A 412,910-nucleotide genomic window follows, 5' to 3' on the forward strand; every position below is an offset into this window, starting at 1 on the left:
CTTTGGCATCAAGCTGCACCTGAGCACGTTGCGCCGGCTGGCGCGCGCCGCCGGCTACGCCTGGAAGCGCTGCCGGCGCTCCGTGCGGGCCCAGCGCGATCCGGCCGCTTTTGCCGCCTGCCAAGCCCGGTTGCGCGACCTGCACCGGGCCGAGGCCTGCGGCGAAGTGGCCGTGGTCTACGTCGACGAGTGCCGCTTCTCGCGCCAGGCCCCCGTGCCCTACGCCTGGCAGCGCCGCGGCCAGCCCCCGGTAGCGCTGCCCGCCGTACGCGGCCGCGGCGGACATTCCGTGCTGGGCTTCTGGCAGGCCCACGCCCCCGGCCAGCCCCTGCAGGCCTACGTGCGGGCCGGAGCCCTCACCGCCGACCTGTTCGTGCTGGCCGTCACGGACTTCGCCCAGTCCCTGGACCGCCCCACCGTCCTGGTGCTGGATAACGCCTCGATTCACCGGGCCCACGTGGTCCGCGCCTGCCACGCCGCATGGGCGGCGAAGGGCCTGAGCCTGCTGTTCTTGCCGCCCTACAGCCCGGAACTCAACCATATCGAGCTGCTCTGGCACCGCTGCAAGCACTATTGGGTGCGGCCGGAGGACTACCAATCCGACCACACCTTGCTTCAACGCATCGAACACGTCCTAATCCGAATCGGAAAAAATTATACGGTTACTTTTGCGTGACTACTTAGCACGCAAAATAAAAAGGCCGTCATACCCAGTATGACGGCCTTTTTGCTGGAAAGGGATTCGCTAAAACGGCAGCTTGAACTCATAAAAACTACCCTGCTCGGTGCTGATGAGCAAAGTGGTGGCATCCTTAAACACCGTGCCTTCGGTTTGGCCGGCCCCTTCCAGGCTCACCTGGCGGGGCGGGGCTTTGAGGATTTCGTCCCACGAATTGCCGTCGAGCACGAACAGCTCGCCGCGGCCCAGCAGCACGAGGCGGTGGCCGTCGGGGCGCAGGGCCGCGTCGGTGACCTGGCCGGGTATGGCGAGGCGGGCCACCAGCTGGGCGGTGTAGGTACCGGGCTGGTCGGGCACGGTGTACACCTTGCTGGTGGCGTCGCGGCCCCGGTCCTTGCTGAAAAGCCACACCTTGCCGTCGTGCCAAAGGCTGGCCTCGCAGTCGAAGTTGTGGTCCTTCTTCTTCTCGGGCGGAAACTCCGTCTGGTCGGGGTATTTAAACTTGATGTCCTGCACCTGCCGGGGCTGGTCGGGGCGGAAGCGGTGGACGACGAGGTTCTGGCGGTCGTTGGCGTTGTTGCCGCAGTCGCCCACGAAGTAGTTGCCCTGGTCGTCGCGGCTCAGGCTTTCCCAGTCGGTGTTGGCGGTGCCCAGGGGCAGGGTGCCCAGCAGCTGGCCCGTGGCGCCGAGGCGGTACAGCGTGGCCGCGTTGCCCTCGTCGCCGAAGCTGAAGTACGTGCCGGGCTGCTCGGCCGGGCACAGGCCCGAGCTTTCGGGCACCACGCCCTTGAGCGAGCCCACCTGGCGCAGGCCCGGGATGAGGGCCGCGGCGGCCTTGTCCTTGTGGTGGTCGCCGCCCTTGCCTTTTTTCCCCGGGCCGGGAGCGGTTTGCGACGGGGCCCCCGCGTGCTCGTTTTGGGCCTGCGAGCAAGCCGTGGCCGTCAGTAAAAACGCCAGGCTGGCGGGCAATAAGGAAGGGAGGTGCATAAGCCGAAACGGTAAGGCCTGCTTATACGGGCTGCGGCGGCCTTATGGTACGGGGTCGGGGCCGTGGCCGCCCCAGGGGTGGCAGCGGGCGATGCGGGCCAGCGCCAGCCGGCCGCCCCGCCAGGGCCCGTACTTGGCAATGGCCTCCGCCGCGTAGGCCGAGCAGGTGGGCGTGTAGCGGCAGCTGGGCGGCGTGAGCGGCGAAATAAGGTGGCGGTAGAGCCAGATGAGGGCCAGAAAAAACGAGCGGGCCAGCGAGCGAACCATTGTCTAAAGGTACGGCGGGTAGGGGCCCCCGGGCTTGCGGGTTTTGGTGCTTCCTTTGGCAATTGGCTCAAACCCCGCCCAGCTTCATGCACGAGATTCTACTCGATATTCAGCAGCGCCTGCGCCGCAAAGAATACAAAAACGAAGAGCACGTGCGCCTGTCACTGGTGGCGCGGGTGGTGCAGGCGCTGGGCTGGGACGTGTGGAACCCCACGGAAGTGTACACTGAATTCAAGGCAACCAAAAAGGAGGACCACACGCGGGTGGACGTGGCCTTGTTTACCCGCGACTTCGAGGACACCGCCATCTTCATCGAGTGCAAGGGCGTGGGCGCGTTCGCGGCCGATTTGGCGACGGTGGAACGGCAGCTGCGCGACTACAACCGCGACCACACGGCCCTGTTCACCATCATCACCGACGGCCGGCACTGGCGGTTTTATTTCTCCTTCACCAGCGGCGAATTCAAGGATAAGCTGTTCTGTAAGTTCGACTTGCAGCAAGACGCCCTGGAAGAAATCGAAGGTTATCTGGATACGTTCCTGCGGCGCGACAACATCACCAACCACTTGGCCCGCCGCAAAGCGGAGGCTTACCTGATGCTGGGCAAGAAGGAACGGGCCATGCAGGACGTGCTGCCCGACGCCCAGAAGCTGGTGTCGCAGCCCCCGTTTCCGTCGCTGCCCGAGGCCATGGTGCAGCTGCTGGCCGCCAAGGTGCTCACCATCACGCCAGCCGAGGCCCAGGCGTTTTTGATGGGAGCAACGCTGCCAATCGCAGGGGCCCCTAAATCGCAGCCCGGCGTGGCCGCCGGGGCCCCCGCCAAGAAAGCAGCACCTAAGAAACCGGCCGCAGCAGAAGCGCCCTCCGCAACCGATGCACCTGCGCCGCCCAACCAGAAACTGAACCCGGGCGAGCAATTCGTATTGAAGCAGGGCTTGGTGAACGCCACTGCTTACTTGCAGCCCGATGGAGGAATGCTTGTGACAAAAGGCTCGGTGGCCGCCGCGGCTGCAACAGCCAGTTTATCAGTTGGGGGAACTGCGGTTCGGCAAAAGCTCCTGGACAGCGGCGTGCTGGTGCTGCGGGGTGGGCAACTGGTTTTTACTGCCGATTGCCTGTTCAACTCGGCCAACACGGCTGCCGTCGTCATCGTTGCGCATTCCATAAACGCCCAAACAGCCTGGCAGCATCCCACTGGCAAGCAGGTGCGGGACTTTTTGAAAAAGCCTTAGAAGTTATTTGAGCTAATTAAAATATCTATTTTGGCGGTCATGCTGAACGCGGTGAAGCATCTCTCCCGCTTACCAAATCATGGTTTACTGTGCGGGAGAGATGCTTCGACTACGCGGACGCCAGATGAGCATGACCGTTTTATTAACCCAAATAGCTTTCTAGTCGCTACTTCGGCAGCGCGTTCAATTCCTGTTTCCAGTGCTCCCAGTCGGGCAGCAGGCGCGTTTGCAGGGCGTAGAACGCCGCCGAGTGGTCGGGTACTTGCAGGTGGCAGCACTCGTGCAGCAGCACGTAGTCGAGGCAGCCGGGGGCGGCCCGCACCAGGTCGGGGCTGAGGCGGATGCGGGCGGTGGTGGGCGTGCAGCTGCCCCAGCGGGTGCGCATGGGGCGCACGTACAGCGTGGGGCGGCGCAGGCCCAGCCCGTCGAACACCGGCCACACCCGGGCCAGGGCCGCGGCAAACAGCGCCGGGGCCTGCCGGGCGTACCAGGCCAGGAGCACGGCCTCGGTGCGGGCGGGGGTGTGGGGCGCGGGGTAGGCCACCAGCAGCTCGTCGGCGGTGGCCGCCACGGCGGGCCGGGGGCCCTCGGCCAGGCGCAGGGCCAAGGGGCGGCCCAGGTAGTGGTGCGGGGCCCCGGCCTCGTAGCGGCGGCTGGGCGCGGGGGCCGGGCGGGCGGCAAACTCGGCCAGGTGCTGCCGAATCCAGTCGGCCCGCTTCAGCACCTGCTGGGCCACCCAGGCGGCCGGCACGCCCGCCGGGGCCGACACGTGCACCGTGCCGTCGGGCCGCACCGCAAAGCCAATGGTGCGCCGCGCCCGGAACACGAGCGTGTAGTCGAGCGGCTGGCCCTGGTGAACGACGGTTTCGCGGCGCGGCGCGGGGGCGAAGGAGCGGGGCATGGGGCCGCAAAGTTCGGCAGTAAGCCCCAAATGGGCCCCGGATGCCCCGCGCCCGCGGGTGCGCTTCTCACGAGCTGCTCACTTTTGCTTGCGCGGGGCCTTACCTTGCACTCTGTCTGACTTTATGCCCATTATATGGCCCAACGGCTACATCGGTTTATACTTTTAGGGGGTTTGATTGGCGGGCTGAGTGGGCTGCTGGCGCCCCGTGCGCAGGCCCAGGGCAACGGCCCCGGCGTGCGCGGGGCCCGCGCCGCCGCCCTCGGCAACGCCTCGGTGGCCCTCGACGGCGACGCCTGGGCCGTGGCCAACAACCCCGCCGGCCTGGGCAGCCTGGCCCGGCCCACGGTGGGCTTTTATGCCCAAAACCGCTACTTCAGCGCGGCCCTCAACGTGGGCGCGGCCGTGGTGGCGCTGCCGCTGGGCGGAGCGGCCCCCGACGCCGCGGCCGCCGAAGAGCCCGGGGTCGTGCCCACGGGGGCCCCGGCCGCGCCCCGCGCCTGGGCCCGCCGGGGCGTGGTGGCGCTGGAGGCGCAGCGCTTCGGCGGGGCGCTCTACAACGAGACGCGCGTGGGGGCGGGCTACGGCTACCGGCTGGGCCAAATCAGCGTGGGCGGGCGCTTGGAAATGCTGCAAGTCAGCATCGAAGGGCTGGGCAGCCGGCGCGTGGCCCTGGCCTCGCTGGGCGGGCAAATCGAGGTGCTGCCCAATAAATTGACGCTGGGCGTGTACGGCTACAACCTGGGCCAGGCCCGCCTGGCCAGCTACCAGGACGAGCGGGTGCCCACCGTGCTGCGGGCCGGCCTGGCCTACCGGCCCACGGCTCAGGTGCTGCTGGCCCTCGAAACCGAGAAGGACGTGGAGCGCCCCGCCAATTTCAAGGCCGGGGCCGAGTACCGGCCGGTGGCGGCGCTGGCCGCCCGGGTGGGCGTGGCCTCGTTGAGCGAGGAAATCAGCGCCGGCCTGGGCGTGCACCTGCGCGATTTTGGGCTGGACTACGCGGCGGCGTTTCAGGCGGTGCTCGGCTTCAGCCAGCACCTGAGCGTGACGAAAACGTGGGGGCGGGGAAGTAAGGAGAATTAAAAATTATAAATTAAGAATTAAAAATGGGGCGTGTTTTACCCTGGCTTGCTGACCCGCAACGCAATGTGCGTTCGGGTACTTTGTGCTCAAAGGGGAGTATAGCCGGTCTTTTCGCCCTTATTTTTAATTTATCATTTTTAATTTTTAATTCAGCAAAAGCCCAGGACTACCCGCGCCGCCCGCCCGACCTCGACCGGCTGACGCAGGAGCTATTCGCCGAAATCCAGAGCGACGAGGTGCCGGTGGAGGATATTTACGAGACGCTGCTCAACTACTACCAGGCCCCGCTCAACCTCAACGCCGCCACCCGCGAAGACCTGCGGGCCCTGCTGCTGCTTTCCGAAACCCAGATTACCAGCCTGCTGCGCCACCGCGCGGCCAACGGGCCGCTGCTGAGCGTGTACGAGCTGCAAAGCATCGAGGGATTTGACCTGCGCACCATCGGCCGCATTTTGCCGTTTGTGGCCGTGGCGGGGGCCGATGCCCGCGCCGCCCGGGGCCCCCTGTGGCAGCGCATCCTGCGCGAGGACAACAACTACGCCCTGCTGCGCTACGAGCGGGTGCTGCAAACCCGCCAGGGCTACACGCCCGCCTCGCTTTACCAGGGGCGGCCCACGCTGCGCTACCTCGGGGGGCCCGACAAGCTGGCCCTGCGCTACCGGGCCAGCCACAGCCAGGATTTCAGCGTCGGGTTTTCGCTCGAAAAAGACGCCGGCGAGCCCTGGGCCTGGCAGCCCGGCCAGGGCCGGGTGGGCTTCGACTACCTCTCGGCCCACCTGCTGCTGCAAGACCGGGGGCGCTGGAAAACCCTGGCCCTGGGCGATTACCAGCTGCAATTCGGGCAGGGGCTGCTGCTCTCGTCGGGCTTCGCGGTGGGCAAGGGCGCGGAGGTGATTACCACCGTGCGGCGCTCGTCGGTGGGCGTGCGGCCCTACGCGGGGCTGCTGGAGAATTCGTTTTTCCGGGGCGCGGCCGCTACCTACCGGCTGGCCCCGCGCTGGGAGGCCACGGCCTTCGCCTCGCACCGCAACGTGGACGCCAACCTGCGCCAAACCCAGGACTCGCTGGCCGCCTACGACGAGTTCAGCTCCGGCTTGCTTTACACCGGCCTGCACCGCACGGCCACCGAGCTGGCCGGCCGCCACCAGCTGGCCGAAACCGTGGGCGGCGGCCACCTCGGCTACGCCAGCGCCAACGGCGACCTGGCCGTGGGCCTCACCGCCGTGGGCACGCACTACGGCACGGCCCTGCTCAAGCGCCCCGAGCCGTACAACCTGTTCGAGTTCAGCGGCAAGAACAACCTGGCCCTGGGCCTGCACTACAGCTACGTGTGGCGCAATTTGCTGCTGTTCGGCGAAACGGCCCGCACCACCGGCGGGGCCCTGGGCACCCTGAACGGCCTGCTTGCCAGCCTCGGGCCGGCCGTGGACGCGGCCGTGCTGGTGCGCCACTACCCGGCCGATTTCCACTCGCTCTACGGCAATGCGTTCGGCGAAAACTACCGCAACATCAACGAGAGCGGCGTGTATTTCGGGTTGAAGGTGCGGCCCGCGCCGCGCTGGGAAATCAGCACCTACTACGATCAGTTCAGCTTCCCCTGGCTGCGCTACCGGGTGGGGGCCCCCACCGCCGGCCACGACGCGCTGCTGCGCCTGGCCTACACGCCCAGCAAAACCACCATTCTCTCGGCCCAGCTGCGCCAGCGCCTCAAGCCCCGCAACCTGCCCACCAGCCCCGACCGCCCCGTGCCGCTGCCCGGCAACTACGTGCAGCAGAGCCTGCTCATTTACTACGACGCGGCCATAAGTCCGGCCCTGGAAGTGCGCACCCGCCTGCAAGCCGCCCGCGTGCGCCTCGACGACGGCTTGCCCTGGCAGGCCGGCTACGTGCTGGCCCAGGACGTGGCCTACCGCTTCGGCCGGGCCCTGAAGCTGACGGCCCGCTACGCCGTGTTCGACGCCGACGACTACGACGCGCGCCAGTACGTGTACGAGTCCGATGTGTGGCTGGCCGTATCGGTGCCGGCCCTCTACGGGCAGGGCACGCGGGCCTACGCGCTGGCCGAAATCCGCCTGGGCAAACCCCTCACGCTGTGGCTGCGCTACGCCGAAACCCGCTACCGCCACCAGGCCACCGTGGGCACCGGCCTGGAAACCATTCAGGGCCCCGTGCGTGGCGAGGTGAAGGCGCAGCTGCGGTACAAGTTTTAGAGTTCTTTAAAAATTAACTACTTATTAGTGTGAATGTTGTAAAATTACTTGGTTCCATTATTCGGTGCAGCCAGTAGGTTTTGACTCCAATAGGGCCGGAACAGAAACCAGCTCTACGTCGGTGAAGGTGCGCAGGTAAGCCTCTAGAAACGGCTTGTGCGATGCGCCCACGATTAGGAGGGCACGGCCGCCCGCAATCGGCGCCGTCGCTTCGCGGATGGCCACCGCCATGCGCAGGTTTTGGGCTTCCCAAGCAGCTAGCCGCTGCCGGCCCATGCGGCCCATCTTCTCGCTGCGGCTCATCGACAGCCACTGGGCATCGGCGTCCAGCGCGGCGAAGCGCGGGGAGTTTTTCCATTTTAGGACGGGCATGACTTCCGCGGCGGTAGCCAGCTTCATGGCATCCTCCGGCACTGCCCGGAATGCGGGCGTATTGTGGTTGAACAGGTCTAATTGGCCGGGCTCGGCGGCGACGGCGGCCTTGAAAGCCGCAAAGTCCGGTTGGGCGACGTCGCTCAGGTGGTCCCCGGCCCCGTACACCCGCTCCAACCCGAGGTCCGCCGCCAGGCGAGCAGCCACCGAGGACATTTCGTTGCGCAGACCGGCCCAAAGTGTGACCTGTTTGGCGAGGGCAGGGGAAATGCCATCGGCCCCGATGCGCTCCGCCGCCGGCAAACGCAGCCATTGGACTGCGGCGGACAATGGTTCGGCCGCCGCGACAAATAAGCCCGCCAGACGCCGCCGTTCCGCTACGGTCAAGTCGCCTTTTTTGCATAATTCATTGGCCTGCACAAGTGCTTGAGCAGCTGTTAGGTGCAGGTCAGCTTGGGCCGCTTTCGCCATTTGCAAGGTTGGGCCAGCGTACTTGCCCGCATCGCCATGGTAAGCCGCATACGCCTCTAAGCCCATGACTTGCTCGCCGGGCATGGCCTCCGTTAGGATAATGTCCGGCTTGTAGGCCCGCAGGCGGCACAAAACAGGTTCCAGCCAACTGACTTGAAACGTAGCCGGCGCAGTGTCGAGGTGGCCGAGGCCAAAAATCATCACTTTGGTTGGTGCAATGGCCAATTTTTGTTTGGCCTCCGTCGGGTCGAACGGCGGCATTTGATCTGTTACGGGCCGAGTCCCAGGTGCTGCGGTACCCGCTTGGTTTGCCTTGCAGGCAGACAGGCCCAAAAGGACCCCTACTAATAACCCGAGGCCAACAGCACGATTGCCCACCGCGTACGGTCCGCAACGAATCATTTGCAGTAAGCGCAGGCGGCCGAAGCCCTGCGCCGCGTAGCTAACGGCAGCAGGCAAGATTTTATAGAAAAAAGGCATAATGCAAACCCGTGAGCTAATTCAAAACATTAGACAAAAATTCAGCAGTTCTGCTGAATGAACAATAGAAATTATTGTTGGCCTCGAATGCCTGGCCAGTGTCAGCTCCCAAAGATGTCCTACTAAATAAAATAGAATTACTTCAAGACCAAAGGTTAAATCACTAGCTACTGCCGCACCACCTTCAGCACCAGGGGCCCCGTGGGCAGGGCCACGCGCAGGTAGTACACGCCCGCCGCCAGGGCCCCCAGGTCCAGCGGGTACTGCCAGGCGTCGGCGTTTTTGGTGGCCTGGGCGGCCCACACGGGGCGGCCCAGCGCGTCGAGCAGTTGCAGGGCCACGGGGCCCCGCTGGGCGTTGGCCAGGGCCAGGGTGGCCGCGCCGGTGCTGGGGTTGGGAAACACCGACGCGCCGGCCGTGGCCGCCGTGGGCTGGGTGGCCAGCACGTTGGTAATGGTGAAGTTCTGGTCGGAAATATCAAAGAAAACGTTGCCCACGGCCCGCACCATCACCCGCGCCTGGGTGGTGAGCGGGGCGCTGGCGGGCACCGGTACGGTGGCCGCGCCGGTGTTGGGGGCCCCGGCCAGCAGCACGGTGGGGTAGGTGTAGCCGCCGTCGGTACTCAGCAGGATGTCCACCAGCGCGGCGTTGACGGGGGGCCCGGCGGTGCCGGCCACGTCCCAGGTAACCACGGCCGCCGTGCCGGGCTGCCACTGCACGCCGGCGGCGTTGGGCTGCCGCACCACGAAGGGCCCCGCGGTGCCCACTACGGCCACGGAGGCCGAGTCGTAATCGACGCCCCCGCCGCCGGCGCGGTTGTCGCGGGCTACGAAGCGGAAGTGCAGCCGCCGGGCGTAGGTGGGCAGCAGCTCGCCGATGGTTTGCACGTTGTTCACCACGTCGCTCAGTTGCGGAAACGTGCGGGTGGGCGAGCGGCTGGGCGCGAAGGGCCGGAACAGGGGCGCGTCACCGGTGGGGCTGGCGATGGGCGATGGGATGGAATCCCGGTCGAACTCCTCCCAGGCGTAAGTCAGGGCGTCGCCGTCGGGGTCGGTGGCCCGGCCGGTAAGCACGAAGGGCGTGCTGCGCGGAATGCGGTAGCCGGGCCCCGCCACGGGCACCGGCGGGCGGTTGCCGGTGCCCGTGGCGGCGGCGCAGGTGCCTTTAGTGCCCAGGAAAGCCAGGATTTCGTCGTAGCTGCGCGAGTGGAAGTAGGGCAGGCTGTTGAGCGCGATGTTCTCGGGGGCGCAGATGCCGGCGTAGGCCATGACGGTGACGCCGCTGCCCGGCTCGTAGGCCGAGCGCACCGAGCGGTTGGCCCCGCCGCAGTCGCCGCCCGTGCCGTTGAAGGTGTGGGTGGCCCCGAGCTGGTGCCCGATTTCGTGGGCCACGTAGTCGATGTCGAAGCCGTCGCCGGTGGGGTTGGCCTGGCCGCTCACGCCGCCCGCCTTGTCGGTGGGGTCGCAGGCCGCGCCCACGTAGGCAATGCCGCTGCCCGCCGTGCTGAACACGTGCCCGATGTCGTAATTGTTCGTGCCGATGAGGCGGTCGAGGTTGGTTTGGTTTTGCACCAGCATGGCCGTGCCGTTGCTGTTCGAGTACGCGGGAACGGCCACGGGGCCCGTACCGCTCAGGAAAATTACCTGGTCCTCGCCGGCCACCAGCACCAGCCGAATGGCCAGCTCCCGCTCGTACACGCCATCGACGCGGTTGACGGTGGAGGCCACGGCGGCCAGCACGCTGGCCACCGTATTGCCCTGGGTGAGGGAATATTCCGGCGTGCAGGCCACCGCCAGCCGGAACGTGCGCAGCTGGGCCCCGTTGGGCTGGCCGGCCGCGGTGGCCCGCGGGGCCCGGGGCCCCGCGGCCCCGGCCGTCCGGCACGTCCACCCGGTGGCCGGGGCGGCGTCGCTGCGGTCGAAGGCCACGGCGTGGGCGCTGTCGCCGGTCGGGTCGATGTAGAACGCCCGCCCGGCGCTCAGCACCTGGGCGTGGAAGCCGGCGGGCCCCACGTCGAGGCGGGCGGTGGCGGTGGGGTCGTCGAGGCCCTGGGCTTCGTAGGTTTGGATTTGGGGGAAGCGCGCCGCCAGCGCCGGGGCCAGCACCGGCACTGCCCGCACGCGGTAGCGCTGGGTGCCGCCCTCGGGCAGGGGCAGGGCCAGCACCGCGCCGGCCGGCCGCAGGGCCGCTCGCACGGCCGGCAGGTCGATGCGCAGGGCCCGGCCGGCCCGCGGCGGGGCAGTAGGCCGGCTGGCCGCCGGTTGCGCCGCTGGCTGGTCGGCAAACCAAGCCTGCTGGGCCCGGGCCGGGGCCGCGCCCAGCAGCAGCAGCGCGGCCAGCAGCACGGGCCTGCCCGGGGCCGCGCCGCCTGCCCGCACTTTAAGTAAAAATAGAGCCATAGAAAGCCGCTAACGAACGGCAGGAGGGGTTGGTATGGAGGCTAAGTTACGCCGGTGGGGCAAGTTGGGCGCGTGCGACCGGGAAGCGGTTACCCGGCCACCGGGTGGACGTGCCAGACGGCGGCAGCGGCCCGCCGGCCGGCGCTCCAATTGCGGGGCCGGGCCAGCCGCCCGCCCGGCGCTGGCCGCCCAAGCCGGGGCCGGGACCAGGCCCGGCTACGGCAGTTTTCCCTTCCTTTGTTTCCGCCCTTCCATACCCTGCTCCATGTCCGCCGTTTCCCTGCCGCCGCCCGGCCCGCCCGCCGCCCCCGATGGATTTCCCGGGTTTTCCGCCGCCGGCCCGCTCGGGGCCCTGCTGGACGTGTCGCTGGCCGCCCTCGCGCTGCTGCGCCCGTGCTACGGCCCCGGCGGGGCCGAGGTGGTCGACTTCGCCTTCGACTACCTCAACCCCGCCGGCCAGCGGCGGTTGGGGCTGCCGGCGCGGCCGGCGGCCACGTTCCTCGACCACTTTCCCGCCGCCCGCGCCCCCGGGGCCTTCGCTTTCTGCCGCGGCGTGTGGGCGACGGGCGCGGCCGGCCGCTTCGGGGGCAGCGGCCCGGGCAACGGGGCCGAACCGGCTTTCCAGGCAACTGCCCAGCGCCACGGCGACCTGCTGGCCGTGAGCTTTGCCGGGGCCGGGGCCGGGGCCGGGGCCGGGGTCGGGGCCGCCGACCCCGGGCGCAGCGCCGAGGCCGCGCTCCGCCCCAACGCCGCCCGCTTCGAACGCTTCCTGGACCAGACCAAGGCCGCCATTTGCCTCCTGCGCGGGCCCGACCACCGCTACGAGTACGTCAACCCCGCCTACCAGCAGGTGTTTCCCGGCCGGGCCCTGCTGGGCCGCCCCGTGGCCGACGTGCACCCGCGGGGCGTAGCGCAAGGCATTCTGGCCCGGCTCGACCACGTGTACCAGTCCGGCGAGCCGCACGCCGGGGCCGAGGCACCGCTGACCGTGACGCCGCCCGATGGCCAGCCGCCCTACACCCTTTACTTCACCTTTTCCTACGACGCGTACCAGGAGGACGGCCAAACCGTCGGCGTGTCCATCTTTGCCCAGGACGTGACCGGGGCGGTGCTGGCCCGCCGGCGGGCCGACGCCCTGCAGGCCGAGGCCCTGGCCGCCGCCCAGCGCCACGGCCAGGAGCGCGAAACGCTCTACCAGGTGTTTGCCCAAACCCCGGCCGCGGTGCTGCTGCTGCGCGGCCCCGCCCACCGCTACGAGTACTACAACGCGGCCTACGAGCGGCTTTTCCCCGGCCGCCTGCCGGGCTCCGTGGCCGACGTGCTGCCCGCGGGGGCCGCCGCGCGCTTCGTGGACCTGCTCGACCGCGTGTACGAAACGGGCGAACTCTACGCCGGGACCGAAGTGCCGCTGGCGGTGCAGGCCCCCGGGGAGCCGCCCCGCGAAGCGTACTACAACCTCACCTGCCAGGCCTTTCGGGAAGACGGCCAGACCGCGGGCGTCACCCTCTTCGCCTACGACGTGACGGAGCAGGTGCTGGCCCGCCGCGCGCGCGACACCCAGCGGCAGGAGCTGGAGGAGCTGTTCATGCAGGCCCCGGTTCCCATCGTGGTGGGCGACGGCCCCGACCTGGTGTTCCAGCTGGTGAACCCGGCCTACCAGCGCGTGTTTCCGGGGCGCGTGCTGCTGGGCCGGCCCTTCCTGGAGGCCATGCCCGAGCTGGCCGCCACGCCCGTGCCCGGCCTGCTGCACCGGGTGTACGCCACCGGCGAGCCCTTCGTGGCCCAGGAAATGCTGCTCCAGATGGCCCGTCACGAAGGCGGCCCCCTGGAAGACATCTACTGGAACTTCACCTACCAGGCCCGCCGCAACGCGCAGGGGGCCGTGGACGGGGTGCGCGTGTTTGCCCACGAGGTGACCGAGCAGGTGCTGGCCCGGCAGCGGGCCACCGAGCAGGCGCAGCAGGCCCAGGCCCTGGCCCAGGCCCTGACCGTCACCAACCGGCAGCTCACGCGCGTCAACCACGACCTGGACGCCTTCATCTACACCGCCTCGCACGACCTCAAGCAGCCCATCGCCAACATCGAGGCCCTGCTCAACATCCTGCGCCAGCAGCTGCCCGCCGACGGCCCGGCCGACGCGCTGCCGCCGCGCCTGCTGGGCCTGATGCAGGCGGCCGTCGAGCGCTTCCAGCTCACCATCGCCCAGCTCACCGACGTCACCAAGCTCCAGCAGGCCCAGGCGCTGCCGGCCGAAGCCGTGGACCTGGCCGCCCTGGTGGAGGACGTGCGCCTCGACCTGGCCCCCGTGCTGGCCGCCGCCGGGGCCCGCCTCGCCGTGGACGTGGCCGCCTGCCCCAGCCTCTCGTTTGCCCCCCGCAACCTGCGCAGCATCGTGTACAACCTGCTCAGCAACGCCGTGAAGTACCGCCACCCCGACCGCCCGCCCGTGGTGGCGGTGCGGGCCTACCGCACCGCCGCCGCGGCCGTGGTCGAGGTGCAGGACAACGGCCTGGGCCTGACCGAACCCCAGCAAGCCAAGCTCTTTGGGCTGTTCCAGCGCCTGCACACCCACGTCGAGGGCTCGGGCCTGGGCCTGTACATGGTCAAAAAAATCGTCGATAACGCCGGCGGCACCGTTGCGGTGCGCAGCGAGCCCGGCGTGGGCACCACCTTTGCCGTCGCGCTGCCCGATGGAGCCGACTAACGAGCCGGCCGCGCGGGCGCACGGCTGCCCTTACCCTGTCCTGAATACCTTCCGCTTGCTATGAACAAACTTTCCAGCGTGCTCCTGGTCGACGACGACCCGACCACCAACTTCGTCAGCGAACACCTGCTGCGGGCCCTCGGCGTGACCGAGCACATTTTGGTGGCCCACAACGGGGAAGAGGCCCTGGCCCAGCTGGCCCGGGCGTGCCCCCCGCTCGGCCCGGCGTGCCCCGCCCTCATCCTGCTCGACGTGAACATGCCCGTGATGAGCGGCATCGAATTCCTCGAAGCCTACTACCCCCAGCCGCCGTCGCCGCCCACCGTCGTCGTCGTGCTCACCACCACCACCCACCCCGGCGACTTGGCCCGGCTCGCGGGGTTCCCCGTCGCCGAGGTCATCACCAAGCCCCTGACGCTGGGCAAGCTCGAAGCCCTGATGCAGCAGCACTTCCGCGCGCCAGGGGCCGGGTAAGGCGGCCGGCGAGCGGCGCACGAGTGGATGGCTCCGGACTGCGCTCGGGCTGACTTATGCTGCCCTGGGGCCCCAGGGCAGCCCGTGGCACCGCTTGGGGCCCCGGGCTGGCGTTGCAAAAATGCCCTAGGCGTCGGTTTTCAGCAGCACCACCTGGGCGCGGTCGGCGGCGCTGATTTTGCGGCGGAAGTCGACGTAGCCGGCGTAGGCGGCGGCGGGCAGGCGCAGGCGGGGCAGCTCGAGGCGGCGCACGTACTGCACGGTGCCGTCGGGCAAAGTTTGGTACCGGGCCGAGTAGGTGCCGTAGGCCGTGGCCAGCTGCACGGGGGCGGGCAGGGTTTCGGGCTGGAAGCCGGCGGGCAGGTGCAGGCGCACGGTGTCGGCCTGGAGGCTGGCGCGGGGCAGCCACAGCGGGGCCTGGCGGGGGCCCACCTGGGCGGGCAGGGCGGGCAGCCGGCTCAGCAGGTTGGGGGTGAGGAACACGCGCTTGCCGCTGGGCGGGGCGTAGCCGGGCAGGGCCAGGGCCAGGGTTTCGACCACCCCGGGCAGGCCCGGGCCGGCCGTGGCCGCCAGGGCAAACTTGTTGAGGGTGAACGTGGCCAGGCGCAGGCGCTCGGCCACGTAGGCCTTCTGGTCGGCGGGGCTCAGCTCGTGCAGCAGCTGGGCGTACAGGTCCTGCTCCTGGCCGGTGCGTAGGGTGCGGGCGGTAGCCGTGGCGGCCCCCTGGGCGTCGAGGTACAGGTCGATGCGCCGCTCGCGGCGGTTGTCGGCGCAGCGGTAGCGCGGGGTGGCCACCACCTTGCCGCCCTGGGGCGTGAGCAGCAGCGCGTGGCGGTTGCCGGTGAAGCCGCCCATGTAGCCCAGGGCCTCGGTCTGGCTGGTGCACTCGAGCCACAGCGTGTCGGGCCGGCCGGCCTTGGCCAGCGGCACGCACAGAATGGCGTGGTTGAACTGGCTGCTGGGAAAGTCGGCCCGCAGGTCGGCGTGGCCGCTGCCGGCCCCCACCAGGGCCACGTAGGCCGGCACGCCCGCCGTGGCCAGCAGGGCCATGGCGTAGTTGCTCAGGGCCTTGCAGTCGCCGTAGCCGTTGGCGGCCACCGCGCTGGCCGGAAAGGTTTGCCAGCCGCCCAGGCCCAGCTGCACCGAGATGTAGCGGGTGCTGCCTTGCAGCAGGCCGTAGAGGCGGGCCACGCGCACCCGCGGGTCGGGGGCGTCTTTAATCAGCTCGGCCACTTTGGCCACCAGGGCGGGCGGCAGCACGGCGCGGCCGGCGTTCAGCTCGTAGTTCCACTGGCCCAGGGCCTGCCAGGTGGCGGCCGAGCCGGCGTGGCCCTGCACCTCGAAGGCCCCGGGGGCCAGGGCCACGGCGGGCGCGGTGTCGGCCAGGGGCGGGGCGTCGTCCTCCTCGTCGAGGGCCGGGCAGCCGGCCAGGGCCCAGGCGTACTGCTCCTGGCCGCCGGCGGTGGTGTGCTGGGCGGGGGCCCCGGCGGGCCACTGCCGCTCCTGGTAGCGCAGGGGCAGGGCGCTGGGGGTGCTCACGCGCAGCGTGGCGCTTTGCACGGCCAGCCCTTCCTCGTCCTGGGGCTGCCAGCTGGGGTAAAACAGCGTGTTGTCCGACACCACTTCGTAGTCGAACTCCACCGTGTAGGGGGCCTGGGGCTGGCGCAGGTCGGCGTAGCGCACGCGCACGTCGGTCATCAGGCTGCCGCCGGCGTCGCCCACGCCCTGGTCGTGGATTTCGGCGGCCCGCAGCTGGTGCAGCAGGCGGCCGTCGGCGTCGTACACGGCCCCGCGCAGGTAGCCGATGGCGTTCAGCGCGTCGTAGTCCACCCGGATGCGGCCGAAGGCGTCGCCGCCCGCGTCGAGCACCGTCACCACCCGGTGCACGGTTTGCACCAGGCGGCCGGCCGATTTCACGGTCACCACTTCGTCGTCGGCCCGCAGCACGGCGTGGGCCCCTTCGCGCAGCGCCGCCGGAATGGCCGCCACGGGGTACTTCGGCTCGGGGGCCCCGCGCGTGGCCAAGGGGGCGCGGGCGCTGCTCAGGGGCAGGGCCAGCAGCAGCGGCAAGAGGGCTTTCATGGCTACGCTTTCTTTTTGATGACCAGCTTCTCGGCCTGTTTTTCCAGCATCAGGCGGTAGAACTCGCGCAGGTGCGCGTACTCCTCGGCCCCGTACATGGGCTTGCGCAGGGTGAGGCGGCTGGTGAGCTGCACGGTGGGGCCCGCGGCGGCCACGTTGTAGAGGTAGCGGCCCCCGTCGTCGGGCAGGTCAATGACCGCTCCCTTGGGGGTTTCGGCCAGCTCGTAGCCCTCGGGCAGCGTCAGGGTCACGAGCAGCATCTCTTCCTGCGGGGCCCCGAAGTCCACCGGGTACTGGCGGTTTTCGTGGCGGAACGGGTTTTGGCTCGGGGCGAAGTCGCGCAGGGGCCCCAGGTACAGGGTGCCGGCGGCGGCGTTGTCGTCGGGGGCCTGGGTGAAGGCGTAGTCCAGGGCCAGGGGCTGCTCTACGTCGTCGCGCTTGAGCACGGCGGCCGTCGGCACGGCCCAGGCGGTGTGCTGGCGGCCGATTTCGGCCAGGTACTTCTTCTCGCCGAGCTTGGCCAGCTCCTCGCGGGCGTCGGCCCCGGCGTAGCCGGCGTACTCCTCGTGCACTTTGCCGGCCAGGCCGCCCTGGGCGTCGAGGGCCAGCTGCACTTGCTGGAAGTGGACGTGGCGCTGGGTGGGGCGCAAATCAACCCAGCGGCCGGCCCCGGCCTCGGGCACCACCAGGCGCCCGATTTGGCTCAGGCAGCGCTCGGGCAGCGTGCCGCAGGGCAGGGCGGGGTCGGTGGCGTCCACGAGCAGCTCTTTGCCGTCGGCCAGCGGCACCAGGGCAATGACGTAGTTGAACTTGGTGAGCAGCGGAAACGCCTGGTCCACGCGGCCGTGGGTGCGGGTGCTCAGCAGCACGGGGTGGGCCTTGAGGCCGGCGGTGCGCAGGGCCCCGATGAGCAGCAGGTTCACGTCGGCCGAGGTGCCGCTGTGCGCGTCGTAGGCCTTGCGCAGGCTGCCGCTGGTGCTGTAGCGGTTGGTGCCGTTGTAGCGCACGGCGGCCAGCACCACGCGCCGCACGGCGGCGGCCCGCTGGGCCGGGTCGGGGTATTTGGCGGCCAGGCCCACCATCTGCTCCTTCAGGAAGTTGCCCCGGCCCAGCTGCTGGCCAAAGTCGTCGTCGGCGAGCAGCTCCGAATTGATTTTCTCCCACGTGCTGAGCACCGGCTGGTAGGCCTGGCCGGGCATCCGCTCCCCGGCCAGCTCGAAGTCGAGGCGGGCCACGTAGTCGTCGGTGGTGGTCATGAACTGCTCTTCGCGCAGCACGGGCACGTCCTTCATCGCCCAGCGGTAGTTCGTCACGCGCCCGGTAATGACGCCGCTGCCCGACGATTCGCGGTTGCCGTGCTCGTCGAAGCCGGCGTCGGTGTGGGCCGTGTACTGGCCGCTGCTTTCCTCGTGGGTGTTCACTTCCAGGGGCACGTAGCCCTGCATCACCATCTTGTAGTCGAAGTACTCGGGAATGGCCGCCCGGTACTCGCTCCAGCGCACCGGGTAGGGCCCCTGGAAGGTCCAGTCCTGGAGGCTCACCAGGAAGTCCGACGTCACGGTGTAGGCGTACTCAATCACGGCCCCCTCGCGCACGTCGGGCAGCGTGAACTTGCGCACCCGCTGGTTGGGGGTGCGCTCTTCGGTGAAGGCCGTGCCGGCGTCGAGCTTGGTTTTTTGCAGCTGCCCGCCCACCATGTTGTAGGTGGTGCCGCGCAGGCCCGAGAGCCGCTCTTCCGAGCCGGTGCGGTGGTAGAGGGGCACGAACACGGTGGCGGTTTCGTAGCCGGCCTTTTTCAGGATTTTGACGCGCGTCACCCGGTCGGTTTCGTACTGGAAGTGGGTGCCGTTGAGCTTGAAGCGCGTCGCGCCGTAGTCGCACAGCACCACGGCCGCTGCCGCGCTGTCGCCCTTGAAGGCGTCGGCCTGGAAGTCGCGCGGGTCGGGCTTGCCCAGCTTCATGGGTTCCGGCTGGGCCTGGGCCAGCAGGCCGCTCAGCAGGGCGGGGGCCAGCAGCGCCAGCCGCCGGGGGCGTAAGGGTATCGTCATAAAAGAAAAAGGTAGAAGGAGTGGAAAGGAAAATATGGTGAAGTAGCTACTGCGCCTTAAATATAAGCGCTGCTATTCCTGGTTTGTGCGATGTTCGCCGGGCCCGGGGGGTGCGGTCAGTCTTTCTTTTTGATGACGAATTTCTCGGCCTGCTTTTCCAGCATCAGGCGGTACAGCTCGCGCAGGTTGCCGTATTCCTCGGCCCCGTACACGGGCTTGTAGAGCGTGAGGCGGCTGGTGAGCTGCACGGTGGGCCCCGCGGCGGCCACGTTGTACTGGAAGCGGCCGCCGCCGTTGGCCAGGTTCAGCACGGTGCTTTTCGGGGTTTCGGCCAGCTCATAGCCTTCGGGCAGCGCCAGGGTCACGAGCAGCACCTCGTCCTGCGGGGCCCCGAAGTCCACCGGGAAGCGCCGCTCGGCTTCGCGGAAGGGGTTTTGCGCGCCGGTCAGCTCGCGCAGCGGGCTCAGGTACAGGGTGGCGGCCGCGGCGGCGTTGTCGTCGGGGGCCTGGGTGAAGGCGTAGTCCAGGGCCAGGGGCCGTTCCACGTCGTCGCGCCCGGCCACGGCCAGCGGCGTCAGGGCCCAGGCGGTGTGCTGGCGGCCGATTTCGGCCAGGTATTTTTTCTCGCCGAGCCGGGCCAGCTCGCCGCGGGCGTCGGCCCCGGCGTAGCCGGCGTACTCCTCGTGCACCTGGCCGCTGAGGCCCCCTTGGGCGTCGAGGGCCAGCTTGACCTGCTGGAAGTGCAGGTGCTGCTGGGCGGGCCGCAGGTCCACCCAGCGGCCGGCGGTGGCGTCGGCGCTCACCAGGCGGCCGGTTTGGTTGAGGCAGCGCTCGGGCAGCGTGCCGCAGGGCAGGGCCGGGTCGGTGGCGTCCACGAGCAGGTCGTGGCCGTCGGCCAGCGGCACCAGGGCCACCACGTAATTAAATTTCTCCAGCAGCGGATACGTTTGGTTGATGCGGCCGTGGTCGCGGGTGCTCAGCAACACCGGCTGGGCCCCGAGGCCGGCGGTGCGCAGGGCCCCGATGAGCAGCAGGTTCACGTCGGCCGAGGTGCCGCTGTGCGCGTCGTAGGCCTTGCGCAGGCCGTTGTCGGTGCCGTAGCGGTTGGTGCCGTTGTAGCGCACGGCGGCCAGCACCACGCGCCGCACGGCGGCGGCCCGCTGGGCCGGGTCGGGGTACTGGGCGGCCAGGGCCGCCACCTGCTCCTTCAAAAAGCCGGCCCGGTCGAGCTGCTGGCCGAAGCTCTCGCTGGCCAGCAGGCGGGCGTTGATTTTGGCCCAGCTGTCGGTCAGGTCGCGGTAGGGCTGGTCGGGCCACTGCTCGCCCACGAGCTGGAAATCCAGCCGCGCCTCGTAGTCGGCCGCCGCGGTGGTGTAGGCCTCGCGGCGCAGCACGGGCACGTCCTTCATGGCCCACTGGTACTGCTCGGTGGGGGCCGACACCGAGAGCGAGCCGTTGGTCTGGCCCACCGAAATGCTGCCGGCCGCCAGCTTGTTGTCCACCAGCAGCGTGGTCATGCCCCGCGTGGGCCGGTCCACGGCCAGGGGCTGGCTGCCCTGGAGGATGATTTTGTACTTGTAAAACACCGGAATGCTGGCCCGGTACTCGCTCCAGCGCACCGGGTAGGGCCCCTGAAACACCCAGTTCTGGAAGTTGAAGAGGAAGTCCGACGACAGGGTGTAGGCGTACTCCACCACGGCCCCCTCGCGCACGTCGGGCAGCGTGAAGCGGCGCACGTTCACGTTGGGGCTGCGTTTTTCCAGGAAATCGCCGCTGGCGTCGAGCTTGGTTTTCTGCACCTGCCCGTCCACGAGGCGGTAAGTGAAGCCGCGCAGGTTGCTGACTTGCTCCTGGTCGCCGTCGCGGTGGTAGAGCGGAATTTCTACCGTGGCCGCGTCGTAGCCCGATTTCTTCAGGATTTTCACCCGCGTCACCCGCTCGAACAGCACCCGGAAGCCGGCGCGGTAGCCCACCAGGCGCGAGCGGCCGTAGTCGCAGAGCACCACGGCCCCCGCCGCGCTGTCGGCGGCAAAGGCTTCGGGCCGGAAGTCGTGGGCGTCGGGCTGCCCGAATTTGATGGGGTCGGGCGCGGGGGCCTGGGCCCGGGCGGCCCCGGCAGCCCCCATAAATAGCACCAAAGCGCTACGGCGTGCGAATAAAGAAAGAAGCATCCAGGAAGCGGTAGAAAATCTTGGAAAAGGCGTTTAAAAATATAGCCTTTTCGCTGAAATTCCCGCATTCTTCATCCGCCCGCCAATAATTTTTTGCATCCCGTCCCGCCAGCGCCGCACCGAAGGGTACCGGCACCGCCGGGCAAGCCGAAACGACTGCCTTAGAAATTGTTGGAGTTGGTTAAAATTCTCTTTCAGCATGACCGTTTTCGTTGATTCAAACGGCTCTTCAGGCTTCGGCGGGGGCCGGCGCGGGGCGCGTGAGCAGGTAGGCCAGCGCGGCCAGCACGCTGGCCAGGCTGGCGGCGTGCACCCACGGCAGGCGGCCGGGCCGGTTGTCGAACACCCAGCCCGCCAGCAGGGCCCCCAGGCCGATGCCGGTTTCGAGGGCGATGTACATGGTGGCCACGCCGCGGCCCCGGCGCTCGGGGTGGGCCAGGTCCACGGTCCAGGCGTAGAGGGTGGGCGAGTTCAAACCCGTGCCCAGCCCGAACACCACCGCCCCGGCCAGGAACACCGGCACCGACGGCGACCACACCAGCAGGGCCAGCCCCCCGGCCAGCACGCCCGCCGACCACCGCAGCACCGCCACCCGCCCGTAGGTGTCCGACCACTTGCCCGCCACCAGCCGCACCGCCAGCGAGGCCCCCGTGAAGCACACGTAGAACAGCCCCTTGGTGGGCCCCGCCAGCCCCAGCAGCCGGCTCTGGTCGGGTATCACCGTCAGCACGGCCCCGTAGGGGAACATGCACAGCAGCGTGACCAGCGCCGGCCGAAACACCCGCGGCTCCAGCACCTCGGCCCACTTCAGCCGCAGCAGCGACCAGCGGAAGCGCTGCCGCTGGGCCACCGGCAGGGTTTCGGTGAGGGTGCCCTGCACCAGCAGCGAGAGCAGGGCCAGGCCGCTGGAGCAGTAGAACATGGCGTTCAGCGAGTAGTGCTGGGCCACCCACGAGCCGAAGGCCGGCCCGGCGGCCATGCCCAGGCTGCCCGTCACGCCGAGCAGGCCCATGGCCTCGCCGCGCCGCGCCACGGGCACGATGTCGGCAATGAAGGCCGCCGTGCCCGTGGGCTTGAAGCCCGTGCTGAACCCGTGCAGCAGCCGCAGCCCCAGAAACCCGGTTACGGTGAGGGCAAACGGGTAGAAAAACCCGCATATGAAGCAGACCAGCGAGCCGAATACCATCACCGGAATGCGCCCCACCGTGTCGGCCAGCTTGCCGCTAAACGGCCGCGAGAGGCCCGCCGTGACGGTGAACAGGGCTATGATGAACCCCTTGTACTCGCCGCCGCCCAGCCGCGCGAGGTGCTCGGGCAGCTCGGGCAGCAGCAGGTTGAAGCTCGCGAAAAACAAGAACGAGGACAGGCACATCAGCCAGAACCCGGCGGTGTAGGGCCGGGTGGCGGGCGTCGGCGCAAGCGTGGGCTGGGAGGTATTCAATGCGCTTTTGTCGATTTAACCGGGCCAAGCTCCGGCAAGCTGCGCCCGAATTTACTGCCCTTTTAAGCGCGGCAGCGGCCCGTTTTGCCGTAAGTGCCGATTCGCTTTGGTTTCCGCCACGTAGTAGCGCGGGGCGAACGATTGCGGCGCGTTGCGCCAAGCCGCCGCCGTTTCTTTGCAGGGCATGGACAAACGCTCGCTTTCCCAACTCTTTTTAGTAGCCGCCTTACTATTTGCCTTGCTGCCCTTTGCGCTGCTGTGCCGCTTCAATCAGCCCTACCTGGACGATTTTGCCTGGGCCACTCTATTCCGCACCCGCGGCTTCTGGCCCGCGCAATCTTACCTCTACCACCACATAAACGGCCGTTTCGTTACTGCTTTCCTGCTGACTGCCGGCAATCCGCTTTCCTACGGCGGGCCCCAAACGCTCGGGCTGGCCAACCTGGCCATCAATGCCCTGACCCTGGGCAGCCTGTGGTTCGGCCTGCGTAGCCTGCTGCAGCGGGCCGTTCGTCCGTTCGTTGCCCTGCTGCTGGCCGGCGGCTTGTTCCTGTTTTTCATTGCCGTCATTCCGGACATCCATTCCTCGCTCTACTGGTTTGCCTCGCAGGTTACGCACCACCTGACCAGCCTGTTTCTGCTGCTCGCTCCGGTGAGCGTTGCGCGCTTTCACCGGGCCGGGCCCCGCGCCGCCAAAACGGGGTGGTTGGGTTTGGCCGCTGCCGGGGCGTTTCTCACCGGCGGATCGAGCGAGTTGGTCACCCTGCTGCTGGGGTGGCTGTTGCTGGCGGCGTGCGGCGTCAGCGTAGCCCGGCGGGAAGGCTACCATGCCAGTGTTTGGGCCGGCTTGCTTGTGGTGCTGGCGGGCACGGCAGTATTCGTTGTCATCGCCCCCAGCAACGTCGAGCGGCTGCGGCCGGCAATGGCTGGCGCAACGGGCATTGCGGCCAAGCTCGCCCAATTCTGGCAGCCGCACTGGCTGGGAAAGGCGCTGCTACGGCTGCTGCTCACCCCCGGGGTTGCCCTCATCGTGGCCTGCCCCCTGCTGCTGTCCCCCCTTGCGCCGGCAGTGGTGGCCGTGCGCCCGCGCGGCCTGCAACTGCCCCTGGTGTTTAGCGCGGGCGTCCTGCTGGGCGGGGTACTGCTCGGGGCGTTGCTGATGCAGTTGGAAGTCATGGGCCCCGACATCGCCTCGCGGTGTGCTAATGTCTTGCTCTGGTGGCTGTTGCTTGGCTGGCTGGTGGCCTGCTGGGCGGCGTTGCCGGCCGCGGCAACGCCGCCCAAATGGCCGAATCGGGTGGTTCGCTACGGCATCGGGGCCTTGCTGTTGGCGTTCATCGCGGCACCGGTGCGGCGGGCGTGGCGCGAAGTACTCGTAGAGGCCCCCAGCTGGAACCGGCAATGCTGGCAGCGCTACACGTTGCTACAGCGCTTGGCTGGAACGACCCCTCACGTAAAAGTTCAAGTGCCGCCCATTCGCGATGTGGTGCCGCATTACGTGCTCATTCGCGGCTACGACATCGCCAACGGCTACAACAGCCCTTACAACCGCGACATGGCGGCTTATTTCGGCGTCGACTCGGTGCGGGTGGATCCAAAGGCGCGTAATGCCGCTTTCTAGCGTGCTCGAGTAGGCCCGGGCCTGCTCAACTCGACTACCTTGAGCCAGGAGCTGCTCTCCAGAAAACGTCCGCATTTTGAAGGGCAATCGTAGGCCCGGAAACACAGGTTTCCGGGCCCGCACCGGCTAGGTCCAGGCGGCGTGGTCGGCGGCGGAGATGGAGGGGGCGTACTCGGCCGGCGGCGTGAACGAAAACGCGGTGGGGGCGGCGGCCCCGGGGCGGGCGGGCGAGGTACACCGGCGCAGCGCCGTGTACAAGGCTTTCTCCAGCGCCTGCTTCAGCTGCGGCGCGGGCAGCTCGTCGAGGGCCGCCTCCAGGGCCAGGGCCCGCAGGGCGGCCAGCAGGGCGGGGGCGGTGGGGTGCGCCGCCGCCGGCAGCTGCTCTACCTGCTCGAGCAGGTGGCTGAACCGCTCGTGCAGTCGGGAGCCGCCGCCGTAAGTAAAGGTATCGGCCAGGTGCAGCTGGTGCAGGCACACTTGTAAAAAGCCCGCTAAGGGCGAATCGTCACAGCAGGCCATTTGGTAGAAGTTTATCGATAGAATATGGAGAAATCTATTTTTTACCAACAAACAGACTGACAATGATAACCACCCCGCGCGGGTAGTCCAACGGTCCTGCCCGAAAATTAGGCCAAGTGCCCGGTGGGCTTGGTGAAGCGGCTGCCCCGCTCGTTAAAACCCGCCGCCCTACCCGTGCGGCCCGCGGGTGGGGCGGGCCGCGGCGGCCCGGGGCTGCTACATTCGCGCCGCCGCGCTGCCCCCGCGCGGCGGCACTCCTCCCTTATGAAGCCAATGAACAAGTACCTGCTGCTGGCCCTGTGCTGCCTGGGCCTGGGCACCGCGCTGGCGGGCCCCGCCGCCCGGCGCGCCACCACTTTGCCGGCCACCGCGCTCCCGGCCTACGGCCGGTACCGGCTGACCGACGCCCACCAGCTCGAGCTAATCGGCTCGGCGGTGCATTTCGGGTTCAGCTTCGAGGGCCCCCGGTGCGAAATTTACGCCTCGCTGCCCACGGCCGACGGGCACAACTACTTGCAGTACGAGCTGGACGGCGTGTACCAGCGCCGCGTGCGGGTGGCGGGCGCCGCGGCCGCGCCGCTCGTGCTCACGGCCCCGGGCCCGGGCCGGCACACGGTGTGGGTGTACAAAGCCACGGAGGCCCACACGGGGCCCATTTTCATCGAAAAAATAACGGGCCCGCGGGTGAAGGCCCTGCGCGAGGCGGCCGGCCCGCTCATCGAGTTCATCGGCAACAGCATCACCTGCGGCGCGGCGGCCGACGCCTCCGAAACGCCCTGCGGCACCGGGGCCTACCACGACCAGCACAACGCCTACCAGGCCTACGGGCCCCGGGTGGCCCGCGCCCTCGGGGCCCGCTTCGTGCTGAGCAGCGTGAGCGGCATCGGCCTGTACCGCAACTGGAACAGCGCCGGCCCCACCATGCCCCAAGTGTACGAAAAGGTTGATTTTCAGGACGCCTCCCCGCAGCGGTGGGACTTTTCGACCTTCACGCCCGCGGTGGTGAGCATCGCGCTGGGCACCAACGACTTCAGCAACGGCGACGGCAAGCACGAGCGGCTGCCTTTCGACAGCGCCCAGTTCGTGGGCCGCTACGTGGACTTCGTGGCGCTGGTGAAAACCAAGTACCCCCGGGCCCGCATCGCCCTGCTGAGCAGCCCCATGATGGGCGGCCACAACCGCAGCACCCTGCAAAACTGCCTGACGGCCGTGAAAACCGCCGCCGACGCCGCGCACCCCGCCGATGCCCCCGTGGCGCTCTATTTCTTCCAGCCCATGCAGGCCCGGGGCTGCAACGGCCACCCCAGCGTGGAAGACCACGCCCTGCTGGCCCAGGAGCTGGAGCCGTTTTTCCGGCCGCTGGTGGCCCCGCAGCAGGGGCCCCGCCCCTAGGCCCCGGACGCCGCCAGCTGGCTGCAGCGGGCCAGCAGGGCCAGCGTGCGCAGGGCCGCCCGCGCCCGGGTTTTGACCGTGGCCACCGGGATGCCCAACTCCTGGGCGGCTTCCAGCTGGGTGCAGCCGCCGAAGTAGAGCAGGTCGATGACCGCCCACTGCCGGGGGATGAGGTGCTGCGTCAGCTCGCGCAGCCCGATGTGCTCGGGGCGGAAGGCGACGGGGGCCCGCACGTGCTGGGCCGCCGGCACCTCCAGCGACCGGGTGCCCCGGTAGAAGCGGTGCCCCGCGCTCCGCACCGCGTCGAGGGCGTGGTTGCCGCACACGCGGGCCATCCAGGTGAAGAGGCGGCCCCGGCCGGCGTCGTAGCCGCCGATGCCCAGCCAAATCTTCAGCAGGCCTTCCTGGAGCAGGTCCTGCGCCTGGGCCTCGTCGGGCGTGATGCGCCGAATCACGGCCAGCAAGGCCACCGAGTACCGCTCGTACAGCAGCCCGAAGGCGCGTTCGTCGCGCGCCAGCAGCTGCGCCACCAGCACCGATTCGTCCGCTGCCGGGGGCAGCGTCGGTAATAATTTCATAGTGGATAGCGGCGCACCCGCTAGCTGCCGCGTGGCCGCCAAGGGGTAGAATAAGTGGACGGAGATAGGGCCCGGTGGCAAACCCGGGCAACGGCCAGCTAGTGCAATAGGTTTTAGAAGTGCGCCCGGCGGAGTGGCCCCGCGCCGGTCCGGTTAAAAGGGAAGAAAAATGAAACGGCGAATACTACGGGTAAAAGTACAACTTTTCATTTATCCCCGAAATTACTATAATTCGTATATCGTGAAAATATTATTGATGTAAGTAATTGTTTTATAATAATATAAATATAAAAAAAAGATTTAAAACCTAAAAAAGAAACCTATAATTATGTGTTAAGTCAAAAATAAAAATTTATAAATGCAATTTTACTTCTCGGAAAGAGCCTATCGGCCCGGCCTTTTGTATGAGGCTAACACGGGATTCAATGGCCGGGCGGAGGGCAGCGGTGGTGACCCTCGGCGGCCGGCTAGTGCCGGCGCTTCGTTACCACGGGCTGCACGTCGGTGAAGGCGCCCTTGATGGTGCTGCGCTTGCCCGGGGCCCCGGCCAGGCGCGTGCCGTGGAACGTGCCGGAAAAGCCCCCGCGCGGCGTTTGGGTGAGGGTGCCGCGCAGGTGCGCGCTGTAGTTGGCGCTCACCACCAGGGCGTTTTCTTTGTAGGCGTAGGTGAGCAGGGTGGCTTTGTAGGCCGAAACGGGCGTGCCCGTGGGCTTGGTGTAGTCGACGATAAAGGAACCGCCGTCGGCCTGTCCGGCTTGCTCAACGAACACGGTCAGCACGTCGGTGCTATCGGCTTTGCCAGCTTCCAGCACGGCCCGGGTGGGCACTTGCACGGTGCGGCCTTCGCGCTTGTAGCGGGTTGTGCTGGGCTCGCGGGTGAACAGCTCCTGGTTGGCCGAACAGGCGGCCACCGCGGGCAGCAGCGCCCAAAGCAAGGGGTAGAGTTTGCGCATAAAAGGGGCTTGGTAGAAAACTAAACGGGACCGTAGTTGGGTGGTGGCGCAGCCGGGCGCTGTGCGGCAGGCGCGGCGGGGCTCAATCGGGCAGCGCTTGCCGCGCTTTGGCTAGCGCCCCGGGGAAGCTGCCAGGGCCGAGCGGGCGGCAAACGGGCCCGGGGTTGCTGCGTCCCTCAAAGCCGAACGCCGGTTGCCGCTGTCCGCTTTGGCCGCCGCCGGGGGCGACCGGGCGGCCCGCCACGGCCAGCCAATGCGTTGGTTTCCGGGGGCTGCACGGCGGGACCCGGGGCCCTGGCCGGCGCGCTGCAAAATCACTCATTGGGGCGGGTAACGTCAAAAAAAACAAAGCCTCGGCAAGATAGTCCAATTTGGATTCCCGGTCCTGCCAAAACGGCGGCCTTGGCCTTCCGGCCCCAACCTTGCCCAGAGCCCGGTAATGCTTGATTTTCTGAAAAATATCTCTGCCAAAAACCCCAACAACGCCCGCGGGGGCGAGAAGCCCGCCGTGAGCGTGCGCGAGCGGGTGGGGGCCCTGCGCCACCTGCCGGCGTTCCTGCGGCTCATCTGGCGCACCAGCCCGGCCCTCACGGTGGGCAACGTGCTGCTACGCCTGCTGCGGGCGGCCCTGCCGCTGGCCACGCTCTACGTGGGCAAGCTCATCCTCGACGACGTGGTGCAGCTCACGCGCCTGCCCGCCGCCGCGCGGGCCCTGGGGCCCGTGGGGGCCCTGGTGGCCCTGGAGTTTGGCCTCGTGCTGCTGGCCGACGCCTCGGGCCGCGCAGTGGCCCTACTCGATTCGCTGCTCGGCGACTTGTTCGCCAATGCCTCGTCCATCCGCCTCATGGAGCACGCTGCCGAGCTGGACCTGGACCAGTTCGAGGACAGCACGTTTTACGACAAGCTGGAGCGGGCCCGCCGCCAAACCCTGTCGCGCTCGGTGCTGATGAGCCAGGTGCTGGCCCAGGGCCAGGACGCCGTAACGCTCGTGCTGCTGGCCGCCGGGCTGGTGGCCTTCCAGCCGTGGCTGCTGGGGCTGCTGCTGCTGGCCGTGGTACCAGCCTTCCTGGGCGAGAGCCACTTCAACGAGCGCAGCTACTCGCTGAGCCACTCCTGGACGCCCGAGCGCCGCGAGCTGGACTACCTGCGCCAGACCGGGGCTTCGGACGAAACGGCCAAGGAAGTGAAGATCTTCGGCCTTTCGGATTTCCTGGTGGACCGCTTCCGCACGCTTTCTGACCAGTTTTACACCCAGAATAAAGGCCTGGCGCTGCGGCGGGCGGGGTGGGGTACGGTGTTCGCGGCGGTGGGCGCGGCCGGCTACTACGGGGCCTACGTCTACATTTTGGCGCGGGCCGTGGCCGGGCAGATTTCCATCGGGCAGCTTACCTTTCTGGCAGGCTCGTTTGCCCGGCTCCGGGGCCTGCTCGAAGGCATCCTGAGCCGCTTCAGCTCGGTGGCCGACGGGGCCTTGTACTTGCAGGATTTTTTCGATTTCTTTGCCCTGCGGCCGAAAATCACGCGGCAGGCGGTGGGCGTTGAAACGGCCCGGCCGTTCCCGCGGCCCATTCAGCAGGGGTTTCGGTTTGAAAACGTCGGGTTCCAGTACAAGAATGGTACAAAATGGGCCATTCGGAACCTGTCGTTCGAATTGCGGGCGGGCGAAAAGCTGGCGCTGGTGGGCGAGAACGGGGCCGGCAAAACCACGCTCGTCAAGCTCCTGGCCCGCCTCTACGACCCCGCCGAGGGCCGCATCCTGCTCGACGGCCACGATTTGCGCGAGTACGACCCCGCCGAGCTGCGCCAGGAAATCGGCGTCATTTTCCAGGATTTTGTGCGCTTCCAGCTGCCCGCGGGCCAGAACCTGGCCGTGGGCCGCATCGACCAGCGCCACAACCAGCCCCGCATCGAAACCGCCGCCCACCAGAGCCTCGCCGACTCGGTGATTGCCAAGCTGCCCGGCGGCTACGACCAGATGATTGGCCGCCGCTTCAGCGGCGGCGTGGACCTGAGCGGCGGCGAGTGGCAAAAAATCGCCCTCGGCCGCGCCTACATGCGCGACGCCCAGCTGCTGATCCTCGACGAGCCCACCGCCGCCCTCGACGCCCGCGCCGAGTACGAGGTTTTCGAGCGCTTCAAGGAGCTGACGCAGGGCAAAACCGCCGTCCTCATCAGCCACCGCTTCAGCACCGTGCGCATGGCCGACCGCATCCTGGTCATCGAAAACGGCCAGTTTGTGGAAATCGGCTCCCACGAGGAGCTGCTGGCCAAGGGCGGCCGCTACGCCGAGCTATTTGCGTTGCAAGCGGCGGGGTACCGGTAGGGTGAATGGAAGAAAAAAATAAAACTTATTCCTCTTCCGCTGCGGAGCCGGCCTTCATCGGCGCCACGCCCGCCTCTTCGTACACCTCGGCCAGCGTCAGCGTTAGTCCCAGCTCCGGGATAATTAGCGCGTCTTCGGCTTCGGCCAGGGCGGTGTGGGCCCACACGCCGTGCTCGGTGAGCTGGTACCACTCCACGAGCCAGGTTTTTTGCGAGACCAGCAGGTAATGGCGCAGGCTCGGCAGCTTCTTGTACTGGTTGAATTTCAGGCCCCGGTCGTAGGCTTCGGTGGAAGGTGAGAGCACTTCCACGATGAGCACCGGGCGGTGTAGCTGCTGGCTTTCGCGCTGGTCGTGCGGGTCGCAGCTCACCATCACGTCGGGGTAGGCGTAGTGGCGGTTTTCCGCCACGGCCAGCCGCACGGCTTCCATTTGCACCCGGCAGGGCTTGCCGCGCAGGGCTTGGCGGCAACTCATGTACACGTTGCCCGCGATGGTGTTGTGCGCAATGCTGGCCCCGGCCATTGCAAATACCTCGCCCTCGAAAAACTCGTGGCGCACCTCGCTGCCTTCTTCCAAAGCAAAATATTCTTCGGTTGTGTAGCGGTGCGGTTGCGGTTCGGCGTGTCCCATAGCCAAATATAACGGCCGCTGGTAGCAAGCAAGTCACGCCCGGCCGCGCCTTACATGTACTACGCCGCGCAGTGTGCCCTGCAAGCCGCTGGCTACCGCCAGGGGCCCGGCTGCGTAAAGGCACCAGCGGCCTATTGGCTGCGCTAATTCAGCAACGCATGGCCTCCTCAAAAACGGCGCTCTACACGGCCCTGGCGGCCAACCTGGGCATTGCCGCCACCAAATTTGTGGCCGCCGGCATCACGGGCAGCTCGGCCATGCTCTCGGAGGGCATTCACTCGCTGGTGGACACCGGCAACGAGCTGCTGCTGCTGCTGGGCCTGCGCCGCAGCCAGCGGCCCCCCGACGAGCACCGGCCGTTCGGCTACGGCCGGGAGCAGTACTTCTGGTCCTGCGTGGTGGCCCTGCTGGTGTTTGCGGTCGGCGGGGGGCTCTCGTGCTACGAAGGCGTGGCGCACCTGCGGCACCCGGAGCCCATGAAAAACCCGCTGTGGAACTACCTCGTGCTGGGCGTGGCCTTTGCCTTAGACGGCTACTCGCTGCGCACCGCGTGGCGGGCCTTCAACGCGAAACGGGGAGCGGAGCCGTTCTGGCAGGCCTTGAAAAACAGCAAAGACGCCGCCACGTTCACGGTGCTGTTCGAGGACGCGTCCGACGTGCTGGGCCTGCTCATTGCTTTTCTGGGGGTGTTTCTGGGCCACGCCTTGCACAACCCGTACTTCGACGGCGGGGCCTCGGTTTTGATTGGGCTGCTGCTGATGGCCGTGGCCGGGGTGCTGGCCGGCCAAAGCAAAAGCCTGCTGCTGGGCGAAGGCGTGGACGCGGCAACCCGCCGCCGGCTGGTGGCCCTCACCGAGGCCGATCCGGCCGTGGTGCGGGCCCTGCGCATCGCCACCATCTACCTGGGCCCCGAGGAAATCACGCTCGTGCAGGGCGTCGCCTTCCGCCTCGACCTAACCACGGCGGCCATCAACCAGGCCATCGTGCGCATCCACGCGGCGGAAAAGCAGGCCTTCCCCGCCATCAGGCACGCCTATATCCAGCCCGTGGCCCTGGCCGAAACCGAGGAAGTCGCGTAGCGGCGGTTGGGTGGGCCGGCCCCGGGCCAGTGGGGCGCTTTGCCAGCCGCAAAATATTCTGCTGCCGGGCGGCACGGGCGGCGCTTGGATAAATTTTTCGGCCCCATGCACCTGCGGTGCACCGAGCCAAATAGCCGGGCCGGGGCCCCGGGGCGGCCGTTCCGGGGCCCGTGGGGGCCGCGGCCCAGTAATGGCTAGTGGCTATGTTATGAAGGTATTACGTGCGGGAGGATAGGCGGAAACCAAGATGGATTTCGTATCTTGGAACCTCATTGTTCTTCCCTTCCGCTTGATATGAAATTTACCCTTGCTTTCTGGTTGGGCTGCCTGCTGGCGGTCGGCTTGCTCCCCGGCTGCATCATGTCGCGCGAGGCCCGCGTCGAGTCCGACTACAGCTACGGCGGGCGCTTCCGGCGCTACCGCTCCTACAGTTTCATTACCGGCACCGGCCTGGCCTCCGACACCAGCCACCTGGGCGGAACCCTGCGCGACGCCATCCGGCAGCGCCTGCGGGCCCAGGGCTACCGCCCCGCCCGCGGCAACAGCCGCCCCGACCTGCTGGTGAGCTTCCGCATTTTTGAGGGCGACATGCACTTCCACGGCTTCAACCAAGAGGAGCTGACCACCTGGGTGAAGAACAACGACGCCGAGGACGACGCCACCCCCGACGACCAGCGCCACACCTACCAGCCCGTGCGCCTGCTGCTAGCCGAGGGCACGCTGCTCGTCACCCTCATCGACGCCCACTCCAACCGGGCCGTGTGGAACGGCTACGCCTCGGGCGTGACCGTGCCCGAGGGCCTGCGCGGCGAAGTGGTGCTCGTGCGCTCGGTGCGCTCCATTTTTGACCGCTACCGCATCTTCACCGAGAACTATTTCCAGGGCGGCAACGTGGACGGCTCCGCCAACGGCGGCGGCCCCGGCGATGCCGACGGCGAAAAGCCGTAGCCCGGCGGCTAGACCACGGCCGCGTTGCGCACCGCAATCAGCTCGGCGGCCACGCTGACGGCAATTTCTTCGGGCGTGCGGCTGTGGATGGGCACGCCGATGGGCCCCCGCAGCCGTTCCAGGACTGCGGCGGCAAAGCCTTCGGCCAGCAGCACCCGGCGCAGCTCGGCTACTTTGGCGGCGCTGCCCATCACGCCCAGGTAGGCATAATCGCGGTCCAGCAGCTGGCGCAGGGCCACGGCGTCGGTGCGGTAGCCCACGGTCATCACCACCACGTAGCGGTGGGGGCCCGGGGGCACGGCGGCGGCCAGGGCCTCATAGCTGCTCAGCACGTGGCGGTGGTGGGCGGCGTCATTAGCGGCCAGCGTGGGCAGGTCGGGCCGGTCGTCGAGCACGGTGATTTCAAACTCCAGGGCCGCCGCCACCCGCGCCAGGGCCCGGCTCACGTGCCCGCCGCCCACGATCGTGAGCTGGTCGCGGAAGCCCAACTGCTCGCAGTAGCGCCACCCGGGCCCCGGCTGGTAGCGGTAAAAAGTATTCGGCACTTCGGTCAGCACCCGCAGGCCGGCGGCGGCGCTCAGCTCAAAAGCGCCGCGGCCCAAGGCCCCCAGGGTGTGTTCGATGGCCGCCACGGCGGGCAAATCGGCCGGCCGCAGGGGCCAGAGCAGCACCTCCTGCTCGCCCGAGCACATCATGCCCGAGCGGTCGGCCGGGGCCTCGCGCCGGTGCACCTGGGGCCGCAGCAGCGGCGCGAAGTCGCCGGCCCGTAGGCGCTGGCGGGCCAACTCCACCCACTTGTGCTCCATGATGCCGCCGCCGATGGAGCCAGCCGTTTCGGCCGCTGTCACCACCATTTTGAAGCCCTGGCGGCCAGGGCTGCTGCCGGCGCTGCGCACCACGCACAGCAGCGCCGCCGGCTGGCCCGCCCGGAGGGCGGCCGCTGCCAGGGCCCAGGCGGGCAGGTCGCGGGGAGGGGAGGGCATAATTTAATTAACTTAAGATAATAATGGAACGTCATGCTCAGCTGCGCGGACGCCAGATGAGCATGACGTTTTCAATGTTGCGCTCTGCGTGTTTCTGTTGAAAAATTACCCCCGCACCACCGTGCCGGTAATGTAGCCAAACGGCGCGTCGGTGGCCACGAACACCTCGTTGGTGTTGGTTTGGCCGAAGGGCTCCAGGTTGAAGGGAATGTGGTGCTTGTTGGGCATGACGAGGCTTACTTCCTTCACTGCGTCGTTGGATTTTAGGATTTCCTCGCCAATGGCATAAAGCGTGTGCTGCACCGAGAGGCTCTGGTGCCCGGCGAAGGTGCGCAGCAGATTGGTGCGGATTTGCTGGTACTGAGTTTCAAAATCGAGGTCGGCGGCGGTGTACTCCCACTCGGCCTCGCACTCGGTGGCCAGGATGCGGTCGGTGGTTTCGGGCAGCACGGTGTACTCGTCTTTGGGGTAGCCCACGAAGCCCGAATCGGCGGTTTTGAGCAGCAGCAGGCCCTTCAGGCCGGCCCACACCGTGGTGGTGCCGTCGGCGCGTAGCTCCACTGCGGCGCGGCGCTTCTCCGAGCCGCCGCCCACGAAAGCGTGCGGGTGGGCCTGGCCGTCGAAGCTCATGCGTTGGTACAGGTGCTCCACGATTTCGATGCGGGCTTTGCTCACCTGCGGGTTGCGGGCCACGAAATGCCGCGCCAGCACCAGGCCAAACTCCTCGATGGGGCCCGTGAAATACTCGCGGGCCAGGGCGTACACGGTGTTTTTCTGGGTGTCGGTGGGCAGGATGAGGGCGTTGTCGCCCACGGTGTGGGCCGCCTCGAAGTCGCCGGTCAGCTGCACGCTCACCGATACCTGGCGGAACTCGTGGTGGCCGGCGTGGCGGAGGACGCGTGAGAGGTTCACGGCGTTTTTGCCGTAGGCGTTGGCGGCGAGTTTGATGGGCATGGGGCGTAGCTTGCGGAGCAAAAAAAGAAGGGCAAGATAGTCGCCCGCCGCCTCCGCCCGATGGAATTAACCCTGAAAAGTACCGCCGTGGTCACGCCCGCCGGCCTGCGCCCGGCCCTGGTGGTGCTGCGCGGCGGCCGCATCGCCGACGTGCTGCCCTACGATGCTCCCGTGGCCGGGCCCGTGCTCGACTTCGGTGGCCAGGCCCTGCTGCCGGGCGTCATCGACCCGCACGTGCACCTCAACGAGCCCGGCCGCACCGATTGGGAAGGCTTCGACACGGGCACCCGGGCCGCGCTGGCCGGGGGGCTCACCACGCTGGTGGACATGCCGCTGAACTCGGCCCCGGTCACGACGTCGGTGGCCAGCCTGCGCCTGAAGCAGGCCGCCACCGCGGGCCAGCTGCACGCCAACGTGGGCTTCTGGGGCGGCATCGTGCCCGGCAACGCGGCCGAGGTGGGGCCCCTGGTGGCGGCCGGGGTGCTGGGCTTCAAGGCGTTTCTGACGCACTCGGGCATCGACGATTTCCCCAACGCCACCGAGGCTGATTTGCGCCAAGTAATGCCGCTGCTGGCCCACCACGGCCTGCCGCTGCTGGTGCACTGCGAGCTATCGGAAGACAACGACGAGTGGAAAAAGGGCGACACCCGCGCCTATTCCAACTACCTGGCCTCGCGGCCCAAAAGCTGGGAAGACGACGCCATCAAGCTGATGATTCGGCTGTGCGCCGAGTACGGTGGGCCGGTGCACATCGTGCACTTGTCGTCGGCCAGCTCCCTGGGGCCCATTGCCGAAGCCAAGGCCCGGGGCCTGCCCCTGACCGTGGAAACCGGCCCGCACTACCTGTTTTTCAACGCCGAAGACATTGCCGACGGCCAGACGCAGTTCAAGTGCGCCCCGCCCATCCGCGAGCGGGCCAACAACGAGCAGCTGTGGCGGGCCCTGCACAGCGGCCTCATCGACTTCGTGGCCACCGACCACTCGCCCGCCCCGCCCGCCCTGAAGCAGCTGGCCAGCGGCGATTTTGCCACCGCCTGGGGCGGCATCGCCTCGCTCCAGCTGGCCCTGCCCGCGCTGTGGACGGCGGCCAAAAAGCGCGGGGCCACCCTGCCCGACCTGGCCCGCTGGCTGAGCGAAAACCCGGCGCGGCTTATCGGCCAGGCCCACCGCAAGGGCCGGATTGCCCCCGGCTACGACGCCGATTTGCTGGTGCTGGCCCCCGACGAAACGTTCGTCGTGACCGAGCAGCTGCTGCACCACCGCCACAAGGTGTCGCCCTACCTGGGCCGGGCGCTGGCCGGCGTGGTCACGCGCACGTTTCTGGCCGGCGAGGAGGTTTTTCGCCGCCCCGACTTCCTGCACCTGAACCGCGGGCAGCTGCTGCACCGGAAGTAGCGCATATTTGCGGCCCCCGTTGCGCCCCGGGAGAACCTCGCCCCCTAGCCCCCTCTCCAAAAAAGAGGGGGAACTAGTTTTTAGTCTTAGACTCTGAGAATTAGATTTCTAGAATTAGAGCTAGTTCCCCCTCTTTTTTGGAGAGGGGGCTAGGGGGCGAGGTTCCTAGGGAGTGTATCAAACCATCGAAAATGACCGATTACCACGCCCGCACCGCCCACATCCTGGCCCGCATCGAGCAGCTGGCCGCCATCAGCGACGACGCCGACGGCGTGACGCGCACCTTCGGCACGGCGGGCTTCGTGCGGGGCCGCGACTTGGTGCAGGGCTGGTTCGCGGCCGCCGGCCTGGAAACGCGCCTCGACGGCATTGGCAACCTGCGCGGGCGGTGGCCCAGCGCCCGGCCGGGGGCCAAAACCTTCGTGCTGGCCTCGCACATCGACACGGTGGTGAACGCCGGCAAGTACGACGGCCCCCTGGGCGTGCTGATGGCGCTGGATTTGGTCGAAACCATCATCCAGCAGCGAATCGAGCTGCCTTTTCATATTGAGTTGATTGCTTTCAGCGACGAGGAGGGCGTGCGCTTCCACACCACGTACCTGGGCAGCAAGGTCGTGACGGGGGCCTTCGACCCGGCGCTGCTGCAAAAGACGGATGCCGAAGGCATCACCCTGGCCCGGGCCATTGCCGCGATGGGCGGCGACGCCGCGCAGATTCCGGCCGATGCGCTGCCCGCCGCCGAGTGGCTGGGCTACTTCGAGCTGCACGTCGAGCAGGGCCCCGTGCTCTGGGCAAGCGGCGTGCCGGTGGCGCTGGTCGCGGCCGTGGCCGGGCAGCAGCGCGTGGAGTTGACCTGGCAGGGCATGGCCGGCCACGCCGGCACGGTGCCCATGGCCCAGCGCCAGGACGCGCTGGCCGCCGCCGCCGAGTTTGTGCTGGCCGCCGAAGCCTTCGCCGGGGCCCACGGCCGGGGTCTGGTGGCCACGGTGGGCCAGCTGCGCATCCCCCACGCGGCCAGCAACGTGATTCCGGGCCAGGTCATCCACAGCCTCGACCTGCGCAGCCCCGACGCCGGGCCGCTCGCCGCCGCCTACGGGGCCCTGCACGCCCGGGCGGAGGCCATTGCCGCCCGGCGCCGCGTGGCCCTGAGCTGGCAGCTGGTGCAAGCCACCGCGCCCGTGGCCTGCGACGCCGGCCTGAACGAGCTGCTGGCCCGGGCCATTGCCGCCAGCGGCCACGCGGTGGTGCGGCTGGTGAGCGGCGCGGGCCACGACGTGGTGCCCGCTTCGGCCATGGCCCCGGCCACCATGCTGTTCATTCGCTGCTACGAAGGCATCAGCCACAACCCGCTCGAAAACGTGGAAGCCCCCGACGTAGCGGCGGCGCTGGAAGTGGCCGAGCAGTTCTTGCGGCGGCTGGCTTCGCGGCACACCCCTTAGCCATTTCTTGTTATCGCTATCCAACCCTCATTTTTCTAATATGCCAGCTATGGAAATCTCCGCCCTTACCCGCTCCGTCGTTCGGCGCAACCACGCCGTCATTGCCCCCGACGGCTACATCAACAGCACCGTGCCCGGCTGGACGGACTGCACGGTAAATGTGCTTATCAACGAGCAGATGGGGGCCCGGCTCTGCCAAACGCTGGTCACGCTGACGGAGGCCGGCAAGCTGGCGGGCATGACCCAGGCGTCGCAAATCTTCTTTTACGTGGTGGCCGGCGCGGTGGAAGCGGCCGCCGACAGCTCGAATAAAACGCTGACGGCCGGGCAGTTCGTGTACGTGCCCGTGGGGCAGCCCTACCAGTTCAAAAACGCCACGGCCGGCACCCAAATCCTGACCTTCCACAAGGTGTACGAGCCGCTGGACGGCCACCCCGTGCCGCCGGTGCTGTGGGGCGAAAAAGACGACAGCAAGGCCCCCGTGTACCTGAACGACGCGGCCCTGCGCATCCAGGAGCTGCTGCCCAACGGCCTGGGTTTTGACATGGCCGTCAACATCTTCACTTACGACCGCGGCGGCCACCTGCCCATGGTCGAGACGCACATCATGGAGCACGGCCTGCTGTATTTGCAAGGCCAGGCCATCTACATGCTCGACCAGCAGTGGTACCCCGTCAAAAAAGGCGACTCGATTTGGATGGCTCCCTACTGCCAGCAGTGGGCCACGGCCATGGGCCAGGAGCCGTCGGTGTACATCTATTACAAAAACGTAAACCGGTTTCCGACGGCGGTTTGATGAGGTTTATGCAATGGCTATTGGCCGCCGGGGCCTGGCTGGAAATCGTTATCTCGCCCACGCTGATTGGCGGTGCAGCCGGCTTTATTTTGTGGCTGGTACTGCGCGGCGTTGCCGGAATAATAGTCGGCAGTGTACTTGCGGTAGCGGGGCTGCTGATAGGGATTGGGTGGGCGGAAAAGGCCCGGCGGTGGTACGGAACAATTGAATTTATGTCCAGGATTCGGGCCCACCCCGAATTGAATCAATCTCATTCAATGGCGCTTTCCGAATTAAACGACGCCGCACCGGCTGCCCGCGCCGGGGCCCTGGCCACCTGCTGCGGGGCCCCCGCCTGGGTAGCGGCCCTGAACCAGCAGTTTCCCTTCGCGGCGGCGGCGGCGCTGTTCGCGGCGGCCGACCGGGTGTGGTACGGGCTGACGGAAGCCGACTGGCGGGCGGCCTTCGCGCACCACCCCAAAATTGGGGACGTGGACGCCCTAAGGGAGAAGTTTGCCAGCACCGCCGCCTGGGCCGCCGGCGAGCAGGGCGCGGTGCGGCAGGCGTCGGAGGCCACGCTGGGGGCCCTGGCGGCGGGCAACGCGGCCTACGAGCAGCGGTTTGGCTACATCTTTATCGTGTGCGCCACGGGCAGGTCGGCCGACGAAATGCTGGCCTTGTTGCGGGCCCGGCTGGCCAATGCGCCGGCCGACGAAATACGCATTGCCATGGGCGAGCAGGCCAAAATCACGCGCCTGCGCCTCGAAAAACTACTAGCCGCATGAGCCAGATAACCACCCATATTTTGGACACCACCAAGGGCCGGCCCGCCGCGGGCGTCACCATTGCGCTGCGGCGCCAGGCCGGCGACGGGTGGCAGGAAATAGCCCGGGGCGTGACGAATGCCGACGGCCGCCTCACGGATTTATTAATTGATAAGACGCCGTTGGAATTGGGCATTTACCAAATGAAATTCTTTACCCGGGAATACTTTGCCCGCGACGGCACGGCCCACTTTTACCCGTTCGTAGAAATTTGTTTTGAGGTGGCCACGGCGGAGCACTACCACGTGCCGCTGCTGCTCAACCCCTTCGGCTACAGCACCTACCGCGGCTCCTGAACAGCTGTAAAACGGAGCGGTGCGCCGTTCCGCCGTTTGTGCTACGCTCGAATCATGCTTCTGTTGCCCGGCCCAAAACGGAGTGCCACTCCGTTCTACTTACCCTATTTCATGAAACTCAGCCTCCAGCCCACCGCCCAAACCGCCCTGCTCGACCAGCTCGGCGCGGCCAACCGGCACTTCCAGCACACCTACCCCGGCGACCGGCCCGACCGCCAGCCGGTGCACACCGTCTATGGCGGGGCCAACCTGTTCAAGGCCGACACCTGCGGGCGGATGGGCGAAATTGCCCTGCGCAGCCTCCAGGCCTACGCCCCCCACTTCGTGGCGCTGGCGCGGGTGCTGCAATTCCCCGGCCACGAGCACCTGCCCGCGCTGGAACGCGACATCACAGCCCTGGCCGCCCGGCTCGACGCGCTGCCCGACGACGCGCGGCGGCAGGAGCCGGCCTGGCTGGCCCACGCCGTGTACCAGAAAATCGTGCGGAAGCTGCAAACCGAGCCGGTGGAAGATTTCCGGATTGATTTTGAGGACGGCTTCGGCAACCGGCCCGACGCCGAGGAAGACGCCACCGCCGTGCAGGCGGCCCAGGAGGTAGCCAAAGGCCTGGCGCAGGGCACCTTGTCGCCGTTCATCGGCATCCGCATCAAGCCCTTCACCGAGGACATGAAGGCGCGGGGCGTGCGCACGCTGGACATCTTCCTGACCGCGCTGCTGGCCGAAACCGGCGGCCGGCTGCCCCCCAACTTCGTGGTGATGCTGCCCAAAGTGACCATCCCCGAGCAGATGACGACCCTCGTGCGCCTGTTCGAGCTGCTGGAGCAGGCCAACGGCCTGGCCCCCGGGGCCCTGAAGATGGAGACGATGGTGGAGGCCACCCAAATCGTGATGGACGAGGAGGGCCGCAACCCGCTGCTGCGCATCGTGCGGGCCGGGGAGGGGCGCTGCGTGGCGGCCCACTTCGGCACCTACGACTACACGGCCTCGGCCGGCATCACGGCCCGGTACCAGACGATGGCGCACCCCGTGTGCGACTTCGCCCACCACATGACCAAGGTGGCGCTGGGCGGTACCGGCATCTGGCTGAGCGACGGGGCCACCAACGTGATGCCCATCGGGCCCCACCGGGGCGACCACCTGAGCTTTGCCCAGCTGCGCGAAAACCAGGAATCGGTGCACCACGCCTGGCGGGAGGCCTACCACCACACCACCCACTCACTCATCAACGGTTTCTACCAGGGCTGGGACCTGAACCCCGCGCAGCTGCCCATGCGCTACGCCGCCACCTACCACTTCTTCCTCAGCAGCTACGAGGGGGCCGTGCACCGCCTGAAAACCTTCGTGGAGCGGGCCGCCATTTCCACCCTCACCGGCGACATTTTCGACGACGCTGCCACCGGCCAGGGCCTGCTCAATTTCTTCCTCAAGGCCCTGAACTGCGGGGCCATTGCCAAAGAAGACATCGTGCCCACCGGCCTCACGATTGCGGAAATCGAAACCCGCTCCTTCTTCCGCATCCTGGAAGGCCGGCGCAAGCAGGTGGCGTAAATAAAAACGCTAATCACCAAAAACCGCCCACCCAATGGACCCTGCCCTGGGAACGTTTTCGGAAGACCCGCGGGCCGACTGGCTTACCGAGCCCGACGACCGGCGGATGCGGCTGCTGCGCGACTTCTGGTACGACGATCCCGCCGGCCGGCGCTGGCCGGCCCCGGCGGGCAGCGTGGTGGACGGGGCCAGCATTCCGGCGGCGCTGTGGTCGGCGGTGGGCTCGCCCTACACCGGGCCGTACCGCCGGGCCTCCATCGTGCACGACGTGGCCTGCGACACCCCGGCCGTGCCCCGCGCCGACGCCGATAAAATGTTCTACCAGGCCTGCCGGGCCGGCGGCTGCTCCGCCGCCTATGCCGAGCTGCTCTACGCCGGGGTGCGCATCGGGGCCCACCTGCCCCGGGTGCGGCTGTGGGCGGGCGCGGCGGCGCGGCCGCAGCTGGCCCGCGGCGCGGCGCCCGCGGCCCTGGCCGACGAGAGCATCCGCACCACGTTTTGGGAAATTGCCGCCGACCTGGATGCCCGGCGCACTACTGGTACGTTTGCGTCCGCAACGGCCGTGGCCGACGCCGACTCATTTGCGCAGGTAGCCGCCATCGTGGACCGGCACCTGGCCGCCAAGGCCCGCCAATAAGCTCTTTCAGAAGGTTATTCGCGGCGCTAGCCGTTCAGGAAGCAGCGGTTGCCGCCACGGCTGTTTCTTCCGTGTGCGCCGCCAGCGCTTCGGGGTAGAGCCCGCCCAGCACCCGCTCGGGGGTCATGGGGGCCACCAGGGGCAGGGCCGCGCCGGGCCGAAAGGCGCGGATGGCGTCGCGCAGGGCGAAGTAGGCCCCGATGCCGTACATCAGCGGCGGCTCGCCCACGGCTTTCGAGCGCAGGATGGCCTTGGGGTGGCCGGGCGTGTCGAGGAAATGCACGTCGAGCACGGCGGGCACCGCGTACAGGTCGGGCACCTTGTAGCTGTTCAGCGAGTTGCTGAGCAATTTACCCTCTTCATTATAGCTGATTTCTTCCAGCGTCATCCAGCCGATGCCCTGCACGGCCCCGCCTTCCACCTGGCCCCGGTCGATGGCCGGGCTGAAGCTCTGGCCGAAGTCGTGGGCAATGTGCACGGCGTCAATGGTGTAGGTGCCGCGCAGGCAATCGACGGTGGCGGTGGTGAGGGCCGTGCCATACACATGGTAGGCGAAGGGGTGGCCCTGCTCGGTGCCGGCGTCGAAGTGCACGCCGGGCGTGGCGTAGTGGGCGTTTTCGGTGAGGGCCACGCGCCGCAGGAAGGCGCTGGACACCAGCTTCTCCCAGGTGGTTTCGGCCGGGATACCGGCGGCCAGCACCTGCTCGTTTTCGATGGTGAGGCCCTCGTAGTCCACCGCAAACTCGGTGCTGGCCTGGCGCAGCAGCCGCTCGCGCAGGGCCCGGCAGGCCAGCTCGGTGGCCTTGCCGTTGAGGTCGGCGGTGGCGCTGGCGGCGCTGGGCGAGGTGTTGGCCACGCGGGTGGTGTTGGTGGTTTCGATTTTGATGCGGGAAATTGAGATGCCCAGCGTGCGGGCCGCCACCTGCGCGATTTTGGTGTTCACGCCCTGGCCCATCTCTACCGCGCCCGTGCTGATGCCCACCGAGCCGTCGGTGTAGATGTGGACCAGGGCCCGGGTTTGGTTCATAAAGGTCTTCGTGAACGAGATGCCGAAGCAGATGGGCATCACCGCCAGGCCCTTCTTAAAGAGCTGATTTTTCCGGTTGAACTCCGTTATTTCCGTCCGCAGCTTATCCAGCCCGAACCGCTCGGCGGCGGTGTCCCAGGCCTGCTCGGCGTGGCACATTTCGGCCGGCTGGCGGTACGGGAACCGGTCGCCCTCGCGCAGCAGGTTCCGCCGCTGAATCTCGCTGGGCAGCACCCCCAGCTCCTCCGCCGCCTTGGTAATGGCCGCCTCAATGACGAACATGCCCTGGGGCCCCCCGAAGCCCCGGAAGGCCGTATTGGGCGGTAGGTTGGTGCGGCACGAATGGGCCGTGGCCGTCACGTTGGGGATGAAATAAGCGTTGGTGGTGTGGAACAGGGTGCGCTCCAGCACGGCCGGCGAGAGGTCGGCCGCGGCCCCGGCGTTCTGGAAGTACGTCACCTCGTAGGCAATGATTTTCAAGTCTTTACTCAGGCCGATTTTGAAGTCGGACGAGTAGGGGTGGCGCTTGCCGGTCATGCGCATGTCGGCCATGCGGTCGAGCACCAATTTCACCGGTTTTTTGGTTAAAAAGGCCCCCAGCGCGGCCAGGCAGCCCCAGGGCGTGGCCTGGTCCTCCTTGCCGCCAAAGCCGCCGCCGAGGCGCGTCACGTCCACTTCCACCTGGTGCATGCCCACGCCCAGCACCACGGCGGCGTGGCGCTGCACGGCCGTGGGTCCCTGGGTCGAGGAAATAATCTTCACCCCGCCCAGCTCGGTAGGAAAAGCGTACGCCCCCTGCGTCTCAATGTACAGGTGCTCCTGCCCGCCCGTCTCGGCCACCCCCTCGAACACGTGGGCGCACCCGGCAAACGCAGCCCCCGAATCGCCGATGCGGTGGGTGCGCGGCGGCACGATCAGCTCGCCGAGCGCGGCGGCCTCGCGCGGGTCGGTGATGATGGGCAGCGGCGCGATGTCGGCCGCAATCAGCTTTAGTGCGGCGTGGGCCTGGCGCTCGGTGCGGGCCAGCACCAGCGCCACCGGCTGCCCCTGGAAGTGCACGTGGCCCTCGGCCAGCAGCGGCTCGTCGGGCACAATGCCCCCGATTTGGTTGCGCCCCGGCACGTCGGCCGCCGTGAGGATGCGCACCACGCCGGGGGCCCGGCGGGCGGCCCCCAGGTCGAGGCCCTTGAGCACGCCGTGCGCCAGCGGCGACTCGTACACCGCGGCGTACAGCGTACCCTGCTGCACGGGCACGTCGTCGAGGTACTGCGATTCGCCGCGCACGTGGCGCTGGGGGTCGAGGTGGTTCATGATGTCAAATTTGGTCTTGCGCACCAAATAATTCTGCTCTCGAATCAACCAACAATTCGGCTGCAATTATCCACCAATCTTTTCCATTCCAGTCGTCAAGTAGTTCTTCCATCGAGCCAAGAGAAATAAGATTATTTCCTCTTACATATACAGAATTACCATCTTTTATCTCCTCCAAATCTGAGGTGTCAAGTGGGCCTTCCTGTTCCCTTCTCAATGAGCAATTATGGCAGAATACTTTGGGTTTATCGATTTTGCACTGAAGAACAGAACAATATTGTAACGCTTGACTGATTTGTGAACGAGTTAATTCATAACCACTAACTATTTCTTCAAGTGTCCCATAATTCTCCATGAAGCTGACGACATCACCCACTGCAAGCCTTCTGCCAATGATTCTAGGTGAACCCCACAGGATATCCTCTGTATGGATTATTTCTGGGAAATCTGAAGACATACTTGCACTTCTAAAAGTAAGCATCTAAATTAATTCCCCCAGCGCCATCTCCGGCGCGAACCGCAAAAAATGCGCGAACAGCAGCTGCCGCGCCAGTAGCCGCTTGTACTGCGCCGTGCCGCGCACGTCCGAAATCGGGCTGATTTCCTCCTGCATCACTTCGTTGGCCCCGGCCGCGGTTTCGGTGCTTAGCTCGCGGCCCAGCAGGTAGGTGCCGGTGCGGACCAGCAGCAGCGGCACGGGCCCCACGCCCCCGGCCGAGAGGCGGGCGGCGGTAATTACGCCGTTTTCGAGGCGCAGCCAGGCGGCGGTGTTCACGCTGGCAATGTCGAGGTGGGTGCGCTTGGAAACCTTCTCGTAGTTGAAAAAATCCGTCGCCAGCGGGGCCGGGAAGCCGATTTCGATTATCTGCTCGTCGGCCGCCTTGGCCAGCTTTTTATAGCCCAGGTACAGCCCGGCCAGCGGCAGCACCCGCTGGGCCCCGGCCGCGTCGAGCAGCGTAATATCGGCCCCCAGGGCCAGGAACAGAATCGTTAGGTCGCCGATGGGGGAGGCGTTGACGAAGTTGCCGGCCACGGTGCCCATGTTGCGGATGGGCGTGCTCGATACCAGCTTGAGGTAGGCGGGCAGGCGGGGCAGCAGGCCGCACAGCAGCGCCGATTCGAGCAAGTGGCTGGCCGTGGTGGCGGCCCCCAGCACCACGCGGCCTGCCCCGGCTTCGTGCCGAATGCCGCGCCGCTCGCTTTGGTCGAAGAGCAGGCGCACGGGCTGCCCGCGCAGCTCTTCGAGGCGCTGCACCAGCATATCGGTACCACCTCCAATGAGGGAATGGGTGAACGGGTGAATGGGTGAATGTTGGTGGCCGTTTTGGGCTTGGGCGTGGCCGTTGGGCGACGTGGAAACGGGGGCGGCCGCGCCGTTGGCGTGACCATTGGCATGGCCATTAGTTGTCGGGGCTTCCGGGGCTGCGGCCGCGCCGGTTTCGGTGCGCAGGGCCCCCAGCAGCGCGGGCATCTGGTGGAAGTAGGCTGGCACGAACTGCCGCTCGGTCAGCCACGGTAGGCTGTTGGCGACGGGCCGCCCGGCCAGGCCGGCGGTGAGGGCGGCGGCGGCCCGTTCCAGCGACTTGTAGCCCGTGCAGCGGCAGATGTTGCCGTCGATGGCGGCCCGGGTGCTCTGCGCCGTAACGGGCGTTTCGGCGAGGCTGTGGCCCGTGAGTGCCATCACGAAGCCCGTGGTGCAGAAGCCGCACTGGGCCCCGCCCTCGTCCACGATGGCCTGCTGCACGGGCGTGAGCTGGCCGCCGGCCGGGTTGATGCCTTCCACCGTGACGACGTGCTTGCCGTGCACGTTGCCCAGGGGCGTGAGGCAGCTCGTCATGCTCTGGTAGGCAATGCGTTGGCCATCGGCGGCCGGCTCGCCCACCAGCACGGCGCAGGCCCCGCAGTCGCCCTCGCGGCAGCCGGTTTTGGTGCCCGTCAGGTGCTCGTGGTAGCGCACGAAGTCGAGCAGGGCGCTGGCCGCCGGCTCGGCCGTGTGTACGGGCTGGTCGTTGAGGTAGAAGGTTATCATATCCGGCATTGTGGTGCCCAAACTGGGCAAAGAGATAGGTAAGTTAAGGCCTACCTTAGTTTGGCACAAGATGACTGACATTTTTTGTGCTGATTAATCGGCCAGTCGTAACCTTGCTTGCTGAGCTTGGAGGCCAGTCATGAAGCATTGAAAAGCCTGCCCGATGAAAACTGCCACCCTTTGCCTGCCTATGTTTTTTTATTGGGAGCCTGCCAACAAAAGCCAGTCGAGACGGCGGAAGCGGGGGGAGCGGTGCCCCCTGCAACAGTGCCGGTATCTGGCACGCCGGCTTCACAAGCGCCTTACATGGCCTGGCAATTCAGTCCCATTATCAGCGGCTACTGGATAAGCTCACGCTACTTGGACGAGGTGCGGCGCACCCGTTCCCCAAAGGCGGCCATCCATGATTTCCCGAATTTCCCGGTGATTATGCGCATCGAGCCCGCGGCGGCGGCCGACAGCACGCACGCTGACGTAGCTTTTAACCTGCACGAGGGTGGTGAGATGACGGTGCTGTTCCGGCCGGGCACCTCGGCTACCTCGCTGCCGGCGCACACCTCGCTGGGCGAAGACGCTACCAGCTACGAGCTGGCTTACCAGATATCGGCGACCGATACGGTACTATATTTTGTGAAGCGCGACCAGCAGCACCAGCGCGAGATTGGCCGCTTCGCCTACCGGCGCGTAGCGCGGGGGAAGACTGATAAAAACCCTGTGGAACAATTAGGTGACGAGGCGTCGCACACCCTGAACCGGCTGCTGGTGGCCGGGGCTTACGTGGGCACCGATTCGCTGGGCAAGCAGCTACGGGTGCAGTTTTTGCCCGATGGCCAGGTTAGAGGCTTGCCGTTTCGCATGTACCACGTGCTGGAGGACTTTATTGGGCCCGCCATTGGAGACGAGATACTCTTCAATATGTACAAGAAGGGCGGCGAAGGATTCGCCGTCGATTTCGGTCGTGACACCCTGCGTCTCTACTCCGTTCATTCAGCGGTCGAAGCGCCCGCAGATCCGACCCGGCAGGACAGTGCGTTGGTTTTTCACCGCGGGCTACTTCGCTACCAATTAGTGCGTCAGCGGCGGTAGTTTCCGCTATCTCAATACCGGGTGCGGCTTTCGTGCGCCTCCCAGGCGCGGAAACCGGCCTGGGCCTCGCTGCGCAGCAGCTGCTGCATGGGCAGGCTGCGCTCGGCCAGGGGCTTTTCGATTTCGTCGTAGATGAACTGGTCGTCGAAGCCCACGGCGGCGGCGTCGGCCTTGGTGTTGCCGTAGAACACCCGCGCCGGCCGGGCCCAGTAGATGGCCCCCAGGCACATGGGGCACGGTTCGCAGCTGGTGTAGAGGTCGCAGCCGTCGAGCTGGAATGTGCCCAGCGCCTGGCACGCTTTGCGGATGGCATCGACCTCGGCGTGGCAGGTGGGGTCGTGGGTGGTGGTGACCTGGTTGAAGCCGCGGGCAATAATCTGCCCGTCCTTCACCACCACGGCCCCGAACGGGCCCCCAAAACCGGCCTGCATTTTGTCGATGGACAGGCGAATGGCCTCGCGCATGAATTCGGGGTTGGGAGCTTCCATAAAATAGTAATCGAAATAAAAAACGACGGGCCAGAAAGGTAAAAATAAGCGGGCCCGGCGCTTAGGCAAGCGCCGGGCCCCGGGTTATGGTTCCCGTTGGACGGGCTTAGCGCCGCGCCGCGCTGGTGGGGATGCGCAGCTGAAAGCCCAGCGAGGGCACCACCGTGATGCCGCTGAGCGAGGTGCTGGCTCCGTTGAGCAGGGCGTAGTCGCCGTAGTTTTGGTAAAACACCGACACGGCCGGGATGACGTAGAAATAGCGGTAGCCGAGCTTGAGGTTGACGAAGCCGCCGAACGACGAGAAGTTGCGACTGGTGGTGGGCAGCGGGCTAACCACCTGGTTATTGGCGTAGATTTTGGTGGGCGCGAAGCCGTAGCTGACCCAGCTGTGGGCGTACACCACGCCGTAGCTGATGGCCCCGATTTCCTCCTCCGGCCCAAACGACTGGCTGAAGGTGAGCGGCACGAGCAAGTCGTTGCGGGTGGCCCGGAAGTTCAGCAGCGAGTTGATGTCGGACAGGAAGGGCAGGCTGGGCAGCTTGGCCCGCTGGGTGGCAAACTGCAGGCCGATGCTGGCGTAGGTGGTGCCGCTGGCGGCCCCGCGGCCGGGGTTTTCGGGCGTGCCGACGGGGCCCAGCAGCTGGTACTGGGTGTCGAACACGTAGGAGCCAAAGGCGTACTTGAAGCCCGCGTCGAGGCGCGGCACGATGCCGTAGCGCACGTTCAGGTCGGCGGTGGGCTGCACGGGGTCCAGGATGTAGGCCAGGGCGGCGGCCTGAAGCTGGGTGGTGGCGTCGGTGTAGTCCACCTTTTGCTGGCTGGTGGCCTGGCTGGCGGCCTCCTTCACGGCCGACGTGGCCTTGGCGAGCGGGGCGGAGGCGATGTTGAACCCCTGGTTGTAGCCCACCCGGAACTCGCCCTGGGGCGTGACCTTGCCCGTGGCGACAATGGCCCGCGGGGCCGAGCAGGAAGCGGCCAGCAAGCCGGCCAGGGCCACAAAAAGCGGCCGGTAGGGAAGGGGTATTTGCGTTTTCATGGAGCCAAAAAAAGGGGTTGGGCAACGCAAAACGAAAACCGGGCCAAACCATTAATCGCTGATTACGCAGATTGACCGGGATTTCGCGGATTGCGGGGAGCGAAGATGCGGGCCGCTCCGGCAGTATGTCAGTTCTTTGCCTTCTTAAACCTCCAAGCCGGGCGTTCGTAATCCGCGAAATCACGGTTAATCTGCGTAATCAGCGATTGATGAACATTCTTTATGGGGTGCCCGGCGAGGGCCTGGGCCACGCCACCCGCAGCAAGGTCGTCATTGCCCACCTGCTGGCCCAGGGCCACGACGTGCGGGCCGTGAGCAGCAGCCGCGCTTTCCAGGTGCTGGACGCCGCGTTTCCCGGGCGGGTACTCGAAATCCGGGGCTTCCACCTGGCCTACAAAGGGCTGGCGGTGAGCAAGTCGCGCACGTCGGCCCGCATCCTGCGCACGGCCCCGGCGAGCTTGCGGCAGAACTTCCGGCAGTACCAGCAGCTGCTGCACGACTTCCGGCCCGACGCGGTGGTGTCCGATTTCGAGTCGTTCAGCTACTTCTACGCCCGGGCCCACGGGCTGCCGGTGGTCAGCATCGACAACATGCAGATTATCAACCGCACCCGGCTCGACGTGGCCGTGCCGCCTTCGGAGCGCGGCCACTACCGGCTGGCCCGCAACATCGTGCGGCTGAAGGTGCCCCGCAGCCGGCACTACTTCGTGGCCACGTTTTTCAGCCCGCCGGTCAGCAAGGCCCGCACCACACTGGTGCCGCCCATCATCCGGCCTGAAATCCTCGCCGCCCGGCCCACGGCCGGGGCCCACATCCTGGTGTACCAGTCGGCCACCACGCAGCACGATTTGGTGGCCCTGCTCCAGCAGCTGCCCGGGCAGGAATTCCGCGTGTACGGCTTCAACAAGGAAGAAAGCCACGGCAACGTGCAGCTCAAGGCATTCAGCGAAGCCGGTTTCATCGCCGACTTGGCCAGCAGCCGCGCCATCATCACCAACGGCGGGTTCTCGCTGATTTCGGAGGCCGTGTTCCTGCACAAGCCCATTTGCGCGGTGCCCATCCCGGCCCAGTTCGAGCAGTGGCTGAACGCCGCCGAGGTGGAAAAGCTGGGCTACGGCCGCCACTTCGCCGCCATCACGGCGGCCAACATCCGCGCGTTTGTGGACGGGCTGCCCGGCTTCGCGGGGGCCCTGGCCAGCTACGCGCAGGACGGCAACGCGGTGCTCTTTGCCAACCTCGACGCCTGCCTGGCGGGGCTGGGAACGGCCCCGGGGGAATAAAAAGACATTTTAAAAAGGCGGTCATGCCGAGCGCAGTCGAGGCATCCCGCGTGCTTCGTTGCCACGATTAGATTACCTCCCCACGCGGGATGCCTCGGCTGCGCTCGGCATGACCGCCTTTTTTGGCTAATTCAAGAATAACTTTTCTCCCTATGCCCATTCATTTCTCGCGCCGTTTGCGGCTGGTGCCCGTTCTGCTGCTGCTGGCGGCCTGCGCCCGGGCCCCCCGCCCCAGCGCGGGCCCGGCGGCCGCGGCTAACAAGTACGACGACGACGCCCTGCGCGACATCGGCACGGCCCAGGACGAGCGCAGCGCCTCTGCCCTGACGCCCTTCCTGGCCAGCGCCAGCCCCGTGCACCGCCGCGAAGCCGCCCTGGCCCTGGCCTCGGTGCAGGCCCGCGCCGCCGTGCCGGCCCTGCTGCCGGTGCTGCGCGACGCCGACCCCGGCGTGCGCCGCGCCGCCGCCTACGCCCTGGGCCAAACCGCCGACAGCCTGGCCGTGGACAGCCTGCGCGTGCGGGTGCTGCGCGAGCCCGACCCGGGGGTGCGCCGCTACGCCCAGGAGGCCCTGGGCCGCTGCGTGACGCGCCACTCGCTGCCCGAGCTGTGGCGCGTGCCCGTGCTGAACGACACGGCCCGGGCCACCGCCCAGGCCTGGGGCCTGGCCCGGGCCGCCCTGCACGGCCTCAGCTCGCCGGAGGCCATCCGGCACACGGTGCTGCTATTCAACGAGTTTAAGCTGAGTAATGCCGGCCGCCTGGCCGCCGCCACGGCCCTGGCCCGCACGCCCCGCGCCTTCGACGCCGACTTGGCCCGGCTCGGTGGCGCTGCCCTGCTGCGCGTGGTGGCCCAGGATAAGTACTACGCCGTGCGGGCGGCGGCGGCCACGGCCCTGGGCCGCCTGGCCAACCCGGCCGCGGCGGCCCCGGGCGGCCCCGCCAGCCCGGCCGCCGCGCTGCCCGGGGCCGCCGCCGCCCTGCGCCGCGCCGCCGCCCGCGACGTGGACTACCGGGTGCGCGTGGTGGCCCTGCGGGGGCTGCCCGCCGGCCCCGGCGAGTACGGCAAGAGCCGCGCCGTCGTGTTTGCGGGCCTGGCCGACAAGCGCGAGCCGGTGGCCCTCACGGCGGCGGAGTGGCTGCTGGCGCACGCCCGGGGCGAAACCGGCGACGCCCTGGCCGCCGAAGCCGCCAAGCACGACGCCTGGCGGGTGCGGGCCACGCTGCTGGCCACGGCCCTGAAAGTGGCCAGCCCCGCCAGCCGCCCCAGCATCGCGGGGGCCATCGAGAAGCGCTACGGGACGGCCCCTTCGGTGTACGAGAAGGGGTATTTGCTGCAGGCGTTGGGCGAAGACGCGGCCAGTTTCGATTTCCTCCAGCGCGAAGCGTTTGCCGCCGGGCAGTCGCCGGTGGTGGGGGGCTACGCGCTGGCGGCGCTGGTGGCGGCCCGCCGCCAGCCCGGGTTTCCGGCCGGCCGCCAGGCCGATTTTGCGGCGGCCCTGCGCCGGGCCCTGGCCGGGGGCGACGTGGCCCAGCTCGGCACGGCGGCCGAAACCCTGGCCGATGCGAAGCTGACGCCCGACCCCGGGCTGGCCGACCTCGACGCCCTGCGCCAGGCCCAGGCCAAGTTGCAGCTGCCGCGCGACGTGGAAGCCTGGCAGGGCCTGCAACAGGCGCTGGACAAGCTCACCCGCGCCCCGCAGCCCACGCCCACGCCGGTGGGCCAGGCCCGCCAGCACCCCATCGACTGGGCCCTGGTGCGCGAAATTCCGGCCAACCAGCGGGTGAAAATCAGCACCACCCAGGGCGACATCGAGCTGGAGCTGCGCGTGAACGAGGCCCCCGGCTCGGTGGCCAGCTTCGTGGCCCTGGTGCGCCAGCACTTCTACGACGGGCTGTACTTCCACCGCGTGGTGCCCGACTTCGTGGCCCAGGGCGGCGACCCGCGCGGCGACGGCTCGGGCAGCACCGACTACACGCTGCGCTCCGAATTCGGCGACCTGCGCTACCAGGAGGGCAGCGTGGGCCTGGCCTCGGCCGGCAAAGACACCGAGAGCTGCCAGTGGTTCATCACCCACACGCCCACCCCGCACCTCGACGGCCGCTACACCATCTTTGCCCAGGTGGTGGGCGGCATGGCCGTGGTGCACCACCTCGAAATCGGCGACAAAATCCTGCGCGTGGAATTAATGGCGGCCCAGTAGCAGCATTTGTGAATTCCTGTAATCGAAGGTGCTTAGGAAGTGTGAAAATTCAAAATGGAACGTCATGCCGAGCGCAGCCGAGACATCTCGCGTACTTAACTAACTTAATCAACTGGTTTACTGCTGCATGCGAGATGTCTCGGCTGCGCTCGGCATGACGTTCTAATGACTTCCTAAACAGCTTCAGAAACTGCTTAGGAAGGATCAGCCCGTAATAGATTATGGAAAGTTTGAATAATCCGCTGGCCCTGAGCCGAATTACTACTTACGCCGACCAGTTAGAAACGCTGGTGGTGCTGTACCTGCCCCGGGTGGCGGTGGCCCTGGTGCTGCTGGTAGCGGGCTGGTGGGTGATTGGCTGGCTCAGCCGCCTGGTGGGCGAGGCCACCGGGCGGCTCGACGTGTCGCTGCGCACGTTCCTGACCAGCCTGTTCGGCATTGCCCTGAAGGTGCTGCTGCTCGTGAGCGTGGCGGGCATGGTGGGCATCCAAACCACGTCGTTCGTGGCCATTTTGGGGGCGGCGGGCCTGGCCGTGGGCCTGGCCTTGCAGGGCACGCTGGCCAACTTCGCGGGCGGCGTGCTCATCCTGGCGTTCAAGCCCTTCGCGGTGGGCGACTCGATCGAGGCCCAGGGCAAGAGCGGCGTGGTGCAGGCCATCCAGATTTTCAACACCCTGCTGCGCACGCCCCACGGCGACACGGTGGTGCTGCCCAACGGCATCACTTCCAACGGCGTGATTGTCAACAAGTCCACCTGCAACCACGTGCTGGTGGAAATTCCGGCCGAGCTGGCCGGTAGCCCCGACGTGGCGGCCCTGCGGGCCCGGGCCCTGCCCGTGCTGCTGGCCGAGGCCCAGGTGCTGCGCCACCCTGCCCCGCAGGTCAACGTGACGGCCATCAGGCCCGGGGGCCTGACGGTGGTCTGCCAAGCCCACACGCTGCCCGGCCACGAGGGCGACGTGTTCAACCGGCTCATCGAGCGGTTGCAGCCGGTGCTGTTCCCGCCGCCAAAGCCGCCCGCCGCGTAAGGCCCCGCGGGTCCGAAGTCAATTATTCCGTTCGGTTTAAAACCCAAAACTGTTGGGCCCCCGGGCAGCACTAGGGGTGAAACACCAGAGGCAGCACGAAGCGCACCGCCACCGGCTGGCCGTTGAGGCGGCCGGGCACCCAGCGCGGCAGGTCGGCCACGACCCGCAGGGCCTCGGCGTCGCAGGCAGGCGCGAGGCCCTTGATTATGACGGGCCGCACCACTTCGCCGGTGGGGCTGACCACAAATTGCACGAGCACCTTGCCCGCCGGGCGCGGTTGGGTTTTATCGGCCGGGGGGGGATAGTGCGCGTGCGCGGCCAGGTAGCGCATCAGGCCGGCCATGCCGCCGGCGAATTCTGGCATTTGCTCCACGATTTGAGGCACGTCGCCGTCGGGGGCGCGGGGCTTGGGCATGTACGTGCGGGAGGGTTTGGGCGCTCCGTTTTCCTGCCAATACTGCCAGAAACCGGTTATTTGGCCGCGAGCGTACTGGCCGGTGGCCTTCATTTGGCCCGAGCGGTAGTAGAAGGTGGCGGGCCCGTCGCGCAGCACGGGCGGCCCGGGGCGGCCCACGGCCTCAAACTGCCGCTCGCCGGTGAGGTAGTAGGTTTGAATGCGGCAGCGGCCCGAATCGAGCGGCGTGACCCACCCGAAGAATACGGCGTTGGGCCGGCTGACGCGGTGCCAGTTGTCGTCGAAAAACGTGGTATCGCGCCGGGCCGGTGGTTCCTGGGCCAGGGCCCCGACGGCGGGCCCACTGCCCAGCGCCAGGGTAAGCAAAAAATGAATTCTCGGGAAGCAATGCATCGCAAATGCCGGGCGTAGTGCACCAGCAAATGAAAAAGCGGCCACGTGTAAAGCGCATGAACGATTTGGCAAACGCAGCGCGGCCCCGGGGCCCCGGCGCAATTGCCAAAGGCCCCGGGGCCGCGCTTGGTCGGGCAAAGCTGCCGTAACTATTTGCCGCCGTGCATTTGCGAAGGGGGCGACGTGGCCTCCACGGCCGAGAAGCTTTCGAGGATGTTGTAGGTGTGCTCGGCCCCTTGGGGCACCACCCAGGAATTGCCGGCTTCCAGGATGACTACCTGGCCGGCCAGGTGCAGCTCGGCTTTGCCGCCGAGCACGTAACCCACGGTTTCGTAGGCGGCGGCGCTGGGGGCCTTGGGCTCGCCGGGCTGCTCGTTTTCCCACAGGCGCATGGACACGTGCTTGCCGGAGGCCAGGAATTTTTCGCCCTCGGGGCCCTTGGGCGAGTGGCGCGAATCGACTTTGGTAATGGTGGTATCGGACATGGGTTGGGGTGGGGTAAAGGGCGGGCCGGCAGCGCCGGGAAAGTACCGGGCTTAACGGCCCGCGCCGGCCAGCGGTTGCCGCTGGCGAAACCTTCCCCCGCCGTCGGGGTTAAAACAGCCGGCTTTGCCCGCTTTTACTCATTTTTTCGCCGCTGCCGTGTCCGTTGCTTCTGCTGGTTTTGCTGCCCACTTGGCCCAGGCCCACGCCGCGGTGCCCGCCCCCTTGCCCGGCGCGGCCTTTTGCGCCCTGGCCGACGGCCTGCTGGCGCTGCTCTTTCCCGAGCGGGCCGCCCGGCCCCTGCCCAACGCCGACGCCGTAGCCGCCGAGCTGCACGTGTTTCGGGCCGAGCTAGGGGCTTTGCTGGCCGCCGTGCCGGGCCTGCCCGCGCCGGCTGCCGCGCTGGCCGCCGAGTTCACGGCCCAGCTGCCGCGGCTGCGCGAGGCCCTGCTGCGCGACGCCGCCGCCATCCTGGCCGGCGACCCCGCCGCCCAGGACCGCACCGAGGTGGTGGCCACCTACCCGGGCTTTTACGCCACGGCCCTGCACCGGCTGGCCCACGCCCTGTACCAGCGCGGCGTGCCGCGCCTGCCGCGCCTGCTGGCCGAGCACGCCCACCAGCGCACGGGCATCGACATCCACCCCGGGGCCCGCATCGGCCCGGCGTTTTGCATCGACCACGGCACGGGCATCGTCATCGGCGAAACGGCCGAAATCGGGGCCAACGTGCAGATTTACCAGGGCGTCACGCTCGGGGCCCTCAGCGTGGCGAAGGGCTTGCAGGGCCTCAAGCGCCACCCCACCATCGAAGACTACGTCGTGATTTACGCCGGGGCCACCATCCTGGGCGGCAGCACGGTGGTGGGCACCCGCAGCATCATCGGCGGCAACGTGTGGCTCACCGAAAGCGTACCCTCGCACTCGCGGGTGTACCACCGCGCCCAAATCCACATCTCCCGCTCCGAAGACCCGGCCAACGAGGTCATGTTTTCAATTTAATTGCTTAATTGTTGCATGGTTAAATTGTTGAGCTAACTGCCACACGAATTGTTCAATTGTTGAATTGTTGAGCTAACTGCCACACGAATTGTTTGATTGTTGCATGGTTGAATTGTTGAGCTAACTGCACTTTGGAACACTTATCGATGTCGTTTGGTGATGCGCCACTCGACCCTAAGTATCTGAAGCTGGGCGATATCGAGGCCTATCGTATCAGCTTCGCGCTAAGCAATGTGGTTTGGCGTCAAGTAGTGACTTGGGACCAACTGGCCCAGCGCACGGTGGGCGAACAGTTTGTTCGCGCCGTTGATAGCGTTTCGGCCAACATTGCCGAAGGATTCGGCCGGTTTGGTAAGAAAGACAAGGTGCGCTTTTACCGAATCGCCCGTGGCTCCCTATTTGAAGCCTTGGATTGGAACGAGAAAGCCAAGGTACGCGGCCTCGTAACGCCAGAGCAGTATGCGCAGGTTTACGCAGAATTGCAACGGCTGCCCAAAGCCATTAACTCGCTCATAAAATTTACGAACGAGCGCTTGAAGATTTGAGTATGCAAAAAGCATCGCTGCCCGGCCAACAATTTAACCCCCAACAATTGAACCATCCAACCCAATGACCGCTAATAACATCCTCGAAACCATCGGCAACACGCCGCTGCTGCGCCTCAATAAATTGTTTGCCGCCACCCGGCCCGACGTGGAAGTGTACGTGAAGCTGGAGCGCAGCAACCCCGGCGGCTCCATCAAGGACCGCATCGCGCTGGCCATGATTGAGCAGGCCGAGAAGGACGGCATTCTCACGCCCGAGAGCATCATCGTGGAGCCTACCTCCGGCAACACCGGGGTGGGCCTGGCCCTGGTGGCCGCCGTGAAGGGCTACAAAATCATCCTGGTGATGCCCGAGAGCATGAGCATCGAGCGCCGCCGCCTGATGGCCGCCTACGGGGCCGGCCTGGAGCTGACGCCCCGCGAAAAAGGCATGAAAGGGGCCATCGAGAAGGCCCACGAAATTGTGGCGGCCACGCCCGGGGCCTGGATGCCCATGCAGTTTTCCAACCCCGCCAACATCCGCGTCCACGCCGAAATCACGGCCCAGGAAATCCTGCGCGACGCGCCCGAGGGCTTCGACTTCCACATCACCGGCGTGGGCACCGGCGGCCACATCACGGGCGTCACGGAGGCCCTCAAGCCGCTGTTCCCGCACATGAAAACCTTTGCCGTGGAGCCCGAAGCCTCGCCCGTTATCAGCGGCGGGGCCCCCGGGCCGCACCCCATCCAGGGCATCGGCGCGGGCTTCATCCCCGAAAACCTGCACACCAGCATCCTCGACGGCGTGATTCAAATCACCCAGGCGGAGGCCTACGACATGGCCCGCCGCGCCGCCCGCGAAGAAGGCCTGTTCTGCGGCGTCTCGTCGGGGGGCAGCCTGGCGGCCATCGCCAAAAAGCTGCCCGACATGCCCCAGGGCAGCCGGGTGCTCACCTTCTGCTACGACACCGGCGAGCGGTACTTGTCGGTGGACGGCCTGTTTGTGTAGGGCCGGTACTACCCGCGCTGGAAAACAAAAAGCCCCGCTTCCGCGGGGCTTTTTTGGTACCTGGGGCAGCATCAAAAGGAAATGCTACTCGGCCGCCATTTTGGCCCCCTTGGTGGTGTACTTGGCGAATTGCTCGGGGGTGAGAATGCCTTTAAGGGCCGTTTTAAAGTCCTGGGCGTTGGCCTGGAGGGCCGTGTTTTTGGCCTTGTTGGTGTCGGTGCCGGTTTGGATGGCGTCGATTTTCTGGGCCCGCGCCAGGGCCGCCTCTTTCACCTTGGCGGTGGTGGCGGCGTCCAGGCCCAGCTGCTTGCTGATTTGCTGGCTCATGCGCTCGGCCCGCTGCTCGGGCGCGGCCGCTTTGTACACGGGAGCCATTTTGGTCTTGGCCGCGGTGGTGGCCTTCGCAGCGGCGGTACCGGCGGCCTGCGTGGGCATAGCCGGGGCGGCCGGCATGGCTTGGGCCGGCATAGCCGGAGCGGCGGGCATGGCGGGCATTTGTTGGGCCTGGCCCACCACGGGGCCGGCCAGCAGGAGGGCAAAGAAGAAGAAGCGCATTAAAAAGAATGAAAGCCCCGCCGGGCGGGAGATGAAAAAATAATATTCAAAAGTGTACATTCTGTGGTGAAGGCCTGGTGAGCGGGCCTTCACGTGGCCGCCAGGTGCGGCCAGTAGCTTGCGCTCCGTAGCCCTTGCCGCCACGCCATGACCGAATCCATCACCGAGTCCGTGACCGAATCCATTATCGAGTCCGTTGCCGAGTTCATCCAGCGCCACGACGCCGGGCGCGTGCCCGAGCTGCTGGCCCTGCGCTACCACCGGATGCAGGTGGACGCGCTGGCGTTTTTCCGGGGCAGTGCCCCGCTCTACTACGCCCGGTTCCGGGCCGAGCCCCTGCTGGGGGCCAGTCCGGCGGCCTGGCTGTGCGGCGACGCCCACGTGGAGAACTTCGGGAGCTTCCGGGGCGACAACCGGCTGGTGTACTTCGACCTCAACGACTTCGACGAGGCCGTGCTGGGGCCCGTGCTCTGGGACGTGGGCCGCCTCGTGGTGAGCGTGCTGCTGGCCGCGGCCCGCTTCGGCCTGCCCCCGGCCGCGCGGCAGGCGCTGGCCCAGGAGCTGGTGGCGGCCTACGCCGCGGCCCTCGCGGCCGGCAAGGCCTACCAGCTGGAGCGGGCCACGGCCCGGGGCGTGGTGCAACACTTGCTGACGGCGGTGGCGCAGCGGCGGCAGCGCGCGCTGCTGGCGGGTCGCGCCAGCCGGCGCGGCGGCTGGCACCTGCTCCCCCGCGAGGCCCCCACCCTGCGGCCGCTGCCCCCGGCCGAGCACCGGGCCGTGCTGCACGCGCTGGAGGCGTGGCGGCAGGCCCAGGGCCACCCGCCCTGCGGCCCCCTGCTCGACGTGGCCGGGCGCATTGCGGGGGTGGGCAGCCTCGGTGTGCCGCGCTACGCCGTGCTGGCCGAGGCGCTGCGTCCCGGCAAGCTGCCCCGGCTGCTCGATTTGAAAGCCGCCGCCCCGGCCGCCCCGGCCATTTACTGCCCCGGGCCCCAGCCCGCCTGGCCCTCGGAGGCCGCCCGCGTGGTGGCCGCCCAGGTGCGCCTGCAAGCCGTGCCGCCCGCGCTGCTCCAGGCGCTGGCGCTGGCGGGCCAGCCGTTTGTGCTGCGGGCCTTGCAGCCGGTGGCCGATAAGCTGGACTTCAGCAATTTCACCCACGGCGCGGCGGGCTTCCGGGCCGCTTTGCCCACGTTTGGGCGCTTGCTGGCCTGGGCGCACCTGCGGGCCGCGGGCCGCCAGGGCGCCGCCGGCCCCGACGAGCTGATGGCCTTCGGCGAAGCGGCCGCCGACTGGCTGCCCGGCCTGCTGCATTTCGCCACGGCCGCCAAGGCGGTGGTGCGCGAAGATTTCCACAGCTTCCGCCGGGCCTGCCGGGCCGGGCAGCTGCCCACCGCGCCGTAGGGGCGCGTCGCGGTCCAGTGGTTCGCGGTAAAAATGGTTCGCGGTAAAAATAAAAGACGGTGGTCTAAAACGGGGTGGTCCGGCGACTTTTTCGGTCGTCGGACCACTCTGACGGTAGCCCGGAGCTGCTGTTCAACCGCCAGAGTGGCCCGACGAAGCCCTGCGGGCAATTCGCCGGACCACCTCATTTTAGACCACCGCCAAACAAAAAAGCCCTGCTCGGTTACGGGCAGGGCTTTGAGAAAGTGGAGAATATCGGAGTCGAACCGATGACCTCTTGCATGCCATGCAAGCGCTCTAGCCAACTGAGCTAATCCCCCGTTTTTGTGGGTGGCCGCCGCGCCAATTGCGTTTTGGTTCTGCAAAAGTAAGGCCCCGGCCCGCACGGGCAAGGGCCGGCCGCGCTTTTTTTGCCCGCCCCGCGCCAACGCTCAACTAATCAGCCACAAAAAGAGTGGGCGGAACCAGAGTTCCGCCCACTCTTTGGGACAACGCGGGCCGAAAGGCTTAGTTGAAGAGGTAGCGCAGGCCCACCTGGCCCTGCCAGCGCGAGCCGATGGCGTTCACGTTGTTACGGAACGTATCGGTCAGCTTCACGCCCGGCGTAACGCTGGCATCGGTGTTCAGCGTGGGGTTGGTGAAGTAGCGGTACTCAAACACGGGCTGACCAGCCGCATTATAGCCATCGAACGTCAGGGGGTTGGTACGGAAAGTGTTGGGCACCGTGCCCCAGTTGCTGTTCAACAAGTTGCCGATGTTGAAGATGTCGATGCTGAACTGCAAGGTGTTGCGGCTAGTGCCGATGTTGGTGAAAATGTCCTGGAGCAGGCGCACGTCGAGCGTGTTCAGCCACGGGGCCACCGCGCCGTTGCGCTCGGCGTACTCGCCGCGGTGCTTGCTCAGGTACTTGTCCTGGTTGATAAAGTTGTCCAGGTCGGTGTACTGCTGGGCTGCCGTGTAGGTGCCGCCGCCCTGGGCCGCGGTGAGCGTGATGGGGCGCAGGTTGATTTCGCTGGCGTTGCGCGGGATGTACATCAGGTCGTTCGAGGTCTGGCTGTCACCGTTCATGTCGCCGGCGTACACATACGAGTAGCGGAAGTTAGGAGCACCCTGGAAGAACGCCGACAGCGTGGTGCCCAGGTGGCCCAGGTATTCGTGGCGGTACGAGAGCGAACCGATTATGCGGTGCTGCTGCAAATACGACGAGTAGCTCAGGGCTTCGGCATTCGGGTCGCCCGACACCGAGCGGTCGCGCCAGATGGACTGGGCAATCGAGCCCCCGTCGTTCACCGAGCGCGAGTCGGAGTAGGTGTAGGCCACGCTGGCGTACACCCCGTTGTTGAAGGTCTTTTGCAGCTGCGCCGTCAGGGCGTAGGAATAGCCCTTGTTGGTGTTCTTCATCAGGATGGCGTCGCTGATGTTGGGGTTGGCAGCCGTTGCGCCCCCGGCACCCGAATAGATGCGGTAGTTGGCCGTGGTTTGCACCAGGCCCGCGCCGGCACCGGTTTGCGCGGCCCCAAACGTGTAGAAGATGGGCCGGTTATCAGCCCCGGCAGCCCGGGCAAACGGGTTGGCTTCGGAGCCGGGCAGGTTCACGTTCTGGTGGTACACCGAGTTGATGTCCTTCGTATAGAAGCCTTCCAGGGTGGCAATGACGCCGTTGCCCAAATCCTGGTCGATGGCCAGGTTGGTGCGCCACACCTGCGGAAATTTAAAGTCCTTGTCGGTCACGGCCAGGTTGTAGGCCGTGTTGGCCGCGCCGTTTTGCGGGCGGTAGGTGTTCGGGTCGGCGCTGAAGGGATAAATCGAAGCGTTGGGGTTGGTAACCCCGGCCGGGTTGGTGGTGGGCACCGAGCCCGCCGTGCTGAACGAGCCGAACTGCACGCCGTTGTTGCTGGCCTGGTTGGACAGCCACACGAACGGAATACGGCCGGTGAAGATGCCCGTGCCGCCACGCAGCTGCGTTTTGCGGTCGTCGTTCACGTCCCAGTTGAAGCCCACGCGGGGCGAGAAGAGCACCGACTTCTTGGGCAGCTCGCTGGTGTTAATCTTCACGCCGTCGCGGAACGTCAACGCGGCGGCGTTGGTGTTCTGCTGCAGGTCCGAGGTCACGTAGGGCAAGTCGGCGCGTACGCCGTAGGTCACGCGCAGGTTGTTGAGCGGCGACCACTCGTCCTGCAAGTACAGGCCCAGCTGCACGGCTTTCAAGTCGGCGTAGGGGAAGGCCCCGCCCGGCAGCGCCGAGTATTGCAGGTTGTAGCGCTCGGGGCCCGGGCGCGTGCCGGTGAGCGGCGTTATCGTGGGGGCGTTGGGGTTGGTGGTGCGGTCGTAATTATAACCGGCCGAGGCATAGAAGTCCTCCAGCGAGTTGAAGGAGTAGTTGCCGTAGTAGTTGGGGGCGAAGCCGTTGCGGAACTTGTAGAACTCGTTGTAAGTGCCCACCGTCACGTTGTGCTTGCCCAGGTAGGCCGTGAAGTTGTCGCCAATCTGGTACACGTCCGAGTTCAGCACGTTGAACGCCGTGAACGGCTCGAAGCCGAAAGAGGTGAGCGAGTTGCTGGCCGTGATGCCGTTTTGCTGTGCCCCCGCGGCGCTGCGGCCGAAGTTGGTTCCAATATCGACCAGCGGGAAGGGGTTGCCGCCCAGGCTCTCGCGGACGTCGCGGAAAGCGGAGTAGCCGCCGGTGAGGTTGTTCGAGTACTTGCCGTTGCCGAAGGTGCTGTTCAGCTCCGCGATAATCGAGTTGAGGTTGTTGTTGATGGTGTAGTACGACGACAGGTAGGGCAGGCCGAAGTAAGACTGCGAGCGTTGGCCGGCAATGGCCCCCGAGGTGCTGGGGGGAACGTCAGCGAACGACTTCAGGTAGTTGTACTTGATGTTGAAGCGGTGGTTCTGGCTGATGTTCCAGTCGAGGCGGGCCGTAATCTTGTCGCTGTTCGAGCGCAGGTTGAAGCTTTGGTAGGGCCCGGGGTTGTAGCCGTACTGCTGTTGCAGGAAGTTGCTCAGGAAGTCCAGGTCGGCGCTCCGGGCCGACGAAACCGTACCGGTCGACGGGGGCGTGGTGCGGGCATCGGGGTTGGCGGTGTAGTTACCGGTGGGGGGGTCGTTGCGGCGCTCCCGCTCGGCGTTCAGGAAAAAGAACACCTTATCCTTGATGATGGGCCCGCCGATGCGGAAACCCACGTTGTTGAGGTTGAAGGTGGTGTAGGGCGAGTGCACGTTGCCCACCTGGTCGCCCACGTAGCGCTGGTTGCGGTAGAAATCGTACACCGAAGCCGAGAATTTGTTGGAGCCCGAGCGGGTCACGACGTTGATGCCGGCCCCGGTAAAGGAGCCCTGGCGCACGTCGAACGGGGCGATGCTCACCTGAATCTGGTCGATGGCATCGAGCGAAATCGGCTGGGCGCTGGCCTGGCCGCCCACCGTGGACGACAAGCCGAAGGCGTTGTTGAAGATAGCTCCGTCGATGGTGAGGTTGTTGTAGCCGCTGTTGCGGCCGCCGAAGCTCTGGCCGTTGGCCTGGGGCGTGAGGCGGGTGAAGTCGTTGAGCGAGCGGTTCAGGGTGGGCAGGCGCTCGATGGTCTCGCGCTGCACCGTGGTGCTGGCCCCGGTGTGGCTGGCGTTCATCACCGGGTCGCGGCGGCCGCTCACGGTCACTTCGGTCAGCTCGGTGGCGGCGTCGTCGAGCTTCACGTCGAAGCGCAGGTTTTGGCCCAGGCTCAGGAATACGCCGTCGCGCTGCACGTCGCGGTAGCCCACGAAGCTGATTTTCACGGTGTAGGGGCCGCCCACGCGCATGTTCTGGAGGTTGAAGCGGCCGTCGGAGTTGGTCGGCACCACGTACTGGGTGTTGGTGGGCGTGTGCACGGCGATGACCGTGGCCCCGGGCAGGCCCATCCCGGTTTTATCCGAAATTACCCCGTTCATGGCGGCCGTGGTAGTGCCCTGGCTCCAGCCCAGGCGGGCCGTGAAGAGCATCAGCGCCAGTAGCAGCAGTTGGCGTAAACGTAAAAGGTTCATAGAGAAAGATTTGGTGAAAAATTTGGGCTGGGCAAAGGGTTTGACAAAGGTAAAGGCGAAGGTTGAGGAGGTGTATTAAGGGAAGATTATTAAATGAAAGCGCCCCGGCCACACTAAGAGGCCAGGCAAAGGTAGGGGGTAGGTTTTACAAACGGGGCCTTACCGCGCGGATAAAGCGGCTCAAATAATAGTCGGATTCGAGGCTGTTTTCGACCACGCCCAGCGAGCTGGAGGCGTGGATGAAGTCCACGCCGTCGCCGTCCACCACCGTCACCAGGCCCACGTGGGTGATGGTGCGGCTGCCGGGCGAGGCCCCGAAGAAGATTAAATCGCCGGGGCGCAGGTCGGGGGCCGCCACGGGGGTGCCCCACACGGCCTGCTCGTTGGACGAGCGCGGGATGCTGACGCCGGCCTCGCCAAAGGCCAGCTGCAGCAGCCCCGAGCAGTCGAGCCCCAGCCGCGTGGTGCCCCCAAACAGGTAGGGCGTGCCCTGGTAGGCGCGGGCCGCGTCGATGACCGTGGCCAGCGTGCCGGTGGCGCTGCCGGTGCGCAGGGGCCGCCGGGTAACGGCTTTGGTGGCGCTGCCGCCGGCAGGGCTGTACTTCTCCTTGGTTTTGTAGGCGGGGCGGGCGGCGGGGCGGCTGCCGTGGCGCAGGCGCACCATGTCGCGGGCCGAGCGGTACTGGCCGTCGCGGTAGTTGAGCTTGCGGCTGCAAGCGCCCAGTACGAGCCCGGCCCCGAGCCAAAACAACAGCAGTATCTTCGTCATCTCCCTCCGCATCGGCGGCAAATATACTTTTATTCGCCGTTCAAGGCAGAATATTTGCCCCGCCGGTACAATTTGTACCCGCCGGTTGTTGCTAGCAAGCAACCTATTGCCCGCAAAATCTCATTCCCGTTTCGCCATGCCCGACTACCAAGCCCTCACCCCCGCGCTGCTGGTGCAGCTCGAAGCCGTGGTGGGGCCCGCCCACGTGGCCACCGCCCAGCGCGTGCCCGCCGCGGAGTACGCCGCCTACGGCCAGGACCACACCGAGGACCTGCACTTCGCCCCCGACGCCGTGCTGACGCCCGGCACCCCGGAAGAAATCAGCCAGATTATGCGCCTCTGCCACGCGGCGCGGGTGCCGGTCACGGTGCGCGGGGCGGGCACGGGCCTGAGCGGCGGGGCCCTGCCGGTGCACCACGGCGTGGTGCTGCGCATGGCGCGGTTCGATAAAATCCTGCACATCGACGAGCGCAACCTGCAAGCCACCGTCGAGCCCGGCGTGGTGACGGAAGCCTTCCAGAACGCCGTGAAAGAGGTGGGCCTGTTTTACCCGCCCGACCCGGCTAGTAAGGGCTCGTGCTTTTTGGGCGGCAACCTGAGCCAGAGCAGCGGGGGCCCCAAGGCCGTGAAGTACGGCGTGACCAAGGATTACGTGCTGAACCTGCAGGTGGTGCTGCCCACCGGCGACATCATCTGGACCGGGGCCAACACCCTCAAAAACGCCACCGGCTACAACCTCACGCAGCTCATGGTGGGCTCGGAGGGCACGCTGGGCGTCATCACCAAAGTAGTATTTCGGCTGCTGCCCTACCCGCAGCAGAACATCCTGATGCTGGTGCCCTTCCGCCAGGAGGCGCAGGCGGCGGAGGCGGTGTCGGCGGTGTTCCGGGCGGGCATCGTGCCCTCGGGCATGGAGTTCATGGAGCGCGAGGCCATTGCCTGGTCCTCCGACTACCTCAAAATCCCGCTCACCTTGCCCGAAGATATCCGGGCCCACCTGCTCATCGAGCTGGACGGCCAGGATTTGGACCAGCTTTACAAGGAAGCCGAGCAGGTGTACGAGGTGCTGGAGCGCTACGACGTGGGCGAAATCCTGCTGGCCGACACGGCGGCCCAGAAAGACGAGCTGTGGCGCATCCGGCGCAACATCGGCAACTCGGTGCGCTACAACTCGGTATACAAGGAAGAAGACACCGTGGTGCCCCGCGCCGAGCTGCCGGTACTACTGAGCGGCGTGAAGGAGATAGGGGCCCGCTACGGCTTCAAGACCGTGTGCTACGGCCACGCCGGCGACGGCAACCTGCACGTCAACATCATCCGCGGCGACCTTACCGACGAGCAGTGGAACGTGGGCCTGCGCGAGCCCATCAGCGAAATCTTTCGCCTCTGCGTGAAGCTCGGGGGCACCATCAGCGGCGAGCACGGCATCGGTTTGGTGCAGAAGCCCTACATCGGCATCGCCCTGCCCGAAACCAACCTTAACCTGATGCGCGGCATCAAACAGGTGTTCGACCCGCACGGCATTATGAACCCGGGGAAGATATTTTAGGCAAGGCTTCGTTCGGTGGAACCTCACCCCCTAGCCCCCTCTCCAAAAAAGAGGGGGGACTAACTCTAGTTTTTAGAACCTAAGACTAAAAACTAGTCCCCCCTCTTTTTTGGAGAGGGGGCTAGGGGGTGAGGTTTCGTTGAACGGGCTTCCCCAGAGGCCTACTGCGCGTCTTTCAGCTTATCCTCCCCACCATACGGGGCTCCCTCTGTGAGGTCGCCGCGCAGGCCGCCGTGGTCGGTGGTGCTGGGGGCCCCGGTCTGGCCGTCGGTGGGGATGGTTTGGGCGGGGGCGGCCCCGGCGGGGCCCCCGGCGGCTTCGGCGGCGCGGGCCACGTACTGGCGCTTGGCCTCGTCCTGGGGCGTGCCCTTGTACTTGTTCCACGAGTCCCACTGGCCCTGCGAGAGGCCGGCGGGGCCGCTGGCGTCGGTGGCCTGGTCGGCGGCCACGGCGTCGCCCTTCATGTCCACGTCGCCGGCGGTGGCTTGCTTGTAGAGGCCGTAGAGGTCGGTCATCTGGGCGGGGGCGGTGTCGGCGGGCAGGTTGTTGACGCGCTCCACGGCGGCCTGAAATTGCTGGTCGAGGGTGGTGGGGGAATTCATGGGGAAAAGAGTAGGGGATGGAAACTGCCGGGTGTACTGCCTTCGCCGGGCGCGGGTTGCGCCCACGCTTTTTGCGCGGCCGGCCGAACCCAAGCGGGCCCCGTGCGTACTTTTGCCCGCAGCCTATGTGTGGAATTACCGGAGTTTTTGCCTTTTCTGAAGCCGGCCGCCAGTCCCTGCCGCGCCTGCAAGCATCCACCGATGCCATCGTTCGCCGGGGCCCCGATTCGCAGGGGCACTTCCTGTACGACCAGTGCGGGCTGGGCTTCCGCCGCCTGGCCATCCTCGACCTCTCGGCCGATGGCAACCAGCCGATGACCGACGCGGCCGGGCGCTACACCATCGTCTTCAACGGCGAAATATTCAACTACCGCGAGCTGCGCGAAAAGCTGATTAAGAAGGGCTGTCAGTTTCATTCCCAAACCGATACCGAAGTCATTCTTCAGCTTTACATCACCGAAGGCCGCAGTTTCCTTAAAAAGCTGAACGGCTTTTTCGGCTTCGCCATCTACGACAAAGAGGAGAATTCGCTCTTCATTGCCCGCGACCGGTACGGGGTGAAGCCCCTGCTGGTGTACCGCGACGAAGACCAGCTGTTTTTCGCTTCGGAGATGAAGTCGCTGCTGGCCCTGGGCGTGCCGCGCAAGCTCGATTACGTGGCCCTGAGCCAGTACTTGCAGCTCAACTACATTCCCGGCCCGGCCAGTATTTTCAAGGGCGTGAAGAAAATGCTGCCGGGTCATTACCTGTTCGTGAAAGACGAGAAGGTGGTGGGCAAGGCTTGGTACAAGATTCCCTACGACCCCAAGAAAGTTGCCAAAAACAAGCTCAGCTACGCGCAGCAGCAGAAAAAGCTGGTCGAGCTGATGGACGACGCCGTGCAGCGCCGCCTGGTGGCCGACGTGCCGCTGGGGGCCTTCCTGAGCGGCGGCATCGATTCGAGCGTCATCACGGCGCTGGCCGCCCGCCACACCCCGCACCTAAGCACGTTCAGCATCGGTTTCAAGGACGAGCCGTTTTTTGACGAGACCAAGTACGCCAACCTGGTGGCCGCCCGGCACAAGACCAACCACACGGTGTTCTCGCTCACCAACAACGACTTGTACGAGCACCTGCACGACATGCTGGACTACCTCGACGAGCCGTTTGCCGACTCCTCGGCCCTAGCCGTGTACATCCTCAGCCAGCGCACCCGCCAGCAGGTGACGGTGGCGCTGAGCGGCGACGGGGCCGACGAGCTGTTCGGGGGCTACAACAAGCACATGGGCGAGTTCAGGGTGCGGGCCGGCGGCGTGAAGGCCGAGGCCGTGACGGGCCTGAACTTCCTGTGGGACGCGCTGCCCAAGTCGCGCAGCGGCTTCTTCGGCAACAAGGTGCGCCAGCTCCAGCGCTTCTCGCGCGGGATGCTGTCGGGGGTGAAGGACCGGTACTGGAACTGGGCCACCTTCGCTTCCGAGCCGCAGGCCCGGGCCCTGCTCAGCCCCGCCAGCCGCCAGAAAATCGGCAAGAAAGCCGCCGAGAAGCGCCGCAAGGACATCCTGGAGCACCTGCACGCCGACGGCGACCTCAACGAGGTGCTGCTGACGGACATGAGCCTAGTGCTGCCCTACGACATGCTCGCGAAGGTGGATATGATGAGCATGGCCAACTCGCTGGAAGTACGCACCCCGTTCCTGGACTATAAAGTGGTGAACTTCGCCTTCTCGCTGCCCGTGAGCAGCAAGGTGGACGGGGCCATGAAGAAGAAAATCGTGCAGGACGCCTTCCGCGCCGAGCTGCCGCCCGAGCTGTACGACCGGCCCAAGCACGGCTTCGAGGTGCCGCTGCTGAAGTGGATGCGCCACGAGCTGCGCCCGCTCATCGAAACCGACCTGCTGGCCGACGACTTCATCGAAAGCCAGGGCATTTTCAACGTCGAAGAAACCCGCAAGCTGAAAGCCCAGCTCTTCTCGCGCAATCCCGGCGACGTGCACGCCCGTATCTGGGCCCTCATCGTGTTTCAGACCTGGTGGAAAAAATACCTGGCCTGAGTGCGCTAATTACTTGATTATTGGCGGTTAAATCGTTTGCTTGCAGAGAAGTTAACCTACTTAATGCCTGAAAGACCAACTGTTCCGTAAGCGGGCCTGCTTTGCTGACACCGCCGTCAATACATAGCAATCAGTAATTAAATAATATAATAATAAAACCACTTCATAATTACACAATCAACCGTTAACAAAGATGAAAATTGCAGTAGTAGGGACCGGCTATGTCGGGTTGGTTACGGGCACTTGCTTTGCCGAAGTGGGCATCGACGTGACCTGCATCGACATCGACCAGAAAAAAATCGATAACCTCCACAAAGGCATCCTGCCGATTTACGAGCCGGGGCTGGAGGAAATGGTGAGCCGCAACGTGGAGAAGGGGCGGCTGCACTTTTCGACCAACCTGGGCGAGGCCATCAAGGAGTGCGACGTGGCGTTCATCGCCGTGGGCACGCCGCCCGGCGAGGACGGCTCCGCCGACTTGAAGTACGTGCTGGCCGTGGCCCGGGGCATCGGCGAAAACATCGACCAGTACTGCGTCGTCGTCACGAAGAGCACGGTGCCGGTGGGCACGGCTTCCAAGGTGAGCGCCGAAATTGCCAAGGCGCTGGACAAGCGCGGGGCCGACGTGGCGTTTGACGTGGCCTCCAACCCCGAGTTTTTGAAGGAAGGGGCCGCGATTGACGACTTCCTCAAGCCCGACCGCATCGTGGTGGGCATCTCGTCGGCGCGGGCCGAGGAGGTGATGAGCCGCCTCTACAAGCCGTTCCTGCTCAACGGCCACCCCATCATTTTCATGGACATCCCGTCGGCGGAGATGACGAAATACGCGGCCAACTCGATGCTGGCCACGAAAATCTCGTTCATGAACGACATCGCCAACCTGTGCGAAATCATGGGGGCCGACGTGAACATGGTGCGCCGCGGCATCGGCTCCGACGCCCGCATCGGCACCAAGTTCATCTACCCCGGCATCGGCTACGGCGGCTCGTGCTTCCCGAAAGACGTGAAGGCCCTTATCAAAACGGCCCAGGAAAACGGCTACGACATGCAAGTGCTGCGGGCCGTGGAAAGCGTGAACGACGCCCAGAAATCGGTGCTGTACGACAAGCTCAGCCGCCACTTCGACGGCAAGCTGGAAGGCCTGAAAATTGCCGTGTGGGGCCTGTCCTTCAAGCCCAAAACCGACGACATGCGCGAGGCCCCCTCGCTGGTTATTATCGAAAAGCTGCTCGAGGCCGGCTGCACCGTGTCGGCCTACGACCCGGTGGCCATGCCCGAAGCCAAGCACAGCCTGGGCGACCGCATCACCTACGCCAAGGACGAGTACGACACGCTGCTCGATGCCGACGCCCTGCTGGTGGTGACGGAGTGGCCCGACTTCCGCTCGCCCAACTTCGCGGTCGTCGGCCGCCTGCTCAAGCAGAAGGCCATTTTTGACGGCCGCAACATCTACGACGCCGCCGAGCTGAAGGAGCTGGGCTACACCTACCACTGCATCGGCGTGAAAACCGACCACAAGGAGGTAGTAGCCTAGAAGTAAAAAATATTAATTTGAATCAAGTAGAACGTCATGCTCATCTGGCGTCCGCTTGCCGAAGCATCTCTCCCGCAGCAGTAATCAAATTAGTCAGCGGGAGAGATGCTTCGGCAAGCTCAGCATGACGTTCTTTTAGTAAAACGTTTAGCTTTCACTTATGAACGAAGAAAAAAAACGCGTCCTCATCACCGGCGGGGCCGGCTTCCTGGGCTCGCACCTGTGCGACCGGTTCCTGGCCGAGGGCTACCACGTCATTGCGATGGACAACCTGATTACCGGGTCGCTCCAAAATATTGAGCACTTGTTTGGCAAAGAGGACTTCGAGTTCCACAACGCCGACGTGAGCAAGTTCGTGTTCGTGCCCGGCAAACTCGATTACATCCTGCACTTTGCCTCGCCCGCCTCGCCGATTGACTACCTGAAAATCCCGATTCAGACCCTGAAAGTGGGCTCGCTCGGCACCCACAACCTGCTGGGCCTGGCCCGGGTGAAGGGGGCCCGGATGCTGATTGCCAGCACGTCGGAAGTGTACGGCGACCCGGAGGTGCACCCGCAGGTGGAGGAGTATTTCGGCAACGTGAACCCCGTGGGGCCCCGCGGCTGCTACGACGAAGCCAAGCGCTTCCAGGAGGCCATCACGATGGCCTACCACAACCACCACGGCCTGGAAACCCGCATCATCCGCATCTTCAACACCTACGGGCCCCGCATGCGCCTCGACGACGGCCGCGTGCTGCCGGCGTTCCTCTCGCAGGCCCTGCGCGGCGAGAACCTGACCGTGTTCGGCGACGGCTCGCAGACCCGCTCGTTCTGCTACGTGGACGACCTGGTGGAGGGCATTTACCGCCTGCTGCTGAGCGACTACCACCTGCCGGTGAACATCGGCAACCCGTCGGAAATTACCATCAAGCAGTTTGGCGAAGAGATTGCCCGCCTCACCGGCGTCGAGTTCACGCCTACTTACCAAGCGCTGCCCGAAAACGACCCGATGAAGCGCAAGCCCGACATCACCAAGGCCAAGGAAATCCTGGGCTGGGAGCCCAAGGTGGACCGCGCCGAGGGCCTGCGCCGCACGCTGGAGTATTTCAAGGAGCACGTGAAGGTGTAATTGGGCCCCGGAAACCGCTCTAGTTGGCGTTTAAAACGGGGTGGTCCGGCGACTTTTTCCGTCGTCGGGCCACGCTTGCTAAAAAACGGTGGCTCCGGGCTAATAGCAGAGTGGCCCGACGACCGAAAAAGTCGCCGGACCACCCCGAATGGAACCATCGCCTTAATTTTGAAGCGGGAGCGGCACCGGGCCGTTCCCGCTTTTTTGTTGCTCCATGCCCGCCCCCGCCGCCCCCTACCTGATTGACCTGGCCAAGCTCGGGGCCCCCGACATCGGGTACATCTCGGTGGCGGAGGGCTGGCCCGGGGCCGTGCCGTTCGCGGTGAAGCGGGTGTTCTGGACGTACTACACGCCGGAGAGCATCGTGCGGGGCCGCCACGCCCACCACCGCACCGAGCAGGTGCTGGTGGCCGTGGCCGGCCGCATCACCGTCACCACCGAGCAGGCCGACGGGCTCATCCAGACCGTGCGGCTCGAAGACCCGCGCACGGGCCTCTACGTGCCGCCCCACACCTGGCACACCATGCAGTACTCGCACTCGGCGGTGCAGCTGGTGCTGGCCTCGCAGCCCTACGACGCGGCCGATTACATCCGCGACTACGACGAGTTCCGGGCGGTGTGGCGGGCCCGGGCAGGTGGGGGCGGGGGATAGGGGAGGGCCGTGGGGGCGGGGTTACTTTTGCCGGTGCGATCCGGCCGTACCCGCGCCGCCGCTTTCCCCGATTGTTACCGCCGCGCCATGCCGGGCCCCCTGCCGATACCGTTTCTTTCCTTTGCCCCGCAGCACGACCCGCTGCGTTCGGACGTGCTGGCGGCCCTGGCCCGGGTGTACGACTCGCACTGGTACGTGCTGGGCGAGGAGGTGGCGGCGTTTGAGCGGGAGTACGCGGCCTTCAACCAGGTGCCCCACGCGGTGGGCGTGGCCAACGGCCTCGACGCGCTGACGCTGGCGCTGCGGGCGCTGGGCGTGGGGCCCGGCCACGAGGTGCTGGTGCCCTCCAACACGTACATCGCTACCTGGCTGGCCGTGACGCACGTGGGGGCCCGGCCCGTGCCCGTGGAGCCCGACCCCGCCACGGGCAACCTGGACCCGGCGCGGCTGGCGGCGGCCCTCACGCCGCGCACCCGCGCCCTGCTGCCCGTGCACCTCTACGGCCAGGCGTGCCGGATGCCGGAGATTATGGCCCTGGCCCGGCGGCACGGCCTGCCCGTGGTGGAGGACAACGCCCAGGCCCAGGGCGCAGCGTTTGGTGGGCAGCTCACCGGCAGCTTCGGGGCCCTGAACGCCACCAGCTTCTACCCGGGCAAAAACCTGGGGGCCCTCGGCGACGCCGGGGCCCTGACCACGGCCGACGCCCAACTGGCCGAGCAGGTGCGCGTGCTGCGCAACTACGGCGCGGCGCAGAAATACCGCAACGACGTGGTGGGCTACAACTCCCGCCTCGACGAGCTGCAGGCGGCCGTGCTGCGCGTCAAGCTCGGGCACCTGCCGGCCTGGACGGCCCAGCGCCAGCAAATCGCGGCCTGGTACGGCCGGCACCTGGCCGGCATCGACGGCCTGCGCCTGCCCGCGGTGGCCCCGGGGGCCACCCACGTGTACCACCTCTACGTGGTGCACACGCCGCACCGCGACGCCTTGCAGCGGCACCTGGCGGCGGGGGGCATCGGCACGCTCATTCACTACCCCGTGCCGCCGCACCGCCAGCGGGCCTACGCGGGCCTGGGCCTGGGGCCCGGGGCCCTGCCCATCGCCGAGGCCCTGGCCGCCACCTGCCTCAGCCTGCCCCTGTGGCCGGGCCTCACGGAGGAGCAGGTAGCGGCCGTGGCGGCGGCCATCCGGGGGTTTTTGATGCCAGGGGGTTAGCAGTAGTTTTTGTTGGGCCCGGGAGCCCTCGGCGCGCAGAGACGCATCTTTGCGTCTGTCGTTAGGTCGAAAGCGTTCAACGTAATTGTTCAACTTTGAGACGCAAGGATGCGTCGCTACCCCGCGCTGTGGGAGCTGGAAACTGATTTAGAGCGGCTTCTGAGTCGATGTACAGGACTTGTAGAACGGAGTGGCACTCCGTTACCGTGCAAATGTGTACCGTGCAAACGTGGAACGGAGTGCCACTCCGTTCTACAACCGTTTGATAGTTAGCGGTACGCTGACTTGAAAACCGCTTTAAATGGTTTTGTAAGCACTAACCACCAACCCCCTCATGCCCAAGCTCTCCGTCGTTATTCCCTGCTACTACAACGAGGCAAATATCCCGGTGACGGTGGAAGAGCTGGTGGCTAATGAAGCCAGCTTTCCGGCCGGGGTCGAGTTCGAGTACGTGTTCGTGAACGACGGCTCGGGCGACGATACCCTGGGGGCCCTGCGCCGGGCCCAGCGGGCGCACCCGGCCCGCCTGCGCATCGTGGATTTGGCCGGCAACGTGGGTTCGTACAACGCCATTGTGGCGGGCCTGGCCCACGCCAGCGGCGACTGCCTGGCCGTCATCACCGCTGATTTGCAGGACCCCCCCGCCCTCATGGCCCAGATGTACGCCCACTGGCAGCAGGGCTTCAAGCTGGTGATTGGCAACCGGCAGGAGCGCGAGGAAACCGGTCCGGCGCAGGCGCTGGCCCGGCTGTTTCACTGGCTGATGAAGCACCTGGCCCTGCGCAACATTCCCGCCGGGGGCTTCGACTACGCCCTGTTCGACCGGCAGGTGGCCACCGAAGTTGTGCAGCTGCACGAGCGCAACTCCAACGTGTTCTACCTGATGGTGTGGCTGGGCTTTGCCTACGTGAGCCTGCCCTACACCCGCCGCAAGCGCACGATTGGCCAGTCGCGCTGGACGCTGACCAAAAAAATTACCCTTCTGATTGATTCGCTGGTCTCGTTCTCGTTTGTGCCCATCCGCGCCATCTCGGCGGTGGGCCTGTGCCTGGGCCTGCTGGCCCTGCTCTACGGCGTGTACGTCATCGCCCTCAAGCTCACGCACCCCAACGAGCCGGCCGGCTGGACCACGCTCATGGTGGTGCTGCTTTTCGTGTCGGCCTTCCAGATGATAGCCCTGGGCGTGATCGGCGAGTACGTGTGGCGCGGCCTCGACGCGGCCCGCAACCGGCCCCTGTACGTGGTGAAGAACGTGTACTGAGCCGGCTGGTAAATTTTCAAGAAAGTCTGGCCCGTGGTTCAGGGCCCATTTACTTAAAAGAGAAGACGAGTGTCGCGGGTTAAAAACTAGCTTAGCGTGGTTTCACACTCGGTGTATAGTAGAAGTGCGAACTTTGTAGTTCGCGTCCCCGCGCCGTTCGCATCATTCATCTGGCGCGGGGACGCGAACTACAAAGTTCGCGCTACCGGTTGCCGGCATGTACACCGAGTCCGAAACGGCTCCAGGGTGGTTACATAACCAGTGCAGAAGAGCAGTTCGGGAGAACCTCACAAGACTACCACGGGTTACCCTCTGCCCAAGGGATGAGATTGATAAAATACAATTTTGTCTTTCGTGGGACGATGTAAAAGATAAGCAACGGAGGCTTTTCCCCAAGGCCTAAACCCCAGGAAAAATTGGTGAATCGCGCAAAAAAAGGGCGGTCATACTGGGTCCGTGCTTCAGCCATGCTTCGTCCATACTCCAGCTATGCTCTGGGTACGCTCGAAACCAGGGCTTGACAGGGGCCTGATTTGTAGAAATACCAGGAAAAACTGCATGATTACGCGGCAGGCATTGAATTAATGGAAGAAGGGCAGGTGGCCGATAGTGAAAAAGGTGATTATAAAAAAATACAATTTAATGCTGCTCTTGCGCATTGATTCTACTCGAACGACGCAACGACGATTGACTAATTTTTTGGGGGGACCGGTGAGAGCCGTACGGGAGTTTGGTTTCCTCCCCAATGGGTACGGAACGGGCCTCTATGGACGGTGGAAGCGGCCACTGAGCGACGGTGGGCCGGTGAAAGAAGCCGGTATGCGGCCGGCAACGGACGGCCGCATACCGGGGGCGGGGCCCGGCAAGGTCGGCAAATCGTTGGCGTGAATTTCTCTATATTTGAGGGTAATGCCGCTTTCTTATCGCTAAAACCCGTATGTGCGCTGCAACTGCCGCACCCGGCATATTTTAAGCTACTCTACCATTCGCTTTATAATCCAACAACATCCCCCATCATGAAACGCGCACTTATTACGGGTATTACGGGCCAGGACGGTTCCTACCTCGCCGAACTCCTGCTCAGCAAAGGTTACGAGGTCCACGGCATCAAGCGGCGCTCGTCGCTGTTCAACACCGAGCGGATTGACCACCTTTACCAGGACCCGCACGAGAAAAACGTGCACTTCAAGCTGCACTACGGCGACCTGAGCGACTCGACGAACCTGATTCGCATCGTGCAGGAAGTACAGCCCGACGAGATTTATAACCTCGGGGCCATGTCCCACGTGAAAGTGTCGTTCGATACGCCCGAGTACACAGCCGACGTGGACGGCGTGGGCACGCTGCGCCTGCTCGAAGCCGTGCGTATTCTGGGCATGACCGAGAAGACGCGCATCTACCAGGCCTCCACCTCGGAGCTGTACGGCCTGGTGCAGCAGGTGCCGCAGTCGGAAACGACGCCCTTTTACCCCCGCTCGCCCTACGCCGTGGCCAAGCTCTACGGCTACTGGATTACGGTGAACTACCGCGAGGCCTACGGCATGTACGCCTGCAACGGCATCCTCTTCAACCACGAGAGCCCCCTGCGCGGCGAAACCTTCGTGACGCGCAAAATCACGCGGGCCGTGGCCCGTATTGCCCTGGGCCTGCAAGACGCCCTGTTCCTGGGCAACATCGACGCTAAGCGCGACTGGGGCCACGCCAAAGACTACGTAGAGGCCATGTGGCGCATGCTCCAGCAGGACGAAGCCGAAGACTTCGTGATTGCCACCGGCGTGACGACCACGGTGCGCGAGTTCATTCGCCTGGCCTTTATGGAAGTCGGTATTGAGGTAGCCTTTGAAGGCGAAGGCGTGGAGGAGAAAGGCCGCGTCGTGGCCTGCCACAACCCCGACTATCAGGTGGCCATCGGCACCACCGTACTGGAAGTGGACAAGCGCTATTTCCGCCCCACCGAAGTGGAGCTGCTCATCGGCGACCCCACCAAGGCCAAGCAGAAGCTGGGCTGGGTGCCCCAGTACGACTTGCAGGGCCTGGTGAAGGAAATGATGCAGTCGGATGTGGAAGGTGCCCGCCGCGACGAGTACCTGCGCGAAGGTGGCCACAACATTTTGAAGAACTACGCGGAGTAGATTGGTAGGGGCACCGGCCTAGAGAACCTCACCCCCTAGCCCCCTCTCCAAAAAAGAGGGGGAACTAGCTCTAGTTTAGCGCTAAAAAAAGATTAAACCCAGGCCGTCATGCTGAGCGCAGCCGAAGCATATCTACTGCGGCAGTAAACCAAATGATTGGATTTACTCAGCGGTAGAGATGCTTCGACAGGCTCAGCATGACGGCCTGATTTATTTGACGGCCTGAATTATTTCAAACTGCAACTACTTACAAACGTCCCCTTTATGGAATTGAACGCCAAAATATACGTGGCCGGCCACCGCGGCATGGTGGGCAGCGCCGTGGTGCGCCGCCTGCAAAAGGCCGGCTATGACAACATCGTTTACCGCAGCTCGAAGGAGCTGGACCTGCGCGACACGGCGGCCGTGAATAGCTTTTTTGCCGAGGAAAAGCCGGATTATGTGATTCTGGCGGCCGCCAAGGTGGGCGGCATTATGGCCAACAACACATTCCGCGCCGATTTCTTGTTCGAAAATCTGCAGATTCAGAACAACGTCATCCACGCCAGCCACGAGCAGGGCGTGAAGAAATTATTGTTTCTGGGCTCGTCGTGCATCTACCCGAAGATGGCCCCCCAGCCCATCAAGGAAGAATACCTGCTGACGGGGCCCCTGGAAGCCACCAACGAGCCCTACGCCCTGGCCAAGATTGCGGGCCTGAAGCTCTGCGAAGCCTACCGCGACCAGCACGGCAGCAACTTCATTAGCGCCATGCCCACCAACCTCTACGGGCCCGGCGACAACTACGACCTGCACAACTCGCACGTGCTGCCGGCGCTGCTGCGCAAGTTCCACGAGGCCAAGGAAACCAACGCTCCTGAGGTGGAGGTGTGGGGCACCGGCACGCCGCGGCGCGAGTTCCTGCACGTGGACGACCTGGCCGACGCCTGCCTGCACCTGCTGCTGCACTACGACGGCCGGGAGCCCGTGAACGTGGGCACCGGCGAAGACCTCACCATCCGGGAGCTGGTGGAGCTGGTGCGCGCCACCGTGGGCTACACCGGCGGCGTGCGCTTCGACACCGCCAAGCCCGATGGCACGCCCCGCAAGCTATTGGACGTATCGAAGCTGGCCGAGGCCGGCTGGCGCTACAAAACCGCCCTGCCCGATGGCATCCGCGCCGTGTACCAGGAGGCGTTTCAGGCGGCTGCTATTGCCTGACCCTGCCCTGGATTAAACCGTTACGTCGCGCATCGGGCGGCGATGCAGTGTGGCCGCAGCACCTTTAGCGCTAGCTACTTATAAGGCTGTTAAAGAGATTTATAAAACGTTATGCCGGACGCAGTGGAGCATCTCTACCGCCATTCGGCATAACATTCTTTTTGCTAATTCTTAAACAAATTTTATGCTTGTTTGCCAATTAGAGATGACGTGAGGACAAGGCCAGATAATCGGGGATTATCGTCAGGAGTAATTTAACCCGTTGACTACACTACTTGCTGTTCTGCTACTGGGACTCTATTCATATTTCAACAAGCAACAGAAACTAGGTCTTACGTCCTGCTTGCTTCAACTCAATGTCATCGGATAATCAGTTGGTGCTTTCTTGGCCGCGAAAAATCTTGCCAAGCAATGCCGACGCAGTCGGTTAGCAGTCGCGCTTTGAAAAGTTGCGGGTATTTTTGCCGCCCACTCCACCGGTCCGGTATGCTCTTCAATAGCTTTCCCTTTTTGGGGTTGGTGCTCGTCACCTTCCTGTTCTATTATCTATCCTTTTTTTCCCGCTTGCAAGTCAAGCTGCTCATCACTTCGAGCCTCGTTTTTTACGCCTACGAGTTTCCGGCCCTGGTAGCCCTGCTGCTCACCTCCGTGGCAATCAACACCGGCGTGAGCTATTACGTATTATTTGGCAAGGCGGAGAGCAAGAAAATGTTAGCTACGGTGGGCGTGCTCGTCAACCTGGCTATCCTGGCATTTTTTAAGTACTCGCCACTATTTGCCCACACCTTCTTCGGCACGGAAAGCGACGTGGGCCGCTTCCTACTCACCATTCCCTTGCCCATTGGCATTTCCTTCTTCACCTTCGAAGGCATCAGTTTGGTGGTGGACCTCTACCAAAACAAGTTCTACACGGCGGAGGAAATCGCGGGCCTGACACTTACCAAACACGCCGAGCGCACACTGTTTTTCGTCTCGTTTTTTCCGCACCTGGTGGCCGGTCCCATTCTCAAGGCCCACGACTTTCTTCCTCAGATAGGGCGCAAGTACTTTCGGGACATCGACTGGGAAGCGGCCTTTAAGTACTTGGTGGTCGGATACTTCCTTAAAATGGTGGTGGCCGACAACCTCAAAGACTTTACCTTCTGGATTGCCTACCCCTACTACCAGAACTTCTCCAGCGTGACATTGCTGAGCATGCTGCTGGGCTACTCGATGCAGATTTTTGCCGACTTCGCGGGCTACTCCGCCATCGCCATTGGCCTGGGCAAACTCTTCGGGTATTCGTTGCAGGAAAACTTCAACTTTCCTTACGTGGCCACCTCGTTCAAGGAATTCTGGAAGCGCTGGCACATTTCGCTTTCCACTTTCCTGATGGAATACCTCTACATTCCGATGGGCGGCAACCGCAAGGGCAAGGCCCGCACCTACCTGCACCTAATTATTACCATGTTCTTGGGGGGGCTGTGGCACGGGGCCGCGTGGTCCTACGCGCTGTGGGGCTTGCTGCACGGGGTGGCCCTGGCGGCCGAAAAGCTGGTGGGCTTGGACCGGCCCAGCCGCGGGGGCCTGGTGCAGTTCGCGCGCGGGCTGTTCGTGTTCGGTTTCGTGACCCTGGCGTGGCTGCTCTTCAAACTGCCCGACTTTGCGCATGTGGTAGGCTTTGTGCGCAGCGTTGGGCAGAACTGGGCACAGCCCGCCGACGCGCGGTTGATCGCCGCCATCCTGGTGTATTCGCTCCCCGTGGCTGGCTATCATGCTTACTATTTGGTTCGGCAGCGGCCGCTGGTTGCGCCGGTCCGCCGCCTGGAATACCTGGCCTACGGACTGCTCTTGTTCTTAGTGGTAGTGAACAGCGGTAGCAGCGGCACTTTCATCTACTTTCAATTCTAGCCCCGTGGTCAAGAAATCCCTCCTGGCCGCCGCTGTCCTGTTTGGGCTGTATGCGTTCTTTATCGGCCACTTCCGGCCGCAGCTGAGCGTTTCGCGCCAGCAGTGGCAGGACAACCAAATCCGGGCCGAAAAGTACCTCTACGACAACCCGGGGGCGCGGCGGGTGTTGGTGGGCTCCTCCCTGTCGGCCCGCCTGGACCCGTTGCCCGGCGTGTACAATTTGGCCCTGAGCGGGCAGAGCGTACTCGACGGCTTGGCCATCGTGAGCGCCGCGGGCCGCCCCCTGGAAACGGTGTACGTCGAGATGAACGTGCTCGACCGCGGCGAGGACCACAACTTCATCCAGGGGCTCCGCAACCCTATCCTTGACCGGGGCCGGCGCATGTTCCTGGCCCTGCGGGCCGACAAACAGCCCCTTTCGATCCTGGCGGAAAAAACCCAAACGGCGCTTACGCCGCTGGTCGAGCGCCTGACCCCGGCCGCGCCCGCCGGGGCCGCCAACCCCGGCGGGACGGCCCTGTTTGCGAAAATGCTGGACAACCAGCAGCGCCTGTACGCCGCCGTACCGCCCGAATTGCCGGCCAACTTTGCGGCCCTGCGCGGGTACGTGCAAGCGCTGCGGGCGCGGGGCACCCGGGTTGTTTTCTACGAAATGCCCGTGCAGGCTCCGCTCTGCCGCACGGCGAAGGCCGACGCCATCCGCGCCCAGTTTGCCCGGCAGTTTCCGCCGGCCGCCTACCGCTACGTGGCACTGCCTGCGTGTGGGGATTACCAAACCATGGACGGCGTACACCTGAACTCGGAAAGCGCTGCCCGTTACACCCGTTACTTGCAAGCCCACCTCTGAGCAGCGGGTACTATCAGGGGTTGGCTACCAAGTTGCCCTCGATGATCCGGTTGTCTGTGCAGGCCCCTTGCCACGCGGAAGAACACTGCCGCACCGCAGCGACCATCTTTTAGCAACAGTTATCCTGTCTGCTTTTTCTACTATCTCCCTGCTTTGGCGCTTGTTCGCCGTGCTCCCGCCGTTTTTACTGATTATCCTGACCTAGTCAGCTTACCTCTCAGGGCCCGCGGCGGGTATGTATCGCCAAATAGTTACCTTTGTACCCGCATGCAGTTGCTTGCGAATGCATTTTTTTACTAACTCAGGCTTAGTGGAGACGACGAACGTTCTGGAAAAACCACAACCGTTGCCAGCGGAGAACAACTCGCAGCAAGAGCAATGGACGGAAATCATCCAGCCCCGTACCAACCTCTTCGACCTGGGCCTGGGCGACGTGTGGCGCTACCGCGACCTGGTGATGCTGTTCGTGCGCCGCGACTTTGTATCGACGTACAAGCAGACCATCCTGGGGCCCATCTGGTTTTTTATCCAGCCCCTGCTCACCACGATTACTTACATGATAGTGTTCGGCCGGATCGCCAACCTATCGACCGATGGGCTGCCGCAGCTGCCGTTCTACCTGGCTGGCGTTACCATCTGGAACTACTTCGCCCAGACGCTGACCACCGTCTCGACGGTGTTCACGGCCAACGCGGCCATTTTTGGCAAGGTGTACTTCCCGCGCCTCACCATGCCCCTCTCCATCGTGATATCCAACCTGGTGCGCTTTGGCATTCAGTTCGCGCTATTTCTGGCGGTGTGGGGCTACTACCTGGTGCGCAGCAACAGCCTGCACCCCAACGCATACATGCTATTGACGCCGCTGCTGCTGCTGCTGATGGGGCTGCTTGGCCTGGGCCTGGGCATGATTTTCAGCGCCCTCACCACCAAGTACCGCGACCTGGCCATGCTGCTCACCTTCGGGGTGCAGCTGCTGATGTACGCCACACCGGTGATTTACCCGCTGTCGAAGCTGCCGGTCAAGTACAAGATGTTCATCCTAGCCAACCCGCTCAGCTCCATCGTGGAAACCTTCCGGTACGCCTTTTTGGGCTCGGGCACGTTTAGCTGGGGGGCTCTGGGCTACAGCACGGCGGTGACGCTGGTAGTACTGCTGCTGGGAACGCTGATATTTAATAAAGTAGAGAAAAGCTTCACCGATACCGTATAACTAACCGAGCGTTACGCAGCCCCGCTCGAATGGGGCTGAGACCGTCATTTTTGTGAGCATGAGCGACGTTGCTATTAAAGTAGAGAACCTGGGCAAACAGTACCGATTGGGCGAAATCGGGACGGGCACCCTGAGCCAGGACCTGAACCGAAGCTGGGCGCGGCTGCGCGGTAAAGAAGACCCCTTTGCCAAAATCGGGGAAACCAACGACCGTACCAAGAAGGGGGAGAGCGACTTCGTGTGGTCGTTAAAAGACGTCAACTTCGAAGTGAAGCAGGGCGAGGTGCTGGGCATCATCGGCCGCAACGGCGCGGGCAAATCGACGCTGCTTAAAATCCTGTCGAAGGTGACGGCCCCCACCACGGGCAATGTGAAGGTGCGCGGGCGCATTGCCTCGCTCCTCGAAGTAGGCACGGGCTTCCACCCGGAGCTGACCGGGCGGGAGAATATTTTCCTCAACGGGGCCATTTTGGGAATGACCAAAACGGAAATCCGCAAGAAGTTCGACGAAATCGTTGACTTCTCCGGCGTAGAGCGCTACATAGACACTCCCGTAAAGCGCTACAGCAGCGGGATGTACGTCCGCCTGGCTTTCGCTGTTGCTGCCTTCTTAGAACCAGAAATCCTGATTGTGGATGAAGTGCTGGCAGTTGGCGACGCTGAGTTCCAGAAGAAGTGCTTAGGGCGCATGAAAGATGTGAGTGTTAATGATGGCCGTACTGTACTATTTGTCAGCCATAATATGGCTGCAGTTAGAAACTTGTGCAACAAATCACTATACTTAAAAAATGGGAATACACAAAAAATTGGGACTGTAGATGACTGTTTATTAAGTTATTACAATGACTTTGAGAAAGGTCATAAAGGTATATTGTCTACAAGAACTGATAGGATTGGTAATGGACGAATAAAAATAACTGATTTTTATATTGAAAATTTTGAAGGTGAAAAGATAGAAGTAATAAATTCTGGTATAGGATATTCATTCGTTATAGAGTTTTCTAATAACGAATTTCCCCATAACTTAGCTGAAGTAGTCGCAAGTATAGCTTTAGTAGATGAGAAAGATCAAACTGTATTATTAGTTAGGTCTAATTTCACTAACCAGAACCTTCTAATTGACTCTAATAAAGGAAAAATAAATTGCATTATCAAAGACTTTTCACTTACAGCTGGCACATATAAGGTTGTCCTGTTTTTAGGGTATGGTGAAACCGAAATTTATGATCTAATTGATAATGCTTGCGAACTTACTGTAGAAGGCGGTGATTTTTTTAATACAGGAAGTATAGGTCTACCCAGTCATTGTAAAATTCTCACAAGAGCAAATTGGAACGTTTATGAAAAATTATATTAAAAAATTGCTTCAACGCTCGTTAGTACACTTCATTAGCAATCAAAATGCAACAAGAATTATTCAATTCTTTGTCGATGTGAAAGATGTTGATATAATTGGTATCGCATATCGGTCAATAGGAATACTGAAGTATCAAACCCCCGAGTTATCAGGGGAGGCATACTTAATGAATGAATTACTTTCAAAATATCTTGACTTTTCAAGTAATAGGAAGCCAATTATTTTTGATGTTGGAGCTAATGTTGGTAATTACAGTATCGATCTTTCCCGTATTTATCCTGACAGCCAAATTTTCTCTTTTGAACCTAATCCATCTACTTTTAATAAACTAAAATTTAATACCTCAGCATTAAAAAATATTCAAGTATTTAACTTTGGGTTAGGTTCCAAAAAAAGTGTTTTGAATATCTATACATACCAAAACGATTTAGATTCTGAGCATGCTTCTGTATACAGAGAAGTACTTAGTGACTTACATTTATCGAATGATTTGGTTGAGAAACAAGTTGCAATCGAGACTATATCCGATTTTTGCAATGGTAACAATATTGAGCAAATAGATTTTTTAAAAATTGATACTGAGGGATTTGAATACGAAGTTTTAAAGGGGGCTATTGATCTTATAAATAGAAATAAGATATCAATTATTCAATTCGAATTCAATGAAATGAATGTTATATCTAGAGTTTTTCTTAAAGATTTTTACGATTTGTTACAGAATTACGAATTATTCAGATTGGACTCAAATAGATTAATAAACTTAGGACATTATAATTCTATTAATGAAATATTCAAATTTCAAAACATTATAGCAATTCGTAATAATATTTAATCTAGCATTTTATTTTTGAGTGCACATTTTCGATACAATATATCTTTTAAAAAATGTTTGATACACCCATCCTATTACTAATTTTCAATCGTTTAGAAACGACAGTTTCTGTATTGGAAGCAATTAGATCAATAAAGCCTAAGCAGTTATTTATTGCTGCTGATGGGCCTCGAGAAAGTAAGTTAGGTGAAAATGATTTGTGTAATAAAATTAGAAATTTAGTGGAGGAATCAATAGATTGGCCATGCGATGTTCATAAATTATATAGAAGTGAAAATTTAGGCTGTGGCTTAGCAGTCTCATCCGCAATAGATTGGTTTTTTAGTATTGTAGATATGGGTATCATCCTTGAAGACGATACTTTGCCTAATGAAACATTTTTCAAATATTGTCAATCACTTCTTATTCAATACAAAGATGATGATGAAGTCATGCATATATGCGGAAGTAACCTGCAATGTGGTTTAAAAAGAGGAAACTACAGCTATTATTTCTCTAAATATCCTTTAGTATGGGGATGGGCTACTTGGAAAAGCTCATGGAATAAATATTCATTCACTATTGGTGATAGTGTTGATCAAATTAAAGATAATTTAAGCCAATCCATTTATGATTCTAATGAGTTAGATTTTTATGTAAATGCGTTAATGAGTGTAAAAAATAAACAAATTGACACATGGGATTATCAATGGTTATATACCTTATTAAAATTTAAAGGAATAAGTATTGTGCCGTGTTTTAATCTTATTACAAATACGGGTTTTAATCAATCAGCATCTCATACTATTCAAGCCCCATATTGGTATAAATATAATGTTGTAAAACCCATAATCAGTATAAATTCTAATCCCACTAAAAAGATAAACGAAAAAGCAGATTCTTTCTATACAAAATTATCAATGGGTAAAAGTCTTCGTATTATGCATTACATCAGTTTTAATTATAGAGTTAAAAAATTATTAAATCGTAAAAGTTCATACGGGTTTTGATTTTAAGCTATTAACCTAATTTTCTAAAACAATGGTAGCTTGTAAGATTTGCAACGAGACATCAGATTTGATTTTTACAACTTTAGTGTTGAAGAAGTTTGATGTCAAGTACTACCGGTGTTCAAACTGTGAATTTATACAAACAGAAGAGCCTTATTGGTTGGAAGAGTCGTACACGTCAGCGATTACATCATTGGATATAGGTCTTATTGGCCGTAATCTTAAATATCAGCCTATTGTAGAGGTATTAATTAAAATGTTTTTTAAAACAGATAAAAAATACGTTGACTACGGTGGCGGTTACGGAATGTTTGTCAGAATGATGCGCGATAAAGGATTTAATTTTTTTAGGCAAGACACCTATTGTGAAAATATTTTTGCTAAAGATTTTGATGTTAGTTCATATAATTCGACAGATAGCGATTCTTTTGAGTTACTAACTGCTTTCGAAGTATTTGAACATTTGGTAAATCCGATTGAAGAATTAGAAAAAATGCTTAGTTATAGTTCAAATATTTTTTTCTCAACTACTCTTTATCCAAATAATCAAGATTTGCTCAAGTGGTGGTACCTTATTCCAGAAACAGGTCAACACGTTTCACTTTACTCCAATAAGACACTTCAATATATTGCAAAAAAATTTGATTTACACTTATATAGTGTAAACATATATGATCATTTGCTTACTAAAAAGAAGTTATCATGGACAGCTTATTCAATGATATATAAAGAAAGATTCAGGATTTTTTTCAACAAATACAAAAAAAGTCCTGAATCTTTGCTACAAGCAGATTTTAATAAAATTTCTGGAATAAGCATGTAATGTTAACTTGTAATGAAAAGAATTTTAATAACTGGGTTTACTGGATTTGTTAGTAAATATCTGCTAGATCATTTGGCAGATATTGAGGATAATTTCACTATTCTTGGGCTTTCGCGTAGTCAGCACTTTGATGAGTTTTCTATAAAAAATCTTACAATTAGCGTAAAAAAAGTTGATCTAAATAGTCAGCATCAATTAAAGGAAATATTAGATAAGTTTCGACCTGAGTTTATATATCATTTGGCCTCTGATAGCAGTGTTTCCTACAGCTGGACAAGTCCTATCGAAAGTTTTCAAAATAATACCAATATTTTTTTGAATCTGGTTGAAAGCGTGAGAGAACTAAATCTCAGGTGTAGGATATTATCCGTTGGCTCGTCTGAGGAATATGGAATTGTCGATCTAAAAAATATCCCCCTTCTTGAAGACACTCCTCTAAATCCAGTAAGTCCTTATGCGGTAGCAAGAGTCTCGCAGGAATTATTGAGTAAAGTTTACGTGCAAGGATACGGGTTAGATATTGTCATGACTCGTTCTTTTAACCATATAGGTCCAAATCAAAAAGATAATTTTGTTATTTCATCATTTGCCAAGCAAATAGTGAAATATAAGCTAGGTTTAGTTTCTGGTATTGAAGTGGGCAACATCAATATAATAAGAGATTTTTTAGATGTGAGGGATGTCGTGAGAGCGTATACTGCTCTGGTTGCGACTGGTAAAGAGGGAGAGGTCTACAATATTTGTAGCAACCAAGGGTATTCACTAAAAGAAGTTATAGACAAGATGATGCTAATAGCTGGCATTGATTGTGAATACAATGTTAACGCGAACTTAATTCGTCCTTCAGATAACCCAATCATTGTGGGTGATAACGCCAAGATCAAGCAGCAATGCAAGTGGGAGCAATTAATCCCTTTCGATAAAACATTGTCGGACATTATTGATTACTGGACATTTCAGCTCAAAGCCGTTTGAATATGAAAATATTGTATGACCATCAAGTATATGTAACACAGAAGTTTGGGGGTATTAATCGTTATTTCGATGAAATTTCTAAAATAACGATTGCTGATGTTACAGTAGAAAAGATTGATCCAAACCTATTTAATATCTCGCAGCCACTAGATAAAACTGATATTATTTCGCGGGGTTTAAGATTTGCAAAGCGTAAGCTTGGGACTTCAAATGCTCAGAAAGTAATTTTTCCTCTGGATGCAGCACGATCTTTATCTAGTAATGAGTTCGATGTATTTCACCCTACATATTACAACCCGTACTTCTTAAGTATGGTTAATAAACCTTTTGTGTTGACTGTGTATGACATGATACATGAGATATATAATGAATATTTCAGTCTCAGTGATCCGACATCGCACAATAAAATGTTACTATGTGAAAAGGCTACTAAAATAATAGCGATATCAAATCAAACAAAACAAGATATAATAAATATTTTCAGAGTACCCGAAGAGAAAATAGAGGTTACTTTATTAGCTTCTGACTTTGCTTCGGTTTTACCTATCAAACCAAGTCGTTTATTAAATCTTAAAAAATATATATTATTTGTCGGTAATCGTGGAGGGTACAAAAATTTTTATTTTATGGTTATGGCTTTGTCAAGTGTTTTAAAAGAGGATGAAGATCTTCAAATTTTATGTACAGGACATCAATTTAACAGTGAAGAAATGTCTTTCTTTAAAAGTTTTGGTGTTGATAAACAAATGCTCAATATTTATTTGGAAGATGATAGCGAGTTATCTTGGGTGTATCAAAACGCTGAATTGTTTATATACCCATCATTATACGAAGGTTTTGGATTGCCTTTGTTAGAAGCTTTCGCAAGTGGTTGTCCAGTAGTATCGAGTACTGGTGGCTCTCTGCCAGAAGTAGGAGGAGACGCGGCGCTTTACTTTGATCCAAAAAATGTCTTGCAAATGCAAATAGCAGTTAAATCTTGTTTATACGACCAGCTTGTCAGAAAGAGCTTGGTACTGAAAGGAACTGCACGGCTATCGGAATTCAGTTGGGATAAATGTAGAAATGAAACTTTATCCATATATAAGTCAATCTGTAATTAGTGTTAATGTGTAATGGATAATGTCTTTAATAACTCATAGTTTTAATTAATGCATTATTGAAATGAATCAAGTTCCCTTGGTTAGTATTATTATACCATCATTTCAACAAGGTAACTACTTAAAGGAGTTGCTGGCTTCTATAAATAATCAAAGCTTCATTGACTACGAAATTGTGATTGTTGATGGGAACTCTACGGACAATACTAAAGAGGTAGTAGAGGAATTCTCGGGTTTTCCTGTCAAGTTTCATCAAGCTTTAGACGATGGGGTATATGACGCGATGAATAAGGGGGTGCGATATGCCATAGGTGATTGGTTATACTTCATTGGTTGTGATGACCAACTATACGACCAGTCAGTGCTGGGCAGTTTGTTAAGTAGTTTTGAAGACAAGGGGCTAGATGTGTTTTACGGCGATGTCGTAATGAAAAGTGACCAGAGTCGCTACGCTGGGGAATTCAATTTGGATCGGCTGCTACGCTCACAAAATATTTGCCACCAGGCAATATTCTACAGGCGTACCGTGTTTGAGAAAATTGGTTTATACAACTTGAAATATAAGGTGTGGGCAGATTGGGAACTCAACATCCGCTGCTTTCGTCACACTGAGCTGGTCATTAAGTACGTTGATGTAATAGTTGCGCTGTACAACAACGAATCCGGGGTTAGCCACGCGCACGATACAGTTCTGAAAGAAGAATTGCCGTTGAATTATTTAGCGCAAATAAATTTGTTGGAAAAAGAGAAAAAAGATATTCTTGAATCAAAATCATTTTTAATCGGTAATAAGATGGTTAATTTTTATGTAAAGCTTAGCAAATTTCTTCGATTAGGGAATTAAGCGTTTTGTTGTTTAGCCTTACATATCAATGTATCTGCTCAAATGGGTATTCCTTTGGTCTCGGTAATTATTCCGAATTATAACCATGTACTATATCTGCCGCAACGTATCGAAAGCGTCCTGCAACAGACTTACCCCAACTTAGAGGTAATCCTTTTAGATGATTGTTCGCCAGATAATAGTAGGGAAGTAATTGAGTGCTATGCTGCGCAGGATAGCCGTATCCGGGTGGTATTCAATAATCAAAACAGTGGTAGTACATTCAAGCAGTGGAACAAAGGATTTGATACAGCCCGGGGAAAATACGTTTGGATTGCAGAAAGTGACGATTACGCCGACACTCGTTTTTTAGAGAAGCTTGTTGAACGCTTGGAAGCAGATCCAAAAATTGGTTTAGCTTACTGCAATTCAAATACTGTTGACGAAAATAATGTAGAGATAAATGCGCTGGATGAGTTCTATTCTGTACTGGATGCTACTTTGTGGACCAAAGACTTTGTGGTTGACGGGAGAGAGCTGATAATTGGTTTTATGTCTTTCCGCAATGTTATTCCCAATGCTAGTGCAGTTGTTATTCGAAAGAGCGTAATTGATAAGGTTGGCAAGGCCGACGAAAACTTTAGAATAAACGGTGACTGGATATTCTGGGCCGCCATCATGGCGAATACCAAGGTTGCGTACTTAGCTGAAAAACTTAATTATTTTCGATTCCACACGAATAACGTTCGTAGCAGTACATTAGCTAATGGAGTGTCGTTGCACGAAAAGACCAAGTTATTGCATGTCATACAGCAGTATGGTGCCCCTAATCCAGTTTTTTTTGATAAAATGATTGAAGAATTAATGCAATTATGGTTTCAGGGAATAATTGCGAATGATATACCTTTCCATACGCAGGTTCGTATTCATTCCAATATGCGGTCAATTAATAAGAGATTTTATCCAATATTTTTTAAATACTTTAAAAAAAATATGCTTGAAAATAATTTGAGCGGTATGAGACAATTCTTGGGTGATGGGTTGCTGTACAAAATATTAAAAAAATAAATGCAGAATAAAAAATTACTTAATATGTTGGCGCTGCTTTATCGCCCTGCCAAAGCGGTTACCTGAATGATTTCAATAATTATCTGCTCCCGCAATTCGGAAACGTTGCGCACCGTTTCGCTGAACGTGGAGCAAACCATTGGCGTCGCCCACGAGGTCATTGCCATCGACAACAGCCGCGGCGAGTACGGCATATGCCAGGCCTACAACCTGGGGGCCCGGCGGAGCCAGTACGGCATCTTGTGCTTCATGCACGAAGACCTGTGCTTCCACACGCCCAACTGGGGCGGCAAAGTGGCGGAGGTGCTGAGCGACCCCAGCATCGGGGTATTGGGCGTAGCGGGGGGCATGTACCAGCTCCGGGCCCCGGTGCCCTGGTGGTTCATGGGCACGGCCTACATGCGCGAGCAAGTGCTGCACTCGGTGCCCGGCGAAGCATCGACGCTGCACTTCGTCAACCCGGAAGCGCAGACCCTGGCCGACGTGGCGGTGGTGGACGGGCTGTGGCTCTGCTCGACCAAGGCCGTGTGGGAGCAGCACCCCTTCGACGAAAAAACCTTCCCCGCGTTTCACTTCTACGACATGGACTACTGCACGTCCATCTTTCGCCAGTACCGCGTCTGCGTTACGTTCGAGGTCGTAATCGAGCACTACTCCAAGGGGTCCATCAACGAAGCGTGGCTGGCAAACGCCCTGCGCTACCAACGCAAGTGGAAGCAGCGGCTGCCGTTTGGGGTAATAAAAATAGCCGGCCAGCAAAACGCCGAATTGGAGCGCCGCGGCCTCCTGGACTTCATCGATAAATTCATCCCCAGCAAGCTTTCGTCGAATAAAATCATCAGTTCGTTTGCGCAGCTGCTGGTCTTGGCCCCTCTGAGCCGGGAGTCGCTCGGCATGGTCAGGCGCTTCGTCCGCTTACGCCTGCTGCGTTGACGCCGTTCTGCCGGCGCTAGTTGGCCCAAGTGCATACCCCGTTCAAAGTGGGCCCCGTATAAGTTTTAAAAAGTAGAACCAGCTGTGATGAATTCGGCCACCAAACACGTAATCGTATACCTGGCTCACGGCACCGAAAGCGTGTACCACCAGACGGTGTTTTCCATCCTCACGTTGTACCACCACACCAAGGGCGATTTTAAGGATTTTACAGTTGTTCTGTACACCGACAACAAGGCGTTTTTCAGTCCTTACCTCGGTGATACCGGCGTGGTGATTGAGGATTTGACCAAGGAACAGCTGGTTGAGTTCATGGGAGAACGCCGCTTCATCCACCGGGTCAAGACGTTCGTTATCAAAGACTGCTTTAGCAAGTACCAAAAGGATTTACTGTACCTGGACGGCGACACCATGTTCATGGCGAATCCGGCGGGGTTGCTGAAGGCCATCGCGCCGGCTTGCAGCGTGATGAACTGCGACGAGTACGACATGCACGACGGGGGCATCCACGAGCTGCAGCACTGGTTTGACTTGCGGACGGCGCTGAAAGCAAATGCTTTCGTGCTCCACGGCAAGCAGTTTAAAATACCCCTGGCCACGCGCATGTGGAACGCCGGTATTCTGGGCATAAGCCAGGCCAATGCGTATCTGCTGGAAGACGTAATTAGCCTGACGGACCAGCTATACGCCAAATGCCCGCTGTTCAACGTCGAGCAGTTTGCAACATCGTATGTCTTGCAAAACCACGCAACCGTGGTTTCGTCGGGGAACTACATCCTGCACTACTGCTACGGTGGGGTGAAAAGCAGGTACACCTACCACTTGGGTTTATTTTTCGAGCGGAATAAGAACCAGCCCGTAGCGGTGCTTTCCCGGCTGGCGTTTGAGTTTTCTCAAAGCCTGGACGCGCTTACCGCGCCGCCCACGGCTGCGAAAAAAATGACGGTGTTGGACCGGGCCGTGCTGCGCCTGCAGTTGGTGAAGGAAGTGGCCATCACCGGGGGGCTGCGCAGTAAGTGGTGAACCTAGATCGGTTTTCAGGTCGGTGTACAGCTGGGTTGCTCCCGGTCCGCCGGCTTTTTCAGCCGGCCGACCGATTGTCGTCAAGGAAAATAAGTGGCGGTCAGTCAACCGGTCGGCCGGTCGAAAAAACCAGCGGACCGGACTGTACAACAACCTAATAAATGCTCTAGGAGGAGGGGTGCCCGGGCACTAACCAGGGGTATGCCTTATCGCCATAGTTTTTGGGCCGGAGCGAAATCAGGCCTTACGTCCAGGCCAGAGAGCCGGTCAGTTGGAGCGGTTAGAGCTACGGGAGAGATGCTTCAACTCCGCGACGCGCCGCTTCACACGATGGTCAATTGTGCTTTCTAAGAAGCTGTGCGGGTTACTTTTTTGGCCCTTGGAACGGTGTAGAGCCGCATCTTTACGTTTCTGGATTGAACGACTCGTTCAACGTTTTACCATCCTGTCGTTTAACGCTGAGACGCAAGGATGCGTCTCTACCTCGTTCGAACGGTAATTCAAACAGCTTCTAAACCGCTCCATGCTTTGGGCGTGCATGGGAAGCCGGTCGTCGGGGCTAAAATTTAAATGATTAACCCATTCAATCTCTTTTGCTAGATGCCAAAGGTCTCGGTTATTATCCCCAACTACAACCACGCAAAATACCTTGTGCAGCGCATCGAAAGCGTGCTGACACAAACCCTACGCGACACGGAAGTGGTGATTCTGGACGACTGCTCCCCCGACAACAGCCGCGAGATTATTGAGCGCTATGCGCAACAGGATAACCGCATTCGGGTGGTTTACAACGAGCAGAACAGCGGCAATACTTTTAAGCAGTGGAACAAAGGAATTGGGGAAGCAACCGGTGAGTACGTCTGGATTGCCGAGAGCGACGACTACGCCGATACAAATTTTTTAGCCGTATTGGTGGCGCGGCTGGACGCCGATTCGGCCGTTGGCGTGGCCTATTGCGACTCGTGGCTGACCGACGAAGCCAACGCAGTCAACCTGGTTGACCGGGGGTATTTACACCGCGTAGATCCCGCGCGATGGGCGCACAGCTTCACTTGCGACGGCATGGAGCTGATAAGGCACTACATGTCCTTCGTGAACGTGATTCCCAATGCCAGCGCCGTGGTGTTGCGTCGCTCGCTGCTGGCCGAGATTGGGGCGGCCGCTACCGACTACAAGTTGGCCGGGGACTGGCTGTATTGGGGGCGCATTTTATCGGTTACCAAGGTGGCCTACGTGGCCGAGCGGCTGAACTACTTCCGGCAGCACACCAACAATGTGCGGTCCAAGGTAAGAGGGGGCAATGAGCTGCTGCAATTTTCTTATGCCATCAGCCAGATGCGGCAATACGGCGAGCCCGATGCCGAAATGTATGCGCAAGCAATGGAGCGTAACTTTGAGTGGTGGTTCTACATTATGGTTTATTCAGACTTCTCCGTAAGTAACCATTTGAAAATCTACAAGAATTTTGCGTACAAGAATGGGAAATTCCCCGCGTTATTTTTCAAAAATGCGTTTCGGTTGGTGTATAAAGATAAATTCAATGGCTTGAGGCATATTGTAGGCGGCAAAATACTTAAAAGGCCCTCGTTCTCGCCGCCTCATTGGTTTTCTATGTAGTTTAATATTGAAGCTATTTAGAAAGTAGTTAGGAATCCAAAAGGCCGTCATGCTGAGCTTGTCGAAGCATCTCTACCGCTTCGTATGAGCCGTTCAGCGAAGCGGTAGAGATGCTTCGACAAGCTCAGCATGACGCTCAATTACACTTCCTAAACAGCTTCAATAAGACTACATAATAGTTTTTTCCTTAATTAATAAATATTGAAGCTGTTTAGTGATTTAAAAAAGTCATTCGGAACGTTCTGACTCGGCGGCGCTCGGTAGAACGGCCGAAAGGGAGCGTCTAAAGAGCCTCATTATAATACCTGAAATGAACAAGAAAAAAAACGTTCAGCTTGCTTTGGCTTTCGATGATAAATACATAACCCCATTTTATGTATTATTGGCATCATTGTTTATCAATAATAAACAAAACGACGTAGTAATTCACACCATAGTTAGCGGTATTGCTGATAAGGATAAAGATGATATCATTGCTTACGTTCAAGCGAATAGTGGGGAAATAATCTTTTACGATATTGATTTAGATTACGTATCCAAGCTGATAGTGCCGGAAAAAGAAGAAAATCCTTTGACGGGTGCTATGTACTACCGGCTGTTCTTTCCTTTTTTGGTGCCAAGCGAAGTGCAACGGCTGCTTTACATCGACGTGGATACGCTGGTAGTCGGCGACCTGGCAGGCCTGGCCACGCTCGACCTTGGCGGCAAGACAGTGGGTGCCGTAACCGATAGAGACATGCCCGTGCGCTCCGACATCGGCATTGACTCGGTAGAGCAGTATTTCAATTCCGGGGTTTTGCTTATCGACATTGCGAAGTGGAAAGCCCAGCGCATTTCGGAGAAGGCCCTGAAGATTATCAGCGAGGAGCCGGACCTGATAAAAGGCTACCCCGACCAAGACGCGTTGAATATGGCCCTGCGCAACGACTGGTACCGACTGGAGGCCAAGTACAACGTGATGCGCTTGTACGTGCCCAACGAAGTGCCGAAGCGCCGATTCGAGGAGTTTCTGAAAGACCAAAAGATCATTCATTACAACGGCAAGAAGCCGTGGTTCAGCGACTGCGAGCACCGCCTGCGCCACGTATACCAGCAATACGCCCGGTTGTCGCCCCGGCCCGCGGCGGTGGCCGTTGCGCCCGTGGTGCTGACGGAAGAAAAGCGCAAAATGCTGCGCAAGGCCCGGGCCGTAGAGTTTTATTTCGACCACCCCGAGCTGGTGGCGGTGTGGCGGCGGCTGAAGGCGCTGGTGGGGCGATAGGGCCCACGGAGCGGTCCGCACGTGGGTGGCTTAACGGGGGGGTAAGTTGATTTCTTTGGCCTATTGGAAGAAGTAGAGACGCAACCTTGCGCTTTACCCCGCGCGGGTACGGACGCCGCCTTGAGCTGCGGACGCCGGTTGGGCGCGGAGCGGGGCGGCGTCCGTAATTTTGACCGGGTTTTTTGGCGATTGCAACGCACAACCCCGAAGCTGTTTAGAAAGTCGCCCGCATGAACATTCTCATTTCTACGTGGTCGTTGCAGGTGGGCGGGGGCGAGATACTGGCCATGAACCTGGCGGCGGGCCTCGACCGGCTGGGCCACCGGGTGGTGGTGTTCAACCAGCGGGCCGAGCTGCACGACGCGGCCCTGGTGCAGCGCCTGCTGCCGCCGGGCGTGCGGGTGGTGTCGATGGCCGACCGGCCCCGCCGCAGCTACTGGGCCTACAAGCTCAACGCCCTGGGGCAGCGGCTGGGGCTGCGCTACGCATTTTATGAGCGGGCGCAGCAGGCGTACTTCCGGGCCTGCCTCAAGCGCTACGGGATTGAATTGGTGAACAGCCACGCCACGTATTCGGACCGGCTGTGTGCCCCGGGGCTGCGCGAGGCGAGGATTCCGTTCGTCATTACCGAGCACGGCGAATACACCATGTTCGCGCGGGAGCGCCGCCCGCTGGACTTCGCGCCGGTGCTGCGCCAGGCCGATGCCCTCGTGACGGTTTCGGACTACTGCCGGCTGGTGCTGCAAGGGGCCCTGGAGGACTTGCCCCCCGTGCACACCATCTTCAATGGCATCCGGGTGGACGCGCCGCCGGCCGCCGGGGCCATGCGGGCGCAGCTGGGCATCGGGGCCGGGGCGTTTGTGTACGGCATGGTGGCGCGGGGCATTGCGGAGAAAGGGTGGGAAGCGGCCCTGCTGGCCTTCCGGGCCCTGCGGCCCTTGGTGGGCCGCGACGTGCAGCTGGTGCTGGTGGGCGGGAGCGGCTACCTGGACGACCTGCGCGCGCAGTACGCCGCCGAGCCCGGGGTGCACTTCGTGGGCCGGGTGCCCAACCCGGACTTTTATGTGGCGGGGTTTGACGTGGGGCTGCTGCCCTCGTACTTCGCGGGGGAGGCCTTGCCGCTGGCCGTTATCGAGTACCTGTTCTACGACAAGCCGGTGGTGGCCACTGATGTTGGGGGGATGGGCGAGATTCTGTTGGACGCCGCCAGCGGCGACGCGGCGGGGCTGCTCACGGCGCTGGACCACCCCACCCAGCGCCCCGACGTGCCGGCCCTGACGGCGGCCATGCGGCGCTACGCCACCGACGCGGCGCTTTACGCCGCGCACCAGCAGGTGGCCCGGCGGCGGCAGGCTACTTTTTCGTTGGCGGGCTGCGTGCGGCAGTACGAGGCGCTGTTTGAGCAAGTCGTTGCCGGACGGGCCCAGCAGCTAGGGCGGGTTTCCGGTTAGTGCAGTTTTCAAGGTCGTGTACAGTGCGTGTGGAAAGGTTGTAGAACGGAGTGGCACTCCGTTTGGCCATTGCCCGGCAACGGAGTGCCACTCCGTTCTACAGCACCTAGAGCGGTTTCGGGGGCAGCGTACAGCGCAGCGGGCAAGTAGCGCGAACTTTGTAGTTCGCGTCGCTCGCTTCGTCCTGATGATGGCCGGGCAGCGACGCGAACTACAAAGTTCGCGCTACTTGCTACTGACCCCGAAACCGTTCTAACCTAGGCGCACCGATCTGGGAACCGCTCTAGCGCCCTTGTTAGGGTGTGTGATCCTTGTTAGGGTGTGTGATAATATAAGAAGATAAATACTTGCAAACATGAAGATTCTGGTTGCTACTTTTTGCCTCGACAAGGCGGGCTCGCACGTGCTGGCCCTGGCGCTGGCCTCGGAGCTGGCCAAAAAGCACACCGTCTATTTTTTTAACCAGAACGAACAGCTGGTGGACCCGGGCATGGTGGCGCAGTACCTGAGCCCGGCCGTGCGGGTGGTGGCCATGGACCGCTACCCGCTGTTCAATGAGGTTTGCTGGAAGCTGAACGCCTTGTTTCTGCGGCTGGGGGCCAAGTTCTCGGTGCACGAGAAAGCCAAGGACTGGCTGGGCCGGTACGCCATCCGGCGCTACGGCATTGACATTATGCACAGCCACGAGCCGCTGGTGGCCAGGTCGCGCATCACCCGGCTGGTGCAGCGCACGGGCGTCCCCACGGTGGTCACGGACCACCAGGGCTACTCCATGCTGATTAAAGTGGGTGAGTTCGGCTACGTGCCCTACGCCAACCTGGCCCGGGCCGTGGTAGGCGTGTCGCGGTACACGGCCGACTTGTTCACGGGGGCCCTGGTGGAGGTGCCCACGGAAGAGGAGCGCCGGGCGGGGGAGCGGATTCTGGCCAGCGACTACCAGCACGAGTACGAGAACGCCACGCAGCAGGCCGCGCCCGGGCCCCGGCAGCCCGTTACCACGCGGGTGGAGGTGATTCACAACGGGGTGCCGCGCTACGCGCCGGGGGGGGCGGAGCCGGCGGCCCTGCCCATCCCGGCCGGCAGCTTCGTGTTCGGCATGGTGGGCCGCGGCAACCAGCAAAAGGGCTGGGGCGACGCGCTGGCCGCCTACGCCTTGGTGAAAGCGCGGTTTCCAGCGCGCCGCTTTGCCTTCGTGGCGATGGGCGACGGGCCTTACCTGAGCACGCTGCGGGCCGAGTACGAGGCTGCATCGCCCGACATCTACTTCCTGGGCAACGTGCAGACGCCGCACCCCTACATGCGCCAGTGCCAGGTGGGCTTGTTTCCGTCGTGGTTTTCGGAGGCCCAGCCCATCTCCATCATCGAGTTTTTTGAGAACGGCGTGCCCGTGGTGGCCAGCCCGTTGGGGGGCATCCCGGAAATGGTGTGCCCCCCGGCGGGCCCGGTGGCCGGCCGGCTGCTGGCCATGAACCCCGACGCCACCCCGCGCCTCGACGACCTAGTGGACGCCATGAGCGCCTACGTGGCCGACGGGGCCCTGCTGGCCCGGCACGCGGGCGCGGCCCGGGCCCTGCGCGCCACCTACGACGTGGCCGAGTGCGCGGCGCGCTACGAAGCGCTGTTTCGGGAGATTGTGGGCTAAGCCCGTTCTTTGCGGGGCCGTGCGCCGCTTACGCTATGATTCAGGTTTCCGTTATCATCGTCAACTACAACACGTTCCAGCTCACCAGCGAAGCCATTGCCTCGGTGCAGCAGCACACGCGGGGGGTGTCGTACGAGATTATTGTGGTGGACAACGCCTCGACGGAGTGCGACCCGGGCCGGTTCGTGGAGCAGTTCCCGGCGGTGCGGCTGGTGCGCAGCCCCGAAAACGCCGGCTTTGCCAAGGGCAACAACCTGGGCCTTGCGCACGCCACCGGCGACACGGTGCTACTATTCAACAGCGACGCCGCCGTGCGCAACGACGCCCTCACCCTGACGTACCAGGCCCTGGTGAACGACCCGAAGCTCGGGATTGCCACGGGGCAGCTGCGCTACCCCGACGGCCGGCTGCAATACCAGTGCGGGCGGTTTCCGTCGCTGCGCCTGCAGCTGGTGGAGCTGCTGCGCCTGCAAAAAGCTATGAGCGCCGAAAAGCGGGGCGAGGTGCTGCTGGGTACTTTCTTCGGGCACGAAACGCCGTTCCGCCCCGACTGGGTGTGGGGCACGTACTTCCACGTGAAGCGCCGGGTGCTGGCCGAGCTGCCCGGCGGCAAGCTGCCCGACGATTTTTTTATGTACGCCGAGGATTTGCAATGGTGCTACGCCGTGCGCAAGCTGGGCTACGAGATTGAGTACGTGCCGGCCGCCCACATCCTGCACCACTTCGCGCAGAGCACCAAGCAGGAAAAAAAGCTGAACCAGCTGAACATGATATTGCGCAACGAAGACAGCTTCCTACGCCGGGAATACGGCAGCTGGTCCACCGGCAGCTACTACCTGGCCAAGATGCTGAACCTGTTGCTCTCGGGCGGCGGCGGCGCGGCCAACCGCTACCTCGCCGGCCAGTACCGCCGGCTGCTGCTGCGGCAGGAGCTGCGCACCACCACCAATTCCCCCGTCTGATGGTGGCCCCCACGCCCTTTTTTTCGGTTATCGTGCCCAGCTACAACCGCGCCGACATCATCACGCCGACGCTGGAAGCCATTCTGCGGCAGGAAGATGCGGACTTCGAGCTGATTGTGGTCGACGACGGCAGCCGCGACAACACGGAAGAAGTGGTGGCCCGCCTGCGCGACCCGCGCATCCGCTACTTCCGCAAAGCGAACGGGGAGCGGGGCGCGGCCCGCAACTACGGGGCCCAGCGGGCCCGCGGGCAGTACCTGAACTTTTTCGACTCCGACGACGAGATGTACCCCAACCACCTGCGGGTGGTGCGGGAGTTCGTGGCGGCCCGCGGCGCGGTAGAGTTTCTGCACACCGGCTACGAAGTCATCGACGGCGCGGGCCGCGTGGTGCACGAGTTTTGCGATTTCCCGCCGCTCACCAACGAGCTGCTGCTGCACGACAACCCCATGGCCTGCAACACCGTGTTCGTACGGCGCGACATCGCCTTGGCCAACCCATTCGAGGAGAGCCGGGCCTTGGCTTCGGCCGAAGACTGGGAGCTGTGGCTGCGGCTGGCCAGCCAGTACCTGTTCCACGGCATCCGGGCCAAAACGTTCTGCCTGCGCGAGCACGAGGGCCGCAGCCTGAATACCATTGCCCCGGCGGCCATCATTGCCCGCGACGAGTTGTTTGGCGAGCTGGTGCAACGTAACGCGGCGTTTGCGCGCCGCTTTCCTAACAAAGTGGGGCAATTCGTTGCCGACCGCTACACCTTCATCACCCTCACCCTGGCCCTGAGCAAACAGCACCGGGCCGCCACGCTGCGCTACCTTTGGAAAGCCGTGCAGCAAGACCCGACGGTGCTGTGGCGGCGGCGGTTTTTAGCCTCGGTGAAGCACATGATTTGAAGTTTGTTAAGCGCAACTCAACAAAAACGGAGTTTAGTGGAACGGTGACCAAGTTACTTTTTAATCCATTAATGCTTATTAATATAGTTTTTCATCATGAAAATATTTGCTATTTCAGTAGTTAAAAATGAGGCAGATATAGTTGCCAAAAGCCTATTAGAAGCTACTAGCTGGGCTGACAAAATATTTGTTCTCGACAATGGTAGTACCGATGGCACGTGGGAAATTGTGCAAGGACTAGCTTCCGATAAAATTATTCCTTGGAAACGCGACCTTACTCCGTTTTATGATGGTATTAGGGCTCAGGTATATCAAGAATTCAAACATTTGGCTAAAGAGGGAGACTGGTGGTGCTTTAGATTAGATGCTGATGAATTTTACGTTGATAACCCGGTGAATTTCTTGCAAAATGTTCCTAAACACCACCATTTCGTAGTTACCGATACTATTCAATTCCGATTGACTAAGGATGATTTTAAAGACGGCAAATCTCCCAAAAGTATTGAAGACATTCGCTATTATGATAAAAAGACTTGGAGCGAGGCACGATTTTTCCGTCATCGCGACAAGATGGAGTGGACCCCAGCAATGGAACGGCCAAAGCGTATGGGCGTAATGCACCCGAAGCGGATTAAATTGAGGCATTATCAATTTCGCTCCCTTGACCAAATCAAGCAGCGGATAGCGGTTCGTATTGAGGCTAAGCGAAATGGACATCCTGGATTTGATTATTCAATCAACGAAAATATTGACACATATCTGCATAATAGGGAGGAGTTATACTATTTCGACGGTGGAAATCAATGGACCCTGGATGGACCTCAAAATCATCTTTTCCAGCGTAAATACGACGTAATAATAAAGACTATTTTTCATGCTTTAGGAATCTATAAATAAGTTCAATATTAACTTTTTTAAAAATTACTCCTGTGTAATAGTACTGAATTAGCACACGAAATTGCATTGTTTAACAGGTTAAACGTTTGAATAATGGCAAATATTGTCATAGAGGGCCGTTCGTTAGAGGGTCAACGCGCCGAAAGCACGGTAGTGCCACCGAAAAAATTTGTGGAAGGCCTCGGATTTTTGCGGGGCGTAGCAGCTCTAAGCGTGTGTCTCTACCATTTTACCGGTGGCGCACTGCCTAAATTAAGGGATCCTTCAATAGAAAGGTTTTTTACGAATGGTTGGCTTGGGGTAGATATATTTTTTGTTATCTCCGGATTCATTATCCCTTATAGCCTAGTGGGAAAGAACTATTCGATTTTCGGTTTTTTTGGATATATAAAGAAAAGAATAATAAGAATTAATCCGCCGGCATATGTAGGCCTGGGGTTGGTGTTGGCGCAATGGTATTTTATTGATTACTTCATTGCTCATAATAATAAATATACAGCAGGTTTGAGTTTGCCGCAACTAATAAATAATATAACATTTACAATTCCGTTTACTCACTATAAGTGGATAGTTGCAATATTTTGGACACTAGCAATAGAATTTCAATTTTATATATTTATTGGTTTACTGTTTAATAAAATTTTTGAAAATTTTAACCCGTTTGTTTTCTTACTTATCTTTTTAAGTGCTGCCGCATTGCAGTATCTTCCCTTTACGAGTAGGGAAAATTTCTTTCATTACAGCTCATTGTTCGCCCTAGGTGGTTTGGCATTGTGCTATCATAGAGGGTTGATTGGGATTAAGAGCTATGCTGTTTTGCTGGCGATATTCTTCATAATAGCATGGGTTCAGTTATTGCCATATATTGCGATTATAGGGTTGGTGACGGTAATGTTTATTAGTTTTTTCAAGGTTAAAAATAGGGTTGCTGATTTTTTTGGTAAAATCTCATATTCCTTTTATCTAATCCATTTTTTGGTAGGGAGTACATGCGAATTCTTTTTAATAAGAATTTTTAGTCCAGACCCACTTATAAATAAAATTATTATGCTACTAATTTCGTTAATTATTTCCACAGGATGTGCCTACGTCTTTTATAATTTAGTAGAAAAGCAATTTATGAAATTAGCAAATAAATTATGATTTACTATTTTCATCTTAAAAACTAAGTATATAGTCAGTGCATAGGTCAGCGCATAGCGCTAAGATTTAGATGGTTATTTCCACCCTGGGGGCGGGAGGCGCCGTGGGTGTTCGGCGCCCACGGCGTAGCGCTGGTCCGGTACTACGACGTGGCGGAGGCCGACCTCGATTTTGACCTTGACAACCCGTACCAGTCGAGCAACCTGCGGGAGAGCTTGCAAGTAGTCGGCGGCGGGCCTCAACTTTGTAGGCAGTTACATGGGCCCGGAAAGAACCGGTAGTTTCGGGACCGGCTGGGGGCGGGGGTGCGGGCGGGCCGGATGGTGCGCTTGGAAGGCTTCGCGGCGGATTAGGAGCAGGCCATCGAAGCCGCCGATACCCATACCCTGCTGGACCGCTCGGAGCTAGGGTCTTTTCCTCTGACTTTTCTGGATTCTTTTCATTATGGCAGGCCCTGACTGTCAGCGATTGCAGCGGTCCGGCCGAGTAATGCCCAAACGGGCAGTCGGCCCTGCTGGTGCCCAACCGCGCGCAGCCCGGCAAGAGCGCCGCGGCCGCTGATGCCGGGCTGCGCGCGGTTCGCAGCGGCGGGCCGAACATTGCATGCAGCAAAAGTTCGCGCCGGCCCGCACCCACAAGCGGCTGGGACCCGGTACGCGACCGGGCGGGCGGGGCCCGACGGGCCCGCCCAGTATCTTGCGGCCCCGCCCGCGCTTTTTCCAATTTCCGTGCCTCCGCCCACCTTCTCCTTCGTCAGCCCCGTGTACCGGGCCGAAAGCCTGCTGGCGGAACTGGTGCGGCGGCTGGTGGCGGCGGGCGAGGCGCTGGGGGGCAGCTTCGAAATTGTGCTGGTGGACGACCGCAGCGCCGACGGCTCCTGGGCGGGCATCCTGGCGCTGGCGGCGCAGGACCCCCGGGTACGGGGCCTGCGCCTGAGCCGCAACTTTGGGCAGCACCGGGCCATCACGGCCGGGCTGGAACGGTGCCGGGGCGAGTGGGTGGTGGTGCTGGACTGCGACCTGCAGGACCGGCCGGAGGAAATCCCGGCGCTGTATGCCCGGGCGCAGGCGGGCTACGACCTGGTACTGGCCCGGCGCACCGGCCGGCAGGACGCGTGGGGCAAAAAACTAGTGTCGCGGCTGTTCTACCGGGTGCTGTCGTACCTCACCGAAGTGCCGCAGGACCCGGCGGTGGCCAACTTCGGCATCTACCACCGCCGGGTAATCGCGGCAGTGCTGGCCATGCGCGAGAGCATCCGCTACTTCCCCACGATGGTGCGCTGGGTGGGGTTCCGGGCCGGCTACCTCGACGTGGCGCACGCCGGGCGGGCCCGGGGGCCCAGTAGCTACCGGCTGAGCCAGCGGCTGCACCTGGGCCTGGATGTGCTGCTGGCCAATAGCGACAAGCCCTTGCGCCTGACCGTGAAAGCCGGGCTGCTGCTGGCGGGCGGAGCATTTTTGTTGGTGCCAGTGACGCTGCTACGCTACTGGGCCGGGCAGATTGACCAGCCGGGCTACACCAGCTTGATTATTTCGATCTGGTTTTTCTCGGGCCTGCTGCTGGCGGTGCTGGGCATGGTGGGCCTGTACATCGGCAAAACGTTTGAGCAGGTGAAAAACCGCCCGCTTTACATCGAGGACGAAGCAACGGGCAACTAGCGCGGGTTGCGGGGGGGCTGGTAAACAGGAAGCCGTTTGCATTGGCATCCGCACGGTGTAGAGAAGCATCCTTGCGTCTCAGGATTGAACGGTAGGCTTGAATCCGCCCCGTCGTTCATACTGGTCGTTCAGGCCTGAAGCGCAAGGATGCGTCTCTACCCCCGTTCCAGAAGCCAGAAACTTAAGCCAAACCGCTTGGAGGGGACCTGCACTGCCTCCGCGCCCATGGGGGCCAAAGCCACTTCAATGCCCTGCGGCCGGGCGCTGGCGGGCCCGGCCATACCTTTGCATTCCGCATGGATGCCCCGATTCCTTTTAATAAACCGTATTTCTCCGGCAACGAAACCCGCTACATCGAGCAGGCAGTGCGCTCGGGCAAGATTTCCGGCGACGGGCAGTTCACGCAGCGGGCCCACGCTTACTTCGAGCAGCACTGGGGGTTTCGGAAGGCACTGCTGACCACTTCCTGCACCGACGCGCTGGAAATGGCGGCCCTGCTGCTCGACATCGGGCCCGGCGACGAAGTAATTGTGCCGGCCTTCACGTTTGTGAGCACGGCCAACGCCTTTGTGCTGCGGGGGGCCACCATCGTGTTTGCCGACAGCACCGCGCTCAACCCCAACCTCGACGCCGCTGCCCTGGAGGGCCTCGTGACGCCGCGCACCCGGGCCGTGGTGCCGGTGCACTACGCCGGCATTGCCTGCGACATGGCGGCCGTGCTGGCCATCGCCGAGCGCCACGGCCTGGCCGTGGTGGAAGACGCAGCTCACGCCATCGACAGCTTCTACGACGGCCGGCGGCTGGGCACGTTGGGGGCCCTGGCGGCTTTTTCGTTTCACGAAACCAAGAACATCATCGCCGGCGAGGGCGGGTTGCTGGCCCTCAACGACCTGCGGTTCGCGCAGCGGGCCGAAATCATCCGCGAGAAGGGCACCACCCGGTCGGCGTTTTTCCGGGGCGAGGCCACCGAGTACAATTGGGTGGACGTGGGCTCATCGTTTCTGCCCTCGGAGCTAACGGCGGCGTACCTATGGGCGCAGATTGAGAACCTGGCCGACATCCAGCAGCGGCGCACTTCCATTTGGGACGCATACTACGCCGCCCTTGCGCCGCTGGGGGCCCTGGGGGTGGGCCTGCCCGAACTGCCCGCCTACGCCACCAACAACGGCCACCTGTTTTATCTGGTGTGCCGCGACCAAGCCGAGCGCGACGCGCTGATTGGTCATCTGGGGCAGCGGCGCATTCTGGCCGTGTTTCACTACCGGGCCCTGCACCGCAGCCCCTACTACGCCGCCCGGCACGACGGCCGGCCCCTGCCGTGGGCCGAGCACTACACCGCCTGCCTGGTGCGGCTGCCCCTGTACTACGAATTGGACGGCGTGGCGCAGCAACGCGTTATCGACGGCGTGCTGGCGTTTTACCAAGGCCGTTAATCCCGGCTCATGACCTGCCCATCGACTTCGACGCCTTGGCCACGTGAACGGCCCTAATTTGCATAATGCGCGTAACCGAAAGAAAGTGAAGCCAAACGATTCTTTATAGCGCGTTGGTTCGCATTGAAAACCGTTTTAAACGTCACAAAATCATTCAATAAATGCAGGGCGAGGGTCTATCTTGCTCTACTCTTTTATGCGAAAAAAACTCTTGATTGTCATCCCAAATTTGGGGTTAGGCGGGGCCCAACGCGCATTTCACGACCACAGCGTAGAACTACAGAAACGCTATGACGTGACGGAGGCTGTTTTTAATTTAGACGAGCCCAATATTTATCCGAGTGGTAATCCGCTCGAAAATATGGACGTGGCTGGGGGCGGGAGTGCCCTGCGTAAGGCGGCTAATTTCGCGAAGCGCATCACCCGGTTGCGGGCGCTGAAAAACCGGTTGCAAGCCGATGTGTGCGTGAGCCACCTGGAAGGGGCAGACTACGTGAACCTGCTCAGCAAAGGCCGGGAGAAAGTAATTCTGCTGATTCAGGGATCGAAAGTGCACGACCGCAACATCAGCGGGCCGCTGGGGTGGCTGCGTAAAAAGGTGATGATGCCGGCCCTGTACAAGCGGGCCGACCGCATCGTAACGGTGAGCCGGGACATTATGCCCGAGATCATCGAGGCTTTTGGGGTGGATGCCCGCAAGGTGCTCACCATTCACAACTCTTTTGAGGTAGAACGGGTGTGGGCGCAGGCCCAGGAAGCGCTGTCGGCCGAGATGCGGGCCGTATATGACGCCGCGCCTGCGTTGGTGACCTCGGCCCGGCTGGCGGTACAGAAAAACCAAGCACCCTTGCTGGACATTTTTGCGGATTTATTGCGTCGCCGCCCGGCCAAACTGATATTCATCGGTGATGGCGAATTGCGGAATGAGCTGATTAGCAAGGCGCGTGCGTTGGGGCTGCGGGTGTACGATGTCTGGGCCCAGAAGCCGCTGACGCCCGATTACGACGTGTACTTTATTGGTTTGCAGCAAAACCCGTTTAAATTCATTCATCCGGCCGACCTATTTGTTTTCCCTTCGGGCTGGGAGGGGTTCCCCCTGGCCCTGGGCGAGGCGATGATCTGCGGCGCGGCAGTGGTGACCACTGATTGCCCTACGGGCCCCCGCGAGATGCTGGCCCCCGCTACCGCTACCCCGGCGGCGCCCATTCGGGCGGCGGAGTGGGCAGAGTTTGGCATATTGATGCCGATGCTTACTGAAGCGGACACGTTGAAAACCGACGAAAAGGTATGGACAGATACCATTGAGCAACTCCTGGCCGACCCAGCCGAGCGCCAGCGCCTGGGGCAACTGGCCCGGCGGCGTATGGAAGACTTCACGCACAAAAAAATTTTCCAGCGCTGGTCAGAATTGATTGAGGAGGTGCTGGCCATCTAGTCCGGCCATCCGGGACTTTCCGGTACCTTTGCGCCCTGCCTATGCCAGATTCTGCTCCGCTTACTGCTCACCGCATCCTGGTAGTTGATAACTGCATAGCCGTTACCGGTGCGCTAAAGGCTATTTTGAACACCGCCCGGGCATTGCAGGCAGAATACGCGGGTCAGTTCGAGTTTGAATTCGTACTGCCCACCGGTAGCACCGCCCTGCCTACGGTAGTCGGTGAGGGCTTCCGGGTGCACACGCTGCCATTCGTGGAAATCAGCAGGCGGCCCGGCGAATTACTGCGTTACGTGCCCGCGTTGCTGGCCAACGGCTGGCGGCTGCGGCGGCTGGCGCGGCAGCGCGGCGTAGCCCTTATTCACCTGAATGATTTTTTCAACCTGGCGGGCGTCGTGGCCAAATGGGCCAGGGGGCCGAAGCTCCTGACGCACGTGCGGCTGCTGCCCCAAAATTTCCCGGCACCGCTCCGGCGCTTATGGGTAAGCGCCGATACCCGGTACGCCGACCGCGTGATTTGCGTATCGGAGGCCGTGCAGGCCGCCTTTCCGGCAGCTCCCAACGTGCTGGTGGTGGCCGACCCCCTGCCGGAGCACGAGCAGTACCCAGCACCGGCCCCCGACCAGGCCGCGGGCCGCGCCCGAACGGGCGAACTGAAGCTGCTGTATTTGGCAAACTACATCCAGGGTAAGGGCCACGACCACGCGGTCGAAGCCTTTGCCGCCGCGCACGCGCAGAACCCGCACCTGCGCCTGTACTTCCACGGCGGTGATATGGGGCTAAATAAAAACCGGGCGTATCGCCAAACCCTCGAAGCGCGGGTGCAGGCGCTGGGGCTGACGGCAGCGGTGCATTTTGGTGAGTTTGTGCAGGACGTGGAGCAGGCAATCAAAGCGGCTGATGTGCTCCTTAATTTCTCCGAAACCGAGTCGTTTTCGTTGACTTGCCTCGACGCGCTGTTCTATGGCACGGCATTGGTTGCTTCCGATTGCGGCGGGCCCCGGGAATTGTTTGAGCACGGGCGCTCGGGCCTGCTGGTGCCCAACAAGGACGTGCCGGCCATGGCGGCCGCCATTCTGGAACTGGCCGCCGACGCGGCCAAACGCACCCGCTTCGCGGCGGCCGGCCGGGAATACGTGCGGCAAAAATTCAGCCCGGACGCTACCTACCGCAAACTCCGGAAGGTGTACTTAACGCTGCTAGCCCCATGAGTGCTGCTAAAATGCTGCCCCCGGCAGACGTCGATGTTTTTGTCTTCGATGTCTGCGATACGCTGTTTTACTCCAACACCACGTTTGACTACTTAAATTATGTGCTGGAGCAGAAGCAGTTGGGCGGCCGTCGGCGGTGGCTGCAGTTGCTGACCAAGCGCTGGTCGCCGGCTTACCTGGGGCTCGCGGTCTGGCAAAAGCTGGCGGGCGGCGATGCCATCAAAGCGGCCGCGCTGCGCTTGCTGGTGGGCATCCCCAAGGAAGAGCTGTACGCGCTGGGGCGAAGCTTCCTGAAGGACTTTTTAGGCACCCGTAAAATCGCCCGGACGCACGAGCTGCTGGCAAGCTCGGTGGGTTCCCGTACACGCGTCGTACTAATTTCTGCTAGCCTGGACCCCATCATTGCCGCCTTGGCAGTCGCGCTGGAAGTAGAGTTTGTGTCTTCGGAGTTGGACTACGACGGACGGGGGCGCTGCACCGGTCGTTTGCGCCGCGAAATGAGCGGGCAAAAACACCACGCGCTACGCGAGCTGGCCGGGGCTGATTTGCGTCTGGCCGTAGCGACTGATAATTTTACCGACCGCGCGCTGGTTGCCGGTGCCGCCTACCGCTACGTGGTGGTGCACCGCCCCGCGGACAAGCCCTTTTGGCAAGACCTGGGGCCCCAGTTCATTGAGGCTTATTCCGCATGAATACTCTTCGCTTCCTGTTGCCGTATACCTATTTCTACGGCAGCCGGGTAAAACAGCTCAAGTACAACGTCTATTACCTGATTATTGACTGGGCGGTACCCTTCGCGCTGCTGGTCTATTTTTCCGGTTTTGACTGGCAGCACTCGCTGCTGCGGTTTGTGCTGGCCTACCTGGCGTTCATTTCCATTTACGAGGTTGGGTACCTGGGCAACGACGTGTACAGCGTGCGGCACGAAACCAACCCGCGTCGGCGGGTAAAAAGTTTTGACCCTTCCAATGCCGTAATCAGTTTGTGGGTGCTGACGCGCGTGGCAGCATTTGCTGGCATTAGCTGGTACCTGGGGGTGTGGCGGCAGCCGTTGTGGCTGGCTTACTATGCTGTGCTGATAATTTTCTTTTACCTGCACAACGTATTGAAAGATAATGAGCTGAAGGTGATGACCTTTGTCAATCTGGCCTTCAGCCGCTACCTGGCCCCGGTATTTATCTTCCTGTTACCAGCACAGCTTATGCTCATCGTGGCCCCTGTGTTTCTGAACTACGTGTTCTACCGCACCCTGATGTACATGGACAGCAAAGGGCTGCTCAACATGCCCAATCGGCGGGCTCCCGCCCACAAGGTTTACTATTACTTGTTGGCGATGGGGGTGAGCGTCGTGCTGTCGCTGATGGGGCACTCCTGGGTACCGGTCGCCATCACGGGGTATTATCTATTATTCTGGTCGGTGGTGCAGGCGGTGGGCATCAAAGCACCCGAAGCCGAATAGCCCAAAAAACGTTGAAGCAGCTAATAAAATAAGCCGCCGCTTAAAGACGCTTCTATTGACATAGAGCATCTTTAAGCGGCGGCCAGCTTTTTTCGCTGCCGCGAAACAGTCCCCAGCCTTGGTTTGGGCCGGGCCTGGAATTGCATAATGTATAGACCTGATAGATAGAAGGGCATGAGCGGAATTTTGTAGCGGACCAGCGTCCCAAAGTTGCCGCTGTTGGTGCCAACCCCAATAGCCAACACGATGGAAAAAAGAAAGCAGAACGTGAGAATAGGCTGGGAAATTATGAGCTGTAAGCTTTTGAGGACACCCGTGCGGTAAAACAACGTGACAGTTAAGTAAAGAAACAAGGTGGCTTCCAAAGCCGAAAGAAGCATAACCGGGTTGCGGGCTTCGAATATAAACGGCCGGAAAATGCTTACGACGACAGCTTGCGGAGCCACTTTAACCAAGGAACTGGCTGAACCATCGAACGTCCCGATGTTGTAGGCTGATCCGTTGGATACCTGAGTTGTGAGGTATTCCGAATTAATTTTAGTGCGTTCACCAATCTTGTTTACGTCGTATTTATCGTCACCGGAGGTAAGGCGCGTTGCACCTATGTAGCCGGCTCCCAAACCCAGTAAAAGAAAAAACGGCTTGAGAACTAGGCGAACCGTAGAGGATTTTATGCGTTGGTTATTTTCATTGAATACCCAAAGCAAGGCGGGCGGTAGAAAAGACAATAGTATATACACTTTCACTGAGTAAAGGACGTAGGCACCTAACAGCCCCACTAATACTGAAAATAAAATACTCCGCTTGGCAATGGTAGAGTAGTAAAAACCATAAAATGTCCAACCGAGGGCACCAATACAAATAGAATCTTTCATGAGGCCGGAACCCCAAAAGAATACAGAAGGCAGAAAAAATACAGCAGTAGCAAGCTGCTTATATGCCAAGGGATAAATACGCAGAAAAGTGGTGTACATGGCCCACATGCCACTAAAGCTCAGCGCGGCGAACATTAGGCCGATGATGGTGTAAGTGCCAAAGCAAAAAAGGCCGAAAAAAGCGGCTATGCGAATCACAAAATACTCGGTTGGAGACCGGTACCAATATAATTGACCAACGTAAGGAGCTGTGTCCGGGTCAAAGCTATTGGTAGAGCTGAAAATAAGTTTTAATCCAGCCAAAGGCGAATTTATAAATGCACCGTATATGACCTTGGTGTGGTTATAATAATTAAAAGTGTCGCCACCCCCGTAATAATATTGGAAAATAAGTCCCAGCACGATAGCACCTAAAAACTTGAGGGTAAGCGCTGGAATAAAGTAAGGTTTAGTATAGACATTAGTAAAACGGCCTCTAATGGAAAATGCAATAGAATAAAATATCCCTAAGTATATAGGCGTTAAAAGCAGATCATTTAATTCCATGACGCACAGAGTTGGATGTTTCGTTTAATCTCATTTGTACTGCTCCTGATTAAGTTGTTAGGGCCAGAAACAATGGTATTGACCATAAACAACTTATCAATTTTTCCGCCTTGGCTAATACCTGCAACAAGTAAGTGCTTTTTAGAAGAAATATTTTGGTTAAGTGCTTACGGCAACGAGTGTGCTAGAAATCAAAACGGAACATGCCTTTTGGTGAATGGCTCAATGATTCAGCTTTTATTTTTTTTCAGCCACGAGGCAGCTTCTTTGTACTGTTCTGACTTGTGGTCGGCGATGTCCTTCACCACCAAATAGTAACGGCGGGCGGTGGCAACTTCTTTTTCTTTGTCGGCGAGGCGGGCCAAGTTGGCGTTGGCGAATAGGTAGAAGCCGCCCTTGGTGTCGCCGCTGCTCTCGGCAAACACGATGCAGCGCTGGTAATAGTCGCGGGCCTTGGCGGCGTCGCGGTAGCGGTACTGCATGAGGTAGCCCAGGAAGTAGCTGGCGTAGCGCCCGCTGGTGGCCTCGTAGCCGGGCATGCCCAGGTTGATTTTCTCCATGATTTCCTTGCTCACCCGCTCGCACTCCGCGAAGTCGCCCTGGTCGTAGGCCAGCAGGGCGTAGAAGCGCTGGAAGTAGCCGTTGTCGGGGAAGGCGGCGGCCAGCTGCTTGGCCACGGGCAGGGCCTCGGCCCCGTTGCCTTCCTCGTTTTTGAGGATACCCATCAGAAACACCTTGGCCTCGGTGGCGGTGTAGAAGCCGGTGGTGGCCACGGTGCGCAGCTGCTGGAGGCCCAGCGCTTTGTTGCCCTTGGGGAAGAACAGCAGCACCGGCCGCAGGAACGGGTAGTTGTCGGGAATCCAGACGGCGTAGTAGTTGAAGAGGGCCTGCCCGAACAAAAACTCCGGGCTCAGGCCGTTGGCTTCCTGGCTTTTCTGCAGGTAAGTCAGGGCCCGCTTGCTGTCCACGGTGGCCAGCCGCCAGTCGTGGCGCTCGGCGTGCAGGCGGGCGCTGAAGCCGTAGGCCGCCGCCAGGAAAAACGTGGCCTCGTAGTTGTGGTCGTCGGCCCGGTACAGGGTTTCGGCCTTGGTGATGGCCGAGTCCATGTAGGCAAAGAAGGTGCGGTCGTACACCTTGGTCTGGAAGCTGGTGGGGCGAATCTTCCACCACGTGTTCAGGCCCAGCATAAGGTAGGCGAGGGGGTGCTCGGGGTAGCGCCGCTTGAGGGAGCGGAACTGCTTCTCGGCCCGGTCGTACTTGAAGTTGTAGAGGTTGTGCACGGCCCCGTCCAGCTCCTGCTGGATGTCTTTGTTGAGCAGCAGCCAGCCCTTGGTGTCGATGGCCTGCGGGGCTACGGCCACGCTGTCGAGGTGCACCACGGGCATGGCCCCGCGCCGCCGCGCCGTGTCGCCCACCTGGGCCCGGGCCGCCAGGGGGGCCAGCAGCAGCACGCCCCAGCAAAAAAGCAAACGCAGCATAGAAAACGAAAAGTGAGGGCCCGGGACGGCCGGCTTCGGCCCCCCGGGGCCCCTAAAGTACGGACTCTGGCCTAGCTTTGGCCCAGTTTTCCCCTGCCCATGCAACTGCTCGAAACCCTGTGTCGCCTCGCGGCCCCGTCCGGCCACGAAGGCCCGATGACCGCCTTTGTGCTTGACTACGTGCAGCAAAACCGGGCCGGCTGGCAGCACCAGCCGCAGGTGCTGGCCGGCGACGGCTTCCAGGACTGCGTGGTGCTCGTGTTTGGGCAGCCGCGCACGGCCGTGTTCGCGCACCTCGACAGCATCGGCTTCATGGTACGCTACGGCCGGCAACTGGTGGCCATCGGCGGGCCCGAAACCCAAGCCGGCTACCACTTGGTGGGCCACGACGCGGAAGGAGAAATAGCGTGTACACTGACCATCAACGACGAAACCGAAACCCTGGGTTACGAGTTCAGCCGCGAGTTGGCCCGGGGCACGGAGCTAACGTTTCGCTGCGACTTCCGCGAAACCGAGCAGACGGTGCAGAGCTGCTACCTCGACAACCGCCTGGGCGTGTGGACGGCCCTGCGCCTGTGCGAAACCCTGGAGCACGGCATCATCGCCTTCAGCTGCGGCGAGGAGCACGGCGGCGGCACGGTGCCTTTCCTGGCGCAGTTCATCTACGACACCTATAAGGTGCGCCAGGCCCTGATTTGCGACATTACCTGGGTAACCGAGGGCGTGCACCTGGGCGGGGGCTGCGTGATATCGCTGCGCGACTCGCTCATCCCGCGCCGCGCCTACGTCGAGCGCATCCGGGCCATCGCGGAAAAGTCGGGCATTGCTTACCAGCTGGAGGTGGAAGACAGCGGCGGCTCCGACGCCAAGGAGCTGCAACGGGCCGCCCAGCCCTGGGACTGGTGCTTCGTGGGGGCCCCGGAGGACCACGTGCACACCCCCGACGAGCTGGTGGACAAGCGGGACATTGCCAGCATGTTGGCCCTCTACCAGGTGCTGTTGCGGGAGCTGTAAGCGGTAAGCCATTAGCTTTTAGCTGCTAGCTATTAGCTTTTGTTCTGACTGACAAAGGCTTATGGCAGCGCGAATGTTCGCTTATTTTTGGCCACTATTTAGCTGGGCCCTACATTTACCGGCACTCCTCTTCATTCCCACCTAACATCCTGCCGGTATGACGCCTTACCTCTACGCGGTGCCCGCGCTGGGCCTTTTTTCGCTGTTGTACACCTGGCTGCGGGCCGGCTGGGTGGCCCGCCAGGACGCCGGCGATGCCCGCATGACCACCATTGCCGGCTACATTGCCGACGGGGCCATTGCCTTTTTGCAGGCCGAATACAAGGTGCTGGCCCTGTTTGGGTTGATTGCCGGGGCCTTCCTGTTTTATCTGGGCAGCACGAGTGGTAATTCCAGCCCGGTCATCGTCATTGCCTTCGTTATTGGGGGCGTGTTTTCGGCGCTGGCGGGCTTCATTGGGATGAAGATTGCCACCAAGGCCAACGTGCGCACCGCGCAGGCGGCCCGCACCAGCCTGGCCACGGCCCTGAACGTGTCGTTCTCGGGCGGCTCGGTGATGGGCATGGGCGTGGCCGGCCTGGCCGTGCTGGGGCTCGGGTCGCTGTTCATTGTGTTCTATAAGATGTTCGTGCCCAGCGGCCTGGCCAATGGGCAGGAGATGGAAAAGGCCCTGGAGGTGCTTACCGGCTTCTCGCTGGGGGCCGAGAGCATTGCCTTGTTTGCCCGGGTGGGCGGCGGCATCTATACGAAAGCGGCCGACGTGGGGGCCGACCTCGTGGGCAAGGTCGAGGCCGGCATTCCGGAGGACGACCCCCGCAACCCCGCCACCATCGCCGACAACGTGGGCGACAACGTGGGCGACGTGGCCGGCATGGGGGCCGACTTGTTCGGCTCCTACGTGGCCACGATTCTGGCCACCATGGTGCTGGGCCGCGAAGTGACCGTGACCGGCGACCAGTTCGGGGGCCTCTCGCCGATTTTCCTGCCGATGGCCATCGCGGGCATGGGTATTTTGGCTTCGCTCGTTGGTATTTTATGCGTGCGGGTGAAGGAAGGCGGCAACGTGCAGGCGGCCCTCAACCTGGGCAATTACATTTCGGTGGCGGTATCGGCCTTGGCCTCCTACGGCCTCATTATGTGGATATTGCCTGCCGGCACGTTCACCATTCGCGGCGTTTCGTTCGATGCCCTGCACGTGTTCTACGCCGTGCTGGTGGGCCTCGTGGTGGGCACGCTGATGAGCATCATCACTGAGTACTACACGGCGATGGGCAAGCGCCCGGTGCTGAGCATTGTGCAGCAGAGCAGCACGGGCCACGCCACCACCGTGATTGGGGGCCTGGCCGTGGGCATGGAAAGCACCGTGCTGCCGATTCTGGTGCTGGCGGCGGGCATCGTGCTGAGCTTCCGGGCCGCCGGCCTCTACGGCGTGGCCATCGCGGCGGCCGGCATGATGGCCACCACGGCCATGCAGCTGGCCATCGACGCCTTCGGGCCCATTGCCGACAACGCCGGCGGCATCGCCGAGATGAGCGAGCTGCCCAAGGAAGTGCGCGAGCGCACCGACATCCTCGACGCGGTGGGCAACACCACGGCCGCCACCGGCAAAGGCTTCGCCATTGCCTCGGCGGCCCTCACGTCGCTGGCCTTGTTCGCGGCCTTCATGGGCACGGCCCACATCGACACCATCGACATCAGCAACGCCGACGTGCTGGCGGGCTTGTTCGTGGGGGCCATGATTCCGTTCATCTTCTCGGGCCTGGCCATTGCCGCCGTGGGCCGCGCCGCCATGGCGATGGTGCAGGAGGTGCGCCGCCAGTTCCGCGAGATTCCGGGCATCATGGAGGGCACGGCCCGGCCCGAGTACGAGAAGTGCGTGGCCATCTCGACGGCGGCCGCCATCCGCGAGATGATTTTGCCGGGGGCCATTGCCCTGCTCACGCCCATCCTCGTGGGCTTCTTGTTCGGGCCCAAGGTGCTGGGCGGCTTGCTGGCGGGCGTGACGGTGAGCGGGGTGCTGATGGCCATCTTCCAGAGCAACGCCGGCGGGGCCTGGGACAACGCCAAGAAATCGTTCGAGAAAGGCGTGCTGGTGAACGGCGTGATGCAGTACAAGGGCTCCGATGCCCACAAGGCGTCGGTGACCGGCGACACCGTGGGCGACCCGTTCAAGGACACGTCGGGCCCCAGCATGAACATCCTCATCAAACTCATGAGCATCGTGAGCCTGGTCATTGCTCCGCACATCGCCGAGAAAACCACGGCTGCCGGGGCCGCCGCCGCGCCCGCGCCGCTACGCTTCGAGCAGGCCTTCCGCCCCCGTGTGCGCTACGCCGAAGCGCTGGCCCCGGCAGCAGCTTACGTCCTGCACACGGTGCTGAAATAGCTCGTCATAACCACGGATTTGTCGGGTTTTGGGCCCCATTGGCGGGGCCCCGCCGGGCTGCCGGCTTTTCGCCGGCTGCCCGGTAATCGCCAGGGGCCCTGTGATTATACTCCAGGCTTTTGCCAACGGCCTAAGTTTTGGAAGATTTTTTATAGTTGCACTTGGAAACAGCGTAGCGGCAACCCGACGATTACCGGGCAGCCGGCGAAAAGCCGGCAGCCCGGCGGGGCCCCGCCAATGGGGCCCAAAACCCGACCCATTCGCCTGACCCGATAAATCCGTGGTTATGACAGTAGCTTTGCGGTTTCATTTTTCCTTGCGCCGCATGGGTTCGTCCCCCACCATCACCCTCCACGACAAAGCGTTTCGCCCTTACCTATCGGCCGCGGAGCTGGCCACGGCCATCGACGGGGTGGCCGCCCGCCTCAACGCCGACTACGCCGGCCGCCGGCCCCTGTTCGTGGTGGTGCTCACGGGGGGCTTCATGTTTGCCGCCGACTTGCTCAAGCGGTTCACCGGCGACTGCGAGATTGTGTTCATCCGGGTGGCGTCGTACGAGGGCACCGGCAGCACGGGCACGGTGCAGGAAATCATGGGCCTGCGCGAGGACGTGCAGGGCCGCGACCTGATTTTGGTGGAAGACATCGTGGACACGGGCACTACCCTGCACCACCTGCTGCCCACGCTGCGGGCTAAGAACCCGGCTTCTATCGAGATAGCCGCCTTGTTCTTCAAGCCCGCCAGCCTGCGCCACGACTTGGTGCTGAACTACATCGCCCGGGAAATCCCCAACGATTTCGTGGTCGGCTACGGCCTCGACTACGACGGGCTGGGCCGCAACCTGCCCGAAGTGTACGTGGCCGCATAAGGAAAAATCCGTTCGGCTTTGTTACGGATTGATTAACTTTCCCACCCAACCCACCCCGCGCCCCGGCGCGCTGTTCCCCGTTTTTCATGCTGAATATCGTATTGTTCGGCCCGCCCGGTGCGGGCAAAGGCACCCAGAGCCAGAAGCTCATTGCCCACTACCACCTGGTGCACCTGAGCACCGGCGACCTGCTCCGCGCCCAAATCGCGCAGGGCACCGAGCTGGGCCTGCGGGCCAAAAAGCTGATGGACGAAGGCCTACTCGTGCCCGACGAGGTGGTCATCGGCATGATTGACAGCGCCCTGAGCGCCAACGAGGAAGCCGCGGGCTTCATCTTCGACGGCTTTCCGCGCACCGTGCCGCAGGCCGAAAGCCTCGATCGGCTGCTGGCCCAGCACCGGGCCCAAATCGGCTGCATGGTGGCCCTCGAAGTGAAGGAAGAGGAACTAGTGACGCGCCTGCTGGAGCGGGGCAAAACCAGCAACCGCCCCGACGACCAGGACGAGACCAAAATCCGCCGCCGCGTGACGGTGTACAACACCGAAACCGCCCAGGTAGCCGGCTACTACGCCGCCCAGCACAAGTTCCACGCCCTCAACGGCACCGGGGCCATCGACGACATTTTTGGCCAGGTGTGCGCCGTCATCGACCAGCACCGCGCCGCCCTGGACGAAGCACCGGCCGCGGCCACCGAAGAGGTGCAGGCGTAGCGCTGCGCTAGTGATGAGTTTCGGGTTATGAGTTATGAGTTTCGGCCCATGCGCCGACGCTCATAACTCATTTGCTTATCGGCCGGTGTGTCAACTCATAACCCATAATTCATAACTTAGAGCATTTTTTAGGTTGGTGTACAGTCCGGTCCGCCGGTTTTTTCGACCGGCCGACCGGTTGACTGACCGCCACTTATTTTCCTTGACGACAATCGGTCGGCCGGCTGAAAAAGCCGGCCGACCGGGAGCAGCCCAGCTGCACACCAACCTGAAGACTGCTCCATAACTAAAAAACCGTGGCTTCCAATAATTTCATCGACTACGTTAAGCTCACCTGCCGCTCGGGCAAGGGCGGGGCGGGTTCGCACCACTACTTCCGGGCCAAGGGCCTGCCCAACGGGGGGCCCGACGGCGGCGACGGCGGCCGCGGCGGCCACATCATCCTGGAGGGCAACTCGCAGCTGTGGACGCTGCTGCACTTGCAGTACCAGAAGCACGTGTTTGCCAAAGACGGCGAGGGCGGGGGCGAAAACCTGCGCTCCGGGGCCCAGGGCGAAGACATCGTGCTGCAAGTGCCGCTCGGCACGGTGGCCCGCGACGCGGACACGGGCGAGCAAATCCTCGAGATTACCGAGCAGGGGCAGCGCCTGGTGCTGGTGCCCGGCGGGCGCGGGGGCCTGGGCAACGACCACTTCAAAACGCCCACCAACCAAGCCCCCAGCTACGCCCAGCCCGGCGAGCCGGCCGTGGAGGCCCTGGTTGTGCTGGAACTGAAGCTGCTGGCCGACGTGGGCCTGGTGGGCTTCCCCAACGCGGGCAAGAGCACGCTGCTTTCGGTGGTGTCGGCGGCCAAGCCCAAAATTGCCGACTACGCCTTCACGACGCTGACGCCCAACCTGGGCGTGGTGGCGTACCGCGACTACAAGTCGTTCGTGATGGCCGACATTCCGGGCATCATCGAGGGGGCCGCCGAGGGCCGGGGCCTGGGCACGCGCTTCCTGCGCCACATCGAGCGCAACTCCATGCTGCTCTTCATGATCAGCTGCGACAGCCCCGACATTGCCGCCGAGTACCGGGTGCTGCTCGGCGAGCTGGAGCAGTTCAACCCCGAGCTGCTGGACAAAACGCGCCTGCTGGCCATCACCAAAACCGACATGCTCGACGAAGAATTGGAAGCCGAAATGAAGGCCGCGCTGCCGGCCGACGTGCCGCCCACCATCTTCATTTCCAGCCTGACCAACAAGAACATCCAGCCGCTGAAAGACATGATTTGGCGGGCCCTGCACGCGTAAGGGTAGTTGCGGCCTTTTTCCGTGCAATAATTCCTGCCACCGCGCGGCGGAACCCCGGGGCGCGGCGCGCTTTGCCGTGGGTTCGCCGGGCCCCGGTACCGGGCCCGCGGCGTATTTTTAGGCTTCGCTAACCCGCCGCTCCATGCCCGCCGCTTCCGCCGCTGCTTCGCCCCTCGCCGCGGCCCAGGCCCGCATCCAAGCACTGGAAGCGGAGCTGCGCGCGGCCCAGGCCGCCAACCAGCAGCTGCGCGCGGCCGCGGCCCTGCCCGACCAAAACCCCAACCCCGTGCTGCGCTACGACGCGGCCGGCGAGCGCACCTACGCCAACCCCGCCGCCGAGCGCCTGCGCCACCAGTTGGGGCCCCCGGCGGCGGCGGCGCTGCGGGCGCAGCTGCGGGCGCTGGTCGCCCACAGCCTGCGTGCTGGCCACCCGTACCAAACCGAGCTGCGCCACGGGCCCCACGGGCTGCAAGTGTCGCTGGTGCCGGTGGGGCCCGACGGCTGCGTTAATGTGTACGTGGTGGACGTGACGGCCCGCCACGAAGCCGAGCAGCGGGCGGCCGAGCAGCAGGCGTTTTACGAAACCGTGCTCAACGAGCTGCCCAGCCAGATTGCCGTGTTCGGCCCCGACCAGCGCTACCGCTACCTCAACGCCCGCACCGCGCCCGACGCGGCCGAGCGTGCGCAGTGGCTGGGCAAAACCGTGCTGGACACGGCCGGCTTTATGGGCCGCCCGGCCGCGGCCGCCGCCACCCGGCACCGCCTGCTGGAGCAGGCCGTGGCCGAGCACCGCCAGGTGGAGTGGCAGGAAGCCCACACCGGGCCCACCGGCCGCGTCGAGCATTACCTGCGCTACTACCAGCCCGTGTTTGGGGCAGACGGCGGCTTGGCCTTCATCATCGGCAACAGCGTCGACATCACCGGCCGGGTGCAGGCCGAGGAGCAGCTGCGGGCCCAGCAAACCTTCACCGAGCTGGTGCTCGACACCACGCCCAACGTGATTTACGTGCGCGACCTGGCCCAGCACGTGCTGTTCCAGAACCACGCCTGCCGCGACCTGCTGGCCGTGCTGCGCCCCGCCGGGGCCCCGGCGCCCAACGGCGTGCAGGCCCACGAGCGGCAGGCCTACGCGGCCGATGACGCCCGCGTGGTGGAGCACCGGCAGGAGGTGGTGGCCGAAGACCGGGTGACGCTGCCCTCGGGCGAGGTGCGCTGGTACCACACCGTGAAGCGCCCCCTGCTGCGCCCCGACGGCGCGGTGCACGTACTGGGCGTGAGCACCGACATCACGGCCCTCAAACAGGCCCAGCACACGCTGGAGCGCAGCGAGAAGCGCTACCGCGACCTGATGCACTACGCCCAGGCCCTCATCTGCACCTACGACCTGGCCGGCACCGTGCTGTCGGCCAACCCCGTGCTGGCCGCCCTGCTGGGCCCGCCCGCCGCCGAACTGGTGGGGCAGTCCGTGGCCGCCTACCTGCTGGCCGAAGACCGGGAAAAATTTGCCGGGTACCTGGCCCGCATCGCCGCCGCGGGCGAGGCCGAAGGCGTGCTGCGGGTGCGGCCCCGGGGCGGCGAGCAGCTGCGCTACCTGCTCTACCACAACTTTGTGGTGCGCGAACCCGGCCAGGCCCCCTACGTTATTTCGCACGCCCACGACATCACCGGACGCATTCTGGCCGAGCAGGCCACCCAGCGGGCCCGCGACGAAGCCGAAGCCACGGCCCGCGCCCGCGAGAATTTTCTGGCCAACATGAGCCACGAAATCCGCACGCCCATGAACGGGGTGCTGGGCATGACGGCCCAGCTGGCCAAAACCCGCCTCGACCCGCGCCAGCACGAGCTGGTGCGCGTGGTGCAGGCCTCGGGCCAACACTTGCTGGTGGTGCTCAACAACGTGCTCGACATGGCCAAAATCACGGCCGGCAAGCTGGACCTGGAGCAAACCGTCTTCAACCTGTGCGACTCGCTGGCCGAAGCCCTGCACCCGCTGGCCGTGCAGGCCCAGGAAAAGGGCCTGGCCTTTCACAGCACCCGCCTGCGCGACACCTGCCCCGTGCCGTGGGTGGTGGGCGACCCGCACCGGCTCAACCAAATCGTGCTTAACCTGGTGAGCAACGCCGTCAAGTTCACCGCCCGGGGCAGCATCGCGGTGAAGGGCGAGCAGCTGAGCGAAACCGCCGATACCCTGACCGTGCGCTTCAGCGTGCAGGACACCGGCGCGGGCATTGCCCCCGACAAGCAGGCCCTCATCTTCGAGAGCTTCACCCAGGCCTACGCCGACACGGCCCGCCGCCACGGCGGCACGGGCCTGGGCCTGAGCATTTCGCGGGCCCTGGTGGCGCAGATGGGCGGCACGCTTACCCTGGAAAGCGCCGCGGGCGCGGGCAGCACGTTCGCCTTCGTGCTCACCCTGCCCCGGGCCCCGGCGGCCACCGGGCCGGCCCTCGCCGCTGGGGCCCCCGCCTACGACACCGGCCGGCTGGCCGGGGCCCGGGTGCTGCTGGTGGAAGACAACGACGTGAACCGCACCGTGGCCCGGATGCTGCTCGAACCCTGGGGCGTGCGGCTCGACGAGGTGCCCGACGGCCTGGCCGCCCTGGCCCAACTGGCCGCCGCGCCGCCCTACGACGTGGTGCTGATGGACATCCAGCTGCCCGGCCTGAGCGGGGTGGAGGTGACCCAACGGCTACGCCAGCTGCCCGACCCGGCGCGGGCCGCCACGCCCGTCGTCGCCCTCACGGCCAACGCTTTCCGGGCCGACGTGGAGCGCTACCTGGCCGTCGGCTTCAACGCCTACCTGGCCAAGCCCTACGGCGAGGTAGCCCTGTACGACACCATCGCGGCGCTGCTGCCGGCCGCCGCCCCGGCCTACGACCTGGTCCACCTGCGCCAGCTGGCCCAGGGCCGCGAGCAGTTCGTGGTGAAAATCATCCGCTCGTTTCTGGCCAACGCGCCCGCCAGCCTGGCCGAGCTGCGCGCCGCCGCCGCCGCCGCCGACTGGGAGCGGGTGGCGCGGGGGGTGCACCACATCAAACCCAACCTGCTGGCCCTGGGCATCAAGCAGCCCGCGGCGGCCATCGAGCTGCTCGAGTGCCTGCACCACGCCCGCCCCGCCGGGGCGGTGCGCCCCGCCCCGGAAGCGCTGCACGGGGCCCTGGCGGCGGTGCTGGGGGCCGTGGGCCAGGCCCTGCGCCAGCTGCCCGCCGAATTGCCCGCCGAATTGCCCGCCGGCCTGCCCGCCTAAGGCCCGCAAAATTGGCCCAGCCCGGCCGCAACCCGCTGAAAATGTGTTAACTTAGCTAGGGCCCGCCGCTCGCCGGGGCCTTGTGCCCGCGCGGCATTACACCGGGCGGTGGGCCACGAATTTCGACGGTTCGCATAGCGCGGCGGTTGGTCGAACGAGCAACGGTGCCCGGGGCCGGGGGCCGGGGTAGCTTCGAGTGAAACGGTTGAAAAAGCCACAAATTCTACTCATTACGTCCTAACCAAGGGTTCTGCTGCTATAAAAGCACGTCTCCGCCACTGATTTTTATGGGTGATGAAGCGGCCCTGCCCCCGACGCGGTGGCCCGGTTGCGCCGGGCGCTGGGCGGCGGGCGCTACAGGTTGCGCAGGCTGCGGTAAAATTCTTCCTGGTACGACTTGCCCACCGGCACTTCGTAGGGCCCCAGCCGCAGGGTATTATCTTCCACCGCCTCGATGCGCTGGGTGTTGACGATGTAGGAGCGGTGCACGCGCTGGAAGTGCGCGAAGGGCAGCCGCTCTTCCAAGGCCTTGAGGGTGGCGTACACGATGTGCTTCTGGGCGGCCGTCACGAGCACCGAATACGTGGACATGGCCTCGATGAACAGCACGTCGCCGAAGTTGAGGCGCACGAGCTTGTTGTTTACCTTCACAAACAGGTGCTGGTCGGGGCTGCCGGGCGCGGGCAGCACGGCGGTGGCTTCGGGCGGCGGGCTGCGGCGCGCCACCACCCGCGCCACCGCCTGGTGGAAGCGGGCAAAATCCACGGGCTTCACCAGGTAGTCGGCCACGTGCAGGGCGAAGGCTTCCACGGCAAAGTCGCGGTGCGAGGTGACAAGCACGATTGCGGGGGCCGGCTGGGGCAGCGCCCGCACCAGGTCGAGGCCCGAGAGGTGGGGCATTTCGATGTCGAGCAGCAGCAGGTCCACCGGCGGGTGGGTGCGCAGGAAGTTCAGCGCCTGCACCCCGTCGGCCAGCGAGGCCACCAGCGTGAGCGATTCGGTCAGCTCGACCAGGTGCTCGAGCGTGAGCCGGTTCATCTCGTTGTCGTCGATGACGGCGCAGGTGAGGGGCAGGGCGGGGAGCATGGCCGGATTAGATGGAACCGTTCATAGAGGCAAAAGTAGCCTTCGCCTGGAAAATACATTCATTCAGAATATTATTCAATAACAAGGTTTTAATGGGGATAGGTTTGCTTCCGATAGTTCGCCAAGCTACTCGTCTGCCCGCACCCTCCCAACCTTTTTTTGGTCCGTTATGCGCTTCGCCTCCCTGCTCCTCGCCGCCGCGCTGTTTTTTGTGGGGCTTGCTGCCGAAGCGGCGGGGGGCGGGGCAGGGGCGCGGGGCGGAACGGCTGCTGGCGCCCGGCGCACGGCGGTAAGGCGTACAACGGTGCGGCGCGTTCGCACGGCGCGGGTGTCGCGCCGCGCCGTGACGGCCCTATGCCCCGTGGCGGTGGCCCCCGCCAAGCGGTTTTTGGCCGAGCCCCAGCCCCTGCTGTTGCACGGCTCGGTGACGGCCGGCGGACGGCCCCTGCCCGGGGCCACGGTGTGGGTGGCGGGCAAGCTGAAGCAGATGGGCGTGGCCGATGCGCAGGGCAACTTCACCCTGCTGCTGCCCGACAACGGCCCGGTGCAGCTCAACTACGAGGCCGTGGGCTACCGGCGTGCGCGGGTGGTGCTCGACGTGCCCAGCACGCGCACGCTGCCGGCCGTGGGCCTGCTGGCCACCCGCTAGCCGGCGGGGCCCCGGCGTGCGGCCCCGCCCGGGTGGGGCCCCTACGCCGGAGGGCCCCTTTTTTAAGGGCGCAGCGGCCCAGCCCGCTTGCCGTTGAACGGCACCGTGAAGGTTGCCAAAACCAGGAAATGCCTGCCCGGTACGCCGGTGGCCGACGCCGGGATGCCGGCCGCGGCCGCTTACGGGAGGTTGCGGCCTTAGGGGGCCGGTCGGGGCCTGCACTTTAGGACTGGCTTCATAAGTCATTGGGTTCGGTTGCGGCGGCCGGGCAAGGAAATTTTTCCGGTGGGGGAGGCGTGCGCGGGAATATTCAACCGCCTGTCAACCGACTGATTGAAGAGCGGAACGTGCAGCAGGGAATCTAAAATTGGTTTGGTAAATGCCAAAGAGTGAATGAAGCGGCAAGAAGTGCCCGTGCCACAATGGCAGCCCCCGCGCCTTTGGCAAACTCCTTGCGCCCGGCCCTTTGCCGCAAGGCCCAACCCCGTGAAAAACCCATTCCGACGCATATTTCCGACAATGGCCAACGATAACAACCTGCCCCAGGACGACAACCTGACCGCTGACCCTGCCCACGCCGCTGGCGAAATGGCCGACGGCGAAACCACCGATACCGACGCCGCTGGCTCCCGCGCCGACGCCGAGCTGGCCGACCTCAAAGACAAGTACCTGCGCCAGGCCGCCGAGTTTGAGAACTACAAGCGCCGCACCACCAAGGAGCGCCTGGAGCTGTTCAAAACCGCCAACCAGGAGTTGATGACGGCCCTGCTGCCGGTGCTCGATGATTTTGAGCGGGCCCGCGCCGCCACCCTCGCCACCCCCGACGCCGACGCCGTGCGCGAAAGCATCGCCATCATCTACAACAAGCTCAGCAAAACCTTGCAGCAGAAAGGCCTGGTGCCGATGGAGGTGAAGGGCGGCGACTTCGACGCCGATTTGCACGAGGCCATCACCCAGATTCCGGCCCCGAGCGACGATTTGCGCGGCAAGATTGTTGACGAGGTAGAAAAAGGCTATTACTTGGGCGACAAGGTGATTCGCCACGCCAAAGTGGTGCTGGGGCAGTAAATTGCTGGTCTTGGGCCAGCCGGTAACCGGACGAGCCTTCGGACCTACGCAACTCAATGAATACTCTACAAGTCGTGATACTGACTATTTAGTACTGACTATTAATTACCTATCATGGCAGCCAAGGCAGATTATTACGAGGTACTGGGCGTGGCCCGCACCGCGGCCGGCGACGAGATTAAGTCGGCGTACCGCAAGATGGCCATCAAGTACCACCCCGACAAAAACCCCGACGACCCCACGGCCGAGGACAAATTCAAGGAGGCGGCCGAGGCCTACGAGGTGCTGAGCAACGCCGACAAGCGGGCCCGCTACGACCGGTTTGGGCACCAGCAGGGCGGCGGCGGCGGGGCCCCCAACATGGAGGACATTTTCTCGCAGTTCGGCGACATTTTCGGCGGCGGGGGCGGCGGCTTTGAAGGTTTCTTCGGCGGGCAGCGGGGCGGCAAGCGCGTGCGCAAGGGCTCGAACCTGCGCATCAAGCTGAAGCTCGATTTGGAGGAAGTGGCCAACGGCGTCGAGAAAAAGATTAAGGTGAAGCGCTACGTGGCCTGCGCGCCGTGCGGCGGCACCGGGGCCAAAAACGGCACCGAGCTGAAAACCTGCGCCACCTGCCAGGGCCAGGGCCAGGTGAAGCGCGTGGTGAACACCATGCTGGGCCAGATGGTGAGCAGCAGCACCTGCCCCACCTGCAACGGCGAGGGCAAGACCGTGACGGCTACCTGCGACGTGTGCAAGGGCGAAGGCCGCCAGCTGCACGAGGAAGTGATTCCGATCAACATCCCCGCCGGCGTGGCCAACGACATGCAGCTGAGCATGAACGGCAAGGGCAACTACCCCGAGCGCGGCGGTGTGCCCGGCGACCTGCTCATCCAGATTGAGGAGGAGCCGCACGAGTTCCTGAAGCGCGACGGCAACAACATCATGTTCGAGCAGTACATCTCGTTCGTGGACGCCGCCCTGGGGGCCAACCTGGAGGTGCCCACCATTGAGGGCAAGGTTAAAATAAAGGTGGACCCCGGCACCCAGCCGGGCAAAATCCTGCGCCTGCGCGGCAAGGGCATCAAGGACCTGAACGGCTACGGCCGTGGCGACCAGCTCATCCACCTCAACGTGTGGACGCCCAAGGCCGTGAGCAGCGAGGAGCGCGACCTGCTCGAAAAGCTGCGCGACTCGCAGAACTTCGTGCCCCACCCCGGCAAGAACGAGAAGGGCTTTTTCGAGAAAGTGAAGGAATATTTCCAGTAAGCCCGCCGGGCTTTTGGAGAAACGCCCCGCTTGGCTTCGGCCGGGCGGGGCGTTTTTGTGGGGGGGTGTGGGGCCCCGTTCAGCGGCACCTCACCCCCTAGCCCCCTCTCCAAAAAAGAGGGGGGACTAGCTCTAGAATCCAGCCTAAAACTAAAGACTAGTTCCCCCTCTTTTTTGGAGAGGGGGCTAGGGGGTGAGGTGCCGCTGAACGGGCAAACCCAAACTTTTCCCAGCACCCTGTAATGCGCGGCGGCGGGCGGCGATTAACTTCCCGAAATTACCGCTCCGCATGACCGCCGTTGCTCCTTTGCCCGACTTCGTGGGAGCCCTGCAAACGTACCAGCCGCTGCTGCGCCGCGTGGCCCGCTTGTACTGCCAGGATGCCGACGACCGCCAGGACCTGTTCCAGGAAATTGTGCTCCAGCTGTGGCGGGCGTGGCCGCGCTACGTGCCCCAGCCGGGCGCCCAGCTCAGCACCTGGCTCTACCGCGTGGCCCTGAACGTGGCCGTGAGCAACCTGCGCCACCGCACCCGCCACCCAGCGCCCGGGGCCCTCGGCGCCGACGCGCTGCAAGTGGCCCAGGCCCCCGAAGCCGCCGCCTTTGAGCCCGAAGAAACCGCCGCCCTGTACCGCGCCATTGCCCGGCTGTCGGAGGTCGACAAGGCCTTCGTGCTATTGTACCTGGAAGACCGGCCCTACGAAGAAATGGCTGAAATACTGGGTATTACCCAAAACAACGTGCGCGTGAAAATGCACCGCGTGCAAGAAAAGCTCCGTCAATTATTGGTTCGCCGCTAAGCCTTATTCATTATGGAACTCGACGATTTGCGCCGGCAGTGGCAGCAGCCCGCGCCATCTGCTTCGGCCGCGCTCACCCTTGCTGAACTCAGTGCCTTGCTGACCCGGCAACGGGGCAGCCTGGTAGATAAAATGCGTCGCAATGCGCGGTGGGAAGCCGTTGGGACGGCATTGCTTGCGGCAGCCACGGTCGGATTCCTGCCCTTTGTGCCGGAGCTGGGCTTGCTGCCCCACCTGCTGCTGCTGCTGACTTTCGTGCTGCTGTACTACTACTACCGCGTGCTGGGCGCGCTGCGCCAAATGACGAAAATTACCGGTAGCGTGCGTAATCATTTGGCACGGCTTTGCGCAGGGTTGCGGCAGATGCTGCGTTTCAATTACGGCCTGACGTTGGCGATGGTGCCCATTACTTTGCTGGTGACGCTCGGCCTGCCAATGGGGCGCGAGCTAGCACGGGTTGGCCAGGAAATACTGCGCCACCAGCCGGTTCATTGGGGACGCTTGCCGCTCTTGACGGGCATACTGCTTGGGGCGGGCGGGCTGGTGCGGGCGCTGGTAATACCGGTTACCCGTTGGCAACTCCAACGCCTCTACGGCCAGCACCTCGACCGCCTCGAAGGCCAACTGCGCGAGCTGGACGAGCCGCCCCCCGGGGCCTGAGTTGGGGCCCCGGCTATTCATGCGTATTCTTGCAACTTCCTATACTTCCTTTTTTTCGGCTATGACTCCTATCCTCGAAGCCCTGGACGTGCGCAAAACCTACGCCGCCCACACCGCCCTCGACGGCGTGAGCCTCGCCATTCCTGAGCAGAGCATCTTCGGGCTGCTGGGGCCCAACGGGGCGGGCAAAACCTCGCTCATCCGCATCATCACCCAGATTACGGGGGCCGACGGGGGCGAAATCCGCTTTCGGGGCCAGCGGCTGGGGCCCGCCCACATCGGCGAAATCGGCTACCTGCCCGAGGAGCGGGGCCTCTACAAAAAGATGCAGGTAGGCGAGCAGCTCCTCTACCTGGCCCGGCTGCGGGGCCTGACCCGGGCCGACGCCGTGGCCCGCATCAAGCAGTGGCTGGCGCGGCTCGACCTCACGCCCTGGGCCCAGAAAAACGTGGAAGACCTCAGCAAGGGCATGCAGCAGAAGGTGCAGTTCATCGCCACGGTGCTGCACCAGCCCAAGCTCATCATCCTCGACGAGCCGTTCTCGGGCTTCGACCCCATCAACGCTAACCTGATAAAAGACGAGATTCTGGACCTGCGGGCGCAGGGGGCCACCATCATCTTCTCCACGCACCGGATGGAATCGGTGGAGGAGCTGTGCGACAGCATCGCCCTGATTAACAAGTCGCGCAAGGTGCTCGACGGGCCGGTGTCGGCCATCAAAAACCAGTTCAAAACCAACACCTACGAGGTGGAAGGCAAGGGCCGCCCCCTCCTCACGCACCCCGATTTTGAGGTGGTGGAGCAGAAAGCCCGCGAAAACGACCACTTCTACGCCCAGGTGAAACTGCACGCCGGCGTGACGCCCAACGAGCTGCTGCGCTTCCTCATCGGGCAGGTGGAGGTGCACGCCTTCCGCGAGCGGATTCCGAGCATCAACGAGATTTTCATCCAGCGCGTGGGCGAAACCATGCCCGAAACGGCCCCGGCCGAAGCCGCCAGTTGAACATCGAACGGAAGGTCGTCATGCCGAGCGCAGCCGAGGCATCTCGCGTGCTTCGTTGCACGGATTGATTCACTGCCGCACGCGAGATGCCTCGGCTGCGCTCGGCATGACGGTCAATTTTGAATGGCAAGCCTTCCCAAACAGCTTCGCTTCGACAAACTCGGCAGGACATCCTGAAAACCACGTATAACCTACCCCTCGTCATGGACAAAATCTGGCTCATCATTCAGCGCGAATACCTGACCCGGGTGCGCAAAAAGAGCTTTCTGGTGATTTCGCTGCTGGCCCCGGTGCTGCTGGCGGGCTCGTCGCTGGCCATCGCCAAGCTGGGCGGAGGCGGCTCGCCCGACGTGGTGGCCGTGTACGACGAAAGCAATTTGCACCTGCTGGCGCACCTCGTGAATACCGACGACGTGCAGTTCGTGCCCGCGCTGGGCGCGTCGCTGGCCGCGTCGGAGGAGGCGTTTAAAAAGGCCAAAACCAAGGAGGACGCGCTGCTGTACGTGCCGGCCAGCGTCAGCATCGACAGCACCGGGGGCGTGCAGCTGCTCGGCAACGGCAACGTGCCGCTCCGGCGGCAGAGCAACGTGCGGGCGGCCGTGAGCAAAGCCCTGGGGGCCCTGAAGATGGAGCGCTCGGGCCTGAAGCAGTCCACCATCGACGACTTGCAGGCCCGCATCGAGCTGACGGCCGTGGACCTGACGCGGCAGGGCGACGGGCGCAACGACGTGCGCACCACCACCAGCATGGCCTACGTGCTGTCCATTCTGGTATACTTTTTCATTTTCGTGTACGGCGTACAGGTGATGCGCGGCGTGAGCGAGGAGAAGTCGAACCGCATCATGGAGGTCATGATTTCGTCTGTGAAGCCGTTCCAGCTCATGATGGGCAAAATCCTGGGCATCGCGGGCGTGGTGCTCACGCAGTTCGGGCTGTGGCTGGCGCTCTCGTGGGGCCTCACCACGGTGCTCGTGCCGCTGCTGCTCAGCGACAAGCCGGCCGCTGTGGTGGCCGCCCGCCCCGGGGCCCCCGCGGCAGTGGTCCCCCCCGCCGTCAACGACCGGCCGCTGGTGGCCAATACCACGCCCAGCAGCGCCGCGGCGGCGGCCGACGCGCCGCCCGTGGCCGCGCCGCGCCCCGGGGCCCCGTTCAGCATCTGGGCGCTGCTGGACGGCTTGCCCATCGGCCGCATCATCGGCGGGTTCCTGTTCTTCTTCCTGGGCGGCTACCTGCTGTACTCGGCCATGTTCGCGGCCATCGGCTCGGCGGTGGACGACCAGACGGACGCCCAGCAGTTCATGTTTCCGGTCACCATTCCGCTCATCCTCAGCTACGTCGTGAGCATCAACGTCATTATCAACGGCGACCCCAACGGGCCCCTGGCGTTCTGGCTGTCGATGATTCCCTTCACTTCGCCCATTGCCATGGTGATGCGCCTGCCCTTTGGGGTGCCGCTGTGGCAGCTGCTGCTCTCGGGCACGCTGCTGGTGGCCGGCTTCGTGGGCGTGACGTGGGTGGCGGCCCGCATCTACCGGGTGGGCATCCTCATGTACGGCAAAAAAGTAACCTACAAGGAGCTGGGCAAGTGGATGTTCTATAAAGGGTAGGGTTTTCGCAACCGACTTCGGGGCCGGGTTGTTGGTAAGCGCGACGGGCTACCCGCTTCACCCCCTGCGAAACCTCCCCAAAACCTTGCAAAACCTCGCGCTAAAACTCGTCTGCCTGCTGGCCCTGTGCAGTTTCACGCTGGGCGACCGGCCCGCCTACCGCCTCTTCACGGCCGACAACAAGGCCGCCGACTACGACCAGATGGTGGCCGACCTGGCCCAGGCCGACGTGGTGCTCTTCGGCGAGCAGCACAACGACCCGCTGGCCCACTGGCTGGAGCTGCAGGTGGCCAAGGACTTGCAGCGCCTCAAGGGCCCCGGCAAGCTCGTGCTGGGGATGGAAATGTTCGAGCGCGACGTGCAGCCGCTGGTGGCCCAATACGCCGCCGGCACCCTGCCCGACTCGGCCTTCGAGCGCCAGGCCCGCCCCTGGCCCAACTACGGCACCGACTACCGCCCGTTGCTGCAATTCGCCCAGGCCCACCAGATTGCCGTCATCGGCACCAACGCCCCCCGGCCCTTCGCCCAGACGGTGGCCCGCGGCAGCCTCGCTGCCCTCGACAAGCTGCCCGCCGCCGACCGGGCCCTGCTGGCCCCGCTGCCCATTAAGGTGGACTACGAGCTGCCCGGCTACAAAAACATGGCCGCCATGTTCGGCGGGGGCAGCGGCCCCCACGGCGGCGGGGCCCAGACCGTCATCCAGGCCCAGGCCCTGAAAGACGCCACAATGGCCTACTTCATCCGCGCCAGCCGCCAGCCCGGCCAAACCCTGCTCCACCTCAACGGCAGCTACCACTCCGACCACCACGACGGCATCGTGGCCTACCTGCGCCAAGGGGGCCCCGCGCTCAAAGTGCGCACCCTCAGCGTGGTGACGCAGGCGCAGCTGGACCGGTTGGACAAAGACAACCTCAACGTGGCCGACTACGTGGTGGTGGTGCCGGAGGACATGAACAAGACGTACTGAGCGGGCCGGCGGCAGCTTCCGGCGGCGCGGGCCGGTGCTGATTTAGCAATGCAAGCCCCCGTAAAATAACGCTAAAAGGCGGGCGGAATTAGCGCCAGCAGTTCTTTGAGGCGTTTTTCGGAGATGCTGTCCTGTCCGGACTTATCGTAATCGAAAGCAGGTAAACCGTTTCCGCCACGCCACCACGCAGGTGATGACGCGGGCCCCACCGCTGCTCCCCTTCCCCTTACTAGCAATTTTCAGCCGGATTTTGTAGCAGTTTTGCCCGAGGGCGGTGCCGGTTCTGGGCATTTCAGCCAGTATATCGTTCAATGCGTAAAGCTCCGCTTTTAAAGAAATGTATCGCTTTAGCAACGGCTTAGCCTCCCGCTGGAACGCCTCGATGGCCTGAACCCTGAAACTATTCAACTTCGTCAAGGAATTGCTTGAGAGAAATGGCCTGCTTGCGGCCGGCCATAATTTCTTTCATCTCCCCAATGGCCTCCACTAGGTCGCGCTCGGCTTTGGTGCGGGGAATGAGCTTGTTGGCCGCGGCCTTGGCGGCCTTGGTAGCGGCGCTAAGCGGCGCTTCGGCGGGGGCGGCAACTACCCGGGCCTTAATCTTCATCTTTTTGAGGAGCGCCGTAAGGAGCTGCAAATCGGCTTCCGAAGCCGGGGTCACAACCAAAGAGTCCATGCGAAAGTGAATGAAGGGTGGGACGGGGCTCAGGGCGTGTCGGAGCCTTGGGGCCCGGCCTTTGCCAGGGCCCCGGCCAGGTTGCGCTGAAACTGGGTGGCCGCCGCGGCCGGCTCGGTGAGGACGATGCCGTACTGCTTTTGCAGCTGCTCCCAGTCGGCGATGGCAATGAAGACACCGGTAATTTTCCCTTTCTCGTCCGACAGATATTTAACGTCCATACCAGAGGCTTTTAGGAGAGGTAAAAATCCCCAGGGGCATTGCCAGGGCTTTTTTCAGGGGTTAATAGTGGGAATCTCGCTCACGAGGGCCAGCAGCTCCGCGTCGGAAATGTTGGCCTGCTCCGATTTATCGTAAATCGACAGCAGGTAAACTTCGGCCGCCACGGATACAACGCAGGTAATTACCCGGGCCGCCGCTTTTGCCCTTGCTTTTGCTGGCGATGCGCAGGCGAATCTTGTAGCAGCCGTGGCCCAGGCTGGTGCCCTGGGTGGGGTCGGTTTCCAGCACCTCAAGCAAATTATCAATTTCCTGCCGGAGCGAAGGATATTTTTTGAGCAAGCGTTTTAGCTCGCGTCGAAAAGATGCTATCGTTTCGACGCTATGGCTCATTATCCAATTCGGCTAAAAGCTGGTGCAACGGGTACTTCGGTATTTTGCCGGCTTCCATGAGCTTCATTTCGCGCACGGCCTCGCGGAACTCCTCCTTAAAGCGCTCCTTGGCCGCTGCGCCGGGGGCCGCTGCTTTCTTGGCAGCGGCCGGCTTTTGCAGGCTTTTCTGGATGCGCTCCCATTCCCGGATGGGCACCAGCACGGCCGTTTGCTTGCCGGCCGCATCCAACACGAACTGAACGCTCATACCAAACGGGTTTAAATCAGCGAAATCGCAGCCAATCAATCAGTTGAAAGCAGCGGTTGTTTAGGCCGAGAACGACGAGCCGCAGCCGCAGGTGCTCTTGGCCTGGGGGTTGTTGAACACGAAGCCGCGGGCGTTGAGGCCGTCCTGGAAGTCGACTTCCATGCCCATCACGTACATGGCGTGCTTCTTGTCCATGATGAGCCGGAGGCCGTCGAGGTCGTAGGTTTCGTCCTGGTCCTTGGCTTTGTCGAAGCCGAGCAGGTAGCTCATGCCCGAGCAGCCGCCGCCCTGCACGCCGATGCGCAGGCCGTAGTCGTCGGGGACGTTTTTTTCCTGGATGATATTCTTTACCTCGACCACGGCGCGGTCGGTGAGGCTGATGGGGGCGAGGGTTGCGACGGTGGCCATACGGAATTACGGAGGAATGGTAAATGGAACAATTACAAATATACAAACGGCGCGGGCCGGTGCATTGGTTCTTGCAAACAGGCGCGGAAGGGCGGCGGTTCAGGGCGTAGTTTTGCCCGGCCGGGCCCCGGGCCGGTTTTACTCCCTATCCTTTTATTCGTTCTATGGATTCGCCCGCTTACCTTTTCGAGCTGCTCAAAATTATCCTGCCCGCCCTCATCGTGGCCGGCTCTATCTACCTGCTGTTCAAGCAGTACCTGGAGAAAGACCAGCAGCGCCGCCTCATCGAGATGCGGCTCGACAGCAGCAAGGCCACGCTGCCGCTGCGCCTGCAGGCCTACGAGCGGGTGGTGCTGCTGCTCGAGCGCATCTCGCCCAACAACGTGCTGGTGCGCCTGAGCAGCGCCGGCCAAACCGCCCCCGACTTCCACCGGCTGCTGCAACAGGAAATCCGGGCCGAGTACGAGCACAACATCTCGCAGCAGCTCTACCTCTCGGCCGACACCTGGGCCTTGGTGCGCGAGGCCAAGGAAAGCGTGCTTACGATGGTGAACCGCGCCTACCACGGCCTGCAAAACCCCGCCCAGACCCGCGGCACCGAGCTGGCCAAGCGCATCCTCGAAGGCCTGATGACCGACGCCGCCGAGCCCACCGCCCAGGCCCTGGCCGCCGTAAAGCGCGAGGCCGCCAGCCTGTTTTAAGCGAGTGCCCCGATGACCCTGGCCGCCGTTGAAACCGTTGTACGGGCCCTGGGCCAGCTGCTGGGGGCCCCGGCCGCGCTGCTGCCCACGTTTGGCCGCAACGAAGACTACGCCCGGCCCGAGGTGCGGGCCGATGCGGCCGGGTACCACTTCGTGGTGGTGGAGCGCGGCCAGGAAGTGGCGCACGAGGTTTTCCAGCACCTCGAAGAATTGCTGTTTGTAATATTCAGCGCCGTTACCTTCTCGATGGCCAGCCAATACGAGCTGCGCCACCGGGTGGCCGGGCAGGACACCCGCATTCTGTTATTTGCCCGGCAACTTGAGTTGCTCGCGCGGCTCGATGTAAGCTTTGCCGACCGGCTGCGGCCCCGGTACCACCAGCTGCTCGCCAGCGCCTAACGCCCACCTATGCCCCCCAAAACCCGCATTGCCGTTGACATGGACGAGGTAATGGCCGACTCCATTGCCCGCTTTCAGGAGTGGTACGGCCGCGACTTCCAGCGGGAGCTGACCCTGGAAACCCTGCACGGCAAGGACGCCGCCGACGCCGTGGCCCCCGAGCACCAAGCCGCCCTGCGGGCCTACCCCAACGCGCCCGGCTTCTTCCGCGACCTGCCCGTGGTGGCCGACAGCCAGGACGTGCTGCGCCGGATGGCCGAGCGCTACGAGCTGTTCGTGGCCACGGCCGCGATGGAATTTCCCAACTCGTTTTTGGACAAGTACCACTGGCTCCAGCAGCATTTTGCGTTCATTCCGTGGCCGAACTACGTGTTCTGCGGCGACAAGCGCATCCTCAACGCCGACTACCTGATTGACGACAACGCCTACAATTTCGACGGCTTCCGGGGCGAGGGCCTGTTGTTCAGCGCCCCGCACAACGCCCACACCACGGGCTGCCGCCGGGTGAACAGCTGGCGGGAAATAGCGGACATTTTTCTGTAAGCCGATGGGGGTCATCAACTGGTTGCGGGCGCTGGGCACGGCGGGCCTGGCCCTGCCGGTGGGCATGCTGCTGTTTGGCTGGTACCGCAGCCTGTACCGGCCGGGGCCCTACGGGCGCTGGCTGGGCGCCGGGCTACTGCTGGCGGCGCTTTTCGGCTACTACTACGCCGGACCGGTGCGCTACCCCGCCGCCGGCACCGTGGCGGGGCTGCTGGTGCCGCCCACCTTCGTAGTGGCGTTTGGCCTGGTCAACTGGCTGAGCGAGCGGCTCAACGGCCGGCCGTTCATCCTTCCCAACCGGCCCACGATGACGCCCGCCGAGCGCACGGCCCTCAACGCCTCCGACCTGGCGGGCTACGCCCTGCTCATGCTGGCCTCCTACGGCATGTTTTTTTACTGGTCGGTGCAAATCGGCCAGCGCCCGTAGCTACACCGCGGCCAGGGTGGCGGCGATGGCGCGGCGGTAGCAGTCCTCGTACAAGGGCACGATGTTGGCCACGGCAAACTCCTCGGCGCGGGCGCGGGCGGCGGCCTTGAAGCGGGGCAGGTTGGCGTCGTCGAGCACGTAGAGGGCGTTTTTCACCATGTCGTCCACGTCGCCGATGTTGCTCACCATGCCGGTCACGCCGTTGATATTCAGCTCGGGGATGCCGCCGGCGTTGGTGCTCACCACGGGCACTTCGCAGGCCATGGCCTCCAGGGCGGCCAGGCCGAAGCTCTCGTTTTCGGACGGCATCAGGAACAGGTCGCCCACGCTGAGCACTTCCTCCACGGCCTCGAGCTTGCCCAGGAAACGGATGTCGCGCTGGCAGTCGAGGTCGCGGGCCAGCTTCTCCATGCGGTTGCGGTCGGGGCCGTCGCCCACCAGCAGCAGCTTGGCGGGGATGACGGCCCGCACCCCGCAGAAGATGCGGAGCACGTCTTCCACGCGCTTCACGGCCCGGAAATTACTGGTGTGGACGAGCAGCTTCTCGCCCTCGGGCGCAATGGCGGCCCGGAAGTGGCTCTTGTCCTGCTTGCGGAAGCGCACGAGGTCGATGAAGTTGGGAATCACCTCCACTTCTTTTTCGATGGGGAACGACTCGTAGGTCTCGCGCCGCAAGTCGGCCGATACGGCCGTCACGCCGTCGCTCTGGTTGATACTGAACGTGACCACCGGCTCGTAGCTGGCGTCTTTGCCCACCAGCGTGATGTCGGTGCCGTGCAGCGTGGTAACGACCGGGGCCGCGATGCCGCGCGCGCGCAGAATCTGCTTGGCCAGGAAGGCCGCCGAGGCGTGCGGAATGGCGTAGTGCACGTGCAGCACGTCGAGCTTTTCGTTCTGCACGATGTCCACCATTTTGCTGGCCAGGGCCGACTCGTAGGGCGGGAACTGGAAGAGCGGGTACGCCGGCACGTACACCTCGTGGTAGAACAGGTTTTCGTTGAAGAAGTCGAGCCGCACCGGCTGGCTGTAGGTGATGAAGTGGACGCGGTGGCCGCGCTGGGCCAGGGCCTTGCCCAGCTCAGTGGCCACCACGCCGGAGCCTCCGTAAGTGGGATAGCAGACGATGCCGATGTTCATAAAAAAAGCGGGCAGTGGTGGGAATTCGGTAATCGGCCGGGCCGCCGTTCGTTGCGGGCCGTCCGCCGCCGGGCGGGGGCGGACCGCCGCGAAGGAAAAATAAGCGCGGGGGTAACCGGGCCGCCCGGCAGATGTTGCCGCGCGGCCCGGGCGGAGGTTGGCCGAGGTCTCTACGTAGTTGGTCGGTAAAACAGGGGAATTGTTGCAGCGGGCGGGATAAAAAAATGATTTTCCGCCCGGCAGCGGCTTGCTTTGCGTATGCGTTGCGTTCGTTTTTCTGACCTCCCTGCCGCTTGAATAACCGTTTTTTCCGGCGCAGCGGGCCTTTGGCCCTGCTGTTGGCCCTGCTGGCCCTCGGCGGCCGGGCCCAGTCGCGACTGCCCATTCCGCGCAATTTGCTGGCCACCTACGGCAAGGGCACCCGCACCGAAGCCGGGGCCCCCGGCCCGCGCTACTGGCAAAACACGGCCGCCTACGACATCGACGTGGCGTACAACCCGTCGTCGCGCCGCCTCTCGGGCACGGTGGACATCGTGTACCAAAACAACAGCCCCGACACGCTGCGCCAAATCTGGTTCAAGCTCTACCCCAACCTGTACCAGGAAGGGGCCCCGCGGGTGAACCGCATCGCGGCGGAAGACGCGGGCGACGGCGTGCAGATTCAGGACCTGGCCATCGGCGAGCAGCGCTACGACGTGCGCCAGCTGCCCATCGACGCCACCAACCTGCCCGTGCCGCTGGCCGCGCCGCTGCTGCCCCGGCAAAGCGTGAAGGTGGCCATCGCCTACGCCTACACCCTCAACCTGGGCTCGCACAACCGCACCGGCGAGGTAGAGCCGGGGGCGGCGTTCGTGGCGTACTTCTTCCCCCGCATTGCCGTGTACGACGACATCGACGGCTGGAACCGCTGGCCCTACACCGGCGTGGCCGAGTTCTACAACGATTTCTGCACGTTCAAAGCGTCCATCACCGTGCCGCGCAACTACGTGGTGTGGGCCACCGGCGACCTGGTGAATCCCGGCGAGGTGCTGGCCAAAAAGTACATCGACCGCCTGCACCAGGCCGAGCAGACCGAGGGCGTGACGACCATCATCGACAGCACCGACGTGCGGCGGCGCGACGTGACCAACCCCGACGCGCAGAACGCCTGGCGCTTCGAGGCCCGCGACGTCACGGACTTCGTGTTCGCCACCGCCGACCACTACGTGTGGCAGGCCGCCAGCCCCGTGGTGGACCCCAAAACCCAGCGCCGCACCCGCGTCGATGCCGTGTACTCGCCCCTGCACCGCGACTACAAAGACGTGATGGACATTGCCCGGCGCACGGTGCTGGCCATGAGCTACACGTTTCCGAAGTGGCCGTTTCCGTACAGCCACGAAACGGTGTTCGACGGCCGCGACCAGATGGAGTACCCGATGATGGTGAACGACAACCCCAGCGCCACCCGCCCCGAGGCCATCACCCTCACCGACCACGAGATTTTCCACACGATGTTCCCGTTCTACATGGGCATCAACGAGACCAAGTACGGGTGGATGGACGAGGGCTGGGCCACCATCGGCGAGTGGCTGATTTCCAGCCTGATTGACCCCGCCCTGGTGGATTCCTACGGGATGCAGCCCTACAACTTGGCCGCCGGCACCGAGGCCGACCCGCCCATCGTGACGCTCAGCAGCCAGCAAACCGACCAGGCCTTTTTCCTGAATTCGTACCCCAAGCCGGGCCTGGGCTACCTGTTCGTGAAAGACCTGCTGGGCGACGAGCTGTTCACCAAGGCCCTGCACACCTACATCCGCAACTGGCACGGCAAGCACCCGATGCCCTACGATTTCTTCAACTCGATGAACGCCGGGGCGGGCCAAAACCTGAACTGGTTCTGGCAGCGCTGGTTTTTCGACGACGGCTACCCCGACCTGGCCATTGCCCGCGTGACGCGCCCCGCCGGGGGCGGCGACATCGTAATCGAAGCCAAGGGCACCAAGCCCGTGCCCATCGACCTGCTCATCACCTTCGCCGACGGTACCACCCAGAAAATTCACCGCACCATCGCCGTGTGGCAGGCCGGGGCCCGCACCGTGGCCGTGCCCGTGGCCGGTAAAAAGCCTATCCAGCAGGTGGTGCTCGGCAGCCTCTACGTGCCCGACAGCTTCCCGAAAGACAACGTGTGGGAGGCGGCGAACTGAGCCGTTCGCAGGTTCGCGCACCGCCCGCCCCGCAGGGGCGGGGCGGCCCCCGCCCCACTCCCGTGGCCCGGCAAGGGGTTCATTCAGCGACGGGCGGGGGCCACTCCTGCGCCCCACAGCTTCCCACTACCCCCCAGCTTAAAGACCGTTTCTATGCAGCGCGGGGGCATACTTGAGTACAAAAATTTCAAATTATTATTTCATTAGTAGTTCACAAGGCTGGCTGGCAAGGTAATTTTGGGGCTGTCCTTCAAAATACTATATGCCACAAACTTCTACCAAGCACTGCTTTCGCGCCACCAGCGCGGCCACCCTCTTCTTTGTGTTGACCGCCTTCGCCAGCTTTGGCCAGGCACGCTACACTTGGACCGCCTTCATTGATTCCAACTGGGGTACTGCCGGTAACTGGTTGCCCCTCCGGGTGACGCCAGCGGCCAGCGACGTTCTGATGTTCGATGGAACCATTACAACAAGTACCAGCGTAAACCTGGACTTCGCTGCTTCGCAAACCATTGGGCAACTGATTTTTAGCAATAACGTGCAAGCCACGTTGAATATATGAGATATCAAAACGCTCGTCATCGGGGCCCAGCCCCCGGCCGTGGGCTTGCAGCTGGATGCCGGTACGCTGGTGAAAGTTGTGGGCACGCAGGGGAGTAATTCGGCGTTAAAAATTCAGATGGCCACCACCGCTCGGGCGGGTATTGCCGGCCGGCTGGAGTTTTTGGGCCCCATTGGAAATACTGCCATTACTTCCAGTAGCACCCACACATTAATTTCCCCTACAATGGGGGCCGTCGAATTCATGAACGGTAGCTACTTTTTAGCTGGCTTAAAGTTTGGCGGCAATCCTTTCGGTTCAGCCAAAGGAAGTACGGGCTCGGTAGTATTTCACGCCGGAGCCACGTGTGAGCAGAGCAGCGGCGCTAGTCCTTTCGGCGGGAATACCTACGATGTTATCAGCCTTGATCCCCGTAGCTTGTTCCTGTACACCTCCAATGGCTCGAATGAAATCGGGCTGGCGGGCCATTCCTTCGGCTATCTAAGGCTCAATACCACCCGGACAATGGTGAACACTACTTACAGCACCGAGCCAACGACTATAGTAAATGACTTAATTGTTTCAGGTGGGGCTCACACCATCGACGTTGCCCAGCTTGATTTGAAAGGGAATCTTGTGCTAGACGGGGGCAGTCTGGCCTTCGTCCCCATTCCCGCTAACAAGCTATTGCTGACTTTAAACGGTGCGGCGGCCCAAACCATCGGTGGCACCGCCAGCAGTCCCTTGACGCTGCCTTCTAACGTGACCCTGGTGTTGAACAACCCGGCGGGCCTCGCGCTGCAACGCCCGCTGCAAGTGAACGGTACCCTCACGCTCACCAGTGGCCTGGTCTCTACAACCGCTGCCAACGGCCTGACCCTGGGGGCCGCCGCCATGATAAGCGGCAGCACCACCAGCTTCATCAACGGGCCATTGAGCCTGATGCAAGCCGGTACAGTGGTCAATTTAACCTTCCCAATCGGCAGTGGTAGAGCTTACCGGCCGCTCACGCTCACCGGGCAGCAGGCGGACGCGCCCACCACTTACACGGCCCAGCAATTCAACCAGGCCCCGGTGGCCCGGGCTTTTCCCACGGCGGCCGGTAGCGTGCAGCGGGTGTCGCGGGTGCGCTACTTCAACATCACCAACAACGGGGCCACCAATTTTTCCCAAGGGACGGTCACGCTTAAATACGACGTTGACGACCAGGTAGATGCCACTGGTAAGCTGCGCATTGCCAAGAGCGACAACGCCGGTAACTGGCTCGACCTGGGCGGCACGGGCACCGCGGCCCCGGTGGGCAGCATCACGAGCACGGTACCGTTCGCGTCGTTCAGCGATTTTGTGCTGGCCAGCACCGAGGCCACCGGTGGCGCGGGCAACAACCCGCTGCCCGTCGTCCTCACCGGCTTCACGGCCCGGCGGCAGGGGCCGGCGGTGTTGCTGGAGTGGGCCACGGCCAGCGAGCGGAACAACAGCCGCTTCGAGGTGCAGCGGAGCGCCGACGGGCAGGCGTTTGCCACCCTGAAAACGGTGCCGGGCAGCGGCAGCAGCACCGCGGCCCATGCTTATAGCTGGCTCGACGCCGATGCAGCCGGCGGGCCGCTCTACTACCGGCTGCGCCAGGTGGATGCGGACGGCACCGCCACCTACTCGCCGGTGGTAGCCGTGCTGCCCGACGCGGCGCAAACCGGCGTGTTTCCCAACCCGGCGCAGCAGCACATCCGCTTCGGGGCCCCGGCCGGCAGTGCCTACCGCGTGCTGAACGCGCTGGGCCAGCCGGTACTAACCGGCCGCGCCCCGGCCGAAGGCACCGCGCTCGACCTGCCCGGCTTGGCCCCCGGAATCTATTACCTGGAAATCAGCAACGCGCAGGGTCAGGTGCGGCACCGGTTCATTAAAGAATAGCCCGCACCCCGCTACGGAAAGCACCGTTGCGCTTATCCCCTGCGCCGCTGGGCCACGTATAAGCCAGTGGCCCGGGCAGGGGTGGCACCATCCTGGTTGGACCCAACGCATGAGGAAGTTTCTTTCGTTACTTTTCCCGCTGCTGGCGGGCTGTACTTGCCAGGAAGTGGTGCTCACGCCCGACGAGCGGGCGTGGCTCGCTGCTTATGCGCCGGGCGCGGTGGTGGCCTTCCGCAGCAACCGGGGCGCGACGAACACGCTCACGGTGCAGCCCCGGCAGGAGTGGCACGAAAACACCGACTGCAACTACCTGGAGGCGGGGCCCTACCAACCCATTTTCAGCCAAATAGTGCTGCGGCTGGGCACCCAGTACGACGATAAAAACCGGGACCTGGTAGTGAACCTGCACAAAATCACGCCGAAGATTCCGGGCGACCTCAAGTTTTACCTGGCCGGGCTGGAGTGCACTACTCCTGCCCAGCTAGGTGCGCCCGGGGCCAAGCTGGCGCGGCAGGCCTGCACGCTGGCCACCACGGGCAAAACCTACCCGGACGCCTACGTCTTTCGCAACGGGAGCAACGGCACAAACCGCGGCAACCAGCGGATGCAGGCATTTTACTGGGACAAGCAGGACGGCCTGATTCGGTACGAGCTGGCCGACGGCGAAGTATTCGACCGGGCCCCGCGCTGAGCAGGATTTGGGGTCTTTTGCCGAGTTGGGCCAAGCAGGGGCCAGCCTCAATACTGCCCTAGCCCTGCCAGGGCCCCGGCAATTGTTGCCTAGCGGCTGCCACTCAACAATCCCAGGAGTAGCACCGGTTCGTGAAAGCCGGGGCGAACCGGTGGCGTTTCTTAGTCGCCAGTGCATCAGTGGGCGGGCCTGCTGGGCCAGGAGTGGGGCCGTTGCCCCAGTAGTAACAGCTCACTTTAAGCCGATTACCCTGCCAGGAGCATTAACGGGTTTGCGCGCCGTGAGCTGAATAGTATCGGATTGGAGATTTCCGGACGACGCGGTTATTCGAATGGTGCCGGGCTGGTCGCGGGAGCGGACAACCGCCAGGGCCAGCCCGCTGAACGCCTGGCGCTGTTTGCTCTGCATGGTGGTGCGGTCCTGCGGGTTGCCGTTGTCGGTGCCCGCCAGCGTGCCCGCGCCTTCAACTTTAAACTCAATGAGGTTGTCCGCGTTCGGAACCACTAGGCCCTTGGCATCCAGGACTTCCACTTTTACGTCGGCAATGTCCCAGGCGTCGGCGTCGATGGTTTTTTTATCCACCGACAGCCGAAGGGCCGCCGGGGGCCCGGTGGTGCGCACTTCTTCGCTTACCGTGGTGCCGTTTTTCCTGCCCACCAGCTTCAGTGTGCCGGGTTCGTAGGGCACGTCCCACGAGAGGTGCAGGTCGGACGTGGTGGCGTTCACGAAGGGATGGGCGAATTTGTTGTTGCCGCCGGAGTTGCCCTGCTGCGGAAAGGCCACCGATTTACTGCCGAAGGATTTCCCGTTGACGAACAGCTCCACGCTGTCGCAATTCGTGTAAGCCACCACGGGAATCACCTGGCCTTCGCGGCCGGCCCAGTTCCAATGGGGAAACGCGTGCACCATGGGCTTATCGGTCCACTGGCTTTGGTAGAAATAGTAGCTGTCCTTGGGAAAGCCGCACAGGTCGATGACCCCCGAGCTGGAGCTCTTGAACGGCCAGTGGGCCTCGCCGAGGTGGTCGATGCCCGTCCACATGAAGTCGCCGATGACGTAGTCGTGCACGGCCGTGAACTTCCACAGCTGCTCGGCCTTCACCATGCTGGTGTTGTAGCTGCCGGGCCGGAAGCCCGGCCGCCCGACGACTTTGTCCGAGGCCAGCCGGTACACGCCGCGCATGCTGTAAATGGAGCCGTTTTCGGTGCCAATCACTTTCCAGGCCGGGTGTGCCTGCTTGTCGATGCTGTAGTACAATTCCCGGCGGTTGAGCCAGCGGTCCACGTAGTTGTACCCCACCACGTCCTGCAAGTCCAGGAAAGCAGGGGTGGCCGGGTACTCCACGTCCGCAATCCGGTCGTTGCCCACCGTCACCGGCCGGGTCGGGTCTTCTCGGTGAAAGGTGGCGAGCAAGTTTTTGAGCACTTCTACGCCCCGCGCTTTGCCCTGGTCCAGCACCTCGTTGCCCGCGCTCCAGATGACGATGGACGGGTGGTTGCGGTCGCGGTGGAGCATGGACACCAGGTCGGGCTGGGAATTTTCAGCGAACAGGGTGTGGTAGCTGTACTGGACCTGGCCTTTGGCAATTTCCCATTCGTCGAAGGCTTCGTCCATCACCAGGAACCCCATCTGGTCGCACAGCTCCAGGAAGTCCGGGTCGGGCGGGTTGTGGGCCGTGCGGATGGCGTTGCAGCCCATGGCCTTCAGCGTTTGCAAGCGCCGGACCCAGGCCTGCCGGGGCACCGCCACGCCCAGGCAACCGGCATCGGAATGCAGGCATACGCCGTTCATTTTCACGTGTTTGCCGTTCAGCAAAAACCCCTTGTCCTGGTCGTACTCGATGCGCCGGATGCCGAACGAAGACGTGGTGTTGTCGCCCACCTTTTTCCCGGTCAGCACCGACGAATGCAGCGTGTAGAGCGCCGGCGTGGCCACCGACCACAGGGCGGGCGCGGTTATTTTCAGGGTTTGCGCAACGTCGGTGCTGCCGGCGGCGGCCAGGGTAACCGGCGTATCGACCACGCCAACCGTTGCGCCGGCCGCATTCTTGACGACCGACCGCAGCACAATGTTTTGGGGGGTTGGCAGGCTATTCTCCACCGTCGTGCGGACGGCCACGGTGGCCGCCGCCGAATCGGCCGCCGGCGTGGTGATGTACGTGCCCCACTGGGCCACGTGCACGGGATTGGCAACGTTGAGCCACACGTGCCGGTAGATGCCCGAGCCGGAATACCAGCGGTTGTTGGGCTGAAGGGAGTTGTCGACCCGGACGGCAATAACGTTCTCGCCTTTGCTGAGGAAAGGCGAGAGGTCGTAGTAAAAGCCGGTGTAGCCAAAAGCGTGTTTGCCCAGCGAGTGCCCGTTGAGCCACACCTCGCTGTTCATGTAAACGCCTTCAAACTCCACCCAGCATTTCTGGCCGTTCGAGAGCTGCGGCAAACGAAAGTGCTTGCGGTACCACCCGATGCCCGCGGGCAGGTACCCGCCGTAGCCCGTCGTGGGGGCATCTTCCTTGAATTCGCCCTCGATGCTCCAGTCGTGCGGCAGGTTCAGGGCCCGCCACGGCCGGTCGTCAAAATCTATTTTGTCGGCACCTTGTGCATCCGCCTGGATAAACTGCCAGCCGTAGTCCAGCAACAGGCGCTGCCGGGGCCCCGGCGCGGCCAACGAGCGCGCCCCGGACAGGGCCGCCACCAAAAGAAAACCGAGGAAAAGCAAACGTTTGTGCATGGCTAGGCTTTGCGTTGATTGAATAAATTGAGCCGGTACGGGAACGAAGCAAGCGGCACCCGCGGGGAGAATCAGTGGTTGCGGCCGACCGAAACGCCCCTGACTATCACGAGCTAAAAACTTCCGGTGAGCCACGGAAAAGTGTTCCGCCCGGCGGTGCCCTATTTAAGGCACGTTTTTCAATGGGGGTCCATTTACCGCATTTTTGCGGGGTAAATGAGGATTTTATACCACAAAACGGGGCATTGACCGCCGGTTGCCAGGCGCTGGAGCGGTTCCCGTGCTACGTCGCTTCACGGGGGGGGCCGGCCGCCGAGCGGTGCACAAGCCCGCGGGAACGGCGCTTACTGCCCGCCCGTGGCCGCCTTGCCGCCGGCGGCGGGCCCCTTGCTCTGCCCGGCGGCCAGGGCCTTGTAAATCACCTCGTGGATGCGGGTGCGGATGTTGTACTGGCGCAGCTTGTTGTTGCCCGCGTCGGGGTACACGCGGTTGGAGAGGAAGATGTAGAGAATTTGGTTGTCGGGGTCCATCCACACGCAGGTGCCCGTGAAGCCGGTGTGGCCGAAGGTGCTGGCCGGGGCCAGGCTGCTGGTGGGCCCCTGGGGCTTGCTGGGGTCGCCGTGGTCCCAGCCCAGGCCGCGCTTGTTGCCGGCCACCTGGGGGCGGGCAAACTCCGTCACCACCGGCGTCTGGAAGTAGCGGGTGCCGCCGTAGTTGCCGTTTTGCAGGTCCATCTGCATGAGCACGGCCAGGTCGTTGGCGGTGGCAAACAGGCCGGCGTGGCCCCCCACGCCGCCCACCAGGGCCGCCATCTGGTCGTGCACGGTGCCTTGCAGCTGCTCGTGGCGGTAGTAGGTGTCGTTTTCGGTGGGCGCGATACAGCTCCTGGGGAAGCGCGTGAGCGGGTTATACGTCAGGCTGCCCAGGCCCAGGGGACGGTAGAAATTAGTTTGCAAAAACTCCTCAATGGGCTGCTTCAATAGTTTCTCGCTCAGGCGCTTCATAATCAGAAAGCTGAGGTCGGAGTACTCCACCGGGTAGTGGCCGCGCACCTTGGGCAGCAGCGCCGAGCGCAGCGTCCAGGCCCACACCGAGTCGTCGGCGGCCTTCACGCTGTACTCGCCGGGGGCCACCTCGTTGGGGAAGTCGCCCGACTTCAGGCTGGAGTAGAAGCTGGGCTTGAGCTTGCCGTCGCGCACGGTGCGCTCCCAGGTGGGGATGCCCGGCTTGAGGCCCGCCTGGTGCAGCAGTACGTCGCGCACGGTCATCTCGCGCTTGTTGGTGCGGGCCATCTCGGGCAGGTAGGCGGCCACCTTTTCGTCCAGGTTCAGGCGGCCCTGGTCCTTGAGGTACATCACGGCCTGCAAGGTGCCGGCCACCTTCGTCACCGACGCCAGGTCGTACAACGTGCTGCTGGTCACGGGCTGGCTCTGGTCGTAGGTGCAGTAGCCGTAGCTCTGGTCGAACACCACGGTGCCGTTTTTGGCCACCAGCACCTGGCAGCCGGGGGCGGCGGCGTAGGTCTGGCTTTCGAGGGCGATGTTGTCGATGCCGGCCAGCACGCGCGAGTCGAGGCCCTCGCTTTCGGGGGTGCCGTAGCGCAGGCGGTGCAGGTCGGGCGTGGCCAGGCCGGTGCCCAAAGGCAGGGTGGGGGAGACGGTGACCGGCAGCTTGCCCCGCGCCGGCAGGGCCCCGAACAGCACCTGCGGCACCACGAGCTGCGCGGCGTAGTGGTCCTCGTAAGCGCACACCAGCGTGCGGGCCCCCTCCAGGTACTTGAGGGCGTAGGCGTTGCCCATCGCCACCACCACCGTCTTCACGCCCTTGGTGGCTTCGAGCTGCTTGAGGAACTTCAGGGCCCCCTCGCCCAGGCCGTAGCTGTGGCCGGGCGTGTTGTTGAGGCTGTGCAGGCTCACCACCACCACGTTGTAGGGCGCGAGGCGGGGCAGCAGCCGGGCAAACGTCGAGTCCGGGGCGTAGCGGTCGGCCACGGCGTACACCGGGCCCGGCTGGTACTTGTTGAAGATGGTGGCGTAGGGCCCCTCGGCCGGGGTGCCGATGGTGAGGGCCGCGACGCGCAGCGTGTCGAGCCGCTGGAAGGGCAGCAGGTGGTCGTCGTTCTTCACCACCGTCACGGCGTGCTCGAAGATGCGCTGGCCCAGCACCCGCGTGCCGGGCTGGTTGAGGCTGTCGCGCAGCGTGGCCAGGTTGGCGGGCCGGTACTTGTTCAGCCCGGCCCAGTACTTGGCCCGCAGGATTTTCTTGACGCGCAAATCCAGGTCGGCCTGGTTGAGGTGGCCCGCCGCCACGGCCTCCTTGATGCGGGTGAGGGCGGCCGGCACGTCTTCCGAAAACAGCAGCACGTCGTTGCCGGCGGCCAGGGCCAGGGCGTCCAGCTCGCCGTCTTTGTAGAGCTTGCTCACGCTGCGCATGTTCAGCGCGTCGGTGAACACCAGCCCTTTAAAGCCCATCTTGTCCTTCAGCAAGTCCGTCACGAGGGCGTGCGAGAGGGTGGTGGTTTTGGCGTTGGTGGTGTCGAAGAGCGGGATGTAGAGGTGGGCCACCATCGTGCCCATCACGCCCGCGTCGAACGCCTGCTGGAAGGGCACCAGGTCCACCTTCGTGAGCCGGGCCATGTCGGTGTTGACGACCGGCAGGGCCACGTGCGAGTCGGTGTCGGTGTCGCCGTGGCCGGGGAAGTGCTTGGCCACGGCCAGCACCTGGTTGTCCTGCAAGCCCTTGATGTACTGGAGGCCCAGGGCCGCCACGTGGTCCTGGTTTTCGCCAAACGAGCGGTTGCCAATCACCGGGTTGTTGGGGTTGGAGTTCACGTCGAGCACCGGCGCGAAGCTGACGTGCACGCCCAGCGCCCGCAGCTTGCGGGCAATGGCCTGGCCCATGAGGTACACGTAGCGCGGGTCGTCCATGGCCCCCAGCGTCATCTGCTTGGCGAAGTGGGCCGACGAGTCGAGGCGCATGTCGAGGCCCCACTCGGCGTCGGTGGCGATGAGCAGCGGCACCTTGGCGGCGGCCTGCAAGCGGTTGGTCATCAGGGCCTGGCGCTGGGGCCCCCCTTGCAGGAACATGACCCCGCCGATGCCCTGGTTGCGCACCAGCCGCTCGATGCGGTCGGCGTGGGCCTTTTCGCGGTTCGAGTAGGCGGCCACCATGAACAGCTGGCCCAGGCGCTGGTCGGGCGTGAGGGAAGTGAACACGCTGTCCACCCACGCCATTTCGACGGGCGAGCTGGGCAGCGGGTCGGCGGGCAGCTTGCGCTGGCCGGCGAACGAGAGCAGCGCACCCGCTGCCAAGAGCAGCAGCGCGAGGCCCGGCCAGAACGTGGTGCGCAGCGGCCCGGAGGGGCGGAGGGAAAACTTCAAAGGGAGAACCGGGCCCGGGGGGCCGTACTTTTGCCGTGGAAAAACGCGGAACCGGCGGCGGGGGCTGGCCGTTCCAACCCCGCTGCCCGCCCGCCCCAAACCGAACGAAAAACGCCCCCTGAAAGCACGTTCACGCCCCGCCGCTTAGACGCGAAGGTACGCAAAAACCAGGCTGGGTGGACTTTGCCGATGAGTTATGAGCTATGAGCTACGAATATCCTCTGAATGCCTTCCGCCTCCGGCCTATCATTGAAGCTGTTTGGAAAAGTTACAAAAACGGTTAGCACGTCATGCCGAGCGCAGCCGAGGCATCTCGCGTGCCGCAGCAATCCAACCAACCAGTTGAACGATTGAATTACTGCCGCACGCGAGATGCCTCGGCTGCGCTCGGCATGACGTTCAACTAAGCTATATAATCGATTTCTTCAACAGCGTCATTTTATTACCCATAACTCACAACTTACCCATAACTCACAACTCATAACCCAACCAAGAATGCCCGACATCATCCGCCTGCTTCCTGAGTACCTCGCCAACCAGATTGCGGCCGGCGAAGTGGTGCAGCGCCCGGCCTCGGTGGTGAAGGAGCTGCTGGAAAACGCCGTCGATGCCGGGGCCCTGCAAGTGCAGCTCATCGTGAAAGAAGCGGGCAAGCAGCTGGTGCAGGTCGTGGACAACGGCACGGGCATGAGCCCCACCGACGCCCGCATGAGCCTGGAGCGCCACGCCACCAGCAAAATCCGCAGCACCGAAGACCTGTTCCGCATCCGCACGCTGGGCTTCCGGGGCGAGGCCCTGGCCAGCATTGCGGCGGTGGCGCAGGTCGAAATCCGCACCAAGCAGCCCGCCCAGGACACCGGCTCGCTGCTGCTCGTGGAGGGCTCGCAGGTGACCAGCCAGCGGCCCACGGCCTGCCCCGACGGCACGAGCATCGCCGTGAAAAACCTGTTTTTCAACGTGCCCGCCCGGCGCAACTTCCTCAAGAGCAACGCCGTGGAGATGCGCCACATCCTCGACGAGTTCCAGCACGTGGCGCTGGCCAACCCGCAGGTGGCGTTTTCGCTGTTCCAGAACGAGCTGGAGGTGTTCGGCCTGCCGGCGGGCAAGCTCAGCCAGCGCATCGTGCAGCTGCTGGGCCACGGCTACAAGGAGCAGCTGGCCAACTGCGAGGAAGTCACGCCCTTCATCACGGTGAAGGGCTTCGTGGGCAAGCCCGAATCGGCCAAAAAGAGCCGCGGCGACCAGTTTTTCTTCGTCAACAACCGCTTCATCCGCTCGGCCTACCTCAACCACGCCGTGCTGGCGGCCTACGAGGGCCTGCTCCCGCGCGAGGCCCATCCGTTCTACGTGCTGTTCCTGGAGCTGGACCCCAAGGCCATCGACATCAACGTGCACCCGACCAAGACGGAAATCAAGTTCGAGGACGAGAAAACCGTGTACGCCGTGGTGCGGGCCGCCGTGAAGCAAAGCCTGGGCCTGCACAACATCGCGCCCTCGCTCGACTTCGAGGGCGACGTGAACTTCGCGCCCATCCGCCCGCTGCGCGGCGGCAAGGCCCCGGCGGGGGCCCCCGGGGAGCCCCTGCCGGCCCCCGTCCGCGCCCCTGGCAGCCGCCCCGATTTTCAAGTAGAAGCGGCCGCGGCCGCCCGCCGCTCCGGGGCCGGGGCGTCCACGTTTGCCAATTTTCAGTCCGACACCCGCACCGACGGCTACGCCCGCCAGGAGGCCCCGCGCCCCACCGAGCAGGCCCGCCGCGACCTCGAAGCCTTCTACCGCGAGCTGGGCCAGCCCGTGCGCCCGCCCGACGACCTGCCCGCCGAAGACCCGGAGGCTGCCGCCCCCGCCGGGCCCGCGGCGGCCCCGGGGCCCCCGGCACTGCCCCTTGCTTTCCCCGACGACGACCCCGGCACCAAGCACCAGGTACTGGGCCCCCACTTGCCCAGCCGCGAAGGGGGCCCCCGCGCCGTGCAGGTGCAGCAGCGCTACGTGCTGGTGCCGGTGAAGTCGGGCGTGCTGCTGATTGACCAGGAAGCGGCGCGGGAGCGGATTCTCTACGAGCAGTACGCCCAGCGCCTGGAGCGGCCCGACAGCGCCTCGCAGACGCTGCTGTTTCCGCGCACGGTGGGCTTCACGCCGGCCGATTTCGCGGTGCTGCGCGAGCTGAGCGAGCCGCTGCACGCGCTGGGCTTCCGCTTCGTGGAGTTCGGGCCCCACACCATTGCCGTGGAGGCCGTGCCGGCCGGCCTGCCGCCCCAGGCCGAAAAAGAGCTGCTCGAAGGCCTGATTGAGCAGTTCCGCGCCACGGCCGGGCCCCTGCGCCTCGACCGCCGCGAGGCCCTGGCCCGGGCCCTGGCCCGGCGCGTGGCCGCCAGCACCGCCGCCGCCCGCCTGCCCGACGCCGAGCTGAACGCCTTGGCCGACCGCCTCTTCGCCTGCCAGGTGCCCGGCTACACCCCCGACGGCCGCAAAACCCTCGTACTGCTCGACGGCAGCCAGCTGGCCGATTTCTTCCGCAAATAACCGCCGCGCCTGCCATCTACCGGGCGCTACTTTTACGTTCATGTTCAACCTCACGCCTACCGTTCGCAACCTGCTCATCGCGAATATTTTATTGTTGGTCGTCAGTGCCAACGTCTTGCCGCAGCTCATTCAGTTCGGAGCCCTGTACCCCGTCGGCTCGTCGTATTTCCAGCCCTGGCAGTTCGTGACGTACATGTTCCTGCACGCCGGCTGGGGCCACCTCATTGGCAACATGTTCGCCCTGATTTCCTTCGGGCCGCTGCTGGAGCAGCGCTGGGGCGGGCAGCGGTTTTTGGTGTTCTGGCTGATTTGCGGCTTTGGGGCCGGCCTGCTCTACGAGGGCGTGCGGGCCTACGAAACCCACCAGATGCAGCAGGCCGTGGTGGAATTCCACCGCGCCCCGTCGGGCGGCGACTTCGCCGAGTTCTTCCGCAGCTACGCCCCCGAGTACACCGGCTACGAAACCCTGGCCAACGGCCTGGACCGCAACCCGCAAAACGCTGAATACATCGACGCCGCCAACAAGGCCCTGGACGGGGCCGCGGCCGAACTCCTGAACTCGCCCTACGGCGGCATGGTCGGTGCCTCCGGGGCCGTGTTCGGCCTGCTGTTCGCCTTCGCCTACCTGTTTCCGAACACCGAGCTGATGCTCTTGTTCTTTCCCTTTCCCATCAAAGCCAAGTACTTCGTGTTTCTCTACGGAGCCTACGAGCTCTACAACGGTGTGCACCGCACCCCCGGCGACAACGTGGCCCACTACGCCCACCTCGGCGGCCTGCTCATCGGCTTCCTGGTGGTGCGCTACTGGGAGCGGGGCCGCGAGCGGTTCTATTAACTTTAAGCAGCCAATAACTTTAAGCAGCCAACCGCCGCGCTGTTCCCGCGCCCACCGCGAAATCTAAATAATTTGCGCTTCTGCCCTTCAAGTCTTCAAGATGAATCCGCGTAATCCTATAAATCCGCAAAATCTGCGATTATCATGAGTATTGTTCAAGACATTCGCACCGCGTTCGACCGCCGCGACAACGCCCTGAATCAGCTGCTGCTGCTGAACGTGCTGGTGTTCGCGGCGCTGATTGTCCTGCACGCCGGGCTCACCATCGGCGGCGTGGGCGGCTACTACGAGCCCGTGCTGCGGCAGTTTGCGCTCTCGTCGGCGCTGCCCGTGCTGGCCCGCCACCCCTGGACCATCATGACCTACGCCTTCACCCACGAGGGCTTCTTCCACATCCTGTTCAATCTGCTGAACCTGTACTGGTTCGGGCAGCTGGTGCGCGAGTACCTGGGCAACCGCCGCCTGGTGAGCCTGTACGTGCTGGGGGCCCTGGCGGGGGCCGTGGTGTTTCTGCTGAGCTATAATTTCCTGCCCGCTTTCCGGCCGGGGGTGGGCGCGTCGGTGGTGGGGGCCTCCGCCTCGGTCACGGCCATCATCGTGGCGGCGGCCACGCTGCTGCCCGACTACACCTTCTCTCTGATTCTGTTGGGGCCCGTCAAAATCAAGTGGATTGCGCTGGCCGTGGTGCTCATCTCGCTGGCCGGCATCAACGGCGGCAACCCCGGCGGCGAAATCACCCACCTGGGCGGGGCCCTGCTGGGCTTCCTGTTCATCAAGCAGCTCAAAGCCGGGCGCGACCTGGGCCGCCCGGTGCAGGCCATCGGCGACTTCGTGGGCCGCCTGTTCAGCCGCCGGCCCAGCATGAGCATCAGCACCACCCGCCGCCCCGAGCCCGTGACGACCGCCGCCCGCGGGGCCCGGCCGGCCGCCGCCCCCGGCCAGCCCCACCCCGACGAGGTAGATTCGATTCTGGAAAAAATCTCCCGCTCCGGTTACGAAAGCTTATCCAAGGACGAGAAGCAGAAGCTCTTCCGCGCCAGCCAACAATAGTATAGAACGGCTGAATGCTAAGGCCACAGATTAACCCAAGCTTTTTCGTTAAGCCCGTTATGAATCTATTATCCCGAATTACCATCAACCCGGAGATTTGCCACGGCAAGCCCATTGTGCGCGGGATGCGGTGGCCAGTGGTGGTGCTCCTCGACTTGCTGGCATCGGGTATGAGCAACGAAGAGATTTTGGACGAACATCCTGAATTGGAGCGCGAAGATATTTTGGCCGTGCTGCAATACGCGGGCTTACTAGCTAGTGGTCGGCCATTGGGCGAGATGCTGGCGGGCCCCCGATGAAAGTGATTTGTGACGTGCATTTATCGGTGCGGCTCACCAAATTTTTGGTCACGCAAGGTATTGATGCGATGCATGTCAACGCCCTACCGAAGAAATCGGAAACCACTGATGCCGAAATAAGCGCGTATGCCGACCTCCACGGCTACGTGGTTTTTACCAAGGACGAAGATTTCCGCACCAGTTACTTGCTGCAGCGTACCCCGCGCAAGCTGGTTCATATTCGCACTGGCAATGGACTGCGTGACAGAGAAGCACTAGAGCTCATTGGCCGGCATTTGGCAGAGTTAACGCAATTGGACAACTGCGCAACTTTCTACCTGGAAATGGATGCTGAGCAACTGACTGTCATCGTGGCCACTTGAGCAACATAAAGCCCCACTAGCTGCAGCTGGTGGGGCTTTATGTTGCAGAATCTGAAGGGTAACTACGCCGGCTGGCCCATCTTGTCCAGCGCGTCCATCACCTCCTTTACGTGGCCGCGCGAGGTTTCGAGCATGGCTTTTTCCTCGTCGTTGAGCTTTAGCTCAATCACGCGCTCCACGCCGTTTTTGCCCAGGATGACCGGGGCCCCCAGGTACACGCCGTTGATGCCGTACTCGCCTTGCAGCTCCAGGCACACCGGGAACACGCGGCGCTGGTCGCGCACGATGGCCTCCACCATTTGGGCGGCGGCCGCGCCGGGTGCGTACCAGGCCGAGGTGCCCATGAGCTTCACCAGCTCGCCGCCGCCCACGGCGGTGCGCTGCACGATGGCGTCGAGCTTCTCTTTAGAAATCAATTCGGTGACGGGAATGCCGCCCACGGTGGTGTAGCGGGGCAGGGGCACCATAGTGTCGCCGTGGCCGCCCATCAGCACCGCCTGGATGTCTTTCGGGCTCACGTTCAGGGCCTCGGCCAGAAAGGCGCGGTAGCGGGCCGTGTCGAGGATGCCGGCCATGCCGAACACCTTCTCGCGGGGCAGCTTGGCGGTGAGGTGGGCCTGGTAGGTCATCACGTCGAGCGGGTTGCTGACAACGATGATAATGGCGTTGGGCGAGTGGGCCACCACCTGCTCGGTCACCGATTTCACGATACCGGCGTTGGTGGCAATCAGGTCGTCGCGGCTCATGCCGGGCTTGCGGGGCAGGCCCGAGGTGATGACCACCACCTCCGAGCCGGCGGTGCGGGCGTAGTCGTTGGTGACGCCCACGGTGCGCGAGTCGTAGCCGATAATCGGCGCTTTCTGCCAGATGTCCAAGGCTTTGCCTTCGGCAATGCCCTCTTTGATGTCGACCAGCACGACTTCGTTGGCGATTTCACGGGTGGCGAGCACGTCGGCGCAGGTAGCGCCCACGTTGCCGGCCCCGACAACAGTAACTTTCATAGGAAACGGGTTGGGTGAGAAAACGGGGTTGGGCCGTAAAAGTAGGGCCCGCCGGGGATTGGATAGCCAGGAAATCCGGGCTTTTTCCAGGACGATTGATACATCGTCGGCCGCAGCTCCGGGCCCGCTACAGCCGCTGCACGGCCAGCACCCGCGCCGTTTCCTCGGTCACCTTGAAGCGGTCGTCTACGCGCAGGCCCACCACCCAGCAGATTTTGCCGTCGGCCGAGGCCAGCACGCGCACGTCGTCCTTCAGGTTCAGCGGCACTTTCTGGTCGATGAGGAAGTTGCTGAGGTGCTTTTTGCCCTGCATCCCCAGCGGCATGAACCAGTCGCCTTCCTGCCAGCGGCGCAGCGTGAGGGGGAATTTCAGCTTGTCGGCATCGAGCGCGGCGGTGCTGCGCGAGCGGGGAATGGCGTAGCCCGCGCCGTCGTGGGCGGTGGCCCGCAGGCGCAGGCCGTCGGCCAGCAGGTCGTCCTGGCCCTCGGCGAGCTGGAAGGTGCCGTACTGCGCCAGCCGGCGGGGGGTGATGACGAGCTGGTCGCGGTCCTTCACCAGGCGGTGGGTGGGCGAGTCGAACTGCTTGCCCGACAGGCCCCTGAAGGCCGCCACAATCTCCTTCGTCACCACCCACGAGAAGCCGAAGGGCCGCAGCAGCTCGTGCAGCACCAGGGCCGTGGCAGCCGTATTTTGGAGCAGCGCGATGCTGAAGTACGTGGCCTCGGGCGCGTCGCGGCGGGCCTGGGCGGCGGTGTCGGCCACGTAGCGGCGCACGATTTCCTCGGCCCCGCCCACCCGTTCGGCGGTGGCGGCCATCGTCTGGTCGAGGCCGGGGTTGATTTCGCGCAGCACCGGCAGCACCTCGTGGCGCAGCAGGTTGCGCTGGTACACGGGGCTGTCGTTTGACTCGTCTTCGCGCCAGCGCAAGCCGTTGGCCACCAGGTAGTCGTGCAGGTCGTCGCGCCCCAGGCCCAGCAGCGGGCGCACCACGGCCCCGTTCTTGGCCTGGATGCCGTGCAGGCCAGCCAGGCCGGTGCCGTGCGTCAGGTTCAGCAGCATGGTTTCGGCCTGGTCGCGCTGGTGGTGGGCCGTGGCGATGGCCGCCAGTCCCTCGCGGGCCCGCACCTGCTCGAACCACTGGTAGCGCAGCAGCCGGGCCGCCATCTGGGTCGAAATGCCCTCGCGCTCGGCGAAGGCCTTGGTCTGGAAAAACTCGGCGAAGTAGGGCGCGTCGTACTGCTTGGCCAGCTTGCGCACGAACTGCTCGTCGGCGTCGGCGTCCTCGCCGCGCAGGCCAAAGTGGCAGTGCGCCACCGCCACCTGGGCCCCCAGCCGGTGCAGCACGTCGAGCAGCACCACCGAGTCGAGGCCCCCGCTGACGGTCACCAGCACGGGGTCGGTTTCTATGGAAAACAGCTGGTGGGTTTCGATGAACTGGTGAACTTGGTCGAGCATGGTCGTTGTGATTGAATGAGTTAACGCAAGCCCAGGCGGCCTACTTCCGCCAGCACGGCCGCCAGCCGCCCGGCCACCGTGAGGTCGCCGCGCAGCGCCAGCACCGGGCAGGCGAAGCGGCCGAGCCAGGCCGTGTGGTTGGCCAGGGTGCGGCTGCCGCCGCAGGAGCCGTCGTCGTAGCCTGCGGCCCAGGTCAGGAAAGCGTGGGTTTGGGCGGCGCGGGCGGGGTCGGTGGCAATAACATCGCCGTAGCGGGCGTGTTCGCGCTGCTTTAGGCGGTGCAGGCGCAGGGCCGGGGGCAGCCATAAAAATACCGCCAGGTCGAGCACCGCCAGCTGCCGCTCGCCCCAGGGGCCCCAGCCCACCAGCGAGCCGCCCAGCACCCAGTGGGGCCCCTGCGCCAGGTCGTGGGCCAGCAGGGCGTTGCGCTCACCCTCGGGCCGCCGCACGGTAAAGGGCGCTTCGGAGGGCCCCCAGAGGTAGTCGTCGCTGTCGAAATACAGCACCCCCAAGGCCGCCCCCAGCGCCGTGCCTAGCGTGGTAACGCCCGCCCCGGAAGCCCCGAAGAGATGGATTTTCATGGCAGAAGTGAACGATGAACCTGAACGGGGCTCCTAAGGCACTAAGCCGCAAAGATGCGCGTTAGGCCCCGCCGGCCGCCGTACCTTTGCCCGCTAAATGCCCCGCTTCCGCTTTTTTATCTTGCTCCTGCTGCTGCTGCCGGCCCTGGCCCGGGCCCAGCGGCCCGCCGTGGGCCCCGGGCCGCCCAAGCCGGTCGCCAAGGGCACGCCCGTGGAGCTGCTGAAAGGGGCCGGCACGCTCGTGGGCATGACGACACCCGAAGGCGTAAAAATCCGCAAGGTGCTGGGCAACGTGGGCTTCAAGCAGGGCGACACGTTTCTGTACTGCGACTCGGCCTACCAGTACCTCGACCGCAACGAGATTGAGGCGTTCAGCAACGTGCGCGTCATCCAGAACGACACCGTGACCATCAACGGCGACCACGGCTACTACAACGGCAACCTGCGCACGGCCCGCATGGTGGGCAACGTGGTGATGCACGACCCGCGCATGACCCTGACCACGCCCACGCTCAACTACGACCTCAACCGCAAAACCGCCACCTACCTCGAAACCGGCCACCTCACCGACCCCCAAAACACGCTCGACAGCCAGCAGGGCTTCTACGACACCAATAGCAAGGTATTCGTCTTCAAGCGCGACGTGCACCTGGTGTCCATCGACCCTAAAAACGGGCCCACCGACCTCACCAACGACACGCTCACCTACAACACCATCAGCAAGATAGCCTACTTCGACGGGCCCACCCGCATCAAGGGCTCGCAGGGGAATTTGTACGCCGAGAAAGGCAATTACAACACCTTCACCCGGGTGTCGAACTTTGAGAAAAACGCCAAAATCGATACGCCCAACTACTTGCTCGGCGGCGACAAGCTGGTGTACGACGAGGCCACGCTCTACGGCGTGGCGGCCGGGCACGTCACGCTCATTTCCAAGAAGGACAACATCGCCCTGCGCGGTGACTTTGGCCGGCTCTGGCGGGCCCTGGGCCGCACCAAGCTCTACGGCGGCCGGCCGGTGGTGCGCAGCATCTCCGACAAAGACACCCTGTACATGGCCGCCGACACGCTGCTGAGTGTGGAGGCCCGCCCCGGCCGGGCCAACGTGCGGCCGGTGCTGTACGCCTACCCCAAGGTGCAGATTTTCAAGGCCAACCTACAAGGGCGCTGCGACTCGCTGACCTACGACCGGCAGGATAGCATCATTTACCTGAACCGCGACCCGGTGCTGTGGCAGGCCCACACCCAAATGCGGGCCGACTCGATGGAGATTATCCAGAAGCGCGGCAAAATCGACCAGATGCGGCTGTACGCCAACTCGTTCGTCATCAATCAGGACACGCTGCTGGACTTCAACCAAATCAAGGGCCGCAACATCCTGGCGTACTTCCGCAACGGCCAGATTGGGCGCATCGACGTGCTGGGCAACGCCGAAAGCATTGCCTACGCCCTCGACGGCGACACCGCCGTGACGGGCATGAACAAGGGCGTATCGGCCACCATGCGGATGCGCTTTGCGGAGAATAAGCTCCAGAAAATCACAATGTTGGTGAACCCGGACGCCAACTTCATCCCGTTGCACGAAATCAAGGAGCCGGACACGCGCCTGAAAGGATTCAACTGGCGGCCCACCGAACGGCCTACCCGGCGCCAGGTGCTGGGCAAGCAGTTCGACGACCGGCCCCGCCGCAAAACCAAGGCTAAGGCTAAGGCTAAGCCCGTCCGCAAGAAAAGTTCGACGCGGCCCCGGGCCAAAACGAAGCAAGTGGCCCGCCCGCCGGCCCAAGCCGCGCCGCCCAAGCCGGCCAAACCCGCGCCCCCGGCCCCCAAGCCGGTCGTGGCCCGGCCTTGAGTGCAACCATTCGGCCGCCTGCGGTGGTCTCTGCCAAGCCGCGGGCCCGCCCCGGCCGCTCCGGTTTTAGGTTTGCCATCGTACCTTTGCTGCCCTTATGCCATTTTCTCGCCTGACGCTCGTTTTCTTTTGCCTGGCCGCGCTGCTGCTGGGGGCCTGCAACCCCGGCTACCAGAAGCTGCTGAAAAGCGGCGACGTGAACAAAAAGTACGAAGCGGCCATCCGCTACTACGACGCCGGCGACTACTTCCGGGCCGGCACCTTGCTCGAAGACCTGGTGCCGCTGCTCAAAGGCCGGCCCGAGGCCGAGAAGGCCCAGTTTTACTTCGCCAACACCAACTACAAGCAGCGCAACTACGTGCTGGGGGCCTACTACTTCAAGCAGTTCGTCGACACCTACCCCAACTCGGTTTACACCGAGGAGGCCTCGTTTCTGCACTCCAAGTCGCTGTTTCGCGACTCGCCGGGCTTCGAGCTGGACCAGACCAACACCACGTCGGCACTGGAAACCATCCAGGATTTCATCAACCGCTACCCCGAAAGCAAATTCCGGCCGGAGATAGAAGGGATGTCGCAGGAATTGCAGAAGAAGCTGGAAAGCAAGGCCTTCGAATCTGCCCGCCTCTACTACCAGCTGCGCTACAACCAAGCAGCCGTAACGGCCCTGGCCACGTTCGAGCAGAACTACCCGGCCTCGGCCTACGTGGAGCAGGCCGACTACCTGCGCCTGAGCGCCCAGTACGCCTGGGCCAAGGAGAGCATCGAGTCCAAGCAGCGCGAACGGTTTCTGGACGCCGTGGCGTTCTACCAGCACTACATCGACACGTTCCCGCAGAGCAAGAACCTGAAGCTGGCCCAGGCCATGTACGACGACAGCCGCGCCGAGCTGGAAAAGCTCAAGAGCCTGCCCGGGGCCCCCGACGCGGCCGCTGCGGCCAAGCAATGAGCTGAATGGTTTTATTGTTGCATTGCTGGTGGTTGCTGGTTGAGCATTAACCAACCAATGAGCCGCCAACAATTTAACAATAAAGCCATTCAACAATTAGTCAATTTAACAGTAAAACAATTAATAAACCGCCCATGAAAACCGCACCCAACGCCGTATCCAGCTCCATCGTAACGCGCAACATGGCCGATTTTAGCGTCGAAAGCGGCAACGTGTACGAGGCCATCGCCGTAATTTCGAAGCGGGCCAACCAGCTGTCCATCAAGCTAAAAGAAGAGCTGAACGACCGCTTGGCCGAGTTTGCCTCTACCGTGGACAACCTGGAGGAAGTATTCGAAAACCGCGAGCAAATCGAGGTTTCCAAGCACTATGAGCGCATGCCCAAGCCCACCAGCCTCGCCATCGAAGAGTTTCTGGAAGGCAAGCTGCACTACACCACGCCGGAGCCGGTAGAGGTGCCGCTGCCCCGCGAGTTGTTCTAGGCCGCGCCGGTGGTGCCGCAACCTCCGTCGCCTTTGTCGCCGCTGGCGGGCCGCCGCCTGCTGCTGGGCGTCAGCGGCAGCATTGCGGCCTACAAATCGGCGGCGCTCACGCGCCTGCTGGTGCAGGCCGGGGCCGAAGTGCAGGTGATTCTCACCGAAGCCGCCGCCGCGTTCGTCACGCCCCTTACCCTGGGCACCTTGTCCAAAAAGCCCGTCCTGACGGGCTTTTTGCGTGATGCGGCGTCCGGGCAGTGGTACAACCACGTCGAGCTGGGCCTGTGGGCCGATGCGCTGCTGGTGGCCCCGGCCAGCGCCAACACGCTCGGGCAGCTGGCCAATGGCCTGTGCCCTAATTTATTAAGCGCCGTGTACTTGTCGGCCCGCTGCCCGGTGTTCCTGGCCCCGGCCATGGACCTGGACATGTACGCCCACCCGGCCGTGACCCAAAATCTACAGCGCCTGCGCAGCTTCGGCAACCACGTGTTCGACTCGCCAAGCGGGGAGCTGGCCAGTGGCCTCGTGGGGCCCGGCCGCATGCTGGAACCCGAGCAGATTGTGGCCGAGTTGGCGACGTTTTTTGGTTCGCCCAGCGGGGCAGTCCGCAATTGTTAATGGCTCACTGTCAATTGATAACTGAAGCAATGCGCGTCCTCATCACCGCCGGGCCTACCTACGAGCCGCTGGACCCGGTGCGGTTCATCGGCAACCGCTCGACGGGTAAGATGGGCTACGCGCTGGCGGCGGCCTTCGCGGCGGCGGGGGCCGAGGTGTGCCTCGTGAGCGGGCCCAGCGCCCTGCCAGCCCCGGCGCACTCCGCCGTGCACCTCACGCGCGTGGAAACGGCCGCCGAGATGTACGCCGCCGCCGCCGCCGAAGCCCCGGCGGCCGACGTGTGGGTGTTTGCCGCCGCCGTGGCCGACTACCGGCCCGCCCACGTGGTCGCCGAAAAAATCAAAAAAGCCGGCGACACGCTCACCCTGGAGCTGGTGAAAAACGTGGACATCGCCGCCACCCTCGGCCAAACCAAGCGGACTGAACAATTTGCCGTCGGTTTTGCGTTGGAAACAACGAACGAGCTGGCCCACGCCCGGGACAAGCTGCACCGCAAAAACTTCGACCTCGTGGTGCTGAACTCGCTGCGCGACGCCGGGGCGGGCTTCGGCCACGACACCAACAAGGTGAGCGTGCTGGACCGGGCCGGCCGGGTGGTTACTTTTGATTTGATGGCGAAAGCCGACCTGGCCACGGAGCTGGTGCGCCTGGTGCTGGCTCGCCGCGCTGCGCCTGTAACAACTTGATTGTTTTGACTATGCGAAATATCATTGGTTTGCTCGCGCTGCTGCTGTTGGCCCTGGCCGGGCCCGCTGCCCGGGCCCAGGAGCTGAACTGCACCGTGTCGGTGTCGGTGGGCCCCGGCGTGGTCATCACCGACCAAAGCATCCGGGCCAACATGGAGCGCGACATCCAGGCCTTCCTCAACACGCGCGCCTGGACCAGCCAGACCTACCAGCCCCGCGAGCGCATCAACTGCCGGATGTTCGTCGTAATTACGGGGGCCACGTCGCCGGTATACCAGGCCACCATGCGGCTGATTTCAACCCGCCCCATCTACGGCACGGGCTACGAAACCAACGTCATCAGCATCGTCGACAAGAGCTTTAATTTTAACTACCCGCCCACGAACTCGCTGGACTTTTCGCCCAACAGCTTCGTTTCCAACCTCTCGTCGCTGCTGGGCTTCTACGCCAACATCGTCATCGGGCTCGACCGCGACACGTTTGGCCGCCTCGGGGGCACCGCTAACTACGAACAGGCCCGCGTCATCACCCTGTATTCGGCTTCGCAGAGTGGCAGCGAGGCCGTCGACGAAAGCTGGAAAGACACCGGGGGCTCGCGCAGCCGCTACCAGCTGCTCAACAACCTCACCGACCCGCAGCTCCAGCCCTTCCGCGCCGGCCTCTACGCCTACTACCGGCAGGGCATGGACATCTTTATTGAGAAGCCCGACGAAGCCCGCGTGGCCGTGCTGGGGGCCCTCACGGGCATTCAGCAGGTGGCCGCGCTGCGCGTGAGCGAGCCGATTTTCCGGTATTTTTTCGACGCCAAGGCGGATGAGATTGCCAACATCTTCCGCACCAGCCAGGACGCTAACCAGAAGCAGCAGCTGGTGAACATGCTGACCAATATCGACGCTACTAACTCGGCGAAGTACCAGGCCATCCTCACCCGCTGAAATCGCAGATTATGCGGATTCATTTGGGATTACGCTGATTATTTTAGCATAAATTCTTTTTGTTGGCCTTCGTCGAAGGATACCAAATCAGTCGATTTAGAATTATTTATTAAAATAAAATCAGTAGCCGCGCCATTAAATTAATCTACGAAATCTGCGGTTAAATCCGCACAATCTGCGATTCATGTTAGTCGATTTACGTATTCAGAATTACGCCCTGATTGAGTCGCTGGAGCTGCGGCCGTCGCCGCTGCTCAATATTATTACCGGCGAGACGGGCGCGGGCAAGTCCATTATGCTGGGGGCCATCGGGCTGCTGCTGGGCAACCGGGCCGACGGCAAGATGCTGTTTGACACGGCGCAGAAGTGCGTGATTGAGGGGCAGTTCGACATTGCCAGCTACCAGCTCCAGGACATTTTCGAGGCCGAGGACCTGGACTACGACGCGCAGTGCATCCTGCGGCGCGAAATAAGCCCCACGGGCAAGTCGCGGGCGTTTGTGAACGACACGCCGGTGACGCTGGAGGCGCTGCGGAAAATCGGGGCCAACCTGATGGACATCCACTCGCAGCACGACACGCTGCTGCTCGGCGACACGGTGTTTCAGCTCAACCTGCTCGACCTCTACGCCGGGCTGGTGCCGCAGCGCACCCACTACAGCAACGCCTTCCGGCAGTACCGCAAGCTGGAGGCCGAGCTGAAAACCCTGGAGGACCAGGCCACCCAGGCCAACGCGCTGCTCGACTACAACAGCTTTTTGCTGAACGAGCTGGAAGAGGCCAGCCTCGACGACGAGGACCAGGAGGCCCTGGAGCAGGAGGTGAAGCAGCTCGAGCACGCCGAGGAAATCAAGTACAAGCTGAGCCAGGCCCTGCACGGGCTGCGCGACAGCGAAAGCTGCGCCACCGGCACCATGAAGGACGCCTCGATGCTGCTGGGCCAGGTGTCGGCCTACGCCGACAACTTCCGCGAGCTGCGCCAGCGCCTGGAAAGCTGCCTGATTGAGCTGCACGACATCGCCGACGAGGTGGAAACCGCCGAGCGCCGCACCGAGGGCGACCCTGCCCGCGCCGAGGAATTACAGGAGCGCCTGAACGTGCTCTACACCTTGCAGCGCAAGCACTCGGTGCGCGAGCTGGGGGCCCTGCTGGCCGTGCGCGACGAGCTGCGCCAGAAAGTGGGCAATGTGCTGAACCTGGACAAGCAAATCAGCAAGGTGCGCAAGGACGTGGAAGCCGCCCTGACCTCGGTAATCAAGCAGGCGGCCAAGCTCTCGGAGAGCCGGCGCAAGTCGTTCCCAAACTTTGAGCGCGAGCTGCGCGAACTGGTGGCCGACCTCGGGATGCCCAACGCCCGCATCGTGGTGGACCACCGCGCCGGGGCCCCCGCCGCCAGCGGCACCGACGTGGTGAACATCCTCTTCACGGCCAACAAGGGGGCCCAGCCCCAGACGCTGAGCAAGGCCGCGTCGGGCGGCGAGTTCTCGCGCCTGATGCTATGCGTGAAGTACATGCTGGCCGACAAGACGGCCCTGCCCACGATAGTGTTCGACGAAATCGACACCGGCATCAGCGGGGAGATTGCCGTGAAGGTGGGCCGCATGATGCAGCAAATGGCCCGCAAGCACCAGCTGGTGGCCATTTCGCACCTGCCCCAGATGGCGGCGGCCGGCGACGCCCACTACTTCGTGTACAAGGAAGACCGCGCCGACCGCACCGTGAGCCGCATCCGCCAGCTCGGCGAAGACGACCGCATCCGGGAAATTGCCCACATGATTGCCGGGGCCAAGCCCAGCGAGAACGCCCTGCAAAGCGCCCGCGAGCTGCTGGCCCTGCGCGGCGAGGCCATGGCGGGGTAGCAAGGGATGGGTGCGTGAAATAGTGAATGAATGAAAAGGTAAGTGGCTAACTTGCCGCCCTGAACCGAATGGCGAAAGAAAGGGCCGGGCTGCTTTTTCATTCACCCATTCACCCATTCACCCATTCACCCCATGTCCAACAACCTGCTCGCCGGCAAAGTCGGCATTATTTCCGGTGCTCTTGACGAGCGCTCCATTGCCTGGAAAGTGGCCCTCAAGGCCCACGAACAAGGGGCCCGCTTCGTGCTCACCAACGCGCCGCTGGCCATGCGCCTGGGCGAAATAAACGGCCTGGCGGAGCAGTGCGGGGCCACGATTATTCCGGCCGATGCTACGTCGATGGAAGACCTGGAGAAGCTGTTCAGCGGGGCCCAGGAGCAGCTCGGCGGCAAGCTCGATTTCGTGCTGCACAGCATCGGGATGAGCAACAACATCCGCAAGGGCAAGGCCTACGGCGACCTGAACTACGAGTGGTTCCAGAAGACGATTGACGTGTCGGCCATGTCGCTGCACAAGATGCTGGCCGTGGCCGAAAAGCAGGACGCCTTCAACGAGTGGGGCAGCGTGGTGGCCCTGAGCTACATCGCCGCCCAGCGTGCCTTCCTCGACTACACCGACATGACGCAGGCCAAGGCCATGCTCGAAAGCATTGCCCGCAGCTACGGCCAGCGCCTGGGCAAGCTCAAGAAAGTGCGCGTGAATACCCTGTCGCAGTCGCCGACCAAAACCTCGGCCGGCACCGGCATCAGCGGCTTCGACGCCTTTTACGACTTCGCCGACAAGATGTCGCCCCTGGGCAACGCCCCCGCCGAGGCCTGCGCCGACTTCTGCATCGCGCTGTTTTCGGACCTCACGCGCTACGTGACCATGCAAAACCTGATGCACGACGGCGGCTTCAGCACCACCGGCATCTCGCAGGAAATGGCCGATTTGATGGTAAAAGCGAATTCGTAGCGGGTTAAATTATTTTGCTCAAGGCCCGGCCGCTTCCTGCGGCCGGGCTTTTTTGTGCCCACCGGAGCCGGCCGGCACCCTGCGTGCCCCGTGCGCCGCCGGGCGCTTGCAGAAGGCCGTTGGCCGAACAAACGCTGCGCTTTAGCGAAAATGTGCATCGGGTGAAGGCTTCGTGCGCAACTATTGTAAGTGCATAGGGATGAGAAAGCTAAGTATTGTGCTTAGCTAAGAAACAATGTTTTTCTTCCTCTTTATCCTGAATTCGGATAAACTGCTTTTGGTGGTCCCGGACGACGGCCTGGCTTAAATTCCTTGTTTTTTTATTCTCATCCTTTTTTCACTTTACCAGCATGACCACAACTATACCATTCGCTTTTCTTAAACGCTGGCCGGCCGTAGCGGCGGCCAGCTTCTTGCTGGCTGCCGCGCTCGGTAGCTGCAAAAAGAATGAGGAGAACACCACGCCGCCCACCGTTATGCTGACCAGCAACGCCGCGCTGGGGTCTTTTCTGACCGATGGGCGGAACAACACGCTTTACTACTACACGCCGGACGTCATCGGCACCAACGCCTGCACCGGCGGCTGTGCCGACGAGTGGCCGATCTTTTTTGCGGCCTCTGTGCAAGTGGGCCCCGGTCTGAACGCCGCCGACTTCACCACCGGGCGCACGGCCAGCGGCCGCAACCAAACGTTCTACAAGGGCTGGCCGCTGTATTATTTTGCCCCCGAAGTAAAGGGCGTCAACGTGCGCGAAGAGCCGGGCCAGGTGCTCGGCGAAGGCGACGACGACCAGTGGTACGTGGCCCGGCCCGATTACACGGCCATGGTGGCCGAGAATACCGTGACGGATAAGAGCACGAGCAAGGCCAGCATCGAACGGTATTTGATCGACCCGCAGGGGCGCACGCTTTACACCTACGGCAAAGACAAGCGCCTGCCGGCCTCGCAAACCACCAATTGCCAGGGCGGCTGCGTCGAGGCCCGGCCGGTGTTCTACAGTGCCACCATAACGGTGCCTTCGGCCTTGAAGAGCAGCGATTTCGGCACCATCACGCGCACCGACGGCCCCAACGGCAGCAAGCGGCTGCAAACCACCTACAAAGGCAACCCGCTCTACTACTACACGCCCGACAACGCGGTGCGCGGCAAAGCAGAAGGCAACGGCTACACCGATGGCACCGACCAGTGGATAGTGGCCGCCCCGTGATACCACCCGAGCAGTAAATAGAAAAGCCTGGCCGCAACTGCGGCCAGGCTTTTTCGTGGAGCAAACAACCCAACATTGACCCTGGAATTCCCCGCTGCCCGCACGGCGGCCGCTACGGCGTAGCACGCGGGCCGTGCCAGCGGGGGGCGTCCATCACCAGGGTTACGAGTAAGGCGTGGGGCAGCGTGACGATGGAGGCCACCACCAGCGCCAGGCTGAACCAGGCGGCCCCGTTGGGCAGGTGGGGGGCCAGCAGGCGGCCCAGCAGCAGCAGCGCCGCGCAGCTGAGCAGCAGCAGCGGGGCCGCCCGGCGCAGAAAAAACCCCAGCTGCGGCCACAGGGCTGGCCCGGTGCGCGGGCTGCCCGGTGCCGGGGCGTACCCCAACCAGCTGGTTAGGCGCAGCACGTGCTGCAAGCTGTGCCAGAACACAAAATACACGCCCACCGACAGCTGCGGGGGCAGCGCCAGCAGCAAGCCCACCAGCACCGCCACCTCGAACACTTCGGTGCGCAGCAGGGCCCACTGGTGCCGGTAGGCGTAGCAGGCCCACAGCGCCAGGTGGCCGCCCACCACCAGCAGGCCCAGGCCGCCCGCCCCCGCGGCAAACGTGGCCCCGGCCACGGCGGGAGCCCCGGCAAAGGCCAACAGCCCGTTCACGATGCCAGCCGTGGCGGTGGGCCACCACCAAGCCGGCACCGCAAAAAGGAGCAGGCCCCGCAACAAGCTGTGCGTTAGCCACAACACCGTAGATGCCCGGGGGCCGTCCAGCGTGTCAGCCGAACCCCAGTGCCACACCGTGAGCAGGAAAAAGCCCGCTACCGTTGCCACCGGCCAGCCCCACCACAGGGCCCCCACCAGGCCCGCCAGCCCCAGGTAGCCGGCCAGAAACACCAGCCAGTAGCGCCAGCCGCCGGCGCGGGGCTGGCCGGCGGGCACCACCAATTGGTCGCAGGCCCCGTGGGCCACGCCCAGCACCACCATGCCCACGGCCAGCGGTGGCCCCAGCAGCGCCCACGCCGCGCCCGGAAAGGCCGCGCCCACGCCGGCCAGCGTCAGCACGGCCGCGTAGGAGTAGCGCCGCTGGGGCCAATCGGAGGCAGAGGAAGGGTCGGGGGCAGGCATGGTAAAACGGTTAGAAGCCAAAACAGGCCGTTGCCCGGCAGAAAAGCGGAGCAACGGCCTGTCGAACGGGGCCGCGTAGGAGCGGCCGGCAATTTAGGCCATAACCGTTTCTTTGGCCCCGGCCCCCACGCCTTGCTGCGGGTGGGCCTGTACCACCGACTCGCTACGGGCAATGCTGTACACGACCAGGCCAAAACCGATTTTGTTGACGGCGTCGCCGAGGTTGTATATCAAGTCGAGGCTGCTCGTCTTTAACAAGTTGAGGCCGTCGGGGCCGAGTAAGCCGCCGGGCATAGCCATGTAGCCGATGGGGTAAATGGCCCAGCCGACGAAGATGAACCACGACAAGTAGCGCACCCCTTTCTGCACGGCGCGCGAATCGGACTTGGCCGCCAACTGCGCAATCTCACCGTACCAGGCCGAGTACAGGATGTAGAGGTAGCCCAGCGTGGACAGTGCTCCCCACAGGTTCGAGTGAAACTTGGAGCCGTCGGTGAAGGCTTCGCCGATGTAGCCGCACACGAGCATGAACACCGCCGCGATGACCAGCTTCCAAAGCAGGCCAATTTTGGCCCCCGCGGAGCGCACCAGCAGGTAAAACTCGATGACCATCAGCGGCACGGTCAGCGTCCAGTCGATGTAGCGCAGGGCCACGGGCGTCGAGTGGGTGCTGATGTAGTAGTCGCGCATGTAGTAGTAGTGCACGGCCGCGATGCCGGTAATCATGCCCGAAATCAGAAGCGAGGTTTTCCACTTATCGGCCACAGTGCTGCGCTCGAAAAGAAAAAATACCGACGCGGCCGCCATGGCCATGTAACCCGTAAAAAACGTGAAGGCAACCGGGTCGTCAACCGGAATTTTCATGACATCGAGGAGGATGGTCTGCATGGCGGTTAGGAGTTTGGTGTGAAAGTATACTATATCAATAGTCAGCCCCCCATTAATGTTTGACAATCGAATGCGAAAGATTTAAAAAACTATTTTTCGGGCAAGCACATCAGTCGTGGAGGCTTCTTGCTCAGTAGCCGCGGCTCAAATCCACCAGGTTTTCCAAAGGTTCGCCAGCCTGGAAGCGGGCAAGGTTGGCCAAGAACACATCCACCTTGCCTTCGTCTTCGTGGGGCTGGCCGCCGGCGGTGTGCTGGGTGAGCAGCACGTTGGGCAAGGCCCACAGGGGGCTGTCGGGCGGCAGGGGTTCGGTGGCCGTCACGTCGAGCACGGCCCCGCCGAGGCGGCCGGTTTGCAGGGCCGCCAGCAGGGCGGGCTCGTCGGTGGTGTTGCCGCGGCCCACGCTGGCGTAGAGGCTGCCGGGGGCCATCGCGGCCACCAGCTCGGCCGAAAAAAAGCCCTCGGCGCTGCCGGGCAGGGTGTTGATTACGATGTCGGCCGCGGGCAGGGCCCCCAGCAGGTCCTGCCTGGTGCGCAGCTCGGCGCTGGGGTTGGTGCGGGCCAGCAGTTGCACCGGGCAGCCGAAGCCGCCCAGCTGCTGCCGCAGGGCCCGCGCAATGGCCCCGGCCCCGAGCACCACCACGCGCTTGCCGCGCAGCAGGCCCGCCCGGTTGCGCACGAAGGCCCCGCCCACCCAGCGCCGCTCGGCCTGGAACGCGGCCAGCGCGGGCAGGTGCCGGTACAGGGCCAGCAGGCCCGCCACCACGGTTTCGGCGCAGGGCCAGGCAAAGAAGTCGCCCACGTTGGCCACCGGAATGCGCAGCTTCAGCTGGCGGTAGCGCTCAAAGCCGGCCGAATCTATTTGCCAGAAGCGTAGGCTGGGCGGGGCCCCCGCCGCCAGCCAGGCCGGCGGCACGTTGCCGAGCAGGGCCTCGGCCTGCCCGAAGGCGGCGGGCGGGTGGTCGGTGGGCTGGTGGTCCTGAAAAGCTACCTCGTGGCCCGCCGGCAGGCGCTGGTGCAGATAGGCGTGGGCGGCGGGGCTCAGGGGCGAGTAAACGAAGAGGCGCATGTACGAAGATGGTTGAGGTCAAAAAAGCAGTGGGCTGAAATGGGGTGGTCCGGCAAATTGTCCGAAGGGCTGCGTCGGGCCACTTTTACCAAACAGCGGCTTCGGGGTATTGCCAGAGGGGCCCGACGACGGAAAAAGTCGCCGGACCACCCCGTTCTGGATCATCACTAAAAAGAGAACGTCGTGCCCGGAAGACCGTTGCACGACGTTCAATTGCTTGTTCAGCGGGGGCGGGGCTAAGTCGGGGCAACGGTGCCTTCGGCCGGGGCCGCGCCGGCCTGGGGGGCTTCGTCGTCCTTTTTGGGGCCGCCGTGCGCCTCGTCGGGCTTGTAGCTTTTCTCCAGCTCGGCCAGCTTTTCTTTGCCGTAGGCGAAGCGGGTGATGATGACGTAGAGCACCGGCACGATGAAAATGCCCAGGCCCGTGGCCGCCAGCATGCCGCCGAACACCGTCCAGCCCAGGGTTTGGCGGCTCTGGGCCCCCGCGCCGGAGGCGAACACCAGCGGCAGAATGCCCAGGATGAAGGCCAGCGAGGTCATGATGATGGGGCGCAGGCGCAGGCGCACGGCCTCCAGGGTAGCCTCCACCAGGGGCATGCCCTTGTCGACCCGTTCCTTGGCGAACTCGATGATCAGGATGGCGTTCTTGGCCGACAAGCCAATCAGGGTGAGCATCCCGATTTGGGCGTACACGTTGTTGGTGAGCTTGGGCAGGAAAAACAGCGCCAGGATGGCCCCGAAAATGCCCACCGGCACCGCCAGCAGCACCGCGAACGGCACCGACCAGCTCTCGTAGAGCGCCGCCAAAAACAGGAACACGAACACGATGGACAGCGCAAACACGTAAATCGTCTGGCCGCCGGCCAGCAGCTCTTCGCGGCTCAGGCCCGAAAACTCGTAGCCGTAGCCCTGGGGCAGGTTCTGGGCCGCCGTTTCCTGCAAGGCCTTGATGGCGTCGCCGGAGCTGTAGCCCGGGGCCGGGTTGCCGTTGACTTCCGCCGCCCGGAACAGGTTGTAGTGCGAGATGAGCGGGGCGCTTTCGGTGCGCTTGTAGGTGGTGAGGGTGCTCAGGGGCACCATGCCGCCGGCCCCGTTGCGCACGTAGTAGTGGCCCAGGTCGGTGATGTCGGCGCGGTAGCCCGAGTCGGCCTGGGCCACCACCCGGAACGTGCGCCCGTAGAGGGTGAAGTCGTTGATGTAGGCGCTGCCCAGGTAGGTGCGCAGGGCGGTGCCCACGTCGGCGATGGACACGCCCAGCTTCTTGGCCCGCAGGCGGTCGATGTCGAGCTGGTAGCCCGGCGTGCTGGCCGTGAAGAAGGAGAAGCTCGACGCAATTTCCGGCCGCTTGCGCAGGGCCCCCAGGAAGCTCTGCAGGTTGCGGTCGAAGGTTCGGATGTCGCCGCCGGCCTCGCGCTCCTGGAAGATGAACGAGAAGCCGCCCGTGTTGCCCAGGCCCGGGATGGCGGGCGGCGAAATCACCACCGTGGTGGCCTCCTTGAAGCGGGCAAACTTGGCCTGGAGGCTGGCCATCAGGCCGTTCAGCTGCAAATCTTTGTCGGTGCGGTCGTCCCAGGGGTCGAGCTGGCAGAAGATGGTGCCGGAGTTCGATTTGGAGGAGAAGTTCACCGCGTTCAGGCCCCCGAGGGCGGCGAAGTGCGCGATGCCCTTGGTGTGCTTTAGCTCCTGCATCATCTGCTGGAGCACGGCCACGGTACGGCCCGTGGAGGCCCCCTCGGGCAGGTTGAAGGTGATGAAAATGCGGCCCTCGTCCTCGGTGGGCAAAAAGCCGCTGGGCTTGCCGCGGAACAGCAGCCCGGCCCCGGCCACGATGCAGACCAGGATGATGACCACGAAGCGCGAGTGCTTGAGGCCGCGCTGCACCCCGTGGCCGTAGTGCTCCGTCACGCGGCCAAACCAGTCGTTGAACTTCTTGAAGCCCTTGCCCACGAAGCCCGTCGGCTCCTCGTCGGCCTGGTGGGGCTTGAGCAGCAGCACGCACAGGGCCGGGGTGAGGGAGAGGGCCACGAAGGCCGAAATCAGCACCGAGATGGCGATGGTGATGGCAAACTGCTGGTACAAGCGCCCCGTGATGCCCGGAATGAAGCCCACCGGCACGAACACCGCCGCCAGCACCAGGGCAATGGCAATAACCGGGGCCGAAATCTCGCGCATGGCCTCCAGGGTGGCGTCGAGCACGTTCAGGCCGCGCTCGTTCATGTTCACTTCCACGGCCTCCACCACCACGATGGCGTCATCAACCACGATGCCGATGGCCAGCACAAAGCCGAAGAGCGTCAGGGTGTTGATGGTAAATCCCAGGGGAATGAAGGCAATGAACGCGCCGACGATGGACACCGGAATGGCCAGCACCGGGATGAGCGTGGAGCGCCAGTTTTGCAGGAAGATGAACACCACGATGACCACCAGCAGCAGGGCCTCCAGCAGCGTTTCCACCACTTCCTTAATGGACACCTGCACCACGCTCGCCGACTCGAAGGGCACGACGTAGGCGAGGTCGGCCGGGAATTGCTTTTTCAGCTCGTCCATCGTGGCCAGCACGTTGTCGTAGGTGGCCAGGGCGTTGGCCCCGGGGGCCTGGTACACGAGCAGGTAGGCGGCGCGCTTGCCGTCCACGTAGGAGTTGTTGGAGTAGTTGAACTTGCCTAGCTCCAGGCGGGCCACGTCCTTGAGGTAGACCAGGGCCCCGTCCTGGGGCCGGGTTTTCACCACCACGTCGCCGAACTGCGCCAGCGTCACCAGGCGGCCCTGCACCGTCACGATGTACTCGAACGGCTGCCCGTGCTCGGCCGGCGGGGCCCCGATGGAGCCGGCCGCAATCTGGGCGTTCTGCTCGGCCAGGGCCGCCGAGATGTCGCCGGCCGTCACGCCCAGCTCGGCCAGCTTGTCGGGCTTCAGCCAGATGCGCATCGAAAAGTCGTCGGCCCGGCTCACGATGTCGCCCACGCCCTTGGTGCGCAGCAGCGCGTCCTTGATGAACACGTTGGCGTAGTTGTCGAGGAAGGTCGTGTTGTGGCTGCCCTTGGGGGCGTACATGGCCACCAGCATCAGGATGCTCGGGTTGCGCTTGCGCACGGTCAGGCCCAGGCGCTGCACGTCCTGCGGCAGGGTGGGGGTAGCGATGCCCACGCGGTTCTGCACGTCGAGGGCGGCGATGTTGATGTCGGTGCCCACGTCGAAGTTCACCGTCATGGCCATCTGCCCGTTGCTGGTGCTGTTGCTCTGCAGGTAGGTCATGCCGGGGGTACCGTTCACCTGCACCTCCACGGGCGTGGCCACGGTCTGCTCCACGGTCTGGGCGTCGGCCCCGATGTAGGTGCCGCTCACCGACACCGTGGGCGGCGTAATCTCGGGGTACTGCCCGATGGGCAGGCTCCGCATGGCCAGGAGGCCCACCAGCACAATCACCACCGAAGCGACGATGGCCAGGACGGGCCGGCGGATAAAGGTTTCTGCAATCATGTTTTTAAGCTATTAGCCATTAGCTGTTAGCTAATAGCTTTGTAAAAAGCCGGCACAACGGAGCTAACAGCTAACAGCTATCAGCTAACGGCTATTATTTGGCCACCGCCGCGCCCGGGGCACTGATCTTAATTTTGCCACCGTCGCGCAGCTTCTGCACGCCCTCGGTCACGATTTTATCGCCCGCCTTGATGCCGTTGAGCACCACCACCTGGTCTGCGAGGCGGGGGCCCAGCTGCACCTTGCGCTGGCTGGCGCTGTCGCCGGCGGCCACGTACACGAAGTTTTCGCCCATCTGCTCCACCACGGCTTGGTTGGGAATCACCAGGTGGTTGCCCGATTGGGTGTTGAGCACTTTAACCACACCGCTCAGGCCGTCCTTCAGCTCGCGCCGGGGGTTAGCAAACTGCAACCGCACGGTGATGGTGCCGGTCTGGGCGTCCACGCCCCGGGCAATGGCCCGGATTTTCCCGGGTTGGCCGTAAGGCTGGCCGCCGGGCAGCACGAAGCGCAGGGTGGAGTCGCCCGCGCCGCCGGCCCGGTTTTGCAGGGCCGTGAAGCGGGGGATGTCGGTTTCCGTCACCACGAAGTCCACCCCGATGGGGTTCTCGCTCGAAATCGTGTTCAGCACCGTGGTGCCGGCGCTCACCTGGGTGCCCAGGCGCACCTGCGAGATGCCGATGCGCCCCGCGAACGGGGCCCGGATGGTGGCAAAGCCCAGGTTGGTGCGGGCGATGGCCACGGCGGCCTGGGCGGCGGCCACCTGGCTGCCGGCCGTGGCGGCGGTGGTCACGGCGGTTTCGGCCACCTGGCGGGCAATGGCGTCCTGCTGGAGCAGCCGCTGGTAGCGGGTCTGGTTGATGTTGGCGTTCTGGGCCGAGGCCCGGGCGCTGGCCAGGCCGGCCAGCGCCTGCTGGTAGGCGGCCTGGAACTGGCTCTTGTCGATTTGGTACAGGACCTTGCCCTTCGGCACCAGCTCGCCCTCCTTAAAGGAGAGGGCCGTGATAAAGCCCGTCACCTGCGAGCGCACCTCCACGCTTTGCAGGGCCACCGCCGTGGCGGGGTACGTGTCGTAATACACGGCGTCGGTGGTGCGGGCGGCCACCACGCTCACGGGAACGGGCGGCGGGGCGGCGTTCTTCTTCTGGTCGGCGTCTTTTTTGCCGCACGCGGCCCCGGCCACGAGGCCCAGGGCGGCGCACAGGGCCAGGTATTTGCTAGTCATGGGGCGGAAGCGAAACGGAAACATTAATAATTGACGGGCAGCGTGCCCTGGGTGCGCAGCAGCTCCACCTTGTAGCCCAGCACCTGAAACAGGGCGCTGTAGTAGGTGAGCTGCGAGGTGCGCAGGGTGGTTTGGGCAATGAGCAGGTCGAGGTAGGCCTTCACGCCCTCGTGGTACTGCAAATCGACGACGTGGTACACTTCCTTCGACAGCTCCAGGTTGCGCTTGCCGATGACGTAATCGGCGTAGTAGCCCTTGTAGTTGGCCAGGGCCGTGGCGTACTCGGTCGTAATCTGGTTGCGGGTGCTGAGCAAATCCTGGTCGATGCGCTCGTCCTGGATGCGGGCCCGCTTCAGGTTCTGGGTGCGGCGGAAGCCCGTGAAAATGGGCAGCGCCGCCTGCAGCCCGGCGTAGGAGTTGGGAAACCGCTGGCTGAACTGGTCGCTGAAGCTGTTGCTCTGGTACACCGAGTTGTAGTTGCCAAAGGCCGCGAGCGAGGGCAGGAAGCCCAGCCGGTAATAGTCGATGGTGAGGTGCTGCAACGACTTCTGCGTGAGCACCTGCTGGTACTCGATGCGGTTGCCGGGGTCGAGGTGTTCGAGGGTGTCCACCACGGCGTCCTGCTCCAGGCGCAGCGTGTCGTACTGCAGCTTGATGGGCCGGCTGGCCGGCACGCCCATGAGCTGCTGCAAGTAGGCCGTTTTGGCGTTCACGGCTTCCAGGGCCTGCTTGCGGCCGGCCACGGAGTTGTTGAGCGAAATCTCGGCCTGGAGGTAGTCCGTTTTGTCGGCCGCGCCGGCGTCGTAGCGGGCGCGGGCGTCCTTCAGGTTGCGTTGCAGCCGCGTGATGTCTTCCTGGTACACGTCGAGCTGGCGCTGCGAGAGCAACACGTCATAAAACGCCTTGCTCACGTCCGACACCGTGCCGATGCGGGTGTAGGCCGTGTTCTGGCCGGCGGCCAGGCGCGTGTAGCGGGCCCCGCGGGCGGCCAGGTTCACGTCGTTGTTATAAAGCACCTGGGTGCCCGAGAGGCCCACCGTCGTCACGTTGCTCAGGCCCAGCTGGCGCGGGGTGAGGATGCCGGTGGTAGCGTCGGGGAAAAACGTATACGGCAACCCGAAGTAGTGCTGGGCGTTGGCGGTGAGCCCGATTTGCGGCAGCCACGCCGCCCGCGCAATGCGGATGTCGGCTTCGTTGCTGGCCTCGTCGAGGCGGGCCTGGCGCACCAGCGGCTGGTTCACCAAGGCGTAGCCCAGGCACTGGTCGAGGGTGAGGGGCCCGGCGGGCAGGGCCGGTTGGGCGGTGCCCGGCTGGGTGGGCGGGGGGGCGGTTTGGGCCGGGGCAGAGGCCCGGTCCTGGGCCCCCGCCAGGGCCGGCCCCAGGCAGCACGCCAGCAAGGCCAACCGCCGGCCCCAGCCCCGCGCCACGTAGTAGGTAGATGTCATAAGTGATTGTAACCGGCATGGTCCGGTAAATGTTTGCCCGGCCGCCGTGGGCCGCCGGGCCGCCTCGTGCAAACGAATAAAACGGCGGGAGGTTAACCGGGAAGCCCCGCTTCAAAGCGGAGCTTCCCGGTAGCAAGACCGTCGTTAGACCCCGCGTCAGTTGTTTTCCCGGCCCAAACGCGGCTGTGCCCGGCCCGGGCCCGCTGGCTGAAATTTAAGGCAGCGCCCAGCCGGCCCCGGCGGCCAGCGCCACGCCCACGATGTCGCCGGGCGCAAAAGCAGCGGCCGCGGCCCGGGCCCGGACGGTGCTCTGCGGCAGGGCGATTTCCAGCTCGTAGTAGCCGCCCAAAAACCGCACGGCCCGCACGGTGCCCGCCAGCCCGCCGCCGGCGGGCCCCACCGCGAACTCCTCGGGCCGCACCAGCAGCGCCGGCCCCGCGCCGGCGGTGGCCCCCAGGGCCCGGCGGTCGGCCCCGCGCACCAGGCTGTAATCGCCGAAGAGCCCGGCCGTGTACTCGTCCACCGGTTGGCGGTAGATGCGCTCCGGGGGCCCCTGCTGCACCAGCCGCCCGCCGCGCAGCACCAGGATTTCGTCGGCCCAGGGCAGCGTGTCCGTCGCGTCGTGCGACACCAGCAGGCAGGTGATGCCCAGCCGGGCCCCGATGTCCTCCACCACGGCTTGCAGCACCCGCTTGTGCCCGCGGTCCAGGTTCGAGTACGGCTCATCGAGCAGCAGCAGCCGGGGCCCTCCCAGCAGCAGCCGCGCCAGGGCCACCCGCTGCTGCTCGCCGCCCGAGAGCTGGTCGGTGCGGCGGGCCCCCAGGTGGTCGATGCGGCACAGCGCGTACACGGCCTGGGCCTCGGCGGCGGGCCGCTGGTGGGCGTAGCGCAGCACCTGCTCCACGCGCAGGTGCTGCGGCAGCTCCGAGCGCTGCGAGAGGTAGGCCACGCCCGGGTGGCCGGCCACCAGTACTTCGGCGGGGCCCCGCACGCGGGTGCCGGCCACGCGCACCTCGCCGGCGCTGGGCTGCACCAGGCCCGCGATGATTTGCAGCACGGTGCTTTTGCCGGCCCCGCTCTCGCCGGCCAGCGCCACCTTCTGCCCCTGGCCCTGGGCGAAGCTGAGGGGGTGCAGCACGGTGGTGCCGTGCTCCGCCAGGCCGATGCCAGTTACGGTCAGCAAGCTCATGCGCGGGGGGCTGAGCCCAAGGAATAGGTTGCCAGCCGCACCGTGTTGGCCGTTCGTTGGTACCAGTCGTTGGCCACCAGCTCCACCCGGTCGACTTCAAACGTGCCGATGGGCCACGCCCGGTACTTTTCAATGGCGGCGAGTACGCGGGCAGCATCCAAAAGCGGTTTCCTGAATCGGATAACGGTGGCGTGGGCCGTCTGGATGCTGTAGCGCTGGTCGATGGACTGCTGCAAGCCGGCGCTTCGGAAGGCTTCCCGAACATCCTGGCGGAGTGTTTCCAGGCCGTCGCCCCACGGAAAACCCTGCACGATGACGCTGCCGGCAGAGGCGGTGAGCCCCGCGAATTTTACGCGGAACGGCCGGGCATTCCGGGTGATGGTGCCCACCAAGTCCACGTATTTTATGGGGTCAATCATGGCCAGCTGAAAGCCGTCGTAGCAGGAGATAATGGACATGACGGTGAGGTGCGTATCGGCCGCGGGGTAGTAGTACTGGTCCGGCTCGATGCGCCGGAAGTCCGCCAGGAGGCCCTCGATGGCGCTGGTGACGCGGGCTGGCGGGCGGGCCAGCAGCGTGAGGCCGTACCGGGTGTCGTGCGGCGAATCGATTAGATTGTCGATTTCGGCCTCGCCGCGTGCTATCGCGGCAATGGCGGCGGTGCGCATGGCGTCGTAGTGGGCGGGTAGGTCCATGCGGGCAAATGAAGTAGCGGCAACTTCCATAGCAGAAACTACAGCAGGTTCAAAAAATCTTTGGCCCGGATGGTGTGCACGGTCGGAAACGGCACGTGCCGCAACTTGTCGAAAGGCCGGTCGTTCGTGACCAGGTAATCGGCCCCGCAGGCAATGGTGCAATCCACGAATTTGTCGTCGTCGGCATCCACCTCGGCCAGCAGGTGCCATTGGTAGTAAACGGTCAGCTCCCGCACGCTGGGCAGGTTCAGCAGCTCCCGCAGCTGAATGTCGGTGCGGGCCAGGCCCAGGCGGCGGCCAATCTGCTCTTCGTACTCGGCCAGCGTTTCAGTGGTGGCGAACAGCGTCAGCCGGCCGTCCACCACGGCCCGGTACAGGGCATGAAACGGCGAGTGGCTCGGCAGGGCCACGAGCAGCACGTTGGCGTCAAATACCACGCGCATCCCCGGCTATTGCGCTTCCTCGTTCAGCCAGTCGCGCATGGTCTGCGCGGTCCAGCCCTGCTGCTCCCAGGCCTGGTCGGCCAGGCCCGTCAGCCGCTGGGCGAAATACTGCCCGATGAGCGTGCGAATGTTTTGCAAGTCCGCGTCGCACCTGCTGCGCGAACAATTTCAGCAGCTCCTGCTGCAGGTTGGTCAGCCGGTCGGTGGGAGCCATCGGTTTTTAGCGCCAGCGGGGCGCGTGGTTGGGACTGCAATGTTAGGAAATCGGCCGCAAGGAAGGCCGGGCGCGGCGGCGGCAGCGCGGGCACCGGCACCAGCGGGCCGTTGCCCGGCGCAATTATCGGCAATTATTTCGGCCCCGTAACGGCTTGCCCGGGGTTTGAATTTACCTTGGGGCCCGGAACCAACCCAATTGCTTCTTGCCATATGAATAAACTGCTCCTCCTGCCGCTGGCCGGCACCCTGGCCCTGGCCGCGCCCGCCCGGGCCCAGGCCCCTGAAAAAACCGATGCCGCCGCCCTGGCCAAAATCAAGGACGAAGGCCTGAACCGCTCCCAGGTGATGGAAACGGCCTTTTACCTCACCGACGTGTGCGGCCCGCGCCTGGCCGGCTCCGAGGGCCTGGCCCGCGCCAACGCGTACACCAAAAAGCAGCTCACCCAGTTCGGCCTGGTGAACGCCAACATCGAGCCCTGGGGCGACTTCGGCCGCGGCTGGGACATCGATAAGAGCTACGTGGCCCTCACCAAGCCTTACTACCACGCCATGATTGGCGTGCCCAAGGCCTGGACGCCCGGCACGCCCGGGGCCCTGCGCAAAGCGGTGGTGTACGTGAACGCCAAGGAGGAGGCCGACCTGGCCAAGTACCAGGGCCAGCTGCGCGACAAAATCGTGCTGCTGCCCGTGGCCGCCCCGCTCCAGCCCAACTTCGAGCCCGACGCCAAGCGCCTCAGCGCCGACGAGCTGCAAAAGCTGGCCGACGCTACCGCCGGGGGCCTGCCCACCGCCGCCAACCGCCCCGCCGACGTGCCCGACGCCGCCCGCCTGGCCGCCCGCAAGGCCCAGCTGGCCCTGCGCGCCAAGCTCAACGACCTGCTGATTACCGAGGGGGCCGCCGCCGTGCTCAGCGCCGGCCGGGGCACCGACGGCACGGTGTTCACCACCAACGGGGCCCCCTACGCCGCCGACGCCAAGCCGGTGCTGCCCGAGCTGGAAATGTCGGGCGAGGACCAGCTCCGCCTCATCCGCCTCGTGGAAGCCGGCATTCCAGTGGAGGTGGAGATGGAAACCCGGACCCACTTCCAAACCCAGGATTTGAAAGGGTACAACGTGGTGGCCGAAATCCCCGGCACGGATAAAAAGCTCAAGAGCGAAGTGGTGATGCTCGGCGGCCACCTCGACTCGTGGCACGCCGCCACCGGGGCCACCGACAACGCGGCGGGCTGCGCCGTGATGATGGAGGCCGTGCGCATCCTCAAAGCCACCGGCCTTAAGCCGCGCCGCACCATCCGCATCGCCCTGTGGGGCGAGGAGGAAGAAGGCCTGTACGGCTCGCGCAACTACGTGAAAAACCACTTCGCCGACCCCGCCACCATGCAGCTCAAGCCCGACCACGAGAAGCTGGCCGCCTACTTCAACCTCGACAACGGGGCCGGTAAAATTCGCGGCATCTACGCCCAGGGCAACGAGGCCGTGAAGCCGATTTTCACCGCCTGGCTCGCGCCCTTCGCCGAGCTGGGGGCCACCACCGTGACGCTGCGCAACACCGGCAGCACCGACCACGTGGCCTTCGACGCCGTGGGCCTGCCCGGCTTCCAGTTCATCCAGGACGGCCTCGACTACTTCGCCCGCACCCACCATTCCAACCAGGACACCTACGACCGCCTCGTGGCCGACGACCTCAAGCAGGCCTCGGTCATCGTGGCCAGCTTCGTGTACGACGCCGCCATGCGCGACCAGAAGCTGCCCCGCAAGCCCCTGCCGGCCCCCACGCCGCCCCGCGTGCCGTAAATCGAGCTTCTTCAGCCAGTCCCTACCCGGCTGAAGATAAATTAATCTGGAGTTAAGGCCGGGTTTACCCGGCCGTCGGAGGTTTGCCGCACAGTAAGTTTTTACTGCGTTGCAAACCTTCCTTTTTTATGTCCAGCGAAATTAAAAACCCAGAAATAAAGTCCCGCCCGCCGCCAAAAGCGAAGGCCCCGCCAAGCCCGGCCCCGCCAAGCCCAAAAAACCCGGCCCCAAGGCCGAAAAACTCCCGGCCCGGCTGCTCCCGCTGCATTCCTTCGCGGGCACGGTGGGCGCGTTTGGGGCTAACCCCGGCGGGGTGTACGACCGCTTCACGCTGATTGCCGGGGGCACCGAATACACCGTGAAATTCCCGCCGCACTTCGGCCGGGCCCTGCACGAGGCCGCGCAGCCGGGCCAAGCCGTGGCAGTGCTGGGCCATTTCCGCCCCACGCCCAAGGGCGGCGAGCACCTGCACCTGGCCCGCATCGGCGTGGCGGGCGGGGTGCTGCGGCCCCAGCCCGCCGGGCCCCCCGCCACCGCCCACGACGCCCACGGCACCGTGGCCGAACTGCTGCTCGACCCCAAAGGCCGGCCGCACGGCCTGCGCCTGGCCGACGAAGCGGCCACGGAGTTGCGCTTCCCGCCGCACCTGGGGCCCCAGGTGGCCGAACGGGCAAGCGTGGGCAGCGAGCTGCAAGCCAGCGGCACGCGCCGCGCCGACGGCCCCGGCGAGGTGCGGGCCCCCGGCACCCAGCCCCCTTTGCAGGTGGAAATCCTGACCGTGGGCGGCGAGTCGTTTCTGATTGGCTAGCCTCGTACCCGAAGTGCCCCGCTGGGGCGCTTCCTGCCAACGGGCCACGCCGCGCCCCCCGGGCCGCGGGATGGCCCGTTTTTGGCCGCTACCGGCCGCGAACCGAGCGCGGCCGTATGCACTTCTTGCCCCCGTTCTTTCCGCTACTTCCCGCTCCCTCAGCCCCTGGCCACTGCATGCCTCCCGTCGAAAAAACTGCCGACCAGAAAACCGATAAAACCGCCGCGCCCGCCTTGGCCGACGACCCCAAGCGGGGCAGCATCCGGGCGCTGCGGGCCCTGAACTTCTTCATCGCCGACGTGCAGAACGGCATGGGCCCCTACATGGCGATGTTCCTGCAATCGAGCGTGCACTGGAACCAGGCCCAGATTGGCGGGGCCCTGGCGGCGGGCAACATCGCCCAGGTGCTGGCCCAAACGCCCGCCGGGGCCCTCATCGACCGCCTCCGCCAGAAACGCACCCTGCTGGTCGTCGGCATCGGGCTGATTGCCACGGCCGTGCTGGCCACCGCCTTCTTCACCACGCGGCCGGTGGTGATGGGCGGGCAGGCCCTGATTGGCGTGGCCGGGGCCATCTTCCCGCCCTGCCTGGCCGCTATTGCCCTGGGGTTGGTGGGCCGGAAGAATTTCGACCAAGCCCAGGGCACCAACCAGGCCTTCAACGCGGCCGGCAACATGTTCGCGGCCGTGGCCCTGGGCGCGGTGGGCTACTATTTCAACCTGCGCTGGATGTTCTACCTCGTGGGGGCCCTCTGCGTAGGGGCCGTGCTGTGCGTGGCCCGCATCAAAGGCGACGACATCGACTTCGACCAGGCCCGCGGGGCCGACCAGGACGACCACCAAGCGGGCCCGGACCGAAAAGACGGCTCGCCTAATGGCCCACCCAGCAGCGCCGTCCCGGCGGCCCCCGGCGGCGTGTGGGACGGCGTCAAGGAGCTGCTGGCCGGCTTCCGCGAGCTGCTGACGCAAAAGCCGGTGCTGATTTTTCTGGCGTCGGCCGTCATCTTCCACTTCGCCAACGCCGCCATGGTGCCGCTCGTCACGCAGCTGCTGGCCAAGGGCGCAGGGGTGCAGCGGGCGGTGCTGTTCACCTCGGGCTACATGGTGGCCTCGCAGCTCGTGTTCATGGTGGTGGCGGCCGCGAGCGGCAAGCTGGCGGGCCGGCTGGGCCGCAAGCCGCTGTTTCTTTTCGGGTTCGCGGCGCTGGCGCTGCGCGGGGTGCTCTACACGCTCAGCCACGCGCCGGCGGCCCTCATCGCCGTGCAGTGCATGGACGGCCTCGGGGCGGGCATTTTCGGGGTGGTGGGCGTGCTCATCATCGCCGACCTCACCAAGGGCACCGGCCGCTTCAATGCCGCGCAGGGGGCCATTGCTACGGCCCAGGGCCTGGGCGCGTTCCTCAGCAACTCGGTGGCCGGCTACCTGGCCAAAACCCGCGGCGACGACTTCACCTTCCTGGTGCTGGCCGGCATCGCGGCCGTGGGCCTGGTGTTCTTCTGGGTGTTCATGCCCGAAACCCGCGAGCAGGCGGCGGGCTGACCCGGCCGGCCGCGCATTCTATTCCCGCCAAGCCCGGCCGCTTTTACAATTGCGCCGCCTTCCCAACTATCGGAGCAAGCCGCTTCAGCCACCGCGCTGTAATTGGAAAAGCTGGCCGGCGGGGCGCGCACTGCGTAGAGAGGCCGTCCCCAAACATCATTTTCTGCCCATGAACAACCTGCTCAAGCGCCGGCGGCCGCTCCTGCTCCCGGCGTTGGCCGCCGTGGCCACCGGGGTGGCCTACGCTTACGCCCGCCGCAAAAAACGGCCGCCTCTGCCCACCGTGGCGCACGTCGATTTGCACCGCTACGGCGGGCTGTGGTACGAAGTGGCCCGGCTGCCGGCTCGCTTCGAAAAAGGCTGCCAGCACGTGACGGCCGACTACACCCTGCGGCCCGACGGCAAGGTGGGCGTGCGCAACACCTGCCACAAGGGGGGGCTGTACGGGCCCGTGCGAGGGGCCTCCGCCGTGGCCCGCGCCGTCGACGCCACCAATGCCAGGCTCAAAGTGCAGTTCTTCTGGCCTTTCGAAGGCAACTACTGGATTCTGGCCCTCGACGAAGCCGCCTACCAATATGCGCTGGTGGGTGAGCCCAACCGCCAGAACTTGTGGCTGCTGAGCCGCCAGCCGCACCTGGAGCGCCGCATCCGCGACCGGCTCATCGCCCATGCCCGCGCCCTGGGCTTCCCGGTAGAAAAACTGATTTTCACGCCCCAGCCCGTGGCCGGCAAGCCCTAGCTGCCGGCGCACCGGCGCGGGGCAAAGCGGCCATTCCGTGGCAACGCCCAATAAAAAAAGGACCCGGCCAATCGGCTGGGTCCTTTTTTGGGCGACTCGGAGAAGGCCGTCGGCTACTCGACTTTCGCCTTCAGCTTGTCTTTTTTGATTTTCACCTTGCCTTTTTTGGCGGTGCTGTCCTGGGCCATGCCCTGGCCCATGCCTTGGCCCTGGGCCATGCCCTGGCCGCCGCGCTGCATGCGCTCGGCCTGCATGGCGGTGTACTTGGTGTACTGGTCGGGCGTGAGCACGGCCTTGAACTGGTCGTCGTACTTGGCGCGGCCAGCCATCATCTGGTCGCGCATTTGCTCGCGCGTCACGCTGCCGCTTTGCACCTGGCCGCGCATGCCCTGCATTTCCTGGTCGCGGGCGGCCATAATGGCCTGCACTTTAGTGGTTTGGTCGGCGCTCAGGCCCAGGGCCTGGGTCAGGCGCTCGGTCTGGCGGGCGGCCATCTGGCCGGGGGCTCCTTGGGCGGGGGCCTGGGCTTGGGCGGCCCCCGCGCTCAGGGCAAAGGCGGCCAGCAACGGAAACAGGAATTTTTTCATGGGTTAAAAAGGAGAAAAGGGGGAAATTGGGTGAATCCACAAAGCCGCCCCGGCGGGTTGGACCCGCCGGGGCGGCGAAGGCTTAACGGTGGTCGTAGCGGCGGTGGTCGTTCCCGCGGTGGTCGCGGTCGCGGCGGAAGTCGCGGCGGTCCCGGCCGCGGCGCTCGTGCTCGTAGCGGCCGTGGTCGCGGCGGTCATCGCGGCGGCCGTGCTCGTAGCGGTCGTGGCCGAAAGCCGGGGCGGCGGGAGTGGCGGCAAAAGCACTGCTGCTGGCGAGGAGGGCAACGGCGGCGAAGGCGGCAAAGAAGGAAGCTTTCATGGAAGTGGGGTGGGGATAAGAAGTTGTTGGAAAAGGGTTTGGGTCGGGCCTGCTATCCGCCCGATTGGCGAAGACCGGAGCAAGCCGCTCGTGCATTACCCTTTGCAAACCTGCGTCCAGACCCGCCGTTTTCGCCGCCGGCTAGACTAATCTCCCCATCCCCTCGACCGGGGCCCCCGAATCGCCGCCTAACCGGCCGGTTTGTGCCCCGCCGGCCTCACCGCATCTTCAGGAATTTGCGGCGCATCACGTCCTGCACCGGCACGTTGGTAATCTTGCTTTCCAGCCACGAAATCAGGTCGAAGTACAGAAACGGCCGCCGGTCGTAGGGGCTGGCGGCGATGACCACCATCTTGTCTTTCAGCTTGCTGAACTCCTCCTTGAGCTGGCCGGGCGCGATGGTGCCCACCCGCCGCAGGAACCGGAAAATCTCGACCTGCATCGGCTGCTGGTCGTCCATCTTGCCCAGGAAGTGGTACACCGAGCGCACCTGGTATTCCAGGCTGGCGTCGTCGCCGGCCTCGTAGTGGGCCACCAGGTTCAGGATGCGGGCGAAGCACTGCAGGTCCTCGCGCAGGCTCAGGTCCTTCTGGTCGATGATGAGGTTCAGGTACTCGATGGCCTTGCGGAACTGCCCGCTGCCGAAGTACAGGCTGGCAATCTTGTAGTAGAAGACCAGCGTGCGGTGCAAATCGAGCTGCGAGCGGTGCAGGGCCAGGTTTTCGAGCAGCTCCGGCACAATGGCCAGCCCTTCCGTGAAGCGGGCCTCCAGGAAGTACACGTTGATGCGGTTCGTGTAGATGTACTGGAACAGCAGCGTCTCGGTGTTGGGGCTGGCGCGGCGCGTCTGGTTGGCGGCGAAGTCTTCCAGCTGCTGCAATACTTCCATGAACTTGCTGTAGTACAGTAGGTTGAAGAGCGAGGCCAGCAAATTGTGCAGGCCCTTGATGTAGAGCATGGCCTGGGTGTCCTTCAGGTGCGGCGCTTCCTCGAACAGGTCCACCCACTTCTGGGCGTAGCGGTAGCAGGCCCGGAAATCCTGGTTCAGGGTGTGGTACCACACGTGGGCCTGGTAGAAGTAGAGCCGCTCGAAAAACGTGCTGTCGGGGGCCACCGAGGCCGGCATGTTGGCCTGGAAAAACGCCGTAATCTGCTCGTGGTGGGCCTGGTTGCGGGCGTGCCCGGTCTTGAGGTAGAAGCCGTAGAGCCGCAGCGCGGCGTTGGACAGCTCGTGCATCCGGGCCAGGTGCGTCACCGTGTCCAGGGCCTCGGTGGCCAGGGTTTCGGCGCGGTCCCCCAGGCTGCGCGTGATGTACTGCGACTCAATCAGCTTCTCAAAATCGAGGGCCAGCAGGGCCACGTGGGGCAGCTCGGCCTGCTGGGCGGCCAGCTTGGTTTTCTCCAGCATCCGCAGGCTCTGCTGGTAGAAGCCCTTGTTGTAGAGCACCCGGGCGTAGTCGAGCTGCTCGTGGAGCTGGATGTCGGGGTTCTGGCCGGCGTGGTACACGCGCAGGCTGCCCAGCAGCTGCCGGTACAGGTTGGCCTTGAGGTTGGCCAGCTGGGCCCGCTTCAGGGCCGGCACCTGCGCCACGATGCGGTCCTCGTCGTAGGCGTCCAGCGCGTCCAGCGCGTCGAAAAGCTGCAAGAATTTCAGGCCCTCGCCGGCCCCCGGCCGGTCGGTGAACAGCCGGAAGTGCCGCTTTTCGGAGCGCGTCAGCGACTTGATAAGCTGGAAAACCGGGTCGGTGCTCTTATTGGGCATTGTACGAATCGTTGAGTCAAGATACTTTATAACAGATAATTAAGTTAAAAAAGTATTGAATTGGAAATAGTACGGGCCGCGCAAAACTGCTTGGGCCGGTGCGTAAAACGCCGCTACTTGCAGCGCAATATCCACTTTGTTACCGCTCCCCGGGGGCGTAGCCCATATGTCAGCCCAGAAAATTCAAATCTTCGATACCACGCTCCGCGACGGCGAACAGGTGCCGGGCTGCAAGCTAAACCAGGCCGAGAAGCTCGTCATTGCCCGCCAGCTCGAAGCGCTGGGCGTGGACGTGATTGAGGCCGGCTTCCCGGTGTCGAGCCCCGGCGACTTTGCCGCCGTGGCCGCCATCGCCGCCCAAACCCAGGAGGCCACCGTCTGCGGCCTCACCCGGGCCGTCGAGAACGACATTCGGGTGGCCGCCGAGGCGCTGCGCGGGGCCCGCCGCCCGCGCATCCACACCGGCATCGGCACCTCCGATTTGCACATTTACCAGAAGCTGCGCAGCACCCCGGCCGACGTGCTGGTGCGGGCCGTGGCCGCCGTGAAGCTGGCCAAGAGCTTCGTGGAGGACGTCGAGTTTTACGCCGAGGACGCCGGCCGCACCGACAACGAGTTCCTGGCCCGGGTGTGCGAGGCCGCCATTGCCGCCGGGGCCACCGTACTCAACATCCCCGACACCACCGGCTACTGCCTGCCCCACGAGTACGGGGCCAAGATTAAGTACCTGTACGACAACGTGAAGGGCATCGAACGCGCCATCCTCTCCACCCACTGCCACAACGATTTGGGCCTGGCCACGGCCAACTCCATCGCCGGTGTCATGCACGGGGCCCGGCAAATCGAGTGCACCATCAACGGCGTGGGGGAGCGGGCCGGCAACACAGCCCTGGAGGAGGTGGTGATGATTCTGCGCCAGCACCCCGGCCTGGGCCTCGACACCAACGTGCGCACCAAGCTGCTGGCCGAAACCTCGGCCCTCGTCTCGCACCTGATGAGCATGCCCGTGCAGGCCAACAAGGCCATCGTGGGGGCCAACGCCTTCTCGCACAGCAGCGGCATCCACCAGGACGGCGTTATCAAGTGCCGCGAAACCTACGAAATCATCGACCCCAAAGAAGTGGGCGTCGTCGATTCGAGCATCGTGCTCACGGCCCGCTCGGGCCGCGCCGCCCTGGCCTACCGCCTCCAGAAGCTCGGTTACGACCTGGAGCGCCCGGCCCTCAACACCGCCTACGCCAGCTTCCTCGTCCTCGCCGACCGCCAGCGCGAAGTCATCGACGACGACCTGCACGCCCTCGTGGAGCAGGAGAAGCTGGTGGCCGCCAACTAACGCAATTCCCACATGGCCACGACCTTATTCGATAAAATCTGGGATGCCCACGTCGTCCGCTCCATCGCGAGCGGGCAGGAGGTGGTGTACATCGACCGGCACCTGATTCACGAAGTCACCAGCCCCCAGGCCTTCGATGAGATTGCCGCGCGGGGCCTGCCGCTGTTCCGCCCCGGCCAGATGCTGGCCACGGCCGACCACAACGTGCCCACCCTGCACCAGGACCAGCCCATTCGGGAGCCGCTGTCCCGCTCGCAGGTGGACAAGCTGACCGAGAACTGCCAGAAGTACGGCGTGGAACTGTACGGCCTGGGCCACCAGCGCCAGGGCATCGTGCACGTCATCGGGCCCGAGCTGGGCCTCACGCTGCCGGGCACCACCATCGTGTGCGGCGACAGCCACACCTCCACGCACGGCGCGTTCGGGGCCGTAGCCTTCGGCATCGGCACCAGCCAGGTGGCCCAGGTGATGGCCTCGCAGTGCCTGCTGCTGAACCGGCCCCAGCGGATGCGGATTTCGGTGGAGGGTGAACTACAGCGCGGCGTCACGGCCAAAGACCTGATTCTCTACGTCATCGCGCAGCTCGGCACGGGCGGGGCCACCGGCCACTTCGTGGAGTACGCCGGCAGCGCCGTGCGGGCCCTGAGCATGGAAGGCCGCATGACCGTTTGCAACATGAGTATCGAGATGGGGGCCCGCGGCGGCCTCATCGCCCCCGACGCCACCACGCTGGCCTACGTGGCGGGCCGGCCCTTCGCCCCGAAAGGCGCGGACTGGGAGAAAGCGGTGGCCTACTGGCAAACCCTGTACTCGGACGCCGACGCGGCGTTTGAAACCGAGTACACGTTTGACGCGCAGCAGATTACGCCCATGATAACCTACGGCACCAACCCCGGCATGGGCATCCCGCTCACCGGCCACGTGCCGAGCGAGGTGCCCGAGGGAGAGGCCGAAAGCTTTGATAAATCATTGAAATACATGGGTTTTGAGCGCGGCGAGTCGCTGCTGGGCAAGCAGATTGACTACGTGTTCATCGGCAGCTGCACCAACTCGCGCATCGAAGACCTGCGCACCGTGGCCGCCTACGTGCAGGGCAAGCAGAAGGCCGGCCACGTCGAGGCCATCATCGTGCCCGGCTCCAAGCAGGTGGAGCAGCAGGCCATTGCCGAGGGCATCGACAAGATTTTTGCCGCCGCCGGCTTCGAGCTGCGCGAGCCTGGGTGCAGCGCCTGCCTGGCCATGAATGAAGATAAGATTCCCGCCGGGGCCTACTGCGTGGCCACCTCCAACCGCAACTTTGAGGGGCGGCAGGGCCCCGGGTCGCGCACGCTGCTGGCCAGCCCGCTGGTGGCGGCCATCACCGCCGTGCAGGGCCGCATCGTGGACATTACCAAGTACTTGAACTGATACGCCGCCTCACCCCCCGGCCCCCTCTCCGGGGGAGAGGGGGAGTCAAATAACCCGATAAAAAGTTAATTAAACTCAGCAACCCAGACGTCTGTCTCCCCCTCTCCCCCGGAGAGGGGGCCGGGGGGTGAGGCGCACCGCTGAACGAGCTAGTTAAAATGGAGAAATTTCAGACCCTGCACACCACTGGCGTTCCGCTGCCGCTGGAAAACATTGACACCGACCAGATTATTCCGGCCCGGTTCCTGAAAGCGACCACCCGCGAAGGCTTCGGCACCAACCTGTTTTGCGACTGGCGCTACCGGGCCGACGGCACGCCCAAAGCCGATTTCGTGCTGAACAGCCCGCGCTACGCCGGCCAGGTGCTGGTGGCGGGCAAGAACTTTGGCTGCGGCTCCAGCCGCGAGCACGCCGCCTGGGCCCTGTACGACGCGGGTTTTCGGGCCGTGGTGTCGAGCTACTTCGCCGATATTTTCCGCGGCAACGCCTTGAATACGGGCCTGTTGCCGCTGCAAGTGAGCGACGCGGAGCTGGCCCGCCTGCTGGCCGGCATCGAGGCCGACCCGCAGCTGGCGCTGGTGGTGGATTTGCCCGCCCAGACGCTGCAAGTGCCGGCCTGGGGCGCGGCGTTCGGCTTTGCCATCGACGCCTACAAAAAGGAGTGCCTGATTAACGGCTACGACGACATCGATTTTTTAGTGAACCAGAAACCGGCCATCGAGGCCTACGAACAACAACGCGCATGGGCATGGTAACCAAAAAGATAGCTGTACTCCCCGGCGACGGCATCGGCCCCGAAGTGTGCCGCCAGGCCGTGAAGGTGCTGGAGGCCGTGGCCGAGCGCTTTGGCCACCGGTTCGCCTTTTCGTCGCACCTGGTGGGGGCCTGCGCCATCGACGCCACCGGCAACCCCCTGCCCGACGAAACCCTGGCCGCCTGCCGCGCCGCCGACGCGGTGCTGTTCGGGGCCATCGGCGACCCCAAGTATGACAACGACCCCACCGCCCCCGTGCGCCCCGAGCAGGGCCTGCTGCGGATGCGCAAGGAGCTGGGCCTGTTCGCCAACATTCGCCCCGTCACGGCCTACACCGCCTTGCTGAAGCACTCGCCCCTCAAGCCCGAGCGCATCGAAGGCACCGACTTGGTGATCTTCCGGGAGCTGACGGGCGGTATTTACTTCGGTGAGAAGGGCCGCACGGCCGACGGCACGGCCTACGACCACTGCACCTACTCGCGCCCCGAGATTGAGCGCATCGCCCACCTGGCGTTCCAGTCGGCCGCCGGCCGCCGCCAGCACCTCACGCTCGTGGACAAGGCCAACGTGTTGGAAACCTCGCGCCTGTGGCGCGAAGTGGTGCGTGAGCTGGCTCCTCAGTACCCCACCGTCGCCGTGGATTACCTGTTCGTGGACAACGCCGCGATGCAGATTATCATGAACCCCACGCAGTTCGACGTGCTGCTGACCGAGAACATGTTCGGCGACATCATTTCCGACGAGGCTTCGGTCATCGCCGGGTCGATGGGCCTGCTGCCTTCCGCCTCCGTGGGGGCCGCGGTGGCGGTGTTCGAGCCCATCCACGGCTCGTACCCGCAGGCCAAGGGCCAGGGCATCGCCAACCCGCTGGCGGCCATCCTCTCGGCGGCCATGCTGCTCGACCACTTGGGCCTGGGCACCGAAGCCGAGCTGGTGCGCGAAGCCGTGGACGAGGCCATCACCAACCACATCCTCACCCCCGAGCTGAACCCTTCGGCCCCCTACACCACCGAGCAGGTGGGCAGCTACGTCGCCTTCTGGATTGCCGACTCGAACGAGCAGCAGTGGAGCGCCCACAACATCGCCGTCGGCAGCAGCACCATCATTTAGCCAGCAACGCGGCGGGCCGCTCCGCCTTGCCGGCTGCCCGCCCCACCCCCAATGCACACGGTAAAAGAACAGTTTGACGCGGTTTCGGCCCGGTACGACCAGCAGCGGCCGTACCTGATTCCGTGCTACGACGACTTCTATGCGGTGGCCAACCCGTTGCTGCGCCGACGGCCCCGCGCCCGCACCGTGCTCGACGTGGGGGCCGGCACGGGGCTGTTTTCCTCCTTCCTCTACCAGCAGCGGCCCGACCTGGAATTTACCCTCGTGGACCTGGCCCCGGAGATGCTGGCCGTGGCGCGGCAGCGGTTTGCCGGGCTGCCCGGCTTCGCGTTCCGGGAGCTGGACTTTGCCGCCGAAAACCTGCCGGGCACCTACGACCTCGTCATTTCCAGCCTGGCCATTCACCACCTGCCCGACGCGGCCAAGGCATCGTTGTACCAGCGCATCTACGGGGCCCTGAACCCCGGCGGCCTGTTCGTCAACGCCGACCAGGTGCTGGGCCGCACGGCCGGCTTCGACGCCTTCTACCGCCGCGACTGGCGGGCCACCGTGCGGCACTCGGGCCTGCCGGAGGAGGCCATCGGGCAGGCCTTCGAGCGCGTCAAGCTCGACGATTTCGGCACGCTGGAAGCCCAGCTGCGGATGCTGGAAGCCGCCGGCTTCCAGGAAGTGGATTGTCTGTACAAAAACCTGAGCTTCGCGGTGCTGGCCGGCGCGAAGGGCGACCTGGAATGAAGGCCCAATAACTTGCTCAAATTACCAAGCACTACGCACCAAATACCAAGCACCAAAACATGACGCTCAATAAATTCAGCCGCATCTACACCCAGGACGACAGCCTGCCCGCTTCGCAGGCCATGCTCATCGGCGCGGGCCTGTCGGATGCGGATTTGCGCAAGCCGTTCGTGGGCATCTGCTCGACGGGCTTCGAGGGCAACACCTGCAACATGCACCTCGACGGGCTGGCCGACGAGGTGAAGCGCGGCGTGGCCGCCCAGGGCCTGGTGGGGCTGCGCTTCAACACCATCGGCGTGAGCGACGGCATCACCAACGGCAACGCGGGGATGCGGTTTTCGCTGGTGTCCCGGGAGATAATTGCCGACTCGATTGAGGCGATGGCCGGGGCCCACTACTACGACGCGCTGGCCTGCGTGGTGGGCTGCGACAAGAACATGCCGGGGGCCCTGATTGCCATGGCGCGGCTCAACCGGCCCTCGCTAATGGTATACGGCGGCACCATCCGGGGCGGCGAGTTCAAGGGGCAGCAGCTCAACATCGTGTCGTGCTTCGAGGCCTACGGCAAGAAGGTGAACGGGCAGATTTCGGAAGAAGACTACCAGGGCATCATCCACAACGCCTGCCCGGGGCCCGGGGCCTGTGGCGGCATGTACACGGCCAACACGATGGCCGCGGCCATCGAAACCCTGGGCATGACGGTGCCCGCCTCGTCGTCGCTGCCCGCCGAGAGCCCCGCCAAAATCCAGGAATGCCTCGACACCGGGGCCTACCTGCGCCGCTTGTTGGAGCTGGATTTGAAGCCCCGCGACATCCTTACCCGCGCGGCGTTCGAGAATGCGATGGTGATGATTACCGTGCTCGGCGGCTCGACCAACGCCGTGCTGCACCTCATCGCCATTGCCCACGCGGCGGGCGTGCGCCTGACGATGGAAGACTTCCAGGCGGTGAGCAACCGCGTGCCAGTGCTGGCCGACCTCAAGCCCAGCGGCAAGTACCTGATGGAGGACTTGTCGAAGCTCGGGGGCGTGCCCGCCGTGCAGCGCACCCTGCTCGACCACGGCCTGCTGAACGGCGAGCTGATGACCGTGACCGGCCGCACGCTGGCCGAAAACCTGGCCGACGTGCGCCCCCTGGGCCCCGAGCAGGACCTGCTGCGCCCGCTCAGCAACCCCATCAAGGCCGACGGGCACATCCAGATGCTGTACGGCAACCTGGCCACCAAGGGCGCGGTGGCCAAAATCACGGGCAAGGAAGGGCTGCGGTTCGCGGGCCCCGCCATCGTCTTCAACTCGGAAGAAGAGCTGAACCAGGGCATCCTGGCCCACCAGATTCAGGCCGGGCAGGTGGTCGTGATTCGCTACGTGGGCCCCAAGGGCGGCCCGGGGATGCCCGAAATGCTCAAGCCGACCTCGGCCATCGTCGGGGCCGGGCTGGGCGACAAGGTGGCCCTGATAACGGACGGGCGCTTTTCGGGCGGCACCCACGGCTTCGTCATCGGCCACGTGTGCCCCGAGGCCTACGACGGCGGCGGCATCGCCCTGGTGCAAAACGGCGACTGGATTGTCCTCGACGCCGCCGCCAACACCATCGACGTGCGGCTGCCGACCGACGAGCTGGCCGCCCGCCGCGCCGCCTGGCGGCGGCCCCCGCTGCCCGCCAAGCAGGGCGTGCTGCTCAAGTACATCCGCACCGTGAGCGACGCCAGCCACGGCTGCATCACCGACTTACTCGAGGAAGACGAACAAGTAGCGGCGGTGCCGGCGGCGCAGCTCACGCACTAGCTTGCTCGCCGCCCAGCGGCACCACCGCATAATCAGTAAGAACTTATGTTTCAGACCCAACTTGCCCCCGCCCCCGCCGCCCCCGCCACCACGCCCATTACCGGCGCGGTGGCCGTGCTGCAAGCCCTGGTGGCCGAGGGCGTGGACACGATTTTCGGCTACCCCGGCGGGGCCATCATCCCGATTTACGACGCGCTCTACGACTTCAAGGAGCAGCTGAACCACGTGCTGGTGCGCCACGAGCAGGGCGGCATCCACGCGGGGCAGGGCTACGCCCGCGCCTCGGGGCGAGTGGGGGTGGTGCTGGCCACGAGCGGGCCGGGGGCCACCAACCTCGTCACGGGCCTCGCCGATGCACTGATTGACAGCACGCCGCTCGTGTGCATCACGGGCCAGGTGTTCGCGCATTTGCTGGGCACGGATGCGTTTCAGGAGACGGACATCATCAACATCACGACGCCCGTGACGAAGTGGAACTTCCAGGTAACCAACGCCGAAGAAATCCCCGAAGCGCTGGCCAAGGCCTTTTACATTGCCCGCAGCGGCCGGCCGGGCCCCGTGCTGATTGACATCACCAAGAACGCCCAGCTCCAGGCCTTCGACGCGCCGGCGTACCGGCCCTGTCAGCACATCCGTAGCTACCGGCCCGCGCCGGTGGTGCGGCCTGAGTTCATTGCCCAGGCGGCGGCGCTCATCAACCGGGCCCAGCGGCCGTTCATCCTCTGGGGCCAGGGCGTGGTGCTGGGCGAAGCCGAGCAGGAGTTCCGGGCCTTCGTGGAGAAAAGCGGCATCCCGGCGGCCTGGACCATCCTGGGCGCGGGGGCCTTGCCCACCGGCCACCCCCTGAACGTGGGCATGCTGGGCATGCACGGCAACTACGGCCCCAACGTGCTCACCAACGAGTGCGACGTGCTGATTGCCATCGGTATGCGCTTCGACGACCGGGTGACCGGCCGCCTCGACAAGTACGCCAAGCAAGCCAAAGTCATTCACCTCGACATCGACCCGACGGAGATTGACAAGAACGTGAAGGCCACCGTGCCGGTCTGGGGCGACTGCAAGGAAACCCTGCCGCTGCTCACGGCCCTGGTCGAGCGCCAAGCGCACCCCGCGTGGCTCGCCCGCTTCCAAAGCCACATGGCGGAGGAGGTGGACGCCGTGATTCGCGAAGAGCTGTTCCCGACCTCGGAGGAGTTGACGATGGGCGAAGTGATTCAGCAGCTCAACGAAATCACGCGGGGCGAGGCCATCATCGTGTCGGACGTGGGCCAGCACCAGATGGTGGCCTGCCGCTACGCGCAGCTCAACCACCCGCGCAGCAACATCACCAGCGGCGGGCTGGGCACGATGGGCTTTGCGCTGCCGGCCGCCATCGGGGCCAAGCTGGGGGCCCCCGCCCGGCCCGTGGTGGCCATCATCGGCGACGGCGGCTTCCAGATGACCATCCAGGAGCTGGGCACCATCATGCAGACGGGTGTGGACGTGAAAATCGTCATCCTCAACAACCAGTTCCTGGGCATGGTGCGGCAGTGGCAGGAGCTGTTCCACCAGCGCCGCTACTCGTTCGTGGACATCCAAAGCCCGGATTTCGTGGCCGTGGCCGCCGGCTACCGCATCGCCGGCCAGCGCGTGGACGCCCGGCCCGACCTGCGCCCCGCCTTGGAGCGGATGTTGGCCCATCCCGGCTCGTTTCTGCTGGAAGTGATGGTGACCAAGGAGAACAACATCTTCCCGATGGTGCCGCAGGGGTGCAGCGTGGCGGAAATCAGACTTAAATAAGCTATTAGCTGACAGCTGCTAGCTGTTAGCTTTCTCGCCAACTAACCCTTCCACATTAAAAAAGCTAACAGCTAGCAGCTAATGGCTAACAGCTCAAAATGGAAGAATACAACATCACGGCCTACACCGAAAACCAGGTGGGCTTGCTCAACCGCATCGCCATTATTTTCTCGCGCCGCAAAATCAACATCGAAAGCCTCAACGTGTCGCCCTCGGAAATCGAGGGCATCCACCGCTTCAACATCGTGATTGTGGAAACCGAGGAAGTGGTGGAGAAGCTGGCCAAGCAGATTGAAAAGCAGGTGGAGGTGCTCAAGGTCTACTTCAACACCAACGCCGACGTGATTTGGCAGGAAATGGCGCTCTACAAAGTGCCCACCGACGTGATTGCCGAAAAAGTGCTCGTGGAGCGCCTGCTGCGCGAAAACGGGGCCCGTGCCGTGGTGATTCGCAAGGACTATACGGTGTTTGAAACGACCGGCCACCGCGAGGAAACCGACAGCCTGCTGCGGGCTTTGCAGCCCTACGGCCTCATTGAGTTCGTGCGCTCGGCGCGCATCGCCATCATCAAGGCCAGCGACGGCTTCCACCACAAGCTCCAGGAGTTTGAGCAGCGCGAGCCGAGCGAAGAAGTGGCGGAAAACGAATTTTTGAACGACCGCGAAAAAGTGTTCACGATGTAAGAATTGAATTTGAAGCTATTCAGCCATCACCAGGCCGTCCTGCCTCGGCTGCGCTCGGCATGACGGCCTGGTGGCCTCGCAACTCATTACTTTCTGACAAAACCCCACTCATTTACTCATTCACCCATTCACTCCCCATGGCAACCATCAACTTCGGCGGCGTACCCGAAACCGTTATTACCCGCGACGAATTTCCGCTCGCCAAGGCCCTCGAAACCCTTAAGGACGACACCATTGCCGTGATTGGCTACGGCGTGCAGGGCCCCGGCCAGGCCCTGAACATGCGCGACAACGGCTTCCGCGTTATCGTGGGGCAGCGCGACGGCACGCCCTCCTGGGACCGCGCCGTGAAGGACGGCTGGGTGCCGGGCGAGTCGCTGTTTTCCATCGAGGAAGCGGCCGAGAAGGGCACCATCGTCTGCAACCTGCTCTCCGACGCCGGCCAGATTGCGCTGTGGCCCACGCTGAAAGCGAAGCTGACCCCCGGCAAGACGCTGTACTTCTCGCACGGCTTCGGCATCACGTTTAATGACCAGACTAACATCATCCCGCCCGCCGACGTGGACGTGATTCTGGTGGCCCCCAAGGGCAGCGGCACCAGCCTGCGCCGCTTGTTCGTGGCCGGCGGCGGGCTGAACTCGTCGTTCGCCGTGTTCCAGGACGCCAGCGGGCACGCCTATGAGAAAGCCATTGCGATGGGCATCGGCGTGGGTTCGGGCTACTTGTTCGAGACCGATTTCAAGAAGGAAGTGTATTCCGACCTCACCGGCGAGCGGGGCGTGCTGATGGGGGCCCTGGCCGGCATCATCGAGGCCCAGTACCAGGTGCTGCGCCAGCGCGGCCACTCGCCCTCCGAGGCCTTCAACGAAACCGTGGAAGAGCTGACCCAGAGCCTGGTGCCGCTGGTGGGCGAAAACGGCATGGACTGGATGTTCGGCAACTGCTCGGTGACCGCCCAGCGCGGGGCCCTGGACTGGAAAGGCCGCTTCCGCGACGCCACCTTGCCCGTGCTCAACGAGCTGTACGACAGCGTGGCCAGCGGCGCGGAGGCCCGCCGCACCATCGAGCGCGGCACCACCCCCAACTACCGCCAGGAGCTGGATGCCGAGCTGAAGGAAGTGCGCGACTCGGAGCTGTGGCAGACCGGCGCGACCGTGCGCGAGCTGCGCTCGCGCACGAGCGAGAGCGTGGAGGCATAATCGCCTTTTATCACTTCGTAAGGACGTCATGCTCAGCATGACGTCCTTTTTATTCCATTACCACTGGCCCTGGCCAGCCCCACCCCATGCCCGACCTGCTAGCCCCGGCGGCTACTGCCGTCACCCTGGAAAACGTAGAAGCTGCGGCGCGTCGCCTCAAGGGCGTGATTACCAAGACGCCTTTGCTGCTCAACCTGGGCCTCTCGCGCACCTACGACGCCACGGTGCTGCTGAAGCGGGAAGACCTGCAGGTGGTGCGTTCCTACAAAATCCGGGGGGCCTACAACAAGATTGCTACCCTGCCCCTGACCGTGCCGGCCCGCGAAATTGTGTGCGCCAGCGCCGGCAACCACGCCCAGGGCGTGGCCTACGCCTGCCAGCTGCTGGGCCTGCGGGGCGACGTTTTCATGCCCGCCCAAACCCCCGCCCAGAAGGTGGACAAAGTGCGCCTTTTCGGCAAAGACCTGGTGGACATTCATCTCATCGGGCGCACGTTTGACGACTGCTACCAGGCGGCGCAGGCGTTTTGCGACGCCCGCGGCAGCACGTTCGTGCACCCGTTCGACGACCTGGCCGTCGTGGAAGGGCAGGCCACGGTGGGGCTGGAAATCCTGAAAGCAGCGCACCACCAGCCGATTGACTTTTGCTTCCTGCCCATCGGCGGGGGCGGGCTGGCCTCGGGCGTGGCCAGCGTGTTTCGGCAGCTGAGCCCGCTCACCCGCCTCGTCGGCGTGCAGCCGCTGGGGGCCCCGAGCATGCACGACGCCATCCGGGCCGGGCGGCGGCAGGCGCTGGCCAGCCTCGACACGTTTGTGGACGGGGCGGCCGTGAAGTGCCCCGGCGAGCTGACGTTTGAAATTTGCCAGGCGCTGCTCGACGAGGTGCACCTCGTGCCCGAGGGCCAGGTGTGCGAGGATTTGCTGAAGATGTACAACGAGGAAGGCATGGTGCTGGAGCCCGCCGGCACGCTCACCATCTCGGCCCTGCACGCCTACGCCGACCAGATTCGGAGCAAAACGGTGGTCTGCGTGGTGAGCGGCTCCAACAACGACATCACCCGGATGGAGGACATCAAGGAGCGGGCCCAGCGCCACCAGGGCCTCAAGCACTACTTTATGGTAACCTTCAACCAGGCCCCCGGGGCCCTGCGCCGCTTCGTGAACAACGTGCTGGCCGAGGGCGACGATATCATTCAGTTCCAGTACATCAAGAAAAACAACAAGGAAAAAGGCCCCGTTTTCATCGGTGTGGAAGTGAAAAACCCGCACGACGTGGAAGGCATCAAGGCGCGGATGGCGGCCGAAGGCTTCGGGTTCGAGTACCTGAACGGCAAGCAGGATTTTCTGAGTTTGCTGGTATAAAACGAGCCGATTCTTGTCGGGTTGGGGCTTTTGGCGACGGGTTAGGAGAATGGCGGCTACTTTCCGGCCTCCTAAGCGGGGTGGTCCGGCGACTTTTTCTGTCGTCGGGCCACTCTTGTTACTGCCCGGGGCCCTGTTCAACCGCCCGAGTGGCCCGACGACGGGAAAAGTCGTCGGACCACCCCGCCCTAAACCACTCTTCCCATGCTCTCCCAACTAATCCGCCCGCTGGCGCTGCTGGTGCTTTTCCTGCCGGGCTTGGCCCGGGCCCAGGGCCCCGCGGCCACCAAAACCACCGTCTACAACATCCGCGCCTACGGGGCCCTGGGCAACGGCAAAGCCCTGGATTCCAGGGCTATCAACGCGGCCATTGAGGCGGCGGCGCTGGCCGGCGGGGGGCAGGTGTACTTGCCGGCGGGCGACTACCTCTCCGGAGCTATCCGGCTGAAGAGCAACATTTCGCTGTACCTGGAGCAGGGCGCGACCATCATCGCCACCGCCGACGACCCCGCCGCGGCCTACGACCCGGCCGAGCCGTCGGCTAACACTACGTACCAGGATTCGGGGCACAGCCACTGGCACGACGGCCTGATTTGGGGCGAAAACCTGCACGACATTTCCATCCTGGGGCCCGGCAAAATCTGGGGCAAGGGCCTGCTGAAAGACTACGCCAAGGACGCCAAGCTGGCCAACAAGGCCATCAGCCTGCTGCGCTGCCGCAACGTCATTATCCGCGACGTGACCTTGCAGCACGGCGGCTGGTTTGCCATCCTGGCCACGGGCGTGGACAACTTAACTATTGACAACCTGAAGATTGACACCAACCGCGACGGCATGGACATCGACTGCTGCCGCAACGTGCGCGTGTCGAACTGCCTGGTGAACTCGCCCTACGACGACGGCATCTGCCTGAAAAGCTCCTTCGGCCTGGGCGAGGCGCGGGCCACCGAAAACGTGACCATCACCAACTGCCAGGTGAGCGGCTACGACGAAGGCACGCTGCTCGACGGCACCTTCCGGCGCACGTCCAACCCCGAGTATAAGCTGCACCCCACCGGCCGCATCAAGTTCGGCACCGAGTCGAACGGCGGCTTCAAGAACATCGCCATTGCCAACTGCGTGTTCGACTACTGCCGGGGCCTGGCCCTGGAAACCGTGGACGGCGGCCTGCTGGAAGACGTGAGCATTAGTAACCTCACGATGCGCGACGTGACGAACTCGCCCATCTTCCTGTACCTGGGGGCCCGGCTGCGGGGCCCGGCGGGCACGCCGGTGGGGCAGCTGCGCCGCGTGAGCATCAGCAACGTGGTGGTGTACAACGCCGACCCCGACTTTGCCTGCATCGTCACCGGCGTGCCCGGCCACCCCGTGGAAGACGTGCGCCTGCGCAACATCCGCATCTACTACCGGGGCGGCGGCACCGCCGAGCAGGCCGCCCGCGCCGTGCCCGAGGCCGAAAAGAAATACCCCGAGCCGTCGATGCTGGGCCCCGCGCCGGCCTACGGCTTCTACATCCGCCACGCCAAAGACGTGCAGCTGAGCGACGTCGAAGTAAGCTACCTGAGCCCCGAGGCCCGCCCGGCCTTCGTGGCCGACGACGTGCAGGGCCTCACGCTGCGCAACCTGACGGCGCAAAAAGCTACCGGCGGCCAGGTGCTGGCGCTGAAAAACGTGACCGGCTTCGAGCTGCGCCAAAGTCTGGGCCTGCCCGATGCCAAGCTGCCCAAAACGGTACAAAAAACGTGGTAGGCCGCCCGTAGCGCGAGGGGCCTGGCGCGTAGTTCCCGGGCCTTGGCTGCCCGGCAATGGTGCGGCGGCCGGGCCGGGGCGCGGGCAGCGGGCCCCGCACCGCGGCCCGCCCCGGCGCTTGGGCTGGGAATAATGATGGTTATTATTTACCATTTACTAAGCGGCGGCGGCGGCTGAGGGGGCATACGTTGGCCGATGCCTGTGAATTTCTGGTAATTTCCCGGTCCCTTACCCTCATCCCTTCCCCTCCACCGCATGCCATCCTCCCGCACCGCCGCTGCCATCCGCAACTTATTGACGAGCCCGCCCCGCCCCTGGGGGCCCGCCCGGGTGGTGCCGCTGGCCCTGGGGGCCGCGCTGCTGGCCGGGGCCTGCGCCCACGCGCCGGTGGCCACGGGCCCGCCGGTGGCCGCGCCGGTGGCGGTGGCGGCCATGGCCCCAGGAGCCCCGGAGGCCCCCGCCGGGCCGTCGGCCCCGGGCTACATGCCGCCCATGCCGCAGTGGAGCCCGCGCGTGGCGGGCCTGCTGAAGCAGATGACGCTGGAGGAAAAAATCGGGCAGATGACCCAGATTACCAACGCGGCCATCAACCACACCGGCCAGCAGAAAGACGTGTCGCTCGACTCGGTCAAGCTGGTGCCGTTTATTCGGGATTTTGGGGTGGGCTCGTTCCTGAACGGGGAGGCCGTGCCGCCGGCGCAGTGGATTAAGTACCTGACGGCCATGCAGCGGATTGCCATGCGCGAGTCGCGGCTGCACATCCCCATCGTCTACGGCATCGACCACATGCACGGGGCCAGCTACGTGAGCGGGGCCGCCATTTTCCCGCACAACCTCAACCTGGGGGCCACCTTCAACCCCGAGTTTGCCCGCCAGGAGGGCCGCGCCACGGCCATGGAATCGGCCGACTTGGGGCACCGCTGGGTGTTCGCGCCGGTGCTCGACCTGGGCGTGAACGTGTACTGGCCCCGCCTCTACGAGACCTACGGCGAAGACCCGCTGGTGGCCGCCACGCTGGGGGCCGCCTACGTGACGGAACTGCAGAACAATAAGGACATCCTACCCCTGAAAGTGGCGGCCTGCGGCAAGCACTTCCTGGGCTACTCCGACCCGCGCAACGGCTGGGACCGCACCAACGCCCTGATTCCGATGCAGCGCATCCAGGAGTTTTTCCGGCCCTCGTTTCAGGCGGCCATCGACGCCGGGCTGAAGACGGTTATGATCAACAGCGGCGAAATCAACGGCGAGCCGGTGCACTCGTCCAAGGCCATTCTTACTGACTTGCTGCGCACGCAGATGGGCTTTAAGGGCGTGGCCGTGACCGACTGGCAGGACATCATCCGCTTGGTGACGGTGCAAAAAACGGAGGTGAACGAGAAGGAAGCCACCTTCCGCTGCATCGACGCGGGCGTGGACATGGCCATGACGCCCTACACCACCGATTTCTGCCGCTACGTGAAGGAGCTGGTGCAGGAGGGCCGCCTCAGCAAGGAGCGCATCGACCTCTCGGCGGGCCGGGTGCTGCAAATGAAGGAGGACATCGGCCTCTTCGACACCCCGCTGCCCCGCGCCGACCGCCTGGCCCGCATCGGCGACCCGGCCCTGAAGCAGCAGGCCCTGGAAGCGGCCCGCGAGTCCATCGTGCTGCTCAAAAACGAGCAAAACACGCTGCCCCTGGCCCCCGCCAAAGTGAAGCGCCTGCTGGTGCTGGGCCCCTCGGCCGACTCGCGGGCCAACCTGGCCGGCGGCTGGACGCTGGCCTGGCAGGGCCGCGCCGAAGACCAGTACCCCAAAGAAGTGCTGACGCTGCTCGCCGCCCTCAAGCGCGAGTTTCCCAACGCCCAGGTCGAAACCCTGCCGTACCAGGACGCGGCCGGCAAGCCCCAGACGGCCAGCGTGCTGGCCGCCGCCCGCCGCGCCGATGCCGTCATTCTGGCGATGGGGGAGAAGCCCTATGCCGAGGGCCTCGGCAACACCAGCGACCTGACGCTGCCCGCCGACCAGCAGCAGCTGGTGCGCACCGCCCAGAGCGCCGGCAAGCCCACCGTGCTGGTCATGATTGGCGGGCGGCCCAACATCATCCGGCCCGTGGCGGCGGGCGCGGCGGCCATCGTGTGGGCCGGGCTGCCGGGCTTCGGCGGCGGGCAGGCCCTGGCCGAAATCATCAGCGGGAAGGTGAACCCCAGCGGGCGGCTGCCCTTTACCTACCCGCAGCAGGCCGGCCACATCTCCAACTACCACCACGACAACAACGAGAATAGCCTGGAGCTGAGCGACTTCGGGGCCGGCTTTGAGAAGCGCGGCACCAAGGAGAAGAGCACTATGCTGACGGAGTACGGCGAGGGCCTGAGCTACACCACTTTCGCCTACAGCAACCTCCAGCTTTCCGATTCGGTGCTGGCCGGCAACGGCACGGTGCGGGCCACGGTGCGCGTGGCCAACACGGGCCCGCGGGCCGGCAAAGAAGCCGTGCTCTGGTTCCTGACCGACGAGGTGGGCCGCATCACGCGGCCCGTGCGCCTGCTCAAGCACTTCGAGAAGCAAACCTTCGCGCCCGGCGAGAGCCGCGAGCTGACCTTCGCCATCGACCCCCAAAAGGACTTGAGCTACCCCGACGCCGCCGGCCACCGCGTGCTGGAGGACGGCTACTTCACGCTGCGCGTGGGCAACCAGAAAACACGCTTTCGCTACGCCGGGGCCCTGGCCCAGGGCCCGGCCACCAAGGCCCCGGGCAGCAGCGGCGGCGGTAAGTAAGCTCTGGGACAATTCTGTCCGAAATTAAATGTAAAATTCATAGAACGGTCATGCTGAGCGCAACGAAGTGGAGCCGAAGCACCTCTCCCGCTGACTAACTATTGATTACTGCTGTGGGAGAGATGCTTCGGCTCCACTTCGTTGCGCTCAGCATGACGGCCCATTCAGATGGCCTCCAAGCCCAAGGCCGACCAAAACCTTGGGGAAAAGCAGCCGGCCGCGCCCCGATTTTTTATTGTTTCTTCGGCAAATAATTCTCCCTTCCCGCCCCAATCCGCTCATGGCAGCTCCCCTTCCCACCCTTGGCAGCCGGCCCGCCGGCCCTTACGTAGTTCCCACGCGGAGCTACACCCCGGCGCTGAGCGCCGTCACGACCCTGTTTTTTCTCTGGGGCTTCATCACGTGTCTGAACGATATCCTAATTCCCTACTTAAAGGCGATTTTCCAGCTCTCCTACGCCAAAGCCAACCTGATTAACCTGTGCTTTTTCGGGGCTTATTTTCTGATGAGCATCCCGGCAGGCAAGGTGGTGGCGCGGCTGGGCTACAAGCGCGGCATGCTGCTGGGCTTCGCGGTGGCCGCGGTGGGCGCGTTTTTGTTCTACCCGGCGGCGGCCGAGCGGGCCTACGGGCTGTTTCTGGGGGCCCTGTTCGTGCTGGCCTCGGGCATCACGCTGCTGCAAGTGGCGGCCAACCCCTACGTGGCCATCCTGGGGCCCCCGGAGTCGGCCTCGGCGCGGCTCACGCTCACGCAGGCGTTCAACTCGCTGGGCACCACGCTGGCCCCGCTGCTGGGCAGCGCCCTGATTCTGAGCCGCCTGCCCAAGCTCGACAACGCCACCACGGCGGCCGGCATCGACGTCAGCGCCGTGCAGCTGCCGTACCTGGTTATCGGTGGGGCCTTACTGGTTATTAGCCTGATTCTGAGCCGGATTAACCTGCCCGTCATCACCCAGGTGCCCGACGAAGACTACGCCGCCGCCGCTGCCCACACCAGCGCCCGGCAGTACCGCCATTTGATGCTGGGCGTGTTCGGCATCTTTGCCTACGTGGGGGCCGAAGTGGCCATTGGCTCGCACATCGTGAGCTACCTGGCCCTGCCCAGCGTGATGGGCCTCGACCCCGCTTCGGCGGGTACCAAAATCACTTTCTACTGGGGCGCGGCCATGATTGGCCGGTTCGCGGGTGCGTACCTGCTCAACAAATTTTCGCCGGCGAAGCTGCTGGCCATCAACGCCGTAGGGGCAATAATATTGGTGCTCATCTCCATCAATACCACGGGGGGCGTGGCCATGTGGAGCCTGTTGGCCGTGGGCCTGATGAACTCGCTGATGTACCCCACCATCTTCACGCTGGCCGTGGCCGGCCTGGGCCGCCACACCGCCGAGGGCTCGGGGCTGCTCTGCACCGCCATCGTGGGCGGGGCCCTGGTGCCGCTGCTGTTCGGGGCCATTGCCGACCACGCCGGCCTGCGCCTGGCGCTGCTGCTGCCCGTGGTGTGCTACCTGTACGTGATGTGGTACGGCCTGCGCGGCAGCCGCCGCGTGGTGGCCGGGGCCCCGGCCCTGGTGGCCCCCCCGATAGCCTTGGTTTAAGCCTTGCTATCAGGCGCGTGCGTGATTCAAACCACAATAGGCACGTTTTCTATTAGAAAAAAACAAGTAAAATTCTAAATTTTACTAACAGAACTACCTGGCCCTGCCCCGCCCAAGCACTAGACGCGGCGGGCATTGGCTCGACAAAAAATCAACCCGACTCAACTGTGAAAATCCGCTCCGCGCGTTTCCCCCAACAGCTCTCGATTTGCCTGGTAACAAGCGCCCTGGCGCTGGGGGCGGGTACCCAGAGCGCCTTTGCCCAGGCCGAGGTGCAGCCGTGGGGCAACCTCGCCGGCATCCGGGTGGGCGGGCAGCTGCTGGCGTTTGAAACGAGCCTGCGGGTGGTGGGCGCGGGCGGGGCCCCCGCCACGGCCACCGCCCACGAAAAGCAGCGGCCGAAGTACACCCGCCAGGGCCCCCGCCAGCTCATCGCCACCCGCCTCGACAGCCTGGACTTCGCCGAAACGGTGGAGGACACGGGCCCCGGCCAGGCCACCGTGACGGTACAAGCCACCGCCCGGGCCGACGCCGACCTGCAAGGTGCCTACTTCGCCCTGGCCCTGCCCGCCGCCGACTACGCCAAGGGCACCGTGCAGTTCCTGGATGCCCAGGGGGCCCTCATCTCGCAGCGGCCGCTGGCCGGGCCGCCGGCCGGGCCGCCGGCCGGGGCCCCGGTGGTGGCCAGCCGCCTGCGGGTGGTGGCCCCCACGCGCCAGCTCGAAATCGGCTTCGCCGAGCCCACGCCGGTGCGGCTGACCGACGACGCGAAGGGAGCCCCGGCGTTTCGCCTGCTCGTGCCCATCGAGGAAGGTAAGGTCGGCAAAGGCCAGGCGGTGAGCAAAACCTACGCCTTCAAGGCCGCCGGCGACATCGACAAGGCCCCCATCGCGCTGGCGCTGAACCCAGCCAAGCCCGGCCGGCCCTACGAGGGCTTCGGCGGGAATTTCCGGCTGCAAAACCGCCGCAACGACCCGCAGGTCATCGACTACTGCCTGCAAAACCTGCGCGTGGCCCGGGGCCGCGTGGAGATGCCCTGGCAATTCTGGCAGCCCGACCTGGCCCAGGACCCCACCGCTGCGGCCCGGCAAGGCCAGCTGCACCCGCACGTAAAGGAGTCGATGGAAATGGCCCAGCGGCTGAGCAAGCTGGGCATACCGGTGATTCTTACGGCGTGGTCGGCCCCGAACTGGGCCATTGTGGGGCCCCCGGCCCGGGGCCCCCGGCCCGACGGCGTGTGGGGCAACCCGCTGAACCCGGTCAATATGGCGGCCAGCTACAAGTCCATTGCCGACTACATCGTGTACCTGAAGGCGCAGTACGGCGTGGACGTGGCCCTGTTCTCGTTCAACGAGTCCGATTTGGGCATCAACATCCGGCAAACCGGGCAGGAGCACGACGACCTAATTAAGGGCCTGGGGGCCTACTTCGTGTCGCGGGGCCTGAAAACCAAGCTGCTGCTGGGCGACAACTCCGACGCTACCACCTACGAGTTCATTTACCCGGCCCTGCGCGACCCGGCGGCCCGGCCCTACATCGGGGCGGTGTCGTTCCACTCGTGGCGCGGCTGGGACCGGCCCACGTTGGAAAAGTGGGCCGCCGCGGCCCAGGAAATCAACCTGCCCCTGATTGTGGGCGAGGGCAGCATCGACGCGCAGGCCTGGGGCTACCCGGCCGTGTTTGAGGAGCCCACCTACGCCCTTCAGGAAATCAACCTCTACACCCGCCTGCTGGCCATCTGCCAGCCGCTCAGTATCTTGCAGTGGCAGCTTACGTCCGACTATTCGCCGCTGGCGGGCGGCGGCATTTACGGCAACCCCGCGCCCCTGCACCCCACGCAGCGCTTCTGGAACCTGAAGCAGCTTGCTTCTACGCCGCAAAACGTGGTGGCCATGCCCATCACCGTCAGCCGGCCCAACGTGTCGTGCGCGGCGCTGGGCAACAACGCCAAGGGCGTGTACGCCATCCATCTGGTGAACAGCGGGGCCACCCGGGCCGTGACGCTTACCGGGCTGCCGGCCAAAGTGAAAAATCTGCGCTGCTACGTCACCGACCAGAAGCGGGCCATGCAGGAGGGCCCCCGCGTGGCCGTGGCCAAGGGGCAGGCCCGTTTCATGCTCGATACCGGCAGCTACGTGACGCTGGTTAGTGAGTGAGCAGAATGCCTGATGAACAATCCATAATTAGGCCGTCATGCTGAGCGGAGCCGAAGCATCTCTACCGCGTAAGTAATTCAATCGATTGGTTTAGTTACGCGGTAGAGATGCTTCGGCTCCGCTCAGCATGACGGCCTAACCTAGCAAAATCTCTGCAAAAACTTTACATTACCAATCCCACCCCTTTTCAACTCCTATCCATGAAAAAATTACTGCTTTTCCTGGGCCTGCTGGTCGCCGGGCCGGCTTTTAGCCAGGGCAACAACTACGTGCAGAACTACAAGAAATTCGACGGCCTGGCCATGACGCCGCCGATGGGTTGGAACAGCTGGAACAAGTTTGCCTGCAACGTGGACGAGAAAATGATCCGGGAAGTGGCCGACGCGATGGTGTCGTCGGGCATGAAGGACGCGGGCTACACCTACATCAACATCGACGACTGCTGGCACGGCGACCGGGACGCGGAGGGCTTCATCCACCCCGATGCCAAGCGCTTTCCGTCGGGCATGAAGGCCCTGGCCGACTACGTGCACGGCAAGGGCCTTAAGTTCGGGGTGTATTCCGATGCGGGCTCGCAAACCTGCGGCGGGCGGCCCGGCAGCCGCGGCTACGAGTTCCAGGACGCGCTGACCTACGCCAGCTGGGGCGTCGATTACCTCAAGTACGACTGGTGCAATACCCAGGGCCTGAAGGCCGAGGGGGCCTACGAAACCATCACGGCGGCCCTGCGCAAGGCCGGCCGGCCGATGGTGCTCAGCATTTGCGAGTGGGGCAACGACAAGCCCTGGACGTGGGGCCCCACGGTGGGCCAGCTCTGGCGCACCACCGGCGACATCTACAACTGCTTCGACTGCATCAACGACCACGGCAGCTGGAAGTCGTGGGGCGTGATGCAGATTGTGGACAAGCAGGAGGGCCTGCGCCAGTACGCCGGCCCCGGCCACTGGAACGACCCCGACATGCTGGAGGTCGGCAACGGCATGGTGGTGAACGAGGACCGCGCCCATTTCTCGATGTGGAACATGCTGGCCGCCCCGCTCATCACCGGCAACGACATCCGCAAGATGAGCCCCGCCACCCGCGACATCCTCACCAACAAGGAGGTGCTGGCCGTGAACCAGGACAAGCTGGGCGTGCAGGGCTTCCGCTTCGCCACCAAAGACAGCGTGGAAACCTGGCTCAAGCCGATGGCCGACGGCAAGTGGGCCGTCACGTTCCTGAACCGCGCCAAGAAGCCCCGCGCCGTGGACTTCGACTGGAAAGCCAACCCCGTAACCGACGACCTTTCCAAGGCCCAACTCAACGCCGCGACTACCACCTACAAAGTGCGTGACCTGTGGGCCAAGAAGGACGAAGGCACCACCAAAAAGCCCTTCAAAGCCACGGTGCCCGGCCACGACGTGGCCATGCTGCTGCTGTGGAAGTAGGAGGTAATTTATTGGATTAGTTTGGGGGGTGAGGCGTACCCTAAAACGATACACATACCACCCCGAAAGCTGCAAAACAAAAAGCGCGGCCCCTGCCAAGGGGCCGCGCTTTTTGTTGAGTCCCCCCAGCCTCACCAGCTCAAGCGCAGCAGCGAAACGCCCTGGCGGGGCAGCGCGAAGCGCAGCACCGTGCGCCCGCCTTTGGTGCTGACGCGGGCGGGCGGCGCGAGCAGGGCCAGCTGCCCGGCCTGCTCCAGCGCGGCCCGCTGGGGGCCCGTCACGGTTTGGGGCGAGCCCTGCTGCTGCCACAGCGTGTAGGCGTTGCTGTGCGTTTCGTCCACGCGGTAGTGCTGCACCAGGGCCCGTTGCGCGGGCAGGCCTTGCAGCGTCAGCTCCACGGCGGCGGCGGGGGCGGGCAGCACGTCGTTGTGGTAGTGCCAGACGAGCACGGCGGCCGAGTGGCCATCGGCGGCCAGGGTGGCCAGGGCCCCGACGTCGGGCCGCTGGGTTTGGGCGTCGTGGTCGCGGATGTCGGTTAGGGACAGGGCCGTGGGGTTCGTCACGGCCACGCGCTGGCCGCCCATCTGGCCCAGCATCCGAAACACGTTCAGCACGGGCTTGTCCACGCCGTTGGTGGCCAGGTCGCGGAAGCCGGCAAACCAGGGCTGGTCTTCGAACTCGAAGGCCCAGCTCACGGCCCCGGCCAGATTTACGTGGTACTGGTCGGCCAGCTCGTAGAGGCGGGCGTAGGCGGCGGCCGTGTAGCTGGCGAAGATGCTGCCGTTGCGGTAGGCGTTTTCGGGGTTGGTTTGCACGCCGCAGGCGGCGCAGCCCTCGGGGTCGTTTTCGCCCAGAATAACGGGCAGCTGCCGCAGCGTGGGGAAGGAATTGACGATTTTGAAGCCCTCGGTGATGTCCTGAAATTGTACGCCCATGTTCATGCGCACGTGGCCGTCCACCAGCTTGGGGCTGCCCTTGGCGTGGAAACTGATGAAATCCAGGCGGGTGCCGGTGGTGCCGCTCACGTAGTTCCGGCCGCTCACGCAGTGCGCGAGGAAGCCGCGCAGGTAGTCGGCGGCCTGGTCCCAGCGGGGGCCGGTGGTTTCGGGGCCCCCGAGCACGGCGGCGGGCAGGGCGCGGTGCACGGCCGCCTCGGTGTAGTCGTAGAGCTGGTTGAACTCGTCGGGCGTGCCTTTCCAGTAGCCGATGTTGGGCTCGTTCCAGATTTCCCAGCGCCAGGTTTGCACCTCCGCCGCGCCGTAGCGGGCCACGCAGTGCGCCACCCACTGGTACACCAGCTCGCCCCACTTGGCGTAGTCCTTCGGCGGGTAGGCCCAGCCGGTGTAGATGGATTCGTAGGGCTGGCCCGGGGCCCAGTGGTGGCGGTAGGGCACCGGGTGCGTGGACAGCGCCTCGGGCATGAACCCGATTTCGGCGATGGGCTTCATGCCCCGGGCCCGGTAGGTGTCGAAAATCCGGTCGGTGATGGTCCAGTCGTACACCGGCCGGCCCTGCGCGTCCTCGGTGTAGGCGTTGGTCGAGCCCCATTTCAGGGCCGCCGTGCCGTCGCCGGTGGTCAGCATATTGTGGGCCCGCACGTACACGGGCCCCGGGCTCAAAGCAGCAATTTCCGAGAGCAGCTTCTGGCCGTCCTTCATGTAGGTGTAGTTCGGCTCGTCGTAGCCGAAGTAGGCCCACAGCGGCTGCATGGCCCCCCGGGGCTGGCCAAAATCGGCCGTAATGGCCACGGGCGCGGGCAGCGTTTGGGCCCGGGCCGTTGGACCGGCGAATAGGGCCAGCATACCACCGAATAGCCACCGCTGGCGAACGGAGCGCCACGCAAGAATCGTCCCGGACATGCCCCTAGCTCAGCTTCTCTTTGAACAGCCGCAGCGTGCGCTCCCAGGCCAGCTTGGCGGCTTCGGCGTTGTAGCGGGCGGGGGAGGTGTCGTTGTTGAAGGCGTGGTTCACGTTGGGGTACACGAACAGCTCGTACTTGGTGCCGGCCGCTTTCAGGGCCGTTTCGTAGGCCGGGATGCCGGCGTCGATGCGCTCGTCGAGCCCGGCGTAGTGCAGCATCACGGCAGCTTTTATTTGCGGCACGTCCTCGGCCTTGGGCTGCTGGCCGTAGTAGGCCACGGCGGCGTCCAGCTTGGGGTCGTGCACCGCCAGCTGGTTGCTCAGGCCGCCGCCCCAGCAGAAGCCCACGCAGCCGGTGCGGCCGTTGCTCTCGGGCCGGGCGCGCAGGTAGGCGAGGGCGGCCAGGTAGTTGGCCAGGTTCTTGGCGGGGTCGAGCTGGCCAATCAGCTCGCGGCCCTTGTCCTCGTCGGCGGGCGTGCCGCCGAGGGGCGAGAGGGCGTCCACGCCCAGGGCCAGGTAGCCGGCCTGGGCCACGCGGCGCGTCACGTCCTGGATGTGGGGCGTGAGGCCCCGGTTTTCGTGGATGACGACCACGGCCCCGCGCTTTTTCTTGCCCTTGGGGTGGGCCAGGTACCCTTTCACGGGGGCCCCGTCGCCGCCGGGCCAGGTCACGGTTTCGGTCAGCAGGTCGTCGGCCGAGGTGCTCACGGTAGCGGCCCGGGCGTAGCCGGGCTCCAGCACCGCCAGCGCCGCCAGGGCCAGGGCCGTGCCGCCGGCCAGCTTCGTCAGCCGGTCCAGAAAGTCCTTGCGCGTGAGCGGGGCGTGGGTGTACTCGTCGAACAGGTTGATGATGCGCTGGTCCATGCGGGGCGGGTGGGTAAGAGGGTGAAAGCGAGCGGCAATTACGGCAGGAGCAGCTTTGAAAACAGCTGCCGGCCCGCTGCGCCCGGCAAACCGGCCGCCCCGCCATAACCCGTTCTCACGCCACTCAACGCTCGCAATCGTGCTCTTCCGCATCCGTAGCAGCGATGAAGCTGTGGCTATTTGCCTGCCAGCCGCGCTGCTCGTGCCACCAGTTAAAATCAAAATCCGCTTCCTACGCCGTTGAACGGATGGCAGCCCCAGCGAAACGGCCCGGCCCCGGTGGAGTGGTCCACTCGCCAGGGCCGCCCCGCCGGGGCTCGGTGGCAGAAGCTACGAACAGCCGCCTCAGTGGCCGGAGTCCCAATCATAGCCCTGCTCGGCCCAGTAGTCGGCCGGGCGCTTGTCCACGAAGGCGATGGTGCCGATGCGCTTGAGGTGCTTGATGCCGTACTTGAGCGGCGTGACCAGCCGCAGCGGGGCCCCGTGGGGGCCGTCCAGGGGCTGGCCGTTCATCTCGTAGCAGAGCAGCGTTTGGGGGTGCACGGCGTTGGACAAGTCCAGGCCCACGTAGTATTTCTCGTCGGGCGTGACGAGGCTGACGTAGCGGGCCTCGCGGCCATTGGCGGTGGCCAGGGGGTATTTTTCGAGGAAATCGGAGAACCGGGCCCCCACCCAGTTCACCTTGATGCTCCAACCCTCGATGCACTTGAGCTCCGTGGTCATGTCTACGCGCGGCAGGGCTTTGATGTCGGCCAGGGTGAATTCCTGCACGCGGGCCGGGGCCCCGGCCGGGGCGTAGGCCTGCACCCGCAGGCGCCAGTCGGCGGTTACGAAGGATTCCGCTAGCCCGATGTTGCCGTTCTGGCGGGTGGTGGCCATCGACTTAGGAAACGTGGGCGCCAGCCGGGTTTCGCGGAAGTAGGCCTGCGAGAGGCGGCCGTTGGCGTCCAGCACCCGGCGGAAGGGCCACGGCGTGCCCTCGTCGGCGGGCCGGGTGAGCAGCCAGCGCCAGCCGCCCACGCCGGCCAGCGCCGCCAGGCCCCCCACAATGAAGGCCCGGCGCGAACGGCTGGCCGCCCGCTGCGCCACGGCGGCCTCGGATTCGCCCGCGGGCGAGGTGGGCAGGGGCGGGGCGGAGTAATCGGTCGTGTTGTCCATCACTGAAACGGGCTAAGCGGGCAGGGTGGGGGTGAAAGGCCGGGCCGGGGCCGCCGGGACCGGCTCGCCGGCCGCCGGGTGCTGCGCGTCCACAATCTGGAAGCCGGCCACCATCGAGCGGAAGTTGTTCCAGCCGGCCCGCACCACCTGGGCAATGTGGACCAGAAAAAACAGTACGTAGCCCACGGTGAGGGTGAAATGCTCGGCCCGGGCCCACTCGTAGCCGCCGAGCAGGCCCGTGAGCCAGGCAAACTGCACCGGCTTGTAGATGGCCAGCCCCGTAAAGAGGGAGCCCGCGCCCATGAGCACCACGGCGGTGTAGGCAATTTTCTGGGCTCCGTTGTACTTCACCACCGGCGGCTCGCCCTTGCGCAGGCCCAGGTCGTGGAGCGTCACCAAAAGGGCTTCCCGGAAGGAGTTGCGGTCGGGCAGCAGGTGCCGCCACTCGCCCGAAACCAGCGTGTAGCCCACGTACAGCAGGCCGTTGACGACGAACAGCCACATCAGGGCGAAGTGCCAGTTCATGCCCTGGGCCAGCTTCTGCGACCAGCCCAACGTTTTATACACCGACTCGGGGAAGAACTTGAACAGCGTGGTTTTGCCCCAGCCGACGCGGTACACGTCGTTGGCCCAGTAAATGAGCATCCCGCTCCAAATCATGAGCGAGAGGATGGGGAAATTCAGCCAATGAAACCAGCGGATGGCCAGCGGGTGCTTTTCAACGAGGCGTTTCATGGGCAGGGCGGCAGGCTAAGGGGAAAGATGGCACGGGAAAGATACTGGAGCCGCTGCACTCCGACCGGGGCGGCACTCCGCCAGACGCGGCCCCGGGGCCCGCCTTACAGCCGGCGGAATAATTTATTTGCCCGGGCCGTTGTAAGGCCCCGCGCCGGGGCGCGTCTGTTCTCCCAAAACCCCTTTGTACCTCCTTAAATTAAATTCCGGTCGTTATGAAACGTTTCGTGTTGGTGGGCCTGCCCGTGTTGGTGGCGGCCAGTGCTTTTTCCGCGCTTCGCCCGGCCCCGTTGGCTGCCCGGCCCGCCGCCGGCCCGGTGCCGGTGGTGGTCGAGCTGTTCACCTCTGAGGGCTGCTCGAGCTGCCCGGCCGCCGACGCGGCCCTGCGCGAGTTGGAAAGCGCCCAGTTGGTGCCCGGGGCCGAGGTCATCGCCCTGGGCCAGCACGTCGATTACTGGAACCGCCTGGGCTGGAAAGACCCGTTCTCGTCGGCCCAGTTCACCGACCGCCAGCGGGCCTACGCGGCCGGCTTCGGCACCGGCTCGTACACGCCCCAGGCCGTGGTGAACGGCCAGTACGAGTTTGTGGGCAGCGACCACGCCGCGCTGGCCGCCGCCATCGCCAAGGCCGCCCGGGCCCCCCGGGCCACCGTGCAGCTGGCCCGGGCCGCCGGGGCCCTGAGCGTGCAGGTGGCCGGCCTGCCCGCCGGCACCGCCGCCGCCACCGTGCTGCTGGCCCTCACCGAAACCGGCCTCTCGACCCAGGTGGGCCGGGGCGAAAACGCGGGCCAGCTGCTGCGCCACGCCGCCGTGGTGCGCGAGCTGCGCCCCCTGGGCACGGTGCGCGGCAGCGGCACCTTCAGCGCCCCGCTGGCCCTGCGGCCCGAGTGGCAGCCCGCCCACCTGCGGGCCGTGGTGCTGGTGCAGGACGCGGCCTCGCGCCACATCGTGGGCGCGGCCAGCCTGCCGCTGGGGGCGGTTAATTAAAGCGCAGGCGCCTACCGCTCGTTGCGGTAAATCCGCCCTTCCTTCATCACGAACTGCACCTTTTCCAGGGCCTTCACGTCGGCGATGGGGTCGTCGGGCACGGCCACGATGTCGGCCAGCTTGCCGGCCGTGAGCGAGCCGGTGCGGTCCTGCCATTGCAGCAGCTCGGCCGCCCGGATGGTGGCCGACTGGATGGCCTGCATGGGCGTGAGGCCGAACTTCACCATGTAGTAAAACTGCCGGGCGTTGTCGCCGTGCGGGTACACGGCGGCGTCGGTGCCGTAGGCGATTTTCACGCCGGCCCGCACGGCTTTCCGGAAGTTTTCGCGCTGGAGCTGGCCCAGGCTGCGCTCCTTCTCAATCATTTTCGCGGGGAAGCCCTTTTTGGCGTACTCGCTCAGGATGTAGTCGTCGTCGTAAATGTCGGCCACCAGCCAGGTGCCGTTTTTCTTCATCAGCGCGATGCCTTCGTCGTCGAGCAGCGAGCCGTGCTCGATGCTGGCCACGCCGGCCCGCACGGCCAGCTTGATGCCCTCGGCCCCGTGGGCGTGGGCCGCCACCTGCTTGCCCCAGCGGCGGGCCTCGTCCACGGCGGCCTTCAGCTCTTCGAGCGAGTACAGGGCCGCGCCCGCGCTGCCTTCCTCCGAGAGCACGCCGGCCGTGGCCAGCACCTTGATCCAGTCGGCCCCGAACTTCACGTTGGTGCGCACCCGCTTGCGGATTTCCTCGGGCCCGTCGGCGATGCCCGTGAAGTCGGGGTTTTCGCCGAAGGTCAGGCCCGGGGCGTAGCCGGTGGTTTCGTCGCCGTGGCCGCCGGTGGGGCTCAGGGCGAAGGTCGACACCAGCATCCGGGGCCCGGCGATGGTGCCGGCGTTGATGGCGTTGCGCAGGCTCACGTCGATCAGGCTGGTGCCGCCCACGTCGCGCACCATCGTGAAGCCCGCCATCAAGGTGCGCTCGGCGTACACGTGGGCCACCACGGCCCGGTCAATCGGCGACTTCCGAAACAGGTCGTCGTAGTAGTTGTCGCCCGGCTCGCTGCTGAGGTGGGTGTGGCAGTCCAGCAGCCCCGGCAGCACCGTGGAGCCGCTCAAGTCGACGACCTCCGCCCCGACCGGAATGGCCAGGTTGGGCCCCACGGCCATTATTTTATCGCCGCTGATGAGGATGACTTGGTTGGTGAGCACCCGCCCGCCCACCACGTCCACCAGCCGCCCGGCCCGAATGGCCGTGACGGCGGGTGCGGGGACCGATGCCGGGGCTTGGGCTTGGGCCGAAGCCGCCAGGGAGGCCGCCAGGCCGAGCGCGAGGAAAAGTTTTTTCATGGATTGGAAGGGGAAAGTGAAGCCCGGGCCCGGGCCGATAGTGCCCGCAGGGCCCCCAGGGCCCGTTCGGCGTCGGCCTGGGCCACAAATAAATGGTCGTGGTAGTAGGCGGCCACTACGTTGCAGCTGATATTTTCCTGGGCCAGGGCCGCCGCTACGGCCGCCGTGAGCCCCACCGCCGCCAGCGACGAGTGCACCGTCAGGCGCAGCCAGGCGGCCACGTAGGCGTAGGGCAGCCCCTGGGCGTCGGCGGCGGCGCGGGGCAGAATCAGGGTGAGGCCCTCTGGCTCCCGGAACGCGCCCAGGGCCGCCGGCGGCACGGACTGCGCCGGCCCCACCGGGCAAAACACGTATTCGCCCGGCTGCCGCACCGGTTGCAGCGCGGCCAGCAGGTGCGCCAGGTCGGTTTCGCCCGCGGCGGCCGGCATCAGTCCGCCTCCCGGTGCGCAGTGGCCGGGCTGAACGCCGGCACGCACACCGACCAGTACTCGCACTCCTCGTCAAACGGGTTGGCGTAGCGCACCCGGGCCCCGCCCTTTATCAGCAGGGCCTGCCCGGCGTGCAATTCTACCGTGTCGCCGTCGATTTCGAAGCGCTTGCGGCCGCGCACCACGATGGTGATTTCGTCGAAGGTGGGCGTCTGGTGGGGCTCGCTCCAGTGGGGCGGGGCCACCATGTGGGCCAGGCTGTAGCCGCCCGTGCCGGTGCTGGCTTGCCCCACGTGCTCCTCGATGAGCTTGCCGTCGGTGGTGGGCACCACAAACGGCGCGGGGTTGAGAACGTAGCGTTTTTCAGGCATGATTTTTTTTAAATGTGAAGATGCGGGGAAAAGCGAGGAAAATGCGGGGAAACGTGGGAATGTGGCAAATATGGAGATGCGAAAGAATCCGGAAATGAAATCGTTCAGCGTGACGGTCAATTAGGTTTTAGAATATTTTCACAACTCCCACATTTTAAAAAATCAACGTTTCCACAGTCTTTCCAGCCACTCGAACAGGCGCGACTCATATTTCCACACGAAGAAATAGGGCGTTTGCACGGCCCCGAACCGCTGCCGCACCCGCTCCACGCCCGGCAGCATGCTGCCCTCGAAGTCGAAGCAGCCCAGCCCCAGCACCTCGCTGGCGTAGCGGATGGTCTCCCAGGCCAGCAGCATGCCCGCGCCGCTGGCCCGCAGGGCGGGGTCGTCGCCGGCCAGGTGGTAGTAGGCCGTGGTGGCGTCCCAAATCAGGTAAGCCACCGAATGCACCCGGTCCTGGGCATCGACGGCAAAAAACAGCTGCCGGGCCCCTTGCGCCACCAGCGCGGCGTCGAGCCGGCGGAACTGCGCCTCCGAATACGGCACGGCCACGCCCTGGCGCTCGAAGCTCAGCCGGTTCACGGCCCAGAACGTGGCCAGCGGCAGGTCGTGCACCACGCGCACCCGTTGCCGGGCCAGCCGAATGTCGCGCCGGATGCCTTTGCTCAGCCCGGCCTCCACCCCCGCTAGGTCGGCCAGCTGGGGTAGGCGGTACGTGTGGCGGGCCGCCCGGTGGAAGCCTTGGTCCTGAAACGGCTGCCAGTGGGTAAGCGTTGGGTAGCAGCTTTGCTTGAAGGCGGCCAGCGGCGGCAGCTGGGCCAGCAGCGCGGCCACCGCCGCCGGCTCGCGGGCCGGGTCGCCGCGCAGCTCGGGCAGCACGTACGGCCCCAGCCACTTCACAAAGGGCGGCATGGCCCCGTAGCGAAACGGCCCCCGGCGCTTGTGAAAGTAGGGCAGGGCCCCCACCACGCGGCCGTTTTCGCGGGCCAGCACGGCGCTCCAGCCGCCGCCCGCGGCGCAGGCGTCGAGGTACCAGGGCTGGGCAAACACCGGCACGTCGGGCGCGGTGCGGCAAAAGGCGCGGTAATCGGCGGGGGCGGGCATAGGCGGGGCAGGCGGCGAAAATACGCGCCGCCGGGCCCCGGGCCGTAAAATTTGCCCTGGGCCTCAACCCTCGCCGCGCGCCGTCGTATTAGGCAGCAAGTTGCTCTGCCGCGGCCGGTGGCCCGCGGCGTCCCCCGATTCTTTCACTACTTTCCCCCTCTCCCCATGTCGTATCAAGAAGAAGACAACAACGGCGGTAAAATTCTCCTCGCTGTTCTCGCCGGTGCCGGCGCTGGCATCATTGCCGGTATGCTGCTGGCCCCCGACAAGGGTTCGGCCACCCTTGAAAACTGGAAAGGTGCTGCCAACAAGTACAGCGGCCAGCTGGGCGAGCAAGCCACGAAAATTGGCACCGACCTCGAAGCTAAATTCAAAGAATATTCCGGCAAGCTCGAAGAAATGGGCCTGACGGGCCCTGGTGCTACCCTCAAGCTGCAAGGCAAGTGGGACGATCTGAAAGGCCAGCTGAAGCAGCAGTACGCCCAACTCACCGACGAGGACCTGACCTTCGCCGAAGGCAAAGGCGACGAGTTGGTGGGCAAGCTGCAGGACAAGCTTGGCAAAGGCAAAGCCGAAATCACCAAAATGCTGAACGATTTGAAGGCGTAGTTGCCCGCAATTCCAGACAAAAAGCCCTGTGCCGCTTGGCGCGGGGCTTTTTTGGTTAAACCATTTCCTTCTCGCCCCATGAAAGACGACCCAGGCAAAGTAATTTTTTCGCTGTTGGCCGGAGCCACGGCCGGCATCGTGGCCGGCTTGCTGCTGGCCCCCGAAACCGGCGACGACGCCCGTGCCCAACTCCGCGTTACCGCCACCAAACTGGCCGACGACCTGAAGAAACGCGCCCGACAGGCCCTGGGCCAACCCCTCGCCGCCGCGCCCACCCCCCACGCCGACGACCAAGCCGCCGCCGATGCGCTGCTGCACGCCATGAGCGCCGAAGCCGCCGGGGCCCTCGATTAGCCCGCTTCGGTAAGCAACTGCCGGTAGCAGAATAATTTCTCTTTGGCCAAACCCGCGTAAAAACCAACCCATCAGCCTTGAACGAAGGCTGCCCGTGCTATTCGTAAAATTGCCGGTCGTAAGAGCTTCTATTGGAATTGGTTAAACACTTCAGTAGTAAAATTAGACGTGCCCATCGCAAACTTCCCATAGCGAAGCCGCCCTACTAATTAAGCTGACGTAAAAAGGCCCGCACGATTCGTCGTGCGGGCCTTCTTTATGCATTAATGGCAGCGTTAGTCCAGCTTTTCCGGCTTCATCTGGGGGAAGAACAGCACGTCCTGGATGGAGTTGGAGTTGGTCATGATCATGCTCAGGCGGTCGATGCCGATGCCCAGGCCGGCGGTGGGCGGCATGCCGTACTCCAGGGCCCGCAGGAAATCCTCGTCCAGCACCATGGCCTCCACGTCGCCGCGCTTGCCCAGCTCCAGCTGCTCTTCGAAGCGCTTGCGCTGGTCGATGGGGTCGTTCAGCTCCGAGAAGGCATTGCAGATTTCCTTGCCGTTGCAAATGGCCTCGAAGCGCTCCACCAGGCCCGGGCGGTCGCGGTGCTTTTTGGCCAGCGGCGACATTTCCACGGGGTAGTCGGTGATGAACGTGGGCTGGATGAGCTTGGGCTCCACGAACTCGCCGAAAATCTCGTCGATGATTTTGGACTTGCCCATGCTGGGGTCCAGCTTCACGTGCAGCTCGTGGGCCGTGTCGCGCAGGGCCGCTTCGTCCATTTCACCGATGGCCTTGCCCGTGTACTTCTCGATGGCCTCGAACATCGTCAGGCGCTGCCAGGGCCGCTGGAAGTTGATGACGTGCTCGCCCACCCGGATTTCGGTGTGGCCGTGCAGCGCCATCGCCACGCGCTCCACCATTTCCTCCACCAGGTCCATCATCCAGTGGTAGTCTTTGTAGGCCACGTACAGCTCCATCTGGGTGAACTCGGGGTTGTGGAAGCGCGACATGCCCTCGTTGCGGAAGTCCTTGCTGAACTCGTACACGCCGTCGAACCCGCCCACAATCAGGCGTTTGAGGTACAGCTCGTTGGCAATGCGCAGGTACAGCGTCATGTCCAGCGTGTTGTGGTGCGTTTTGAAGGGCCGCGCCGCCGCCCCGCCGTACAGCGGCTGCAAAATCGGCGTTTCCACCTCCAGGTAGCCCTTGTCGTTCAAGAAGTTGCGCATGGATTGCACCAGCTGCGTCCGCTTGATGAACGTATCGCGCACCTGCGGGTTCACCGCCAGGTCCACGTAGCGCTGGCGGTAGCGCTGCTCGGGGTCGGTGAAGGCGTCGTAGGTGGTTTTTTCGCCGGTGGCCTCGTCCACTTTCTCCTTCACTACGGGCAGCGGGCGCAGGGCCTTGGCCAGCAGCTTCAGTTCCGTCACGTGGATGGACGTTTCGCCCACCTGCGTCACAAACACGTGGCCCTTCACGCCGATGAAGTCGCCCAAATCGAGCAGCTTCTTAAATACGCTGTTGTACAGCGTCTTGTCCTCGCCGGGACAAATTTCGTCGCGGTTGACGTAGAGCTGGATCCGGCCCGAGGTGTCCATCAGCTCCGCGAACGAGGCCTTGCCCATCACGCGCGACGACATCAGCCGCCCGGCCAAGCTCACTTCCTGGAAATTATTCAGTTCGGGGTGGTAGTTGTCGAGGATTTCCTTGGCGTAAAACGTCACGTCGAACAGCGCCGAAGGGTACGCCTCCACGCCCAGCTTTTCCAGCTCTTCGAGCTTGTGGCGGCGCTGTTGTTCTTGGTCGGTAAGGGGGTGAAGCACGGATGTATCGGGTTAAGAGCGAATTAAACGGATTCTGTGTACAGCGAATGGTGCAGCGGGCCCGCCATTGAGCCGTGCCGCGCCCAACGCCGCCGGGAGTATTGAGAACAACGCCAGCGCAAAATTGGCGGCTGGTTCGGCGATGCGGTGCACAAAAGTAACCCACGAAAAAAGCCGCCCCGAAACCGGGGCGGCTTTCTATGCCGAAAGTTGGCAGTATGCGCGGCCTTAGGCCGCCATACGGTAGTGGGGGGCCTCCACGGCCACGGCCGGCACCGTGGGCGGGGTGGGGGCCAGCACCGGCTCGACGCGGGTGCGCAGGCGGTCCTGCACAAAGCCGGCCTGCAGATGGGCGGGCAGCTCGGCCACCAGCCGGCGGTAGCGCTCCAGGCCCAGGGCCTTGGCCACGTAGGTTTCGTGCACACCGTTGAGGTAGCTCACGATGTTGAGCAGCGAGGCGTGAAAGAGCTTGAAGTCGATGTCGGCCTCCACGTAGCGCTCAATTTCGCGGCTGCTTTGCGAGATGCGCAGGCGGCCCAGCAAGTCGAAAATCGTGGTGTAGCCCAGCCGCCAGGTAATCTGCTGCCAGTGCGCGGCGGTCCACTTGTCCAGCGGCCGGCCGGTCTTCTGGCTGCGGATGGCCGTGTTGGGGTTGGCCTGCACCTGGGCGCGGGTCCACTGGGCCTTCATTTTGCGGGTGGTGCGCAGGAACTGGCCCACCTGGGCCTGGGCGTCGATGGCCTTGCTGGCGATGTGCAGCCCGGCCTTGTAGCCGGCCAGCGGCAAACGGTGGATGCTGAAGTCGCCGTAGGCCCCGGCGGCGTAAAACGACACCGGGCGCGGGTAGGCGTTCTTCACCACCAGCCGCCCCACCTCGCGGCGGATGAGCTGGCCGTTGTTGCTGCGCACGCCGGTGGTGTACAAAAAGGCCTGCAAGCCCGAAAGGATGGCGTAGTAGGCCTGCGGAAATGTCCAGTGCAGGGCGTTGCGCAGGAAATTGTCGTCGCCCAGCTCGGCCGTGGCCCGCAGCGCGTACTCGGTGCTCCAGCACGTGTGCAGCAGCTTGGTGAGGGCCGTTACGTCGGCCTCGCCCAGCTCGGCGGCGTGGTTGCGGAAAAACGGCAGGTTGGCCAGGCCGCCCAGCGCGTCGTCGCTTTCCTGGATGTGGTAGTTGATGGCAAAAAAGTAGTTCAGAAAAACCTGCGCCGGAATGGACTTGCGCCAGGCCTCGTCGGCTACCTGTTGCTGCGGCTCGGGGGCCCCCGGGCTGGCCTGGGGAATGAGCGGAATGATGCGGGTTTCTTCGTGCGTCGTCGTCATGCTAGGTAAACATGCAGCGCCGGTAAATTAGTTGCCTGTTTACTAAAAATATTGTCCGAATATATTTGCTAAAATTACTCTGATAATCAATAACTTATGCTTTTGTAATTTCTAGCCATAAAATATTTTTTTAGCAGCCGATTTACTAACTGCCGTAGTAGCTGCTTTTGAGCCGCAAAAAAGCCCCCGGCCGATGGCCGGGGGCTTCCGCAACTGCAAGCGAGGGGCAGCTTTACAGCTGGTTTTCGATGATGGAAACGGCTTCCCCAATGGTGATGTCCTTCTTGATGTTTTTGGTGAAGCGCTGGCCGCGGTTCACTTTCACGGAGTCACCGCTGGCGGCCTGCACATCGGCGCTCAGGGGCGAGAAGGCCAGCGCCGTGGTGGCTTTTTGGGCCGCCTCGTATTTGTCGGCTTCAATCCGGCTCTGACGCTGCTTGGTGCGGTACGTCGCCAAGTTCAGCGATTCGACCGACTCTTTTTTACGGGCCAACGACATCTGCGTGACCTCGTTCATGATGTTGAAGCTCTGGTTGGTGGCCACGCGGGCTTTGCTTTCGGCCCGCAGCTTGTCGTAGGCGGGGGGCGTGTTCCAAGCGCGGAAGCGGGCCGGCGCAATCTCGTCCCACTTCAGCGGGTAGTCCGAGCCTTTTTCGCCCTCTTCCAAGTACGAGTACATGTCGGGCAGCACCACGTCCGGCACCACGCCCTTGAACTGGGTCGAGCCCCCGTTCACGCGGTAAAACTTCGACGTGGTAAACTTCAGCGAGCCGAAGGGCTTGAGGCTGTTCAGCTCGTTGGGCAGGCTCTCGTCGAGGTCCACGATGCGCTGCACCGTGCCCTTGCCATAGGTGGTCGAGCCCACGATGACGGCCCGCTTGTAGTCCTGCATGGCCGCCGCCAAAATCTCCGAGGCCGAGGCGCTGTACTTGTTCACCAAAATCACGAGCGGGCCGCTGTACTGCACGCGCGGGTCCTTGTCCTCAAGCACCTGGGTGCGGCCGCGGCCGTCGCGCACCTGCACCACGGGGCCACTGTCGATGAACAGGCCGGCCATGTCCACGGCGTCGTTCAGCGAGCCGCCGCCGTTGTAGCGCAGGTCCATAATCACGCCCTTCACGCCTTCCTGGTTCATCTTGGCTAACTCCTTCTTCACGTCCTCAGCCGAGCTGCGGCCGCCGTCGTTGTTGAAGTCGGCGTAGAAAGTGGACAGCTGCAAGTAGCCAATTTTCTGGTTTTTGTCGGTAATGGCCGCCGAGCGCGCGTAGGTCTCGTCATTCACCACCAAGTCGCGGATGATGGACACGACTTTGGTGGCACCGTCGGGCTTGCGCACCGTTAGGCGCACTTCCGAGCCCTTTTTACCCTTAATCAGCGTCACAGCTTTGGTGATGCGCCAGCCTTCGATGCTTACCGGCTCGGCCGCGCCTTGGGCCACGCGTAAGATGGCGTCGCCCTTCTTCAGCTCGCCCTGCCGGGCCGAGGCCGAGCCGGGGAGGATGTCCTCGATGTAAATCAGGCCGTCTTTTTCGCGCAACTGGGCCCCAATGCCTTCGAAGCGGCCGGTGAGCTGGTAGTCGAAATCGTCCTTGGCCTTGGGGGCAAAGTAGTCGGTGTGGGGGTCGTAGGTGTTGGCGATGACGTTGGCGTAGTTGGCCAGCCGCTCGTTGGCGTCCACGTCGGAAAGGTCCGCGAACTGGTCGTCGTAGAACTTCAGGACCCGTTTGCGGGCTTCAGCTTCTATCTGGGCGGGGGTGCGCACGGGCTCGGGGGCCGTGGGCGCGGCGGCGTTGGCCGCGGCGGGGGCCGCCGTGGCAGCGGAGGGCTTTGCAGTTTTAGCCTTTTCCTGGGCGTCCATCATCTCCGACACCCGGCTCAAGGTTTCGTACTTCAGCATCTTGCGCCACAGCTCGCGCTGGGTGGCTTTGTCGGCGGGAAAGCTGGCCTTCTCGGGGTCGGTCTGGAAGGTTTCCTGGGTGGTGAAGTCGAACGGCTTGGCCAGGATTTCGCGGTACAAAGCCTGCATCTCCTTCACGCGCTGGGCCATTAGCTGGGTGCTGAGGTCAAAAAAATCGCGCTTGCCATTTTTAACTTCGTCGTCGATGTCGTTCTGGTAGCGGCGCAGGTTTTCCACGTCGCTGGCCAGCAGAAAGGTTTTGCGGTAGTCGTCGCGCTTGAGCGACAAATCGAACACGCGCTTGGAAAACGCGTCGTCAAGTTTTTCGGGCTGGTAGTGGGCCGTGCTCAGGCCCTGCACCATCGTGCCAATCAGCACTTGTTCCTTGGACGGGCCATCGGCCGAGTTGCGGCGAAATAGCCGGTACGAAGCCAGCACGAACACTGCCGTTACCAGAAAGGCGTAAAGCCCAATTTTTAGGCGAAGGAATGACATCAGCAGGGGGAAGAACAATAAAAAAATCAAATATACACGAAATCGCCAGGGCCCCGGAGGCCGTTCGTTCGCCTCAGGAACGTACCCAACCGCCCAATAAGTGCCTTGTGGGCCTCCACAAAAAAAGGCTGCGAATAACTAACGAAAAGTTGGCCCTTTGCGGTTGAAAGTTGCAACAAAAAAAGTCCCTCCTGGTTGGGAGGGACTTTTCGTACTCGCTAACAAACTAGATTAATAGCGGTAGATTTTGTCGCCGTTGTTGCGGCGGAACTCGTCTTCGAAATATTTGGCATCCTCCGCGTTGCGGGGCTTCACGCCCATCACAATGCCGCCGTTGTTGATGCCTTGCTCGTATTCGGCAGCGTGCGCTTCGGGAATGCCCGAACCTACCAAAGCCCCAACTAAGCCGCCGGTGAGACCACCGGCCCCAGCCCCGGCCAGCGCCGCGGCCAGCGGACCAGCAATAATCAGGCCCAGGCCCGGCAGAGCCACCGACGTGCCAATGGCCGCGATAGCGCCGATGATGGCCCCGGCCGTGCCCCCGATGGCCGAACCCACGCCGGCACCTTCCATGGCTTTGTCGCCCAGTTCGGTGCTGTCCGTATCGTCGCCAAAATGCGCCTTACGGGTTTCGTCTGACATTAGCAAGTTCACGTCGTCCTTGCCGTAGCCGCGCGAGTGCAGCGAGTTGTACGTCTTCTCCGCGCTTTCCCGGTCACGGAACATGCCGCTCATGGAGCTGCCCTCGGTGTAGTTGCCGGTAGTACCCGCGGCAGGGTCGGTGCCGTAGTCAGCCCCGGTGCCGGCGTTGTAGCTCGTGCCCTCGTTGCTGAGGCCAGTGCTGTTGCCCATGCCCGTGCCGGTGGTAGCGGAACCGTAATTGGCGCCAGCGCCGGTGCCCGAGTTTTGCGGGTTGTTGGAATCGTTAGTGTTCATGTTAGCGTGGGAATTGAAGATGAAAAAGCAAGTACTCCCGGTCCAGCCGGGGCACTGCTTCTAACGGGCCCGCCCCCGGGGGGTTGCGTCGCCAACACCGTCTTCATACCCAGCTGCTATTAACTAGCCCTTCAACTCTAGGCAAACTTCTGAAAGTTAGCTTCATCAAGCCAAAAATCACGGCATGTGCGGACCAGATTCTTCAAAAACTCTTCGTCCTGTTTCAGGCTGCGCCACTCGCCCATCCCCATCTTTTCGCACAGCTTGTAAAAATTATCGCCCTGGCCCTTAGAGCCCGGCACTTTCACCAAGCAGCTCAGCGGGGGGCGGCCGTCGGTGTGCTCGGTGGTAGAAATTTCGGCCAGCATCTCGTTTAGGCGCGATTTCTCGTGCGAGATATCGAGGTTAAGGCCCAACTCGGCTTCTTGCACCAGGGTTAGGTAACTTACGGTGCCGGTCTGTCGGCGGGCGTAGCGAATAAGGTAGGTGCGGATGCGACCAGTCATAGGAAACAAAAAGGAGGGCAGCCTGTAAATAGCAAAACCGAGGGGGCCAGCGCACCGGCCTGCCCTAAAAAAATATCCGAACCGGGTGGTGCCAACCCCAACGGGGCGTGGCACCACGGTTCAGAAACGGAGCGACTGGACGATTCCCGCCGCGACCGGCTCTTACTCACACGCAATTGTAGTGCCAAGCTGCCCGGCCGGCCGGGTCAGCGGCCTCGGCGGCGGCGCAGTTCGCGCTGCACGAGTAGGAATTCGCGGCTGCTTTGGCCCGCGATGGCCGTATTTTCGTTGGCGCGGCGCAGCAGGTAGGGCATCACCGCCTCCACGGGGCCGTAGGGCAGGTACTTGGCCACGTGGTAGCCGGCGTGGGCCAGGTTGTAGCTCAGGTTGTCGCTCATGCCGTAGAGCTGCGCGAACCAGACGCGCGAATCGCCGGGGGCCAGGCCGGCCTCGTGCATCAACTGGGTGAGCAGCAGCGAGCTGGCCTCGTTGTGGGTGCCGGCGCAGAAGCTTACGCGGTTCACGTGCTGCACACAGTAACGCAGGGCTTCGTCGTAAAGGTCGTCGGTGGCCTGCTTGCTCGGGTTGATGGGCGTGGGGTAGCCGCGCTGCCGGGCCACGCGGGCCTCTTTCTCCATGTACGCGCCGCGCACCAGCTTGGCCCCCGCGTAGTAGCCTGCCCGGGCCGCCGCGTCGCGGGCGGCTTGCAGGGCTTCCAGGCGGTCGTGCCGGTAAAGCTGGTACGTGTTCCAGACAATGGCTTGTTCGCGGTTGTACTTGGCCATCATCTCGTCGGCCAACGCGTCGATGGTGTGCTGAAACCAGCTTTCCTCGGCATCGACGAACAGGCGGATGCCGTACCGGTGGGCCCGGGCGCACAGGGCTTCCACGCGGGCCACGGCCCGGGTGTGGGCGGCTTGCTCGGCCGCGCTGAGGGCCTGCCCGGCCTGAATTTTTTCCAGGATGGCCGCGCTGGCCACGCCCGTTACCTTGAACACCGAAAAGGGGATGTGCGTCGAGCGGTGGGCCTCGTCGATGGTGGCCAGCAGCTCGTCGCGGGTACGGTCGTAGCTGGCGTCGTTGCCCTCGCCCTCCACCGAATAGTCGAGGATGGTGCCGATGCCGTAGCGCCCCAGGGCCGCCACCACGGGGCGGCACTCGGCAATGGTTTCGCCGCCGCAAAACTGCTCAAAAATGGAGTGCTTGACGAGGAACTTGGTGCCCGGCAACCGCCACTTCAGCGCGGCCTGCATCAGGCCGCTGCCGGTTTTTACGAGGCCGTTGTTGTTCATGGCCGCGAACAGGCCGTAGGTTTTGCGCAGCTGGGCGTCCGACTTGGCCGCGAAGGCAATCTGCGTGTTATCGAACGAAACGGGCGGGGCCAGGGTAGGAGCGGGGGCGGGCATAGGGAATGCGTTAGGGCCGGCACCGACGGGCACCCGGCCGGGTACGAAGGTAACCGCTAAACAGCAGCCGGGGCCCCGAACGTTTCGCGGCAAGCGCCGCATCTTTGTGTTAATTATGGAAATTGCCGCTGCCCCCGCTACGTACTTTACCCGCATACTGGCCCGAAAAGGCCGCCCCATTCTCATCGCGGGGCCCTGCTCGGCGGAAACCGAGGAGCAAACCCTGGCCACTGCCCGCGGCGTGCAGGCGCTCGGCAACGTGGACTTGTTTCGGGCCGGGGTGTGGAAGCCGCGCACCCGGCCGGGCTCGTTCGAAGGAGCCGGCTCGGCCGCGCTGCCTTGGCTCCAGCGCGTGACCCAGGAAACGGGCCTGCCCGTAGCCATCGAGGTGGCCACCCCGCGCCACGTGGAGGAGGCCCTGGCCCACGGCATCCAGGTGCTCTGGATTGGGGCCCGCACCACCGTGAACCCCTTCGCGGTGCAGGAGCTGGCCGACGCGCTGGCCGGTACCGGCGTGCCGGTAATGGTGAAAAACCCCGTGAACCCCGACGTGTCGCTGTGGGCCGGGGCCCTGGAGCGCCTGGAGCGGGCGGGCATCACCGACCTGGCGGCCATCCACCGGGGGTTCAGCACGTTCGCGCCCAGCAAGTACCGCAACCCGCCCACCTGGCTGCTGGCCATCGAGCTGAAAACGCGCTTCCCGCACATCCCGCTCATCTGCGACCCCAGCCACATGGCCGGCCGGCGCGACCTGCTGCTGCCCATCGCCCAGAAAGCCCTGGACCTGGACTACGACGGCCTCATCATCGAAACCCACCCCGACCCCGACCACGCCCTGAGCGACGCCGAGCAGCAGGTGACGCCCGCCCGGCTCGGCGAAATTTTCAGCGAGCTGAAGTACCGCCGCCGCTCCTCCGACAACGAGGACTACCAGGCCAAAGCCGAAGAGCTGCGCCAGAAAATGGACGTGGCCGACCGCGAAATCATCGAGGCCCTGGCCCGCCGCATGGCCCTGGTAGAAGAGCTGGCCGAGTACAAAAAAGCCAACGACGTCAAAATCCTCCAGTTCGACCGCTGGAAGGAAATCTTCGCCACCCGCTCAGCCTGGGCCGAAACGCTGCACGTGAACCACGATTTCGTGGGCGAGCTGTACAAGCTGATTCACCTGGAAAGCATCCGCAAGCAGACGGAGGTGATGAACGGGGGCGCGGTTGGCGGGGGCATGACGCTGGGGCCCGGACTGTAGGACACTGTTGCTATCATAGTTCGACGACAAATAAAAAGGGCTGCTCAGCGAGCAGCCCTTTTTATTTGTCGTCGAACTACCGCTTACGGATTGGCTTGGTCCCAAGCAACTTCGGCGAATGGAACGGCGATACGGTCGAACAACTTGAACGTGCCAGTGGAATAAGCCAATGTAATGTTAGGCGCAGGGGTGGGGTTGAGCTTTCCCAACCGACGCAGGTCAACCCAGAATTGACCTTCGTAAAAGAGCGAATAACGGCGCTGGCGTAAAATTTCGTTGACCAGGGCATCTTGCGACACCGTGCCGCTGTATGCGGCCAAACCACCCGAGCGGGTGCGAATGGCGTTGATGTCGGCAACGGCACCAGTCAGGTTACCAGTCTTCGCTTTGGCTTCGGCTGCGATGAGGATAAGCTCCTCATTGCGAATGATACCCAGAGGAGCCGTCTGTGACGTGTACACGGCCGGCTCGTAATTGCCGGTAATGCCGCCCAGCGTGCGCGGGCCGCCCCCGCCGGCTCCCGTCCGCTTCGATACTTTACTGAGGCGCAGGTCGCCGGCTTCGGCTTCGTTCACGAAGTTGTCGGGCACCGTTACCAGCGTTGAAGGGCCGGTGTTCGGCACCTGGTAATACAAATTGCCCTGGTCGTTGGCAATGCTGGGGTTAAACGTCAGCTTTGGGCCAAGCGTCAGCGAACCGGCTTGGTCGTAGAACGAAGCAGTGATGGCCGTGAGGGCCCCGGCATTGTCGCCTTGGTACAAAGCCACGCGGGCGGCCAGGGCCCGATTGACTTTTAGAAAAGTGGCGGGTGTGTTGAAGCCGGCGTAGCCGGACGATAACGGAAAGGCAAAGGCAGTGCCGGCAGCGGCCAGCTCGGTTGCTCCTTGGTCAAGCAGCTGCCGAATATTGGCCAGCGCCGGGGCAGAGCCAGCCGTGAGCTTGCCAGGGTGCAAGTAGTCGGATACGTCGATGCGGATGCCGTTTTCACCCATTAAGTTTAGCAAGTGCAGCTTGCCCAGGGCTTCGTAAGTATCTGAGAAGCCCAGAATGCCTTGTACCTGAGCCGTGGAGATGGCCGTGGTGGCCTGCGCCGACTGCCGGAACACGTTAGCAGCCCGAATTATCCGGGCAAAAGAGCTGTAAGAGCCAACCGAGTAAAAGGCGTTGTTATCGAGGGCACCTTTGGTGCCTAGAATCTCGGTGTACCACCGCGGCTCGTTGCTGGCCAGGATGATGATTTCGCGCCCGAAGGTGCCGGTTAGCTGATTGTAAGCGGCGTTGTTGGTATGACCCAGGCGAAACGATGCTTCTACGCCGGTGCCCAGGGCCCGGATTTGGGCCAAGGAAGCGTTCGTCGTGACGCTCTCCAGGCTGGGGTTGTTAGGGTCGGTTACCGGGTCAATGTTCGTGGGGTTGCACCCGGGGGTGGCCAACAGCACGGCCAAAGCACCGGCCAGAGCCAAAGCACGCGGCTTTTTATTAAAAGTAACTTTCATAAGACGGTATCGAAAGAAGATGATTTAGAAGTCCAGGTTGACGTGGAAGAACACCCGCTTCGTCGAAGGGTAGCTAACCACGTCAACTTGCGCCTGGGTATTGGTCGAGCCGAAGTTGGACACTTCCGGGTCGTAGCCCTTGTACTTCGTCCAGGTGAGCAAATTGTTCCCCGAAACGCCCACCCGGATATTTTTCACGTAGTCGTGAAACGCGCTGGTGCGGATGCTGGCCGGAATGGAGTAGTAAAGCGAAACTTCGCGCAGGCGCACGTAGCCGCTGTTCTGGATGTAGTACCCCGCGTTGAAGCTCTGGCGGGCTTGTCCGAGCGGAACCACCGTGCCATCGGCCTGGGTGTAGGGCTGGCTGTAGTCAGCACTGGTACCAAAACCGTCCTGGTTGGTCACCGTCAGGTTGCTGGTGTAGCTGTTCTCTTTCCAGTGCAGCAGGAAGGACAACTCAAAGTTCTTGAAAATCGTGAAGTTGTTCAGGTACGACATCTGGAAAGTGGGCTGGGCCTCTCCGTAGCGGGTGTAGCCGCTGGGCGTGTTGGGGTTGGTCGTGGTGCTCACCGGGCTGCCGTACCAGCGCGAGGGCGATTCGCCCAGGGCGAAGAAGGTGGTGCCGTAGCCGGCCCCGAAACCAGGGCTCAGGTTGATAGTGGGCACTATCAAACGCGTTACTTCCGAACGGTTGAGCCAGAAGTTGGTCGTCGAAGTCCAGCGGAAGTTCGGCAGCTGCACGGGTACCAAGCCCAGGGTTAGCTCCAAGCCGCGGTTGCGCAGGTCGCCCACCGGGTAAGCCCGGATGGAGCTAACGCCCGTGCCGGGTGCCAACGGATACACCTGTACTATGTCAATAACCTTCTTGTTGTAAACGGTGGCCTCGAGGGTCACGCGGTTGTTGAAGAAGCCCAAGTCAATGCCTCCTTCCAACTCGGTGGCCCGCTCGGGACCGATAGCCGGGTTGCCGACCAGGGTTGAAGGCAGAAAGCCAACATTGCCGCCGGTGCTGATGCCGCCCAGGGGCGAGAAAGTGCCACCAAAGTAGGCAGGGCTACCGGTTTCGCCGTAGGCGGCCCGCAATTTGATGAGGTTAACCTTGTCCAGTGAGAAACCGTTGAGTTTAGCAAAGTTGATGGCCACCGAACCGCGCGGGAAGGCGTAGAGCTTTTTAACATCACCGTTGCGGCTCGACTTATCGAAACGGATGCCGCCGGTGGCTACCACCAAATCATTAAAGTTGATTTCCTGCTGGGCGATGTACCCCACGTCCGTCTCGTCTTGGATGGAGGTCTGTTGCGTTACGATGGTGCCGCGGTCGGGCTGGAGGGGCCCCGGTGCCAAGTTCTGGCCTTGGCTGTACTGAAGCTTGGCATTCAAGCCCAGGCGCACGGCTCCTACCTGCGACGTCAGCGCCAACGGGCCCACCTTCCAGTCGTAGATTAGGAAGGCCTGCAGGTTGTAGTTGAAAAAATTGCTGTTGGATACGCGGGCTACCCCCGGATTGGCCGAGCTGACCTGCGACTGCAAATCGGCGGGCAGGGCCAACAGTGCGTTGGAGTTAGCGAAGTCGATGCCGCCCTGGCCGGTGGCGCGTAGCGAAGAGTTTTCTTTCTCAAGAATGCGCACTACCGCGGTGCTGGCCGAAGTCACTCGGTTGGTTGTTTCCTGGTTGATGGACCGTTCCACGATGGCCAGGGGGTTATCGCCGGTGTAAGGCGAATCCGGGTAAATGCCGGTTACCGGGTCTTTGTGCAAGTCAACAAAGCTGGGAATCGACAGCAGGTTATAGCCTACCGATACCCCGTTGTTGTCATTGCCAAAAAAGCCGCGACGGTTGGACGAATTGGCATAGCCGCTGTTGAGACTTAAGTCAATGCGCGAGCCGATTTTCTGGTCCACGTTGGCACGAATGGAGCTGCGCTGGTAATCGGTATTGTTCACAATGCCGTTTTCCTTGCTATTCGAGCCCGAAACGTAAAATTTGGTGCGGTCATTACCGCCCGATACGCTCAGGTTGGTGTTGCGCAGGTTGCCCGTGTTGCCGAAAACCTCCCGCTCGTAATCGTACGTTTTGCCGCCCGCGGCGTTGAAAAGAGGCAAGCTGCTGGCCCCAAACACCGCCGTTACTTTGGCCGCGTCGAAATCGGAGTGACCGATGTAGCGCTGGATGCGCTGCCAGCCGATGTCTTGGCTAACATTCACTCGGGTCTGGCCAGCCACCCCGCGCTTGGTTTTGATGATAATTACGCCCGCATTGGCACGCTGGCCGTAGATGGCGGCCGCGCTCGGGCCTTTCAGAATCTCAATCGACTCGATGTCAGCTGGGTTCAGGTCCGAGATGCGGTTAGTTCCGCCATCCTGGCTGGTACGGCCGGTGCCCGAAGAAGCTCCCGAAAAAGCTGCTGCCCCAGCACCGTTGCCAACTTCCTGGCTTACTGCGTACACACCGTCGATAATGTACAGCGGCTGCACGTTGCCCGTGATGGTGGAAATACCCCGTAGCTGCACCGATACGCCTCCGCCGGGGGCTCCGCTGTTGGAGCTGATGTTGGCACCCACTACTTTACCGTTCAGGGCAGCGTCCACGGTAACCGGACGAGTGCTGCCGTATAGTTCGGTTGCTGACACGGAGGCCACCGAATTGGCCAAGTTTGACCGCTTGACCGTAGAAGCCAAGCCGTTTACCACTACTTCGTCAAGGTCGCGGGGAGCCACGTCCAATGCTACCGTTACCGAATTAGTAGCTGTTACATCGCTCTCGATTGTTTTGTAGCCCACAAAGCTGAACGACAGCGTGGTAGTGCCAGCAGGTGCACTAAATGAAAAATCGCCGTTGGCGTTGGTAGCAGTACCAGCCCTCGTGCCCTTGGCAAGCACCGTTACCCCGGGGATGCCTTGACCGCTCGCTTTATCAGTGACTCGGCCCGAAAGTGTCTTGTCCTGCGCAAAGGCCTGCTGCATCAGGCACGTAAGCATCAAGAAGACTAAAATGGAAAATTGCTTCATAAAGAAGGGGAAAGGTTAAAAAATGAAGACTATGGTTATACAACCTGGTGGCAAATTATCATATGTTTTTGATTTAGTAGCCGAGGGAGGAAAAATTTTAAAATAGAAGTCCGAAAGCCACTAATCTTTTCAATTTTAAAATTCACGTTAACAGTACTTTGAAAACTATTTTAATATTAAAATATGTAAATTTTATTACTTAATAAATACCTTATTAGGCGCGCTTGCATTAAGCAAATGTTGCGGTACACTACCGGGTTTTGTGCGGACTTTTGCTCCATGAATGCTCCCGTCGTTATCGGTCCCACGGCCTTACCCGAGCTGGCTACCTGCCTGCACCGCCCGGCTTTCAGCCAGGTTTTCGTGCTGGCTGATACCAATACTGCCCGGTTGTGCCTGCCGGTGCTGGCCACCGCGCTGCCCCCGGGCCACCACCTCATCGAAATCCCGGCCGGGGAGGAATACAAGACCCTCGCCACTTGCGACCTAGTATGGGATCTGCTGACGCGGCACCGGGCCGACCGCCACGCCTTGCTGGTGAACGTGGGCGGCGGCGTGGTGACCGACCTAGGCGGGTTTTGCGCGGCCGTGTACAAGCGGGGGCTGGCCTTTGTGCAGGTGCCCACCACCCTGCTGGCCCAGGTAGATGCCGGGGTGGGAGGGAAAACCGGGGTTGACTACCAGGGCTTTAAAAACCATCTGGGGGTGTTCCAGGAGCCGCTGGGGGTGTTCATTGCCCCGCAGCTGCTGGAAACGCTGGACCCGCGCCAGCTCAAGGCGGGCTACGCGGAGGTGCTGAAGCACTGGCTGATTGCCGACTCGGAAACCTTTGAGCACCAGCGCCGCCTGGGCTGGCTCACCGACGACTGGACGCCCATCATCCGCGAGTCGGTGGCGCTCAAGCAGCGCATCGTGGCCAGCGACCCGCTCGAAGCCGGGCCCCGCAAGCTGCTCAACTTCGGCCACACCGTGGGCCATGCCCTCGAAAGCTACCTCCTCACCCAGCCCGGCCGCGAAGTGCTGCACGGCGAGGCCGTGGCCGCCGGCCTGGTTTGCGAGAGCTGGCTGTCGGCGCAGCGGGGCCTGCTGGACCCCGAGGAGCTGGACCGCATCGAAACCTTCGTGTTTTCGGTGTTCGATAAAATTTCTTTTGTGCTGCTCGAAACCGAAGCCATTGCCGAATTTGCGCGGCAAGACAAAAAGAACGCCGGGGGCGTCATCAATTGCACGCTGTTGCAGGGCGTGGGCCACGGCGTGTACGACCAACCCGTGACCGAGACCGACATTGCGGCCGCGCTGCGCCACTACCACCGGCTGTAAGCATCTAGCTTTTAGCTGCTAGCTATTAGCTATTTTGCTGACGGACGGTAAATTGTGCATAAAGCAGCGTCAATTTAATTTCGTCTTTCTGACACGCTACTCAAGCCTCTCAAGAAACTTTTAAACGCATATTCTTATCAACGATTCGCTTTCCCTGCGCTGGCCCGGCGGGCCCCTGCACGGCCTGGCCCGCCTGCCCGCCTCCAAAAGCGAGGCCAACCGCGCCCTCATCCTGCACGCGCTGGCCGGCGGCGGGCAGCTCCACAATCTCTCCGATGCCCACGACACCCAGCTCATGCGGGCTTTGCTGGCCGCGGCTGCCGGTACCGACCGGCTCAGCGCCGAAGACGCGGGCACCGTCATGCGCTTTCTCACGGCCTACCTGGCCGTGACCGGTTGGCGCGGCGAGCTGACCGGCACGCCGCGCATGCAGGAGCGGCCCATTGCCGTGCTGGTGGAGGCCCTGCGCCAGGCCGGGGCCAGCATTGCCTACACCGGCACCGAAGGCTTTCCGCCGCTGCGGCTGAACGGCTTTGCCCCCGCGCCGGCCGACGCTGGGCCTACGGGCTTGAGCGTGCGGGGCGATATCAGCAGCCAATACATCTCGGCGCTGCTGATGGTGGGGCCCTACTTGCCCGGTGGCCTGGCGCTGACCCTGACGGGTCCCGTGGGCTCGCGGCCCTACATCGAGATGACCGCGGCGCTGATGGCCCGCTTTGGCTTGGAATGCACTACCAATGCCGACGCCACCCGCCTGGCTGTGCCTGCCGGCCGCTACCGGGCGGCCGACTATTCGGTGGAGAGCGACTGGTCGGCGGCGAGCTACTGGTACGCGCTGGTGGCCCTGGCCCCGGCCGGCTCCGAAATTACTTTGCCGGGCCTGCGCCAGGAGTCGCTGCAAGGCGACCAGGCCATTGCGGGCATCATGACGCATTTTGGCGTCGAAACCGCGTACCTGGCCGATGGCAGCGGCGTGCAGCTGCGCCAGGGCCCCCGGCCGGCCGCCAGCGGCCCGCTGCGCTTCGATTTCACCGATTGCCCCGACCTGGCCCAGACCGTGGCGGTGGTAGCGGCGGCCCTGGCCCTGCCCGTGGACATGACCGGCCTCGAAAGCCTGCGCATCAAGGAAACCGACCGCATCGCCGCGCTGCAAACCGAGCTGGCCAAGTTCGGCGGTGACCTGCGGGAAACGGAAGAAGGCGTGTTCCGGGCTGTTTCCGCTAACTTCCGGGTGGCGAACCAGGCGGTGGCCACCTACCATGACCACCGGATGGCCATGGCCTTTGCCCCGCTGGCCCTCCGCGGGCCCCTCACGGTGGCGTCGCCGCAAGTGGTGCGCAAGTCGTACCCGCAGTTCTGGAACGAGCTGGCCGGGGCCGGTTTTGTTGTCAGCGAAGCCGGCTAAGGTAGGCCGCGGTGTGCAGCAGCCGGCTACCGTACCAACTGAACATCTCACCGTCAACCAGCTCGACCCGCGCTGCCGGGCATATTCCGCGCAGCTCGGCCAGGTGTTTTTCCTGGAATGGGTACGGCTCCGACGACAGCAGAATGCGCCGGGGCGCGGCGGCGGCCAGCTGCTCCGGCGTGATTTCGGGGTAGCGGCCCAGGGCCCCGAACACGTTGGCAAAGCCGGCCCGGCGCAGCAGGTCGTCGATAAACGTGCCCGCCGCGGCCACCATGTAGGGCTTGCGCCAGATGAAGTAGGCGGCTGTTTCGGGGGCTGCGGTCGGGCCCAGGGCCCCGAACCGTTCGGCGATGGCGTCAGCCATGGGGTCGGCCACGCGGGCGGTATTCGTAATCAGGCCCACCTGCTTAACCATGCGCAGGGCCCCGGCCAGGTCGGCCACATCGCTCATCCACACCGGGTAGCGGCCCTCTAGTTGCGCTATCCCGTCTTGGTAGTTTTCTTCTTTGTTGCCAATAACTAAGTCGGGTCGGCAGGCCGCTATTTTGGCGAAATCAAAGTTTTTGGTGCCGCCAATTACCGTTGCCTGGTACCGGGCCTCCGGTGGGTAAATGCAGAATTTGGTAACGCCCTCAATTTGCTTGCCTAACCCCAAATCGAACAGCAGCTCCGTTTGGGAAGGCACCAGCGACACAATGCGCTGCGGCGGAAACGGCACCACCACCCGCCGGCCCAGCTGGTCGGTCACGGCAAGGGAACCCTGGTTGGAAGTAAAGCTCATCGGACCAAACATAAAACGCCGGCAATTGCCGGCGTTTTCATAGTAACCTACTTGCTTCAGCCTACGAGAAATACCGGAAATCGTGGCCGTCCTCAATCCGCAGCAAGGTTTCGTAAATCAGCTGAATTACGGCCTCCACGTCGTCCTTGTGCACGGTTTCCACGGTGGTGTGCATGTACTTGAGCGGCAGCGAAATCAGCGCCGAGGCCACGCCGGAGCCGGAGTAGGCAAAAGCATCGGTATCGGTGCCGGTGGCGCGGGTGGCGGCGGCCCGCTGGAAGGCGATGCCTTGGTCCTGGGCCGTGCCGATGATGAGGTCGCGCAGGTTGTTTTGCACGGCGGGGCCGTAGGTGACGACGGGGCCCTTGCCGCAGGAAATGTCACCCGCCGTCTTTTTGTCGTACATCGGCGACTGGCTGTCGTGGGTCACGTCCGTCACGATGGCCACGTCGGGGTTGATGCGGTGGGCCACCATTTCGGCCCCGCGCAGGCCAATTTCCTCCTGCACGGCGTTCACGATGTACAGGCCGAAGGGCAGGGTTTTGCCGTTCTCCTTCAACAGGCGGGCCACCTCGGCCACCATGAAGCCGCCCACTCGATTATCCAGGGCCCGGCCCACGTAAAACTTGTCGTTGAGCACCGTGAACTCGTCCTCGAACGTGACCACCGCGCCCACGTGGATGCCCATTTCCTCCACTTCCTCCGCGCTGGCCGCGCCGCAGTCCAGGAACACGGTTTCGATGGTGGGGGCCTTGTCCTGCTCCACCTTGCGCACGTGGATGGCCGGCCAGCCGAATATTCCCTTCACGATGCCCTTGCTGCCGAAGATGTTGACGCGCTTGCTCGGGGCCACCAGCGGGTCGGAGCCGCCGTTGCGGCGCAGGTACAGGTAGCCTTCCTTGGTGATGTAATTCACAAAGTAGGATATCTCATCGGCGTGGGCCTCAATCACCACCTTGTACTTCGCGTCGGGGTTGACGACGCCCACCACCGTGCCGTAGGTATCCACGAAGTAGCTGTCGATGTAGGGCTTGAGGTAGTCCAGCCACAATTTCTGGCCCTCCTTTTCGAAGCCGGTGGGAGAGGGGTTGTTAAGGTATTTTTCGAGAAACTCGAATGATTCGGGACGCATATTTTAATAGAAAAATGCTTAACTCACCGACGGGTGAGAATAGCTAATAAGCAGGGTAAGGGCAAGGCAAATGCCGCCGGCAATTAACAAAAAACGGCTGGCTTTTTCCGGACGAGTATCGGCATCGGGGCCAGTCAGGTCGGGATGGTCATCAAATAACGACGCTATAAAAAAAACAACTAGCAGCAGCCCCAGTACCCAGCGCCCTGCCTTGAAGCGAAGCAACAGGCCGATAACCAGGGCGGCAATTCCCAGGACCAGAAAAATAGTGCTTGCTAATTGCCAGTTGTTCATGGCCAGGTTACAGCGGAATGTTACCGTGCTTTTTGCGCGGTAGCGTATCCACTTTATTCTCCAGCATTTTAAAGGCCCGAATTAATTTCTGCCGGGTTTGCGCGGGCAAAATTACTTCGTCCACGAAGCCGCGGTGGGCGGCGCGGTAGGGAGTAGCAAATTTTTCCTGGTAGTCGGCCACTTTTTCCTGAAGCTTGGCGGCCGGGTCGGCGGCGGCGGCGATTTCGCGCTTGAAGATGATTTCGGCCGCGCCTTTGGCCCCCATCACGGCGATTTCGGCGCTGGGCCAGGCGAAGTTCAGGTCGGCCCCAATGTGCTTGGAGTTCATCACGTCGTAGGCCCCGCCGTAGGCTTTGCGGGTGATGACGGTGATGCGCGGCACGGTGGCTTCGCAAAAGGCATAGAGCAGCTTGGCCCCGTTGGTGATGATGCCGCGCCACTCCTGGTCGGTGCCGGGCAGGAAGCCGGGCACGTCCTCCAGCACCAGCAGCGGGATGTTGAACGCGTCGCAGAAGCGCACGAACCGCGCCGCTTTGGTGCTGGCGTTGATGTCGAGCACGCCGGCCAGCACCGCCGGCTGATTGCCCACGATGCCCAGGCTGCGGCCCGCCAGCCGCGCGAAGCCCACCACGATGTTCTCCGCAAAATTCCGGTGCACTTCCATGAACGAGCCGGCATCGGCCAGGCCCTCCACTACTTCGCGGATGTCGTAGGGCTGGTTGGCGTTTTCGGGGATGATGGTGTCGAGCACCGGCCGGCTTTCGTCGCCCTCGGCCGTGTAGGACTGGGCCGGGGCCGTTTCCTCGCAATTTTGGGGCATGTAGCTCAGCAGCTGCTTGAGCTGCTGGATGCACACCACTTCGTTGGCGGCCGTGAAGTGCGTGACGCCGCTTTTGGTGCTGTGGGTGCTGGCCCCGCCCAGCTCCTCGCTGGTCACGTTTTCGTGGGTTACGGTTTTCACCACGCTGGGGCCCGTCACGAACATGTAGCTCGTGTCTTCCACCATCAGAATGAAGTCGGTGATGGCCGGCGAGTACACCGCCCCGCCCGCGCAGGGCCCCATGATGGCCGAGAGCTGCGGCACCACGCCACTGGCCAGGGTATTCTTGTAGAAGATGTCGGCGTAGCCGCCCAGGCTCACCACGCCTTCCTGGATGCGGGCCCCGCCCGAGTCGTTCAGGCCAATCACGGGGGCCCCGTTTTTCAGGGCCAGGTCCATGATTTTCACGATTTTCTCGGCGTGGGTTTCGCTCAGCGAGCCGCCGAACACCGTGAAATCCTGCGAGAAAACGTACACCAGCCGGCCGTGCACCGTGCCGTAGCCCGTCACCACCCCGTCGCCGAGGTAGTGCTCCTTATCCAGCCCAAAATCGCGGGCCCGGTGCATCACAAACTTGCCAATTTCCTCAAACGACCCCTCGTCGAGCAGCAAATCCAGCCGTTCGCGGGCCGTGAGCTTGCCTTTTTTGTGCTGCGCGTCGATGCGGGCTAGGCCGCCGCCGAGCAAGGCTTCCTCGTTTTTGCGGGCCAGTAAGTCGGTTTTGGAAAGGGCGTCGTGTACGTGCGGGTCGGGCATTGCGGGTGGGAGCAGGGCGTAAAATACAGTAGTCCAAAGATAGGCGGCGTGCCGAGTAAACGCAGAGAACGGGGCCGCCCCCTACGAATTCAGGCCCAGTACCATTAACATGAACGCAAACTGCCGGGCGGTGTCGTCAATGGACTTGAACCGGCCCGAGGCCCCGCCGTGGCCCGCGGCCATGTCGGTGTGCATCAGCAGCAGGTTGTGGTCGGTTTTGGTGGCGCGCAACTTGGCTACCCACTTGGCGGGCTCGTAGTACTGCACCTGCGAGTCGTGCAAGCCGGTAGTAACAAGCAGATTGGGGTAGGCCTGGGCTTTCACATTGTCGTAGGGCGAATACGAGAGCATGTACTTGAAGTACTGCTCGTCGGCGGGGTTGCCCCACTGGTCGTACTCGCCGGTGGTGAGCGGAATGCTAGGGTCGGACATCGTGGTCACCACGTCCACAAACGGCACGGCCGCGATGACGCCCTTGTACAAATCGGGCCGCATGTTGAGAATGCCGCCCATCAGCAGCCCGCCGGCGCTGCCGCCCAGGGCAAACAGCTTGGCCGTGGACGTGTACTGGCGCTTGCCCGCCTCGCCGGGCGAATCGTGGGCTTTCGTGAGGTATTCCGAGCAGTCGATAAAGTCGGTGAAACTGTTCATCTTGTGCAGCATCCGCCCGTTTTCGAACCACTGCCGGCCCATTTCCTGCCCGCCCCGGATGTTGCAAATGGCGTACACAAACCCGCGGTTGAGCAGGCTTAGGCGGGCCGCGCTGAAGGTGGGGTCGGTAGAGAGGCCATAAGAGCCGTAGGCGTATTGCAGCAGCGGGGCGCTGCCGTCCAGCTTTGTGCCTTTTTTGTACACGATGGACATGGGAATCATCGCGTTGTCGCGGCTCTTTACAAATACCCGGTCCGTCATGTAATCGGCCTTGTTGAAGCCGCCGAGCACGGCCTGTTCTTTGCGCAGCGTGCTTTTGTGGGTGGCCAGGTCGTAGTCGTACACTGAACTCGGCGTGGTGAGCGACGTGTAGTTGTAGCGCAGCGTCGGCGTGTCAAACTCCGGGTTCACCCCGATGGTGGCCGTGTAGGCCACTTCGCTGAAGTTAATTTTTTGCTCGGCCTTGTCCTTCCACCGGATGGTACGCAGCTGCAACAGGCCCTCGCGGCGCTCGTTTAGCACGAGGTAGTCCTTGAATAGGTCGAAGCCCGCCAGGAACGTTTCGGGGTGCCGGGGCAGGGCATCCTGCCAGTTGGCTTTGGCGGGGTTGGCCACGAGTACCACCACCAGCCGATAGTTGGGGGCCTGCCAGTTGGTGCGGATGTAAAACTGGTTGCCCATGTTTTCTACCTCGTATAAGTGGTCGGGCTCGCGGGCAGCAAGCACTTTGAACGCCCCCGTTGGCGCGGCCGCGTCCAGGTAGCGGTACTCCGACGAGAGCGAACTGCCCAGCTCGATGCCCACGTATTTCTTGGATTTTGTACGGCTCACGCCCACGTGAAAGGTGTTGTCTTTCTCTTCGTACACCAGCGCGTCCTGCGCGGGATCGGTGCCCAGCGTGTGGCGGTACACTTGGTAGGGCAGGAGCGTCGTAACGTCCTTTTTGGTGTAAAACACCGTCTTGTTATCGGCTGCCCACACGGCTTCCCCGCCCGTATTGGCAATGCTTTCGGGGTAAAGCTTACCGGTCGCTAAATCTTTGAAGTGCAGCGAGTACAACCGGCGGCTGACCACGTCGTCGGAGTAAGCCAGCACCTGGTTATTGTCGCTTACTGCCCAGCCGCCCACCTGAAAGTACGCTTTCCCCTGGCCCAGCTGGTTGGCGTTGAGCAATATTTCTTCGGGGCCCGCCAGGCTGCCTTTTTTGCGGCAATAAATCGGGTACTCGCCGCCTTGCTCGAAGCGGGTGTAATAGTAGTAGCCATTGTCGCGGTAAGGCACCGAGGCATCGTCTTCCTTGATGCGGCCTTTAATTTCTGCCACCAGCTTCTGCTGCAAAGCCTTGGTGCCGGCCATTCCCTGGTCGTAGTAGGCATTTTCGGCGTTGAGGTAGGCCAACACTTCGGGACTTTCCGGCTGATTGAGCCAGTAGTAATTATCCGTCCGCGTAACGCCGAAGTTGGTGAATACTTTGGGCTTGACTGCCGCCACGGGAGCCGTTTGGCCTAGGGCCCCGGTGGCCAGGGCCACTCCCGCACTAACCAAAGCAGCTTGTTGTAGAATTTTCATAAAGCAAGAAAATTTAGGATCACAGCCGTTTGGCCTTTGTTGGCCAACTCCGCGTTAAGGTAACAGACACGTAGCAAAAAAGCCGGTCCCCTCACGGGAACCGGCTTCTCACTGCCGCGCTTAGCGCTTATTTCTTGTCCGTATCGGGCGACTCGGGAGCCTCAGCGGGCCGCTCGTCGCTGGCCAGGTTGGGCTTTTCGTCGCTCTTACTTACTGAAAAGATAAGTTCGTCTTTGCCGTCCTCGTAATCAGCCGTGATGACGTCACCGTGTAACACCTGGGCTTTAAGGATTTCTTCGGCAATCGGGTCTTCGATGTATTTCTGGATGGCACGGTTCAGCGGCCGGGCCCCGTATTTGGGGTCATAGCCTTTCTCGGCCACGAAGTCCTTGGCCTTGTCGGTCAACTCTACTTTGTAGCCCAGAGCGCTGACGCGCGAGAGCAACTTACGCAGGCTGATTTCGATGATCTTGTGGATATCCTTCTTCTCCAGCGAGTTGAAGACAATCACATCGTCCAAACGGTTGAGGAACTCAGGCGAAAAAGTTTTCTTCAAAGCGTTGGTGATGGTGCCCTTGGTCAACTCGTCCATGTTGTCCTGCCGGGCCTTGGTGCCGAAGCCGATGCCCGCGCCGAAGTCCTGCAAGTCCCGGGCCCCGATGTTGGAGGTCATGATGATGATGGTGTTGCGGAAGTCCACCTTGCGGCCCAGGCCGTCGGTCAGGATGCCGTCGTCCAACACCTGTAACAGCAGGTTGTACACGTCGGGGTGGGCCTTCTCAATCTCGTCGAGCAGAATCACCGAGTAGGGCTTGCGGCGGATTTTCTCCGTCAGCTGGCCGCCTTCTTCGTAGCCCACGTAGCCGGGAGGCGCGCCCACCAGGCGCGACACGCTAAACTTCTCCATGTACTCCGACATGTCCACCCGCACCAGGGCGTCTTCCTTATCGAAGAGGTACATGGCCAGCACCTTGGCCAGCTCCGTCTTGCCCACGCCCGTGGGGCCCAGGAACACGAAGGAGCCAATCGGCTTCTTGGGGTCTTTCAGGCCCACGCGGGTGCGCTGAATGGCTTTCACCAGCTGCTTGATGGCTTTCTCCTGGCCAATCACTTTGCCCTGCAGCTCCTCGCCCATGTTGAGCAGCTTCTGGCTTTCGTTCTGGGCCACGCGCGAAACGGGGATGCCGGTCATCATGGCGATTACCTCGGCCACGTTTTCCTCCTTCACCGTGTAGCGCTTCTTCTTGGTTTCCTCTTCCCAGCTCTTCTTAGCCGTTTCGAGCTGGTCCAGCAGCTTCTTCTCGGTGTCGCGGAGCTTGGCGGCTTCCTCGTATTTCTGCGATTTCACCACGCGGTTTTTCTCGCCTTTGATGTTCTCAATCTGCTCTTCGAGCGTGAGAATGTCTTCGGGCACCACAATGTTGTTGATGTGCACGCGGGCCCCGGCTTCGTCCAGAATGTCAATGGCTTTGTCGGGCAGGAATCGGTCACTCATGTACCGGTCGCTCAGCATCACGCACTGCTCAATGGCCTTGTCCGTGTACACCACGTGGTGGTGGTCCTGGTACTTGTCCTTGATGTTGTGCAGAATTTCAATCGTCTCCTCGGGCGTGGTGGGGTCCACCATCACCATCTGGAAGCGGCGGGCCAGGGCCCCGTCCTTCTCAATGTACTGGCGGTACTCGTCCAGGGTCGTGGCCCCGATGCATTGAATCTCGCCCCGGGCCAAGGCCGGTTTGAACATGTTCGAAGCGTCGAGCGAGCCCGAAGCCCCGCCGGCCCCCACGATGGTGTGCAGCTCGTCGATAAACAGAATCACGTCGGGCGACTTTTCCAGCTCGTTCATCACGGCCTTCATGCGCTCCTCGAACTGGCCCCGGTACTTGGTACCGGCCACCAGCGACGCTAGGTCCAGGGTCACGACGCGCTTATTGAACAGCACGCGGCTTACCTTCTTCTGGATGATGCGCAGGGCAAGGCCTTCGGCGATGGCCGTTTTGCCCACGCCGGGCTCGCCGATGAGGATGGGGTTGTTCTTTTTGCGGCGGCTCAGAATCTGGGCCACGCGCTCAATTTCTTTTTCGCGGCCCACGATGGGGTCGAGCTTGTCGTCTTCGGCCAGCTTGGTGAGGTCGCGGCCGAAGTTGTCGAGCACCGGGGTTTTCGACTTTTCGCCGGCCCGCTTGGCCCCGCCGGGGGCATTGCCCTGGCCTTGGGCACCGCGGCCTTGCTGGCCACCAAAGAGGCGGTCGTTGTCGTCGTCGTCGGTGTCAGGCGCTTTGGCGGCGGGCGTGGCGTTGCCGTGGTAGTCCAGCGAATCGCGGACGGTTTCGTAGTTCACGTTGAATTTGCTGAGAATTTGAGAAGAGATGTTGTCCTCGTCGCGCAGAATCGAGAGGAGCAAGTGCTCGGTACCGATGACTTCCGACTTAAAAATCTTGGCTTCGAGGTAGGTAATCTTTAGCACCTTCTCCGTCTGCTTGGTGAGCGGAATGGAGCCGGTGATGCTGTTGCCTTGAGTGGCCGTGTTGCGGGTGGCCTGCTCGAGCGAGAATTTTAGCTCATCGAGGGCCACGCCCAGCTTGCGCAACAGGCCGAGGGCCGTGCCTTCGGCTTCGCGAATCATGCCCAGCAGCAAGTGCTCTGTGCCGATGTAGTCGTGGCCGAGGCGGATGGCCTCCTCCCGGCTCAGGGAAATGACCTCCTTAACGCGGTTCGAGAATTTAGCTTCCATGCAGATAAACGTAATGAAAAAAATGGATAGCCCCGCGTCGGGAATAATAATAGACGAAAACGGGTATGGCCGAGTTAGCTTGAAAACAAGCCGGTTCGGGCGAAGGTTCGTGCAAATGAGAAACGAAAACGGGCCGGCGAAGTTTAGAAAAATTCAGCCTAAAAAAGACCCTGCCGCCGGCCCCTGCGCAAACAGCAAATCCAGGATGCTGAGCCCGGGCTCAAAACCTGGGCCAAACACTTGCGGGTAGGGCCGCACCAGGCCGCAGGCTGCCGGACTGTCAGGTCCCGCGCCACTGGCTTTGGGGCTGAGCCAATCGCGCCGATCCAGCAAGTCAGCCGGGGCCAAGGGCCCCGGCGCGTGGTACGCAGTAGTGAAACTTAAGGGTAAAGTGAGCCGGAAGCAGCGCAGCTCCAGCCGTAAAAAGGCCAGGTTCAGGTCGAAAAGCAGGACGGGTTTCTGCTGGTAAATGTCGTGCAGGTAATCGGCGTAATACTCAAAATACGGGCTGTTGCCGTAGGCGGTTTGCAGCGTGCGCCAATGGCGGTGAATCCAGTGCTGGCGGTAATCGATTTCAATATCGGACGTCCTGACCTTTTCGGCGCGGTTGCCGGCCACCACCGGCACCGTGAGGGGCTGCACGCCCTGCGCCGTGCGGATGAGGCAGCGGTTGCGGTAAGTTTGCTTACGGTAGTTCTCCCGGGCTTCCAACACCAGACCGTCGGCCCGGAGGAGGGCCGCAAAAAATGCCGCCGGCGGGTGGTAGTGCAACTCAGAAATAATCAACATAAATGCAGTGAACAGATATTAGTGAGCAATTGCCAGCGGACGATTGATGATGGCCGGGGCACGGTAAACACCAAAGGTGCCCACTTTTTAGGATTCACTATTCATAGCTGACAGCCCACCGACAATTGATAGCTACCTACTGATAACTGCTCACCGATGACTGTACTTTCGTCCATGCGTTTCTTTTTGATGTTGTGGGCCGGCCTAGCCCCTGCGCTGGCGGCCCCGGCTGGCCCGCCCCGGCTGCTGCTCGACGTGGCCCGCTTCCGCAACCTGAACCAGGTGGAAAAAGGGGCCGAGGTGGAGCTGTACGTCACGGTGCCCACCCAGTCGCTCACCTACCGGCAGCGGGCCCCCCGGGCGTTCCAGTCGGCGGCCACCGTCACGCTGGAAATCCTGAAAGCCGATGGCAAGCCAGCGTATAAGGAGACGGTGGTTTTGAAGCCGCCGGTCATCAACGACACCACGATGGCCCTGAAAAATTCGCTCAGCTTCCTCAAGCGCATTCCGCTGCCCGACGGCCATTACACGCTGCGCGGCACCGTGCACGACCAGTACCGCAGCGCCAACGGCGAGGCCGTGGTGGAGCGCCCGCTGGTGCTGGAGGCCCCGACGGGCCCGGTGCTGAGCGACGTGCTGCTGCTGGCCCGCCCCGCCGTGAAAAGCAACGGCGACGACACCTTCCTGCGCGGCGGCTACCTGCTGACGCGGGCCCCGAGCGGCTTTTTTGGCCGGGGGGCCGATAACCTGTACTTCTACACCGAGCTGCAAGGGGCCCCCGCCGGCCAGCCCCTGCGCCTGCACTACCACCTGGCCGCCCCCGACGGCACCGCCGCCGACGCCGACGCGCCCCTCACGCCCCAGGCCGGGCGGCCCACCACCGTCATCGGCCAGCTGCCGTTCGGGCCCCTGCCCGAGGGCGAGTTTGCGCTGCTCATCGACGTGTACAGTGGCAAAAAGCTGCTGACCAGCCACCGCGCCACCGGCCGCCGCAGCACCACCGAGTACGCCCCCGCCGGGGCCGCCTCGCGGTGAGCCCAGCCGCCGCCCGGTCCTACCCGTGGTACTACGCCCCGCTGAACTGGCTGCTGCTGGGCCTGGCCCATTTGCCGCTGGGGGCCCTGTACGTGGTGGCCGACGGGCTGTATTTCCTGCTGGCCCACGGGCTGCGCTACCGAAGCCGGGTGGTACGCGAAAACCTGCGCAACTCCTTTCCCGAAAAGAGCGAGGCGGAAATCCAGCGCATCAGCCGGGCTTTCTACCGGCACTTCACCCAGCTGGTGGTCGAAATCCTGAAGCTGGCCGCCATCCAACCGGCCGAGCTGGCGCGGCGGGCCCGCTGGGTGAATCCCGAATTGATGGCGGGGGCCCTGGCCCGGCAGCGGCCCGTCATCACGCTGGGCTCGCACATGGGCAACTGGGAGTGGATTTTGGGCAGCGGGGCCCTGGCCCTGCCCGGCGTAATGGCCGGCGTGTACAAGCCGTTCAAAAACCCGTTCGTGGAAGCCTTTATGCGGCGGGTGCGCACCCGCTTGGGGGCCGAGGCCGTGCCCATGCTGGCCACCCTGCGCTACCTGGTGCAGCACCGGCGCGGCGGCCGCAACATCAGCCTGCTCACCGACCAGGCCGCGGGCCCCGAAGACCGGCCCTACTGGACCACCTTTCTGCACCAGGACACCGGCTTCTACAGCAGCGCCGAGCGGCTGGCCGCGCAGTTCGACTGCGCCGTGCTCTACGTGGGCATCCGCCGGTTGCGGCGCGGCTACTACGAAATCAAATTCACCGAAATGCCAGACGCGGCGGCCGTAGCCGCCGCCCCGCCCGGGGCCTTTCCCATCACCGAAGCCTTTGCCCGGCAGCTGGAACGGGACATCCAGGCCTCGCCCGAACAATACCTCTGGACGCACCGCCGCTGGAAACACAAGCGGCGGTGAACCAATGGGTGAATGAGTGAGGGGGTGAATGGGTGAATGGCTTTACCGGCATTCACCCATTCACCCCCTCACTCATTCACCCATTTATTAATTACAGGTACTGCTCGATGTCGCCGGCCCCCTGGCGCACCAGCTCGAAGTCGTCGTTGGTGCAGTCGATGATGGTGCTGGGCACATTGCCGCCGAAGCCGCCGTCGATTACCAGGTCCACCAGGGCGCGGTATTTTTCGAAAATAAGGTCCGGGTCGGTCACGTATTCTTCGAGGGTGTTTTCGTCGCTGCGCACCGAGGTGCTCACGATGGGGTTGCCGAACTCCTTCACCAGCTGGCGAATAATTTGGTTGTCGGGCACCCGGATGCCCACCGTTTTGCGCTTCACGCCGCCGTGGCGCGGGGCGTTGGCGCTGGCCTCGAAAATGAACGTGAAGGGCCCCGGCAAGGCTTTTTTGATAACCTTGTAGGTGGTGGTGGTGATGCCGTGGGCGTAGTCGCTGATGTGCGACAAGTCGTGGCAAATAAAGCTCAGGTTGGCTTTTTCGGGGTGCAGGCCCTTGATGCGGCAGACCCGTTCCACGGCTTTAGCGTTGGTCACGTCGCAGCCGATGCCGTACACCGTATCGGTGGGGTAGATGATGACGCCTCCCTTGCGAAGGACGTCCACGGCTTGCTGAATGCGGTTGGCGGGCGGGTTGTCGGGGTGAATGCGGAGCAGCGTGGCAGCCATATTATTCGGAAGAGAGGGGAGAAGCGAACCGCGAAGGTTTAAAACGGGCGAAAAGTAAGCAGTAACTCCGTTTCGTGCCGCCATTGTTTTCGGGCCGGGCCGGCCGGCCGTGAAAAGGGCCGCCCGGCGGGTGCGTACTTTTGGGGCCGTCCTGCTGATTCTCCCCGCGCTTCCCATGTCCGAACCTGTCAAACTGTCAAGCGTTGAGCGCCGCGACCTCTCGGTGCGCCGCCGCAACCGCAACGCCGCCATCGTCTCTATTCTGGGCCTGGGCCTGGTGTGTTTTTCTTATTATTTCTACCAGGTTTTTTTTACGCCCAACATCGAAACCAAGGGCCAGTCCGTCTACGTGCTCGTGCACCGGGGCGAAACCTGGAAGGCCGTGCTCGACTCGGTAGACAAAACCCACACCGTGGTGGACCGCCTCTCGATGCACTTCGTGGCCCGGCTGATGAAGTACGACCGGCCCGGGGCCGTGAAGCCCGGCCGCTACGAGCTGAAGGACGGCTACACCAACCGCCAGCTCATCGGCATTTTGCGGGCCGGGATTCAGTCGCCGCTCAAGCTCACTTTCGCCAACGTGCGCCTGCGCAGCGAGCTGGCCGCCAAGCTCTCGCACCAAATCGACGCCCGCCCCGCCCAAATCGACTCGTTGCTGAGCAGCCCGGACTATACGCGCAGCCTGGGCTTCGACACCACTACGGTGCTCACCATGTTCATTCCCAACACGTACCAGCTGTATTGGAACACCTCGGCCCCCAACCTCATGCAGCGCCTGAAGAAGGAGTACGAGAAGTTCTGGACGCCCGCCCGCGACGAAGCCCGCGAAAAGGAGCACCTCACCCGGGCCCAGGTGAGCACGCTGGCCAGCATCGTGGAGGCCGAGCAGCAGCAGCACGCCGACGAGCGCCCCCGCATCGCGGCCGTGTACCTCAACCGCCTCAAAAAAGGCATGAAGCTGCAAGCCGACCCCACCGTGGTATACGCCAACCACGACTTCACCATCAAGCGCGTGCTGAACGTGCACCTGCAAAAAGACTCGCCCTACAACACCTATAAATACGCCGGCCTGCCCCCGGGCCCCATCGACCTGCCCAGCATCGCCAGCATCGACGCCGTGCTGCACCCCGAGGAGAACAACTACCTGTACTTCTGCGCCAAAGATGACTTCAGCGGCTACCACGCCTTTGCCGTCAACGAAGCTGGCCACCTGCTAAACGCCCGCCGCTACCAAGCCGCGCTGAACCGGGCGGGAATACGGTGAAGGGTTGAGTTTTGAGGGTTGAGTTTTAAGTTTTAGGGCAAACCGTCATTTTCTGGGCCGGATGAAGATTGAAAATCCAATTGCTGAGCGCAGCTTCGCCTTTGCTTTGCAGGTTGTAGAGTTATACAAGTTGCTGAGCGCTGAACGGGAATTTGTGTTGTCAAAACAATTATTGCGGAGTGGTACCAGTATCGGGGCGAACGTCGCAGAGGCTTCCGCTGCCATATCAAAACGCGATTTTGCTGCTAAAATGTCCATTGCTTCAAAAGAGGCTCGGGAAACTCGGTACTGGTTGCAGTTACTCACCCAAGGCGGGCTCACGCAACTGGATTTAGGCCCTGCTCTGAACGAAGCGAACCAACTCGTCAATATTTTAACCGCAATCGTAAAAACTGCGCAAGCTAATCTGCTGTAGGCTGCACTGGTGGCCCCACCCGAAACTCAACACTTAGCCCTTAAAACTCAACATTTCTCTTGTTTTCCTCTGACGCCCAAATTCGCGTGCGCTACGCCGAAACCGACCAGATGGGCTACGTCTATCATGGCAATTACGCGGCGTACTTCGAGGTGGCCCGCACCGAGGCGTTTCGGCAGTTGGGCATTTCGTATAAGGAAATGGAAGCGGCGGGCGTGGGGATGCCGGTGGGTGAGTTGCGCACCAAATTCCGCCGCCCGGCCCGCTACGACGACCTGCTGACCGTGCGCCTGCTGCTGCGGAAACCCGCGCGGGGGGCCAGCGTGTTGTTCGAATACGAAGTGTACAACGAAGCCCGCGAGCTGCTCACCGAAGGCCACACGCTGATGGTGTTCGTGAAGCTGGCCAGCGGCCGGCCGGTGCCCGTGCCGGCCGACGTCGTTGACCGGCTGGCGCCGTATTTTTAAAGTGTTGAATGCTGAGTGTTGGATGTTAAGTAATAAGCAAAGAATGCGTAGTGTTCACTTAAAACTCAACACTTAAACTCATAATTTCCGTGAAAGCCCCTGCCCTCGTTCTGCGCCGCCGCACCCAGCTGCCCGACCTGCGCCGGCAGCGGCCGTACCGGCGCGTCATCGTGGGGCTGAAGCGGCTGCGGCTCTTCGGGGGCCGCGCCTCGCTCTACGACGTCATCGACCGGATGTTGCTCGAGCTGCGCCTCGACAGCCTGGAAAAGCGGGCCGCCTACATGGCCTTCAACCTCACGGTAGCCGTGTTTCCGACCATCATCTTCCTGTTCACGCTCATTCCCTACCTGCGCATCCCGAACCTGAGCGAGGACATTTTGCAGTTCCTGGCCGACTTTATGCCGCCCGAGCTGTACTCCGCCACGGCCTCAACCATTGAAGATATTGTGAATATCAAGCACGGGACCCTGCTTTCGTTCGGGTTCGGCACAGCGCTGGTGCTCAGCTCCAACGGCATTATGGCCCTGCTCGACGCGTTCGAGAAAAAATACCCTAGCTTTAAGCACCGCAGTTATATTCGCAAACGCCTCATCGCTATAGCTTTGACTTTTATACTGGCGTTTATTCTGGTGTTGGCTATCGCGGGTATTTTCTTTGGTACCTACCTCATCGACGGGCTGGTGTTCTACGAAATCGTGCCCGAGCGCTACACCGACCTCGTGGTGTCGCTGGTGCGTTACGGCTCGCTGCTGGCGCTGTTTCTGAGTACGACGTGCGTGATTTACTACTTCGTGCCGCCCGTGCACGACAAGTGGCCGCTGCTCTCGGCGGGGGCCGTGGTGGCCACGCTGCTCATCTTTCTGGTATCGTTCCTGTTCACGCTTTACGTGCGCATTTTCGATTCGTACAACCATTTTTACGGGTCCATCGGGGCCCTGGTGGGCTTTATGGTGTGGCTGGAATTCGTGTGCATGACGCTCATTATCGGCTTTGAGGTGAACGTGAGCATGGACGCGGTGACGGGCCGGCTAAAAGGCGCTAAGAATGAGGCGTTAAAGCCGGCCGGCTAGCGTCAGCGCGGCGGAATGGCGTTTTTTGGAGGAATTTTCTGTGGGGCCCGCGCTTAATTATGCATTGTTCACTACTTTTGCGGTCCCCGAACCACTCGGGGGCCCGCTAGAGAGGTGGCAGAGTGGTCGAATGCGACGGTTTCGAAAACCGTTATACCGGCAACGGTATCGGGGGTTCGAATCCCCCCTTCTCTACGAAAAGGCTTTTTCTACCGCAGAAAAAGCCTTTTTTGCTGATTGGCACCCGGCTTTGCAGGCTTTTCTTACCCAGAGAAGTGGCAGAGTGGTCGATTGCGGCGGTCTTGAAAACCGCTGACTGTAACAGGTCCGGGGGTTCGAATCCCTCCTTCTCTGCAACGGCCGGTGCCAATGGCCAGCAGCCCCGCCTCCGCCCCGGAGACGGGGCTTTTTGGTGGGCATGGGCGGCGTCTGTCCCTGCCGGGCAACTCGGGGGGCAGCTCCTCCGTTTGGGCCGTTTATTGTTGTGTTTTTATCCCGCGTTATTGCTATCTATATTTTTACTAAACCCCTCCGATGCTTCGGTTTCTTGTTCTTTTGCTGGCGCTTAGCGGCCTAAGCCTCGCGCCGGCCGCGGCCTACTCTGTGCTGACGCACCAGGCCAACGTCGATTCGTGCTGGAAGCGGTGCCTGGTGCCGGCCCTGGAGCGCCGCTTCCCCGGCTCCACTCCGGAGGACCTCGTAAAGGCCAAGGCCTACGCCTACGGCGGGGCCATCATCCAAGACATGGGCTACTACCCGCTCGGGGCCGCCCTCTTCACCAACCTCACGCACTACGTGCGCTCGGGCGACTTCGTGCGCAACCTGCTCGACGGGGCCCAGAACCGCAACGAATACGCCTTTGCCCTCGGGGCCCTGGCCCACTACGCCGCCGACCTGCACGGCCACGCCGAGGGCACCAACCGCGCCATGCCCCTGGTCTACCCCGAGCTGAAGGCCAGGTACGGCAATGTTGTCACCTACGAGGAGGGCCCCAAGCAGCACAACCAGCTCGAATTTGCCTTCGACGTGACGCAGGTGGCCGCCGGCCGCTACCGCACCGAGGAGTACCACAACGCCATTGGCTTCGAAGTAGCCAAAGAGCTGCTGGAGCGGGCGTTCGAGAAAACCTACGGTCTGCCGCTGGGCAAGGTGTTCTTCAACACCGACGTGAGCGTGGCCACCTTTCGCTTTTCGGTGCAGCACGTCATTCCGCTGGCCTCGCGGGCGGCCTGGCACTACCAAAAGAAGGAAATTCGGAAGTTGAACCCCGGCATCAAGCGGCGGGCCTTCGTGTACCACCAAAACCGCAAAGAGTACCGCGAGCGGTACGGCGGACGCTACGAACGCCCCGGCTTCGGGGCACGGGTGCTGTCAACGTTCATCGGCATTCTGCCGAAAATCGGGCCCCTGAAGCCCTTCGCGTTCCGCCCGCCCACGCCCGAAGCCATCAAAATATTTCGGGCCAGCTTCGCCAGCGTGGTCAAAGTGTACTGCGGCTTGCTGGGCGAGCAGGGCCCCCAAGTACCCGCCCTTATGCTGGCCAACGAGGATTTCGACACCGGCCACGCCACCCATTTCGGTGAGTACGGCTTGGCCGACAAAACTTACGGCGAGTGGGTGCGCAAGCTGGCCAAGGAAAAATTCGCCGGCCTCACGCCGCCCATGCGGACCAACATCCTGACCTTCTTTGCCGGGGGCCAGGCCGCCCCGGCCGACAAGGAGGAGCGGGAAGCCGACAACCGCCGCGAAACCCAAGCGGCGCTGACGGAGCTGCGCGCCCTGCCCGGCGGAGCGGGGGAAAAATAAGTGCTTGGTTGTTTAAATATTGAGACAGATTCTAAATTAGAGAAATAGGACAACTTTTAGGTCGTTCGGATTGTCAGAAAGGGTAAGAGTTGCGTATCAGCTTTTGGCGCTACCGCAGCCGTTTCTACCTCTCTACGTTTATTCCGATGAACCACGACCACACCCCCGAAGCCGACGGCTCCGCGGCCGACGGCTCGCGGCGGACGTTTGTGAAGCAAGCCGGGGGCCTGCTGGGCCTGGCCCTGGCCCCGCCGCTCACCGGCTTCGCCGAACGCTTCGCCGCCCCCGCCAAAACCCTGGCCGGCCCCACCGACCTCACGCTGCGCGTGAACGGCACCGCCCGCACCCTGCGTGCCGAACCCCGCGTGACCCTGCTCGACGCGCTGCGCGAAAACCTCGACCTGACCGGCAGCAAGAAAGGCTGCGACCACGGCCAGTGCGGGGCCTGCACCGTGCTCGTGGACGGCCGGCGCGTGAACGCCTGCCTGACGCTGGCCGTGATGGCCCAAGGCAAGGAGATAACCACCGTCGAGGGCCTGGCCCAGGGCGACCACCTGCACCCGATGCAGGAGGCGTTCATCAAGCACGACGGCTTCCAGTGCGGATACTGCACGCCGGGGCAGATTGTGTCGGCCGTGGCCTGCGTGAAAGAAGGGCACGCTACCTCCGACGACCAGTGCCGCGAGTGGATGAGCGGCAACCTGTGCCGCTGCGGCGCTTACCCCAACATACTGGCCGCCGTGCGCGAAGTGGCCCAGAAAGGAGGGGCGCAGGGATGAACAATTTCACCTACACGGCCCTGAAAACGGCCAAGGAAGCCACCGGGGCCCGCAAGGCCGAGCCCGCGGCGGCGTTCATCGCCGGCGGCACCAACCTGCTGGACTTGATGAAATCTAACCTGGAGCAGCACCCGCAGTTGCTCGACGTCAACCAACTGCCCCTCAAGGGTATTGAGATGACCAGCGACGGATTGCGCATCGGGGCCCTGGAGCGCATGAGCGACGTGGGCGAGCACCCGCTGGTGGTGCAGCAGTACCCGGCGGTGTCGCAGTCGCTGCTGCTGAGCGCCTCGCCGCAGCTGCGCAACATGGCCAGCATCGGCGGAAATATCTTGCAGCGCACCCGCTGCGGCTACTTCCGCGACGGCGCGTTTCCGTGCAATAAGCGCGAGCCGGGCTCGGGCTGCCCGGCCCAAACCGGCGACAACCGCAACCTGGCCATCCTGGGCGGCAGCCCGGCCTGCATCGCCACCAACGCCAGCGACCTCGCCGTGGCCCTGGCCGCCCTCGATGCGGTGGTGCTGCTGGAGAACAGCAAAGGCAAGCAGCGCCGCGTGGCCCTGGTCGATTTCCACGTGCTGCCCGGCAAATCGCCGCAGGTGGAAACGGTGCTCGAAGCCGACGAAATCATCACGGCGGTGCTGCTGCCGGCGGCGGCCCACGCCCGCAAGTCGCATTACCTCAAGGTGCGCGACCGGGCTTCGTACGCTTTTGCGCTGGTATCGGCGGCCGTGGGCCTCGACGTGCAGGGCGGCCAGATAAAGGCGGCCCGCGTGGCCCTGGGCGGCGTGGGCACCAAGCCCTGGCGCGTGCCCGCCGTGGAAAAGCTGCTCGTGGGCCAGCCGGCCACCGAGGCCACGTTCCGCCGGGCGGCGGCGGCGGCCGTGCAGGGCGCGCACCCCTACGAGCACAACCGCTTCAAAATGGAGCTGGCGCAGAGCACCATCGTGCGGGCCCTGCTGGAACTGCCGGCCTAGGCCGCGCCGCCGATGCGGGCCGCCGCGCCGCGCTACTTCGCGCCGCTGTGCCCGGCTACCCCACGGCTGCTAATCCATAACAAATTGTCTATCATGGATAACGAACCTAAATTTTTTGAAACGAACCCCCAGGCCAAGTCCGTGGGCCAGCCCATGGACCGCATCGACGGGCGGGCCAAGGTGACCGGGGCGGCCAAGTACGCGGCCGAGTACCCGCTGCCGGGCCTGGTGTACGCGGCGCTGAAGACCAGTGAAATTGCCAAGGGCAAAATCGTCAGCATCGACAGCGCGGCCGCCATGCGCGAGCCGGGCGTGGTGGCGGTGCTCACGCACGAAAACATTCCCAAGCTGGCCCAAACGCCCAATACCAAGGACGGCAAAAAAGCCATTGGGGCCCCGATGGGCTTCATGCCGCTGACGGGTACCGAGATTTTTTACGCCGCCCAGCCGGTGGCCGTGGTGGTGGCCGACACGTTTGAGCGCGCCACCCACGCGGCTTCGCTGGTGAAGGTGACCTACCAGCAGGAGGCCCCGGTGGCCACCTTCCACGACCCCAAGGCCGTGAAAGTGGACCCAGCCAAGGTGCAGGACGGCAAAACCGACGGCCACACCCGCCGCGGCGACGCGCAAGCGGCCTTCGCGGCGGCCCCCATTAAGCTGACGGCCACCTACAACCACGCCACCAACAACCACAACCCGATGGAGCCCGGGTCCACCACGGCGCAGTGGGAAGCCGCCGACCGCCTCACGGTGTACGAATCGACCCAGGGCATAACGCACACGCAGCAGTCGCTGGCGGTGATGCTGGGCCTGCCCCGCGAGCAGGTGCGGGTGATAACCAAGTACATCGGCGGCGGCTTCGGCTGCAAGGGCTCGTGCTGGCCCCACACCGTGCTCACGGCGCAAACGGCCAAGGCCGTGGGGCGGCCGGTGAAACTGGTGCTTACCCGGCCCCAGATGTTTACGAGCATGGGCCACCGCGAAGACCAGCAGCAAACCCTGCGCCTGGGGGCCACCCGCGACGGCAAGCTCACGGCCCTGATTCACGAAAAGGTGTCGACGGCCTCGATGTGGGACGACTACGCCGAGCCCAACAGCAAGATTGTGAACCTGCTCTACGACTGCCCGACGTTTGAGTCGTCGTACACCCTGGGCCGGGCCAACGTAATGACGCCCACCTTTATGCGGGCCCCGGGCGAGGCCCCCGGCTCGTTCGCCATCGAGTGCTCAATGGACGACCTGGCCGCCACCATTGGCATGGACCCCTTGCAGCTGCGGCTGCTGAACTACGCCGAGCAGGACCCCAGCACCGGCCAGCAGTGGAGCAGCAAGGGCCTGAAGCAGTGCTACGCCCGCGGGGCCGAGCTGTTTGGCTGGAGCAAGCGCAACCCCAAGGCCGGGGCCACCCGCGACGGCCGCCTGCTGGTGGGCATGGGCATGGCCACGGCCAGCTACCCGGTGCACAACTCGCAGGGCACGGCCCGCGCCCGCCTCTACGCCGACGGCCACGCCGTGGTGCAGAGCGGGGCCACGGACCTGGGTACCGGCACTTACACGGTGATGACGCAGGTAGCGGCCGACTCGCTGGGCCTCACGCCCGACAAAATCCGCTTCGAGCTGGGCGACACCAAGCTGCCCACGGCCCCCAACTCGGGCGGCTCGGTGGCCGCCGGCACGGTGTCGTCGGCCATTTACCTGGCCGCGCAGGACGTGGTGCAGAAGCTCATCAAGGTGGCCGTGCTGGACAAGAAGTCGCCGCTGTTCCGGGCCAAGCCCGAGGACGTGCAAATGAAGGACGGCCGCCTGCAACTCAAGGCCGACCCGAAGAAGGGCGAAGAGTACACCGCCCTGATGAAGCGGGCCGACATGAGCGACATCGAAGGCAGCGCCAGTGGCAAGTATGGGGCCGGCTACGAAGAAGCCGCCCACGCCGCCAACGCCGACCCGGCCCACAAAGACGAGGCCGGCCAGCATTCCATGCACTCGTTCGGGGCCCACTTCTGCGAAGTGAAGGTGGACCCGGAGCTGGGCACGGTGCGCGTCTCGCGCTGGGTGAGCGTGCACGCCGCCGGCCGCATCCTCAATGCTAAAACTGCCCGCAGCCAGATCATCGGCGGCAGCATCTTCGGCATCGGCAGCGCCCTGATGGAAGCCACCGAGCGCGACCCCAACCTGGCCCGCTACACCAACGCCAACCTGGCCGAGTACCACATACCGGTGAACGCCGACATCCCCGACATGACGGTGGAGTTCGTGGACGAGCACGACCCGTACATTAACGCGATGGGGGTGAAAGGCATCGGCGAAATCTCGATGGTGGGCGTGGCCGCCGCCGTGGCCAATGCCGTGGCCCACGCCACCGGCCGCCGCGTGCGCGACCTGCCCATTACGCCGGATAAGGTGCTGGCGGCGAAGGCGGTGTCGTAAATTCAGTTAAAAGTTAAAAGTGAAGGGTTAAAAAGCAATTTCCACAAGGAATGCTTTTTAACCCTTCACTTTTAACTGAATTACGGCGTGAGCAGCGCCGCGAGTTGCTGCAAGGTAATTTCCGCCGATTTGGCCGAGTAGCGGTAGTTGGTGAGGCGGTAGCCGGCGTCCTCGAAGCTCTGCTGGGCCAGCTTCACATCGACCAGGGTGGAGAGGCCGGCGTCGAGGCGGAGCTGCACGAGGTGCAGGAGTTGGCGGGCGGTGGTGTAGCTGGCCTGCGCGGTGTTGGTCAGGGCCAGGGTTTGCTGGTAGGCTTCCCAGGCTTTGCGGGCGTTGAGGCGGTAGGTTTTTTCCAGGGCCGTGCGTTGCAGCTCGGCGGTGCGGGTATTGAGCTGGGCAATTTTCACCAGCCGCTTGTTTACCCCGCCCGAGTAGATGGGCACGCCCAGGCTGAGGCCGGCGTAGGGCCCGTAGCTCTGGTTGAAGAGGGTGGTGCCTACGGCGTTCTGGTTGCGGGCGAAGTTGGTGCCCGAGTTCAGGGCCAGCGACGGGTAGCGGTTGGCGCGGGCGGCGCGTTCCAGCAGCTCGTTTACGCGCACCTGGCGCTCGGCGGCCAGCAGGTCGGGGTTTTTGGTGAGGGCCGCTTCGATATCGGCCCAGCGCAGGTCGTGGTTCACCGGAATGGTATCCTCCAGGGCCACGCGGGTGTCGAGGTCCAGGGTCAGGGCCCGGAGCAGGTCGGCGGTGGCCTGCTGGGCGGCCAGGGCCTGCTGCTGCTGGGTTTCGAGCTGGGCGTTCAAATCCAGCTGGGCCTGGAAAAGGTCGGCGTTGTTGGCCAGGCCCACGCTTTGGCGGGCTTTGATGAGGGCCAGCTTCTGCTTCGACACCTCCACCGAGGCCTCCAGCGTGCGGATGTAGCGCTGCTGCTGCACCACGGCGTAGTATTTCAGGCTCACGTCGGCCAGCACGTTCTGCACCGTCGAGTTCAATTGAAGCTGGCCGATTTGCTCCAGCTCGCCCAGCCGCTTGCGGGTGGCCACAATCAATCCGCCGTTGTACAAGGTGTAGGAGCCGGCCAGCCCCACGTTGTACTGGCTGGCGCGGGCCCCGGTGCGCGTCACGCCCAGCCCGGTGTTGAACTCCTGCTGGGTGTTGTTAATCACCACGTTATTGGTGGCCACGACGCCCACCGTGGGCAGGGCCCCGGCAAACCCGGCCGAGTTTTGCAGGCCCTGCACCTGCGCGTTGGTTTGGCTAATCTGGATGTCGAGGCTGTTTTTGAGGGCCGTTTGCAGGGCCTGGCTCAGCGTGAGCACGGGGGCCTGGGGCCGGGCCACGCTGTCGGCCGGCGGCAGGGCCCGGCGGGGCTGCGCCTGGGCCCCGGCCCGGGCCGCCCCGCCAAGGACAAGAAATACTAAACAGGCAAAAAATCTCATCGAATGGAGCTGCAGATGGGGTAGAAACGGGGGGCGCTACGCCACGGCCTCTTCTGGCACGCCGGCCGGCACGGCCGCCTCGCCGAGTTCGGGCGGTTTGTGGTCGCTGGCAATGAAGGTGTAGATGGCCGGGATGACGAGCAGCGTGAGCACCAGCGAGAAGAGGATGCCGCCCACGATGACCGTGCCCAGCGGCTTGCGGCTGGTGCTGGCCGCGCCCAGGCTCAGGGCGATGGGCAGGGCCCCGAGCGCGGTGGCCAGCGAGGTCATCAAAATCGGGCGCAGGCGCTGTTGCGCGGCCAGCTGCACGGCCTCGCGCAGGGGCAGCCCGGCGGCCCGCTGCTGGTTGGCAAACTCCACGATGAGGATGCCGTTCTTGGTGACGAGGCCGATGAGCATGATCATCCCGATTTGCGAGAAGATGTTAATGGTCTGGCCCAGCAGCGCCAGGCTCAGCAGCGCGCCGGCCAGCGCCAGCGGCACCGTGAGTAGGATGATGAGCGGGTCGCGGAAGCTCTCGAATTGCGCCGCCAGCAGCAGGTAAATCAGCACCAGCGCCAGCACGAAGGCAAACGTGGTGTTGCCCGCGCTCTCGGCAAAGTCGCGCGACGAGCCGGTGAGGGCCGTCTGGAAAACCGTGGGGTCCAGCACTTTGTCGGCGATGGCCTGCATGGCCTTCACCCCGTCGCCCACGGTTTTGCCCTCGGCCAGCTGCGCCGAGATGGTGGCCGCCTTGAAGCGGTTGAAGTGGTAGAGGGTGCTGGGGTTGGAGTTTTCCGTCTGGTGCACCACCGCCGAGAGCGGAATGCTCTCGCCCCGGCTGTTGGTCACGTAGAGGCGGCTGATGTCGTTGGGGGCGCTGCGATCCGCGCGGTCCACCTGGCCGATGACCTGGTACTGGCGGCCGTCGCGCAGGAAATACGCCATGCGCCGGCCCCCGAACGCGCCCTGCACGGCCGCCACCACGTCCTGGGTGGTCAGGCCCAGGTCCCGGATTTTGAGGCGGTCGAACGTGAGCTGCACCTCGGGCTTGTTGAATTTGAGGTTGGCGTCCACGTTCTGAAACGTGGGGTCTTGCTGGGCGGCGGCCAGGAACCGGGGCAGGGCCTCCCGGATGCGTTCGAGGTCGGTGGTTTGCAGCACGAACTGCACCGGCACGCTGCTCTTGGCCCCCGAGCCCACGGCAATCGTCTGCTCCTGGACCACAAAAATACGCGCGTCGTTAAAGCGCTTGGTGTTCTTGGTGAGGTACTTGGCAATCTGTTCCTGGGTGCGCCGGCGCTGGTCGGGCGGCACCAGGCCGGCGCGCACCTGCGAGGTATTGGCGCTGCCGCCGGCGGGCGTGCGCGAAAAAACAAAGTCGTTTTCGGGCACCGAATCGCTGACGAAAGCCGCCACCTGGTCGCTGATTTTCTCCATCGCGCTAAAGCTCGTGCCCTCCGGCCCGGTCAGCACCAGGCGCACGCTGCTGCGGTCTTCGATCGGGGCCAGCTCGGTGGGGATGCCCCGGCCCACGAAGAAAATGATGCCCGCGCAGGCCGCCACCACCGCCCAGGCCAGCCCCCGCACCCGCAAAAACTTGCCCACGATGCGCCCGTACCAGCTTTCCATGCCCTGGAAAAACGGTTCGGTGCGGTCGTACAGCTTGCCGTGGCCGCTGCCGCCCTGGCTGCTGCTCTCGCGGTGCAGCACCACGTTGAGCACCGGCGTGATGGTGAGCGACACGAAGGCCGAAATCAGCACCGCGCCCGCCACTACCACCCCAAACTCGCGGAACAAGCGCCCCGTGAAGCCCTCCAGGAAAATAACGGGCAGGAACACCACCGCCAGCGTGAGCGAGGTGGCAATGACGGCGAAGAAAATCTCCTTGCTGCCCTCGCGGGCCGCGTCCTTGATGCTCAGGCCCTCCTCGAGCTTGCGGAAGATGTTCTCCGTCACCACGATGCCGTCGTCGACCACCAGGCCGGTGGCCAGCACGATGCCCAGCAGCGTCAGAATGTTGATGGTGAAGCCCGCCAGGTACATCACGAAAAACGTGGCAATCAGCGAAATCGGAATGTCGATGAGCGGGCGCAGCGCCGTGAGCCAGTTGCGGAAGAAGAAGAAGATCACCAGCACCACCAGCCCGAAGGAAATACCCAGGGTTTCCACCACTTCGTCAATCGAGTTGCGGACAATTTGGGTGTTGTCCACAATCACCCGCATCTCGATGTCGGACTTGTTCTCCTTCTGCACCTCGGCCAGGCGCTTGTTGAATTCGGCGGCAATCTCGACGTAGTTGGAGCCCGGCTGGGGCACGATGGCCAGGCCCACGGCGTAGGCCCCGTTGAGCTTCCAACTCTGCTCGTAGTTCTCCGGGCCCAGCACCACCCGCGCCACGTCGCCGAGGCGCACGATGCCCTTGGCGTCTTCACGCAGGATGAGGTTGCGGAACTGCGCCTCGGTGGTGAAGCGGGCCATCGTGCGGATGGTCAGCTCGGTGTTGCCGCCGTAGATTTTGCCGGCCGGCACCTCCACGTTTTCGGCGTTCAGGGCCGCCTGCACGTTGGTGAACGACACCTGAAAGGCGTCCATCTTGGCCGGGTCGAGCCAGAGGCGCATGGCGTAGCGCTGCTGCCCGAAGATGTTGATGGCCGACACCCCGTTGATGGTCTGAAAGCGCTGCTGGAGGTTGTTCTCGGCAAAGTCGCTCAGCTCCAGCAGGCTTTTGGTGCGGCTCTGCACGGCCAGGATGAGGATGTTGTCGGAGTTGGCGTCCGACTTCGACACCACCGGCGGGGCGTCGATGTCCTGCGGCAGCGAGCGCACGCCCTGGCCCACCTTGTCGCGCACGTCGGAGGCGGCGGCCTCCAGGTCCACGCCCAGATTGAACTCGACCGTGATGTTGCTGCTGCCCAATGACGAGCTGCTGGTAATCGACTTGATGCCCGGAATGCCGTTAATCTGCTTTTCGAGCGGCTCAGTTATCTGGTTCTCAATCACGTCGGCGTTGGCCCCCGTGTACGAGGTGTTGACGCTGATAATGGGCGGGTCGATGGCCGGGTAGTCGCGCAGGGCCAGAAACAAAAATCCGACCCCCCCAAAAAGTATCAGCAGCAAGTTGAGCACCGTCGCCAGCACGGGCCGCTTTAGGGATAATTCGGATATATTCATAGGGGAGGAAAGAATGCAGCGCAAACTAAAACGTCATGCTGAGCGCAGCCGAAGCATCTCGCGTGCAGCAGTACTTCAATCGGTTAACGGTTTTGGTTACTATCCCAGGCGAGATGTCTCGGCTGCGCTCGACATGACGTTTTAGTTAGACTCCTAGACAGCTTCGTTAATTGGTAGCTGATTTGGTCTTGCGCACCTTCACCGGCTTGCCGGGCTGGGTGAACAGCACGCCGTTGGTCACCACCGAGTCGCCGGCCGCCAGGCCGCTGACGATGGCAATCTGGTCCTGCTGGCGGTCGCCGGTGCGCACGTCGCGCATGGTGGCCTTGCCATGTTGAACCACCACCACCTGGTCCGACTTGTCGCCGGGCATGATGGCGTTGGTGGGCAGCAGCACGCTGCGGCGGGCCGCGCCGGTGGGCACGCTCACCCGGGCAAAGGCGCCGGGGCTGGCCTGGGCCCCGGCCGGCAGCTGGGCGCGCACGGTCAGGTTGCGGGTGGTTTGGTTCACCTGGCTTTCCTGGGCGATGACCGTGGCCGGGTAGCGGCGCGGCGGGTTGCCGGCCAGCTGCACCGTCACCACCGCGCCGGGGCGCACCAGGCCGCCGTTGGCCTCGGGCAGCGTAAAATCGACCTTGAGCTTGGTGTCGGCCTGGAGGGTGACCAGGATGGTAGTGGGCGTGACGTAGGCCCCGGGGCTCACCTGGCGCAGGCCCACGATGCCGGTGAAGGGGGCCCGAATCACGGTTTTGGCCAGCATGGCCTGGGTGTAGGCGGCGTCGGCCTGGTTGCTGCGCACCTGGCTCACGGCCAGGTCGTAGTCGGCCTGGTTCACGCCCTGCACCTTCAGCAGCTTTTCGAGGCGGTCCTGCGAGAGGCGCGACACTTGCAGCAGGGCGCGGGTTTTCTGGAGGTTGGCCTGCAGGTCGGCGTCGTTGATGCGGGCAATCACGGTGCCTTTGCTCACGCGGTGGCCCTCGGGCACGTTGAGGTACGTAAGGCGGCCGTTTACTTCGGGGTGCAGCTCCACGTAGTCGTTGGCCACCACCGCGCCGTTGGCTTCCACCGAGTCGGTCACGGCCGTGGGGTGGGCCACGAGCACGTCGACCAGGGCGGGGCCGGTATTCTTTTTCGCGTCTTTGCCGTCTTTTTTATCGGGGGACGAATGGCAGGCGGCCAGCACGGCCAGGCCGCAGGCCAGCAGCGGCCGTGCCGAAGTCAGAAAACGCATGGAATAGAAAGAAAGCAAACAGCGAAGCAGGAAGAAAAGAGCGGGGCAACAACGCGAAAACGAGGTATCCCCCCCGTTGCCAACCGGCCCAGGCAACAGCCCCGGCAAAGTTAGCGTTCGGTGAAGCGCAAAGACGGGGGCCCCTGGCCGGGGTTGCACGGCGCAGGGGCCCCGCGCTGCCTACTTTCAACCCATGAAAACGCCCGCCCCGCCGCCCGCCGCCCCGGCCCACAACTTCTTCGCCGACGTGCACGAGGTGGTGCGCCTCGTGCCGCCGGGCCGCGTGACCACCTACGGGGCCGTGGCCCACTACCTGGGGGCCCGCACCGGCTCGCGGGCCGTGGGCTACGCCCTGATGGCCGCCAACCTCGACGCCGCCACCCTGAAAAAAGACGCGCCCGTGCCCGCCCACCGCGTCGTCAACCGCCTGGGGCAGCTCACCGGCCGCCACCATTTCCCCACGCCCAGCGCCATGCAGGAGCGCCTCGAAGCCGAAGGAACCCGGGTGGAAGACGACACGGTGGTGGAGTTCAAGCGGCTGTACTGGGACCCGGCCGTGGAGCTGGGGTGAGGCCCCGGCTGCTTCGAATTAGACAGTAGGTTTTACACAAAAAAGCTGCCGGGGGATGGTCCCCCGGCAGCTTTTTGCAGTTGAAAACGCAGTCGTTACTTATTGGCTTTATAAGGCTCTTCGGCGATGTGTACGTAGGTGAGCTGCCAGGTAGTTCCTTCCTTGTGCCCCAGGGTCATAAAGGAGCCGTGCGCCGAAGCGCCTTTTGGGTTGTCAGCCGTCGGCTTGATGTCTAAAGTATAATAGCCCGTGGCGTAGCCCATCGTAGCGTCGCCACCCGTTTGCAGGGGCGTGAATTTTAAATTGGTGCTGGTGCTGAAAGACCTCTTCAGCCAGTAAGTGCTGAGCGAATCCCGGCCGCTCAACACCGGCGACACGTTGGCGAGCATCCGCGCATTCTTCGCAAAGCAGGCAGTGGCTTTCGCTACATCCTGCTGCTGCATGGCTTCGGCGAATTGTTGCGTTAAGGCGGCCATGGTGGCCGGCCCGGCCGCGGCGGGGAGGGCAGCCGCGGACGTGCCGGCAGGCTTCGGCGCTTTGATTGGTGGCGTGCTCGCGCTGCTGATCCAGGCGCCCACTACGAGCGCCAAGCTGGGAAGGAATAGGTATTTTCTCATGGGTAGGAAGCTGGTTAAAGTGTGCGACAAATCTATATTAAAATAAAGCACTTAATCTGTTTAAGATGAGAATAAAAGAGTAAAACAGGTAGTTCTACGTGATTTCGCCGCCCTACTTGCTTACCACGCCCGGCGCGGCCAATACCACCGTTTTGGGGTCCACCGTGATTTCGGCCAGGCGCTGGGCTACGGCGGGCGACATGCTGGCCTGGTAGCGGCCGTGCAGGTACTCGGCCAGGAACTTCTCGGCGGCGGCCAGCATCGCCAGGTTGTTCACGGGGCGGGCAAAGCCGTGGCCTTCGTCGGGGGCCAGCAGGTACTGCACCGGGTAGTTGCGGTCGCGCAGGGCCACCACAATCTGGTCGGCCTCGGCCTTGTTCACGCGCGGGTCGTTGAGGCCCTGCACCACCATTAGCGGGGTCTTGATTTTATTGGCCGAGGTCAGCGGCGACTGGCGCACGAGCTGGGCCCGGCCGGCCTCGGTGGTGGGGTCGCCCATGCGCTCGTAAAACTGTTTGCGAATCGGCTCCCAGTAGGGCGGGATGGACTTGAGCAGGGTGATGAGGTTGCTGGGGGCCACAATGGCCACGGCCCCCGCGTACACGTCGGGCGTGAAAGCCACGCCCGCCAGCGTGGCGTAGCCGCCGTACGAGCCGCCCATGATGCCCACCCGCTTGGGGTCGGCCAGGCCCTGGGCCACCAGGTACTTCACGCCCCAGGTCAGGTCGTCCTGCATTTTCTGGCCCCACTCGTTGTTGCCCGCGTTCAGGAATTTCTTGCCGTAGCCGGTGCTGGCCCGGAAGTTGGGCGAGAGCACCGCGTAGCCCCGGTTGGCCAAAAACTGGTGGTAGGCGCTGAACCCGTATTCGGTGCGGGACCAGGGGCCCCCGTGCGGAAAGATGACGACCGGCAAGCCTTTGGCCGGCACGCCCTTGGGCAGGGTGAGGTACGCGGGAATCTCCAGGCCGTCCGACGATTTATAGCGCACCACCGTCATGGGGGCCAGGTCGGCCCCGGGCAGCTTGGGCCGGGTCTGGTACTGCTCGGTGAGCTGCTTGGTCTGGCGGTCAAACAGGTACGCCGCGCCGGGGTGGGTGGCGTCGGTGGCGTCGAGCAGCCACAGGCGCTCGTCGGTGGTGTTCGACATGGGGCGCACGTCGAGGCCCGGCAGCTGGGCGGCCACCGTTTTGAAGTCCTTCTCGAAGCCTTTGTCCAGCCACGTGCGCCGCAGCCGGTCGTCGGTGTAGTCCAAGTAAATCGGCTCGTGCGTTTTCTCCGACAGCACCAGCTCGCCGGCGTCCACGCGGTGCAGCGGGTCGGCGGCAAACGGCGTTTCCTGGCCGGTGTCGGGGTCGAGCAGCACGATTTCCGACAGGTCGCGGGCCGCGCCCTGGTTGGTGGTCAGGTAGATGCGCTGGTTGTCCTTGGCGAAGCCCACCACGCTACTCTCCTCGTTGAGGGTGGTGCGGTAAAAGGGCGTGAGCTGGTCGCCGGCCACGCGCAGCCACTCGGTGTTGCCGTCGGGGTTCGAGCGCGAGGCCAGGCGCGGCTGGTCGTTCCAGTCGAACACCCAGCCGGTGAGGCGGTCGTTGTTCTGGCGCACCAGCGTTTTCTGGCCCGTCCGCAGGTCCAGCTTGTACAGGTCGTGCCAGGCCTTGTCGCGGTCGTTCAGGCCGATGTAAAGCGCGTTGGGGTCGGTGAGCGGAACTTGGTAAATAATAACGCGCACGCCCTTCAGGCCCGTCAGGTCGCGGGCCGGGGGCACGGCCTGGCCCGCGGGCAGGGCCCCGGCCGGGTCCACGGCGTAGATGTTGAAGTTCTCGTCGCCGCCCTTGTCCTGCGAATACAGCAGGTACTTGCCGTCGCGGCTCCAGAAGTAATTGCGCACCGGCCGGGCCTGGTCGTTGGTCATGGGCCGGGCGCTGGCAAAGGGCTCCTTTAGCCCCTTCACCCAGATGTTGCGGGTGCCGTGGTAGGGCTTGATGAAGGAGAGAAACCTGCCGTCGGGCGAGAGCTGCCCGCCCGAAATTTCCGGGTCGCCGAACAGCAGCTCGCGGTCGATGAGCGGCGGCTGCGCGTTTTGGGCCGCGGCGCGGCGGCCCGGGCCGGCCAGCCCCAGGGCCAGCACCAGCAAAAGGAGAAAGTTTTTCATAGCGACGAAGCAGAAAGGGAAATTGATTTCGTTGCTAATTACTAAATTATAGTTGAATTACAATATTTAACTAGTTTCCCCTGTCAATGGCTAAGCACTTGGTGTAGTTTATAATAGGAGAGCAGCGGAGCCCACGTTCAGGCAAGCTGGCCGGTAAGTCAAGGGGCCGCCCGGCCCGCTATTTTTGTGGCGGGGCCCAGCCGGCCGCGGCTTCTTGAGGGCCGAATACCGCGTATCCCAATGACCAGTTAAGTTGTTACCGAAGCGCCGGGTCTTTGCCCGGCCCACCCACGCATGAAAAACACTTTGCTCCTGAGCGGCCTGCTGGCCCTGCTGGCTACTGGCTGCCAATCGTCGTCCGCGCCCGACCAAGCCGTTGCCGACGAGCCCACCACCGACCCGTCGGCTCCCGGCCAGAACATGATGCAGAACAACACCGGCATGATGGCGCAAAACGAGCAGCTGAACCACCTGCACGACACCCTGAGCGCCCCCGGCGCGGGCCCCCGCGCCCGGGCCATGCGCCTGCACGAGGCCGCCATGAACCGCATGGAAGCCCTCGGCACCGAGCGCCAGCGCCTGGCCGCCGCCCTGGCCAAGCTCAGCGCTGCCACGCCTGCCGGGCAGCGGCGGGCCGCCCGCCTGCGCCGCACCGCGGCCGCCCTGCAACAAGCCGACGACCAGATGATGGCCTGGATGCACGACGCCCGGGAACCCGACTCCACCAAGGTAAGCCCCGCCCAGGTTGCGGCCTATTGGCAGCAGCAACTGCCCGTCTTAAAAGAAATTGACCAGCGCACCACGGCCGCGCTGGACTCAGCTAAGGCATTGAAATAGTTTGGGTTCGGGCCTTTGGGCCTCGTGAGGTCAACCCCTGGGGCCCTAAAACAGCCAGCTAGGTTGGTTGGGCTTGCCGGCCCCACCGGCCTCGTCGTGGTCGTCTTCGTCCTCTTCTTCGTCCTCGTCGCCATCCTCGTCGGCTTCGGGCTCATCTTCTGGTTCTGCGTCGTCTTCGTCGAGCGAGTCGAACACCCGGTCGAGGGAGGCTTCGGCGTGGCGCAGCTTGTGGCGGCAGAGGCGGATGAGCTCGGCCGAGCGTTCGACGCGGGCGGTGAGGTCGTCCACGTCCACGGTGTCGGTTTCGAGGGCCCGCAGGATGGTTTCGAGTTCGGCCAGGGCCTGGGCGTAGGTGACGGGAGCGGGGGGCATGAGGAAAGTGGTTAGCGGCCGGGGGCCGGGGGGGCGGTGGCGCGGCGCGGGGCCCCGGCCTGGGCCGTGAGCAGCCGCACTTCGGCCCGGTGAAGTAATTGAGTGGTGGCTAGTTCGAGTTGGTAGCGCAGGCGCAGCAGGTGCTCGCGCCGCCGCCGGTGGTGGCGGGCAAAGCGTTGCTGCAACGCCCGGGCCCGCTGGCGCAGGCGGCGCTGCTCCTGGGCCAGGGCCCGGCGGGCGGCGCGGGGCACCTGCTGGCGGTAGCGGCCCAGGCGCTGCACCAGCTGCCGCAGCTGCTCGCGCGGGGCCTGGGCGGCCTGGCGGGTGCGCTGGTGCAGGGCGGCGCGGGCGGCGGCCAGGTGGCGCTGCCCGGCGGCCCGGCCCCGGGCGCTGAGGCGGCCCAGGTGCGCGTCGTGCCGGCGCAGGTGCTGGCCAGCGGCGGCCCGGATTTCGGTGGCCAGGTGGTGCAGCAGGCCGTCTACCCGCGCCAGGCGCTCGACCAGGAAGGCGGCCACGGCGGTGGGCGTTTTCAGGGCTCTATGGGCCGTTAAGTCGGCCAGGGCCTCGTCGCGCTCGTGGCCGATGCCGGTGAGCACGGGCAGCGGGAAGGCCCCCACGGCGGCGGCCAGGCCGTAGTCGTCGAAGGCCAGCAAATCGGTTTTGCTGCCCCCGCCCCGAATCAGGACCACGGCCTCGAACTGCCCGCGCCGGGCCCGCACCGCGGCCAGCGCCGCCCGGATGCTGGCCGGGGCCTCGTCGCCCTGCATCGCGGCCGGGAATAGGCTGAGGGCGAAATCATACGGCGCTTCTTCCAGCTGCCGCACAAAGTCCTGGAAGCCCGCGGCGGTGGGGGAGGAGATGACCGCCAGCCGCTGCGGGGCCAGGGGCAGGGCCAGCCGCTTCTGCCGCTCCAGCAAGCCCTTGATTTCCAGGGTTTGCAGCGCTAGCAGGCGCTGGCGGGCCAGCTCGCCCACGGTGTAGCTCGGGTCGAGGGCCAGCACGTCGAGGCTCAGGCCGTACTGCTCGTGGAAGCGCACCTGCACCCGCAGCAGCAGCCGCAGGCCCGGGCGCAGGGCCTGGCCCGTCTGCGCCTCGAAGGCGGGCACCACCTGCTGGTAGCGTTGGCTCCAGAGCGTGGCGCGGGCCTGGGCCTTGGCGGGCGCGCCGCGCTCGTCGGTGGCCTGCTCGGCCAGCGTGAGGTAGCAGTGGCCCCCGGCGAAGCGCGGCCGGGTGAGGTCGGCCACCTCGGCCACCACCCAGTACGACTCGGGGAACTGGCGGTGCAGGGCCAGGCGCACGCGGCCCAGCAGCTCGGCCAGCCCCAGCGGGGCCGGCGGCGCGGGCACGGGCAGGTCGGAACGGCGGTTGTAGAGCGGCATCGGCGCAAGATACAGGCGGGGGCCCCCACGGGTTTTGGGCCCCGGGGCTCCGGCCGGCCGGGGTGCGGCTTATGTGCTTTGGGCCTTTACTTTGCGCCCATACAATTTCGGCGCGGGCGCTGGCCGCGGCGCTTCCTTTCATTTCTCCTTTTCTGTTCGTTCTCATGAAAAAATCCTCCCACCTGCCCCTGGCGGCCGTGGCCGCTGCCGCGCTGGCCCTGGCCGGCTGCGCCGGCAGCAAGCCCGCCGCCACGGCCGCCGCGCCCGCGCCGGCCACTCCCCCCGTTGCCGCTGCCCCGGCCGCCCCCGCCGTGGTGAAAGGCGTGGGCCTCGACGTGGCCGGCATGGACCCGTCGGTGAGCCCCTGCGACGACTTTTACCACTACTCGTCGGGCAACTGGATGAAGAACACGCCCATCCCGGCCGCTGAGAGCGGCTGGGGCTCGTTCAACATCCTCGCCGAGCACAACAACGCCACCCTGCGCACCATCCTCGACGAGGCGGCCCAGCAGGCCCCCACGGCCCCCAAGGGCTCGAACCTGCAAAAGGTGGGCGACTTCTACGCCGCCGCCATGGACTCGGCCGCCATCGACAAGGCCGGCCTGCGCTACCTCGCGCCCCACCTGGCCCGCATCGACGCGGTGAAAAACCTGGCCGAAATGCAGCGCCTGCTCTCCGACCCGAACACGTCGCTGGGCGGGGCCTGGTTCGATTCGGGCGTGAGCCCCGACGACAAAATCAGCTCGCAGTACGCGGTGCAGTTTTCGCAAGGCGGCCTGTCGCTGCCCAACCGCGACTACTACCTCGACCAGGACGCCCGCTCGAAGTCCATCCGCGCCGCGTACCAGACGTACTTGGTGAACACCTTTAAGCTGCTCGGCGAGTTCGACGCCGCCGCCAAGGCCCACGCCGCCGCCGTCATGCGCATCGAAACGCGCCTGGCCAAGGCCAGCAAAAAGCCCGTGGACCTGCGCGACCCCTACGCCAACTACCACAAGCTGACGGTGGCCCAGGCCAACAAGGACTTCCCGAACCTGAACCTGCCGTTGATGCTGAAAACGGAAGGCCTGGGCACGGCCAAGGAAGTGATTGTGGGCCAGCCCGCGTTCTTCAAGGAGGTAAGCGCCATGCTGAAATCCGAGCCGCTGCTCGACCAGAAAACCTACCTGCGCTGGCACCTCACCAGCAGCCTGATGGGGGCCCTGCCCCAGGCGTTCGGCGACGAGCAGTTCCGCTACAGCCAGGTGCTGAGCGGCGCCAAGCAGCAGCAGCCCCGCTGGAAGCGCATGCTGCGCAGCACCGACCGGGCCCTGGGCGAAGCCTTCGGCCAGATTTACGTGGAGAAGGCCTTCTCGCCCGCCGCCAAGGCCCGCGCCAAGGAGATGATTGAGAACCTGCGCACCGCCTACGCCGAGCGCATCAACGCCACGGAGTGGATGAGCGCCCCCACCAAAGTGGAGGCCATCAAGAAGCTCAACGCCTTTGCGGTGAAGATTGGCTACCCCGACAAGTGGAAGGACTACTCGGCCCTCACCATCACCCGCGCCAGCTACCTCAACGACGTGCTGGCCGCCCGCGCCTGGGCCGCCAAGGACAACCTCAAAAAGTTCGGCAAGCCGATTGACCGCACCGAGTGGGGCATGACGCCGCCCACCGTGAACGCCTACTACAACCCGGGCATGAACGAAATCGTGTTCCCGGCCGGCATTCTCCAGCCGCCCTTCTACGACCCCAAGGCCGACGACGCGGTGAACTACGGCGGCATCGGCGCCGTGATTGGCCACGAGATGACCCACGGCTTCGACGACCAGGGCCGCCAGTACGACGCCCAGGGCAACCTGAAGGATTGGTGGACCAAAGAGGACGGGGAGAAATTCACGGCCCGCGCCGCCGTGGTGGGCAAGCAGTTCGACGGCTACTCGCCGCTCGACTCGGTGCACGTGAACGGCAAGCTGACGATGGGCGAGAACCTGGCCGACCTCGGGGGCCTCACCATCGCCTACCAGGCCTTCGAGAAAACCCCGCAGGCTAAGGAGCAGGCCAAGCTCGACGGCTTCACGCCCGAGCAGCGCTTCTTTCTGAGCTGGGCCCAGGTGTGGCGCAGCAACGAGCGCCCCGAGGCCACGCGCATGGGCATCCTCACCGACCCGCACGCGCCCAACCAGTTCCGCACCATCGGGCCCCTGCAAAACATGCCCGAGTTCTACAAAGCCTTCGGCTGCCAGGACGGGGCCAAGATGATGCGCGCCCAGGCCGACCGCGCCAAGATTTGGTAATCGGCCGGGTGGTGAAATAAAGAAGCCCCGCTGCCACTGGCAGCGGGGCTTCTTTATTTCACCGCCCGGCCGGGTTGGAGCGGCGGTGTTGCAACGCCCGTGAACGTTCAATGTCCTTATCTTCACCGCAGTGTTTTCTTCTTCTCAAAAGCCAACTTTTTCGTCTATGTTTTCAACTGTTCTCGTGCGCCGGCTCGCCCTGGCCTCGCTGGGGCTGGGCAGCGTGGCTGCCGTGGCCGCCGGCCCCCCCGCCAAAACCAAAGCCAAGCCGGTGCCGCCCCAACAAGGCATTGGCATCAACCTGGCCAACCTCGACAAGTCGGTCGCCCCCTGCGAGGATTTTTACCACTACGCCAACGGCACCTGGCTGAAGAACAACCCCGTGCCCGCCGCCGAAAGCCGCTGGGGCTCCTTTAACGAGCTGGCCGACCGCAACCAGGCCATCGAGAAGCGCATTTTGGTGAAAGCCGCGGCGGCGGCCCGCACTGCCAAGCCCGGCTCGAACGAGCAGAAAGTAGGCGACTTCTACGCCGCGGCCATGGACTCGGTGGCCATCGAGAAAGCTGGCCTTAAGTACTTGCAGCCGCGCCTGGCGCAGATTGCCGGCCTGAAGAACCTGGCCGAAATTCAGCAGTACATGGCCAACCCGAAGTCGATTTCGACCGGCTGGTACGGCATGGGCGTGGGCCAGGATAGCAAGAACAGCACCGTGTACGCGGTGCAACTGCGCCAAGGCGGCCTGGGCCTCGGCGACCGCGACTACTACCTGAAAGATGACGCCCGCTCGAAGGCCGTGCGGGCCGGCTACAAGACGTACATGACCAGCGTGTTCCAGCTGCTGGGCGATGCGCCGGCCCTGGCGGCCACCAACGCCGACGCCGTGATTGGCCTCGAAACCAAGCTGGCCCAGGCCAGCCGGGGCCGGGTGGATTTGCGCGACCGCATCAAAAATTACAACAAGGTACCGGTGGCCCAGGCCGTGCAGGACTACCCGAACCTAAACCTACCGCTGCGCCTCAAGGATGCGGGCCTCGCCGGGGCCCAGGACGTTATCATCGGCCAGCCCGAGTTTCTGGCGGCCGTGAACACGCTGCTGGCCAGCACGCCCATTGCCGACCAGCAGCAGTACCTGCGCTGGAACTTGGTGTCGGACGTAACCTCGGCCCTGCCCAAGGCCTACGGCGACGCCGCTTTCCGCTTCCAGCAGGTGCTGACGGGGGCCAAGGTGCAGCAGCCGCGTTGGAAGCGCTCCTTGCGCGCCACCGACGGGGCCCTGGGCGAAGCCTTCGGCCAGCTCTACGTGGACGAAGCCTTCTCGCCGGCCGCCAAGGCCCGCGCCAAGCAGATGGTCGAAAACCTGCGCGCTGCCTACGCCGAGCGCATCATGGCCACCGACTGGATGAGCGCCGATACTAAGAAAGAGGCTATTCAGAAGCTGAACGGCTTCGCCGTGAAAATTGGCTACCCCGACAAGTGGAAGGACTACTCGAAGCTGAAAATCACCCGCGAGAGTGCGTTACAAAACCTATTCGCCACCTCCGAGTGGCGCCGCGAAGACAACCTGGGCAAGTTCGGCAAGCCGATTGACCGGGGCGAGTGGGGCATGACGCCGCCCACCGTGAATGCTTATTACAATTCGAGCATGAACGAAATCGTGTTTCCGGCCGGCATCCTCCAGCCGCCGTTTTACGACCCCAAGGCCGACGACGCGGTGAACTACGGCGGCGTAGGGGCCGTGATTGGCCACGAGATGACCCACGGCTTCGACGACCAGGGCCGCCGCTCGGACGCCAAGGGCAACCTGCGCGACTGGTGGACCAAGGAGGACAACGAGAAGTTTACGGCCAAGGCCGACATGGTGGGCAAGCAGTACGACGCCTTCACGCCGCTCGACTCGGTGCACGTGAACGGCAAGCTGACGATGGGCGAGAACCTGGCCGACATCGGGGGCCTCACCATCGCCCACCAAGCGTTCTTGAAGACGGCGCAGGCCAAGGGCGGCCAGAAAATCGACGGCTTCACGCCCGAGCAGCGCTTCTTCCTGGGCTGGGCCCAGATTTGGCGCGCCAACGCCCGCCCCGAGTACGTGCGCCAGCAAGTGCAAACCGATCCGCATTCGCCCGAGCAGTTCCGCACCAACGGCCCGCTCATGAACATGCCCGAGTTCTACGAAGCATTCGGGTGCAAAGACGGCAGCAAAATGGTGCGCGCCACCGCCGACCGCTCGCGCATTTGGTAACAACATTTTGGCCTCTGGCTGGCACCCGGCCTTTATCTAATTGCATGATTAAGACAAACCGCGGCCGGTAGCTGAACACTACTAACATTTGCAAAAAGCCCGGCCGCTCTGGCCGGGCTTTTTTGGGCGGTAATTGCGCACGTAGGGGGGAGCCGCTAGATTTGGCCCCCATTCTTTTTCGCCCGCCCATGCACCACCTCGTCTACACCAGCACCGTCGCCTTTTTTACCAAAGAAGACCTTCAGGGCTTGCTGGGCCGCTGGCGCGCCACCAACGCCCGCCTGGGCGTGACGGGCGTGCTGCTCTACGGCGAGGGCCAAGTCCTGCAAGTGCTGGAAGGCGAGGCCGGGCCCGTGCAAAAGCTGTTCGCCACCATTGCCGCCGACGTGCGCCACCGCAGCGTGAGCAAGCTGGCCGACGGCCCCAGCCCGGGCCGGGCCTTCGCCGACTGGTCGATGCAGTTCCGGGCCGTGGACGCGGCCGCTTTTGCCCGCGTGGTGCGACAGCTGCAGGGTTCCCCCAGCCACGCCCACGGCCTGGCCTCGCTGCTGGAAGCCTTCATGGCCGAGCAGCCGTAACGGCCGGCCGGGTAATTATTTCACTACCTCTACCTTCATGGGGATGTCCTGCACCGGCCACTTATCGGACTCCACGGGCACCCGCGAAATCTTGTCCACCACGTCCTGGCCCTCGGTTATTTCGCCGAACACCGTGTATTGGCCGTCGAGCGAGGGCGCGCCGCCCTCCGCGGCGTAGGCCCGCAGCTGGTCGGGCGTGAGGCGGCGGGGCGTCATGGCCTGGGCCTGGTTGGGGGCCAGCTTTTCGCCCACCACGAAGTAAAAATCGGTGTTTGACGAGAGCCGGCCGGGGTTTTGCTCGTCGTCGTAGCGGGCCATGCCCAGGGCCCCCCGGTGGTGGAAGTGCCCGGCCCGGAACTCGGGCGGCAGCCGGTAGCGGTGCAGCCGGATGGTGCGGGGCCCCGCCGTCTGCCCCCCCTGCACGGCAAAGTCCTTCACCACCCGGTTGAACATCGTCTCGCTGAACACGCCTTTGCGGGTGAGCAGCAAGAAGTTGGCCTTGTGGATGGGCGTGTCGTCGTACAACTGCACCCGAATTTTGCCGAAGCGCGTGGTGAAGAGCACCTCCGAGCCGGGGTACTGCCGGCCGTAGGCCAGCAGCGCAGCCGGGGCCGTAGCGTCGGTGAGGGCGGCAATATCGGGGCCCGGTGCGGCGGGGCGGGCGGCGGCGGGCGCGGCGGCGGGCGGCGGGGTTGGGTTGCAGGCGGCCAGCAGGCCCAAGGCCCCCCCGGCCATCGCCCGGCAGCCCTTTGCGAAAAAAGACGTGCGTTTCATGCCACAAAAAAAGCCCGGCCCCGCCAATAGTGGCGCGGCCGGGCGCCTGAGCAGGCCGCCAGCCTACCAAGGGATGCTGGTGGTGCGGGTTTTGCTTTTAGTAGTGCCGTCGGGGGTTTTGCTCTTGGTTTTGACTTTGAGCGGCTCGGGGGCCGCCGCGGGCGCGGGCGCGCCGGGGGCCGGGGTGGCGGGCACGTCCTCCGCCTGCACGGCAGGGGCCTCTTGGGCGGCTTTTATCTCGTCGGGCGCTTCCACGCGCTTCTCTTTTTGCTGGGCCAGCAGGAGGTGGTCCTGGGCCAGGGTGTTTTTCTTGGCGGCGGCCAGTTCGGTTTCCAGCTTGGCCCGCTCGTCCTTGCTGAGGCGGTTGGGCGTCATCAGCTGGTTGAGGTCGGGCTTGCCGGCGTTTTGCCAGGCCGTGAGCCAGAGCGACGCCACCAGGGTAGGGGCCAGCTTGAGGCGGTTGGCCACCATGCCGCCCACCAGCTTCTCGTACTCGGCGGCGAAAGCGTCGGAGTAGCGGCGTTGGGTTTTGCCGTAGCGGTGCGAAAACGTGTACCGCTCGGGCCCCGGCAGCATTTTTTCCACCTTGCCGGCCCGGTCAAACGTCTCGGTGAGGAAGCCGTAGCTGCGCTGTACCGTGGTCCAGGCCTCGGCCTGCGGGTTTTTGATATAGGCGGCCGGCTCGTAGGTGATGTTGTACTCGGCGATGTAGGTCTCGGGCAAGGCGCTTTCCCAAAGGCTGTGCAGGCCAGCTTGGTTGGTGAGCTGCCCGTCGTAGTTGATGGTGGTGTGCAGCGGCACAAAAGCGTCGCTCACGTAGTGCCCCAGTTCGGCCGAGAGCTGCACGATGGCCACCGTGTCGCGCTGCCGGAAGGCCTCGGTGAGCCGCTCGGTGGTTTCGGCGATTACCCACGGCACAGTGCCGTACTTGCGCAGCGTGTCGGCCGTGAATTTCTCCGCCGCCGCGTTGTAATCCTGGGGTACTTTAGCGAAGGGGTTGTCCTCCGAGTAGTGGTCCATGTCGATGTAGTGCTTGCCGGCCTCGCTGGGGTCGGTGGCGCGGCGCTCGTCGGGAGCCGTGCTCTGGCGCACTAACTCGGGCAGGTGCCGGTAATAAAAAGCTTGCATGCTGCCCGGCAGCCGGTACACGGCCACCTGCGTGATGAGGCGGTGGCCAAAAAAGCCCCAGGCCCCGGCCGAGCCCCCGGCCAGCAGCAGCAGGGCCAGCGGTAGTAATAGCTTCTTCATAAAACGGTAAGGATGTGAATAATTCCGGGATGGGCCGGTTCGCGAAGGTCGGCAACAGCTGGCAGTGTTTGGCGCTGCCAGGGCGAAATTTAATAAATCGCCCCAGGACAACCGGCAATTTATAATATGATTATATGAATTATACGAAACATCGGCAAACGGCTCAAGCATGCTTTAACATGGACTGTTAACAATTTCGCAATCGTTATTTTAATTTTTTTAAAACTTTTGCGCAATGGATTGCGTAATAGTATTACATTTGCATAGAAATTCCTCACTCCCACCCAACCTACGCCGCTCTGGCGGCAACAAAAACGCCCGGCTTTCCATACGGAAAGCCGGGCGTTTTTACGTTTACCGGCCTGCACTTCGCCGTTAAACACGTATCATTCAATTATTTACGTATACCACGCCGGCTTTCATCACGAATCGGGGCCGCATCAGGGCTGTGATGTCCTTGAGCGGGTCGCCGTCGAGGGCCACCACGTCGGCGAGTTTGCCGGCTTCGAGGGCCCCGAAGTTGGCCGATTCGTCGAGCAGGGCGGCGGCGTTGAGCGTGGCGCTGCGGATGGCTTCGAGCGGCGGCATGCCGGCCTCGGTCATGTAGCCGAACTCGCGGGCGTTCTGGCCGTGGCGGTACACGCCGGCGTCGGTGCCGAAGGCCACCCGCACGCCGGCTTTGTAGGCGCGGCCAAAGGTGCTCTGGATCTGGGGCCCGATGCTGAGGGCCTTGGCCGCGACAACGGGCGAGAAGTAGTCGGGGTGCTTGCGGGCCGTATCGGCCACCGACTTGCCGGCGATGATGGTGGGCACGTACCAAGTGCGGGTTTTAACCATCAGCTGAATGGCTTCCGCGTCCATCAGCGAGCCGTGCTCGATGCTGGTCACGCCGGCCCGCACCGCCCGCTTAATGCCCTCGGCCCCGTGGGCGTGGCAAGCCACGGCCATCCCCAGGTCGCGGGCGGTCTGCACGATGGCCCGGATTTCTTCCTCGGTGTACTGCGCGCCGCTGGCGTCCTTGCTCAGGTCGAGCACCCCGCCGGTGCTGGCAATCTTAATCAAATCGGCACCCCGCCGAAACTGTTCGCGCACGGCCTGTTGGCACTGCACGGGGCCGTTGGCGACTCCTTCGGCCGGGCCCAAATTCAATTTTTCTATCATGTAGTCGCTGAGCCCGTCGGATTCGTCCATGTGCCCGCCGGTGCTCGAGATGGCCGTGCCGGCCGAATAGATGCGCGGCCCTGGCACCAACCCCTTGGCCACGGCCTTGCGCAAGGCCGTGTTTATGCCCGAGCCCCCGCAGTCGCGCACCGTGGTGAAGCCCGCCCGCAGCGTCGTCAGGGCGTTGGCCTCGGCGCGGTAGGCCACGTCGGCCGGGTTCAGGGTGAAGCGCTCGGCGAACGAAGCCCGGCTCGGCACCGTTTCCAAGTGCACGTGGCAGTCGATGAGGCCGGGCAGCACGGTGCGGTTTTCGAGGTCGATGACTTTGTCCTGGGGGCCAGCGGCGGCGTAGCCGGCCTGCACGGCCACGATGCGGTCTTTCTCGACTACCACGGTCTGCTGGGCCAGCAGCCGGCCGCTACGCACGTCGAGCAGGTGGCCGCAGTGCAGGTAGGTTTTTTGGGCGAAAGCGGCGGGGGCCGCGAGCAGCGCCGCCGCTAGGGGGAGAATAAATCTGCGCGTCATAGGTTTGCCGGAGTTGAGGCGGGAAGGTACACGAATAGCCGGACTAGAGCCGTAGCCTTTCTTGCCGTTCTACCATTTTATCATCCCCAAATACCTCCCATGACCACCCAGGAAGATTTTGAAGCCGCCGCCCAGCGGGCCCAGCAGCTGCCCGGCAAGCCCGCCAACACCGTGCTGCTCCAGCTCTACGCCCTCTACAAGCAGGCCACCGACGGCGACGTGACCGGGGCCCGTCCCGGCGGCTTCGACTTCAAAGCCATTGCCAAGCACGACGCCTGGAGCGCCCTGCGCGGCCTCAGCAAAGATGCCGCCCGCCAGCAGTACGTGGCGCTGGTGGGGGAGCTGGCGGGGTAGGTGAATGGGTGAATGGGGGTATAAGCAGCTGGTATAAATTCCTAAAATTTAATTGGCAGGTGGACGAGCGAATGATGGGATGAAGAAGCGAGCATCTGCCCTAAATCCTCATTCACCCATTCACCCATTCACTCATTCCCCCAATGCACATCTCCCGCAAAAAGCCCAGCTACCCCATCACGCCTGCCCTGCGGCAGTACCTGCGCGACTACGACCGCGAGGCCCCGCTGGCGGTGAGCTACGCCGATTTGCGGAGCTACAGCGGCTCGTTTGCCCTGCACGACCGGGCCGGGCGCGACACCCTCTGGCAGACGGTATACTACGAGCCCCAGGCCCTGCGGGAGCTGAGCGCGGGCCTGGCCCAGGTGTACGCGCTGCTGAAAACGGCCGGCGACCTCTCGTTTACCGACAGCCTCGTGGCCGACCGCATCGACTTCTGCCACTTCGGCAACTCGCAGCCGTTCCGGGTGCGGATTCTCAACCAGCTCAACGACAACTACGATTTCTTCTACGTGAAGCAGGCCGACGCCTCGCGCCTCTACGGCCTGGAGCTGGAGCACCTGCTCTCGCCCAACTCGATGAACTTCCTCACCAGCGGCCCCACCCTGATTGAGGAGCACATTGCCGGCATCCCGGGCGACGACTTCATCCGCCTGCGCCTGAGCCAGCCGCACCTCAACCAGGTGCGCATCGCCAAGGAGTTCGTGAAGTTCAACGAGCGCTGCTTTGCCCGGCTGCTGGGCGACATGCGGGCCTACAATTACGTGGTGGCCATCACGCCCGACTTCGAGGACGAGCAATACCGGGTGCGGGCCATCGATTTCGACCAGCAGAGCTACGAGGGCAACCAGCGCATGTACCAGCCCCGGTATTTTGCCGACAACGCCGCCGTGGTGGACCTGTGCGCCCGCCTGCTGAAGCCCGAAAACGTGCGTCAGTACCAAACCGAGGAGCGCACCCTGATGGCCCGCCGCGCCCGCGCCGAGCGCCACCGCCTGCGGGCCCTGCTCGACGTGATGCGGGCCCACGACCTCGCGCCGCCCGAGAAAGTGGAGGAGCTAAAAACCGCCCTCAACCGCTACCACCGCACCCAAAAATTCGACTACTGCGACTCGATGGGCGACCTGGTGAGGCAGAACCTGTGGCTCATGCTGGGCCCCCGTACCTTGTCCACTGTAATGCCATAGGCCTACCGGTCATACATTGTTTCAACGCGTACCCTAACGGCTGCGGCCACCCTTTTCGCTATGGTCAAGATTGAACAACAGGATGATGCGGTGGTCTTCGTCGTGGAAGGCTGGCACAAGCTCTGGGCGCTGCGCAGCGAATTGCGCATCCCGCAGGCCAACATTAAGGGGGCCCGGCGCGACGCCCAGGCTGCGCATGCCCCCGGCCTGCGCATGCCCGGCACCCACGTCCCGGGCTTCCTGAAGGCCGGCACGTTCTACCTGGACGGCTTTTTCGATGGCAAGCCCTCGTTTTTAGACGTGCAGCACGACGCCAATACCATCGTAGTGGACCTGGCCGACGAGCAGTTTACCCGCCTCATCATCGAAGTAGAAGACCCCGATGCCGCCGTGGCCCTGCTCACCCGCCTCGTTACCCCAGCCAGCTAGTGGGAACGCAGAAAAGGCAGTTGCTCCGGCCCGGAGCGACTGCCTTTTCTACAAGTGAATGCCGCCGTGGCTACACCGCCGGCTTAGGCGCGGGCAAATCGAACGCCGTGGCGTCGTGCTCGAAGTGGCCCTTGTGCGAGCCGTCGCAGAACGGCTTTTGGTTGGAGAGGCCGCAGCGGCAGATGCTGATGCGCTGGCGGCCGCCGAGGCCATAGGGCTGGCCTTGGGCGTCGACCAGCTCGATGTCTTCGCCTTCCACGCGGAGGGAGCCATTGGAAAGGACGGTGAGTTTGGTAGCCATTTTACGAGGGGTGGATGGTGAGGTATAAACAGTTGTAGAGGACCGATAACCGAGTCCTGGGTGCCTTCAGAGGGTTTTGCGCATCACGTAATCGTTCATGAAGTAGGGGCCGATGGGCACGTTTTCTTCGCGCTGGCGCACGAAGCCGCGCCGCTCGTAGAAGCTGATGGCGGGGTTGTAGCGGTTCACGTTCAGGTCGAGGGTGTGGGCCCCGGCGCGGCGGGCGGCGTCCTCCACGGCTTCGATGAGGTGCAGGCCCAGGCCCTGGCCCTGCTGGGTGGGCAGCACGTAAATTTTGTGCAGCTTGTACTCGGTGGGCGCGGCTTCGGTGGGCGCGGTGGGGGGCTGGGGCCCGAACGAGGCGTAGCCCGCCGGCTGGCCGTCCACGTAGGCCAGCAGGAAGAGGTGCTGCTGCTCGGCCATCTGGCGCTTGAGAGCGGCGGGCGTGTAAATGACGCGGTACATGTACTCCATCTGCTCGCGCGAGAGGATGAAGCGGTAAGTGGGCTCCCAGGTGCCTTCGGCCAGCTGGATGATGGTGGGAATGTCGCGGAGGGTAGCGGGCACAATGCGCGGCGGCGCGGGCGAGGTGGTCATACGGCGGGAGAGCAAAACGCAAAATTGGGGCGAAAAAAACCAAAACTTGCCCGCTTTTTGTACGGAATGGCTGTTTCCAACGTTCACTTTACGCCCAGCGCCCGTTCGGGTTCCCTTCGTTTATGCCCAATTTCCTGAAAACCGCGCTGCCCCTGGCCGCCCTGCTGCTGGCCGCCGGGGCCCCCGCCCGCGCCCAAATTGCCAACGTGCCCGACAGCCTGCGCCGGTCCGGCGAGCTGGTGGGCAGCCGCCCCAGCGCCCGGCGGCCGGCCGGCGCGGCCCGCCCCGCGGCGGCCGCTACGCCCACCGCCCGCCTGCTGGGCGACGGCGCGGACCCGGCCCGCGCCAGCGCCGCCGACCTGCCCGACCTCTACGAAAACTTCATCGGCGCGTGCCAGGACCAGTACCGCCAGTGGGGCGACGACGACTGGAGCGCCGCCGCCACCGTGCTCGCCCGGCTCAACCAGCGCTACGAGCAGGTGCGCACCTCGCTCTCCATCCAGGAGCGCCTCAACATCCGCTCGGCCCAGGCCGAGTTCCACACCTTGCAAGGGGCCCGCAAATTGAAGGGGCGCCTTGACGGCTAAGCCATCGGCTGGGCCATGGGGCGGCACAGCCGGGCCAGGGCCTGGTGGCTGCTGTGGAACAGGTGCACCGGTAGCCGGCGCTCCACAATGCCAACGAATTCCTGGCAGCAGTGCTCGTCCAGGGGGTTGCCGACGAGTACGCAGTGCACCTGCTCGAGGCGCAGGGCGACGGATTCGGGCAGCCATTCGAACTGAATCCAGGGCAGAGCTTCTTCCCAAACGCCGGTGGTGCGGCTGCGGTCGAGCAGCAGCTGCCGCGGGGCCAGGCGGCGCTGCCAGTACAGGGTTTGGCGGAAAGTTTCCACCACCGTGTCGCCGGTCAGGTGGCCGTGCCAGCGCACGTAAAGAAGGTTATCGGGCTGGCAATGGTAGTAATCAGCTAAAGGAACACCGTGGCTATCGGTCATTTTTTCCAGCAAAACGAAAGCGGGCGATGGCATGGGGTGCGGATTAAGCAAGTTTTCAGAAAAACAAGAGGACAGAATAAAGAAGTAGGCCTGGATAAGGTAAATATTTCACCATAAGTTCGGAAAATAGTATTTATATATGATTACTAATATGATTAGGTAATCGGAATCCTCCCGGAGGGGCCGTTTTAAAGCCGGCTTTGGGAGCGGGGCTTACCTTTGGGGTTCTTCTTTTTTCTGCTGAATCAGCCTAAGCGCGTATGCACATTGCCATCGTCGGCAACATTGGGGCCGGCAAAACCACCCTGGCCCACAAGCTGGCCCACCATTTCCGCTGGGAGGTATTTCTGGAGGACGTGGACGACAACCCCTACCTCAAGGATTTTTACCACGACATGCCCCGCTGGGCGTTTCACTTGCAGGTGTACTTCCTCAACGGGCGCTTCCGCCAGACGCAGCGCATCAAGGAGCTGACGCGGGCCGGCAAGGGCGTGGTGCAGGACCGCACCATTTACGAGGACGCCCACATTTTTGCGGCCAACCTGCACGAGTCGGGCCTGCTGGCCACCCGCGACTACGAGAATTACCGGGGCCTGTTCGACTCAATGGTCAGCCTCGTGGAGCCGCCCGATTTGCTGCTCTACCTGCGCGCCGACCTCTCGAAGCTCATCCGCCAGATTGAGCAGCGCGGGCGCGAGTACGAGAACAGCATCAGCATCGAATACCTCAAAAACCTCAACGAGCACTACGAGAAGTGGATTGCCGCCTACCCCGGCCGCCACCTCATCATCGACGTGAGCGAGCTGGACTACGTGCGCAACGCCGAAGACCTGGGCACCGTCGTCGAGCGCATCAACGCCACGCTTTTTGGCCTGTTCTGAGTTGATTGCTGGTTGTTCAGGAATTCTGGAAGCAACCAGCAACCCTCAATCACTGACCCGTTACCCGTTCGGCTCCAGGGCTTCGTTGAGGAAACTGACCAGCGGCCGGGCCGCTGCGATGCCCGCCACGGCCTGGGCCACAAAGCCGGGGCCCACCACCTCGGCATCCGAAAAAAGGCGCACCGCGCCGAAGCTTTTGAGCTTCAGCCAGGCCAGGTCGGGGTGGTCGGCGGGGTAGCCTTTGGGCGGGCGCACCAGCTGCTCGCCGCCGGTGGTGAGGCCGGCGGGAAAGTGGCGCAGCAGCCCGGGGGCCTGCCGCAGCCGGTGGAATTCGGCGGCGTTGTAGTGGATTTCCTGGCGCAGGGCCCCCAGCAGCGCCGGCGTGGTGTGGTAGAAGCCCACCCGCAGCGACGACTGGCCCCCGGGCTGCACGCCCAGGTAGTAGCCGGCGCGGGCGGCGTGGCGGCCGCCGTGCAGTAGGCCGGCGCCCATGCGCCGCTTGTAGGGCTCGGGGTCGCGGTGGCCCCGGTCGTTCTTATGCAGCCGAAACATGGCCTCGGTGGGAGTGAGGCCCACCAGCGATGGGTCGGTGCTGGCCACTTTGGCCAGCACCTGGCCAATGAGTTCGGCGAAGGCGGCGCGGGCCCGCTGGTAGTCGGGGCGGTGCTCGGCCATCCAGGGCGTGTTGTTGTTGGCCGCCAGGCGGCGCAAAAAATCCAGGAGGTAGGCGAGGTCCATTTTTGGGCTATTAGCTTTTAGCTGCTGGCTGTTAGCTATTTGGGAATTTAAAAAAAAGTTATTCAGCCCGTCATGCCGAGCGCAGCCGAGGCATCTCGCGTGCGTCGTTGCACGGATTGGATTACTGCCGCACGCGAGATGCCTCGGCTGCGCTCGGCATGACCGTACTTTTTTTTAATGCTAACAGCCAGCAGCTAATGGCTAACAGCTAGATAACGCAGCACCGTCAAGGCGTCGCCCACGCGTAGGCGGCCGTGGCCGGGCCCGGTCACGTTCTGGCCAAACAGGGCGCTGCCGTCCACGCTGCGGTAGGTGGCCAGGGTGCGCAGGGGCTCGCCGTGCGGGGTTTTCACGGCGGTGGCCTGGTCGATGGTCGTCAGCACGCAGCGGCCGCAGCCGCGCACGGCCCGGAAGGGCACGTCGCCGATTTGGAACTCGGCCCAGGCGTCGTCGTCGTAGGCCGGGCCCCCGCTGAACACCAGGTTGGGCCGGAAACGGTTCAGGGGCACGGGGGTGGCTAGGCGCTGGTTGAGGTCGGCCAGGGCCGCTTCGCCGAGGAGCAGGAACGGGTATTCGTCGGCAAAGCTGGTGAGCTGGCCCCCGGGGTTCAGGGCCGGCTCCACGGCCCGCCGCACCATGTCGGACATGTACACGAGCCGGATGTCGCGCCCCAGGGCCGCGCTCAGCCAGGCATCGGCCACGGCCTCGCCGCGCCAGGCCCACACCAAGTCGTCCCAGATGGTGACGAACGCCGTGCGCTCGGGCGTGGCCTCGAACGGGATGTAAAGCGGCAGCAATTCGGGCCGCTGGCGGTGCGAAAGCAGCCAACCGTTGTGGGCCGCCGCCACGGCCAGCAGGGCCAGCTCGGGGTGCTGGCGCTGGGTGAGGAAGCGGTTATTAGCGTCCACCAGCAGCCAGCGGCGGTCGTGGCGCAGGCCCCGGCCGGTGACCTCCGCCTCGTTCACCGCCACCCCGCCGAGCGACTTGACGGGGTAAACGAAAAGTTGGGTAAGGGTGAACATGCTATTGGGATGATGGCGGGGGGGGCTGCGCCCGGCGGCCGGGTTGCGGCGGACGGCCCGGTTTCCGGCGGGGGCCCTACCCCTTTCGCTACTTAAACCGGCCGTTATACACCTCTATTGCTTTGGCAAAATGGTTGTCCGAGGCAAATAGAACGATGCTGCCAAAAAATGCACCGAGTGCAATTGAAAAAGGTACCGGCGCTTTGCTAAACGGGGAGCCAGGGGTATCCTTTTGTTTGTCCGATTGAACACCGCCTACAATTAGAGTGGCAACGTACACTGGCAACAGGCCAAAGGCCAACCGTCGTTGCGCGCGGTACTTGCGCAGCTCCTCGGCGGATTTTGGGTAGGACTTCAGCACGGCTTTCAGCGTTGCGCCCGTGAGCGGCTCGTTGTTGACGGTGTACAGCAAGTGGGAATACCGGCCGTTTTGCACGACGCTGACTTTGATGGCGCTGTCTTTTCTCGCGGCGGTATCGGGCCCCTGCGCCTGCATCAAAAAAGGATGCAGCGGCAAGAGCAGAAAAAGCAGTTTCCCACGGTGTTTGGCCAGGCGCATTAACTTGTTCATGCGGAGCAGCGGGCGGGCCAGGCAACGCAGCGGAGGTGCTGCGCTGCCGGCGCGTCGGCCAATCGCTAAATAAGTACGGCAGTCTGACGAACTCCTGAATAATTGTTATGAGGCCGTTTGAGTTAACGTCGGCGCGATGTAGAGACACATCCTTGCGTCTTAGAACTGAACGTCTTGTCCGGACACTGTTCAATCCTGAGACGCAAGGATGCGTCTCTACGGCGTTGCGGAAGCCAAAAATCGACTTAGACAGCCGTTAAAACCTATTTCGCCATTGTTTCGGCTAGTTTCACGGCCTCGTACAAATCAATCACGCCGCCGGTGTTCGAGAGCGTGGCGAAATCCACCTTTTTGGCGGTGCTGCCGGGCACCAACACCTGCGTGTGGTGCACCTGGGCCGAGCGCCGGATGATGTCCTTGAGCTGCACCGCTGTGAGGGCGGGGAAGTACGACTTGAGGGCCGCCGCCACGCCGGCCGTCACGGGCGAGGCCATGCTGGTGCCGCTCTCGGTGCCGTAGGTGCTGCCGGGCAAGGTGCTGTAAATGGCCACGCCGGGCGCAAACACGTCCACCTGGCGCTTGCTGTAGTTGGAGAACTCGGCGGCCAGCGTGGCGTCGTCGTGCTGGCTGCTGGCCCCCACGGTGAGCAGGTTGGGGAAGGGCTGGCCGGCCAGGCTCAGGGCCGAGGGGTAGTGGTTGGTCACGTCGAGGTCGTCGTTCTCGTTGCCGGCGGCGTGCACCAGCAGCACGTCGTGGGCGGCGGCGTACTGGAAAGCGGCCTCCACGGCCGGGCGCTGGGGCGAAAACTCCTTGCCGAAGCTCATGTTGACGACCTTGGCTCCGTTGTCGACGGCGTAGCGGATGGCGTTGGCCACGTCTTTGTCGCGCTCGTCGCCGTTGGGCACGGCCCGCACCGTCATGATGCGCACCAGGGGCCCGGCCACGCCCTGCACGCCGAGGTTGTTGTCGCGCACGGCCGCGATGATGCCCGACACGTGGGTGCCGTGCAGCGGGTCGGGCCCGTGCAGGTCGTTGTTGCCGTAGCTGCGCTGGGCCACGTCGTCGGGGTTGTCCTTGATGATGTCGGCCCGCGGGTTGAACTTCAGGTTCAGGGAGTTGTCGAGCATGCTGTGCTCTTCCTTGGAGCCGCTGTCCAGCTCTTTTTCCAGGGCGTCGGTGTCGGCCAGGCCCATCTGGCGCAGGTTCTGGTCGAGGGCCCGGCTGAGGCCGCGCATGTTGTCGTTGGTGGGCTGGGCGCGGTGCAGGGTGGCCGTGTCGAGGCGCTCCACGTTGAGGTCCTTTTTCAGGGCGGCCACCATCATCTTCAGCGGGCCGGCCATCTCGTCGACCTGCGCCACGTTTTCGGTTTCCTTTTTGGTGCGGGCGGTGAAGGCTTTTTCGGCCTTGGTGTACATGTCAAACTCGGCCCGCTGGGCCGCCGGAATGGCTGTGCGCACCTTGCCTTTGAAGCGCGGCCGGTCCTTGGCCACGATGCGCGTCACCTCCAGGGTTTCGTCGCCGATGTTGCGGCCGTCGGCCCCGCCCAGGAAGTTCCAGCCGTGCACGTCGTCGATGTAGCCGTTGTGGTCGTCGTCGATGCCGTTGCCGGGAATCTCCCGGGCATTGGTCCAGAAGATGGGCTTCAAATCGACGTGGGCCGTGTCCACGCCCGAGTCAATCACGGCCACCACGACGAGCGTGGGGGTGCGGCCCTTTAGCAGCTCGGCGTAGGCACGGGTGTCGCCAATGCCGGGGATTTTGTCCAGCTGCGGGTCTTTCAGGTGCCACTGGGCGGCCGTGGCTTCGGCGGCGGTGGGGCCGGGGGGCGTAGCGGGTTTGGCGGGCGTTGCAGCTGGCACCGCGGCGGCGGCTATGGGGGCCGCTGGCGGGGTGGGGGCCGCAATGGATGTGGCGGCCGCGGTGCTTTGGGCGGCGGCGGGCACGGCCCCGCGGGTGCAGGCGCTCAGGGTGGGGAGGGCCAGGGCGGCCAGGGCAAACGTCCAGGGGCGGAAGGTGAAAACGGTCATGCGGAAGGGAAAACGCCGCGGCGGTGCGGCCAGCGGCAAAGAAACGGCAAGCGGGCGAAAGACGGGCTCTAGGGGCAGAGCGTTGCGGCGGGGGCAGCCCCTCTTCCGGCCCACGCCGCTTGATGCGCGGAATCCGGTGGGAAGAGGTGAGGTCGCCCCGAGGGCGGCCCCGGCATGCAACAGATCCGAGAAGTTACCTGGTGAGGGGTTGCCCGGTAACTTCACGCCCCGAACCGGTTTGCCCTCCTATGCCCCTCTCGCTCCGCCCCGCCGCCCGCCTCTGCCTGGCCTTGCTCATTGCTCATTGCTCATTGCTCACTGAAGCAAAAGCCCAGGCCCCCAAAACTTATACGTCGTCCGAGATTTTGCTGGGGCTGAAAAAGCTCAATGTGCTGGGCTCGGTGATGTACATCGCCGCCCACCCCGACGACGAGAACACGCGCCTCATCGCCTACTTCGCCAACGGCCGCCTGCTCGAAACCAGCTACCTGAGCTGCACCCGCGGCGACGGCGGCCAGGACCTCATCGGCCCCGAGCTGCGCGAGCAGCTCGGCGTCATCCGCACGCAGGAGCTGCTGGCGGCGCGGCGCATCGACGGCGGCCGGCAGTTTTTCACCCGCGCCAACGACTTCGGGTTTTCCAAAACGTCGGCCGAAACCTTCACCATCTGGGACAAGGAGCAGGTGCTGGCCGACATAGTGTGGGTCATCCGCCAGCGCCGGCCCGACGTGCTCATCACCCGCTTCCCGCCCGACCCGCGCGCCGGCCACGGCCACCACCAGGCCAGCGCCATCCTGGCCGCCGAAGCCTTCGACGCCGCCGGCGACCCCAAGCGCTTCCCCGAGCAGCTGAAGTACGTGCAAGCCTGGCAGCCCAAGCGCCTGCTCTGGAACACGGGCAGCTTCTTCGTGAAGCCCGGCGAAAACATGGCCGGCTACCTCAGCCTCGACGCCGGCGGCTACAACCCGCTGCTGGGCCAGAGCTACGGCGAAATTGCGGCCCGCAGCCGCTCCAGCCACCGCAGCCAGGGCTTCGGCTCAGCCGCCACCCGCGGCGAGGCGCTGGAGTATTTCCAACCCGTAAAAGGGGCCCCCGCCACGAAGGATTTGTTCGACGGCATCGACCAAACCTGGAGCCGCGTGCCCGGCGGCGCAGCCATTGGGAAGATGATTGACGAGGTAATTCGGAAGTATGACCCGAGTAACCCCAGCGCCAGCGTGGCGGAGCTGCTGAAGGTGCGGGCTAATCTTTATATAAAGCCGCAGGCGTGGGTAGGTAATGTACCTGACCCTTCTTTTTGGAAAGTGCAGAAGAAGCAGGAGGTAGAAAACTTGATTCAGGCTTGCCTGGGACTAACTTTAGATGTTACGGCCGCACAGCCAACTGTTACTCGGGGACAGCCTTTGCAGATAACTATCGAGGCAATTAATAAATCGAACGTGCCAATTAGTATCACTGGTATTTACGGGGGATTTATGCTTGACAGTACCCTCGTTTTACAGCAGAACAAACTAATTAATTTAAGGGAAAATGTGCAGATGAAATTTTCGGGTGATGAATCTCAGCCTTATTGGCTACAACAAGCTGGTAGTACGGGTATGTACAAAGTACCGGAGCGACTAGGGTTTCCCGAAACGACAGATGCGGCTGGAATGCTGGCTGAGTCCAAACTTGGCCTCAGCCTCATGCCAGCAGATGAACCTACTGGCAGCTTTGGCTATCTAGAATCTAAACAGCAACTAACAGGAAGGCCAATAAATCCGCCTGCTGCCGGAATTGCTTTTGTTGTACAGGTAAATACAACGAAGCTTATTTATACCGTCCCCGTCCAATACAAGCACACCGACCCCACGCTGGGCGAGCTGTACCAGCCGCTGGTAGTGGTGCCGCCGGTGATGGTGAACATTCCCGCCGCCCGCGCCTACGTCTTCGCCGATGCGCAGCCCAAAACCATTCCCGTGACGCTGCGGGCTGGGCGCGCCGGGGTGCGCGGGGCCCTGGCCTTGCAGGTGCCCGCTGGCTGGCAGGTGGAGCCGGCCACGGCGCCGTTCGATTTGAAGAACAAGGACGACGAGCAGACCGTCAACTTCACGCTGCGCCCGGGCGCGGGGGCCCCCGAGGGCAAGGCCGAAGTGCGCGCCGTGGCCACGGTGGACGGCCAGGCCTACACCCGCGGCATCCAGACCATCGACTACCCGCACATCCCCACCCAAACGCTGTTTCCCGAGGCCACGGCGCCGCTGGTGAAGCTCCAGCTGGTGCGCCGCGGCCAAAATGTGGGCTACCTCATGGGGGCCGGCGACGAGGTGCCCGAGGCCCTGCGCCAAATCGGCTACAACGTGACCCTGCTTAAACCCGAGGACATCAGCGCCGCCCGCCTCCGGCAGTTCGACGCCGTGGTGCTCGGCGTGCGGGCCTACAACACCGTCGAGCAGCTCAAAACCAAGCAGGCCGAGCTGCTCAAGTACATCGAGGGCGGCGGCAACGTGGTGGTGCAGTACGCGGTGAACCGCGGCACCGTGCTGCCCCAGATCGGGCCCTACCCGCTGACGCTTTCCAACGACCGGGTAACGGTGGAGGACGCGCCCGTCACGTTCCTCAAGCCCCGGCACCCGCTGCTAAACAGCCCCAACAAGCTCACCGAGCAGGATTTCAAGGGCTGGGTGCAGGAGCAGGGCCTGTACTACCCCTCGCAGTGGGACCCCAAGTACCAGCCCGTCATCAGCAGCCACGACCCCGGCGAGGCGGCCAAGGAAAGCGCCATCCTGGTGACGGACTACGGCAAGGGCCACTACATCTACACCGGCTTGTCGCTGTTCCGGGAGCTGCCGGCCGGCGTGCCGGGGGCCTACCGCATCATCACCAACATGATTTCCTACGGCAAGGAACCGGTGCAGTAACGGCCTTTTAGCGGTCAGGCGCAGTGGTCCGGCGACTTTTTCCGTCGTCGGGCCACTCCGGCGTTAGGGGCCAGCCGCTGTTCAAGTGATAGTCGTTCAATCGTCAGAGTGGCCCGACGACTGAAAAAGTCGCCGGACCACCACGTCAGGCATTGCCGCGGCCTTTTTCATGTCGCTACCGGGGCCCCGTGGCTAAGTTTGCCGCTCATCCATTCTGCAAAACCTAGTGCTGACAGTAGAAAAAATCGGCGGCACGTCGATGAGCGCCTTTGGCGACGTGCTCAACAACATCATCTTTTACAACCGCCGGGGCCCCGAATTGTACAACCGCATCTTCGTGGTGTCGGCCTACGCGGGCGTAACCAACTGGCTGCTGGAGAACAAGAAAACCGGCGCGCCCGGCGTGTACCACCGCATCAGCGAATTCAAGGAATTCCACCAATCGCTGCGCGATGTGACGGCCCAACTCAAGGCCCTGAACCAGCAGTACGTGCCGCTGGGCCTCGACCTGGCCGTGGCCGACGCCTTCATCGAGCAGCGAATGCAGGACGCCAAAACCTACCTCGACAGCCTGGTGAACGTGCTGGCCTCGGGCTACGTGAGCAGCGAGAACATTCTGCAAGCGGCCCGCGAAATCCTGGCCTCCATCGGCGAAGCGCATTCGGCGTTCAATTCCGTCAACATCCTGCAAAGCAAGGGGGTAAATGCTACGCTGGTGGATTTGAGCGGCTTCCACGACCACCAGCCCTACACCATCGACGAGCGCATTGCGCACGCCTTCGAGGGCATCACGTTTGCCGAAACCATCTGCATTGCCACCGGCTACACCAAGGGCACGGAGGGCATCATGCGCGAGTTCGACCGCGGATATTCGGAGGTGACCTTCAGCAAGATAGCCGTGGCGGTGCGGCCCCAGGAGGCCATTATCCACAAAGAATATCACTTGTGCTCGGCCGACCCGGGCCTGGTGGGCCTCGAACATTGCCACCCGGTGGGGGCCACCAACTACGACGTGGCCGACCAGCTGGCCGACGTGGGCATGGAGGCCATTCACCCCAAGGCGTCGAAGCCGCTGGAAATTAACGGCATCAACCTGCGCATCAAGAACACCTTCGAGCCCGCCCACGCCGGCACGCTGATTACCAAGGACTACGTGTCGGCCCAAACGCGGGTGGAGGTGATTACGGGCACCGACAAGGTGGTGATGGTGGACGTGTATGACCCGCAGATGGTGGGCACGGCCGGCTTCGACCTGGCCATCATGCAGATTTTCTACGAGCTGGGCATCAGCTATGCCTTCAAGGCCACCAGCGCCAACAGCATTTCGGTATTGATTTGGGAGAAAGACCTGAAAAAGCAGCTGGTGCCGCAGCTCGAAGCCCAGTACGAAAAGGTGACGGTGGAAAAAACGGCAATGGTCTGCCTCATCGGCTCCAACATCGACCGGCCCGGCCTGCTGGCCCAGGCCGCCGGGGCCCTGGCCGAGGCCAGCATCAACATTAAAAGCGCCGGCTTCGCGCTGCGCAAGGTCAACATTCAGTTCATCATCGCCCGCGACGATTACAAAGGGGCCATCGTGGCGCTGAACCAGAGCCTGGCGGACGGGTGACCCCACCCCCGGCCCCGGTAGCCCAACCTTGGCGGCTTGCGTATAGCCGTGCGCTTCTTTGCTTTCTTCGTGGCCCGGATGCCCGGGCATTTTCCTCCCCAAACCTGCAATAATCCATGAGCCCCAACCCCACGCAGTACGCTTTTGGCATGATTGGCCTCGGCACGATGGGCCGCAACCTGCTGCTGAACATGGCCGACCACGGCTTTGCCGTGGCCGGGTACGACAAAAACCAGAAACAGGTGGACCTGCTCGGCCAGGAAGGCCAGGGCAAGCCCGTGCAGGGCTTCACCGACCCCGCGGCCTTCGTGCACAGCATCAAAACGCCCCGCGCCATCATGATGCTGGTGCCCGCCGGTGCCATCGTGGACAGCGTAATTGCTGAGATGCTGCCGCTGCTGAGTCCCGGCGACATCCTCATCGACGGCGGCAACTCGCACTTCACCGACACCGAGCGCCGGGCCAAGGATTTGGAAAGCAAGGGCTTCCACTTTTTCGGCATGGGCGTGTCGGGCGGTGAAGAAGGGGCCCGGTTTGGCCCCAGCATGATGCCCGGCGGCGACGCCGAAGCCTACAAAACGATGCAGCCGGTGTTCGAGGCCATCGCGGCCAAAGTGGACGGGGCCCCCTGCGTGGCCTACATGGGCCCCGGGGCGGCCGGCCACTTCGTGAAAATGGTGCACAACGGCATCGAATACGGCCTGATGGAGCTGATTGCCGAAACCTACGGCCTGCTTAAAAACGGCCTCGAAATGGACAACGCCGCCATCGGCCAGGTGTTCGCCGGCTGGAACGAGGGCCGCTTGCAATCCTTCCTGCTCGACATTACAAAGGATATTTTCGCCTTCGACGCGCCCGGCACCGACCACCTGCTGCTCGACGACATCAAGGACGAGGCCCGCGCCAAGGGCACCGGCAAGTGGACCTCGCAGGAAGCCATGAACCTGCAGGCCCCCCTGCCGACCGTGGACACGGCCGTGTCGATGCGCGACCTCTCGAAGTACAAGGAGCTGCGCGGGCAGCTGGCCCAGCTCTACCCCACCGCCGACGCGTCGCTGGCGGTGGACCGGGCGGCCTTCCTCGCCAGCCTGGAGCAGGCGTTCTACTTCAGCATGATTATGGCCTACGCCCAGGGGATGCACATGCTGGCCAAGGCCTCGGAAGAGTACAAGTACGAGCTGGACCTGGCCACCATCGCCAAAATCTGGCGCGGCGGCTGCATCATCCGCTCCACGTTTTTGAACGACATCTTCAACGCTTTCCAGAACGACAAGGGCCTGGCGCACTTGCTGCTGGACGGCGCGGTGCAGCAGCTGGTGCTGGCGGCCGCCCCCGGCGTGCGCACCGTGGTGGCCGCCGCCGTGGCCACCGGCCTCGCCGTGCCCGCCTACACCAGTGCGCTGGGCTACTTCGACGCCTTCCGCACGGCCCGGCTGCCCTCCAACCTCATCCAGGCCCAGCGCGACTACTTCGGGGCCCACACCTACGAGCTGATCGGCAAGGAGGGCGTGTTCCACACCCAGTGGACGGGGCTGCGCGACAAGGTGGAAACCTCGGCCGGTACGCACGCCAACCAGACGCCCGCCACGCCGCCCGTGCCCAGCACCAAGCAGTCGAACACGGAGCCCGCTAACCCGAAACTGTAGATGAACGCCCTCCTGAAATCGCAGCCGACGGTGTTCGTCATCTTCGGCGGTACCGGCGACCTGAACGCCCGCAAGCTGGCCCCGGCCCTCTATAACCTGTACCTGGAAGGCTGGATGCCCGACCATTTCGCCTTCATCGGCACGGGCCGCACCAAGCTCAGCGACGATGACTTCCGGGCCCGGGTGCTGAACGACCTCAACAGCTTCTCGCGCAGCGGCCCGGTGAAGGACGAGCAGTGGCAGGGCTTCGCGCCCAATATCTACTACCAGCCGGCCGACGTGCAGGACGCCAAAACGTACAAGGATTTCGGCAAGAAAATCAAGGCCCTGGAAAGCGAGTGGAAGACGTCGGCCAACGTCATCTACTACCTAGCGGTGGCCCCGAATTTCTTCCCCATCATCGCCGAAAACCTGGCCAAGGCCGGCCTGACGGAGGACGCCGGCTGCACGCGCATTGTAATTGAAAAGCCGTTTGGGCACGATTTGGCCTCGGCCAAGGAACTGAACTTGCTGTTGGGCCGCATTTTTCAGGAGAAGCAGATTTACCGCATCGACCACTACCTGGGCAAGGAAACGGTGCAGAACATCATGGCCTTCCGCTTCGCGAATGCCATCATGGAGCCGCTCTGGAACCGCAACAGCATCGAGCACGTGCAGATTTCGGTGACCGAAAGCCTCGGCGTGGGCGAGCGCACCGGCTACTACGACGGCTCGGGGGCCCTGCGCGACATGATTCAGAACCACCTCCTGCAGCTGCTGTGCATCGTGGCGATGGAGCCGCCGGTGAGCTTCTCGGCCGAAGAAGTGCGCAACCGCAAGGTGGACGTGCTGCGGGCCATGCGCCGCTTCACGCCCGAGAGCGTGCGCGAGCAGGCCGTGCGCGGCCAGTACGCCGCTGGCTGGCTGGAAGGCCAGCAGGTGCCCGGCTACCGCGAGGAGCCCGGGGCCAACCCCGTGTCGAACACCGAAACCTTCGCCGCGGTGAAGTTTTTCGTGGACAACTGGCGCTGGCAGGGCGTGCCGTTCTACCTGCGCACGGGCAAGCGCCTGCACCGCTCGGCGTCGGTCATCACCATCCAGTTCAAGGACGTGCCGCACCTCATCTTCTCGCCCGAAACGGCGGAGACGATGCGCCAGAACCGGCTGGTTATCAGCATCCAGCCCGAGATGAGCATCCGCCTGCAAGTGCAGGCCAAGCGCCCCGGCGTGGACATGATGCTGAACACCGTGGACATGGTGTTCGATTACAAAGGCACCTACGTGAGCGAGGCCCCCGAAGCCTACGAAACCCTGCTGCTCGACGTGATGCTCGGCGACCAGACCCTGTTCATGCGCGGCGACCAGGTGGAGGAGGCTTGGGACCTGGTGATGCCCATCCTCACCTCGTGGCAAACCCGCCTCAGCCAGAACTTCCCCAACTATTCGGCCGACTCCTGGGGCCCCGAAGACGCCGAAGCCCTCGTGGCCAAGGACGGTTTCCACTGGTTCACGCTTCCGCTCAATGCCAAAAAATAGCCCGCAGCTGCACGTGTTCCCCACCGCCGACGCGGTACTGGAGGCCCTGGCCAACTTCTTCGTGGCCACGGCCCACCACGCCGTGGCCGAGCGCGGGCGCTTCGCTGTGGCCCTGTCGGGCGGCAGCTCGCCCAAAAAGCTCTACGAGCTGCTGGCCTCGCCTACTTATCGGGCCCGGATAGCGTGGGAAAAGGTGTTTTTCTTCTTTGGCGATGAGCGCAACGTGCCCCAAACCTCGCCCGAGAGCAATTATTTGATGGCCAAAACGGCCCTTTTCGACCCGCTCGGCATCGCCCCCGCGCAGGTGTTTGCCGTCGATACTACCCTGGATCCGGCCGAGGCGGCGGCGCAGTACGGAGCGGCCATCGAGGAATTTTTCGGCGACGAGCCGGCGCGGTTCGACCTCGTGCTGCTGGGCCTGGGCGACAACGCCCACACGGCCTCGCTCTTCCCGCACACCGACGTGCTGCACACCCAAGCCGTGGGCGTGCAGAAGGTTTTTGTGGCCGAATTAAACGCAGTTCGTATCACCATGACGGCCCCGCTCCTCAACCAGGCGCGGGCCACGGCCTTTCTGGTATACGGCGCGGGCAAGGCCCTGGCCGTGCAGCAAATCCTGGAGGGCCCCCGCGACGCGGACCAGTACCCGGCGCAGCTTATTGCCCCCGGTAATGGCCACGTGCACTGGTTTATGGACGCAGCCGCGGCCGTAGATTTAAAGTAAAAGGCAAGCCCTTAAAAGCAGAAAGGAGCCTGGCCGATGCGGCCGGGCTCCTTTTTTGTGGTACCTCCCGTGGGGTTCTCCAGGGGCGAGGTTTGCGTATCCCTACGGCAGCTCCGCAAATTCCGCCGCTGGCCGGGCCGCTTCGCCGGGCCGCAGCACCAGGGCCGCCCCATCTTTCACGATGACGGCTGCCTTGGCCAACCCCAGAAACAAGCCGTGCTCCACGATGCCGGGGATGGTTTTGAGCTGCGTCGCCAGCCGCTCCGCGTCGGCAATCTGGCCGAAGTGGCAGTCGAGAATCAGGTTTTTCTGGTCGGAATAGTAGTAAGCAGCCGGGTCATCCTTGATCATGCGCACCACCGGGGCCCCGCCCAGGGCCTCCACCGCGTCGAGCACCCAGGGCAGGGCAAACGGCACCACCTCCAGCGGCAGCGGAAACCGGCCCAGCACCGGCACCAGCTTCGAGGAATCGGCCACGACGAGCAAGTAGTTAGACGCCGTTTCCAGCAGCTTCTCGCGCAGCAGGGCCCCACCGCCGCCTTTTATCAGGCGCAACTGGCCGTCCAGCTCGTCGGCCCCGTCCACGGCCAGGTCGAAGCGCAGGCCCCGGCGCGGCGCCACCAGCGGGATGCCCAACTGCCGCGCCAGCGCCTCGCTGGCCAGCGAGGTGGCCGTGCCCTGCACCTTCAAGCCGTTTTGCACCGCCGCCCCCAGCTGGATGATGAACTGCGCCGACGTGCTGCCCGTGCCCAGGCCCAGCAGCATGCCGTCGCGTACCCAGCGCAGGGCGGCGGCGGCGGCCACCTGCTTTTCCTGGGCCAGCGTAAGGGCCCCGGCGGGGGAGTTGGCAGCGGCGGTTGGGTTCATGGGCGTGTGTGTTGGTGGTTGGAATGATGTAGCGCAGCAAGAAGAACTACAGCACAAAAATAGGCCGTCATGCTGAGCGCAGCCGAAGCATCTCTCCAGCGGCAGTAAACCCATCGGTTGGATTACTCAGCGGGAGAGATGCTTCGGCTACGCTCAGCATGACGGCCTAATAATTAAATCGGCGACGGCCTAATCAGGCAGCCAGCGACCTATTTACCCATCTTTTTGGCCTCGGCCATCAGCTCCTCGTCCATTTTCACGTATTCGCCGTTGGGCGGGGTGGCGGCCAGGGCGGCCTTCTTCGAGGCTTCAGCGGCGGTGATGGCCCCTTTGTAATCCTTCATTTTCAGGCGGATTTTGGCCTCGGTGTTCAGGTTCCAGAACTTGCCGGGCTCGGCGGCGTTGGCTTTCTGAATCCAGGCCAGGGCTTGCTTCGGGTCCTTGTTGCTGTCGTTGTAGTACACGGCGGCCGAGGCGAGGTCGGTGGGGGTGGGAGCGGCGGCTTTGGTGATTTTTTCGTCAATCTGGGCCGCGATTTTGCTGTCCACATCGGCCGTGATTTTGAATTTCGCGCCCGTCGTGGCCCAGGTCATTTCCACGCTGGCGGTGGCGGGGGTAAGGTCGGCGAAATCGATGGTGAAGGTTTCCACCTTGGCCGGCAGCTTGTAGGGCTTGATGGTGAAGCGGGCCACGTCCTGGTCGTCCTTGAAGCCGTCCACGTCAGCGCCCTGCTTGAGGCTTTTGTTGAGCACCACCGTCCACTCCGCTGCGGTGGGGATGGTGTAGAGGCCGTACTCGCCGGCCGGAATTTTCTTGCCCTCAATGGTCACGTCGTCCGAGAACTTGATGCTGGTGGTGGCGTTGGCCCCCGTGCGCCAGCGCTTGCCATACGGCACCACCGTGCCGAACACGGCGCGGTTCTTCACGCCCGGCCGCGAGTACGCAATGGTCACGTCGGTGAGGCCCACGCGCTGCATCACGGTGCTTTTGGGGCTGGGCTGCGGGGTAGTAATTTGCGCCTGAGCGGCGGGGGCCCCCAGCAGCGTTACGGCCGCGGCAGCCGCGGCGGAGAAAGTCAGCAGTTGAAACTTCATTGAACTTGAAAATGGGTTGGTTGAGGCCCCAAAACTACAAAACCCGCGCTGGGGGCGCGGGTTTCATAATCCTTCGTGATTTCAGCCAGTGATGCGGTGTTATTTCATTTGGGTCGCTAAATCAAATCTATTAATCCCAGCTGTTTGTAATAAACTAATTAAATGCATGACGTTTGACGCTTTGGTATCAACATCGATGTTAAGTGTAAAATACAAATTTTTTCGTTCTAAGGTTATGGATAGCTTCTTTGCTGCGGTCACGCACTCTATAAGTTGTGCTTCGCTAAGTGGACCAATGTCTCCCAACCTAATTGCTTCGTGGCGCTGAACGGCTGCCAAGTCCAAAAACTGGGGAAGCTGTTGCACAGTCGTCGCCAAAAATGGAATTGTTCGCAGTTCTGCTAGCTGCGAAGCCGTGAAAACGATTTTATGTTGTGAAGCAACTTGTTTGATAGCAGCTGTTTGTGTCTCTGTGTTAGAATAGGTATTTGGACCAGAAAAAGAAAGTTCGTTTGCCTGGTTGAGGCTTACTACAGCATTGTGCTCTGGGGTATGCCAACACACAGCACTATTACCTGGCAATCGGTCATCTGCAACCAATCCGCTTTCTGGCCCTTTCAATCTGCCTGTGAGTGGATAAAAGCAAACTATTATAAATATCAAACTGGCAAACGGAGCCATGTCCGGCATCGACAGACCTTGATACCGATTTCGACTCGATTTTAATTGCAGGGAAACCATACTCTTAAATAATTAAGGCCGTTGATTCGCTAAATATAACGAATTAACGGCCTTAATTATATGCTTGCAACTTGCTTAACTCAGCTCAAACTGCAACCGCAGCAAGTTGGCATATAGTCCGCCCTCCCGCTCGCTCAGCTCGTCGTGCGAGCCTTCTTCCACGATGCGGCCGCCGTCGATGACCAGGATTTTGTCCACTTTGCGGATGGTGCTGAGGCGGTGGGCGATGATGATGCTGGTGCGGTGCTGCATCAGCTCGTCCATCGCGCCCTGCACCAGCTTTTCGCTCTCGCTGTCGAGCGAGGACGTGGCTTCGTCGAGGATGAGGATGGCGGGGTTTTTCAGGATGGCGCGGGCGATGGCCACGCGCTGGCGCTGCCCGCCCGAGAGCTTGATGCCGCGGTCGCCCACCACGGCGTCGAGGCCCTCGGGGAAGGAGCTGATGAACTGCCAGGCGTTGGCCTGGCGGGCGGCGGCGATGATTTCGTCCTCGGAGGCGCCGGGCTTGCCGTAGGCAATGTTCTCGCGGATGGTGCCGCCGAAGAGCAGCGTTTCCTGCGGCACGATGCCGATGTGGCGGCGCAGCTCCGTCAGGTCGTAGCTGCCGATGGCCTGGCCATCGACCAAAATCTCGCCGCCGGTGAGGTCGTAGAACTGCATCAGCAGGCCGGCAATGGTGCTTTTGCCCGCGCCGCTGGGGCCCACGAGGGCAATTTTTTCGCCCGCCGCGATGCGGAAGTTGATGTCTTGCAGCACCGGCAGGTCGGGCCGCGTGGGGTAGCGGAAAGCCACGTGGCGGTACTCGATGTCGCCGTGCAGGCGGATGGGCAGGGCCCCGGGCCGGTGGGTGGGCTCGCTGGCCTCGTCCAGGATTTCGAGGATGCGCTCGGAGGCCCCGAGGGTACTTTGCACCTTGCCGTACAGCTCGCCCAGGCCCGCCACCGAGGCCCCGATGAAGGCCGTGTAGATGATGAACGACACGAGCTGGCCGATTTCGAGGTGGCCCGGGCCGGCGGTGTACACCAGCGTGGCCCCGCGCCACAGCACCAGGATGATGCCGCCGAACAAGCCGATAATCACGAACGACACGAAGCCGCCGCGGTACAGGTTGCTTTGCAGCGCCGCCCGCACCACCTTGCCCAGCGAGGTGGTGTAGCGCCCGATTTCAAACCGCTCGTTGGTGAAGGCCTTCACCGAATTGATGGCCTGCAAGGTCTCCTCCACGATGGTGTTGGTGTGGGCCAGCTCCTGCTGGGTGGTTTTGGCCAGGGTGCGGATTTTGCGTCCGAACAGCCCCGCCGCCAGCACGATGGGCGGGAACGTGACGAGCATAAACAGCGAGAGCTTCACCGACACGAGCATGATGAAGGCGATGCCGCCCAGCAGCGTGAACACCTGCCGGAACAGCTCGGCCAGCGTCAGCGAAAACGTGTCCTGGATGTTGGCCACGTCGCTGGTGATGCGCGAGGTGATGGCCCCCACGCGGTTCTTCTCGAAGAACGGAATGGGCAGCGTCACGAACTTGGCGTAGAGCGCCTGCCGGATGTCGCGCACCGTGTACTCGCTCACCTGCGTGAAAAACCAGATGCGCCCGAACGAGAAAACGCCCTGGCACACGATGACCACGAACAGCAGCAGCGCGATGCGGTTGATGCTGAGCGCCAGGCCCCCGGGCAGCGCCACCGCCTTGTGGTTGGCGGCGTCCACGAGCTTGCCGGCTACCCACGGGAAGGCCATGAACGTGCTGCTACTGAGCAGCAACATGACCAGGCCCACGACGAACTTGGCGCGGTAGGGCAGCACGAAGCGGAAAATCCGCAGGCTGCGCTGGAGCGACTGTTTATTTATTTTCGGCTTGGGCAAGTCCTCCGTAAGGTCGGTGCCGCCGGTGTTGAATCCGCTTCGGGCCATAGCTGGTGGCGCAGGCATTGGGTTGCGCCGTTGAGGATGAATAAGTGGTTGGCGGTAGTCGCCCTGGGAAGCGCCTCACCCCCTAGCCCCCTCTCCGAAAAGGAGAGGGGGGACTAGCTCTAGTCGTAGCTTCTAAAATCTAAAACTATAAACTAGTTCCCCCTCTCCTTTTCGGAGAGGGGGCTAGGGGGTGAGGCGACCGCTGCACGGCAATACAATACAGAATTTGAGAAACGACTACTTTAATACTTTCAGCGTCGCGCCGTTGCCGAACGGCACCGGCAGCTGGATGGCCACCGGCAGCGGCACGCCCAGGCGGGTGGCCGGCTGCCAGGGCGGCAGCAGCGCCGCCACGCGCAGGGCCTCGGCGTCGCACTCGGGCGAGAGCGGCTGGGCCACCTTCAACCCGCTAAGTTGGCCGTCGGTGCCCACGGTGGCACTCAGCAGCACGTTGCCGGTGATGCTTTTGACGCGGGCGGCTTCGGGATACTTTAGGTGGTCCTGAAAAAATGCGCCCAGCGCCTGAGGGCCCCCGGGGTACTGCGGCGCTTTGTCGGGCCGGTTGGCGGCCCCGCCGTGGGCCTGGGCCTGCATGTGGCCGGGGCGCAGCACCACCGGAGCGGGGGCCCCGGCCGGCGCGGGCACCGTTTGCGCCAGGGCCGCCGGGCCGGCAAGGAGCAACAGAAACAGTGAGGTTTTCATTAACAGAACATTAGCGGGCCGCGCGGGCAACCCAGGCCTTCTGCCTAAACCGCCGCGATGGGCGCGGGGTTCAGCGCTGGGCGGCGTGAAATGGCGAACAAGCCCAGCAGCACCAGGGCTCCGTTCAGCAGCAGAATCTCAAACCCGAACTTGTAGCCGTTCAGCCACTCCTCCGAGTGCGTCACGATGAGCAGCGTGAGCAGGGGCCCCGCCACGCACACCGGCAGCACGAGCCGGTCGCGTAGGCCGCGCCGGGTGAAAATGCCAAAGGCGTACAACCCCAGCAGGGGCCCGTAGGTGTAGCCGGCGGTTTTGAACACGGCGTCAATCAAACTTTGGTTGTTGAGCACGCGAAAGGCGAGGATGATGCCAATCAGCGCCACCGACCAGCCCAGGTGCGTAAGCTGGCGCAGGCGCGTCTGCCGGGCCTCGGGGTACTGCTGGATGTTGAGAAAATCGACGCAAAACGACGTGGTGAGGGCCGTCAGGGCCGAGTCGGCCGAGGCGTAGGTGATGGCGATGAGGCCCAGGATGAACACGATGCCCGCGAAGAGCGTGAATTGCGTGGTGGCCAGGTACGGGAACACCAGGTCGGTATCGAGCGTCTTATTGGCCTTGAGCAGCTGGGGCAATTCGCTCAGGTGCAGGCCCTTGGCGGCGGCGTACTGGTAGAGCAGCACGCCCAGGGTGAGGAAGAGCACGTTGACGCATACAATCACGGGCGTGAACCAGAACAGGTTTTTCTGGGCGTCGGCGAGGCTGCGGCAGCTCAGGTTTTTCTGCATCAGGTCCTGGTCCAGCCCAGTCATCACGATGGTGATGAACATGCCGGAAACGAACTGCTTCCAGAAGTACTTGTCGTCGCTGAAATTACTGAAATACACCTGCGACATGCTGCTGCCGCGCACCGAGGCCACGAGCTGCTTGAAGCCCAGATTCAGCTCCGAAGAGATGAAGTAGATGCTCAGCCCCACGCAGCTCAGCATGGCCAGCGTCTGAAAAGTGTCGGTCCAAAGGATGGTTTTGAGGCCCCCGCGAAACGTGTAAAGGTAGATGAACAGGATGCTCACCATCACGGTGACGGCAAACGGCACGCCCATCGCATCGAACACCGCCAGCTGGAGCACGCCCGCCACTAGGTACAGCCGCAGCCCCGAGCCCAGGGCCCGGGAAATCAGGAAGAACAGGGCCCCCGTCTTGTAGCTCCAGTAGCCAAACCGCTGGTCGAGGTAAGTGTAGATGGACACCAGCCGCAGCCGGTAGTAGAGCGGCAGCAGCACCGTGCCGATGACGACGTAGCCGGCCACGTAGCCCAGCACCACGGCCAGGTAGCTCCAGCTTTTGCCGTACACGTTGCCCGGCACCGAGATGAACGTGACGCCCGAAAGCGAGGTGCCAATCATGGCGAAGGCCACCATGTACCAGGGCGCGTTGCGGTTGGCCACGAAGAAGCTCTCGCTGGTGGCCTTGCGCGAGGTGAGCACCGCAATGACGACCAGCACGGCGAAATAGCCCGCAATCAGGCTCAAAACGAGGGTAGGCGACATTCCTTTAAGCTGTTAGCTGCTAGCTGTTAGCTGTTAGCCCTTTATTAGGAACAGCCCGACAGGAAGCGGCAAAGCTAACAGGTAGCCACTGGGGGCCCCGCAGCACCACGGCGCACAGCCAGCGCAACGCCCTGTAAAAAGCTAACAGCTAAAGGCTACCAGCCAACAGCTAAAAAAACCTATTCCCACTCGCGCCAGCGCAGCACCTCGCCCACAGCGGGGGCGTGCAGTTCGCCGCGCAGCATGCCGCCGGCGGCCACCTCGGTCAACTGCCGCAGGGGCTCCGAGGCGGGCTCGTCGCTGAGGTCGAAGGTGCCGTAGTGCATGGGCACGAGGTGGCCGGCGCGCAGCACGTTGGCCGCCTTGGCGGCTTCGTGGGGGTTCACGTGGCTCTTGGCCATCATAAACGCTGGCTTGTAAGCTCCGATGGGCATCAGCACGATGTCGAGGGGCCCGAACTGGCGCTCAATCTGCTCGAAATGGTCGCCGTAGGACGTGTCGCCGGCGAAGTAGATGAGCTTGTCGGCCGTCTTAATCAGGAAGCTGCCCCACAGCACCTGGTTCAGGTCGGCAAGGCCGCGGCGGTGCCAGTGGCTGGCGGGCAGGTAGTAAATTTCGAACGGGCTGGCGGGGCCCAGGTCGTACTGCTGCCACCAGCCGGCTTCCTGCACGGCCAGGCCGGGCACCATGCCGCGCAGCAGCGGGGCCATGCGCAGCGACGAGAGCACCCGCAGGCCCGGGTTTTCGTTGGCCAGAAACCGGATGGAGTCTTTGTCCAGGTGGTCGCGGTGGCCGTGCGAGAGCAGCAGCAGGTCGATGCCCGTCAGGTCTTCGGGCAGGCAGGGCAGCGCGTGGCGGCGGCGCAGCCCGAGAGAGCTGTACAGCACCGGGTCGAAGAGCAGTGTGACGCCTGCGATGCGCAGCAGAAAGCTGGAGTGGCCCAGCCAAATCAGTACGTCCTCTTTCGACTCGACCGCCGCCGTGCAGTCCACCACGGCGGGGGCCCAGGCGTCGCGCTTCTTTTCTTCCTTTTGGGGATTGGCCGTGAGCTGCCACTTGAGCAAGGTGCCGAAGCGGGGCTTAAACAGGGCTTCGCCGTTGGCAAACTCATCACCGAATAACTTATTGCCGGAATAGCCGGCCCGCACGGTGGCTAGGGCCTCGTTGCGAAGGTGCGAAATAGAAGCGGACATGAACGGAGATAAAGAGAAATAGGAATAAGAATAGAAAAAATAATTACGCCTCAATGATAGGTGTTGGTTTTGAAGCGGTTGAGAAAGTTGCCAAAAACAATGAGAACGTCCTGCTCGTCTGGCGTCTGCGCAGCCGAAGCATGACGTTCAATGGTGCTTCTTCAAAAGCTTTTTTGTTAACTGTGCCGAATCTCATCCTTCAGGTGCTCGATTAGTTGCACGAATTCCGGCTTGGCCTGGATGCCGGGCTGCCAGGCCAGGCCCATTTCGGCCAGGTTGTACTGGTGCTTTTTGTTGACGGTAGCCCCCGGCAGGCATTGCCCGGCGGCGTCGCGCTCGGGGGCCAGCAGCCAGAGCGTGTCGGCCAGGGCGGTGGTGGTGGCCAGGTCGTGGCTCACGATGACGACCGTGTTCAATTCGTCGAGCAGCGTCACTTCCATAATAATCTTCTTCACCTCGTCAATCATCGCAATGTCGAGGCCCGAGAAGGGCTCATCGAGGATGATGAGGTGCTCGGAGCAGAGCAGCTGCTGGGCAATGGCCGCCCGCTGCCGCTGCCCGCCCGAGAGCATGGCGGGGTACTTGCGGCGGTGCGGGGCCAGGTCGAACCGGGCCAGGTAGTCCTCGGCCCGGGCCTTGGCCTCGGCGGGGGCGTGCTTGCGCTCGGCGGCCACCAGCAGGTTGTCGAGCAGGGTGCGGTGGTCGAACAGCGGGTAGCGCTGCTGCACGAAGCCCACGTCGCCGGGGCACACGGGCCGCGCCGGGGTGCCCACCTGCACGGTGCCGGTGCTGGGCGGCAGCAGCCCCGCGATGATGCGGCACAGCACCGACTTGCCGATGCCCGAGCGTCCGTAGAAGCCCACCACCTGGCCCTGGCTCACGCCCGGCCGCACCACGTCGCGCACGTCCAGGCTGATGTCGCGCAGCACCACCTCGCCCTTGAACTGCATCGACACGTCGCGCAGCGCGAGGATGGAATCCTTGTAAGAATGGTCCGCCATTATTTCGCCGTCGTCAAATCGGAGTAGGGGAAGAACAGACGGCGCAGAAACTCAAACGTATAGTCTTGCAGGGCCCCGGTGGCTAGGATGACGAGCTGAATGGCCACCACGCCGGCCAGGTGCAGGTAGCGGTTCTGCTTGTAAAGCAGCAGCCCGATGCCGCCTTCCGATTGGTACAGCGTCTCGACCAGCGTAATCATGGTCCAGATGATGGCGAAGTTCTGGCGCACCACCTCCAGCATCTCGTCGAGCTTGCCCAGCACGACTACCTCGTAGAAGCTGCGCCACTCGCTCATGCCCAGCGTGCGGGCGTGGTCCATTTCTTCCTGCGTGGTGGTCAGAATCACGCTGGTCATGCCCGTCACCAGGTACACCGTGGCCCCGAACACGAGCACCGAGAGCTTCACCTGGTGCCCGTTGCTGACCATCAGGGCCATGAAAAACGTGAGGCCCGTGAGGGTGAGGTAGCGCATTTTGGAGGCCGCGTAGGCAATGGGCCGGAAGAAGGGCAGCGCCGTGAGGTAGGAGATGGCCAGCGCCAGCACCGTGGCGATGGCCAGGGCCCCGAGCGCCGTGGTCAGGCTGGCCCACAGCTCCTGAATGAGGCCCTGCGAGGTCACCAGTTCCTTAAAAGAGCCCAGCACCTCGCCCAGCGTGGGGAACAGTTGCAACGGGTAGAACAGCCACAGCAGCAGCAGCAGCAGCACCTGGCCCCCCACCATGGTGAGGAACACCGAACGGTGCGGCCTAGCGTTAGGAATAAAAAGGTCTTTGAGCATAGCGCAAGGTTTTGCGAGGTTAAAATAGGTTTCGCGGGCGGGGTTAGGTTGGATATGGGTCGGATAATGAATCGGGCTTTGCCGCGAAGCATTACACTCCGCAAATGCCGCGAAACCTATTTTAACCCCGCGAAACCTTGCGCTTAGCTGCCCAGCACGATTTCCACGCGGCGGTTTTTGGCTTTGCCGGCCGGGGTGGTGTTGGGGGCTACGGGTTCGGTGGCCCCGTGGGCGTACACCTGGATGCGGCCGTCGGGGAAGGCGCTGCTGCTCTTGCGCTCCAGCCACTGGCGCACGGCCATGGCGCGGTCTTCGCTCAGCTGCTGGTTGGCCTGGGGGTCGCCGGTGTTGTCGGTGTGGCCGTGCACGGCCACTTTCAGGCTGCCGGCCACCACGAGGTCGTCAAACAGCGCGTTCAACTCTTTTTGGGCGGCGGGGGTGAAGGTGCTCTGGCCCGAATTGAACTCGATGTTCCAAGCCCGCTCGCTCACGTTGCGGCGGATTTCGTCGCCGGCGGCAAACTTCTGCTGGTCGGCCGGGGCCACGGTTTTGCCCTTGTAGCGCGCCTGCACGTTGCGTAGCGGCGTCAGGTCCAGCATGTCGTCCAGCGGTACGTAGTTGGGCAGCTCCTTGGGGTACAGCTTGGTCTGCACGTCGCCGAAGGCCTTGTACACCGAGGCGTAGATGTTGGTGCCGCCCTCGTTGAGGCCGAATAAATTCAAGTTATCACTGAAATTGAAGGCCTTGCTGCCGCCCAGCTCCACCACGTTGCCGTTGCGGTCGGCCTCGCTCACGCCCTTGTAGTACTTCAGCCAGTAGGCCCCGTCCTTGTCTTTGTCGCCGTACACGTCGGCCGAGATGTCGGCGGCGCGGCTCAGGGCCTCGGGGTGGCTCTTCACCTGGTCGCCGGCCACGGCGTGGGCCAGGATGAGGCCCTCCACTTCCTTGGGGTGGGCGTCGTACCAGCGCTTGGTGGTCACCATGATGTTGGGCATCTGGTTCGAGTATTCCTTGGTCGAGACGATGCTCACCAGGCCGCCTTTCTGCTTGGCAATGTTCACGTCGCCGGGCGTCCAGGTGGCCACGGCGTCGGCCACCACGTCCACCTTCACGCCGGTGTTTTTGCCGTCCACGATTTTATCGCGGCTCTCGGGCTTGCCCAGGATGTACTTCTCCGAAGCCGCCAGGAAGTCGCTGGCCGACATAAAGTTAACGGCCTGCGGGTCGTAGGTGGTCTCGTCGGGGTTCACCTTCAGGCCGTTGTCCGAGCACCACTTCAGGGCGATGTTCTGGTCGCCGTCGCGCAGGTAGCAGGCGATGGTTTTGCCCAGCGCCGCCTTGGGGTTGTCAATCCATTCCTTGGGGCCCATCACTTTGTCTTCGCCGAAGGATTTGCCGGGGCTGTAGGGGATGATTTGCAGCTGCGTGCCGGCCTTTTTCAATTCGGCCTGCACGGCCGAGAAGCCCGGCAGGCCGTCGCCCATGATGCTCACAATCAGGCCCGGCGTGGCGGGATTGGCCGAGAGGTCGGCGGCGTTTTTTACCAGGTCGGCCTGCATCTTGCTCACGTCGTCCTGGCGCACAATCTGCATGTTGAGGCCGTTGGCGGCCATCGCCGAGCCGGTGGTGGTGCGGGGGCCCCCGTTGGCCAGCATGCCGGCAATCTGGGCGTTCCAGGCCATTACCTCCCAGGTCACGGGCGTGCCCTTGTCGGCCGGGGCCGTGCCGGGCAGCGGGGCCAGCGGCACCACCGTGTTCACGCCGCTGCCGCCGGTGGCGGCCGGCAGCTCAATCGAGCTGAGCAGCACCGACTCGGTCGCAGCTTTTTTGAAAAGCAGGTTGCTGGAAGTGAGTTTGTTGATGCCAAAATACAGGCCCGCCAGGACCAGAATGGCAATGAGGATTTTACCGCGGGTAGTCATTCAATTGATGTGAAAAGGTGTTGAATGTGGAAAGGAGGTGAAAACGGGTCGTATCAGAGTAAAGAGGCCGTCATGCTCATCTGGCGTCCGCGCAGCCAGATGAGCATGACGTTCTAAACGTTCGTTCCGGGTACTGCAATTCAGTCCAGCAGCTTGCCGTAGGCATCGTCCGAAGCCTTGGCGGTGGCGGCCACGCCCAGGCGCACCGGCGGCTCGTTGTCCATAATGGCGTTGAACTCGCCCTTCTGGTACTTGTCGAGCAGGCGCTGGCCCTTTTCGCTCATCACCCCGTTCTGGATGTCCATCTCCTTGACGAACTCCTGCGAGTAGCGCATGGCCTGCTTGATTTGGCCCAGCTGCTGGGCCATGTCCTGGGCCACGCGGTCGGTGGCCAGGTCGAAGAAGTACTTCTTGTCGGGGTCGCCGCGCAGAATGTTCATCGCCGCCCGCATCCCGGACGAGGTGCGCTTCACCAGCGCGTACTCATCCTTCAAGAGGTTGACCTTGAACTTGGAGTTGTCAATCTGGCGCAGGGCGGCCTTGAGGATCTGGCGCATCACCAGGCTCACGTTGGCCGTGGTGGTGGCCATCGGGGTGAGGCGGCGGTTGTAGTCTTCGAGCTGGGCGGCGCGGCTGGCGTAGCTGTCGGCGCTGTCCTTTTCGCCCTGGCGCAGGGCCGCGTCGGCCAGGGCCAGGTACTCCTGCATCTGGCTGCGGTTGGCGTCCAGCTTGCGCTGCACCAGCTCGTGGGCCCCCTCGATGTGGCCCACTTCCTCGTCCATCTTGCGGGCCTCCTTCTCGGTGTTCGAGATGTAGTCCTCCATGATGCCGATGGGGTCGGTGTTGACGAACAGCCCCGCCGCGGTGCGGAAGATGCGCTGCCCGGCGTACCAGAGCCCGGCCTGGATGCGCTTGTTGGTGGCCAGCAGAAACAGCACGAACAGGGCCCCCAGACTCGCGCCGAGCTTGACCGTGTTGAAAACAATATCAACCAGGTAAGGCAAAATCTGCCCCCAATAGTACACCCCCAGGCCGGCCAGCAGGGCCACAAAGGCCCAGGCGGCCACTTTCTCGGGTTTTTGCCAGGACGGCAGGCCATCCGCGGGCGAAGGCGGGCCCAGTAAAGGTGTGTTCATCGTGCAGAAAGAAAGGATTGGGGTGGCGCTTACGCTGCTTACTTGGCCGCGCCGCTGGCGTTCAAAAAGGCTTCGGCGGCTTTGTGGTGGGCTTGCAGCTCGGCCAGCGCGGCCGAGTTGGCCAGCTCGTAGCTGGCCAGTGCCGCCTGGGTTTTCTGGCGCTCATCGGCCAGCTGCTGCTGGGTCTGGAGCAATTGCTGCTGCTTGGCCTGGAGCTGGCGGGTGAGGTCGGCGAGGTCGGCGGCGAGCTTTTTTTCCTGGGCCGCGAGCTGCACCACGGGGCCGGGGGCCGCGCCGGGCGCGGCGGTTTCGCCCATTTTCTCGCGGTGGCGGGCCAGCACCTTGTCGCGGTCGGTGGCCAGGGCCTGCTCAAACTGCGCGGCCGAGGCCAGCAGGCCGGGCACGGTGCCGCCGTTCACGGCCGAAAAGGCGTTGTAGGCGGTCTGGTACAGCAGGGGGCCCGCCATGCCGGCGGCGGCCATGCTCTTCACCATCTTCATGTACGCCTCGAAGTCGCGGCCATCGCCAGCCAGCAGGCCCGCGATGTGGTCGAGGTGGCGCTGCTCGGGCTGCGTGACGGCCGGGGCCGCAAACGGCACGGCGGCTCCGGGCAGTCCCGGCGCGGGCGCGGTGTACGGGGCCCCGGCCGGGGCAGCGGGAGCGTTTTCCCCTTCCTCGGGCTCAATGAAAAAATCCTTGGCGGCGTGGGTGAGCTTATCGAAGAGGGCCATGAGAAATAACGGAAAAGATGAATAAAAAGCCGGGCCAGCCCGGTTCGTGGCCGGCGGCCGGGGGCTGGGCAAAAGCCTCGGCCAAGCGTTCAAAGGTAAAGATATCCGGCAATCTGAATGCCTGCGATTACCGCGGTTTTCGGCCCGGCCCGCGCCGGGTCCCGGGCCGAAAACCGCGGTAAGTTGACAGTTACCGATTGGTCGTTGGCGGTGAGCTGATAAACAATTGACTGCCAGACGTCAATGGGAAGTCAATGACCGGCGGCCCCGGCGCGACAACCTACTCTTAATTGGCCACCTGGGTGGCCAGCCAGGCGTCGCGCAGGGCCTGCTGGGCGGGGGCCACGGCCTTGGCCGGGCCCTCTTCCAGCGGCTGAATCCGCACGTTGGGGGCCTCCGTCAGCACCAGCTGCAGGGTGCGGTCGATGCCGCCGCGGCTGCGCACCTGGGCCATTACCAGGTCGTTGGGCACGTGGCGGCGCAGCACCTCGGCTAGGTCGGCGGGGCTTTTCAGGGCCTTGTCGTCGAGCATCACCAGCTGGTCGCCCCGGTCGATGCCGGCCTTGTAGAGGCCCGAGCCGATGAGGGTGTTCGTGGCGATGAAGCCGCGGCCTTCGGCGTCGAACTCCACCTGCTGGGCCAGGCTGGTGAGCACGCGGGTGGGCACCAGGGCCAGGCCCGCTGCTCCCAGGCTTTCGCTGAAGCGCGGGGCCTCGTGCCCGTACACGTACTGCCGGAAGAAGCGGCCCGCGAAGGCCGTGTCGTGGGCGGTTTCGCCCAGCACGCGCTGCAAATCGGGCAGGGTGTAGGGCCGGGCGGGGGCGTAGTTGGCCTGCTTCTGGCCGTACTGCTGCCACAGGGCCCGCATGTACTGGTCGAGGCTGGTGCGGTACTGCTGGCGCAATTCCAGGTCGAGCACCAGCGCCAGGCCCGCGCCCTGGTAGTAGTACGTGAGGTAGGTGTTGGCCGTGTTGGTGGGGTCGATGCTCACCCCGGCGTCGGTGAACACGGCCTGGCGGCTCATGTCCACGGCCGAGGCGTAGCGGGCCCCGGGGCTGGCGAGGCGGGCGTTCACCCAGCCGCCCACCTTGTCCAGGAACTGCTCGTCGTCGTAGAACTTGGCCCGGCGCAGGGCCAGCTCGCCGTAGTACTGCGTGAAGCCTTCGGCCAGCCACAGCGCGTCGCTCATGTTGGTGCGCTGGAGGTCGAAGGGCTCCAGGTCCTTGGGCCGCAGGCGCTTCACGTTCCAGGCGTGGAAAAACTCGTGCGCCACGGTGCGCAGGTTCAGCAGCGCGTCCTCGCCGTGGATGCCGCGCGGGGCCGTGAGCGAGGTCGAGTTGCGGTGCTCCATGCCGTCGCCGGTGGTCTGGTCGAGGTAGTCGGCCAGGAAGGTGTAGCGGCCGAAATCGAACACCGGCAGCGTGCCGAAAATGGCCTTTTCCTCCTTCACCACCCGCTGCACCTTCTTGGCGTAGAGGTCGAGGTCGGGCAGGGTGCCCAGGTACAGGGCCGCCAGCTCAATGGTCTGGTCGCCCTCCTCCCAGGTGCGCACCTGCTGGGCCCCCAGCACCACCGGGCTGTCCATGAAATAGGCCAGGTTGGGGGCCGTGAAGGTGTTTTTCTCGCCGCCGGGCCGCAGCTGGGTGGCCGCTTTCCAGGCGGGCGGGGCGTCAAAATGCGCTTCCACGGCCCGGCTTTCCAGGCCCAGCGCGTAGCAGAACGTGGCCGGCACGTTCAGGTGCGCGTGCTGCTGGTCGATGCCGGCGTAGGTGCCGTCGCTGCGGTCGGCGTACAGCGTGTAGCTGAACAGCACCTTGCCGTCGGGGCCCGGCGTCACGTTCCAGCCGTAGGCGTCGGGCCGGGCCAGGGGCAGCGGGTGGCCGTCGCCGTCGGTGGCCACCACGTAGTACACGTTTTTGATGAAGTCGTGCTCCGCGTAGCGCCCCGGCGAGCTGCGGGCCATGCGCACGCGCAAGGGCCCCGCCGGCAGCCCCGCAAACGTGGCCGTAATCCGAGCCTCGTGGTGCACGGCGTTGGGAAAGGCCACGTTGTAGCGCACCGCCGGGCCATCCGGGGCCGCCTTGGCCGGGGCTGTTTTGGTTAGCGCGGCTTTGGCCGGCGCGGCCTTGGCGGGTGCCGCCGGTACCCGTTGGGCGGGGTGTGGGGCTTTGGCCTGGGCCCGCGCTTCGGTGGGCCCCAGGCCCGCGCACAGCGCCAGGGTTAGCAAACAAGCGTAATTTTTCATGGCATACCGCGCCAGCTGGCAGGAGAACGATAACTAAAGGAAATTTTGGTATAAAAACCTGAATGAAGCCGCTTATTAACTAGCCTGTTAGGGTAGAAATTAGTTTTTTCCGTTAATAGGCTCCCAAATATAGGGAATTAATTGAGCGGTTCGGTGCCCGGCGCTCCACTTGGCGCCGCCGGCCGGAATACGGTGCCTTCCACGGCCCCGCCGAAGAAAAACGCCGGTTGCGCCGGGTGCAGCCCCAGGCCCGCCAGGGCCGCGTGAAAGTCGGGCAGCTGGCGGACGCGCAGGGCCGCCACCGCGCCAAAAAACCAGTACATCGTGCCCAGCAGCGCCCGCTGCCAGCCGCGCCGGGGCCGGCAGAAATCGGCCAGCAGCCACGGGGCGGCCGGCTGCCGGGCCGCCGCCAGGCGGGCCAGCGCGGGCCCCAGCGCGGCGGCCGGAAAGCAGTCGAGCACGAAAAACGTGGCCAGCGCGTCGAACCGCTCCGCCGGGGCCAGCGCCGCTTCGGTGCCCCGCCGGAACTCGACCTGGCCGGCCGCGCCCGGGGCCGTGCGGCGCAGCCGGGCCGCCGCCCGCGCCAGCATGGGCCCCGAGGCTTCGAGGTAGAGCACGGTGGCGCGGGGGCGGCGGCGCAGCACCTCGCCCAGCACCCAGCCGGTGCCGCCGCCCAAAATCAGCACGTGCGGGGCCCCGGGGGGCAGGCCGGCCAGGGCGGCCCGCTGCGCGGCCCGCAGGCTGCCGCCAAACACCAGCCCGGCCAGCGCGTCGTAGCACCACGCAATGCGGTCGAAGTTGCCGGTGGTGCGCGCCCCGGGGCCCCGGGGCGGCGCGAAGGAGGAAGAATTAGCAGAATCTGGGTCCAACATGAAAAAATGTGCGGCTTCAACCAACTGAAAAACAACTTGCCCGGGCCGCCGCCGCCCGGGGCCCCCGAAAAAAACGGCCCCCGGCTTGCGCCGCGCCGCGCCGGCCGCGTACCTTTGCGTCACCAAACGGCAATCTTCCCCGCGGAGTTGGCTGTGGCGGTACCGCTGCGCTTGTGGCGAAATTGGTAGACGCGCTGTCTTCAGGCGGCAGTTCCGCAAGGTGTGGGAGTTCGAGTCTCCCCGAGCGCACAACAAAAAAGGCCAACCCATCCGGGTTGGCCTTTTTTGTTGTGCGGCGCCGTTGGGCCGTGCGGCCCCGGCGGTTTTCCGGGTTCGGCGGCGGGCCGCCCGTGGCCAGTTTTGAAAGAATTTCGTTCAACGTACTTTTTCCCCGCCCATGCCCGTCACTTCTTCCAACCCGCCCACGCCCCCGGCGTCGCGCCTGGCCGGCCTGGCCGGCAAGCTCACCGCCGAGGCCGTGGCGGGCACGGCGGTGTTCGTGCTGGCGTTTGGGCTGTTCTTTTACCTCACCCGGGTCGTCTTCCGCGAGCATTCGCAGGGGTTCGATGCTTGGGGATTTGCCCAGATGGACCGCCTGCGGCACGCCTGCCCCTGGACATTCGAAGTAGCCAAAGCGCTGACGTTCTTCGGCTCGGTTTGGTTTTTCATCCCGGCCAGCCTGTTGGTGCCCCTGGTGCTGCACCGGCGCGGCCTCGGCCGCTACGCCGTCGAGCTGCTGCTGGCCATGGGGGGCGGGCTGGCCCTCAACGAGTTGCTGAAGGCCTTTTTCCACCGGGCCCGGCCCGCGTCGGCGTTGTTTTACCAGTACGGCCTGAGCTTCCCCAGCGGGCACGCCATGATGAGCATGGCCTACTACGGCTGCCTGGCGTGGCTGGTGGTGCAGCAGGGCCGGCGCTGGGGCGCGGGCGCGGCGCTGGTGGGCTTCGCGGTGGCCATCGGCCTCACCCGCGTCTACTTCCACGTGCACTACCCCACCGACGTGCTGGCCGGTTTCTGCGGCGGCGCGGCGTGGCTGGTGCTGCTGCGCACCGGCATCCGGCTGTTCTGGAAAGAGAAGAAATTAATTAAAAATTAAAAATGATGAATTAAAAATGATGGCGGTGGTCGAAAACGAGGTGGTCCGGCGACTTTTTCGGTCGTCGGGCCACGCTGACAATACCCCGGAGCCGCTGTTCAGCCGCCAGAGTGGCCCGACGAAGCCCTTCGGGCAATTCGCCGGACCACCCCGTTTTCGACCACCGCCATCATTTTTAATTCATCATTTTTAATTAATTTTCACCTGCACGCGCAGGGCCAGCAGGCCCTTCACGCCTTGCAGCTCCTCCAGCTCCAGCTCTTCCACGCCGGGCTCCAGCAGGCCGCGGTCTTGCAGGTAGTCGATGTACTCGCGGTACTCGGTGGCCTCGCGGGTTTGGGCGTACACCAGGGCCAGGCGGCCGGGCTGGGTGAGGCGCTCGCCGGTGCCGAGCACGGTGGCCTTGTCGATGCGCTTCTTGATGATTTCGTAGCGGATGTTGTAGGCCCCGTCCACGTCGAACTGCCGCTCGTCCTGCCGGAAGCGGATGCTCAGCGGCTGGCCGTGGATGTAGATGAGCTGGGTGGTTTCGAGCGGCACGGGCAGGGTGGGGGCCAGGGCGTGGGTGCGCCGCGTAATTTCCACCATCGTCAGCAGCTGCCACAGGCGCAGGTTTTTGAGGAACACCCGGTCGAAGGGCCGGTCCTGGACCAGCGCCTCGCCCACGTAAATGTTGAATTCCACGCCGTCGCTCTTGAAGCGCTGGAAGTAGTGCGGAAACATGGCCTGGGCCTTGGCCTCTTCCTCGTCCAGGAAGGCCCCCACGGCGTCGTTGATGGCCGTCACGCTCCGCTCGAAGGCCTGGCGGCGCTTGTAGAGGATGCCCAGGCGCGGGTCGATGTTGGCCCAGTAGGCCGTGATGACGGGCCGCAGCGCGGGCGTGTGCTGGGCCAGGTACTCGAAGAGCGGCTCCACCTCCCGCCGCAGCGATTCGTAGATGCTCAGCTCGTCGCCGCTGGTGATGCCCTGGCGCAGGCGGCGCAGGTGCTTGTTGACGTAGAACTTCAGCTCGTCGAGGATGGGCAGCTGGCGGAACTCGGCCGCTTTTTTCAGCACCCGGTGGGCCAGGGTGAGGTGCTCGATGAGGTCGCCCTGGATGGCCTCGTTGCGGGCCGTGCTGCTGCCCCGGATGTCGCAGGAGCCGTGCAGCGGGTACACGTCCTCGAACACGATGGCCTCCATCTCGGCCCCGCGCTGGCCCTCGTCCTGGCGGGCCAGCAGGTGGCGGGCCGCGTCCACGAAGCGCCACTCCAGGGTGGGGTGGATGGGCGTGAACTGCTCCTGCATCAGGGCCTGGATGCGGGTTTGCAGGTCCTCGGCGTTGCGCTTCACGGCCACCGCGAACAAGGGCACGAACTGCGCCACCTTTTCCAAGTCAAACTCGTCGAGGTCGCCGGCGTTGGGCGAGCCGATTTCGAGCAGGCCCACCGTGTCGCCGCCGTAGGGCAGCAGCGCCAGGATGGCCGAGCGGATGCCCAGCTCCAGCACCTGGGCCCGCAAGTCGGGCGGGATGTCGGCCCGCGCCACGTCGGAGAGCACCAGCGGCCGGCGCTCGCGCAGCAGCCGGTCGTATATCTGCCGGAAGCCGCTGTCGGGCCGGCTGTGCTGCACCTGCTTGGTGAGGAAGCTGTGGTTGATTTTGCGGCCGAAGTCCACGAAAGCCTTTTTCTTCTCGTCGTAGGCCGCGATGCCGAGCTGCAGCGCCGGCCGGGAGAACAGCACCCGCAGCTTCTCCTGAATCTGCTCGAGGCGGTCGGCGGCTTGCAGCACGTCGCGCTCCAGCAGGTCGTATTTCAGTTCCGACAGCACCTCTTGGTCGGTCACGTCCACCAGCTGCAACACGTTGAAGCCTTCGAGCACGAAGTGGGCGGGCGGCAGCAGCTCGCGCCACACGGCCAGGTCGTGGCGCTGGTGGCCCAGCTGCTCGCACTGGGCCGGCGTGAGCACCGGCGCCTCGCCCACCACCCGCACCTGCACAAACGACGAATCGATGCCCACGCCGTAGTGGCGGTAGAGGCCGATGCGGTAGTCGGGCACCGTGAAGATGATGGCCCCCGCGGCGGGCAGCTCCACCCCGTACACCCGGTGCAGGATGAGCTGGTAGGCCATGCGGGTCATGTAGGCCTCCGTGCTGGCCTGGTCCAGGTTCAGGGGCTGCTTGATGGTGCGCTCCCGGTTGAGCAGCACTTCGGCAAAACGGGGCGTGTAATAAAAGCTCGTGCGCCGAAACGGCGGAATGGCCCCGCTGATGGCGCTGCCCACCGTGGCCGTCGGGAACACGGCCAGCATGATGGTTTCCAAAAAATCGTGCTCTTTTTCGAGCACCGCTGGGTCGGCCAGGGGGCCCCGCAGCCCGGGGGTGCGGGCCGCCTGCCGGGCAATGGCGCGGGCCAGCAGGGCCAGGCCGGGGTTGGGGTCGGCCTCGCGGGCCTGCCAGTAGGCCAGCAGCGGCTCCAGGCTCAGGGCGGTGGCAAACGGGAAGGCCGGGTCGCCCGGGGCCGGGGCCGCCGCCGGGGGCGCGAGCAGCGCCGTCGCGGCGGCGTCAAGGGCAGAAGTGGGCATGGGGCAGGGCAGGAGGGGCGGCGGGGGCACGCCCGGTGGTACGCGGCCCGGCCGGCCAGTGGTGCCGGGCCCTACTTGGTGATGGACTGGTAAACGGGACTGTTGGGGGCGGGCTCGGTGGCGGTGATGGTGGTGGCGACGCCAGCGGCGCTGGGAGTGCCGGGGACGGGCATTGGAAGTAGTTGGGTCAAAACGGCCGTTTTCGAGGTATTGCGGTAGCAGGTGCAGCAGCCCGTGCCATCGAATTCGCCCACCAACCGGATGGTTGTCAGTTCGTACCGGCGCGGGTCGTTGCGCAAGAGTTGTCCCGGGCCCCGGCGCACTTCAATGCGGTACAGGTACGTGTTGAGCTTCCGCGAGCCCTGCTGCGTAAACGGTAAGTTATTGTTCAGCAACAGGCTGTCGGTTTGCACGGCGTTGGTACGGGTGGCTGGGCTTCTGATGAAAGTCACTAAATCGTAACCGTTGGCTACGTCAATGGAGTCGGCGTAATCCCGAAAATTGGTGTAGTGCGACGTCGCCTTGGGAGCCGATAAAGGCTGGCCCTTGGCATCGAGCGGCAGCGCGTAGCGCCGAAACTGCACGGTGTCCAACTCCGTTTTCTCGTTGAAGCCGTTAGCCGAATTATCGGCCACTTTCACAAACTTGAAATAAAACGCATCGGCCCGCTCGTCCTGGCAGTCGCACACGTTGTTGGCGCAGCAGCCGGCCAGCAGGCCAATAACACCCAGGGGAAGCAAAAAACGCAGGAGCCGCATCATGCCCCAAAGATACGGCCGGCTAGCGGCGGCCGCGGGCGGCCGCGGTGGGCAGCGTGGGGTTGTCGACGGGGCCGTGGGCCAGCAGCAGGGGCCGGAGGCGGGCGGCGGCCGTGTCGAGCTGGGGGCGGATGCGGGCCAGGGCGTCGCGCAGGGCCAGCACGTCGGCCAGGCGGGGGGCATTTTTTTGGGCGTAGCCGTGGTACATGGCCACGCGGGCCCGGCCGCTCCCCTTGCCGGCGTAGGTGCCCAGCACGCGGCCCTGGGCGTCCGATACCTGCACTTCGGCCGTCACGTCGGTCTGGTACGTTTCGAGGGGCACGCCCAGAAAAGTGGGCGTTAGCAGCAAGGCCATCTGCACGGCTTGCCAGCCGCGCAGGCGGCGGCGGGTGGCGGCGTGCGTCACCACGAGGCGGGCGTAGCCGAAGGTGGCCGAATCGGTGGGCTCGGCCACGTTGCGCTGCAGCTCGTTGGTGAACAGGCGCAGCGGGTCTTCGGGCAGCAGGCCGTCGCTGGCCCCCAGCGGGCCGGGGTCGGTGGCTACTTCCAGCGCTGGCAGCCGCTCGCGCAGCGGGGCAAAGGGCGTGGCCGCCAGCGGCACCTTGGCCGAGCGGCAGCCGGCGGCCAGCATCCCGGTAATGAACAATAGAATATAAATAAAGTGTAGCTTAATTTTCATAGACTTAGGTGGCAAAAGCAGGCGGAGCGGTGGGTGGGTAGGCACGCACGGCCCCGAAACCTTTAAAAAGAGGGTTCGGGGCCGTGCGTGCCCCAAGGTAGCACGCCGCCGCGGCACTGCCAACCGGCCCGCGGGGCCGGGCTACTGGTGGGCGGCGGGCACCATTTCGGGCAGCGCGGCCGGGTCGGGGCCCTGGTAGTCGTCGATGAACTCGCCCTCCCAACGGGCCACCACGGCGCTGGCCAGGCAGTTGCCGAGCACGTTCACGGCGGTGCGGGCCATGTCCATCAGCGCGTCGATGCCGAGGATGATGAACACCGGCCAGGCCGGCAAATTGAACGAGGGCAGCGTGGCCAGCAGAATCACGAGCGAGGCGCGGGGCACCCCGGCCACGCCCTTGCTGGTGAGCATCAGCGTGAACACCAGCAGCATCTGGTTGCCAAACGAGAGGGGCACGCCCGCCGCCTGGGCCACGAACACCGCCGCCAGCGAGAGGTAGAGCGTGGTGCCGTCGAGGTTGAAGGAGTAGCCCGTGGGCATGACAAAGGCCACGATGCGGCGCGGCACCCCGATGCTCTCCATGGCTTCCATGGCCCGGGGCAGGGCCGCCTCGCTGCTGGTGGTGGCGAAGGCGATGCTCACCGGCTCGGCCACCGCCGCCACGAAGCGCCGCAGCGGAATGCGCATGAGCAGCGCCACCGGCAGCAGCACCAGCAGCACGAAGGCGATGAGGGCCCCGTAGAGCGTGAGCAGCAGCTGAAACGCGTTGAGCAGGGGCCCGAAGCCGAGCTTGGCCACCGTGTAGGCCATGGCCCCGCCCACGCCCAGCGGCGCGAAGTACATCACCACGTTGGTGAACTTGAACATCACCTCCGACAGGCTTTCGCACAGGTCGAGCATCACGCGGCGCGACCGTTCGGGGGTGAGGGCCAGGCCGATGGCGAAGAGGATGGCGAAGATGACCACTTGCAGCACCTGCCCCTCGGCCACCGATTTGGCAATGTTTTCGGGGAAGATGTGCAGGATGATGTCGGCCGCCGTTTGGGGCGCGGTGGCGGCCAGCGCATCAGCTTTTTCGGCAATGGCGGTGTTCTTGATGCCCACCCCGGCCTTGGTGAAGTTGATGGCCGCCAGGCCGATGAACAGGGCGAATGTCGTCACCACTTCAAAATAAATCAGCGCCTTGAGCCCCATGCGGCCCACCTGCTTGAGGTTGGCGTGGCCGGCGATGCCCACCACCAGCGTGGCGAACACCAGCGGGGCGATGATGGTCTTCACGAGCCGCAGGAAGGCGTCGCTCAATACCTTAAGGTGCAGGGCGGCGGCCGGGGCGTCGTGACCGATTTCGATGCCCACCAGCATGCTCAGCACAATCCACAGGGTGAGCGAGCGGCGCGGGGCCACGGCCAGCGCCAGGGCCCCCAGCGCCGCCCAGCGGGCGGCTACGGGCACGGCGGCCGGCAGCGCCAGCCGCCCGGTTTCGGCCAGAAACGTGAGCAAGATGGCCAGCAGCAGCAAAACCAGGGCCGGCACGGCAACGCGCGAAAACTTCATGGGCAACGACGAAAACACATGTGGCCCGCATGAAGAAAAGGCGGGCCCGGCAAAGGTAGCCGGCCGCGGGCCCCGCCCCACGCGCCCGCTGCCCGAAGGCCGCGTGGGCCGGCACGGGGGGCGCACGGCGTTTTCGCCGCATCTTCGGGCCACCGCGCCCCTTGCCCCGCCCATGCCCGCCTGGACCCTCACTTCCTTAGAACTACCGCTGCGCTTCGTCTGGAAAATCTCCCGCAACGCTTCCACCGCCAAAACCAACCTGATAGCCGAGGTGGCCGGCCGCGGCCACACCGGCCGGGGCGAAGCGGCCCCCAACGTGCGCTACGCCGAGTCGCCGGAATTGCTGGCCGAGCAGTTTGGAGCCCTGCAAGCCGCTGGTTTGGAGCAGGCTGAAAATTTAGAAGATTTCGACGCCCTGCTGGGGGCCCACCCCGTGGCCCACGCCCTGAGTTTTGCCCTGGAGGCCGCGCTGGTGCAGTGGCTGGCCGCCCGCGCCGGGCAGCCGGTGTGGCAGTGGCTGGGCGTGCCGCCGCCGGCCGCCGCCACGCCCACGGCCTTCACGCTGCCCATCATGCCGCCCGGCGAGGTGGCCGCTTTCCTGGCGGCGCAGCGGGCCGCGCGGTTCCAGTTGCTGAAAGTGAAGGTGGACGCCGCCGGGGGCCTCGACCTGCTGCGCGAGGTGGCGCGCGTGCTGCCCGGCCACGCCCTGCTCGTGGACGGCAACGAGGCCTGGGCCGACGCCGACGGCCTGCTGCAATTCCTGGCGCAGGCCCGCGCCGTGCCCGGGCTGCACATGGCCCTGCTCGAACAGCCCCTGCCCGCCGCCCGCGCCGCCGACTACCACTACCTGCGCCCCCGGGCCGGCGTGCCGCTGCTGGCCGACGAGTCGGTGACCGACGCGGCCGACTTTGAAGACATTGCCCGGCAGTTCCACGGCGTGAACGTGAAACTGATGAAGGCCGGGGGCCTGCGGCGCGGCATTGAGCTGCTGCGCCGCACCCGCGCCCACGGCCTGCGCCCCATGCTGGGCTGCATGGTCGAAACCAGCCTGGGCATCGCCGCCGCGCTGCAAATCAGCGCCCTGGCCGACGTGCACGACCTCGACGGCATCCTCATCGTCCAAAACGAGCCGTTTGGGTTGGTGCGCGAGGAAGCCGGGGCCCTGCGGCTGACCTGAAGCGCTGCCGTTGGTCCACCCGCGCCGAACCCTATTTCTCCCGGAGCTGCGCGTCCAGCGCCGCCAGGTCGAGGTCGAGTTGGCGGGTGTCGGGCGGGGTGGGTTGGCCCGGGCCCAGCAGGGCAATTTTGCGGTTGAGCAACTCCACCTTGCGCTCCAGCAACTGCAAGTGGACCCTGAGGGCCTCGTTTTCGGCTTTGGCGTCGCCGGGAACGGCGCGGCCGGGTAGCGTGTAGGGGCTGTACGACGCGCCGGCCGCTCCCGGGGCCTCGCCCCGCGCCGCGGCGGCGCTGCCCGGCGTGGCGAATACCAGGCCGCCGTCGGGCCGCACGAAGTCGCCTTCTTTGAGCGTTGTTAACTTGCCGCCTGGAAACTCCACGATGCCGCTTTTATAGTTTATTTTGGTGCCGTTGGCCAGGCGCACGTTTTGGGTGAGGGGCACGGTTTGGTTGCCGTCGCGCCGCACCACGGCTCCGTTCTGGAACACGAACTGCGTTTGGGCCTTGGTTTGCACGGGGAAGCCGCCCTGCTGCGCGGCGGCTCCGCGCGGCGCGGCCGCCGCGCACGCAGCCAAGCCTAACGAAATAATAAACAGCTTCATGCTAAAAGGCAATAAATTGAGGATGAGAGAAATACAGTAGCAAATACGGGTCCGGCAGCACCTCAGTGCTTGGTGGTTGAACAGTATTTTTAGGAACGATGTCGCAACATTAAATGTACGTACATATATTTGCAGCGTCAACCGCAGTTATTCCATGCGCATCGAGGACGAAATTAAACAGCCGGTTTTTCGTAACCAATACGAAAAGGCTATCATCAACCTGTCGTATACGGCCGGGTGGCTGCAAATGCGGCAGGCCGCGGCCTTCAAGCCGTACGGCCTCACGCTGCCGCAGTTCAACATCCTGCGCATTTTGCGCGGCCAGCACCCGTGCCCGGCCACAGTGGCCCTGCTAATCGACCGGATGCTGGACAAAACCAGTAACGCCTCGCGCATCGTGGACCGGCTGGTGGAAAAGCAGCTTGTGACGCGCACCGTGTGCCCGGCCAACCGCCGCGCCGTCGACATTCGCATCACGGAGACAGGCTTGGCCTTGCTCGGCCGCGTCGAGGCCAACAACCTGCTGGACCCTACCCACATGGGCCTGGGTTCCTTATCGGCCGAAGAGCTGGGTCTTTTCAACGACCTGCTTGACAAGCTGCGGACGGTCGAATAATCGCTTTTTTGGCCCCAGGGCCTGTTTGCTATTTTGCCACCTTTTTCTTTTACCCTTTTTTAAACATGAAAAAAATTCTGTTCCCCGCCCTGTTGGCCCTGGCCGCCCTCGTGGCCCCGGCCGCTAACGCCCAGACCGCCTACAAGCTCCAGCCCCAGCTGAGCACCCTGGGCTGGGAGGGCAAAGCCGTAACGCACGGCCACAACGGTACCATTCAATTCACGAGCGGCGACCTGCTGGTGAAAAACGACATGGTGGTGGGCGGCACCACCACCGTGGACATGAAAACCATCAAGGCCACCGACATCAAGGAGGCCGAGCAGCAGGCCAAATTCGTGGGCCACATGAGCAGCGACGACTTCTTCGGCGCGGACAAGTTCCCCACCGCCACCATCAAGCTCGTGAGCGTGACCCCCATCAAGGGGGCCGCCGCTACCGCCAACAACGCCACCATCGTGGGCGACATGACCATCAAGGGCGTGACCAACCGCATCACTTTCCCCGCCAAAGTAGGCGTGAAAGGCGGCGTGGCCGCCGCCACCGGCAAGGTCACCATCGACCGCACCAAGTTCGGCCTGAAGTACGGCTCAAAGTCGTTCTTTGACAGCATCGGCGACAAGGCCATCTACGACGAGTTCACCCTGGACTTCAACGTGATTGCCAAGATGTAATTGGCGCTTGCCATTGGATTGAAAAGGCCCCGCCAATTCGTTGGCGGGGCCTTTTTGCGTCAGCGAAGTGGGGGGAGCTACTCGGTGCGCGTGGGGGAGGCGGCCGGCGGCACCGGCGCGGGGGCCGGCGTGGGCACTGGGGCCGGCACGTAAGTCGATTCGGTGCTGGGGCGCAGCTCCAGGCGCATGGGGGCCACCGCCGATTCACGCAGGCTGAGGATGCCGTACACGGTTTCGCCGGGCTTGATGGTGCGGTTGGTGAGGTCGAACGTTTGGAACTCCTTGCGCATGTTGCCGTTGGCCAGGCTGGCCCCCAGGATGTTGCCGCCGGCGATGAAGGGCCCCGTGGGCAAGAAGGTGTTGTTGCTTTGGGTAACGTAACCGTTGGTGGTGGTGGTGCTCGAAAGGTTGATGTTCAGCAGCAAGTACAGCAAGTAGATGGCCACGCCCTGCTTCAGGTCCTGGGCGGCGATGGGGGCCGCCACGGGCGTGATGGGTCGGTCGCCGTATTGCAGCACCAGGTCGCGCGAGAAATTCAGCTCGCGGCCCGAGTTGTTGGTGACGCGCACAGCGGCCACGTGGTAGCCTTTTTTGGCCTCGTGCTTGCGGTACTTCTTGTTGCGGCCGTTCAGCCGCAGGGCGTCGAACTGGTAGCCAAAATCCACCGGGGCATTGGCCGCCGACGCCTGGTAGGTGGCGATGCGGTCAGGCCGGATGGGGGTGTACGAGCCGGCGCAGCCGGCGGTGAGCAAGAGCAGGCCCAGGCCAGCGCTTAAACGGGTAGATCGTTTTAGCATATAAAAGGGGTGAAAAGGGGATCAAGACGGCGCGAAGCTAGTAAGGGATTGTCAATTCCCGGGGTAGCTCGAAGGTCAGATTTGCGCTTTTCTTGCGGCGGTGCAAATCATTCAGGGTCTCGTCCAGCGCCGGTTTGTATTCCACCCATAAATCTTCGTGCAGGTGCTTCAGTATCAGGCCCGGCAGGCGGGCGGCCAGCCGGGCCACGGCCTTGTAAAAGCCGTCGTACACGCTGTCGAACTGCCCCGAGTAGTGGTCGAGGCACAGGCGCAGGGTGTAGGCCAGCAGGTCGATTTCGAGCTGCTTGCTTTTGGTGATGCGGCGGGCCCGGGCGGCCTCCTGCACGCTGGCCCGCAAGGCCTTCACTAGGCTACGGTTGAGCAGGCGCCCGCTCACGGCCAGGTTGAACAATTCGTGGATGCGGTCGGCGGTTTCCTCCTGGATTTGGGCCAGCGACACGTCGGCCAGCAGCTCAAAGCGGAAGGTTTCGTACAGCTCGGCGTCGCGGCGCACGGCCCGCAGCAGCAGGGCTTCTTTCTCGGCCTCGCCGAGGCGCTTGAGAGCTTTTTTAAATTCGGGCGCGGGAACGGGCACGGGGGGAGCTGGTGGGTGTGAAACGATGAAGGCGGCCCGTATACCGACCGGGCAGGGCCCAGACGGCCGCCACCGGGCGGGCCCCGGCCGGTGGCGTTGGGTGAGGGCCGGAAATTTACGCCCGGTGGCCCAACGACTACCTTGTTTCCCGAAACGATTTATGAGCCGTGGGTGTTGGCAGATGCCGCCAACCCCGTCCCGCTGCGTAAATTTGCTTCCATGACGACCCGCCCCCAAATTGATTTCGACGAGGACGTACTGTTGCTCGAAGAAACCGCCGAGCCGCGCAGCCTCGTGGTGTACAACGACGAAGTGAACACCTTTGCCCACGTCATCAAAACCCTGATTGACGTGTGCCAGCACCAGCCCGAGCAGGCCGAGCAGTGCACGCTGCTCATCCACTACAAGGGCAAGTGCAACGTCAAAAACGGCACCTACGACGAGCTGGAGCCCCTGTGCACGGCCATCCACGACCGGGGCATCTCGGCGGATATCTCCTAAAAAATGATTGAGTGGTTGCGTGGTTAAACGGTTGATTGAACGGCCAACCATTTAACCATGCAACCATTCAACCATTACCCTCCGAATGGATTTCCCTTCCAAGCTGATTGAAAACGCCGTGGGCGAGCTGGCCCGCCTGCCCGGCATTGGCAAGAAAACGGCCCTGCGCTTGGCCCTGCACCTGCTGAAGGCCGACACCGACATTACGGCCTCGCTGGCTGAGGCGCTGGCCAAGATGCGTTTTGAAATAACCTACTGCCGCACCTGCCACAGCATTTCCGACGCCGAGGAGTGCAGCATCTGCGCCAACCAGTTGCGCGACCACGCCCAGGTGTGCGTGGTGGCCGACGTGCGCGACGTCATCGCCATTGAAAACACGGGCCAGTACCGCGGCGTGTACCACGTGCTGGGCGGCGTCATCTCGCCCATCGAGGGTGTGGGGCCCACCGACCTGCACATCGACTCGCTGGTGGAGCGGGCCGCGGCTGAGGGCTCCGAAGTGCGCGAAATCATCCTTGCCATCAGCCCCACAATGGAGGGCGACACCACGGCCTTCTACCTCTCGCGCCGCCTGCGCGACCTGCCCAACGTGCACATCAGCACCATTGCCCGCGGCATTCCGATGGGCGGCGAGCTGGAGTACGCCGACGAAATTACCCTCGGCCGCAGCATCGTGGACCGCCAGCGGCAGGTGAGCTAGCCGCAGTCGCGGCGCTGAAGCGTAGTTTCGTCCTTCGTGGTCAAGCTCTCCGTTATCGTCGTCAGCTACAACGTCTGCTATTTCCTGGAGCAGGCCCTGCTGTCGGTGCGGCGGGCGGCCGAAAAGCTGGGGGCCCCGGTGGAGGTGTTCGTGGTGGACAACAACTCGGCCGACCACTCGGTGGCGATGGTGCGGGCGCGGTTTCCGGAAGTTATTCTGCTCGAAAACAAGCACAACCCGGGCTTTGCCAAGGCCAACAACCAGGCCCTGCGCCGCGCCACCGGCCAGTACCAGCTGCTGCTGAACCCCGACACGGTGGTGGAGGAAGACACCTTCCGGGCCTGCTGCGATTTTATGGACGCGCACCCCGCCGGCGGGGGCCTGGGCGTGCAAATGCTCGACGGCCAGGGCCGTTTCCTGCCCGAAAGCAAGCGCGGGCTGCCCACGCCCGCCGTGGCCCTCTACAAAATCCTGGGCCTGAGCTGGCTGCTGCCCCACTCGCGCACCTTCGGCCGCTACCACCTCGGGTTTCTCGACAAAGACCAACCGCACGAGGTGGACGTGCTCAGCGGGGCGTTTATGCTGCTGCGCCAGGAGGCCCTGGCCCAGGTGGGCCTGCTCGACGAAGACTACTTCATGTACGGCGAGGACATCGACCTCTCGTACCGGCTCGCGCTGGGCGGCTGGAAAAACTACTACTTCCCCGGGGCCCGCATCATTCACTACAAGGGCGAAAGCACCCGGCGCACGAGCGTGAACTACGTGTTCGTGTTTTACCGGGCGATGGTGATTTTCGCCCGCAAGCACTTCGCGCCGCGCCGGGCGGGCCTGCTCTCGCTGCTGATTAACGCGGCCATCTGGCTGCGGGCCGGGGCGGCCTTGCTCGGGCGGTTCGTCCGCGCCGCCGCCCCCGTGGCGCTCGACGCGGGCCTGATTTACGGGGGCATGTTTTTCCTGAAAGACTACTGGGAAAAGAACAACAAGTACGTGCCGGGGCCCTACCCGCCGCAGTACATGCGGGTGGCCGTGCCGGTGTACATCGCCGTGTGGCTGACGTCGGCCTACCTGAGCGGCGGCTACGACCGGCCCGTGAAAACGGGCCGCCTGGCCCGGGGCATCCTGGTGGGCACGGTGCTGATTTCGGCCGTGTCGAACTTCCTCGACGCCTGGCGCTTTTCCAAGGCCCTCATCGTGCTGGGCGGGGCCTGGGCGCTGGTGGCGCTGGTGGGCCGGCAGCTGGCCACCCACTTCGCTACGTACAAAAACCTGCGCCTGGGCCAGCCCCGCCAGAAGAACATTGCCATCGTGGGCTCGGCCGCCGAAAGCCAGCGCGTGCGCCAGCTGCTCGAAGCCGCCGCCGTGCCGGCCCGCGTCATCGGCTACGTGAACACGGACCCGGAAGACCCAGATGCCGACGGCGCGGCGCGGCCGCATTCCTTCGAGCACTCGCCCATCGGGCCCCTGCGCCAGCTGCCCGATTTGGTGCGCCTCTACGCCCTCAACGAGCTGATTTTTTGCGGCCGCGACCTGCCCGCCAGCCAGATAATCGGCCTGATGCTGGCCCTGCCCGCCGCGCCGCCCGTGGCCTACAAGATTTTGCCCGAGGCCAGCGCCTACATCATCGGCAGCAGCCGCAAAGACGCGCCCGGCGACTACTACGCCCTCGCCATCGCCCTGAACCTCAACCAGCCGGGGCCCGCCCGCACCAAGCGCCTGCTCGACGTGCTGAGCGCCGCCGCGCTGCTGGTGCTGGCCCCGGTGGTGGTCTGGTTTCAGGCGGACAAGCAGCGGTTTGTGCGCAACGCGGGGGCCGTGCTGCTGGGCCGCGCCACCTGGGTGGGCCTGCGCCACACCCCGGGCCCCGCCCGGGCCCGCCCGGCCGTGCTCTCGCCCGCCGACGCCGCCGACGCCCCCGCGCCCCTCGGTGAACACACCCGGCGGCACCTGGAGCTGCTCTACGCCAAGGACTACGAGCCGGGGCAGGACCTGGGCATTCTGTGGCGCTGCCGGCGGCGGCTGGGCCAGGCCGTGGGCCCCGGGGCCCCGGAAAAATAAGGCCGCCGCTGGTGGTTTGGCCTGGGATAGCCAATACCTTTGCCGGGCCTCAACTTTTCTGCTGCCCGCTATGCCCGAAGTACTTGCCCCGCCGTCGCCGCTCTCCAACCGCCTGCTGGCCCTCACGGAATCGGCCACCATCCTCATGGCCAAAAAAGCCCGCGAGCTGGCCGCGCAGGGCGTCGACGTCATCAGCCTGAGCTTCGGCGAGCCCGATTTTCAGACCCCCCAATACATCAAGGACGCCGCCAAAAAGGCCATCGACGACGGCTTTACGTTCTACACGCCGGTGCCCGGCACGCTGGAGCTGCGCCAGGCCATCTGCGACAAGCTGCGCGCCGAAAACGACCTGGACTACCTGCCCGCCAACATCGTGGTGAGCACCGGGGCCAAGCAGGCCCTGGCCAACGCCATCCTCAGCCTGGTGAACCCGGGCGAGGAGGTCATCGTGTTTTCGCCCTACTGGGTGAGCTACGAGGAGATGGTGAAGCTGGCCGAAGGCGTGCCCGTGCCGCTGGTGGGCACCCTCGCCAACGACTACAAGGTGACGGCCGCGCAGCTCGAAGCCGCCATCACGCCCCGCACCAAGCTCGTCATGTACTCCTCGCCGTGCAACCCCACGGGGGCCGTGTTCAGTAAAGAAGAGCTGGGCGAGATTGCTGACGTGCTGGCCCGCCACCCCCAGGTGTACGCCCTGGCCGACGAGATTTACGAGTACATCAACTTCGTGGGCGAGCACTACAGCCTGGCCCGCTTCGCGGAGATTAAGGACCGGGTCATCACCGTCAACGGCTTCTCGAAGGGCTACGCCATGACGGGCTGGCGCCTGGGCTACCTGGCCGCCCGCGCCGACATTGCTTCGGCCTGCGACAAGCTCCAGGGCCAGATTACGTCCGGCACCTGCTCCATCACCCAGAAGGCCGGCACCGCCGCCCTGCGCGGCGGCCACGCCAGCGCCGACGAGATGGTGACCGCCTACCACCGCCGCCGCGACCTGGTGCTGGAAATCGCCAAGGACATCCCCGGCTTGGTGACGCCCACGCCCAGCGGCGCGTTCTACGTGTTTCCCGACGTGTCGGCATTCTTCGGCCGCACCACCGCCGAAGGACAAGTCATCAAAGACTCGGCCGACCTGGCCCTGTACCTGCTCAGCGACGCCCACGTGGCCGCCGTGTCGGGCGATGCCTTCGGGGCCCCGCAGTGCATGCGCTTCAGCACCGCCGCCGCCGACGACAAGCTGGTGGAAGCCTTCCAGCGCATCAAGGTCAGCCTGGCCAAGCTGTAGAAATCAAACTTGGGAGCCGTTTGGCTAATTCAGAAAAGTCACCCAGAACGTCATGCCGAGCGCAGCCGAGGCATCTCGCGTGCCGCAGTAACCCAATCGTTCAACGGGGTTGATTACTGCGGCACGCGAGATGCCTCGGCTGCGCTCGGCATGACGGCCCTTTTTGCTATGATTGCTTTTGCATGATAAATTCTTGACTGCTCGTCAACACTGTTTGCCCTTCTGCGAAGGCCCGTCGCTCCTGCGGCGGGCCTTTACCTTTGAGGCTTCCTTCCCACCCTTGCCGCAATGCCTGCCGATACGCTTTCCAATCTGTTTGCCGATTTTAACAAGCTCCGCGTCCTCATCATCGGCGACGTGATGGTGGATGCCTACGTGTGGGGCCGGTCCACGCGCCTCTCGCCCGAGGCCCCCGTGCCGGTGGTGCACGTGGCCCGCACCGAAAACCGCCTCGGCGGGGCCGCCAACGTGGCCCTGAACGTGCAGGCCCTGGGGGCCACGCCGCTGCTCTGCGCCGTGATTGGCGACGACGCCGGCGGCGACCAGCTACTGGAGCTGCTGCACCAGCGCGGCCTGCCCGCCACCGGCCTCGTCCGCAGCCCGCACCGCCCCACCACCGTGAAGCAGCGCATCCTGGCCCAGGGCCAGCAGCTGCTGCGCATCGACTCGGAGGTGGAAACCGACCTCAACGCCGACGAAACGGCGCAGCTGCTGGGGGCCTACGACGCCCTGCTGGCCCGGGCCGACGTGGTGGTATTCGAGGACTACGACAAGGGCGTGCTGCGCGAGGAAATCATCGCGCAGTGCATCGCCCGGGCCCGGCAGCGCGGCATCCCCACCGTGGTGGACCCCAAGAAGAAGAACTTCCTGGCCTACCGCGGCTGCACCCTCTTCAAGCCCAACCTGAAAGAGCTGCGCGAGGGCCTGATGCTGGAATTCGGCGACCCCGCCACCGACCGCCCCGGCTTTGAGGCCGGCGTGGCCCGCCTGCGTGAGGCCCTGGAGCCCGAAATCGTGCTGGTGACGCTCTCCGAGCACGGCGTATTCGCCCAGCAAGCCGACCACAAAACCTACCTGCCGGCCCACCTGCGCACCATCTCCGACGTGTCGGGGGCCGGTGATACCGTCATCAGCATTGCCGCCTGCTGCGTAGCCCTCCGGCAGTCCGCGCCCTTCCTGGCGGCGCTGGCCAACCTGGGCGGCGGGCTGGTGTGCGAACAGGTAGGGGTGGTACCCATCGAGAAGCAGCAGTTGCTGGCCGAAGCGCGGGAAGCGGGGCTGTAGCGTAGGCTTTGTGGTTTGCGGCGCTGCACTGAATGGTGGAAAGCCGGGGCCCTACGATACCACTTGCATCCGCTGAAACAACAGCGTCAGGATGCGTGGCGGGCCAGCAGGGGCGTCCTCGTCGAACCACTCGCGCAAGTCCAGCAGGTACAGGCCGGCCGCTTTGGCCAGCTGGGTAAACTCCGCGACGTGGTGCTGAAACACCGGCACCTCCACCCGGCCGGCGGGCGTGTCGAACCGGGCCTGGCTGCCCTGGTACTGCTTGAAGGGGTGCAGCTCGCCCACGTACACCAGTCCGCCCGGCTTGGCATGCGCTAAGGTTTGGGCGAACACAAAGCGCAAATCCTCCACGTGCTCTAGCACGAGGCTGAACGTGATGAGGTCGAATTTCTGGTCGGTGAATTCCCAGGGCTCCGTGATGTCGGCGAATTCAAACCGGATGTTTTCGGCTTGCACTTTGGCCTGGGCCCGCGCCAGCATCTCCAGCGAGAAATCGACGCCCACCACCTGCTGCGCCCGCGTCACCAGCCACTCCGAGTTTTTGCCGGTGCCGCAGCCAATTTCCAGCACGCTGGCCAAAGGCCGCTCCAGGCTATCCAGTAGCGTGCGCAGCGCGTGGCCTTCAAGGTCGCGGGTTTTGTTCTGGTTGGTGTCGTACTGGTCGGCCCACTGGTCGTAGGCATCGGCAATGGTGGGCATGTTTATTCTTTTTCTCGCTTCATTGAGCGTACATAGCGGTACACGTCGCGCTTATGCTTCCAATAATCTTCATAGCTTACTGCTCGGATGGTCGCTACGCCATTATCATTGATAAAAGATGGGAAAGGAATATTATCTCTAAATGACTTCCTGACTATAGTGGCATTAGCTAATTCAAGTAATTTGCTTTGAAATTGCTGGACAAGTTGTGCTTCGGCTAATCCATTCTGTGACGAAGGCGTCCAATAATTTTTCAGGTAGTAATTTTTGTTGTCGCTGTACTGAATAACTATTTCGACTCCATCGAAACCCTGTTGCCACCCTTTGATGCTTTCGTCGCTTGGCAACTGTAAAATGGCTGAATTCTTAATTAATTCACTAATAGCAACTGCCTGACTCGTATCAAGAGCATAGTGCTGAAAATAAAATCTTTCAAAAGGCCTCAAGTCATTATCGGCGTCCTTTACCCATTCTGTAAATGTGCCTTGGAATGTTTCGCTCTGCTGCCATATTTCTATGATTTCACCACCAGTGGACGATATCCTAAAATGAAATGGATGAGGTGATTTTTCCAGCGGTTCCAAGCCCACTTTGCACTCATTTGACTTTGCCCATTGCTGCCAATAATTGGTGCTATCCGCCAATCGATAGTTTGGTAGATGGATACGCTTTGCCTGGCCGATTACTTGACCCGACAAACAAAGTGATAAGGTAAGTAGCAAGAAGACTTTCATATACTCAAGCTCACCCCCGCCACTCCTTCACCGTGTCCACGAACACGCGTACGCTGTCGGGGTCGGTGTCGGGGTAGACGCCGTGGCCGAGGTTGGCGATGTGGGGGCCCCCGGCGAACTGGCGCAGCATGGCCTGGGTGGCGGCTTTCACCTGGTCGCGGGTGCCGTAGAGGGCGCAGGGGTCGAGGTTGCCTTGCAGGGTTTTGTCGCCCACCACGCGGCGCACGGCGGCGGGGTTTTCGGTCCAGTCGAGGCCAATGGTGCGGCAGGGCAGGGCGGCGAAGTCCTCCACGGCCCACCACGCGCCCTTGGCAAACACCGTGACGGGCACGAGCGGCGCGAGGGCCGCGCAAATCTGGCCGATGTAGCGCGTCGAAAACTCGGCGTAGTGGGCCGGGGGCAGGATGCCGGCCCACGAGTCGAACACCTGCACCACCTGGGCCCCGGCCGCCACCTGGGCCTGCAAGTAGGCAATGGTGGTGGCGGTAATTTTATCAAGCAGGCGGTGCGCCAGGGCGGGCTCTTTGTAGAGCATCCCGCGGGCCTTGCTGAAGGTTTTGGAGCCGTGGCCCTCCACCATGTAGGCCAGAATCGTCCAGGGGGCCCCGGCGAACCCGATGAGCGGCACCCGGCCGTTTAGGGCCCGCTTGGTGATGCGCAGGGCCTCCAGCACGTAGCCCAGGCTTTCCTCGGGGTCGGCGATGCGCAGGCGGTCCACGTCGGCGGCCGACTTGATGACGGTGGGAAACAGGGGGCCCCGGGCTTCCACCATCTCGTAGGGCAGGCCCATGGCGTCGGGCACCACCAGGATGTCGGAGAAGATGATGGCCGCGTCCACGTCGAGCGCGTCGATGGGCTGAATGGTGACTTCGGCGGCCAGCTCGGGGGTTTCCACCAGCTCTTTGAAGCCGGAGAGGCGGGCCCGCAGGGCGCGGTACTCGGGCAGGATGCGGCCGGCTTGGCGCATGAGCCACACGGGCGTCCGCTCGGTGGCTTCGCCGCGGGCGGCGCGGAGGTAGAGGTCGTTTTTCATCGTCATAATTCAAAACAAAGATAGCCCCGGCGCTCGTGCGTCGGGGCCATTTCGGCCTTGCGTTTTGGGGTTGGGCTACTTGGTGGTAGCCGCGGCCGGCGTCAGTTGTTGCTCCCAGGCGGCGAAGCCGGGCGAGAGTTGGTCGACCCGCCGCAGCACATCCGCTGGTGCCAGCCGGGGGCCGGGAGCGAAGGGAAAGGCGGCTTTCATCTTGCCCATAAGACCGAGCTTTTCGGTGCTGTACACGGTGGCCACCCGCAGGGCAAACTGGTTCTGGTACCAACCATAATTCATGGGCGAAAGGCCGATGTAAAAGCGCTCAAAATCAGCGAGCGAGGTGTGTTCTGGTCGGGTAGCCTGCACAAATGCCTCGCTCATGCGCTGCATGTTTTTGGCCCGCGCGGGCTCTTTTTCATCCAAGTAAGCCAGCATGAGGTAGCTGGCCAAAAACTCGTTTATCCAATGGGTAGGGGCATTTACGCCGTAGAAATACTCGTAAAGATGGCCCATCTCGTGGTAGGCAATGTCCTCAAAATAGGCCTGTACCTGCTGCTCGATGGGGCCTCCGGCGGCCTCGAGTGCCCGCATCTGCGGGGCCGTCAGGCCGCCTTTCAGGGCAGCCGCCACCTGCTGGTCAAATTCGAGGGTGGCGGGTAGCACCACTAGGCTAGGCACACTGTATGGGGTGCCGTACGGTACCTGAAACTGGCGGTTGGGCAGTTGCCAATCGGTCTGGTTTAGAACGGCCAGGTTGATGGTGGGGCTGACGTTTAGCTTGGCACTGAAGAACGCCAAGGCAGGTTCCAGCCGGGCGCGCATGGCCAGGGCCCGCGCCTCAAACCCCGGGCTGTAATACACCGTCATCTTATTAGTGGACGAGGGCAGCTTGGCCGCCACCAGCGCGGCATTGGCGCTGGTGATGCCGAGGCTGAGCATCGCCAAATCGGCTTCGCGCCCGTCTTTCAGCGCGTGCCAGATGGCGTAAGCGGCCGCAAATTTGTCGGCCGCGGCCTGCCGCTCGGCGGCCGACGAGGAGCGCAATGACAGGCTTCCGCGCAGCTGCTGGCCTTCAGCCATCAGTTGCTGGGCGCGCAGGCGCTGGGCGTCGGCTGGGGTGGCGGCGCGCACGGTTTCGAGGGTTATCTGGTAGGTGCCAGGGCTATTTTTTTCGAGCGCGCGCACGGCCACGCGGTAGCGGCCGGCGGCGGTGGCGTGCAGCCAAACGATTTCCAGGCCGTGGCTGTCGTTGGGGTTATCGACCTCGGCCAGCGGCTGGCCATCGGGCGTCAGGGCCGTCACCACCACGTCCACGCCCTGCTGGTCTACCACCACCTGCGCTACCTGCCCGGCGGCCAGTTGGAAGGCATAGGGTTGGGCTTCGTTATTGGCCACGGTGCCTTTGACGGGCTGGCCCACCGTGAGCGGCGTGGGCGCGGGCGCGGCCGGCCGGCGCGGAGGTTCACCCCCCAAGGTACGCTCGCCCGTCAGGTAACAGGTGGTGGCCAGCAAGTTCGGCGCTTGCGGGCGGGCCGGGTGCGTGCCCAGCAGGGCCCCTGCTAAAAGCCAGGCCGCCGGGCGGCGCAGAACGGTGGGAAAGGGGCGATGTTTCACGGGGCGGGCGGAAAAGTGGGGTGAATGGGTCAAAAACAACGGGCTTTTGCTGCCTCAAAATTCCAGCCGCCGCCCCCCTGCGTTCTTGTAAAAATGCGTCAAAGAATAGCCGAGGCTAGGGCGTCGAGCGGGTGGGGCGCCCGCGCCCGCATGGCGGCCAGAAACTGCCGGGGCGTGAGGCCGGCCAGCGCCCGGAACTCGTGCTGAAAGTGGGCCTGGTCGTAGTAACCACTCTCCAGCGCGGCTTGGGCCAGGGCCGGGCGGCTGGCCAAGGTGCCCAGCGCCCCGTTGAAGCGCACTAGCCGCGACCAGCCCTTGGGGCTGAGGCCCACGTGCTCGGCAAAGCGCCGTTCCAGGGTGCGGCGGCCGGTGCCCAGGTGCTGCGCCAGCTGGCCCACCGGCTGCTGCCCCCCGCCGGCCCGAATGGCGGCCAGGGCCCCGGCCACGCCCGTGGGCACCGAGGTTTTGGCCGAGAGCGTGCGGTACCAGAACCGCTCGAACGCGGCTACCAGCGCGGCCGGCTGCCGGCAGTGGCGCTCCATTTCGGCGTGGAGGTGGCGGGCGCGGGCACTGCCAAATAGCGCGGCGGCATCGAACACGTGGTCCACCAAATCGCTCATGGCCGCCCCGAACAGCAGCCGGAAGGTGGCCGGCTCCACCATTACGCCCAGGGTGGCCACTTCGCCGGTGAAGTGCATGGCGAAGGGCCGCGCCGTTTGGCCGCACACCATGAGCGGGGCCAGCGCGGCGCTGCCGTTGGCCGGGCCATCGAGCCGGATGGGCGCCGCGAAGTTGAACTGCATCACCGTGTAGGTGCACGGCAGTATCGGCACCGAAACCGGGTCGGCCAGGCCCACAATGGTGTAGTAGGACTTAAAAAACGGGCGCAATCCCGGCGCTGGTTGGTGTACCTGGACATTCATCTGTCCAAGATACCCATATTATTATATCTGGTTAAGTAACGAATTTATTTTCGCTGCCTCTCTCAGAACCAAGTGGTTGGCGCAAGGGCAAAGCCAATACGTTGCTGCAACCCCACTGGGAGCCCCAAAACGGGTGCAACGCCGAACCCCGGGGCCCGGCACTGGTCCCCTACTTCGTTAACCCCGGGAACAGGGCCCCGATGGCGGTGGCGAAGAAGTTGACCCCGATGGCCAGCGTGATGAAGCCCATGATGCGGGCCAGGGCCGCCATGCCGGGCCGGCCCAGCAGGCGCGTGAGGCGCAACGACGACACCAGCACCACGAAGCTGGCCAGGGCCACCAGCGCGAAGCCGACCAGCGTGAAGGCCTTATCGGCGTAGCTGGGGCGGATGAGGCCGATGCAGATGGCCATCGAGCCGGGCCCCGAGAGCATGGGCATGGCCAGCGGCGTGAAGCTGATGTCGTCCTTGAGCTTGCTTTCTTCGAGGGCGGCGGGTCCCACCCGGTCGCGGTTGGCCCCGGGCGTGAGCAGGTCGAAGGCGGCGCGCATGAGCAGAATGCCGCCTGCGATGCGCAGGTGCTGGATGTTGATGCCGAAGAAATGAAGGATGTACTGCCCGCCCAGGTAAGCCACGCTCAGGATGGCCATCATGTAGAGGCAAGCCCGCAGGGCCGTGCTGAGGCGCTCGGCGGGGCTGTCGTCGCTGGTGAGGGTGAGGAAAACCGGCATGGCCCCGAAGGGGTTGACAATCGAAAACAGGGTGGTGAACGTGGCCAGCAGAATTTCCATGCCCCAAAGGTAGGGCCCCGGGTGAAGGCCGACCCATCCGGCCTGGGGCAGGCTTATATATTTGCCGCAATGACTTTACTTCTTACCCTGGCGCAGTGGCTTGCGTGGCTGCTGGGCGCAATTGCCCTGCTGGCCACCTTGCTGCCCTTGCTGCGCCAGCGGGCTTGGTGGGTACGGATTTTTGATTTTCCGCGCCTGCAAATCGTGGCCGTGCTGGCCCTGGGCCTGCTGGGGGCCCTGGCGCTGCCCCCGCTGCCGGGGCCCTGGCAGGGGCTGTGGCTGTGGGCCCTGGGCGCAGCGGTTCTGTACCAGGGCTACCGCGTGTGGCCCTACACGCCGCTGCACCGCAAGCAGGTGGCCGACGCTGCCCGGCCGGCCGGCGACGGGGCTCACCACTTCAGCCTGCTGGTGAGCAACGTGCTGATGTACAACCGCGACGCCGCCCGCCTGCTGGGCCACATCCGCCTGCGGCAGCCCGACGTGGTGCTGGCCGTGGAAACCGACGCCTGGTGGCTGGCCCAGCTCCAAAGCGTGGCCCAAACCCACCCGCACACCTACCACGCCCCGCTGCCCAACACCTACGGCATGCTGGTATTCTCGCGCCTGCCGCTGCGCCAGGCCGAAATTCGCTACCTGCTGGAGGCCGACGTGCCCTCGTTTCACGGGCAGGTGGTGCTGCCCAACGGGGTGCCCGTCACGCTGCACTTCCTGCACCCGCGCCCGCCGGCCCCCGGCGAGGCCAAGAGCAGCGTGCGCCGCGACGCCGAGCTGCTGGTGGTGGGCCGCGAAATCGCGCACCACAACGGCCCCACCATCGTGGCCGGCGACCTCAACGACGTGGCGTGGTCGTACACCTCGGAGCTGTTCCGGCGGCTCTCGCGGCTGCTCGACCCGCGCATCGGGCGGGGTCTGCTGCCCACCTTCCACGCCAATTCCCGGCTCTGGCGCTGGCCCCTCGACCACGTGTTTCACTCGGCCCACTTCCGCTTGCAGCACCTGGAGCGCCTCACCTACATGGGCTCCGACCACTTCCCCATCTACATCCGCCTCAGCTACGAGCCCGAGGGCTGGCATGAGCAGCTCGCGGAGCTGGAAACCCCCAACGCCGAGGACCGCCTGGAAGCGCGCGTGCGCATCAAAGAAGGCATGGCCGACGCGGAGGAAGGCGCGAATTAGCCCATCATAACCCGCACCGCCACCCAAAACACCACGCCGGCCGCGCCCAGCCACAGGATGCGCCGGCCGTGGGCCCGGTCGGCGGGCGCAAAGCCCGGCACCTGGCGGCCGTCGGGCAGGGTTTTGCGGTAGCGTAGCAGCGACCAGCCGATGCCCAGGCCGAACACGCCGCCCAGCAGGGCCAGCCCGTAGCCGGCGGCAATCCAGGCGGTGGGGCTCGGGTTGGGCGCGGCCAGGCGGGCGGTGTGCTGGGCCCGCAGGTTTTGCAGAATTTGGTCGGACACGTCCTGGCCGCGCTCGCGCAGCACTTGGGCGGCCAGGGCCACGTCGTGGCTGCTCCAGGCGTCGGGCTGGCCCAGCAGCTCCCACAGCTCCGGGGTGCTGAACTTGAAGAGGTAGTAGTCCGACGGAAAGTTGGGCAGCGCGGCCGCGGCCTGCGCTTCCTCAATGCGCCGCACCCGCGTGAAGTCTTCGGGCAGCAGGCGCACCACGAACTGCTCGGCCGACGTGGTGCCCAGCACCGCGCTGAAGCGGGCCGGCAGGTGGTCGGTTTCGTAGGCCACGCGGTGCGCGTCGAGCAGCGCCAGCAGGGGCTGGGCCGCTTCGGGCGAGCGAAATTTTTGGTAAGCAATGACGACGGAACCCATGCGGCGGCGGAAGCAGACGGGGCCAGCCGCAAGGGCCCGGCCACGCCGCAATTTACGCCCACCCCGTCTGGTTTGCCCCACAGCCTGTTTGCCAGGCGTCCCCACTGGTCAAACCAGCCCGGCGCCGGAGCCTTCCCCGGCAAGCAAAGCAGCACGAATCAAAGCCAAAAAAAAGGCCGGAAGCACAATGCCTCCGGCCTTTTCAAAGCACCTAACGAATCCGTTCTTAATCCGTTAAATCCACGGAATCTGCGGTCCTTATTTGCCGTCTACTTCCTCGTAGTCCACGTCGGTTACGTGGTCGGCGGCGGGCTGGCCGTTGCCGTTCTGCGGCTGGCCGTCGCCCCCGCCGGGGAAGCCCTGGCCCGCGCCGGCCCCATCGGCCCCGGCGGCGGCGTACATCTCCTGCGAGGCGGCTTGCCAGGCGGCGTTCATGGCCGTCATGGCGGCGTCAATTGCGCCGAGGTCCTTGCTTTCGTGGGCTTTCTTGAGGTCGGCGAGGGCCCCTTCTACGGCGGTTTTGTTGCCGCCGGTCAGCTTGTCGCCGTACTCTTTGAGCTGCTTTTCGGTCTGGAAAATCATCGAGTCGGCGTCGTTCACCTTCTTGATGCGCTCGGCTTCGGCCTTGTCAGCGTCGGCGTTGGTGGCGGCTTCCTGGCGCATGCGCTCGATGTCCTGGTCGGTGAGGCCGCTGCTGGCCTCGATGCGGATTTTCTGCTCCTTGCCGGTGCCCTTGTCCTTGGCGGTCACGTTCAGGATGCCGTTGGCGTCGATGTCAAACGTCACCTCAATCTGCGGCACGCTGCGCGGGGCGGGCATGATGCCGTCGAGGTGAAACTTGCCGATGGTGCGGTTCTGGCTGGCCAGGGGCCGCTCGCCCTGCAATACGTGGATTTCAACCGAAGGCTGGTTGTCCGAAGCCGTCGAGTACGTTTCCGATTTCTTGGTCGGAATCGTGGTGTTGGCCTCAATCAACCGGTTCATCACCCCGCCCTGCACTTCAATGCCCAGCGAAAGCGGGGTCACGTCGAGCAGCAGCACATCCTTCACTTCGCCGCTCAGCACCCCGCCCTGGATGGCCGCGCCGATGGCCACCACTTCGTCGGGGTTCACGCCCTTGCTGGGCTTCTTGCCGAAGAACTTCTCCACTTCCTCCTGGATGCGGGGGATGCGGGTCGAGCCGCCCACCAAAATCACTTCGTCGATCTGCGCGGCCGACAGGCCGGCGTCCGACAGCGCTTTTTTGCAAGGCTCCATCGAGCGGCGCACCAAGGCGTCGCTTAATTGCTCGAACTTGGCGCGGCTCAGCTTCACCACCAAGTGCTTGGGGCCCGAGGCCGTGGCGGTGATGTAGGGCAGGTTGATTTCGGTTTCGTTCGAGCTGGACAGCTCCACCTTGGCTTTCTCGGCGGCTTCTTTCAGGCGCTGGAGGGCCATGGCGTCGTTGCGCAGGTCGAGGCCTTCGTTCTCGCTCTTGAACTGGTCGGCCAGGAAGTCGATGATCACCTGGTCGAAGTCGTCGCCGCCCAAGTGGGTGTCGCCGTTGGTGCTCAGCACTTCAAACACGCCATCGCCCAGCTCGAGGATGGAAATGTCGAAGGTGCCGCCGCCGAGGTCGTACACGGCAATCTTCTGGTCTTTGTGCTTCTTATCCAGGCCGTAGGCCAGGGCGGCGGCCGTGGGCTCGTTGATGATGCGCTTCACGTCGAGGCCCGCAATGGCCCCGGCCTCTTTCGTGGCCTGGCGCTGGGCGTCGTTAAAGTAGGCCGGCACCGTGATGACGGCTTCGGTGACGGGCTGGCCAAGGTAATCTTCGGCCGTCTGCTTCATTTTTTGCAGAATCATCGCCGAAATTTCCTGCGGCGTGTAGTTGCGGTCGCCGATTTTCACGGCCACCGTGTTATTCGAGCCGGGGGTCAAATCGTAGGCCACGTACTTGCTCTCGGCGGTTACTTCCGAGAACTGGCGGCCCATGAAGCGCTTGATGCTGGCAATGGTGTTTTTGGGGTTGGTAACGGCCTGGCGCTTGGCCGGGTCGCCCACTTTGCGCTCGCCCTTGCCGTTATCGAGGAATGCGACGATCGACGGCGTAGTGCGGCGGCCTTCGGAGTTGGGAATGACAACGGGTTCGTTGCCTTCCATCACGGCCACGCAGGAGTTGGTGGTGCCGAGGTCGATGCCGATTATTTTGCCCATGTTGGGTTGTGCTAAAATTAAGGTGGATAGTCTGTCAAGAAAAGCCGCCCGAAGGCCGCTGTCCGTCATTTACAAGCAACGTACCAGCCCCGTTGGGGTGACATTGTGTCACCGATTTGGCCCTGGTTGGCGGCTTTTCCGCCGAGGTGGCCGGGTTTACTTTGCACAAGGAAAGCTTGCCTGACAGGTGTGCAGAGAGGGCAGTTGCTGAAGATTCATTAGTAATCCGAGTATTATTTCTTAGCTGGAGCAACTAAGAATGTACGGAGCATATTGTCGTCTGCTTGAAATATGGTAGGTTCTATTAGGTCACCAACTGCAAAGTCGGTCTTCAATCCGAGTGGAGCGCTACCAAGTTTATTAATTGCTTCCAGGATTTCGTTATCACTCCATAGATAATTACCCGTTATACCATAATCTTCAATGGTAGTTATTTCTAGAGTGGATTCAGAAACCATTCTGCCTTCTGCAATCAGCCATAACTTTTCTTCGTAACCAACAGCAGGCAGTCCTATTTCCATTGTACAATCAGCATCTAAATGCAATGGAAGAAAAGTGTCGAGGAAATAGGCAAGGATTTCGGAAAGGTTCTCTGATCCTCCGTCCCCTTTAAAGACACCTTTCTCGGCTGAATAGCCCACCCAATTCGTGGTTGTTCTTTCGACTATTGTGTAAGGTAATGCTGCGCTTTGTAAGCAGGTATCGTACAAATCAATTGTTACAGTCCAGCCTGGATTGTCGATGTTAGTGATGGAAATAGTATTTTCATGTTCCCAGTCACCGTTACAATTAATTGTGTACCAGCGTTGAATTCGTTGCAATAAGTCCATTAGCTAAAAATGATTTTGTAAATCAATGGTTTAAAAATCGGCGTTGGTCTAAAACGGGGTGGCCCGGCGTATTGCCCGCAGGGCTTCGTCAGACCACTCTCACGAAAGAACAGCAGTTCCGGGGCAATCGTCAGAGTGGCCCGACGACGGAAAAAGTCGCCGGACCACCCCGTTTTAGACCACCGCCCAAAAACCCCCGCACCTGCGCCTGCCACGCCGCCGGAAAGCGGTCCAGGTAGGGCTCGTGGCCGGCCCCGGCGAAGTCGTGGCGCACTTTGGGCCCGGCCAGGTTGGCGAATACGGCGTCGGTTTCGGCGCGGGTCACCAGCACGTCGGCGCTGCCCCAGAGCAGCAGGGTAGGGGTGGCCACTTGCGCCGCGTAGCGCTCGGCCGAGAGGCCGGGGCCCCAGAATCCGTTCTGCACGCCGCCCCAAAACACGAGGATGTCCACCAACGGCCCGGCCGGCACGTGCAGGGCCGCGAAGCGGTTGCGCACGGTTTGGCGCAGGCTGCCGAACGGGCATTCGAGAATATTGGCGGCGGGGCGCACCCCCAGCTCGGCCTCGGCCCGCAGCACGGCCACCGCGCCCATGCTCACGCCGTAGAGCACCAGCGGCCCGGGGGCCCCGGGGCGGGCCCCCACCCAGCGCACGGCGGCGGCCACGTCGGCGGCCTCGCGGTGGCCCACGGTGGTGCGGGTGCCCGCCGAGCCCCCGCTGCCCGCGAAATCGACCAGCAGCACGGCGTAGCCCAGCGCCCGGAAATACGCGGCTTCGGCCGCGAGGCGCGACTTGTCGCTGGCGTAGCCGTGGAACAGGGCCACCGTGCCGCGCGGGGCGCGGGCGGGCCGGCCGTACCAGGCTTCGAGCCGGCCGTTGGGGCCCTCGAAATGAACGGTTTGGTAAGGAAACGCGGGCCCGGGGCCGTTCACGGGCCGGGGGTTGCGCACGCCCGCGAGCAGCACCCAGAGCTTCGCGGCGGGCGTGAGCTTTTCGGGCGAGGCGGTGCGGGGCCCCGCGGCAGCACTGAAGCGGGTGAGGGCCCGGGCGTGGAAAAACGCCACGGCATTCAGCAGGCCAAACGCCGCCGCGCCGGGCAGCAACAGGCGGCGGACCAGGCGCGGCGAACGGGAAACGAGCATCGACGAATCAAAAGGCTGGTTAAACATTTGCGGGCCGCCGAAACGCCGGGAGGTGCCGCAGCAGAGGCGCTTGGGTTGTACGCGGCAGCGCGGCCGCCAGATTGGGCGGGCCGCCGTAAAATCTTATAAATTCCCGGTTGCTTTACCATTTCTCAGGCCCGCGCCCGCTTGGCGGAGCCGCTGCACCTCGCCGGCCGTGAGGTCGCGCCACTGGCCGGGGGCGAGGCCGTCGAGTGCCAAATCGGCGAGGGCGGCCCGCACCAGGCGCAGGCAGGGCAGGCCCACGGCGGCGCACATCTTGCGCACCTGGCGGTTCATGCCCTGCGAAATGCGGATTTCCAGCCAGCCGGTGGGGATGCTGGCCCGGTAGCGGATGGGCGGGGTGCGCGGCCACAGCCCGATTGGCTCGGGCAGCAGCGCGGCCGCGCCGGGGGCCGTCCGGCCGTCCTTTATCGGCACGCCCCGGCGCAGCTGCGCCAGCGCGGCTTCGGTGGGCAGGCCCTCCACCTGGGCCCAGTAGGTTTTGGGCACCTTGTAGCGCGGGTCGCTGAGGCGGTGCTGGAGCTGCTTGTCGTCGGTGAGCAGCAGCAGGCCCTCGGAGTCGAAATCGAGCCGGCCAACGGGGTACACGCCGGGCACGGGCACAAAATCCTTGAGCGTGGCCCGGCCGTGCTCGTCCGTAAACTGCGTCAGGACTTCGTAGGGCTTGTTGAGGAGGAGGTAGCGCATGACTGGCCGTGGCACCGCTGGTAAAGCCGGAAAACCAGCCTCGGGCCCGCAAGTTACTTGCCGGCCCCCAGCACGTTGCCCGATAAGTACCCGATGAGTAAACGAACGTCATGCTGAGCACAGCCGAGGTATCTCTCCCGCTGAGTAATATTTACTGCCGTGGGAGAACTGCTTCGTGTCGTTCAATATGAGGGCCCAGTTACTGGACGGCTTGCGTTTTTACACGCTGCCCGAATACCTGCGCACGACCCATTCCGTCGTCAAAAAAGCCAGAATCACGAAGAAAATCCACTTCAAATCAATCAGCTCTTTCTGGGCGTCGTCGCTGGAAATGATGGGTTTGTAGTTTGCCTTTAGGATGTCCTGGGCCAGTTTGTCCAGCTGCGCGGGGTAGTAAAGGCGCTGGCCGCCGCGGCGGGCCAGCTGGGCCAGCAGGTTGGGGTTGGCCTTCGATTCGAGGGCTTCGAGGGGCTGGTTTTGCACAAGCAGCTCGCCCGCGTCCTGCTGGGCCTGGCCGCCGAGGGTGGCGCGGGCCTGGTAGCGGTAGCGGCCGGCGGGCAGGGGCCCCAGGTGCAGCGGGGCCCCGTCGGGGGCGTTGCCGAACGAAAAGCGGCGCACCCGCTGGCTGTCGCCGGTGAGGGTGAGGTCAATTTTCTGGTCGTAGAGCCGCTCGAACACCGCGTTGTAGGTTTCGGCGGCCAGCGTCACGTCGTCCTGGGTGCCGAAGGCGTCCTGGGTGGGGTACACGTCGAGGCGTTTTTTGCGGGCGTTCTGGGTGAGGAGCTGCACGGTGCGCACCACCAGGCGGTCGTAGGCCTCGGGGCGGTCGTCGTGGGCCACGGCTTCGCTGAGCCGCCACTGCCAGCTGCCGTCGGTGAGCAGGGTGGCGCGGCGGGCCTCGGCCGCGCCGCCGAACACCAGCAGGGGCCGCTGGGTGGCCACGCGGCCCACCTGCTGCCAAAGCGCGGCTTCGGCCCCGGGGCCCAGGCGCAGGTCGCCGAAGGGCACGGCCACGGGCGGGTACTGGGCGAAGCGCTGGGCGGCCTCGGCGTCGGTGGCGAAGCGGGTGAAGCCGGGGTTGGGCAGCGGCGTCACGGCGTCGGTCTGGGCTCCGCGGGGCTGGATGGTGAGGCCCGCGCCGAGCCGGTTGTAGGCCGCTAGGTCCGACTGCGCCCCGATGACGTAGAGCACCGGCACGCGCTTGGCCTGCACCTGGGCCAGGATGTCGGCCCCCAGCCCGCCCTGGGCCGGCAGCTGGTGCAGGATGGCCACGTCAAAATCGGCCCCCGGCGGGAGCGGGGCCACGCCGGGCACGGCCAACAGCACTTCAAAGTTGTCGTTGGTTTGCAGCGCGGCGCGCAGGGCCTTGAGGTCGGGGTGGGGGGCGGCCCCGGCCAGCAGTACGCGCAGCTTGCCCTTCACGATTTCCACGAAGGCCGGCCGGGCGTTGTTGAGGGCCGTGAACTCGCCGGCCTGGGGCACCACGCGCACCTCGTAGCGCCGCTTGCCGGGCGCGGGGGCCGTGACCTGAAACGTGGTTTTCACACGCCGCCGCCCGGCGGGCAGGGCCACGCGGCGGCTGTCCAGCACCTTGGGCCCCTCGCGCAGCTCCACGGTGGCGGTGCCGCCGGCGTAGCCCTCGAAGGCCAGCTCGGCTTCGATGGGAAACTTGTTGCCGCTGAAGGCCACCCGGTTGTAGGCCAAATCGGTCAGGCGCAGGTCTTTCTTGGGCACGGTGTCGCCCACGGCCACGGCGTAAACCGGGAAGCTGTAGTCGGCGCTGGCCGGGCTGCGCCCCTGGTTGGCAATGCCGTCGCTGAGCAGCACCACGGCGGCCAGGTTGCGGCCGTCGTAGGCGTCGCGGGTGCCGGTGAGGAGCTGGTCGAGGTCGGTGCCGGCGGCGGTGAAGCGCAGCGAATCGGGCCCCGGGGCCCGGCCCGGCGTCAGGCTGCGCGTGGCCACGGCGAAGCCCCGGCCGCGCAGCGTGGCGGCCAGCCGGGCCAGGCCGGCGGTGGCCTGGGCCAGCGTGGCCTTGGGCGTGAATAATTCCACCGACTGCGAGTTATCAACGGCCAGCACCACGGTGGGCTTTTCGGTGCGCGTGGTGGTGGACTGCACGAACGGGGCGAGCAGCAGGAAGCACAGGAAGCTCACCACGGCAAAGCGCAGCGCGGCCAGCGCGTAGTTCAGGCGGGGGCCCCAGGGGGCCTGGGCCGAGTATTGCAGGGCGGCGTAGCCCGCGCCCACCAGCAGGCACAGCGGGAGGAACCAGGCGGAATATTGGGTCGTGAGCAAAAGCGGCGAATGGAAATAGGGCCCCGGGGCCCCGAAACGCGGCCCGGGGCAAAAATAGTCCCGCCGCCGCCCCGGAGCCGGCCGCCGCCGGCCCCCGCGCCCGCCGCCCCGCCCCGCCCGCCGCCCGCCCGGGCCCCGGCGGCCCGATACCTTTGCCCGCACCCTTCGTAAGCGGCGTTATGATTCAAACCGTGATTTTCGACATGGACGGCGTCATCATCGACACCGAGCCCATCCACCACCAGGCGTTTTACGCGCAGTTTGCCGAGCTGGGCATCACCGTTTCGGCCGCGGAGTACGCCACCTTCCTGGGCTCCTCAACCCGCAACGTCTATCAGCGCCTCCAGCAAGAGCACGGCCTGCCGCAGGATGTGGAAACGCTGCTCCAGCGCAAGCGGGCGCTGTTCAACCAGATTTTCGACACCGACGCCGACCTGGATTTGCTCGACAACGTGCGCGTCCTACTCGATGACCTGCGGGCCCACCAGGTGCCGCTGGTGCTGGCCTCGTCGGCCTCGAAGGCCACCATCGGCCGGGTGTTCGCGCGGTTCGATTTGGGGCCCTACTTCGGGCACGTCGTCAGCGGCGAAGACTTCGCGCAGTCCAAGCCCGACCCCGCTATTTTCATCCACGCCGCGGCCCTGGCCCAAACGCCGGTATCGGCGTGCGTGGTCATCGAAGACTCGGCCAACGGCGTGGCGGCGGCCAAGGCGGCCGGCATCTACTGCATCGGCTACGCCAGCCCGCACTCGGCCGGGCAGGATTTGCGGCAGGCCGACTTGGTTATCAATCACTTCTCCGAGCTGTCGGCGGAGAAGATTCGGGCCATCCGGGTGGGGTAGAGGTTAGCGCCGCGTCACCGTCACCAGCTCCGGGCTGTTGAAAATGCTGACCGGCGAAATCACTGGCTCGTCCAGCGGCAAGCGGCGGCCGTACCGCTCGCGCAGCTTGGCCTGCACCGCGGGGTTGTGCAGGTCGAAATCGCGCAGGTGTTGCAAAACCCCCAGCTGCCGGTGCAAGCCCCGGTCGTACACTTTCCAGATAAGCTCGGAGCAATAAATCCGGTCATCGGACCAGCCGAAATACAAATCGTAGCTGCGGCCCAACAGGGGCTGTCCGGCCGCTTTCAGCCGCGCCAGGGCCCTGGGCGTCAGCGCGGTAGCCGCGTCGCGCAGCCGCTTCGTGACGAAGTGCCCGCCCTGGCCCCGCGCTACCCAATCGGCCAGCGGCGTCAGCTTCACCGGCTGCACGGCTTCGAATACCTGCCACTGGCCGGCGTTTTTGTACAGGATGCCGCAGTGGCTGTAGGGCGAGTGCGTAGCCAGCTGGATGGCTTGGCTCTGCGCTGATTGGGAGGTATGGAAAATCAGGTCGCCGTCGCGCAGTTGGGGGCCCAGCGCCGCGGTTGTCGCTTCCGCCGCGTGGTGGCTCTGGTAGCGGAGTAGCTGGCGAAGCAGGCGTGGGTAGGCGAACACCGTGAAGGCTGCTAAGAGGAGAAAGGAGAGCCAACTTTTCATGCCTCAGTTTCCTCTCCCTCGTCCTCTTCAGCCTCTTCCTTTTGCCACTTCCCGCCAATCATTTCCCTGTGCGCTTGCCAACCATAATTCAGTTGAAACAACTCATTAACTGTTGGGTCACGCTCTATAATTTCTTCTAGGCACACAACTTTCAAATCTGCCACGTCATAAGTCGTGTCGCATAGAAATTCCCAATCGCCATTAGCATCGTGAACTACGCGCAGGATTGGCAAGCCCTCTAAAACCTGCTGGGTAGTAAATACCGCTACGTTCCGCTCTTCCCGGAATTTAAAATTCAATGAGCGGTCAAGCAACGGTTGGCCCCATTTCCAGTTAGGATTGAAGCTTTCGTCCCAAGGAAAAAGTGCCTGCTTATCAGGCCACACAATTTGCAACGCCGGAAAATCCCAGGTTTCATTGAACCAAAAGCCATAGCCAAAATAGTCTTTGTACCAACGCTTGTCAACGGTTAGAAAACGCACGTCGTAGTCTCCCAAAAAATCGGGGTAACCAATGCTTTGGTCAGGTATAGGCTGTTTGTCCAACAGCTCTTTACCCGACCAAAGCACCGAATGCAGCAGATCGATGTTTAGCCCAAAACAAATAAGCTCCGGGTAGCCGTATGTTTTAAATAGCCCAATGGTATAAGCAAAACTGGGCGAATAGCCATCACCGTGAAACTGCGCGACATGGAAACCATATTGCGCTACATCGCTGATGATTTTCTTCTCTGCCTCAGAATTATGCGCTGTGTGCTCTTCGGGAGTGACCATTATTCTATTCGATTACTCGTAGATCGTAGCACCGCGTAGCATGTCGGCAAAAACGCGCCAACTGGCGACATCCGCATTTACTACTAATTCATCAGCCGATGAAATATTGCGGTAGTAACCGTCAATATCAGTTGCATAAGCTGCCAAAGCTTCTAAAAAATCGCCAAGCTTCTGGTTCTCCCAATCTTTGCCATTGCTTTGATAAGCAACGAGCAAATGATTTAAGAAGTGTGCAAAACCCTGGCGGCTTTGGATGGCCGATGTTCCTAGTGGGTCATGTTCGTTAGCTAATTTCATAGCCATTGCCCCCTACGTCAGCATCCCGCCGTCCACTTGCAGCACCTGGCCGGTGATGTAGCTCGAATCGTCCGAGGCTAAAAAAGCGGTGGCTTTGGCCACGTCCTCCGGCGAGCCGCCGCGCTTAAGCGGGATGGCCTTGCGCCACTCGTCCACTTGCTTGGCGTCGAGTGCCTCGGTCATCTCGGTTTCGATGAAGCCCGGGGCCACGGCGTTGCAGCGGATGTTGCGCGAGCCCAGCTCCAGGGCCACCGATTTGGTGAAGCCGATGATGCCGGCCTTGCTGGCGGCGTAGTTGGCCTGCCCGGCGTTGCCCTTGATGCCCACCACGGAGGTCATGTTGATGATGGAGCCGGTTTTGGCGCGCATCATGGGCTTGGTGGCGGCCTTGGTGAGGTTGAAGACCGACTTGAGGTTCACGGTCAGTACGTTGTCCCACTGTTGCTCGCTCATGCGCATCAGCAGGCCGTCCTGGGTGATGCCGGCGTTGTTGACGAGGATGTCGAGCTTGCCGAAATCGGCCAGCACATCGTCCACCAGCTTTTCGGCCTGGGCGTAGTCCGAGGCGTCGGAGCGGTAGCCCTTGGCCTTGGTGCCGTGGGCCGAGAGCTCGGCCTCCAGGGCCTCGCCTTTTTCGACGGACGACAAGTACGTGAAGGCCACCTGGGCCCCCAACTGGGCAAAATGCGCCGCGATGGCGCGGCCAATTCCTTTGGAAGCGCCCGTGACGAGGGCCACTTTTCCGGCAAGCGTTTGAGTCATGGGGCGAAGGTAGCTTTTTTGGGCTGTTGGCTATTAGCTGCTAGCTGTTAGCTTTTGAAGGTAGCTTGCGGGGCCAAAAAGCTGGTTTAGCAAAAAGCTAACAGCTAACGGCTACTGGCTAACAGCTTAAAGAAAAATGGATATCTGCATCCTGGGCGCGGGGCCCGGCGGGGCCACGGCGGCCCTGCACCTGGCCAACGCCGGCCACCGCTGCCTGCTGCTGGACCGCGCCGCGTTTCCGCGCGACAAAATTTGCGGCGATGCCCTGAGCGGCAAGGTGTTGATGGAGCTGAAACGCATCGACGAGGCGCTGCCGGGGCGGCTGGCCGCCGCGCCCATCCAGGTGCCGAGCTGGGGCATCGATTTCTTCGCGCCCAACGGCCGCCGCCTCGCCATTCCCTTCAAGCCGAAGTTCGACAAGGCCGCCGACCGGCCCGCCGGCCACGTGGCCAAGCGCCTCGATTTCGACAACTTCCTGGTGGAAGAAGTGCGCCAGCGGCCCGAAATCGACTTCCGCGAAAACGTGGACGTGGCCCGCACCGAGCGCACGGCCGCCGGCGGCTGGCAGCTGTTCGACAAAGCCGGCCAGCTGCTGGCCGAGTGCCGGCTGCTGCTGGTGGCCAACGGGGCCCAGTCGGCGTTTGCGCGCCGGGTGGCCGGCCACGCCCTGGAGCCCGACCACCACTGCGCCGGCCTGCGCACCTACTACCGGGGCGTAACGGGCCTCAGCCCCGACAATTTCATCGAGCTGCACTTCCTCAAGGACTTTCTGCCGGGCTACCTGTGGGTGTTTCCGCTGCCCAACGGTCAGGCCAACGTGGGCGTGGGGATGCTCTCGAAAACGGTGGCGGCCAAAAAAATTAATTTGCGCCAGCGGCTCGACGAAATCCTGGCCACGCACCCGGCGCTGGCCCCGCGCTTCGCGCAGGCCGAGCGGCTGGGGCCCGTGCGCGGCTTCGGCCTGCCGCTGGGCTCGAAGCGCCGGCCGCTGTCGGGCCCCGGCTACCTGCTGCTCGGCGACGCCGGCTCGCTCATCGACCCGTTTTCGGGCGAAGGCATCTCGCACGCCATGGTGAGCGGGCGGCACGCCGCCATTTGGGCGGCCCAGGCGGTGGCCAAGGCCGATTTCAGCCCCGCGTTCCTCAAAAACTACGACCAGGCCGTGTACAACCGCCTCTGGCAGGAGCTGCGCCTGAGCCGGGCCATGCAGCGGCTGCTCAACTTCCCCAGCCTGTTCAACATCGTGGCCAACCGCGCTGCCCGCAACCCCACGCTGGCCGAAACCCTCTCCGCCATGTTCCTCGACCTGGACCTGCGCGAGCGGCTGCGGCAGCCGAGCTTCTACTTCAAGCTGTTGTTTGGGGGGAAGTGAATACCAGGGCCCCCGGGCCACTTGGCCACGCTTTGGTAATGAGAACTCACAGAATACAGGTGCAAAAAGAAACGGTCATGCCGAGCGGAGCCGAAGCATCTCGCTTGCTGAACCAACCCAATCGATCGAATTACTGCTGCACGCGAGATGCCTCGGCTGCGCGGACGCTAAATGGGCATGACGGCCTATTGGGATGGGCACGGACCCAAAATCCGCGCTAGCGCCCAACAGCCGCGGGCCGCGGGGCCCGGGTGGCCGGTATTTTGATGGGTTCCTGGCCGGGGCTGCCCACGTAGCGGCGCAGGCTTTTGGCCGCTTCGGGGTTGAGGGCGGTGGCGCGCTCCAAGTCGCGCCGGGCCTCCGGCAGCTTGTCGAACGAGGCGAAGCTGATGCCGCGGTACTCCCAGGCGTCGGCGTAAGTCGAGTCGAGCTGGATGGCGCGGGTGAAGTCGGCCACGGCGGGCTTGTACTGGTAGAGCTGCATCTTGGCCACGCCGCGCCCGAAGAACGCCTCTTTGTCGTCGGGCCGGTACTTGAGGGCCCCCGCGAAATCAGCCGACGCCGCTTTGTACTCTTTCAGCATCAGGTGGTTCACGCCGCGGTTGTAGTAGGCGTCGGGGTTGTTGCGCTGGTAGCGCAGGGCAGCGGTGTAGTCGAGCTGGGCGGCGGGGTAGTCGCGGAGGTAGCTCTTGGCTTTGGCGCGTTGCAGTAGGGCAGCGGGGTCTTTGGGGTTGCGCTTGAGGGCGAGGCCGGCGGTGGCCAGCATCTGGTGGTACTCGTCCCTGGTCATCTTTTTCTCGCGGGTGCGCTCGGCCGACGCCGCCCGGGCCGACGGGGCCCCGGCGCTGGGCCCTTCGGTGGCCAGCACCCCGGCGCGGGCGTCGGGGGCCGAGCGGGCGGCCCCGGCCGAATCGACGCGCGGCGCGGCGGCCCCCGGTGCGGCAAGGAGCACGCTGGCGCTGCCGGCGGGCCGGTCGGTTTCGGTGGTAGTGGCGCAGTTGGTGAGGGCCGCCAGCAGCCCCAGGGCGGACAACGGGAATCGGAACGAGGCAGGCATAAACCAAAGGATGGATGGCTGTGCAAAAACAAACGCGCGTCGGTTGCCCATTGTTGTTTAGTAGTCAGCAGGTTATGCGTTTATTAATAACTGGCAACGAGCAACTGACAACTCACAGCCGGGCCCTTGTACGGAGCGGCCCCGGCAAAGGCTGCGCGGGCACGTTTGGGGCCCCGGCGGGGTTTAGGGCAGTGCCGGGGCGTGCGGCTATCTTTGCGGCCCGGCCGGCGTGCGGACCGGCTGGCGACCTTTTTTCTCTTTCTTTCCTAAGAATTTATGGCATTGCAATTTGATTTGGTGGTGGTGGGCAGCGGCCCGGGCGGCTACGTGGCGGCCATCCGGGCGTCGCAGTTGGGGCTGAAAGTGGGCGTGGTCGAGCGCGAAAGCCTCGGCGGTATCTGCCTCAACTGGGGCTGCATCCCCACCAAGGCGCTGCTCAAGTCGGCGCAGGTGTTCGAGTACTTCCACCACGCCGCCGACTACGGCCTGAGCGCCGACAACGTGGCCTTCGATTTCGGGAAAGTGGTGCAGCGCAGCCGCGGCGTGGCCGACGGCATGAGCAAGGGCATCAGCTTCCTGTTTAAAAAGAACAAGATTGAAACCGTGCTGGGCACCGGCAAGCTGGTGGCCCCCGGCAAAGTAGAAGTGACCAAGGCCGACGGCACCAAGGAGACGGTGGAGGCCAAGAGCATCATCCTGGCCACCGGCACCCGCGCCCGCCAGCTGCCCAACCTGCCAATTGACGACAAAAAAATCATCGGCTACCGCAAAGCCATGACCCTGGAGCAGATGCCCAAGCGGATGGTGGTGGTGGGCTCGGGGGCCATCGGCGTCGAGTTCGCCTATTTCTACCGCACCATGGGTGCGGAGGTCACCATCGTGGAGTTCATGCCCCGCATCGTGCCGGTGGAGGACGAAGAGATTTCGCGCCAGATGGAGAAATCCTACCGCAAAATCGGCGTCAACGTGCTCACCAGCGCCGAGGTAACCAAAGTGGACACCAGCGGCCCCGGCTGCGTGGTGACCGTGAAAACGGCCAAGGGCGAGGAGCAAATCAGCTGCGACGTCGTGCTCAGCGCCGTGGGCATCCAGACCAATATCGAGAACATCGGCCTCGAAGAGCTGGGCATCAAAACCGAGCGCGGCCGCGTGGTGGTGGACGATTTCTACCAGACCAACGTGCCCGGCGTGTACGCCATCGGCGACATCGTGCCGGGCCCCGCGCTGGCCCACGTGGCCTCGGCCGAGGGCATCATCTGCGTCGAGAAAATCGCCGGCCACCACCCCGAGCCGCTCAACTACCAGAATATCCCCGGCTGCACCTACGCCTCGCCCGAAATTGCCAGCGTGGGCTACACCGAAGCCGAAGCCAAGGCCAAGGGCTACGACATCCTGGTGGGCAAGTTCCCCTTTTCGGCCTCGGGCAAGGCCAGCGCCGCCGGGGCCAAGGACGGCTTCGTGAAGGTCATCTTCGACAAGAAATACGGCGAGTGGCTGGGGGCCCACATGATCGGGGCCAACGTAACCGAGCTAATCGCCGAAGTGGTAGTGGCCCGCAAGCTCGAAACCACGGGCCACGAAATTATCAAGTCGGTGCACCCGCACCCCACCATGAGCGAGGCCATCATGGAAGCCACGGCCGCCGCGTATGGCGAGGTGATTCACCTGTAGGTTTTCGCCCTGTGAAATGCAAAGGCCCGGCTGAATAAGCCGGGCCCTTTTGTTTAATCAGAATACATTTTACTACTTGCCGGGATGAATCAAGACGCCCCGACGACGACCGCTGAAAACGTTCTCCTCTACCAAGCGCCCGACGGGCAAACCCAACTGGAAGTGCAGCTCGACCACGAAACCGTGTGGCTGACGCAAGCGCAGATGATAATGCTTTTCGACGTCTCCAAGAAAACAGTCAGCGAGCATATTCAGAATATTTTTCGCGAAGGAGAATTACCGTCCGAGGCAGTTGTCCGGAAATCCCGGACAACTGCCTCGGACGGTAAAAGCTATTCGGTTCAGCACTACAACCTGGACGTTATCATCTCCGTCGGCTATCGGGTGAAGTCGTTGCGCGGGACGCATTTCCGCCAGTGGGCCACGGGGGTGCTGCGCCAATACCTGGTGCAGGGCTACGCCCTGAATGACAAGCGCCTGCGCGAAAGCGCCCGCCAGCTGGCCGACCTCAAGCGGCTGGTGCAATTGCAGGGCGAAGTGGCGGCCAACCAGGAGCTGACCACGGACCAGTCGGCCGCGCTGCTGCGGGTGCTGGGCGACTACGCCCGGGCCCTCGACGTGCTCGACCAGTACGACCACCAGCGCCTGCAAATGCGCGGCACGGCCACCGACGAGCCGTTCGAGCTAACTTACGAAGCCGGCCTGGAGGCCGTGGAAGGGCTGCGCAGGCAATTCGGCGGCAGCGCGTTGTTTGGGCGCGAGAAGGATGCGTCCTTCCAAAGCTCGGTGCGCACCATCTACCAGAGCTTCGGCGGCGAGGACCTGTACCCGAGCGTGGAAGAAAAGGCGGCCAACCTGCTGTATTTCGTGGTGAAAAACCACTCGTTCTCCGACGGCAACAAGCGCATTGCGGCCTTCCTGTTCGTGTGGTTTCTCGACCGCAACCGCTGCCTCTACCACCCCGACGGCACCCGCCGCCTGGCCGATAACGCCCTGGTGGCCCTCACGCTGCTCATCGCCGAGAGCAAGCCCGAAGACAAAGCCACCATGGTAACGCTGGTGGTGAATTTGATTAACCAGGATAATTAGCCGACTGAGCTATTGGGGAATTGCCACTTCAGCATCGGCAAAATGTAAAGACTCGTAATCGGGTTGCAGGCGGCCGTCGAGGAGGGCTTTCTCGTTAAGGAATTTCGGCTCGTTTTGGTTGGCTAAATTCCAAGTGCCCAGGTAGTGCAGCTTACCGGGCACCACGGTGAACTGGTAGCGGGTGGCGCTCAGGTTGCGGGCCGAGGGGCCATTGGTGGGCTTGCGGATGCTTTCGAGGTGAATGCGCAGGCCGCCCCGTGCGGGGTCGGGAAACTCGTAGATGAACAGAGCGTAGCGGCCGGCCGGCAGCGCGTAGCAAAAAGCACTTTCCCGCACGGTGTTCAAAATGGGCTTTACGTTGATTCGCAAAGACTTGTGGGTGGTCAGGTTCACCAGGCGCACGTACTGGCCCTGGCCGAGGCCCCCGTCGGCGAATCGTTGCAGGCAGCTGCCGTACACCAAGCCCTTGCCGGCGGGTACCTGGGGCCGCTTACCGGTCCAGCTGGGCAGTGGCAATACCAGCTTTTGGTAGGGGCCCTGGTCGAGCGAATCGCCGGCGGCCAGGTTGGACCGCGCGGCCCCGGCCGGCAGGTTAAAGCTGATGGGAACGGTGAAGGAAACGCTGACGGGCCGCCCGTTCTGGATGCCGGGCCGCCACTGGATGTTGTCGAGCCGGTGGGCGTTAATCAATACTTCGGCGTCGACATCGGGGCGCAGGCCTTGCACCAGCTTGATATCGACGGTGTGGCCTTGGGCATCGACGGTGAACGAGAAAAATACTCGCCCCCGCACGTCGCCCCGCGCCACGCGTTGCGCGGGCTTCAGGCCGTCGTTAAGGAATTTGATGACCCGTTGGTTGGGCGAAAGGGCGCTATCGCCGGGCTCCAACCCCGGAAAAACGGGTAAAATCTCCGTGTACGCGTGGGCGGGCAATTGGCTGCCGGTAGTATCGGCGGCCGGGACTTGCCCGTGGGCACGGCCCGCCAGTAGCAACAGCAGGCACCCCAAAAGAATGAATTGATGCGGCATAACAGTTCCTAAATTACGGCGCAGACGCAGCCTCAGTCCTGCGCTTCCAGCACCCCGGCCGGGGCCGGGTCCCCGGCTTTGGGCTTTTTGCTCACCAGCCACACGCCCACGAAGATGAGCGCGGCCTGCCCGGCCTTGTCCCAGGTGAAGACGTCCTTGCCCAGGGCCACGGCGATGAGCACGGCCAGCACCGGCTGAAGGTAGATGTAGACGCCGAGCAGGGCAGGGGAGGCGTACTTCAGGGCCCAGTTGTTCAGCAAATACGCCAGGATGGTGAGGAAGAACACCATGTAGAACAGCTCGGCCCAGATTTTGGGCGGGAAGTGGGCGTAGTCGGTGGCCAGGGCCTCGCGCCAGCCGAAGGGCACCACCAGCAGGGCCCCCACCAGGAAAATCCGCCCCAGCACCGTGAACGGGTGGTACTTGCGCATGAGCGGGGCCACGAGGACCAGGTACAGCCCAAAAAACGTGGCGTTGAGCAGGATGCAGACGTTGCCCAGCGTGGCGTGGGGGTACAGGGCCGCCTGCGCCGGCCGGCTGAGGATGAGCGTGGCCGCGCCGGCCGCCCCCACCCCGATGCCCAGCAGCCGCGGCACCGTAATCTTCTCGCTCAGCAGCACCGCCGAGGCCAGCACCACCACGATGGGCGAGATGGTTTGGAGCAGCGAGGCCGAGATGGGCGAGGTGTAGTTCAGGCCCGAAAAAAACAGCAGCTGGTTCATGCCGATGCCAATCAGGCCGCAGAGCACCGCCCGGAGGTTGTCGGCCCGGCCCCGGATTTTATCGTGGGGCGCGGCCAGCTGCTTGGCCACGGCGAAAAACAGCGAGGCCCCCAGCACCCGCAGCGTCACGATGCCGAAGGGCTTCATGTAGATGGGCATCAGGTCTTTGGCCAGGCTGTAGGTGCCCGCGTAGATGAGCGTGACCAGGAACAGGGCCGCGTGGACGCGGTATTGGTTTTTCATGGGGGAAGCGGGTGGTAGCGCGAACTTTGTAGTTCGCGTTTTTGCGGTGCCTGAACCGGACGCTCCGGCAGCGGTTCGGCGGCGCAAAAACGCGAACTACAAAGTTCGCGCTACAAACGCCCTCATGTCCTCCCTCTTTCCCGACGACGAGCCCGCCGCCTTCGCCCCGCCGCCCGGCCCCACCGGGTACGACCCCGACGCGCCCCTGGCCGAGCGCCGCCGCCCCCACCGCCTGGCCGACTACGCCGGCCAGCCCCACCTGCTGGGGCCCCAGGGCGTGCTCACGCGCTACCTGGCCAGTGGCCGCCTGCCCAGCCTGCTGCTGTGGGGCCCCCCGGGCGTGGGCAAAACCACCCTGGCCCTGCTGCTGGCCAGCGCGTTGAAGCAGCCCTTCGCGGCCCTCAGCGCCATCAACGCCGGGGTGAAAGACGTGCGCGAGGTCATCGAGCGGGCCAAGCGGCAGCGCGGTACGGTGCTGTTCATCGACGAGATTCACCGCTTCAGCAAGGCGCAGCAGGACGCGCTGCTGGGGGCCGTGGAAAACGGCACGATTACCCTGATTGGAGCCACCACCGAAAACCCGTCGTTCGAGGTGATTCCGGCCCTGCTCTCGCGCTGCCAGGTGTACGTGCTGGAGCCGCTGGGGCCCGATACGCTGCGCGGCATCGTGGCCAAGGCCCTGGCCGAAGACCCGGCGCTCAGCCAAATCAAGGTCAGGCTGAAGGAAGACCACGCCCTGCTGGCCCTGAGCGGCGGCGACGCCCGCAAGCTGCTCAACCTGCTCGAAATAGTGGTGCAAAGCACGCCGCCCGACAAAAAGGGCCTCGTCACCGTCACCGATGCCGGGGTGCAGCAGGTGGCCCAGCGGCCCCTGGCCCGCTACGACAAGGGCGGCGAAATGCACTACGACGTGATTTCGGCCTTCATCAAAAGCATCCGCGGCTCCGACCCCAACGCCGCGCTCTACTACCTGGCCGTGATGCTGGAGGGCGGCGAGGACGTGAAGTTCATTGCCCGGCGGATGCTCATTCTGGCCTCCGAAGACATCGGCAACGCCAACCCCAACGCCCTGTTGCTGGCCACGAGCTGCTTCCAGGCCTGCACCGTCATCGGCCTGCCCGAGTCGGACCTGATTCTCAGCCAAACGGTTATCTACCTGGCCACGTCGGAGAAGAGCAACGCCGCCTACACGGCCATCCGGGCGGCGCAGGCCGAGGTGCGGGCCCGGGGCGTGCACCCCGTGCCGGTGCCGCTGCGCAACGCGCCCACGCGCCTGCTCAAGCAGCTCGGCTACGGCCAGGAATACGAGTACTCGCACAACGGCGCGGGCAACTTCGCGGCCCAGGAGTTTCTGCCCGACGCCCTCCGCGGCACCGCCTACTACGAGCCGGGCCAGAACGCCGCCGAGCAGCGCCTCCGCGAGAAGCTGCGCGGCTGGTGGGGCGAGAAGTACGGCTACTGACGCGCGCTTGTAACGCAACGGCGGCGGCGGCTATAAACCAAATCGAACCACCCATTTGGGGCCGCGCGTTGGCTTTGGCAGGACCGGCCTACTTTTACTTTGTTTAAAAACCATCTTACCCGTATGCGGCAGTTTCTCAAATTTACCTTGGCCACTTTGGTGGGGCTGGTATTGTTTTTCGGCCTGAGCCTCGCGGTGCTGGCCATCGTTGCGACGGCGGCCAGCGACGGCGGCCAACACAAAAACGTTGCCGCCAACTCGGTGCTGGAGCTGAAGCTGAACGAGCCCCTGACCGAGCGCGGCCAGGCCACCGACTTCAACCCGCTGGGCGGCCGGCAGTCGTCCACGGGCCTGGTGGCGCTGAAGGAGGCCATTGGCCGGGCCAAAACCGACGGCGACATCAAGGGCATCCTGCTGAACCTGGACGTGGTGCAGGGCGGCATGGCCTCGTTGGAAGAAGTGCGCGACGGGCTGCTCGACTTCAAGAAGTCGGGCAAATTCGTGGTGGCCTACCACGAAACGGCCTCCGAGAAGAGCTACTACCTGGCGTCGGTGGCCGACGAGATTTACCTGCACCCGCAGGGCCTGCTGGAATTCAACGGGTTGAGTTCGGAAGTGATGTTCTACAAGCGGCTGTTCGAGAAGGCGGGCATCCAGCCCTACATCTTCCGGGTGGGCTCGTTCAAGAGCGCCGTGGAGCCGTTTTTCCGCGAGAACTTCTCCGACTCGGCCCGCTTGCAGACGGTTTCGTACCTGCGCTCGCTCAACGACCACATGATTGACCAGGTGGCCGCGGCGCGGGGCATTGCGCCGGCCCGGCTGCACGTCATCTCCGACTCGATGCTGGTGCACGACGCCGCCGACGCCCTGCGCCTGAAGCTGGTGACCCGGCTGGGCTACTTCGACGAAGTGCAGGATTACCTGCGCGGCAAGTTGGGCGTGGCCAAGGATAAAAAGCCCAACCTGGTGAGCTTGGGCGACTACACTGACAACGACCAGGCCGACGAGAAAGAGGGCAAAACCAGCGGCAACCGCATCGCCGTTATCTACGCCGAGGGCGACATCGTGACCGGCAAGGGCTCGGACGACAACATCGGCAGCACCAAGTTTGCCGAAGCCATCCGCAAGGCCCGGCTCGACGACAAGGTGAAGGCCGTGGTGCTGCGCGTGAACTCGCCGGGCGGCTCGTCGCTGGCCTCGGACGTAATTTACCGCGAGGTGCTGCTGACCAAAAAGGTGAAGCCGATTATCGCCAGCATGAGCGACGTGGCGGCGTCGGGCGGCTACTACATCGCCATGGCCTGCGACACCATTGTGGCCCACCCGAACTCGATTACGGGCTCCATCGGCGTGTTTGGGGTGCTGCCCAACATCCAGCCGCTGCTGGCCGACAAGCTCGGCATCACGGTGGACCGCGTGACGACGGGCAAGTTCTCGGACCTGCCCACCATCACCCGGGCCCTGTCGGACTACGAGAAAAAAACCTTGCAGCACAGCGTGGACCTGATTTACGCCGACTTCACGAGCAAGGCCGCCCTGGGCCGCCACATGCCCGTGGAGCGCCTGCGCCGCCTGGCCTCGGGCCGCGTGTGGAGCGGCGCCGAAGCCAAAGCCAACGGCCTCGTGGACGTGCTCGGCTCGTACGACGACGCCCTGAAAATCGCCGCCGCCCGCGCCCACCTCAAAGCCGACGACTACAACGTGCAGCGCCTGCCGCGCCGCAAGTCGGGCGTGGAGGCGTTTCTGGCCCGCTTTATCAGCGACGACGACGACGAAGCCAAGGTGCAGGCGGCCCTCAAAACCAAGCTGGGGCCCCTGTACCCCGCCTATGCCCAGTACCAGCGGCTACTGACGATGCGCGGCGTGCAGGCGCGGCTGCCGTACGAGATTGAGATTAAGTAGCTTTTGTTGGTCATTCCGACCGCAGGGAGGAATCTGGGCGAACGGTTAACCAGCCGTTCGCCCAGATTCCTCCCTGCGGTCGGAATGACCAACGTTTCACGTAAACCATCGAATTACCAATGCGTCGTTTCCTCGTTTCCGGCTTGCTAATGGCCTTCTGCTCGCTGGCCGCCCGCGCCCAGGCCCTGTACCAGCCGCGCGACATCAAGCAGGCGTTTCAAAAAGGCACCCGGGCCGCCGACGGCCGTCCGGGGCCCAAGTACTGGCAGAATACGGCCCGCTACGACATTACGGTGCAGGCCGCGCCGCCGGCGCGCGACATCCGGGGCCGCGAGAAAATTACCTATTTTAACCACAGCCCCGACACGCTCAAGAGCCTCGTCATCCGGCTGATTCAGAACATTCACCAGCCCGGCGCATCGCGCGAGGGCGACGCCGCGCCCGCCTACCTTACCGAAGGCGTGACGATTGACTCGTTCGCCGTGGCGGGGCAGGCGCGGCTCTTCACCGGCCAGGGCCCCGCCACCTGGAAAACCGTGCGCCTGGCCAAGCCGCTGGCCCCGCACGATTCGGTGCGGCTGGCCTTTGCCTGGCACTTCCCGATTTCGCTGGAAAGCGGCCGGGAGGGGATGATCGACAAAACCACGTTTTTCCTGGCCTACTTCTACCCGCGCATCTCGGTGTACGACGACTACAACGGCTGGGACCGGCTGAACTTCGTGGACAGCAAGGAGTTCTACAACGATTTCAACGACTACACCTTACGGGTGCAGGTGCCGGCCAACTACCTCGTGTGGGCCACCGGCACGCTGCAAAACCCCCGGCAGGTGCTCCAGCCCGCCTACGCCAAGCAGCTGGCCAAGTCCATGACCAGCGACGCGGTGCTGCACGTGGCCACGGCCGCCGATTTGACCAAGAAAAACATCACCGCCCCGGGCCCCCAGAATACCTGGGTGTGGACGGCCAAGGACATTTCGGATGTGACCGTGGGCCTGAGCGACCACTACGTGTGGGACGCCGCCAGCGTGGTGGTGGACCCCGCCACCAAGCGCCGCGCCAGCGTGCAGGCCGCCTTTGCCGACTCGACGGCCGACTTTCACGCGGCGGTGAAAAACGGGCAGAATTCGCTCGGCTGGTTTTCGCGCAACTTGCCCGGCGTGCCGTACCCGTTCCCGAAAATGACGGTGTTTCAGGGCTTTGCCGACATGGAGTACCCGATGATGGTGAACGACAGCCCCGAGAAGGACCTGACGTTTGCGCAGCTGGTGGAGGACCACGAAATTGCCCACACGTACTTCCCGTTCTACATGGGCATCAACGAGAGCCGCTACGCCTTCATGGACGAGGGCTGGGCCACCACGTTTGAGCTGCTGATTGGGCGCGTGGAAAACGGGGCCGCCAAGGCCGACGAGTTTTACAAGAAATTCCGGGTGAACCGCTGGATTCACGACCCGGCCACGGCCGAGGACTTGCCCATCATCACGCCCAGCAGCGAGCTGCGGGCCGGCTACGGCAATAATTCCTACGGCAAGGCGTCACTGAGCTACCTGGCTCTGCAGGACATGCTGGGCGAGGAATTGTTCAAGAAAAGCCTGCACGAGTACATGGCCCGCTGGCACGGCAAGCACCCCATTCCGTGGGACTACTTCAACTCGATGAGCAGCGCCGCGGGCCAGGATTTGAACTGGTTTTTCAACAACTGGTTCTTCACCAACAACTACATCGACCTGGCCCTCGACCCGGTGACGGCCACCGCCCAGGGCCCCGCCGTGGCGGTGCGCAACGTGGGCGGCTTCGCCGTGCCCGTGAACCTGAAGGTGACCTACGCCGACGGCACCACGGCCGCCGTGCACCAGTCGCCGGCCGTGTGGCAGGCCAACGAGCAGCGGGCCACTATTGCCCTGCCCGGTGCGAAAGCCATCAAAACGGTGGAATTGGTGAACGGCATCTACATGGACGCCGACGAGTCGAACGACCGCCTGACGGTAAAATAATTGGCGGTGGTCTACTACGGGGTGGTCCGGCGACTTTTTTTGTCGTCGGGCCACTCTGACAATACCCCGAAGCCACTGTTCTTTCGTCAGAGTGGCAATTCGCCGGACCACCTCGTTTCAGACCACCGCCAAATAATTATAGTATGAATTTCATTGATTCGGGTACCGCGCTGCGGGCCCTGCACGAAGCCGCCGATTACATCCGTCAGCACAGCGGCAATTTTCAACCCGAAACCGGCATCATCCTCGGCACCGGCCTGGGGGCCCTGGTGAACGACGTGGCAATCGAGCACAGCCTTGACTATGCCGACATTCCGCACTTCCCGCTTTCCACCGTCGAGAGCCACGCCGGGCGGCTGGTGCTGGGCACGCTGGGCGGCAAGCGCGTGGCCGTGCTGCAAGGCCGGTTCCACTACTACGAGGGCTACAGCATGGCCCAGGTGGTGTTTCCGGTGCGGGTGCTGAAGCTGCTGGGCATCGGGCAGCTGCTGGTGAGCAACGCGGCGGGCGGCCTGCACCCGGATTTTCAGCTGGCCGACATCATGCTGATTGACGACCACATCAACCTCCAGCCCACCAACCCGCTGGTGGGCCCCAACCTGGACGAGCTGGGGCCCCGCTTCCCCGACATGTTCGCGCCCTACGACGCCGGCCTGCTGGCCCGGGCCGAGGCGGCGGCCCAGGCCCTCGGCCAGGGCCCCACCACCCGCCGCGGCGTGTACGCGGCCTTGCCGGGGCCCATGCTCGAAACCCCCGCCGAGTACCGCTACCTGCGCACCATCGGGGCCGATGCCGTGGGCATGAGCACGGTGCCCGAAGTCATCGCCGCCCGCCACCTGGGCCTGCCGGTGCTGGCCGCCTCGGTCATCACCGACCTGTGCGCCCCCGGCCACCTCAAGCCGGTGGTGCTGGCCGACATCTTCGCCGCCGCCGCCCAGGCCGAACCGCGCCTCACGGCCCTGCTAAAGGCCGTGGTAGCGGGGCTGTAAATATGGGCTTTAGGGTTTCTTGGAAAAACAAATAAAAAGGCGGCCCTGCTAAGCAGGGCCGCCTTTTCTGGTATATTTTGGAATTGGTTACTTCGACAAAAACACCGTTTTGCGGGTGTAGTTCAGCACCGTGAACACGCCGATGCCGCCCTGCACGGTGCTGTAGATGGCCGAGGGCTGGCCGAACGGGTTGCCGTTGGCGTTGCGGGCGTCGGTGACGGACTGGCGGAAGCGGTAAAAGGCGGGGTCGAGGTGGTAGAGGGTGGCCGTGACGGTGTCGCCGGGCAGGAAGCGGTAGCTGGTGCCCAGCGTCACGGGCTGCCCGTTGAGCAGGCGGTCCTGGATGGTCAGGTCCACTTCGGGGCTGCTGTAGATGCGCAGGCCTTTGTGCAGTTGCAGGCGGTAGTCGTCGTCGGCCGTGGCCGGGTCTTTGAAGTAGGTGAGGAAGTAGGCTTTGCGGGTGGCGTTGGGCGCGTCGTTGAACTTGTAGGCCGTCGAGTCGATGGGCACCGTGGCGGGCATGGTGGCCGTGCCGGTCACGTGGCGGCCCTTGGTGTCCAGGGCGTCGAGGCCGAAGGTATCGCCGGGCTTGGCCACCAGCGGGGCGCGGCCGATGTGGGTGTAAAACTTTTGGGTGAGGGGATCCTGGCCCGGCTTGTAGTACAGCGGCACCAGCGTGCCGTCGGGCATCGAGAGGTTCACCGTTACGTCGGTGGGCACGGTGGGGGCCACCGCCGAGAGGTAGGTCTGCGACTCCGTGACGGCGAGGCTGGGCACCACGCCGGGCTCGAGGTAGCACTCCACCACCAGCTGCGAATCGTAGGCGGGCAGCGGCACGTTGAGGTCGTTCGAGAACTTGCCGCAGCCGGCCAGGACCAGGGCCCCCACGGCGGCGAAATAACGAAAAGGAAGCAGCTTCATAACAGATAGGTAATTGGCTAATGCGGCGCGGGCTGCCGGCTTTTCACCGGCTGCCCGCTAATCGTTGAATCGTTGGAATCGCTGAATCGTGCTAGTTGCGCTAAGGGGCCCCAGCGATTACCGGGTAGCCGGCGAAAAGCCGGCAGCCCGGGGCCGTCCCCAAAATCCGCGCAATCCGATAAGTCCGTGGTTAAAACTTGAAGTTGTATGTCACCGACGGGATGAACGGGAACAGCGATACCTGCTGGGCCCGGAAGCCGGTGATGCGGTCAGTGGTTTTATCGCGCACGGTTTCGAAGTAGTCGAAGTAGGCGTTGCGGCGGTTGGTGGCGTTGTAGATGCTGAAGGTGAAGTCCCGCTCGCCGCCGCGCTGGGTGGGGCGCAGCTTGTACACCAGGCCCAGGTCGAGGCGGGAGTAGGGGATGAGGCGGTAGGAGTTGCGGTCGGGGTAGACGGGGATGGGGCGCGGGTCGGTGCCGCCGGTGGTGTTGCCCGTGTTGGTGTTGATGTTCGCGCCGCTGATGTCCTGGAAGCCGAAGCGGCCCGCGGGCAGCGTGGTGAGGTTGCCGCTGGTGAAGATGTAGCTGGCCGTGAGGCTGATGCGCGTGTTGAGCTGGTGCAATACCACCACCGTCAGGTTGTGGCGGCGGTCGTAGTTGGGGTGGTAGTCCTGGCCGTTGTTCACGCCGGTGGTGCCGCGCTGGGGCCCGATGTTCAGCCAGGCCCAGGCCAGGGTGTAGCCCACCCAGCCGGTGGTTTTGCCGGTTTTCTTTTCCAAATACAGCTCGTTGCCGTAGCTCCAGCTCTTGCCGAACAGGAACTCGGTGTCCAGCTCGGGGTTCACGAACAGCTGGGCCCCGTCCTTGAAGTCAATCTGGTTTTTGCCCCACTTGTAGTACACTTCATCGGTCAGCAAGTACTTGCCGCCGCCCAATAAAAAGCTCATCCCCGTGCTCACCTGCTGCGAGCGTTGCGGCATCACCGAGAGGCGCGACGGGTACCAGATGTCGGTGGGCAGGGTGGCCCCCGAGTTCGTCACCAGGTGCACGTACTGGTACATCAGCGCGTAGCTGGCTTTCAGCGAGACGTTGTCGCTCAGGGAGTAGCGGGTGGAGAGGCGCGGCTCCAGGCCGGCGTAGTTGTTGGTGCCGCTGTGCCAGGCCGAGAGGCGCAGGCCGGCGTCGATTTGCAGCTTGTCGGTGGCCCGGAAGTTGTCGCCCACGTACAAGGCCCCCTCGTTGGCGGTGTAGCCCACGTCGGCCCCGAAGTTCACCGAGCCGTCGCCGGAGCCGGCCTGCAGGCGGCCCACGCCGAAGCGGTGCGCCGTGGCCGCCGCCCCGAACTTGATGGCGTGGCGGTCGTTGGGCGTGTACTCGAAGTCGGTGCGCAGGGCGTAGTCGCGGATGGACGAGCCCAGGTTGAAGGTGAACTGGTCGAGCTTGTTGGTCAAATTGTACTGGTAGTCGGTCACGGTGGCCGTGGTGTTCACCAGCAATTGGGGGTTGAACACGTGGCTCCAGCGCAGCGTGGCCAGGGTATTGCCCCAGTTGAAGTTAAAATCGAAGCCGCTGGCATTGCTGGAATAGCCAAATTTGTCGCGCCCCAGGTAGGCACTCAGGTAGAGGTTGTCGTGGGCCCCCAGCGTATAGTTGGCCTTGAAGTTGAGGTCGTAGAAGTAGTAGTCGGGGATGGGCGTGAAGTCCAGCTTGTTCACGTTGGCCCGGTTGTAGGCCCGGGTGAACACGTCGAAGTACGTGCGCCGCCCCGACAGGATGAACGAGCCCTTGCCCTTGTTGAGGGGCCCTTCCAGGGTGAGGCGCGAGGAAATCAGCCCCAGGCCGCCCTCCACGTGGAAGTGCTGCCGGTCGCCCTCGCGCAGCTTCACGTCCACCACCGACGAGAGCCGGCCCCCGAACTGCGCCGGGAAACCGGCCTTGTACAGGTCCACGCTCTGCACGGCGTCGGAGTTGAACACCGAAAACAGCCCGAACAAGTGGCTGGGGTTGTACACCACGGCGTTGTCGAGCAGGAACAGGTTCTGGTCGGCCGAGCCGCCGCGCACGAACAGGCCGCTGCTGCCCTCGCCGCCGGGCTGCACGCCGGGCTTGAGCTGCAAGGTTTTGAGGATGTCCACCTCCCCGAACAGGGCCGGCAGCAGCTTGGCCTCGCGGATGCTGATGTGCTCGACGCCCATCTGCGGGGTTTTGAGTTTCTGCTCCAGCGTCTGGGTGCCCTGCACCACTACTTCATCGAGGGCGTTCTCGCTGGCCGTGAGCGGGTACACGAAGCGCTGGTTGCGGGTCAGGTTCACGTCGCTCGTCAGCGACTCGAAGCCCACGAAGGCCACCACCACCTGGTAGCGCCCGGCCGGTAGCGTGAGGGAAAAATGGCCCACCGAGTCGGTGGCGGTGCCCGTGTTCAGGGCGGGCACCGCCACGCTGGCCCCGGGCAGCACCTCGCCGCCGGCCGCCCGCACCGTGCCGCTGAGCGTGTAACGGGCCTGGGCCCAGGCCGCCGGCCGGGCGGTAACCAGCAGCAAACCAACTAGTAATAACAGTGCCAGCAGACGGCGTAAATCCAAAATAATCAATTGCATAAACGTCGGGCAAAGCGTAGCCAAAGATACGCCGCTCCCAACGCCAGCCGGCTGCAACCAGTACGCGGTTTTCGAGCCCCAGCGGTAATTTAACCGGCGTTCATGAAGGGCCCCACGGCGCGGGCCAGCTCGGCGGCGGGCACGGCCCCGGCCTGCCGCCACACCGGCTGCCCCTGCCGGAACAAAATCAGCGTGGGGATGCTCTGCACGCGGTACTGCTGGGCCACGGCGGGGTTTTTGTCCACGTCGATTTTGATGACGCGCAGCTTGCCCTGGTGCTGGGCCGCAAACTGTTGCAGAATGGGGGCCATGGCTTTGCACGGGCCGCACCAGTCGGCAAAAAAGTCGACCAGCACGGGCATGCCGGGGCTGTCGATGAGTTCGGCGAAGGACTTGCGGGGCATATGGGGTCGGCTTACGGTAAATGGTGGCAGCACCAGGGCCCGGGGCCCGGCGCGTGGCTTGGGCTGGTAAACGAAAAAAGCCCGGTTTCGGCCGGACTTATTAAACGCTTCGTTACAGCGGCTTCGTAACCGACGGGCGGCGCGGTACCGGCCCGTACCACCAAGCTGTGCTTGGTCTCGCCCCAGGGGCCCTCATGCGAGACTAAGCGCAGCTTGGTGGTGCAGGCTGGTGCCGCAGCCACGGGCACTGGCAACCGCTACGGCTTGTCTTTTTCAATCACCGTTACGTCGTTGCCCACTTCGGGCAGGGCGAAGTGGCCGCCCACGGCTTTTTTGCCGTTCACCCGGCACTCCCAGGTGTAGCGGCCGGGGGCGGCGGGGGGCGCCTCGCCGGTGCTGGCCTTGAAGTAATCCGACGTGGTGGCCTCGCTCGGAAACAGCACGTCGGCCCCGTTCTGGCCTTTTTCAATGGACTTCACCAGCTGGTATTCCTTGCCGGTGCGCTCGCTGCGCACCACGAACGTGGCCGTGTAGGCCCCCAGCTGGCCGTACTTGTCCAGCACCCCGAGCGTGACGTGGGCCGTGGTGCTCACCATCCAGGTTTGGGCGCGGGCCGGAGCCGGAGCGGCCAGCCACAGCAGGGCCAGGGCCCCGAGCAGCCGGCCGCCGCGGGCCAGGGAAACAACTGGTTTAATGAGGGTTAATAGACTCATAGCGGTTAAATAAGAAAAAGTAGTAGAAACAAAGGATAGGCGTTTGCGCTAAAAAAACAGGATTAGCAGTTCAGGTCCAAGGTAAGGATTTTGTTGAAAAATGTGGCGCCCCGGGCAACTTGGCTGCGGCCGCCGGGGTTTATTTCCTGCCGGCAACCCCGCCGCCGGCCCGTGCCCATGCCCCGTCGCCCCGCTTCGCCGCCCGCCTCCTGGCCCCCGGCCCCCGCGCCCGCCGGCCCGCGCTGCGGCCTGTGCGAGCGCGAGGTGCAGGCCACCTCGCGCCACCATCTGGTGCCCCGCGAGGAAGGCGGCCGCCACGGCCCCGTCGTCGATTTGTGCCAGCCCTGCCACAGCAGCGTCCACCGCTTCCTCAGCAACCGCGCCCTGGCCCGCACCTACGCCACGGTAGAGGCCCTGCGCACCGCCGAGGAGCTGCAAACCTACTTGCGCTGGGTGAAGAAGCAGCGCGTGGAGCGCATCACCAACCGCCGGGGCCGGGGCTGAGCCGTTTCTTTGGGCCCACTTATGCCCAACCCCGCCCGCTACTTCGTGCCCTTCGCCGCCCTGCGCCGGCAGCCCACCATCGTGGTGGACAGCGTGGGCCTGGGCGCGGCCCTCACCCTGGCCCACTGGCGCGGGGCCGCCACGCCCGGGCCCCTGCGCGACGACACCAGCGCCGGCTCGGCCCTGCGGGCCCTGCGCGAGCCCGAAACCCCGGGCCTGGAGGCGCAAGCCGTAACGGCCAATCACTTCGACATCGACGGCTTCGTGGGCGTGTGGAGCTTGCTAAATCCGGTGCTGGCCCTGCGCCACGAGCCACTGCTGCGCCTGGTAGCCACGCTGGGCGACTTCCGCGAAACCGACCTCGCCCACCCGCTGGCCGACGCGGCGCTAAAGCTGGTCTGCTGGCTGAACGCCGAGGAAAAAGCCCGCTTCTACGAGCCCTTCGGGGCCCCCGCCCGGCGGCGGCGCGAAGACGAGGCTTCGGCCGAAAAATTTGCCTGGTTCCTGCCGCGCTTCGCCGATATCCTGGAAAACCCCGAAGCCGGCCGCGCCGCCTGGGAGCCGGAGTACGCGCGGGTGCGCCGGGCCACGGCCGTGGCCCAGGGCCCCGCCACGCGCCGCACCGACTACCCGGACGTGGGCCTGGCCATCATCCGCACGCCGGGGCCGCTGCCGTACTACGCGCTGTTCGGTCCCACCGCGGGCTTCGACTGGGTGCTGAGCCTGTACGAGGGCCAGCGCTACGAGCTGGAGTGCAAGTACACTACCTGGATTGACCTGGAAAGCCGCCCCACGCTGCCCCGCCTGGCCCTGGGGCCCCTGGCCGCCCGCCTCAACGCCCTGGAAACCAGCGGCCGCGCCTGGGCCGCCGACGGGCCCACCGACACCGGGCCCCTGCTGCGCCTGGCCGGCCCCCGCAAGCTCAGCAAAGCCCAGCGCTACGCCGACCCCGACGGCCGGCCGATTTACGCCTCATCCATCACGCCGGAGGCGCTGGAGCGGGCAGTGGTGGCGTTTTTTCGGGAAGGCTACGCGGGGGTGCAGCCCAAAAAGTACTGGACCTGGGCCGAGGTGAAGGCCGTAAGGCAACCACTTGGCTGAGTAGCGTTGCAGAATGCAAACGGGTAGAGTCGCAAAATGCGAGTGGTCAAAAAAAGGCGGTCATGCTGAGCGCAGCCGAAGCATGACCGCCTTTGGATAAACTGTTCACCGCTCATTATTAATCCACCGCGCACGAGGCGGCCTCGCCCCGCACGCCCACCACGTGCACCGTGCTGGTGCCCCCGGCCCCGGGCTGCACGCGAATCTGGGTGCCGATGCGGTCCTTGAGGTCGGCCACGTGGGAGATGATGCCAATCATCTTGCCCGAGTGCTGGAGGCGTTCCAGCGCGTCGAGGGCCGTGTTGAGGGCGTCGGGGTCGAGGCTGCCGAAGCCTTCGTCGATGAACAGCGACTCGATGCGGGCCCGGTGGCCGGCCAGCTCGCTCAGGCCCAGGGCCAGGGCCAGGCTGACGAGGAAGCTCTCGCCGCCCGAGAGCGAGGCCATCGGGCGCACCGTGTCGGCCTGGTCGTGGTCGATGATTTGCAGCTCCAAATTTCGGTTCGGCGTTTTGAGGATGGTGTAGCGGCCCGTGAGCTGGCGCAGCCGCAGGTTGGCCAGCCGGGCCAGGTGGCTCAGGGTGAGGCCCTGGGCAAACTGGCTGAACTTGTCGCCCTTGGCCGAGCCAATTTGCTCGCTCAGGTCCTGCCAGCGCTGCTCCTCCTGCTGGCGCAGCGTGAGCTGGCGCAGGCCGTCGGCCAGCAGCCGGCGGGCGGCATCGTCCTGGGCCAGCTGGTTGCTGATGGCCCCCAGCTGCTGCTGCAAAATATCGTCGGCCTTGTGCAGCTCCGCCAGCTGCCCCGCCAGGGCCCCGGCCGAAAGCGGCGTCAGCGCATCGGCCTGGTGCTGGGCCAGTTCTGCCCCGAGCCGGGCTTGCAGCGTGCGCGTGGCCGCCCGGGCCGTGAGGTGGTCTTGCCGGCGCTGGGCCAGCCGGTCAGCTTCGGCGGCGGGCAACAGCAGGGCCCGGGCTTCGGCCGCATCGGCGAAGCCGGCGGCGGCCAGGGCCGTGGCCAGCTCGGCCCGCCGCGTCGCCAGGGCCACGCGGTGCTCGGCCAGCCGGACTTGCAGCGTGGCGTGCGCGCTTTGCTCGACGGCCAGCGCTTGCTCGTGGCTAGTCAGCTGGTGTTGCGCCTGTTGCAGCGCATCGGCGAGCTGCTGGGTGGCGCGCCGCAGCTGGCCGGCGGCGGCGGTCGGGTCGGGGCCGGCGTAGTGGGCCTGGCGCGTGGCCTGGCGCTGCTCGATGGCGAGCTGGTCGGCGGCCAGCGCGGCGGCCTCCGCGGACAGCTCGCCGGCCCGGCCGGCCAGCTTTTCCGCGTGGACCCTGTACTGAATTTTAAGCTCCAGTAACCCGCCGCCTACTTTTTCCAGGTTCCCCACCTGCGTTTCGTAGAAGCCCGCCCGCTCGGCCAGCGTGGCCAGCACGCCGTCGTAGGGCGGCCGGGCGGGCAGCGTCAGCCGGTGCGGCCGCAGCAGTTCGCGAATAGCGTTTTGGAAAACGTCGGCCTGCTCGTACCAGTCAACCAGCTCGTCTTCAAGCTTCACCAATTCGGCCCCGGTGGCAGTCTGCCGGTCCAGCAGCCGCGGAATCTCCCGCTGGGCGGCGGTGGCGGCCTCGCCGGCTTTCAGGTACTTCTCGCGCAGCGCGGCCAGCTTGTCGTCCAGCACGGCGAGGCGGCGGCGGTCGGCTACGGCGGTGCCTTGCGCCGTGGCGGCGGCACCCAGCAAGGCGCGCACGGCGGCTGGGTCGGCGGGCTGGGCGGGGGGCGGGGTCAGGGCCCCCGCCAGGTCCGCGGCCTGCTGGCGGGCTACTTCGGCGGCGGCGGCGGCTTCTTGGCGCAACTGCTGGCGCTGCTGCTGGGCGGCCTGGCGGCGGGCCAGGTCGTGGGCGGCGCGGCGCAAGTCGTCGTCCAGCGCGGCCAGGGCCTGCTGCTGCTGCGTCACGCGCAATTCCTGCTCGTCGGCCTCCGCGCTGAAATCGGGCGCAAACACGTGCTCCCGGGCCCCGCACAGGGCGCAAGGCTGGCCGGGCCGCAAGTGCTGGCGGTGGGCGTTGAGGTCGGCCAGGGCCTGCTGGGCCCGCAGCTCGCGGCGGTAGCTGTCGAGCAGGCGCAGGCCGTCGGCGCGGCGGGTTTCGAGGTGGCCCAGGGCTGCTTCGGCCGCGGCCAAAATGGGCGCTTCTTCGGCGGCCTGGGCGGCCAGGGCCCCGGCGCGGGCGTGGTGCTCGTGGGCGGCCTCGGCCTTGGGCAGCAACTGCTGCAAACCCTGCCAGTGGGCGGTAAGGTCGTCGGCGCGCTGGGCCAGGGCGGGGGCGGTGGTGCCCGCCAGCAGCGCGTCGCGCTCGGTGCGGCACGGCTGGCCTTCTTCCTTGATGGCCCGCTGGCGGTCCAGGGCTTCGGTTTCGAGGCTGTGCTGGCGGAAAAGGTCGGCCCCGGTGGTGCGCTGGGCGATGCGCAGCTCGTCGCGCCGGGCCTCGCGCACGGCCGTTTCCTTCTGCGCGCCCTGCAAGTCGATGATTTCGCGGTCGAGGGCGAGGAGCTGGTTCTTCAGGTCGGCCTCGGGGCTGTGGTCGATGAGCCAGCGGTCGAGGGCAGCGGTTTCGGTTGCCAAGGCCTCAATTTCCTGCGCCTGGCGGGCCAGGTCGGTGCGCGCTTGCTCGTGGGCGCACTGGGCCTGGGCGTGGGCGGCGCTTTTCTTGGCCAGCTCCTGCTGCGCCACGGCAATGGCGGCGTCCTGCTTGCCGGCTTCCTCCAGCTGGGGGCGCAGGCGGCTTTCTTCGGCCAGCGCGGCGGCGTGGGCGGCGGCGTCGGCGGCCACACGCTCGGCGGCGGCGGCCACGGCCTGGGCGAGGCGGGGCAAAGTTTCCTCCTGCTGCTGGTGCTGCGCGGCGTCGCCGCCCAAGGCTTTTTCGGCCTCGGCGGCCAGGGCCAACGGCGCGGCCAAGTCCTTGGCGCGCAGGTGGCCGGCCAGGCGGGCAAACTCGGGTTGCAGGGCGGCGTCGGCCCGGTGCAGGGCCCCGGCCTGGCGGTCGGCGTCGGCGGCTTGGCGTTCGAGCTGGTCGAGAATGGTGCGCCAGGTCTGGAACACGTGCAGCTCCTGCTGCTGTTCGTAGTGCCCTTCGGCTTCTTCGTGCAGCGCGTCGAGCCGCGCTTCCAGGGCCCCGCGCTCGTCGTCGGCCAGCAGGCGGGTGGCGTCGAGCTGGGCCCGCAGCAGCTTGGTCGCCAGCTCTTCGGCCTTGGCTTTCTCGAACGCGGCCACCGACAGCCGCGAGTAGATGCCCACGTTGGTCATCTTCTCCAGCAGGGCGCTGCGCTCCTTTTCCGGGGCGTGCAGGAAGCGGGCAAACTTGCCCTGGCTCAGCAGCACCGACTGCTCGAACTGCCCAAAGTCGAGGCCCGACAGCTCGCTCACCCGGGCCGGCACCGTTTCCTTGCCGCTGGCAACGGCCGCCCCCGAAGGGCTGAGCACCAGCGTCATGGCGTCCTGGCCGAGGCCGCCTTTGTCGTCGCCGCGGGTTTTGCGCTTCACTTCCCAGCGCGAGCGGTAGCGCACCCGGGCCACGGTGCCGGTATCGGCGTTGGTTTCGTGCACCTCAAACTCGACCTCCGAAAACGCGAAGCCCGCGTGGCGGCTCACCATCTCGCCCACCTGGCGGTCGTGGCGCGGCACCCGGCCGTAGAGGCCCACGGCAATGGCGTCGAGCAGCGTGCTTTTGCCCGCCCCGGTGGGCCCCGTGATGGCAAACAGGCCCGTGTCGGCCAGCGGCGTGGCGTCGAAGCGAATCAGGAACGGGCCCGGCAGCGAGTTGAGGTTGGCGAAGTGAACGCTAATAATTTTCATTCGAATCAATTTCCCAGCAATACTCCCCGAAGGTACGGCCGCCCCGGGGCCCCTGCGGGCTAAAATGGCGAAAAGCCCGCGTTAGGTTCCGGCCGGGAATGCGGCGGATGCCTAGCCGTGGCGGGCGGTGGCGGCAACCCCGTCGGCGCGGGGGCCGTTGACGAAGCCGGCCCCCAGGGCCCGCCCGGCCGGGCGGGCCCTGGGGGCCGGTTGGGCGGTTGGCTTCACCACAATTCCTTGCAAACCATGGATATGCACTACATCCGGCGCGGGGCCGGCAAACCTCTTTTGCTGCTGCACGGCCTCGGCGGCAGCTGGCGATCCTGGCAAACCATCCTCGACGATTTGGCCGTCGAGCGCGACGTCGTCGCCGTGGACTTGCCCGGCTTCGGCGAAACCCCGCCGCTAGCGGGCCCCGTGACCATTGCCACGCTGGCCGATGCCGTGACGGCTTTCCTAAAGGACCACGACCTGCTGGGCATCGACGCCGTGGGCAGCTCGATGGGGGCCCGGCTGGTGCTGGAGTTGGCCCGGCGCGGCGGCGTGCTGGGCGCTGTGGTCTCGCTCGACCCCGGCGGGTTCTGGCAGGGCTGGGAGAAACCGGTGTTTTATCACAGCGTGGCCCTGTCCACCAAGTTGGTGCGGGCCTTGCAACCCGTGATGCCCGCCATTACCGGCAGCGCGGTGGGGCGCACGGCCCTGTTCGCGCAGTTCTCGCACCACCCCTGGAAACTCGCCCCCCACGTGGCCCTGGACGAGATGCGCACCTTCGCCAGTGCCCCGTCGTTCGACGAATTACTGAAAAACCTGGTTGAAGGCGAGGAGCAGCAGGGGGCCTCCAAGGGCAGCATTCTCGGCCCGCTGGTCATCGGCTGGGGCCGGCAGGACTACGTGTGCCTGCCCAACCAATCGAAGCTCGCGCTCGAAAAATTCCCCGACGCCCGCCTGTACTGGTTCGAGAACTGCGGCCACTTCCCGCAGTGGGACCAGCCCGCCGAGGCTACCCGCCTCATCCTAGCGGCCACCGGCGGTCAGCGCTTCCGCGACGCCGACATCGCCCAGCGCGCCCCCGCCTACGCCGTGGCCCAGCCCAAGGTGCCCAAAGCCGCCGTGGTGGCCGGCGTGGCGGCCCTGGTGGCCGGCAGCGTCTGGCTGTGGGCCCGGAGGAAACGCCGGTAAAGAATTGACTTAGTGGCTATTTAAGCTAATCAAAGACGGTCATGCTGAGCCTGCCGAAGCGTCTCTCCCGCTGATTAATTCTGATTACTGTCGCGGGAGAGATGCTTCGACAGGCTCAGCATGACGGCCTTTTTTTATCTAGAAACAAGTTCATTGACCTAAAAAGAACCCCTGCCGGGCCGCTGAATGCGGTACGGCAGGGGCTTTTTTATGGGGGCTCAAAGCGGCTGCCGTCGCGCCGCAGCTTCGGAAGGGCGCTACTTAACGGGCTCGTTGGCGGGCGCGGCGAGCTGCTGGCGGCGCACATCTTCGGCCTGGTAGAACGCTAGTTCCTGCTGGTAAGGCTGCAAGTTCCAACTCGACTGGGCCCGGGCCACGCTTACGGCCGCGCTTTGGATGGCCGTGCGCTGCTCGGCCGTGCAGATGATGCCGGTGGGATTGGCCAGCATGGCGGCGTGGCAAAGGTCGAGCTGGGCCTCAAGGGCGGTGATTTGCGCGGCCCCTTTTTTAGGTAGCTTATCGGCAGGGGTGCGCTGCTGGACCAACTCCTTGGGGGCGCCCGCAACGGTCGCGGCGGCATTCGCCGCGGCGGCTTTGTCGAGCGTGGCCTGGTCGGCGGGCGTGGCCACAACCGTTTTTTTATGGTTTCGGATGGCGCGAACCCCCAGGGTGGTACCCGCGGTGAAAAGGTTGACCAAGCCAGCCTGGGCCTGGGCCGTTTGTACTGCGCCAAAACCAACGAATAAGGCAAAAGGAAGTAAGAATTTTTTCATTTTGGACAAAATAATAGGTGAGGAGCAGCAAGTTACATGGCCTTTACCCGAAAGTAAATCAATCCGGTGCTTCGGTAGCAACGGTTCACGGGTGGGCCTTCGCCCGCCGTGGGGCCACGGGTAATTTGTGGGCACTTGGGTTCGCCAACGCTTTCTTCTCAGGCGGATTCCTCGCCGCCCCAGGCTTGGGGGTCGGCTTCTGCCAATAGCTGCCGCAGCTCGCCAAACGTGGCGGTGAGGGCGGCGGCCCGCTCGGGCGGCAGGCCCGCCACACGCCGGCCGAATACCTCGCTCACGCTCAGGTCGTGCAAGAATTCCAGCGGGCCGGGGGCGGGGCTGGCGGCGTTGGGGGCCTCGGTGGCCCGCTGGTGGCGGGCCCCGCGGGGGGCCTGCACGTGGGCGGCGCGCTCCTTTAGCACGGCCTGCACGCGGCGCTGCACTTCGGCGGGAGCCTCGTCGGAGCGCACCTGCACGTCGGCCCAGGCCACCAACTCGAAGGCGGCGTTGTCGTAGGCCAACAGGCCGGCCTCCACCTCTTCCAGCGTGCCAATAAAGCGCTGCAACCGCCGCGCCACCGGTACGGGCAGCGCCGTGATTTGCGGGGCCCCGGCCCCGGCGGCGAAGTCGAGCAGCAGCACCTGCTGGCGGTCGTCGGCCTCGGTGAAGGAGAGCGGCACCGGCGAGCCCGCGTAGCGGATGTGTGCCCGCCCGCCCACCACCTGCGGCCGGTGCAGGTGCCCCAGGGCCACGTAGTCGAACGCCGCCGGGAAGTGCTCGGCCCCCACCAGCCCCAGCCCGCCGATGTGCACGTCGCGCTCGGCTCCTTCGCGCGCCTCGCCGCCGGCCGCGTACAGGTGGCCGGTGGCCAGCACGGGCACGTCCTGCTCGCGCAGCCGCTGCACCGCGACACTCTCGGCCAGGGCCGTGTAGTGCCCGGCAATGCTCTGGCGGATGCGGACTTGCCGCTCGTCGGGCGTTTCGCCGGCCACGGCCAGGCGCAGGTCCCGGTCGCGCAGAAACGGCACGGCCACCACCACCAGCGCGGGCCGGCCGCCGGTTGCGGCCAGGGCCACCACCTGCTCGGCGGGGTCGGCGGGCACGCCGCCCACCACGTGGATGCGCAGCCGCCGCAGCAGCTGCCGCGAGGCGTTGAGCAGGGTGGGCGAGTCGTGGTTGCCGCCCACCACCACGATGTCGCGGCAGCCGGTGCCCTGCATCTGCACCAGGAAGTTGTAGTACAGCTCCTGGGCCGCGTGCGAGGGCGTGGTGGTGTCGAACACGTCGCCGGCCACCACCAGCGCATCTACGCCGTGTTCCCGCACGGCCCCCAGCAGCCAGGCCAGAAACGCCCGCTGCTCGCTCAGGCGCTCCTGCCCGGTGAGGAAATGCTGGCCCAGGTGCCAGTCGGCGGTGTGCAGTACGCGCATCTAGTTAATTACTTAGCTCTTAGTGTAACACCAACGATAACTCCAAAATCCCCATCAGTTTGCATCCACTCTTTTTCTGGTAGATATGTCCGTGAAACAAATCCATCGAGATATAGCGCATTGTTACAGCCCATTATTTTAAAATAATTAGCAAAATCATAAAAATTTATTTCCTTTTTTGACATTACAAAAATAATATTACCATCGTCTAGAATACCAACACCATTTCTGATATTAATATTTTTTGAACCATGCATAAATCTCGGATGAATCTGTCCGTTAATAATTAACATAGGCCCTGATTGTGTTGCGTATTCAATTTTTTCGTCGCTATTAAAATCTTCCGTTTTGCAGATGACACCCTTATTACCGGTTGTAATATAAAAGACTCCGTTGGGCTTTAAGTAAAAATTTCCATTGCCGCTTGCTGTGTCCAGAGGAACGTTAGTCACTTGGTTTTGAACAAAAAGCCCTACAGCAGTATGATTGGTATTAAACATGCCTGCATTAGTTGCGAAAACAAGTTTTTGCTTCCTGTTCCCAAGCCAAGTTTTTAAATTTCCCAAACTACCAAAAATTTGATTCTTGTCATCTTTCCAGTACAGTCTAACATTTTGTGTTTTTAAATCTACTTCGTAGCTGATAAATTTATCATCATCTGAATTTTTACTTGCAAACGCAAAAAAACCTGCTATTGATAAGCTGATTATTAATGATAAAAAAATAAGTCTGTTTTTATACATATGATATATCAATAAACGTATTGCCACTAAATACCCTAAAACCCCTCCACCGCCTCGCCTAAATCCAGCACCTCCACGCCCGGCAGGGCGGCGGCCAGAATGCTGGCCCCGGCGGCCGAGCGGTAGCCGCCGGCGCAGTGCACCAGCACGGGCTTGTCGGTGGGCACTTCGTGGGCCCGTTCGCGCAGCTCGGGCAGCGGGATGTTGAGGGCGTTGGGAAAGACGGGCGTTTTGGCTTCGGCGTAGTTGCGGATGTCGACGATGGTGAACCGGTCGGGGTGCTGGCGCACGGCGGCCACGTCCACTTCGGGGGCGGTGGCGGGCAGGGCGGCGGGGGCCAGCAGGGTGCCTTTGATGTTGCCCTCGTAGCCGATTTTAGCGGCTTTGCGCACCACGGCGTCTAGTGCGATTTTGGAGTCGGCCAGCAGGTAAAACGGCTCCTGGGGCCCCACGACGGAGCCCAGCCAGGTTTCGAACTTGCCGCCGTCCTGCAGGTTGAGGGAGCCCGCCAGGTGGCCGGCGCGGAACTGGGCGGCGGGGCGCGTGTCAATCAGCAGCACGCCGGGGGCCAGGGCCGCGCCGGGGGCCAGGTGCGGCACGGCGCGCACGCTGTCTTCGTAGCCTTTGGCCCCCAGCTTGTTGAGCCGCACGCCGTGGCCGAAGTACTTGGGCGCGAAAGGCTGGTCGGCGAGCAGGGCCCGCACAAACTCGGGCTCCGACATGGGCTGGAGGGCGTAGTTGGTGGCCAGTTCCTTGGCGATGGTGCTGTCGAGGTCGGGGCTGGTGGTTTTGCCGCAGAGGCTGCCGGGGCCGTGGGCCGGATACACCCGGGTGGCGCCGGGCAGCGTCATCAGCTTGCGGCGGGTGCTGTGGTAGAGCTGGGCGGCGAGGCCCTCGCGGGTGTGGCCGCCCACGGCGGCGTCCTCGCGCAGGTCGGGCCGGCCCACGTCGCCCACAAACAGGGTGTCGCCGGTGAACACGGCGCGGGTCTGGGCCAAGTCGTCCAGCAGCAGCACGCTGATGCTGTCGGGCGAGTGGCCAGGGGTGTTGAGGGCGTGCAGCTCCACGGTGCCCACTTTCAGCCGGTCGCCGTCGTCGAAATTCCGGTGCGGGTACTGGGCCCCCAGCAGCTTGCTACAGTAGATGGCGGCCCCGGTTTCCTCGGCAATTTCCAGGTGCGACGAGATGAAATCGGCGTGCGGGTGGGTCTCAATCACGGCGATGATGGTGGCCTCGTGCTCGTCGGCGAAGTCGTAGTAGGGCTGGGGGTCGCGGCCGGGGTCGATGAGGGCCACTTGGCGGCCGCTGCGCACGGCGTAGCTGGCGTGGGCCAGGCCCTTGTCGTAAAACTGCTGAATTTGCACGGCCGGGGCCGCGCCGCTACTGGGCAAGGGAGGCATTTGGGGAATGTTTTGGGGTGTTGAGGGCTGAATTTTGAGCGCTTGGGGAAGAATCCGGCTGCTCAATTTAGACTCCATCAAGTTAGCCAAATATAAAGTGCCTTGCCCTAAACCGGCCGGCGACCGGGGCCCCGGCTGGCCCCAACGCAAAAAAGCCCCGGCCAGGGGGCCAGGGCTTTTACCTAATGCGCGGTGGAATAACGTCGGCACTAGTTGCTGGGGGCCATGCCCACGCGCTGCTGGCGCTTGGCCTGCGCGTCGGCGCGGTGCTGCTGCTCCAGGGCGGTGAACTGACTGTACTGGTCGGGGGTAAGGATGGTCCGCACCTGGGCTTCGTACTGGGCGTGGTTAGCTTGCATGGCCCGGTGCATGGTCCGGCGGTCGGCGGGGCCCCCGGGGGCGGTGCTGGTCATGGCCTGGCGCTCGGCGAGCAGGGCGGCCTGGAGGCGGCTCTGCTGGTCGGCGCTGAGGCCGAGCTGCCGGGCCAGCTTTTGGGAACGGCGGCCGGCCATTTGTTCCGGCGGCACCATCCGGCGGGGGCTTTGCAGGGCCGTGGGCGGGCCGGCGGGGGCCGGGTCGGCCGCAGCCGCCGGAGGCGGGGTGGTTTGGGCAAGCGCGCCGGTGGCGGCCAGGGCCAGGGCGGTGAACAGGGCGAGGGACTTTTTCATGGCGGTTGGTAGCGGAATGAATGCGAGTGGGTTGGAGCGCGTCCGGCGCGTCCGGTTTAAGCGGCGGCGTCCAATACTTTGCAAGCAAGGTGCCAGAAATTAGGGGCAGGCCCGGAAATGCTGCCTATATTTCGGGCTCTGGGTCGTGCGTAGGCGCGGCGGTTTGGCGCGTGTCTTTCCTCTCTTTTTCACTTCTTTTCTAAAATATGGCCAATATTTTCGCCAAAAAACCGCTGGCCGTGCTCCTGGGCGAGGCCAACTCCACCGGGCACGGCACCCTGCAACGGACGTTGGGCGCGGGCAACCTCGTGGCGCTGGGCGTGGGGGCCATCATCGGGGCGGGCCTGTTCGTGCGCACCGCCGCCGCCGCTGCCCAGGCGTCGGGGCCCGGCGTCACGCTGGCCTTCACGCTGGCGGCCTTCGGGTGCGTGTTCGCGGGCCTGTGCTACGCCGAGTTCGCGGCCATGATTCCCATTGCCGGCTCGGCCTACACTTACGCCTACACCACGATGGGCGAGTTCGTGGCCTGGGTCATCGGCTGGGCCCTCATCATGGAGTACGCCCTGGGCGCGGCCACCGTCAGCATTGCCTGGAGCGAGTATTTGAACAAGCTCCTGGAGGTCTTCGGCACCAGTATTCCGTACAATTTAAGCCATTCGCCCTTCGAGCACGCCGTGGTGAACGGCGTCGCCCAGCACGGCCTCATCAACCTGCCGGCCCTGCTCGTCATCGTGGCCCTGAGCCTGCTGCTGGTGAAGGGCACCCAGGAGTCGGCGCTGTTCAACGCCGTGGTAGTGGTGCTGAAGGTGCTGATCGTCATCGTGTTCATTGCCATCGGCTGGCAGTTCATCAACCCCGCCAACCACACGCCCTACCTCATTCCGGCCGATGCCGTGGTGAAAAACTCGGCCGGCGAAGTGGTGCGGACCTACGAAGGGTTCTTTAAGCACGGCCTGGGCGGCATCATCGGCGGCGCGGGCATCGTGTTCTTCGCCTTCATCGGCTTCGACGCCGTGAGCACGGCCGCGCAGGAAGCCAAAAACCCCAAGCGCGACATGCCCATCGGCATTCTGGGCTCGCTGGCCATTTGCACTATTTTGTACATCATGTTCGGGCACGTGCTGACGGGCGTGGCCAACTGGCGCGAATTTGCCGACCCGGCCCTGGGCGGCGAGGCCTCGGTGGCCTACGCCATCCGGGCCCACATGCCCGGCTACAGCTGGCTGGCCACGGCCGTCACGGTGGGCATTCTGCTGGGCTTCACCTCGGTTATCCTGGTGATGCTCATGGGCCAGAGCCGGGTGTTTTTCTCGATGGCCAAGGACGGCCTCATGCCCAAGGCCTTCTCCGAGCTGCACCCCCGGTTCAACACGCCCTACAAGTCCAACCTGATGCTGATGGTGTTCGTGGGCCTGTTCGCGGCCTTCGTGCCCGGCTCGCTGGCCGGCGACCTCACCTCGTTTGGCACCCTGCTGGCCTTCGTGCTCGTGAGCCTGGGCGTGTGGATTATGCGCCGCTCCGACCCCGCGCAGCCCCGGCCGTTCCGGGCCCCGCTCTCCACGCCCAGCTTCCCGCTGGTGCCCATCATGGGCGCCGTGGTGTGCACGCTGCTGATCGTGGGCCTCGACCTTTTCACGCTGGAAGTGGCCGTGGGCTGGATGCTGCTCGGCTTCGTGGTGTACTTCCTCTACGGCAAGCGCAACTCCAAGCTCCAGCAGGGCATCGTGGTGGTGCCGGAGGAGATGGAGAAGGAAGCCTTCATCAAGCCCGACGCCAACAACCGGTAAGTCCGAACCACGGATTTATCGGATTCGTCGGATGAATCGGATTATTTATGCTTCGCTCCCGGTTTCAACCAAAAAAATCTGCGCTGGCAACAGCACACAAAAAAACCGCTCTTTTGGAGCGGTTTTTTTGTGTTCGGGGCGGGGGCACTTTATTGCGGGGTGTTTGTGAAACCGATGGCAAGTAATTTTTTATTGAATTGGGCGTGGTACGGGCTGCTATGCCTGGGGCTGCTCGGCAGCGGGTGCCGGGCGTGGCACCCGCTGCGGCATACGCCGGTGCGTAAGCATACCACGCGCTACCTGCGGTCGGCGGATGTGGTGGGCGGTACCGAGCTGGATACTGGCCGTTTTGAGGTAGCACAATACACGTATTTTTCCGACGTGCCGCACGTTACGGACAACTGGTACCGACAGGAAGTATTTGTGAAAGCCCGGCAATTGGAGGCCCTGCCAGTGGGGGCGGAGCTGACAGTGCCCAACGCGCTTTTTACGGTGCAGAGCTACGGGCAGGCCACTTGGTATTTCGAGCAGTTTCAGGCAATCGGCGGCAAGCTTACGCGCCTGCCCGCCCCGCCGACCGTGCTACGCCTGCGCCTCGACTTGCATTATACTACCGACAAGCAGCAGGTGAAAACCCTGGTGCGCCGCACCCTGGATTTTCCGCTTGACCCAACCTATTTGCAGCGAACCCGCCGCGACTACCACGGCCAGTACGACGACCTGCGCCTGGCGCTCAAAGAGCCGGGCAAGGTGCGTACCCTGGACCTGGCAACCTGGGCCATTGATTACCAGAAGCGCAACGGCCAGGAAAGCGGCCCCGACACGCTGTACCGGCACTTGGGCAAGCTGTACAACCTGGAGGAGCTGACCTTGCGGTATAGCAACCTTCAAGCGCTGCCGCCGAAGCTGAACAAGCTGAAGCGCCTGAAAAAACTGGACCTGAGCTATAACCATTTAGCCGACTTTCCAACCGGGCTAAGCGAGTTGGACAGCTTACGGGAGCTGAACCTGGAATGGAACCGCCTCGACAGCATTCCACCCGCCATCGCCCGGCTGCGAAGCCTGCGGGTACTGAATCTGAACGACAATCACCTGGTTCGTTATCCCGAGGCGGTAAACGAGCTCGGCGGGCTGGACAGCCTCTACCTGGGCAATGCCAACCTGCGCCGGTTGCCCGCCGGCATCGGCCGGTTGCGGCAATTGCAAACGTTGGAGCTAAACGGCTTTTGGAACAGCAAGCGCCGCAACCAACTTACTGACCTCGACGCGCTGGAGGCCCTGCCTCTGTTGCGGCGACTAAGCTTGCAGGACAATGCCCTGAAAAAGCTGCCGGCCGCAATCTATAAGCTGCCCAAGCTGGAGGAACTGAATCTGCGCTACAATGGCCTCGATTCAGCGGCGGTGGAAGTCCGGCGGCTGCCAAAAATCCGGAAGCTGGAACTGTAGCCGGAGCCGTCAGTGCCGGGCTACTTTGTTTCCTTCACCTCGCTTTGGAGCTTGAGCACCCGGTCGCCGTTTTCCTGCACGATGACCAGGGCCGGGTCGTCGGCCGAGCCGTTGCGGTGGATTTCGCTGCCTTTGAGGGTGCGTTTGATGGGCTCTTTGTGGACCGATTCGATTTTGCCGGTGGCCGTGCCGGTGCCGTATTTCCAGGATACTTGGGTGCCTTTGCGCATGGGGTAGGAGGGAGAAAGGAAACAATTGAATAATTACTTACTGCCAATGCGGCCCGACCGTTGCAATCCGGGGCCCCGGGCGGTTACTTTTAGGCCGGGCCCCGGCGCGCCCCGGGCCTCCGGGGCCCCCGCCGGGCGTTTTCCTTTTTCCGCACTGCATGAAAAAAACCACTACTTCCTTGCCCGTGCTGGCCGGGTTGCTGCTGGCCGGCGGCACCGCCCTGGCCCAGCCCAGCACCTACCCCCGCAACGGCGTGTACGACCAGCGCCCCGGCCTGTACGCCTTCACCCACGCCACGCTCTACGCCGATTACCAAACCCGCCTGGAGGACGCCACGCTCGTCATCCGCGACGGCAAAATCGAGGCCGTGGGGACCGGGGCGAAGGTGAAAATCCCGGCCGGCGCCGTGGTGCAGGACCTCAAGGGCAAGTTCGTGTACCCCGGCTTCGTGGACGTGTACACGGCCTACGGCGTGCCCGAAACCAAGGCCCCCGAGCGCCGCGGCCGCCGCGACGCGGGGCCCCAGTTCGACTCGCAAAAGGCCGGCGCCTACGACTGGAACCAGGCCGTGCACCCGGAGGTGAACGCTGCCGACCTGTTCAAAGTGAACGCTGAGGCGGCGGCTGCCTACCGGGCCCTGGGCTTCGGGGCGGTGCTCACGCAGCAGGCCGACGGCATCATGCGCGGCACCGGGGCCCTGGTGAGTCTCAACACCGACCGCAAGGAGAACGAGGTGATTTTGCTGGACAAGGCCGCCGCGGCGCTCTCGTTCGACAAGGGCAGCTCGACGCAGGATTACCCCGGCTCGCTGATGGGCAGCATCGCGCTGCTGCGCCAAACCTACCTCGACGCCGCCTGGAACCAGCGCAACCCGCGCCGCGAGCAAAACTTGTCGCTGCAAGCCCTTAAGGCCCAGAAAAGCCTGCCCGCCATCTTCCAGGTGCGTGACAAGCTCTCGGCGCTGCGGGCGGATCGGGTGGGCGACGAGGCCGGCGTGCAGTACATCATCAAGGGCCGCGGCGACGAGTACCAGCGCCTCGACGAGCTGAAGGCCACGGGGGCCACCTTCGTGGTGCCGCTCGATTTCCCCGAGGCCTACAACGTGGAGGACGTGTACGACGCCCGCCGCATTCCGCTCGAAGACCTGAAGCACTGGGAGTTGGCCCCCGCCAACGCCGCCCGCCTGGCCCAGGCCGGCGTACCCTTCGCCCTCACGGCGGCCGACCTCAAGGACAAGAAGAAATTCCTGCCTAACCTGCGCAAAGCCGCCCAGTACGGCCTGAGCGAAACCGCCGCCCTGCGCGCCCTCACCGACACCCCCGCCCGCCTGCTGCGCGCCCAGGACCAGGTAGGGGCCCTGCGCCCGGGCCTGGTGGCCAACTTCGTAGTATGCTCGGCCCACCTGCTGGCCGACGATAACGTGCTGCTCGACAATTGGGTGCAGGGCGAACGGTACCAGCTCAGCACCGTGCCGGCTGACTACCGCGGCGTGTACACGCTGCAAATCGGGCAGCAGCCTGCGGGCAGTTTCCTCATCCAGGGCAAGCCCGAGGCGCCGGAGCTGAAGGTGGTGCCCGCCGCCGGCGATACCATCCGCGCCACGCTGGCCGTGACCAGCGACCTGACCACCATTGTCTTCAACCCGAAGGATAAAATCGGCAAGGGTAAGAAGCCCAGCACCGCGCCCGGGGCCCCCGCGCCCGGCGAAGGCGCCACGCGCCTGAGCGGCTACTACACTCAGGAGGGCCGCACCTTCCAGGGCCAGGGGCTGCTGGCCGATGGCACGCCGGTGAAGTGGACCGCCCGCCGCCAGGAGGAAGCCACCCGCGCCGCCCGCCTCGACACGGCCAAGGCCAAGCCGGCGCCCGCGCTGGGGGCCCTCATGTACCCCTTCGCCGCCTACGGCCGCGCCGCCCTGCCGGCCCAAACTACCACACTCATCAAAAACGCCACGGTGTGGACCAGCGAGACAGCCGGCAAGCTCGAAAACACCGACGTGCTGCTCGAAAACGGCAAAATCAGCCGCGTGGGCAAGAATCTGGCGCTGCCGAAAGGCGGGCGCAGCATCGACGGTACGGGCAAGCACCTGGCGCCGGGCATCATCGACGAGCACTCGCACCTGGCCATTTCGGAGGGCGTGAACGAGGGCACGCAGTCGGTGACGAGCGAGGTGCGGATTGGGGATGTCATTGACCCGGAGGACGTTGGGATTTACCGCGACCTGGCGGGCGGCGTGGTGGCGGCCCAGCTGCTGCACGGCTCGGCCAACCCCATCGGCGGGCAGTCGGCGCTGATAAAGATGCGCTGGGGTGCGAGCGCCGAAGCCATGAAAATCGCGGGGGCCCCGGGCTTCATCAAGTTTGCGCTGGGCGAAAACGTGAAGCAGAGCAACTGGGGCGAACAGAACATCCTGCGTTTCCCGCAAACGCGCATGGGCACCGAGCAGGTGTTCGTGGACGCCTTCACGCGGGCCAAGGAATACGAGCAGGAAATGCTGGCCTACAGCAAGTTGTCGAAGAAAGCGCAGGCCGCCACCGAGGCCCCGCGCCGCGACCTGGAGCTGGAGGCACTGGTGGAAATCCTGCACGACACGCGCCACATCACCTGCCACAGCTACGTGCAGTCGGAAATTAACATGCTGCTGAACGTAGCCGACCGCATGAACTTCAAGGTCAACACCTTCACCCACATTTTGGAGGGCTACAAGGTGGCCGACAAGATGAAGGCCCGCGGCGTCAACGCCAGCACGTTTTCGGACTGGTGGGCCTACAAAAACGAGGTGAAGGACGCCATTCCCTTCAACGCGGCCATCATGACCAAGGAGGGCCTGAACGTGGCCATCAACTCGGACGACGCCGAGATGAGCCGCCGCCTCAACCAGGAAGCCGCCAAATCGGTGAAATACGGCGGCCTGAGCGAGGAGCAGGCCCTGCGCCTGGTCACCATCAACCCCGCCAAAATGCTGCACCTCGACCAGCACATGGGCTCCATCAAAGAAGGCAAGGACGCCGACGTGGTGCTCTGGACCGATAACCCGCTGAGCATCTACGCCAAGCCCGCCTACACCTTCGTGGACGGCCGCGAGCTGTTCAGCCTCGAAAGCGACCTGGCCCTGCGCGCCGACATCGCCCGCGAGCGGGAGCGCCTCGTGCAGCGCATGCTGACCGAGAAGAAGGCCGGGGCCCCCACCCGCCCGCCCGTAGCCAAGGCCAACGGTGCCTGGCACTGCGACACCTTGGGCGAGGAGAAGGACTTGGCGGAGTAGCGGGACCCCCGTTCAGGGGCCCCGTTCTGGGAAACCTCGCCCCCTAGCCCCCTCTCCAAAAAAGAGGGGGGACTAATTCTAGTTCTAGAAACTAAGACTAAAAACTAGTTCCCCCTCTTTTTTGGAGAGGGGGCTAGGGGGTGAGGTTCCTTAAGGCGACCCGCCAGAACGGAGCTGAGGGAGGAATTAAACATCAACATTATAAAAATCAACGCTATGCGTTTTCAATTTACTTTTGCCCTTGCCCTGCTGGGGGCCCTGCCAGCGCTGGCCCAGGTACCCGCCCCCGCGGGGCCCCAGGCCAAGCCAGTACTCATCACCGGGGCCACGCTGCACGTGGGCAACGGCACGGTGGTGCCCAACGCCACCGTGGCCTTTGCCCAGGGCAAGCTGACCTACGCCGGCCCGGCCAGCGGCTTCACGGCCGACAAGGCCGGCTACGACACCGTGGACGGCACCGGCCAGGACCTGTACCCGGGCCTGATTTTGCCCAATACCACGCTGGGCCTCACCGATATTGAGGCCGTGCGGGCCACCGTGGACGAGCAGGAAGTGGGCATCCTCAACCCCAACGTACGCAGCCTCATCGCCTACAATACCGACTCGGATGTGCTGCCCACGCTGCGCGTGAACGGCGTGCTGCTGGCCCAGCCCACACCCCGCGGTGGCCTGCTGACCGGCCAGAGCAGTGTGGTGCAGCTCGACGCTTGGAACTGGCAGGACGCCGTGGTGCGCGCCGACGAAGGCCAGCACCTGAGCTGGCCCCCGCTCGTCATCCGCACCAACCCGGCCGAGGACGCCGCCGCCCTGGAGCGCCGCCAGAAGGCCCGCGAAACGAACCTGCGCGACCTGGAGCAGCTCTTCGGCGAGGCGGCCGCCTACCGCCAGCTGCCCGCCGGCCGCCGCGAAAACCTGCGCCTGACGGCCCTGGCCGGCCTGTTCGACGGTAGCAAAACGCTGTACCTGCACGCCGACTACGGCAAGGAAATCATCGAATCGGTGCGCTTCGCCAAGCGCCTGGGCGTGCAGAAGGTGGCCGTGGTGGGCGGGCGCGACGCCTGGATGGTGCTCGACTTCCTCAAGCAAAACGACGTGGCCGTGGTGGTAAGCCGCCTGCACGCGCTGCCCCGCCGCGACGCCGACGACTACGACCAGCCCTACAAGCTGCCCGCCCAGCTGCAGGCCGCCGGCATCCGCTACTGCCTCGATTACGAGGGCAGCCAGGAGGCCCCCGGGGGCCGCAACCTGGCCTTCATCGCCGGCACGGCCGCCGCGTTCGGCCTCACCAAAGAGCAGGCCCTTACGGCCGTGACCCTGGCCCCGGCCCAGCTCATGGGCATCGACAAGGCCTACGGCTCGCTCGAAACCGGCAAGAGCGCCACCCTCGTGCTCAGCAAAGGCGACCTGCTCGACATGCGCACCAACAACGTCACCTGTGCCTTCATCGACGGCCGCCGCATCAGCCTCGAAACCAAGCAAACGGCCCTCAACCGTAAGTTTTTAACCAAGTACGGCTTGAACTAGCCGGCGGCGTGGGCTTCTGGCGTTCGCGCCGCTCGCCCTTGTCCCGGTGCGGCTCGTTGGGCGACTGCGCCGCGCTGCGGACCCGCAGTGGCCACGCTCCAGGGGTGGGCCGTACTGCCTACTTTTCTTCAAATAAAGCAGGTGCAACCGCGCGAAATGCTGCCCGGTGGGCGTTTCAATCGTTCATAGCGTCTTTTGTGAACGTATTACCAACGCCCGCCGCCCGCCGGCGGGCCCCCGCCCATGCCCCGATTGCTGCCGCTGCTGCTGCTGTTTTGTTCGTTGAACGCCCTGGCCCAGGGCGCGTTTGCGCCCGATGAGCGGGCCTACTACGGCCTGATTGACCGGGGCAGCGGGCGTTGCCTCGATGTAGCCGGGGCCGGGCTGAGCGCCGGCGACGCGGCCGTGCAGTGGGAATTCACGCACGCCAGCAGCCAGCAGTGGCGCTTCGTGCCGGTGAGCGCGGGCAGCGAATACTACCGCATCGAGGCCAAGCACAGCGGCTTGTGCCTCACCGTGGACAAGCCCGGCGAGGCCGTGCCGCTGGTGCAGCGGCCGTTTCAGGGCGGGCTGGGGCAGCAGTGGCGGCTGGTGCCGGCAGGCCCCGTGGGCACCTACCAGCTCGAAAACCACCTCGAAGGCCGCGTGGCCGCCCTGGCCGCCGCCGACAAGTTCAACGGCACGCCCATGCAGGCCCAGAAGTATTCGGGCCGGGCCAGCCAGCAGTGGCACCTGTTCCAACTGCGCCTGAACGTGGCCCCGGGCCCGGGCTTCGGTACCCGCGAGCCCCTGGCCGCGCTGAATTCGAGCGGCAACGAAATCGGCCCGGTGCTGACGCCCGACGGCAAAACGCTGTACTTCGGCCGCACCCGCTTCGCCGGTAACACCGAAGGCAACACCGACACCGGCGACGCCTGGGTGGCCCAAAGCGCCGACCAGGGCAAAACCTGGGGCCCGCCCCAGCGCCTCGACGCGGTGAACACGCCCCAAAACAACGGCGTGCTGGCCGTGGTGGGGGCCCAGGGCCAAACGCTGCTGGTGCGCGGCACCTACGACCGCGAAGGTTTCCGCGACGAGGGCGTGAGCCGGGTGAGCCGCGCCGCCGCCGGGGCCCCCGGGGCCACCCCCAAAACCGTGCGCACCGAAGACGTGGACGTGGCCAACTACTACGCCGCCGTGCCCGCCACGGGCTTTTTCATGACGGCCGACGAAAAAATCCTGCTGCTTTCGCTCGAGCGCGGCGACTCGGAAGGCGGCAACGACCTGTACCTGAGCCGGCCCAACGGCGCGGGCGGCTACACCGCCCCCCAAAGCCTGGGCCCCGTGCTGAATTCACCGGGCTTCGACTTTGCCCCGTGGCTGTCCCCGGACGGCAAAACGCTGTACTTCAGCTCGTACGGCCACATGGGCTACGGCGGGGCCGACGTGTTCGTGAGCCAGCGCCTCGACGATTCCTGGACGCGTTGGAGCACGCCCCAGAACCTGGGCCCCGCCCTGAACGGCCCCGGCTTCGACGCCTACTTCAGCCTCGCGCCCGACGGCCAGACGGCCTACTTCGCCGCCTCGGCCACGGCCAACGCGGCAGCCGACCTTTTCCGGGCCGGCCGCGCGGCCCCTGACACGGCCCGGGTGGCCGCCGGGCCCCCGCCGGTGTCGGAAGCCAACCGGGCCTTCGTGAGCGGGCGGGTGCTCGACGCCCGCAGCCGCCAGCCCGTGCCGGGGGCCACCGTGCGGGCGGTGCTGCTGCCCAACGCCGAGGGCGTGCAGTTCGAAGCCACCGCCCGCACCGATGCGGCGGGCAGCTACACGCTGAGCGTGCTGGCCGGGCGCTACCACGTGGCGGGGGCCAGCGGCCTGCTCACCAGCCTCGACACGCTGGCCCTGGCCGGCAATTCGGGCCACGACCTGCTGCTGCGCCCCGCCGCCGTGGGCACCAAGGTGGACTTGCCCACCATCATCTTCGCCCAGGGCCAGGCGGTGCTGCTGGGTACTTCCTACACCGAATTGAACCGCCTGGCCATCGCCCTGCAAGCCGAGTCAGGCATCAAAATCCGCCTCGAAGGCCACACCGATAACGTGGGCCCCGCCGACAAAAACCAGCAGCTCTCCGAAGACCGGGTGGCCGAAGTGAAGCGCTACCTCGTGAAGCGCGGCGTCGACGAGCAGCGCATCAGCACCGTGGGCTACGGCGGCTCGCGCCCCCGCTTTGCCAACGACCGCGAAGAAACCCGCCGCCTGAACCGCCGCGTGGAGTTGGTAATTGTGAAGTAGGTCCCTAAGCTGTTAGCTCTTGTTAAGAAGGCGTTCAAAGTGCCAAACGAGAGCTAACGACTAATAGCTGGTAGCTAACAGCTTATAAAGTTACTTGCCCGTTACCTTGAACTCGGTGCGGCGGTTGAGCTGGCGGCCGGCCTTGGTGGTATTAGGGGCCACGGGCTTGGTATCGCCGTAGCCGGCGGCGGCCAGGCGGTCGGCGGCGATGCCGTGCTGGGTGAGGTAGGCCACCACGGCCTGGGCGCGGCGCTGGCTCAGGTCGCGGTTGGCGGCGGGCTTGCCTACGTTGTCGGTGTGGCCGGCCATTTCGAGCTTCACGGTGGGCTGCTCGGCCAACAGCTTGCGCAGGCGCTCCAGTTCGGCGGTGCTTTCGGACCGCAAAATGGCCTTGCCGGTGTCGAAGAAGATGTTGTTCAGGACGATGACGACGCCGATTTCCAGTTTTTTCAGCGGGATGTCTTTGACCACTTCCGCGTAGGTGGCGTCGGTGGGCAGGTCGAAGTTCTCGGAGTGGAACAGGTAGCCGTCCTGGCGCACCACGATGCCGTAGTTGGTGCCCGAGGGCAGGCTCACGAGGTACTTGCCCGAGGTGGCGTTGCTGTGAAATGTGGCAATGACCTGATTCAATTTATTGTCAATCAGGTCAATGCTCGACTCGATGGGCTGCCGGGTGGCGGCGTCGGTCACGGTGCCCTTGAGGATGGTGACGCGGGCCGTGGCCACGGCCACCGGCGGGGCCAGCAGGGTTTGGGCCACCGGCGCCAGGCGCGAGGCCAGCAGCTGGCTTTCCTCGCTCAGCGCCGGGGCCTTTGCGGGGCCCAGGAACGTGACGCGGTACACGTCTTTGCCGCCCTGCCCGCCGGGCCGGTCCGACGAATAGTACCCGTGCCGACCCGAGGCCGAGGTCACGAAAAATACGTCGTCGTCGGGCGTGTTGATGGGCCAGCCCAGGTTTTCGGGCGGGCCCCAGCGCCCGTTCACCAGCGTCGACTTGAAGATGTCGTAGCCGCCCATCGAGTTGTGGCCTTCCGACGAGAAGTACATCGTCTGGCCGTCGGGCATCATGAACACGGCTTCCTCGCCGTAGGGCGTGTTGATGACGGACCCCAGGTTTTCGGCCGGCCCTTTGCCTTCTATCTCGACGCGGTAGATGTCGGGGCCGCCGCGCCCGCCCTCGGGCTTGTCGCTCACGAAGTACAGGTAGCGCCCGTCGGGCGAGTACGTGGCCGACGACTCGTGGGCGTGCGTGTTGATGCGGCTGCCCAGGCGCTGGGGCTTGCCCCAGGCCGTGCCCTTGAGGTTGGATTCCAGCAAGTCGCCGCCGTTTTCGTCGGCGTACACCAGCAGGCGCTGGCCGTCGGGGGCCAGGCCCACGGTGGCGTCGTGGCCCGCCGAGTTCACGGGTGGGCCCAGGTCGGCGGCCGGCCGCCAGCTTTTGCCCTGCCAGGTGGTCTGGTAAATGTCTTCGAAGTAGCCGTCGCCGTTGGGGTCTTTGGGGGCGTTAGGGCCGCTGGGGCGGCGCGAGGTGAAGAGCATGGTGGCCTCGTCGGCCGCCACCACGGGCCCGTAGTCGGCGTAGGCCGAGTTCACTTCCGGCCCGGCGTTGTCCACGAACACGCGCACGGGGTGCTTTTGCAGCTCCTGGCCGTTGCGGCATTCCTGCACGCGCCGCTGGATGTCGGCGGCCGTCACGGTGAGGTCGCCGTCGGCGGCCCGCTTGCCGCCGCCCACCGGGGCGCTGCTCTGGTATTCTTTAATGGCCTCGGCCCACTTGGCGTTCAGGTGCAGCGCGCGGGCCAGCAGGTAATGGGCGCGGGGGTCGGCGGTGGGGGCCAGGGCCAGGGCGTGCTGCAAGTAGGGTAGGGCCAGGGCCTTGGTGCCCGAGTGCAGGTAGCAGTCGCCGATTTTCGTGTTGAGGGCGGCGTTGTCGGGGTTGCGCTGCTGGGCGGCCAGGTAGTGGGGCAGGGCGGCGCCGTAGCGCGGCGGGTCCGACTGGTAAGCGTCGTCGCCGGCTTTCAGCTCGCGCAACGCCTCTTTTAGCGCTTCTTTGTCGCTGCCGAACTTGTCTTTGGTGAACTCCACGCTTTGGGCGTGGGCCGCCGTGGCCAGGGTGCCCGCCAGTAGTACGGACCGGGTAAAAGCGCGTAGCATATAATCAGTCAATTATTTGATAATGAAGTCCATTTAATTAGCATGCAGTGCAGGTGCAGGTGCAGGTGCAGGCAATACCCCGGGGTCCGTCCCGTTGGGGGTACGTGAAGCGCCCCGGGAGGGCCGACGAGATGCGCTAGGCTAGAAATCGCGCCCGCTCCTGCGCCCACTGCCAGTTGTCGGCTACTTGTCGGCGGGAGTTTTGTCGGCGGGCGCTTCGGCAGGGGCTTTGTCGGCGGGGGCTTCCGCGGCGTCGCCCGCGCAGCCAGCGGCGGCGGCGTAGTCGTTGCCCACGGCCAGGCCCAGCGCGGCGGCTTGTCGCCAGTCCTGGCAGGCCTCGTCGGCCTGGCGCAGCATCTCGCGTGCGTGGCCCCGGTTGAGGTAGGCCTCGGCGTACTTCGGGTCGAGACGCAGGGCCTCGGTGGCGTCGGCGGCGGCCTTGTCGTACTGTTCCAGCTTCAGCTCGGCGGCGGCGCGGTTGTTCCAGGCGTAGGCGTACCGGGCGTCGAGGGCCACGGCGCGGTCGAAGTCGGCCACGGCCCCGGCGTAGTCCTTGTTTTCGAAGCGGGCGTTGCCGCGGTTGGTGTAGGCCAGGGGGTTGTCGGTTTTCTGGGCCAGGTAGGCGTCGTAGTCGCGCAGGGCGTCGGGCAGGTGGTCGGTGCGGCGCTCGGCGGCGGCGCGGTTCAGCAGCGCGGGCAGCAGGGCCGGCTGCAGGGCCAGGGCCTTCGTGTAGTCGGGCACGGCGGCGGCGTAGTTGCCCAGGCGCAGGTTGGTGCTGGCGCGGTCGTGGTAGGCGTAGGCGTAGTTGGGGTCGGCCTTCACCGCGCCGTCGAAGTCGTCGCGGGCGGCCTGGTATTCGCCCTGCTCGAAGCGCAGCACGCCGCGGTTGTACCACGCCGGGGCGTAGGCGGGGTTGGCCTGGAGGGCCGCGCCGTAGTCGGCCGCCGCTTCGGGGCCCTGGCCGGCCGCTTCGTGGGCCTGGCCCCGGCCAAAGTAGTGGGCGTAGGCCCCCGGCTCCAGCTTCAGGGCCTGGTCGTAGTCGGCCACGGCGGCGGGGTAGTTTTTGAGGGCCAGGCGGGTAGCGGCGCGGTTGGCGTAGGCGGGCGCAAAGTCGGGCTTGGCCGCCACCGCCTGGTTAAAACTCGCCAGCGCGGCGGGGTAGTTTTGGGCCGTGTAGCTGGCCAGGCCGGCATTATAGGCTTTTTCGGCCACTTGCCGGCCGGGCAACGTGCTGGCCCGCACGCTGTCTACTTGGGCCCGGGCGGGGGCGGCGGCCAGCAGCCCCGCGCAGAGGCCCCAAACGATTAAAGCAGAATAGTGCGGCATACCGGGTAGGAATAGGATAAAAGGAAGCGTTAACTACGCCGCGAAGGTAAGGACGATTATCTATTTGCACATTTTAAATATTTATAAGATTTAAACAAGATTTTTTATTGGCATTTAATAGATGGGTTTATCCCTGAATGCAACAAACGGCCAGCGGTTGCTTGCCCAGAAGACCCGGCAGCCCAGGTGTTTCGACCAGTTCATCACAGCGGCAGCCATGCTTTGGCAGACCCAGTATGGCAGTTTTCTTTATTGGTCCGGCGCAGTTTCAGGGCCGGCCAGGCACCACCTGTAGGGAAACTCGAGTCTGCATCCGCTGTGTAAGACGGGTAGCTTTTAAGCCCTTCGTTCAGTTTGAGGGCAGGCGTTGCGGGAAGTCGCCAACCGGGGCCTGGCATGGGGGCCCGACCGAAACAATAATCGATTGGGTGTTTCCTCGCAGTTATCCCGCGCCCTTTTTTTATACGCCGTTTGGCAAACCGAAACCGTTTTCGCTACCTTTAGCCGGCTACGAAGTTTTATTATATTCCGCAGCTATCATTATGGAATTATTGACGAAAGCTAACGAAATAATATCATTTACAAACGCCGCGGGGCAGCTGTATTATCACCCGGCGGGCCACGTGCGCCTGGCCTGGGCCCCGGGCCGCGTGCCGCTCGAAGCGGTGCAGGACTACTACGAAAAAGTGCTGGCCGTGCTACTTACCACCGGGGCCCGCAAAATCCTGTCCGAGCATGGGCAACGGGCCCCGCTGCTGCCGGCGGCGCAGCAGTGGCTCACCCAAAATTGGATTCCGCGGGCCGTGGCCCAGGCCAATGCCCGCCACTGCGCCATCGTGGAAGGGGCCGACCCGGTGCACCGCCTGGCCACCGAAACGGTGGTAGCGGGGGCCCCCGGCGGGTTCGAATTCAAACGCTTTGCCGCCCGGGCCGAGGCCGAGGCCTGGCTGGCCGGCCTCAAGCGTTAGCGCTAGCGGGAAACCCGGGCCGAGTTTGTGGCCGGGGCGCTTTTGAGCAGCGTGGCTCGCTGACGGCCGGGCTGGGCGGTGGCTTCCTCGTCGCCGAGCAGCAAGCCCCAGGGCCGGAGGCCGTCGATGCGGTCGAAAATGATTTTAAGAATGGCGATGATGGGCAGGGCCAGGAACATGCCCGCCACCCCGCCGATGGCGTTGCCCACCAGCACCCCCACGATGGCCACCAGCGCGTTGACCTTAATTTTAGAAGCGACGATGCGCGGGATGAGGAAGTGGTTGTCGATGAATTGGATGACGATGTACACCGCCACCACGGCCGCCGGGTAGCCGAGGCCGTCCTTCGTAACGAACGCCATGAGCACCGGTAGCAGGATGGCCGTGAGCCCCCCGATGTAGGGAATAAAGTTGAGCAAGGCCCCCAGGACGCCCAGCAGCAGCGCGTATGGAATGCCCAGCGCCAGCAGCCCCGCCACGTTGAGCACGGCCACGATGCCGCCCTCAATCAGCAAGCCCACCATGTAGCTCTGGATGGCGGCTTTGCTTTCGTGCAGCACTTCGCCCACGTTGTTGTCGGTGCGCCGGCCCGAAAATACCTGGGTGAGGAAGGCCACCAGCCGCTGCTGGTACAGGAGCAGCAAAAAGATGTACACCGGCAGCAGCGTGGCCACCACCAGCAGCCCCGACACGGCCGTGAGGGTGCCCCCGGCCAGGCCCGCGGCCTTGCTGCCGGCCTCGTTGAGGTAGCCCCGCAGCTTTTGGTCGGTAAGGCCGAAGCGGGCGTCGAGCCACTGCTCCGTCACGGTGGCCGTTTGCAGCAGCTTGGCCTTGAACACCGGCAGCTGGCTCGACAACTGCACCACCTCGGAGTACACAAAGTAGAGCAGGGCCAGCAGCGCCGCCACGCCCAGCACCACCGTGAGGGCAATGGCCAGCAGCGGCGGCACCTTGTGCCGCAGCAGCCACTGCTCGACGGGGTGGAGCATGACGGCGAAGATGGCCGCGAAGAACAGCGGAAAAATCAGGTCCGAGGCAATGTGCAGCGTGAACACCGCCAGGGCCAGCCCCAGCATCACCAGCGGGGCCTTAACATAGAGCGGAAACTTGAGTTCGGAGGAGTCGAGGTCGGGCATGGGGGCAAGAAAAAGGCCGGCGGTGGGATGGCGCGTGTACGGCCTCCGGCGGCGAGGGGTTGAAAACCGGGCCGGGGAAAGCCAAAAGTTTAGCGCTTAAAGATTAAAATCGCGGCTTCTCTTTTGCTCCGGCGCTCCCCCCTCCCCGCTCCGCACGGTGGACTATTATCCCGTCCAAAACCCTGCTGCCCGCGGCCTCGGGGGTGGAAGTTGTAGGCCCCACGTCTTACATTATTGCCGGCAATGCCCCGTTTTTTTACCCCCCGACGTGGCTACTCTTGGCCCCCACGTGCCGGGTGGCGGCGGTGGGTAGGCGGCCATTGTTGTCTCAAGCCACGTGGCCGGCCTGAAATGCTTCGCCCAGGTTGAAGAACACCTGACCTTCTGCGCGGCGAAAGTAACCCTGTGCGGCTTCTGGGTTAAACCAAAATGGCGCGAACGCTGCCGTGCGCGTAACAATTGGGTTGCGAACGCGCGGCGATGCAATGGCCCAGAAACCGAACTGCAGCGGTTTTATTAGTTAGGGTACACCCTTAGTGGATTCAAGGATTGCAAACGAGGGGTTGCAAACCCCATAACAGGATTCTTAACCCCTCGTTTGCAATCCTTGATTGCTCAATACATCCCGGAAAATAAGCCAAGTAAGGTGCTGAGCCCCGAGACGCCGATAGCGTAGGCGCCTCGACCCGAGGCGCCTACGCCCGGCCCATCTGCCGCAGGAAGGCCACGTGCGATACTACCGCGTACCACATTTTGGGGTACTCGTTGTAGGGCACGCCGAATTCCTGGCAAGTGGCTTTGATGACTTTGCTCAGGCCTGGGTAGTGCACGTGCGATATTTTAGGGAACAGGTGGTGCTCGACCTGGAAGTTGAGGCCCCCCACGAGCCAGCTAATGATTCGGTTGTCGGTGGCAAAGTTGGCCGTCGTTTTAATCTGGTGGATGGCCCACTCGTCCTCGAGTTTGCCGGTGGCCGCCTGGGGCACCGGAAACGCGGCGTGCTCCACGGTGTGCGCCAGTTGAAACACGATGCTCAGCACAAAGCCCGTGACGCCCGCGCTGACCAGAAAGCCCAGGGCCCAGCCCGCCACGCCCACCTCGTAAATGGGCAGCGCCACGAATAGTACCAAGTTCAGGGCCTTGAAGCCCCAGAACACCAACTGGTCGCCCCAGGTCATTTTTTTCAGGGGCACGGGGCCGATTTTGCCGGTGAAGTACTTCTGGTAATCTGTCACGAAAATCCAGGAGATGTACAGCAAGCAGTACAAGGCCCAGAAATAGAGGTGCTGGAAGCGGTGGGCCCGGTAGCGCTTCTGGTCGGGCGTCATGCGCATCCAGGGTTGGATGTCGAGGTCGTCGTCCACGCCTTCAATGTTGGTGTACATGTGGTGCACCTGGTTGTGCTTGGCGTCCCACATGAAGCTGCTGCCGCCCATCACGTTCAGCGTAAACGCCGCGAACCGGTTGAGCCAGGGGTGCTTGCTGAAGCTGCCGTGGGCCCCGTCGTGCATCACGTTGAAGCCAATGCAGGCGGCCACGGTACCCATCGCCACGCACTCGAGCACGGCCCAGCCCACCGGCGGCGTGAAAAAAATGAGGTGCACGTACAGGCCCACCAGGCCCGCCAGCAGCAGGGCCGCCTTGCCGAACAGCTGGCCGTTGCCCGTTTGCGCCTTGCCCGCGGTTTGGAAGTAGAGGGCCGTGCGGCGTTTCAGTTCGGCGTGGAAGGAGCGCGGGGGGGCAAATTTGGGAAGGGTGGCCATTGGAAGAGAAAACCGGGCAAAGTGCTAGGGGCAACGCGCACCGGCCGGGGTGGTGAAGAAGAAATGGTTGCAAAAAAAGTGCTAGGCGGATCTCAACTGGCTGCACCAACGCCTGGGCCGGCCGGAAAGTGCTTCGGTCTTGCCATGGCCCCGGGCGCGTGCCCCAGCCAAAGGGCCGCAACGGGCGAATTGTTTTGCCCACCGGGGCCGCAACATTACACTGGGCCAGCCGCGGGCCGCGGACAGAAACGAAATAACGGCGGGCCCAGTTTTTATTATCTGTTGTGCCCGCCCGGTTGCCCTGCTGCCGCGGCTGCCGCACCATATGCAGCACCCCCGGCCCGCCGGCAGGTGCTGCTCACCGGTGGAAAAAGAAAGAGTTCGGCTGCATATTGCGGAGCACTCAAACCGTTGGAAGGGGTTGTTGCTGCGATTTTTTTCCATGAAGATTCTGCTGCTTTTCCTGCTGTGCTGCACGCTCATCAGCTATTTTATTTACCGGCGCGAAGTCACGCCGGTGCCCCCACTGCTCAGCAAGCGTGTGGCCGGCAAGCCATTGCCCCTGAAAACGGGTGGCGCCCCTGGCCTCGACAATCCGCTGTATTACCTGGTGGCCGACGATGGCACCCGCGCGGAGGTGGGCCCCAGCACCTACGCCGCCACTGCCGTGGGCGACTGGTACGCGTCGCGCGAATGGCAAGAAGGCGCGAGGTCTTGACTAAACGGGGGCACTTTATGCCGCAGTGAATGTGTCGCAGGGCGGTCCCGTAAAAATAAGAAACGGGAACGGCCCACTTCGTCGGGCTGTTCGAAACGCCGTTCGAATTTAATCGTCATGATAAGGAGAGAAGTAGGGGCGCCAGTGGGGGCATAAATACCTTAGTAAATCGGTTTACGACCCGTAGCGGACCAAACGCAAAAACCCCCGAAAAGTGCCTTCTACAACGCGAAAGGCGGCTTTTCGGGGGTTCCCGTAGCAAGTAAGTGTACCCGGAGCCGGGGTAACACTTTCTAGCTAAATTGCCGCACAAGGTGTTGAAAGCTTGTGTGTTATTAAGGAGGATGAAAAATTTTGGTTAGGGGTGGGGGCGTACTTGGGAGTTAGGAACTTGTGCTACCTGTGGCCGGTGCTTCGGGCACCCTCATGAAACCTCCAGCAGCGGCCCCCGCAGCTCCGGGGTTCCCCGGGCGCTGTGGCTCAAAAACCGCATCACTTCGTGGTAGTTGTGGCCCAGCTCCTCGATGACTTCCCGCAGCCGTTCGCTCGCCGAATCCGGCCGCCCGGGGGCGCTGGTGGAGACGAAGCCCCGCACCATCCACAGCTCCAGCAAGTCGGCCACCGGCATGGTGTGTACCCGGTACTGCCCGGTGTTGTCCGAATGCAGCTCGATGGTGCCATCCCGGTCGGTGATGGGGGCCACCAGCCGCTTCAGTAGCACGTTCTCGGCCGTCACCAGCACGTAGCTCTCGTCGGGCTTGAGCAGGTCCCAGCGGTCCACGCGCGTGCAAATCACGATGTCGTGGTGCTTGTAGGTCGGGTACATGCTGTCGCCCGCCACTTCAAAGGCGCGGCTCTTGCCCGAGAAGCCCGGCACGTGGTAGGGCTTCATGTCCTGCAAGAACTGCTCTTGGTTGTAGGCGCGGCTGTAGCCGGCCTGGGCCGTCACCGACACCATCACGGTATTGGGCTTGCCCAATTGGTTTACCGTCACCATGTGCGGTTGGTCGCTGCCCACGCCCCGGAAGAGTGCTTTCGGCTGGGGAGCCATGATATTGCCCGACATCAAAGGCATCTCCACGCCCGGCCGGAGCATCGGGCCGCGGCCCATCAGCAGCCAATCCCCCGAAATCTCGGGCCAGGTGGTCAGCAGCTCGACCAGCGAATCGTACCCGGGCTTGAAGTCACCTGCCAAGAACTTATAAACTTTAGAGGCGTTGGTGTGCCCAAGTTTTTGGCTGGCCTGGTTCGCATTCAGTTGGTAGTGAGTCAGAATAGCCTTAATTCTGTCGCTAACGCCAGTCGGTGTTTCCATTGCACTCGTAATTTATGATTGCAAAATGCGGCATTTATTCGTTTGTTTGTACGAACAAGTTCACTTGTTACAAACAAATGTAATAAATTACTAAGACAATGCAAGACCTTACGAAAAGAATTTCCGAGGACCCCGAACCGGCCCCCACCTTGCGCACGCTCTACGACCGCATGGGCCCCCGCAACGGCCTGGCCGCCCGCGTAGTGGAGCACCTGGCCGCCGCCGGGACCACCGTGGCCGTCAGCACCGTATTCAACGTCATCTACGGTCGCTCCAACCACGCCGCCATCACCGATGCCTTCCTGACGGTCGTGGCCGCCGAGCAGGAACGCCGGGCCGACGTCGCCGCCCGCACCCGGGCCCTATCCGTCTAGTCCGATGCAAGTCGCCCTTCTCGTCCCCGAAACCGAGTGGCAGACCCTACTGGCCACCGTGCATAAGCTCAACGCCGCCCACGCGGAAGCCGCCGCCGCGGCCCCCGGCCCCGACGACATCCTCACGGTCCCCCAGGCCGCCGCCGCGCTGGGCCTCACCACCGAAGCCGTGCGCCGCGCCCGCCGCGAGGGCCGCCTCAAAGGCGTGCGCCGCAACGAAAAGGAGTGGGGCTTCCACCGCTCCGTCGTCGAGCAGTACCCGCGCCGCTACCACCGCGCCGCCTGAGCGGCGGTGCCCCGCCCACCCATTCCCCTCCATCGCCGCCTGCGAAGCCGGCTTACTCCCCCTGCCCATGCTCCAGTTGTCCGTTGTCGGCCCCCACAGCCCCGCCACCAACTCCGTCATCACCATCCAAAAGGCCAAGCTTAAAGACCAGCACCTGACGTGCGAGTTCACCGAGCAGCACGCCCCGGACGCGCCCCCGCGCAGCTTCGCCCTCACGTGTGCCGAGCAAGCCCACCCCGACCTGGCGCACCGCCTCGGCCGCCTGGTGCCTCACCTGTGCCTGCTCACCGAGCAACTGACCGAAACGCCCGATTTCTGGCCCGACGAGGCCGAAGAACTACCCGCGCTGTTCGCGGCGTTTGCCGTCACGGGCTTCTCGCTGGGGCGCAACCAGGCCGGCGTCACGCTCCTCGGCCAACGCACCCTTGCCGGGGGCCGCGTCCTGAACCTGACCACGCCCTACCAGTCCTTCCACGACGAGCCCGACGGCTACGCCTTCGCGCCCTTGCTCGAAGCCCAGCTGCTCGAAGCCCTGGCCGAAGTAGAAGCCGCCCTGCGCGGCAAATGCACCGACTACCGCCAGCTCAGTCTTTTCAATGAGGAATTAGAAATGAAGAATGAGGAATTACACCCGCTAAATCGCCAATAGCCGGCGCTTCTCAATTCCCCATTCCTCATTCTTAATTCCTCATTGAAAATGAAGGCCCCCGCGTTTATGTTCTACACCGGCGACTTCCTCAGCTCGCCCGATGTGCAGCTCATGGAGGTGCAGGAGGTCGGGGCCTATTGCCTGTTGCTGTTCAATTCCTGGCAGTCCGACCGCCCCGGCTACCTGCCCAACGACGAAAGCCGCCTGCGCCGCACCGCCCGCCTCACCACCGAGCAGTGGGCCGTGAGCCGCGAATTGCTGCTCAGCAAGTTTCCCCCGGCCCCCGACGACCCCACCCACCGCCACAACCCGCGCCTGGCGCAAGAGGCCGTCAAGCAATCCATTAAGCGCGAACGCCTGGCTGCCAACGGCCGCAAGGGCGGCCGGCCCGAAAAGCAATTGCTTGCGGAAAATAACCAACTGGTTACCGAAAATTCGCCCGCTACGCCCGAAAAACCACCCGCCAAGCAATTGCTTTCCCCCGCCAAGCAAAAGCTTTCCGGCAAAAAGCAATTGCCCCCGAAAGTCAAAGCAATTGAAAAGGCTTTCAATTTCAGTTTCACTACTTCTAACGAAGTAGAAGGAGAGGGGCCCACCCCCGCGTTTTCGTCTGGAAAGAAAAAGAACCCCGTGCCCACGCTGGCCGACGTGCAGGCCTACGCCACCAGCCAATACCCCGGCAGCGCCGAGGCCCAGGCCGAGGCCACCGCCTTCTGCGACCACTACGAAAGCAACGGCTGGCGCGTGAGCGGCAAAACCCCGATGGCCGACTGGCGCGCCGCCTTCCGCGGCTGGATGCGCCGCCGCACCCAATTCCAGGCTCTGGGACCCCACGGCCCCGGCCAAGCCGCGCCGCCCGCCCGCGCCCGCACCGCCCCCAAACCCCTTGACCCCACCCGCTGGAGCTAACCCTCACCCGTCATGTCCCAAAACCAACCCCCCCGCCCCCCCGCGGCTACCCGCCGGGCCGCCGTTTCCGCCCCCGCCGGGGGCCACCTGCCGCCCCAGGCCCTCGACCTCGAAGCCGCCGTGCTCGGGGCCGCCCTGCTCGAAGCCGACGCCCAGCGCACCCTGCTGGCTACGCTGTCCACCGAAGAAGTGTTCTACTGCCCGGCTCACCAGCAGGTGTACCTGGCCCTGCGCGACCTGGTGCAAGCCGGCGACCACGCCGACCTGCTCACCGTCGTGGCCCAGCTGCGCCACCGCGGCACGCTGCTGCGCGTCGGGGGCCCCGCCTTCGTGGCCGGCCTCACCCAGCGCATCAACTCCGCCGCCCACCTCGAAACCCACTGCCGCCTGCTCCAGGAGCAGCACGCCCGCCGCGTCGTCATCCGCGCCGGCACCGAGCTGGCCGCCCACGGCTACGACGACACCCGCGACCCGCTGGAACTGCTGGCCGATGCCCAGGCCCACCTCACCGCCCTCCACCGCACCCTCGAAACCAAGCCCGGCCAAACCGCCGCCGCCGCGTTCACCCCCACCTTCGAGCGCCTCGCCCAGGCCGTGCAGCAGCAGGGCCTCACCGGTATCCCCACCGGCCTCGCGGCCCTCGACGGCCTCACCGGCGGCTGGCAGCCTGGCGACCTCGTCATCCTGGCCGCCCGCCCCGCGATGGGCAAAACGGCCGCCCTGCTGCACTTCGCCCGCACCGCCGCCCTCGACCACGGCCACCACACGGCCGTCTTCAGCCTCGAAATGCCCACCCTGCAACTCATGCAACGCCTGGTGGCCAGCGAAGTCCCCGGCTACAGCAATTCCGACCTGCGCCGCGGTAACCTCCCCGGGGGTCTGGAGCAGGTGGCCTACGTCCAGCAGCAGGCCCAGCGCCTGCGCACCCACGGCCACCGCCTGCACCTCGACGACACGCCCGGCCTGAGCCTCCAGCAGCTGCGCGCCAAGTGCGCCCGCCTCCACGCCCAGCACCCGCTGGGCCTGGTCCTGGTCGACTACCTCCAGCTCATGCGCGGCGACCAAAAAGGCAACCGCGAGCAGGAGGTGGGCAGCCTCAGCCGGGGCCTCAAAGAGTTAGCCAAGGAACTCAACGCCCCCGTCATCGCCCTCTCCCAACTTTCGCGCGACGTGGAAAAAAGGGGCGGGGAGAAGCGCCCGCTCCTGAGCGACTTGCGCGAGTCGGGCAGTCTGGAGCAGGACGCCGACTGCATCGTGTTCATGTGGCGCGGCGAATACTACAAAATCGCTGAATACGAGGACGGCACCCCCACCGCCGACACCGTCCTCTTCGACATCGCCAAGCACCGCAACGGGGCCACCGACGAAGTGATTGCCGCCTGTTCCATGCGCCGCGGCACCTTCCAGGACCTGGCGACAACATCCGCCGGCTTTTGAATGCCCCTAAAACAGTAAGAAACTCCGAAACCCATTCCGCAATCCAATTGCCACTGAATCAATGGTGTATAACATGATTTTAGTGAGTGATTCCGATAGCCATTCCCGCCAATCATTATGCCTATCCCCATCGTCATCAGCTGCTTCGACCTCACCACCACGTTGGTGCAGCCGTGGGCCGAGGCCGGCTACCTCTGCTACTGCGTCGACCTGCAGCACCCGCCCGGCGAAACCCGCGACGGAAACATCATCCGCGTGGGGGCCGACGTGCGCGAATGGCTGCCGCCCTACGGCCCCGTGGCCTTCGCCGCCTTCTTCCCGCCCTGCACCGACACCGCCATTTCCGGCCGCGCCCACTTCCGCCGCAAGGGCCTCGGCAGCGTCATCAAGGCCCTGCAACTGTTCGAGTGGTCCGCCCGCCTCGCCGCCTGGTGCCAGTGCCCCTACTTCATCGAAAACCCGGTGAGCACCGTCAGCACCTACTGGCGGCCCCCGGACTTCCGCTTCGACCCCTGCGACTACGCCGGCTACCTGCCCGCCGAGCGCCAGCTCAGCGAAGCTTACACCAAGCGCACCTGCCTGTGGACGGGCGGCGGCTTCCAACTGCCCGAGCCCAAGGCCGTGGTGCCCATCCTCGGGTCCAAAATGTACAACCTGCCCGATTCAAAGAACCGCGCCAACCTGCGTTCCGTCACACCCGCCGGCTTCGCCCGCGCCGTATTTGAGGCTAACTACGTGGCTACCTAGGTAACCATCAATTAGTTGGCCCTACTACTAGTTGGCCCTACTACGAAGCTGCCGCCTTTTCCAGCTGCCGCCCGTTGCTGGTAGATTACCCAGGCTACCGCTGCTACCTCTGCCGCTAAGACGGCCCTAACTACCCCTTTGCACTAGACTAAAATCAGTGTCACTGACCGTAGCGGCCTCTACGTCCTTCCTGTGTTGCCTGAATTGGGGCCGGTGCTGGCGTAGGAGGTACTTCGTAGAATTGGCGCAAGTGTTTTGCTAATGCCCAATCATCCATGCTGTGCTCCTGTTCGAAAGTAAGGCGGTGCTCGAAACGTGCCCGATAGCGAAGATGATGCAGATACTGGTCGAAGTAACCGTCCCGAAGCGTCACGATAGTAGTCATTTTGCTGCCTTCTAGTTTGTGCAGAATCTTATCTACATACAAGCTGTATTGGCCAGCGATGTGACCAAGAAAATCCACATCGAAGGACTCACCCACGCGGGGCGGCACGGGTAAGCGGCACTTAAAGCGCATATAGTCTTTCTTGTAGGGTACTTCTACCTCGTACTCCACATTTGTGAAATCCAGTACCGACGCATCCGACCCGACCAGCTCCCATACATCGTAGTAAATCGCATCCAGCCAGCGCCGGAAAACGGATGCATTGATACCCAGATTCTCCTGGATGCTCTTACAAGTCGGCCGCGGCCATACATCGGGCATCTCCGCCAATACATCGAGCAGCGGAGTGTATTTCTTCGCAGCCGGCCGTAGCCGAATCAATGCCGGTTGCATCAAACTAAGACTATACACCAAGTCCCGGCTCGGAATCGGCACCGCATAGTAATTATACGAGTTCATCAGCTGCCATTGAATTACGCTAGCAAGTCACAGTCGAATGGTGCAAGCAGCGCTTGCATAATTTGACTGCTGCCGACCACTGGCAAATGTCGCCATATCTGACGACCCTTCGCCGTGGCCAAGTGCTACGGGAGCAGCCAGCGGACAAGGTAGCGCCCAGGGCCAATCAAGAGCTTCTTTCGGCTTCCAACCGATTGATTAAATTTCAGTTTTCATCTCGCTTTGGCCAACCGCCATATTTCGTGTTTTCACACAACTCCAAACTCCTCATAAGCCGCCAGCGCCCCCCCGTTCAACTCATCCCGGCACCGCCGCCACGCCGGCAGGTATTGGTCCAGCAGCCCCCGGAACCGCTCATTGTGGGCACGCTCCAGCAAGTGGATAAGCTCGTGTACCACCACGTATTCCAGCAGCGCCGGGGCCACCTTCGCCAGCTCCAAGTTCAGCCAGATGCGCCCGGCCTCCGCGTTGCAGGTGCCCCACTTGGTCTTCATCAGCTTCACCTGCCACTCCCGCGCCTGCACCCCAATCCGCGCCTGCCATTTGGCCGCCAATACCGGTATTTGCTCTTTCAACTGCTCCCGGTACCACCCCTGCACCACCCGCGCCCGCGCCGCCACGTCGCTACCCGGCCGCACGTGCAACGTCATGAATGCATTACCCCGCAGCGCTATCCGGTTGGCTCCCGTCGTAATTTCCTGGATTTCCAACCGGTAGCCCCGCCCCTGGAAATAATGCGTTTCCCCCGCCACGTACTCCCGCCGCGTTTGCCGCGCCTGCCCCGCAAATTTGGCCTGCTGCGCGTGTATCCAGCTTAGCCGCCCAATAATCAGCCGCCGTACCGCGTCGTTATCCACCGCCAGCGGGGTAGCCACGCGTACTTGCCCGTCCGGCGGCAGCACCGCTAAATGCACGTTGCGAATCTTCTTGCGCACCACGTCAATCAGCAGCTCGCCCACCTGCATCCGCTCTGCCATAAGCCTTAAATTAACCCAAAGCGCCGTTTCTCCACCGTACTCATCCGACGCGAACCCGCTACAGTCTGCTGAAAATGGCCCAACTCGTGCCCGGCCAAATGCCCCAACAAACAGCCCGCATCCTCTGTCAGCAGTGCCTGCGCTTTGGCCAATGGCATCGCGTGCAGGGTGGAGCAGTCGGCAAAACACGGTTTTTCCACCAGCCTTCGCGCGTCTGGCTCCATCCGCACGTGCAGGTGCCGGTCCCGGGCCGGAAAGATGTTGGGATTTATTTCCGAGTTGATATAAACCAGCCCTAGCAGTAATGTGTCGGCCGTGGCCGCTATCACTATCCACCGCTTAATCTTGGGAGGCGTAGTGTCCGTTACCAGCGTCCGCAGCACCGCCCCCGGCTGTAGTTGTTGGCTTGCCCGCTCCGCTCGCCATTCTGGCGGAAATAAGTCCCCCAGTCCCGCCATCCCTAAGCCAGCAGCTGGGTACGGTTCTCCATCACCGTTTGAATGTACTGGAGCATCTCCCCGGTTGCGCCCCCCGCTGTTGCAATGTCCAGCATCGACATCTCATGCCCTTCGGGCACGGCCTGCCAGGCCGAATCGTGCGATACGTCGCTCAGCTTCCCAAACCCAAACGGCCGGCAGTACGCAATGGCCTCGTCCAGGCACTCCCGCTCCGTCTCGGCCAAGTAGTCCTCATCAGGCTCTGCCAACGCCCGTAATTCTTTTGGGCTCGACGCCGATAAACGCGCGTGCAAGGAAGCCGCGAACGTGGGCTCCAGCGGCAGCGAAAACTGCCCCCGCACCGCTTTCACCAGGTAGTACACACTCGACGGCACCGGTCCGTTGGCCATCCGCACAAAGTTGTCCGACAGTATCGATGCGCCATACGTAGCCAAATGCTGCCGTTCGGCAAAGTAAAGCACCTTAAATACCTTGTGCGTGCCCCCGTCAGGCAACGCCCGCGCTACGTAGAGCAGCGCGTTCACGGCTTTCTCGTTGTCGAACAATTCTATTTTATTTAGCAGCTTCATGGCAAATCTACGAATAGGAAGCTAATAACAATAGTTCTGACGCATTTAATTCCCAGCTTTGTTTCTTACGGGGCCGTAAAGCTAACGGTTTTTGTCTTTTGCTAACTAATTGGTTTTAATTACCTTCTAGCTAGCCCAGTCGCGGCAAGGGGGCTGGGAATGGGTACTGCCGGCTGGCTTCCCCGCTCTTTTAAAGCGAAAACCAGTTTCATTAGATACCCCCTACCGATACTCCCGCTGCGCCCGCACCACCTCCAGCAGCTTCTCGGCTTCCTCCTTGCTCAGCCCGCACCCCACCAGGGCGTTGCGCACCTCAATCTCCTTGCCCCGGTTGCCTATCCAGTTGTCCTTCTTCACGTACTGAATGGCCGCATCGGCCGCCAGCGACAGCGTTTCATTGTTCTCCAGCTGGTCATACAGTGCCTTCTTGCCCGCCGAGTCTAGCGCGGCCGGGTAGGCCGGCCCACTGGCCGCCTCCTTGGCTTTCATCTGCCGGCACAGCTCCGTAATCTGGGCCAGGTACGCCGCGTATTCCAGGGCCCCCTTACGCCGCTCCTCCACCAGGCCCTCCAGTAGCTTCGACATCGTGCCGTAGTACTTCGGGTTAGTGGCCGTCTCCTCGATAATCAGCCGCCGCACGTTGTTGGCAATGGTTTCCGCCACCGCTTCCTTGCTGGCCCGTATCTGCTTGGGTAGCCCATTGGCCGCCACGTCGGCCCCGCGCTGCACGATTAGCTCAATCAGCCCCAGGTCTTCCATCTCGGCCAGCTTCTCGCTATCCTCGGCCTTCACGTACATATCCAGCAGCTGCCGCATATCCGGCTCGTAGGCCTTCAGGTCGGGGGCCTCGCCGCTGGCTATTTTCACCGTCTCGCGCAGGGCCTCGTAGTGAGTCACTTCGTGCTTCACCGCTACCGCTTCGGCCGCCGTGTAGCCCGCGGCGGGCAGCTCGGCGGCTAGGTCGGCGTAGGCCCGCAGCAGCGCCATCGTGTACTTGTACAGGTCGCGCCGCCGGCCCTCGGTGGCTTTCAGGTCGTCGGCCTTGGCGGGGTTGCCGCAGAAGTAGGCGATATACTGCTCCTGCGTGGGACTGGTGCCCGCGGGCTCGCACAGGGCCCGCAGCTGCTCGCGCACTTCGTCCAGGCGCTTGCGGCCCGCCGTCAGGCGGTTGCTCAGCAGGCCCTCCACGTCTTTCTTGTCGTAGCCGTCGAAGGCTTCCTGAGTGTAGTCCTTGATGGCCGCCGCCAACGACTTAAACAAGTCTTTGTAATCCACCACGTAGCCGTATTCCTTGTCCTCGCCATCCAGCCGGTTCACCCTACAAATGGCCTGAAACAGCCCGTGGTCCCGCATCTGCTTGTCGATGTAGAGGTACGAAGCGCTGGGCGCGTCGAAGCCCGTCAGCAGCTTGTCTACCACAATCAGCAGCTTCATCTGCGCCGGGTGGTCCACAAACTGGTTTTTCACGTCCTGCTCAAAGTCCTCGGCCGTTTTGCCGCCCAGCATCTTCTGGTACGTATCGTACTTGAACAGGTCGGCCGTGGCCGCGCCCGTGCCCAAGCCCTGCCCCTTTGCCTGGCTGATGTGCGGCTCGTAGCTCGTCACGATGGCGCACTTCGTGAAGCCTTTGCTCAGAAATAGCTCGTAGTATTTACACGCCTCTTCGATGCTGCCCGCCACCAGCAGCGCGTTGCCGCGCCCGCTGTGCAGCCGCGGCCGTAGCGTCATGTCCTCGATAATGTCCTGGGCAATAATTTCCAGCCGGCCCTTGGCGCTCAGCACCTGCTGCATCGTGCCCCAGCGCCGTTTCAGCGCCGCCTTGGTATAGTCGTTCAGCCCCGCCGTTTTGGCCTCAAACCACGCATCTATCTTCTTTGGCGAGCCGATGTACTGCTCTATGTCGCGCGCCTCGTAGCGCAGCTCCAGCACCACGCCGTCGCGCACGGCCGCGTCCATCTTGTAGGTGTGGATGAACGGCCCGAACGTTTCCAGGGTGTTCTTCTTGTCGGTTTTCAGCAGCGGTGTGCCCGTGAAGCCAATCAGCGTCGCGCCCGCGCCCAGCAGCTTCTTCATGGCCTCGTGCAATTTCCCCGACTGCGTGCGGTGGCACTCGTCCACCAGCACCCACAGCTCGCCCTTCGCCCGAAACTCGCCGCCGCCCAGCCCCGCCGCCAGCTCGCGCAGGTATTCCTCGTACCCCGCGTCGTCCTTGCGCCGGCCAAACTTGTGAATCAGCGAGCACAGCAGCCGGGGCTCGGCCTTGTGCAGCTGCGTCACCAGGTCGCGGCCGTTTTTGGTGCGGTATATCGTTTCGTTCACCCCCCTAAAAACCTTCTCAATCTGCTCGTCCAGCTCGTCGCGGTCGGTCAGCAGCAGCACCCGCGCCTGGGGCCGGGTTTCCAGCAGCCACTTGGCCAGCCACACCATCGTCAGGCTCTTGCCCGAGCCCTGCGTGTGCCACACCACCCCGCCCTCTTTCCGCGCCACGTACTCCCGCGCCGCCAGCACCCCGAAGTACTGGTTGGGCCGGCACAGCTTCTTGGTGCCCCGGTCGTATATCACGAAGTCGTGCAGCAAGCTCAGCAGCCGCGCGGGGCTGCACAGCTGCGTCAGGTGGCGGTCCAGGTCGTGGGCGGGCTCCTCGCCGTCTTCCAGCCATTCCAGGTAGTAGGTGGCTTCGGTGCCGGTGGTGCCGTAGCGCAGCCCTTCGGTGTCGCTGCCGGCCATCACCAGCTGCACGGTCGAAAAGAAATGCTCGATAAACAGCTTCTTCTGGTTGTCCAGGTTCTGCCGGATGCCCTCCTGCACCGACACCGTGCTGCGCTTCAGCTCCAGCACCCCCACCGCGATGCCGTTCAAATACAGCACCACGTCGGGCCGCTTCTCGTGCCCCCCCGGCCCCCCCGGCACCGTCACCTCCTGGGCCACGCCGTAGTCGTTGGCCAGCGGCGCGTCCCAGCGCACCAGCTTCACCGTCACCTCGGGCTTGCCTGCTTCGGGCTTCACCGGGATGCCGTAGCGCAGCAGCTGGTACACGGCTTTGTTGCGCTCGTACAGGCTCACCGTCACGTTGTCGGCCGCCTGGTGCAGCTTCAGCAGGGCCCCCGTCACCAGCACCGGGCCGTAGCCCTGCCGCAGCAGGTACTGGCGCAGCCGCTCGTCCTCAATGGGCGAGGTCCGGGGTTTGTCTTCCCAGTTGCCCAGGTAGGTGTAGCCCGGCAGGTCGCGCAGCAGTTTCACCACCCGCTGCTGGGTGGCCCATTCCTTGTCGCCGATTTTCATACCAAGCGGAGTTTGCCAGTTAATAAGTTCTGCATCATGCCCTGCTTGAGTAACTGCGTTTTAGCGTGCTCGGCTTCCAGGGCGGCCAGGTAGGCGTCGGCCTCGCTGAGCACGGCGGCAATGGCGCGCTGTTCTTCAGGTGAGGGAAAAGGAATCTCTATTTGTGCCAACGATTGCTTGTTGAGCGTGAAGCCTTTAACTGCCTGCTTACCATATAGACTAAAATCAGTTCGTCCAAGAACGTAATGCAAGTAATCTCTATCTGCCGACAAATTTTGTAGGCTACAAATTGCTTCGTTTGAATACATTGGCCGTTGTAAAATGGCCATTCTGCCTAAGCTTAACTTAAAGCTCATTACTAATGTACCAGCCGGAATTATCGTCATTCCCGATGCTGCACCAGCTTCTGTTATTTCTTCCTTCGTGCTGTCAATGAATTTCGTTTGCAAATCAGCAATGGAAATCCAAGGGTAGCCCCTGCCCCAAAAACTCTTTACACTTCGGCTAGGTGTTCGGCCAATTCCAATAGTGGCTACTTGGGATAAGGTCTTCACCTCCCACTCCCCCGCAAACCCCGGCAGCCGCTGCTGGCCACTCAGCAGCCCCTGGAGCAGCCCCTGCTTCACGGCCCGCTGTTTCGCCAGCCGCGCCCGTTGCGCCGCCAGCAGCGCATCCATTTCCCCCAGCGCTTCGGCAATGGCTTGCTGCTCGGCTAGGGGGGGTAGGGCGACAGACAACCTTTTGATTATACCACCGCTTAGGTTCTCTTGCCCGCCACTATTACTTAGTTGTCTAAGCTCTTCATAACGCGCAGTCAAGTTATAAAAGATATAATTTGACTGCGCGTTGTCTTTTAATTCGATTACTGCACACGCTTGATTAGTTGTAGCATCAATTCCCAATACTGCTACTTTGCCTCTGGTCTTACCTTGGCCATACATTGCCATAAGCAGGGCTCCCTTTTTAAACATCTTTGCGGCCGAGTTTTGCAAGCCTGCATCAGTTATAAATTCCTCGGCTTTCTCAATAATGTTGGAGTTAATTTGGGCTGTTGTAACCCAGGGTATTGTCCCGTCCCAATATTCTAACATCTTCCTGTTGGGTGTTCCGCCAGAGCCTATAAAAGCTATTTCGCCCAGCGTCTTCACTTCCCACTCCTCCGGCAGCACGCCCAAATCTGTCAACTTATACCCAGCGGGCACTTGCGTAGTATCCATGTGTTCAGCGGGGCAAGTTAGTTGGCAGAAAATCCCAGGGTAGCGAGGTAGCTGTTTACCTGCGCCTGGCGCGTGGCTACCTCCGCTTCCAGCGCCGGCAGCGGCTCGGCGTAGCGTTGGGCCAACTCAGTCAGGCGGCGGGCCAGCGTGCCGCTCAGGCGGGCCAGCTCGTGGCTCAGGCCCTGGTGCAGGGTCGCCAGCCATTTGTCGTCCACCACCAGCGTGCGCACCTCGTCGGCGGTCAGGGGGGCCAGGTAGCGCTTGGCCAGGCCTGCTTCCAGGGTATTCTTGGCCTTGTCCACGGCCGCCTTGGCTTCCTCTTCCGCCTCAAAGGCTGCACCCACGGCCCGCACCGCCGCCAGCTCGTCCGCATCGGTATCCGGTGGGGTAGGGGCCTCAGCCGCTTCCTGCGCCGCAAACATCGTCCCCGTGGTGGCCTGGGCTTTGCGCCCGCGCTTGGCGGGGGCGCTGCCGCTGGCCGGCCCGGCGGCTTTCAGCCGCTTCGCCACCGCTTTGCGGTCCAGCTTGCCCGCCGTAGCGTAGTCGCTCAGCACGCCCTCCTCGCCCGCATATTCTTCCTCCAGCTCCTCCCGCGCCCGCGTGGCTTCTTCCAGCGCCGCCGCGGCCTCGTCCACGGCCGCCTGCGCGGGGGCCAGGTAGCGGGCTATCACCAGCTCGCGGGGCACCAGCTCGCTGGTGTAGTGGCCTTTTTTGCTCTTGGTGGGCCGGGCCAGCCAGCCCTCGGCCACCACCTCGTACACGTCGTCCTGCATGGTGCTGGCCCAGTAGTCCATCAGGTTCTGGTACACGTCGTAGCGGTCCAGCAGCGGCAGCTCGGCCAGCGTGTGCAGCAGGTCTTCGGCCAGCCCCGGCAGCAGCTGCTTGGGCTTGGTGTCGGCGCTCAGCGCCAGCAGGGTAGCCCTGGCCCGCACCGCCCACGCGCCATACGTCGCCTCAATGCTCCGCTGAAACGCCTGAAACTCCGGGTGCTCGTACACCGTGCCGCGCACCGCGTCCGGCGCCACCCGCAGGCTCAGGTAGCCCGCCCGGTCGCCCGGCCCCAGCAGCGCGTCGTGCAGCGCCGGGCACACCGCCCAGTAGGGGGCCAGCGCCGCCGCGTCCGCCACCGGAATGCCCCCGCGCAGGTGCGCGTCCAGGTCCTGCTGCTCCTCGCCACCCAGCGCCTCCACGTAGCGCGGTATGTTCAGGTTGTAGCCGTTGCGCTCAATCTCGGCGTAGGGCACCATCCGCGCGTAGCCCGGCTCGTCGCGCTGCGCCCCAAACACGTCCACGATGCGGTGAATGTCCTGCTCGCGCAGCCGGTTCTTCGCCCCGTCCTTCAGGTAGCCCTTGCTGGCATCCATCATAAAGATGCCCGCCCGGTCGGCCGCCCCCGCCTTGTCCAGCACCAGCAAGCACGCCGGTATGCCCGTGCCGTAAAATAGGTTGGGCGGCAGCCCCACCACCGCCTTCAAGTACCCCCGCTGCACCAGGCTCCGCCGAATGTCGGCCTCCGCGTTGCCCCGAAACAGCACCCCGTGCGGCAGCACCACCGCCCCCTTGCCCGTCCCGTTCAGGCTCCGCACAATGTGCAGCAGAAAAGCGTAGTCGCCATTCTTCACCGGCGGCACCCCGTACCCCGTGAAGCGGTCAAACGGGTCGTGCGCCGTGTCTACCCCGTTGCTCCACGCCTTCACCGAGAAGGGCGGGTTGGCCACCACGTAGTCGTGCGTTTTCAGCCCGCCCAGCTCGCTCAGATACTTCGGGTCGGCCAGCGTGTTGCCCTTCTGCACCTCCGCCGTGTTGTAGCCGTGCAGTATCATGTTCATGCGAGCCAGGGCGTAGGTCGCGTTATCCATCTCCTGCCCGTATATGCTCAGCTCCACCGGGGCCTCATCCGCCGCCTTCAGCAGCAGCGACCCCGACCCGCAAGTCGGGTCGTACACCGTCTGCGTCGATTTCGTGGCGTGCTCAATGCCAATCACCTTCGCCATCACCCGGCTCACCTCCGACGGCGTGTAAAACTGCCCCTTGCTCTTGCCGCTCTCCGTGGCAAAGTGCTGCATCAGGTACTCATAGGCATCCCCCAGAATATCGTCCCCATCCGCCCGGTTCCGGCTAAAATCCAGCCCCGGCTCCTCAAATATGCCCACCAGCGCCGTCAGCCGGTCCACCCGGTCCTTGGGGCTGCTGCCCAGCTTCTCCGGGTCATTAAAGCTGGCCACGTCGATGATGCCCGTCAACTCGTTGGCCTTAGCCAGCTCAGCAATCACAATGTCCATGCCCTCCCCAATGTGCTTGCTGCCCTTCAGCGCCACCATGTCCTGAAAGCCGCCGCCCGCCGGTATCACAATCACCGAGTCGTCGCGCCCCGCATACTTGTCGCTCACGTACTTCACGAACAGCAGCACCAGCACGTAGTCCTTGTACTGCGAGGCATCCATGCCGCCCCGCAGCTGGTCGCAGCTTTTCCACAACGAGCTATACAGCTCACTTTTCTTAACAGCCATTTCTATTCGAGAGGGGATGGGATTCGAACCCTTGAAGAATATTCTTCGGGTTGCCCAGCGTAGCACTAAAAGTAGTGAATCCCGCATTACCCGCAGCTATCTACTACGCGAGTTGGTTTAGTTTACTAACTTCGTTGGCTTACCCTCAACTCGTTACTTGATGTCTGCACCGTACGCCCCGCCCACTTCTCAAGCCGCTGCCTTCAACTGTCCATTTTGTGGAGCTTATGCCAATCAAAAATGGTTTCTGGTTGCCAAGAACTGGCGACCTACAATACATCATGCATCTAATTATGTAGGCGATATTCCAAATTTTGGTACCGCTCAATGCGCTCGTTGTCAAGAGCATTCCATTTGGCTCAGTGGTTCTATGATTTATCCCGCCGGCGGCGCGGCTCCCCTGCCCAATCCCGATATGCCCGCCGACGTGCGCCAGGACTACGAAGAGGCCCGCAGCATCCTCAGCATCTCGCCCCGTGGTTCCGCCGCCCTGCTGCGCCTAGCCGTGCAGCGTTTGTGTAAGCACCTTGGTCAGCCAGGCGAAAATATCAATGCCGATGTTGCCGCCCTCGTTCGCCAGGGTCTGCCTGTCCAGTTGCAAAAAGCCCTTGACAGTCTCCGCGTAGCCGGTAACAACGCCGTTCACCCCGGTCAGCTCGATATCTACGACACGCCGGAAATCGCCACCCGTCTCTTCGGCCTGCTCAACATCATTGTCGATAACCAGATTACCCAGCCCAAAGCCATCAGCGAGCTGTACGACGCCACTGTGCCCCAAAATTTGCAGCAGGCTATCACCCGCCGCGACACCCCACCGGCCTAGGTGCTACATCCGGTCATTAGCCAAGCAACCCTACGACCCATGAGCGCCCCCGAAGCTTTCGCCGACGAGCTACACCAAAAACTGCTGGCCGAGCCCGCCCGCGGCCAGCGGATGCAGCTTAATACCCTACTGGCTCACTTTGGCTACCGCAACCGTAGTACCTCACTGCTGCGCCAGCTCGACGAGCTGCTCTTTGCCCGCGGCATCCGTGTGCGTACCCGCCAGCACCCCGATGATTGGCAGTGGCCCACGCTGGCCAAGACCGACGTGCTGATTTTCGAGCTAGACCATTCCCCCACCGCCGCCACTACCCGCCACTACAAGATGCAGACCGTCAATGAGCCCGCCCCAAGCCTGGCCCTGTTCAATAAGTACGCCAGCCAGAGCACCGAAGTCCTGCTAAGCGTGGCCTACGTCGATGAGCACATGAGCGACCACCTCCAGCAGCTTAGTCGCACCTACGGCTTCGGCGTGCGCGTCGTGTCCGACTACGCTTTCAATGGTAATATCTACACGCGGGGCCGCATCCGGGCCAAAATTGAGGCGGTGGGTCAGTTCCGTACCAGTACCGGCCCCGACGGCGAGGGTATCATGCACACCAAGCTCTACGTGTTCCGGCTGCGCGACCAGTCCGTCGTCGTTTTCTCCGGTAGCGCCAACCTCACCGCTAATGCCTGGCTGCACCGCAACACCGAGTCCCCCCTGGTCATCCAGTCCGGCGTCCCCGACGACCCCCACCTGGCCCTCATGATTAACGCCGCTGAAAACAACTGGCAACAAGCTCAACCTTATCGCAACATGGAAAACCTGCAGCCCGGTGACTTAGTAACCCACCCCGACCTCGGCCAAGGCGAAATCTTCCGCCTTGACGGCGAAAACGCCCGCGTCGTCTTCGGCGATGCCATCCAGGTGGTAAAGCTCGCCGACCTCACCCGCGTTGTGGACCCGCTCACGCTGCTGGCTACCGGCCAGGGCGCGGCCCTGGCCCGCGTCAAGGCCCGCTTCCTCGGCAGCTACCTGTATGCCCAAAATAGTCTCACCGGCGAGTTCGAGGACTATCGCATCCGCCCCGTCCCTCATCAACTGCTGGCTCTTAAAAAATTCGTTAGCTCCGAAAGTGACGGCAACCTGCTGCTGGCCGACGATGTAGGCCTCGGCAAAACCATCGAGGCCGGCCTCATTATTAAGGACGTAGTGCGCCGCCTCGGCGACAAGGCCCGCGTGCTTATCCTGGTGCCGGCCAGCCTCAAAGCCCAGTGGCTGCTGGAGCTGCGAGAGAAGTTTGGCCTCAATTTCCGCGTCTGGAAGCACGATACCATTGCCGGCGCCGAAGCCTTCAGCAACGGCTCACAGGGCTGCAACCTACTCATCGCCTCCTACTTCGCGGCTGTCGTTGGTGATATGGAGGAAGCCATCCTGCGCCACATGGCCGCCTATGACTTGGTTATTGTCGATGAGTGCCACCGTGCTTCCAACGATGCGGTGCAGCTCTGGAAGCTGCTGCGCGATATGCGCCGCGATGCCAAGATTGGCCGCCTGCTGCTGCTCTCGGCCACTCCCCACAGCGGCGACCGCAACAAGTTTATCAACCTGCTGCACCTGCTCGACCAAAACCGCTTTCCCACCTCCGACCGCGCCCTGGCCCACGAGCGCATCAGCCAACCCGCCACGCTTCAGGAGTACGTGTACCGCAACGACAAGCTCAGTGTCACCGATTTCAAGGGCCGCCCGCTGTTCCGCGATGTCATGGCCTTGGCCGAAAAGGTAGAGCTGTCCGCACCCGAGGTGGATTTCTGCGAGCAGGTCGTGGCCTACATCGCCAAACTTTACCAGGCCCAGCAAAAAGCTCAGGGCAAGCTGGCCGTTCAAATCGGCTTCGTGTCCAGCATATACCGTAAGATGCTGGCTTCCAGTTGGAAAAACGTACTGCGCTCCATGCGCGCACGCCTTCAGTACCGAATGCAGCAGGCTGCTTCCGAAGCCGGCGACATCCCACCCGTCGATGCCTTTTACGACGACGACGACGATACCCTCCGCGACGAGCGCGAGGAGCGCGATATTCAGAAGCTTATTAAGCAGATGAGTTCTGCTGAGTATTTTAAGGGCGAGGCCGAAATGCTCCAGCACATTGTTAAGGCCGGGGCCGAACTCGAACGCCAGAAAATCGATACCAAAGTTGACCGGCTTACGCAACTCGTCAATTTGCCCGAGCACCGCGATAGCAAGTTCATCATCTTCACCCAGTTTGTCAAAACCTTAGAGGTGCTGCGCGATGCTTTGGGGGGCCGCGACCATACGGCCGAGATTCAGGGCGCTATTTCTATTGATGATCGCCAGCGCGAGGTTAGCAAGTTCCGCAACAAAGTGCGGTTTATGATTTCTACCGAGGCCGGTGGGGAAGGTATCAACTTACAATTTGCCAGCAAAATTATCAACTTCGATATGCCTTGGAATCCCTCGCGCATCCAGCAACGCATTGGTCGCGTCTGGCGCTACGGCCAGGAGCAGGACGTGTCCGTTATTAACTTCTATGTCCTCAATGCCATTTCCGACCAGCGCGTCATGCAGCGCCTCGATGAAAAGGTGGACGAAATGGTGCGCGAATACTTGGTAAACGTCACGTTTGCTAATGTGCCCTCCCAGTTACGGGATGCCTTGGTCTATGACCTCAAGATGCGGGTGCTTGGGGCCGTGCAAGAAGAAAAGGGAGCTGAGTTCGAGAACATAATCAGCGAGCTGAATGATAAGCTGCGCGAGGACCGCCTCCAACAGGCCCTCGACCGCATCCAGGAAGCCCTAGCAATGGTGACGGCCGAAAACGACTACCTGACGCGTAGCGTCGGCACCGAAGTGCGCGACCTGCGCACCGACCTCGCCGGCTTCTATGCTTCGCCCGATATACCATACCTGCGCCTGTTCGCCACCACTATCGCTGAGGCGTTTGAGGGTGGTATGCTGCATAACGAAACTCAAAAGACCTATACCTTCGACCTGCCTGCCGATAAGCTCCGTGAGTTCGGTATTAATTCCGCCCTCTATGCTAACCGCGCCTTCACCTTCGACCAGGGCCGCGTAGCTGATGCTAAGCTCGGCGAACAATTTGAGTATTTTGGTTTTGGCAATACCTTCTTCAACGAGTTGATTGAATTGTGCCGTAAAGCTCAGTTTGGTGGCCAAAGCGGCTTTGCGTCACCCCTACCCATTGGCTTCACTGGCCCGCACACTCAGGTCCTGGCCCTGCTCACGGCGCAAGTATCTACTGTTCTGGCCACTGGTTCATCAGAGCGGGCTGAGCAGTATCCGGTTTGCGCTTTCGTCACCCTGCCTGGTGGCGAGCCAGTCCTACCCGAAGATCTCTTTCGCACCGAATGGCAGCCCGGCCAACCCCAACCCGTCCCGTCCCTCAATACCCACCCGAACATGGCGCAACTCCTGCGGCACCAACAAGAAAAAATTAAGGCCCTGCGCCGCCGCGAGTTCAGCTTGAGCAATATTTCGCTCGATGCTGCTTTGGCCTAGTTATACATTTGCTATATAACAAAAAGGGCCTTACCAGGAACGGGAAGGCCCTTTTTGGTGCAGTAAGATGTACGGCATTGCACCAGATTAGCCCTGCTTCCGCAACTCACCAGCGCGATTTTTCTTATTCAGCAGCTCCGTGAGCACGACCACCGCCAAGTGGTACAATACGCGCCAGCGCCCCGCAGAATGTAGTCCGTCAACGTGTCTCGGTGTCCTTGCCGCCGCAGCTCCGCGGCCTCCCCCGGTGCCAGGGCCTTGGCGATGTGCAGTTGGTAATCGCCGCTGGGCAGCACCACCACGCCAATCCGCCGGTTGTGCAAGCGCCGCGTGGCCCCGCGCCGCCTAGTGTACTGTGCCTGCGCGCCAGGTAGATGAGAAGGAGGGGTAGGAGCTGGCATAGAAGAAGAAATTAAGAAGTTCGGAGAAAATGCCGGCCCTACCTGAACGTATGGACTGCACCAATAAACCAGATATGCCTTAGCACAAGCCGTAATCGAGATTTTAATAAATTACACCTTGACTATCTGGTATTTGTAGAAAAGGGGAATCGATACAACTACTAAAGTCTTGCAAACTAATTCAATTAGTTGCAGATTTACCAACATAATTAGTAGTTGTTTCGTTTCTACCGCGTATTCATTCTCACTTTCTACTTATGGCCACCGTTGACATCCTGCAAGTCGCCCGCCACCCCGTGTGGATCATCGAGTGCGAAACCCCCGTCCCCGCCGGCTTTCCCAGCCCCGCCCAGGACCACCACGGCCCCAAAATCGACCTCAACCAAATCCTGCTGCCCCACCCGGATTGCACCTACCTGGCCCGCGTCAACGGCACCAGCATGGACGGCCCCCCCTCGCACATCCCCGATGGGGCGCTGTTAGCCGTCGATTGCTCCCTCAAGCCCGAGCACGGCCACGTCGTCGTCGCCGCGGTCGACGGCGAGTTCACCCTCAAACGCCTGGAAAAGCGCGGCAAGGATTTCTGGCTGGTGCCCGACAACCCCGCCCACCAGCCCGTCGACCTGGGCTTGCTCGGCCACTTCGAGGTCTGGGGCGTCGCCACCCACGCGGTTATCGAATTGATTAACGGCAAGCTGCACGAGCATGTACGCACTCGTCGATTGCAATAACTTCTACGTTTCGTGCGAGCGGGCCTTCCAGCCCCGGCTCGAAGGCCTGCCCGTGGTGGTGCTCAGCAACAACGACGGCTGCGTCATTTCTCGCTCCGCCGAGGCCAAGGCCCTGGGCATCGCAATGGGGGCCCCCATGTTCCAACTCCGCCCGCTCCTCGAGCAGCACCCCGTGCGGGTGCTCTCCAGCAACTACGCCCTCTACGGCGACATGAGCCGCCGCGTCATGGCCTACCTGGCGTCCGCGGCCCCCGAGGTCGAAATCTATTCCATTGACGAGGCCTTCCTCAACCTCCACGGCCTGGCCCGCTTCTTCAGCCCGCTGGCCGCCTACGCCCAGGGCCTTCGCGCCGAGGTGCAGCGCCGCACCCACATCCCGACCTGCATCGGCGTCGCCCCCACCAAAACCCTCGCCAAGCTCGCCAACCGCCTCGCCAAGAAATACCCGTCCCTCGACGGCGTGCTGGTGCTCGATTCCCCCGCCCGCATCCGCCGGGCCCTCGCCCAGGTGCCCGTCGCCGACGTGTGGGGCGTCGGCCGCCAGTACGCCGCCAAGCTCCAGGGCCTCGGCCTGGCCACCGCCGCCGACCTGGCCCGTTGCTCCGATGCCTGGGCCCGCCAGCACCTGGGCGGCGTGGTCGGGGCCCGCCTCGTGCGCGAGCTGCAGGGCTTCCCCTGCCACCAGCTGGCCTCCAGCGAGGACGGCACCCTGGCCCGCCAGAGCCTGGCCCACACCCGCACCTTCGGCCGCCCCCTGTCCCGCCTCGACGACCTGCGCGGGGCCGTGGCCGCCTTCACGTCCCGCGCCGCCGAAAAGCTCCGCGCCCAGGGCTCCGTAGCGCACGTGCTCACCGTCTTCATCAGCCAAAACCGCTTTGGCCCCAACCCGCCCCCGCACACCCGCTCCGCCCAGCTCACCCTGCCCACCGGCACCAGCCACACCCCCGAGCTGGCCGGCCACGCCCACGCCGTGCTCGCCCGCCTCTGGCAAGCCGGCCGCACCTACACCAAAGCCGGCGTCATCCTCGACGGCTTCGAGCGCCCCGGCCCGGCCCAGCTCCACCTGTTCGCCCCACCCGCCGCGACTCCCCGCCTCCAAGCCGCCGCCCTCATGCAGCAGCTCGACCGCCTAAACGCCCGCTACGGCGCGGCCACCGTCCAGCTAGCCGCCGCCCTCCCCGCCAAAAACCAGCCCGCCCCGCCCTGGCAAGGCCAGCACCAGCACCGCACCCCCGCCCGCACCACCTCCTGGGACGAGCTATGGGAAATAGGGTAGGAGAGGGCCCACAACGATTAGAAAGTCATGCCCATCTGGCATCCGCGTAGTTAAAGCATCTCTATCTCGATGGTATAGTATAATATAATAAACCGCACTACTTACGCTATGCAAAATTAATTCGACGTTCACTTCCCCATTAGGGCTCGAATAGAAGCTTCAGCCGATCTGCGCACCTTCACATTCTATAAGCTTCCCCTAAAAGTGAGCCAGTCAAAAATAGAGAGAAGTAGTAACTTTTCACTTCTTCTATTTTTAACTATTCATGAAAAAAAGCCGCT

The 412,910-nt window shown here is 63.7% G+C and carries 342 protein-coding genes, 4 tRNA genes and 1 pseudogene; 189 read left to right on the plus strand and 158 right to left on the minus strand.

Going from position 1 to position 412,910, the window contains the following annotated elements:
- A partial coding sequence (locus HNP98_RS00005; RefSeq protein ID WP_173807955.1) for an IS630 family transposase occupies positions 1-676 on the plus strand: 676 nt, incomplete at its 5' end.
- 69 nt (positions 677-745) lie between these two features.
- Here the strand turns inward: HNP98_RS00005 and HNP98_RS00010 are convergent.
- Both HNP98_RS00010 and yidD read right to left on the minus strand, forming a co-directional pair.
- Positions 746-1,666, minus strand: a complete 921-nt coding sequence (locus HNP98_RS00010) for a hypothetical protein (RefSeq protein WP_173807957.1) — start codon at positions 1,664-1,666, stop codon at positions 746-748.
- A gap of 42 nt (positions 1,667-1,708) precedes the next feature.
- The gene (gene yidD, locus HNP98_RS00015) at positions 1,709-1,933 is read right to left on the minus strand and encodes a membrane protein insertion efficiency factor YidD (RefSeq protein ID WP_173807959.1); all 225 of its coding nucleotides are present in this window, start codon (positions 1,931-1,933) and stop codon (positions 1,709-1,711) included.
- Positions 1,934-1,995: 62 nt separating this feature from the next.
- Between yidD and HNP98_RS00020 the strand changes: the two genes are divergently transcribed.
- A complete protein-coding gene (locus tag HNP98_RS00020) occupies positions 1,996-3,165 on the plus strand; it encodes a DUF4357 domain-containing protein (protein ID WP_173807960.1) in 1,170 nt (389 codons plus the stop codon).
- Between the two features lie 166 nt (positions 3,166-3,331).
- On the opposite strand, the gene HNP98_RS00025 is transcribed toward HNP98_RS00020, so the two are convergent.
- Entirely contained in the window at positions 3,332-4,066 is a 735-nt protein-coding gene (locus HNP98_RS00025; RefSeq protein ID WP_173807962.1) for a M48 family metallopeptidase, read from the minus strand.
- A gap of 174 nt (positions 4,067-4,240) precedes the next feature.
- On the opposite strand from HNP98_RS00025, the gene HNP98_RS00030 reads away from it, so the two are divergent.
- Together HNP98_RS00030 and HNP98_RS00035 are read left to right on the plus strand one after the other, a co-directional pair.
- The gene (locus HNP98_RS00030; protein WP_173807964.1) at positions 4,241-5,149 is read left to right on the plus strand and encodes a PorV/PorQ family protein; all 909 of its coding nucleotides are present in this window, start codon (positions 4,241-4,243) and stop codon (positions 5,147-5,149) included.
- A gap of 65 nt (positions 5,150-5,214) precedes the next feature.
- Entirely contained in the window at positions 5,215-7,359 is a 2,145-nt protein-coding gene (locus HNP98_RS00035) for a ComEA family DNA-binding protein (RefSeq protein ID WP_317170999.1), read from the plus strand.
- A 57-nt stretch (positions 7,360-7,416) separates the two neighbouring features.
- Here HNP98_RS00035 and HNP98_RS00040 read toward each other — a convergent pair whose 3' ends face one another.
- On the minus strand, positions 7,417-8,463 hold the full coding sequence (locus HNP98_RS00040) for a DUF5694 domain-containing protein (RefSeq protein ID WP_173807968.1): 1,047 nt from the start codon (positions 8,461-8,463) through the stop codon (positions 7,417-7,419).
- A 386-nt stretch (positions 8,464-8,849) separates the two neighbouring features.
- Positions 8,850-11,081, minus strand: a complete 2,232-nt coding sequence (locus HNP98_RS00045) for a reprolysin-like metallopeptidase (RefSeq protein ID WP_173807970.1) — start codon at positions 11,079-11,081, stop codon at positions 8,850-8,852.
- 265 nt (positions 11,082-11,346) lie between these two features.
- Here HNP98_RS00045 and HNP98_RS00050 point away from each other — a divergent pair, with 265 nt between their 5' ends.
- Together HNP98_RS00050 and HNP98_RS00055 are read left to right on the plus strand one after the other, a co-directional pair.
- The gene (locus HNP98_RS00050; RefSeq protein WP_173807972.1) at positions 11,347-13,785 is read left to right on the plus strand and encodes a PAS domain-containing sensor histidine kinase; all 2,439 of its coding nucleotides are present in this window, start codon (positions 11,347-11,349) and stop codon (positions 13,783-13,785) included.
- A gap of 60 nt (positions 13,786-13,845) precedes the next feature.
- Entirely contained in the window at positions 13,846-14,259 is a 414-nt protein-coding gene (locus HNP98_RS00055; protein ID WP_173807974.1) for a response regulator, read from the plus strand.
- A 126-nt stretch (positions 14,260-14,385) separates the two neighbouring features.
- On the opposite strand, the gene HNP98_RS00060 is transcribed toward HNP98_RS00055, so the two are convergent.
- From HNP98_RS00060 to HNP98_RS00075, 4 genes are all read right to left on the minus strand, one after another.
- Positions 14,386-16,341 carry a DUF3857 domain-containing protein gene (locus HNP98_RS00060; RefSeq protein WP_173807976.1) on the minus strand — a complete coding sequence of 652 codons (1,956 nt, stop codon included), beginning with the start codon at positions 16,339-16,341 and terminating at the stop codon, positions 14,386-14,388.
- Between the two features lie 2 nt (positions 16,342-16,343).
- Entirely contained in the window at positions 16,344-18,389 is a 2,046-nt protein-coding gene (locus HNP98_RS00065; protein WP_173807978.1) for a DUF3857 domain-containing protein, read from the minus strand.
- Positions 18,390-18,505: 116 nt separating this feature from the next.
- Positions 18,506-20,515, minus strand: coding sequence for a DUF3857 domain-containing protein (locus HNP98_RS00070; RefSeq protein WP_173807980.1), 2,010 nt, complete (start codon positions 20,513-20,515; stop codon positions 18,506-18,508).
- A 274-nt stretch (positions 20,516-20,789) separates the two neighbouring features.
- Positions 20,790-22,001, minus strand: coding sequence for an MFS transporter (locus HNP98_RS00075; protein ID WP_246274897.1), 1,212 nt, complete (start codon positions 21,999-22,001; stop codon positions 20,790-20,792).
- Between the two features lie 151 nt (positions 22,002-22,152).
- Between HNP98_RS00075 and HNP98_RS00080 the strand changes: the two genes are divergently transcribed.
- The gene (locus tag HNP98_RS00080) at positions 22,153-23,622 is read left to right on the plus strand and encodes a DUF6056 family protein (protein ID WP_173807982.1); all 1,470 of its coding nucleotides are present in this window, start codon (positions 22,153-22,155) and stop codon (positions 23,620-23,622) included.
- Positions 23,623-23,748: 126 nt separating this feature from the next.
- Here the strand turns inward: HNP98_RS00080 and HNP98_RS00085 are convergent, their stop codons facing one another.
- A complete protein-coding gene (locus HNP98_RS00085; protein WP_173807984.1) occupies positions 23,749-24,141 on the minus strand; it encodes a hypothetical protein in 393 nt (130 codons plus the stop codon).
- Between the two features lie 264 nt (positions 24,142-24,405).
- On the opposite strand from HNP98_RS00085, the gene HNP98_RS00090 reads away from it, so the two are divergent.
- The gene (locus HNP98_RS00090) at positions 24,406-25,533 is read left to right on the plus strand and encodes an SGNH/GDSL hydrolase family protein (protein WP_173807986.1); all 1,128 of its coding nucleotides are present in this window, start codon (positions 24,406-24,408) and stop codon (positions 25,531-25,533) included.
- On the opposite strand, the gene HNP98_RS00095 is transcribed toward HNP98_RS00090, so the two are convergent.
- Complete coding sequence (locus HNP98_RS00095) at positions 25,530-26,111, minus strand: RNA polymerase sigma factor (RefSeq protein ID WP_173807988.1); 582 nt, start codon at positions 26,109-26,111, stop codon at positions 25,530-25,532. The genes HNP98_RS00090 and HNP98_RS00095 overlap by 4 nt on opposite strands.
- 467 nt (positions 26,112-26,578) lie before the next feature.
- A complete protein-coding gene (locus HNP98_RS00100; RefSeq protein ID WP_173807990.1) occupies positions 26,579-27,064 on the minus strand; it encodes a hypothetical protein in 486 nt (161 codons plus the stop codon).
- A 439-nt stretch (positions 27,065-27,503) separates the two neighbouring features.
- On the opposite strand from HNP98_RS00100, the gene HNP98_RS00105 reads away from it, so the two are divergent.
- Positions 27,504-29,387, plus strand: a complete 1,884-nt coding sequence (locus HNP98_RS00105; protein ID WP_173807992.1) for an ABC transporter ATP-binding protein — start codon at positions 27,504-27,506, stop codon at positions 29,385-29,387.
- Between the two features lie 25 nt (positions 29,388-29,412).
- Here the strand turns inward: HNP98_RS00105 and HNP98_RS00110 are convergent, their stop codons facing one another.
- On the minus strand, positions 29,413-30,018 hold the full coding sequence (locus tag HNP98_RS00110) for a Uma2 family endonuclease (protein ID WP_173807994.1): 606 nt from the start codon (positions 30,016-30,018) through the stop codon (positions 29,413-29,415).
- 158 nt (positions 30,019-30,176) lie between these two features.
- On the opposite strand from HNP98_RS00110, the gene HNP98_RS00115 reads away from it, so the two are divergent.
- On the plus strand, positions 30,177-31,097 hold the full coding sequence (locus HNP98_RS00115; protein WP_173807996.1) for a cation diffusion facilitator family transporter: 921 nt from the start codon (positions 30,177-30,179) through the stop codon (positions 31,095-31,097).
- Positions 31,098-31,391: 294 nt separating this feature from the next.
- A complete protein-coding gene (locus tag HNP98_RS00120; RefSeq protein WP_173807998.1) occupies positions 31,392-32,045 on the plus strand; it encodes a DUF4136 domain-containing protein in 654 nt (217 codons plus the stop codon).
- Positions 32,046-32,053: 8 nt separating this feature from the next.
- On the opposite strand, the gene HNP98_RS00125 is transcribed toward HNP98_RS00120, so the two are convergent.
- Together HNP98_RS00125 and pucL are read right to left on the minus strand one after the other, a co-directional pair.
- Positions 32,054-33,028, minus strand: a complete 975-nt coding sequence (locus tag HNP98_RS00125) for an XdhC family protein (protein WP_173808000.1) — start codon at positions 33,026-33,028, stop codon at positions 32,054-32,056.
- A gap of 105 nt (positions 33,029-33,133) precedes the next feature.
- Positions 33,134-33,982 (minus strand): factor-independent urate hydroxylase, encoded by an 849-nt coding sequence (pucL, locus tag HNP98_RS00130; RefSeq protein WP_173808002.1) that lies wholly within the window; start codon positions 33,980-33,982, stop codon positions 33,134-33,136.
- A gap of 60 nt (positions 33,983-34,042) precedes the next feature.
- Here pucL and allB point away from each other — a divergent pair, with 60 nt between their 5' ends.
- From allB to HNP98_RS21490, 7 genes are all read left to right on the plus strand, one after another.
- Positions 34,043-35,377, plus strand: a complete 1,335-nt coding sequence (gene allB, locus HNP98_RS00135; protein WP_173808004.1) for an allantoinase AllB — start codon at positions 34,043-34,045, stop codon at positions 35,375-35,377.
- A gap of 191 nt (positions 35,378-35,568) precedes the next feature.
- Positions 35,569-36,816 carry a Zn-dependent hydrolase gene (locus HNP98_RS00140; RefSeq protein ID WP_173808006.1) on the plus strand — a complete coding sequence of 416 codons (1,248 nt, stop codon included), beginning with the start codon at positions 35,569-35,571 and terminating at the stop codon, positions 36,814-36,816.
- A gap of 49 nt (positions 36,817-36,865) precedes the next feature.
- Entirely contained in the window at positions 36,866-37,612 is a 747-nt protein-coding gene (gene allE, locus HNP98_RS00145; protein ID WP_173808009.1) for a (S)-ureidoglycine aminohydrolase, read from the plus strand.
- Between the two features lie 257 nt (positions 37,613-37,869).
- Complete coding sequence (gene uraD, locus HNP98_RS00150; protein WP_173808011.1) at positions 37,870-38,376, plus strand: 2-oxo-4-hydroxy-4-carboxy-5-ureidoimidazoline decarboxylase; 507 nt, start codon at positions 37,870-37,872, stop codon at positions 38,374-38,376.
- Positions 38,373-38,711 carry a hydroxyisourate hydrolase gene (gene uraH / locus HNP98_RS00155; RefSeq protein ID WP_173808013.1) on the plus strand — a complete coding sequence of 113 codons (339 nt, stop codon included), beginning with the start codon at positions 38,373-38,375 and terminating at the stop codon, positions 38,709-38,711. Before uraD ends, uraH begins: the two co-directional genes overlap by 4 nt.
- A 111-nt stretch (positions 38,712-38,822) precedes the next feature.
- On the plus strand, positions 38,823-40,259 hold the full coding sequence (locus HNP98_RS00160) for a DUF6986 family protein (protein WP_173808015.1): 1,437 nt from the start codon (positions 38,823-38,825) through the stop codon (positions 40,257-40,259).
- 34 nt (positions 40,260-40,293) lie between these two features.
- Entirely contained in the window at positions 40,294-40,896 is a 603-nt protein-coding gene (locus HNP98_RS21490; protein ID WP_217425602.1) for a DUF1353 domain-containing protein, read from the plus strand.
- A 34-nt stretch (positions 40,897-40,930) separates the two neighbouring features.
- Here HNP98_RS21490 and HNP98_RS00170 read toward each other — a convergent pair whose 3' ends face one another.
- The 3 genes from HNP98_RS00170 to HNP98_RS00180 are packed head-to-tail and all read right to left on the minus strand — an operon-like array spanning position 40,931 to position 45,263.
- Positions 40,931-43,234 (minus strand): xanthine dehydrogenase molybdopterin binding subunit, encoded by a 2,304-nt coding sequence (locus HNP98_RS00170; protein WP_173808017.1) that lies wholly within the window; start codon positions 43,232-43,234, stop codon positions 40,931-40,933.
- 4 nt (positions 43,235-43,238) lie between these two features.
- Positions 43,239-43,691 (minus strand): DUF433 domain-containing protein, encoded by a 453-nt coding sequence (locus tag HNP98_RS00175; RefSeq protein ID WP_173808019.1) that lies wholly within the window; start codon positions 43,689-43,691, stop codon positions 43,239-43,241.
- Between the two features lie 24 nt (positions 43,692-43,715).
- Positions 43,716-45,263 carry a 2Fe-2S iron-sulfur cluster-binding protein gene (locus HNP98_RS00180; RefSeq protein ID WP_173808021.1) on the minus strand — a complete coding sequence of 516 codons (1,548 nt, stop codon included), beginning with the start codon at positions 45,261-45,263 and terminating at the stop codon, positions 43,716-43,718.
- 306 nt (positions 45,264-45,569) lie between these two features.
- Here HNP98_RS00180 and HNP98_RS00185 point away from each other — a divergent pair, with 306 nt between their 5' ends.
- The gene (locus HNP98_RS00185; RefSeq protein WP_173808023.1) at positions 45,570-46,349 is read left to right on the plus strand and encodes a hypothetical protein; all 780 of its coding nucleotides are present in this window, start codon (positions 45,570-45,572) and stop codon (positions 46,347-46,349) included.
- Positions 46,350-46,360: 11 nt separating this feature from the next.
- Here the strand turns inward: HNP98_RS00185 and HNP98_RS00190 are convergent, their stop codons facing one another.
- Complete coding sequence (locus tag HNP98_RS00190; protein ID WP_173808024.1) at positions 46,361-46,837, minus strand: nucleoside deaminase; 477 nt, start codon at positions 46,835-46,837, stop codon at positions 46,361-46,363.
- Positions 46,838-46,943: 106 nt separating this feature from the next.
- Entirely contained in the window at positions 46,944-47,873 is a 930-nt protein-coding gene (locus HNP98_RS00195) for a hypothetical protein (RefSeq protein ID WP_173808025.1), read from the minus strand.
- A gap of 209 nt (positions 47,874-48,082) precedes the next feature.
- Between HNP98_RS00195 and HNP98_RS00200 the strand changes: the two genes are divergently transcribed.
- From HNP98_RS00200 to HNP98_RS00210, 3 genes are all read left to right on the plus strand, one after another.
- Positions 48,083-49,153 (plus strand): glycosyltransferase family protein, encoded by a 1,071-nt coding sequence (locus HNP98_RS00200; protein WP_173808026.1) that lies wholly within the window; start codon positions 48,083-48,085, stop codon positions 49,151-49,153.
- Positions 49,154-49,305: 152 nt separating this feature from the next.
- Positions 49,306-51,354: a peptidylprolyl isomerase gene (locus tag HNP98_RS00205; protein ID WP_173808027.1), complete on the plus strand. Its 2,049-nt coding sequence runs from the start codon at positions 49,306-49,308 to the stop codon at positions 51,352-51,354.
- Positions 51,355-51,575: 221 nt separating this feature from the next.
- Positions 51,576-52,382: a mechanosensitive ion channel family protein gene (locus tag HNP98_RS00210; RefSeq protein WP_173808028.1), complete on the plus strand. Its 807-nt coding sequence runs from the start codon at positions 51,576-51,578 to the stop codon at positions 52,380-52,382.
- 70 nt (positions 52,383-52,452) lie between these two features.
- On the opposite strand, the gene HNP98_RS00215 is transcribed toward HNP98_RS00210, so the two are convergent.
- Together HNP98_RS00215 and HNP98_RS00220 are read right to left on the minus strand one after the other, a co-directional pair.
- Entirely contained in the window at positions 52,453-53,163 is a 711-nt protein-coding gene (locus HNP98_RS00215; RefSeq protein ID WP_173808029.1) for an energy transducer TonB, read from the minus strand.
- A gap of 176 nt (positions 53,164-53,339) precedes the next feature.
- Positions 53,340-53,675 (minus strand): cupin domain-containing protein, encoded by a 336-nt coding sequence (locus tag HNP98_RS00220; protein WP_173808030.1) that lies wholly within the window; start codon positions 53,673-53,675, stop codon positions 53,340-53,342.
- 157 nt (positions 53,676-53,832) lie between these two features.
- On the opposite strand from HNP98_RS00220, the gene HNP98_RS00225 reads away from it, so the two are divergent.
- The 3 genes from HNP98_RS00225 to cysK all read left to right on the plus strand — a co-directional run bounded on the left by HNP98_RS00225 (position 53,833) and on the right by cysK (position 56,205).
- Positions 53,833-54,672 (plus strand): serine O-acetyltransferase, encoded by an 840-nt coding sequence (locus HNP98_RS00225; RefSeq protein WP_173808031.1) that lies wholly within the window; start codon positions 53,833-53,835, stop codon positions 54,670-54,672.
- Between the two features lie 131 nt (positions 54,673-54,803).
- Entirely contained in the window at positions 54,804-55,217 is a 414-nt protein-coding gene (locus HNP98_RS00230) for a four helix bundle protein (protein WP_246274898.1), read from the plus strand.
- A gap of 64 nt (positions 55,218-55,281) precedes the next feature.
- Entirely contained in the window at positions 55,282-56,205 is a 924-nt protein-coding gene (gene cysK, locus HNP98_RS00235; protein WP_173808033.1) for a cysteine synthase A, read from the plus strand.
- Positions 56,206-56,289: 84 nt separating this feature from the next.
- Here cysK and HNP98_RS00240 read toward each other — a convergent pair whose 3' ends face one another.
- Positions 56,290-56,760 (minus strand): hypothetical protein, encoded by a 471-nt coding sequence (locus HNP98_RS00240; RefSeq protein ID WP_173808034.1) that lies wholly within the window; start codon positions 56,758-56,760, stop codon positions 56,290-56,292.
- Positions 56,761-56,907: 147 nt separating this feature from the next.
- Between HNP98_RS00240 and HNP98_RS00245 the strand changes: the two genes are divergently transcribed.
- Entirely contained in the window at positions 56,908-58,158 is a 1,251-nt protein-coding gene (locus HNP98_RS00245; protein WP_173808036.1) for a DUF2252 family protein, read from the plus strand.
- A 246-nt stretch (positions 58,159-58,404) separates the two neighbouring features.
- On the opposite strand, the gene HNP98_RS00250 is transcribed toward HNP98_RS00245, so the two are convergent.
- From HNP98_RS00250 to HNP98_RS00260, 3 genes are all read right to left on the minus strand, one after another.
- Positions 58,405-58,478, minus strand: a tRNA-Ala gene (locus HNP98_RS00250).
- 187 nt (positions 58,479-58,665) lie between these two features.
- Positions 58,666-62,178, minus strand: coding sequence for a TonB-dependent receptor (locus HNP98_RS00255; RefSeq protein ID WP_173808038.1), 3,513 nt, complete (start codon positions 62,176-62,178; stop codon positions 58,666-58,668).
- 145 nt (positions 62,179-62,323) lie between these two features.
- Positions 62,324-62,947 (minus strand): C40 family peptidase, encoded by a 624-nt coding sequence (locus tag HNP98_RS00260; RefSeq protein WP_217425603.1) that lies wholly within the window; start codon positions 62,945-62,947, stop codon positions 62,324-62,326.
- Positions 62,948-63,083: 136 nt separating this feature from the next.
- On the opposite strand from HNP98_RS00260, the gene HNP98_RS00265 reads away from it, so the two are divergent.
- Positions 63,084-64,496: an FAD-binding oxidoreductase gene (locus tag HNP98_RS00265; protein WP_173808041.1), complete on the plus strand. Its 1,413-nt coding sequence runs from the start codon at positions 63,084-63,086 to the stop codon at positions 64,494-64,496.
- Positions 64,497-64,657: 161 nt separating this feature from the next.
- Here HNP98_RS00265 and HNP98_RS22130 read toward each other — a convergent pair whose 3' ends face one another.
- Positions 64,658-65,098, minus strand: coding sequence for an acyl-CoA-binding protein (locus tag HNP98_RS22130; RefSeq protein WP_173808042.1), 441 nt, complete (start codon positions 65,096-65,098; stop codon positions 64,658-64,660).
- A gap of 125 nt (positions 65,099-65,223) precedes the next feature.
- Here HNP98_RS22130 and asnB point away from each other — a divergent pair, with 125 nt between their 5' ends.
- The 35 genes from asnB (at position 65,224) to HNP98_RS00445 (ending at position 107,159) form a co-directional block, all read left to right on the plus strand.
- A complete protein-coding gene (gene asnB / locus HNP98_RS00275) occupies positions 65,224-67,128 on the plus strand; it encodes an asparagine synthase (glutamine-hydrolyzing) (protein WP_173808043.1) in 1,905 nt (634 codons plus the stop codon).
- 193 nt (positions 67,129-67,321) lie between these two features.
- Positions 67,322-68,662, plus strand: a complete 1,341-nt coding sequence (locus HNP98_RS00280) for a UDP-glucose dehydrogenase family protein (RefSeq protein WP_173808044.1) — start codon at positions 67,322-67,324, stop codon at positions 68,660-68,662.
- Between the two features lie 160 nt (positions 68,663-68,822).
- On the plus strand, positions 68,823-69,773 hold the full coding sequence (locus HNP98_RS00285; protein WP_173808045.1) for a UDP-glucuronic acid decarboxylase family protein: 951 nt from the start codon (positions 68,823-68,825) through the stop codon (positions 69,771-69,773).
- A gap of 214 nt (positions 69,774-69,987) precedes the next feature.
- Entirely contained in the window at positions 69,988-70,425 is a 438-nt protein-coding gene (locus HNP98_RS00290; RefSeq protein ID WP_173808046.1) for a sugar 3,4-ketoisomerase, read from the plus strand.
- 87 nt (positions 70,426-70,512) lie between these two features.
- Entirely contained in the window at positions 70,513-71,637 is a 1,125-nt protein-coding gene (locus tag HNP98_RS00295; protein ID WP_173808047.1) for a DegT/DnrJ/EryC1/StrS family aminotransferase, read from the plus strand.
- A gap of 334 nt (positions 71,638-71,971) precedes the next feature.
- A complete protein-coding gene (locus HNP98_RS00300) occupies positions 71,972-72,898 on the plus strand; it encodes a glycosyltransferase family 2 protein (protein WP_173808048.1) in 927 nt (308 codons plus the stop codon).
- 1,016 nt (positions 72,899-73,914) lie between these two features.
- Positions 73,915-75,030: a GDP-mannose 4,6-dehydratase gene (gmd, locus tag HNP98_RS00305; protein ID WP_173808049.1), complete on the plus strand. Its 1,116-nt coding sequence runs from the start codon at positions 73,915-73,917 to the stop codon at positions 75,028-75,030.
- Between the two features lie 264 nt (positions 75,031-75,294).
- On the plus strand, positions 75,295-76,230 hold the full coding sequence (locus HNP98_RS00310; protein WP_173808050.1) for a GDP-L-fucose synthase family protein: 936 nt from the start codon (positions 75,295-75,297) through the stop codon (positions 76,228-76,230).
- Between the two features lie 486 nt (positions 76,231-76,716).
- Complete coding sequence (locus HNP98_RS00315; RefSeq protein ID WP_173808051.1) at positions 76,717-78,120, plus strand: MBOAT family O-acyltransferase; 1,404 nt, start codon at positions 76,717-76,719, stop codon at positions 78,118-78,120.
- Between the two features lie 4 nt (positions 78,121-78,124).
- On the plus strand, positions 78,125-78,967 hold the full coding sequence (locus tag HNP98_RS00320) for a hypothetical protein (protein ID WP_173808052.1): 843 nt from the start codon (positions 78,125-78,127) through the stop codon (positions 78,965-78,967).
- A 310-nt stretch (positions 78,968-79,277) separates the two neighbouring features.
- The gene (locus HNP98_RS00325) at positions 79,278-80,177 is read left to right on the plus strand and encodes an ABC transporter permease (protein ID WP_317171003.1); all 900 of its coding nucleotides are present in this window, start codon (positions 79,278-79,280) and stop codon (positions 80,175-80,177) included.
- 58 nt (positions 80,178-80,235) lie between these two features.
- On the plus strand, positions 80,236-81,534 hold the full coding sequence (locus HNP98_RS00330; protein WP_173808054.1) for an ABC transporter ATP-binding protein: 1,299 nt from the start codon (positions 80,236-80,238) through the stop codon (positions 81,532-81,534).
- Positions 81,518-82,366: an FkbM family methyltransferase gene (locus HNP98_RS00335; protein WP_173808055.1), complete on the plus strand. Its 849-nt coding sequence runs from the start codon at positions 81,518-81,520 to the stop codon at positions 82,364-82,366. The genes HNP98_RS00330 and HNP98_RS00335 overlap by 17 nt, the downstream gene beginning before the upstream one ends.
- Before the next feature lie 53 nt (positions 82,367-82,419).
- Positions 82,420-83,355, plus strand: a complete 936-nt coding sequence (locus HNP98_RS00340) for a nucleotide-diphospho-sugar transferase (protein WP_173808056.1) — start codon at positions 82,420-82,422, stop codon at positions 83,353-83,355.
- 88 nt (positions 83,356-83,443) lie between these two features.
- Positions 83,444-84,178 (plus strand): class I SAM-dependent methyltransferase, encoded by a 735-nt coding sequence (locus tag HNP98_RS00345; RefSeq protein ID WP_173808057.1) that lies wholly within the window; start codon positions 83,444-83,446, stop codon positions 84,176-84,178.
- A gap of 12 nt (positions 84,179-84,190) precedes the next feature.
- Positions 84,191-85,153: a GDP-mannose 4,6-dehydratase gene (locus HNP98_RS00350; RefSeq protein WP_173808058.1), complete on the plus strand. Its 963-nt coding sequence runs from the start codon at positions 84,191-84,193 to the stop codon at positions 85,151-85,153.
- Between the two features lie 2 nt (positions 85,154-85,155).
- Entirely contained in the window at positions 85,156-86,256 is a 1,101-nt protein-coding gene (locus tag HNP98_RS00355) for a glycosyltransferase family 4 protein (protein WP_173808059.1), read from the plus strand.
- Between the two features lie 61 nt (positions 86,257-86,317).
- Complete coding sequence (locus HNP98_RS00360; protein WP_173808060.1) at positions 86,318-87,097, plus strand: glycosyltransferase family 2 protein; 780 nt, start codon at positions 86,318-86,320, stop codon at positions 87,095-87,097.
- Positions 87,098-87,139: 42 nt separating this feature from the next.
- A complete protein-coding gene (locus HNP98_RS00365) occupies positions 87,140-88,144 on the plus strand; it encodes a glycosyltransferase family 2 protein (protein WP_173808061.1) in 1,005 nt (334 codons plus the stop codon).
- Positions 88,145-88,210: 66 nt separating this feature from the next.
- A complete protein-coding gene (locus HNP98_RS00370; RefSeq protein ID WP_262889059.1) occupies positions 88,211-89,077 on the plus strand; it encodes a glycosyltransferase family protein in 867 nt (288 codons plus the stop codon).
- A gap of 87 nt (positions 89,078-89,164) precedes the next feature.
- A complete protein-coding gene (locus tag HNP98_RS00375) occupies positions 89,165-90,100 on the plus strand; it encodes a hypothetical protein (protein ID WP_217425604.1) in 936 nt (311 codons plus the stop codon).
- Between the two features lie 600 nt (positions 90,101-90,700).
- Positions 90,701-91,717: a glycosyltransferase family 2 protein gene (locus HNP98_RS00380; RefSeq protein WP_217425605.1), complete on the plus strand. Its 1,017-nt coding sequence runs from the start codon at positions 90,701-90,703 to the stop codon at positions 91,715-91,717.
- Positions 91,718-92,027: 310 nt separating this feature from the next.
- A complete protein-coding gene (locus tag HNP98_RS00385; protein WP_173808065.1) occupies positions 92,028-92,978 on the plus strand; it encodes a glycosyltransferase family 8 protein in 951 nt (316 codons plus the stop codon).
- Positions 92,979-93,208: 230 nt separating this feature from the next.
- Complete coding sequence (locus tag HNP98_RS00390; RefSeq protein WP_173808066.1) at positions 93,209-94,429, plus strand: glycosyltransferase family 4 protein; 1,221 nt, start codon at positions 93,209-93,211, stop codon at positions 94,427-94,429.
- 355 nt (positions 94,430-94,784) lie between these two features.
- The gene (locus HNP98_RS00395) at positions 94,785-96,071 is read left to right on the plus strand and encodes a glycosyltransferase family 4 protein (RefSeq protein WP_173808067.1); all 1,287 of its coding nucleotides are present in this window, start codon (positions 94,785-94,787) and stop codon (positions 96,069-96,071) included.
- A 35-nt stretch (positions 96,072-96,106) separates the two neighbouring features.
- Entirely contained in the window at positions 96,107-97,033 is a 927-nt protein-coding gene (locus tag HNP98_RS00400) for a glycosyltransferase family 2 protein (protein WP_173808068.1), read from the plus strand.
- Positions 97,033-97,923: a glycosyltransferase family 2 protein gene (locus tag HNP98_RS00405; RefSeq protein ID WP_173808069.1), complete on the plus strand. Its 891-nt coding sequence runs from the start codon at positions 97,033-97,035 to the stop codon at positions 97,921-97,923. The genes HNP98_RS00400 and HNP98_RS00405 overlap by 1 nt, the downstream gene beginning before the upstream one ends.
- Before the next feature lie 96 nt (positions 97,924-98,019).
- On the plus strand, positions 98,020-98,820 hold the full coding sequence (locus HNP98_RS00410) for a glycosyltransferase family 2 protein (RefSeq protein ID WP_173808070.1): 801 nt from the start codon (positions 98,020-98,022) through the stop codon (positions 98,818-98,820).
- 93 nt (positions 98,821-98,913) lie between these two features.
- A complete protein-coding gene (locus HNP98_RS00415; RefSeq protein WP_173808071.1) occupies positions 98,914-99,963 on the plus strand; it encodes an acyltransferase family protein in 1,050 nt (349 codons plus the stop codon).
- A 728-nt stretch (positions 99,964-100,691) separates the two neighbouring features.
- On the plus strand, positions 100,692-101,621 hold the full coding sequence (locus HNP98_RS00420; protein WP_317171005.1) for a glycosyltransferase family 2 protein: 930 nt from the start codon (positions 100,692-100,694) through the stop codon (positions 101,619-101,621).
- Positions 101,622-101,917: 296 nt separating this feature from the next.
- Entirely contained in the window at positions 101,918-103,054 is a 1,137-nt protein-coding gene (rffA, locus tag HNP98_RS00425; RefSeq protein WP_173808073.1) for a dTDP-4-amino-4,6-dideoxygalactose transaminase, read from the plus strand.
- 196 nt (positions 103,055-103,250) lie between these two features.
- Complete coding sequence (locus HNP98_RS00430) at positions 103,251-104,489, plus strand: glycosyltransferase (protein ID WP_173808074.1); 1,239 nt, start codon at positions 103,251-103,253, stop codon at positions 104,487-104,489.
- A 41-nt stretch (positions 104,490-104,530) separates the two neighbouring features.
- Positions 104,531-105,700, plus strand: a complete 1,170-nt coding sequence (locus HNP98_RS00435; protein ID WP_173808075.1) for a glycosyltransferase family 4 protein — start codon at positions 104,531-104,533, stop codon at positions 105,698-105,700.
- Positions 105,697-106,392 carry a haloacid dehalogenase-like hydrolase gene (locus HNP98_RS00440; protein ID WP_173808076.1) on the plus strand — a complete coding sequence of 232 codons (696 nt, stop codon included), beginning with the start codon at positions 105,697-105,699 and terminating at the stop codon, positions 106,390-106,392. Before HNP98_RS00435 ends, HNP98_RS00440 begins: the two co-directional genes overlap by 4 nt.
- A complete protein-coding gene (locus HNP98_RS00445) occupies positions 106,389-107,159 on the plus strand; it encodes a hypothetical protein (RefSeq protein WP_173808077.1) in 771 nt (256 codons plus the stop codon). Before HNP98_RS00440 ends, HNP98_RS00445 begins: the two co-directional genes overlap by 4 nt.
- A 71-nt stretch (positions 107,160-107,230) precedes the next feature.
- Here HNP98_RS00445 and HNP98_RS00450 read toward each other — a convergent pair whose 3' ends face one another.
- Both HNP98_RS00450 and HNP98_RS00455 read right to left on the minus strand, forming a co-directional pair.
- Entirely contained in the window at positions 107,231-108,580 is a 1,350-nt protein-coding gene (locus HNP98_RS00450) for a hypothetical protein (protein WP_173808078.1), read from the minus strand.
- Between the two features lie 230 nt (positions 108,581-108,810).
- Positions 108,811-110,058, minus strand: a complete 1,248-nt coding sequence (locus HNP98_RS00455; protein WP_173808079.1) for a tetratricopeptide repeat protein — start codon at positions 110,056-110,058, stop codon at positions 108,811-108,813.
- Positions 110,059-110,157: 99 nt separating this feature from the next.
- Between HNP98_RS00455 and HNP98_RS00460 the strand changes: the two genes are divergently transcribed.
- From HNP98_RS00460 to HNP98_RS00485, 6 genes are all read left to right on the plus strand, one after another.
- Positions 110,158-111,072, plus strand: coding sequence for a M20/M25/M40 family metallo-hydrolase (locus tag HNP98_RS00460; RefSeq protein WP_173808080.1), 915 nt, complete (start codon positions 110,158-110,160; stop codon positions 111,070-111,072).
- Between the two features lie 157 nt (positions 111,073-111,229).
- Positions 111,230-113,458 carry a sodium-translocating pyrophosphatase gene (locus HNP98_RS00465; RefSeq protein ID WP_173808081.1) on the plus strand — a complete coding sequence of 743 codons (2,229 nt, stop codon included), beginning with the start codon at positions 111,230-111,232 and terminating at the stop codon, positions 113,456-113,458.
- Between the two features lie 325 nt (positions 113,459-113,783).
- Positions 113,784-114,326, plus strand: coding sequence for a phosphoribosyltransferase (locus HNP98_RS00470; protein ID WP_173808082.1), 543 nt, complete (start codon positions 113,784-113,786; stop codon positions 114,324-114,326).
- 86 nt (positions 114,327-114,412) lie between these two features.
- A complete protein-coding gene (locus tag HNP98_RS00475; protein ID WP_173808083.1) occupies positions 114,413-115,036 on the plus strand; it encodes an adenylate kinase in 624 nt (207 codons plus the stop codon).
- A 296-nt stretch (positions 115,037-115,332) separates the two neighbouring features.
- Positions 115,333-116,328, plus strand: a complete 996-nt coding sequence (obgE, locus tag HNP98_RS00480) for a GTPase ObgE (RefSeq protein ID WP_173808084.1) — start codon at positions 115,333-115,335, stop codon at positions 116,326-116,328.
- 142 nt (positions 116,329-116,470) lie between these two features.
- Positions 116,471-119,575 carry a PAS domain-containing hybrid sensor histidine kinase/response regulator gene (locus HNP98_RS00485; protein WP_173808085.1) on the plus strand — a complete coding sequence of 1,035 codons (3,105 nt, stop codon included), beginning with the start codon at positions 116,471-116,473 and terminating at the stop codon, positions 119,573-119,575.
- Between the two features lie 354 nt (positions 119,576-119,929).
- Here the strand turns inward: HNP98_RS00485 and HNP98_RS00490 are convergent, their stop codons facing one another.
- The gene (locus HNP98_RS00490; protein ID WP_173808086.1) at positions 119,930-120,661 is read right to left on the minus strand and encodes a LytR/AlgR family response regulator transcription factor; all 732 of its coding nucleotides are present in this window, start codon (positions 120,659-120,661) and stop codon (positions 119,930-119,932) included.
- Positions 120,662-120,830: 169 nt separating this feature from the next.
- On the opposite strand from HNP98_RS00490, the gene HNP98_RS00495 reads away from it, so the two are divergent.
- The 8 genes from HNP98_RS00495 to HNP98_RS00530 all read left to right on the plus strand — a co-directional run bounded on the left by HNP98_RS00495 (position 120,831) and on the right by HNP98_RS00530 (position 128,662).
- Positions 120,831-121,310, plus strand: coding sequence for a carboxypeptidase-like regulatory domain-containing protein (locus tag HNP98_RS00495; protein WP_173808087.1), 480 nt, complete (start codon positions 120,831-120,833; stop codon positions 121,308-121,310).
- Between the two features lie 519 nt (positions 121,311-121,829).
- A complete protein-coding gene (locus HNP98_RS00500; RefSeq protein WP_173808088.1) occupies positions 121,830-122,378 on the plus strand; it encodes a nucleotide exchange factor GrpE in 549 nt (182 codons plus the stop codon).
- Between the two features lie 114 nt (positions 122,379-122,492).
- Positions 122,493-123,626 carry a molecular chaperone DnaJ gene (gene dnaJ, locus HNP98_RS00505; protein WP_173808089.1) on the plus strand — a complete coding sequence of 378 codons (1,134 nt, stop codon included), beginning with the start codon at positions 122,493-122,495 and terminating at the stop codon, positions 123,624-123,626.
- 289 nt (positions 123,627-123,915) lie between these two features.
- Positions 123,916-124,425: an RNA polymerase sigma factor gene (locus tag HNP98_RS00510; RefSeq protein ID WP_173808090.1), complete on the plus strand. Its 510-nt coding sequence runs from the start codon at positions 123,916-123,918 to the stop codon at positions 124,423-124,425.
- A 12-nt stretch (positions 124,426-124,437) separates the two neighbouring features.
- Entirely contained in the window at positions 124,438-125,085 is a 648-nt protein-coding gene (locus HNP98_RS00515; protein ID WP_173808091.1) for a hypothetical protein, read from the plus strand.
- Positions 125,086-125,146: 61 nt separating this feature from the next.
- On the plus strand, positions 125,147-126,088 hold the full coding sequence (locus tag HNP98_RS00520; RefSeq protein ID WP_173808092.1) for an ABC transporter ATP-binding protein: 942 nt from the start codon (positions 125,147-125,149) through the stop codon (positions 126,086-126,088).
- Positions 126,089-126,291: 203 nt separating this feature from the next.
- The gene (locus HNP98_RS00525; protein WP_173808093.1) at positions 126,292-127,695 is read left to right on the plus strand and encodes an ABC transporter permease; all 1,404 of its coding nucleotides are present in this window, start codon (positions 126,292-126,294) and stop codon (positions 127,693-127,695) included.
- An 85-nt stretch (positions 127,696-127,780) separates the two neighbouring features.
- Positions 127,781-128,662 (plus strand): ChaN family lipoprotein, encoded by an 882-nt coding sequence (locus HNP98_RS00530; protein WP_246274899.1) that lies wholly within the window; start codon positions 127,781-127,783, stop codon positions 128,660-128,662.
- A 400-nt stretch (positions 128,663-129,062) separates the two neighbouring features.
- Here HNP98_RS00530 and HNP98_RS00535 read toward each other — a convergent pair whose 3' ends face one another.
- From HNP98_RS00535 to HNP98_RS00555, 5 genes are all read right to left on the minus strand, one after another.
- Entirely contained in the window at positions 129,063-129,338 is a 276-nt protein-coding gene (locus HNP98_RS00535; protein ID WP_173808094.1) for a hypothetical protein, read from the minus strand.
- A 29-nt stretch (positions 129,339-129,367) separates the two neighbouring features.
- Positions 129,368-129,559 carry a hypothetical protein gene (locus tag HNP98_RS00540; RefSeq protein WP_173808095.1) on the minus strand — a complete coding sequence of 64 codons (192 nt, stop codon included), beginning with the start codon at positions 129,557-129,559 and terminating at the stop codon, positions 129,368-129,370.
- 127 nt (positions 129,560-129,686) lie between these two features.
- Positions 129,687-129,950 (minus strand): hypothetical protein, encoded by a 264-nt coding sequence (locus HNP98_RS00545; protein WP_317171006.1) that lies wholly within the window; start codon positions 129,948-129,950, stop codon positions 129,687-129,689.
- A complete protein-coding gene (locus HNP98_RS00550; RefSeq protein ID WP_173808096.1) occupies positions 129,940-130,197 on the minus strand; it encodes a hypothetical protein in 258 nt (85 codons plus the stop codon). Before HNP98_RS00550 ends, HNP98_RS00545 begins: the two co-directional genes overlap by 11 nt.
- A 60-nt stretch (positions 130,198-130,257) precedes the next feature.
- Positions 130,258-130,605 carry a HesB/IscA family protein gene (locus HNP98_RS00555; protein ID WP_173808097.1) on the minus strand — a complete coding sequence of 116 codons (348 nt, stop codon included), beginning with the start codon at positions 130,603-130,605 and terminating at the stop codon, positions 130,258-130,260.
- A 164-nt stretch (positions 130,606-130,769) separates the two neighbouring features.
- Here HNP98_RS00555 and HNP98_RS00560 point away from each other — a divergent pair, with 164 nt between their 5' ends.
- The 4 genes from HNP98_RS00560 to HNP98_RS00575 are packed head-to-tail and all read left to right on the plus strand — an operon-like array spanning position 130,770 to position 132,675.
- Positions 130,770-131,306, plus strand: a complete 537-nt coding sequence (locus tag HNP98_RS00560; protein ID WP_173808098.1) for a DUF7935 family protein — start codon at positions 130,770-130,772, stop codon at positions 131,304-131,306.
- Positions 131,307-131,318: 12 nt separating this feature from the next.
- Positions 131,319-131,705, plus strand: a complete 387-nt coding sequence (locus tag HNP98_RS00565) for an Imm63 family immunity protein (protein WP_173808099.1) — start codon at positions 131,319-131,321, stop codon at positions 131,703-131,705.
- Between the two features lie 9 nt (positions 131,706-131,714).
- Positions 131,715-132,248: a 5' nucleotidase, NT5C type gene (locus tag HNP98_RS00570; protein ID WP_173808100.1), complete on the plus strand. Its 534-nt coding sequence runs from the start codon at positions 131,715-131,717 to the stop codon at positions 132,246-132,248.
- Positions 132,249-132,252: 4 nt separating this feature from the next.
- A complete protein-coding gene (locus HNP98_RS00575; protein ID WP_173808101.1) occupies positions 132,253-132,675 on the plus strand; it encodes a hypothetical protein in 423 nt (140 codons plus the stop codon).
- Here the strand turns inward: HNP98_RS00575 and bshA are convergent, their stop codons facing one another.
- Complete coding sequence (bshA, locus tag HNP98_RS00580; RefSeq protein WP_173808102.1) at positions 132,676-133,812, minus strand: N-acetyl-alpha-D-glucosaminyl L-malate synthase BshA; 1,137 nt, start codon at positions 133,810-133,812, stop codon at positions 132,676-132,678.
- A 293-nt stretch (positions 133,813-134,105) separates the two neighbouring features.
- On the opposite strand from bshA, the gene HNP98_RS00585 reads away from it, so the two are divergent.
- The 4 genes from HNP98_RS00585 (at position 134,106) to HNP98_RS00600 (ending at position 139,135) form a co-directional block, all read left to right on the plus strand.
- Complete coding sequence (locus HNP98_RS00585) at positions 134,106-135,995, plus strand: M1 family metallopeptidase (RefSeq protein WP_246274900.1); 1,890 nt, start codon at positions 134,106-134,108, stop codon at positions 135,993-135,995.
- A gap of 262 nt (positions 135,996-136,257) precedes the next feature.
- On the plus strand, positions 136,258-136,557 hold the full coding sequence (locus tag HNP98_RS00590) for a hypothetical protein (RefSeq protein ID WP_173808103.1): 300 nt from the start codon (positions 136,258-136,260) through the stop codon (positions 136,555-136,557).
- Between the two features lie 666 nt (positions 136,558-137,223).
- Positions 137,224-138,444, plus strand: coding sequence for a T9SS type A sorting domain-containing protein (locus HNP98_RS00595; protein WP_173808104.1), 1,221 nt, complete (start codon positions 137,224-137,226; stop codon positions 138,442-138,444).
- A gap of 109 nt (positions 138,445-138,553) precedes the next feature.
- Positions 138,554-139,135, plus strand: a complete 582-nt coding sequence (locus HNP98_RS00600) for a hypothetical protein (RefSeq protein ID WP_173808105.1) — start codon at positions 138,554-138,556, stop codon at positions 139,133-139,135.
- A 231-nt stretch (positions 139,136-139,366) separates the two neighbouring features.
- On the opposite strand, the gene HNP98_RS00605 is transcribed toward HNP98_RS00600, so the two are convergent.
- Both HNP98_RS00605 and HNP98_RS00610 read right to left on the minus strand, forming a co-directional pair.
- Positions 139,367-141,829 (minus strand): glycoside hydrolase family 2 TIM barrel-domain containing protein, encoded by a 2,463-nt coding sequence (locus tag HNP98_RS00605; RefSeq protein WP_217425606.1) that lies wholly within the window; start codon positions 141,827-141,829, stop codon positions 139,367-139,369.
- A gap of 380 nt (positions 141,830-142,209) precedes the next feature.
- Positions 142,210-145,245 (minus strand): glycoside hydrolase family 3 N-terminal domain-containing protein, encoded by a 3,036-nt coding sequence (locus tag HNP98_RS00610; RefSeq protein WP_246274901.1) that lies wholly within the window; start codon positions 145,243-145,245, stop codon positions 142,210-142,212.
- Positions 145,246-145,740: 495 nt separating this feature from the next.
- Between HNP98_RS00610 and mutL the strand changes: the two genes are divergently transcribed.
- The 5 genes from mutL (at position 145,741) to HNP98_RS00635 (ending at position 150,311) form a co-directional block, all read left to right on the plus strand.
- A complete protein-coding gene (gene mutL / locus HNP98_RS00615) occupies positions 145,741-147,765 on the plus strand; it encodes a DNA mismatch repair endonuclease MutL (protein WP_173808107.1) in 2,025 nt (674 codons plus the stop codon).
- Positions 147,766-147,805: 40 nt separating this feature from the next.
- Complete coding sequence (locus HNP98_RS00620; protein WP_173808108.1) at positions 147,806-148,600, plus strand: rhomboid family intramembrane serine protease; 795 nt, start codon at positions 147,806-147,808, stop codon at positions 148,598-148,600.
- Between the two features lie 144 nt (positions 148,601-148,744).
- A complete protein-coding gene (locus tag HNP98_RS00625) occupies positions 148,745-149,650 on the plus strand; it encodes a rhomboid family intramembrane serine protease (RefSeq protein WP_173808109.1) in 906 nt (301 codons plus the stop codon).
- A 59-nt stretch (positions 149,651-149,709) separates the two neighbouring features.
- Positions 149,710-149,949, plus strand: a complete 240-nt coding sequence (locus HNP98_RS00630; RefSeq protein ID WP_173808110.1) for a DUF433 domain-containing protein — start codon at positions 149,710-149,712, stop codon at positions 149,947-149,949.
- Between the two features lie 44 nt (positions 149,950-149,993).
- Positions 149,994-150,311: a DUF5615 family PIN-like protein gene (locus HNP98_RS00635; RefSeq protein WP_246274902.1), complete on the plus strand. Its 318-nt coding sequence runs from the start codon at positions 149,994-149,996 to the stop codon at positions 150,309-150,311.
- Positions 150,312-150,373: 62 nt separating this feature from the next.
- Here HNP98_RS00635 and mdh read toward each other — a convergent pair whose 3' ends face one another.
- From mdh to HNP98_RS00650, 3 genes are all read right to left on the minus strand, one after another.
- A complete protein-coding gene (mdh, locus tag HNP98_RS00640; RefSeq protein WP_173808112.1) occupies positions 150,374-151,312 on the minus strand; it encodes a malate dehydrogenase in 939 nt (312 codons plus the stop codon).
- A 127-nt stretch (positions 151,313-151,439) separates the two neighbouring features.
- On the minus strand, positions 151,440-152,768 hold the full coding sequence (gene tilS, locus HNP98_RS00645) for a tRNA lysidine(34) synthetase TilS (protein WP_173808113.1): 1,329 nt from the start codon (positions 152,766-152,768) through the stop codon (positions 151,440-151,442).
- 20 nt (positions 152,769-152,788) lie between these two features.
- Positions 152,789-153,349 (minus strand): P-loop NTPase family protein, encoded by a 561-nt coding sequence (locus tag HNP98_RS00650; RefSeq protein ID WP_173808114.1) that lies wholly within the window; start codon positions 153,347-153,349, stop codon positions 152,789-152,791.
- 97 nt (positions 153,350-153,446) lie between these two features.
- Here HNP98_RS00650 and HNP98_RS00655 point away from each other — a divergent pair, with 97 nt between their 5' ends.
- The 9 genes from HNP98_RS00655 (at position 153,447) to HNP98_RS00690 (ending at position 162,882) form a co-directional block, all read left to right on the plus strand.
- A complete protein-coding gene (locus HNP98_RS00655; RefSeq protein ID WP_173808115.1) occupies positions 153,447-155,201 on the plus strand; it encodes an OstA-like protein in 1,755 nt (584 codons plus the stop codon).
- Between the two features lie 97 nt (positions 155,202-155,298).
- Positions 155,299-156,147 (plus strand): outer membrane protein assembly factor BamD, encoded by an 849-nt coding sequence (locus tag HNP98_RS00660; RefSeq protein WP_173808116.1) that lies wholly within the window; start codon positions 155,299-155,301, stop codon positions 156,145-156,147.
- A gap of 134 nt (positions 156,148-156,281) precedes the next feature.
- Positions 156,282-156,629, plus strand: a complete 348-nt coding sequence (locus HNP98_RS00665) for a DNA-directed RNA polymerase subunit omega (RefSeq protein WP_173808117.1) — start codon at positions 156,282-156,284, stop codon at positions 156,627-156,629.
- 9 nt (positions 156,630-156,638) lie between these two features.
- Positions 156,639-157,241, plus strand: a complete 603-nt coding sequence (locus HNP98_RS21660) for a flavoprotein (protein ID WP_317171007.1) — start codon at positions 156,639-156,641, stop codon at positions 157,239-157,241.
- A gap of 29 nt (positions 157,242-157,270) precedes the next feature.
- Positions 157,271-157,927, plus strand: a complete 657-nt coding sequence (locus HNP98_RS21665; protein WP_246274903.1) for a phosphopantothenoylcysteine decarboxylase — start codon at positions 157,271-157,273, stop codon at positions 157,925-157,927.
- A gap of 11 nt (positions 157,928-157,938) precedes the next feature.
- Positions 157,939-158,862, plus strand: coding sequence for a type IX secretion system protein PorD (gene porD / locus HNP98_RS00675; RefSeq protein WP_173808118.1), 924 nt, complete (start codon positions 157,939-157,941; stop codon positions 158,860-158,862).
- Positions 158,863-159,046: 184 nt separating this feature from the next.
- A complete protein-coding gene (gene recN, locus HNP98_RS00680) occupies positions 159,047-160,720 on the plus strand; it encodes a DNA repair protein RecN (RefSeq protein WP_173808119.1) in 1,674 nt (557 codons plus the stop codon).
- Between the two features lie 132 nt (positions 160,721-160,852).
- On the plus strand, positions 160,853-161,674 hold the full coding sequence (locus HNP98_RS00685) for an enoyl-ACP reductase FabI (protein WP_173808120.1): 822 nt from the start codon (positions 160,853-160,855) through the stop codon (positions 161,672-161,674).
- A gap of 350 nt (positions 161,675-162,024) precedes the next feature.
- Positions 162,025-162,882, plus strand: a complete 858-nt coding sequence (locus HNP98_RS00690; RefSeq protein WP_173808121.1) for a COG4315 family predicted lipoprotein — start codon at positions 162,025-162,027, stop codon at positions 162,880-162,882.
- Between the two features lie 112 nt (positions 162,883-162,994).
- On the opposite strand, the gene HNP98_RS00695 is transcribed toward HNP98_RS00690, so the two are convergent.
- From HNP98_RS00695 to HNP98_RS22135, 11 genes and pseudogenes are all read right to left on the minus strand, one after another.
- Complete coding sequence (locus HNP98_RS00695) at positions 162,995-164,005, minus strand: Brp/Blh family beta-carotene 15,15'-dioxygenase (protein WP_173808122.1); 1,011 nt, start codon at positions 164,003-164,005, stop codon at positions 162,995-162,997.
- A 93-nt stretch (positions 164,006-164,098) separates the two neighbouring features.
- A complete protein-coding gene (locus HNP98_RS00700; protein WP_173808123.1) occupies positions 164,099-164,893 on the minus strand; it encodes a bacteriorhodopsin-like in 795 nt (264 codons plus the stop codon).
- 130 nt (positions 164,894-165,023) lie between these two features.
- Positions 165,024-165,962 carry a D-2-hydroxyacid dehydrogenase gene (locus HNP98_RS00705; protein WP_173808124.1) on the minus strand — a complete coding sequence of 313 codons (939 nt, stop codon included), beginning with the start codon at positions 165,960-165,962 and terminating at the stop codon, positions 165,024-165,026.
- 236 nt (positions 165,963-166,198) lie between these two features.
- Entirely contained in the window at positions 166,199-169,441 is a 3,243-nt protein-coding gene (locus tag HNP98_RS00710; RefSeq protein ID WP_173808125.1) for an efflux RND transporter permease subunit, read from the minus strand.
- A gap of 94 nt (positions 169,442-169,535) precedes the next feature.
- Positions 169,536-170,666 (minus strand): efflux RND transporter periplasmic adaptor subunit, encoded by a 1,131-nt coding sequence (locus tag HNP98_RS00715; protein ID WP_173808126.1) that lies wholly within the window; start codon positions 170,664-170,666, stop codon positions 169,536-169,538.
- A 23-nt stretch (positions 170,667-170,689) separates the two neighbouring features.
- On the minus strand, positions 170,690-172,111 hold the full coding sequence (locus HNP98_RS00720) for a TolC family protein (protein ID WP_173808127.1): 1,422 nt from the start codon (positions 172,109-172,111) through the stop codon (positions 170,690-170,692).
- Between the two features lie 214 nt (positions 172,112-172,325).
- The gene (locus HNP98_RS22525; RefSeq protein WP_449551403.1) at positions 172,326-172,799 is read right to left on the minus strand and encodes a TOBE domain-containing protein; all 474 of its coding nucleotides are present in this window, start codon (positions 172,797-172,799) and stop codon (positions 172,326-172,328) included.
- Positions 172,800-172,838: 39 nt separating this feature from the next.
- A pseudogene (locus HNP98_RS22530) lies at positions 172,839-173,240 on the minus strand (ATP-binding cassette domain-containing protein); the annotation flags it as partial.
- Between the two features lie 56 nt (positions 173,241-173,296).
- Positions 173,297-173,995 carry a 2'-5' RNA ligase family protein gene (locus HNP98_RS00730; RefSeq protein ID WP_173808129.1) on the minus strand — a complete coding sequence of 233 codons (699 nt, stop codon included), beginning with the start codon at positions 173,993-173,995 and terminating at the stop codon, positions 173,297-173,299.
- 38 nt (positions 173,996-174,033) lie between these two features.
- A complete protein-coding gene (locus HNP98_RS00735) occupies positions 174,034-174,438 on the minus strand; it encodes a PIN domain-containing protein (protein ID WP_173808130.1) in 405 nt (134 codons plus the stop codon).
- Between the two features lie 6 nt (positions 174,439-174,444).
- Positions 174,445-174,576 carry a hypothetical protein gene (locus HNP98_RS22135; RefSeq protein ID WP_262889073.1) on the minus strand — a complete coding sequence of 44 codons (132 nt, stop codon included), beginning with the start codon at positions 174,574-174,576 and terminating at the stop codon, positions 174,445-174,447.
- Between the two features lie 288 nt (positions 174,577-174,864).
- Between HNP98_RS22135 and HNP98_RS00745 the strand changes: the two genes are divergently transcribed.
- The 4 genes from HNP98_RS00745 to HNP98_RS00760 all read left to right on the plus strand — a co-directional run bounded on the left by HNP98_RS00745 (position 174,865) and on the right by HNP98_RS00760 (position 179,533).
- Positions 174,865-176,448, plus strand: coding sequence for a M28 family metallopeptidase (locus HNP98_RS00745; protein WP_173808131.1), 1,584 nt, complete (start codon positions 174,865-174,867; stop codon positions 176,446-176,448).
- Between the two features lie 313 nt (positions 176,449-176,761).
- Positions 176,762-177,256, plus strand: coding sequence for a hypothetical protein (locus tag HNP98_RS00750; RefSeq protein WP_173808132.1), 495 nt, complete (start codon positions 176,762-176,764; stop codon positions 177,254-177,256).
- Positions 177,257-177,432: 176 nt separating this feature from the next.
- The gene (locus tag HNP98_RS00755; protein ID WP_173808133.1) at positions 177,433-178,794 is read left to right on the plus strand and encodes an MFS transporter; all 1,362 of its coding nucleotides are present in this window, start codon (positions 177,433-177,435) and stop codon (positions 178,792-178,794) included.
- A gap of 169 nt (positions 178,795-178,963) precedes the next feature.
- Positions 178,964-179,533, plus strand: coding sequence for a lipocalin family protein (locus tag HNP98_RS00760; RefSeq protein ID WP_173808134.1), 570 nt, complete (start codon positions 178,964-178,966; stop codon positions 179,531-179,533).
- Positions 179,534-179,646: 113 nt separating this feature from the next.
- Here HNP98_RS00760 and HNP98_RS00765 read toward each other — a convergent pair whose 3' ends face one another.
- The 3 genes from HNP98_RS00765 to HNP98_RS00775 all read right to left on the minus strand — a co-directional run bounded on the left by HNP98_RS00765 (position 179,647) and on the right by HNP98_RS00775 (position 182,201).
- Positions 179,647-180,120, minus strand: coding sequence for a hypothetical protein (locus HNP98_RS00765; protein ID WP_173808135.1), 474 nt, complete (start codon positions 180,118-180,120; stop codon positions 179,647-179,649).
- Between the two features lie 82 nt (positions 180,121-180,202).
- Positions 180,203-180,439, minus strand: coding sequence for a hypothetical protein (locus HNP98_RS00770; protein WP_173808136.1), 237 nt, complete (start codon positions 180,437-180,439; stop codon positions 180,203-180,205).
- A 217-nt stretch (positions 180,440-180,656) separates the two neighbouring features.
- Positions 180,657-182,201: a hypothetical protein gene (locus HNP98_RS00775; RefSeq protein ID WP_173808137.1), complete on the minus strand. Its 1,545-nt coding sequence runs from the start codon at positions 182,199-182,201 to the stop codon at positions 180,657-180,659.
- Between the two features lie 166 nt (positions 182,202-182,367).
- On the opposite strand from HNP98_RS00775, the gene HNP98_RS00780 reads away from it, so the two are divergent.
- The 15 genes from HNP98_RS00780 to HNP98_RS00850 all read left to right on the plus strand — a co-directional run bounded on the left by HNP98_RS00780 (position 182,368) and on the right by HNP98_RS00850 (position 204,026).
- Positions 182,368-183,534, plus strand: coding sequence for a 2-isopropylmalate synthase (locus HNP98_RS00780; protein ID WP_173808138.1), 1,167 nt, complete (start codon positions 182,368-182,370; stop codon positions 183,532-183,534).
- Between the two features lie 12 nt (positions 183,535-183,546).
- Positions 183,547-184,941 carry a 3-isopropylmalate dehydratase large subunit gene (leuC, locus tag HNP98_RS00785; RefSeq protein WP_173808139.1) on the plus strand — a complete coding sequence of 465 codons (1,395 nt, stop codon included), beginning with the start codon at positions 183,547-183,549 and terminating at the stop codon, positions 184,939-184,941.
- Positions 184,942-185,099: 158 nt separating this feature from the next.
- Positions 185,100-185,696: a 3-isopropylmalate dehydratase small subunit gene (leuD, locus tag HNP98_RS00790; RefSeq protein ID WP_173808140.1), complete on the plus strand. Its 597-nt coding sequence runs from the start codon at positions 185,100-185,102 to the stop codon at positions 185,694-185,696.
- Positions 185,684-186,805, plus strand: coding sequence for a 3-isopropylmalate dehydrogenase (gene leuB, locus HNP98_RS00795; protein ID WP_173808141.1), 1,122 nt, complete (start codon positions 185,684-185,686; stop codon positions 186,803-186,805). The genes leuD and leuB overlap by 13 nt, the downstream gene beginning before the upstream one ends.
- Before the next feature lie 51 nt (positions 186,806-186,856).
- On the plus strand, positions 186,857-187,540 hold the full coding sequence (locus HNP98_RS00800) for a class I SAM-dependent methyltransferase (protein WP_173808142.1): 684 nt from the start codon (positions 186,857-186,859) through the stop codon (positions 187,538-187,540).
- A 59-nt stretch (positions 187,541-187,599) separates the two neighbouring features.
- Entirely contained in the window at positions 187,600-189,324 is a 1,725-nt protein-coding gene (gene ilvD, locus HNP98_RS00805; protein ID WP_173808143.1) for a dihydroxy-acid dehydratase, read from the plus strand.
- Positions 189,325-189,369: 45 nt separating this feature from the next.
- Positions 189,370-191,103, plus strand: a complete 1,734-nt coding sequence (gene ilvB / locus HNP98_RS00810) for a biosynthetic-type acetolactate synthase large subunit (protein WP_173808144.1) — start codon at positions 189,370-189,372, stop codon at positions 191,101-191,103.
- A 98-nt stretch (positions 191,104-191,201) separates the two neighbouring features.
- On the plus strand, positions 191,202-191,786 hold the full coding sequence (gene ilvN, locus HNP98_RS00815; RefSeq protein ID WP_173808145.1) for an acetolactate synthase small subunit: 585 nt from the start codon (positions 191,202-191,204) through the stop codon (positions 191,784-191,786).
- Positions 191,787-191,923: 137 nt separating this feature from the next.
- A complete protein-coding gene (gene ilvC / locus HNP98_RS00820) occupies positions 191,924-192,985 on the plus strand; it encodes a ketol-acid reductoisomerase (RefSeq protein ID WP_173808146.1) in 1,062 nt (353 codons plus the stop codon).
- A gap of 86 nt (positions 192,986-193,071) precedes the next feature.
- Positions 193,072-194,346 (plus strand): threonine ammonia-lyase IlvA, encoded by a 1,275-nt coding sequence (ilvA, locus tag HNP98_RS00825; protein WP_173808147.1) that lies wholly within the window; start codon positions 193,072-193,074, stop codon positions 194,344-194,346.
- Between the two features lie 204 nt (positions 194,347-194,550).
- Positions 194,551-196,095, plus strand: coding sequence for a rhamnogalacturonidase (locus HNP98_RS00830; protein ID WP_173808148.1), 1,545 nt, complete (start codon positions 194,551-194,553; stop codon positions 196,093-196,095).
- 255 nt (positions 196,096-196,350) lie between these two features.
- The gene (locus tag HNP98_RS00835; RefSeq protein WP_173808149.1) at positions 196,351-198,849 is read left to right on the plus strand and encodes a glycoside hydrolase family 3 N-terminal domain-containing protein; all 2,499 of its coding nucleotides are present in this window, start codon (positions 196,351-196,353) and stop codon (positions 198,847-198,849) included.
- A 280-nt stretch (positions 198,850-199,129) separates the two neighbouring features.
- A complete protein-coding gene (locus tag HNP98_RS00840; protein WP_173808150.1) occupies positions 199,130-200,443 on the plus strand; it encodes a sugar MFS transporter in 1,314 nt (437 codons plus the stop codon).
- 167 nt (positions 200,444-200,610) lie between these two features.
- Positions 200,611-202,599 carry a glycoside hydrolase gene (locus HNP98_RS00845; protein WP_173808151.1) on the plus strand — a complete coding sequence of 663 codons (1,989 nt, stop codon included), beginning with the start codon at positions 200,611-200,613 and terminating at the stop codon, positions 202,597-202,599.
- Positions 202,600-202,799: 200 nt separating this feature from the next.
- Complete coding sequence (locus HNP98_RS00850) at positions 202,800-204,026, plus strand: glycoside hydrolase family 27 protein (RefSeq protein WP_173808152.1); 1,227 nt, start codon at positions 202,800-202,802, stop codon at positions 204,024-204,026.
- 131 nt (positions 204,027-204,157) lie between these two features.
- Here HNP98_RS00850 and HNP98_RS00855 read toward each other — a convergent pair whose 3' ends face one another.
- From HNP98_RS00855 to HNP98_RS00870, 4 genes are all read right to left on the minus strand, one after another.
- Positions 204,158-205,828 (minus strand): GH39 family glycosyl hydrolase, encoded by a 1,671-nt coding sequence (locus HNP98_RS00855; RefSeq protein WP_173808153.1) that lies wholly within the window; start codon positions 205,826-205,828, stop codon positions 204,158-204,160.
- 61 nt (positions 205,829-205,889) lie between these two features.
- Positions 205,890-206,750, minus strand: coding sequence for a dienelactone hydrolase family protein (locus tag HNP98_RS00860; RefSeq protein ID WP_173808154.1), 861 nt, complete (start codon positions 206,748-206,750; stop codon positions 205,890-205,892).
- 345 nt (positions 206,751-207,095) lie between these two features.
- Entirely contained in the window at positions 207,096-207,908 is an 813-nt protein-coding gene (locus HNP98_RS00865) for a molybdopterin-dependent oxidoreductase (protein ID WP_173808155.1), read from the minus strand.
- A gap of 12 nt (positions 207,909-207,920) precedes the next feature.
- Positions 207,921-208,643, minus strand: coding sequence for a cytochrome b/b6 domain-containing protein (locus HNP98_RS00870; protein ID WP_173808156.1), 723 nt, complete (start codon positions 208,641-208,643; stop codon positions 207,921-207,923).
- A 215-nt stretch (positions 208,644-208,858) separates the two neighbouring features.
- On the opposite strand from HNP98_RS00870, the gene HNP98_RS00875 reads away from it, so the two are divergent.
- Positions 208,859-209,629, plus strand: a complete 771-nt coding sequence (locus HNP98_RS00875) for a DUF1223 domain-containing protein (protein WP_173808157.1) — start codon at positions 208,859-208,861, stop codon at positions 209,627-209,629.
- Positions 209,630-209,640: 11 nt separating this feature from the next.
- On the opposite strand, the gene HNP98_RS00880 is transcribed toward HNP98_RS00875, so the two are convergent.
- The 4 genes from HNP98_RS00880 to HNP98_RS00895 all read right to left on the minus strand — a co-directional run bounded on the left by HNP98_RS00880 (position 209,641) and on the right by HNP98_RS00895 (position 212,857).
- On the minus strand, positions 209,641-210,954 hold the full coding sequence (locus HNP98_RS00880) for a Xaa-Pro dipeptidase (RefSeq protein WP_173808158.1): 1,314 nt from the start codon (positions 210,952-210,954) through the stop codon (positions 209,641-209,643).
- Positions 210,951-211,382, minus strand: coding sequence for an ACT domain-containing protein (locus tag HNP98_RS00885; protein ID WP_173808159.1), 432 nt, complete (start codon positions 211,380-211,382; stop codon positions 210,951-210,953). Before HNP98_RS00885 ends, HNP98_RS00880 begins: the two co-directional genes overlap by 4 nt.
- Positions 211,382-211,753, minus strand: coding sequence for a cupin domain-containing protein (locus HNP98_RS00890; protein WP_173808160.1), 372 nt, complete (start codon positions 211,751-211,753; stop codon positions 211,382-211,384). Before HNP98_RS00890 ends, HNP98_RS00885 begins: the two co-directional genes overlap by 1 nt.
- Before the next feature lie 162 nt (positions 211,754-211,915).
- The gene (locus HNP98_RS00895; RefSeq protein WP_173808161.1) at positions 211,916-212,857 is read right to left on the minus strand and encodes a GNAT family N-acetyltransferase; all 942 of its coding nucleotides are present in this window, start codon (positions 212,855-212,857) and stop codon (positions 211,916-211,918) included.
- Positions 212,858-213,022: 165 nt separating this feature from the next.
- On the opposite strand from HNP98_RS00895, the gene HNP98_RS22290 reads away from it, so the two are divergent.
- Together HNP98_RS22290 and HNP98_RS00905 are read left to right on the plus strand one after the other, a co-directional pair.
- Positions 213,023-213,466, plus strand: coding sequence for a CsbD family protein (locus tag HNP98_RS22290; RefSeq protein WP_173808162.1), 444 nt, complete (start codon positions 213,023-213,025; stop codon positions 213,464-213,466).
- Positions 213,467-213,544: 78 nt separating this feature from the next.
- On the plus strand, positions 213,545-213,820 hold the full coding sequence (locus tag HNP98_RS00905; RefSeq protein WP_173808163.1) for a YtxH domain-containing protein: 276 nt from the start codon (positions 213,545-213,547) through the stop codon (positions 213,818-213,820).
- A gap of 275 nt (positions 213,821-214,095) precedes the next feature.
- Here HNP98_RS00905 and lysS read toward each other — a convergent pair whose 3' ends face one another.
- The 6 genes from lysS to HNP98_RS00935 all read right to left on the minus strand — a co-directional run bounded on the left by lysS (position 214,096) and on the right by HNP98_RS00935 (position 222,188).
- Positions 214,096-215,628: a lysine--tRNA ligase gene (lysS, locus tag HNP98_RS00910; RefSeq protein WP_173808164.1), complete on the minus strand. Its 1,533-nt coding sequence runs from the start codon at positions 215,626-215,628 to the stop codon at positions 214,096-214,098.
- A gap of 228 nt (positions 215,629-215,856) precedes the next feature.
- Positions 215,857-216,948 carry a hypothetical protein gene (locus HNP98_RS00915; protein ID WP_173808165.1) on the minus strand — a complete coding sequence of 364 codons (1,092 nt, stop codon included), beginning with the start codon at positions 216,946-216,948 and terminating at the stop codon, positions 215,857-215,859.
- 232 nt (positions 216,949-217,180) lie between these two features.
- On the minus strand, positions 217,181-219,340 hold the full coding sequence (locus tag HNP98_RS00920; RefSeq protein WP_173808166.1) for a carboxy terminal-processing peptidase: 2,160 nt from the start codon (positions 219,338-219,340) through the stop codon (positions 217,181-217,183).
- A 231-nt stretch (positions 219,341-219,571) separates the two neighbouring features.
- Positions 219,572-220,276, minus strand: a complete 705-nt coding sequence (locus HNP98_RS00925; RefSeq protein ID WP_317171008.1) for a hypothetical protein — start codon at positions 220,274-220,276, stop codon at positions 219,572-219,574.
- Between the two features lie 137 nt (positions 220,277-220,413).
- Positions 220,414-220,782, minus strand: coding sequence for a hypothetical protein (locus tag HNP98_RS00930; RefSeq protein ID WP_173808167.1), 369 nt, complete (start codon positions 220,780-220,782; stop codon positions 220,414-220,416).
- A 206-nt stretch (positions 220,783-220,988) separates the two neighbouring features.
- On the minus strand, positions 220,989-222,188 hold the full coding sequence (locus tag HNP98_RS00935; protein ID WP_173808168.1) for a proline dehydrogenase family protein: 1,200 nt from the start codon (positions 222,186-222,188) through the stop codon (positions 220,989-220,991).
- Positions 222,189-222,303: 115 nt separating this feature from the next.
- On the opposite strand from HNP98_RS00935, the gene HNP98_RS00940 reads away from it, so the two are divergent.
- Positions 222,304-223,434, plus strand: coding sequence for a chorismate mutase (locus tag HNP98_RS00940; protein WP_173808169.1), 1,131 nt, complete (start codon positions 222,304-222,306; stop codon positions 223,432-223,434).
- 83 nt (positions 223,435-223,517) lie between these two features.
- Here HNP98_RS00940 and HNP98_RS00945 read toward each other — a convergent pair whose 3' ends face one another.
- Together HNP98_RS00945 and HNP98_RS00950 are read right to left on the minus strand one after the other, a co-directional pair.
- On the minus strand, positions 223,518-224,930 hold the full coding sequence (locus HNP98_RS00945; RefSeq protein ID WP_173808170.1) for a RagB/SusD family nutrient uptake outer membrane protein: 1,413 nt from the start codon (positions 224,928-224,930) through the stop codon (positions 223,518-223,520).
- A gap of 24 nt (positions 224,931-224,954) precedes the next feature.
- Positions 224,955-227,939 (minus strand): SusC/RagA family TonB-linked outer membrane protein, encoded by a 2,985-nt coding sequence (locus HNP98_RS00950; protein ID WP_173808171.1) that lies wholly within the window; start codon positions 227,937-227,939, stop codon positions 224,955-224,957.
- Positions 227,940-228,218: 279 nt separating this feature from the next.
- Here HNP98_RS00950 and HNP98_RS00955 point away from each other — a divergent pair, with 279 nt between their 5' ends.
- Entirely contained in the window at positions 228,219-229,259 is a 1,041-nt protein-coding gene (locus tag HNP98_RS00955; protein WP_173808172.1) for a 3-dehydroquinate synthase, read from the plus strand.
- 295 nt (positions 229,260-229,554) lie between these two features.
- Positions 229,555-230,664, plus strand: coding sequence for a 3-phosphoshikimate 1-carboxyvinyltransferase (locus HNP98_RS00960; protein ID WP_246274904.1), 1,110 nt, complete (start codon positions 229,555-229,557; stop codon positions 230,662-230,664).
- Here the strand turns inward: HNP98_RS00960 and HNP98_RS00965 are convergent.
- The 7 genes from HNP98_RS00965 to HNP98_RS00995 all read right to left on the minus strand — a co-directional run bounded on the left by HNP98_RS00965 (position 230,648) and on the right by HNP98_RS00995 (position 240,190).
- Positions 230,648-231,445 (minus strand): helical backbone metal receptor, encoded by a 798-nt coding sequence (locus tag HNP98_RS00965; RefSeq protein ID WP_173808173.1) that lies wholly within the window; start codon positions 231,443-231,445, stop codon positions 230,648-230,650. The genes HNP98_RS00960 and HNP98_RS00965 overlap by 17 nt on opposite strands.
- Before the next feature lie 61 nt (positions 231,446-231,506).
- A complete protein-coding gene (locus tag HNP98_RS00970) occupies positions 231,507-232,577 on the minus strand; it encodes a M42 family metallopeptidase (RefSeq protein ID WP_173808174.1) in 1,071 nt (356 codons plus the stop codon).
- Between the two features lie 18 nt (positions 232,578-232,595).
- Complete coding sequence (locus HNP98_RS00975; protein ID WP_173808175.1) at positions 232,596-232,871, minus strand: hypothetical protein; 276 nt, start codon at positions 232,869-232,871, stop codon at positions 232,596-232,598.
- Between the two features lie 7 nt (positions 232,872-232,878).
- Positions 232,879-234,447: an acyl-CoA carboxylase subunit beta gene (locus HNP98_RS00980; RefSeq protein ID WP_173808176.1), complete on the minus strand. Its 1,569-nt coding sequence runs from the start codon at positions 234,445-234,447 to the stop codon at positions 232,879-232,881.
- Between the two features lie 81 nt (positions 234,448-234,528).
- Complete coding sequence (locus HNP98_RS00985; RefSeq protein ID WP_173808177.1) at positions 234,529-236,667, minus strand: S9 family peptidase; 2,139 nt, start codon at positions 236,665-236,667, stop codon at positions 234,529-234,531.
- A gap of 127 nt (positions 236,668-236,794) precedes the next feature.
- On the minus strand, positions 236,795-239,401 hold the full coding sequence (locus tag HNP98_RS00990; protein ID WP_173808178.1) for an ATP-dependent Clp protease ATP-binding subunit: 2,607 nt from the start codon (positions 239,399-239,401) through the stop codon (positions 236,795-236,797).
- Positions 239,402-239,554: 153 nt separating this feature from the next.
- Complete coding sequence (locus HNP98_RS00995) at positions 239,555-240,190, minus strand: WbqC family protein (RefSeq protein ID WP_173808179.1); 636 nt, start codon at positions 240,188-240,190, stop codon at positions 239,555-239,557.
- Positions 240,191-240,364: 174 nt separating this feature from the next.
- On the opposite strand from HNP98_RS00995, the gene HNP98_RS01000 reads away from it, so the two are divergent.
- The gene (locus HNP98_RS01000) at positions 240,365-241,225 is read left to right on the plus strand and encodes a DUF4249 domain-containing protein (RefSeq protein WP_173808180.1); all 861 of its coding nucleotides are present in this window, start codon (positions 240,365-240,367) and stop codon (positions 241,223-241,225) included.
- Positions 241,222-242,124, plus strand: a complete 903-nt coding sequence (locus tag HNP98_RS01005) for a lysophospholipid acyltransferase family protein (protein WP_317171009.1) — start codon at positions 241,222-241,224, stop codon at positions 242,122-242,124. Before HNP98_RS01000 ends, HNP98_RS01005 begins: the two co-directional genes overlap by 4 nt.
- Positions 242,125-242,215: 91 nt before the next feature.
- On the opposite strand, the gene HNP98_RS01010 is transcribed toward HNP98_RS01005, so the two are convergent.
- Positions 242,216-242,848, minus strand: a complete 633-nt coding sequence (locus HNP98_RS01010; protein WP_173808181.1) for an L-threonylcarbamoyladenylate synthase — start codon at positions 242,846-242,848, stop codon at positions 242,216-242,218.
- A gap of 175 nt (positions 242,849-243,023) precedes the next feature.
- Between HNP98_RS01010 and mltG the strand changes: the two genes are divergently transcribed.
- The 10 genes from mltG to HNP98_RS01060 all read left to right on the plus strand — a co-directional run bounded on the left by mltG (position 243,024) and on the right by HNP98_RS01060 (position 252,053).
- Positions 243,024-244,112 (plus strand): endolytic transglycosylase MltG, encoded by a 1,089-nt coding sequence (gene mltG / locus HNP98_RS01015; protein ID WP_173808182.1) that lies wholly within the window; start codon positions 243,024-243,026, stop codon positions 244,110-244,112.
- 61 nt (positions 244,113-244,173) lie between these two features.
- Complete coding sequence (locus tag HNP98_RS01020) at positions 244,174-244,527, plus strand: four helix bundle protein (protein WP_173808183.1); 354 nt, start codon at positions 244,174-244,176, stop codon at positions 244,525-244,527.
- A gap of 59 nt (positions 244,528-244,586) precedes the next feature.
- The gene (locus HNP98_RS01025; protein ID WP_173808184.1) at positions 244,587-244,994 is read left to right on the plus strand and encodes an acyl-CoA thioesterase; all 408 of its coding nucleotides are present in this window, start codon (positions 244,587-244,589) and stop codon (positions 244,992-244,994) included.
- An 89-nt stretch (positions 244,995-245,083) separates the two neighbouring features.
- Entirely contained in the window at positions 245,084-246,064 is a 981-nt protein-coding gene (locus tag HNP98_RS01030; protein ID WP_317171010.1) for a YihY/virulence factor BrkB family protein, read from the plus strand.
- A gap of 108 nt (positions 246,065-246,172) precedes the next feature.
- Positions 246,173-246,259 (plus strand) — tRNA-Ser (locus HNP98_RS01035).
- A 74-nt stretch (positions 246,260-246,333) separates the two neighbouring features.
- Positions 246,334-246,418, plus strand: a tRNA-Ser gene (locus HNP98_RS01040).
- 201 nt (positions 246,419-246,619) lie between these two features.
- Complete coding sequence (locus HNP98_RS01045) at positions 246,620-247,870, plus strand: zinc dependent phospholipase C family protein (protein ID WP_173808185.1); 1,251 nt, start codon at positions 246,620-246,622, stop codon at positions 247,868-247,870.
- A gap of 146 nt (positions 247,871-248,016) precedes the next feature.
- A complete protein-coding gene (locus HNP98_RS01050; RefSeq protein ID WP_173808186.1) occupies positions 248,017-248,649 on the plus strand; it encodes a (2Fe-2S)-binding protein in 633 nt (210 codons plus the stop codon).
- Complete coding sequence (locus HNP98_RS01055; RefSeq protein WP_173808187.1) at positions 248,646-249,626, plus strand: FAD binding domain-containing protein; 981 nt, start codon at positions 248,646-248,648, stop codon at positions 249,624-249,626. The genes HNP98_RS01050 and HNP98_RS01055 overlap by 4 nt, the downstream gene beginning before the upstream one ends.
- Before the next feature lie 93 nt (positions 249,627-249,719).
- On the plus strand, positions 249,720-252,053 hold the full coding sequence (locus HNP98_RS01060; RefSeq protein WP_173808188.1) for a xanthine dehydrogenase family protein molybdopterin-binding subunit: 2,334 nt from the start codon (positions 249,720-249,722) through the stop codon (positions 252,051-252,053).
- A gap of 80 nt (positions 252,054-252,133) precedes the next feature.
- On the opposite strand, the gene HNP98_RS01065 is transcribed toward HNP98_RS01060, so the two are convergent.
- From HNP98_RS01065 to HNP98_RS01075, 3 genes are all read right to left on the minus strand, one after another.
- A complete protein-coding gene (locus HNP98_RS01065) occupies positions 252,134-253,489 on the minus strand; it encodes a TolC family protein (protein WP_173808189.1) in 1,356 nt (451 codons plus the stop codon).
- Between the two features lie 36 nt (positions 253,490-253,525).
- Positions 253,526-256,642 carry an efflux RND transporter permease subunit gene (locus HNP98_RS01070; protein WP_173808190.1) on the minus strand — a complete coding sequence of 1,039 codons (3,117 nt, stop codon included), beginning with the start codon at positions 256,640-256,642 and terminating at the stop codon, positions 253,526-253,528.
- A gap of 166 nt (positions 256,643-256,808) precedes the next feature.
- Complete coding sequence (locus HNP98_RS01075) at positions 256,809-257,873, minus strand: efflux RND transporter periplasmic adaptor subunit (RefSeq protein WP_173808191.1); 1,065 nt, start codon at positions 257,871-257,873, stop codon at positions 256,809-256,811.
- Between the two features lie 193 nt (positions 257,874-258,066).
- On the opposite strand from HNP98_RS01075, the gene HNP98_RS01080 reads away from it, so the two are divergent.
- On the plus strand, positions 258,067-258,444 hold the full coding sequence (locus HNP98_RS01080) for an MGMT family protein (RefSeq protein ID WP_173808192.1): 378 nt from the start codon (positions 258,067-258,069) through the stop codon (positions 258,442-258,444).
- A gap of 95 nt (positions 258,445-258,539) precedes the next feature.
- Here HNP98_RS01080 and HNP98_RS01085 read toward each other — a convergent pair whose 3' ends face one another.
- Both HNP98_RS01085 and HNP98_RS01090 read right to left on the minus strand, forming a co-directional pair.
- Entirely contained in the window at positions 258,540-259,061 is a 522-nt protein-coding gene (locus tag HNP98_RS01085) for a YybH family protein (RefSeq protein WP_173808193.1), read from the minus strand.
- Positions 259,062-259,173: 112 nt separating this feature from the next.
- Positions 259,174-261,213 (minus strand): S9 family peptidase, encoded by a 2,040-nt coding sequence (locus HNP98_RS01090; RefSeq protein ID WP_173808194.1) that lies wholly within the window; start codon positions 261,211-261,213, stop codon positions 259,174-259,176.
- Positions 261,214-261,507: 294 nt separating this feature from the next.
- Between HNP98_RS01090 and HNP98_RS01095 the strand changes: the two genes are divergently transcribed.
- Positions 261,508-262,050, plus strand: coding sequence for a hypothetical protein (locus HNP98_RS01095; protein ID WP_173808195.1), 543 nt, complete (start codon positions 261,508-261,510; stop codon positions 262,048-262,050).
- A 45-nt stretch (positions 262,051-262,095) separates the two neighbouring features.
- Here the strand turns inward: HNP98_RS01095 and xseB are convergent, their stop codons facing one another.
- Positions 262,096-262,422, minus strand: a complete 327-nt coding sequence (gene xseB / locus HNP98_RS01100) for an exodeoxyribonuclease VII small subunit (protein ID WP_173808196.1) — start codon at positions 262,420-262,422, stop codon at positions 262,096-262,098.
- 11 nt (positions 262,423-262,433) lie between these two features.
- Entirely contained in the window at positions 262,434-263,801 is a 1,368-nt protein-coding gene (gene xseA, locus HNP98_RS01105; protein ID WP_173808197.1) for an exodeoxyribonuclease VII large subunit, read from the minus strand.
- A gap of 164 nt (positions 263,802-263,965) precedes the next feature.
- On the opposite strand from xseA, the gene HNP98_RS01110 reads away from it, so the two are divergent.
- The 3 genes from HNP98_RS01110 (at position 263,966) to HNP98_RS01120 (ending at position 268,894) form a co-directional block, all read left to right on the plus strand.
- Positions 263,966-266,077: a M13 family metallopeptidase gene (locus HNP98_RS01110; RefSeq protein WP_173808198.1), complete on the plus strand. Its 2,112-nt coding sequence runs from the start codon at positions 263,966-263,968 to the stop codon at positions 266,075-266,077.
- Positions 266,078-266,243: 166 nt separating this feature from the next.
- Positions 266,244-268,316 (plus strand): M13 family metallopeptidase, encoded by a 2,073-nt coding sequence (locus HNP98_RS01115; RefSeq protein ID WP_173808199.1) that lies wholly within the window; start codon positions 266,244-266,246, stop codon positions 268,314-268,316.
- A 188-nt stretch (positions 268,317-268,504) separates the two neighbouring features.
- On the plus strand, positions 268,505-268,894 hold the full coding sequence (locus HNP98_RS01120) for a BLUF domain-containing protein (RefSeq protein ID WP_173808200.1): 390 nt from the start codon (positions 268,505-268,507) through the stop codon (positions 268,892-268,894).
- A gap of 15 nt (positions 268,895-268,909) precedes the next feature.
- On the opposite strand, the gene HNP98_RS01125 is transcribed toward HNP98_RS01120, so the two are convergent.
- From HNP98_RS01125 to HNP98_RS01135, 3 genes are all read right to left on the minus strand, one after another.
- Positions 268,910-269,668 (minus strand): peptidylprolyl isomerase, encoded by a 759-nt coding sequence (locus HNP98_RS01125; protein WP_173808201.1) that lies wholly within the window; start codon positions 269,666-269,668, stop codon positions 268,910-268,912.
- 63 nt (positions 269,669-269,731) lie between these two features.
- Entirely contained in the window at positions 269,732-270,916 is a 1,185-nt protein-coding gene (locus HNP98_RS01130; protein ID WP_173808202.1) for a zinc dependent phospholipase C family protein, read from the minus strand.
- Positions 270,917-271,306: 390 nt separating this feature from the next.
- On the minus strand, positions 271,307-272,602 hold the full coding sequence (locus HNP98_RS01135) for an amidohydrolase family protein (RefSeq protein WP_173808203.1): 1,296 nt from the start codon (positions 272,600-272,602) through the stop codon (positions 271,307-271,309).
- A gap of 99 nt (positions 272,603-272,701) precedes the next feature.
- Here HNP98_RS01135 and HNP98_RS01140 point away from each other — a divergent pair, with 99 nt between their 5' ends.
- From HNP98_RS01140 to HNP98_RS01150, 3 genes are all read left to right on the plus strand, one after another.
- Complete coding sequence (locus tag HNP98_RS01140) at positions 272,702-272,956, plus strand: acyl-CoA-binding protein (RefSeq protein WP_173808204.1); 255 nt, start codon at positions 272,702-272,704, stop codon at positions 272,954-272,956.
- 143 nt (positions 272,957-273,099) lie between these two features.
- A complete protein-coding gene (locus HNP98_RS01145) occupies positions 273,100-274,143 on the plus strand; it encodes a hypothetical protein (RefSeq protein WP_173808205.1) in 1,044 nt (347 codons plus the stop codon).
- A gap of 60 nt (positions 274,144-274,203) precedes the next feature.
- Positions 274,204-274,572, plus strand: coding sequence for a hypothetical protein (locus HNP98_RS01150; RefSeq protein WP_173808206.1), 369 nt, complete (start codon positions 274,204-274,206; stop codon positions 274,570-274,572).
- Between the two features lie 70 nt (positions 274,573-274,642).
- On the opposite strand, the gene HNP98_RS01155 is transcribed toward HNP98_RS01150, so the two are convergent.
- Positions 274,643-274,873 (minus strand): CDGSH iron-sulfur domain-containing protein, encoded by a 231-nt coding sequence (locus tag HNP98_RS01155; protein ID WP_173808207.1) that lies wholly within the window; start codon positions 274,871-274,873, stop codon positions 274,643-274,645.
- A 66-nt stretch (positions 274,874-274,939) separates the two neighbouring features.
- On the minus strand, positions 274,940-275,485 hold the full coding sequence (locus HNP98_RS01160; RefSeq protein WP_246274905.1) for a GNAT family N-acetyltransferase: 546 nt from the start codon (positions 275,483-275,485) through the stop codon (positions 274,940-274,942).
- A 107-nt stretch (positions 275,486-275,592) separates the two neighbouring features.
- Between HNP98_RS01160 and HNP98_RS01165 the strand changes: the two genes are divergently transcribed.
- Positions 275,593-276,057: a hypothetical protein gene (locus HNP98_RS01165; protein ID WP_173808208.1), complete on the plus strand. Its 465-nt coding sequence runs from the start codon at positions 275,593-275,595 to the stop codon at positions 276,055-276,057.
- On the opposite strand, the gene HNP98_RS01170 is transcribed toward HNP98_RS01165, so the two are convergent.
- Entirely contained in the window at positions 276,054-276,464 is a 411-nt protein-coding gene (locus HNP98_RS01170; RefSeq protein WP_173808209.1) for a hypothetical protein, read from the minus strand. The genes HNP98_RS01165 and HNP98_RS01170 overlap by 4 nt on opposite strands.
- 260 nt (positions 276,465-276,724) lie before the next feature.
- Here HNP98_RS01170 and HNP98_RS01175 point away from each other — a divergent pair, with 260 nt between their 5' ends.
- Positions 276,725-277,345: a deoxynucleoside kinase gene (locus tag HNP98_RS01175; RefSeq protein ID WP_173808210.1), complete on the plus strand. Its 621-nt coding sequence runs from the start codon at positions 276,725-276,727 to the stop codon at positions 277,343-277,345.
- Between the two features lie 60 nt (positions 277,346-277,405).
- On the opposite strand, the gene HNP98_RS01180 is transcribed toward HNP98_RS01175, so the two are convergent.
- The 4 genes from HNP98_RS01180 to HNP98_RS01195 form a co-directional block, all read right to left on the minus strand.
- Entirely contained in the window at positions 277,406-278,083 is a 678-nt protein-coding gene (locus HNP98_RS01180) for a DUF2461 domain-containing protein (protein ID WP_173808211.1), read from the minus strand.
- Positions 278,084-278,277: 194 nt separating this feature from the next.
- The gene (locus HNP98_RS01185) at positions 278,278-279,105 is read right to left on the minus strand and encodes an MOSC domain-containing protein (protein ID WP_173808212.1); all 828 of its coding nucleotides are present in this window, start codon (positions 279,103-279,105) and stop codon (positions 278,278-278,280) included.
- 88 nt (positions 279,106-279,193) lie between these two features.
- Positions 279,194-279,676, minus strand: coding sequence for a hypothetical protein (locus tag HNP98_RS01190; RefSeq protein WP_173808213.1), 483 nt, complete (start codon positions 279,674-279,676; stop codon positions 279,194-279,196).
- A gap of 263 nt (positions 279,677-279,939) precedes the next feature.
- The gene (locus tag HNP98_RS01195; RefSeq protein WP_217425607.1) at positions 279,940-281,703 is read right to left on the minus strand and encodes a S8 family peptidase; all 1,764 of its coding nucleotides are present in this window, start codon (positions 281,701-281,703) and stop codon (positions 279,940-279,942) included.
- A gap of 248 nt (positions 281,704-281,951) precedes the next feature.
- Between HNP98_RS01195 and HNP98_RS01200 the strand changes: the two genes are divergently transcribed.
- The 5 genes from HNP98_RS01200 (at position 281,952) to pgl (ending at position 290,097) form a co-directional block, all read left to right on the plus strand.
- Positions 281,952-284,603 (plus strand): PIG-L family deacetylase, encoded by a 2,652-nt coding sequence (locus HNP98_RS01200; protein WP_173808214.1) that lies wholly within the window; start codon positions 281,952-281,954, stop codon positions 284,601-284,603.
- Between the two features lie 226 nt (positions 284,604-284,829).
- On the plus strand, positions 284,830-286,212 hold the full coding sequence (locus tag HNP98_RS01205) for an aspartate kinase (protein ID WP_173808215.1): 1,383 nt from the start codon (positions 284,830-284,832) through the stop codon (positions 286,210-286,212).
- Positions 286,213-286,328: 116 nt separating this feature from the next.
- On the plus strand, positions 286,329-287,858 hold the full coding sequence (gene gndA / locus HNP98_RS01210) for an NADP-dependent phosphogluconate dehydrogenase (protein WP_173808216.1): 1,530 nt from the start codon (positions 286,329-286,331) through the stop codon (positions 287,856-287,858).
- The gene (zwf, locus tag HNP98_RS01215) at positions 287,859-289,373 is read left to right on the plus strand and encodes a glucose-6-phosphate dehydrogenase (protein ID WP_173808217.1); all 1,515 of its coding nucleotides are present in this window, start codon (positions 287,859-287,861) and stop codon (positions 289,371-289,373) included.
- Positions 289,360-290,097 carry a 6-phosphogluconolactonase gene (gene pgl, locus HNP98_RS01220; RefSeq protein ID WP_173808218.1) on the plus strand — a complete coding sequence of 246 codons (738 nt, stop codon included), beginning with the start codon at positions 289,360-289,362 and terminating at the stop codon, positions 290,095-290,097. Before zwf ends, pgl begins: the two co-directional genes overlap by 14 nt.
- A 102-nt stretch (positions 290,098-290,199) precedes the next feature.
- Here pgl and rpiA read toward each other — a convergent pair whose 3' ends face one another.
- From rpiA to HNP98_RS01290, 14 genes are all read right to left on the minus strand, one after another.
- The gene (gene rpiA / locus HNP98_RS01225) at positions 290,200-290,964 is read right to left on the minus strand and encodes a ribose-5-phosphate isomerase RpiA (RefSeq protein WP_173808219.1); all 765 of its coding nucleotides are present in this window, start codon (positions 290,962-290,964) and stop codon (positions 290,200-290,202) included.
- 209 nt (positions 290,965-291,173) lie between these two features.
- Positions 291,174-292,058, minus strand: a complete 885-nt coding sequence (locus HNP98_RS01230) for a DUF2911 domain-containing protein (RefSeq protein WP_173808220.1) — start codon at positions 292,056-292,058, stop codon at positions 291,174-291,176.
- Positions 292,059-292,157: 99 nt separating this feature from the next.
- On the minus strand, positions 292,158-292,799 hold the full coding sequence (locus HNP98_RS01235; RefSeq protein WP_173808221.1) for a hypothetical protein: 642 nt from the start codon (positions 292,797-292,799) through the stop codon (positions 292,158-292,160).
- 75 nt (positions 292,800-292,874) lie between these two features.
- Positions 292,875-294,710 (minus strand): ABC transporter ATP-binding protein, encoded by a 1,836-nt coding sequence (locus tag HNP98_RS01240; RefSeq protein WP_173808222.1) that lies wholly within the window; start codon positions 294,708-294,710, stop codon positions 292,875-292,877.
- A gap of 237 nt (positions 294,711-294,947) precedes the next feature.
- The gene (locus HNP98_RS01245; RefSeq protein ID WP_173808223.1) at positions 294,948-295,412 is read right to left on the minus strand and encodes an energy transducer TonB; all 465 of its coding nucleotides are present in this window, start codon (positions 295,410-295,412) and stop codon (positions 294,948-294,950) included.
- Between the two features lie 44 nt (positions 295,413-295,456).
- Complete coding sequence (locus HNP98_RS01250) at positions 295,457-296,959, minus strand: sodium:solute symporter (RefSeq protein WP_173808224.1); 1,503 nt, start codon at positions 296,957-296,959, stop codon at positions 295,457-295,459.
- A 179-nt stretch (positions 296,960-297,138) separates the two neighbouring features.
- Entirely contained in the window at positions 297,139-298,152 is a 1,014-nt protein-coding gene (locus HNP98_RS01255) for an MBL fold metallo-hydrolase (RefSeq protein ID WP_173808225.1), read from the minus strand.
- Between the two features lie 176 nt (positions 298,153-298,328).
- Complete coding sequence (locus HNP98_RS01260) at positions 298,329-299,153, minus strand: ATP-binding cassette domain-containing protein (protein ID WP_217425608.1); 825 nt, start codon at positions 299,151-299,153, stop codon at positions 298,329-298,331.
- A complete protein-coding gene (locus HNP98_RS01265) occupies positions 299,153-299,932 on the minus strand; it encodes an ABC transporter permease (RefSeq protein WP_173808226.1) in 780 nt (259 codons plus the stop codon). Before HNP98_RS01265 ends, HNP98_RS01260 begins: the two co-directional genes overlap by 1 nt.
- 143 nt (positions 299,933-300,075) lie before the next feature.
- Positions 300,076-301,854, minus strand: a complete 1,779-nt coding sequence (locus HNP98_RS01270) for an OmpA family protein (RefSeq protein ID WP_173808227.1) — start codon at positions 301,852-301,854, stop codon at positions 300,076-300,078.
- A 140-nt stretch (positions 301,855-301,994) separates the two neighbouring features.
- Entirely contained in the window at positions 301,995-302,990 is a 996-nt protein-coding gene (locus HNP98_RS01275; RefSeq protein ID WP_173808228.1) for a PspA/IM30 family protein, read from the minus strand.
- A gap of 38 nt (positions 302,991-303,028) precedes the next feature.
- Positions 303,029-303,721: a hypothetical protein gene (locus tag HNP98_RS01280; protein ID WP_173808229.1), complete on the minus strand. Its 693-nt coding sequence runs from the start codon at positions 303,719-303,721 to the stop codon at positions 303,029-303,031.
- A 286-nt stretch (positions 303,722-304,007) separates the two neighbouring features.
- Positions 304,008-305,966 (minus strand): M61 family metallopeptidase, encoded by a 1,959-nt coding sequence (locus tag HNP98_RS01285; protein WP_173808230.1) that lies wholly within the window; start codon positions 305,964-305,966, stop codon positions 304,008-304,010.
- 137 nt (positions 305,967-306,103) lie between these two features.
- The gene (locus HNP98_RS01290; RefSeq protein ID WP_173808231.1) at positions 306,104-306,838 is read right to left on the minus strand and encodes a methyltransferase; all 735 of its coding nucleotides are present in this window, start codon (positions 306,836-306,838) and stop codon (positions 306,104-306,106) included.
- Positions 306,839-307,005: 167 nt separating this feature from the next.
- Here HNP98_RS01290 and HNP98_RS01295 point away from each other — a divergent pair.
- Together HNP98_RS01295 and HNP98_RS01300 are read left to right on the plus strand one after the other, a co-directional pair.
- Positions 307,006-307,087, plus strand: a tRNA-Leu gene (locus HNP98_RS01295).
- 148 nt (positions 307,088-307,235) lie between these two features.
- Positions 307,236-307,934, plus strand: coding sequence for a phosphatase PAP2 family protein (locus HNP98_RS01300; protein ID WP_173808232.1), 699 nt, complete (start codon positions 307,236-307,238; stop codon positions 307,932-307,934).
- Between the two features lie 189 nt (positions 307,935-308,123).
- Here the strand turns inward: HNP98_RS01300 and HNP98_RS01305 are convergent, their stop codons facing one another.
- The 4 genes from HNP98_RS01305 to HNP98_RS01320 form a co-directional block, all read right to left on the minus strand.
- Positions 308,124-310,496: a GAF domain-containing protein gene (locus HNP98_RS01305; protein WP_173808233.1), complete on the minus strand. Its 2,373-nt coding sequence runs from the start codon at positions 310,494-310,496 to the stop codon at positions 308,124-308,126.
- A 71-nt stretch (positions 310,497-310,567) separates the two neighbouring features.
- Positions 310,568-311,257, minus strand: a complete 690-nt coding sequence (locus tag HNP98_RS01310; protein WP_173808234.1) for a hypothetical protein — start codon at positions 311,255-311,257, stop codon at positions 310,568-310,570.
- Between the two features lie 19 nt (positions 311,258-311,276).
- Positions 311,277-311,933 (minus strand): hypothetical protein, encoded by a 657-nt coding sequence (locus HNP98_RS01315; RefSeq protein ID WP_173808235.1) that lies wholly within the window; start codon positions 311,931-311,933, stop codon positions 311,277-311,279.
- A gap of 141 nt (positions 311,934-312,074) precedes the next feature.
- The gene (locus HNP98_RS01320; RefSeq protein ID WP_173808236.1) at positions 312,075-313,487 is read right to left on the minus strand and encodes a dicarboxylate/amino acid:cation symporter; all 1,413 of its coding nucleotides are present in this window, start codon (positions 313,485-313,487) and stop codon (positions 312,075-312,077) included.
- Between the two features lie 172 nt (positions 313,488-313,659).
- Between HNP98_RS01320 and HNP98_RS01325 the strand changes: the two genes are divergently transcribed.
- Positions 313,660-314,664, plus strand: a complete 1,005-nt coding sequence (locus HNP98_RS01325) for an enolase C-terminal domain-like protein (protein WP_173808237.1) — start codon at positions 313,660-313,662, stop codon at positions 314,662-314,664.
- A 31-nt stretch (positions 314,665-314,695) separates the two neighbouring features.
- On the opposite strand, the gene HNP98_RS01330 is transcribed toward HNP98_RS01325, so the two are convergent.
- Positions 314,696-315,265, minus strand: coding sequence for a DUF6799 domain-containing protein (locus tag HNP98_RS01330; protein WP_173808238.1), 570 nt, complete (start codon positions 315,263-315,265; stop codon positions 314,696-314,698).
- A 154-nt stretch (positions 315,266-315,419) separates the two neighbouring features.
- Between HNP98_RS01330 and HNP98_RS01335 the strand changes: the two genes are divergently transcribed.
- Both HNP98_RS01335 and HNP98_RS01340 read left to right on the plus strand, forming a co-directional pair.
- Entirely contained in the window at positions 315,420-315,881 is a 462-nt protein-coding gene (locus tag HNP98_RS01335; RefSeq protein WP_173808239.1) for a MarR family winged helix-turn-helix transcriptional regulator, read from the plus strand.
- A gap of 65 nt (positions 315,882-315,946) precedes the next feature.
- Positions 315,947-316,552 (plus strand): YceI family protein, encoded by a 606-nt coding sequence (locus tag HNP98_RS01340; RefSeq protein ID WP_173808240.1) that lies wholly within the window; start codon positions 315,947-315,949, stop codon positions 316,550-316,552.
- Between the two features lie 77 nt (positions 316,553-316,629).
- On the opposite strand, the gene HNP98_RS01345 is transcribed toward HNP98_RS01340, so the two are convergent.
- Both HNP98_RS01345 and HNP98_RS01350 read right to left on the minus strand, forming a co-directional pair.
- Positions 316,630-317,349: a hypothetical protein gene (locus HNP98_RS01345; RefSeq protein WP_173808241.1), complete on the minus strand. Its 720-nt coding sequence runs from the start codon at positions 317,347-317,349 to the stop codon at positions 316,630-316,632.
- A gap of 37 nt (positions 317,350-317,386) precedes the next feature.
- Positions 317,387-317,944 carry a hypothetical protein gene (locus HNP98_RS01350; RefSeq protein WP_173808242.1) on the minus strand — a complete coding sequence of 186 codons (558 nt, stop codon included), beginning with the start codon at positions 317,942-317,944 and terminating at the stop codon, positions 317,387-317,389.
- A 219-nt stretch (positions 317,945-318,163) separates the two neighbouring features.
- On the opposite strand from HNP98_RS01350, the gene HNP98_RS01355 reads away from it, so the two are divergent.
- From HNP98_RS01355 to HNP98_RS01375, 5 genes are all read left to right on the plus strand, one after another.
- A complete protein-coding gene (locus HNP98_RS01355) occupies positions 318,164-318,445 on the plus strand; it encodes an ATP-dependent Clp protease adaptor ClpS (protein ID WP_173808243.1) in 282 nt (93 codons plus the stop codon).
- Positions 318,446-318,530: 85 nt separating this feature from the next.
- A complete protein-coding gene (gene recR, locus HNP98_RS01360; protein WP_173808244.1) occupies positions 318,531-319,145 on the plus strand; it encodes a recombination mediator RecR in 615 nt (204 codons plus the stop codon).
- 36 nt (positions 319,146-319,181) lie between these two features.
- On the plus strand, positions 319,182-321,200 hold the full coding sequence (locus HNP98_RS01365) for a glycosyltransferase (RefSeq protein ID WP_173808245.1): 2,019 nt from the start codon (positions 319,182-319,184) through the stop codon (positions 321,198-321,200).
- Positions 321,201-321,270: 70 nt separating this feature from the next.
- Positions 321,271-322,485 (plus strand): pyridoxal phosphate-dependent aminotransferase, encoded by a 1,215-nt coding sequence (locus HNP98_RS01370; protein ID WP_173808246.1) that lies wholly within the window; start codon positions 321,271-321,273, stop codon positions 322,483-322,485.
- A 288-nt stretch (positions 322,486-322,773) separates the two neighbouring features.
- Positions 322,774-323,769: a bifunctional heptose 7-phosphate kinase/heptose 1-phosphate adenyltransferase gene (locus tag HNP98_RS01375; protein ID WP_173808247.1), complete on the plus strand. Its 996-nt coding sequence runs from the start codon at positions 322,774-322,776 to the stop codon at positions 323,767-323,769.
- A 51-nt stretch (positions 323,770-323,820) separates the two neighbouring features.
- Here HNP98_RS01375 and HNP98_RS01380 read toward each other — a convergent pair whose 3' ends face one another.
- From HNP98_RS01380 to HNP98_RS01405, 6 genes are all read right to left on the minus strand, one after another.
- Complete coding sequence (locus HNP98_RS01380) at positions 323,821-324,468, minus strand: class I SAM-dependent methyltransferase (RefSeq protein WP_173808248.1); 648 nt, start codon at positions 324,466-324,468, stop codon at positions 323,821-323,823.
- A 2-nt stretch (positions 324,469-324,470) separates the two neighbouring features.
- Positions 324,471-325,202 (minus strand): hypothetical protein, encoded by a 732-nt coding sequence (locus tag HNP98_RS01385; RefSeq protein WP_173808249.1) that lies wholly within the window; start codon positions 325,200-325,202, stop codon positions 324,471-324,473.
- 10 nt (positions 325,203-325,212) lie between these two features.
- Entirely contained in the window at positions 325,213-326,241 is a 1,029-nt protein-coding gene (hemE, locus tag HNP98_RS01390; RefSeq protein WP_173808250.1) for a uroporphyrinogen decarboxylase, read from the minus strand.
- Positions 326,242-326,310: 69 nt separating this feature from the next.
- The gene (locus HNP98_RS01395; protein ID WP_173808251.1) at positions 326,311-327,846 is read right to left on the minus strand and encodes a hypothetical protein; all 1,536 of its coding nucleotides are present in this window, start codon (positions 327,844-327,846) and stop codon (positions 326,311-326,313) included.
- 98 nt (positions 327,847-327,944) lie between these two features.
- Positions 327,945-328,769, minus strand: coding sequence for a helix-turn-helix domain-containing protein (locus HNP98_RS01400; RefSeq protein WP_173808252.1), 825 nt, complete (start codon positions 328,767-328,769; stop codon positions 327,945-327,947).
- Between the two features lie 169 nt (positions 328,770-328,938).
- Positions 328,939-329,559 (minus strand): MarC family protein, encoded by a 621-nt coding sequence (locus HNP98_RS01405; protein ID WP_173808253.1) that lies wholly within the window; start codon positions 329,557-329,559, stop codon positions 328,939-328,941.
- Positions 329,560-329,628: 69 nt separating this feature from the next.
- Here HNP98_RS01405 and HNP98_RS01410 point away from each other — a divergent pair, with 69 nt between their 5' ends.
- Positions 329,629-330,735 (plus strand): endonuclease/exonuclease/phosphatase family protein, encoded by a 1,107-nt coding sequence (locus HNP98_RS01410; RefSeq protein ID WP_173808254.1) that lies wholly within the window; start codon positions 329,629-329,631, stop codon positions 330,733-330,735.
- Here the strand turns inward: HNP98_RS01410 and HNP98_RS01415 are convergent.
- The 6 genes from HNP98_RS01415 to HNP98_RS01440 all read right to left on the minus strand — a co-directional run bounded on the left by HNP98_RS01415 (position 330,732) and on the right by HNP98_RS01440 (position 338,573).
- The gene (locus HNP98_RS01415) at positions 330,732-331,382 is read right to left on the minus strand and encodes a hypothetical protein (protein ID WP_173808255.1); all 651 of its coding nucleotides are present in this window, start codon (positions 331,380-331,382) and stop codon (positions 330,732-330,734) included. The genes HNP98_RS01410 and HNP98_RS01415 overlap by 4 nt on opposite strands.
- A 258-nt stretch (positions 331,383-331,640) precedes the next feature.
- The gene (dnaK, locus tag HNP98_RS01420) at positions 331,641-333,578 is read right to left on the minus strand and encodes a molecular chaperone DnaK (protein ID WP_173808256.1); all 1,938 of its coding nucleotides are present in this window, start codon (positions 333,576-333,578) and stop codon (positions 331,641-331,643) included.
- Between the two features lie 233 nt (positions 333,579-333,811).
- Positions 333,812-334,408, minus strand: coding sequence for an immunity 53 family protein (locus HNP98_RS01425; RefSeq protein WP_173808257.1), 597 nt, complete (start codon positions 334,406-334,408; stop codon positions 333,812-333,814).
- Positions 334,409-334,538: 130 nt separating this feature from the next.
- Positions 334,539-335,549, minus strand: coding sequence for an alpha/beta hydrolase (locus HNP98_RS01430; RefSeq protein ID WP_173808258.1), 1,011 nt, complete (start codon positions 335,547-335,549; stop codon positions 334,539-334,541).
- 123 nt (positions 335,550-335,672) lie between these two features.
- Positions 335,673-336,278, minus strand: coding sequence for a pseudouridine synthase (locus HNP98_RS01435; RefSeq protein ID WP_173808259.1), 606 nt, complete (start codon positions 336,276-336,278; stop codon positions 335,673-335,675).
- 219 nt (positions 336,279-336,497) lie between these two features.
- Positions 336,498-338,573 (minus strand): VWA domain-containing protein, encoded by a 2,076-nt coding sequence (locus tag HNP98_RS01440; protein WP_246274921.1) that lies wholly within the window; start codon positions 338,571-338,573, stop codon positions 336,498-336,500.
- A gap of 179 nt (positions 338,574-338,752) precedes the next feature.
- Between HNP98_RS01440 and HNP98_RS01445 the strand changes: the two genes are divergently transcribed.
- Positions 338,753-339,415 (plus strand): HAD family hydrolase, encoded by a 663-nt coding sequence (locus tag HNP98_RS01445; RefSeq protein ID WP_173808260.1) that lies wholly within the window; start codon positions 338,753-338,755, stop codon positions 339,413-339,415.
- Positions 339,416-339,418: 3 nt separating this feature from the next.
- On the opposite strand, the gene HNP98_RS01450 is transcribed toward HNP98_RS01445, so the two are convergent.
- From HNP98_RS01450 to fabG, 4 genes are read right to left on the minus strand one after another with little or no spacing between them, the layout of a single operon-like run.
- Entirely contained in the window at positions 339,419-340,090 is a 672-nt protein-coding gene (locus tag HNP98_RS01450) for a YiiX family permuted papain-like enzyme (RefSeq protein ID WP_173808261.1), read from the minus strand.
- Positions 340,087-340,863 carry a DUF4262 domain-containing protein gene (locus tag HNP98_RS01455; protein ID WP_173808262.1) on the minus strand — a complete coding sequence of 259 codons (777 nt, stop codon included), beginning with the start codon at positions 340,861-340,863 and terminating at the stop codon, positions 340,087-340,089. The genes HNP98_RS01450 and HNP98_RS01455 overlap by 4 nt, the downstream gene beginning before the upstream one ends.
- Positions 340,864-340,875: 12 nt before the next feature.
- On the minus strand, positions 340,876-341,160 hold the full coding sequence (locus HNP98_RS01460) for a DUF7660 family protein (RefSeq protein WP_173808263.1): 285 nt from the start codon (positions 341,158-341,160) through the stop codon (positions 340,876-340,878).
- Positions 341,161-341,172: 12 nt separating this feature from the next.
- Positions 341,173-341,922, minus strand: coding sequence for a 3-oxoacyl-[acyl-carrier-protein] reductase (fabG, locus tag HNP98_RS01465; RefSeq protein WP_173808264.1), 750 nt, complete (start codon positions 341,920-341,922; stop codon positions 341,173-341,175).
- Positions 341,923-342,058: 136 nt separating this feature from the next.
- Between fabG and HNP98_RS01470 the strand changes: the two genes are divergently transcribed.
- Positions 342,059-343,294: a geranylgeranyl reductase family protein gene (locus HNP98_RS01470; protein ID WP_173808265.1), complete on the plus strand. Its 1,236-nt coding sequence runs from the start codon at positions 342,059-342,061 to the stop codon at positions 343,292-343,294.
- A gap of 217 nt (positions 343,295-343,511) precedes the next feature.
- On the opposite strand, the gene HNP98_RS01475 is transcribed toward HNP98_RS01470, so the two are convergent.
- Positions 343,512-344,351: a tetratricopeptide repeat protein gene (locus HNP98_RS01475; RefSeq protein ID WP_173808266.1), complete on the minus strand. Its 840-nt coding sequence runs from the start codon at positions 344,349-344,351 to the stop codon at positions 343,512-343,514.
- 276 nt (positions 344,352-344,627) lie between these two features.
- Here HNP98_RS01475 and lpdA point away from each other — a divergent pair, with 276 nt between their 5' ends.
- A complete protein-coding gene (lpdA, locus tag HNP98_RS01480; RefSeq protein ID WP_173808267.1) occupies positions 344,628-346,022 on the plus strand; it encodes a dihydrolipoyl dehydrogenase in 1,395 nt (464 codons plus the stop codon).
- A gap of 84 nt (positions 346,023-346,106) precedes the next feature.
- Positions 346,107-347,111: a virulence protein RhuM/Fic/DOC family protein gene (rhuM, locus tag HNP98_RS01485; RefSeq protein WP_173808268.1), complete on the plus strand. Its 1,005-nt coding sequence runs from the start codon at positions 346,107-346,109 to the stop codon at positions 347,109-347,111.
- 9 nt (positions 347,112-347,120) lie between these two features.
- On the opposite strand, the gene HNP98_RS01490 is transcribed toward rhuM, so the two are convergent.
- Positions 347,121-348,140 carry an energy transducer TonB gene (locus tag HNP98_RS01490; protein WP_173808269.1) on the minus strand — a complete coding sequence of 340 codons (1,020 nt, stop codon included), beginning with the start codon at positions 348,138-348,140 and terminating at the stop codon, positions 347,121-347,123.
- Positions 348,141-348,172: 32 nt separating this feature from the next.
- The gene (locus tag HNP98_RS01495; RefSeq protein ID WP_173808270.1) at positions 348,173-349,105 is read right to left on the minus strand and encodes a DMT family transporter; all 933 of its coding nucleotides are present in this window, start codon (positions 349,103-349,105) and stop codon (positions 348,173-348,175) included.
- A 124-nt stretch (positions 349,106-349,229) separates the two neighbouring features.
- On the opposite strand from HNP98_RS01495, the gene HNP98_RS01500 reads away from it, so the two are divergent.
- The 4 genes from HNP98_RS01500 to HNP98_RS01515 all read left to right on the plus strand — a co-directional run bounded on the left by HNP98_RS01500 (position 349,230) and on the right by HNP98_RS01515 (position 355,452).
- Positions 349,230-350,567 (plus strand): replication-associated recombination protein A, encoded by a 1,338-nt coding sequence (locus HNP98_RS01500; RefSeq protein ID WP_173808271.1) that lies wholly within the window; start codon positions 349,230-349,232, stop codon positions 350,565-350,567.
- A gap of 123 nt (positions 350,568-350,690) precedes the next feature.
- Entirely contained in the window at positions 350,691-352,469 is a 1,779-nt protein-coding gene (gene sppA / locus HNP98_RS01505) for a signal peptide peptidase SppA (RefSeq protein ID WP_173808272.1), read from the plus strand.
- A gap of 119 nt (positions 352,470-352,588) precedes the next feature.
- Positions 352,589-354,463, plus strand: a complete 1,875-nt coding sequence (locus HNP98_RS01510) for a M1 family metallopeptidase (protein WP_173808273.1) — start codon at positions 352,589-352,591, stop codon at positions 354,461-354,463.
- 143 nt (positions 354,464-354,606) lie between these two features.
- Positions 354,607-355,452: a purine-nucleoside phosphorylase gene (locus tag HNP98_RS01515; protein WP_173808274.1), complete on the plus strand. Its 846-nt coding sequence runs from the start codon at positions 354,607-354,609 to the stop codon at positions 355,450-355,452.
- Positions 355,453-355,539: 87 nt separating this feature from the next.
- On the opposite strand, the gene HNP98_RS01520 is transcribed toward HNP98_RS01515, so the two are convergent.
- From HNP98_RS01520 to HNP98_RS01535, 4 genes are all read right to left on the minus strand, one after another.
- Entirely contained in the window at positions 355,540-356,373 is an 834-nt protein-coding gene (locus HNP98_RS01520; protein WP_173808275.1) for a DUF4249 domain-containing protein, read from the minus strand.
- A 190-nt stretch (positions 356,374-356,563) separates the two neighbouring features.
- On the minus strand, positions 356,564-358,912 hold the full coding sequence (locus HNP98_RS01525) for a TonB-dependent receptor (RefSeq protein WP_246274906.1): 2,349 nt from the start codon (positions 358,910-358,912) through the stop codon (positions 356,564-356,566).
- A 146-nt stretch (positions 358,913-359,058) separates the two neighbouring features.
- Positions 359,059-359,373: a thioredoxin gene (gene trxA, locus HNP98_RS01530; RefSeq protein ID WP_173808277.1), complete on the minus strand. Its 315-nt coding sequence runs from the start codon at positions 359,371-359,373 to the stop codon at positions 359,059-359,061.
- Positions 359,374-359,630: 257 nt separating this feature from the next.
- Positions 359,631-360,086 carry a hypothetical protein gene (locus tag HNP98_RS01535; protein ID WP_173808278.1) on the minus strand — a complete coding sequence of 152 codons (456 nt, stop codon included), beginning with the start codon at positions 360,084-360,086 and terminating at the stop codon, positions 359,631-359,633.
- Between the two features lie 177 nt (positions 360,087-360,263).
- Between HNP98_RS01535 and HNP98_RS01540 the strand changes: the two genes are divergently transcribed.
- Together HNP98_RS01540 and HNP98_RS01545 are read left to right on the plus strand one after the other, a co-directional pair.
- Positions 360,264-360,590, plus strand: coding sequence for an HNH endonuclease family protein (locus tag HNP98_RS01540; protein WP_173808279.1), 327 nt, complete (start codon positions 360,264-360,266; stop codon positions 360,588-360,590).
- Positions 360,591-360,611: 21 nt separating this feature from the next.
- Positions 360,612-361,691, plus strand: coding sequence for a DUF6687 family protein (locus tag HNP98_RS01545; RefSeq protein ID WP_173808280.1), 1,080 nt, complete (start codon positions 360,612-360,614; stop codon positions 361,689-361,691).
- 118 nt (positions 361,692-361,809) lie between these two features.
- Here HNP98_RS01545 and HNP98_RS01550 read toward each other — a convergent pair whose 3' ends face one another.
- Complete coding sequence (locus HNP98_RS01550) at positions 361,810-365,526, minus strand: AAA family ATPase (protein ID WP_173808281.1); 3,717 nt, start codon at positions 365,524-365,526, stop codon at positions 361,810-361,812.
- A 246-nt stretch (positions 365,527-365,772) separates the two neighbouring features.
- Here HNP98_RS01550 and HNP98_RS01555 point away from each other — a divergent pair, with 246 nt between their 5' ends.
- Positions 365,773-366,705, plus strand: coding sequence for an alpha/beta fold hydrolase (locus HNP98_RS01555; protein ID WP_173808282.1), 933 nt, complete (start codon positions 365,773-365,775; stop codon positions 366,703-366,705).
- A 257-nt stretch (positions 366,706-366,962) separates the two neighbouring features.
- Here the strand turns inward: HNP98_RS01555 and HNP98_RS01560 are convergent, their stop codons facing one another.
- The 5 genes from HNP98_RS01560 to HNP98_RS01580 form a co-directional block, all read right to left on the minus strand.
- The gene (locus HNP98_RS01560; protein WP_173808283.1) at positions 366,963-367,334 is read right to left on the minus strand and encodes a hypothetical protein; all 372 of its coding nucleotides are present in this window, start codon (positions 367,332-367,334) and stop codon (positions 366,963-366,965) included.
- A 302-nt stretch (positions 367,335-367,636) separates the two neighbouring features.
- Positions 367,637-368,905, minus strand: coding sequence for an exonuclease SbcCD subunit D C-terminal domain-containing protein (locus tag HNP98_RS01565; RefSeq protein ID WP_173808284.1), 1,269 nt, complete (start codon positions 368,903-368,905; stop codon positions 367,637-367,639).
- Positions 368,906-368,913: 8 nt separating this feature from the next.
- Positions 368,914-369,648: a phosphodiester glycosidase family protein gene (locus tag HNP98_RS01570; protein WP_173808285.1), complete on the minus strand. Its 735-nt coding sequence runs from the start codon at positions 369,646-369,648 to the stop codon at positions 368,914-368,916.
- A gap of 35 nt (positions 369,649-369,683) precedes the next feature.
- A complete protein-coding gene (locus HNP98_RS01575; protein ID WP_217425609.1) occupies positions 369,684-371,048 on the minus strand; it encodes an MBL fold metallo-hydrolase in 1,365 nt (454 codons plus the stop codon).
- A 209-nt stretch (positions 371,049-371,257) separates the two neighbouring features.
- Positions 371,258-371,716 (minus strand): hypothetical protein, encoded by a 459-nt coding sequence (locus HNP98_RS01580; RefSeq protein ID WP_173808286.1) that lies wholly within the window; start codon positions 371,714-371,716, stop codon positions 371,258-371,260.
- A 206-nt stretch (positions 371,717-371,922) separates the two neighbouring features.
- On the opposite strand from HNP98_RS01580, the gene HNP98_RS01585 reads away from it, so the two are divergent.
- Both HNP98_RS01585 and HNP98_RS01590 read left to right on the plus strand, forming a co-directional pair.
- Positions 371,923-373,503, plus strand: coding sequence for an amino acid permease (locus tag HNP98_RS01585; protein WP_173808287.1), 1,581 nt, complete (start codon positions 371,923-371,925; stop codon positions 373,501-373,503).
- Positions 373,504-373,779: 276 nt separating this feature from the next.
- Complete coding sequence (locus HNP98_RS01590; RefSeq protein WP_173808288.1) at positions 373,780-374,949, plus strand: leucine-rich repeat domain-containing protein; 1,170 nt, start codon at positions 373,780-373,782, stop codon at positions 374,947-374,949.
- Between the two features lie 20 nt (positions 374,950-374,969).
- Here HNP98_RS01590 and HNP98_RS01595 read toward each other — a convergent pair whose 3' ends face one another.
- Positions 374,970-375,179, minus strand: coding sequence for a hypervirulence associated TUDOR domain-containing protein (locus HNP98_RS01595; protein WP_173808289.1), 210 nt, complete (start codon positions 375,177-375,179; stop codon positions 374,970-374,972).
- Positions 375,180-375,337: 158 nt separating this feature from the next.
- Between HNP98_RS01595 and HNP98_RS01600 the strand changes: the two genes are divergently transcribed.
- The 3 genes from HNP98_RS01600 (at position 375,338) to HNP98_RS01610 (ending at position 382,240) form a co-directional block, all read left to right on the plus strand.
- On the plus strand, positions 375,338-378,445 hold the full coding sequence (locus tag HNP98_RS01600; protein WP_173808290.1) for an amidohydrolase family protein: 3,108 nt from the start codon (positions 375,338-375,340) through the stop codon (positions 378,443-378,445).
- 216 nt (positions 378,446-378,661) lie between these two features.
- Positions 378,662-379,969, plus strand: coding sequence for an amidohydrolase family protein (locus HNP98_RS01605; protein WP_217425610.1), 1,308 nt, complete (start codon positions 378,662-378,664; stop codon positions 379,967-379,969).
- Between the two features lie 243 nt (positions 379,970-380,212).
- A complete protein-coding gene (locus HNP98_RS01610) occupies positions 380,213-382,240 on the plus strand; it encodes an RICIN domain-containing protein (protein WP_173808291.1) in 2,028 nt (675 codons plus the stop codon).
- A gap of 90 nt (positions 382,241-382,330) precedes the next feature.
- Here HNP98_RS01610 and HNP98_RS01615 read toward each other — a convergent pair whose 3' ends face one another.
- Entirely contained in the window at positions 382,331-384,394 is a 2,064-nt protein-coding gene (locus HNP98_RS01615; RefSeq protein ID WP_173808292.1) for an OmpA family protein, read from the minus strand.
- Between the two features lie 183 nt (positions 384,395-384,577).
- Complete coding sequence (locus HNP98_RS01620; protein ID WP_173808293.1) at positions 384,578-385,720, minus strand: tetratricopeptide repeat protein; 1,143 nt, start codon at positions 385,718-385,720, stop codon at positions 384,578-384,580.
- Positions 385,721-386,262: 542 nt separating this feature from the next.
- Between HNP98_RS01620 and HNP98_RS01625 the strand changes: the two genes are divergently transcribed.
- Positions 386,263-386,688, plus strand: a complete 426-nt coding sequence (locus tag HNP98_RS01625) for a hypothetical protein (protein WP_173808294.1) — start codon at positions 386,263-386,265, stop codon at positions 386,686-386,688.
- 2 nt (positions 386,689-386,690) lie between these two features.
- On the opposite strand, the gene HNP98_RS01630 is transcribed toward HNP98_RS01625, so the two are convergent.
- Both HNP98_RS01630 and HNP98_RS01635 read right to left on the minus strand, forming a co-directional pair.
- Complete coding sequence (locus tag HNP98_RS01630) at positions 386,691-387,824, minus strand: AI-2E family transporter (RefSeq protein ID WP_173808295.1); 1,134 nt, start codon at positions 387,822-387,824, stop codon at positions 386,691-386,693.
- Between the two features lie 695 nt (positions 387,825-388,519).
- A complete protein-coding gene (locus HNP98_RS01635; RefSeq protein WP_173808296.1) occupies positions 388,520-389,587 on the minus strand; it encodes a fatty acid desaturase family protein in 1,068 nt (355 codons plus the stop codon).
- Positions 389,588-390,029: 442 nt separating this feature from the next.
- Here HNP98_RS01635 and HNP98_RS01640 point away from each other — a divergent pair, with 442 nt between their 5' ends.
- Entirely contained in the window at positions 390,030-390,305 is a 276-nt protein-coding gene (locus tag HNP98_RS01640; RefSeq protein ID WP_173808297.1) for a hypothetical protein, read from the plus strand.
- Between the two features lie 424 nt (positions 390,306-390,729).
- Here the strand turns inward: HNP98_RS01640 and HNP98_RS01645 are convergent, their stop codons facing one another.
- The gene (locus tag HNP98_RS01645; RefSeq protein ID WP_173808298.1) at positions 390,730-391,500 is read right to left on the minus strand and encodes a S24 family peptidase; all 771 of its coding nucleotides are present in this window, start codon (positions 391,498-391,500) and stop codon (positions 390,730-390,732) included.
- Between the two features lie 218 nt (positions 391,501-391,718).
- Between HNP98_RS01645 and HNP98_RS01650 the strand changes: the two genes are divergently transcribed.
- The 6 genes from HNP98_RS01650 (at position 391,719) to HNP98_RS01675 (ending at position 396,022) form a co-directional block, all read left to right on the plus strand.
- The gene (locus tag HNP98_RS01650) at positions 391,719-391,994 is read left to right on the plus strand and encodes a hypothetical protein (protein WP_173808299.1); all 276 of its coding nucleotides are present in this window, start codon (positions 391,719-391,721) and stop codon (positions 391,992-391,994) included.
- Between the two features lie 4 nt (positions 391,995-391,998).
- A complete protein-coding gene (locus HNP98_RS01655; RefSeq protein WP_173808300.1) occupies positions 391,999-392,280 on the plus strand; it encodes a helix-turn-helix domain-containing protein in 282 nt (93 codons plus the stop codon).
- Between the two features lie 67 nt (positions 392,281-392,347).
- Complete coding sequence (locus HNP98_RS01660) at positions 392,348-392,929, plus strand: hypothetical protein (RefSeq protein WP_173808301.1); 582 nt, start codon at positions 392,348-392,350, stop codon at positions 392,927-392,929.
- A 48-nt stretch (positions 392,930-392,977) separates the two neighbouring features.
- A complete protein-coding gene (locus HNP98_RS01665) occupies positions 392,978-393,838 on the plus strand; it encodes a DUF1376 domain-containing protein (RefSeq protein ID WP_173808302.1) in 861 nt (286 codons plus the stop codon).
- Positions 393,839-393,850: 12 nt separating this feature from the next.
- Entirely contained in the window at positions 393,851-395,275 is a 1,425-nt protein-coding gene (gene dnaB / locus HNP98_RS01670; protein ID WP_173808303.1) for a replicative DNA helicase, read from the plus strand.
- A 117-nt stretch (positions 395,276-395,392) separates the two neighbouring features.
- A complete protein-coding gene (locus tag HNP98_RS01675; RefSeq protein WP_173808304.1) occupies positions 395,393-396,022 on the plus strand; it encodes a hypothetical protein in 630 nt (209 codons plus the stop codon).
- A gap of 160 nt (positions 396,023-396,182) precedes the next feature.
- On the opposite strand, the gene HNP98_RS01680 is transcribed toward HNP98_RS01675, so the two are convergent.
- The 6 genes from HNP98_RS01680 to HNP98_RS01705 form a co-directional block, all read right to left on the minus strand.
- The gene (locus tag HNP98_RS01680) at positions 396,183-396,866 is read right to left on the minus strand and encodes a hypothetical protein (RefSeq protein ID WP_173808305.1); all 684 of its coding nucleotides are present in this window, start codon (positions 396,864-396,866) and stop codon (positions 396,183-396,185) included.
- A 248-nt stretch (positions 396,867-397,114) separates the two neighbouring features.
- Complete coding sequence (locus HNP98_RS01685) at positions 397,115-397,843, minus strand: M48 family metallopeptidase (protein WP_217425611.1); 729 nt, start codon at positions 397,841-397,843, stop codon at positions 397,115-397,117.
- A gap of 460 nt (positions 397,844-398,303) precedes the next feature.
- Positions 398,304-398,870, minus strand: coding sequence for a Panacea domain-containing protein (locus tag HNP98_RS01690; protein WP_173808306.1), 567 nt, complete (start codon positions 398,868-398,870; stop codon positions 398,304-398,306).
- Positions 398,871-399,092: 222 nt separating this feature from the next.
- Positions 399,093-402,152: a type I restriction endonuclease subunit R gene (locus HNP98_RS01695; protein WP_173808307.1), complete on the minus strand. Its 3,060-nt coding sequence runs from the start codon at positions 402,150-402,152 to the stop codon at positions 399,093-399,095.
- Positions 402,149-403,369, minus strand: coding sequence for a restriction endonuclease subunit S (locus HNP98_RS01700; RefSeq protein WP_173808308.1), 1,221 nt, complete (start codon positions 403,367-403,369; stop codon positions 402,149-402,151). The genes HNP98_RS01695 and HNP98_RS01700 overlap by 4 nt, the downstream gene beginning before the upstream one ends.
- A gap of 17 nt (positions 403,370-403,386) precedes the next feature.
- Positions 403,387-405,879, minus strand: a complete 2,493-nt coding sequence (locus tag HNP98_RS01705; protein WP_173808309.1) for a type I restriction-modification system subunit M — start codon at positions 405,877-405,879, stop codon at positions 403,387-403,389.
- A gap of 370 nt (positions 405,880-406,249) precedes the next feature.
- Here HNP98_RS01705 and HNP98_RS01710 point away from each other — a divergent pair, with 370 nt between their 5' ends.
- From HNP98_RS01710 to HNP98_RS01725, 4 genes are all read left to right on the plus strand, one after another.
- Positions 406,250-406,702 carry a DUF4145 domain-containing protein gene (locus HNP98_RS01710; protein ID WP_217425612.1) on the plus strand — a complete coding sequence of 151 codons (453 nt, stop codon included), beginning with the start codon at positions 406,250-406,252 and terminating at the stop codon, positions 406,700-406,702.
- A 39-nt stretch (positions 406,703-406,741) separates the two neighbouring features.
- On the plus strand, positions 406,742-410,221 hold the full coding sequence (locus HNP98_RS01715; protein ID WP_173808311.1) for a helicase-related protein: 3,480 nt from the start codon (positions 406,742-406,744) through the stop codon (positions 410,219-410,221).
- Between the two features lie 658 nt (positions 410,222-410,879).
- Positions 410,880-411,353 carry a LexA family protein gene (locus tag HNP98_RS01720; protein WP_173808312.1) on the plus strand — a complete coding sequence of 158 codons (474 nt, stop codon included), beginning with the start codon at positions 410,880-410,882 and terminating at the stop codon, positions 411,351-411,353.
- Positions 411,328-412,629 (plus strand): Y-family DNA polymerase, encoded by a 1,302-nt coding sequence (locus HNP98_RS01725; protein ID WP_173808313.1) that lies wholly within the window; start codon positions 411,328-411,330, stop codon positions 412,627-412,629. Before HNP98_RS01720 ends, HNP98_RS01725 begins: the two co-directional genes overlap by 26 nt.
- Positions 412,630-412,910: the final 281 nt, after the last annotated feature.

It is taken from the genome of Hymenobacter caeli, assembly GCF_013294115.1.
Lineage (GTDB): Bacteria > Bacteroidota > Bacteroidia > Cytophagales > Hymenobacteraceae > Hymenobacter > Hymenobacter caeli.

Bases quoted from the DNA above. Each gene is read 5' to 3' on its own strand.
- HNP98_RS00010 (WP_173807957.1), bottom strand. From the start codon at position 1,666: ATGCACCTCCCTTCCTTATTGCCCGCCAGCCTGGCGTTTTTACTGACG.
- yidD (WP_173807959.1), bottom strand. From the start codon at position 1,933: ATGGTTCGCTCGCTGGCCCGCTCGTTTTTTCTGGCCCTCATCTGGCTC.
- HNP98_RS00025 (WP_173807962.1), bottom strand. From the start codon at position 4,066: ATGCCCCGCTCCTTCGCCCCCGCGCCGCGCCGCGAAACCGTCGTTCAC.
- HNP98_RS00040 (WP_173807968.1), bottom strand. From the start codon at position 8,463: ATGCCGCCGTTCGACCCGACGGAGGCCAAACAAAAATTGGCCATTGCA.
- HNP98_RS00045 (WP_173807970.1), bottom strand. From the start codon at position 11,081: ATGGCTCTATTTTTACTTAAAGTGCGGGCAGGCGGCGCGGCCCCGGGC.
- HNP98_RS00050 (WP_173807972.1), top strand. From the start codon at position 11,347: ATGTCCGCCGTTTCCCTGCCGCCGCCCGGCCCGCCCGCCGCCCCCGAT.
- HNP98_RS00055 (WP_173807974.1), top strand. From the start codon at position 13,846: ATGAACAAACTTTCCAGCGTGCTCCTGGTCGACGACGACCCGACCACC.
- HNP98_RS00060 (WP_173807976.1), bottom strand. From the start codon at position 16,341: ATGAAAGCCCTCTTGCCGCTGCTGCTGGCCCTGCCCCTGAGCAGCGCC.
- HNP98_RS00065 (WP_173807978.1), bottom strand. From the start codon at position 18,389: ATGACGATACCCTTACGCCCCCGGCGGCTGGCGCTGCTGGCCCCCGCC.
- HNP98_RS00070 (WP_173807980.1), bottom strand. From the start codon at position 20,515: ATGGGGGCTGCCGGGGCCGCCCGGGCCCAGGCCCCCGCGCCCGACCCC.
- HNP98_RS00085 (WP_173807984.1), bottom strand. From the start codon at position 24,141: ATGGCCTGCTGTGACGATTCGCCCTTAGCGGGCTTTTTACAAGTGTGC.
- HNP98_RS00090 (WP_173807986.1), top strand. From the start codon at position 24,406: ATGAAGCCAATGAACAAGTACCTGCTGCTGGCCCTGTGCTGCCTGGGC.
- HNP98_RS00095 (WP_173807988.1), bottom strand. From the start codon at position 26,111: ATGAAATTATTACCGACGCTGCCCCCGGCAGCGGACGAATCGGTGCTG.
- HNP98_RS00100 (WP_173807990.1), bottom strand. From the start codon at position 27,064: ATGCGCAAACTCTACCCCTTGCTTTGGGCGCTGCTGCCCGCGGTGGCC.
- HNP98_RS00105 (WP_173807992.1), top strand. From the start codon at position 27,504: ATGCTTGATTTTCTGAAAAATATCTCTGCCAAAAACCCCAACAACGCC.
- HNP98_RS00110 (WP_173807994.1), bottom strand. From the start codon at position 30,018: ATGGGACACGCCGAACCGCAACCGCACCGCTACACAACCGAAGAATAT.
- HNP98_RS00115 (WP_173807996.1), top strand. From the start codon at position 30,177: ATGGCCTCCTCAAAAACGGCGCTCTACACGGCCCTGGCGGCCAACCTG.
- HNP98_RS00120 (WP_173807998.1), top strand. From the start codon at position 31,392: ATGAAATTTACCCTTGCTTTCTGGTTGGGCTGCCTGCTGGCGGTCGGC.
- HNP98_RS00125 (WP_173808000.1), bottom strand. From the start codon at position 33,028: ATGCCCTCCCCTCCCCGCGACCTGCCCGCCTGGGCCCTGGCAGCGGCC.
- pucL (WP_173808002.1), bottom strand. From the start codon at position 33,982: ATGCCCATCAAACTCGCCGCCAACGCCTACGGCAAAAACGCCGTGAAC.
- allB (WP_173808004.1), top strand. From the start codon at position 34,043: ATGGAATTAACCCTGAAAAGTACCGCCGTGGTCACGCCCGCCGGCCTG.
- HNP98_RS00140 (WP_173808006.1), top strand. From the start codon at position 35,569: ATGACCGATTACCACGCCCGCACCGCCCACATCCTGGCCCGCATCGAG.
- allE (WP_173808009.1), top strand. From the start codon at position 36,866: ATGGAAATCTCCGCCCTTACCCGCTCCGTCGTTCGGCGCAACCACGCC.
- uraD (WP_173808011.1), top strand. From the start codon at position 37,870: ATGGCGCTTTCCGAATTAAACGACGCCGCACCGGCTGCCCGCGCCGGG.
- uraH (WP_173808013.1), top strand. From the start codon at position 38,373: ATGAGCCAGATAACCACCCATATTTTGGACACCACCAAGGGCCGGCCC.
- HNP98_RS00160 (WP_173808015.1), top strand. From the start codon at position 38,823: ATGAAACTCAGCCTCCAGCCCACCGCCCAAACCGCCCTGCTCGACCAG.
- HNP98_RS21490 (WP_217425602.1), top strand. From the start codon at position 40,294: ATGGACCCTGCCCTGGGAACGTTTTCGGAAGACCCGCGGGCCGACTGG.
- HNP98_RS00170 (WP_173808017.1), bottom strand. From the start codon at position 43,234: ATGAACCACCTCGACCCCCAGCGCCACGTGCGCGGCGAATCGCAGTAC.
- HNP98_RS00175 (WP_173808019.1), bottom strand. From the start codon at position 43,691: ATGTCTTCAGATTTCCCAGAAATAATCCATACAGAGGATATCCTGTGG.
- HNP98_RS00180 (WP_173808021.1), bottom strand. From the start codon at position 45,263: ATGATAACCTTCTACCTCAACGACCAGCCCGTACACACGGCCGAGCCG.
- HNP98_RS00185 (WP_173808023.1), top strand. From the start codon at position 45,570: ATGGCCTGGCAATTCAGTCCCATTATCAGCGGCTACTGGATAAGCTCA.
- HNP98_RS00190 (WP_173808024.1), bottom strand. From the start codon at position 46,837: ATGGAAGCTCCCAACCCCGAATTCATGCGCGAGGCCATTCGCCTGTCC.
- HNP98_RS00195 (WP_173808025.1), bottom strand. From the start codon at position 47,873: ATGAAAACGCAAATACCCCTTCCCTACCGGCCGCTTTTTGTGGCCCTG.
- HNP98_RS00200 (WP_173808026.1), top strand. From the start codon at position 48,083: ATGAACATTCTTTATGGGGTGCCCGGCGAGGGCCTGGGCCACGCCACC.
- HNP98_RS00205 (WP_173808027.1), top strand. From the start codon at position 49,306: ATGCCCATTCATTTCTCGCGCCGTTTGCGGCTGGTGCCCGTTCTGCTG.
- HNP98_RS00210 (WP_173808028.1), top strand. From the start codon at position 51,576: ATGGAAAGTTTGAATAATCCGCTGGCCCTGAGCCGAATTACTACTTAC.
- HNP98_RS00220 (WP_173808030.1), bottom strand. From the start codon at position 53,675: ATGTCCGATACCACCATTACCAAAGTCGATTCGCGCCACTCGCCCAAG.
- cysK (WP_173808033.1), top strand. From the start codon at position 55,282: ATGACCGCTAATAACATCCTCGAAACCATCGGCAACACGCCGCTGCTG.
- HNP98_RS00240 (WP_173808034.1), bottom strand. From the start codon at position 56,760: ATGCGCTTCTTCTTCTTTGCCCTCCTGCTGGCCGGCCCCGTGGTGGGC.
- HNP98_RS00245 (WP_173808036.1), top strand. From the start codon at position 56,908: ATGACCGAATCCATCACCGAGTCCGTGACCGAATCCATTATCGAGTCC.
- HNP98_RS00255 (WP_173808038.1), bottom strand. From the start codon at position 62,178: ATGAACCTTTTACGTTTACGCCAACTGCTGCTACTGGCGCTGATGCTC.
- HNP98_RS00260 (WP_217425603.1), bottom strand. From the start codon at position 62,947: ATGACGAAGATACTGCTGTTGTTTTGGCTCGGGGCCGGGCTCGTACTG.
- HNP98_RS00265 (WP_173808041.1), top strand. From the start codon at position 63,084: ATGCCCGACTACCAAGCCCTCACCCCCGCGCTGCTGGTGCAGCTCGAA.
- HNP98_RS22130 (WP_173808042.1), bottom strand. From the start codon at position 65,098: ATGAATTCCCCCACCACCCTCGACCAGCAATTTCAGGCCGCCGTGGAG.
- asnB (WP_173808043.1), top strand. From the start codon at position 65,224: ATGTGTGGAATTACCGGAGTTTTTGCCTTTTCTGAAGCCGGCCGCCAG.
- HNP98_RS00280 (WP_173808044.1), top strand. From the start codon at position 67,322: ATGAAAATTGCAGTAGTAGGGACCGGCTATGTCGGGTTGGTTACGGGC.
- HNP98_RS00285 (WP_173808045.1), top strand. From the start codon at position 68,823: ATGAACGAAGAAAAAAAACGCGTCCTCATCACCGGCGGGGCCGGCTTC.
- HNP98_RS00290 (WP_173808046.1), top strand. From the start codon at position 69,988: ATGCCCGCCCCCGCCGCCCCCTACCTGATTGACCTGGCCAAGCTCGGG.
- HNP98_RS00295 (WP_173808047.1), top strand. From the start codon at position 70,513: ATGCCGGGCCCCCTGCCGATACCGTTTCTTTCCTTTGCCCCGCAGCAC.
- HNP98_RS00300 (WP_173808048.1), top strand. From the start codon at position 71,972: ATGCCCAAGCTCTCCGTCGTTATTCCCTGCTACTACAACGAGGCAAAT.
- gmd (WP_173808049.1), top strand. From the start codon at position 73,915: ATGAAACGCGCACTTATTACGGGTATTACGGGCCAGGACGGTTCCTAC.
- HNP98_RS00310 (WP_173808050.1), top strand. From the start codon at position 75,295: ATGGAATTGAACGCCAAAATATACGTGGCCGGCCACCGCGGCATGGTG.
- HNP98_RS00315 (WP_173808051.1), top strand. From the start codon at position 76,717: ATGCTCTTCAATAGCTTTCCCTTTTTGGGGTTGGTGCTCGTCACCTTC.
- HNP98_RS00330 (WP_173808054.1), top strand. From the start codon at position 80,236: ATGAGCGACGTTGCTATTAAAGTAGAGAACCTGGGCAAACAGTACCGA.
- HNP98_RS00335 (WP_173808055.1), top strand. From the start codon at position 81,518: ATGAAAAATTATATTAAAAAATTGCTTCAACGCTCGTTAGTACACTTC.
- HNP98_RS00340 (WP_173808056.1), top strand. From the start codon at position 82,420: ATGTTTGATACACCCATCCTATTACTAATTTTCAATCGTTTAGAAACG.
- HNP98_RS00350 (WP_173808058.1), top strand. From the start codon at position 84,191: ATGAAAAGAATTTTAATAACTGGGTTTACTGGATTTGTTAGTAAATAT.
- HNP98_RS00355 (WP_173808059.1), top strand. From the start codon at position 85,156: ATGAAAATATTGTATGACCATCAAGTATATGTAACACAGAAGTTTGGG.
- HNP98_RS00360 (WP_173808060.1), top strand. From the start codon at position 86,318: ATGAATCAAGTTCCCTTGGTTAGTATTATTATACCATCATTTCAACAA.
- HNP98_RS00365 (WP_173808061.1), top strand. From the start codon at position 87,140: ATGGGTATTCCTTTGGTCTCGGTAATTATTCCGAATTATAACCATGTA.
- HNP98_RS00370 (WP_262889059.1), top strand. From the start codon at position 88,211: ATGATTTCAATAATTATCTGCTCCCGCAATTCGGAAACGTTGCGCACC.
- HNP98_RS00375 (WP_217425604.1), top strand. From the start codon at position 89,165: ATGAATTCGGCCACCAAACACGTAATCGTATACCTGGCTCACGGCACC.
- HNP98_RS00380 (WP_217425605.1), top strand. From the start codon at position 90,701: ATGCCAAAGGTCTCGGTTATTATCCCCAACTACAACCACGCAAAATAC.
- HNP98_RS00385 (WP_173808065.1), top strand. From the start codon at position 92,028: ATGAACAAGAAAAAAAACGTTCAGCTTGCTTTGGCTTTCGATGATAAA.
- HNP98_RS00390 (WP_173808066.1), top strand. From the start codon at position 93,209: ATGAACATTCTCATTTCTACGTGGTCGTTGCAGGTGGGCGGGGGCGAG.
- HNP98_RS00395 (WP_173808067.1), top strand. From the start codon at position 94,785: ATGAAGATTCTGGTTGCTACTTTTTGCCTCGACAAGGCGGGCTCGCAC.
- HNP98_RS00400 (WP_173808068.1), top strand. From the start codon at position 96,107: ATGATTCAGGTTTCCGTTATCATCGTCAACTACAACACGTTCCAGCTC.
- HNP98_RS00405 (WP_173808069.1), top strand. From the start codon at position 97,033: ATGGTGGCCCCCACGCCCTTTTTTTCGGTTATCGTGCCCAGCTACAAC.
- HNP98_RS00410 (WP_173808070.1), top strand. From the start codon at position 98,020: ATGAAAATATTTGCTATTTCAGTAGTTAAAAATGAGGCAGATATAGTT.
- HNP98_RS00415 (WP_173808071.1), top strand. From the start codon at position 98,914: ATGGCAAATATTGTCATAGAGGGCCGTTCGTTAGAGGGTCAACGCGCC.
- rffA (WP_173808073.1), top strand. From the start codon at position 101,918: ATGGATGCCCCGATTCCTTTTAATAAACCGTATTTCTCCGGCAACGAA.
- HNP98_RS00430 (WP_173808074.1), top strand. From the start codon at position 103,251: ATGCGAAAAAAACTCTTGATTGTCATCCCAAATTTGGGGTTAGGCGGG.
- HNP98_RS00435 (WP_173808075.1), top strand. From the start codon at position 104,531: ATGCCAGATTCTGCTCCGCTTACTGCTCACCGCATCCTGGTAGTTGAT.
- HNP98_RS00440 (WP_173808076.1), top strand. From the start codon at position 105,697: ATGAGTGCTGCTAAAATGCTGCCCCCGGCAGACGTCGATGTTTTTGTC.
- HNP98_RS00445 (WP_173808077.1), top strand. From the start codon at position 106,389: ATGAATACTCTTCGCTTCCTGTTGCCGTATACCTATTTCTACGGCAGC.
- HNP98_RS00450 (WP_173808078.1), bottom strand. From the start codon at position 108,580: ATGGAATTAAATGATCTGCTTTTAACGCCTATATACTTAGGGATATTT.
- HNP98_RS00455 (WP_173808079.1), bottom strand. From the start codon at position 110,058: ATGCTGCGTTTGCTTTTTTGCTGGGGCGTGCTGCTGCTGGCCCCCCTG.
- HNP98_RS00460 (WP_173808080.1), top strand. From the start codon at position 110,158: ATGCAACTGCTCGAAACCCTGTGTCGCCTCGCGGCCCCGTCCGGCCAC.
- HNP98_RS00465 (WP_173808081.1), top strand. From the start codon at position 111,230: ATGACGCCTTACCTCTACGCGGTGCCCGCGCTGGGCCTTTTTTCGCTG.
- HNP98_RS00470 (WP_173808082.1), top strand. From the start codon at position 113,784: ATGGGTTCGTCCCCCACCATCACCCTCCACGACAAAGCGTTTCGCCCT.
- HNP98_RS00475 (WP_173808083.1), top strand. From the start codon at position 114,413: ATGCTGAATATCGTATTGTTCGGCCCGCCCGGTGCGGGCAAAGGCACC.
- HNP98_RS00485 (WP_173808085.1), top strand. From the start codon at position 116,471: ATGCCCGCCGCTTCCGCCGCTGCTTCGCCCCTCGCCGCGGCCCAGGCC.
- HNP98_RS00490 (WP_173808086.1), bottom strand. From the start codon at position 120,661: ATGCTCCCCGCCCTGCCCCTCACCTGCGCCGTCATCGACGACAACGAG.
- HNP98_RS00495 (WP_173808087.1), top strand. From the start codon at position 120,831: ATGCGCTTCGCCTCCCTGCTCCTCGCCGCCGCGCTGTTTTTTGTGGGG.
- HNP98_RS00500 (WP_173808088.1), top strand. From the start codon at position 121,830: ATGGCCAACGATAACAACCTGCCCCAGGACGACAACCTGACCGCTGAC.
- dnaJ (WP_173808089.1), top strand. From the start codon at position 122,493: ATGGCAGCCAAGGCAGATTATTACGAGGTACTGGGCGTGGCCCGCACC.
- HNP98_RS00510 (WP_173808090.1), top strand. From the start codon at position 123,916: ATGACCGCCGTTGCTCCTTTGCCCGACTTCGTGGGAGCCCTGCAAACG.
- HNP98_RS00515 (WP_173808091.1), top strand. From the start codon at position 124,438: ATGGAACTCGACGATTTGCGCCGGCAGTGGCAGCAGCCCGCGCCATCT.
- HNP98_RS00520 (WP_173808092.1), top strand. From the start codon at position 125,147: ATGACTCCTATCCTCGAAGCCCTGGACGTGCGCAAAACCTACGCCGCC.
- HNP98_RS00525 (WP_173808093.1), top strand. From the start codon at position 126,292: ATGGACAAAATCTGGCTCATCATTCAGCGCGAATACCTGACCCGGGTG.
- HNP98_RS00535 (WP_173808094.1), bottom strand. From the start codon at position 129,338: ATGGACTCTTTGGTTGTGACCCCGGCTTCGGAAGCCGATTTGCAGCTC.
- HNP98_RS00540 (WP_173808095.1), bottom strand. From the start codon at position 129,559: ATGGACGTTAAATATCTGTCGGACGAGAAAGGGAAAATTACCGGTGTC.
- HNP98_RS00545 (WP_317171006.1), bottom strand. From the start codon at position 129,950: ATGAGCCATAGCGTCGAAACGATAGCATCTTTTCGACGCGAGCTAAAA.
- HNP98_RS00550 (WP_173808096.1), bottom strand. From the start codon at position 130,197: ATGAGCGTTCAGTTCGTGTTGGATGCGGCCGGCAAGCAAACGGCCGTG.
- HNP98_RS00555 (WP_173808097.1), bottom strand. From the start codon at position 130,605: ATGGCCACCGTCGCAACCCTCGCCCCCATCAGCCTCACCGACCGCGCC.
- HNP98_RS00560 (WP_173808098.1), top strand. From the start codon at position 130,770: ATGGATTCGCCCGCTTACCTTTTCGAGCTGCTCAAAATTATCCTGCCC.
- HNP98_RS00565 (WP_173808099.1), top strand. From the start codon at position 131,319: ATGACCCTGGCCGCCGTTGAAACCGTTGTACGGGCCCTGGGCCAGCTG.
- HNP98_RS00570 (WP_173808100.1), top strand. From the start codon at position 131,715: ATGCCCCCCAAAACCCGCATTGCCGTTGACATGGACGAGGTAATGGCC.
- HNP98_RS00575 (WP_173808101.1), top strand. From the start codon at position 132,253: ATGGGGGTCATCAACTGGTTGCGGGCGCTGGGCACGGCGGGCCTGGCC.
- bshA (WP_173808102.1), bottom strand. From the start codon at position 133,812: ATGAACATCGGCATCGTCTGCTATCCCACTTACGGAGGCTCCGGCGTG.
- HNP98_RS00590 (WP_173808103.1), top strand. From the start codon at position 136,258: ATGCCACAAACTTCTACCAAGCACTGCTTTCGCGCCACCAGCGCGGCC.
- HNP98_RS00600 (WP_173808105.1), top strand. From the start codon at position 138,554: ATGAGGAAGTTTCTTTCGTTACTTTTCCCGCTGCTGGCGGGCTGTACT.
- mutL (WP_173808107.1), top strand. From the start codon at position 145,741: ATGCCCGACATCATCCGCCTGCTTCCTGAGTACCTCGCCAACCAGATT.
- HNP98_RS00620 (WP_173808108.1), top strand. From the start codon at position 147,806: ATGTTCAACCTCACGCCTACCGTTCGCAACCTGCTCATCGCGAATATT.
- HNP98_RS00625 (WP_173808109.1), top strand. From the start codon at position 148,745: ATGAGTATTGTTCAAGACATTCGCACCGCGTTCGACCGCCGCGACAAC.
- HNP98_RS00630 (WP_173808110.1), top strand. From the start codon at position 149,710: ATGAATCTATTATCCCGAATTACCATCAACCCGGAGATTTGCCACGGC.
- mdh (WP_173808112.1), bottom strand. From the start codon at position 151,312: ATGAAAGTTACTGTTGTCGGGGCCGGCAACGTGGGCGCTACCTGCGCC.
- tilS (WP_173808113.1), bottom strand. From the start codon at position 152,768: ATGCTCGACCAAGTTCACCAGTTCATCGAAACCCACCAGCTGTTTTCC.
- HNP98_RS00650 (WP_173808114.1), bottom strand. From the start codon at position 153,349: ATGAAAATCCATCTCTTCGGGGCTTCCGGGGCGGGCGTTACCACGCTA.
- HNP98_RS00655 (WP_173808115.1), top strand. From the start codon at position 153,447: ATGCCCCGCTTCCGCTTTTTTATCTTGCTCCTGCTGCTGCTGCCGGCC.
- HNP98_RS00660 (WP_173808116.1), top strand. From the start codon at position 155,299: ATGCCATTTTCTCGCCTGACGCTCGTTTTCTTTTGCCTGGCCGCGCTG.
- HNP98_RS00665 (WP_173808117.1), top strand. From the start codon at position 156,282: ATGAAAACCGCACCCAACGCCGTATCCAGCTCCATCGTAACGCGCAAC.
- HNP98_RS21665 (WP_246274903.1), top strand. From the start codon at position 157,271: ATGCGCGTCCTCATCACCGCCGGGCCTACCTACGAGCCGCTGGACCCG.
- porD (WP_173808118.1), top strand. From the start codon at position 157,939: ATGCGAAATATCATTGGTTTGCTCGCGCTGCTGCTGTTGGCCCTGGCC.
- recN (WP_173808119.1), top strand. From the start codon at position 159,047: ATGTTAGTCGATTTACGTATTCAGAATTACGCCCTGATTGAGTCGCTG.
- HNP98_RS00685 (WP_173808120.1), top strand. From the start codon at position 160,853: ATGTCCAACAACCTGCTCGCCGGCAAAGTCGGCATTATTTCCGGTGCT.
- HNP98_RS00690 (WP_173808121.1), top strand. From the start codon at position 162,025: ATGACCACAACTATACCATTCGCTTTTCTTAAACGCTGGCCGGCCGTA.
- HNP98_RS00695 (WP_173808122.1), bottom strand. From the start codon at position 164,005: ATGCCTGCCCCCGACCCTTCCTCTGCCTCCGATTGGCCCCAGCGGCGC.
- HNP98_RS00700 (WP_173808123.1), bottom strand. From the start codon at position 164,893: ATGCAGACCATCCTCCTCGATGTCATGAAAATTCCGGTTGACGACCCG.
- HNP98_RS00705 (WP_173808124.1), bottom strand. From the start codon at position 165,962: ATGCGCCTCTTCGTTTACTCGCCCCTGAGCCCCGCCGCCCACGCCTAT.
- HNP98_RS00710 (WP_173808125.1), bottom strand. From the start codon at position 169,441: ATGATTGCAGAAACCTTTATCCGCCGGCCCGTCCTGGCCATCGTCGCT.
- HNP98_RS00715 (WP_173808126.1), bottom strand. From the start codon at position 170,666: ATGACTAGCAAATACCTGGCCCTGTGCGCCGCCCTGGGCCTCGTGGCC.
- HNP98_RS00720 (WP_173808127.1), bottom strand. From the start codon at position 172,111: ATGACATCTACCTACTACGTGGCGCGGGGCTGGGGCCGGCGGTTGGCC.
- HNP98_RS00730 (WP_173808129.1), bottom strand. From the start codon at position 173,995: ATGGACCTACCCGCCCACTACGACGCCATGCGCACCGCCGCCATTGCC.
- HNP98_RS00735 (WP_173808130.1), bottom strand. From the start codon at position 174,438: ATGCGCGTGGTATTTGACGCCAACGTGCTGCTCGTGGCCCTGCCGAGC.
- HNP98_RS00745 (WP_173808131.1), top strand. From the start codon at position 174,865: ATGAATAAACTGCTCCTCCTGCCGCTGGCCGGCACCCTGGCCCTGGCC.
- HNP98_RS00755 (WP_173808133.1), top strand. From the start codon at position 177,433: ATGCCTCCCGTCGAAAAAACTGCCGACCAGAAAACCGATAAAACCGCC.
- HNP98_RS00760 (WP_173808134.1), top strand. From the start codon at position 178,964: ATGAACAACCTGCTCAAGCGCCGGCGGCCGCTCCTGCTCCCGGCGTTG.
- HNP98_RS00765 (WP_173808135.1), bottom strand. From the start codon at position 180,120: ATGAAAAAATTCCTGTTTCCGTTGCTGGCCGCCTTTGCCCTGAGCGCG.
- HNP98_RS00770 (WP_173808136.1), bottom strand. From the start codon at position 180,439: ATGAAAGCTTCCTTCTTTGCCGCCTTCGCCGCCGTTGCCCTCCTCGCC.
- HNP98_RS00775 (WP_173808137.1), bottom strand. From the start codon at position 182,201: ATGCCCAATAAGAGCACCGACCCGGTTTTCCAGCTTATCAAGTCGCTG.
- HNP98_RS00780 (WP_173808138.1), top strand. From the start codon at position 182,368: ATGTCAGCCCAGAAAATTCAAATCTTCGATACCACGCTCCGCGACGGC.
- leuC (WP_173808139.1), top strand. From the start codon at position 183,547: ATGGCCACGACCTTATTCGATAAAATCTGGGATGCCCACGTCGTCCGC.
- leuD (WP_173808140.1), top strand. From the start codon at position 185,100: ATGGAGAAATTTCAGACCCTGCACACCACTGGCGTTCCGCTGCCGCTG.
- leuB (WP_173808141.1), top strand. From the start codon at position 185,684: ATGGGCATGGTAACCAAAAAGATAGCTGTACTCCCCGGCGACGGCATC.
- HNP98_RS00800 (WP_173808142.1), top strand. From the start codon at position 186,857: ATGCACACGGTAAAAGAACAGTTTGACGCGGTTTCGGCCCGGTACGAC.
- ilvD (WP_173808143.1), top strand. From the start codon at position 187,600: ATGACGCTCAATAAATTCAGCCGCATCTACACCCAGGACGACAGCCTG.
- ilvB (WP_173808144.1), top strand. From the start codon at position 189,370: ATGTTTCAGACCCAACTTGCCCCCGCCCCCGCCGCCCCCGCCACCACG.
- ilvN (WP_173808145.1), top strand. From the start codon at position 191,202: ATGGAAGAATACAACATCACGGCCTACACCGAAAACCAGGTGGGCTTG.
- ilvC (WP_173808146.1), top strand. From the start codon at position 191,924: ATGGCAACCATCAACTTCGGCGGCGTACCCGAAACCGTTATTACCCGC.
- ilvA (WP_173808147.1), top strand. From the start codon at position 193,072: ATGCCCGACCTGCTAGCCCCGGCGGCTACTGCCGTCACCCTGGAAAAC.
- HNP98_RS00830 (WP_173808148.1), top strand. From the start codon at position 194,551: ATGCTCTCCCAACTAATCCGCCCGCTGGCGCTGCTGGTGCTTTTCCTG.
- HNP98_RS00835 (WP_173808149.1), top strand. From the start codon at position 196,351: ATGCCATCCTCCCGCACCGCCGCTGCCATCCGCAACTTATTGACGAGC.
- HNP98_RS00840 (WP_173808150.1), top strand. From the start codon at position 199,130: ATGGCAGCTCCCCTTCCCACCCTTGGCAGCCGGCCCGCCGGCCCTTAC.
- HNP98_RS00850 (WP_173808152.1), top strand. From the start codon at position 202,800: ATGAAAAAATTACTGCTTTTCCTGGGCCTGCTGGTCGCCGGGCCGGCT.
- HNP98_RS00855 (WP_173808153.1), bottom strand. From the start codon at position 205,828: ATGCTGGCCCTATTCGCCGGTCCAACGGCCCGGGCCCAAACGCTGCCC.
- HNP98_RS00860 (WP_173808154.1), bottom strand. From the start codon at position 206,750: ATGGACCAGCGCATCATCAACCTGTTCGACGAGTACACCCACGCCCCG.
- HNP98_RS00865 (WP_173808155.1), bottom strand. From the start codon at position 207,908: ATGGACAACACGACCGATTACTCCGCCCCGCCCCTGCCCACCTCGCCC.
- HNP98_RS00870 (WP_173808156.1), bottom strand. From the start codon at position 208,643: ATGAAACGCCTCGTTGAAAAGCACCCGCTGGCCATCCGCTGGTTTCAT.
- HNP98_RS00875 (WP_173808157.1), top strand. From the start codon at position 208,859: ATGAAACGTTTCGTGTTGGTGGGCCTGCCCGTGTTGGTGGCGGCCAGT.
- HNP98_RS00880 (WP_173808158.1), bottom strand. From the start codon at position 210,954: ATGAAAAAACTTTTCCTCGCGCTCGGCCTGGCGGCCTCCCTGGCGGCT.
- HNP98_RS00885 (WP_173808159.1), bottom strand. From the start codon at position 211,382: ATGCCGGCCGCCGCGGGCGAAACCGACCTGGCGCACCTGCTGGCCGCG.
- HNP98_RS00890 (WP_173808160.1), bottom strand. From the start codon at position 211,753: ATGCCTGAAAAACGCTACGTTCTCAACCCCGCGCCGTTTGTGGTGCCC.
- HNP98_RS00895 (WP_173808161.1), bottom strand. From the start codon at position 212,857: ATGCCCGCCCCCGCCGATTACCGCGCCTTTTGCCGCACCGCGCCCGAC.
- HNP98_RS22290 (WP_173808162.1), top strand. From the start codon at position 213,023: ATGTCGTATCAAGAAGAAGACAACAACGGCGGTAAAATTCTCCTCGCT.
- HNP98_RS00905 (WP_173808163.1), top strand. From the start codon at position 213,545: ATGAAAGACGACCCAGGCAAAGTAATTTTTTCGCTGTTGGCCGGAGCC.
- HNP98_RS00915 (WP_173808165.1), bottom strand. From the start codon at position 216,948: ATGACGACGACGCACGAAGAAACCCGCATCATTCCGCTCATTCCCCAG.
- HNP98_RS00920 (WP_173808166.1), bottom strand. From the start codon at position 219,340: ATGTCATTCCTTCGCCTAAAAATTGGGCTTTACGCCTTTCTGGTAACG.
- HNP98_RS00925 (WP_317171008.1), bottom strand. From the start codon at position 220,276: ATGAACACTAACGATTCCAACAACCCGCAAAACTCGGGCACCGGCGCT.
- HNP98_RS00930 (WP_173808167.1), bottom strand. From the start codon at position 220,782: ATGACTGGTCGCATCCGCACCTACCTTATTCGCTACGCCCGCCGACAG.
- HNP98_RS00935 (WP_173808168.1), bottom strand. From the start codon at position 222,188: ATGCCCGCCCCCGCTCCTACCCTGGCCCCGCCCGTTTCGTTCGATAAC.
- HNP98_RS00940 (WP_173808169.1), top strand. From the start codon at position 222,304: ATGGAAATTGCCGCTGCCCCCGCTACGTACTTTACCCGCATACTGGCC.
- HNP98_RS00945 (WP_173808170.1), bottom strand. From the start codon at position 224,930: ATGAAAGTTACTTTTAATAAAAAGCCGCGTGCTTTGGCTCTGGCCGGT.
- HNP98_RS00950 (WP_173808171.1), bottom strand. From the start codon at position 227,939: ATGAAGCAATTTTCCATTTTAGTCTTCTTGATGCTTACGTGCCTGATG.
- HNP98_RS00955 (WP_173808172.1), top strand. From the start codon at position 228,219: ATGAATGCTCCCGTCGTTATCGGTCCCACGGCCTTACCCGAGCTGGCT.
- HNP98_RS00960 (WP_246274904.1), top strand. From the start codon at position 229,555: ATGCGGGCTTTGCTGGCCGCGGCTGCCGGTACCGACCGGCTCAGCGCC.
- HNP98_RS00965 (WP_173808173.1), bottom strand. From the start codon at position 231,445: ATGAGCTTTACTTCCAACCAGGGTTCCCTTGCCGTGACCGACCAGCTG.
- HNP98_RS00970 (WP_173808174.1), bottom strand. From the start codon at position 232,577: ATGCGTCCCGAATCATTCGAGTTTCTCGAAAAATACCTTAACAACCCC.
- HNP98_RS00975 (WP_173808175.1), bottom strand. From the start codon at position 232,871: ATGAACAACTGGCAATTAGCAAGCACTATTTTTCTGGTCCTGGGAATT.
- HNP98_RS00980 (WP_173808176.1), bottom strand. From the start codon at position 234,447: ATGCCCGACCCGCACGTACACGACGCCCTTTCCAAAACCGACTTACTG.
- HNP98_RS00985 (WP_173808177.1), bottom strand. From the start codon at position 236,667: ATGAAAATTCTACAACAAGCTGCTTTGGTTAGTGCGGGAGTGGCCCTG.
- HNP98_RS00990 (WP_173808178.1), bottom strand. From the start codon at position 239,401: ATGGAAGCTAAATTCTCGAACCGCGTTAAGGAGGTCATTTCCCTGAGC.
- HNP98_RS00995 (WP_173808179.1), bottom strand. From the start codon at position 240,190: ATGTTGATTATTTCTGAGTTGCACTACCACCCGCCGGCGGCATTTTTT.
- HNP98_RS01000 (WP_173808180.1), top strand. From the start codon at position 240,365: ATGCGTTTCTTTTTGATGTTGTGGGCCGGCCTAGCCCCTGCGCTGGCG.
- HNP98_RS01010 (WP_173808181.1), bottom strand. From the start codon at position 242,848: ATGGCTGCCACGCTGCTCCGCATTCACCCCGACAACCCGCCCGCCAAC.
- mltG (WP_173808182.1), top strand. From the start codon at position 243,024: ATGTCCGAACCTGTCAAACTGTCAAGCGTTGAGCGCCGCGACCTCTCG.
- HNP98_RS01020 (WP_173808183.1), top strand. From the start codon at position 244,174: ATGAAGATTGAAAATCCAATTGCTGAGCGCAGCTTCGCCTTTGCTTTG.
- HNP98_RS01050 (WP_173808186.1), top strand. From the start codon at position 248,017: ATGAACCACGACCACACCCCCGAAGCCGACGGCTCCGCGGCCGACGGC.
- HNP98_RS01055 (WP_173808187.1), top strand. From the start codon at position 248,646: ATGAACAATTTCACCTACACGGCCCTGAAAACGGCCAAGGAAGCCACC.
- HNP98_RS01060 (WP_173808188.1), top strand. From the start codon at position 249,720: ATGGATAACGAACCTAAATTTTTTGAAACGAACCCCCAGGCCAAGTCC.
- HNP98_RS01065 (WP_173808189.1), bottom strand. From the start codon at position 253,489: ATGAGATTTTTTGCCTGTTTAGTATTTCTTGTCCTTGGCGGGGCGGCC.
- HNP98_RS01070 (WP_173808190.1), bottom strand. From the start codon at position 256,642: ATGAATATATCCGAATTATCCCTAAAGCGGCCCGTGCTGGCGACGGTG.
- HNP98_RS01075 (WP_173808191.1), bottom strand. From the start codon at position 257,873: ATGCGTTTTCTGACTTCGGCACGGCCGCTGCTGGCCTGCGGCCTGGCC.
- HNP98_RS01080 (WP_173808192.1), top strand. From the start codon at position 258,067: ATGAAAACGCCCGCCCCGCCGCCCGCCGCCCCGGCCCACAACTTCTTC.
- HNP98_RS01085 (WP_173808193.1), bottom strand. From the start codon at position 259,061: ATGAGAAAATACCTATTCCTTCCCAGCTTGGCGCTCGTAGTGGGCGCC.
- HNP98_RS01090 (WP_173808194.1), bottom strand. From the start codon at position 261,213: ATGAAAAACTTTCTCCTTTTGCTGGTGCTGGCCCTGGGGCTGGCCGGC.
- HNP98_RS01095 (WP_173808195.1), top strand. From the start codon at position 261,508: ATGAAAAACACTTTGCTCCTGAGCGGCCTGCTGGCCCTGCTGGCTACT.
- xseB (WP_173808196.1), bottom strand. From the start codon at position 262,422: ATGCCCCCCGCTCCCGTCACCTACGCCCAGGCCCTGGCCGAACTCGAA.
- xseA (WP_173808197.1), bottom strand. From the start codon at position 263,801: ATGCCGCTCTACAACCGCCGTTCCGACCTGCCCGTGCCCGCGCCGCCG.
- HNP98_RS01110 (WP_173808198.1), top strand. From the start codon at position 263,966: ATGAAAAAATCCTCCCACCTGCCCCTGGCGGCCGTGGCCGCTGCCGCG.
- HNP98_RS01115 (WP_173808199.1), top strand. From the start codon at position 266,244: ATGTTTTCAACTGTTCTCGTGCGCCGGCTCGCCCTGGCCTCGCTGGGG.
- HNP98_RS01120 (WP_173808200.1), top strand. From the start codon at position 268,505: ATGCACCACCTCGTCTACACCAGCACCGTCGCCTTTTTTACCAAAGAA.
- HNP98_RS01125 (WP_173808201.1), bottom strand. From the start codon at position 269,668: ATGAAACGCACGTCTTTTTTCGCAAAGGGCTGCCGGGCGATGGCCGGG.
- HNP98_RS01130 (WP_173808202.1), bottom strand. From the start codon at position 270,916: ATGAAGAAGCTATTACTACCGCTGGCCCTGCTGCTGCTGGCCGGGGGC.
- HNP98_RS01135 (WP_173808203.1), bottom strand. From the start codon at position 272,602: ATGACGCGCAGATTTATTCTCCCCCTAGCGGCGGCGCTGCTCGCGGCC.
- HNP98_RS01140 (WP_173808204.1), top strand. From the start codon at position 272,702: ATGACCACCCAGGAAGATTTTGAAGCCGCCGCCCAGCGGGCCCAGCAG.
- HNP98_RS01145 (WP_173808205.1), top strand. From the start codon at position 273,100: ATGCACATCTCCCGCAAAAAGCCCAGCTACCCCATCACGCCTGCCCTG.
- HNP98_RS01150 (WP_173808206.1), top strand. From the start codon at position 274,204: ATGGTCAAGATTGAACAACAGGATGATGCGGTGGTCTTCGTCGTGGAA.
- HNP98_RS01155 (WP_173808207.1), bottom strand. From the start codon at position 274,873: ATGGCTACCAAACTCACCGTCCTTTCCAATGGCTCCCTCCGCGTGGAA.
- HNP98_RS01165 (WP_173808208.1), top strand. From the start codon at position 275,593: ATGCCCAATTTCCTGAAAACCGCGCTGCCCCTGGCCGCCCTGCTGCTG.
- HNP98_RS01170 (WP_173808209.1), bottom strand. From the start codon at position 276,464: ATGACCGATAGCCACGGTGTTCCTTTAGCTGATTACTACCATTGCCAG.
- HNP98_RS01175 (WP_173808210.1), top strand. From the start codon at position 276,725: ATGCACATTGCCATCGTCGGCAACATTGGGGCCGGCAAAACCACCCTG.
- HNP98_RS01180 (WP_173808211.1), bottom strand. From the start codon at position 278,083: ATGGACCTCGCCTACCTCCTGGATTTTTTGCGCCGCCTGGCGGCCAAC.
- HNP98_RS01185 (WP_173808212.1), bottom strand. From the start codon at position 279,105: ATGTTCACCCTTACCCAACTTTTCGTTTACCCCGTCAAGTCGCTCGGC.
- HNP98_RS01190 (WP_173808213.1), bottom strand. From the start codon at position 279,676: ATGAACAAGTTAATGCGCCTGGCCAAACACCGTGGGAAACTGCTTTTT.
- HNP98_RS01195 (WP_217425607.1), bottom strand. From the start codon at position 281,703: ATGACCGTTTTCACCTTCCGCCCCTGGACGTTTGCCCTGGCCGCCCTG.
- HNP98_RS01200 (WP_173808214.1), top strand. From the start codon at position 281,952: ATGCCCCTCTCGCTCCGCCCCGCCGCCCGCCTCTGCCTGGCCTTGCTC.
- gndA (WP_173808216.1), top strand. From the start codon at position 286,329: ATGAGCCCCAACCCCACGCAGTACGCTTTTGGCATGATTGGCCTCGGC.
- zwf (WP_173808217.1), top strand. From the start codon at position 287,859: ATGAACGCCCTCCTGAAATCGCAGCCGACGGTGTTCGTCATCTTCGGC.
- pgl (WP_173808218.1), top strand. From the start codon at position 289,360: ATGCCAAAAAATAGCCCGCAGCTGCACGTGTTCCCCACCGCCGACGCG.
- rpiA (WP_173808219.1), bottom strand. From the start codon at position 290,964: ATGAACCCAACCGCCGCTGCCAACTCCCCCGCCGGGGCCCTTACGCTG.
- HNP98_RS01230 (WP_173808220.1), bottom strand. From the start codon at position 292,058: ATGAAGTTTCAACTGCTGACTTTCTCCGCCGCGGCTGCCGCGGCCGTA.
- HNP98_RS01235 (WP_173808221.1), bottom strand. From the start codon at position 292,799: ATGGTTTCCCTGCAATTAAAATCGAGTCGAAATCGGTATCAAGGTCTG.
- HNP98_RS01240 (WP_173808222.1), bottom strand. From the start codon at position 294,710: ATGGCCCGAAGCGGATTCAACACCGGCGGCACCGACCTTACGGAGGAC.
- HNP98_RS01245 (WP_173808223.1), bottom strand. From the start codon at position 295,412: ATGAAAACCTCACTGTTTCTGTTGCTCCTTGCCGGCCCGGCGGCCCTG.
- HNP98_RS01250 (WP_173808224.1), bottom strand. From the start codon at position 296,959: ATGTCGCCTACCCTCGTTTTGAGCCTGATTGCGGGCTATTTCGCCGTG.
- HNP98_RS01255 (WP_173808225.1), bottom strand. From the start codon at position 298,152: ATGTCCGCTTCTATTTCGCACCTTCGCAACGAGGCCCTAGCCACCGTG.
- HNP98_RS01260 (WP_217425608.1), bottom strand. From the start codon at position 299,153: ATGGCGGACCATTCTTACAAGGATTCCATCCTCGCGCTGCGCGACGTG.
- HNP98_RS01265 (WP_173808226.1), bottom strand. From the start codon at position 299,932: ATGCTCAAAGACCTTTTTATTCCTAACGCTAGGCCGCACCGTTCGGTG.
- HNP98_RS01270 (WP_173808227.1), bottom strand. From the start codon at position 301,854: ATGACTACCCGCGGTAAAATCCTCATTGCCATTCTGGTCCTGGCGGGC.
- HNP98_RS01275 (WP_173808228.1), bottom strand. From the start codon at position 302,990: ATGAACACACCTTTACTGGGCCCGCCTTCGCCCGCGGATGGCCTGCCG.
- HNP98_RS01280 (WP_173808229.1), bottom strand. From the start codon at position 303,721: ATGGCCCTCTTCGATAAGCTCACCCACGCCGCCAAGGATTTTTTCATT.
- HNP98_RS01285 (WP_173808230.1), bottom strand. From the start codon at position 305,966: ATGAAAAATTACGCTTGTTTGCTAACCCTGGCGCTGTGCGCGGGCCTG.
- HNP98_RS01290 (WP_173808231.1), bottom strand. From the start codon at position 306,838: ATGTTGGACCCAGATTCTGCTAATTCTTCCTCCTTCGCGCCGCCCCGG.
- HNP98_RS01300 (WP_173808232.1), top strand. From the start codon at position 307,236: ATGCCCGTCACTTCTTCCAACCCGCCCACGCCCCCGGCGTCGCGCCTG.
- HNP98_RS01305 (WP_173808233.1), bottom strand. From the start codon at position 310,496: ATGCCCACTTCTGCCCTTGACGCCGCCGCGACGGCGCTGCTCGCGCCC.
- HNP98_RS01310 (WP_173808234.1), bottom strand. From the start codon at position 311,257: ATGATGCGGCTCCTGCGTTTTTTGCTTCCCCTGGGTGTTATTGGCCTG.
- HNP98_RS01315 (WP_173808235.1), bottom strand. From the start codon at position 311,933: ATGAAAATTAAGCTACACTTTATTTATATTCTATTGTTCATTACCGGG.
- HNP98_RS01320 (WP_173808236.1), bottom strand. From the start codon at position 313,487: ATGAAGTTTTCGCGCGTTGCCGTGCCGGCCCTGGTTTTGCTGCTGCTG.
- HNP98_RS01325 (WP_173808237.1), top strand. From the start codon at position 313,660: ATGCCCGCCTGGACCCTCACTTCCTTAGAACTACCGCTGCGCTTCGTC.
- HNP98_RS01330 (WP_173808238.1), bottom strand. From the start codon at position 315,265: ATGAAGCTGTTTATTATTTCGTTAGGCTTGGCTGCGTGCGCGGCGGCC.
- HNP98_RS01335 (WP_173808239.1), top strand. From the start codon at position 315,420: ATGCGCATCGAGGACGAAATTAAACAGCCGGTTTTTCGTAACCAATAC.
- HNP98_RS01340 (WP_173808240.1), top strand. From the start codon at position 315,947: ATGAAAAAAATTCTGTTCCCCGCCCTGTTGGCCCTGGCCGCCCTCGTG.
- HNP98_RS01345 (WP_173808241.1), bottom strand. From the start codon at position 317,349: ATGCTAAAACGATCTACCCGTTTAAGCGCTGGCCTGGGCCTGCTCTTG.
- HNP98_RS01355 (WP_173808243.1), top strand. From the start codon at position 318,164: ATGACGACCCGCCCCCAAATTGATTTCGACGAGGACGTACTGTTGCTC.
- recR (WP_173808244.1), top strand. From the start codon at position 318,531: ATGGATTTCCCTTCCAAGCTGATTGAAAACGCCGTGGGCGAGCTGGCC.
- HNP98_RS01370 (WP_173808246.1), top strand. From the start codon at position 321,271: ATGCCCGAAGTACTTGCCCCGCCGTCGCCGCTCTCCAACCGCCTGCTG.
- HNP98_RS01375 (WP_173808247.1), top strand. From the start codon at position 322,774: ATGCCTGCCGATACGCTTTCCAATCTGTTTGCCGATTTTAACAAGCTC.
- HNP98_RS01380 (WP_173808248.1), bottom strand. From the start codon at position 324,468: ATGCCCACCATTGCCGATGCCTACGACCAGTGGGCCGACCAGTACGAC.
- HNP98_RS01385 (WP_173808249.1), bottom strand. From the start codon at position 325,202: ATGAAAGTCTTCTTGCTACTTACCTTATCACTTTGTTTGTCGGGTCAA.
- hemE (WP_173808250.1), bottom strand. From the start codon at position 326,241: ATGACGATGAAAAACGACCTCTACCTCCGCGCCGCCCGCGGCGAAGCC.
- HNP98_RS01400 (WP_173808252.1), bottom strand. From the start codon at position 328,769: ATGAATGTCCAGGTACACCAACCAGCGCCGGGATTGCGCCCGTTTTTT.
- HNP98_RS01405 (WP_173808253.1), bottom strand. From the start codon at position 329,559: ATGGAAATTCTGCTGGCCACGTTCACCACCCTGTTTTCGATTGTCAAC.
- HNP98_RS01410 (WP_173808254.1), top strand. From the start codon at position 329,629: ATGACTTTACTTCTTACCCTGGCGCAGTGGCTTGCGTGGCTGCTGGGC.
- HNP98_RS01415 (WP_173808255.1), bottom strand. From the start codon at position 331,382: ATGGGTTCCGTCGTCATTGCTTACCAAAAATTTCGCTCGCCCGAAGCG.
- dnaK (WP_173808256.1), bottom strand. From the start codon at position 333,578: ATGGGCAAAATAATCGGCATCGACCTCGGCACCACCAACTCCTGCGTG.
- HNP98_RS01425 (WP_173808257.1), bottom strand. From the start codon at position 334,408: ATGGACTTATTGCAACGAATTCAACGCTGGTACACAATTAATTGTAAC.
- HNP98_RS01430 (WP_173808258.1), bottom strand. From the start codon at position 335,549: ATGCTCGTTTCCCGTTCGCCGCGCCTGGTCCGCCGCCTGTTGCTGCCC.
- HNP98_RS01435 (WP_173808259.1), bottom strand. From the start codon at position 336,278: ATGCGCTACCTCCTCCTCAACAAGCCCTACGAAGTCCTGACGCAGTTT.
- HNP98_RS01445 (WP_173808260.1), top strand. From the start codon at position 338,753: ATGATTCAAACCGTGATTTTCGACATGGACGGCGTCATCATCGACACC.
- HNP98_RS01450 (WP_173808261.1), bottom strand. From the start codon at position 340,090: ATGAAAAGTTGGCTCTCCTTTCTCCTCTTAGCAGCCTTCACGGTGTTC.
- HNP98_RS01455 (WP_173808262.1), bottom strand. From the start codon at position 340,863: ATGGTCACTCCCGAAGAGCACACAGCGCATAATTCTGAGGCAGAGAAG.
- HNP98_RS01460 (WP_173808263.1), bottom strand. From the start codon at position 341,160: ATGAAATTAGCTAACGAACATGACCCACTAGGAACATCGGCCATCCAA.
- fabG (WP_173808264.1), bottom strand. From the start codon at position 341,922: ATGACTCAAACGCTTGCCGGAAAAGTGGCCCTCGTCACGGGCGCTTCC.
- HNP98_RS01470 (WP_173808265.1), top strand. From the start codon at position 342,059: ATGGATATCTGCATCCTGGGCGCGGGGCCCGGCGGGGCCACGGCGGCC.
- HNP98_RS01475 (WP_173808266.1), bottom strand. From the start codon at position 344,351: ATGCCTGCCTCGTTCCGATTCCCGTTGTCCGCCCTGGGGCTGCTGGCG.
- lpdA (WP_173808267.1), top strand. From the start codon at position 344,628: ATGGCATTGCAATTTGATTTGGTGGTGGTGGGCAGCGGCCCGGGCGGC.
- rhuM (WP_173808268.1), top strand. From the start codon at position 346,107: ATGAATCAAGACGCCCCGACGACGACCGCTGAAAACGTTCTCCTCTAC.
- HNP98_RS01490 (WP_173808269.1), bottom strand. From the start codon at position 348,140: ATGCCGCATCAATTCATTCTTTTGGGGTGCCTGCTGTTGCTACTGGCG.
- HNP98_RS01495 (WP_173808270.1), bottom strand. From the start codon at position 349,105: ATGAAAAACCAATACCGCGTCCACGCGGCCCTGTTCCTGGTCACGCTC.
- HNP98_RS01500 (WP_173808271.1), top strand. From the start codon at position 349,230: ATGTCCTCCCTCTTTCCCGACGACGAGCCCGCCGCCTTCGCCCCGCCG.
- sppA (WP_173808272.1), top strand. From the start codon at position 350,691: ATGCGGCAGTTTCTCAAATTTACCTTGGCCACTTTGGTGGGGCTGGTA.
- HNP98_RS01510 (WP_173808273.1), top strand. From the start codon at position 352,589: ATGCGTCGTTTCCTCGTTTCCGGCTTGCTAATGGCCTTCTGCTCGCTG.
- HNP98_RS01515 (WP_173808274.1), top strand. From the start codon at position 354,607: ATGAATTTCATTGATTCGGGTACCGCGCTGCGGGCCCTGCACGAAGCC.
- HNP98_RS01520 (WP_173808275.1), bottom strand. From the start codon at position 356,373: ATGAAGCTGCTTCCTTTTCGTTATTTCGCCGCCGTGGGGGCCCTGGTC.
- trxA (WP_173808277.1), bottom strand. From the start codon at position 359,373: ATGCCCCGCAAGTCCTTCGCCGAACTCATCGACAGCCCCGGCATGCCC.
- HNP98_RS01535 (WP_173808278.1), bottom strand. From the start codon at position 360,086: ATGAGTCTATTAACCCTCATTAAACCAGTTGTTTCCCTGGCCCGCGGC.
- HNP98_RS01540 (WP_173808279.1), top strand. From the start codon at position 360,264: ATGCCCCGTCGCCCCGCTTCGCCGCCCGCCTCCTGGCCCCCGGCCCCC.
- HNP98_RS01545 (WP_173808280.1), top strand. From the start codon at position 360,612: ATGCCCAACCCCGCCCGCTACTTCGTGCCCTTCGCCGCCCTGCGCCGG.
- HNP98_RS01550 (WP_173808281.1), bottom strand. From the start codon at position 365,526: ATGAAAATTATTAGCGTTCACTTCGCCAACCTCAACTCGCTGCCGGGC.
- HNP98_RS01555 (WP_173808282.1), top strand. From the start codon at position 365,773: ATGGATATGCACTACATCCGGCGCGGGGCCGGCAAACCTCTTTTGCTG.
- HNP98_RS01565 (WP_173808284.1), bottom strand. From the start codon at position 368,905: ATGCGCGTACTGCACACCGCCGACTGGCACCTGGGCCAGCATTTCCTC.
- HNP98_RS01570 (WP_173808285.1), bottom strand. From the start codon at position 369,648: ATGTATAAAAACAGACTTATTTTTTTATCATTAATAATCAGCTTATCA.
- HNP98_RS01575 (WP_217425609.1), bottom strand. From the start codon at position 371,048: ATGCCTCCCTTGCCCAGTAGCGGCGCGGCCCCGGCCGTGCAAATTCAG.
- HNP98_RS01580 (WP_173808286.1), bottom strand. From the start codon at position 371,716: ATGAAAAAGTCCCTCGCCCTGTTCACCGCCCTGGCCCTGGCCGCCACC.
- HNP98_RS01585 (WP_173808287.1), top strand. From the start codon at position 371,923: ATGGCCAATATTTTCGCCAAAAAACCGCTGGCCGTGCTCCTGGGCGAG.
- HNP98_RS01595 (WP_173808289.1), bottom strand. From the start codon at position 375,179: ATGCGCAAAGGCACCCAAGTATCCTGGAAATACGGCACCGGCACGGCC.
- HNP98_RS01600 (WP_173808290.1), top strand. From the start codon at position 375,338: ATGAAAAAAACCACTACTTCCTTGCCCGTGCTGGCCGGGTTGCTGCTG.
- HNP98_RS01605 (WP_217425610.1), top strand. From the start codon at position 378,662: ATGCGTTTTCAATTTACTTTTGCCCTTGCCCTGCTGGGGGCCCTGCCA.
- HNP98_RS01610 (WP_173808291.1), top strand. From the start codon at position 380,213: ATGCCCCGATTGCTGCCGCTGCTGCTGCTGTTTTGTTCGTTGAACGCC.
- HNP98_RS01615 (WP_173808292.1), bottom strand. From the start codon at position 384,394: ATGCTACGCGCTTTTACCCGGTCCGTACTACTGGCGGGCACCCTGGCC.
- HNP98_RS01620 (WP_173808293.1), bottom strand. From the start codon at position 385,720: ATGCCGCACTATTCTGCTTTAATCGTTTGGGGCCTCTGCGCGGGGCTG.
- HNP98_RS01625 (WP_173808294.1), top strand. From the start codon at position 386,263: ATGGAATTATTGACGAAAGCTAACGAAATAATATCATTTACAAACGCC.
- HNP98_RS01630 (WP_173808295.1), bottom strand. From the start codon at position 387,824: ATGCCCGACCTCGACTCCTCCGAACTCAAGTTTCCGCTCTATGTTAAG.
- HNP98_RS01635 (WP_173808296.1), bottom strand. From the start codon at position 389,587: ATGGCCACCCTTCCCAAATTTGCCCCCCCGCGCTCCTTCCACGCCGAA.
- HNP98_RS01640 (WP_173808297.1), top strand. From the start codon at position 390,030: ATGAAGATTCTGCTGCTTTTCCTGCTGTGCTGCACGCTCATCAGCTAT.
- HNP98_RS01650 (WP_173808299.1), top strand. From the start codon at position 391,719: ATGCAAGACCTTACGAAAAGAATTTCCGAGGACCCCGAACCGGCCCCC.
- HNP98_RS01655 (WP_173808300.1), top strand. From the start codon at position 391,999: ATGCAAGTCGCCCTTCTCGTCCCCGAAACCGAGTGGCAGACCCTACTG.
- HNP98_RS01660 (WP_173808301.1), top strand. From the start codon at position 392,348: ATGCTCCAGTTGTCCGTTGTCGGCCCCCACAGCCCCGCCACCAACTCC.
- HNP98_RS01665 (WP_173808302.1), top strand. From the start codon at position 392,978: ATGAAGGCCCCCGCGTTTATGTTCTACACCGGCGACTTCCTCAGCTCG.
- dnaB (WP_173808303.1), top strand. From the start codon at position 393,851: ATGTCCCAAAACCAACCCCCCCGCCCCCCCGCGGCTACCCGCCGGGCC.
- HNP98_RS01675 (WP_173808304.1), top strand. From the start codon at position 395,393: ATGCCTATCCCCATCGTCATCAGCTGCTTCGACCTCACCACCACGTTG.
- HNP98_RS01680 (WP_173808305.1), bottom strand. From the start codon at position 396,866: ATGAACTCGTATAATTACTATGCGGTGCCGATTCCGAGCCGGGACTTG.
- HNP98_RS01685 (WP_217425611.1), bottom strand. From the start codon at position 397,843: ATGGCAGAGCGGATGCAGGTGGGCGAGCTGCTGATTGACGTGGTGCGC.
- HNP98_RS01690 (WP_173808306.1), bottom strand. From the start codon at position 398,870: ATGAAGCTGCTAAATAAAATAGAATTGTTCGACAACGAGAAAGCCGTG.
- HNP98_RS01695 (WP_173808307.1), bottom strand. From the start codon at position 402,152: ATGAAAATCGGCGACAAGGAATGGGCCACCCAGCAGCGGGTGGTGAAA.
- HNP98_RS01700 (WP_173808308.1), bottom strand. From the start codon at position 403,369: ATGGATACTACGCAAGTGCCCGCTGGGTATAAGTTGACAGATTTGGGC.
- HNP98_RS01705 (WP_173808309.1), bottom strand. From the start codon at position 405,879: ATGGCTGTTAAGAAAAGTGAGCTGTATAGCTCGTTGTGGAAAAGCTGC.
- HNP98_RS01710 (WP_217425612.1), top strand. From the start codon at position 406,250: ATGATTTATCCCGCCGGCGGCGCGGCTCCCCTGCCCAATCCCGATATG.
- HNP98_RS01715 (WP_173808311.1), top strand. From the start codon at position 406,742: ATGAGCGCCCCCGAAGCTTTCGCCGACGAGCTACACCAAAAACTGCTG.
- HNP98_RS01720 (WP_173808312.1), top strand. From the start codon at position 410,880: ATGGCCACCGTTGACATCCTGCAAGTCGCCCGCCACCCCGTGTGGATC.
- HNP98_RS01725 (WP_173808313.1), top strand. From the start codon at position 411,328: ATGTACGCACTCGTCGATTGCAATAACTTCTACGTTTCGTGCGAGCGG.